Here is a 457,308-nt window from a genome sequence, read left to right as displayed (position 1 = left end):
TCGCTTCGCTCTTTGCGCCGCGCCAGCCACCGGCGCCGCTGCTTGCGGCCTGCCTGACTGACGGCGCCGGCCGCCAAGTTTGCAACACCTGAATCATCAGCATCACCCGAAAGCCTGAATCACTTTTATAGGAAAACATCATGAACCATACCCAGATGCCCAAACCTCGCATCCTCGTTGCGAAAGTGCTTTTCAACGAGGACGAATACCGCGATTTCAACCAGGCCTGCGCCGCCGCTGATGTGCCGCAAAGCCGCAAGCTGCGCGACTTGGCGCGTGGTTGGGTGGAGCAGCACAAGAATGATAAGCCGCCACGCTCGCGCATGGAATGGCCAGTCGGTGGCCAGAACATTGCCATGGTGCTGCCGGGCAGGACGAACTTCAGCATGCCGCGCCACCACATGCGCATGTGAATCCTCGGCCAGCCAGTTGCCTACGCCACCAATGCAAAGGAGCCACCGTGAATCCTCTTGTAAACCCATAGGAGAGCAGAACCACCATGCAACAGCACCTCGCCGTAAAGAATGCTCCCGATATCGAGATGCGCCTCGTCGCAATCGCCGATCTGTACGTTGATTCAGGAAGCGGCGGTTATCAGCGCGCACTGGACGTGATCCGCGCCAATAGCTACGCAAAGAACTTCGAGCCAGGCGCGATGAAGGCGATCAACGTCTCCGTGCGCCCCGATGGCCGGATGATGATCACCGACGGACAACACACCGTGCATATGGCCGGTCAACTGGGCTACACGCATATCCAAGCGATGGTGGTGCATGGTTCCCGCGAAAGCGAGGCCAAGTGTTTTTTAATTGGGAATGGCAAAGGCAAAAAGAACGCCACGTCCAAACAACGACATGACGCTGCGCTCGTCGCCAGAGATCCTGTCGCGCTCGCTGCACAGTCCATCATGAATACATATGGTATAGCGGTCAGCACCGGCGGCCTCCGTAAGGGGTTCACCAATGCGATTGGCGCCATTACCTCGTATTCAAACGCGAATCCCGCGGCGTTGAAGCGCGCAATGGACTGCATCGCTTCGGCGTGGAAGGAAGACGACTGCGCTTGGTCTGGCGTGGTGCTGCGCGGCATGTTTGATCTTGCGGTTGGCGCTCACGATATGGAGTTGATTGCCGCAAAGCTGCGCAAACGCAAGGCGACGGCAAGGCAGGTGATGGACATTGCCAGCGCGCTGCAGACAGCTGCTGGCGCACGCGGCGGCGGTGCTGCCCACGCAAAGGCGGCGATTTTGAAGGCATGTGGAATCAAGGTGCCCTGAACTCAACGAGCGGTAACGGGATGCCGCGCCCCGATGCGTGCGGCGACATAAAAGATGGAGAACTGCATGTCATTGACTGCACAAGCACAACCTGGTGCGCCAGCGCTGCTGGACACCCTGATCGACAAACTGAAACTGAAGAATGATGCGGAGCTGGCGCGTGCTTTCGAAGTGGCGCCACCCGTGATCAGCAAGATCCGCCACCGCAAGCTGCCGTTCGGCGACAGCATGATCCTGAAGGCGCACGAGAAATTCAACTTCGCCGTGGCTGACATCCGTGCCGGTCTGGCCGGGAAGGCACAGTAATCGATGACCCAGCAACACCAGAAAAAAGAGCAGGGCGCCGAGCCGCTGCCGACTGAGCCGGGCCATGTGATGGCTCGGGAGCATTACGAGCGCCTGGCGCGCGAAGCCGCCGCTCAACAGCAGAAATAGAAAAGGCCGCGTTGCAGCGCGGCCCGATCACCTACAAGAGGAATTACATGCCAGCCATTTTACAGCAAGGACCGGCGCCAGCACAGACTGGCACGCCGGAGGAGAAAGTCACACTCGCGGCCCGCGAATGGCGCGAAAAAGACCGTGAGCACATCGCTGAAAAGAACGCCACTACCAGCGCTGCGGAGTACCGCGCGCGCCGCAAGCTGCGCATGACGGTCGATCTGACTGACGGAAAGGCTGGCCAGCCATGAGGAAGCTCCCGCACTCGACCAGCCTCGCACACGCGATGCTGCGCCAGCTCGTCGCTGGGCCCGGCACCTTCTACCAAATCTGTGAAAAGCTCGAATTCGACATCGAGGACGACAAGGTCGAGAAGGTGTGTCGCGAGCACTTCCACGACTTGGTGGACGCTGGTCATGCATACCTGGTCGACCTGACCTATCACATCACCATCGCGGCGCGCGCAGCCATCGCGCCGCCCACGCCGTACGTCGGACAGGTCGCCGGCCCGGCGTACCGCGGCAAGCCGCATCCGATGTCGGTCACCATTGCGCGCCGCGCAGCGGGAGCACGGGCATGAAGCGCGATCTGATTGTCCACACGAAGGAATTCACCCATTTCCACTTCTGCTGTGGCCTTGGCGGTGGTAAGCAGGGCTTCAACGCGGCCCAGCCGCAGGTAGGCAACATGGCGGCCACTTTGCGCTGCATTGGCGGCATCGACGTCGATCCAGCCGCGATCCGCGACTTCGATAACGCCGGCCCAGGCCGGCCAGGCACCGTAATGGACCTGTTCACGCGCGCGCAGTACACAGCGTTTCATGGCAAGGAACCGCCGACCGGTTGGCGAGAGGTTGGTGCCGCTGACATCCGCCGTGCCGCCGGCAACGAGTCGCCCAACATCGTTTTCATCAGTTCGCCATGCAAGGGCGCCAGCGGCTTGCTGAGCGAGTCGCTGAGCAAGACAGCGAAGTACCAGGCACTCAACGAGCTGACGCTGCGCTGCATCTGGCTGATGGTGGAAGCTTGGGCTGACAACCCGGTGGACCTGATCGTGTTCGAGAACGTGCCTCGTCTCGCCACGCGTGGCCGGCGCCTGCTAGACCAGATCAACCAGCTGCTCCAGCAGTTCGGCTACGCCGTGGCCGAGACGACGCACGACTGCGGCGAGATCGGCGGTCTGGCGCAAAGCCGCAAGCGCTTCTTGCTGGTGGCGCGCCACATGGAGAAGGTGCCACCATTCCTGTACGAGCCGGAAAAAAAGCGCCTGCGCGCTGTCGGCGAGGTGCTTGGCCGCATGCCATTCCCTGGCGATGAGGCCGGCGGCCCGATGCACCGCATTCCGCGCTTGCAGTGGAAGACGTGGGTGCGTCTTGCCTTCGTTGAAGCTGGCAGCGACTGGCGCAGCCTGAATCGCCTGGCGGTGGAAGATGGTCACCTGAGCGAATACCTGATTCTTCCCGAGCGCAGTCACGACTACCTCGGCGTTAACGCCTGGAATCACCACACCGGTGCTGTGTCCGGGCGCGGCACGCCGACCACCGGTGCTTACTCGGTGGCCGATCCGCGCATGGATACCCAGGCCGAATACAGCCAATACGGGGTGATGCCGTGGATGGACACGAGCGGTGTGATCAGCGCCCAGTCGGCGCCAGGTGGGGGTAAGTATTCTGTTGCAGATCCGCGCCCGCCGGCCGGGCCGCTGTTCAGCAAATACGCGGTGACGCGCTGGGATAAGCGCACTGGTACGGTCATCGGCGGCGACGACCAGGGCGCGTACGCAGTGGCCGATCCACGGTCAAGCACGGGCTTTGAAGGCGCTGGCAAATACCTGGTGACGCCGTTCGAGGACGCTGCCGGCACGGTCATCGCCGGCAGCACGACGGGGCAAGGCGCTTTCGCGGTGGCTGACCCGCGCAGCGGCATCAACAGCCGTGTGAAGGGGGATGCCTACCTGACCGGCGGCCATTACGGCGTGCTTCCGTGGTATGGCCAGAGCGGCGCCGTCAGCGCGTCGGCCGGCTACGACAATGGTCGCTGGTCCGTAGCAGACCCTCGCATCGATGCGGTGCCTGCGCTGCCGGCGCAGAACGAGAAGACGGTGGCGATCATCCGCGCGCTGGATGGCACTTGGCATCGTCCGTTCACGACACTGGAGCTGGCCGCGCTGCAGTCGCTGATTGATCCGAGCGAGCACTGGTCGGCGGATGCGCAGACTCAGCGCGAAATCGACGAACATAAACGCCGGACCGGCGCCAGCGCATTTCCGATGCTGGACGGCACCAACGACAGCGCTCACCGCGAGAGGATCGGCAACGCCGTGCCGAAGCTGGCCGCGCAGGCGATCGGCGAAGTGATGGGCACGACGCTGCTGCTGGCCGCCGCCGGCGAGACGTTCACGCTCAGCGCGATGCCGATCTGGGTGCAGCCGGTGGCCATCGCGATCGCTTCCTCGCAGGGATCGACGTTATGAGCGCCGCGCAGCTGTGTTTTGACTTTGACGCGCCGCAGGCCGTTGGGCCGGCGCGTCGAAAGCGCTCGGTTTCTCCGGCCGCTGTCCGCCAGGCGCAGGAAGCGGAAAATCGCCGCCTGAAAGCGTACTGGGAGGCCCGCGATGCAGAGGAGGCCGCAGAGGCGCGTGCCTACTGGCAGGTCGGTATGGTCACGAGCATGCCGCTGTGGGCAGAGGTCCAGGACAGTACGCAAAAATACACGCAGATGCTCCCGGGTGTGGTCGAGTCGATCGACGGCGACCGCGCGGCCGTGCGCATCTACGCGGCACCGGAGTATGGCTGCTGGATGGAAGACTACCCGATCCACAAGAAGCTGGCCGTGAACGTGCAGCTGCGTGACCTCGGTCGCTACGCTCTGAACGAGGGATTGGAGCGTGTGGTTGCCGCCGGCCTGCTTGCGACAGGCGATTCAGGACTGGCGGCAGAAGTGCGGGCGCACCACCGGAACGCGATGTCGAACTTCGCGCACGAGCGTGAGATTGGGATGGTGGCTGCGTGATTCCGATTGTATTAGCCCGCTTAACCTGCGGAGCGAGTGACTGCGGCGAGGTAGTTGGTTGCCAGTACATCCGTAAGAGCAATGACCGCAGAATTTCTGGCGTCACCGGTTGAAAACTTGAACTGCTCTTCGACGATCTGCTTGGCGATGTCGATTTGTTCGAGTGTGGTTGCGTGAGCACGGGCCAATAGGGATTCTTGTCCGCCGGTCAGTGGTTTTGGTTCGATCGTCATGGAAGTCCTTAAATAAAGTTTCTAGAAAGATAATATCATGATTTATGATCTCTCTCGCGCGGAGCGGCAACACCGCGCTATCGCCAACGAAAAGCCGGGCCCGGTTCTCCAGCCGAAGCGCTGCGCCTGCGGCAAGGCGGCGCCGGCCAAAGTGCTGGTGCAGCATAAGAAGTGCCACGGCTGCCTGCTGGCCGACCGCGTCGCAACGCTACACGAGGGTGATCTCGACATCCTGCGCCACATGCTGGGCGCCACGCCGCACCATCCGAAGGCGCGCTGGGGCTTCCGCAACGAATACTTGGTGAACCGCCGCGATGCAGCCGCACTGGCGCGCCTGGTCGAAGCCGGCTTTGCGCGCGCTGGCCAGCCTCTGCTGCAGTTGCAGTACTTCCATGCCACCGACGTCGGTTGCCGCGTCGCGGGCCTGGACGCGAAGCGCGCACGCGTGGCGCTGTCGCTAGGAGGAAAGCCATGACGGCCGCCGTCGAGACTGTCGGCGCCGCCATGGCTATGCGGCGATCACGGCACCTTCAACGCCTCGATCATCTCGCGAAGCGCCTTCGCGATGGTCGCCTGGGCGAGATTCGAGTCCGTGAACAGATTGTTTTTATCCGCAGGCGCAATGATGTCGGCCTTCGACAACCACGTGCCGCTGTACGCGTCCGGATCAACGAGTTGGGCTTTGCCGCTCGCGCAGTAGTGCGGCGCGTCTCCAGGTTGCCAACCAGGTGGATTCTCTTCCCAGCAGGCCGTGGAGATTACCCAACCAGCGTGATAAGTCCGCATTGCACAAGCCATGCTTACCTCCTGAAGATCGAGAACGGAATCGTAGCATGAACCAAGCCGATATTTTCGCCGCTGGCGCCAAGCGCCTGCAGATGACCGACTCCATCGAAATGACGATTCAGTCGCTGCTGGCCTACGGCGCGTCGCACGACCACTGGGGCATCGCCTGGTCCGGCGGCAAGGACAGCAGCGCGACGCTCACGCTGATCATCTGGCTGCTGGATACCGGCCGCGTGCCGCGTCCCCAAACGCTGACAGTGTTTTACGCTGATACGCGGCAGGAACTGCTGCCGCTGGCACATGCCGCTCAGCAGATCATCGACGAGCTGCGCGAGCGCGGCATCCAGGTTGAAGTCGTGACCGCGCCATTAGACAAGCGCTTCATGGTCTACATCCTGGGCCGTGGCGTCCCGCCGCCGAACAACAATACTCTGCGCTGGTGCACGCGGCAGATCAAGATTGATCCGATGCAGCACGCGCTGGAGCAGCGCATCTCCGAACTTGACGGCCAGGTGCTGATGATCACCGGCGTGCGCCAAGGGGAGAGCGCAATCCGCGATCAGCGCATCGAGATGAGTTGCAGTAAGGATGGCGCCGAGTGCGGCCAGGGCTGGTATCAGAAAGTGCTGCCGGAGGCCAAGGGTCTTCGCGGCCGGTTGGCCACGCTGGCGCCGCTGCTGCACTGGCGTGTTTGCCACGTGTGGGAGTGGTTGCGGCACTGGGCGCCCGGTGCCGAGTTTGGCGACTGGAGCACGGCCGCGATCGCGGAGGCCTATGGCGGCGACGAGGCGGAAGAGATCAACGCGCGCACCGGCTGTACCGGCTGCCCGCTGGTTGACTCCGATATGGCGCTGGACAACATCCTGTTGAACCCGCAGTGGGCCTACTTGGCGCCGCTGAAGCGCATCAAGCCACTCTGGCGCGAACTGCGGTTGCCGAAGCATCGACTGCGCAAGGCCGGCCTTGAGATCCTGAAAAGTGGGAAAGCGGCGGCCAATCCGCAGCGTATGGGGCCGCTGACTTTCGAGGCGCGCCGCATGGGCCTCACGACGATTCTGGACATACAAGATGAAGTGAATGTCGCCGCGCGCGCCGCTGGCCGCCCGATGGTAGATCTGATCAACACAGAGGAAGAGGCGCGCATCCGCGAGTTGATCGAACTGGGAACCTGGCCAGATGGCTGGGATGGCGACGAACCGATCGCCACTACCGTCATGGATACCGTTTATGCGAACGGTGCGGTTCAACCTCGCCTCTTTTCGGAGACTGAGCTTTGATGAACCGCATCAGTTTAGGCAAGGCCAGTTTGATGATGCGCTGCACGCTCTTCAGCGTAGGCGATTGCGGTCGCTATCGCGGCGTCGCGGGTAAGGTAATCATCCGGGAGATTGTGCCTCATTGCTGGAACCTGGGGCTTCGCAAAATCGACTTTTCTTTCGAAGAGCACGGATGCCTGCCACTTTTCAGGGCGAACTTCAAGTGCCGAACAGTAGGCGACATAGTCGCCAGCTTCAAGAAAAACTTGGTGGGTCATGGCGCTCTCCTAAAGGTTGCAAGGATGATATTAGCATGATGCGCCGTTCACCCACGAAGTGCGGCATGGCGCCGATGAATCTATCACCGTCGCAATGCGTCGATCAGCTGTTTAGCCTCTCCGAGCAAGGCGTTGATGCACGCATCGCCGGTTGCAAAGCTTCGCCCTCCAGTGCTGAGCACCTGCATTCGTGGATCGACCCAGTCGCCCGGGTTCTCTCCAGGCTGCAGTTCTGCTTCGGCAATAGCTGTATATCGCGCAGGGTGGATCTTGCTCGCGATATGGCTGCATCGAATGGTTATTTCCCATCCTCTATAGGTCTCCTGAATGATGTGGGGCATGTCACGCCTCTGAATTATGTTGTAAATATTATTACTCGAATTGTTGAGCTTCATGATAGCAATTTGCTATCGAATCGCAGGGGTGTGCTATGAAGCGATCCCCGATGCCGCCCCGCAAGACGGCCATGAAGTCCAATGCGTTCGCGCGCGGTGAGCGCATCGAGGCGCGCGAGGTGACGAAGATAGCCACCAAGGCGGCGCGCGAGAAGAAGCACAAGTGTGCCGTACGCAGCTGCCGCGCAGAGTTCGTGCGGCCGGCGCCTTTCGTCATCTGGTGTTCGCCGGAATGCGGTGCTGTGCTGGCCATGGCTAAGCTGGATAAACAGCGACAGGCCGCGGCAAAGGCCGAACGCAAGGAACGCAAGGAGAAGCTGGCCAAGTTCAAGCGCAAGGCTGACCACGTGGCTGACTGCCAGAAGGCGTTCAACGCCTGGGTGCGATTCCGCGATCGTGACAAACCTTGTATTTGCTGCGGCCGTCGCGCCGCCGCTGGCTCGCTTACCGGCGGCGTCTGGGATGCCGGGCACTACCTGTCGCGCGGAAGCCATCCGCACCTCCGCTTCGATGAGCGCAACGTGTTCGCTCAGCTGAAGGGCTGCAACCGCCCAGGCGGCACCACGGCGGCATCGTTCCGCGCCGGCGTCATCGCGCGCATCGGCCTGGCCGCTGTCGAGGCGCTTGAGGCCGACAACGAGTCGCGCCACTACACGGTCGACCAGTTGATCGCCATGACCGCGCACTACCGAAAATTATTGAAAGACCTGAAGGCTGCTGCTGCACCAGCTGCTGGAATTTAACCTGAAACGGAAGAGACATGAGCGCATTTAGCCCTGAAGAACAAAAGCTGCTGGTGCAGGTCGAATACGGCCAGTTCCTGCGGGAGAAAATCAAGCTGGCCCAAAAGAAGGGCTTCGACGTGCCGCTGGAGCAGATCCACCCCGGCCTTAAGCCCCACACCCGCGACATCGTGCGCTGGGCGCTCGCCGGCGGCCAGCGCGCCATCTTCGCATCGTTCGGCCTGCACAAAACCAGCACCAACCTGGAGGTGATGCGGCAGATCGGAATCCGCCGACCGGAGATGTTCCGCCTGATCGTCTTGCCGCTGGGCGTGCGGCAGGAATTCATTCGTGAGGCCGCCAAGCGCTTCACCGGTGAGCAGGCCATCACGGTGCAGTTCGTGCGCACTGATGCTGAAATTGTCGACCCGACCGTGATCTACCTGACGAACTACGAGTCGGTCCGGGAAGGCAAGATCACCACCGGCCGCATCGGCGCCGTCGGCCTGGACGAAGCCAGCGTGTTGCGCAGCTACGGCAGCAAGACTTACCAGGAATTCCTGCCGATGTTCGAAGGCGTCGAATTCAAGTTCGTGTACACGGCCACGCCAAGCCCGAACCGTTTCAAGGAACTGATCCACTACGCTGGCTTCCTGGGCGTGATGGACACTGGCCAGTCGCTGACCCGCTTCTTCCAGCGCGATAGTGAGAAGGCCGGCAACCTGCAGCTGTATCCGCACAAGAAACATGAATTCTGGTTGTGGATCAACAGTTGGGCGGTGGTCATCCATCATCCGAGCGATCTGGGGCATTCAAACGAGGGTTACGACTTGCCGCCGATCGAGATCCGGTACCACGAGGTGCCCAGCAACTACGAGACGGCCGGCGTCGAGAAGAACGGACAAGGCCTGCTGATCCCGGATGTCGCCATGGGCCTGTCGGCGGCCGCCGGCGAGAAGCGCAACAGCATGGCGGCGCGCGTCGCCAAAGTCGCGGAGATCATCGCGGCGGCGCCGGAAGACCACTTCGTGGTCTGGCACGATCTAGAGGACGAACGGCACGCTATCCAAGCAGCAATTCCGACCGCCGTGAGCGTCTGGGGTACGCAGGATCTTGACGAACGCGAACAGCGCATTGCTGACTTCAGCGACGGCAAATTCCCGGTGCTGTCGACGAAGCCGATCATCGCCGGCTCGGGCTGCAACTTCCAGGCGCACTGCCACCGCGAGATCTTTGCCGGCGTCGGGTTCAAATTCAACGACTTCATCCAGGCCATTCACCGCGTCCAGCGCTTCCAGCAGAAGCACCCGGTCATCATCGACATCGTGCATACCGAGGTCGAGCGCAAGGTGCTGGCAGACCTGCAGGTGAAGTGGCAGCAGCACGACGAGATGCAGTCCAAGATGGGCGAGATCATCCGCACCTACGGGTTGGACCAGCTGTCGATGCAGGATGCGCTCGCGCGCACGATCGGCGTGCAACGCCAGGTCGCCGTCGGCGATCACTTCAGCGTCGCGCATAACGACTGCGTGTTGGAGGCGCTGGAGCAGCCTGAAAACTCTGTCGGCATGGTCCTGACGTCGATCCCGTTCGCCAACCATTACGAATACAGCCCGAGCTACAACGACTTCGGCCACACGCAGGACAATGCGCAATTCTGGCGCCAGATGGACTTCCTGACGCCGCAACTGCTGCGCATCCTGCAGCCGGGCCGCATCTACGCCTGCCACGTGAAGGACCGTATCCTGTTCGGAAACGTCACCGGCGCCGGCGTGCCGACTGTCAGTCCGTTCCACGCTGAAGCGCTGTTCCATGGCCTGAAGCACGGCTTCGACTACATGGGCATGATCACGGTGGTGACCGACGTGGTCCGGGAGAACAATCAGACCTACCGCCTGGGCTATTCCGAGGTGTGCAAGGATGGCACGAAGATGGGCGTCGGCTCGCCGGAGTACATCCTGCTGTTCCATAAGCCGCAGACGGACCGCGCGCGCGGCTACGCCGACACGCCAGTGACGAAGGTCAAGCCGCAGTGCCTGGGCGATGATGGCCTGCCGGTGGACTTCGATCGGACGCTGCCGCCGATCCCGGGCACCGGCTACAGCGTCGCGCGCTGGCAGGTCGATGCGCACGCATTCTGGCGCTCCAGCGGCAACCGCCTGCTGGGCGCGGCGGAGCTGGCCAGTTACGGCCCGGCCAAGCTGGCGAAGATGTTCACCGAGCTGTCGCTGGCCAACGTCTACGACTACCAACTGCACGTCGACACCGGCGAGCAGATGCTGGCGAGCAAGTCGCTGCCGGCCACGTACATGAGCTTGGCGCCGGGCAGTAGCGACCCGATGGTTTGGCATGACATCGTGCGCATGAAGACGCTGAACGGCGCCCAGGCGGCGCGCGCCGTCGAGAATCACGTGTGCCCATTCCAGATCGATATCGTTGATCGCCTGATTGGCCGCTACACCAACCCGGGCGAGGTGGTCTATGACCCGTTCCACGGATTGGGCACGGTCGGCGTTCGCGCGTTGAAGCTGGGCCGGAAAGGCCGCGGCTCGGAGCTCAACGCCGCTTACTTCCGCGACCAGGTGCACTACCTGCAGGAGGCGGAGCGCGAGGTCAGCATGCCGACGCTGTTCGACCTGGTGGCGCTGGACCAGGAGAATGCATCGTGACGCGCCGCCGTGTTTTGACCGATGACCAGGTGCGAGCCATCCGCGCAGCCTATAAGCCTGGTGTGCGTGGCGCTGGCTACCGTGAACTGGCGCGCCGCTTTCAGGTTGCGGAATCCACTGTGCGCGACGCGCTGACCGGCCGCACGCAGTATGTCGCAGGGGTGCGAGATGCGTGAATACGGAAAGGTGTACACCGCTTTTTGGACCAGTGAGGATGTGTCGGCCATGTCGGAGGACGAGCGTACTCTTGCGCTGTACCTTCTAACCTGCCCGCACGGCAACATGCTGGGATGCTTTCGCCTTCCGGAGGCATATGCTTCCGATGACCTTAAATGGAGTGCGGAAAGGGTATCGAAAGGGTTTGTAGGACTTGTCGCAAAGGGTTACATCTACCGTTGTGATAGGTCAAATTGGGTGGTCATCCTGCGCTACCTGAAGTGGAACCAGTTCGAAAATCCGAATGTAGGGAAGGCAGCGGGGAAACTTTTCGAAACCCTGTCGGGCCCGGTCATGGCGAAAGCCGCACTGGCTGCGGCTTTGCGCGAATTCTCCCCCGTTTTTCCTGCTGCTATTTTGGACAAATTCGAGGCTGAAAACGAACCCTTTCGAAAGCCTTCGGTACTGAGCCCCGAAACAGGAGCAGTAGCAGTAGCAGGAATAGGAGAAGGAAACAACACGTCGGCGAAAAGCGCCGCCGTGGCGCCGCCTCCCGTTGCCGATGATGATGAAAGCAGGGAGCGACGCAAACAGCGCCGCAGTACTCCCGAGGACGAACAGTGCGCCCGCTGGCTGTTTGGTCGCATCCTGGCGAACAACCCGGGCCACAAGCCTCCGAACTTCGAAAACTGGTCCGACGACGTGCGGCTGATGCGTGAGCGCGATGGCCGCACCCACCGCGAGATATGCGAGCTGTTCAGCTGGGCGCAAGACGACGATTTTTGGCGCGCCAACATCCTGTCGCCCAGCAAGCTGCGCGAGAAGTGGGATCAGCTCGCCATCAAGCGTCGAGGGAGCGTGCCGGGAGCGTCGGCGATCCAGCAACTGGGCAAGGCAGGCCAGGCTACTGCGCGCGCAGTCGAGGAACTTTTGAAGGATCAGAGCCATGACTGAGGACGACAAAAAACGGTTCTTCACCACCCTGATCGGCGTGGCCGACTACTACGGCAAAGAGCTATCCAAGGGCGTGCTGACGGTCTACTGGGAAGGTCTGCGCGAGTACAACCTGGAGGCCGTCGAGAAGGCGCTGTGGGCCCACGCGAAGAACCCGGACAGCGGACAGTGGATGCCCAAGGTTGCGGATGTGGGCAAGATGCTTCAGGGGCGAACTGCCGACCAGGCTGCGGTAGCCTGGTCGAAGGTTGATCGGGCAGTGCGTCAGGTCGGCTCCTACGCCGATGTCGTGTTCGACGATGCGCTGATCCACCGCGTTTTGCACGACATGGGCGGCTGGTTGCAGTTAATGGGTAAGGTTGAGAGTGATTGGCCGTTCATCGCACGCGAATTCGAGAATCGCTATCGCGGGTACCGGATGCGTGGCGAGACACCGGCTTATCCTCCTCGCCTCATTGGCATGGCTAACGCCCACAACGGAAAGCAGGGCTTCGCGCTCCAGGTGCCGGTGCTGGTCGGGGATCCGGCAGCTGCCCAGCGCGTGCTGGCCGGCGGCAGTGATACGCCTCTACTCGCGATGCAGCGTGCGACCGTGCCACGGTTGGAGGGGTGAGATGGCCAATACCAAGAAGCGTCGCAAGGCTTACAAGCCCAAGCCTTGCGTCCTGCCGCTGGGCATGCGCAAGTCGGTCGAGTTCGAGATGCCCGGGTTCCAGGCCAGCGTGGCGCTCGGGATGGACCATCTGCAGGAGCAGCACATCTACGACCTGCTGTCGAACGCCGATTTGGTGCGCCGCATCGCGCCGGCCGGCCACGAGATCCTGCCGATCGCACACGCGATGGTGCTGGCCATCGCTGAGATCCAGGCGCGGGCCCAGCGTGTCGGCAAGCACGGCGTGACCGGCGACGAGATGCGTGTGCTGCGCGAAGGCGTCGGCCGGACGATGGTCTACCTGCGGTCGGTACCGAACGTCGCCATCGCGCGAGCCGCGCAGGCCGCGGTGGCCGAGTTCGACCTCACCGGAGTGCTGCGAGTATGAACGCGCCGCTCCGCAAGGATGAGCTGCTGGCCGTGATGCTGGCGCCGGCGCGCCACTCGCCGGAACGCAGCCGCGCGCTGCCTGCGGCATGCTACCGCGACCCGGCCGAATCGGTGAAGCTGGAAGCGGAGAAGCCGAAGCCAAAACCGAAGAAACCCAAGCCGCCAAAGGTCAACAAGAAGTGGCGATGACGAAGAACAACAGATTCCCGGCAACGCCTCTTTCTTTTTTTCATGGATGTGTTAACGTTCGGGCTTCCACATCGAGGTAACCCATGGGCTTCGCCGACCGCTTCCTTCACGCTGTAAATTCCACCAACTTGCAGGACGACGCGCACCACCACGACACCGACCCGCTGTGCGCGGCGGCGCTGGCGGACACGGCCGGCGCTGGCATCGGCTCGCTGCTGTCGCGTGTGAAGTACGCCGACGGCACGCAGCACAAGCTTTTCGAATCCGGCAGCGCCAACCTGGCGCAGCTGCTGCGCATCTGGACCGCGCGCGTCATCGAGAAGGGGCGTGAGCGGAAATGGTTGAAGGAGAATACAGCCTGGGATTCGGACAGTGCGCAGAAACTTTACCGGCGCATCGCCGAGCGCTCGCTGGCGCACTGGCTCGACGGCAAATGCCCGGCGTGCAGCGGTAGTGGCAACACGGCCGATCGCCGAATCTGTGCGCCCTGCAAAGGCACCGGGAAAGCCGAGATCGCCGGCGCCGGTGGCTTCGAACTGGAGAAGGTCAAGGACATGGTCAGCGAGTTGGAGGGCCTGCTCCAGTCGCACAATGCGCGCGCTGGAGGCATCTTGAGATGAGTATCTGGATATTTCCATATGGAAATTGTATACTCGCATCTTAATTTATAGGATGCTCATGATGTTCGCCAGATCTCAAGTTCTTGCTATTGTTGGTTGTTTATTTGTGTCGGGATGTGCAACGAAAATACCGAAAGAGATGGTACTCAAGGATCCGTTGAATAGAGTAATCGAGTCAAATGTCGGTAGCAACGTCGATAAGATCCGTTTGGCATGTGCGAAGAACATGCTTGCTGCATCCCCGGCAAACCACGCGACTGATATATCCACGCGCGTTGTATCTCAAGGCGAAATCACCACGATTGATGTTGATGCAGTGCTGCACATAAGCGGTAGTTTTAGTCCGCCGCTGCCTGTTACGTTCAACTGCTCGTATAAAAACGGGAATATTTACCAGACACATTGGACGCGCGGGCTAAAGTGATGCTGAACTTGAAGATCAGCGGTTGACATGAGGATTCGAGTACGTTAACGTCTAGTCGTACACACTCTTGGCACTCGTAATGCAGGCTCCGAGCCTCACCGATAACCGGGATTCGAGGCTAGCACCAACTCCGTTGATACTTTCGCTCGTGTGTACTGCTCACTTCGCAGATAGCGCTGGAGCAAACATCGAAGCCACCCTTGCGGTGGCTTTTTCATTTGTCAATTCGACTACCTGACCGTTTCTGACTGCAACATCAGGGCGCGCACTTCGTCAACGCTTCCGAATTTAAGTCGCGCTTTAGTCTTCGCATCTTCAAACCAAATTATCGCCGCACCATTGTTGGGCTGATTCTCATCGATCCACGCCTTGGCGAGCGACCGGTCATGGGGCATCTCTGAATTCACGACATCAATTAACACCGTAACGCCCTGAACAATGTCCTTCATAAGCTGCTTATTACGGTGGGTTGCTATCGGAACGTAGTACGGATTTTTTGGTTGGGACATATGGCCTCCTGACCGCTTGTTTGACCCATAGTCCCATCAAAGCGCCGAGACTGTCGCTCCTTAAGGGATGTCAACCATGACCGACACCACGAAGCCCACTAAGGAGTGCGTCCGGGAGTACATGGATCGCCGCACGCACGAGCCGCTGGACCCGCCGCCCACCGGCGATGAGATCCGGCGTCAACTCGGCTGGCACCTGCTGCCGCGGAATCGCCAGCCGGACAGCGGCGACACAGAATGAAGCGCGCAGGCCGCGCAAAGCAAGCCTCCGAGGAGGTGCGCATCATGAAGAAGTAGCCTCACAAGAACATTTTAGACAGAGCACCCAGCCGGGCGCCGCCTTCGGGCCGCGCGCCAGACCGGCCGCCAGGACGCTGTAACCTGGCAACCACACACCAGCGACGACATCGCGCGCGATGAATCAAAGTCCGCAGGCAATCAGACCACGAACACGCTGAGCCGCAGCACCTGGCGGCCAATGACCCAAAGGTACTCGTGGAAACCGACCGGTAAGCCGGTTCGCTGATGTGTGTTTGAGGGCTGGGAGTTCCCGGCCGCCACAATAATTCGTTGTATCTGCGTGAGTCCCGAGGTCACAGCAGAGGACTAGTTGCAAGGCGGAGATCAGTGGGTAATTTGCGATGCTTCGCTTGCGTTGAGCAGCGCGGCACCTCGCGCTGCTAAATGTTTATGCTTTAGCTGCAGGTATAGGGCGGTTTCGCCCGTGTCATGCGCTTCGATCGGATTTTCCTCGTACATCAAGTAAAAATGAGACTCGGCCAGACTTAGTCCGACCAAAACCTCATCGCCATCCGCACCAACTGTCAAGGCACCCTTGTCCAGTAGGTCGCTGCGACGCTCCTCGTCCAAATGAAGCATTTCTCGCCTCGATCGTTTATCTAAAACGAGCCAATGCTACGCTGATCGATATCACTCTGCAGCACGCTACGGGGCAGAAATCGCAGTTGATGCGGGGAAATGCGTTTATCGATGCGACGGGCTGGATAACTATTCGGCGCCAGGCTTCGGGCAGCTTAGGCGACGTCGGACAGCGTTCATTTGTCGAGAGTGTACATGGCGATCGCGTAGCTCCTTATATAACGGCGACTCCGCTGCACCAACATTTTCGGACGCAGTTCTTTCAACGGCGAGAACGAACTCTGACTCGTTGACCGTGAGGCCGCGCAGCGTTTCCGTCCCATTGGCATCGACTGTCAGCGCATCGTTAGACAGGAGCATTCGGCGTTCGATTTCCGCGAGATTTAGCATTTTACTCTCCAGAAATAAGTGTAAATTCGCAATTCCATGCTATCGCAAAAAATATTTGTTGTCAGCGCGCAGCACTAATTGTGCGTCGCTTGAACCGGTATTGACTCGGTTGTACAACGCGACCGTCCATCGCGCTCCAGCGGGCGGGCTACGAAAAGCGGGCGCAGTCGCTGACGAAACATGACCGAGTGGTTCCGGCCGCCGCGTGCAGGTCACCGCGCCCGGCGGTTCCAGCCCGGAGCGGGCGGCGACAAACAGAAAGAATGCTATGAACAAGCACCAGCACCACACGAACAATGCAGTGCTGGGTGCGCCCAAGGACTGGGACCAGGCGCAGTTGCCATGCGACGCGCTGCCGATCACCCGCATCGAGGTGGAGGGCATGCCTGCGGTGGTCAGCTACTGGAAGCCGTCCGCGAACGAGCTGGCCATCCTAGCCGCCGGCGGATCCGTCGCGCTGACCGTGCTGGGCGTGACGATGCCGCCTGTGATGCTGGCGGTCGACCCAGCTTAGCTCCGGCTATTCGGCTGGCAGCGATAGTGGTGGCAACGACATCATTTGTTGCATCAATTGCTGCGAGCGGATTCTGGCTTTGGCGATGTCGGCTGCGTCGAGCTGGAAGTTGTACTGATTTTGTTTATAGAATTCGCGCTGGCTTTCGCCGCTACTCGCTGCGGAGAGTAGTTTCCAGCTGTACGCCTCGACAGGATCTATGTCGGCGAGTTTTGTCGAAAGCATTTCAACCGCCGAAGCGTTCCCCCTCAAGGCAACTTGGCTGAAAAGCTTAAACGCCTCGACCTTTGGAATTTTAGAGAAGTCGTAATCAGGATCGTATTCCAGCGCGCTATTGGTGAATATGTATCGCGCCCCCAGTTGAATCTGAGCGTAGATGTTGCCCTGGTCTGCAAGCGAGCGAAGCTCCTTGTATCCCATCGCGTAATATCGGTCTGGCGTGCGCAAGCCGGCAGCCTTGAGCGCTTTGCGGATAGTCGCTGCGGTTTCGGCACCTGCTGGTTGGATGGCCGCGCCTTTCGAAAATGGCGAGAGCGTGGCTGGCTCTATGGCTGTCGGCGGATTTCTCGAAGCATCAAGAATTGGTCCGCTGCTCTCTGCTGTGCGCGCGCTGTTCTCAATTGTGACCGGAGTAGAGGGGCTCGGCCAGAACCACCAAATAGCCAGGGTGAATCCGGCCAGTATGATGATGATCTTTGATCGTGAGTTCATGTTTAAATGCCCGCCAGTTGCGGCGGGCGGACGTGAAGGATTTAGTGGCAGGCGCCGTAGTAGCCGCCTTGCTGGTGTGCGTAGGCCGCTGCATCAGCTTGACTGCACATAGGGAGATTGAACGTCATTCCGTTGATGCATACTGGATATTGTTGCGGATTGCTGCCGCCAGGACAACCTTGTTCATTTTTCGGATCAATTTTCGACTGCCAGACCTGGTCATAGTTGCCATCGTCCCGGCTCCTCAGGATGACCACGCTGTCTCCGGCTTGGCTTAGCTGAGTCGTCAACAAGTACACTCCCGCTGGACCGTAGGAGCCGCTGCTCCACACAGCTTGCCCCGCCTTGTTGTATACGACGAAATTACCATCGCCTTGTATGACCGCGTAGTCGCCGTAAACACCAGTCCACCAGACTGGAACCATCCCAGTCTTACGATAGAACACTAAGTTTCCATCTGTCTGCATGACCAAAACATGGCTGCCGTTGTCAAGGGAGTCGCCTTGAGCCAGCATACTCGGTGCCTTGTTGCTAAACAGGAAGCCGTTGTACACGGTAGCTCTGGTCACTGGCGACAAGAGTGCGGATAGCAGCAGAAGTACGAAAGTGAGTTTGCGTTTCATATCATCCTCATGAGTAGTGGGACATCCCACCGTTGAAGTATAGTTCTATCAATATTGACACAATCTCACCAATTGTCACTATTGGTATACAAGTCAACGTAATAATTAGGTATGCCAAGAATGGCGAGTCGCGATAAAACCCAAGTTCGGCATGGTCGACCTTCGCCACCTACGGCGTTCGCCGACCCGCTGAACTGCCGGTTCGCCCCAGCGCCAGAGGTGCTGACCTGGGCCCGGGGCGAAATCCTCACCGAGGGCGGCCAGCTGCACAATCCCGACCACGCCCACCTGGAGTACTGCGACGTGCAGTTCCTGTGGGCACCGGGCAGCTTCAACAAGCAGGGCCGCACGGTGATCGGCCAGTGCGAAGAAATGCTCTTCCGCTGTGGACCATGGCAGAAGGGCCGCCAGCAACAGCAGATGACCGACTGGTTCGGCATGGTGCCCGATTACCTGATCACCTTGGACGCCAGCTACTGCCTGACCTGCAGCGACGCGGAGTTCTGCGCGCTGGTCGAACACGAGCTGATGCATATAGGGCAGGAGATCGACGAGTTCGGGTCGCCAAAGTTCACTAAAGAGGGGCTGCCGAAACTAACGCTGCGCGCGCACGACATTGAAGAGTTCGTTGGTGTGGTCGCCCGTTACGGCGCGACGCCCGAGATTCAGCGACTGATCGATGCAGTCGCAGCTGGCCCGACGGTCAGCTCTGCGTCGATCAGCCGCGCGTGTGGTACATGCTCCCGAGGATGATATGGATATGGAAGAGTGGCGTGTCGCGCCCGGCTGGCCGAATTACGCAGTTAGCTCGCATGGTCGCGTTAAGCGCCTGACGACTCGCAACAGCGGCGTGGCCGGTGCGATTCTCGCCTCATTTCGGGTATGCGGATACCCATCGGTAAATCTCTCCGCTCCCGGCACCCGCAAATCCGTTCGTGTTCACCGACTGGTTGCTGAAGCGTTCCTGGCGCAACCCGAAGGTGCTACGGAGGTGAATCACATCGACGCGAGCAGGGATAATAACCACGTCACTAACTTGGAATGGGTGACTGCCAGCGGCAACCGGCTGCATGCCTATCACTACGGCAAATTGCGAGCCACTGGCGAATCGAATGGCTACTCCAAGCTTACTGAAAATGCAGTGGCAGCAATTCGCGGCGCAGGCGCTGAGGAGGTACTAGCGAAGCAGTTCGGCGTGTCCGTCCGCACCGTGCGCGATGTGCGTGCGCGCCGCACCTGGAACCATATTTAAGGGCACTGATACCTGTCTGCTGAAGGCGGCTTGACATTGACGGCCCCTTGACGGAAGGCAATCCCCATGGCGGCACTCAAGGATGACGTAAAAGCCTTCATCGTGCAGGCCCTGGCGTGCTTCGACAAGCCGACCCAGGTTGTCACGTCGGTCAAGGAGCAATTCAAGCTCGACGTCACCCGCCAGCAGGTGGAGACTTACGACCCGACGAAGTACGCCGGCCGGACACTGAACATCAAGTGGCGCACGCTGTTCGATGACACGCGCAAGCGCTTCCGCGAGGAGACGGCCGAGATCGGCATCGCCAATCGCGCTGCGCGGCTGCGCGCTCTGGACCGAATGGCCGACAAGGCCGAGTCGAAGGGCAACCTGCCGCTGGCCATGCAGATCATCGAGCAGGCCGCCAAGGAAGTCGGCGACGTCTACGTGAACCGCCGACTGGATCCGCCGAAAGCACCGGTGGGCACCCAGGAGGGCGGCATTCCTGCTGCGCCGGAGTATGTGCTGAAGCCTGACGAAGATGTCCCAGACCAGCCCATACTCTGACCCGCCGGTAAAGCTGACGCCGAAGCAGGCGAACATTTACTGCTGGGGATTCCAGAAGAAGGCGCGCTTCCGCGACGCGGTGTGCGGCCGACGCTTCGGCAAGACGTTCCTGGGTAAGGCTGAGATTCGCCGCGCGGTGCGCCTGGCCGCCAAGTGGAACGTCAGCGTCGAGGATGAGATCTGGTACGGCGCGCCGACCTTCAAGCAGGCGAAGCGCGTTTTTTGGCGTCGGCTGAAGCAGGCGATCCCGGCCAGTTGGCGCGCGAGCAAGCCGAACGAGACCGAGTGCTCGATCACGACGAAGGCCGGCCACGTGGTCCGCATCGTAGGTCTGGATTCATACGACAATCTGCGCGGCTCGGGCCTATTCTTCGTGCTGGTGGACGAATGGGCGGACTGCCCGTACGAAGCGTGGGAAGAAGTGCTTCGCCCGATGCTGTCGACTTGCAAGTATGAGATCGACGGCGAGCAGCGGGTCGGCGGCCATGCGCTGCGGATCGGCACGCCGAAGGGCTTCAACCACTGCTACGACAGCTATCTGGATGGCCAAGGCCGCGAGCCGGACCACAAGAGCTGGCTCTACACCTCGGTCGACGGCGGCAATGTCCCGCCGGAGGAGATCGAGGCGGCGCGGCGCAAGATGGACCCGCGTACGTTTCGCCAGGAGTATCTGGCAAGCTTCGAGAATTACCAGGGCGTCATCTACTACTGCTTCGACCGTCGGAAGAATCACACGGACGACGCGGTCAAGCCTGGCGACGCGCTGCACATCGGCATGGACTTCAACGTGGGCAAGATGGCCGCCGTGGTCTTCGTCATCCGCGACGATATGCCGCGCGCGGTGGATGAGTTCACGGAGGTGTTCGACACCCCGGCCATGATCATCAAGATCAAGGAGCGTTATCAGCAGGCTGGCCAGCAGCACACGGTATCGGTCTATCCAGATGCCTCCGGCCAAAACCGAAAGTCCAGCTGCGCGAGCGAGTCGGACCTGACCCTTCTGCGCGGCGCCAAGTTCGCCGTGGTGGTGGACCACAGCAACCCGGCCGTGAAGGACCGGATCAACAGCGTCAATGCGATGCTGTGCAATACCTACGACCAGCGCCGATTCCTGGTCAACACGAACAAGTGCCAGAAGTACACGCTGTCGCTGGAGCGCCAGATCTACGACGACAAGGGTGAGCCAGACAAGAAGGGTGGCTTCGACCACGCCAACGACGCTGGCGGCTACTTCATCACGAAGCGCTGGCCTGTGACGAAACGCGATACCAGCGTCTCTCCGCTGCTCATGTAACAAGGAATTCCATGGTCCACGCCGTCCGCAAACAATCCGATGCAGCCGCAGCGCTGAACAAGTACTGCGACCTGATCGATGCGCTGCTGGGCGGCACCGACGCCATGCGGGCTGCCGGCGTCAAGTACCTGCCGCAGTGGCCGGGCGAGGACGATAAGGCGCACGCGACGCGTCTGGCCGTTGCCACGCTGTTCCCTGCCTACCAGCGCACAATCGAAGTGCTGGGCGCCAAGCCGTTCAGCAAGCCGGTGACGTTCGGCAAGGATGTTCCGGCCAAGATCCAGACGCTGTGTGAGGACGTCGACCGCCAGGGCCGCAACCTCCACGCCTTCCTCGCCGAGGTTGGGCAGGAGGCGCTGGGCTACGGGTTCTCAGGCATTCTGGTGGACTACCCGGCCACCAAGGACAAGGACGGCAATCCGCTGTACGTGACCAAGGCAGACGAGGATTCCGCCGGCGTGCGGCCGTACTTCGTGCAGATCCACCCACGCTGCATCTTGGGTTGGCTGTCCGACAAATCCGGCCTGACGCAGCTGCGCCTGCTGGAATCGGTGGAGGTGCCGGACGGCGAGTTCGACGTCAAGTGCATCGAGCAGGTACGAGTGCTACGTCGCGGTGCGTGGGAGACTTGGCGCAAGGTCGAGGGCAAAGGCAATGACGACTGGGCGCCGCACGAGAGCGGAGTCACGACGCTGAAGGGCATCCCATTCGTGCCGGTGTACGGCAACCGCTTGGGCTTCATGATGGCCCGGCCGGCGCTGCTGGAGCTGGCGCACGCCAACGTCGAGCACTGGCAGAGCAAGAGCGACCAGCAGAACATCCTGCACGTCGCCCGGGTGCCGATTCTGTTCGCCAAGATGCTGGGCGAGAGCTCCATCACGGTCGGTGCAGGTGCCGCGGTGAAGTCCGAGGATCCGAACGGCGACCTGAAATTCGTCGAGCACACCGGTGCCGCCATCGAGGCCGGCCGTATGTCGATCCTCGATCTGGAAGACCGCATGCGTCAGGCGGGGGCCGAACTGCTGGTCATCAAACCAGGCAACATCACCGAATCGCAGACGCTTGCCGACAACGAGCAGGGCGCATGCGCGCTGCAAAAAGTGGCCGAAAACATCGAGGATTCCGCCGACCAGGCTCTGCAGCTGATGGCCGAGTGGCTGAGTGAGCAGCAGGGAGGGCACGTCACGCTGTTCAAGGACTTCGGCGCTGCCGCGCTGGCTGAGGCGAGTGCTGAGCTGCTGCTGAAGTATTGCCAGTCCGGCTACATCTCGCGACAAAGCCTCTACGAGGAGTTCCAACGACGCGGGATCATCAAGCCGGATGTCACGTGGGAGGACGAAATCGGCCGCCTTGAAGGGGAGGGGCCTGCATTGGGCGCAATGGCTGAACCCAAAGCAGCATAATCAACCCGTTACTGAATCACGCCGTCCGCCACCAGGTGGACATGGCCGGCTACGGAAACTTCGTGCTGGCGAAGATGATCCGAATCCTGAATCTCACGGATGCGGACCTGATCGGCGCGCTGAACGCAGCCCTGACCGACATCGATGCCGACTCGTTCAAGGTCCAGCGGCTGGATGCGCTGCTCAAATCGGCGCGCGAGCTCAACGCCCAGGCCTACGCCGCGCTGTACGACGGCATGACCGACGAACTGAAGGCCTACGTGGACTACGAGGGCCAGTTCCAGTACGACCTGTACAAGCACATCGTGCCCGTGGATTTCAGCATCGGCGCCATCGTGCCAGCGCAAGTCTACGCGGCCGCCGTAGCACAGCCGATGCAGGGGCGCCTGCTGAAAGACTGGGCCGCTGGGCTGGGAACCAACCGCCTGCAGCGCATCAAGGACACCATCGCGGTCGGTTACACCCAAGGCAAGACCACTGGCGATATCGTGCGAGAGATTCGCGGCACGAAGGCAGTGAACTACGTCGACGGTCTTCTGGACACCAGCCGGCGCCAGATCGAATCGGTCGTGCGTACTGCGCTGAGCCACACCGGCCAGATCACCCGCACCCAGTTTTACAAGGAGAACAGCGACATCCTTGGCGATGAGGTCTGGATCAGCACCCTGGACGGCCACACCACTGAGGAATGCCGTGCGCGGGACCACCTACACTACACGCCGATCGACCACCAGCCGGTCGGCCACAGCGTGCCGTACCTGGCAGGCCCTGGCCGGCTGCACTGGCAGTGCCGGTCGACCTCTATCGCGCTGCTGAAAGGGCAGAAGAAGCTGTACGGCCAGCGATCGGCAGTCGGCGGCCCGGTCGACGCAAACCTGACCTACAACGACTGGCTGTCAGAGCAGAGCGAGGCCTTTCAGGACGAAGTCCTGGGCAGGGCCAAAGGCGCGGCGTACCGCGCCGGCGACTATAAGGCTTCTGTCTTCACCAACGACCGCGGGCGCACGCTGACGCTCAAGCAGATGGCCGAACGTGACCGCAGGGCGTGGAAGGGCGGTATACTCGACGAATGATCCTACATCTCGTGCCGCCGGCTGCCGCGCCGGGTGAACCTAAGCTGAAATCTCGGACGGCCAGCAAGCCAGCCGAGATGCTTCAATGCCCGCGCTGCGCCGGCCGAGAGTTCATCGAAACGGTCATTGGCGCCATGCTTCAGGCGCGCAAGTTGAAGGGCGGCACCCGGCAGAATATCTGCGTGGGGTGCCTACTGAAGGGGGAAAGGGTCGCGGTATGATGGTTAAGCGGACATCAATCGAGATCGCGTAGCGCCTCTTGTTCGTTAATATGCTGTATTGCTTCATCCTGTTCCGCATATTCATCTGGGCGGGATCGAATGATGTCTACTTCATCTGAGAGATCGGCGTGAATTTTATTGAGGCCGACGTTCGGGAACAAGAGACTCAGAACGCGAATTAGTTCGTCGGACTCGGGCGTTTCCTCAAAGCCTTCTTCTGGCCACTCAGCGAACTTGAGCTCAGTAGCGATTGTCCTGATCGCGTCATCATATTTGCAGACTTCCATCTTTACTCCTTTACAAGTGTGAGCGCATAACAGCGCTACGCATCGTATCAAAGATTCCCAATCCGAGCAGAAATCTGCGCTCGATCATAGTTTTACGATTACTTTTTTGAGCCGCCCGGGCAACCTGGCGGTTTTTTTATGCCGCAAGCGGATGCGACGCGGTGCACGGCCGGAAGGCCATCGATAGGGCGGATGCCCGGAAAGCTCCCAAAATGAAACTGAAACTCGACACAAATGGCAACGTGGTCCTGCAAGACGGCAAGCCGGTGTACATTCTGGACGACGGCCGCGAAGTCGCCCACGATGCTGCCGCGACCGTGGCCAAGATCTCCAGTCTGAACGGCGAGGCAATGAGCCATCGCCAGGCGAAGGAAGCGGCTGAAGCCGCGCTGAAGCCATTCAAGGACGCGGGCATCACCGACGCGGCCGCCGCCGCCGAAGCGCTGCAGACCGTGGCGAACATCAAGACGGGCGATCTGACGACTGCTGCCAAAGTGCAGGAAATCAAGGACGCGGCCACGCGCTCGGCAAATGAAGCCGTCGCCGCCGCGACGCGCGCGGCCGAGGAGAAGCAGCGGGAACTGACCGAGCAAAACGCAAAACTGACCCAAGACCTGAACAACCACATCGTCGGCGGCAGCTTCACCGGCTCGAAGTTCATCGCCGAGAAGCTGGCCATTCCTGCCGATATCGCGCAGAAGGTCTTCGGCGACCGCTTCAAAGTGGACAACGGCAAGCTGGTTCCTCTGGACGCGAACGGCAACCCGATTTTTTCCGCCACCAACCACGGCAATCACGCCGACTTCGACGAAGCCATCCAGGTGATGGTCAGCCAGTATCCGAACAAGGACAAGATCCTGAAGGGCTCGGGCGCTTCGGGCGGCGGCGCCTCCGGTGGCAGCGGCGGTGCTGCTGGCGCGAAGAGCATCACCCGCGCCCAGTTCGACGCCATGGACGGCGCGTCGCGTGCCGCTGCCATGAAGGGCGGCGCCACCATCAGCGACTGACCGTCGACAACATCCTCACCAGGCCCGCCGCGCTCGGGCCTTTCTGTATCCGCAACACCGTAATTCCTCTGCCGGCGCCTGGATGGGCAAGTCGGTGCTTTGGGCTGGATGGCCTGTCTGCTGTGAATCCCAAACCACTAAACTGAAAGGCAACACCATGAAGATGATTATTTTTGCCATCGCCGCTATCCTGGCGCTGGCCCTGGCCGCCGTGGTCGACCTGTTCGCTGATGCGACTGGCATCGGCAAGCCCGCCGCCCGCAAAGTTGAGCTCTACGGCAAGGCGTTCGCGGAGATCGCGCGTGCGCACATGCAAAACCACATGGCCGCAAGCGGCATGCAGCTAGGCATCCTGACCCTGAACGGCCTGATCCCGACCATCTACGAGGCGATGGACGTCGTGTCGCGCGAGCTGGTTGGCTTTATCCCAGCCGTGTCCCGCGATTCGAGCGCTGAACGCGCAGCGGTTGGCCAGGTCGTCATGTCGCCAGTTGTTGGCGCGCTTCCTGCTGAAGACCTGGTGGCGGCTGCGTTCGCGCCTATGGCACCGGACCGTCCTATCGGCAATGTGCAGATGACCATCGCGAAGGCGCGTTCCGTTCCGTTCGGCATCACGGGCGAAGAAACGAAGGGCCTGCAAAACGCCGGTACGCTGGGCACCATCAACCGCGACAGTATCGTACAAGCGTTCCGCACGCTGACGAACGAGGTCGAGACCGATCTGGCCGCGCTGCATATCTATGCATCCCGCGCCTACGGCACCGCTGCCACGACCCCGTTCGGCATCGCGTCGGATCTCAGCGACTTCGCCCAGTCCCGCAAGATCCTGGACGACAACGGCGTACCGCAGTCGGATCTGCACATGGTGCTGGGTTCGTCCGCCGTGGCGAACATCCGCGGCAAGCAGACCGGCCTGTTCCGTGTGAACGAAGCGGGTACCGATGATCTGCTGCGCCGTGGCGCGCTGGGCGAGGTGGAAGGCTTCGACCTGCACAACTCCGCCCAGGTGAAGAAAACGGTGACTGCCGGCACGGCCGCCGGCGCGACCACCAACGCGACCGGCTACTCCGTAGGCGCCACGGTGATCACCATCGCCTCGGCGGGCACTGGCGCAGTGATCGCTGGCGACATCCTGACCGTCGCCGGCGACACCGAGAAATACGTGATCGTCAGCGGTGACACCGATGTCTCCAACGGTGGTGTCCTCACTATCGCCGAGCCTGGCCTGCAGAAGGCCATCCCAGCCGCTGCGACCGCGCTGACCCTGGTCGCGGCCACCACCCGCAACATGTTCTTCCACCGCTCGGCGATTCAGCTGGCGACGCGCGCGCCGGCAATGCCGGAAGGCGGCGACTCGGCCGACGACGTGGTGCTGATCACGGATCCGTACTCGGGTCTGACCTATGAGTTCTGCCTGTACCGCGGCAAGCGCTCGGTCCGTTGGGAGGTCAACCTGGCGTGGGGTGTGAAAGCTGTCGCGCCACGTCACATCGGCCTGCTGATCGGCGCCTAATCCATCAACCGTGCCCGGCGGCCAGCGAGGCGCCGGGCCAACCGCGAGTACATCATGAACACCACCATCAAAGTCAAATCGACCCACCCGACCAGCCAAGGCCCGTACGTCATCATCGAGCGCGCCGACTTCAACCCGGAAGTGCACGAGAAGTACGACGACGGCACCGACGACGACGCTGCGCCGGCGCGCTTGCCCACCATGGCCGAACTGTTGGCCGCCCGCGAACAGCTGCTGGAGAAAGAGCGCGAACTGGACGCCGAGCGCGACCGCCTGGCCGGCCAGGCCGCCGCCAACGAAGCCGAGGCTCAGCGCCTGGCCAGTGAGCGCGCGGCGCTGACAGCTCCAGCCGCCGGCGCCGTGCCACCGGACTACAGCACCATGTCCAAGGACGAACTGCACGCCGCGCTGACCGCCAAGAGCATCCAGTTCCCGGCCGCAGCCAACAAGGCTGACCTGATCGCGCTGCTGACCGCCGCGTAATCCCGCCTCGCTTCATCGCCAGCCCGCCGCGCGCGGGCTTTTTCCATTCCATCGCCGAGATAGCCAATGTCCCAGACCACCACCATCAAAGTAGGCGAGTCCGCCAAGACCATCACCCTGAACGAGGGCAAGGTGCTGCTGCTGAACGGCGCGGCGGCATCGACCGGCGTCGCCTACCAGTTGGACCTGGTGCTGGGCGGCACAAACTCGGTGAAGTCGTGGGCCATCGGCGCTGGTCCGCTGCCGCAGATCGGCCCATTCGTCGGCTCGCAGAAGGTGCTGATCAGCTGCTCGGCTGGTAGCATCGATGCGGTGGTGCAGGATGCTATAGTCGCGGTCCCACGCTCGTTGCCAGCAAACTCCGTTGCGTTCGCTGGTGACTCACTACAAGCGCAATCAGGACCGATTACCTCGATCGTCCCGGCAGCCTCTGTGACAATTACCAACCCCGATATCGGCTGGGGCGGATGGATGATTCGCTTTTCCAACGGCGCGATCAACCTTGTCGGCAATTTTGCGGTGATTGGTTATACAACCGAGCAGATCCTGGACACCATCCCGGCTGTGCTTGCATCGGGAGCGGAGACGGTATTTGTTAATGGTATGACCAATGACATCGTGAACGGCTGGCCGATCTCCCGTTCGAAGGCTGCGCTGTCGGCGATTTACAAGGCGCTGCGCGACGCAGGCCGCCGTGTGGTGATGGTGACCGCGCCGCCGTTGTACAAGCTGACGGCCGTCGAGGGCGCAAAGTTTGTCGCGCTGAACGACTGGGTGCGCGAACAGGCGCGTGTATTTGGCTGCAGGCTCGTTGATATCTTCAGTATCGTTGCCGATCCAGTATCAGCTACTGGCTGGGCTAAGCCAGGTGCGCTGCTCCCGGACAATACCCATCTGGTCCAGCGTACAGCACGCGCATGCGGCCGCATGGCCTGGTCGACGGTCGCCGATCTGTTTCAAGATCGATCTGTTCACGCAGTCTCAGCGCTCGACCTGAAGACGCTCAATCCAGATGGCCGTAACCTGTTGAGCAACGCGCTGATGATGGGCACAACCGGCACCGGCTTGAACATCGGAACGATACCTGCCAACTCGGTGGCTGCGGGAATGCAGGTGGGCACCAGCGCAGCTGGGCCGACGATTGTCCCAAGCCGCGTAGCTCGCGCGGACGGTTACGGGTTCGATCAGGTAATGGAGGTAACTGGCGGTGTCATCGTAGGTAGTGACGCCTTGATTCGCAACAACGATACGGCATACACCCGCGCCAATGCTGGCGATTGGCTATGGGGACAGATGTGGCTCTCTGCCGAGAATATGCTGAATGTCTACCGCATTCAGTTGTCGCTGACGTGCCGGATCGATGGTGTGCTGTACAACTCGATTGACTGCTCCAGTTCCGGCGACCAGTCGCTGGGCTCATCGCAGGTCGACCAAACTGCGTTTGCGACTATGCCGTTCACAACAACGCCTTTTCAGCTTCCAACATCCGGCGTAATTTCGTCGCTCACCATGACGGCAAACGTCTACTTCTCGGAGGCAAACGGTACGATCAAGCTGTCAGCCGGGCGCCCTTTGATTAGTAATAAAATTTAATTAATTTCCTGAAGTCGAACGGTTTGCAAATTGTCAACTGGTTCGTCTGGCTTCAATGAAAGACATATTGGTGCTGAAAAGAGTAGATACCCGACGGATAATTAAATAGAGTGTTGATCCTACGTCGCCTGGAAAGATGAATGTCAATGAAATGCTTTGCTTGGGAACGGCGCTTACCAGGGCCAACAGCTATGAAGGAAGGGGAACGGTAGTCCTCGCCGAATCCATAACACGCGTACCCGAAAAATATCGATTCCAGCTCTCCATTATTATTCTTTTCCATCAAATTTAGCCCGTCCTGAACAACTTTCTGGAAGTTGGACGAGTTCATGTGCACGGTCGCTAAAACGAAATGATAGTAAGTTCCATTAATAACTAGGATGTAGGAATATTTAAAATTTGGTGGCTCCGATTTATGCAGTAGTTGTAATGCAGCATGAACCAGTACTGACCGCTCGACAAGCGATAGGTCAAAAACATATTGCAGTCTGGCAGCTTCATTTACATATTTTGGAAACTCTAAGTACCTCTGGATCGCCGCCACATCTTTGGTAAAACCTTCCGCAACGCTCACCTCTCGAATGTCCGAATTTTCAAGCGCACTATTTACGTATTCTTTGATATATGACGTTAGGCTTGTATAAGACTTGTCGGGGCTATTTATACAATGAAATGCGATAAGTAGTAAATCTACTAAGGATCCGCTGAATTCTGCCAATTGTTCAAGCAGAACATCCGGAGCATTTATCCATATTTCTTCACTATAGGGGTCGCAGGGCAACGCTGTAATCCCGCATTTCCTTCCAATTAGTGAAATTGCGACAATTCGCTCAACATCTGCAAAAGGTACGCTGCAGCGTGTCCCAAATCTATTTTCACCCACCAGCGTGAAGCATTCATCGTGAGTTTTCCATCTTTGAATGTACTTTCTCAGCTGGTCTACATTGTGTTTAGTCTGTTTCCCTGCTGATAGTCGGCTCTTGGTTAAATTGAACAATACGACGACGCCGTCGCCATACCAAAATAGATCACAAGGCTCGTCAATTAATTTCTTGCCGTTCTCGACGTAGCTGTACCTCTCTGATCTATACAGCCGTGCAGTACCGAACGACAAGTTGATGAAGTTTTCCACAATTTGCTCTTGCTCGCTGGACAGGCGTGGCGCGGGAGGAAGCATCAAATTCTCCGATTTAATTATTGTATTGCTATCACACATTACCCTACATGAATGCTCTCGGGCAAGACCAATCTATGCTAACCACCGAAACCGGCGTCGGCCTGCCAAATGCCGAGAGCTACGCCAGCGTGGCCGCCGCAGATGCACGCTGCGCCGCTTTGGGCGTAGCCGACTGGGCGCCTCGCGCAGAAGCCGACAAGGAGGTCGCACTGCGCAACGCCACCCGGTTCATGCTGGCGACCTACCGCACCCGCTGGGCCGGCCGCCGCGTCTACCAGGCGCAGGCGCTGGACTGGCCGCGCTGGAATGTGATCGTCGACCGCTTCCCAGTACTGAGCACCGTCGTGCCGGCCGAGGTGGTGAACGCCTGCATCGACCTGGCCGCGCGTGCCGCCGCTGGCGTCGACCTGATGCCCGATCTGGACGTGGGCAACAACCAGATCAAGCGCGACAAGACCGGTCCGCTGGAAACGGAATACTTCGAGAACAATACCGACGCCGCCTCGCGCTTCGTCGCCATCGAAGCGGCGCTGGCGCCGTTCTTTGGCGCGGCCGGCGGCGCGGGCATGATGAAGGTGGTGCGGGGATGACGATCATTGCATGGGACGGCAAGACGCTGGCCGCCGACAAGCAGAGCACATGCGCCGGCCATGGTTCGACGGTTACCAAAATCTTCCGCACGACTTTTGGCCTCGTTGGTTTCGCTGGCAAAGCCTCACATGCTCGCGCGCTACTCGTCTGGTTTAATAGCGGCGCGATCTTGGAGCGCTGGCCAGTGAGCCCTGATCGTGACAACTGGGCGGATGCGATCGTAATTTGCCCGAATGGCGAGGTGCGCGAATATGTCGGCAACGGAGGAGGGCACTACGAGCTGGTGGAAGACAACTTCTGCGCAATGGGCGGTGGCCGTGATTACGCTCTGGCCGCCATGTTCCTGGGAAAATCCGCCAAGGAAGCAGTCGAGGTAGCCTGTGCGCTGGACATCACCTGCGGCAAGGGCATTGATACGCTGGAGTTGGCATGACCGATTACGCCAAAGCTGCCGCCCGCGCCGATGCATCGCTGCGCCGCAAGGGCGGGGTGGTCACGCTGCGGCGCGAGGTGCCGGGGGAATACGATCCCGAAATCGGCGGCCCGGGCGCCGGCACCGTCACCGAATACGCCGGTACCGGCGTCAAGCTGAATTACAACCAGGACGACGTCGACGGCACGCTGATCAAGCAGGGCGACCAGCAGCTGCTGCTATCGCCGCTACAGCGTGACGGGGCGTCGATGCCCACGCCAACCACTTCCGATACGCTGCTGGTCGGCGCCAAGGCCTATGCCATCGCCAACGTGATCGACTTGCAGCCGACCGATACCAGTGTGCTGTACACCCTCCAACTCCGAGGCGTGTGATGGCCGGATCGTTCTCGGCCGATATATCGAAGTTCATCACCAAGGCCGGCAGCAACGTCGACAAGGCGGTTCGCCAGACAGTGGTGCTGGCGGGCCAGGGCGTTGTGATGACCACGCCGGTGCTGACCGGGCGCCTGCGCGCCAACTGGCAGTTCGGTGTGAACATGCCAGCCGGCGTGCTCGACAGCGTCGACGTGGCCGGCGCCGCCACTATCGCCAAGATGGCCGGCCAAGTCACCAGCCTGAAGGCCGGCGGCGAATGCTGGATCGTCAACAACCTGCCGTATGCCGGCGAGATTGAGTACGGCCACAGCAGCGTGAAAGCGCCGGCCGGCATGGTCCGCGTGACGCTGGCCGGGCTGCCAGCGGCAATCGAACAGTATGTGCGAGGACTGCAATGAGCCATGACATCGCCCGCGCGGCAATCGAGACGCGGCTGCTGTCGTGGGCCAAGGCTCGTACGCCGGCGCTGCCGTGCGCGTTCGGGAATTTGACCTACACGCCGACGACTGGCCTGAGCTACCTACAGGGCGACCTTCTGCCCGCCAGCACGCTGAACCCAAGCCAAGGCGGCAAGCACAAGCGCTACATCGGGCTGTACCAGGTGAGCATCCGGACGCCGGCAGGGAAGGGCGTCACCGAGTCGGCTGCGATCACCAAGGAAATTGAGGCGCTATTCCCATGCCCGACTACGTTGCAGCAGGGAGGGCTGAATGTACGCATCGACAGCACGCCGTCCGCCGCCGCCGGCCGAAATGACGGTACCAGCTTCTGGATGGTTCCCATCACCATCGAGTACCGCGTCGAAGCATTTGACTAAGGCCGTCTACCACCACTTCCAACCAAGCGCCTTCGGGCGCTTTTTTTTCGTCCGAAAGGCTGCAACATGACCATTCAAACCAACGTTTTGACGCGGGTCGCGCGTAAAAAAGAGGCCACCTTCGGCACGCTTCCGGGCGCCACCGGTGCGCGTGAGTTCCGCCGAATCAGCGACGGCATCGCGCTGAAGAAGAACAAAATCCAGTCCAATGCCATCCAGTCGAATGCCCAGCGCCCGATGGCGCGCCACGGCGGCCGTACCGTCGACGGCTCGGTCAATTTCGAGTTCGCGCTGGGCTCGATCGAGGATCTGCTGGCATCGATCGTGCGCCGCGACTGGACCGCCGTAGCGCCGCTGAGTGGCTTGACCGTTACTGCATCAGCATCGACGCCGAACTTCGTGCGCTCCGCCGGCTCGTGGCTGACCGACGGCCTGGCCGTGGGCATGCTGGTGAAGTTTTCGGGCTTCACCTCCGGCGCCGCCGCGAACAATGGCAAGCTGTACACGGTCATCGGCCTAACCGCCACTGACCTGAATGTCGCGGAAGTGGTTGCGCCGGCCGCCAGTGCCGCCGCCATCGGCCTGACCGTGCCGGGCAAGATCACCTACATCCCGGAGACCGGCCACACCAACGACAGCTACATGATCGAGAAATGGTACAGCGCCGTGTCGGAATCGCTTCGCTTTACCGGTCAGCGCATTGCGTCGGTGAAATTCGGCCTGAACGCCGATGACAAGGTGACCGCCGAGGTGGCATTCATGGGGCAGGACCGTAAGAAGGATGTCACTGCCTACTATACGAATCCCGCTGCGCCGGGTGGTGGCGACATGCTGGTGACGCCCTCGGGCCTGGCCGTGATCAACGGCGTTGCCAGCAAAGTCTGCACGAACTTCAGCCTGGACATCAACGGCAACGCCTCGGTGGGGAAGGTGGTCGGCGCCAATGTGACGCCTGACGTGTTCATGGACATGATCGACACCAGCGGCCAGATCAGCGTGTACTACGAGAACGGTACCATGGACGACTACTTCGACCAGGAGCAGCAGATTTCGCTGATCAGCCGCCTGGATGACGGCATCGGCGGCGCCTTCGTCATGGCCATGCCGGCCGTGAAGGTCTTCGGCGGTACCGAGTCGGGCGACAAGGAAATCATCCGCCAGTACGACTTCACGGCCGGGCCGAACGCTGCTGGCACCGGCGCCGGCAAGTCGACCATCCTGCTCCAGGACACCACCCTGAGCTAATTCATCTCCGGCCGCGCGCCGGGTTTCTTTTTGGCGAAAGCCACCCCAGCACCGGCCCGTCCGCTGTCTCCATTCGCGTGGAGCGGCGGGCGAGCGCGGGCATTTTTCTACCACGCGAAAGGTAACACCATGGAACTGAACAACATCACCCAAACCACCGCCGCAGCTACCGCTGGCGTCGATATCGCTCTGCTGCTGGCGGCCGACTCCAAGCCTGTCGAAAAGACTTTCACCGTCAGCGTGCTGTTCAACGACGACGGCGACCACCTGGCCGGCTTCGAGACCGTCGGCAAGAACAGCACCCAGTACCGCGACGTTATCCGCGCCACCTCCGTGACTGCGATCAAGCGCAGCCAGACCAAAAAGCAACAGATCGACGGCAAGACCGATGCCGGTGCTGGCCAGCTGTTCGACCTGGGCGAGGACCGCAACCTGAAGATCGCCATCGCTGTGACCGTTGGCCTGCCTGGCTTCACCTCGGGCGGCCAGCCGCTGCCGGTTACCGAGGCGAACGTCCGCGCGCTGCTGACCAAGTTCCCGGCCTGGGTGGACAAGATCATCGCCGCGCTGGAAGTTGACGCCAATTTTTTGACGATCTAAAGCGCCAACTGCTTGAGCACGCTGAGGCGTCGCTCAAGCTGAGCGTCAAGCAGAAGGACGGCAGAACGTTGCGCTGGCACCTCGAAACGGTGATGGCGCAGACCGGCGTGGCGCCGCCGCAGCTCGACGTGCCGCCGATCCCGCACGAGCTGATGCACGTGTGGGAGTACTTCTGTCAGCTCAGCCGCAAGCGAACCAACGGCGGCCTGGCGGCCAACCCCATCTCCGACGAGCAGATCATGGCGTGGGAGCGGCGCCAAGGTTTCCGCCTCACGCCGTTTGAAGGCGAGTGCATCGACGCGCTCGATGAAATATTTTTAAGCAATCAATAGACCGCCCTTGAGGCGGTCTTTTCTTTTGGGCTGCCAATGACCGTTGATATCGCCACCCTCGGGATCCGGATCGACTCCAGCGAAGCGCGCACTGCTGCGCGCGACATGGAGAACTTCCGAGGTGCCGGCGCACGCGCCGAGCAGCAGGTCACTGCAATCGATGTGGCCGCCCGCAAGGCTGCCCAGGCGCTGCAATTCCTCGGCATCGGTGTCGGCGTCGGCGCCATCATCAAGATGGCCGACGAATACACGAAGTTCACCGCGCAGTTGCAACTGGCTACCCAGTCGCAGCGGGAATACGCCGCCGCCGTCGAGGACGTACGCCGCATCGCCGCGACCGCGCAGCAGGATCTGGCCGCGACCGGCACGCTATACGCGCGGATCGCCAACGGCACCCGCGAACTGGGCATCTCGCAAAAGAACGTCGCCGATATCACCGAAACCGTCAATCTGGCGCTGAAGGTGAGCGGCGCCACCAGCGCCGAGGCGGCGTCTGCCATGTTGCAGCTGTCGCAGTCGTTCGCCTCTGGCACTTTGCGCGGCGAGGAGTTCAATGCCGTCAACGAAGCGGCGCCACGCCTGATGAAGGCGCTGGCCGATGGTATCGGCGTGCCGGTCGGCGCACTGAAGGATATGGCCAGCAATGGCGAGATCACGTCCAAGGTCATGGCGCAGGTGCTGCCGCAGGCACTCCAGCAGTTGCAGGAAGAGGCGAAGCACGTCCAGACGATCAGCGGCGCCTTTACCGTGCTGAAGAACAACGTGCTGGAGTTCACCGGCACGCAGGCGCAAGCCAACGGCACGGTTGCAGCGCTCACGAGCGGCATCATGCTGCTGGCCAATAACCTCAGCATCCTGATGGGCGTGATCGGCACGATCACGGCAGTAAATGTGGCGAACTGGTTGACCGCCTGGACTACTAAAACGTATGAGCGCATCACGGCGGTGTACGCACAAGTCGCGGCCGAGAACGCCGCGCGCGCTGCTATCATCGCCAGCGCAGAGGCCCAAGTGTCGAATACGGCTGCCACCACCGCTGGCCTACAGGCTACGCAAGCCGCAATTGTCGTTGCTCGTGAAGAAATGGTGGCGCGGCTGGGTGTTGCAAATGCCAATATCCAGACGGCACAGGCATCCATCGCCAGCACGGATGCTCTGGCAGCGCAGGCGCGCGCGGCCATCGCAGCATCGAGCGCAGCCGGCGCGCTGAGTACCGCCCTGCGCGTACTTCGCGATTCCAACCGCGAGCTGGCCGTACAGGAAGCGATACGTGTTGGCTTGCAGGCTGACCTTGCAGTTGCCGAGCAAGCCCGCGCAGCCGCAACCGCCGAGCTCGCAATCTTGGGGCAGCAGCAGGCCCGAGTGAGCGCCCAGGTCACTGCGGCAACCGCAGCCCAGACGGCTGCTCAGACTGCGCTGACGGCCGCTACTGGCACGGCTGCCGCATCCGCTGGTCTGCTGAGCCGTGCAATGGGTCTGCTCGGCGGCCCCGTCGGCGCGGTCGTAACCGTGCTGGGGCTCGCTGCAACTGCATGGTCGTGGTACAGCTCGCGCAGCACGGAGGCAAATACCAAGACCGCGGAAGAAACCAAGGCCAGCACCGCCGAAGTAGTAGTACAGATGACCAAGCAAATCGAGGTCATGGAACGGCGCAACAAGCTGGCCCTCGCCGGCATGCCATCCACTGGAAAGCAAAATCCGCTGGATGACAAGTTGGCCGAGATCATTGCTGAAAGCGAGAAGGTCGCCAAATCGCAGGGTGATTACGCTAATTTGAGCTACGAAGCGCGCGGTGAAATTCTCAAAGTCCTTGGCGGCCAGTATGGCGAGGTTACAGCACTCATTGAGCGCTTCAACAAAGCGTCTGCGGACGGCGCCGGAAATACGGCAGCGGCAAAGGCGCTGGTAGAGATTCGCGAACGCGTGACCGGCGTGAGCGGTCAGTACCAGAAAGACCTGAAGACTTATCAGACCGCGCTCGCCGAAGGCGTCATCGGCATGGCCGAGTACACCGCAGGGGTGACCACGCTCGCGCAAGAAACATGGAAGGGATCGGAGGCGGGAAAGGCGGCAGTTGCCAGCGCCAATAAGTCCGCCGAGGCGTACAAGACCCTGATCAGTTCGATCCGCGAGGCCACTGCCACGAACAAGCTGGAGCTGGCGGCCGGTATCGACGCCAGTGATGCGCAGAAAGCGCGAATCAAGCTCGACCAGGAGCTGGCCAGCGGCAAAGTGAAGCTGACGGCCGGCCAACTGGCATCAGTGCGCGCGGCGCTGGCGGAGGAGGATGCGTCGGAGAAGGCGCTGAAGTCTCAGCGCAGCGTGGCCGCTGCCATTGCGGAGCTCAACGAGCAGCGCCGCCAGGACTTCGCCACCGCAGCCGCCGAGGCCGCAGCGAACGAACAGGCGGCTGCTACCTTCGGGCTGACCAAGGCGCAGATCGAAGCACTGACCGTGGCGCGCCTGCAGGATCGCCTGGTGCATGCCGCTGATTTGGAACTGACTGCCAACGACATCGCCCAGACCGAGCGGCTGATCGCCGTGAAGCAGAAAAGCGCCGACGCCCTGACCAAAACCGATGCGCTGGGCTACATCAAGCAGTTGACCGAAGAGAACCGCAAGTTCGCAGCGGACTCGATCATCGACGAGCGCGCGCGTGCCGCCGCCCTGACAGAGATCGACGCCGATGTTTGGCGCAAGCGAATCGTGCTGGCCGGGGATGGCACCGAACAGCAGAAGCAGCTGCAGCAGCAATTCGACGTCTGGTACCGCGACCAGTCGATCAAGCTGATGTTGGACGAACAACGCGAAGCCATCAAAAAGTATGACGATGTCTTCCGCGACGGGTTCGCCGACATGCTCAACCACGGCAAATCCGGCTGGAAGTCGTTCACCACCTCTCTGGTCACGACGTTCAAGACGACCGTGGCTGATCAGATCTATAAGATGTTCGCGCAGCCATTTGTGGTGAGGGTTGTGGCCAGCCTGCTGGGCGTGACGGGCGCTGGTGCAGCAACCGCTGCCCAAGCCGCCGGGGGGGCTACCGGCGTCGCTGGCAGCGCCCTGTCCGTGGCGAGCCTGTACAACGCTGCCAAGAGCGCGTATGCCGCTGTCACCGGCGGCTTCACGAGCCTGGCCAGCGGTGTTACAGAGACCGTGCAGAGCGGGCTGAACATGCTCGGCACGAACACCGGCTTCTACTCCAGCGCAGGATCTGGCTTGCCTGCTTCGGCATTGGCGCAGGGCGCTGGCGTCGTTGCGTCTTACCTGGCCGGCGCCGGCGTCGGAAAACTGATCGGCTCGGCAATCTCGGGCGAATATCAGATTGGCAACCATGGCAGCGCGATCACCAACATCAGCACCATCGCGGGCCTGTTTCTTGGCGGCCCGATCGGCGGCGCCATCGGTGGCGCCGTCAGCGGACTGTTGAACCGCGCCTTTGGCATGGGCTCGAAGAACGTCACCAGCACGTCACTGCAGGGCAGCCTTACGCCGACCAGCTCCAATATTGAAACCGTGGAGGCTTGGACGCAGAAGGGCGGTTGGTTCCGCAGCGATAAGAGCGGCACCGATAGCACTCCGCTGGACGCGACACAGTCGGAGGCGTTCAGCGTCACATACAAAGCTATCCTCGACGTCAGCAAGACGCTGGGCGACACCATTGGCGCAGACACCGCGGCGCTATCGACGCGCGTGCAGCAGTTGAACATCGATCTGACCGGCATGAAGGATGCCACGGCGCAGCAGGAAGCGATCACCAAATTCTTCGCTGGCGTGGCTGACACCATCGGGACCGAGTTGGTTCCAAATCTCGCGCAGTTCCAGAACGAGGGTGAGGCGTTGAGCGCGACCCTGCAGCGCGTCGCTACGGATTACGCCAGCGTTGACGTCATCCTGGGCAGCATCGGCAAAACTTTCGGTGCCGTGGGAGTTTCCAGCATCGCCGCGCGTGAGAACCTGATCAAGGCTGCCGGCGGCCTGGACGCGCTATCGAGCAGCGTGTCTTACTTCCAGCAGAACGTCCTGTCCGACAGCGAACGGCTCGCGCAGACCCAAAAGGACCTGGCGGAACAACTTCAGAAGCTCGGCCTGGCAAATTTTGACAGCCTGGACCAGTACAAGCAAATCGTCCTGGGGGTCGATACAACGACGCAGGCCGGCGCGGATCTGTTCGCCGCACTGTTGAAGTTGGCACCGGAGGTCAAGGCCGTCGCCGAGGCGGCTGACGCAGCCGTGAAAGCCGCCAAAGACCTAGCTGAAGCGAAGGCATCGGAGGAGTTGGAGCGAATTGCAAAGGCGGCCGAGGCGCTGACGAGTGCAGTGGATGCCGCACTGGGCCAGTTGGAGTCCGCAATCAGCCGTCAGAAGGATGTGCTGAACGCCGCGTATCAGGCCGCCACGGACAAGCTGCAAGCGAGCATCGACAACGTGACGTCCTCCGTGAGCAAGTTGCAAAGCCTGTCCCAATCTCTCCGTTCTACGTTGGACGCGCTCAGTGGCACGGACGGCAGTCTGTCCGACCGGCAGGCCGCGCAGGCGCAAATCGAGGCGGCGCTTGCGATCGCCAAGGCGGGCGGACCGCTTCCTGATGCCGACAGCCTGAAGAACGCGCTCTCGACCGTGAGCAAGGATGCATCAGACCAGTTCAGCACATACCTGGACTATCAGCGCGACCTATACCGAACGCAGAGTAGTGTCTCACAGCTGGCAGACCTGACCGACAACCAACTGTCCACCGCCGAGCAGACGCTGGCGACGCTGCAAGACCAGAAGGACCAGCTTCAGAAAGATCATGAAGCGGAGCTCGCCAAACTGGACGAAATGCTCGATCAGGCCAAGGCCCAGGTGGACGTTTTGAACGGCGTCAGCACGGCGCTCGTGTCGATCCCGCAGGCGCTGGCTGCGCTGGCGCAGTCTATTTCCGCAGCTATGAACAATTCGGTGGCGGCCGCCGCATCGCAGGCGCAGGCGGCGTACCAGCAGTACCTCGGTCGCGACGCGTCCAGTAGTGAGGTCGATTTCTGGAAGGACCAAGCTGCGGGTGGAGTGAATGTGGTCGGCGCGATCGCCGGGTCCGACGAGGCAAAGATTCAGGATATTTACAAGACACTTCTCGGCCGAACCGGCGACGCTGCAGGCGTGGATGCCTGGGAGGCGGCGATCAAGGCTGGCATGTCGTGGGACCAGATAAAGCAGGGCTTCCTTGGTAGCGACGAATACCAAAAGCTGCATTCGTTTGATGTCGGGACGAACAGCGTTCCGTACGACATGACCGCCAACATCCACGAGGGCGAACGAATCATCCCTGCCGCTGACAACCGCGAGCTGATGGCGCGCCTGCGCGCACCGATAGGCGATAACTCCGATCTGGTCTCGGAGTTGCAAGCTCAGCGTGCCGAAAACGCGGAGATGCGCCAGATGCTGGAAGCGCACCTTTACGCCATCGCGAAGAACACGCTTGAGACCGCTGACTTCCTGGATGGCGCTGTTAATGGCGGGGTTCCACTCGCAACGAAAGAAGTTGAGGAAACTGCATGATTATTTTGGATCCGATAGCAGTCTCCGCGGCCGGCGTATTCGTCAATTCAAACGTTTCGGAAGACGATGCGCCAGCGCAAAGCCTGACCCGGGTGTATGCCGCTGGTGATCAGGTGATGGACACGAGCGCGCATGCACTCTTCGAATCGAAAGTTGGTGTGCGGTCGACCGTTACGATCTCGGTCGCTTCGCCTGGCGTTGTAACGTGGAGCGGGCACGGGCTGGCTGCCGGCACGCCGGTTTCGTTCGAAACCACCGGCGCGCTGCCCACTGGCCTCGCGCGTAATGCCGTCTACTACGTGGTATCGCCAGCCACAAATACCTTCCAGGTGAGTGCGACTGCAGGTGGTGCCGCCATCAACACATCAGGGTCACAGTCCGGCGTGCACAACGCCACAGCTGGCCAGAACTTCAACCGAGCACTGACCGATAAGACGTACTGGCTACCGGCCGGCGCGACCAACCGCTGGAAGATGTTTGATGACTACAACAACACGCAGACCGAGCACGCGGACGAGATCGTCGTGACAGTGCGGCCGCAGGCCATCGCACAAGGGCTTTATCTGGGCAACACCGATGCCGACGAGATTCAGGTGATCGGCACCGATCCTACGGATGGTGTTGTGCTCAACGAAACCACAAGCCTCAACGTGTCAAATTCAGGCAGCAGCTTCTACAACTGGCTGTTCAAACGCATCCGCCGGCGCCGGCAGTTCTGCACGCTCAACCTGCCGCTGTACTACGCGGCTTCTTTCGAGGTGCGCATCAAGAAGCCGGGCGGTACCGCTAAATGCGGGATGTTCTGCATCGGCCCGCTCGAAGATGTTGGCCTGTCGCAGTATGGTCTGGAGGCGGAGATCAAGGACTACTCCACCACGCGTTTCAACGCTGACGGCACCAGCGAGACCACGGTGCGGGGCTACTCCAAGAAGATGACTATCGACCTCGATCTGAGTAACGACGTGGTCGATGAGGTGCACGAGCGCCTGATCGACTTCCGGCAGAAAACGGTGGTCTTCATCGGCGCCAAACAGTTCGACCTCAGCCTGGTGTGCGGCGTGTTCTCCAGCTTCAAGACCGTTGTGTCCGATTTCGCACGGTCAAAAATCGCAATGCAAATAGAAGGGAAAGTGTAATGCCGATCACCAAGCTGATGGAAGGGCTGCCAAGCCGCACGATGCCGCAAGCCGAATTCGATGCGGCATCGGAAAAATACATGGCTGAATTGCCTGACTGGGGTGATGAGGCAAATTCGCTGGAAGAAAACGTGAACGCAAAGGAGGCATCGGCCACTGCCGCTGCGGCGACCGCCATCACGAAAGCCAACGAGGCAAGCGACAGCGCCGACGACGCGCAGTTGTTCAAGGAGCAGGCGTCGAGTTTCGCGGACGCGGCAGCCGAGAGCGCCAACGCTGCCCATGCCAGCGAGCTCGCCGCAGCAAATTCGTCCACCAGCCTGACCGCCAACAGCACCACCGCCGTGGTGCTCGGCAATGGCACGAAGGTATTCACGGTCCCGGCTGGGAAGCAGTTTCCGCCTGGCGAACTGCTGCAGGTCGGCAGCACCGGCACGCCGGCCGCGCGCATGTTCGGAACCGTGGCATCTTACGTCGGTACCACGCTGACGGTCACCACCACGCTGACAGAAGGTCCGGCCGGCACATACAGCGATTGGGTCATCACGCCGGGCGGTGCGCGCGGCCCAGGCGGTGGCACTGCCGGCGGCCAGCTCACCGGCGCACTGGACGAGCTGAAGGGCACGGCGCCGGCCAGCAGCGCGACGCCGGATGTCTGGAACGCCGGCGGCAACTATGTGCCGATCACCCAGACGGCCACCATCACTGGCTTGCCGAATGCGTCGCAGCCGGGCGCCAAGCGTACGCTGAAGGCCGAGTCGACGTTCTCGATCACCAGCAGCACGAACTTCTTCGTGCATGGCGGCTCGACCGTCATCAACCCGGGAGATGAGCTGGACATCGTGGCTGACACGGTCAGCAAGTTTCTCGTCACCGTTCGTCGGAACAACGGTGCTGGCGCCGGCGCCACTGGGCGCAACACCCAGGTGCTGAAAGCATCGACGGTGTGGGCCGCGCAAATTACTGGCTGGCATACCGTCATGCTGGTCGGGGCGGCCGGTTCCGGTGCCTGCGCTATTGGTGTCGGTGGTGCTCGCGCTGCGGCCAGCGGCAGCTCTACGGCCGGCATCGTTCTGAAAACCTTCTACGCGACGGCCGGAGACACTTATACCTTGGTTTTGGGTGCTCGTGGCGCATCTGTCACAACCCCGTCTACTGGAGCAAACGTGGCCCTGAACGGCAACGACGCTGTGGACTCCACTTTTGTCGGCGGCTCGGTGTCGCTGACCGCCGGCGGTGGCAAGAAAGGCAATGCCACCGTGGGCAGCACCAGTTCTACTGTGGCGGCTGGGGCAGTCGGTGGCACCGCATCCGGAGGTGATTACAACTTCCCGGGCAGCCCATCGGGCAGCGTCACTATCACTATGAGCGGCGCAGGCATTCAATGCAACGGCGCTTCAGGCGGTGCAGCCCCGCCGTACAAGGGCAGCGCCAACAAAAGCGGCGATGTCCAGGTAACCTCCGGCGGCGGCGGTAGCATTATGGCGGCGTCAGGTGGTGCTGGCGTGGGCGGTAAGAGCGGAAATGTCACGCTGACTAATGATATGAGCGCATCCGCCGGAGCAAATGCGTATTCGCCTTCGGCAAACGTCACAAACTCCGTACTCGGAACCGCACCTGTAATCGATACTGATTTCCTCAATATCTTGTTGTCTATTCCACTGAACCTGACCGGCGCCAGCACCAATGCTGTCCAAAATGCGACGAGCGGCACAGCTAGTTCCGGTGCGGGGACGGGCGGAACAATCGGCTCAGGGATACCTACGACTATCGGAAGTGGTTCGGCATCGATGCTGGGCGGCACCGGCGGAGTGACGTGCCAGACCGGCAGCAGCGGTATGACGATGAGCAGCGGCGATTCCACCTATGGCGGCGGCACCGGCGGCGTATCTCTTTCGTCTGGTTCTCTCGTCTCCGCCACCCTGACCTCGGGCAACGGCGGCCAAGCATTCGCCGTTATCATCTCGCCTTAAGGATCGCATATGCCTACCATCCAGTACACCTGCACCGGCTTTGAAGAAGCCGGTGATGCCGAATTCTTCGACACAGACGGCAACTACCAGACCGCGCTTCACGCCTCGCGCTGTTTCGCCGACTGGTACGCCGAGAACCACGGCTGGACATGGAAGTGGCGTCCAGGCTACGAGCCATCGGATGAAGTGCCAGCGCCTGACAGTCCGCCGGAAGACCCAGAGCCGGCCGCTTCAACTTGATCAACCACGACCCGCTTCGGCGGGATTTTTTTCGCCTAAAGAAAGGCTGCACATGCCAGAGGAAGAACGGAAACTCACCGACGCCGATATTGATGCGATTGTCGATCGGTTCGAAAACAAGGTCGCCGAGCGCTTTTACGGCGATCTCGGTCGCGGCGTATGGGGCGTGGTGTGGAAGGCCATCGTCGCAATCATCGTAGGCATCGCCGCTTACGGCTCACTGAAAGGCATGAAATGAAAATCCTGAAATACATCACGCGCCATCGCTCGCTATTCCTGTTCGGCGGCGCCATCCTGGCCGTCTGGGCATCGTTGGAGTCAGATCCTGATCACGGCTGGGCGACCGTGCTGGGCGGCGTGGCCATCCTGCAGGGTATCTGGGCGGTGGCGGCGTCCCACTGGGCGCGCAAGGCGCTGCTGGACTACCCGGAGGCGGACATGCGCAAGCTGTTCGCGCGCGCCAGCGAGGAAGCGACCGGTGCCGGGCTGGCGCTGATCGCCATGGCCATCATCCTGGCGGCGCTGATGCTGGTGTTCTCGCCGCGCGCGCATGCGGCAGACCTGCCGGCCGGCGCAGTGAAATACCTGCCGGTGCTGAAAGCTGAGCAGCAGCGCCTGTGGCCGGATCATCCGCGCCCGGCACTACTGGCCGGCCTGGTCGAGCAGGAGTCGTGCATCACGCTGCGCGCGCGCGGTTGCTGGAATCCTGGTGCGCAGCTGAAGACGGCGCGCGAGGAGGGCGCGGGTGTCGGCCAGATCACGCGCGCCTACCGTGCCGACGGCAGCGTGCGCTTTGATGCGCTGGCCGGCGTGCGCGACCAGTACGGCGCCGAGCTGGGCGCGCTGTCCTGGTCGACCGTGTACCAGCGGCCTGACCTGCAGTTCCGTGCTCTGGTGCTGATGTCGCGCGATTCGGCGCGCCAGTTCCGCCAGGCGCCGGCGATGCTTGAATTCGGTGACGCCGGCTACAACGGCGGCCCGGCCGGTGTGCAGCGCGAGCGCCGCGCGTGTGCGCTCGCCAGGGGCTGCGATCCTGGTCAGTGGTTCGGCAACGTCGAACTGCACTGCCTGAAGTCGCGCGAGCCGCTGTACGGCAGCCGGTCGGCGTGTGACATCAACCGCGAGCACGTGCGCAACGTGTTCCAGATGCGATCGGCGAAGTACTTCGCCGCCTGGGCGGCGCTATGAGCGCGCTCGGCGAGGTGGTGGCTGGTGCCGGCGGCGTGCTGGCCGGCCAGCTTTGGAAGGTGTCCACCCTGGTGCTGCTGGCGGTCCTGCTGGCCGGCGGTAGCGCCGGCGGCGCGATGTGGTGGGCGGCAGCTGCCGCGCGCGACAAAGCGCTGGAGGATTTGGCTGCCGAGAAGGGCGTCAACGCGGAGCTGCGTGCCGGCATCGGAGATCAGAACCGGGCCATCACACAGTGGTACGAGGCGTCGAAGGATGCTGCGGCGCGCGGCGCGGCCGCCCAGCAGCAGGCTGCGGCCGCTGGCCTGCGCTACGACCAGGTGCTGCAGCAATTGGCCGGCGCCAAGGCGACTACCTGCGCGGACGCCATGCCCTACGTGAATCAGCTGCTGGAGAAAGTACGATGATCGTCAACCTGACAACATTGGCGGGGGTGGCCGCGTTGGTGCTGTTGACCGGCTGCCCATCGATGCCGCCGTCGACCACGCAAACCGTCCAAGTGCCGGTGGCGGTGCCGTGCGTGAAGGCCGCGCCGGCGCGCCCGGTGTACGAGTTCGACCAATTGCCGGCGAGGGCCAGCGATGGCGACAAGATCCTGGCCTTGGTGCGCGATTGGGCGCGCTATCGTAAATACACCGGTGAACTCGAAGCGATTCTTGCGGGCTGCGCTTAGTTATTAAAATATATCAAATGTCAAAAATGAATTGCAAATTAAATAATTTTGGTTTTAAAATGGGATGCCTCACTGTGAGGATTGATTCGTTCCTTTTTAAATACATTTAAGGAGTTGTGCGATGAAGTTAATCAAGGGAGTTTGCGCTGGTATTAGTCTGGTCGCTGCATTTTATGCTTCTGCTGCTTACACGGCACCGGCTGAGGGCGAGATCATTCGCTACTATGATGAGAATCATATTCAGGTCGGCTATTCCGAGCAAACGTGTACCGGCAAGACCAACTACATAGGTAACACGCACACCGATTACTATGAAATTCAAACCTACTCCTGTGGCTTCCCTCCTTGCATCTGGGATCCCTATCTGGACTGCTAAGTAAGTAGGTGATTAAGTAATCCAATGTTGCTGTCTGTAAAACGATTTGTTTGCGGACAGCAATCAAGTTCAAGTTGAGGAAGCGACGCGTAAGCGACAGCTGTTCAAATTCTCACTCATAGCAATCCCATCTGGGCATCTGCCACCGGCGTCTGCACCGGCAGCTCTGGTTTTTTGGCCCGCGGCGGCACAGGAAATTCCCATGTGCGCATCTGCATATTGGCTTCGGTCGGGCGGCGCCGCGTCGCACTTGGTCTTGGACAATACTAGCATCCCCTTCAAAATTACAAGCTGCCGATCAGGCTCATACCGTTGGCGCCGAACTGGCTGCCCACCAGCGTCACGTCGTGCGCCAGCGCCATCGTCAGCTCGGCGCGGCTATGCGTGTCCAGGTATGTGTCCCACTTGGCCAGCGTGGCGCTGTCGGCCTGCTGGCCGGCGTTGTGGTACAGCAGGTTGACGAAGGCGTTGTTGTCCAGGCTGCCGAAGCGGGCGCCGAATTCTACCGACTCGATGAAGCCGGCGCCCAGCGCAGCATTCTGCAGGCCACTGTTCAGCCAGAAGACAAAACCTGGTAGATCGCCCGCGCGGCCCAGCGTCAGGTGGTACAACATGCCCAGTTCCTGCAGCTTGTCGGCGCCGGCCTGGGTGAAGCTGAGGTCGCGTGTGACGCCGTTGAATTCGCCCAGCTCGATCTGGCGGATGGTGTCCATGCTGCCTTCCGGCTCGGCGATCATGACGTCGCCGGCCTTGCTCAGCGCGAGGCTGTAGTCTTTTTCCGCACCGCTGTAGACCACCGTGTCGATGCCGTCGCCGCCGACCAATAGGTCGGAGCCGGCGCCGCCTTCCAGGCGGTCGTTGCCGCTACCAGCAATCCACCCGCTTTCCTGATTAAGTGTGACTGCCACGCCGGCGGCGCCATCTGCACCCAAGGTGCGATGTTCGGTGGAGGTGGCAAATGCGAGCAATACGTAGGCGCGCGAATGTGCAGCACCGTCGCTGGACAGTTGATCGGCCCAGAACTTCAGTTCAGCAGCGTCACCGGCTCGGCCAAGCACTTGCTGGTAAAGTTTCTGCACGTATGCGATGTCAGATAACGCATTCCATCCGGCTGCCGCCCATTCCGCCGACACCGTGAAACCTTGTGCGATCTGCTCCATTGAGGCGCCGCTTGCCAATAGGTGGTTGACGCCCGCCAGGTCACCCATGCGACCAAACGCTGCTGAGTACAGCAGTGTCAGGTCCGCCAGTTTGTTCGCGGGGGCGTTGAGGAATGCCAGCTCGGCTATCTTCAGGTTCAGGTCCGCCAGTCCCAGCGTCTGGCCTGTGGTCGATGTGCTATGGGACGCCGCCAGCTTGCCATCTGCCGTTATATAGAAAATCCAGTTGCCGATATCGCTGCTTCCACCAATCAGTACATCGTCGCCAGCGTCACCTGCGAGCTTATCGTTCCCACCACCGCCGATGATCGTGTCATTGCCGGCGCCACCATTTAGCGTGTCGTCGCCGACCGAGCCATGCAGAACCTGATCAACAGGCGCCGGTGGTGGTGGTGGAGTTGTGTTGACCGTAAGCACAAATGGCACTGAGGCCTGGCTCGCGTTGCCCGCAGCATCGGTGAAGAGGCCGCCGCTGACATTAACCGTAATCGGCGTGGTACTGTTGGCCGGCGGCGTGACTGTCACTGTATAGGTGGTGCCGCTGCCAGTAAAACCGGTTATCGTGCCACCGGTGACCACGACGTCACCCTGCACCAGAACGCCCGGATCGCTTAGCGTTAGTGTGATGGTGGCGGTACCGCCAAAGCTGACCGACGACGCGCTGCTGCTAATCCCGACCGTGGGCGCGGTGGCGTCGATAGTATACGGTGCCGAGAACTCAGTGCTGAAGTTGCCGGCGGCGTCTATCACTCGAACCACTACGTGACTACTACCGCTGAGCGTTTCGGTGACGCTCCAGCTGGTGTCTCCCACGCTAGTTGTTATGTTCTGCCAGCTCACACCGTTATCCAGAGAGAGTTGCACCACATCGCCGGCCACAAGCGGCGCACTCAGATTACCGGCCAGCGTTTGCCGCGGCTCGTTGGTGATGAGGTCGTTCGGGGTGCCGCTATCGGTCAAAAATGAGACGCCGCCGGCGATGGCGGTCGGCGCCACGGTGTCGATCTGCAGCGACGGAATGGCAGCGGCGCCGCCGACGTTGCCGGCGACGTCGGTATAGACGCCGCTGACCGCGATGGTGGCGCTGCCGGACGCCACGCCGCTGGTCGGCGTGAAGGTGGCGGTATAGACCAGCGGATTGCTGGTCGGGGTCAGCGCGCCCATCTGGCCGCCGGCGGCGAAGATGTCGCTGCCACTGAAGCCTACAGGTGCCTCGGAAAAAGTGAACGAGATGATGGCCGGCTCGACGCCATTGGCCGTCGGCACATTGCTGCTGATGGTCACCGTCGGCGGGCTCTGGTCGAACGCATATGGCGTGATGGTAGGCGTGCTGTAGTTGCCGGCAGTATCGATCACGCGCACCTGTAGCACTCCGCTGCCAGTCAGTGTATGTCCCAGGCTCCAGCTGTTGCTGCTGGCAGAGGCCGTATCCCAAGTGCCGCCGTTGTCAAACGAGACCTGCACCGACTCGCCGGCACCCAGCGGAGCCGAAAGCATACCGCTGACGGTCTGGCTGGCCACGCTGGTGATCAGGTCGGTCCCACTAGAACCGGTGTCTTGGGAAAAGTGCGGGATGCCGATCGCGGCCGCCATCGGCGCCAGGGTATCAATCATGATCGGCGCCGAACTGGCGCCGATGCCGCTGTTGCCGGCGGCATCGCTGTAGACATTGTTGGCGACGCTGATTACGGCGTTGCCGGTGGCGGTGTAGGCGGTGGGCGTGAACAAGGCGGTGTACACCAGCGGATTGGCGGTGGCGGCAAAGCCGCTCAGCGCTCCAATAGTGGCGCTGATGTCCTCGGCGGCGAAGTTGACCGGAACCTCGCTGAAGGTGAAGGTGATCAGGGCCGTCTCACCGCTCTTGAGCGAGGCGGCGCTGCTGGTAATTGCCATCGTCGGGGCCTGAGTGTCAACGCTGAGCGCTGGTCCGCTGGCGCCGGCGCCGATGTTGCCAGCCAGGTCGATGTAAGATCCCGCTTGCACGGACACGCTTGCCGGACCACTGTAGTTCAGCGTTGGCGTGAACACGGCGGTGTAGATGCTCGGATCACTGGCGTTCACGACCAAGGTGCTGATGCTACCGCCCGTCACCACTAGGTCGGCCGCTTGGAAGTCATACGGTACCTCGCTGAAGGTGAAGGTCACAGTGCTGCTGTCGCCGCCCTTGAGCGTGGTGCTGCTGGCGCTGATCGATACATGTGGCGCCGCCTGGTCGATGGTGTAGGCGCTGGCACTGACGGCACCGTGGTTGCCGACGGCGTCGGTCACGCGCACTGACACCGTGCCGCTGCCGCTTAGTACCAGCGCCCCCAGAGACCAACTAGCCGGACCGTCGGCAGTGGCCGTAACCCAGTCCACGCCTTGGTTGAGCGATACCTCGACGAACTCGCCAGCAGCCAACGGCGCGTCGAGCGTACCGTGTATTACCTGGATCGGATCATTGGTCACCAGGTCGGTGCTGCTGTAGCCAGAATCATCGTTAAAAGTGATGCCGGTAGAGACGGTACTTACAGTCATATCATTCTCCAATTGGTTCAGCACCTATCTGTGCCAAGGGCGCATCACATCGGAGAAGCAATGGCAGCGCACGATTCTGTAACGGTTTAGGTATAACTAATTTTGCAATCCATTATTTTAAAGAAATAATGCTAAATTGTCATATGAAATATTTACGTAATATGACATTCAATTGAGATATGGGATTGTTTATTTTATTGCTATGATGAAAAATCAAACTTTTACATCTGTGGTGAGACTGGTCGAGATCGACATCGAGGAGGGGGCGAAGCGCGAGGAGCGCACGCTGAGATGGGGCATCGCCTAAAGTCTTGATGGCGGGTTTTGCTGGTGCGCGAACCGTCAAAACGTGGGCGAAATTTGGGCGAAAAACCGGGCTACACCAGACTTCTCTAGACCATCAAAGTTTCAATCATCCCAGTGTTTATGCGGTCTGCGGAGGCCTGGCAAGGTCCGTAAGTCCTATTTTTGACTATAGACTATTTGTCATAACCGCGTCATAAATGGCCATTTTGACGTCGGCGATTGCATCGCGATTGTGGGCGCTCAAAACGGCCGCGTTATCTGGTCTGCATCATGATAGTTCCGTCTTGGAAGGCGCCGGGGAGGCTATTGTGATCAGGATCTTTCATCATTATGTGTCCAGGATAGCCTTCATGCTGCTGTTGCTGGAGCTGTCGATACTGCTGGCGGCGGCCGTCGCCAGCGCGCCGCTGTGGCGGTCCGACCCGGGCCAGTTGTACATGTCGGCGCTGGCGTTTGCGCTGGTGATGGTGTTCAGCATGGGCACGCTGGGCATGTAGAACTCCTTGCGCGTCAACACCAGATAATCGACCCAGCGCCGCTTGCGCGACGACTCGATGCGGGCGTCGTTTTCGATGGCGTCCTTCAGCGCCAGCAGCAGATCCATGGTGCTGATGCTGTGGCGTTCGGACTGGATGATGGCGTGCGACAGGCCATTGATCACAAAGCGCGGCGACACGCCGGACAAGCCTTCCTCCGGCGACTTTTCCTTGTTGCGCACGCGCAGCGCTTCGTTGGGATGCACGCCGTCCACGTCCTCGCCGGCGTGGATGCGCACGCGCTTGGCGAGATCGACGTCGCGCTCCTCGCCTTCATGCAGCCTGCTGAGGACGGCGAACACGGCCGCCGCGTGCAGCACATGCGGGTCCATATGGACGTTGCGGAACGCCGGCGCCGACAGGATCAGCTTGCGATAAATCCGCGCCTCCTCGCGGTAGTTGAGGGTGTACGGCACTTGCACGATGACCATGCGGTCGAGCAGGCCTTCGTTCTCGCTTTCCTGCAAAAACTTGCGGAATTCGGCCAGGTTGGTATGGGCCAGGATGGTTTCATCCAGATAAATCAGCGGAAAGCGCGCGACCTTGACGTTTTTCTCCTGCGTCAGCGTCAGCAGCAGATAGAGGAATTCGCGCTTCACCTTCAGAATCTCGATCATTTCCAGCAGGCCGCGGCTGGCCGCGTACACCGTGCCGGACCACGACCAAGCGCGCGGATCGCCTTCGTCGCCATATTCCGCCACGCGCGACAGGTCGACCGAGCCGACCAGGTCGGCAATGTCGGCTGTATTCGGATCATGTGGCGCGTAAGTGCCGATGGCGCTGCGGCCAGCCTCCGAAATGAAGATGCGCTCCACCGGCATGCGCAGGAAGTCGCCGCCCAGCTCGTGTTCCAGCCGTACGCGGCAATGCGGACACAGCTCGCCGCCGACATCGACGCCGTAGCTGTCGCGGAACCTGGCGCGCAAGGTGTGTGGCACCAGGTGCAGCGGCGATTCATGCACCGGGCAGCCGGCGATGCCGTACAGCGCGCCGGCCTCGGTGTAGCTGTATTCCTCCAGCCCGCGTTTGAGGCGTATCACCAGCGTCGACTTGCCGCCCGACGGCGGCCCCAGCAGCAACAGCAGGCGCCGGCCCACCTCGGACCCGGCGGCGGCCGCCTTGAAGTAGTCGCTTACGCGATTCAGCGCGTCGTCGATGCCGAACAGTTCGTCGGCAAACAGTGCGCAGCGCTGCTTGCCGCTCCAGCGCAGCATGTCCCAGATGTATTGGTGCGAAGTGCGCGCGAGCTGCGCCGGCGCGGCCGGCAGCACGTGCTCCATGAAGTCGGCAAAGCTGCCGCTCCAGTGGCCGGCGCGATGCTGCTGGGTAAATGCCCGCAACTGGTCGCGAAACTGTTCCTGGGATTGTTGATGCTCCGCGTTTTCCATCGCTGCCTTTCCTCCGCAAGCTTGGAGTATCGGCGCTGGCTGCGGCAACTCAGATGATCTGCCTCAAACGAAAACAGGGAACTTTCAGGCGGTACGGTCCCACGGCGGCGTGCCGGACAGCTCCTGGACCAGGAAATCGATCATCACCCGCACCTTGGCGCTCAGGTGGCGACGGCTGGGGTAGACCGCCAGCACGTCCATGTCCGGCATGCGATAGTCCGGCAGCACGCGCTGCAGGCGGCCGGCGCGCAGGTCGGCGCCCACCAGAAAGGTCGGCTGCCAGATGACGCCCAGGCCGCCAAGCGCGGCGGCGCGCGCGGTGTCGCCGTTATTGGTGTGCATCACGCACGGCATCTTGACGCTGTGCGGCTGGCCGGCCGCATCCAGCATATGCCACTCGTCGGCGGTGGCGGCGTAACTGTAGCCGATGCCGTCATGCTGCAGCAGTTCGGCCGGCGTTTGCGGCATGCCGCGCCGCTGGATGTATTCCGGCGATGCGCACAGCACGTTTTGCGAGGTGGCCAGCTTGCGCGCCACGTTGGAGGCCGAGCCGGCGCGCGAAATCCGCACCGCCATGTCGTAGCCTTCCTCGACGATATCGACCACGCGGTCGATCAGCGCCACATCGAGTTGAACCTCGGGATACAGCCGCATGAATCTGGCCCACAGCGGCGCCAGGTGCAGCACGCCGAAACTGAGCGGGGCGTTGATGCGCAGCACGCCATGCGGCTGCAACGCGGCCGAGGAAACGATGGCCTCGGCCTCGGCCACGTCATCGAGTATCGATTTGGCGCGTTCGAACAGCGCCTCGCCGCTGGACGTCAGCGACATCTTGCGCGAGCTGCGGTTCAGCAGCCGGGTCTGCAGATGCGCTTCTAGGTCGCTGATGTAACGGGTGACATTGGCAGGGGAGGTATCGAGCGCCTCGGCGGCGCGGGCAAAGCCGTCGCGCTTGACGACTTCGACAAAGACTTCCAGCGCTCGCAAGCGGTCCATTCATCCCTCCCAAAGAAAAAGCCGCAACACCGGAAGGTGGGCGGCTCTGTCGCTGACGCCACGCTCAACTTAGTGAGCGATGTAATTGGCCGTGGCCGCTTCCTTGATCACGCGGCTGGCGTTCAGCGCGGTGCCGGCATTGCCGCCAGGGGAAGCCGCGCTGGCTTCGTGGGCCATGCCCACCAGGCCGACCGCGGCCTGGGCGTCGCCGGCGCTGGCGGCGCGTTCAAACAGTTGCATGGCTTCATGGCGCTTGTCCGGGTTGGACAGGTAGCGCAGGGCCAGTTCGCGCTGGGCGACCGGCGAACCCTGGTCCGCCCATTCCTGCAGCCGGCGTTCGGCGGCGGGCTGTCCGGCAGGGCCGATTTGCATGGCGGCAGCTTCAATCACAGTCGATGATGGAATCGCATCCTCCTGAGCCTGGCAAGCTATCAAGCCGCCTACCAGCAGCAGCACTGCAGATATCAATACACCAGACTTGTTGAATAATTCCATAAATTAGACCCTTGTTTAAAGCTATCGCGTGCGTGCCGAGAGAAACTCGGTGCGCCGCACCATTATACTTGCGTTTGAGTAAATTGTCTCTTACGCAATAACTTGCAGAATGAAATAAATCTTATCCAGATTCTACAAAGTTGTTGTAAATCACGGCGCACGTTCAGTATTCCGATTTCTGCAAGCATCTGAAGTGCAAGTGCTGGCGATCTTATCATGAAGAATTTGCGCAACTTGGCTGCACATGGCAAACACGGGTAACAATTGTAACCATTCGTTAATGGCTAAAATGTTACAGCCGAGCAGGGATCTGCTGTGCAGTGCAGCATAACCCGGAATTCATAAATCGTGAACGATAGCGGTGCTTAGATACCGGGCAAAGCGTTGCCTTTGAGCCACGCATCAGCGTCGCGCAGCACCAGCTGGTATTCGGATTCCAGCGCGGTAAACAGGGCAGGGATGGTGTCGAGCTCGCGCTCGGTGATGGCTTTTTCCAGCTTCAGCGAGGCGGCCACCAGCCGCTTGGCGCCCAGCGCGCCGATCGAGCCACGCAGGCTGTGGAAAATCTTGTTGGCGTCAGTCAAGCGCTCTTCGCGCAGGGCGGCGCCGGCCTGCTCGAACGGCGCCATGCCCGGTGCACAGGCGTCGCGGACGATCTTGGAAACGATGGCCAGCGCTTTGTCGTCATTCCCCATGTACTTCAACAGCGTATCGACCGAGAAAATGCTCAGTTCGGGGTTCATGGCTTCAGTCATGCTGGCGCTCCGGGATAGGTTGTCTTTATCCTATCACACGCTGTCGCGGGGGCCGGCTTCATTACTGCTGCCCATCGTAAAATTGCTGGGACAGCGTCTGCAACGGCGCGCTGGAGACCTCGGGCGCCACCACGCCGGCCGGCGGCGCGATCCGCACCGGCTTGCCGCTGGCGTTGGCTGCATGCAACACCTTGCCGGGCGTTTCCGGCGCGGCGTTCCACACCGGCGCTTCCAGGCCCTCGAACACGCTCTTGAGCTGGTCGCCCCAGGTGTTGCGGATCATCTGGAAATATTCGTTGCGTTCATCAATTGTTACAAAATGGGTGACGGCCAGCTTGCCGCTCTCATACACCAGCATGTCCAGCGGCAGGCCGACCGAGACGTTGGAGCGCAGCGTGGAGTCCATGGAAATCAGCGCACACTTGGCGGCGTCGTCCAGCGAGGTGGCCGGCGTCACCACGCGGTCGATGATGGGCTTGCCGTACTTGGCTTCGCCGATCTGGAAATAGGTGTTTTCGTCGCGCGATTCGATGAAATTGCCGGCGGAGTAAATCTGGAACAAACGGCAATGCTCACCCTTGATCTGGCCGCCGAAGATCATGCTGACATTGAATTCGATGCCGAAATCCGACAGCGACTTGGCGTCCCGCTCATGCACCTGGCGCACGGCCTCGCCCAGCAGGCGCGCCGCCTCGTACATGGTCGGCGCATTCCAGATGCTGTGGCCGTCCTCGGTCTTCAGTTCCGACACCAGCTGGCGGATCGATTGCGAAATCGACAAATTCCCGGCGGTCATCATGACCATCATGCGCTCGCCCGGGATTTCGAACACGCTCATCTTGCGGAACGTGCCGACCTGATCCACGCCCGCATTGGTCCGCGAATCCGACAAAAACACCAGCCCGGCATCGAGGCGCATGCCCACACAATAAGTCATCTTGGAAAGTATTGATTGAAAGTATCGTTATTTTACACCGCTCATTGCGGCACGATCTGTACGTCCACGCTCAGAGACTCGACGCCGCCGCCGCGCCGCACCCCGCGCACCGGCGCCGCGCCGTCGTAATCGCGGCCGATGGCCAGGCGGCAGTAAGCGTCCGTCATCAGCCGCGCGTGGGTGACGTCGATGCTGATCCAGCCGCTGTAATCCTTGTCCTCGACCCATGCGTCGACCCAGGCGTGGCTGGCGGCGTGGCCGGTATTGCCCGGATCGATGTAACCGGACACATAACGCGCCGGAATGCCGTGCGCATGGCAGCAGGCCAGGAACAGGTGGGCATGGTCCTGGCATACGCCTTGGCCGAGGGCCAGCGCATCGCTGGCGGTGGTGGACACCGCTGTCGCACCGCTTTGATACCGGACCGCACCAAAGATGTGCTCCGCCAGGCACATCAGGTCTTTCGACTGCGCCTTGCCGTCCGGCAAGCACGAGGCGGCCAGTTCCAGGATGCCGGGCGTGGCGGCCGTCAGCCGCGTCGGCACGGTGAAGATCAGCGGCGACAGGTGGTCGCCGTTCGGCACCCGGCCGCGGTCCGGCGCCGTGGTGGCGATCGAACCGCTGGCGACGATGGACAGGGCGTTATGCGGCGCATCCATGGTCATCATGTGCGACAGGTTGCCGTAGGCGTCCGTGTAGGCATGCACGTGGCCGGGGGTGGATAGGTTCCACGACAGCACGTGCTGCTGCGGTTCCGCGCGCGGCGTCAGGTGCAGCTGCTGGATGGTGTAGGCCAGCGGCAGGGTGTAGGTGTAGCGCGTTTCGTGCCGGATGGTCAGTTGCATGGGATACCTTTCGCTTATGCCGCCAGCGGCACCAGGAAATCGCGGCTGACGCGGTTGCCCAGTTCGTAGATGTCCGCCAGGAAGCGGGTCAGCGTGTCGTGCAGGCCGTCCGCCAGGATGTCGTCGATTTTGCCGAATTGCAGCTGGGCGCGCAGGCGGCCGGCGAAGCGTTCGGTGTCGGCGGAAACATCGTTGCGGACTTCGTGCAGGTTCTGCACCACCTCGTCCATGCAGGCCAGCAGCGAGCGTGGCATGTCGCCGCGCAGCATCAGCAGCTCGGCGATGCGCGCCGGCGTGATGACGTCGCGGTACACCTTGCGGTAGATCTCGAAACCGGACACCGAGCGCAGCATCGCTGCCCAGTAATAGAAATCGCGCTGGCTCATGCCTTCGCCGTTGCCGGTTTCAACGCCGCCGCCATGATATTTGACGTCCAGGATACGCGCGGTGTTGTCGGCCCGCTCCAGGAAGGTGCCGAGACGGATGAAATGCACCGCCTCGTCGCGCAGCATGGTGCCCAGGGTCACGCCGCGCGACAGGTGCGAGCGGTACTTGACCCACTCGAAGAACTTGCTGGGATCGGTTTCCAGCAGATCGCTTTTCAGGCGGAACTGCATGTCGAGCCAGGTCTGATTCTGGATTTCCCACACTTCGGTGGTCAGCGTGCCGCGCACCGCGCGGGCATTCTCGCGCGCCGCCGTCAGGCAGGCCACGATCGACGACGAATTGCCGGGATCGCGCACCATGAAGTCGATGACTTCGCGCCCCTCCAGCGACTGGTATTTCTGGTTGAACGCGTGTTGCAGCTCGGAGATGCCGAGCAGGGCGCGCCAGCCCTTGGTGTTTTCCTCGTCGGATTGCGGCAGCATCGACGTTTGCACGTTGACGTCCAGCATGCGCGCGGTGTTCTCGGCGCGCTCGGTGTAGCGGGCCATCCAGAACAGGTGATCGGCGGTACGGCTCAGCATGATGTCTCCTTATCTTTCCAGTATCCAGGTGTCCTTGGTGCCGCCGCCTTGCGACGAGTTCACCACCAGCGAGCCTTCCTGCAGCGCCACGCGGGTCAGGCCGCCCGGCACCATGGAAATCGTCTTGCCGGACAGGACAAACGGCCGCAAATCGATGTGGCGCGGCGCGATGCCGCTTTCCACATAGGTCGGACAGGCGGACAGGGCCAGCGTTGGCTGGGCAATGTAGCCGTCCGGCTTGGCCAGCAGGCGCTGGCGGAAGTCTTCGATCTGCGCCTTGGTCGAGGCCGGACCCACCAGCATGCCGTAGCCGCCGGCGCCGTGCACTTCCTTGACCACCAGTTCCGGCAGGTTGGCCAGCGTGTAGGCCAGATCTTCCTTTTTCCTGCACTGGTAGGTCGGCACATTGTTCAGCACCGGTTCTTCCGACAGGTAGAACTTGATCATGTCCGGCACATACGGATAAATCGATTTGTCGTCGGCCACGCCGGTGCCGATGGCGTTGGCCAGCGTTACGCGGCCGGCGCGGTAGACCGACAGCAGGCCCGGCACGCCGAGCGAGGAATCCGGGCGGAAGGCCAGCGGATCGAGGAAATCGTCGTCCAGGCGGCGGTAAATCACGTCCACCCGTTTCGGGCCGCGCGTGGTGCGCATGAACACGGTGTTGTCGCTGACAAACAAGTCCTTGCCCTCGACCAGTTCCACGCCCATTTGCTGGGCCAGGAAGGCGTGCTCGAAGTAGGCGGAGTTGTACATGCCGGGCGTCATCACCACCACGGTCGGGTCGTTGATGCCCATCGGGGCGACCGAGCGGAGGTTATCCAGCAGCATGTCCGGGTAATGGTCGACCGGTGCGATCTTGTTGCGGGCGAACAGTTCCGGGAACAGCCGCATCATCATCTTGCGGTCTTCCAGCATGTAGGAGACGCCGGACGGCACGCGCAGGTTATCCTCCAGCACGTAAAACTCGCCCTGGCCGGCGCGCACGATGTCGACCCCGGCGATGTGGGCGTAGATGTCGGAGGCGACGTTGATGCCCTGCATTTCCGGCCGGTACTGCGCGTTCTTGTAGATTTGCTCGGCAGGAATAATGCCGGCCTTGATGATGTTCTGATCGTGATAGATGTCGTGAACGAACATGTTGAGCGCCTTGACGCGCTGGACCAGTCCGGTTTGCAGCTGCTTCCATTCGGCCGCCGGAATGATGCGCGGGATGGTATCGAAGGGGATCAGCCGCTCGGTGCCGGCGTCGTCGCCGTAGACGGCAAACGTGATGCCGACGCGGCGGAAGGTCAGATCCGCCTCGGCACGCTTGCGTTCGATGGTTTCCGCCGACTGGCGCTGCAGCCAGCCGCAGAACTCGCGGTAATGTTCACGGACTTCGGCGCTGGCGTTATGTGCCAGGCCATCAGCAGTCATTTCGTTGAAGAATTTTGCCATATTGAACGTTCCCAGTTGAGCACGTTTATTCTTCTATCAAGAAACGTGCCAGTGGGAATGCTCAGTTTTGGTGCAAGGCTTGCAGGCGATAGCGTTCGATCTGGCCGCTATCACGCATCTTTTTCAGCACGACCGACAGGCGGCTTGCCAGATCGGCGTACCGTTTGTTCAGAAAGGCATGGATGCCGCCGCGCTCCATCACTGCCGCGCGGCGGATGCCGGCGTCGCGGAATTCGGGTCGTTGAAGCAATGACTCGACCGTGTAGGCGTTATCGACGTAGACGTCGGAACGCCCCAGCACCAGCTTGCGCAACCCGGTTTCGGCATTGCGCACGTCCGTCAGACGGTCCGCCGGCACCACCGTCGTCAGTTTTCTCGCGATGACCGGGTAACCGAGACGGTATTCAATACGGAAGGAGGTGTCGCGCAAACTTGACCAGCCGGGCGCCAGGCGCACGTCGGCGCGCCTGGCGTAGGCCACGGTTTCTGCCAAAAGCGTCGGCTCCGCGACACGAACGAGGTCAGGCTGGACGGCGGCGTAGTCGTAGCTGCGCGCAAGTTCGCCATCGACATTGCCAGCGGCGGCCTCCGCCGAGGCGCGCGCGGCGGGAAAGGACCGGATTTCCAACGCCACGCCGAGCTGGCGGAAGGCATCGGTGTAGATCAGTGCGAGCCAGCGCGCCGCAAAGCCGTCGTTGTCGGTGACCACGCTGGCCATGACCAGATGACGAGCTTCACCGCCCCACGCCCGTGGGCCGGCCAGCGCCGAGAGGGTGATGCCGGTGACAAAAGACCTGCGCCGCATCGCGGTTCCCGTGCGAATCGATAAGGACCAGAGTATAGCAAACAGAAAGGGCCTGTCCCCGGATGAAGACAGGCCCTGACCAGAACGAATTGCGTGTTACTTAGATGTTGCCGCTGCTCGAACCCGGCGTGGTGCTGCTGCGGCTGTAGCCTGGATCGCTTTGCAGGCTGCCGGTGCCGGTGCCCATCACGCTGCCGGTCGAGGTGACGCCGCCGGCGATGTTCTGCTGGGTGCCGTAGAAGCTGTGCATCTGGGTATTGAAATCGGCGCTGGCCATGTCCGGCCAATCGTCCTTGTCAAAGCCCGGGGCGTTTTTCAGGTGTTCTTTGGATACGTCCAGCAGGAAGCGCTTGTTGTCGGTATCCAGTTGCAGCGCTTGCCAAGGCACGGCGAACAGCTTGTCGCCCATACCCAGCCAGCCGCCGAAGGACAGCACGGCGTAGGCGACCTGGCCACTGCGCATGTCGAGCATGATTTCCTTGATGTCGCCCAGGTCTTCGTCCTGGCGATTGTAGACATCTTCACCGATCAGCGTGTCGGCGCCCATCAGACGCGGGCCGGGGCCTGCTTCGTCGTCGCTGCGGTAAATGCCATAGGTGTCGCGGTCTAGGTAGCTCATGGTGGTCTCCAGATGGTTGGTAAGGTCCCGCGTCCAGCGACGCAGTGACATGCACCATCATGCGGCCCGGGCGACAGTTGAGGTATCGGTGCGCGTGCAGTGTGGATGTAGGACAGAGATTAGTTCTTCAAGAACCAAAGTGCTAAACTATCGCCCTTGCAAAAACGGAAGGCTACGAATGACCGCTCACGAACTCCGCACCGGCGCGCTGCACTGCCTGATCGAGCCGGATCCGCTGGCCAAGGTGGTGGCGGTGTATGCGCTGGCTGACGCGTCGCAGCAGGGCGTTTGCGTGCCCGATCCGCTGGCGGAGATGACGTCCTCGGCCGAAATTCCCGGCCGTCCGCAGCGCCCGGAGCTGGTGCCGCCGCTGCAAGTCGGCCGCCGCGCCATGAATACGCCGGAAGGCCGCGCCATGCTGATCCACGCGCTGGCGCATATCGAATTCAACGCCATCAATCTGGCGCTCGACGCCATCTGGCGTTTCGCCGGCATGCCGCCCGCGTATTACACCGACTGGCTGCAAGTGGCGCGCGAAGAGGCTTACCATTTTTCACTGCTGGAAGCGCATTTGCAGCGCCTCGGCCACGGCTACGGCGACTACCTGGCCCACGACAGCCTGTGGGAGATGGTGGCCAAAACCAGCGACGACGTGCTGGCGCGCATGGCGCTGGTGCCGCGCACGCTGGAAGCGCGCGGTCTGGACGCCAATCCGCCGCTACGCGCCAAGCTGGCCCAGGCCGGCGACAAGGAAGCCGCCGCCATCCTGGACATCATCCTGCGCGACGAAATCGGCCACGTGGAAATCGGCAACCGCTGGTACGGCTACCTGTGCCGCCAGCGCGGACTGGAGCTGATTCCGGCCTACGCCGACCTGGCGCGCCGTTACAATGCGCCGACGCCGCGCGGTCCGTTCAACCTGGAAGCGCGGCGCCAGGCCGGTTTTACCGAAGCGGAATTGCAGGCCTTGCTCGGTTAGCGGCCTGACGGCTTGATTTTTTCCCGCAAGCCGTCGATGCTGGCCTGTGGCACATAGCGCGCCTCGAAAAGATACACGTCGTAACCCGCGTAGGCGCGCAGTTGCTCCGCCAGTTCGTCCACGCTGGCTGGCCGGAAACCGCCGCCGGACTGCGGACGGAACGCCTCGCCGATCAGCCGCACGCGTTCCGGGCCGAGCCGGCGCTGAAGCGCTTTCATATAGTCGACCGCCACCGCCGGACTGCGGACGTGCAGGCCGACGCCATCCTGGAACAGCACGCCGACATCCGGCGGCAGCCAGTGTTCCAGCCAGTCGGCCAGCGGTTTGCCGCCGATGTTGCTGTTATCATAAACCGTGACCCAAAGCGGTCGAGGCAGCTGATTCAGGATGGGCGCGAGCGCCGCCGCATCCTGCCAGGTGGGATCGATCTCGACCGGGAAATACCAGCCGCTCACCTTGAACGGCAGCGGCAGCGCCGCGATGCAGCGGGACTGCGCCAGCAGTTCCGGCATGCGCGCCCGCGCCTCATTCTCGAAAAAGCGTCCGCCCAGGCCAAGAATGATGTCCTGCGCCCATGGCTCCGCCGCGACCTCGTTCCAGTCCGGCGCGGTTGCCATCAGCGGCGCGCCGCAGCCGGACACCAGCGCCAGATCATCGACGATGCTCCATTGCACCAGCAGACTGTGCACGCCGATCTGCTGCCAATTGCCGTGCGGACGCGTGGTGACGGCGTCGGGCTGCCAGACCATGCCCACCGGCCCCTGTAACGCGCCGCAGGCGGTCAGCAACAAGGGCAGCAGCAGGATTATCCAGCGCAGCATCATTGCTTCAGCGCCGCGTTCAACTTGCCACGCCACGCGGCAGGCGACATCGCGCTGCCGGCATCCCAAGCGGCCGTCGAGTCCAGCGCGGTTTCCATGCGCGCCTCATTAAACTGCCACACCACCAGCTTGGGCTTGTGCTGCGCAAAGCCCGGCGTGGACACCGCGTCGAGCAAGGTTTTCCACGGACTGATGTTGCCGGGGTTCCAGGTCAGGCCGACCGGCCGGCCCAGCGCGTTAGACAGTTTCTGCGGAAAGCCCAGATAGGGCTGGACGAAGCTGTTACCGACCACGACTACCTGCGGAGGCGCGCCGTCCAGCAGCCCTCCAACCGGCTCCGGCGTGGTGCGCACGGTATAGCTCTCTCGGCCGATGCGCTTGCGGTCCTCGGGCGACATGAAGTTTTCCGCCAGGTCGCCGTAGTGCCGGTCGGTGGTCCACGCACCTAGCGTCGTGCCGGGACTGCTGCTTGGCGCCAGCGGCCAGCGGCTGGCGATGAGCTTGGCGACGGCCGCCGCCGACGCTTCCGCCGACCACGCCGTCCAGTGATAGTCGCTGCGGTAGAAGGCGCTGGCTTTGGCGCCGTCGCCGCCTTCGACCGCGCTGCCCTCGACCGCCTGCAGCACGGCGCGGTCGTCGAAACTGGGCACGCCGGCTTTCTCCAGCTGTGCCAGCACCTCGTCATAGCGGTGCGCCATGTCGGCCGACAGCGTGGCGCCGGCCGGCAGGCGCTGTGGATACAGCGGCGCCTTGGACGGCACCACCATCACCAGCAGGCCGATGTGCTGCGCGGCCAGCATGGACTGCGCCTCCTGCAGCAGCTTGACGTTGTTGGCCAGTGTGGCCCGGTCGATCTTGTCGGCGCTTTCCCAGCCGGCGAACAGCCAGCCGTCCTTGCCTTCGATAACCGACGGCGCGGCCTGGGCGGACGTGCACAGCAGCACGACAGCGCCGGCAGCGACACGGCGCAATGGGGATAATACAAACATCATCAATCACTCCTGTGGTCTGGATTGCGGGGTTACGCGCGAGCGTGACCAACAACGCTCGCGCCTGCGGGCGAGCTGAATTCGGTGAAGGGCACGCCGGTCAGCGCGGCCACGATGCGTTGCGCGGAGCGGCCGTCGCCGTAGGGATTGGCCTTGCGGGCGAAGCCGGCGTGGACAGCGGCGTTGTCGAACAGCTCCGCCACATTGGCAACAATCCGTGCCGGCACGGTGCCGACCAGCCGCACCGTGCCCGACGCCACCGCTTCCGGCCGCTCGGTGACGTCACGCATCACCAGCACTGGCTTGCCCAGCGCCGGCGCTTCTTCCTGCACGCCGCCGGAGTCGGTCAGCACCACGTGGGCGTGCTGCATCAGGCGCACAAAGTGCAGATAGTCCAGCGGGGCGATCAGGTGGACGTTGTCGCGCCCGCTCAGCATGGCTTTCACCGGCCCCAGCACCTGCGGGTTGAGGTGCACTGGATAGACGATCTCGATGTCATCGCGCTCAGACAGTTGCGCCAGCGCCTGGCAGATGCCGGCAAAGCCCGCGCCGAAGTTTTCGCGCCGGTGGCCGGTGACCAGCAGCAGCTTGCGGCCGGCCCTGCGCGCGTCCGCCAGGAAGGGAAATTCGGCATCGAGCAGTTGCTGCAGGGCGACGTCGCTGCGGATGCGCTGCACCGTCAGCTGCAAGGCGTCGATCACCGTGTTGCCGGTGACGATGATGCGCCCCGCGAGGTTTTCGTTGCGCAGATTCTCGGCCGCGCCGGCTGTCGGCGCAAACAGATAGTCGCCCATGACGTCGATGTTGCGGCGGTTCATTTCTTCGGGCCAGGGCTGCTGCATATTGCCGGTGCGCAGGCCGGCTTCGATATGCGCCACCGGAATGCGCTGGTGGAAGGCGGCCATCGCGGCGATGGCGGCGGTGGTGGTGTCGCCATGCACCAGCACGCGGTCCGGCCGTTCCGCCTCCAGCACCGGGCCGAGCTTCTCGAACAGACGCGCGCTGAGGCTGTTCAAGGTCTGTTCGGGCTGCATGACTTCCAGGTTGTGCTGGGCGGTGATGTCGAACAGGTGCATGACCTGGTCCAGCATGCTTTTATGCTGGCCGGTGACACAGACCACGGACTCAATGTCGTCGGCGGACGCCAGCGCGCGCACCACCGGCGCCATTTTGATCGCTTCCGGACGCGTGCCAAAAATCGATAGTATCTTCATACGGGCATCTCCTTGGATGAATGCGTGTCAGGACTGATGCAGTTGCAGCCAGTCGGTTTCTTCCGTCGTCAGCGGCTGATACAGCGCGCGCAGCGGCCATTCCCACACCACCACGGCAACGCCATCCAGCCGCTGCGGATGGGCCAGAACTTCCAGCAGGCTGCCGGCGAAACCGCTGCCGGTACGGCTCTGCTGGCTTACCTCCTGCCGCAGCGCCAATTGCAGCGCATCGGCAAAGCCGGAATTGAGCGAATAGGAGGAGCCTGCCAACAGCACGCGTGGCGGCGCCACCTCGTCCAGCAGCGAGCCGCCGCGTTCGATCTCCAGCGTGCGGATGCGGTCGTACTCCTGCGGCGGGCCGAAGGGCGGGGCGTTGTGCGCGAGGCCTGCCAGCCGCGCCAGGTCGCCCACCCGCTGGGACGGCGCCGCCGCGACGGTTTCGTGCATGGCCGTGTCGCCGGCAGGAACGAGCTTGCGCACGGCGCCGGCGACGCGCAGGGCCGCGAAACCGGCGCCACTGCGGTCCCAATGCGTGTCGGTGCGCCAGTAGCCGGGGGCTGGCCAGCCTTCATGCAGGTCGACCCAGGCCGCCAGCGGTATGCCACCCGACGCGGCGCGCCAGGCCTGGCTGCGGCTGCGCGCCTGCGCCGAGACCGGCAGTCCGCACAGCTGCGCGTGCGCCAGTTCGACCTTGTCGGGGATAGGCAGACTGACCAGCGCCACGCCGCGCTGCGCCAGCGTTGCCTGCAGCAGCGTGGCCAGCCGCAGCCGCTGGTGGAAATTGGCGTCACCGTGCGGCGTGGCGGCGGTTTCCTCCGCCAGGAACAGCCAACCGTCACAGCCGGCGCGCACCTGCGGTCCCGTATCGCCTGTGACGGCGTACAACAGGCCATTCAAACGCTGGTCGAGGGCGCCGCTGGCCGGCATGGCGCGGCGTATCTGCTGATCGAGCGCCGTCGTGATACCGCCGTCCAGCCAGCCACCGCGCGGCGGCGCCGGCTGCTGGAACAGCCGCCACAGCAGCGCGCCGCAGCCGGATGCTGTCAGCAGCAGAAAGAGAAGGGCGTTGAGTTTGCGCGCCATGGTCAGAACTGGAAGTAAAGAAAAGGCACCACGCTGCGGCCTTGCAGCACCCACAGCGCACACAGGAACAAAGGCATGGCCAGCCAGGACCGCAGGCGGCTGACCGCCTGGGCGCGGGCCGGATGCTGGCGCCAGGCCAGTGGCGCGTAGACCAGCACGCCGCTCGCCAGCAGCGCCAGAAACAGGTTCGGCCGCAGCGACGCCGCCAGGTCAGCGGACACCGGCCAGCCGTGCAGGCCGCGCAGTGCGTCGGCCATCACTTGCGCCTCGTTCCAGCTCTGGGCGCGGAACACCATCCAGCCGAGCAAGACGAACAGCAGCGTCAGTACATGGCCGGCGACCTTGCCGGCGACCGATGGCTGCGCCGGCTCCGGCCGCGCTCGGCGCCATAGCCGGTGCACCACCAGCCCCGCGCCGTGCCACAGTCCCCATAATAAAAAAGTCCAGCCGGCGCCATGCCACAGGCCGCCCAGGCCCATGGTCACCAGCAGCGCGACGCAGGCGCGCGCCAGGCCGTGGCGGCTGCCGCCCAGCGGAATGTAAAGGTAGTCGCGCAGCCAGCTGGACAGGCTGATATGCCAGCGACGCCAGAATTGCGCCAGCGAAGTGCTCAGGTAGGGATGGTCGAAATTCTCAGGGAAACGCAAGCCCACCATCAGGCCCAGCCCGATGGCCATGGCGCTGTAGGCGGCGAAATCGAAATACAGCTGCAAGCCGTATGCCAGCGTGCCGAGCGCCGCGTCGCCTGCGCTCGGGGCTTCCAGCGTGAAGGCGCTGTCGACCAGTGGCGCCAGGGTATCGGCCAGCAGCACCTTGGCGGCGATGCCCAGCGCAAAGCGTTCGCACCCGGCGGAAAATTCGGCGCTGTCGAAGGCGCGCGCGCGCAGCCGCTCGGCCACCCAGGCATAGCGCACCACGGGCCCGGCCACCAGGTGACCAAACATCGACTGGTAGGTGGCGTAATTAATGAAGCTGGGTTCGGCCGGCACCGTGCCCCGGTAGACATCGACCGAATACGAGATGGCGCCGAAGACGAAAAACGACAGGCCGACCGGCAGCAGCACGGCTTGCCATCCAGCCGCCGGCGCGCCCAGTGCGGCGGCGCTGGCCACCAGCAGATTGAAATACTTGAAGTACAGCAGCGACAGCAGCGGCCAGGCGATCGCCACCAGCAGCCGCTGGCGGCGTTGCGGCTGCGCGGCTGGCCCCTGCGCCGCCGCGATCCAGTGCGCGCTGGCCCATGACCACAGGGCGATCGAGACGATCAGCGGCAGGAAGTCCAGCCGCCACCATGCATAAAACAGCCAGCTGAACGCCAGCAAGGTCAGGTTGCGCCAGCGGCGCGGCGCAAGACCATACGCCAGCAGGAACACCGGCAGGAACAGGAACAGAAAGCTGAAGCTGGCGAAGACCATGGGCGGCGCTTTCCGTCAGCGCCCGGCTGCGGCATTTTCGGTGGCGTCGACCTGGACGTGCAGGCGCGGCCTGGCGGCGTCACCCAGCAAGAACAGGCTGACGTGGTCGCCCGATTTCAGCGCCGGCAGTGTGGCGGTTGCGCCGTCCGGCGCGCTCGCGCAGCCGGCCCGCAGCGCCGCCTTGACCGGATTGATGTTGCGCCTGGCGCTGCCGCGGTAAGCCACACGCTCAAACACCGTGGGGCCGTTTTTCAGCGCCAGGGCGGCGTCGCAGCCAGCGACCAGGTTGTAGAAGCGCAGTTCGGCCTTGAGATCGTCCCGGGTATCGGTCGCATCGGCCAGCAGGACCGCCTTGCCGGGGCCGATGATGACGGTGTTGAAGCTGCCTGCCGCGATTGGCAACACCGGAAGTTCCCGGCCATCGGCCTTTACCGCCATCGGCGCACGGGCATCGATGATGCGGTAGTCGCTGGCTGGCCGGCGCTGGCCGTCCAGTGCCTCCTGCTTGCCGCCGAACGTGACGCGCAGCGGCCGGTCGGTCTCCGTCACCACACGCACGTAGGCGGAGCCGGCCGGTGCGCGCGCGGCGTAAAGGCGCGCGATTTCCTGGGCCGCGAGCGGGGTCGCCGCGCAGGCGGCAAGTGCCAGCCACAGCGGTTTGAACTTGAAGAAGGTCGGCATGTTCGCTCCTTAACGGCTGATCACGGCACGCAGCACCACGCCGCCGGCGCGGTCATCGCCGCTGACACGGACCCGGTATTGCAGCGTCAGGTCGAAGTAGGCGCGCGGCGCCGTATAGCGGTCTTCATTGAACCAGTAGCGATACGTCAGCCCGGCGCCGGCGCCGATCGCGCGCGGCTGCGCAAAGCCCTGGTTGTAATCGGCGGCCAGCACCAGGTGCGGCGTCAATACGCTGTTGAGCGGCCATGCGCCCGCTGGCCGGAAGCTGCGTCCCCACTGCGCCTCGGACGTAAAGTAATTGCTGTTGGCGTGCAGATATCGTCCGGCCTCGGCGTACAGCTGCGCCATGGTCCAGGCACTCATGCCGGCCACCAGGTCGGTGCCGGTGCCATTGGAGTAGGCGGCGCGCAACAGCCAGTCGCCGTCGGTCCGGGCGCCGATCGGCACCAGCCGCTCCGCCGCCAGGATGACATTCTGACTGGCCAGCGGCTTGACGCGCATGCCAACGGCGCCGAGCGTGCTGGCGCCGCCGGTGGCGATGCCTTGCTGTTCGCTGTGGAGGGTGGCGTTCAGCCGCGCGTACAGGTCGACATAGCGGCCATCACGATTGAGCACCGATGGCCGCCAGTAGGCCTCGCTGCCGAACTGCGTGCTGTCGCCGGTGGCGCCGCTTGCCGGGCCCGACTGTGGCGTGCTGCCCCGGTAGCTGACCGACGCGTAGACGCCCCATTGACGGTCCAGCTGTTCCACCGTGCGCCGGATGTCATACAGCTGCTGCTGTTCCAGCGGCACGTCGCCGTCGCGCGAGGCGTTGATGGCGCGCTTGAAATAGGCGATGGCGCTATGGCGTTCGTTGGCGTCCATGGCGGCGTAGCCGGCGTCGCGCAGGGCGCGCTCCGGCAGTTGCCCGGCCTGGTCGATTTCCCTGAAGGCCGGACTGGCCACTTCCGGCGCCTTGACCCGCTGCGCCATGTAGGCGAAGTCCAGGCTCGGCACGCTGGCGCCGAGCTGCTGGTTGACCTTGCGCGCCTCGCGGGTTTCGCCGGCCGAGGTCAGGGCGATTGACAGCACGCGCTGGAAATCCTGCTTGTCCGGCGCCGACGCCACCAGCAGCCGGGACAATGAGACCGCTTCCTCGTCGTCATGGCGTTGCATGGCGCGGAAGATCGCCGCCACCAGCGTGTCGGTGGCGTACACGGAGGGATGGATGCTCGGTACCGTGTCGTACGGTGTGGCGCGGTAATCCAGCGTCGGCGGCATCAGCGCGGGAAGCGCTGCGCTGGCGTCCACCAGCCGGCGGCGCCAGCGCACCTGCGGATCCGACGACGGCAGCGTGTCCAGCAAGGCGCCGGATTCGCCCGCCGCGCCGCCGGCCCACAGCGCGTCGGCGACGAACAGTCCGACATGCAGACGTTCGCTGTCGCGCAGTTCGGGATTGGCCAGGGCGGCGCGGTAATCCTGGCGCGCGCTGTCGAACTTGCCTTGCGCCTGGCGCAGGTAGCCGCGCATCACACGCGGGTTGATGTCGTCGGCGTCGATCTGCATCGCCTCGTCCGCCATGCGCTCGCCGGCGGCGTAGTCCTTGTTCTGCACCTGTATGTCGATCAGCATCATGCGATAGCTCATCACGTCTGGCGCATAAGCGATCGCCTTGTTCAGCGCCTGCGTGGCCTGGTCGGTGTCGTTGGCCGCCAGCGCCTTGAAGGCAATGGCGGCTTGCTCGCGCGCCATGATGCCAAAGATTTGCTTGCGCTGGGCTTGCAGTTCGGTGCTGGCGCCGCCAACGCGGATGGCGGCGTCGATCATCGCCAGCGCCTGCTGCAGCTGGTTCTCGCCTTGCAGGCGGTAGGCTTCGGCCGCCAGCTGCTGTGATGGCCGGGCGCCGGCAAACAGCGAGCACACCGGGCCGAAGCGGTTCAGCACGCATTTCAGCTGGGGCGCCGTCAGCGACGGCCGGAAGCCGTCGGCGCCAGCGGCGGCCATCGACTGCGCCAGCGCGCGCCGTTCGCGCACCTCGGGATTGCTGTCCCTGAGCGGCGCCAGCGCGTCCAGCGCGCTGCGGCTGTCGGCCGCCGACAAGGCCGCGTCAGCCGCGATCAGGCGCAGGTTCAGCAGGTCCGCGTCGCCCAGCTCGTCGCCCTTGATGGCCTTCGCATACAGCGTGCGCGCCTGCTCGCGCTGGCCTTTTTGCTGCTGCAGGAAGGCGGCGTAGGTTTGCGTCATGGCGTCGTCGCTGTTGATCGCCAGCGCCGTCCGGGCGGCCGCCTCGGCGCCGTCGGCATCGTTATTCTGTAGCAGCAGCTTGATCAGCATCAGCCGGTATTGCGGCGCTTCGGGATCGAATGCCGAGGCGCTGCGCATGGTGGCCAGCGCTGCCGCGGTATTGCCGGCGGCGTCCGCTTCCAGGGCCTTGGCGGCGACCTGCATCGCGGCCTGGCTGCGCAATTGTCGGGCCCTGGCCGCCAGCACGGTGTGCGTGCCCGGCGCCCGCAAGCCTTGTTCCGCCAGCGCCACGGCCACCTCGTATTGCTCCTCGGCGGCGAGGGCCTCGATTTTCTTGAGCAGGGCCACATCGGCGGCGCTGCCGGAGGACGGCTGCCGGCGCCGTTGCTGGGCCTGCTCGGCATAGCCGATCAGCGCTTGCAGGCGCTTGACGTCGGGCCGCAGGCGGGCCGCTTCCTTGGCATGGCGGATGGCGCTGGCGTAGTCGCGTTCGGCGTAGGCCCGGTAGGCGAGATCGGCCTGGCGCCATGCTTCGCCGCTCAGTTCCTGGTCGGCGGCGGGGGCGGCGGCCAGCGCCGCCGGCAGCGCGCTCATCACGCAGCAAAGCACGGAGAAATGGAGGGTAGGCTGCTTCATGCGGTTTCCGAAGGGTTGAGCGCGCCGGTGACGGCAGCGGCCGCCTGGCGGCGGCGCTGCTGTTCCAGCGCATAGTCGATGGCGTCGTGGCTGACCACGCCGATGCGGACCAGGTAGTCGCCGATGCGGCCGTCGCGGTCGGGGCGGTACTGGGTCAGGGCGGCATCGAAGGCGGCCCGGCTGATCAGCGCCGCTTCGATCAGGATGTCGCCCAGCAGCGGCGTGGCGCCGCTCAGGCTGGCCCCGGCCAGCAGCCGCAGGCCGGCGTTGATTTCGCTCTCGCGCACGATGAACTGTGCCACGCCGTGCCGCTCGCCATGCACGGCGCCCAGCGGCACATCGACCGGGTGGGCGACCGCGTGCGCCAGCGGCGTGTCGAGATCCTGCACCGGTCCGTCCTGGGCCAGCGGCGCGGCGTCGCCAATCTGCTGCAACGCCGCGTCGCTGAGCGGATTGGCGACCGCCACTTGCAACCGGCCCCGGCTGTCGCGGGCGATCGGCAGCACGCGCCAGCGCACGCACAGGGCCGACGGCAGCAGCGGCGCGCCCTCGGCCACCATGGCGGGATCGAGCGCGATGCGCGGCAGTTCCGACTGGAAGGCGATCGCTTCGGCCAGGGTTTCGTCGTCGAGCCAGCCCTTGGACACCAGGATGCGGCCCAGCGGCATCTGGTGGACGCGCTGGTCGTCGAGCGCGGCAGCCAGGTTGCGGCTGTCCACCGCCTGCCAGGTCGACAGCAGTTCGCCCAGGCGCATGCGCTGTTGCGACAGCTGCTCGGTGGAGGGAAAGTCGTGCATGGTCTTGTCCCACACCATGGGCTTGCCGTAAAACAGGTGGCCGAGGAAGATGCGCCAGGCGCGCGACACCGCCAGGAAGTTGACCACGTTGCCGATCACCATGCGCGGCATCGACAGCAGGCCCTGGCCGGCGCCATACAGCGCGCTGACGAAATACACCCGCTGCACCACCCGCAGCAGCAGGGCGATGGCGGTCAGTTGCAGCACCAGCGTCAGCCAGCTGTCGGGCCCGAACACGGGCGGCAGCCGCAGATGCTCCCAGCCCAGCATGTCGGCGATGTAATACACCACGAATTGCAGCAGCAGAATGTAGGCGAGGATGCTGACAAACGAGGTCACGATGCCCTTGCGGTCGCGGAACAGCAGGTAGCGCACCCACAGCGGGCCCTGCCAGCCGTTCTGCTGCCAGTTCTGCATGCCGATGCCGAGTATCCAGCGGGCTTTCTGGCGGTAGGCGGTGCTCAGCGTGTTGGGGAAATATTCGCGCACGCACAGCGGAATGGTGAGCAAGGCCTGGCTGGTGCCGCCCAGCCCGAACCAGGTCTTGCGGGTGATGCGGTACTGCACATTGAAGCGGGCGAAGATCGACTGCATGCCCATGCGGCCAAGGCGGGTGCCGACATCGTAATCCTCGGTCAGGCTGTCCGGATTGAACGGCTGGTTGTGGGTGCCCTTGCACAAGGCCAGCATGGCGCGCCGCGAAAAACAGGTACCGACGCCGGCCGAGGGCACCATGCCGGACACCGATTCGCGCACCACCAGATCCTTGGCATGCCATTCGGCGAACTCGTCCATGTAAGTGCCGGCCACCAGCTCGTGCCATTCGCGCTCGATCGACATCACCGGCAGCTGGATCATGTCCTTGCGCGGCAGCAGGTAGTTGAAGAACTTCAGTTCCAGCGGATGCACCACATCTTCGCTGTCGTGCAGGATCATGCCGGCAAACACCATCTTTTCCTGCTGCTCGTACAGCAGGATCGATTGCATCACCCAGTTCAGGCAGTCGGCCTTGCAGGTCGGGCCGTCGTGCGGCACCTCGACCCGGCGCAGCTGGCGGTAGCGGCGCCGCATGCGTTCGACCTCGCCGATGGTGGCGGCATCGTTGGCGTAAGTGCCGACGAAGATGACGTAGTTGCGGTAGTCGAGTTCATTGACCATGTTTTCCAGCATCTGGGCAATGACGTCGTGCTCCATCCAGGCCGGCACCATGATCGCCAGCGGCTGTTCGGCGTTGCGCTGCAAATCCTCGACCTGCAGCGGCTTGTAGTCGGGCTGCCGCGTGACCACCAGCTTGCGGTAGATCACCCGCGTCCAGTACCACGCATCGATGAACAGGTCATCGATGCTGGACAGCAGGATAATCAGCGCCGTGACGGCGGCAAAATATTCCAGGACCGTGTAGTAATGGGCGAAGAACAGCGACTGGGGCGACATGGACGCTTACCCTTGGCGGGACTGCGCCTTGCGGCGGCGTACGTTGGCGATGCGCGCGGCGATCAGCAGCAGCACGAACAGCACGCCCAGCGACACCCAGATCAGCATGCCGAGCTCCCAGCGGCCGCTGGAACGGCCCGGCGCGGTGCCGTTCATTTCTTCCGATTCCAGCTGCAGCACGGGGCCGGTGTCGTTGAACACCGCCAGGTTGCCGCGGCCGAGGCGGAACGCCGTCGCCAACAGCGGCGACTGCTTGCCGATGTTCTGGAACACGATGCCCTGCTGGCCGCCGGTCCGTATCAGTTCAGCGGTGGCCAGGTGGTCGACGCCGCTGATGTCCAGCTGCGCGCTCTGCACGTGCCCGCGCAGCACCAGCCGGCCCGAGCGCGGCGCGCTGCCGGGGCTGTAGCCGGCCGGCGCCACGTCCAGCGCCAGGAAGGCGGCGTCCGGCTTGGCCGCCTGGCCCTGCGGCACCAGCTGCAAGGTGGATTTTTCGACCGACAGGCCGGCGGCGTCCGCCATGCGGATCACCAGCGGCAGGCTGGTGGCCGGCTGCGCCAGCCAGCTGTCCGGCAGCATCAGGCTGGCGCCGTCGGCGAACTTGCCGGCCATGCCGACGAAATCGTTGCCGCCGTCCGCCTTGGCGAAATGCAGCTGGCTGCCCGGCAGGATGGCGACTGGGTAGGCCATTGGCGTATCGTGGCAGCGCACCTGGGTCGGCTGGCGCAGGAAGGCGACGCGCACTTCGTTGCGGGCAGTCAGCGCGTAGCGCGGGATCGCCACGTCGAGACGCTGCGGCGTGCCGTTCGCCGTCACTTTTTCCGCGCCCAGCAGGTAGTTGTTGACGAACAGCGACACGATCGGCGCTTCGCCGTTGATGCTGGGGGCGGCCGAGACATCGACCGTCAGGCGGTCCGGCAGGCGGCCGTCCGCGCCCACCGCGCCGAGGTCGACCACGACGCTGCGTTCCGAGCGGCCCAGCACGTCGAAACTGCCGGTGATGGCGCCGAAACGGCTGAGCGGCAGGATGTCGCCGTCAAGCCGCGGCGACTGCACCGTGGTGGTGGTGATGTTTTGTCCCTGCGCGGTCGGCTTCCACAGCGTGCCCAGCAGTGTCGCGGTCTTGGCGACGCTGCTGGACGGCACGGCGATCGTCGGCAAGCCGCCGAACTGCGCCAGCCGCAGATTGTCGGGACTGGCCGTGGTCAGCACGCTGAAGTTGGCCGCCACCAGGGTATTGTAGGCGGCAACGGCGTCCGGCGCGGCGCCGGCCACCTGCGCGCCCAGCGCATCCAGCGCCGTACGTACCGCCGTCAGCAAGGCCGGATCGGTGATCACCAGGTCGGCATGCAGGGGGCCGTGCTCGCCGAGCAGCAGCAGGGCGCCCAGCTGGGCGGCATCCTTCAGCACGTGGCGCGGATTATGCTCGGCCAGCGCGGCGAAGGCCGGCACGGTGCGCAAGGTCGCGGGCACCTCGGCGTGCGACAGGTCGATGGTCGCGCCGACTTGCGGCAGGCTGAGAACGGTGGCGTGCCGGCCGGCGCGTTCGATCGCCACGCCGGTGCGCCATGCGGTGTCGTAGGCCTGGGCCGTCATGCCGGCGCCGGCCACCAGCATGACCGGGCGCAGCGGCAATGCGTTCCAGGCGCCGACCACGGTGGTGATGGCGGCGCGTTCGTATTTGTAGCTGAAGCGGGTGCTCGGGTCGATCTTCAGCGAATTGCCGGGTGCGCGCTGGTCGGTACAGACCATGTCCGACAGCACCGAGGACCAGTTGATGCCGACCCGTACGAAACCGCCGGCGCGCGCGACGCCGTCCACCGGAATGCTCTGGCTGGCGTCACCCTGATCGTCGTTCAGGCGGCGCGCCGCCACCGGATAGCCGTCGATCGACACCGTGACCGTGGTGCGGCCGCCGTCCGCGCGCAAATAGCGGCCGTTCAGCTGCAGGGCGGCTTCGCTCAGCCGCACGTCGGCCGGCACCGGCAGGTAGAACTCGCGCTGGCCGTTGCTGTTGTCGAGCACGGCAGGCGTGGTCAGGCCCAGTTCAACGAGGCTGACGCTGCGTGTCACCCAGCGTTCGCCAGACCATTGCTGGAATTGCTGGCTAGGCGCACTGGCGGCTTGGACCGAGCCCATCAAGAGGGTCAGGGCAACGCCCAGGCCGAGCGTGCGCGCGGAGGAGTGGAGCGACAGTTTGGCGAGTGGCATATTTTGATCCGAAAATATCATTGTTATTAAATTAATTAAGATATGTTTTTTGCCATTCTATTTGAATTCTCGCAATGATGATTTACATTATGAAAACAGCAATAGTGCCGAGCTTGCTTCACTGGGAACGGACGCAAAAACACCCTGGCCACGCGCTGTGAGGCAGCGCGTGGCCAGGCGGACAGGGGCGTTACGGGAGGCTGGAATCAGGCTTCGACTGCTTGCGACCGGGACGCCATGCGGCGGCGCTTGTCGGCATCCAGCGCGGCGTTCAGATCCTGCGGGAAGTCGTCAACGTGCACCGACAGGTCGGTGTAGCGGGCGAAATCCGACATGGCGCGGCGTTCTTCCGGCGTCATCAGGCCTTGCGCGGCGGCGCGCGCGATCCAGTGTTCCATCTCGGGCAGACTCTGCGGAATCGGCGCCAGCTCGCCGGATTTGATGGACGGCTTGAGGCGGTGCTCGATGCCTTCCACCATGTTCAGCAGACCGAAGGCCAGTTCGCCACAGGCCACCGGATCGCGCAGGTCGTCGGCCAGGAAGCTGTCGGCCAGCAGACGCTCGCGGGCGGCGCCGTGGGTTTGCATGGCGACCGCGACCTGCGCGCCGACCTTGTCCGACGGCGGCGCATACGGCAGGCCGAACGGGAACGCCAGCAGGCGCGCCAGCCAGGCGGCAGGGCGGCTCGGGAAGTTGTCCAGCACGCCGTCCAGCGCGGTTTGCGCCTTGTGCAGCGCATCCTGCACCGACCAGTGGACGTAGGGCGCGTCTTCCTCGTGGCGGCCCTCGTCCTCGTAGCGTTTCAGCGTCGCGCTGATCAGGTACATCATCGACAGCGCATCGCCGAGGCGGGACGAAATGCGTTCGCGGCGCTTCAGGTCGCCGCCCAGCGTGAACATCGACAGATCGGTCATCAGCGCAAACACGGTCGACAGCCGGCCCACTGCGCGGTAGTACGGCGCCATGTCTTCGGCAGTGCGCTCCGGCACCGGCGCGGTGAGGCCGCCGGTCAGGCTGTACCACAGCGAACGGCAGGCGTTGGCGAAGGTAAAGCGCATGTGGCCGAAGAAGGCGGCGTCGAAGTCCACCAGCCCCTTGCGCTGGTCGGCATCGGCGGTCGAGCGCATTTCCTTCAGCACGTAGGGATGGGCGCGAATCGCGCCCTGGCCGAAGATGATCAGGCAGCGCGTCAGGATGTTGGCGCCTTCCACCGTGATGGCGATCGGAATCTGCTGGTAGGCGCGCGCCAGGAAGTTGGACGGTCCCATGCAAATGCCTTTGCCGCCCAGAATATCCATGCCGTCATTGACCACCGCGCGGCCGCGCTCGGTCACGTGGTATTTGGCGATGGCGGAAATCACCGCCGGCTTCTCGCCCAGGTCCACGGCCAGCGCGGACAGCCTGCGCGCCGCATCCATCATGTACAGGTTGGCGCCCATGCGCGCCAGCGCTTCCTGCACGCCCTCGAACTTGCCGATGGCGGTGTTGAACTGGCGGCGGATCGCGCAATAGGCGCTGGTGCCGCGCACCGCCAGCTTGGCGGTGCCAACGCTGGCCGACGGCAGCGAGATCGCGCGCCCGGCCGCCAGGCATTCCATCAGCATGCGCCAGCCTTTGCCGATCTGCCGAGGGCCGCCGATGATCCATTCCATCGGGATGAACACGTCCTTGCCGCTGGTCGGGCCGTTCTGGAACACGGCGTTCAGCGGCCAGTGGCGGCGGCCGATCACCACGCCCGGATGGTTGGTCGGAATCAGCGCGCAGGTGATGCCGGGCGTGGCGTCCGGCGGCAGCAAACCGTCCGGGTCGGTGACGCGGAAAGCCAGGCCCAGCAGGGTGGCGATCGGGCCCAGCGTGATGTAGCGCTTGTTCCAGGTGATGCGCAAGCCCAGCGTCTCGCGGCCCTCGTGCTGGCCCATGCAGACCACGCCGGTGTCCGGGATGGCGGCGGCGTCCGAGCCGGCATACGGGCTGGTCAGCGCGAAGCAGGGGATTTCCTCGCCCTTGGCCAGGCGCGGCAGGTAATAATCTTTCTGTTGATCGGTGCCGTAATGCAGCAGCAGTTCGGCCGGGCCCAGCGAATTGGGCACCATCACCTGCACCGCCAGCGCCGAGCAGCGCGTCGACAGCTGCATCACCACCTGCGAGTGCATATAGGCGGAGAAGGCCTTGCCGCCGTACATCTTGGGAATGATCATGCCGAGGAAGCCCTTGTCGCGGGCGAACTGCCAGGCGGCGGCCGGCAGGCCCTGCCACACTTGCGTGGCTTCCCAGTCGTCGACCATCTCGCACAGCTGGCGCACTTCGTTGTCCAGGAAGGACTGTTCCTCGGCGGTGAGCCCCGGCCGGCGGATCTGCATGAACTTGTTCCAGTCCGGGCGGCCGGAGAACAGGTCGGCGTCCCACCAGGTGGTGCCGGCTTCCAGCGCATCGCGCTCGGTGTCGGACATCGGCGGCAGGATGCGCTTGAACAGCGCGTAGATGCGGGGCGTGATCAGGCTGCGGCGCAGCGGCGCATAGGCGAACACGACAATTATTGCGGCCAGCAAGGCCAAGGCTATCCATAGGATCATGATGATCTCCTTCCAGTTAGCCGGAAGATAACCCCTGCCTGGCCCAGCTACTGTACGCTAGCGCTCATAAAAGCGCATCGATGCCGGTGGTGGCGAAGCGCTCGCGGTAGACCTTGGGCGTGATGCCGAGCTTTTTCATGAACACGCGGCGCATGTGGGCCTCGTCGCTGAAACAGGCGCGCGCGGCGACGGCCTTCAACGGCAGCGCCAGTTCGGCCAGCAGCTGCGTGGCGCGCTCGAAGCGGCACATCTCGATGAATTCCTGCGTGCTGAGGCCGACTTCCTGCTGGAAGACGCGGGCGAAATGGCGCTCGCTCATCATGGCTTTCTGCGCCAGTTGCGCAACCGACAGGCGCTCGTGCAGGTTATCCAGTATCCAGTTCTGCAGCGCGCGGATGTTGGGCCGCGTGGTGCGTTCGCTCAGCAAATGCGAACTGAACTGCGACTGGCCGCCGGGCCGCTTCAGGTACACCACCATCTCGGTCGCCACTTCCAGCGCCAGGTCGCGGCCGTAGTCTTCCTCCACCAGCGCCAGCGCAAGGTCGATGCCGGCGGTGACGCCGGCCGAGGTCCAGACGTTGTCGGAGCGGATGAAGATGGCGTCGGCGTCGACTTCGATCGCCGGATATTCGGCCTTCAGCCGCTCGGCCACGCTCCAGTGAGTGGTGGCGCGCCTGCCGTTCAGGACGCCGGCGGCGGCGAGGAAGAAGGCGCCCGAGCACAGGGCCGTCAGGCGCTGGATGCGCGGCGCGACGGCGGCGATCCAGTCGGTGATGGCGGCGCTGTCGACCAGCGCATCCTGGATGTGGCGCGAGCCGACGATGATGGCGTTGTCCGGCAAGGCCAGCGGACTGAGCGTTTTGGTGGCGTCGAGCGACATTAGGGTATCGGAGCGCACCGGGCCGGACTGGCACGAGGCGATGCGGACATCGTAGCCAGGGCCCTTGCCGCGCCGCTGCAAATGCAGGTTGGCGTATTCAAACACCGACATCGGGCCGATCGCTTCCATCGCCTTAAAGCCGGGATAGACCACGATATCCACGGTAATCGCAACCGTGATCGCCGGCTTCGTTGAGGAGTCATTCATAAATTGTTGCGGGAGGCAGCATGGAAAATCCGGTCATTATTGCACCAATTCCTGCCATTTTCATGCGCCTGCCTGTTCTTGCGGCATGGCGGCCGGCACAATCCTCCCGCCAGATTCCCAACCCTATGAGAGTAGATTCATGAAAACCAAAGCAGCCGTTGCATGGCGCGCCGGAGCGCCGCTGACCATTGAAGAAGTCGACCTGCAAGGCCCGCGCGCCGGCGAAGTGCTGGTTGAGCTGAAAGCCACCGGCATCTGCCACACCGATTACTACACCCTGTCCGGCGCCGATCCGGAAGGCCTGTTCCCGGCCATCCTGGGCCACGAAGGCGCGGGCGTGGTGGTGGACGTGGGACCGGGCGTCACCACGCTGAAGAAGGACGACCACGTCATTCCGCTGTACACGCCGGAATGCCGCCAGTGCAAATTCTGCCTGTCGCGCAAGACCAACCTGTGCCAGGCGATCCGCTCGACCCAGGGCCGCGGCCTGATGCCGGACGCCACCAGCCGCTTCTCGCTGGACGGCAAGCCGCTGTTCCACTACATGGGCACTTCCACCTTCTCGAACTACATCGTGGTGCCGGAGATTGCGCTGGCCAAGATCCGCGAGGACGCGCCATTCGACAAGGTCTGCTACATCGGTTGCGGCGTCACCACCGGCGTCGGCGCGGTGCTGTTCTCGGCCAAGGTGGAGGCTGGCGCCAACGTGGTGGTGTTCGGCCTCGGCGGCATCGGCCTGAACGTGATCCAGGCGGCCAAAATGGTGGGCGCGGACAAGATCATCGGCGTCGACATCAACCCGGCGCGCGAAGAGATGGCGCGCAAATTTGGCATGACCCACTTCATCAATCCGAACCAGGTGGACAACGTGGTCGACCAGATCGTCCAGCTGACCGACGGCGGCGCCGACTACAGTTTTGAATGCGTCGGCAACACCACGCTGATGCGCCAGGCGCTGGAATGCACGCACAAAGGCTGGGGCCAGTCGTTCATCATCGGCGTGGCGGCGGCGGGCCAGGAAATTTCCACCCGTCCGTTCCAGCTGGTGACGGGCCGCGAGTGGAAAGGCTCGGCCTTCGGCGGCGCGCGCGGCCGTACCGACGTGCCGAAGATCGTCGACTGGTACATGGAAGGCAAGCTGAATATCGACGACCTGATCACCCACCGTCTGCCGCTGGAACGCATCAACGAAGGTTTCGATCTGATGAAGAGCGGCGAATCGATCCGCTCGGTAGTGCTGTACTAGCGACTGGATTGCGCCGGCCGTGCAACGCGGCCGGCGCAGCTTGCCGGCTGAAATTGCTACAACAGTCATGGCAAAGTTTCAAGAGGCATGAGTCTTGGTCGATTTTTAGCCGAAACTCCAGTATATTTTCTGTAAGGCATTCCACAAGTTTCACCTCGTTCTCCTCCGCCACGCCGTCAAAGGGAACCTCATGAACTTCGCAAACCTGAAAATTGGCGCCAGGCTCGGCCTGGCGTTCGGCTTGGTGGTGGTGCTGTTGCTGCTGGTCGTGGCCGTGGCCATGGAGCGCATGGAGATGGCGGAGCAACGCATGCGGAATATGCTCGATGACCGCTACTACAAGATCGAACTGGCCACGACGGTGAAATACAACGTCGCCGTCATCCACAAGCACATGCGCAATGCCGCGATTGTCGCCGGCCCGGAGGCGGTGCAGCGCGAGACGGCGGCGATGAACGCGCTGCGGGCCGCCAACAAGGATCTGCTCGATAAATTCGACAAGGTCATCAACGTGCCGCAGGCGCGCGAACTTTTCACATCCATCATGGCTGCGCGTGGACGCGACCTGGAAAATCAGCGGCTGCTGCTCAAGCTGGTGGCCGAGCAGCAGCCGGAGCAGGCGCGGACCTTGCTGGCCGGGGATATTGCGGCGTCCGAAAAACACTATGCCGAACTGCTGAATCAAATGACCAACCTGCAGCTGGAACGCATGAACGACGAGGCGCGCCTGACGCGCGCCAGCTTTGCCCAGGCACGTTACGTGATGCTGGGCATCGCCGCGCTGACCGTGATGCTGACCCTGTTGATCGCCTGGCGCGCCAGCCGCAGCATCACCGTGCCGCTGACCGAGGCGGTGGGCATGGCGCGCCGTGTGGCCGAGGGCGATCTGTCGGCCCGCATCGAAGTCAAGTCGGCCAACGAAACCGGGCAGTTGATGCGGGCGCTGCAGGAGATGACGGACAGCCTGACCAGGATCGTCAGCCAGGTGCGCAGCGGCACCGACACCATGGTGACGGCGTCGGTGCAAATCGCCACCGGCAATCTCGACCTGTCGGCGCGCACCGAGCGCCAGGCCAGCGCGCTGGAAGAGACCGCCTCGTCGATGGAGGAGCTGACCAGCACCGTGCAGCAGAACTCGCACAACGCCCAGCAAAGCATCCAGCTGGCGCAGAGCGCGGCCGAAGTGGCCGTCAAGGGGAAGAGGGTGGTCGGCCAGGTGGTGGAGACGATGGGCGGCATCGACGCCTCGTCGCGCAAGATCGTCGATATCATCAGCGTCATCGACGGCATCGCGTTCCAGACCAATATCCTGGCGCTGAATGCCGCCGTGGAAGCGGCGCGGGCCGGCGAGCAGGGCCGAGGCTTCGCAGTGGTCGCCTCGGAAGTCCGGCAACTGGCGCAGCGGTCGGCTGCGGCAGCCAGGGAAATCAAGGAATTGATCGGCAACTCCGTGCAACAGGTGGCGAACGGCGCGCAACTGGTCGCACAAGCCGGCAGCACGATGGACGAGGTGGTGGAAAGCGTGCAGCGCGTGGCAAGCATCCTCGGCGATATCGGCCACGCCAGCACCGAGCAGACCCATGGCATCGCCCAGATCAACGAAGCGATTATCCAGATGGACGATGTGACGCAGCAGAATGCGGCACTGGTGGAGGAGGCCGCGGCAGCGGCGCAAAGCATGCGCGAGCAGGCCGATTCGCTGTCACAGGCTGTTGGCGTCTTCCGTCTCGGCGAACGGAGTAGAATAACTCAGGCCTTAACCCTCAGGAGCGTGTCATGACCACAGCGTCACCCTTTGTACATTCCTACCTGTTTGTTCCCGCCAACCGGCCGGAGCGTTTTTCCAAAGCCATACAGTCCGGCGCCAATGCCGTCATCATCGACCTGGAAGACTCGGTCGGCGCCCAGGACAAGTCAGAAGGCCGCAACAGCCTGACCAACTGGCTCGACAGTGCGGAGGCGCGCGAAAGTTCGGTGCCGATACTGGTCAAGGTTAACTGTGTTCACTCCGGATGTTTTGGCGAGGACTTGCGGGCGTGCCGCCGCCCCGACGTCGCCGGCCTGGTGTTGCCGAAGGCCGAGCGCGTCGATGATATCGCCAGCGCATCCGCTGGCGCGCCGGTCTATCCGCTGGTCGAGACCGCGCTGGGATTTTCCCGCATCAACGACCTGGCGCGGGCGCCGCGCGTGCAGCGCCTGCTGTTCGGCGCCATCGACTTCAAGCACGACATGGGAATTGATGGCGACCGCGATGAGCTGCTGTTCTTCCGTTCACAAGTCGTGCTGGCATCCAAGATCGCCGGGATACTGAGTCCGGTGGATGGCGTCACCACCGAAATTGACGACCTGGCGAAAATTGCGGACGACGCCGCCTACACCAAGCGCCTGGGCTTCGGCGGCAAGCTGTGCATCCACCCGAATCAGGTGCCGATCGTCAACCGCACCTTTGTGCCGTCTGAAACCGAACTGAAATGGGCGAACCGCATCCTGGCCGCCGCCGAAGCAGCGCGCGGCGGCGCCGTCGCGCTCGATGGCCGCCTGATCGACCGGCCGATGGTGCTGACGGCCAAACGCATCATCGAGGACTCCCGCCAGCGCGGGCCGATGTAGCGTTCGGCCGTCGCGTCTTACAGCGCGATATCCGGCACTTTTTTCACTTGCCCAGGCTGCTCGACAGCAGCGCTGCCTGGGACGAAGTTTTCCAGGCTCGGCGAAGCGATCGCCAGTTGCAGCGTTTCCGCGGTGGCGGCCCAGGTGGTCGCCAGCAGCTGCGGATTCTCGTTCAGCTTTTTGCCATACGACGGAACGATCTCGTGGATTTTTGCCTGCCAGGCGTCCGTCTTCAGCTGTTCCGGGAAGACCTTTTCCAGCAGCGACAGCATGATCGCCGGCGAGGTCGAACCGCCTGGCGACGCGCCCAGCAATGCCGACACCGAGCGGTCTTCCGACACCACAACTTCCGTGCCCAGCTTCAGGACGCCGCCCTTGTCGGGCATGTTCTTGATGATCTGCACGCGCTGGCCCGCTTGCCACAGGCGCCAATCTTCGTCCTTCGCTTCCGGCATGTAGTGGCGCAGTGCGGCCATCTTTTCTTCACGCGACAGCTCCAGCTGCTGCGCCAGATATTTGACCAACGCGAACTCGTGGGCGCCGACCTGCAGTTGCGGAATGATGTTGGACGGCGTGGTGGCCTTGGCGATATCGAAATACGAGCCATTCTTGAGGAACTTGCTCGACCAGGTGGCGAACGGTCCGAACAGCAGCACGGTTTTTCCGTCCAGCACGCGGGTATCCAGGTGCGGCACCGACATCGGCGGCGAACCGGTGTCGGCCAGGCCGTAGACCTTGGCCAGGTGACGCGAGGTGATGGCCGGATTGTCCGTCACCAGGAACTCGCCGCCGACCGGGAAGCCGCCGTACTGCTTGGCTTCAGGAATGCCCGACAGCTGCAACAGCGGCAGGGCGGCGCCGCCGGCGCCGATGAAGATGTGGCCGGCATCAATGGTCTGGACCTTGGATTTGTCCTTGATGTCGAAAGCCGACACGCGCCAGCTGCCATCGTTGTTGCGCGTGATCGAGCGCACTTCATGGCCGGTGGTAATTTTGCTCTTCTGGCTCAGGTGCTGGTAGAACTGGCGGGTGATCGCCCCCAGGTTGACGTCGGTGCCCAGCGGCGAGCGGGTGGCGGTGACCATCTCGTCCGGCTTGCGGCCTTCCATCATGATCGGCACCCATTCCTTGATCTTGGCCGGATCGGTGGTCATTTCCATGCCGGCGAACAGCGGCGACGCCTTCAGAGCGGCGACGCGCTTGCGGATGAACTCGCGGTTTTCCGGACCGAACACCAGGTTCATGTGCGGCGTCGAATTGATGAACTCGCGCGGGTTGCCCAGCACGCCCTTGCGCACCTGGTGCGACCAGAACTGGCGCGAGATCTGGAAGTTCTCGTTGATGCCGATAGCCTGGTTGATGTGCACGACACCCTTGTCGTCCATCGGCGTGTAGTTCAGTTCGCAGAGCGCCGAGTGGCCGGTGCCGGCGTTGTTCCAGCCGTTCGAACTTTCTTCCGCCACCTTGTCCAGGCGCTCGAACACTTCGAAGGTCCAGCTTGGTTCAAGCTCGGTCAGATAGACGCCGAGGGTGGCGCTCATGATGCCGCCGCCGATCAGCAGCACGTCGACCTTGCGGTCCGCCTTGTCGGCGCGGAACTGGCCGCCGAAGAACACCGAGTAACCGCCCCAGACGGCGGCGGCGCCGACCGCGGCCCCAATGAATTTGCGACGGGAGAAACGCTTGCCGTCGGCAGGCGCTGCAGTATTGTTGTTATTTGCTTCGCTCATGGGATAGACCCCTCTAGTAAAGATTGCATGCGGCGGCCGCCGTCAAGCAAACGGTAGCGCGGGCGCAAACGGGTGAATTCGAGAATTTACTTTGCTGCAAGCGGCATAGCGCTGGTTGTATGCCGTGTTCTTGCAGACTACTGTCTCGCGTTGAGCAGAATTTTTTCCAGCGCACTTTTGAAGGCCAGCGCCTCCTGTTCGCTGAACCCATGCAGCAACTGCCCGTAGACCTTGTGGATCGCGGCGTTGATCTGTGGGTAAAGCGCGGCGCCTTTTTCGGTCAGGGTAATATTGACCTGGCGCCTATCTTCGAGGTCGCGGCCCCGGCGGAGGATGCCTTTGGCTTCCATCCGGTCCAGCAACCGCGACATCGGGCCGGGTTCGATCCCGGCCAGCTGGCAAAATTCATTGACTGTCCGCGCGCGCTCACGCATCGCACCGACGACCACGACAAACTGCGACGCGGTCAGGTCCAGCGGTAGCATTTCTTTATCCAGCGCGGCAAAGACCGCATTGCGGGCCTGGCTGATCAAAAAGCCAAACTGCCCATTTTGCAATTCTTCAACTGTTTGCATAAAACGCCAAGCCCGGAAGCGACAATCAGCCTGAATTATATTTACCTAGGCAATAGTTCACAAGTGTTTTCTCCTACGTGTTTTCCGTAGTCAGGACGGCGAGGCCGCCGGTCGCGGCGCAATCGCCTCCATCTGTTGCCCCGTGTTCGAGATGAACTTTGGTGAAGGAGAGGGCTGGGGCGACAGATTTATTCAACACATTTCCGCAGGATATATTCAGGACCGTAGTGCGCGCTGACGAGGAGTTGGCGAACTTGGCTTAACCATGCCACGGCGTATACCCGATCCCGTGCTGTACGGAACCGACGACTTGGGCCTGATTCTCGGCGCTTTCGCTAAATCCTATCAGTACGTCAGCCATGCTGAGCGTGCCACGTTCGAGCAAGCCAGTCCAGAATGCCAGACCGGCCGGTTCCCCCGCGCGATGCAGCACGTTCTGGTACAGCTTGCTAACGAAGGTTTGTGCATCGGGATGGCCGCCGAATTTGCCTGCAAACTCCTCGCTTTGGATAAAGCCCTGTGCCGCAGCATTCAGGCTCATGCCCTTATCCATCAAGGTGATCCACAAACCCAGCCCGGCAGAATCTGGCAAGCGGTCAAACGCTGCCTGGTATAGGCGGAAAGCCTTGCCTGCCACGCCGTCAACGTCCACGGCGACTATGGCATCGGCGAACGCGATGCGCTCGACGTCCTTTAACGTATCCGGTGCCGACAAGCCGCCACCGCTCACACTCACGCCTTGTGCGCTGATATTGACCGTGTAGTTGGCACGCACGCCAGCATAGCCAGCCACGTCGACGCCGGCGCCACCGTCGAGAGTGTCACCGCCCCCCAGGCCAACCAGCATGTCGTCGCCGGCGCCACCTGCCAGGATATTCGCAGTGGCCGTGCCATAAAGGGTGTCGTTGCCATCGCCGCCAATCGCATTCTCGATCACGCTGCCGAAATTGACGGTGATCTGGCCGGGGGCGGTGATGTCCGGGCCTTGCTTGACTAGCCAGTCCCAGTGACCAGGTTCCAGGTGCAGCGTAACCCCTTGCTTGCTACCAGCCAGACTAATGGTGTCGTTGCCACCGCCATCCCAAATGAAATTGGCTGTGGCGGTGTCTGGCCGGTAGGTATCGTTCCCGCTGCGCTCGGTCGGACTCGGCCCGTAGAGATACTGCAGGGCCGCTATGTCGGTGGCCGACAACGCCGCGGCGTCCGCCATCACGGATGGGCTGCCACTATTGGCGTCCTGAAGTCCCAGCACATGGCCCAGCGCGTGGAGCAAAGTGGCTTTGCCCGTTCCAGCGTAATAAACGGCCGCACCGTCATCGATCAGCCCCACCACCGAGGCCTTGTCGGCGTTGACGATTGCGCTGTGCTGGAACAGCAGGTCGATACCGGTCTTGCCAAATTTTAAGTTGGCAACGTTGGCGATGTCGGCCATCACCGCCTTGATCGCAGCTTGGTCGGCTGTCGATGCGCCGTTGAACTTAAGTTTGAAGTCGTTGGAATCCGCCATGGCATCATGCAGGTGCGCCACGAGTTCGGCGGGCGTGTCCTTGCCGGTGTCGAGCAAGCGGGTAATCCAGTACGGTATGCTGGACGATCCGACATGGACCGTGGTGCTGAACCTAGATTCGAGGCTGCCATCGCTGAACTTCCAATCCAGTTGGACATCGCTGGCTACGGCGTTGCCTGGGTTGGTGTAGGCGATCGACTGCAGCACCTTATTGACAAGCGCATTGCTGGCCCGCTCGTTGAAATTGATCTGCAGGGTTCCTGCGTTGCTGGAAACATTACCGATTTCCACACCATTCATCACTACTTTGCCATCTTTAAATGCCATCGCGCCGGAGGCCACAAAGCCATCGCCGGCGTTTGCGCCGCCGTGGCGCGTCAGTACCAGCATAGCGCCCGCGTAGTTCGACGCATCCAACTCCTTATCACGCACCTGGATGTGGGCGGCGAGCACGACCGGCAGCCCTGGCGTCAGACTCACTTCGTTTACTACGGCGCCGTCGCCAGCGCCAAAGCTCGCGAGCGGCTTGCCGTCGGCCCCCAACTGCAGCAAAAAATTATCGGCGAAATAATTAGCACCCCAGTTACCCTGCTGGCCAACGATGGAGATGGTGCCGTCGGCAGCGATTTGCATCGGGTCCGGGTAGATGAAATTGAGCGGCCCGGCCAGGACCTGAACGCCGCCATGGCCGAAATTATCGTCCAGGCTGCCGTCGGCGCGAAAACGCACCAGCAGCAATTCTTCCTTGCCACTCTCAGAGCCCATCGATGTTCCCGTGGAGGCGATAAGCAGAATGCGGCCCTGGCTATCGACCTGCATAGCACCCAAAAAAGTGGAAGACGGCGCGGTTGGCGTGGCCGCCAATCCCACCGATTTGCTCAAGTCCACCAGCATTCGGCCGCCTTGCCCCCACGCCTGATCAAGGTCGCCGGAGGCCGTGTACCGTACCAGAGAGCCGCGGACACTCACACCGTCGCCGGTAGCCGGATTCATCGCGTAGCCCGACAGCAGGAAGCCACCGTCCGGCAGCGCCAGCAAGCTGGTGTTATTCGACATATCGGTAGGGTGAAGCACGCCATTGAAGGCAAAGCTGGTATCAAGCTTGCCATTATTCAGCAAGCGCACCAGACTGTACCCGCCAAGGTAGTCCGTGATGAGGACCAAAATCTTTCCGTCCGCGAGTACCCCCGTGCTCCTTACCGTACCGTTCAAATCCGGAACCACGGCCATGCCAGCGGTACCGAAGCCGGTGTCGGGGGTTCCATCCGGGTTCAGTCGGCCAACGACAAGGCCATGTAACACCGTGAATGAATCATCGAAACCAGTGATGAGCACTTTGCCGTCCGGCTGAACCATCATTGTCTTGGAGAATTCGCGAATTATCGAGGAATTGAGGTAGGTGCGGCCGGCGCCATTTGCGTAAGTCGGGTCAAATACACCGTGCTCGTCCAGGCGCATCACCACCCATTGCAGGTCGCCATTGGCGGCGCCCGGCACCTTCACTGTCGACGATACCAACACCTTGCCGTCGGGTGTCTTCATCATGGCGCCGAGGGTGTATCCACCGGATGGCGCAACGGCACTGAACGAGGCCGTTCCACCATTCCCAAAACTCTGGTCCACACTGCCGTCAGCATTAAAACGCCAGAACGAGGAATCGTCCGTCACGAGTATCTTTCCATCGTTGAGGACAACATGGTTTGTTGCACGGGTGCTGGCGCTAATCGATTTCAGATAGGTGAGGCCATCTTGGCCATTGAAAAGCTTAGGTGCGGTATTTGCAGAGGAAGTCATGAGCGAATTAAAAACGGAAAGGCAATGGTTTGTCATTATTGCATTGAAATAATTATTTCACAATAATGCAAGAGCTGTTTCCAAGTTGAATTTAATTGTCCGGCAGCAGCAAAACAGATCAGCCTTGCTGCTGTAGTGACCCACTCTTTCAAGTACGGATTGTTCGTTTCCTTGACGGATTGACCCACTCAGCTTACCTCTCGCTCCATACCCTCGCGAACGCCGCGCCACTGTCGTAAGACCCTTCACAAAACCCAATTCCCTTACGTCCTCGTGGATCTGCTTTAAGGTGCGTCGCTGCTGCCTCGAACGAGCAACCTCAGTTTTAGCATTGCTGAAATTTGGAACGCATATTTGTGGATCGCGCTGCGTGAGCGCCGCACGGCGTGGGCCGGCTCGGTGATTTCCGCGCTCAGGTAGGTAACATGGTCAATTTAATGCCATGAACAATCCAAACATCGGACGATTGTTATGCTGGCGCGATGCGCTGATGCTGCTTCATCAATTGCCAAAAATAAAGTCATCGCCAGCGTCAGAGGTGACGATGCTTATGGCACCCAAGTTCGCCATAAAGCGATTGCTCGTCGCCGCGCCCATGTCTTGAACTGACGTCGCCTGTTGGAAACCAATAAGCGCTCTTTCAAACTGCTGGGATTGGGAATTGGCGCGTGACTTTGACGCATGTGGCGAAGCTACACGCGTGAACAGCGATTCTCAATCGCTTCAAGCAATTGAGCACGCCCATGACAATGGCCGTGCCCTAAATCAGCTTAAGGTCGCCTCGAAAAACCGTCGCAAGCGGCAGCAGTGTCGTTCGAGAAGCGCAGCTGTCCTTGAGCACCGCGAGCATCGCAAACCGGCAACGCAACGCACAACAGGTTTTTCGAGGTGCCCTTAACTGTTGAAATCAGACCGTTACTCAGGCTGCCGACGACGATTATCCGGTTTTGCCAACTTCTTGCACCGGGCGACACGGCAAGCCGAAATCTATAAATTGTCGTCGCCTTATTGCCCCCAGGCCGGTCGGTATTTTAGTCGGGCTTTCTTAGTCCGTAGCACACATCGCAGACGTCACCTTCCGCGTTCGTCAAATTCCCTTGGCACCCTGCACAGCTCGTTTCATCGTCCTCCTCCAACTCATCATCAACGTCTTCGGTCAAGACGGACATCGGTGATCCGGCATGCACGGTGCCGTCTACCTCGTATTGGGAAACGAACTTAGCGACAGTGTCTATCACCGCATTTTTAGCGCGTAGGGTAGCGCTGGCGGCGAACTCGATTTTACATATGTTGAACTTGCTGTCCAACTGCAGGCTTTCCACGGAATTGTCCAGATTATGTTCGCGGATTGCCTGGTACGCTTTTTTTACTTCCGCCACTGCATCCGGTTCCGCTCCTTCCGGAATTTCCAGTCGCATCACATTTTCACGGTTGTAAAGATAAGGCAGACTATGAATATCCAGATACTTCTTGCTCAGGAATAAAAAGGTATTGGCTTTCGATTTCCGAATCCCGGCCAGAGATTTCAACGTTGGATCCAGCAATACTTCACCTTCATTGTTCTTCGATTCCATTTGACGTCGAAGCACGGAGAGATTCAAATGGGGAGAGGAAAATATATGCTGAATCAGGGGAATTGTTTCCACCGCCAGTAAGTCAAACAAGGCAGTTGGCTTGTCTTTGGGGAAAACCCTTGCGTAGCAAAGATAGCGTGGGACAATGACTGGAATGCCCTTCATGAGGAGTGAAACGGCCCGCTCCAACTTGTTTAATTCCGTCAGTTCGTATGAACCGTTGACAGTATTTCGCAACGTCAGCGACAACTGGAAGGTCCGGCAATCGTCTTTATCGTTGTACAGAATCCTGCTGGCGGCAAGAAATGCCGCTGTCGTGGTGTGATATTGAACAACCAGATCGGAGGATGCGGAGGTGTCGAGGATGAGGGCGACCGGGGATGATGCTTGGGCTTCCTCCTCGACGCTGAACACTTCGCCGTTTAACAGTGTCTGCAATGGCGCCTTGACGAGTGTTTTGAATAACTCAATTGCTTGTGCCGACGAATGTAATATTTTTTCGTTCATGAATATACGAACATATGATTTTTAGAAAATTTACCAACCGATTGAGTCGGTGCCACTTGACGCGCGATAGCCGCGCTGCAGTCACTGTATCAAGTTTCTTAAGTGAAAAACTCGCACATTGTCACTAGCAGGCTGCTGAAGGCGACCTCTAAAAACCTAATGTTCGCCGGCCCGCCTCGATAAAATCCTGCCATCGACCATGCCCAGCGAGTAAAGACATCGTACTGCCGGAGGTTAAGTACCGGCGACTGCCTAACTGCACGTGCATCCTTGATGCCGTCCATACGGCGTTTCGGATGATCGAAGGCCATTCCGTGGAGGGCCTGGACACTTGGTGCAATAACGCGCTTGGCTCCACCTGTGCTCCATCTGGCACATGTGTGCCGATAGCAACACCAAGGGCTGGTTGGCTAGGCAGAAGGATGACTGCCTGTTTTGCTAGTTGCGGCTGTTGGCATGTCAATAGGGGGGATGTAGCACGTTTACGCTACAAAGAATTGGTGAATTAATCACCAACAATTATTATCATTATTAAATTTTTTGAATATGCCTCTTTCTACCACTTGGATGCAAAATGAAAGTTAAAATAATTGCCATAGCTTCGTTGTTAGCCTCCTGTGTTTGCGGGGTTGCAAAGGCTGATTTTCCTATCCCCAATGATCCGTACGGCAATCCGATTGATGCCGGGGTGATTAATCCCGTTACTGTCCCGAATCTGACTAATGGTTCCTATGTGTCTTCCGGATGGATTTTGGGCTACACATTTCATTTAAACCAGGACACGTTGGTCAATGCTTTAGGTTCAACGCTCGGCAACACCCATATCTCTACGGTCGATATTTGGAATTCGAGTGGCGACATTGTTGCGTCGGCCTATACAAATTCCCAAGATTCCACGAAAGTTGGCGCTTATTACTTCACTGCAATTGATACTATTCGATTGGCGGCGGGCGACTATACAATTGCTGGCGCGGGATTTTACACTTTTGATGCTCCGATTTGGATCAACTCAAGCACAGATGACGGATCTCATGTCAGTCCATTAATCACGGTTACTGGTGGGCTTTTCGATCAGACTACGGCTAACTACGCCAACGGTCTGGCACAGGCTTATTCGAACTTCAAATATTACAATGCGTCGCAGGGCCGTACTAGTAGTTATCCGGTCACGTTTTCTGGAGTTGCCGCCGCCGTTCCGGAACCTGAAACGTACATAATGCTCTTGCTCGGTCTGGCGGCTGTCGGAGCGGTGAGGGCGCGCCGTCGTAGCTGAACATTTAGATGTAATTTCGCCGCCTTCGGGCGGCTTTTTTGTTACTTGTCACATTAAATTGGAGGTAAGTGCATCATAGGCGAAAATTCGCCATATTGCCGCGACGCAATTAGAACTTTTTCCGTTTGACGAAATCCCCGCGGCCCAGCTGGTTGTCATTTTTCGGACTATCTGTCACTGCTACTGGCAACTTCATAATCTTCGTGACGCTCGAATGGGGAGAGGCTAGGGCGCGTAAGCAGTATCGATTGGCGGCAGTTCAAAAAAACGTTCTCGATCTTTTAGCTTGCTGTCGCGGGCAGTGCAGCAGGACCAAACATCCGTTTAAGCCATGTCGATATTGTGTCCGAATTAGGGCGATCACTTTCAACATGTAATTTGACATAATATAAATTGCTTGGTTCGACGACGTTGAAGGAGGCCATATGGGTGCTCGCTTCCGCATTTTGAGGTGTCAAAAATAAACTGACACCGGCCACCAGCAGGGCGCTAGCTGCCGTCGCAGCCATCCGCTGGGAAAAAACCGTCCATAGCGACTGTTGACCTGCTTTCTCGGCGCGGTCAATACCCGCTGCCATGATCACCTGCATCGTCTGGTGCTCGTCAAACTCCAACATCATCGCAACAGCCAGGCATGCCTCTTCATCCATGATGCGTTTTCCGCTCATGTACTGGCTGATCGTGTTTGTACCCATCGACATGTGCAAAGCCAGTTGCCTGTCGTTTTTCAGGTTGTATTTGGCCTTCACGGCTTCTAAATATTTCACGCTTTTCACGGTTGCTCCTTGACAAGTTCGCTCACCTGAGCGCATATTCTCGCCTGAGAGCATCTCAGCTGAGAACATTTTATGAATCGTATTGGTTTACCCGTCCTTGGTCAACAGGCAATTCTCACGAATTGTCACAGTGTTGGCTCTTTGGGTTCCCACTCTTTTTCGTTTTTGTTATCGGCACGTTTGCTTCGTTCGTATTTGCGGCCTGCGTTGAATGCAAGTACTGCGATGAATAGCGTTGCCAGAAAATCTATCAGCATGTTGGTCATCAGCATGTCCATCGCAGCCAGCATGTGCGCCTTGATGAAGAAAATATCCATGAAATTGCCCGTTGGAAAAGATCAGTCGCAGTATGCCACAGGCGCGGCTGACGCCGACCTGTACGTCATTGAAGCGCGTGCTGTTGGCTCTCAGGATTGGTATTCGTTTAGCTTGGTGCCGGCGCCGGCCTCCGAAAACGCCGCCGATGTGAAGCGCTTGAACGCCAGCGACTGCACGACCGTCTATCGTTCCGTCCTGGTGAAGGCCGCAGCATGACCACTCCGAACATGACCGATCTTCAGCTGGAAGAGTACATGGCGCTCGTCGTCTCCAAGGTTGACCAGCTGGGCATCCACTACGTAAATCGTCAGATTGCCTGGGCCGAAGAACAATTGCGCTTGCGAGGCGTGGTTTGAGTTCCCCATTGAACCGGGCCGGAGGTGCTGCACGTGCGTGCGGCGCAGCCGCGCGCGCGGGTAGTGCCGCAGGCTCCCCCCGTACTGTAATACGGGGGGAAAGTGACCACAGTCAGCGGCTGGCGATCATCGACTGGCTCCGTTTTACCTTCCTGCCTTCGATGTCCGCGCTCGATACGATGGAGCAGCTCAAACGGTACTTCGCTCTCTGGTTCCCGCTGCCGGTGAATTTCATTCCGGCTGAGAAGGGGCTATACGGCTATAAGCAGACCTACGACGTGATGGTCTGGAAGGATGCGCAACTGATTCGCGTGGCCATCGTCGGCATGGGCGGGACCAGCACCGGCAACACGATGATGGTGGACCTGTCCGGCAAGGGCTGTTCCTTGGTGAGCGACTGGCAGGCGGTCTACGCCACCATGCAGGATCTGGATGCGCGAATCACCCGCGCTGACACTGCTCTCGATCTGATGGAGGGCTTCACGCTCGATCAGTTTGACGATCTGTACCGGGCAGGGGAGTTCAATTGCGGCGGTCGTATTCCGACCAGGCGTTATATGGAGGGCGGTCACAGCGGTGATCTGCACGCCAATGGCAGGACCATGTATCTCGGGAAGAAGGCGAACGGTAAAGAGCTGTGCATCTATGAGAAGGGCAAGCAGTTGGGCGACTCCACCAGCGAATGGCTGCGTGTTGAGATCCGCTTCGGGAACCGTGACCGCGTTATCCCACATGACATTGTGCTTGACCCGACGACGTATTTCGCCGGTGGCTTTATCGCTCTGGAGACGCTCGTGGACACCATCAAAACCAAGATCAAGACCGAACAGCGCGACATCGCCAGCGAAGAGCGGACGATTGTGCTGAAGCGTTTGACCCATTACCTGACTGCCTCCTATGGCAAGACCCTATACCAGCTCGCGCACGAGCTGAAGATGGATTACAAGGCCCTTTACGAGCTGCTGAGAGTACCTGGTGTACCTGCCCGTTTAGAAAAATCCGTTGTGGCCGACGGCGTGAACCGGGCGCACGATCCTGCCCATTCTGAGGAGTAGTTCCATGTTGGTAAAAGCTGAGGCGACCGTTCGCGGCGCGAAGATGTTCAAGGGTCAGATGGATGATGGTAAGCAGATCGACAGCGGCAAGCTGTTTGTCGAGGTGGTGCTCAAGGAAAGTGACAACGCGTTCGGCATGTGCACCGAGCCGATGAAGTGCAAGGACTCGTCGGTGATCGAATCGATTAAGCACACTCCGTTCCCTTTCATCGCTGAGCTGGATATCGACATGGTCAGCGGCTCCAAGGGTATGGAGCAGGTCGTCCTGGCTGTGCGTCCTATGCAGGCTATCAAGGCTGCTGCGTCGAAGGCGTAATTCGTGACTGTCTGCGCTATTCAGGTGACCCTTAATGGTGACCTGAAACAGGTTGGCTATTACGCCAGTCAGCAGTCGCCCTCGGTTGACGTTTCTGGCTGCCAGCTTGTTCTCCTGTCTGGTTCTGACTTTAACGCCTTGAACAATCGTATAGCTGCGCTGGAGAGTCGGCCTGCTGGGTCTTCAGGTACAGGAGCTTCTAACGTGAACGTTTCAGCAGATATTTTTGTCGGTGCACTGCTGGTGCTGTGTTTCGCGCTTGGCTGGATCGCGGGAGGTCAGCGGTGAGCAACCTGTTCGCGGCGTTTTGGCCGGTTGTGTTGGTGGCCGTGTGCTTCGTTGGCGTCATGCATCTGGCGCGGTACATCTTGCGCCGGTTCTTGGGGGGCAAATGAGTTCTTTCACCTACTTGCAGATTATCGCGCTGTGCTTTACCGCTTTTGGCGTTGGGTATGGCGGCGGCTCGCTGGTCCGCATTGCTCGGCGTGCTGTCGAGACTTTGGATTAATTTCGTGGTGTTGAGCTGCGCTGGCCGCACAGCTCTCCTATGTAGGCCTAACCTTTTGGAGTCTGTTATGAACAAAAATATTCAACGTGGTCTGGTCGCTGTTGGCGCGCTGGTGCTGAGCGGTGTTGCGATGGCTGCCGATGCCGATCCTGGCCTGGATGCGATCAACGGCCTGACCACTCGCGCTACGTCGTACATCGCCGCTGCCGCTGCCGTGGCCGTCGTGGTGGCCGGTGGTTTCTGGGGCATTTCCTTTATGAAGAAAGCCTTCTCCCGCGCTGGTTAAGCCCTGCCAGTGTCAGGTTGTAGGGGCGACTCGTGCGCCCCTTTTTTTATTGTTGCCGCTGGTGGCGGTATGCAGGTGGTTGAATGACTAGTCGTGTTTTCCTTCTGCTGGGTTTGTCGGTGCTGCTGTGCTTGTTCAGCGACCAGGCATTTGCAGCGCGCACCTTCGTTTACGGGAATGCCCAGTTGGGCAGCATCTTTCCGACTTCCTCTTCGTGTAACGGCTTCATCGAGGTTCTTCAGAGCGACTATCACGGTAAGGGCGGTACGTGTGATGGTTTAGACGCTGCGCTTAAAGCTGTCTCGTCTGGTGCTACCACCACGTTTACGTTCACTGATGGCGCTGGCCGTGCCTATCCTATCAACGTCGGCGTGTCTGGATCTTGCAAGGCTGGTGCTGACGCTGGTTCTGTTGACTTCATACCTCTTGCCTACGTCAGCGTAGATAACCCCGATCTCGTGTTACAGAAGATTCGTGATGCCGGTTCGATCACCGCGACCATCAAGGGCTGCATGGTCGCATTTTCCGAGCAGGGCGGCTGTTTCATTCACGAGCCTGCCAACGGCGCTCGGCTGAAGGAGTGCACGATCTACTTTAAAGAGACCGGCGATGTGGGTGGGGCTGATAACCCTCCGCCTACTGATGCGCCTGCTTACTCTGGTTCCGGCGGATCTGGTGGAGGTGGCACTGGCGGTGATGGGACTGGTACTGGCGGTGGCGGTAGCGGCGGTGGCGGAACAGGTGACGGCGGCACTGGTGGAGGCGGCACTGGCGGCGGTGGTACTGGTGGAGGTGGTACAGGTGGCGGTGGCACCGGTGGCGATGGGACTGGTGGTGGCGGTACAGGCGATACGCAGCAAAATTGCGGCGCTCCTGGACAGCCTGCCTGCAAAATCGATGAGACTGGTACGCCTACAGGCGCTGGCTTGTTCGATGAGCTGATGAAGCTCGTCGACGGAATCGGCACCGATCGTCAAAAGGGTCTTGATGATGGCAAGGCCAACGATGGAAAAGACACTTCGATTCCGTTTAGCGGTATTGATTTGCCTGCCGGTTCTTGCAGTGACCCTGTCGTGGAGTTCCCTTTCATAGCTCGCACTTTCGTTGTGCCGGTTTGCACCTACCTCGATACGTTACGGCCGCTGTTCACCGCGTTTTTTGGGTTCGCGTTTGTATTCGCCGTCATCTCGCTGATTGCGCGTACCACGTCTAAAAGCTGATAGGAGGGTTTATGCCTTTACTTGGAAATTTGATCGTCACCATCATCACCAGCTTGGTAGCCTGGCTGGCGAAATATCTTACGCAGAAGACCGCTGTGACCATTGCGATTGTCGCCGTTGTCAGTGCGCTGCTGCTGGCCTTGTATGCGGCTGTGCGCGTGGCTATGAGCTCGGCTATCGCTGGCTTGGGTTCCGTCCATCCGATGTTTGCCGCTGGGCTGGCGATGGTGATTTCACCTGCTACGCAGCAGTGCATTACGGGTTACATCGCGATGTGGTCGTTGTGCGAGTTGTACAAGTGGAAGTTCACGATTATGCAGCTCTGGTCGAGGACTATATGATGCGATTTCTCGTTGACCATCTGGTCTTGATCGGGGTGTTTTTTGCCATCGTTTGGTTCGTTGTAAAGCACGTTGTCGCTGACCTTCCTGATGACGTGTTGTCGCAGGCCTACAAGCGCGTCAAGCAGAAAAAGCAGGAGGAGGCCGAGCATGGCGGTGTACGCGATAACAGGTAAGCTCGGTAGCGGGAAGGGGAAGGCGGGTATTGACCAGATCCGGCGCTATCTTCGTGCCGGTCGGCGTGTCGCTACCAACTGCGACGTGTTCCTGGAACACCTGATGGCGGATACAAACAAGTCGGTTGTCACTCGCATCCCTGATAAGCCTTCTGCTGTTGACTTGTACATGATTGGCAGCGGCAACAAGTTTGTCGATTTCGAGCCGATCGTTACTTCTGGCAAAAGTGGCCTGGAGGCTTTGGCTCCTACGCCGAAGTTGTTGCCTGGGTTCGATGAATCCCATAACGGCGCGTTGGTTTTGGATGAGTGCGGCTCGTGGCTGAACACTCGCAACTTTCAGGACAAGGGGCGTGCTGATCTGCTGGAGTGGGCGATTCATGGCCGTAAATATGGCTGGGATATTTTCTTCATCATGCAGAATATCGCGCAGGTAGATAAGCAGCTTCGTGATAGCCTGCTTGAGTACGTTGTCCGGCTAAACCGGCTTGACCGCATGAAGGTGCCGGTCGTCAGCGGCTTGCTGAAGGCGCTTACGGCTGGTGCCACTGAAGGCAACTTGCCTCGTGTGCATATCGGCGTCGTGCGGCTCGGATCGCAGCCTGACGGCCTGGTCGCTGACCGTTGGGTCTTTCGGGGCGATGACCTCAATGACGCCTACAACACGACGCAGGTGTTTTCTGAGTCATATCCTCATGGTACGCATTGCCTGCTGTCGTCCTGGCATTTGTCTGCTCGCGTTGGTGTAGATCCGTCGTTCGTCGGCCCACGTCTTGCTGGCCCAGCTGGTGTAGATCTGCTTCGGGGGCGCACGCCTCCACCTAAACCTCCTCATAAGCATATGACCAAATTTCTCATGTTCTCGATGCTGCTTGGTGTCGTGTTGGGCGGCTTTGCCGTTCGGATGTTTGCGCCTCCGGTTGTGGTGGCTGGTGCTGCCAAGGTCGAACGCGTTGTTTCCGATAAGGTGAAGGGTGTCGGCTACGTCCGGTTGCCGAACCGGCATTTTCTTGTCACGTTGTCTGATGGTCGCGTAGTCGAGCCAGTGAATATGGTGATGCTTGGTGGTGGTGCTTGGGAGGCCGAGGTATCGCCTGGCGAATGGGTCAAGGGGGTGTTATGAAGCGGCTTTTGATCCTGGTGCTGTTGGCACCTTTGATGGCGTTTGGCGCTCCCGTGTCGTTCAATTTCAACGCAGTGCCGCTGGTGTCGTTCAGTCAGTCCGTGTTTAAGAACTTGCTGCACGTGGACTACGTCGTGTCGCCCGAAGTGCTGGCGATGGATCGCAAGATAACGTTGAGCGTCGCCGGCATCGATGAGGGTAAGACGCTGGACTTCGTTCAGGGCATTTTGAAGCAGCAGGGCGTGGGCGTAGACGTGCGTGACGGCGTGTATTACCTGGTGCCGCTTGTGAAGGCTGTTGGCGATACTGATAGTGCCGTTGCGGTGGCAAAGCCTGTGCTTGTCCCTTCTCCTGTCTCGGCCGATGGTTCGGATCACGCTGGCGCCGTTGATGCGATTGTAGGGCGGCGCCAGAAAGACGATGTGTCCGAGCTGTACACGCCTAAGAATCGTCCGAGCGATTTTCTGGTCGCTTTGGTTGGAGCGTCGTTTGGGCCACGTGCGGCCGTGGCTGCCGGTGCTGATCTGCTGCTCACTGGCAGCCAGGACGATGTCGACAAGATGCGCAAGGTGCTGGACTCGGTCGATTCCATTCCGCGGCTGGTCGATGTCTCGGCCTCCTGGATCGAGGTGACCAGCAACGAGTCTGACGGGCGTGGTATTTCGGTCCTGGCTACTGTTCTGGGCGCGAAGCTGGGTGTGTCGCTTGGTGCCGTCAGTTCTGGCTCGGCTATCAGTTTGAAGGGTTCCCGTTTTGAGCTGGTCGTGGATGCCCTGAAGACGGATGGCCGGTTTAAGCAGGTGTCGAATAGTAGGGTGGTTGGCGACGAGTATGAAAAGCTCGTGCTGACGGTCGGTGACGAGACGCCCACCATTTCCAGCACCGGCAAGGACAATTCCGGGAACACCGTTCAGAACATCGTTTATAGACCGTCTGGTGTCATCGTGGACGTGCTACCGAAGGTACTTGGCAGCGGTCGCATTCAGCTGGTTGTAGATGGCCAGATTAGTAATTTTAAGGCCACGTCGACCGGGGTGACCAATTCGCCTACGCTGATCAAGCGCCAGGTCAAAACCAAGGTTACGGTGCCGGATGGTGAGGTACTGTTGATTGGTGGGTTGAACGACAACACCGCGTCCAATAACGCGTCCGCGTTCTCGTTTTTGCCTTCCTGGGCGGCTAAGTCTTCGTCCAGTTCGCGTACTGATCTGGTGCTTGTATTGAGCGCCAAGGTCGTCAAGGCGGACTAAAAACCGTTCGTATAATTTCCGTGACTTGTCACGATAATTGGAGGTGTTTGTGAAACAGGTTGATGACAAACGTACAGGCGATCTGCTGGACGGTTTTAAACGCCCTGTCGGTCGTCCGCGCACAGGCAAGGCCAGGACACCGGCAGAGCGCAAAAGAGACAGCAGGGCGCGCTTGCTGGAGTCTGGCGAGGCCTTTTTGACTGTCCGCTTGCCGGTGGAGGTGATCGACGGCGTTCGCAAGTTTCGCGAGTTCAAGGACCTCACTAATGACCAAATCATTGAACGGCTTTTGCGACAGCAATTGCTTCGCAAGCGCTAGGTAAATATACTGTATGTTCGTACAGTATATTTGGGGGTTTTATGGACAAGCGCGAAGTGAAAGACGTCGAGATGTATTTCTTCGAATACACGGACGGTTATTTGAAAAAGAAGCGCGTTAAGACACGCTACCGGCTCACCGTGGAAGAGGCGGCTGTTCGGTTTGCTGGACGAGACCCGGTGCCTGTGCCTGGGACGCTTGAGGTTCGGACGGTTGGCTGGGGTATCCATGACAATTCGTGGAATACGGGTATGTTTATGGGGCACAAGCCCGACTGAATATTATTCGACCTGGTCAGCTCACATTTGGCCTCCTGCAGCAAAATTCAGCGCTACCAGGTCGAACTATCTTCGGCAATTTCCTGATCGGCGGAACATTCGGTTTGGCGGCACAAGCGGCCCGAAGGGCAAAATCTTCGGGCGTGTCCAGGAAGCGGCTGTGGCTCTTGTAGTAGCTCCAGCTGGGGCCTGTGGGTGGCGGAGCGAGGAGCGACAAGGTTCCGAAGTTTTAGCGGGCAGTCCGTTGGCTGTGTGAAGGCCCAGCTGGTGCACGTCGGCCGCAGGCACCATCCTGAAGACTGCCGTTCGTAAGTTGGCACTGTCCAGTACAAATTGCTATATTGCTGAAATGCAATTGGAGCTTTTTCCCTTTGACCGGCTAAGCGACTCCGAGCTTGGCGCGATAGTCCGGTTCATCCGTAATCACTACTGGCACATCCGCAACGCCCGGGCTGCGAAATGGGGTCAGGCAAGGGCGCGCAAAGAGTATCGAATTGTGGCCATCCAAAAAAAACGCCTGCTCATGGCAGGCGTCTCAAAGCGTGAAATACTGGACTTGCTAGCTTGCTGTCGCGGGCAGTGCAGCCGTACCAAACACCCGTTCAAACCATGCCGATATTGCCCGACGTAGCGCATGACGGCGGCGGCGGCATTTTACATAATATAAATTATGCGAAATTATGACATTTCCTTACTAAGGCCAGCAGAAGCAAGAATCTCATCATGACGTTCGTTGTCTGTCTTGTGAAGATACGCTGCCGTGGTGGCGATGCTGGCGTGGCCGGCGGTTTCCTGCAGCGTCTTCAGTTGCACGCCGTTGTTGGCGTGGTTGGTCAGCATACTGTGGCGCAGCCAGTGTGCGGAGGCCTGCCGGAATGTCGCTGCCATGTCGGCGTCGCCCAGTCGATCTGCTGCGACCGCTGCTGCGGTAAAGATGGCTTTCAGCGCGTCGGATGCGGCTTCGTCCGTGATGCGCACCAAGGATACACCACGGCTCGACAATACCAGCGGCGTGTCGTCGCTGCGCGCGGTTTGCGGCAGCAGATCGAATGCAGCGCGGTATTGGCGGAATGCGGCCAGCATTTCCGGCGGCACCGGCAAACGGCGCGGTTTGTTGCCTTTGCCGAGCACATCCAGCCACCAGCGGCCGTTGCCTTCGGTGTAGAGCGCGCCCATGTTGGCGCCGACGATTTCGCTTAAGCGGGCGCCGGTGTGGATGTAGGCCGTCAACAGGAAACGATCGCGCTCGCGCCGGCGAATGGACGCCGGCGTCAATGCCTCGCGCGTGGCGACCACGGCCAGCGCCAGTTCCAGCGCGTCCGGCGTCAGGTAGCGCGTGATGCGGCTGGCACTGGCGGTTTTGACGTGTTTGACCAGCGCGGCCGGATCGCGCCGCAGATAGCCGGTCTGGGCGGCGTATGCGAACAATCCTTTGACGGCGATCATGGCCTGGCGCCGGCTGGCGTCCGACAACGGGCCGCTGAACGGCCGGTAACGCGGGTCGCTGCGCGGCCATTTGGTGGTGGAAATCCAGTCCTGCGGCGGCGCTTTGAGGAATTCCTTGTAGCCGTTCAAGTCAGCCACGGTCAGCTGGCGCAGGGTTTTGCCGGCCTCTTCCCGGCACCAGGTCAAGAACCGGAACAGCTCTTTTTGGGTGTTGGCGATCGATTTTTCGCCCAGTTCGCCGTGGCTGATGAATTCCCTTGCAATTTCACTATCGGTGCGGGCGTCGGTGATGGCGTCTTCGGCGATGGTGCGCAGGGCGTCTGTATCGCGCTGCCGGCGTTCGGCCGCGCCGCCGCTGTGCGCGGGAAATGGGTCCAGATTGATGACGTCGAATTTCTTTTCTGGCATTGGTGCAGGCTAAAAATACTGTATGGGTAGCTGGTCAATTATACAGTATTTCATACAGTTATATTAATCGACAATATAGGTAGTAATGTCGAGTTAATCAGATTGGCATTTCAGCGCTTTTGCCCTTATGATTTGCGCCATGATTACCTGTTTCGATATCGGTGGCAGCGCCATCAAATGTGCCGTCGCCGCGGCGGACGGCCAAATCGGCGAGCTGCAACGCGTGCCGACACCCACTCACGATTTTTCCGCCTTCACCGCCGCCATGCAGACGCTGGTCGCCGCTGGCGGCCCATCGCTCGGGGTCGCCATCTCGATCGCCGGCGTGGTCGATCCGGCCGACGGCCGCATCAAGTGCGCCAATATCCCGTGCATCGATGGCCGTATGCTGGCCGACGATCTGGCCGAGGTTTTCGGCCTCCCCGTCTGGATCATCAACGATGCCGACAGCTTCGCCCTCGCCGAGGCCCAGGCCGGCGCGGCGCGCGGCCATGCCAATGTGTTTGGCCTGATCCTGGGCACTGGCGTTGGCGGCGGCCTGGTCATCGGCGGTCGGCTGATCGGCGGACCTGGCGGCTTCGCCGGCGAATGGGGCCACGGCCCGGTGGCGGCGCAGTTTGCCGGCACGCCGCCGCAAGCCATCCCCCGCTTCCGCTGCGGCTGCGGCCAGACCGGTTGCCTGGATACGGTCGGCGGCGCACGCGGGCTGGAGCGGCTGCACCTGACTTTGCACCAGGCGTCACTGGATAGCCGGGCCATCATCGCTGCCTGGCAGGCTGGCGATGCGGACGCCGAACTGACCATTTCCTGCTTTGTCGATCTGCTGAGCGGACCGCTGGCCATGCTGGTCAACACCTTTGGCGCGTCGATTCTGCCGGTTGGCGGCGGCCTGGCCAACAGCGCACCGCTGATCGCCAGGCTCGATGACGCCGTGCGCGCCGCCATTCTGCGCAAGACCGATGCGCCCATCATCGTGCCCGGCCAGTCCGGTGCGGAACCGGGGCTGATCGGCGCGGCGTGGCTGGGCCTGAATAAACTGGAAAGCGCACATGGCTGAAACGATCACGCTGGAAGTCTGCGTCGACAGCGCCGACGGGCTGGCCGCAGCGCTGGCCGGCGGCGCCGACCGCATCGAGTTGTGCAGCGCGCTGGAAATCGGCGGCCTGACGCCGACTTCCGGTCTGCTGCGCCTGGCCTCGTCCAGCCGGGCGCCGGTGGTGGCCATGATACGTCCACGCGGCGGCGACTTTTGTTTTAATGAAACGGAAACACAGCTGATGCTGCACGAGATCGACGCGGTGGCCGCCGCCGGCCTGCAAGGCGTGGTGCTCGGCGCTTCGCTGCCGGACGGCGAACTGGATCAACCCACGCTGGATCGGCTGGTGCGCCGCGCCGCCGGCCACGGACTGCGCTGCACGCTGCACCGGGCCATCGACCTGTGTCCGGATCTGGCGCGGGCAACCGGTCAGGCCATAGACTTGGGCTTCGAACGCATCCTGACTTCCGGCGGCGCCAGGAGCGCGCCGGATGGGCTGGCCGGCCTGCAGCGCTGTTTCGACGCTGCCGCCGGTCGCATCGCCATCATGCCCGGCGCCGGTATTAATGCCGACAATGTCAGCCTGCTGCGCACGCGGCTGGCGCTGACCGACGTTCACGCGTCCTGCTCTGAACCGGTGGCGCCGGCGTCGCCGCAGGTGCTGGCCTTCGGCTTCGACGCCGGCGGCCGACGCCAGACCAGCAGCGCCAAAGTCGCCGCACTGAAAGCCGCGCTGCTGTCTTGAAATTCACCGCAGTTTGTGTGACACTCGTCGGATACAGCAGTGAAACCGGTTTCACTTTTAGCGGGAGCAGCCTGTTTGACGTTCGATCCGACCACCCTTGCACCCTATTTCGGCGACCTGGCAGCCGGTGCGCGGCTGACCGCCCTCGCCTGCGCGCTGGCCCTGGCTGGCGGCCTGGCGCTGGGGATCGCGGCGGCCCTGATGCGCACCGCCGCGTCGCCGCTGGCCCGCCGCACGGCGGAGATCTACGTCGACATCTTCCGCAACGTTCCTTTCATCGTCCAGCTGTTCTTCCTGTTTTACGGCCTGCCTGAAATCGGCGTCCAGTTGAGCGCCTTCGGCACCGGTGTGCTGGCCCTGTCACTGGCCGGCGGCGCCTTCACCTCGGATGTGATCCGCTCCGGCATCCTGGCCGTGGAGCCGGGTGTGCTGGAGGCGGCGCAGGTCAGCGGCCTGTCGCGGTTCACCACCTACCGCCACATTGTGCTGCCGATTGCGCTGCGCAGTTCCGTGCGGCCGCTTGGCTCGGTGTTCGTCAACCTGATCCTGACGTCGTCCATCCTGTCGGCGATCACGCTGAATGAATTAACCGGCAGCGCCAAGATCGTCGCTGCCGACACCTTCCAGCCATTTGAAGTCTACGTCCTGCTCCTGCTGCTGTACGCGGCGATGACCTGGCTGGTGTCGCTGTCGGCCGGCGCCCTGCACCGTCGCTTGAACAAGGATCACGGCTGATGCGCTACACCGATTTCACGCCGCATGATCTGCTCCTGCTGCTGCAAGGCCTGGGCGTTTCCGTCGCCCTGTTCGCCACCACCACCATCATCGGCCTGTTGATCGGCCTGACCTGGGCCATGTTGCGCTACTACCGCACGCTGCTGCTGGCGCCATTGGCTGGCGCGCTGGCCGAGCTGCTGAAGAACTCCCCTGTACTGGTACAGTTGTTCCTGGTGTTTTTCGGCTTGCCGGTACTGTTGGAGACAGATCTGACGCCTGTACAGGCCGCGTTGATCACACTGTCCGGCAATACAGCGGCGTTCATTTACGTGATCGCGGTGTCAGCCATCGAATCGGTCGGCCGCGACCAGCTGGAAACTGCACGCGTGTTCGGCTTGAGCCGCTGGCAAACGCTGCGCCGCATCGTTGCGCCGCAGGCGGCGGCTTTCGGCCTCGGGCCGCTGGCCGGGCTGCTGGTCAACCAGTTGCAGGTGACATCGCTGATTTCGGTGATCGGCGTGATCGATCTGACCAAGGTAGGCGCGATCCTGAACCTGCGCACGCTCAAGCCCTTCATCGTCTGGACCGTGATCGGCGTGCTGTATTACCTGATGGCCCGGCTGATCGCCAGGGTCTGCGCCCGCGCCGAGACGCGCTTGCGCGCGCATAGTCAATGGAAGGGTTTGTAGAATGATAGATATCGAAGGCGTGGTCAAACGCTTCGGCGCCAATACGGTGCTCGACGGCGTCAACCTGCGCATCGCGCCGGGCGAAGTGGTGTCCATCCTCGGCGCCAGCGGTTCCGGCAAATCGACGCTGATACGCTGCATCAACGGTCTCGAAAAGCTCGACGGCGGCGCCATTTCCGTCGATGGTCACAACGTGAGCGACCCCAAGCAGCTGCAACTGGCGCGCCGCTGTTCCGGCACGGTGTTCCAGCTGTTTAATCTGTATCCGCATATGACGGCGCTGCAGAACGTGGCGCTGGCGCCGGTCGAAGTGCTGAAGGTGCCGCGCCGCCAGGCCGAAGACGAGGCGCGCGAGCTGCTGACCTCTGTCGGCTTGGCCGGTCGTGTGGATGCTTACCCGGCGCAGCTGTCAGGCGGCCAGCGCCAGCGTGTCGGCATCTGCCGCGCGCTGGCGATGAAGCCGCGCTACTTGCTGCTGGACGAAGTCACCAGCGCGCTCGATCCTGAAATGACGTCCGAAGTGCTGGATATTCTGGCCAAGCTGGCGGCAAGCGGCACCACCATGCTGTTCGTCACGCACGAAATCGAATTCGCCCGGCAGATCTCCAACCGGGTGGTGTTCCTCGACCAGGGCCGCCTGCTGGCCGACCTGCCGACCGCGCAGTTCTTCGCCGCCGACGGCGGCCTGGCGCAGCCGCGCATCGCCCAATTTCTCTCGAAGATGACGAAGTAATGAAAGACCTCTCATGAAAATGCTGCTTGCGAACGCCGAGGCATGGCCCGGCTTTGAAACCACGGTCGACCTGCTGAAACAGGGCGGCGCCAGTATAGACGCCATGGTCAGCGGCATCGCCAAGGTCGAACGCGAGGCCAAGGTGCGCAGCGTCGGCTACGGCGGTTGGCCGAATATGCTGGGCGAGATGGAGTTCGACGCCGGCGTCATGGACGGCACCTCGCGCGACGTCGGCGCGGTCGGCGCGGTGCCGGCCACCCTGCCCGTCTCCGCACTGGCCCACGAGGTGATGAAACACCTGCCGCACGTGATGCTGACCGGCGCCGGCGCGCGCCGCTTCGCTACCGAACGCGGTTTCGCCGTGGACGACGTGCTGCATCCGGACAGCAAGCGCGTCTGGTGGGAGCGTCTGCAGAAGGAGATGTCGCCGGAACAGCAGGCCGCCTTCCCCGATATCGCGCTGGCCCCGCTCAGCAACACCATCACCGATCCCGAACGCGTGCGCGACACCACGGTCTTCCTGGGCCGCGACCTTGGCGACAATATCGGCGTGGTCACGTCGACGTCGGGCTGGGCGTGGAAATATCCGGGCCGGCTGGGCGACTCGCCGATTCCCGGCGCCGGCTTCTACGCGGACAGCCGCTACGGCGCCGCCGCCTGCACCCACACCGGCGAAATGACCATGCGCTGCGGGACGTCGCGCAGCATCGTGCTGGCGATGCGGCTTGGTTATACTCTGGAAGATGCGATCAAGCTGGCGGTGGAAGAACTGTCCGAGTTGAAGACCGGCTTCCTGGCCGGCGTGGTGATCCACGCCATCGACGCCAAGGGCAATCACCAGGTGGTCAACTACCGCTGCGACGAAGAGATACGTTATTGGTATTGGGACGAGCGCATGGCCGCGCCGGAATTGCGCGTTGCCTCCACCGTCAAACTTTGAAAGGGTTCAGCATGCAGCATCGTTTCAAACGCACCGCCGCCGTTGTGGCATTGATGCTGGCGGCAACGTCGGCGCTGGCCGGCCGCATCGAGGAAATCAAGGCGCGCGGCTATGTGCGCATCGGCGTCTCGCTGGGTGGTGAGCCGGTCGGTTTTCGCGACGCCAGCAATGAGCCGGTCGGCTACGACGTCGATGTCGCAAAACAGCTGGCCGCGAAAATCGGCGTGCCGGTGCGCTTTTCCGACGTCTCCAGCGATGCGCGCATCTCGATGCTGATGTCGAAGCAGCTGGATCTGGTGGTGGCCAATGTCTCGATCACGCCGCAACGCGCGCGCGTGGTGGACTTCTCCATTCCCTACAATCTGGCCGGCCTGCGCGTGATCGCGCAAAAGAGCATGCATATCAAGACGCTGGCGGACCTGAACGGCAAGCGCGTCGTGGTTGGCCGGGGCACCACGGCCGACACCTTCCTGCGCCAATCGGCGCCGCAGGCGATCTTCATCTACACCGATAATTTTTCTCCGGACGGCGTCCTGCTGCTGCAGCAAAAGCGCGCCGATGCCGGCGTCGAGGATTCATCGCTGCTGGATTACCTGGCCAGCAAGAACGACCAGCTGGAGACCTTGCCTACGATGTACGGCAATACGCCGATCGGCATCGCCATGGCCAAGGGCGATCCGGCGCTGCTGAAGTTCGTGAACGGTTTCGTGTCGGACTACATCAAGTCCGGCGCCTACGCGGCCAACTACAAGAAATGGTGGGGCAGCAAAACCGTGCCGCCGACACTTACCCCGTAAGCCGCGAAACAAACCGCGTGGCGACCAGCACCTGGTCGCTGTTCTGCGCCAGATCCGCCGGCTGGTTCAGGATGCGCACGATCTGCGCCACGTATTCCCGTCTGTCCGAGCCGATGGATGAAATCGGATAGGCGTCGAACTGCGTCAGCGAGATGTTGTCGAAGCCGTACAGCCGGAAGCGGGTCGGCACATGCTGCGGAAAATGCTGGCGGTGCGCATCCAGCACGCCCATGGCCATCGCGTCGGACGTGCAGAACACCGCACCGGTGGCATCCACGTCGATCTGCTGCGCCAGCGCGCGTCCGCTGGCGTAGGAATAATCTCCCGCCAATTCGCCCAGCAGCTTGATGCCGTGCCGCGCCAGCGCCGCGCGATAGGAAGCGATGCGTGCCTGCTCCACCAGCGACATGGTACGCCCGGTCAGCAGCAGCGCGGTGCGCACGCCCTTGGCCGCCGCATCGGCCACGCATTCGCGGATGCCCTGGTCTTCGTCCATCGTCACCGACGGCACGCCGGGATCGTGATGGCCGTTCAGCATCAGCACCGCGTTGTTGCGGAACATGCGGCGCACGGTGGCGGCATCGGCGAAATCGGAGAACACCAGCGCCGCATCGACGTGATAGGCCACGCCGTCGCGCAGGAAGGATTCGGCATGCTCGCCGGCGCCGACACGGATAAAGATCACCTGCTTGCCGATGGCCTGTATCTCCGCCAGCAGCAGGTCGAACAGGTCGAGGTCCGACAGGTCGTGAATGTGATTGACCAGGATGGCGACCAGGTTGACGGTCTTGTTGGCCAGCCCGCGCGCCAGCGAATTGGGGCGGAAGCCCAGCGTTTCGGCGGCGCGCAGCACCCGTTCGCGCTTGTCGGCGGAAACAGGCCTCGGCTGCGCCGACAAGGCCCGCGACGCGATCGCGCGCGACACGCCAGCCAGCGCGGCCACATCGGATAACGTTGGTTCAGGAGCGGATTTCAGGGCTTAGTCCTTGCGCAGCACCACATGCGTCGCGGCCTCGGTCGGAACGTGCTCGGTGCAGCAGAAGCCCAGCGCCAGCATGTCCAGCCCCGCCAACAGCGATTCGCCGGAACCCAGCAGCACCGGCGAAATGGCCATGTGCAGCTCATCAACCAGGCCGGCCTGCAAATATTGGCGAATGGTGTCGACGCCGCCGCCCAGCCGCACATCCTTGCCGTTTGCGGCCTTGATCGCCTGGTCGTAGGCGGACTGGATGCCGTCGGTGACGAAGTAGAAGGTTGTGCCGCCCGCCATCACCAGCGGTTCGCGGGCGTGGTGCGTCAGTACGAAGACGGGAACGTGGTATGGCGGCTCATCGCCCCACCAGCCTTTCCATTCGTCGTCCGGCCAGGCGCCACGCACCGGGCCGAACATATTGCGGCCCAGGATCCAGGCGCCGATGTTGTCGAAGCCGCGCGCGGCAAACTGCTCGTCCGGACCATCCGCTCCCTGCGACGGATTCCCTATCATGCGCTGGAAGGTGCGGGTGCCACGGAACCACGTGTGCAGCCCGCCGCCGCCATCGCCCATCGGGTTTTCCAGGCTCTGATTCGGGCCCGCGCCATAGCCATCCAGCGACACCGCAAAGCATCGCACCTTCAGTTCGGACATACCATCTCCTTCATCATTTGTGCGACAAGAATATCACCCTTCATGGTCGTGGTCACGTCGTCAACCTCATTCACAAACGTGCACAAACGTGCACGTTTACTTTCTCGTTTTTGCATAGTAGTATCCGCTCATGAACGAAATTCCGATTGCACGACGTGACGTCATCACCGCTCGCCTGGAGCAAGGGCTGCCGGTGGTTGCCGCTGAATTGGCGGCGGAATTCGGCGTATCCGAAGACGCTATCCGCCGCGATCTGCGCGCCCTCGCTGCGGAAGGACGCTGCCGCCGCGTGTACGGCGGCGCCTTGCCGGTCTCGCCGGCGTCAACTCCCATGGCAGTGCGGGTGGATGAAGCGCGCGACCGGAAGAATGCGCTGGCGCGGGTCGGCGCCTCCCTGGTCAAGCCTGGCCAGCTGATTTTCCTGGATAACGGCAGCAGCAATCTGGCAGTCGTGCCGTTCCTGCCGGCGGACAGCCGCATCACCGTCGCCACCAACTCCATTGCCATCGCGTCGGAAGTCGTGAAGCGCAAAGATCTGCAACTGCTCATGATCGGCGGCATGGTGGACCCGCATGTTGGCGGCTGCGTCGATGCCGGCGCCATCGCCATGGCCTCATCGATGAATTTCGACCACTGCTTTATCGGCGCCTGCGCCATCGCGGCCGCCACCGGCGTGTGCGCCTTCAGCATGGCCGACGCGGTGTTCAAGAGAGCGCTGGCGGCTGCCGGCCAGCATAACGTCGTGCTGGCGACCAGCGAGAAACTGGAAACGCGCGCGCCCTATCGGGTCGCCGCCATTAACGAGATCGACCATTTCATCGTCGAGTTCGACGCGCCCGACGACAAGGCGCGCCTGCTGGCGCACGCCGACACCACGGTGATGAGAGCCGCGGCGCCAGGCTGAGGTCCAGCTTTTTTTTAATCACGATTGGAAACGATTCCAGTCATAGCAAGCAGAGGAAAACCAGTGGCAAATAACACAGCATCTGGCGGCTTCGCCGACACCAAGCAGCACTACGCCATCCTGGATGGTTTGCGCGGCGTGGCCGCGCTCATGGTGGTTGCCTTCCACCTGTTCGAAGCGCATGCCGCCAGCCGTTTCGAACAGGTCATCAACCACGGCTACCTGGCGGTGGATTTCTTCTTTGTGCTGTCCGGTTTCGTCATCGGCTATGCCTACGATGACCGCTGGCGCACCATGTCCACCATGGACTTCTTCAAGCGGCGGCTGATCCGCCTGCATCCGATGATCGTGATCGCCATGATCATCGGCGCCGTGATGTTCTACACGCAGTCCAGCGCGATCTTCCCCAAGATCCAGGACACGCCGGTGTGGCTGATGCTGGTGGTGATGGTCATCGGCATGACCTTGATCCCGGTTGGCGCCGCGCTGGATATTCGCGGCTGGGGCGAGATGCATCCGCTGAACGGCCCGGCCTGGTCGCTGTTCTATGAGTATGTCGCCAACATTCTTTATGCGCTGTTCGTCCGCAAGTTCTCGAAAACGCTGCTGGCGTTGTGCGTATTGGTCGCCGGCGGCGCGATGGTGCACTACTGCCTCACCGGACCGAACGGCGACGTGATCGGCGGCTGGTCGCTGGAACCGGCACAGATGCGCATCGGCCTGACGCGCTTGCTCTACCCTTTCTTCGCCGGTTTGCTGTTGTCGCGCGTCGTGACTGTGGGCCGCATCAAGCATGCCTTCCTGGTCAGCAGCCTGATCATCATCGCCGCGCTGGCCTGGCCGCGCATCGGCGGCGCGGCGGATCTCTGGAAAAACGGTTTGTACGATGCGCTGTGCATCGTGCTGGTTTTCCCGCTGGTGGTCTACATCGGCGCCAGCGGCCAGGTTGATACGCGCCTGGGTGCCAGGGTGTGCGCCTTCCTTGGGGCGATTTCCTATCCGATCTACATCATCCATTATCCATTCGTTTATACCTACACCGCCTGGGTCGCCGCAGGCAAGGTGCCGCTGGCCAGCGCGCTGCCGGTGACGGTTCTCACCTTCCTGGCCTGCATCGCCGTGGCCTACCTGTGCCTGACGTTCTACGACATCCCGGTACGCCGCTGGTTAAGCCGCCGTTGAGTAAAAACATAACGCGGACCGGTAATTTTCTGTCTTGCCAGCCCTGCCGGTCCGCTGCACCATCTTGCTCATAATTACCCAAAAAATTGGAGACAAGATGACCACGAAGTTTTTGCGGGCGACCTCGCTCGCCTGCCTGCTCGTGTGCGCACGGGCCAACGCGGACGATTACCTGTTCCGGAATCCGTCGCTGCCTGCGGCGGAACGGATCAGCAACATCCTGTCGCTGATGACTGTCGACGAGAAAATCGCCGCCCTCTCCACCGACACCAGCGTCAAGCGGCTCGGCATTCCCAGCTTCGGCAGCTCCGAGGGCATTCACGGCGTGGTCAAGCGCGGCAACGAGAAAAAAGGGCTGGCCGCGATCACCACCACCCAGTTTCCGCAGCCGCCCGGCATGGGCGAGACCTGGAATCCGGCGTTGGTGCGCACGGCCGGCGAAATCCAGGGCGCCGAAGGCCGCTACATCACGCAAAACAGCCAATACAATCAGCCCTCGCTGATGCTGTGGGGACCGCAATCCGACCTGGCGCGCGATCCGCGCTGGGGCCGCACCGAAGAGGTCTACAGCGAAGACCCCTTCCTGGCCGGCACCATGGCCACGGCGTTCATCAAGGGCCTGCAGGGCGACGATCCCAGGTACTGGCGCTCCGCCGCGCTGCTCAAGCATTTTCTGGCGAACAGCAATGAAAACGGACGTGGCAATTCGTCGTCCGACTTTGACCAGCGGCTGTTCTGGGAATACTACGCCATGCCGTTTCGCATGGGCTTTGAGGACGGCGGCGCGCGGGCGCTGATGGCGTCGTACAACGCCTGGAACGGTGTGCCGATGGCGGTTCATCCCGTCATCAACAGCCTGGTCATCGATACCTGGGGCGCGGAAGTGATTTCCGGCGACGGCGGCGCGGTCGGCAATCTGGTCAAGCTGTACCACCGCTATCCTGATCACAAAACCGCCGTGGTGGCGGCATTCAAGGCTGGCATCAACCAGTACCTGGACAAGTTCCAGGATGAGATGAAACAGGCCGTGGCCGAAGGCCTGGTCAGCGAGGCGGAGCTGGATACCGCCTTGCGCCGCAAGTTCCAGGTCACCATCCGGCTGGGCCTGATCGATCCGCCGGACGGCAATCCCTACGCCGCCGTCAAGGATGGCGCCGAACCGTGGCTGAGCGAGCAGCATCGCGCGCAATCGTTGCAGGTGGCGCTGGAATCGGTGGTGCTGCTGAAGAACGCACGCAATACGCTGCCGCTGAACCGGGGCAAGCTGAAATCGATCGCCGTGATCGGTCCGCTGGCCGATGGCGTGCACTGGGACTGGTACGGCGGCCATCCGCCATATGCCGTCACGCCGCTGGACGGCATCAGGGCCGCGGCCGGCGACGGCGTCAAAATTCAGTTCGCCGCGGACAACACCGGCGGCGCGGCGGTCAAGGCGGCGCGCAATGCCGATGTGGCAATTGTCGTGGTCGGCAACGACCCGACCTGCGGCCCGAACATGGCCAACGACTGGACCGATGCCGGCACCAAGCCTTGCGCCGATCCCGGCGACGGCCGCGAAGGACGCGACCGCGAAACGCTGGCGCTGAAACAGGAAGAACTGGTCAAGCTGGTTCACGCCGCCAATCCGCGCACGGTCATGGTGCTGGTCTCCAGCTTCCCGTACACCATCAACTGGTCGCAGCAGCACGTTCCTGCGATTTTGCACATGGCGCATTCGTCGCAGGATGAAGGCACGGCGATCGGCCGCGTGCTGTTCGGCGACTTCAATCCGGGCGGGCATCTGATCAGCACCTGGCCGTCATCCATGAGCCAGCTGCCGCCGATGATGGATTACGACATCCGCCACGGCCATACTTATATGTATTTCAAGGGCAAGCCGCTGTATGCCTTTGGCCACGGCCTCAGTTATACCAGCTTCAGGTACGCCAAGCTGCGCACCAGCAGCCCTGCCCTGGCCGCCGGCGGCACGGTGACGGTCGACGTCGACGTCACCAATACCGGCCGGCGCGAGGGCGATGCGGTGGTGCAGCTGTATGTCAGCCATCCGGCGTCGAAAGTGGCGCGGCCGAAGCAGGCGCTGGCCGGATTCGAGCGGGTCCGGCTACCGGCCGGCGCCACCCGAACCGTGCATATCCCCTTGAAAGCCAGCCAGCTGGCCTACTGGGATACGGCGAGCGGCGCGCCTGTCGTGGAGTCCGGTCCGGTGAAACTGAGCATCGGCGCCTCCTCGGCGGACATCAAACTGACAGGAAAACTGGCGGTGCAATAGGCGCAGAGTGACTTAAGGCCTTGATTTCGCTATAATTCCCGCCTTCACCGTAAGGAATTAAGTCATGACTCTGCTAGCCCACCAGCTTGAACTGCTGTCGCCCGCCAAGACCGCCGAAATCGGCCGTGAAGCGATTCTGCATGGCGCCGACGCCGTCTACATCGGCGGCCCGGCGTTTGGCGCGCGCCATAACGCCAGCAATTCGATCGAGGAAATCTCCAGCCTGGTGGAGTTCGCGCACCGCTACCGCTCGCGCATTTTCGTCACGCTGAACACGATTCTGCACGATGCCGAGCTGGAAGCCGCCCGCAAGCAGATCTGGCAACTGTACGAAGCCGGCGTCGATGCGCTGATCGTGCAGGACATGGGCCTGCTGGAAATGGACCTGCCGCCGATCCAGCTGCACGCCAGCACCCAGTGCGACATCCGCACCATGGAAAAGGCCAGATTCCTCGGCGACGTCGGCTTCTCGCAGCTGGTGCTGGCGCGCGAGCTGACCATCGAACAGATCAAGAAGATCCACGCCGACGTCGACACGCCGCTGGAATATTTCATCCACGGCGCGCTGTGCGTGGCTTATTCCGGTCAGTGCTACATCTCGCACGCCGACACCGGCCGCAGCGCCAATCGCGGCGATTGCTCGCAGGCCTGCCGCCTGCCGTACACGCTGAGCGACAACAAGGGCCGCGTGGTGGCCTATGAAAAACACCTGCTGTCGATGAAGGACAACGATCAGAGCCGCAACCTGGAAGCGCTGGTCGACGCCGGCATCCGTTCCTTCAAGATCGAAGGCCGCTACAAGGACATGGGTTATGTAAAGAACATCACCGCCCACTACCGCCTGCTGCTGGACGAAATCCTGGAACGCCGCACCGAGTTCACCCGCGCCGCCAGCGGCCAGACCAGCATCCTGTTCACGCCGGACATCGACAAGAATTTCCACCGCGGCCACACCGATTACTTCGCCAACGGCCGCCAGGACGAAATCGGCGCCTTCGACAGCCCGAAATACGTCGGCGTCGAACTGGGCACGATCACCCGCATCGCCACCGACCACTTCGACCTGCTGACCAACGCACCGATGTCCAACGGCGACGGCCTGAACTACATGCACAAGCGCGAGACTTTCGGCATCCAGGCCAACACCGCGAAAAAACTCAGCGAGAGCGATGACGGCCAGCTGTGGCGCGTGTTCCCGAACGAGACCGTCAGCAGCCTGGTGGGTCTGAAAGTCGGCCTGTCGGTCAACCGCAATGGCGACCGCCAGTGGGAATCGGCGCTGAACAAGAAATCGTCGGACCGCAAGGTCGGCCTGCACCTGACGCTGAGCGAACAGGACGGCGGCCTGCGCCTGTCGCTGCGCGACGAGGACGGCTACCTGAGCGTCACCGACGCCGCCATCGCCCTGCAGCCGGCCACCCAGGCCGAGCAGGCGGATGCCGCGCTGCGCGCCAGCCTCGGCAAGCTGGGCGCGACCATGTTCCGTGCCGACAGCGTCGAACTGAAGCTGTCGCAGCCGTGGTTTGTGCCGTCGGCCGCCATCAACGCACTGCGCCGCGACGCCATCGAAGCGCATGAAGCCGTGCGCCTGGCGGCCTGGGACCGTCCGCTGCGCAAGGCCGCCGCCGAGCCGCCGGCGATCTACCCGGACACCCAGCTCAGCTACCTGGCCAACGTCTACAACGAGAAAGCCCGCGCCTTCTACCACAAGCACGGCGTGCAGCTGATCGCCGCCGCCTACGAGGCGCACGAGGAAGCCGGCGAAGTGCCGCTGATGATCACCAAGCACTGCCTGCGCTTCTCGTTCAACCTGTGCCCGAAACAGGCCAAGGGCGTGCAAGGCGTCCAGGGCCAGGTGAAGGCCGAGCCGATGACCCTGGTCAGCGGCGACGAGACCTACACGCTGAAATTCGACTGCAAGCCCTGCGAAATGCACGTGGTCGGGGCGATGAAGCCGGGCATCCTCAAATCGGCGCCGCCGTCCGCCATTCCGTACAGCCCGCTGGTGTTCCACCGCCAGCGTCCGCGCGCCTGAGACGTTCCCCGCTTTGCCCCTTATGAAGCCCGGTTTGATACCGGGCTTTTTCATATTTGTTTTCCATCTATCTCCAAAGATATTTGTTTTGTTGCACAACTAGCTTGACAGCCAACAAAACGAAAGCTATCTTCACGGTCGTTGCCATACGGCAATTTTCGCGAGTTCATGTACTTGAATCATTCGTGCGCACCGAAAACTTTTTATGTAGCAAAATGCGCGTCGCCATGGCGATGCGCCGTTGGCAATCTTTCCATTTCAGCCGAAAGCCAAGGGGATATTATGACAAACCAGCCACAAAGAAAGCGATCTATGGAAAGCTTTCACAAGTTTACAAGGACAGCTCTGCCAATCGCGCTGAGTCTGGCACTTGCCGCGTGTGGCGGCGGCAGTGATTCATCGCCGGCCAACAGCACGCGCACCATGAGCATGCTGAAGCAAGGCGGCGCGCTCTCGCAAGTCGCGCTGACGCCGGTTGGCGCCACCGCCAGCTCGTCCGAACGCGGCGACCTGAACGCGGCAGCCGCCATCGACGCCAACGACAACACCCGTTGGGGCAGCGGTTTCACCGACAACGAATGGTTGACGCTGGACTTCGGCCAGTCGCAAACCATCAACCGCGTCAACATCAAGTGGGAAAACGCCCACGCCACCGAGTACGAACTGCAAGTCTCGGATGACAACAAGACCTGGACCCCGCTCAAGCACGTCAGCGGCAGCGCCGGCGGCGTCGAGGATCTGACCGGCCTGAACGGCCAGGGCCGCTACCTGCGCATGCAGGGCATCAAGCGCTCGACCGGCTACGGCTACTCGATCTTCGAGATCGTCGCCTATACCGGCGGCGACGTGGCGACGCCGCCACCGGAAGATCCAACCCAGCCGACCCAGCCGCAGCAACCGGTGGACATCACCAAGCCGGGCGTGGCGGTCAAGCCGGTCAAGGTGACCTCGTCGGCGGTGGAAGGCGGCAACACGGCCGACCTGACCATCGACGGCAAGCTCAATACCCGCTGGAGCAGCCTGGCCGACAACGGCGCCTGGATCCAGTTCGACTTCGGCGCCAAGACGCAGGTCGGCTACATGAAGCTGACCTGGGAAAACGCCTACGGCAAGCAGTACAACCTGCTGGTGTCGGATGACGGCCAGAACTGGACCCAGATCCGCGCGGTCAGCAACGGCCAGGGCGGCACCGAGGAATTCTTCAACCTCGGCGTGAACGCCCGCTACATCCAGCTGCAAGGCGTGCAGCGCGCGACCCAGTACGGCTATTCGCTGTTCGAAGTCGAGTTCAAGACGCCAGGCAGCGACAACAGCCTGTCGACCAGCACCGTGACCTCGGCGCTGCCGTTCCCGGCCAGCGGTTCCGGCATGACCCCGCTGACCAGCTATGCGCAGCCGCTGGAAGCCACCTCGTTCACGCTGGCGGACGGCACCATCGTCACCCGCTGGGGCGCGCGCGGCGTCGGCCGTCACGGCCGCGAGCGCGGCGAGGACTGGAACGAAATCGGCTACGGCCCGAACGACACCGTCGATCCGGTCACCGGCGCGCCGGTCGACAAGGGTCCGGGTGCTTACCTGATCTTCGTCGCCAACTACTTCAAGAACCGTACCTGGGGCCTGGAGATGATCGACAACAGCCGCGTGGCTGGCGTCACCAAGCCGACGCTGATCTTCAACGAGTACCACCAGACCCAGGGCCTGCGCGGCAACACCGTGTTCTTCCGCCGCTTCGACGACCCGGGCAGCACCGGCTACGGCTGGATGGTGGGCCGCGAGATCGTGCAGGACAACAACCAGCCGTGCGATCCGGTGGCGTATCCAGCCAACTTCAAGCTCAACAGCGCCAACGGCATCAACAACGGCTGCACGCTGCTGATCAAGGAGTACCCGCGTCACAACAACTTGAACTCCGCAGGTTTCCCTGACGGCACCGCCGTCGATGCGCGTCCGCTGAAAATCGGCGACGTGATCGAAGCCGGTCCATCGATGTTCGCGGTGGAAGCCGCCATGAAGGCCAAGGGCGACAACGGCGGCTTCCGCTACTACGCCAACGAGTGGACCTACGTGGTCGGCCAGGGCCTGCGTCCATGGTACGGCATCCAGCCGCGCCTGAACTCGACGCCGATTCCAGACCAGTACCTGCAAGGCGGTACCGGTTCGGTCTCGTACGACTACGCCGACAACGGCGACCACATGTTCCAGCAGCCGCAGAACAACATCGGCATGCAGAATATGCAGCGCTTCGTTGAAGGCCGCCGCCTGGTGCACACCAACTTCACCACCGGCATGCACAACGAGCCGGGCAACGACCGCTACGATCCGGCAGTGGGCTTGCAAGGGCAGCACTACGGCCAGTCGGCCTGTATCGGCTGCCACGTGAACAACGGCCGCAGCCCGGCGCCGATCGCCGCCAACCAGCGCCTGGACAACATGACCGTGCGTGTCGCGGTGACCGACGCCAACGGCAAGCAGACCCCGCATCCGCAATACGGTACGGCGGTGCAGATGAATGCGGTCGCCACCAACGGTGCGGCGCAGAACTGGGGCATGGGCGTTCGCGTCGCGGGCTTCGAGTCGCGCATCGCCAAGCTGGTCGACGGTACGTCGGTCGAACTGCGCAAGCCGACCATCGCCTTCGAAGGTCCGACCCCGGACACCGTCTCGCTGCGTATGGCGCAGCCGATGCTGGGCGTAGGCCTGCTTGAAGCGATTCCGGAAGCGGACATCCTGGCCCGCGTGCGGACCACGGCGGACGACGACGGCGTCAAGGGCGTGGCCAACTACGTGTTCGATCCGGAAACCGGCGCGGTGCGCCTGGGCCGCTTCGGCTGGAAAGCCGCCAAGGCCACGCTGCGTCACCAGGCCGCTGCAGCACTGGTGCAGGATATGTCGGTGACTTCGTCGCTGTACCCGAACCGCAGCTGCCTGACCGATCCGGCCAACTGCAAATCGGCGCCGGCGCAGAACGGCGTGAGCGAAGCGGAACTGACGCTGATCACCCAGTACCTGTCGCTGGTGGCGGTGCCTGCCCAGCGCGCACTGACCAGCGGTTTCCCGAAAGGCGTGTCGCCGCTGAAGGATCTGGATGTCGATCCGGCCAAGATCGCCAAGGGCGGCACGGTGTTCCAGGGCATGCGCTGCGCGGCCTGCCACACGGTGGACCAGAAGACCGGCGCCGGCAGCCTGTACGCCGAGCTGCGTAACCAGAACATCAAGCCATACACCGACCTGCTGCTGCACGACATGGGCGATGGTCTGGCCGACAAGTTCGTCGAAGGTCAAGCCAAGGGCAATATGTGGCGTACCGCTCCGCTGTGGGGTATCGGCTACTCGGACACCGTCATGGGCACCGCCGGCAAGGCTGGCTACCTGCACGATGGCCGCGCCCGCAACCTGACGGAAGCGATCATGTGGCACGGCGGCGAAGCGACCAAATCGCGTCAACGCTTCGAGAACCTGACCGCGGCCGACCGCGACGCCCTGCTGGCGTTCCTCAAGTCGCTGTAAGCTAATCCTTAGTAGTTCTTTTCATGCCGGGCGCCGCGAGGTGCCCGGCATTTTTTTCGCACAGTTGACACGATGTCACCAATTCACGATACTAGGCCTGCACTCCTTCCCTGCCGGCGGCGCTTTCCTCGTCTCCGCCGCCGGCAGGGCTTTCTCGTTTAATCCAGCGGCGTCAGCGAAACGTGACGCAGTTCGTACGGCGTGCCTTCCAGCTGGAAGCCGATCTGCCCGGATGCCGGCGATACCTGCGTCACGCGGTTTTGCAGCACACCGTTCAGCGTCACTTCCACCGTGCCGTCGCGGCTGACGATGTCGCACTCATTCCATTCCCCCACCGGTTTTTCGCTGTCCGCCGCCGTATGCGCCTTGATGCGGGTGTCCGCACCCGGTTTGCTGGTGAGCGGCTCGGCAAAGCTGCCCGCCGCCATCGGCAGCAGGTCGCCGGCGCTGCCGTTCTTGGTCTGCACCTGCAGGCTGACCGGCCACACGCGGTCGAACGTCCCCGGACTAATGTGCAGCAGCACGCCGCTGTTGCCAGGCTTGCCGGTCCAGCGCCACTCGACGTGCAGCTTGTAGTTGCGGTAGTTCTCGGTGGTGGCGAGGAAGCCGGAAGGCTTGCCGGCCGACGCGATCACGCCATCGGGCAGCATGTGGAAGGTATCGGCGATCGACGCCGCCGGCGTGGTTTGCAGCATCCAGCCGCTGAAATCGCGGCCATTAAACAGATCAACCGCGCCCGCAGTCTGCGCGGACAAGGCTATGATTGCAGCACTCAACAACTTGCTCACTGTGTCTCCTCCATGAAAAAAATTCTTTTTATATTGCTGCTCGCCGCTGCGGGAATGGCCAGCGCCGCCCCCGCCGAAATTCCGCTGTGGCCTGAGGGCGTGCCGGGCCAGCGCGACATCGGCCCGGAGAAAACCGGCGACGGCTACACCGCCAACGTCAGCATGCCGACCCTGACCATGATCGCTCCCGCGGTCGACCACCCCAGCGGCACCGCCATCATCATCTGTCCCGGCGGCGGCTACGTGCGCATGGCCACCGCCCGCGAAGGCGATCAGTATGCGACTTGGCTCAGCACCCTGGGCGTGACCAGCTTTGTGCTCAAGTATCGCATGCAGGAGTTTGGACATCCAGCGCCTTTGCAGGACGTGCTGCGCGCCGTGCGCCTGCTGCGCTCCCGCGCCGCCGAATTCGGCATCCGTCCCGACCGCATCGGCGTCATGGGCAGTTCGGCCGGCGGCCACCTGGCGGCCAGCGCCGGTACACTGTTCGACAATCCGCTGGGCCGTACCGGTGCAGCGCTGGACGCTGTCAGCGCCCGGCCGGACTTCCTGATGCTGATGTACCCGGTGATCACCATGCAAGACCCATCCGCGCATGCCGGCTCACGCAAGGCGCTGCTGGGCAAAACGCCATCGCCGGAAAGCCTGGCGCTGATGTCGCTGGAAAAACAGGTGACCGCCGCCACGCCGCCAACGCTGCTGATCCACACCCAGGCCGACGCCTCGGTGCCGGTCGAAAACAGCATCCTGTTCTACCAGGCGCTGACCAAAGCCCGTGTGCCGGCCGAGATGTACCTGCTGGAACACGGCGGCCATGGCATGGGCATGCGCGCAGGCCTGGGCACCTCGTCGCTGTGGCCCCGTCGCGCCGAGGAATGGCTGCGCGACCGTGGCCTGCTGACGCCTGTGCCGGTGCAATAAATGTCTGCCTTTAGAATCTGGTGACAAACCGGAAAACCGCGCTAGACTACGCCCATGGCCATCTACGACACCTTCAAAACCCGCACCGCGCAGGCGCTGCCCACACTGGCGCCGGCCGAAATCCGCCGCATCCAGCGCTTCGGCACGCTGATCTGCTTCCGCCACGGCGAATGCATGTTCGAGGCCGGACGCACCAGTTTCGGCATGTACGTGGTGCTGAAGGGCGCGATCCGCATCAGCCGTTACGATGGCCTGGGCAACAGCTCGGTCATCACGGAACACGGCGTGGGCGAGTTTGCCGGTGAAATCAGCCAGCTGGCCGGCGCGCCGTCGCTGGTCAACGGCCATGCGGTGGACGACGTCGAAGTGCTGGCGCTGACCACAGAATCGCTGCGCGCCCTGCTGATCGCCGAGGCGGAGCTGGGCGAACGCATCGTGCGCGCCTTCATCCTGCGCCGCGTCGAACAACTGGATAACAAGGACGGCGGCGTGGTGCTGGTCGCCACGCCCGGCCACGCGCGCATGCACGCGCTGCAGGGCTGGTTGACCAGCAACGGCTTGCCGCACCGCGTGCTCGATCCGCGCAGCGACGACCAGGCGCGCGCGCTGGTGGAACGCTATCAGCCGCAAGCCGAGGACTGGCCGCTGGCCGTGTGCCCGGACGGCGGTGTGAAAAAGAACCCGACCGTGGTCGATCTGGGGCGCTGCCTCGGCACCCTGCCGCCACTCAATGCGGACGACATCTGGGACGTGATCGTCGTCGGCGCCGGTCCCGCAGGCCTGGCCACGGCGGTGTATGCGGCATCCGAAGGCCTGTCGGTGCTGGTGCTGGAAACCCGCGCCTACGGCGGCCAGGCCGCGGCCAGCGCACGCATCGAGAACTACCTCGGCTTCCCGACCGGCATATCGGGCGGCGCCCTGGCCGGCCGCGCCTTCGTGCAGTCGCAGAAGTTCGGCGTCAAGATGGCGATTCCCGCGCCGGCCGGACGCCTGCTGTGCGACACCTATCCGCTGCAGGTCGAAATGTGCGGCAGCCTCACGCACCTGCAAGGCCGCACAGTGGTGCTGTCGTGCGGCGCGCGCTACCGTCGCCCTTCGCTGGCCAATCTCAAGCAGTTCGAAAGCAAAGGCGTGTATTACTGGGCCTCGCCGCTGGAGGCGGGCCTGTGCGCCGACAATGAAGTGATCCTGGTGGGCGGCGGCAACTCGGCCGGCCAGGCCGCAGTGTATTTGTCCAGCCACGCCGCCAAAGTACATGTGCTGATCCGCAGGGACAGCCTGGAGTCGACCATGTCCAGCTATCTGATCGACCGCATCGCCGCCACGCCGAATATCGAACTGCACACCGAATCGGAAATCGTCGCGCTGGAAGGCTGCGATGAGGAAGGCCTCGAAAAAGTCGTGGTGCGCAGCCACCGCAACGAGGCGGAAACCACCTACAACATCCGCCACGTGTTCCTGTTCATCGGCGCCGACCCGAACACCGGTTGGCTCAGCGACTGCGGTGTGCAGGTCGACGACAAAGGTTTCATCCTGACCGGTTTCGACGTGCCTGGCGCGCCGTCCGCCGCCCGCGCGGGACTGGAAACCAGCGTGCCGGGCGTGTTCGCCATCGGCGACGTGCGCGCGCGATCGACCAAGCGCGTGGCCGCCGCCGTCGGCGAAGGCGCGGCCGTGGTCTCGCAGATCCACGGCTTCCTGTCCAGCCGCAGCCGCTAGACGATATTGATGCGCTGGTGCGGCTCCAGGTCGTGGAACACGTCCTCCTGGTGCAGCGGAATATAGAAGTGCAGCTTTTTACCGCGATGGAAAACACCGCGCAGCTGGTTACACACATTCCACACACGCTCATAGGAATCGTGCACCTCGATCAGCGCCCACGGATTATCCTCGATCCCCTGCCGCACCATGGTGACGTGCTTCACGTGGAAAAACTGCTTCAATCCTTCGGCGACGCTCTCTTCGCAAGCGTCGCAGTGCAAGCCGGATAAGATGATCTGCATCTCGCGCTCCTCTCAAGCGATGATATTCAAGCCGCCATCGACATAGACCGTGCTGCCAGTCAGCCGTTTCGCAAATGGCGACGCCAGATAGGCGCAGGTGTTGCCGACATCGACGATGTCAACCAGCTCGCCGAGCGGCGCCCGCGCCACGGCCTCGCTGAGCAGATGATCGAAATCCTTCAGGCCCGAAGCGGCCCGCGTTTGCAGCGGCCCGGGCGAAATGGCGTGGACGCGGATGTCGCGCGGCCCGAGTTCATAAGCCAGATAGCGGCAAGCCGCTTCCAGCGCCGCCTTCACCGGTCCCATGACGTTGTAGTTGGGGACCACCTTGTCCGCGCCATGATAGCTCATGGCAAACAGGCTGCCACCCTCCGACATCAAGGGAACCGCAAGTTTCGCCATGCGCACGAAGGAATGGCAGGACACGTCCATCGCCTGCAAAAAGCCGTCCAGCGAACAATCGAGCAGGCCGCCCTGCAAATCCGCTTTCGGCGCAAAGGCGATCGAATGCACCACGATATCGAGCTTGCCCTGCTGCGCCAGCGTGGCGAACACCGCCTCCAGCTGGCCGGGCTGCGTCACGTCCAGCGGCAGCAGCTGCGCGCCGATTTGTTCGGCCAGCGGCGCCACGTGCGGCAGCGCCTTCTCGTTCAGATACGTGAGCACCACGTCGGCGCCCAGCTTGCGGAAGGCCAGCGCACAGCCCCAGGCGATCGACTGTTCGTTGGCCACGCCGACCACCAGCGCGCGCTTGCCGGTCAGGATGGGATAGACGGTTTCCGTGTTCATGCAGCCTCCACGACTTCCAGCGCGTGACGCGCGATCATCAGTTCCTCGTTGGCCGGCACCACCCACACGGCGACCTTGCTGTCCGCCTTGCTGATGCGGGCGATGCCGCGCGGATTGGCGGCGTTGGCGTCCGCATCCAGCTGCACGCCGAGCCAGGCGGCGTCGCGGCAAACGGCGGCGCGCAGGGCCACGCTGTTTTCGCCGATCCCGCCGGAGAACACCAGCGCATCCAGTCCGCCCAGCGCCGCCGCCAGCGAACCAAGCTCGCGGCCGATGCGGTACACCATCAGGTCGATGGCCTTCCTGGCGCGCGGATCGTCGCTCTGCTCCAGCGTGCGCATGTCCGAGGAAATGCCGGACACGCCCAGCAGCCCGGATTGCTGGTACATCAGCTTCTGCACCGCCGCCACGTCCATGCCCAGTTCCTGCATCAGGTACAGCACCACGCCCGGATCGAGCGCGCCGCAGCGGGTGCCCATCGGCAGGCCGTCGACGGCGGTAAAGCCCATGGTGCTGGCCATGCTGCGGCCCGCATCCATGGCGCACATGCTGGCGCCGTTGCCCAGGTGCGCCGCCACCACGCGCGCATGCGCCAGGCCCGGCTCGGCCTGCGGCAGCACGCTGGCGATGTATTCGTAGGACAGTCCGTGAAAGCCGTAGCGGCGCACGCCCAGGTCGGTGATATTCGACGGCAGCGCAAACTCCTGCGCCGCGGCCGGCTGGCCGACGTGGAAGGCGGTGTCGAAGCAGCCGATCTGCGGCACGTGCGGCGCCATTGCCAGCACCGAGCGCACCGGCGCCAGGTTGTGCGGCAGATGCAGCGGCGCCAGCGGAATCAGCTTTTGCAGCTCATCCAGCACCGCCGCATCCAGCAACTGCGGCCGGCTGTGCGCCACGCCGCCATGCACGATGCGGTGACCGACCGCCACCACGCGGTGGCCGTCCAGGTGCGTTTGTGCGAAGTCGATCAGGAAGCGCATGCCGCCTTCGTGATCCAGCGGGCCGTCGCGCCAGTGGCGTTCGCCGACCACGCTGTCGGCCGCATCCTGCGCGATGAAGTGGGCCACGCCGCTGTACAGGTTTTCGATCTTGCCGCGCATGGTCAGGTCCAGCGCGGCGCCGCTGTACATCGAGAACTTGATGCTGGACGAACCAGCGTTGATGACAATGACGCTATCGTTGGCCAGCATGGCGTCAGCTCCCCAGGATACGCGCACCGGACAGTTTGCTGTGCGCCACCAGCACAGCCACCGCACACGACGCCAGCCGTGCCTGTACAGTATCCGCACGGCTGGTGAGGATCACCGGCACGCGCGCGCCAAGCACGATGCCGGCCGCACTGGCGCCGGCCATGAAGGTCAGGCTCTTGGCCAGCATATTGCCGGCTTCCAGGTCCGGCGCCAGCAGCACATTGGCGCGGCCGGCCACCGGCGACACCAGGTGCTTGATGGCCGCCGCTTCCGGATCGATGGCGTTGTCCATCGCCAGCGGACCGTCAAGCAGCGCGCCGGTGATCTGGCCGCGGTCAGCCATCTTGCACAGCGCGGCGGCGTCGATGGTGGACGGCATCTTGGAGCTGACCGTTTCAACGGCCGCCAGGATCGCCACCTTGACCGGGTTAAAGCGCAGCACGTGCGCCAGATCGATGGCGTTCTGCACGATGTCGACCTTGTCGGCCAGCGTGGGGACGATGTTGACGGCGGCGTCGGTGATGATCAGCGGCTCGGCGCGGTCCGGCACGTCCATGATGAAGCAGTGACTGAGGCGGCGCGCGGTGCGCAGCCCGGTGGCGGTGGCCACCACGGCGCCCATCAGTTCATCGGTGTGCAGACTGCCCTTCATCAGCGCGGTGGCCTGGCCTTCGTGCACCAGTTGCACCGCGCGCGCGGCCGAGGCGTGACTGTGTTCGGTGTCGACAATCGGCAGCGCCGAGATATCCAGCCGGGCCTCGTCGGCCACCTCGCGGATGCGGGCGGCGGGGCCGACCAGGATGGGATTGATCAATCCCATGCGGGCCGCATCCAGCGCGCCTTCCAGCGAATTGCGGTCGCACGGGTGGGCGACAGCTACGGTCGCCGGCCCGGCATGACGCGCTGCGGCAATCAGTCTATCGTAGTGCGGGTGCGGTCTTTCCATGCGATCTCCTGTGTAAGGCTGCATGGGGATAATACAACAAGTGCAAAATAATCAAGTGGTTTTTGTGCGACGCCGCAAGCCGAACCAGAGGCACAGCAGCACCGGCACGCCCAGCGCGACGGCGGACACGTGGTCCCACGCGCCGTCGCCGACCAGCGCCGAAATCAGGCCGACAATGGTCAGCAGCGCCAGTGCGATCGGCGCGCCCCACATGCGCAGGAAAGGACGCTTCATTGCGCCTCTCCCTCGGCGGCCAGGGCCGGCACGTCCCCCTCTTCCGGTTTGACCGTTGGTGTCGCGGCCGCGCGGGCCGGCGCCGGCGCACCGCGCTTCAGCCACAGATACAGGCCGCTACCCAGCACAAAGATGGTGATCACATCCAGCGCCGCCCACAGGAACTGCATCCACGCGCCGCCGTAGTCGCCGAAGTGCAGCGGCTGCGAAATCAGCAGGCCGGTCAGATACCAGGGCAGGTTGCGGCGGTCGGTGATCTCGGTGGTCTGCGCATCGATCAGCACCGGCTTGTACAGGCGCGAGGTCAGCGCCTCATCGCCGCGCATGAAGATGCCATAGTGGTGAGGACTGGTGAACGGCGTGCCGGGGAAGGCGACGAAGCCGATCTTCATGCCCGGCTCGGCGGCCACCGCGTGCTCCAGCGATTTCTGCATCGAACCCAGTTGCGTCGGCGGCGGCAGGCCTTTGTACGGCGCGATCATCTCGGCCATCTCGGTCACCTGCCAGTATTTCAGCAGCAGGTCGGCCCAGGTGTTGATCATGCCGGTCGCGCCCACCACCAGCGCCCAGGTCAGCGTGACGATGCCCAGCATATTGTGCAGGTCCAGCCATTTCACGCGCGGACCGCGCTCGCGCCGCACTTCGCCGAATTCCAGCTTGCGCATGAACGGCGCGTACAGCACCACGCCGGAGATGATGGCGATCACCAGCAGCAGGCCCATGAAACCGAGGAACAGCTTGCCCCACAAGCCGGCGTACAGGTCTACGTGCAGATGGAACATCACGCCGAGGAAGGAACCTTCGAAACTTGGTTCGCCCAGCACCTTGGCGCTGCGCGCGTCGACCGCGATCGACTTGAATTTCTCGTCAGTCGGGTTGTCGCCCATGGTCAGGAACCAGATGCTCGGGTCGTCCGCCTCCTGCGAAAGATACATGGCGACCTTGCCCGGATACAGCGCCTTGCCGGCGGCGATCACGTCGTCCAGGCTGGCCTTGGGCGTGTTGGCGGCCATGGCCGGCGCCTCGATGGCGTTGCCCAGCGCGTGGTCGATTTCGTGATGATAGATCAGCGGCAGGCCGGTCAGGCAAAGCAGCAGCATGAACACGGTGCAGACCAGGCTGCTCCATTTGTGTATCCATGCCCAGCGGCGGACGGCGGTCGGTGTCATCTTGTCATTCCAGGTTGCTCTTCCAAACCGCAATGATAATGCAAACTAATCTCATTTAGGAGCAAAAAATCCCGGCAAGGTTTATAATTGAGAATCAATCTCATTTACTTATAAAAACACCATGCAAACCCTGAATCTGAAATTGTCCCCACTCGCCCTTGCCGCCATGCTGCTGGTCGCCGCCACCGCGACCGCGCAGACGCAAACCGACGCCACCACCGCCGCCGCCGGCAGCGATGAAAAAGTGCAGTCGGTGGTGATCAGCGCTTCCGCCGACGCATCGGCAGCCGGCCTGACCAAGAATTTCGCCGGCGGCCAGATCGCACGCGGCGGCCGCGTCGGCCTGCTGGGCAATGTCGACATGATGGACACGCCATTCAATTCGCTGAACTACACCTCCGCCCTGATCCAGGACCAGCAGGCGCGCAGCGTTGCGGACGTGCTGCAGAACGATCCATCGGTGCGCGTGGCGCGCGGCTTCGGCAATTTCCAGGAACTGTATGTGATCCGCGGCTTCGCGGTCAGCTCGGACGACCTGGCCTACAACGGCTTGTACGGCGTGCTGCCGCGCCAGTTCGTCGCTTCCGAACTGCTGGAGCGCGTGGAAGTCTTTCGTGGCGCGAACTCCTTCCTGAACGGCGCCGCGCCGGGCGGCGGCGGCATCGGCGGTTCGATCAACCTGCTGCCTAAACGCGCCGGCAACGCGCCGCTGACCGAAGTGACGGTCGGCGTCGAAACCGGCGGCCAGGGTTACGCCGCCGCCGATATCGGCCGCCGCTTCGGCCCCGAGGACCGCGCCGGCATCCGCGTCAACGTCGCCCGCCGCGACGGCGACACCGGCGTCGACAAGGAACACCGCGAACTGAACGTCGCCTCGGTGGGCCTCGACTACCAGGGCCGTGGCTTCCGTCTGTCGGCCGACCTGGGTTACCAGGACAACAAACTGACCTCGCCGCGTCCGGCCGTCACCGTGGCCGGCGGCATTGCCCTGCCTACCGCGCCGGACAGCGGCAGCAACTGGGCGCAGAACTGGACCCACTCGAATGAACGCGACACCTTCGGCACCGTCCGTGGCGAATGGGACCTGGGCGCCGACTCGGTGGCCTGGGCCGCCTTCGGCGCGCGCAGCGGCGACGAGAACAACAGTTTGTCCGAACCGACCGTCACCGCCACCAACGGCACCGCCAACGCCTACCGCTTCGACAACACCCGCCACGACAATGTGCGCACCGGCGAAATCGGCGTGCGCACCAAGCTGCGCACCGGCAGCATCGGTCACAGCATCAGCGCCAGCGCGTCGAGCTACTGGCTGGAATCGAAGAACGCCTACGCCTTCAGCACCTTCGGCGGCATCGCCACCAATATCTACAGCCCGATCGATGTCAGCGCGCCGGCCGCCACCTTCTTCACCGGCGGCGTGTTGAGCAATCCGGGCCTGACCGCCAAGACCATCTTCAGCAGCTATGCGCTGGCCGATACGCTGACGATGCTGGACGATAAAGTGCTGCTGACCGTGGGCGCGCGTGACCAGACCATCAAGACCGAAGGCTACGACTACAACACCGGCATCAGCAACGCTCACTACAGCGAAAGCAAGGTCACGCCGATGGCCGCCATCGTCTACCGTCCTGTGAAAGCCGTTTCGCTCTACGCCAACTACGTCGAAGGCCTGCAGCAAGGTCAGACCGCATCGGGCGCGAACATCGACAACACTGGCGCCATCTTCGCGCCGTTCGTGTCGAAGCAAAAGGAAGTCGGCGTGAAATATGAAGTCGGCACGCTGGGCGCGACCGCCGCGCTGTTCCGCACCAACCAGCCTTCCGCTTACATTGAAAACGGCCACTTCGGCGTGTTCGGCGAACAGCGCAACCAGGGTCTGGAAATGACCGTGTATGGCATGCCGGCGCGCGGCCTGCGCCTGCTGGGCGGCCTGACGCTGCTCGATGCAACGCAGCGCACCACGCAGGACGGCAAAAACCAGGGCAAGGACGTGATCGGCGTGCCGGGCACGCAGCTGAACATCGGCGCCGACTGGGATGTGCCGGGCGTGCATGGCCTGAGCGTGAATGCGCGCACGGTGTACACCTCGTCGCAATACGCTGACGGCGCCAACACCCAGGAACTGCCGTCGTGGACCCGCCTGGATCTGGGCGCCAGCTACGCCACCCACATCCTGGACCGCAACGTCACCTTCCGCGCGCGTATCGACAATGTCACCGACAAGAGCTACTGGGCTTCGGCCGGCGGCTATCCAGGTTCGGGCTACCTGATCCTGGGCGCGCCGCGCACCGTGTCGGTATCGGCGACGGTCGGTTTCTAATAGATCTCGCGGCGCAGGCGCTGCATCTGCTGGTCATGACGCTCGACCCAACGCCGGGCGTCATCCAGCTGGCGCTCCAGCCGCTGCACGTAGTCGCTTAACTCGCGCCGCTCCTGTTCGCGGCGGCGATCCTGCTTGGCCGTGTCGTCGTTGACGGGACGGTCCTTCGCTTCCTGGTTGGCGCGGATCTCGCGCTCCAGTTTCCCCAGCCTGCCGCGCGCATCGCGCAAGCGGTTCCCCAGATCGTTCGCTTCCGCCACCGCCTGGCGGTACTTGGCGCCGGCGACTTCGTAATCCTGCCCGCTGACGTAAGCGTGCTTCAACTGGTTCTGCAGCGCCGGTGCGCATACCTCCACCGCCATGCCGGTGCTGGTGCGGCCACGCTCAAAGGCGTTGTCCGGCACGCAGTAACGCGCGTTTTCCTGGCGCCAGGCGTTGGTGTAGGCGTCGCGCGTGCCGGGGATGACGAACACGCCGTTGCGACCGGCGTTGGCGATACGGTCTTCCAGCAGGAAGGGCTGGCCATAGCCGTCGGCGGCGCCAGTGTCGCGCCAGTAGGCCATCAGCCGGTTTTCCCACGCCTCGCGATATTCCTGTTCGTGGATTTTCAAGCCCTTGGCCTTGGCCTCGCGGCCACGCGTGCCGAATTCCTTGCCGCTGGTGGCGTCCTGCGTGCCGAGATTGCGCCAGTAGTTGACGATCTCGCCGTTCCAGGCGGCGCGGTACGACTCTTCCTGTACATCGACGCCGGCGCGGCGCGCGGCGGCCGCGCGGTTGCGGAACTCGCTGTCCGGTATGCCGCTGCGGGCGTCGGAATAGCCTGCATCCGACCAGAAGGTGCGGTTGCCGGCGCGCCAGCCGTCGGTGTAGGCGGCATCGTCGAAACGCAGCTGCGCGGCGGCGGCGTTGGCGCGGTTGCTGTCCTTTTGCGTCAGCGGCTGGCCGGCGACGCCTTCGCGCTGACCGATATTGCGCCAGTAGTTGGAATTGCCGGCGACCCAGCCGTCATCATAGGCCGGACGGTTCAAGGGCGTCTTATGTTTGCGGACTTCGTCGTTGTTGGCGCGTAGCTCGAATTGCGGCTGCTGGCCCTGCACACCATCGCTGCTGCCCATGGCGTACCAGGCATCCCAATTCCCCTGCGCCCAGCCGGCGGTGTAGCGCGCGGCGGCATCGGCGGCGGCAGGCTTGTCGGCGTGGTCTTCGCAGAAGTCCTTGCGCTCGGCGTAGCTGGCCGGCTCGCCCATCAAGCCGTCCTTGTGGCCGATGGCCTGCCAGTCGCCGGCCTTGCAGTCGGCGATGCGTTGTTGGGTGGACTGGCAGCCAGCCAGCAGAAGCAGCAGTGAAATGAGGCTGAAGGTGGTTTTCATGGCCCGGATTATAATGCCAGCTTGACAATGCGGGCCAGGATTTGCGGAGGGTCAGGCCGCGATCGCCATGTGGCTGTCCCGGTGCTGGATGGCGTGGCTGAGGAAAGCCGTGGCGTTGAGCGGCCTGGAAAAATGGTAGCCTTGCGCGATGTCGGCGCCCCACTCGCGGATCAGGTGCAGCGAGTGCTCCGTCTCCACGCCCTCCGCCACCACCTTGTAATCCAGTTCGCGCGCCAGCGCGATCAGCGAACGCACAATGCGCTGGTCGCGCGGATTGGTGTGCACATTGCGGATCAGCGACTGGTCGACCTTGACCACCGTGGCCGGCACCTTCTGCAAATAGGCGAAGTTGCTGTAGCCGGTGCCGAAATCGTCCAGCGCCAGGGTCATGCCCAGCTCGCGGATGCCGTGCAGCGCCTCAAGGATGCCGGGGGTTTCCATCCAGATGCCCTCGGTGCACTCGATTTCCACAAGACGCGGATCGACGTTGAATTCTCGGCAGGTGGCGGCCAGGCGCTCGACGATGTCGGGCTCTTCGAAGTTGAAGGCCGACAGGTTGATCGCCACCCTGATCTGATTGCCGGCCGCATGCCATTCGCCCATCTGCCTGATGGCGGTGCGGATCACCCAATGGCTCAATGGTCCGATCAGCGCGGTCTTCTCGATCAGCGGAATGAATTCTGCCGGCGACACCGGCCCCAGCTCCGCGTGATTCCAGCGCAGCAGCGCTTCGGCGGCCAGGCAGGCGCCGTTGCTCAACTCGTGCTTGGGCTGGTAGAACAACTCGAACTGGTTTTCGGCGATGGCGTGGCGCACGTCGTTCAGCAGGCGGAAGGCGCGCTGCTGCTGCTCGTCTTCCGCATTGCTGTAGTGGCTCCAGCGCTGCTGCCGCACCATGGCCTGGTTGATGGCGGCGGCGGCCTTGCGCGGCGCATCCTTGGCGGAGTTGCGACACAGGTCGAACACCACGGTGCCGCCGAAACTGGTCAGCGCCATCGGGATATTCAGGCCGTTCAACGGCGCTTCCAGTTCTTCGTCCAGGCTATGCAGGTAGGCGATGAAACCGTCGGTATCCTCGTCGCGCGACAGGACCGCAAAGCGCGCATCGGTGACGTGATAGACCTGCGCCCTGCCCTCGAACAGCCGCATCAGGCGCATGCCGACTTCACGCACCAGCGCATCGTAGACCGGCACGCCCAGCACGCGGATAATCTCGAACGACTTGGCCGCATCCGGCATGGCGATATCGGCCAGCACCCGGTACTGGCCCGGATACAGGCGCGCCTGCGTGGTCAGGTCTTCGAACATCTGGTACTTGTTGGGGATGCCGCTGACGGCATCGACATGGCCCACCGCGCGGCCCAGCGTGATGTGCGACATCACCAGCGCGGCCAGATTCGCCAGCGTATCCTTTTCGGCGGCGCTCAGGCTGCGCGGGCTGGTGTCGATGATGCACAGCGCGCCGATGGCGTAGCCCTCCGGCGTGATCAGCGGTGCGCCGGCGTAGAAGCGTATCGCCAGCGGGCCGGTCACCATCGGATTGGTCGCAAAGCGCTCGTCCAGCAGCGTGTCCTCCACCACCAGCACGCTGGCCTTCTGGATCGTGTAGTTACAGAAGGTCTGGTCGCGCTGCGAGTCCGGCGGGCAGAAACCGACGGTGGACTTGAGCCACTGGCGGTCGCTGTCCAGCAGCGAGATATAGGCGCCGCCGACACCGAACATCTCCATCGCCAGCTTGGTGATGGCGTCGAAATATTCGCTGGTGTTGGTATTCAAAATGCCCAGCTGGTGGAGCGCCGCCAGACGCTCCGGCTCGGAATGCTTGAGCAACATCTCCTGCATCCTTAAGCTCCCACTGGCGATGGCAGCAGGCTGCGCGACGGCGCCTCGGCCCGGGCCTGGGTGCGTGCAGGCTGGCTGCGCACACCTTCACGCTGGGTCTTGAAGACGCTGACAGCGTGGTTCAGATGCGCCGCCTGCTCCTGCAGCACTTCCACCTCGCCGGCCGCGTGTTCCACCAGCGCGGCGTTCTGCTGCGTCACCTGGTCCATCTGCGAGATGGCGCGGTTGACTTCCTCGATGCCCACGCTTTGCTCGTTGCTGGCCAGCGTGATCGCGCCGACCATGTCGCTCACCTGCTTGACGCTGTGGACGATGTCGCGCATGGTGCTTCCCGCATGTTCCACCAGTTCGGTGCCGGCGTGGATCTTGGCCACCGATTCATCGATCAGCGTTTTCACTTCGCGCGCGGCGGTGGAGCTGCGCTGCGCCAGGTTGCGCACTTCGGTCGCCACCACGGCAAAGCCGCGGCCCTGCTCACCGGCGCGGGCGGCTTCCACGGCGGCGTTCAGCGCCAGGATATTGGTCTGGAAGGCGATGCCGTCGATGACGCTGATGATCTCTTCGATCTTGCGCGACGAGACGTCGATGGCGTTCATGGTCTGCACCACTTCATCGACGATTTTGCCGCCCTTGCTGGCGATGTCGGATGCGTTTTGCGCCAGGCTGTTGGCGTCGCGGGCGCTGTCGGCGTTCTGTTTGACGGTGGAGGTCAGCTCTTCCATCGCCGATGCGGTTTCCTCCAGCGAGCTGGCCTGGTCTTCGGTGCGGCCGGACAGGTGCTGGTTCTGCTCGGAGATCTGTTCGCTGATGCTGCTGACGGCGACCGAGGCTTCATGTACCTCGGTGACGGTGGCGCGCAGATTCTGGCTCATTTTCAGCAGCACGCCCATGATGCTGTCCTGGTACTGGCCGCGCAGCTCCACGTCGTGATACAGCTCGCCGCGATCGACCGCATTGGCCAGCGCCTTCACTTCGGCCGGTTCGGCGCCGAGGGCGCGCAGCAGGTACTGCGTCACGCGCCAGGCCACCACCACGCCGATGGCGACGGCGATCGCCGCAGCCAACAAGGCCAGCGACTGGAAGTTGTGCGCGCCTTTCCGTGCCAGGTCCGATTCGGCCTCGGTCATTTTTTCTTCCTGGTCGATAAAGCCGTTGATACTGGCCAGCCAGTCGGTGAAGGCCGGCTTGCCCTGCTCAAGCATGATCTTGCGCGCGCCTTCGGTGTCGCCGGCGCGCCGGGTGTCTATGACTTTCTTGATCAGCGGCGTAGCGCGGGCTTCGCTCTGCTTGATCTTGTTGAGCCATTCGCGTTCGTCGGCCGTGACCTTGGCCTTGGCGTCGGTGAACAAGGCGTCCATCGGTTGCGCCGAGCGCTGGTAGTCGGCATCGAGTTTTTCGATCTGTGCGGTGACCGCCGACATGTCGCCGTCGCCCACCAGCGTCACATCGCGCAGCGCGATCGCGCGGTCGTGGACGCTGCCACGGAAGTTGATGGCGTAACGCTGCTTGACGTTATTGACATCGCTGATGTGCTGAAGGCTGTTGTCGATGGCGTTGACTTTGAGGATGCTGAGCACCGTCAGCGCCACCATCATGGCGAGGACGATACCAAAGCCGATGCTCAGGCGGGCGGAGACGCTGATTTCGTTTTTATCGGTTTCCATTGCTAGTTCCTTAGATCGCATACGAGACAGTCGCATCATATTTTATCTAGGAAATTAAGTTAAATTCATTGATTAAATGAACTCAATAGATATTTCCTATTTACAATGATTCAGTTATAACTTTACTACTCAAAGGCAGGGAAAACACCTCCCTAATGAGGTAGTGTCAGAAGCGCCAGCGCAGGGATAGGGTCAGGCTGCGCTCCGTCCGCAGCGGCTGTTCCGCGATCAGCCGCCGCGCCGCGCGCTCGCTGCGCACCAGCAGCGCTTCGGTCATCAGGGACAGGCTGTCGGACAGCGGCCAGTCGTAGGCCAGCGCGACGCCGTAGCCGTTTTCGTTGTTGGGATCAGCCGGCAGGATGTCGTGTTCGCGTGTGCGGAAACGGTCGTAGCGCAGCGCCGCCGTGCCGGGACCGAGCGGATGGCTGGCCAGCGCATACCAGGACTGGAAATCCAGCGCCACCGCGTTGGGGCCCATCAGCGTGTCGCCGCGCATGGCCTGCAGCGCCAGCTCCCATTGGCCCTGCGGCCGCCACACGGCGCTGACATGGTCGAAGCGCGTGCGCCAGCTGTACTGCCAATCCTTGACCGTCAGCGGATCGCCCAGGTTATCGTAATGCAGCGCCGCCAGTTCCAGCCGCGTACCGACGTTCAGATTGGCGCCGGCGTAATAACCCGGCTTGCCATCGACTTCTCGGAAAGGATGGATGTCGCGCCACTGCCTGGGAATCGGGCCATCGGCGCGGTACACCGGCAGGTCGGGCAGCTTGACGGTGTCGAAGCGGCCGGCGATGCGGTCGCTGATCGACCAGCCGCGCCATGCCAGCAAGGTGCCGGTCGGATCGTTGCCGTTGAAGACGGCAGCCACCACGCCCACATCGTAGGGCGCGTCGACATAGCGGCCCAGCCGGCGCGCGCTCCATTCCAAGCCGTTGGTGCGCAGCTCCTCGCCGATCCAGCTGTTGATGGCGGAGCTGGAGATGGTGTGCTTCGGCACCCAGCCGACGCTGTCGTAGTCGATTTCCACGCTGGTCGGCGGGAAGAAGAAGCCGGCCTTGACCCGCGTCTTCCACGCGCCCGACGGCACGGGACTCCACGCCAGGAAGGCTTCGCGCAAATCGATCACGCCACGATGCTGCTGGTCGGCGCTCAGTTCCAGGGTGGCGCTGATGCTGTCGGTGACGTCGGCATCGCCGCGCAGCACGGCCTGGCCCATGCTCAGGCGCGGCGAGTTCGCATCGTAGCGGGTTTTGCCCATGCCGCTGTCGAGAAAGCTGCGATCGGCGCTGGCGTCGACGGCGCGCACGTCGAGCAGGCCGCGCCACTCGACGGCTTGCGCGCTGCCGGCGGCGAGGGTCAGGGCCAGCCAGCCGGCGGGTCGTAAAGAGCGCGATGGGAATGTCATGGCCGCATGATACACGGCTATAATCCTAGTCCTCAACGTGACGAAGAAAGCTTCGGATGATTAAAAGTTTGCGTATTGCCGGGCTGGCGCTGCTGGCCTGCGTGTCCGGCGCGGCCATGGCCGACGGTTTCGAGACCATCGAGTCGGCCCCGCTGAAGGAAGTCTGGATCAACGGCGGTTTCTACTCCTACCACTTCCAGCGCGACAAAGGCCTCAACGACAGCAATCCCGGCCTCGGCGCCGAGTGGCGCTTTTCGACGGTGGCCTCGGCCACCGTCGGCCGCTTCTACAACAGCGACCGCGCATATTCGAATTACGCCGGCGTGTATTACCAGCCGTGGAAGATCGGCCCGGTGCGCATCGGCGCGGTGGTGGGCGGTTTTAGCGGCTACCCTAAAATGCGCGATGGCGGCTGGTTCCCCGCCGCCATCCCTACCCTCAGCTACGAATACGAACGGGTTGGCGTCAACGTCGCCATCGTGCCGTCGTACAAAGACCGCCTGTACGGCGCGCTGTCGATTCAGCTCAAGCTGAAGGCATTCTAAAGCTGGCCAGCACGTTGTAGGGACGTGCCTGGCCGATGTGACTGTGCAGCAGCACCAGCTCGCGCACCGTCCATTCCACCGGCCGCACGTCCTGCGGCGCCGCCGTCACATCGTCATACAGCATGGTCACGTGCGGCGTGTAGCTGTGCGGATTGCCGGCGATGCCGGCCTTCAGCAGCGCGCCCGCCAGGTGGCGGTACAGCGCCGTCACGCCCACCACGCCATCGTCGCCGGTCAGCACGAAGGGGCGGTTGCGGGCGCCGTTGATGAAGGTTTTGGCGCTGTTGAAGCTGACCTTGAACGGCGGTGTGGCCGCAGCCACCTGCGCCGCGGCCGCCGAGGCGCGCGCGAGCAGCGCGTCCGGCATGCCGGCGAAATCGCCCAGGTTGCACAAGGTGCAGTGCAGCTTGGCGTCGGCGATCGGGCGGCCCTGCATGCCATGATGCGCCTTCAGTTCCGCCGTCAACGCGCCGATGCCGGCGATGGCTTCGGCGTCCGGAACGATGGCGAAGAAAATCCGGTCCGTCAGTTTCGGCGGCGGTTCGAAATCGAACAGGGAGGCTTGCTGGCTCATTTGACGCGCTGCTTTTCAAGTTTGCGCGCCAGCGTGCGGCGGTGCATGCCGAGGCGGCGCGCGGCTTCGGAGATATTGAAGTCGGTCTCCGCCAGCACCGTGTGAATGTGTTCCCACTCCAACGTCTTGACCGAGGTGGTGCGCGTGCTCAGTTCCAGCTCCGCCGTGCCGGCCACGTGCTCGAAGGCGGCCTCGATATCGTCGGTGTTGGACGGCTTGGCCAGGTACTGGCAGGCGCCCAGCTTGATCGCTTCCACCGCCGTGTTGATGCTGGCGAAGCCGGTCAGCACCACGATCAGCATTTCCGGATCATGCTCGTGCAGCATCTGCACGCAGGCCAGGCCGGAGGAATTGCCCTTCAATTTCAGGTCCACCACCGCGTAGCCGGGCGAGTTCTCGACCAGCAGCGCGCTGGCTTCGTCGACGTTTTCCGCCAGCAGCACGGTGTAGCCGCGCCGCTCGAAGGAACGGCCCAAGGTACGGGCGAACGCCGCATCATCTTCCACCAGCAGCAGTACGCGATCTTCCATAGTCATGTCGTTTGTTGTTCCGATTTGATTTCAATGGCGGACAAGGGCAGCGTCAGGCGCACCATCGCCCCGCCCTGCTCGCGGTTGGTCGCCGTCACTTCGCCGCCCAGCGTGCGCGCCACGTTCAGCACCAGGAATAGTCCCAGCCCACCGCCTGGACGGCCCTTGCTGGAATTGTATGGCTTGCCGAACTGCGCCAGTATGGACGGTGCGAAGCCCGGACCGTTATCGGTCACCAGCAGCACCAGCACGCCGCCTTCGATGCTGGCTTCCATGCGCAGCCACTGCGGCGACGCTTCCAGCGCATTATCCAGCACATTGCAGATCATTTGCTTGAGGGTGGAGTCGGACACCACCGGCAGGTCCAGTTCGATGCGGTTCTCGAACACGAATTCGGTCACCGGCCGACCGACGCGCCACTCGGCCACCACTTCATCGAGAAAGGTGTTGATGGTGGTGGCGGCCGACGATTCGCCGCGCGCCTCGCCGGCCGACATCAGGATGCCGCTGACGATGGACTTGCAGCGCTTGAGCTGCGTCTGCATCTCGCTGATCTCTTCCTGCAGCACCGGATTGCCCTTGAACTCCGGCATATGCTTCCAGTCGCCAAGGATCACCGCCAGCGTCGCCAGCGGCGTGCCCAGTTCATGCGCGGCGCCGGAGGCCAGCAGGCCCATACGCACGATGTGTTCTTCCTCGGCCGCGCGCTGGCGCAGGTCCGACACGTCCGCCGCGCTGCTGCGCATGTTCTGCATGATGCGCGTAATGAAGATCACCAGCAGCGCCGCATCCAGGATGAAGCACAGCAGCATGCCCTGTACGTACAGGCTGAAAATACCCAGCGCATGGTCCTGCGGCAGCGGCAGCGGCTCGGAGAACAGCGCCAGCCCGGCGATGCAGGCGCCGGTGACGATGACGATGGTCCAGGTCGACCACGTCTCCAGCAGCACCGCGCCCAGGATCACGTGCAGCAGGTACAAAAACACAAACGGATTGGTGGCGCCGCCGCTCAGATACAGCTGCGCCGTCAGGCTGGCCACGTCCACCGTCAGCGCCAGAAGCAGTTCGCTGTTGGACACCACCTGGTTCTCCTGCCAGCGCAAGATGCTGGCGACGTTGAAGGCGATCAGGCAGGCCAGCACGTTCAGCATGGCCGGCATCGGCAGCTGCACGCCCAGCAGGATCGAGGCGGTGGTAATGGTGGTGATCTGGCCGATCACGGCGATCCAGCGCAACTGGATCAACTGCTGCATGTTCTTGTGGCCGGCCGCGTGGGTGATGGTACTGGCGGAAGCATTGGCCGACGCCAGCGGCTCTACCACGGGAAGACGGCCCCCGTGCCATGGCCGGCGCGGGCCGCCGTCGTAAGGATTTCTATTTTTGTTTGCGCGCATCTCGGATTACCCATACCGCCGCCGCAGCCACCATCAGGGCCAGTGCGTACCAGGTGATAGCATAAACCAAGTGGTTGTTGACGAAGGAAATAACTGTCAGGCCGCCGACCGGCTGTTGGCCTGCCACCGGTCCTGCCGCCCCGGCCGACGCCGCATCGGCATCGACAAAGTATGGCGCCACGGCCGGCAGTCCGCGTGCCTGCGCAATCGCCTGCAGGTCGCGCGTGTACCAGTAGTTGCGCGCCGGCTCGTTCTGGCGCAGGCGCCCCGCCACCTCGTTCAGCCGCAGCAAGCCGCTGAACGACACTTGCGGACCTTGCGCCGCCTTGCAGGCGTCGGCCGCCGCCATCGGCGGCGCCGGCTGCGGCTTCCAGCCACCGACGCCGGCCGGGATGAAGCCGCGGTTGATCATGACAATGCCGCCGTCCGCCGTGCACAGCGGCGTCAGCGTCCAGTAGCCGATGCCGCGGTCGAGCGACGCCAGCACCTGGGTGGTGGCGCCGTCCAGCAGCACGCCGCCGAGCTGCACGCGGCGATACTCGTCCGCCTCGGCGGTCAGTCGCGGCCATTGCGCCATCGACGGCGCCGGCACCGGCGCGGCGTGCACGCGCTGGTCGACGCGCTCGATCAGCGCCAGTTTCCATTGAAGCCTGAATACCTGCCACGTCCCTAAAGCAAAAAACCCTGCAAACATCACCCCGGCCGCGAGGACCAGGATGACGCGCAGGGCGCGGGAACGTTGGCGCTTGGATGCGCCCGCCATCATTGCATATCTTGCATGTTGTGAACGTCGTTACCCATCGAAGGCATCATGTTGATGTTCATGTGGTACATGACCCAGATCGAGCCAGCCAGCACGATCACCAGCAGCACCAGCGTGAAGATGGTGGCCAGCATCGACCAGCCGCCTTCCGCCTTGCCGCTCATGTGCAGGAAGTAGACCATGTGGACCACCACCTGGATCGCGGCGAACGCCAGGATCACGATGGCGGTGGTGCTCGACTTGTCGAACGCCTTGGTCATCACCAGGTAGAACGGAATCGCGGTCAGGATCACCGACAGGATGAATCCGATCGCGTAGTCCTTCAGGCTGCCGTGGTGGCCGTCGCCACCGTGACCGTGGTCATCGTGGCCGTGGTGGTTGTGCTCAGAGTGGTTGTGTGGTGCGCTCATGGCAGAACTCCCATCAGATAGACAAAGGTAAAGACGCCAATCCAGATCACGTCCAGGAAGTGCCAGAACATCGACAGGCACATCAGGCGACGGTTGTTTTCCGGCGTCAGGCCGTGCTTGGCCAGCTGGAAGCACAGGGTCACCAGCCAGATCGAACCGAAGGTCACGTGCAGACCGTGGGTGCCGACCAGCGCGAAGAACGAGCTCAGGAACGCGCTGCGTTGCGGACCCGCGCCTTCATGGATCAGGTGCAGGAACTCGTCCAGCTCCAGGTACAGGAAGCACAGGCCGAAGGCGCCGGTGATCAGCAGCCAGACGATGGTTGCCTTCAGGTTCTTGCGCTGCGAGGCGATCATGGCGAAGCCATAGGTGATCGACGACAGCAGCAGGAACGCGGTGTTCAGCGCCACGGTTGGCAGGTCGAACAGTTCGGCGCCGCTTGGGCCGCCGGCATAGTTGCGGCCCAGCACTGCGTAAGCCGCGAACAGGCCGGCGAACAGCAGGCAGTCGCTCATCAGGTAAATCCAGAAGCCCAGCAGCGTGCCGTTCTCAGGATGGTGGTCACGCACGTAGTAACGCGCGCTTGGATCTGCGCTCAGGGCGCCGTTAGCGTTAATTTCAGACATGGCTTTCCAGCAGACGAGTATGCGCTTCTTCGGTACGATTCACTTCATCGGCTTTGATGTAGTAATCGCGCTTGTAGTTAAAGGTGTGGATGACGATCGCCGCCAGCATGGCCACGAAGGCCGCTACCGCAGGCAGCCACATCGACCAGACCATGGCGAAGCCGAAGGCGAACGCCAGTGCCGAGATGATGAAGCCGGCGCCGGTGTTTTTCGGCATGTGGATGTCGACGAAGCCCTTCAGCGGACGCTGATACTGGTTGGCTTTCATGTCGGACCAGCTGTCGCTGTCATGCACCACTGGCGTGAAGGCGAAGTTGTAGTCCGGCGGTGGCGACGAGGTCGCCCACTCCAGGGTACGGCCATTCCATGGATCGCCGGTCACGTCGCGCAGTTTCTTGCGGTTCAGGACACTGACGCCGATCTGCACCAGGAAGGCGCCGATACCGGCAGCGATGATCAGCGCGCCGATGGCGGCAACGATGAAGTAGATCTGCAGCGATGGATCATCGAAGTGGTTCATGCGGCGGGTAACGCCCATGAAGCCCATGATGTACAGCGGCGTGAAGGCGACCCAGAAGCCGACCAGCCAGCACCAGAACGACACCTTGCCCCAGAACTCGTCCAGCGTGAAGCCGAAGGCTTTCGGGAACCAGTAGTTGATGCCGGCGAACAGACCGAACACCACGCCGCCGATAATCACGTTGTGGAAGTGGGCGATCAGGAACAGCGAGTTGTGCAGCACGAAGTCGGCTGGTGGCACGGCCAGCATCACGCCGGTCATACCGCCGATGACGAAGGTCAGCATGAAGCCCACGGTCCACATCATCGGCACGGTGAAGCGGATACGGCCCTTGTACATGGTGAACAGCCAGTTGAAGATCTTCGCGCCCGTCGGGATCGAGATAATCATCGTGGTGATGCCGAAGAACGAGTTGACGCTGGCGCCGGAACCCATGGTGAAGAAGTGGTGCAGCCATACCAGGTAGGACAGCACGGTGATCACGACGGTTGCATACACCATCGAGGTGTAGCCGAACAGACGCTTGCCGGAGAAGGTCGAGACGATTTCCGAGAACACGCCGAACACCGGCAGAATCAGGATGTAGACCTCTGGGTGACCCCAGATCCAGATCAGGTTCACGTACAGCATTGGGTTACCACCCAATTCGTTGGTGAAGAAGTTGAAGCCGGCGATACGGTCCAGCGACAGCATGGCCAGGGTGATGGTCAGGATCGGGAAGGTGGCGACGATCAGCGCATTGGTGCACAGCGCGGTCCAGGTGAAGACCGGCATTTTCATCATCGACATGCCTGGCGCGCGCATCTTGACGATGGTGGCGATCAGGTTGACCCCGGACAGCGTGGTGCCGACACCGGCCACCTGCAATGACCAGATGTAGTAGTCGACCCCGACGTCCGGCGAGGCGGCGATGCCCGACAGCGGCGGGAACGCCAGCCAGCCGGTCTTGCCGAATTCACCGACGAACAGCGACACCATGGTCAGCATGGCGCCGAAGGTGGTCATCCAGAACGAGAAGTTGTTCAGGAACGGGAACGAAACGTCGCGTGCGCCGATCTGCAGCGGCACCACGTAGTTCATCAGACCGGTAACCAGCGGCATGGCGACGAAGAAAATCATGATCGTGCCGTGGGCGGTGAACACCTGGTCGAAGTGGTGCGGCGGCAGGAAGCCCGGGTTGTCCCCGAAGGCCATGGCCTGCTGTGCGCGCATCATCAGTGCATCGGCGAAGCCGCGCAGCAGCATGATGATACCGAGCACCATGTACATGATGCCGATGCGTTTGTGGTCGATCGAGGTGATCCAGTCACGCCAGAACGGGCCCCACAAGCGGAATTTGAACATCGCGGCAAGGAAGGCGAGACCGCCCAGTGCCACCATGGCGAAAGTGCCGATCAGGATGGGCTCGTGGTATGGAATTGCTTCCAGCGACAGCCGCCCAAAGATCAGATTGGTCAGGTTGAGATCAGACATGGTCATTCTTTACGGGTAGGTTGAGCAGTGGCGGCGACGGTGGCAGGTTCGCACACGTCTTTCGGCAGGTTCTTGACCACGGCCGCTGCCTTGATGCGCGTCGCATCCTGGTGCATCTGGGTGTTGATGCAGACCGAGCCTTCGGCCACGCAACGGTTCAGGATCAGGTCGTAAATACCCTTGTCCACGGTACCGAAGTGCATGATCGGATGCTTGATAGTCGGCTTGTCCAGGGCCACGACTTCGGCGCGGTTCAGCGCGGTGGTGCTGGCCTTGGTTTTCTCTACCCAGGCGTCGAAGTCAGCCTGCGATACGCCGTGGTACTTGAAGCGCATGTCGGAGAAGCCGGCGCCGCTGTAGTTGGCCGAGAAGCCGTCGTACACGCCTGCCTTGTTCATCACCGCATTCAGCTGCGTTTCCATGCCAGGCATGGTGTAGACCATACCGGCCAGCGCAGGAATGTAGAACGCGTTCATCACCGAGGTCGAGGTCATGTGGAAACGTACCGGCACGTCGATCGGCGTAACCAGCTCGTTAACCGTGGCGATGCCCTGCTCCGGGTAGATAAACATCCATTTCCAGTCCATGGCCACCACCTGCACTTCCAGCGGCTTGACGCCGGCGGCGATCGGACGGTTTTCATCCAGGCGGCTCAGCGGACGATACGGATCGAGCAAGTGGGTATAAATCCACGTGATCAGGCCCAGCACGATGATGATCAGCAGCGGAGCGCCCCAGATCAGCAATTCGAGCTTGGTGGAGTGGTCCCAGTCCGGCTTGTACTCGGCGGAAGTATTTGACTTCCTATAGCGCCAAGCGAACAGACAGATGAGAAACATGACAGGTACGATGATCAACAGCATCAGCAAGGTTGACACAACTACAAGGTGTGCCTGCTGCGCTGCGATATCCCCGGACGGATTCAGCACGACCGTATCGCAGCCAGCGAGCCACAATAACGGTGCGAGGAGCAATCCACGACGAACGATAGGAGGAATCATGCGGTAATTTAGATTACAGATGGTTGGGATCATGCTACTGTACTCACGACGGGTTGTTCTTGCAATTGGACACTTTGTCCTACATGCTCGGGCTCGCCGTGATAACAATTACTTAACACGAGACAAAGAGACTATGGCTACTACGACTTCTATCAGTGACGTCCAAGCTGACGTCCATCATCAAACCAGCCCTGGAGCACGCAGTATCAACGCCAGGGACGGACATATCTCTCCCGGGGAAATTGCGATCGGCGTGGTCATCGGGCGCGCATCCGAATATTTCGACTTCTTCGTCTACGCCATCGCCTCGGCACTGGTGTTCCCGTCGGTATTCTTTCCATACGACAGCAGGCTTGACGGCACACTATACGCTTTTGCGATTTTCGCGCTTGCATTTATTGCTCGCCCGATAGGAACTGTGGCTTTTATGGCAGTCCAACATCACTTCACCCGTGAAACCAAACTTACCCTGGCGCTATTAATTATGGGCGTTTCGACGGCCGGTATCGCCTTCCTTCCGGACTATGCCAGTTTGGGGACCACCTCCCTGGTCTTCCTGGCACTGCTGCGCATCGGCCAGGGCATTGCCCAGGGCGGCTCGTGGGACGGTTTGCCGTCGCTGCTGGCGCTGAACGCGCCGGAACACAAGCGCGGCTGGTACGCCATGCTGGGCCAGCTGGGCGCGCCGATCGGCTTCGTCATCGCAGCCGGGCTGTTCTCCTACCTGATGTCCAACCTCAGTTCGCTGGACTTCCTCGAATTCGGCTGGCGCTATCCCTTCTATGTGGCCTTCGCCATCAACGTGGTGGCGCTGTTCGCCCGCCTGCGTCTGGTGACCACGCATGAATACTCGCACCTGCTGGACGAGCACCAGCTGGACCCGGTGCCGGTCGGTGAGCTGATGAGCTCGCAATCGCGCAACGTCATCATCGGCGCGCTGGCCGCGCTGGCCAGCTACGCGCTGTTCCACCTGGTGACGGTGTTCCCGCTGTCGTGGATCTCGCTGACCTCGCAGCGCTCGATTGCCGGCTTCCTGCAGGTGCAGATGTTCGGCGTGGCGCTGATGGCGGTGGGCATCATCATCTCCGGCTTCATTGCCGACCGCGTCGGCCGCCGCCGCACGCTGGGCACGCTGGCCACCATGATCGGTATCTTCAGCCTGTTCGTGCCGTTCCTGATCGGCAGCGGCGAAACCGGCCAGGACGCCTTCATCCTGATCGGCTTCTCGCTGCTGGGCCTGTCGTACGGCCAGGCTGCGGGTGCGGTGACCTCCAACTTCCCGCAGCGCTTCCGCTATACCGGCGCGGCGTTGACCAGCGATCTGGCCTGGCTGGTCGGGGCCGGTTTCGCGCCGCTGGTGGCGCTGGGACTGTCGTCGCACTTCGGCCTGGCGTATGCCGGCGTGTACCTGCTGTCCGGCGCCGTCAGCTCGCTGGCGGCCCTGAGCATCAACCGCGCCTGGAGTATTCGCGACAATTAAGCCACAGATCTTGTCACTTGTAGCATGGTGACAACAGGGCTTGACGAACACCTGATGCACCTGCATAAAACATTGTGCAGGTGCATCATTTTTTTCGTCAGCCGGCCGGCAAGCGCAGCCGGGTGACCGACGCCAGCTTCGGCCGGGCAACCTGCCCTGCCGCCAGTTTGAACACATCTACCGCCTGCGCCAGGTGCACGGCCTGTTCCTGCATCGACTCCGCCGCTGCGGCGGCCTCCTCCACCAGCGCCGCGTTCTGCTGCGTCACCTGGTCCATTTGCGTAATCGCCTGATTGATCTGGTCGATGCCGACGTTCTGCTCCTGGCTGGCCAGCGCGATGTCGGCCATGATGTCGGTCACGCGCTTGACGCTGCTGACGATCTCGTCCATGGTCGCGCCAGCCTGATCCACCAGCCGCGCGCCGGCATCCACCTTGCCGACCGAATCGTCGATCAGCACCTTGATTTCCTTGGCGGCCGCCGCCGAGCGCTGGGCCAGCGTGCGAACTTCCGACGCCACCACCGCAAAACCGCGTCCCTGCTCGCCCGCGCGTGCCGCTTCCACGGCCGCATTCAACGCCAGGATATTGGTCTGGAACGCAATGCCGTCAATCACGCCGATAATGTCGACGATGCGGCGCGACGATTCGTTGATCGAGCCCATGGTGTCCACCACCTGCGACACCACCTGCCCGCCGCGCACCGCCACTTCCGACGCCGAATTCGCCAGCAGATTGGCCTGGCGTGCATTGTCTGCGCTCTGCCTGACGGTCGACGTCAGTTCCTCCATCGACGATGCAGTCTCTTCCAGCGAACTGGCCTGTTCTTCGGTGCGTGACGACAGATCCTGATTGCCGGTGGCGATCTGGCGCGACGCCGTGCTGATGGTCTCGGTGCCGGCGCGCACTTCGCCGACGATGCTGGCCAGGCTGCCGGTCATCGCCTGCAAGGCCGTCAACAGCTGGCTGACCTCATCGCGGCCCTGGATCTGAATGCTGTGGGTCAGATCGCCCGCCGCGACGGTCTGCGCCGCTGCCACCGCCCGGTTGATCGGCTGCGTGATCGAACGCGTGATCGATACCGCCAGCGCCACCGCCGCGACAAACGCCAGCAGCGTGGCGCCGATCAGGAAGCGCACCGCGAACTGATATTCGCTGTGGATCTCGTCGATCAATTCCTGGTTCTGCTTTTCCTGGAAACCGATCATCTCGTTAATCAGCGCGAAGGTATCGTCCTGATGCTTCTGCACCGAATTCAGCAGGAAGGCCGGCGCCTCGGCCGCCTTGCCGTCGTTGACCATGGTGACCACCTGTCCCAGCAGGCGCAGCGTCTCCGGCGCCTGCCTCTGGAGATCGGCGTACACCTTCTTGCCACGCTCGCCGCGCACCAGCGTGCCCAGGCGCTCGAAACTGGCGGTAAAAGTCTTCTGCGCGCCGTCGATGCGGCCCTGCATCTTGGTGTGCATGGCGTCGTCGGTGTAGAGAATGTAGTTGCGCGCCGAGCGGGCGATCAGATTTAGCTCGGTCAGCATGCTATTCGACAGCGCGATCTTGGTGTTGTTTTCATTGACCACAATATCCATGCGGGACTTGGTGTCGGACAGCGCGGACCAGCCGATGTAGGCAATCAATAGCAGCAACACCAGCACCGCGCCGAACGCCAGGTTCAGGCGCGCGCCGATTTTCAGATTATTCATAGTCAGTTCTCGGAGGGGACAGGAAAATCCGGCGGGGCTGGGCCGAAGAGCGATCAGGCGATCAGATGCATGGCGCGGAGCTTGGGGCATGCATAACGGGCATCAGTGTAGTTTAAATATTTCTTTTTGGCAAGTAACGCCATCGTTGCGCAAATGCCGCAGCGGCGGCGCGGCCCGCCATGGGCGCTGACTCGCCGCGCCATGCGTTTGGCTTCCCAAGCCAGTGCAAAGTCGCTAGTGACGATGCCGATTCGCTCTAAGATCGGCCCATTGCAGCTATGACATCGTTTCAGAGCAACTTATGACAACAGCGACACCCGCATTGCATGTCCACGCCGCGCTCGCCGGCAAGCGCGTACTGCTCACCGGCAGCACCGGCTTCCTCGCCAAGGTGGTACTGGAAAAGCTGATACGCTCGGTGCCCGACATCGGCCGCATCGTGCTGCTGATACGCGGCGACGCCCGCGAACGCTTCGAGCGCGAAATCGCCACCTCCTCCATCTTCGACCGCCTGCGCGCCGAGCGCCCGGACTTCCTGCCCGGCTTCTTCGCCGAAAAAATCGAATGCATCGGCGGCGAGGTCACGGCGCCCTGCTTCGGCATGCCGATTGCCGCCTTCAACGCGCTGGCGCAGCGCATCGACCTGGTGATCAACGCCGCCGCCAGCGTCAACTTCCGCGAAGCGCTGGACGAGGCGCTGTCGATTAACGCCCTCAGCGTGCAGCACATCGCCGAGCTGGCGCGCGCCGGCCGCGCGCCGCTGATACAGGTGTCGACCTGCTATGTCAACGGCTACCATCGCGGCGCCATGCACGAGGCAGCGGTGTCGCCGGCGCGCGCCGCCATTCCGCGCCACGCCGATGGCCATTACGATTTATACGGTTTGCTGCAGCACCTGCAGCACCGCATCGCCCTGCTGCGCGCGGAAGTCAGCGATGCCGACGAGCTGGCGCGCCGCCTGACGGCACTGGGCATCGCCGAAGCCAACTACCACGGCTGGAACGACACTTACACCTTCACCAAGTGGATAGGCGAGCAACTGGCCATGGCCGCCATGCGCGGCCGCGCGCTGACCATCGTCCGTCCGTCCATCATCGAAAGCACCTTGCAGGAACCGGCGCCGGGCTGGATCGAAGGCGTCAAGGTGGCCGACGCCATCATCCTGGCCTATGCGCGCGGCAAGACCAATCTGTTCCCGGCGCGGCCGGAGGCGGTGGTGGACATCGTGCCGGCCGACCTGGTGGCCAACAGCATCATCCTGGCCGCCGCCGAAGCGCTGCAAACGGCGCCGGCCATGCGCATCTACCAGGCCTGCACCGGCGCCACCAATCCGGTCACCGTCGGCCGCGTCATCGAACTGATACAGGCGGAATCGCAGCGCAACTGGCGCCAGTACGAGCGCCTGTTCTACCAGCAGCCCAGGCACGAATTCCGCGTGGTCGGCCGCCCGGCCTTCCTGCTGATGCTGCGCGCCATGCGCATCGCCGCCGGCGGCTGGAGCGGCGTGCGCAAGCTGCTGGGCGCGAGCGAATCGCCGAAACTGGAAGCGCTGCGCACCACCCAGCTGCTGGCATTGACCTTCTCGTTCTACACCGCGCCGCGTTACGTGTTCCACAGCGACCGGCTACAGGCGCTGGCGCAGCGCTTCGGCAGCGAAGACCAGGCGCGCTACAGCGTCGACACCCGCGCCATCGACTGGCAGGACTACCTGTGCCGCGTCCACATGGCGGGGCTGAACCGCTACGCGCTGCGTCCGCGCAGCGCCACGCCGCCGGCGCCGGCCGCCATGACGCGCCGCGACTATGCCTGGCACCGCATGGACACCGACAAGAACCTGATGGTCATCAACAGCATCCTGCTGTTCGAAGGCGCAGTGGACATGGAACGGCTGATCTCCACCATCGCCTACCGCCTGCCTAACTACCCGCGCTTCACGCAGAAAGTGGTGCGCCGGCGCTGGGTGGAGGACGAACAGTTCGACATCACCCGCCACATCGAGCTGGAACAGATGGCGCATGACGTGCCGCGCGAGGAGCTGCAGGCGCATCTGACGCGCCTGGCCCACCTGCCGCTACCCGCCGACCGGCCGCGCTGGCACATGACGGTACTGGACCGCGTCAATGGCGGCCACGCCATCGTGTTCCGCGTCCACCACTGCATCACCGACGGCCTGGGCCTGGTGCACGTGCTGAACCACCTCACCGACGACAATGGCCTGCATGGCAAGGCGCCGTCGCCGGTCGGCCATCCGCACCGCGCCGTGGCGCACAATCCGGTCTGTTCGGCCGTGGTGCGCGGCCTGTCGTGGCTGAAGATCGCCGCACACGTGGCCCGCCTGTCGGTGTTATGGCCGGACGCGCCCACCCAGTTCAAGGCGCCGATGACGGGCGCCAAACAACTGGTCTGGCTGCCGCCGCTGCAAATGGAACGCGTACGCGCCATGTCCAAGCGCATGGGCGTTACGCTCAATGACGTGTGGGTGGCCGCCGTCTCCGGCGCGCTGCGGCAGTACCTGGGCGAGCACGGACAAAGCCCGGATGGCCGCGCGCTGCGCGCCGCCGTCACATTCAACCTGCGCGAAAAGGCCAACGCCTTCCAGCTCGGGAATGAATTCGGCCTGGTCGCAGTCGACCTGCCCACCAATGTGGACGATCCCTGCCTGCGGCTGCGCCAGTCCAGCCATCGCATGACCGCCATTAAGCGCTCGCACCAGCCGCGCGCCACCATGGCCTTCCTGTCCATCGCCGGCTGCCTGCCGACCGCCTTGCAGCACTTCGCGCTGAACCTGTTCACCTCCAAGGGTTCGGTGGTGCTGACCAATATAGAAGGCCCGGCCAGCCGCCGCTACCTGGCCGGCTCGCGCCTGACGGACCTGATCTGCTGGGTGCCGCAGGCCGGCAAGTTGGGCGTGGGCCTGGCCTTCATCTCCTATGCGGGCCAGATCCAGCTGGCGCTGTTCGTGGACACCGACCTGGTGCCCGATCCGGACCGCCTGATGCAGCTGACCTATGACGCCTTCGATGAACTGGAACTCGCCACGCAAGGCGAAACGGCGCCACAGCCGGCCGCCGAGCCGGCGCCGCCGGGCATGGTCATCACAACGTCATAATCGGCGCGTATGCTGCTCCTGATTCCAAAATGAGGAGTATTGCGTGAACTTGAACGAGCAGGAACTGCTGGACCGCGTCAGCCGCGAGCTGACCGACAGCTACGACGAAGAGCTGGAGATGGAGCTGGAAGATCGCGAGATCGATCCGGTCACCAAGCAAGTCGTCGAGCATGAGCGCAGCGCCGAAGCCAAGGAAGCGCGCCGCGTCTACTTCCGCGAATTGTTCCGTCTTCAGGCAGAACTGGTCAAGCTGCAGGACTGGGTGGTCCACACCGGCCACAAGGTCGTGATCCTGTTCGAAGGCCGCGACGCCGCCGGCAAGGGCGGCGTCATCAAGCGCATCGTCCAGCGTCTGAATCCGCGCGTGTGCCGTGTGGCCGCGCTGCCTGCGCCGAACAACCGCGAACGCACGCAGTGGTACTTCCAGCGCTACGTGTCGCACCTGCCTGCCGCCGGCGAAATCGTGCTGTTCGACCGCAGCTGGTACAACCGCGCCGGCGTCGAGCGTGTGATGGGCTTCTGCACCGACGAGCAGTACGAGGAATTCTTCCAGACCGTGCCGGAATTCGAACGCATGCTGGCCCGCTCCGGCATTCAGCTGATCAAATACTGGTTCTCGATTTCCGACGAAGAGCAGAATGCCCGCTTCCTCGGCCGCATCCACGATCCGCTCAAGCAGTGGAAACTCAGCCCGATGGACCTGGAATCGCGCCGCCGCTGGGAGGAATACACCCGCGCCAAGGAAGTGATGCTGGAACGGACCCACATTCCGGAAGCGCCATGGTGGGTGGTGCAAGGCGTCGACAAGAAGAAGGCGCGCCTGAACTGCATCCATCACCTGCTGTCGCAGATGCCATATGAGGAAGTGGCGCATCCGGAAATCCAGCTGCCGGAGCGCGAATACCACGACGACTACGTGCGCCGCCCTGTGCCGACCGAAATTATCGTGCCAGAAGTATATTAAGCTGCTAAAGTTGCGGTTTTTATATTTCGGCGGATTTCGGGCGTCGCAGCGCGATCCGCATCGTGGAGGATGAATGCGTTGGTGTCGCCCCTTGCTGCTTCTGTTGCTGCTGTTTCCCTGTGGCGCCCGCGCCGATCAATTGCGCTTCGACTTCGATTTTGACACGGCAAGGCTGGTCAGCACCGCCGTCAGCACGGTCGATTTCCATCTCCCCGCCGATTTCTGCGCCAGCGCCGACGCCAGGGCGTTGATACGCAAGATGCGTTTTAGTGACTGCGAAGCGCTCATCACTCGTTTCAAGACCCTGCGTGAGAACAAACGGTGGCTGGAAGCGGCCACCGTGCTGGCGCCCGAATTATCCAGGCCCGGCTTCGGCAAATACGCGCCGCTGGCCGCCGAAGTATCGCGCCAGTTGAAGGAATACGTCCCGCCCGACCTGCGCGCGCAACTCAAGGTGCACTTCATCTTCGGCAGCCAGTCGGGCGGCTTTGCGTTCGACGACGTGCCGGACGACGTCTATGTCGACATGATGCGCTTCACCGACGCCACCACCCAGGAACTGGGCGAGATCGTCGCGCATGAACTGTTCCACGCGGTGCAGAATCACCTGATGCGTCCCGAGACCTTGCCGACGGCGGCGGGCGCCAAGGACGTCACCGGTCCGCTGTGGCTCAACCATCTGCTGGCCCAACTGGAACGGGAAGGCACCGCCGAGCTGTTCTCGCATCCCATCGCCGACCGGCCGGCCACGCCCCACTCCGCGCAGAAGAAGCTTGGCATTGAACGCAACGCCAGACGTATGGGCGGCATCCGCACCATGTTCGAAACGCTGGGCTGGCGCATGCTGCTGGCGCCGCCGGAGAACGAAGACGCCTACGACCAGATCTACGGCATCATGTTCTACACCGACTTCGACGAAACGGCCTACGACCTGGGATGGCTGATGATCTCCACCATCATCGCGCAGGACGGCAAGACGGCGGTGGCCGAACTGCTCAGGCAAGCGCCGAAACAGTTCGTGCTGCGCTACCAGGCCATCGCGCAGAAGCAAGGCAAGCTGCCGCTGTTCAGCGCGGACTTCATCAAGGTTGTCGAGGTGCTGCCATGAAGCCGCGCGCCTCGCTGGTCTTCGGGCCGCACCGGCTGGTGTCGCTGCTGCTCACGCCGCGCGCTTTCTTCTCTCATGCTGACCTGTTGCGCGACAGGCTGGGCATCATCATCGCGGCGGCGCTGGTCGGCGTCAGCAACGCGATGGGGAGGCTCGACCAGAACCTGAGCAAGGCCGACCTGCGTCAACAGCAGGCCGCGGATGGATTCACCAGCTGGGCCACCTCGTCCTGGCCACACTACTGGATCATCGTGCTGCTCACCGGCCTGGTGAGCGCTGTATTCAGCTGGTACATCGGCGGCTGGTTTTACCGCAAGCGCCTGGAATGGTCCGGCGCCGGCCAGGTGGAGCCGGATGACGCCCGCAGCCTGAGCGTGTTGCAGGATATGGTGTGGGTACTGCCGATGATGTTGCTGGCGCTGATACAGACCTTCAGCTACGCCAACTATGTCGAGGCATGGGCGGCGTCAACCTCCGTCTCCGCGGCGATCATGATCTTCGTATTCTGGTCCTGCTGGACCAGCTACTGCGCCGCCACCACGGTTTATTCGTTGAAAAAAACCCAGGCGCGCATCTGGTTCCTGATCTTGCCTGCCATTTTTTACGTGATCATACTGGGCGCATTCGGCGCGCTGTATGCAATGCTGCCCTACTGACGAGAAGGAGACGCCATGAGCCTCGGCACCATCACCCCTATCCTGCGCAGCTTCGACGAGGCCAGGACGCGCGAGTTCTACGTCGGCTTCCTCGGCTTCAAGATCGACTGGGAGCACCGCTTCGAAGATGGTTTGCCGCTGTACATGCAAGTCTCCAGGGACGGCTGCGTGCTGCATATCACCGAACATTTCGGCGACTGCTCGCCCGGCGGCGCGATCCGCATCGCCACCAGCGACGTCGACGCCTACCAGGCCGAACTGATCGCCAAGCAGTACAAGCACTCCCGGCCCGGCGTCGAAGAAATGCCGTGGGGCAGCCGCGAAATGTCGATCAAGGATCCGTCCGGCAACCGCCTCACCTTCTTTAGCAACTCGCCGGAAATTTCGTCATGAAACCGCGCCACCTCGCCGCTGTACTTTTGCTGGGCTGCGCCAGCGCATTCGCCGCCGACAAGGTGCCGCTGCCGAGCAGCCAGGAACTGGCCAAACTCTACAGCGAGGACCAGGCCGACCGGAGTGGCGGCCCGGGCGCAAAGATCGACTGGAACGCGGTCTCGCTCAGGGACGAGCAGCGCGAACTGCGCGTCAAGCAACTGCTGGCGGCCGGCCCGCTGGGCGGCGGCGAAGCCTACTATCACGCCGCCATGGTGCTGCAACACGCTTCCGAACCGGACGACTACCTGCTGGCCCACGACCTGTGCGTGATCGCCATCAGCAAGGGCGAGCCGAAAGCCAAGTGGCTGGCCGCCGCCAGCCTGGACCGCTACCTGATCAGCATCGCGCGCCCGCAACGATACGGCACACAATTCAGAGGGACAAACAACCATCCACCGCGCCTGGCGCCCATTGACCCAACGGTCTCCGACACCCTGCGCCAGGAACTGGACGTCCCGACACTGGCAGAGGCCAAGCTGAAGGAAGCCGATATGGTCAAATTCTTCGAGAAGGCTCAGGCAAACAAGACTACACGGTGAGCGATCCGACTATTGGCCCGACAGATACGCAGCCACGATGGTGGCTAATTCGTCGTAGGTCACCACAAAGACTGGATTTCCCGAGGGGCCAAACATCTCAGCAAGCGAATTCAAGCGTCGACGCCCTTGATCTTTAGGATCGGCGCCAACATCTTCGTTACGCCCGACAACCAAGAGCGTTCGCATGCATGCCGGTTCAAATGTAAACCAATCGTGAAGATTTCGAGGTGATGCATCTTTAAGCCGGTTCGTCCAATCGATCAATTGGAAAAACCCGGTTTTGAAGCTGCTGGAAAAGTCAGGGTATTGTTCATCCTGCTTCTTTTTCAAGAAGACCGCGTCCGTCTCAGCCCCTTCCAACTCAACCAACAACAGCGATTTTTGTTGGGAGTCTCCGATCACAATATCGGGGAAATAGTTCCCACCAAGAGATAGCTCAAAAGCGATCCGATCTGGGTTGAACATTTGCTGGCCGTAGGCTCCTCCAATCGCGCCACAAAAATTCCGTCTTGAAAAAAACTGTGGCAGCGCATCAGCGACCTCGGCAAAGTTTGTCTTCGTCGATAACCAGTTTTGCAGCGCTGCGAGCTCTTTTTTTGCGCCAGACCGGGAATACGATAATAGTTCGAGTTGAAGAGATTTGGGAATCCGTTTAGGGCTTGCCATACGCTACCTTAATTCTTAGCTCTTTTCGTGAAAATATTAAGAACGGTAATGTCGGTACTACCTCGTTCGAACACCAGTCGATAGGCTTGCCCATTGGAACTAATCCGCGCCTCGTAAATCTGTGCTCCTTTCACATCGAGCCGATGGAGGTCGGGGCGGTCAGTGACAGGCGTCCCAGCCGACGCAAGAGACGCCAGGATATTTTGCACCCGTGCCCGTGCTTCAGTTGGCAACACGTTTAAATTCGCAGTCGCTATCGGTGTGAATGAAATAGTCTTCATAGGGTGATTGCACGAATATGACTTCCTTGAATGCCGATTATATAAGCTCGTGAGCCAGTTGCGGCGAGCACGATTGCACAAGAAGGAAGAAAAGTGGCAAGCTTCTCCCTGCTGAAGTACATTTTTGGAGGGGACAACCATGAAGAGCAAGAACACCATCTGCCTCTGGTATGAACATGACGCCGAGGCCGCGGCGCATTTTTATGCCAGCGTTTTCCCGGATAGCGCCGTCGGCGCCGTCCATCGCGCACCGTCCGACTTCCCGGGTGGGAAAGCCGACGCCGTATTGACGGTTGAATTCACCGTCTGCGGCATTCCATGCCTGGGCCTCAACGGCGGCACCGCGTTCAAACAGAGCGAAGCGTTCTCCTTCCAGATCGCCACCGACGACCAGGAAGAAACCGACCGCTACTGGAACGCCATCGTCGGCAACGGCGGCACGGAAAGCGCCTGCGGCTGGTGCAAGGACAAGTGGGGCTTGTCGTGGCAGATCACGCCACGCGTGCTGACCGATGCCATGGCCCAGGGCGGCGAAGTCGCCCAGCGCGCCTTTCAGGCCATGATGCAGATGGGGAAAATAGACGTCGCGAAAATCGAGGCCGCCATTCACGGATAAGCAATATCAGGCCTTGGCGCGACTGCCGTAAGCCAACGCGGCCGGCGTCCGGATTTCAACCGTGGCGCCCTGGTTGACTGAACTATGAATCGCAAAAACGCCGCCCACCCGCTGGGCGCGTTCGCGCATCCCCGCCATGCCCCAGTGCTTCTCCTTGAGGCGGCTTTGCACTTCCGCCTCATCCAGACCGCGCCCGTTATCGCTGATACGCACCACGTATGCGGTGGCGCCGTACTCAATCTCCAGCTTGATCACGCTGGCCCGCGCGTGCTGGAACGCGTTACGCAACGCCTCGTGTCCAATCTGGGTCAACTCTTCCTGCACCAGCGGCAGCAACGGGCGGCGCGTTCCCTCGACATGAAACTCGAACGAAACACCGGTGTGCGTCAGCGCCAGCGACTCGCCCATGCTGCTCAGGCTCTGTTCGACGTCGTGGCCGGTCCTGAGCTGATGCACCTGGTCCCGACCTTCCACCAGCGTGCGGTCGGCGTCATCAAGAATGGCTTCAAGCTTGACGCGTTGTTCGCTACCTTCCGGCATTTTCGTCAGCACGGAAAACACGCGCAAGGTCAGCGCCTGCACACTTTGCAGGAAGGTGTCGTGGAGCGTGCGCGCGATACGCTCCCGTTCATCGGTCCGCACTTGCAACTGATGAGCGATTTTGCGGGTCGCCGCTTTCAGCCGGAGCTGATACAGGCCATAGATAGCCAGCAAGGCGGCCAACGCGCACAGCACCTGGAACCAACGCGTTTGGGTGATGGTCGGCGCCACGTCGATCTGCATGCTGGCGACGGCGTCGCTGGCAATACCGTCCTCGTTGACCGCGCGAACGTTAAAGGTGTAGCGGCCCGGCCCGACGTTGGTGTAGTAAGCCGCCCGGCGAGTCCCCGCATCCTGCCAGCTCGCGTCAACGCCGTCGAACCGGTACTGAAAGCGCATGCCTTCCGGCTTGCGCAAGCCTGGTGCAGTGTATTGAATATTGAAGCTGCGGGAATCTGGCGGCAACTCGAGCAGACGGCGAGCGGGATAGCTCTCGCTGCCCACATTGACAGTGAGCAGCTGTATCGCCGGCTTGACGGTATTCGGCCGCAACGTCGTTGTATCCAACCGCACCAAGCCGCCCGTCGCGCGGAACCACAGCAATCCGTTGCCCAGATCGTGTACGGTCTGCCGCTTGTTGTCGATGGCCGCACGGCCTGGGTAGCCTTCCAGCACGTTGATAACTTCGTAGACCAGCGGCGTCGCCGGTTGACGGATGGATGCCTCCCAATCGTCGCGGCGGATATGCACCACGCCTTTGCTGCCGTTTAGCCAGCGGTCACCGTCCGGCGTGGTCGCCATCCCGGTCACATTTCGCAGCGCATCCGAATTCTGCGGTGCGAGGGCGACGAATTTCTGTCCCTTCAACATCGCCAAGCCGTGTTCGCCGGCGACGATGAGTTGCGGACCGGGGAAAATGCCGGACTCAACACCGATCATGCCGATGTCGTACTCCGTCAGCTTGTCATTGTCGTAGAACCTGAGCTTGCCATCATTGTTACTCAGCCACATCTGCCCGCGGCCACCTGGCGCCATCATGAAGATCCGCTTCGGCAGATTGAACTGGGTATACGGTATCCAGCGACCATCCAATAATCCCATCAGCCCGGTCTTCACCGAGAACATCCACAGCACTCGCCCGTCATCGAGCAGGCCCAGCACATCCAGATCGGTCATTTCCTTGCCGGCCGACGGCGGCAGCGCGATTTTGCTGGATTGACCTTTATAGATGCGTTCGATGTCCCGCTTTCCCGCCAGCAGAATCGCGCCATCCCGGTCGTTGGCCACCAGGCTGGCGGTGCGATACCGGAGCGGCGCCGGTATGCCGTCGGCGCCAATGCGCCAAATGGCGCCGTTCGTCGTCTCGACCACCCACAGGACGCCATCGCTACCGTTGGCCACGCTGTAGATGCCGTTCGGGCCGGGTATCCGTGCCGGTATCAGCTTGTTTTCGCGGAAGCGATCCAGTCCCGATTGGGTGGACACCCAGATGTTCCCTTCCCTGTCCTCCAGCAGCACATTGATCGACAAGGCGCTCAGTTGCCAATGCTGATCCAGTTTCTCCCGCGCCTGCGAGGAAGGCACGATAGACGCGCTGCTCAAATTGCCGGCGCCGGTGACGCGACATATGCCATAAGGACACTTGAGCGCCCACAGATTGCCATCCCGGTCGAACTGGCCGGCCCAGCGCGACTCGGCCTGGTTGGCGTCGGGCGCGCGCGGCAGTTGCTGACTCATGGGTGGGGCCGGCACCGGACGTACCGAGTCGAGGCCGCCAACCCAGACGCGGCCGTCGGGAGACTGGATCAGGCTGCCATGCAAATCCTTGCCTTCGATCCGTTGAAGCTTGCCGATACTGCGATCGTACAGATACAGCGCATGATCGTTCGATGCCCATACCCGGCCATACTGATCGACCAGCACGCTGTAGGTGCGGCCGTTCCATTCCTGGCCATCGGCCATGACTTCCCACTTCCCATTTGCGTAACGATACAGTCCCGCGCCGCCCGCCGCCCAGATGGCGCCCTCGTGGTCCATGCCCATCGAGGCGACATACTCGATGTTGTTGGTGTCCGGCGCCAGCAGTTCCGTGACCGTGCCGTCGGGATGCAGCGAGGACATGCCGCCCAAGCGATAGCTGATCAATAAATCGCCGTTGCCGAGCGCGTGCAGGTTGTACACCCGGCTATGCGGCAGAGGAAACCGCTCGAAGCGTACGCCGTCAAAGCGATACAGTCCGTCGGTGGTTGCAAGCCAGAGCCAACCATCGCGGGTCTGCGCCATGCCGTTGATATCAGCGGGCACGCCGTCTTTTTCGCTCCAGGAGGTGTGGTTGAGATCCCCCAGGCGTATCGATGGGTTCAGCGCCAACGCAGGATTGCACGCCAGCACAGCGACCAGGCAAACCGCCATGAAGAATCTGCGACAGAACATAAGGTAAAGCCCGGTTGGCAAGGAAGGGCTTATTCTAAAGTAAAAACGGGCTGCCTAAGCAGCCCGTTTCATACAGCAGGAAAGAAGATCAGTACGCGGTCTGGGTGTAAGGCCGGACGTTTTTCGCCGCACCCCACTCCTTGTTCGGTGTGCTGGACATGGTGAATACCAACTCGCCGCCCGCCGTGATCTGATCGTGACGGATGAAGCTCTGCGCCAGCGGCTTGCCGTTCAGCGTGACGCTGGCGACGTAGGTGTTTTCCTTGCTCAGGCCAATCGCGCGCACCGTGAAGTGCTTGCCGCCCGGCAGATTCAACACCGCCTTGTCCAGGAACGGACGGCCGATCACGTACTCGTTGCTGCCTGGCGCCACCGGATAGAAGCCGAACGCGGTGAACGCCAGCCAGGCCGACATCTGACCCAGGTCGTCGTTGCCCGACAGGCCTTGCGGCGTGGTGTTGTACTGCGAGGCCACCACCTGCGTCAGGCGCTGCTGCGTCTTCCATGGCGCGCCGGCGTAGTTGTACAGGTAAGCCACGTGGTGCGACGGCTCGTTGCCGTGCGCGTAGTGGCCGATCAGGCCGGAGATATCCTCCATGTGCGAGTACACGGTATCGTCCACTTTGGCGTCGAACTCCATGTCGATCTTGTTCTGCAGACCGGCGTCACCGCCCAGCATCTTGATCAGGCCAGCGTTATCGTGCGGCATATACCACGAATACTGCCACGCGCTGCCTTCGGTGTAGTCGCTGCCGAAGTTGGACTGCACCGGATTGAACGGCTCGCGGAACTGGCCGTCGGACTTGCGGGCCCGCAGGAAGCCGGTTTTCACGTCGAAGGAGTTACGGTAGTTCTGCGCGCGCTTGTAGTATTTCTCGGCGATGTCCTTCTTGCCCATCTTCTCGGCCATGCGGGCGATGGTCCAGTCGTCGAACGCATATTCCACGGTCTTGGACGCCGCTTCCGGCTCCAGGTCGATCGGCACGTAACCGTATTTCATGTAGTACTGCAGGCCGCCGTACGGACCGTATTCGGCGCTGCTGGTCATGGCTTTCAGCGCCTCTTCCGCGTCAAAGCCTTTCAGGCCTTTCATGTAGGCGTCGGCGATCACCGGCACCGCGTGGTAGCCGATCATGCACCAGGTCTCCTGGCCGGCGAACTGCCATACAGGCAGGATGCCGTAAGGGCTGACCTTCTGCGACTCGATCAGCGAGCGCACGAAGTCGACGTCGCGCTCCGGCTGCAGGATGGTCATCAGCGGATGCAGCGCGCGGTAGGTGTCCCACAGCGAGAAGGTGGAATGGAAGCGGAAGCCCTTGGCCTGGTGCACGGCGTTGTCCGGACCGCGATACTGGCCGTCGCTGTCCATGAACAGGCTAGGCGCCAGCATGGCGTGGTACAGCGCGGTGTACACCATCTTGCGGGTATCCGGCTCGGCCTCGATGCTGACCGTACCCAGCGCCTCGTTCCAGGCGGCGGTGGCCTTGGCGCGTTCGGCGTCGAAGTCCCAGCCCTTCATCTCGTTCAGGTTGGCGACGGCGCCGTCTTCGCTGACGGCGGAAATCGCCACTTTCACTTCAAGCTGACCGTCGGCCGGCACGCCGAAATCCAGCGCGGCCGCCAGGGCTTTGCCCTCGGTCACGGCCTTGTCGCCGGTGCCCTTGCCCGGACCGGCAAAGCCCTTGTATTCGACGTCGCGCTCGAAGTTGCGGATGTCGCGCGACACCAACGGATGCGAGAACTGGATCGCGAAGTACAGCTGGCGGCCCGGCGCCCAGCCGCGCGTTTCGCGCATGCCGGTGATCATGTTGTCGCCGCGTACGCGGATGCGCGACCACAGATTCTTGCCGGCGTAATCGTAGATGCTGTTGCGCAGGTCGAGCATCACCTTGGCTTCCGCGCCCTTCTGGTAACGGTAGCGGTGAAGGCCAACGCGCTCGCTGGCGGTCAGTTCGACATCGACGTCGTTATCCAGCAGCTTGACGGCGTAATAGCCCGGTGACGCCTGCTCGTCCTTGTGGCTGAAGCGCGAACGGTAGCCGCTGAACGGCCGCTCCGGATAACCCGGCTCCCATTTGGTCTCGGCGCTGTATGGCATCAGCAGCACGTCGCCCAGGTCGGAGTGGCCGGCGCCGGAGAAGTGCGTGTGCGAGAAGCCGAGGATGCTGTCGTCCTCGTAGCGATAGCCGGCCGCCCACGGGTAGCTCTGGCGGAACGGCCGCACCTGGGTGTCGGGACTCAGCTGGATCATGCCGAATGGCCGGGTGGCGCCGGGGAAGGTATGGCCGTCGCCGCCGGTGCCGATGAAGACATCGACCGCCGCCGCTGGCGTGGTCTGGGCAAAGGAAACCGCTGGAAGGGCAAGAACCAGCGCCAGGGCGCCGGCAGGAAGAAGGAGTTTGGTCGTGTTCATTCAGCATCCGCTCTAAAGACGATCCGACTTTATAGCGCTTGCCCACCCGGCGGTCAATCGATAGACCACACAAGGGGCAAATGTTTAGTAAATCAGCTAAACACCCGGGCCGACCAGGTATCCGGCGACCGCCTCGCTGAGCCGCGCCGCCTTTTTGACGTTGGCCTTGTTGGACACCATCAGCGACACCACCAGCGCCTCGATCACCGCCACCGTGGCCACGCCGCTGCTGGGCAGCACGCCGTGGGCGGCGCTGGCGTACAGCACGTGGTCTGACAGCGCCACCATCGGCGCCGACGGCACGTCGGTAATCGCCACCACCACCGCCTTGTGGCTGCGCGCAAACTGGGCCAGGCGCATGCCGTCCGCGCCGTAGCGCGGAAAGGAGAACGCCACCAGCACGTCGTCGCGGCCGATATGCACCAGATGGCCGGCGGCGATCTCGGTGCCGCCCGGCCCTGCCATCTCCACCACGTGCTGGCAAAACGGCTGCAGATGCAGCGCCAGCATCGAGGCGAAGCAGGACGACATGCCCAGTCCCAGCACGTACACGGTGCGCGCGCCGCTGATCTTGCGCGCCACATCGTCCAGCGCCTGCTGCGTCAGGCCACCGTGGGTGGTGGCCAGGTTGGCGCGCGCATATTCCATGCTGGCCTCGCCGGGCGACAACGCGCCGTTGCGGCGGGCGATGGAGGAGCGGAGTTTTTCGACCGGCTGCATGGCCGAATGCAGCGTTTCGGCCAGCGCGCTGCGCATGGCGCCATAGCTGGCGAAGCCGATGTCGCGGGCGAAGCGGCTGATGGTGGCGGTGGAGACCTGACAGCCTTCGGCCATCTCCTCGATCTTGAGCGCGGTGCCGCGCATGGGATTGCGCATCAGGTAGTCCGCGATGCTGCGATGGGAGGCGGAACCTTCGGCCAGCACCCCGGCCAAAACGCGTCCCAGCGCCGATTGGACGAACGCCATGTCGGCCGAAACCGAATCACCTGATGTCATGCATGTCTCGTATTTTTAGAAAACGCAAGCATACGTACATTTCCCACCGCTGTGAACTTAGTAGTTACCCGTAAGAGAATTACCGATACCAGGGCTGCGTGATCTTCAGCGGACGCACGTCCATGCGCAGATTCAGGATGGTGTAGGCGTCCGACGTGGCCGATTCGTAGCCGATGCTGCCGGCCTCCCTGGTCAGCTTGAACTCGAAGCCCAGGTCCTGGCGCGGATCGCCCGGCGCCGCCGTGGCGATGCCGATCGCTTCATTGCGCGAGTTGTTGATCAGCTTTTCCATCATCACCAGCACGGTGTTATGGCCCAGCATATCGGCCGAATACACCTGCTCGTCCAGGTAGGGATTGGCCGGATCGAGCTTGCCGTCCTTTTTATCGGCCGACGGCGTGTATTCTCGCGTCAGCAGGTTGTAGCGGTCGCCGCGATCCAGGTAGCTGATGCGGGCGTTCGACAGGTTGAAATCCTTCTCGCTGCCGTTGGTGGTGGCCTGCGCCAGATCCAGCAGCAGCGCGCCCTGGTAGCCGATCACCTCCACCTCGCGCTTGCCGTTGATGATGACTGCCGTGTTTTCATCGATGCCCAGGCCCTGCTTGTAGCCCTTTTTCAGCATCGCCGGCAGCATGCGCGCGAAGCGGCCGCGCGCCAGCAGGTGCTGGTCGACGAACAGGTCCTTGCCGACGAAGCCCAGGCCCGGCGCCAGCTCCTGGCCGTCGTTGACGCCCACGCTCAGGGTGCCGAGCACGGTCCTGGCTTCGTAATACATGGTGGCGCTCATGATGGCGGCGCCGGCGCTGCTGCCGCCGATCACGCCACCGTTTTGATAGACATCCCAGATCGCCTGCAGCACGGCGGTGCGGCTGCCGTCCGGACGCACCAGCGCCTTGGTGATCAGGCCCTGGTCGCCGCCGGCGAAGTAGACGCCGCCCGCCTCGCGGATGGCCTTGGCCAGCGCCGGATCTTCGGCGTCTTTAGTATAGTCACGGTCCTTGAAGCGCACGCCCACCGGCACCGCGAAGGCCGAGGCGCCGTATTTGTTCAGCGTGGCGACCAGGTTGGTGCCGGAGCGCAGCGGATTGCCGGCGGCACTGGGCATCACCGCGATGCGCGCGCCCTTGCCGCCCGCCAGTTCCACCAGGCGGGTCCAGACCTCGCCGTTGTCGCTGCGCACCGCGCCGCCGGCGATCAGCAGATTGCCCTTGGGCGGCGCGTCGGCGGCATGGGAAACCTGCACGCACAGCGCCAGCAACGATACGCACACCAGGCGCAGCGCTTTCACAAAACTCGTCATACGATCTTCCTCGTCTTGATATTCCTCGCAATTATAATCTGTCGTGCTCAAACGCGAATTACGTCCAGGAGAGCCGGGTTGTGCGAGAATCAACTTTTAATTTCGCACAGGAAAGCAGATGAGTGAACTTAAGCGCGGCCTGAAAAGCCGGCATATTCAGTTGATCGCGCTGGGCGGCGCCATCGGCACCGGCCTGTTCCTCGGCATCGCGCAGACCATCCAGATGGCCGGTCCGTCCGTATTGCTGGGCTATGGCGTGGCCGGGCTGATCGCCTTCTTCATCATGCGCCAGCTGGGTGAAATGGTGGTCGACGAGCCGGTGGCCGGCTCCTTCAGCTACTTCGCCGACAAATACTGCGGCCACTGGGCCGGCTTCATGGCGGGCTGGAACTACTGGGTGCTGTATGTCCTGGTCAGCATGGCCGAACTGTCCGCGGTCGGCATCTACGTTCAATACTGGTGGCCGGAACTGCCGACCTGGGTGTCGGCGCTGGGCTTCTTCGTCATCATCAACGCCATCAGCCTGTTCAACGTGAAGGCCTTCGGCGAGATGGAATTCTGGTTCGCCATCATCAAGGTGATGGCGATTGTCGGCATGATCGGCTTCGGCGCCTACCTGCTGGTCTCCGGCGACGCTGGTCCGCAGGCCACGGTGGCCAACCTGTGGCAGCACGGCGGCTTCTTCCCCAACGGGATCGGCGGCCTGGTGATGGCCATGGCGGTCATCATGTTCTCCTTCGGCGGGCTGGAACTGATCGGCATCACCGCCGCCGAAGCGGACAATCCATCGCACACCATTCCCAAGGCCACCAACCAGGCCATCTACCGCATCCTGATCTTCTACATCGGCGCGCTGGCGATCCTGTTGTCGCTGTACCCATGGCAGAAAGTGGTCAGCGGCGGCAGCCCGTTCGTGCTGATCTTCCACGCCCTGAACAGCAACGCGGTGGCCCATGTGCTGAACGTGGTGGTGCTGACGGCGGCGCTGTCGGTGTATAACAGCGGCGTCTACGCCAACACCCGCATGCTGTACGGTCTGGCCAAACAGGGCAACGCGCCGCAGGCGCTGCTCAAGGTCAGCGCGCGCGGCGTGCCGCTGACGGCGCTCGGCGTGTCGGCGCTGGCCACCGGCGTGTGCGTGGCGGTCAACTACTTCATGCCGGCCAAGGCCTTCGGCTTCCTGATGGGGCTCGTGGTGTCGGCGCTGATCATCAACTGGGGCTTGATCAGCTGGATACACCTGCGTTTCCGCGCGCAGAAAAAGGCCGCCGGCCAGCCGACGCAGTTCCGCAGCCTGGGCTACCCGTTCACCAATTACCTGTGCCTGGCCTTCCTGGCCGCGATCCTGGTGGTGATGTATGTGACGCCGGACCTGCAACTGTCCGTCTATCTGATTCCAGCCTGGCTGGCGGCGCTGGCCATCGGCTACAAGCTGCGCCGCCAGGGCTGATCAGATGGTTTCCTGCTCGCGCAAGGTCAGCGGACTGGCCAGCGCGTAGCGGGCGATGTCGTCCTTGCGCATGAAGGCCACACCGGCCTTGCTGCGGGCGTAGGTGAGGAATTCGTCCCACACCCGCACCATTTGCGGCGTGCCGCTGATGCGGTCATGGGCGCTGATCGACATCATGCGGCGGCGCTTGCCCGCCTCCTCGTACAGCTGGTCGAACTCGCCCTTGATCTGGTCGAGGAACTGCTGCGGCGAATAGTTGCGGCCTTCGATCAGCACGATGTCGTTATTGCGCAGCGTGTAGGGCACCACCACGAAGTCCTTGCCGTTCACCTGCTCGATGAACGGTTCGTCGCGGCTGACGTCATCGATGTGGTAGGCGAAGCCCAGTTCCTGCAGCAGCGACAGCGTGTTCGGCCCGCGCCGCAGCCAGTTGCAGTTGTAACCCACCGTGCGTTCGCCGGTGGCCTGCTGCACCATGTCGCGGCCGGCGATCAGGAAGGCGCGTTCGTCGTTGCGGTTCATCGCGTACTGGGAGCTCCAGCGCGGGCCGTGGCCGGACGCTTCATGGCCGCGCTTCACGATCTCGCGCGCCAGCTCAGGATGGCGCTGCGCCGCCTCGCCGATCATGTGCGAGGTGACCTTGACGCCATGCTTGTCCCACAAGTCCAGCATGCGCGGCACGCCTTCGCGGTAGCCATAGGCAAACCAGGTATTCGCCACCGGATCGGATTTTATGCTGGCCGGGAAGTCGACCTTGGGGAAAGGCGAATCGGCGCCTTTCGGCGGCTGGCCGCCGGCTTCGAACTGCATCGAGATGGAAATCACCATCCGCGCGCCGTCCGGCCAGAAGGCGCCGGGCGCCGTGGCAGTCTGCGCCTGCGCACCGGCCAGGGCATCGGCCGCACCGGTGGCGCCGGCCGCCAGGACCGCCGCACCAGCCACCGCACCGGTGGCAGCCTGCGCCAGGAAACGCCGGCGCTGCGTCAGATCGGCGCTCATAACAGGCCTCCGCCGTCCACGTCCACCACGGCGCCGGTCATGAAGCCGTTCTGCATCAGCATCAGATAGGCTTGCGCCAGATCGTCCGGCTGGCCGACGCGTCCCACCGGCAGGCCGGCGCCGGCGCGCTGCGCCATCGCACCGCGTTCGGCGTCGCTCATCTCGCCCCACATGCCGGTTTCCACCATGCCGGGGCTGACCACGTTGACGCGCAATGGCGCCAGTTCCCTGGCCAGCGTCTTGCCCATGGATTCGACGGCGGCGTTCATGGCCGCTTTCACCAATGCGCCCGGTACGGCTTTACGCGCCAGCAGGCCGGAAGTCAGGGTGACCGAGCCGCCCGCCTTCAGATAACGCGCCGCGTGCTTGACGGCGCGCATCTGGCCGAACACCTTGACGTTGAAGGCCGCCATCGCGGCTTCCGGCGCCAGGTCCGCCAGACGGCTGGATGCGATCACCGGACCGGATGTCACCACCAGGTGATCGAAGGCGCCGATCTGCTCGAAGAAGCGGCGGACGGCCGCGTCATCGGTCAGATCCAGCTGCGCTGCCTGAATCTGCGGCGACAGCCCGGCCGGCGCCTGGCGGCGGCCAGCCGCGATCACGCGTGCGCCGGCCGCTGCGGCCTGCTCCGCCACTGCCTGTCCGATGCCGGACAAGCCTCCAATTACCACCACAAGCTGATTCTTCACGATGCACTCCCGTTAAAAGTAGTGCATCCATTCTGCGCGTCCTTCAGCGTGCCGATAATTGGTCCGGCCCTTGAATGACCTTCAACGCCAGCTTGAAGATGGCGTTCAGGCGATGGTGCTGATCTCGCTCTCGTCCTCGGTATAGCGCACCGGCGCCAGGCCGCTGCCGGCGATACGTTCCTTCAGGGTCGATCCCGGCGCTGCCGCCGCGATCCGCTCGTGGGCGAAAAGGTGCTCGACGATCTGTTCTTCGCTATAGCGGCCGGCGGTCGAAAACTCCAGTGGCTCTTCCTGATCCTTGTACCAGACTTTGTAAAACGGCATGGCAATCTCCTTCTGTTGGGTGCCAACAGTATGGCAGGTAAATCGCTCATCGGTTGGCGCGCGCACAGAAGCTGCGGCGCACTGCCGCCACCATGTCCGCAAACCTGTTCTGGAGGATACGTCATGTCCACTATCGCGCAACACCGGCCGTTGCAGCTCCCCGCGCTGGCCGGCTGGCTGGTCCTGACGTTTGCGTTCGCCGCCGTCGGCGCCTATGCGTCGGCGCAGGCGGCGGATTTTTACCAGCAGCTGGACCGTCCGGCCTGGGCGCCGCCGGCCTGGCTGTTCGGCCCCGCGTGGAGCGTCCTGTATCTGCTGATGGCGATCGCCGCCTGGCGCGCGCAGCGCGCCAGCGCCCCGGGCGGCGCCCGTCCCGAATTCACGCTGTACATGGTGCAGCTGGCCGCCAACGCCCTGTGGACCTGGCTGTTCTTTGCCTGGCACCGGGGCGCCTTGGCCTTCGTCGAGATTGTGCTGCTATGGCTGCTGATCGCCGCCACCATCGTCGCCTTCGGCCGGCGCGACCGCTGGGCTGGACTGTTGTTGATACCCTACATTGCCTGGGTCAGTTTCGCCACCTGTCTCTGCTACAGCATCTGGCAACGCAATTTAATCGTGCTCTAAAATAAATATAGTTGCATTAGTGACTACAATATGACAAGCCAACCTGCTACACTCTCAGGCTTTGTATCTCCAACGCAATAGCAATGACGAATGTACAAGGGCCTGCCGCGCCAAAATTGTTGATCCTGTCCCTGTCGATGATGTTGGCGGCGACGGCGCGCGCGCAAATCCCGGAAGTCAGCGTCACCGCCCAGCGCGCGCCGGCGCTGGAATCGAAAACGCCGGTGGCCATGAGCGCCCTGTCGGCGGACCAGTTGACCGAAGCCGGCATCGACAACCCGTCCGGCATCGGCGCCCGCCTGCCGAATGTGGAGCTGGACAACCTGGCCGACGGCCTGCGCATCACCATCCGCGGCGTCTCCAACGCGGACACCACGGAAAAAGGCGATCCCTCGGCCGCCTTCCTGCTGGACGGGATCTACATCGCCCGTCCGCAAATCCAGAATCTCAGCTTCTACGACCTCGAACGCGTGGAAATGCTGCGCGGCCCGCAGGGCACCCTGTACGGCCGTAACAGCACGGCTGGCGTGGTCAATGTCATCTCCAAGGCGCCGGTCAACAGGTTTGAAGCGTGGCTGGCCACGGAAATCGGCAACTACAACAGCCGCAAGATCAGCGCCATGCTGAATGTGCCGGTCAGCGCCATGCTGTCGCTGCGCGCCGCCGTGGCCTGGAACCAGCACGACAGCTACCTGACCAACGGCCAGCACACCACGCACACGCTGGGCAAGGACCGCGACGACCTGTCGGCGCGCCTGTCCGCGAAACTGAAAATCAACCGCGACGCCACGCTGCTGCTGCGCTATGACCACAGCCGGGTGGACGACAACAACGACAGCTTCGTCCCCGACACCAATTTCTACACCGGTGTCGCCGCCGGCAAGCCGGCCTGGTATGGCAGCGGCGCCGGCGCGCAACTGACCAACGGCTTCGTGCCGCCGAACGCGGCGCCGGAACAAGGCTATGCCCACAAGACCACCTCCGGCATCAGCGCCGACCTGACCTGGGATCTGGGGCCGGCGACGCTGAACTACACCGGTTCGCACCGCAGCTACGACCACGATGCGCTGGCCAATTTCTACTACCGCGTGGCGCCGACGCTGGCGCTGGGCGTGCGCCAGAACTTCAGCGGCGAATATACGCAGAATTCGCACGAGCTGCGCCTCGCCACCAATGGCGACGGCCCGCTCAGCGCGCAGGCAGGCCTGTACTACTTCCGCGAACAATCGTCGCAGACCTATGTCTTCCGCGATCTTCAGCCGCTTGGCCTGCCGCCGTATTACGTCTTCCCGCACGGCCCGACCATCGCCACCAGCAAAGCGCTGTTCGGCCAGGCCACGTATCGACTGGGCGACAAGCTGCGCGCCACCGCCGGCGCGCGCTACACCGACGACCGCAAGTCGCGCGTCGGCTCCACCAATTTCCAGCAGGGCGCGGTATTCAATCCGGCCACCGACTTCGCGCTGCTGAACGCCGCCAGCATGGGCACGCACCAGACCACGTGGCGGCTGGGCGCCGATTACGACCTGGCGCCGGCCACGCTGCTGTACGCCGCCGTCGCCACCGGCTACAAGGCCGGCGGCTTTAACGACGGCTGTCTGGCCGGCACGGTGCAACTGGGCCTGGGCTGCCCGACCGCGCTGGCGGTGCCTTCGAACACCCTGATCTACCAGCCGGAAACCGTGCGCTCCTACGAAGGCGGCGTCAAGACGCGCTTCTGGGACAACCGCGCCAGCCTGAATCTGTCGGCCTTCCATTACGACTACCGCAACCTGCAGCTGTCCGGCGTCGCCATCGTCGCCGGTGCGCCGCGTTTCGTCACCGCCAATGCGGGCGAGGCCAGCGTCAAGGGGCTGGAGGCGGAAGGCCAGCTCGCGCTGTCGCCGCAGGACCGCGTCAGCTACGCGGCGGCGCTGCTGGATGCGCATTACGTCCGCTATAGTCCCGACAGCGTGCATGACTGGGCCGGCAACAAGCTGGACCGCTCGCCCGCGCATACGCTGACGCTGGGCTATGAGCACAGCTTCGCGCTGCCGGATGGCGAGCTGGCGGCCGGCCTCCGTTCCCGCAGGAGCGCCTCCTCCATCATCGCCGTGCCGACGCAGCTGCTGCAATACCGGATTCCCGCCTATACCGAAAGCGACGCCACATTGCACTACCGGCCGCGCAAGGCGCAGTGGAGCGTGCTGGCGCGCGTGAAAAACATCGAAAACAAAGTCCGCCCGCTTGCCATCGACAGTTTCGGCATGACCGTACCAAGCGATCCACGCACGGTGGACGTGCGGGTCGACTACCGCTTCTGAGCCCATGCTGAACTCCCTGGCCCGCTACCTGTTCCTGATCTTTGCCCTGACGCTGGGCGGCAGCGCGGCCGGCGCGCCGCTGGTGCTGGACGGGCAGCATAGCCAGCTGGATGCCTGGCCCTTCGTCAAGGTGATGGCGGATGCTGGCGGCAAGCTGACAGCGGCGCAGGCGCTGGCGGCCGAACCACGCTATGCCACGCCGGATTCGGCCTACGCCACGCTGGGCGTGCAAAAAGACGTGATCTGGCTGCGCATTCCGGTATCGGCCCCCGCCGGCATCGACAGCGAATGGGTGCTCAGCATCGATTACGCGGTGCTCAACCGCGTCGACGTCTACGTGGCCAGCGAAGGCCGCATCACCGGCCACCAGGTCATCGGCAACCTGCAACCGGAGCCGCCCGGCGCACCGCGCAGCCGCGTGCCCGCCGTCGTGCTGCATTTGACGCCGGGAGCGGAACAGGTACTGCTGCTGCGCGTCGAGAACATCGGTACCATGATCCTGCCCATCTCGCTGTCGCGTCCCGGCATCTTCCACGGCGACGCGCTCGGCGAGCAGATGCTGCAAGGCGTACTGACCGGCCTGAGTCTGTGCCTGCTGTTGTACGGCATTGCGCAATGGATCACGCTGCGCGAGCCGCTGTACGGCAAGTTCGCACTGCTGGTGGCCGGAACCACGCTGTTCTCGATCGAATTCTTCGGGCTGGGGAACCAGTACCTGTGGAAAGACAACGTCTGGATGAACCTCCACTCCGGCGGCCTGTTTGCCTTGATGGCGGCCTGCGGCGCCTACCTGTTCGTCGAACAGGCGCTGGCCCGGCAGGGCATGGACCGCATCTTCAGCCGCCTGATGAAAGGCGGCGCCGCGCTGTGCCTGCTCAGCGCCCTCGCCTACATCACCGACATCATGAGCGTGGAGACGCTGGTGATCATCGTCAGCACGCTGGGCGTGATGCCGATGCTGCTAGGCCTGCCGGGCGCCTACTTCCGTGCGCGGCGCGGCGACCCGGTCGGCATCTACTTCCTGGTCGGCTGGGGCGTCAGCTTTGCCGCGTCGGCCATACTGAGCCAGGTCATCGGCGGCAAGGTGGCGGCGAATTTCTGGACCATGCACTCGCTGCAGTTCGGGAATATGTTCGACATGCTGGTGTTCACCCGCATCCTCGGCCTGCGCACCAAGGCCATGCAGAGCGCCATGCTTCGCGCCGAAGAAGCCACGCGCACCAAGTCCGAATTCCTGGCCCACATGAGCCACGAGATCCGCACGCCGATGAACGCCATCATCGGCATGAGCCGGCTGGCGCTGATGACCGAGCCGAACGCCAAGCTGCAGAACTACCTCGGCAAGATCCTCGGCGCCGGCGAGCACCTGCTGGCGGTCATCAACGACATCCTCGACTTTTCCAAGATTGAAGCCGGCAAGCTGGGGCTGGAGTCCGCCCCGTTCGCATTGCAGCAGATGCTGGACCACCTGGCCAGCCTGACCGTCATCAAGTCCGACGCCGCGCGCGTGGAATTCAAGATGCGCGTCGACGACGGCGTGCCGCCCTGCCTGGTCGGCGATCCGCTGCGACTCAGCCAGGTGCTGATCAACCTGACCAGCAACGCGGTCAAGTTCACCGAACGCGGCGAAATCAGGGTCGGCGTCGAACTGCTGGACCGGGCCGAGGACACCGTGGTGCTGCGCTTCTCGGTCAAGGATACCGGCATCGGCATGCGGCCGTCGCAGGTGGCGGGGCTGTTCCAGTCGTTCAACCAGGCCGGCGTCACCACCTCGCGCCAATACGGCGGCACCGGCCTCGGTCTGAGCATCTCGCGCCAGCTGGTGGAGCTGATGGGCGGCGACATCCAGGTCAGCAGCACGCCCGGCGTCGGCAGCCAGTTCAGCTTCGTCGTCCGCCTCGGCATCGCCGACGCCGCAGCCGCGCCGGTCGGCTGGCCGCTGGCGCCGCAACAGCCCGCGCCCGCGCAGCGGCACAGCCACGCCGGCCTGGCGCTGCGCGACCTGTCCGCGCTTGCCGGCGCCCGCATCCTGCTGGTGGAGGACAACGCCAACAACCGCGAAGTGGCGCTGGACTTCCTGGCGGCCGCCAAGCTCCGCATCGACATTGCCGAACATGGCGCCGAAGCGGTGCGCATGGTGGAGCAGACCGACTACGACCTGGTGCTGATGGACGTGCAGATGCGCGAAATGGACGGCCTGGAGGCCACCCGCCGCATCCGCGCCATGCCGCGCCACCAGCACCTGCCCATCGTCGCCATGACCGCCTATGCCATGGCCGGCGACCGTGACAAGAGCCTCGCCGCCGGCATGAACGACCACGTCACCAAGCCCATCGTGCCGGAGCAGCTGTTCCGCACCCTGATCAAATGGATGCCGGCCGAAAAACTGGCCGCCCGCAACGTCCGCGCCGCCGCCATCCAGCGCGCCGTCCCCGCCGCGCCCGCGGGCGCAGCCACCGGTGCGCCGCTACCGATCATTCCCGGCGTAGACTGGCAGCTTGCGCTGGAAAGCGTGGACCGCGAGCGCGAGCGGCTCGACAGGCGCCTGCACGGCTTCGTCAGCGAATACCGCGCGGCCGCGCAAGCGGTGCGCGCCGCGGCGGCCGGCGGCCAGCACCAGGTGCTGCACGAGATCGCGCACAACCTGAAGTCGACCGCGGCCTACATCGGCGCCTTCCATCTGGCCGCGCAGGCGCAGGCGCTGGAGCAGGCCTTGCGCAGTGGGCGCGGCGACGGCGTCGCCGTGCTGGCGGACGAGTTGGCGGATGGGCTGGACGCGGTGCTGGCCGGCCTGCTGCAAATGGGCGAGCCATCGCCGCGCCACCGCGACGGCGACACGGCGCAGCTGATCGCGCGGCTGGAAGCCTGCCTGCGCGGCGACGACGCCCGCGCGGAAGACATATTGAGGGAACTGGCCGCACTGCCGGAGGTCATACGCCATACGCACCATCTGGCGGCCATCCGGCGCGCGGTGGATGACATCGAATATCACGCAGCACTGGCGCCGCTGGACGCGCTGGCGCATACGCTGCAAAACGAACTGAAAGAAAGCTCATGAACCTGGTGGGGACACAAAAGGTACTCGTGGCCGACGACGACACTGTCAATCGCCAGGTATTGGCGGAACTGCTCAAGCCGGAATATACCGTGCTGCTGGCGAAGAATGGCGAACAGGCGCTGGAACGCGCCACGCGCCATCTGCCGGACCTGATCCTGCTGGACGTGATGATGCCGGACATGGACGGCTACCAGGTGCTGCGCAGCCTGCGCGCCGACGAGCAGACCGCCAACATCGCGGTGATTTTCATTTCCGGCCTGGGCCGGCCGGAGGATGAAGCGATCGGCCTGAAGATGGGCGCCGCCGACTACATCGCCAAGCCCTTCAACGAGACCGTGGTGATGGCGCGCGTGGCCATGCAGCTGCAGATGGTGCGCCAGCGCCGCATGCTGGAGCACCTGGCCCACGTCGATGGCCTGACCGAGCTGGCGAACCGGCGCCGCTTCGATGAAGTGTATGAAACCGAATGGCAGCGCAGCCGCCGCAACGGCCGGCCGCTGTCGCTGGCGCTGCTGGATATCGACTCCTTCAAGCAGTACAACGACCATTACGGCCATCCGGCCGGCGACCGCGCCTTGCGCGCCGTGGCCCGCGCCGTTTCTGCCGGCTTGCGCCGTCCGGCCGATCTGGCGGCGCGCTACGGCGGCGAGGAAGTGGTGCTGCTGATGCCGGATACCGAAGCGGCGCAGGCGCAGCAGGTGGTCAGCGCCATCTGCTGCGCGATCGCGGCTTTGCAGATCCAGCACGAAGCCTCGTCGGTTGCGCCGATGCTGACGGTAAGCGCCGGCGGCGCCACGTTGAGCGGCGCCGGCAAGGAGTCCTGCAGCGAACTGTTTGCCGCCGCCGACACCCTGCTCTACCAGGCAAAGAAGGAAGGCCGCAACCGCGTGCTGTGGCGCGCGGCCGCGCCCGAATTACAGACGCAGGCTGGCGCCCACTCGTAAAGTCTCGGCGATATTGCGCGCCGCGCTGCGCACGTTGGCGGCGGCGGCGGCCATGGCCTCCTCCACCGTGCACGGACGGCTGACGGAGCCGAATACCGCGTTGATGCCGTGTTCATGCACCGCCGCCGCGCCGCTTCCCAGGCCGCCGGCGATCGCGATCACCGGCTTGCCGTAGCGCTGCGCCACGCGCGCCACGCCCACCGGCGTCTTGCCGTGGATGGTCTGGCCGTCGATGCGGCCTTCGCCGGTGATGACCAGGTCCGCATCGGCCACCGCCGCATCCAGGCCCACCGCGTCGGTGACGATCTCGCTGCCCGGACGCAGGCTGCCGCCCAGGAACACCAGCATGGCCGCGCCGATGCCGCCGCCGGCGCCGGCGCCCGGCACGTTGGCCACGTCCTGGCCCAGGTCGCGCGCGATCACTGCCGCATAATGACGCAGGTTGTCGTCCAGCCGCGCCACCATTTCCAGCGTCGCGCCCTTTTGCGGGCCGAAGATGGCGGAGGCGCCCTGCGGCCCCACCAGCGGGTTGCTGACATCGCAGGCGACGTCGAACACGCATTCCTTGATGCGCGCATCAAGGCCGGACAGGTCGATGTGGTCCAGCATATTCAGCGCGCCGCCGCCCGGCGCCAGATCCGCGCCGCAGGCGTCGACCAGCCGGCCGCCCAGCGCCTGCAGCATGCCGGCGCCGCCGTCGTTGGTGGCGCTGCCACCGATGCCCAATACGAAGCGGCGCGCGCCGGCGTTCAGCGCGTTCAATATCAGCTGGCCGGTGCCGAAGCTGGTGGTGCGCAGCGGGTTGCGCTGCGACGGCAGCACCAGTTCCAGGCCACTGGCGGCGGCCATTTCGATCACCGCCGTCTGGCCGTCGCCCATCAAGCCATAGAACGCCGATACCGGCTGGCCCAGCGGCCCGGTGACCTGCAAGGCCACCAGCTTGCCGCCGCTGGCGTCGATCATCGCCTGCACCGTGCCTTCGCCGCCGTCGGCCACCGGCAGCTTGCGGTATTCGGCGTCGGGGAATATCTCGCGGAAACCGGCCTCAATCTCGTTGGCCACGGCCATCGCCGTCAGGCTCTCCTTGAACGAATCCGGTGCTATCACTATTTTCATGTAAAACTCTTAGCGGTTGACCAGTTTTGCCGGAATGCGCAGCACCAGTATCGCGCCGATCAGCAGCACGCTCGACAGAATATACAGCGCCGAATCGGTGCTGTTGGTCGCGTCCTTGATCCAGCCGACCAGGAACGGGCTGACGAAACCGGCGATCTGGCCCAGCGAATTAATCAGCGCCAGGCCGCCGGCCGCCGCGGCGCTGCCGAGGAAGGCCGCCGGCAGGGACCAGAACTGCGCCAGCGCCGCCAGCGCGCCCATGGTCGCCATGCTCAAGCCGATCATGACGATCAGCGCATTGCTGGAGAAGTTGGCCGCCATCAGCAGGCCAATCAGGCCCATGACCATCGGCAGTGACACGTGCAAGCGGCGTTCGCGGTGCTTGTCGGCGGAACGGCCGCTCCACACCATGAACACGGCGGCCATCAGGTAGGGAATGGCGCTCAGCCAACCCACCGTGACCGCGCTCTCGAATCCCAGCGACTTGATGATCGACGGCAGCCAGAAGTTAATCGCATACACGCCCATCTGGATGCAGAAGTAGATCACGCCCAGCATCCATACGCTGCCGTTGCCGAGCACCGCGCCAAAGGTCTGGCCCACGCTGCTGGTGGCGGCGCGCTGCTGCTCATCGCTGGCCAGCGCGGCCTGCATGGCGGATTTCTCTTCGGCGCTGAGCCACTTGGCCTGGGTGATGCCGTCGTTCAGGTACAGGTAAACGCCGACGCCCAGCAGCACGGTCGGCACGCCCTGCAGCAGGAACAGCCACTGCCAGCCGGCCATGCCGCCCTGGCCGGAGGAGAAGTGCGACAGCATCCAGCCGGACAGCGGACCGCCGATCAGGCCCGAAATCGGAATCGCCGACATGAACAGCGCCATTACCTGGCCGCGCTTCTGGGTCGGGAACCAGTGGGTGAAGTACAGAACCATGCCGGGGAAGAAGCCCGCCTCCGCCACGCCGGTGAAGAAGCGCAGCACATAGAACGAGGTGGGCGAATGCACGAACAGCATGCAGGCGGACAGGCCGCCCCACGCGATCATCATCACCGAGATCCAGCGCCGTGCGCCGATTTTATGCAGGATCAGGTTACTCGGCACGCCGCTCAGCACATAGCCGATGAAGAAGATGCCGGCGCCCAGGCCGTAAACAGTATTGCTCAATTTGAGCGCGTCCAGCATTTCCAGCTTCGCGAAGCCGACGTTGACGCGGTCCAGGTAATTGAACAGGTAACAGACGAAAATGAACGGAATCAGATGCCAGCTGGCTTTTTTATAGGCGCCGTCCAGGACGGACGCCGCCGGCCACACTTGGGCCGAGGTGTTGGAATTGCTCATGCAGGTCTCCGATCTATTTTAATGATACCGCGATTATCTGGAATCGATCACAAAAAAGCATTGGACCAACGCCCGAATCTGGCCGCATCCGCCGTTCAATTCTTGGGCGAATGCACTAAAATAGGCGCCATGGACATACTCAGCACGGAGCTGGCGCAGGATATCGTTACCCGCACCATGCGCATCATCCCCTATAACGTCAACGTCATGGACGCCAACGGCAGCATCATCGCCAGCGGCAATCCGGCCCGCATCGGCGAACTGCATGCGGGCGCGCTGCTGGCGCTGGCCAAGAAACTGACGGTGGAAATCGACGACGCCAGCGCCAGAAACCTGCACGGCGCCCAGCCGGGCATCAATTTGCCGCTGACGGTGCACGGACAATTGTGCGGCGCGGTAGGCCTGAGCGGCGCACCGGACGACGTCCGCCAGTTCGGCGAGCTGGTACGCCTGACCGCCGAAATGATCCTCGAACAGGCGCAATTGACGGGCGAACTGCAGCGCGATTCGCGCTACCGCGAAGCCTTCGTCCTCCACCTGATCAACGGCGAACACGCCAGCACGGCGGACCTGGGCGCCTGGGCGCACCGCCTCGGCGTCCACTTCGAACGCACCCACGCCGTCTATCTGCTGGAGGTCGAAGACGCCGACCTGCAGGCGCTGCAACTGCGGCTGCAGACGCGCGTGCCGTCGGCGCTGACCGCGGCCGCAGGCCCGCAGGAACTGGCTATCCTTGATTTTCCCGACGCCGTCGGCCATGACCGGCGGCTGCACGCGCTGGCCGCCATCCTGCGCGAAGTCTGCCCGCAGCCGCACACGCTCACCATGGGCATCGCGCTGCAGGGCATCGACGGCGTCGCCACTTCCTACCAGAGCGCCAAGACCGCCGCCCGCATCGGCCGCAGCCGCCATCCGCAACGCCGCCTGCACAGTTACTACGACCACGCGCTGCCTGTACTGCTCTCCGGCCTGAACACCGGATGGCAGTCGGCGCAGCTGCGCGCGCCGATCGAAAAGCTCGGCAAGAACAAGGATATGCTGCAGCGCACACTGGAAGCCTGGTTCGCCCACGACGGCCACCCGGCCGCCACCGCCGAAGCGCTGCACATCCACCGCAACACGCTGGACTACCGCCTGCGCCGCATCGGCGATATCACTGGCCTCGATCTGGCCCGGCTGGAGGACCGTTTTCTGCTCTACATTTCCGTGCTCTTGTCCAGTCAATGAAACTGAATGAAGCCATCTTATACACATAAAACAACAGGCTCGGAAATGCGTAAAACTTGCTGTATTATTCCCGCTTGCCCAAAAAGCAGCCCACAAGGCACGCCACGGGACACACGATAAAACACAAAAAGCACTGGAGCTATTTTGAGTATTTTTAGAACGAAGAATCTGGATGAGATGATCGCCAATGCCGGCAAGCCCGGCGGCCTGGCGAAGGTACTGGGTCCTTTCGACCTGATCTTGATGGGCATCGGCGCCATCGTCGGCACAGGCATCTTCGTGCTGACCGGTACGGGCGCTGTCACCGCCGGTCCGGCGCTGACCTTGTCGTTCGTGGTGGCGGCCATCGCCTGCGGTTTCGCCGCGCTGTGCTACGCGGAATTTGCTTCCACCGTTCCGGTGGCCGGCTCCATCTACACCTACTCCTATGCCACGCTGGGCGAACTGGCCGCGTGGATGATCGGCTGGGACCTGCTGCTGGAATACGGCCTGGCCACGTCGGCCGTGTCGGTCGGCTGGTCGGGCTACTTCCAGTCGCTGATCTCCGGCTTCGGCATCCACCTGCCGGTGGAACTGACAGCGGCTCCCGGCGCCCTGCCCGGCGTGCATACGCTGATCAACCTGCCGGCGCTGTGCATCATGCTGCTGCTGACGGCGATGCTGAGCATCGGCGTGCGCGAATCGGCGCGCGTCAACAACGTCATGGTGGTCATCAAGATCAGCGTGGTGCTGCTGTTTATCTTCGTCGGCGCGCGTCACGTCACGCCGGCCAACTGGCACCCGTTCATGCCATACGGCGTCAACGGCATGCTGGGCGCCTCGGCGCTGGTGTTCTTCGCCTTCATCGGCTTCGACGCCGTGACCTCGGCGGCGGAAGAAGTCAAACGTCCGGAACGTGATCTGCCGATCGGCATCATCGGTTCGCTGGCCGGCTGCACCGTGCTGTACGTGATTGTCTCGGCCATCATGACCGGCATCGTGCCGTACAAGGAATTCCTCGGCATCGACCACCCGGTCACGCTGGCGCTGCAACGGGCCGGTGAAAACTGGTTCGCCGGCTTCGTCGACCTGGGCGCGATCCTGGGCATGACCACCGTGATCCTGGTGATGGCCTACGGCCAGACCCGCATCATCTTCGCCATGTCGCGCGACGGCCTGCTGCCGAAACGCCTGTCGACGGTGCACCCGCGTTTCCAGACCCCGTTCCTGGCCACCTGGATCGTCGGCATCGTATTCGGCCTGATGGCCGCCGTGGTGCCGCTGAACGTGTTGAGTGAGCTGGTCAACATCGGTACGCTGGCCGCCTTCTCGCTGGTGTCGATCGCCGTCGTCATCCTGCGCAAGAAACGCCCTGACCTGAAACGCGCCTTCCGCTGCCCAGGCGTGCCGGTGGTGCCAGCGCTGGCGGTGATCTTCTGCGTCACGCTGATGTGCTACCTGAGCTGGGTCACCTGGGTTGCCTTCGGCATCTGGCTGGTGATCGGCCTGGCGATCTACTTCGGCTACGCCCGCAAGCACTCGCTGCTCAACCAGTAAGACCCTACGCTGCCCGCGGCTGGAATTTCTTCCGGTACGACGCGGGCAGCAGTCCCACCCGCTGCTGGAACAGCCGGCGGAATGAATTGCTGTCCTCATAGCCCACCTTGAAGGTGATGCTGTCGAGGCTCATGCGGGTGGACTCCAGCAGATGCTTGGCCTTCTCCAGGCGCAGCGTCTGCAGGTAGGCCAGCGGCGTGTAGCCGGTGGCTTCCTTAAATCGCCGCATGAAATTGCGCACGCCGAAACCGAAACGCGGCGCCAGTTCGTCGATCGCCAGCGGCTGATCGTAATGCTCCTCCAGCCAGTTCTGCACCCGCAGGATGTCGGCATCGCCATGACTCTTCGGCATCGACCACAACACATACACCGACTGCTCGCTGCGCGCGTTATCGATCAGCAGATAGCGGCTGCACTTCTGCGCCAGGTCCAGCGAGCCGTATCGGCGGATCAGGTGCAGCAGCAGATCCATGGCCGCGCTGGCGCCGCCGCTGGTGATGAAGCGGTTGTCCTCGCACAGCGTTTCGCGTTCATCCATGCGCACGTCGGGATAGCGCCTGCGGAACAGGTCCGCGAAAGCCCAGTGCGTGGTGGCGCGCGCGCCGGACAGCAGTCCGGTCTCGGCCAGCATGAAGGTGGCGGTGCACATCGTCGCCAGCACCGCGCCTTGCGCGTGCTGTTTGCGCAGCCAGTCCGCATAGCGCGCGAAGCCGGGCAAAGCTTCCCGCAGCGTGAACAGAAAGCCGGGGATCAGCACCACGTCGGTGTGGCCGATGTCGTCCAGCGCGGCTTCGGCCTGCAAGGTCTGGCCGCGCAGCGTGGCGACCGGCCTGCCGTCCAGCGAGGCCGTGACGACGTCGAACACTGGCTCCGCGGCAAACAGGTTGGCTGCGGTGAGCAGTTCCAGCGCCGTGGTGGCGCTGGCGGCCGAACACTGGTCGGCAAACAGCAAGGTGATGTGCATGGCGGATTTCGCATGAAAAAAGTCATTTCTGCACCTACCTTACCAGAACCTCATCCCCTATAGTGGTGGCTGTCCTCTACTCGATCTACTCATCTGTACACCATGAATCTCTGGTTTCGACTGTTCTGGATGCTGCTGAAGCGTCCGTGGCGCCAAGGCGCCGATCCATTTTCCACCACCGTGGTGCGCATGCGCGTGTGGCCGCTGGACCTGGATCTGAACCGCCACGTCACCAACGGCCGCTATTTCACGCTGGCCGACATCGGCCGCATGGATTACGTGCTGAAGACCGGCGCCTTCCGCACTGCGCTGCGCCACAAGGCCGTGCCCATCGTCGGCGACGCCTGGGGCAAGTTCCGCCGCGAGCTGAAGGTGTTCGAAACGTTCGAACTGCACACCCGCATGCTGGGCTGGGACGAAAAATGGAGCTTCCTCGAACACCGCTTCGTCAAGGATGGCCGCGTGGCCGGCGTGGTGGTGATGCGCGGCGTATTCCGCTCGTCCAAAGGCACGGTGGGGCCCGCCGACATCGTGCGCGACCTCGGCGTGCCGGAACAGTCGCCGGCGCTGCCCGAGTGGCTGTCCGCATGGTCGGGCAGCTGCGATGGCATGAGCCAGCAGCTGCGCGAGGAAGAAACTAAATAACCACCAGATCCAGCTCCCGCAGGAAGCTGGCTGCCTGCGCATGGGAGATGATCGCGCCCTTGAACAAGCCGCCCTCGGTCAGCTTGATGCCTTCGATGTTGGCCCCGCGCAGATCCGCCCCCTGCAACTTGGCCAGCTTGAGCACCGCGTTGCGCAGGCTGCCGCCTTCGAACACCGCATCGCGGAAGTCGCAGCCGGACAGGTAGGCGTCCGAAAAATCCAGTTCCTTCAGGGTCGCCTTGCGGAACGAGAAGCCGCGCATGTCGGCGCCCACCAGCAGGCATTCCTCGAAATGGATGCCAAGGTGCGCCACCTCTTCGAACGACGCGCCGGTCAGCTTGCAGCCGTGGAAGGCGGCGGAGGCCAGCTTGGCGCGGCGCCACTTGGCGTTATTCAGGTCGCAGCCGTCGAAGCGGGCATCGACCGCGTCGACTGATTCCAGGTCGATGCCGCCGGCACGGCAGCGCAGCCAGTGCGAGCGCGCCAGCTTGCAGGCGAACAGCGTGGCGCCGGCAAAGGTGCAGCGCTCGAAGGTGCAGCCTTGCAGGTCGAGGCGCGACAGATCCTCGTCGTCGAAGGCGCAGCCCTCAAAGCGGCGCACGCCCTGCGCCAGATGCTCTTCCAGTTCGGCGCGCGACAGCGCCACGCCGGAGACGGCGTTCGTATGCGATTGTTCCATCACTTCAGATTCATGGTTTGTACTGACAGCAGCTTGCAGTCGCCGGCGACGTTCACATAGGTGCGCATAAACTGGTAACGGTTGCTGCGCGAAGTCTTGCCGTCCGCATTCCACTGCTCAGTGGTGCTCACGCCGCGCAGCACGACGGTGTCGCCCCGCACGTGCGCATGCACGTCGCTGGTGGTGCGGGACTTGTAGATCACCGGCTTTTCCAGCCGCGCCAACAGGCTGGCGCGCGTTTCGATTTCGGAGCCGAGGGTATGCACCCACACATAGTCGTCCGCCAGCAGCGTCCGCAGGAAAGGCAGGTCGCCGACGCGCAGCGCTTCTTCGTACTGCGCGTCGCGCACAATCAGCGATTCGACGGGCAGGCAAGACGCTGCCGAGGCTAATACTGGCAGCGCACCGTAGAGGAGGAACAGGATTTTTTTCATGGTGCCGAAGAGTATAACCGCTCCACCGTGCCCTACCCCACAGACTTCTTGAAGAAATCCTCTTATTCTGAACCGCATGATGAAAAAATACCGCAAGCAGCCTTACGACGTGGCCAATATCCGCCGCCTGCTGGAGCCAGGCCCGGTGGTGCTGGTCAGTTCCGCATGGCAGGGCAAGACCAACGTCATGACCATGGGCTGGCACATGATGATCGGCTTTACGCCGGCGCTGTTCGGCTGCTACATCGACGAGAGCAACCATAGCTACGACATGGTGGTCAACAGCGGCGAATGCGTGATCAACCTGCCCACCGCCGACCTGCTGGAACAGGTGATCGGCATCGGCAACTGCAGCGGCGCCAATACCGACAAATTCCCGCTGTTCGGCCTGACCGCCGTGCCGGGCGAGGAAGTCGCCGCTCCGCTGATCGCCGAATGCTACGCCAGCTTCGAATGCCGGCTGGCCAACGCCAGGCCCAATCCCAATCATCCGCTGTTCGTCTGGGAAGTGGTGCGCGCGCACGTCGCCACCACGCCCAGGCTGCCGAAAACGCTGCACTACCGGGGCGATGGCGAATTCATGGTCTCCGGCCGCGAAATCGCCACGCTTGAGCGCTATCCCAACCAGCGCCGCTAAAGTCCGCCCGGCGGCCGAGGAGACAGCATGAATACCAACCAATGGTTCCTGCTGATCGGCGCGTTGATGCTGGCGCGCGGCCTGGCGGCGGCGACCATTTCGCGCTCGCCGTTCACCTCCGCCATCGTCTACCTGGTGGTGGGCATGCTGCTGGGGCCAAGTTGCCTCAACCTGTTCAGCTTCGACCCGACCAAGGAGTCCGGACCGCTGGAGATGCTGGCCCAGGTGGCGCTGCTGATCTCCCTGTTCTCGGCCGGCGTCAAGATGCCGGTGCCGTTCACACTCGAACGCTGGAGCGCGCCATTGCGCCTGGCCTGGCTGTCGATGGCGCTGACGGTGGGACTGGTGGCGCTGTTCGCCTACTACGTGCTGCACCTGCCGGCCGGCGCCGCCGTGCTGCTGGGCGGCATACTCGCCCCCACCGATCCGGTGCTGGCCACCGATGTCCAGGTGCGCCATGCCGGCGACAAGGACCAGCTGCGCTTCAACCTGACCTGCGAGGCCGGCATGAACGACGGCAGCGCCTTCCCCTTTGTGCTGCTGGGTCTCTCCATGCTGCATATGAGCGAAGCGGGCAATGTCAACGAACACCTGATCCACTGGCTGCTGGTCGATGTGCTCTGGGCCACGGCGGGTGCGCTGCTGGTCGGCGTGGCGGCTGGCGCCGGGCTGGCGCGCCTGAGCTGGCGCCTGCGCGTCATGACGCCGCGCCAAGACATCATGGACGATCTGGTGGCCCTGGGCCTGATCGCCGTGGTGTTTGCCGTGGCCAGCCTGCTGAAAGCCTCCGGCTTCCTGGCCGTATTCTTCGCCGCGGTGGCGCTGCGCCAGACGGAATTGAAACTGGCCGGCGCGCCGAAAGATCCGCAAGGCTTGCGCGAACCGGACATGGCGAAATCCGAGGCGGCAAAATCCGACGAAACCGAAGGCGTGCCGCTGGTCGTCAGCAACGAATCGCTGGTGTTCAAGGAGCACCTGGAACGCCTGTCCGAGCTGACGCTGGTGCTGCTCCTGGGCGGCATGATTTCGCTGCGCGACCTGCCCTACGAAACCATCGGCGTCGCCGCCTTCCTGTTCGTGGTGGCGCGGCCGCTGTCGGTCTACGTGGGTCTGATGGGCAGCGGCGTCGGCAAGCGCATGCGGGCGATGATAGGCTGGTTCGGCGTGCGCGGCATCGGCTCCATCTTCTACCTGGTGTACGCGATTGAAGCCGGCCTGCCGCCCAACATCGCCGGGCAGCTGACCGGCATTGCGCTGGGCGTCATCATGCTGTCGATATTGGTACACGGCTTCAGCGTGAAGCCGTTGATCGATACTAAATGATCGCCGCGATGGCCATGCCCACCTCGGTGGTGCTGGCCGTGCCGCCCATGTCCTGCGTGCGCGGGCCCTCGACCAGGCAGCGCTCCACGGCGGACACCATGGCGTCGTGCGCATCGGTGTAGCCGAGGAAGTCCAGCATCATCGCGCCGCACCAGATCATGGCGATCGGATTGGCGATGTTCTGGCCGTAGATGTCCGGCGCCGAGCCGTGCACCGGTTCGAACAGCGACGGGAAGGTCCGCTCCGGATTCAGGTTGGCCGACGGCGCAATGCCGATGGTGCCCGCGCAGGCCGGCCCCAGGTCGGACAGGATGTCGCCAAACAGGTTGGACGCCACCACCACATCGAAGCGCTCCGGCGACAGCACGAAGCGCGCCGCCAGGATATCGATGTGGTACTTGTCGTGCCGGATCTCCGGGTAGTCGAGGCCCATGGCATCCACGCGCTCATCCCAGTACGGCATGCTGATCGAAATGCCGTTGGACTTGGTGGCCGAGGTCAGATGCTTTTTCGGCCGCTTCTGCGCCAGTTCGAACGCGAACTTCAGCACGCGGTCCACGCCGGTGCGGGTGAAGATGGCTTCCTGCAGCACGAACTCGCGATCGGTGCCTTCGAACATGCGGCCGCCGACGCTGGAGTATTCGCCTTCCGTGTTCTCGCGGACGATGTACATATCGATATCGCCCGGCTTCTTGTTCGCCAGCGGGCAAGGCACGCCGGGCAGCAGGCGCACCGGACGCAGATTGATGTACTGATCGAACTGGCGGCGGAACTTCAGCAGCGATCCCCACAGCGACACGTGGTCCGGCACCGTGTCCGGCCAGCCGACGGCGCCGAAGAACAGTGCATCGTAACCATTCAGCTGCTCCTTCCAGTCGTCCGGCATCATCTTGCCGTGCTCCAGATAGTACTCGCAGCTAGGCCACTCGAAGCTGGTCCACTCGATGCCGATGTTGAAGCGCTTGGCCGCCGCCTCCACTGCGCGTATCCCTTCCGGCATGACTTCCTTGCCGATGCCGTCGCCTGCCAGCACTGCGATTTTATGTACTTTCATGTCCGCTCTCCTTCTTGGAAAGCCACAGCATAAACCGATTTCACTCGTTTATAATTGCTATAAATGTAAAGCAATGGAACACGAATCGTGGATAATCGTATCGACAACGAAGACCTGCGCGTCTTCGCGACGGCGGCGCGCAAGGCCAGCTTTGCGGCGGCGGCCGAGGAACTGGGCATGTCGCCAGCCTACGTCAGCAAGCGCATCGCCATCCTGGAGCAGATGCTGGGCGTGCGCCTGTTCCACCGCACCACGCGCCGCGTGGTGGTCAGCGAGGACGGCGAACGTGTCTACGCGCACGCGATGACCATTCTTGAAAACCTCGACAGCATGCTGCACGAAGTGGCCGAACGGCGCGACGTGCCGCGCGGCCTGCTGCGCATCTGCAGCAGCTTCGGCTTCGGCCGCAACCTGGTGGCGCCGGTGGTGGCGCGGCTGGTCGCCGAGCATCCATCGCTGCAGGTGCGTTTCGAAGTATTCGACCGCCTGGTCGATATTGTCGCCGAGGGCTTCGACCTCGACATCCGCGTCGGCGACGAGATCGCGCCGCACCTGATCGCCCGCAAGCTGATGGCGAATCACCGCATCCTGTGCGCCTCGCCGGCGTATCTGGAGCGGCATGGCACGCCGCGCAGCCTGCAGGAGCTGTCAGGCCACAACTGCCTGGCGATCAAGGAACGCGACCTGCCCTTCGGCGTATGGCCGCTGCGCAGCGGCGGCGCCGAGGAAAACGTGAAGGTGACCGGGTCGCTGTCCTCCAACCACGGCGAAATCGCGCTGCAATGGGCGGTGGCCGGCGCCGGCATCGTGCTGCGCTCGCGCTGGGACGCGCAGCCTCACCTGGACAGCGGAGAGCTGGTGCAGGTGCTGCCGCAGTACACGCAGAGCGCCAATGTCTGGGCGGTCTATCCGCAACGGCTCGCCGGTTCCGCCAAGGTGCGCGTCTGCGTCGAGTTCATGGAACAGCAGCTGGCGCAGAAATAGCCATCACCTTGTCCGGCGTGATCGGCGTGCTGCGCACCCTGCGCCCGGTGGCGTGGTAAATCGCGTTGCAGATCGCCGCCGATACCCCGACCAGGCCAATCTCTCCCACGCCTTTTGCACCGATACGGCTGACGATGCGGTCATCCTCCTGCACGAACAGCACGTCAATGTCATGGATGTCGGCATTGACAGAGACGTGGTATTCGCCCAGGTTGTGATTCATGAAGCGCCCGAGCCGGTGATCGCAATGTGTCTCCTCGTGCAGCGCCTGGCTGATGCCCCACACCACGCCGCCGATGATCTGGCTACGCGCCGTCTTGGCGTTGATGATGCGGCCTGCCGCGATGGCGCTGACCACGCGGGTCACGCGCACGGCGCCGAATTCCGGGTCCACGCGCACCTCGCAGAACACCGCCGAATGCGTTGAGCGCTGGTACTTCATCTGCTTGAGCATATTCGGCAGCATCAGGTACTTCGCTTCCAGCCGCTGGTTGCCGCTGCCGTGCATGATCTCGACCAGGGAGACTGCAACGCCAGGCTGCGACGATACCCGCAGCGAGCCGCCGCAAAACTCGACGTCGGCAAAGCGCGTCTTTGCCAGCGGAGAATCCGGCAGCTTTTGCGCCAGCTTGAACAGCTTCTTCTGCAGCTTTTCGCACACGCCCTGCACCGCCGACCCCACCGTCGCCACGTGCGAGGAGCCGCCCTCGATCGGCGCCACCGGCAAGGTCGAATCGCCAAGCTGGAATCGCACATTTTCCAGCGGCAGTCCCAGCGCGTCGGCCGCGATGATGCTCATCGCCGTGTAGGTGCCGGTGCCGATGTCGGTGGCCGCGCTGCTGACCACCAGCGTGCCGTCCGCACGCAGCACGGCGCTGGCGCGGGCGAACATCTGCATGGCGTCCCACATGCCGGTCGCCATGCCCCAGCCGATCAGTTCCCGGCCCTCGCGCATCGTGCCTGGCTCCAGCGGCCGCCTGTCCCAGCCGAAGCGCGCCGCGCCTTGCTCGTAGCAGGCGCGCAGCTCCTTGGTGGAATACGGCAGGCCGCGCGACGGGTCGATTTCCGCGTAATTCTTCAGGCGCAGCGCCAGCGGGTCCATCTTCAGCGCATACGACAATTCGTCCATTGCCACTTCCAGCGCGTGCACCCCGTGCGCCGCGCCGGGTGCGCGCATGTCCATCGGGCTGGCGTGATCGAGGTCGACCAGCTGGTAGCCCAGGCGCACATGCTCGCATTGATACAGCTCGCCGGACCAGTTGACCACCACTTCCACATAATCTTCGATACGCGAGGTTTCGGCCACCGCTTCATGAATGATGGACGTCAGCGTGCCATCCGGATCGGCGGCCAGGCGCACGCGCTGCAAGGTTTCGGGCCGGTGGCCGAAGGTGAACATCTGCTGCCTTGTCAGCACCACGCGTACCGAGCGTTCCAGCTGCAGGGCCGCCATCACCGCCAGCGGCAGCTGATATTGCGGACGCAGACCGGAGCCGAAGGCGCCGCCCACATACGGATTGCGCACCGTGACCTTGTCCTTGGACAGGCCGAACACGTGCGACACGTACCAGCGGCTGTTCTGCGAGCTTTGCGTCTTGTCATAGATGGTCAGGTGGCCGTCCGCGCTGCGGATCACCGTGCTGGCGAACAGCTCCATCGGATTATGGTGTTCCACGCCGCTGTAGTATTCGCCCTCGATCTTGATATCGGCCTTGTCCCACATCTCATCCGCATGTCCCTTGGGCGACGGCGGCGGCGTAAAACCGGCCTTCATGCGACTGGGCTTGTAAGCGCGGCCGCGATTCTCTGTCAGCGAGGTGGCGTGCGGCTCGCAGGCGTAACCCACCTGCACCAGCCGCGCCGCATAGCGCGCCGCTTCGAAGGACTCGGCCACCACCAGCGCCACCGGCTGGCCGCTGTAGACGATCTGGCCGTCGTACAGCGGACGGAATGGCGCGCCGCCCGGAGCCGTCATGTCCTTGTAAAAGATATCGAAGGAACGGATGCGCGGACGATTCAGGTGCGTGATGACTTCCACCACGCCAGGCACCGCCAGCGCCTCGTCGCTGCGGATGGACTGGATGCGGCCTTTGGGAATCGTGCCGCTGACCACCACGCCGTACAGCAGATCGTCGGCCGGATACTCGGCGGCGTAACGCGCCTGGCCGGTGACTTTGTCGCGGCCATCCACGCGCGAGACGGCCATGCCGATGCTGACCGCGCCCGTGCCCTGATCCGCAGACGGTGTGCGGAGTTCTTCAATCAGATCTGTCACGTGGCGCTCCCTGTGTTGTCATGCGTGCCGGCGGCGGCCTGCTCCAGTGCGCGCACCACGGCGCGGTGCGCCAGCGTTATCTTGAAATTGTTGTCGCCTTGTCCTCGCGCCCCGGCCAGCAAGGCGTCGGCGGCGCGGACAAAGTGCTCCGCGGTCGCCGGATGACCAGCCAGCAGCGATTCGGCCGCAGGCACACGCCACGGCTTGTGCGCCACGCCGCCCAGCGCCAGGCGAGCCTCGCGCACCACGCCGTCGTCGCCGATGTCCAGCATGGCGGCTACCGACACCAGCGCAAACGCGTATGACGCGCGGTCGCGGATCTTCAGGTAGGCCGAATGCGCCGAGAATTGCGCGGCGGGCGGCAGCTCAATGTGCGTAATCAGTTCGCCGTCCGCCAGCGTCGCATCGCGCTCCGGCTTATCCTCCGGGAGGCGGTGGAGGTCGGCGAAATCGATCTGCCGTTCACCGGATGCCGACCGCACGTGGACAATCGCACCCAACGCAGCCAGCGCCACGCACATGTCGGACGGATGCACAGCGATGCAATGCTCGCTGGCGCCGAGGATGGCGTGCTGGCGCGTCAATCCGCCGATGGCGGAACAGCCGGCGCCAGGCTGGCGCTTGTTGCACTGCGTGGCGACGTCATAGAAGTAATGGCAGCGTGTGCGTTGCAACAGGTTGCCGCCATTGCTGGCCATATTGCGTATTTGCGGCGAGGCGCCGGCCAAGATGGCTGCGGTCAGCAACGGATAAGCATTGCGCACCAGCGGATGGTAGGCCGTATCGGCATTGCGCGCAGTCGCGCCGAGCAGCAGGCCGCCGTTGGCGCCGGGCGCAATCGCATCCAGCGGCAGGCCGTTGATGTCGATCAGTGAGACCGGCCGCATGACAAATTCCTTCATCAGGTCGACCAGGTTGGTGCCGCCGGCGATGAAGCGCGCGCCGACGTCGGCGTGCGACAGCGCCTCGCTGGCGTCGGCCGGGCGGAAATAGGCGATCGGATTCATGCCGGCACCGTCCCAGGCTGGTAGGGACGATCCGGATCGTCCCCGCGCTGCGTCAGCCCCATCACCTCGGTGACGGCGGCGACGATGCCGGGATAGGCGCCGCAGCGGCAGATATTCCCGCTCATGAGTTCACGCACTTCGGCCACCGTCTGCGCCTGGCCTTCGTTCATCAAGCCGACGGCGGAACACAACTGGCCCGGCGTACAGTAACCGCACTGGAAAGCGTCATGTGTGATGAACGCCTGTTGCAGCGGATGCAGTTGCTGGCCGTGCGCCAGTCCTTCCACGGTAGTGACGTCGCGGCCGTCCTGCATCACCGCAAGCGTCAGGCAGGAGTTGATGCGTCGGCCGCCGACCAGCACCGTGCAGGCGCCGCACTGGCCATGGTCGCAGCCTTTCTTGGTGCCGGTCAGGCCGGCGCGTTCGCGCAGCAGGTCAAGCAGCGAGACCCACGCTTCCACTTCGAATTGCCGGGATTCGCCGTTCAGTTGCAGGCGCACTGGGTAAGTGGAAGTCATCATGCCCCTTGTTCGTTTTTCAGGATGCCGCGTACATTGGTCACCATCAGGCACAGTTGCAGTCCGATGAGCGCCCACGCGTCGTCATGCCAGCCCCACGCGATCCACAGCGCGTTGCTGACGATGAAGGTGATGAAGCCGATCTTGCGGCGCAGCGGCGACTTGGAGCCGACCAGCAGTCCGGCCAGCACGGTGATGACCATGGCGGGCCATTGCAGCAAATCGAGCCAGTCGCTCATGGGCAGACATCCCTCTGGTTGTGATGCCCCAGCATGTGCCATGCCACGGACATGGTATGTGCGGCAGCACACGGCTAGCGGCACCGCGCCAGTGCGTGCGCGGCTTAACAGACAGCGTCAGCCATGTCGGCCCATCATGGTCCAAACCTCAGGAAAACCGCATGGAAATCGACCGTCTACCTTACGCCTCGGCGCACACGCTGGCCCAGGCGCTGGCGCAACTGGACCCGCAGCAGACACCGGGCGAACAGCTTGCACAGCTGATCGCCGCCGGCCAGGACCAGCTTCCGCTGCCCGTACGCGGCGCCACGCTGCAGCGCTGGCAATGCCTGGCGCTCGCGGCGCAGCACGATCTGGCGCTGGTCAAGCTGTATGAAGGCCACACCGACGCACTGGCGATTCTGGCGGAGCTGGACGGTCCGTCGCGCCCGGGCGCCGCATGGGGCGTATGGTGTGCGGAGTCGCCGGATGCCGCCGTGGTGCTGCGCCATAAAGGCGCCGGCGAACAGGTCATCTCGGGCCGCAAGCAATGGTGCTCCGGCGCGGCGGCGCTCAGTCATGCGCTGGTCAGCTGCAAGGATGCCGACGGCGGGCGGCATCTGGCCGCTGTGGCGCTGCGCGGTCCCGGCGTCACGATCACGGATGAAGGCTGGCACGCGGTTGGCATGGCAGCCACCGGCAGCGTGGACGTAGTCTTTGACGATGCGCCGGCGATCCCGGTTGGCGACACCGGCGCTTATCTCAGCCGGCCGGGCTTCTGGTATGGCGGCGCGGGCATCGCGGCCTGCTGGTACGGCGCGGCGCAAGCCTTGGCTGCTTATCTGCATGCCGCCGCGCGCGGACCGATGCAGCCGGATCCGCATCGCCTGGCGCACCTGGGCGAGGTGGACGTGGCGCTGGGCGCCGCCGCCGCCCTGCTGCACGCCACCGCCGCTTCCATCGACCGCTCGCCCGGCGCTTATGCCGGCAGGATGGCAATGCGCGCGCGGCTCGCTGCGGAAGCGGCGGCCAATCAAGTTCTGACCCACGTCACGCGCGCGCTGGGCGCCGGCCCGCTGTGCCGCGACGCCCGCTTTGCGCGCCTGGCGGCCGACCTGCCGGTCTTCCTGCGCCAAAGCCACGCCGAGCGCGATCTGGCCACGCTGGGCAGCCTGCTCACACAACAGGAGGAAGCGCCATGGGCGTTATGACCGAACCGCATACGCGTGCGCCGCAACCGGCGGAGCGCCTGATCGCCGGGCGCGGCACGCCGGACGCCGAGTGGCAGGCCTGGGGCGGCCTGGCGTCGCTGCCGCCAGTCACCGTCGCCGAACTGGTGCCGGCATATCGCCGCGCCGTCATCATCGCGCCGCACCCGGACGACGAAGTGCTGGCCTGCGGCGGCCTGCTGCAACAGCTGCATGCGCAAGGCACGCAAACGATACTGGTAGCCGCCACCAACGGCACCTCCAGCCATCCCGGCTCCGCCCATCTGACGCCATCCGACCTGGCGCGGCTGCGCCCACAGGAAAGCGCAGCCGCCTTGCAGACACTGGGGCTGGCGCCGCAAGTGCTGCGCGCCCGCCTGATCGACGGCCAGGTCCGCGCCAGCATGGAGCACCTGCACACGCTGCTGATCCAGCTATTGCGCCCCGGCGACGTGGTGTTCGTGACCTGGCGCCAGGACGGTCATCCCGACCACGAAGCCTGCGGCCTGGCCGCCTCGTTGGCCGCCCGCGCCTGCCGCGCCACGCTGATCGAGATGCCGGTATGGAGCTGGCACTGGGCCGCGCCGGGCGACCGCCGCGTGCCATGGCACCGCGCCTGCCGGCTGGACCTCAGCGCCGAGGAGCTGCAGCGCAAGCAGCAGGCCATCCAGTGCTTCCAGACCCAATTGAACGACGATCCATCCACCGGGCAGCAGGCGATCCTGCCGCCGCACGTGCTGGCCCGCCTGCTGCACCCATACGAAATCTACTTCACATGACCGACCACTTCCAGCAGCTGTACGAACAAAGCGACGATCCATGGCAAGTGCGCCAACGCTGGTACGAACAGCGCAAGCGCGCCGTGCTGCTGGCCTCCCTGCCCGCGTCCCACATGCGCCACGTCTTCGAACCGGCCTGCGGCAACGGCGAACTGACCGCCGCGCTGGCCCGCCAGGCCGACCGCGTCACCGCCACCGACCTCTCGCCCGCCGCCGTCCAGCTGACCCGCGACCGCCTGGCAGGCGCCGCGCCGGGGCGCGTCTCCGTCGAATGCCAGCGCATTCCGCAGCAGTGGCCGCAAGACAGCCTGTTCGACCTGATCGTCATCAGCGAAATGGCCTACTACCTGAACACCGCCGAATTAGACCAGCTGCGCCAGCGTTGCATCGACACGCTGGCGATGGACGGCGCGCTGCTGCTATGCCATTGGCGCCACCCATTCGCCGACCGCCAGCTGTCCACGGAGGCCATCCACGGCGCCTTCGACGACTGCCCGGACCTGCACCGCATCGCCCGCCACGACGAAAGCGACTTCCTGCTGGACGTCTGGTCGCGCAGCCCGCGCTCGGTGGCGCAACGAGAAGGAGTATCGCCATGATCGGCATCGTCATTCCCGCCCACAACGAAGAGCTGTACCTGGACGCCTGCCTGCGCGCCGCCCGCGTGGCCGCAGCCGACCCGGCCCTGCACGGCGAAGCGGTGCGCATCACCGTCGCGCTGGACAGCTGCACCGACAACTCGCTGGCCATCGTCGAGCGCCACGCCGCGCAATCGGATCAGGGCTGCATCATCGACTACCTGTGCGTCGGCGCGCGCAACGTCGGCGTCACCCGTGCCGCCGGCGCCCGCCACATGCTGGAACACGGCGCCCGCTGGCTGGCGTTCACCGACGCCGACACCCAGGTATCGCCCAACTGGCTGGCGCAGCAACTGAGCCTGAATGTCGACGTGGTGTGCGGCACGGTCGCCGTGGAAGACTGGTCACCGCACCGCGACAACGCGGAACTGCTGCGCCGCCACTTCCACAACAGCTACACCGACGCCGACGGCCACCGCCACATCCACGGCGCCAACATGGGCGTCTCGGCCGCCGCCTACCTGCGCGCCGGCGGCTTTGAACCGCTGGCCTGCAGCGAGGACGTGGCGCTGGTTGAAGCGCTGCGCCGCAATGGCGCGCGCTTCGCCTGGAGCGCCGCGCCGCGCGTGACCACCAGCGCGCGCTGCGACGCCAAGGCACGCGGCGGCTTCGGCGACACCCTGCTGCGTTACGCTGAAAGCGCGCGCATCGCCGCGACCACGGCAACCGCAACGGGAATTTAAAGCCGCGTACCGCAAAATATCGTACCATTGCAGTTCAGGACGTAGCCAGCCAGCCGCCGCCACGCAATCCCCGCATGCATCACCGGCCGACGGCGGCCGCAAAGGAGTCCTCATGACGCCACCTGTCATCACCGCACCACTGGACGCGCCGGGCGGCGCCAACGGCCAGCGCAGCGTCAACGTGCGCGGTCATGGTCCCTGGTGGCGGCGTTTTCTCAGCTTCGCCGGCCCCGGTTACCTGGTGGCGGTCGGCTATATGGACCCGGGCAACTGGGCCACCGACCTGGGCGGCGGCGCCGCCTACGGTTATTCCCTGCTCTGGATCATCGCCCTGTCGAGCTGCATGGCGATGCTGCTGCAGATCCTGTCGGCGCGGCTGGGCATCGTGGCGCAGGCGGATCTGGCGCAGCTGTGCCGCCAGCACTCGTCGCGCCGTTCGGCGATCGCCCAGTGGCTGCTGTGCGAACTGGCCATCTGCGCCTGCGACCTGGCGGAAGTGATCGGCACCGCCATCGCTCTCAAGCTGCTGTTCGGCATACCGCTGACCTACGGCGTGATCCTCACCGCGCTCGACGTGCTGGCCATCCTGTGGTTGCAGCAGCGCGGCTTCCGCTACCTGGAAGCCTTCGTCATGGCGCTGCTGGGCGTGATCTTCCTGTGCTTCGCCGTCAACCTGGCGCTGGCGCAGCCGGAATGGCGCGCGGTGGCGGCGGGCTTTATCCCGACCACGCAAACGGTGACCGATCCCGGCATGCTGTACCTGGCCATCGGCATCATCGGCGCCACCGTCATGCCGCACAACCTCTACCTGCACTCGTCCACCGTGCAAAGCCGCCGCTTCAGCGCCAGCGACGACGGCACGCGCAAGGCGCTCACCTTCGCGGCGGCCGACGTCGTGGTGGCGCTGGGCCTGGCCTTCCTGGTCAATGCCGCCATCCTGATTACCTCGGCGGCGGTATTCCACACCAGCGGGCACGCCCAGATAGCCGACCTGGAAGAAGCCTACAAGCTGCTTGGCCCGCTGACCGGCACCGCGCTGGCCAGCATCCTGTTCGGCGTGGCGCTGCTGGCGGCCGGCCTCAGTTCCTCGGTCGCGGCCACGCTGGCCGGGCAGATCGTCATGGAAGGCTTCGTCAATTTGAAGCTGCCGCGGTGGGCGCGGCGCCTGATCACGCGCGCGCTCGCCATTGTGCCGGCGCTGTTCGTCACCATCGTCTACGGCGACCATGGCGTCACCAGTCTGCTGATCCTCAGCCAGGTGATCCTCAGCCTGCAACTGCCGTTCGCCATGTGGCCGCTGATACGCTACACCGGTTCGCGCGACATCATGGGCCGCTTCGCCACGCCGCGCCCGGTGGCCTGGCTGGCATGGGCCATGATGGTCCTCATCGTCGGCCTCAATGGCATTTTGTTATCGCGGCTCTAAATGAGTGTCAACCGGTCAGCGCAATAATTTATCCGGGGAAATTTGATCCAGATCATAAAATTTGTCGATGAGCTTTGATAGCCTGACAACGGCAATCACAAGGAGCCCATCATGTCGTACAAAAATATACTGGTTCATGCAGACCTGTCCCCGCACGCCGCGCCGCGCTATGCGCTGGCCAGTCAGGTCGCCCTCAACCACGAAGCCCACCTGGTGGGCGCGGCCTTTACCGGCCTGGATGTGGAAATCTACCGCAACGCCGCCTTCGCCTACGGCGGCATGCTGGCCGCGACCGACGTCCAGTCGATCAGGGACAGCGCCGAGGAAGCGCTGACCTCCTTTGTCGACATCGCCGCCATCTCCGGCGCCAGCTACGAGCGCCGCCTCAGCGACGACGACGCCGAAACCGGCCTGGTGATGCAAGCCCGCTACACCGACCTGCTGGTGGCAAGCCAGAGCGATCCCGAACTGACCGGCCCCGAACTGCTGCGCAAGCTGCCGGAACACCTGGCGCTGCACAGCGGCCGTCCGGTGCTGCTGCTGCCGTACGCCGGCCGCTACGCCCACATCGACCAGCATGCGCTGGTGGCCTGGGATGGCGGCCGCGCCGCCACCCGCGCCGTCACCGACGCGCTGCCGCTGCTGCGCAAGACCAAACGCGTGACGCTGGCGGTGTTCAACGCCCATACGCAGTACGGCGCGCACGGCGAGCAGCCCGGCGCCGACATCGCCCTGTACCTGGCGCGCCACGGCGTGGTGGTCGAGGTGACGCAACAAACCACGCCGCCCGGCCTCGACATCGGCAACGCCCTGCTGTCGCTGGCGGCCGACATCGGCGCCGACCTGCTGGTGATGGGCGCCTACGGCCACCAGCGCTGGCGCGAAATCGTGCTGGGCGGCGTCACCCGCCGCGTGCTGCAGTCGATGACGCTGCCAGTCCTGATGGCGCATTGAACGGAGTGGAAATGCGTATTGATACTTACCGCAGCAATTGCGAACGTTGTGTCCATTTTCCCCTGTGCGAGGGCACGGCAGACAACGACCAGATCGCCGGCCACCGCCTGCGCGTGCGCCGCCACGACAGCTTGTACCGTGCCGGCGAATCGCCGGGCAACCGCATTTACTGCATCCGCTCCGGCAGTTTCAAGATGGTGATGGCGCGGCCCGGCGGCGAAGAACAGGTGATCGGCTTCGCCATGGCGCCCGAGTTCCTCGGCCTGAACACGCTGGGCGCCACCGGCCACGTCGCCAGCGCCGTGGCCCTGGAGGACAGCGAAGTGTGCGTGATAGACTGGGACCGCCAGGCCTTCCGCGGCCGCCGCCAGCCGATGCAGCGCCTGGGCCTGCACGCCCTGCTGGCCGGCGAGATCCGCCGCGCCCAGCAGGCCACGCTGCTGCTGCACCACACCCATTCGCGCCAGCGCATGGCCGACCTGATGTTGAACCTGTCGCAGGCGCACCGCAGCAACGGCTATTCGGCGGTGCGCTTCCGGCTGCCCATGTCGCGCTGCGATATCGCCAGCTACATCGGCGTCAGCGCCGAATGCGTCAGCCGGCTGCTGGACCAGTTCCGCCGCCAGGGGCTGGTGCAGCTGCAACGGCGCGACCTTACCCTGCTCGATCCGGCCGCGCTGCAGCGCACGGCGGCCGGCGTGGAAAGCTGATCATGACCCATCGACTTGCCCTGACAACGCCTTCCGCAGCGGACAGCGGCCGCCGCTGCCAGAGCTGCCCGCTCAACGTGCTGTGCCTGGACGACGGCCCGCCCGACCGCGAGGAACAGGCCTGCATGGAGCAGCGCTGCATCCAGCTGCGCTGCGGCGACCACCTGTTCCGCGTGTCGGACGCGGTGGACCAGCACCTGCACATCATCCGCAGCGGCGACATCAAGCTGTACCAGCACGGCCGCGATGGCGGCCAGCACATCATCGAGTTCCTCGGCCCCGGCGCGTGGGTGGGCCTGGAATCGCTGAACGTGCAGGAACGCCACGCCGGCGCGGTGGCGCTGACCGATTGCGAAATCGCCACCGTGCCGTACACGCTGCTGACGGCGGTGCTGGACCGCCATCCGCGCAGCGCCGAGGCCTTCGGCCAGCTGTTAAGCTGTACCATCGCCCGCCACCAGCAGCATGCCGCCATGCTGCGCAGTACCTCGGCGGTGCAGCGCGTGGCGCAGTTCCTGCTGCACCGGCTGGAACAGGCGCAAGGCGCGGTGCGGGCGACGCTGCCGATGTCGCGCCAGGATATCGCGGATTATCTGGGATTGACCTCGTCCACCGTCAGCCGCTGCCTCAGCGCGCTGCGCCGGCGCGGCTGGCTGGCGATGGGCCAGCGCGCCTACACGCTGCCCGGCCTGCAGGATGTGGAGATGGTGGCGGCCGGCGCGCCGCTGGCGCTCGACTGCTAGTTGACGGCGGCCGGCACTTCCTGCCCGGCCGCCGTGCCGTGGGCGCGGCCGGCGACTTGCAGCGCGATCGCCAGCGCCGTGTCGGCCGTGGCCAGGTGCGCGTGAAACCACGGCAGTATCATCGCTGCCACCTTGCGGCCGTTCTCGATGTCGCCGGGCGCCAGGCCGTGCAGCGTGGCCAGCACCCGCGCATGCTGCTCGCGGTGGCTGCGGGTGGCCGGATAGTCGATCGCCTCCATCAACTGCTCCTCCAGCCGGAAGTCGACTTCCAGGCATTCCACCAGCCCGGCCAGGTGCTCCCCGAATTGCTCGTCCGGCCCGGACAGCAGCAGGTTGATCTGCTCGGCCAGCGCCGCGTGGGCTTCGTCAAACAAGGGTATCCCCAGTACCATGTCCGTCCCCAGCGCCGCGCTCAAAGCGGTCGTTTCCATGACTCCTCCTGAATGGCATTGCGGCCCGCGGAGGCGGACCCGGCTCACGCCACTATGCCAAGCCGCTTGTCAGAAATCCATGATCCAGGTCAAGCCCCGACGATTTGCCGTGCAGCAGCTAAAAATGGGGCCGCATGGCGTATAGTGTGGGCTGCCAGTCATTGCCGAGAAAGTATCATGGACCTGCATTACCTTAGCCCGCTGTTCGCGCCCAAATCCATCGTGGTGTTTGCCGGTCCGCCGGACCAGCCGGAGCGCCAGACCGCCTACGGCCGCAGCCTGTGCAAGCAGCTGCGCGATGGCGGCTACGACGGCGCTTTGACCTTCCTCGACGTCAGCATGACCGGCACCCTGGCCGACCTGGTGCAGTCGCGCGCCGACCTGGCGATGATCGCGCTGCCGCACGACGAACTGGCGTTCGCGCTGGAAGTGGCGGGCCGCATCCAGTGCAAATCGGCGCTGATCGTCTCGTCCGGCGTGACGCCGGAACTGGCGGCCGAACTGCACGACATCGCCCGCAAGCACGACCTGTATCTGCTGGGGCCCAACAGCCTGGGTTTCCAGCGTCCGCGCCTGAAGCTGAACGCCGGCGTGGCCGGCAAGCTGGCGCAAAGCGGCAGCCTGGCGGTGATCTCGCAATCGGGCGCGCTGACCTCGGCCATCCTGGACTGGGCCGGCATCAATTCGGTCGGCCTGTCGGCGGTGGTGTCGCTGGGACCGAATACGGCGATCGACCTGGCGCAGACGCTGGACTTCCTGGCCACCGATCCGGCCACCGAAAGCATCGTCATCTACATGGAAGGCATTACCGACGCGCGTCGCTTCCTGTCGGCGCTGCGCGGCACGGCCAACACCAAGCCGGTGGTCATCATCAAATCGGGCAACGCGGCGGCGGCTTCGCGCGCGGCGGCCACCCACTCCGGCATGCTGATCGGCAGCGACGAGGTGTTCGACGCGGCGCTGCGGCGTACCGGCGCGGTGCGCGTCAACACCTTCGTCCAGTTGTTCTCGGCGGCCAAGTGCCTGGCCTCGCGCTATCGTCCGGTGGGGCCGCGCCTGGCCGTCATCAGCAACGGCGGCGGCCCCGGCGTGCTGGCGGCGGACTGGCTGGGGCAACTGGGCCTGCAACTGGGCCGCCCCGGCGCCGCTTCGGCGCAGGCATTGGCGCCGCAGTTGCCGCAGCACGCCACGCTGACCGATTTGCTGGATCTGTCGGAGGAAGCAGGCCCGGAACACTACGCCGCCGCCATCCGCGCCTGCGCGCAGGACGCACAGGTCGATGGCCTGCTGGTGATTTATTCGCCCAAGCTGGATGGCGACCCGCTGGCCGTGGCGCACGCCGTGGCCGACGCCTCGAAAGGCCTGGGCAAGCCGCTGCTGGCCTGCTGGATGGGCGACGAACGCGTGGCGCCAGCCCGCAAGCTGATCGGCCAGGCCGGCCTGGCCAACTTCCGCACGCCGGAAGCGGCGGTGGACGGATTCGGCAACATCGCCGCGTTCTACCAGAACCAGCAGCTGCTGCAGCAAACACCGCCGCCCCTGTCGCAACTGGCCAAGCCGGACCTGGAAGGCGCGCGCCGGCTGGTGGAAAGCGTGCTGGCCGAGCGCCGCAGCGTGCTAACCGAGATGGAGTCGAAGGCCTTGCTGGCGGCGTTCCACATCCCGATCACGCCCACCATGCCGGCCCGCAGCGCGGCCGAGGCGCAACTGATCGCCGCGCAGCTGGGCTACCCGGTGGCGCTGAAAATCGATTCGCCAGATATCCCGCACAAGTCCGAGGTGCAGGGCGTGGTGCTGAATCTGGCCGATGCTGCCGCGCTGGGTGCGGCGTACGGCGACATGCTGGCCAATGTGCGACGTTTGCAGCCGGATGCGCGTATCAATGGTGTTACCGTGCAGCGCATGGCCGGCAAGCGCGATGGCCGCGAGCTGTATATCGGCGTCGCCAGCGATCCGCTGTTTGGGCCGGTGATCGGCTTCGGCGCCGGCGGCACCATGGTGGAACTGCTGAACGATCGGGCGGTGGAACTGCCGCCGTTGAACCCGTTCCTGGCGCAACGCCTGATTGACCGCGCGCGCGTGGCGGCCACCCTGGGCGAATGGCGCGGTGCGCCGGGCGTTGACCATCAGGCCATCGAGCATATCCTGCTGCGCGTGTCGGAGATGGTGTGCGAATTGCCGCAGTTGCGCGAACTGGATATCAACCCGCTGATCGTCGACCAGTTCGGCGTGCTGGCGGTGGATGCGCGCGTGGTGGTGGGCGTGGCGCCGCCATCGGCGCAGCGTTACGACCAGCTGGCGATCATGCCCTACCCGTCCAGCTATGCGCGCGAGTGGCCGATGCGCGGTGGTGGGCAGTACACCCTGCGTCCGGTGCAGCCAACCGATGCGGAGATGCTGCAGTCGCTGGTGCGTGGCTTGTCGGATCAGTCGCGCTATAACCGTTTTGCTTCGTCGTTGCGGGAACTGTCGGCGCAGATGCTGGCGCGGTACACCTTGATCGATTATGACCGCGAGATGGCGCTGGTGGCGGTGCTGACCACGCGGACTGCGGATGACGATGGCAGTTTTACCGAGACTGAGCAGATTATTGGGGTGTCGCGGTATATTGCCAACCCGGACCGCAGCAGCTGCGAGTTTTCGCTGCTGGTGGATGACAAGTTCAGTGGCCAGGGCCTGGGGACGCGGCTGATGCTGGAGATTATGGACGTGGCGCGCGACAAGGGTCTGAGTGAGACTGTCGGCCTGGTGCTGCGCAAGAACCGGGGGATGTTGCGACTGATGGGCAGCCTGGGATTCCAGATCCGTCCTTATGAGGATGATCCGGAATTCCAGCTTTGCACCAAACAGCTTTGACCCGCACTGCCTGGTGGGGTCTGACCCCGCTGGGGTCAGACCCCTAAGTGGTCAGGCATGCGTCGAGGCTAAAGCGTGCGGGGTAGACATTCATAGGCCGGGGGCTGTTCGGCATGCATCGCCCCCGCCCGGACTAACGCGTTGGGGGAAGCTTGTAACGCTGCTCCCGATACAGAATCGACGGCAGCACCACATGCGACATGGCCTTGTCCACCAACGCCGCATCCGGCACACCGCCGGTGGTCAATACCCCGGTCGCCGCATCGTAATTCCCCAGCAACGGCGCCTGCCCCGGGCGCAAAATTGTCGCCGACGAACCCTCCAGCCACGCAAAGTAATTATCGAACTGAATCAGCGCCCGGCCCGGGGTATCGCTATCCCGCGCCAGATCCCGGCCTATCATCGGATGCTCGCTCGACACGCCCATCAGCGACAACAAGGTCGGCGCCAGATCGATCTGGCTCGCAATCGTGGTGATGGTCTTCGGCTTCACGTCCGCACCCAGGATCAGGCCCGGAATATGAAACTTATTGATCGGCACCAGGCTGTCGCCATACACGCGGTTATCATGGTCGGCCACGATCAGGAACACCGTATCCTTCCAGTAGTCCTGCTTCTTCGCCTCTGCAATGAAACGGCCCAGCGCATAGTCGGCATACTTCACCGCGTTGTTGACGGTCTGCTTTTCCTTGTCATGCAAGGTAATGCGCCCATCCGGGAACTGGAACGGCTCATGATTCGACGACGAGAAAATCAGGCTGAAGAACGGCTTGCCGCTATCGTGCAAGGTCTTCAGGCGCTCCAATGACTTGTTGAACAAATCCTCATCCGACGCGCCCCAGCTACCTTCAAACACCGGATTCATATCGCGGCGATCCACCACCTTCTGGAAGCCGTTACCGGTAAAGAAGCCGCGCATATTGTCGAAGTGCGCTTCGCCGCCATACACAAACTCCGTGTGATAGCCCTGTTTGCCCAGACCAGCCGCCAGCGTGTAGAAATTCTGCTGCGACAGCGACAGCTTGACCACGCTGCGCGCCGGCGTCGGCGGATAGCCCGCCACCACCGCTTCGATGCCGCGCACCGAACGGGTGCCGGTCGCGTACAGCTGCTCGAACCACCAGCCGTCCTGCTTCAGCTTCTCCAGCTCCGGCGTCACCGGCAGGCCGCCCAGCGATTGCACGAAGGTCGCGCCCAGGCTTTCTTCCAGCACGATCACCAGGTTCAGCGGACGCTCGCGTTTCATCACCGCTTCCTGCTTGTGCAGCGTCGGCAGCTCGGCCGAGGTGAATTGCAGATCGCGCAGCCACGGCGCGCTCTTCACCGTCGGGATGACTTTCTCGCGCGGGTATTTGCCGTAGATCTCGGACGAATTGGCCTCGTGGCTCATGGCGCTGTAAGCATCCAGCACCGACCACGGCGAATTGATGATCAGCGAATTGACCATGGCGTCGCCCGTCAAGGCGAACATCGACGGATTCGCCGGACGATGCGCCATGGTGGAGCGGATCTGGAACGCCACCAGCAGCACCAGCAAAGGCCACAGCAACAGCAGCGGCAACGGACGCCAGGTGGTGATATCAACCGAAGCAGCTTTCAGCAGCTTGTAGATGGTTGTACCCAGCAGCACCGTGAACACGATGCCCAGCACCAGCGCGATGCGGAAGCCATGCCAAAGCGTGGCGATCACCTCGGTGGGATACGACAGGTATTCGATGAACAGGCGATTCGGACGGATATCGAACTGCATGATGAACTGCGGCGTCGACAATTCCATGAAGATGATGAGCACCAGCGCCACCGTGCCCCACACCACATTGAACATCTTCCACACGCGCAGCGTCTTCTGGTAGGCCAGCAACGGCGCCAGCACCACCGGCAAGACAATCAGATAGCCCAGCAGGATCAGGTCGGCGCGCACGCCCTGCACCAGCATCTCGCCGGGGATGCCGGTGGCCGAGACGCGCGTCCACTGCCAGGCCATCAGCCCGGCGCGCGACAGCGAAAAAATCAGCAGGCCAAGCAGCAGCAATTGCAGCACGCCGGCGAACGGGCCGGCCCACAGCGTCAGCCGCGCCAGCCAGGCCGCGCAGCGCGCCAGCCGGCTCTCAGGGCGATAAAACATCATTCGGCACCGAAGCCTGGGTGGGAGGCGATATAGGCGCCTGCGCCGGCGCCGGCACTCAGCATCCAGCTAATCAGCAGCATGAAGAACAGCACCATGCAGAACAGCGTGGCGATATTGCGGGCGTCGCGCGATGGCGCGAACACCGGCTTCTTGTCGTAGCCGACGCCGAAGAAGTAAGCGGCCACCACGGTGGTCAGGTAATGCACGGCGCCGAAGACTTCACCCAGTTCGCCCTTGCGTGGATGGTCCACCACCACGTTCGACAGGATCACCAGGCCGACGTAGATCAGCGAGGCCGACACCGGCGGCAGGTACAGGCCGAATTTCTCGACGAAGGTGCGGATGGCCGGACGCTTGCGCGCCAGCAGCGGCAGGAAGATGGTGTGGGTCAGGCCGACGATCACGATGATCTTCAGCAGCACGGCCTTATGCAGGCTGCTCTTGCCCAGCGCCAGATTGTGCAGATTGGTTTCGCCCTGGCGGTTATTCTGCAGGAAGAAGTCCGGCGGAATGATGTGCAGCACGCGCTGGAACCAGCTCACTTCTTCCAGCGCCGCCAGGCCGACCAGCGCCGACAGGAACACGAAGGCCGCCAGTTGCAGATTGATTTTCGGCTCGCGCTGCCACTGCTCCACCGCCAGGAAGGCCAGCAAGCCGGACAACAAGGTAAAGCACAGGAACTGCATCCACTCGACGATGCCGTCCTCCACCAGCAGGCGCCACATGGCGTCATGGTCGTGCGAGTAGGCCAGCGCCAGTCCCATCACGAAGAGATTGAGGAAGACCCCGACCGCGATCACCGGATGGACATACCACTTCTGTTCTGCCATGTACTACTCCCAGTTTTGAAATTATGGTTATATTAAAGTTGCTCAACACCACTGCCCGGTACCGATACCGGCACCAGCTCCGCCGCAGGCAAGCTGGCCGGCCGCGCGCGATAGTACCGCCGCGCCGCCACGATCACCGAACCGACCGCCCAGGCCCACAGCAGCGGATCGAGCAGCGCATCCCACAGATTCCCGGTCGGCAGGCGCAGCAGCGAGAACAGCAGCACGCTGGCCAGCAAGGCGGCGCCGCCGCTGACCGCCCAGCGCATCGTGAACGCCGCGGCGCCGGCCAGCGCGGCGGCGCCGGCCAGCAGCGCCGCCGCGTCGGAATCGAAGCCGCGATAATACAGGCCCAGCGCCAGCACGCCGAAAGCGTCCAGGTACAGCACCACGCCGACCAGCGTCAGCGCCAGCGCAAACGCCGGATGCAGCAGGAAGTCGACCGGCTTTTCCGTCCAGCGCGCGCACAGCGCCACCAGGCTGTAACCCGCCAGCAGGCCGCTCGGATACTGGAAGATCAGCGTCAGCCAGTAGGCCGGCGAGGCTTCGCCCGGCAGCGCCATGATGGCGGCGACGGTGATGGCGACGATCGCTCTCGAGCGCCGCGCCAGTTGCGGAAAAATGCGCGGCAACATCGTCGGCAGCACCGACAGCAGCATGGCGGCCGCAATCAGGCCCCAGGCGATGCGCGCATAGATGATCTGCAATGCGAGATCGGGCAGGCTCATAGAAGCTCCTTTCCCTCGGTGATTTTCAAACGGTGGTGGGCGATGGCGCGCCGCTGGTAGGTGTAGGTGATGTGCAGCTCGTCGCCGACCTGGAACATGGCCGGGTAGGAAAACTCGTCGCGCGGCTGGCCGCTGACGATGTCGGTCACGTGCTCCCAGTGGCGGCCGTCGCTCGACATCGACAGCGCCAGCGTGCTGCGCGCGGTGGCTTTGGAGGTGCCCTGGTTCCCCAGCATCAGCAAGGTGCCGTTATGCAGACGCAGCACCGCCAGCGAGGTGCCAAGATTGCGGATCCTGGTCGGCCCCAGATCGTCCCAGCTTTCGCCGCCGTCGTGGCTGACCGCCTGCTGCACCACCGAACCTTCTTTATTCGCGTCGCGCATCCAGGCGCGCACTTCGGTGGGCGACACCTGCACCAGCGTCGGCTGCAGCGAACGGGTACGCGCGCCGATGCGGGTCAGGCGCTGCGGATCGCCGTGGGCGTCGAACGACACCAGCATCGGATATTTGTGACCGATCTCAAAATACACCGGCAGCCACCAGCCGCCGTCCGCCAGCCCGACCGGCGTCGCGCGCACCAGCACGCTGGTATTGAACACCGGCGACATCGGCAGCACGCGGCGCACCTTGAAGGTCGCGCCCTCGTCGTTCGATTGCAGTTGCACCACGCGCGACGCGGCCCAGCCGCCCATGCCGGTGGCCACCACGTACAGGTGGACGCTACCATCCAGAGCGGTCCAGGCGACGGGATTGCCGATGCGGCGCACACCGTGGCCCAGTGCCTTGCCGAGCGACTCGCGGCTGGCCACGACCCAGTTGTCGCTCCATTTACCGTTGCGCCAGCGCGAGGCGTACACCTTGACGTCCGGCCCGCTCTCGCGGCTGCCGGCCCACCAGAACGAAATCAGGTCGCCATGCGGCAGCTGCGCCAGGGCGCTGGCGTGCGCCGACGGCACGCCTTTCGGCATCGGAATGATGGCGTGGGATAGTTCGGTCAGGGTGATGGCGGGCGGCGCCTGCACGGCGGCCGCATCCGGCTGGGCGTGATGTTCCACCGAGCGCGACCAGCGCCAGCCTTCGGCGCCGGCCACGGCTGCGACAACGATTATGCATATCAGCGCTGCCAGTTTGCCTGGCCGCTGCCCAGGTGGGCGTGAAACTCCCATTCCGTCTCCAGAGATCGGGACATGAAGGAAGCGCTGGCGTGTTTCCCTTGCCCAAAAATTAACTACTTCCTTGACATGACGGCTTGTGGCCATCCTGCTTATGGAAGAAGTCGGTATCCTACAGGAAAATGTAGCGTTTATGTAAACGATACCGATTCTTAGAATCGCGCGTCGGTCCGCCAAACTTGATCTGTGGCATTTTTTTTTGCTAACACGCGGCTTAGACTGGGCGTTGCGCGCGGCGCGCCCCCGCGCGCCGGCCCAGCCACAGGAAGCCCGCATGCTTGCAGACCCCAGCGAATTGGACCGAACCGCCAGTAACATGATGCCCGCCGATGCCGAAATCCAGCAGCGCCTGCTGTTTCTGGAGGTCACGGACGAAGACATCAGGCTGTTGCGCCAGATCCATCCGCTGCTGCAACCGCGCCTGCCGGAAGTCATCGCCGGCTTCTACCGCCACCTGCAGACCATGCCGGTGCTGCGCATTCTGCTCAAGGACAAGGCGGTGCTGGACCGCCTACACCACCTGCAGGCCAGCTATTTCCAGAGCCTGACCGCCGGCGACTACGGCCCCGACTACGTGCGCCATCGGCTGCGCGTGGGCCTGGCGCACCAGCGCATCGGCCTGGCGCCGGAGTGGTATATCGGCGCCTACCGCAAGTACCTGGGCGAGCTGGGGCCGCTGCTGCAGGAATTGATGCAAGATCGTCCAGGACAATTCCTGCCGACCTACAACGCGCTGATGAAGGTGGCCAGCTTCGACATGGGCCTGGCGCTGGACACCTACATCAAGGCCAGCCGCCAGCAGCTGCGCGAAAGCGAGGCGCGCTTCCGCGGCGCCTTCGGCCAGGCGGCGGTCGGCCTGGCGCAGCTGTCGGCGGACGGCCGCTGGCTGCGCGCCAACCGCAAGCTGCTCGACATCGTCGGCTACACCGAAGAAGAACTGCGCGGCATGCATGTCTCCGACCTGGTGACGCCGGAAGACTGGCAGATCGACGCCCCGCTGCTGCGCGCGCTGGCCGACGGCGAGCTGGAAACCTCGTCGCGCGAAAAACGCTATCTGTGCAAGGACGGCCGCCGCATCTGGGTCAAGGCCACCGTCACCGCCATGCAGCCGGACGGCAGCCACGCCTCGCTGGTGGCGGTGGTGGAAGACATCTCGCAGCGCAAGCAGTACGAGGAGGAGCTGATGCATCTGGCGCGCCACGACGCGCTGACCGGCCTGGCCAACCGCACCTTGCTGCTGGACCGCGTGTCGCAGGCGATCGCGCAGGCGCGCCGCAGCGGCAACCAGGTGGCCATGCTGTTCCTCGACCTGGACCGCTTCAAGACCATCAACGACAGCCTGGGGCATGACGCCGGCGACCGCGTGGTGGTCGAAGTCGGCCGCCGCCTGAAGCAGGCGGTGCGCGACGCCGATACCGTGGCGCGCTTCGGCGGCGACGAATTCGTGGTGCTGATGCCCGAACTGCCGACCGAGCATATCGCCGCCGCGCTGGCGCAGAAAATCCTCAACGCGCTGTTCGAGCCGATGCTGATCCACGGCCACGAGGTGGCGCCGGCATGCAGCGTCGGCATCAGCCTGTATCCGCGCGACGGCGCCGACGGCAAGGTCCTGCTGAAAAACGCCGACGCCGCGCTTTACCAGGCCAAGGCCATGGGACGCGGCAATTACCAGTTCTATTCCGAGGAAATGAACGCCCGCACGCTGGACCGGCTGACGCTGGAGAGCGGCCTGCGTCACGCCGTCGAACGCGGCGAGCTGCAACTCAAGTACCAGCCGCAGATCGACCTGGCCAGCGGCGACATCATCGGCGCCGAGGCGCTGCTGCGCTGGCACCCGGCCGGCCAGCACCTGATCATGCCGGACGCCTTCATCAGCATCGCCGAGGAAACCGGCCTGATTGTGCCGATCGGCGAATGGGTGCTGCGCACCGCCTGCGCCCAGCAGGTGGCGTGGCGGCGCGCCGGCCTGCCCAACCTGCGGGTGGCGGTCAACCTGTCGGCGCGCCAGTTCCGCCAGCCGGGACTCGATGCGATGGTGGCGCGGGTGCTGGCCGATACCGGCTGCCCGCCCGGCCGGCTGGAACTGGAGATCACCGAATCGGTGCTGATGGAACGTCCCGACAGCGCCGCCCAGACCTTGCAGCGACTCAGCGACATGGGCGTGCAACTGGCCATCGACGATTTCGGCACCGGCTATTCCAGCCTGTCCTACCTGAAGCGTTTCCCGATCAATGCACTGAAGATCGACCGTTCCTTCGTGCGCGACATCGCGATGCATAGCGCCGACAACGACGACGGCGCGATTGCCGCCGCCGTCATCGCACTGGCGCACAGCATGGGGCTGACCGTGGTGGCCGAAGGCGTGGAAACGGCGCGGCAGCGCGACTTCCTGCGCGCGCTGCATTGCGACCAGGCGCAAGGCTTTTACTTCAGCGAGCCGATGCCCGCGCCGGCGCTGGAACACCTGTTTATCAAAGGAGAAGCAAGCAAATGATGTTACACATCCCCGGCGTTCTGACGCCAGAACAAGTCGCCTTCATGCGCCAGCGGCTGCGCGACGCCGAATGGATCGACGGCCGCGCCACGGTCGGCACGCAAGGCGCGCAGGTCAAGAACAACCTCCAGCTGGAGGAATATTCGCCGCTGGCGCAGGAGCTGGGCCAGATCGTGCTGGATGCGCTGGCGCGCAATCCGCTGTTCTTCTCGGCGGCGCTGCCGCTGCGCACCTGCCCGCCGATGTTCAACCAGTATGCGGGCGGCGGCACCTACGGCAACCACGTCGACGGCTCGATGCGCCGCGTGAAGACCACCGGCCAATGGCTGCGCACCGACGTCTCCACCACCCTGTTCCTGACCGATCCGGACGAATACGAAGGCGGCGAACTGGTGGTGGAAGACACTTACGGCACCCACGAAGTCAAGCTGCCGGCGGGCGACATGATCGTCTATCCGTCGACCAGCATACACCGCGTGGAGCCGGTCACGCGCGGCGCCCGCATCTGCTCCTTCTTCTGGACCCAGAGCATGATCCGCGACGACATGAAGCGCTGCCTGCTGCTGGACCTGGACCGCAACATCCAGGCGCTGCGCGCCAGCGTCGGCGATTGCGATGAACTGGTCAACATCACCGGCATCTACCACAACCTGCTGCGCCAGTGGAGCGAGGCCTGACCTCCGGCTACGGTACGTAGGAATCCATATTGTTCTTGGTGAGATAGAAGGCATTCACCATCACGCGCCGCCTGGGCGGCAATTTGTTGTTGATCGCGGCGACGGCCATCTCGACGGCCTGGTAACCGATGGCATGCGCCGCCTGCACGATCAACCCGGCCACGGCGCCGCTTTGCAGGCCGTCGAGCAGCTGGTCGGTGACGTCGAAACCGATGTAGGCCACCTGCCCGGCGATGTGCTGTTCGCGCAGCGCCGACAGCACGCCCATGCTGCTGACCTCATTCGGCGCGAACACCCCCTGGAACTGGCCCCGGTGCGATGCCATCGCGGCCGAGGCCCTGGCGTAGGCTTCGCCAAACACGCCGCCGACATAGCCGCCCTCGATCACCTGCAAGCCTTTGCGCGTTGCCGCTTCAACGAATCCGCTCTCGCGCTGGTCGGTGGTCTGCCAGCCGCGCCGCATGCGCATCAGCAGCACCGCGCCTTTGCCATTCAGGTTCCTGGCCATCGCCTCGCCGGCCAGCTGGCCGGCCTTGTAGTTGTCCGTGCCGACGCTGCCGGCAGCCTTCTGCTCGCCCAGGCTGCGATCGACGTAGATCACCGGGATGCCGCCCTTCGCCATCGCCAGCACTTCGCGGCCGATCTCGGACGAACCGGGAGAAATCACCACCGCCTTGCAGCCGCGCTGCCTGATCATTTCCAGCACAGTACTCTGGATGGAAGCCAGGTTTTCCTCATGCGGTCCGCGAAAATAGACTTCGTATCCAAGCACCTTGCCCGCTTCGGCGGCGCCGCTGTGGACGCCGCGCCAGAAGCTGTCGCCGCCGCCGCTGGGTATAAAGCCGATGCATTTTTCAGCATGCGCATCCATCGCGGCTAGCAACAAGCAAGCCATATACAGCAAGGAGAAGAATGTTTTTATCATCCCCCATCCTGATGCGTTGCCGGCCAGGTGTCAACCGTGCCGGCCAGCGCGGCCAGCAACTGATTGAAGTCCACCGGCTTGGTCAGGTGCTGGTCGAAGCCCGCAGCGCTTGCGCGTTCGCGATCTGCCGGCGTGCCCCAGCCGGTCAGCGCGATGATACTGGCGCCAGCCATGCCGTCGATTTTTCGCAACGCCAGCGCCGCTTCGTAGCCGCTGATGTCGGGCAGGCCAATGTCGAGCAACACCACCTGCGGCAAGTGCGCCGCCGCACTATTCAACGCAGCTGCGCCGCTGTGCGCCACCTGCACCTGGTAGCCACTGAATTCCAGCAGCGCGCCCAGGGTGTCGGCGGCGTCGATATTGTCGTCCACCACCAGCACCCGCAGGCCCGTCGTGGCCGTGGCAAACGCCGGCGCTTCCGCCTGGGCAGTTGGCGATAGCTCGGCGGCCGGCTGCGGCAGCCGGACAGTGAAGCGGCTGCCCCGGTCTATGCCGGCACTATCCGCCCCCACACGGCCCCCATGTAGGTGCACCACCTGCTGCACCAGGTTCAGGCCAACGCCCAAGCCGCCCTGCGCCATCGGCTCGGCGGCCGCCACCTGCGCATACATATCGAACACCGACGCCAGCATGTGCGGCGCGATGCCGATGCCATTGTCTTCCACAATCAGTATCACCTCGCCGTCCTGCACATATGCCGACAGGTCGATGCGGCCACCGGCCGGCGTGTACTTGGCGGCGTTGTTCAGCAGGTTGCTCAGCACCTGGGCGATGCGGTGACGATCCACGTCCAGCCATAGCGGCTGTTCCGGCAGATGCAGCGACAACCGATGTCCGCCCGCTTGCACCAGCGGCATGCTGATTTCCACCGCGTCGCCGACCACATCGGCCAGCACCACGCGCTCGCGCCGCAAGGTCACCTTGCCCTCGGCCAGCCGCGCGATATCCAGCAAATCGTCGACCAGATGCACCATGTGATCGACCTGGCGCAGCATCATGCCTTGCAGGTCGTCGGCAGCCTTGCCCGCCGGCCGCACCGCCATCAACTCCAAGCCCGCGCGGATCGGCGCCAGCGGATTGCGCAGCTCGTGCGCCAGCGTGAACAGGAAGTCACTCTGGCGACGGTTCTTCTCCGTCAGTTCGTCGGCAAGCCGCTGCAACTCCAGCTCCGCGCGCTTGTGCGTGCTGATATCCAGGCTGATGCCGTCGAAGCGCGTCGGCCGGCACTGGTCATCCACGTCGCACCAGCCGACTGCGCGCAACCAGCGCAGGGGATCGCCATCGCTACCGGCGGCGATGCGGAATTCCACGTCCAGCGGACTGCCCTCGCTCAGCGAGCGCGCGATGCCGGCGGCCAGCCGGCCGCGATCCGCTTCATCCACCACCGCCAGCAAGTCCGCTACCGATGCGCTCTGGCGCGCCGGCATGCCGAGGTGCGCCGCCATCTGCTGGTTGATGCGCAGCGCATCGAAAGGCGCGTCGGCATGCCAGACGCCGATATCGCCGGCGCCGGCCACCCGTTCGAAGCGTTCCTGCAGCTCCTTGCGCGCATGGATTTCAATCACGGTTCCGACAAAGCCGGCAGGCTTGCCGTCGTCACCGATGCGCGGCATGCCGGCGTCGATGCACCAGCGGTAGCTGCCGTCGTGGCGGCGCAGGCGGAAGTCCGCCGAATACGGCAAGCCGGCCGCGCACGCGGCCGCAAAGCTTTCGGTGACGCGCGCCAGATCGTCGGGATGGACGTTATCCAGCCAACCGTGGCCCAGATCCTGCTCCGGCGTGCGGCCGGTGTAGTCGTACCAGCGCTGGCTCAGGTAAGTGGTCTCGCCATCGGCGTCGGTGGTCCACAGGATCACCGGCGACGCATCGATCAGCGCATGGAAGTAAGCCTCGCGCAACAGGGCGTCCTGCCGCTGCTGCTGGCGTTCGCGTGCCAGCGTCACCTGGCGCAGCACCCGCGCCAGCAGCTCGTTGGTGGAGAACGGCTTGACCAGATAATCGTCCGCGCCCGCTTGCAGACCTTCGATCTTGGCTTCCTCGCCGGCGCGCGCCGACAGCAGGATCACCGGCAGGTTGCGCAGCGACTCGGTGCCGCGAATGCGGGCGATCAGCCCGAAGCCGTCCAGCCGCGGCATCATCACATCGCTCAACAGCAGGTCGCACGGCTCGTGCAGCAGTCGCTCGAAAGCGGCCTCGCCATCCGCGCTGATGGTCACATCGGCATGCGGATCGAGCAGCGACTTGAGGTAGGCGCGCATGTCGTTGTTATCGTCGGCGATCAGGATGCGCGGACGGCGCATCGCAGGCGCCGCCGGTTCGCCTTGGGTCTGGCGGATTGCCGGCCGGTGCTCCTCTTCGTCCGGCAGCCAGCGCAGCGCCTCCTCCACGAACGCGGCGCCGGTGCGCGGCGCCGCGCTGCTGGCCAGCGCCGGGTCGGCATCGGCAGCAGCCACGCGGTCCGCCTGCAAATGCGCATTGCCGAACGGAATATCGACATCGAAGCGCGTGCCCTCGCCCACCACGCTGTGCACCGCGATCTGGCCGCCGTGCAGGCGCACCAGTTCCTGAATCAGCGCAAGGCCGATGCCGCTGCCTTCGTAAGTCCGGCCCGGCGCGCCTTCGATACGGTGGAAACGTTCGAAAGTGCGCGGCAGTTCGTGCGCGGGAATGCCGCCGCCGGTATCGGCCACCGACAGTCGCGCCATGCCTTCGTGCTCGCGCAACGTCAGCGTCACGCTGCCGGCCAGCGTGAACTTGAAGGCGTTCGACAGCAGATTGAAGACGATCTTCTCCCACATATCGCGGTCGATGTACACCGGCTGCGGCAATGGCGGCAAATCCAGCGTGTAGGTCAGGCCGCCCTTGGCCATGGCCGATTCGAACACGCCCGCCAGATCCACGGTGAGCCGCGCCAGGTCCACCGGCTGGTAGCTGGCCTGCACGCGGCCGGCCTCGATGCGCGAAAAGTCCAGCAGCGAGTTGACCAGCTTGAGCAGGCGCAGCGCGTTGCGGTGCGTGGTTTCGATGCGGCGGCGCTGCTCGGGCGACAGGCCCTCGTTGGCCAATGCATCGTCCAGCGGACCGAGGATCAGCGTCAGCGGCGTGCGGAATTCGTGCGAAACATTCGAGAAGAACGCGGTTTTGGCGCGGTCGATGCGCGCCAGCTCTTCGACGCGGCGCTGCTCCTGTTCATAGGCGGTGACATTGCCGACGGCGGTGTTGAAGGCGGCGCTCAGCAAGGCGTAGAAGTTGCGGTACTCGTCATCGACGGCGCGCCGCGCGCTGACGCCCGCGACGACAAAACCGAACATTTCCTGTTGCCCCGGCAAACTGACCGGCAGCACCAGCGCCGCATCCGGCGCTTCTTCATACGGGCCGCAGGGCATGCCGCCGAAGCGCGCCGCCAGGCCATTGACCTGCAAAGGCTTGCCGCTGGCCGCCACCTGGGCGAACGGCCAGCATGCATCGTCCGGCGCGGCCTGCAGCGGCGCCAGCGCGCAGCCGGCCGGGATGCCGGCGCTGCCGCGCAGATGCAGCTGGCCGCTGCCTTCGTCGCGCTGGTAGAACAGCAGGAATGGCACATCCAGCGACAGCTGCTCGTATTGCAGCGCCAGGTCGCGGCCAATATCGTCCACGGTGCGGGCGTCGGCGATGCCGGTACTCAGGTCGCGCAGGCTTTGCGAACGGCGTGCATTCAGCACCTGCGCGGTGGTTTCGGTGATCGGGTGGAAGATGCCGCCTACCTGGCCCGATTCATCGCGGATCGGCGAAAAGGAAAACGTCATGAACGCTTCCTCCAGATAGCCGTCACGGTCCAGGAACATGCGCTGGTCGCGGATGTAGGTGCCCTCGCCCTGCTGCGCGCGGTCGAACTTGTCGCCCACCACCGGCAGTGCCGTGGCCCAGCACACCTTGAACGGCTCGCCCATCGATTGCGGATGCTTGCCGCCGCAGATCGGGCGGTAGGCGTCGTTGTAGATCTGGATGTATTCCGGGCCCCACGCCACCAGGATCGGGAAGGTCGAGGACAGGCACAGGCTGACCGTGGTGCGCAGGCTTTGCGGCCATGCGCTCATCGGTCCGAGCGGCGTGAGCGACCAGTCGATGGTCGCGATCAGCGCCGCCATGTCGCCGCCGCCGGCCAGCCAGTTGATATCGGTGTTGATGTTCAGCGGCTTTGGCGATTGCATAGACGGCAAAAATAGGAGTAAGTGGGTATTTTACGCGACAATGCGGCGGGGCCGCGTTCTTGCTGGTCTACTCGATCGGTGCGAAACGCGGCACGCGCTTACCGTCCACCTCAATCTCTTCGAAGAACACCGCGCGCGGCCGGCACCAGATGCTGCCATTGGCGGCGCGGTAGACGATCAGCGGCGTCAGGTCGGCCTCCATGGTTGCCTCGCACACCAGTTCATATTCGCCGCCTTTGTAGTGCCTGAATCGCATATTGTCCCTCCTTTGCTAAAAACCGCCATTTTAGGGCACGATGGTGACGAACAGGTAGACCGCGAAAATCGTCAGCAGTATCGTGCCCTGCATGATGGTGGTGCGGCCGCCGGTGAGCGACAGCGAGGTGACGATCAGCGACAGAATCAGCAGCACGGTGGACTTGATGTCGATGCCCAGCGTCAGCGTCCAGCCGTTCAGCAGCGCGACGATGGCCACGCAGGGTATCGTCAGGCCGATGCTGGCGAGCGCGGAGCCGAGCGCCAGGTTCAAGCTGGTTTGCAGGCGGTTGGCGCGCGCGGCCTGGTATGCCGCGATCCCTTCCGGCAGCAGCACCACCGCCGCGATGATGATGCCGACCAGCGCTTTCGGCGCGCCGAAACTCAGCACCGCCGCCTCCAGCGAGGGTGACAGCGACTTGGCCAGCAATACCACGCATCCCAGGCAGGCAAGCAGCAGCGCGCCGCTGATCCACGCCATGCGGGTGGGCGTTTCCGGGCCATGGTCTTCCGCCGCGCCGTCGGCTGGCTGCTGCGGCAGGAAGTACTCGCGGTGGCGCACGGTCTGCACCAGCACGAAGGTGCCGTACAGGACCAGCGAGACCACCGCGATGAAAATCAGCTGGCTGGTGTTGTAGGACGGGCCGGGCGTGGTGGTGGTGTAGTTCGGCAGAACCATGGTCAGCACGGAGATGGCGGCCAGCGTCGCCAGCGCGGCCGAGACGCCGGTGGCGGTGAAGCTTTGTTCGCCGTGCCGTCCGCCGCCGGCCAGCAGACACAGGCCGACCATGCCGTTCAGGATCAGCATGACGGCGGCGTAAACGGTATCGCGCGCCAGGCCGGTGGTTTCGGCGCCGCCGGCAACCATCAGCGAGACGATCAGCGCGACTTCAATCGAGGTGACGGCCACTGCCAGCACCAGCGTGCCGAATGGTTCGCCGATTTTATGCGCGACGACTTCGGCGTGGAACACTGCGGCCAGCACGCCGGCGAACAGGCATGCGGCCAGCACAAGCAACAGCAGCACGCCGGGCGGGCCGTCGCCGCCGATCAGCGATTTGGCCAATAACGCAAGCCATCCGGCGACAGGCGCGGCGATGGTCCATGCGGGCAAGGATGTCTGGATTTTCATGGGCGGTCCTGGCTGAAGAGTAGCCCGGACAATAACATGTCTGGAAGGGGGATAACGGGTTAGGCGTGCCTCAGCTGCGTCGTCGGCTCCAGGTCCTGTCGTTCTACCACTGGCGCGCGGGGCGCTCGGCAATCGAACTACTGGGTAGGCGTGCTTGACCTCTGCGGCCTGTCGCCGTAAAAGCACGCGGCACCCGCACAACCCGCACACCGCTGCGGCCAGGGTCAGACCCCGTACGGGGTCTGACCCTTTCGTTTGGGGGTACTTTTCAGGCTAGCCGGGATGAGTACCGGCTGTTTTTCCGCTGTACCCCGTTTAAACCGCCGCGCTGTCGTTCTACCACTGGCGCGCGGGGCGCTCGGCAATCGGATTACGGGATAGGCGTGCTTCACCTTGGCAGTATGCCGCCGTAAAAGCACGCGGCACCCGCGTACCCCGCACACCGCTACGGCCAGGGTGCTTTTCAGGCTAGCCCCTCCCCGTTCAAACCACCGCGCCGTCGGTTTCTTCTTTTTCCTTGACCGGCTTGATCAGGTCTTCGCGTTTTACGCCCAGCCACATCGCCACCGCGGCGGCGACGAACACCGACGAGTAAATGCCGAAGCAGATGCCGATGGTCAGCGCCATGGCGAAGTAGTGCAGCGTCGGCCCGCCCAGGAACAGCATCGACAGCACCATCATCTGCGTGCAGCCGTGGGTGATGATGGTGCGCGAGATGGTAGAGGTGATCGCGTTGTCGATCACCTCCTGCACCGACGCCTTGCGCTGCTTGCGGAAGTTTTCGCGGATACGGTCGAAGATCACCACCGATTCATTCACCGAATAGCCCAGCACCGCCAGGATGCCAGCCAGTACCGTCAACGAAAACTCCCAGTGAAAGAAGGCGAAGAAGCCGAGGATAATCACCACGTCATGCAGGTTGGCGATAATCGCCGCCACCGCGAACTTCCATTCGAAGCGCACGGCCAGGTAGATCATCACGCCGATCACCACCATCACCAGCGCGTTCAGGCCATTCTGCGCCAGCTCGTCGCCGACCTGCGGGCCAACGAATTCCACCTTCTGCAGCGATACCAGTTCGGCGCCGGCATTGTCAGAGCAGGCCCGTTTGACCACATGCTCGCCCTTGGCGGTCACGCTGTCGATCTGCTTCATCGTGCCATTTTCGGCCTTGCACAGCGCGTCGTACACCAGCGCCGAGGCATCCTTGGCGCTGACGTTTTTCACCACCGGCAGACGCAGCATCACATCATGCGCGGTGCCGAAACCGGTGGCTTCGGGCTGCTCGTAGCCAATGGTTTCCAGCGTATGGCGGATGCGCTCCAGATTCGCCGGTTGCTGGTATTTCAGCTCCATCACCGTACCGCCGGTGAACTCCACCGAATAATTCAGCCCGCGATGCAGCAGGAAGAACACGGCCGCGACGAAGGTCAACGCCGAGATGACATTGAACACCAGCGCGTGGTGCATGAACGGTATGTCTTTTTTAATGCGAAAAAATTCCATGTCGATGTCCCCTGATTATTTCTGGCCCGGCACCCAGACGGTGCCGATGGCGATGGATTGCAGCTTCTTCTTGCGGCCATACCACAGGTTGACCACACCACGCGACACAAACACGGCGGAGAACATCGACGTCAGAATGCCTAGCGTATGCACCAGCGCAAAGCCGCGAATCGGGCCGGAGCCGAACGCCCACAACGCGATGCCGACGATCAGCGTGGTGACGTTGGAGTCGATGATGGTGGCCCAGGCGCGGTCGAAGCCGGCGGCAATCGCCTGCTGCGGCGAGGCGCCGGACCGCAGCTCTTCGCGGATACGCTCGTTAATCAGCACGTTGGAGTCGATCGCCATGCCCAGCGCCAGCGCAATCGCCGCCATGCCCGGCAAAGTCAGCGTCACCTGCATGCGCGACAGCACGGCGACCAGCAACAGCAGGTTGCAGGCCAATGCGATCACGCTGAAGGCGCCGAACATCATGTAGTAGACGACCATGAACAGCGCAATCGCGGCGAAGCCGTACAGGGTCGAATGCACACCCTTGCTGATATTCTCCGCGCCCAGCGCCGGGCCGATGGTGCGTTCCTCAATCACGTCCATCGGCGCGGCCAGCGCGCCGGAGCGCAGCAGCAGCGCCAGTTCGGCCGAGTTCTCCGCATTGCCCATGCCGGTGATGTTGAAGCGGTTGCGCAGTTCTTCCTGGATCATCGGCGCCGACAGCAGTTCGGGCTTGCCGGCGCGCTCGTACAGCACGATCGCCAGGCGCTTGCCGACATGGCTGCTGGTGGCTTCCAGCATGCGCCGTCCGCCATCGCTGTTCAATTCGACGCTGACCGCCGGCTGCTGGTTGGAATCCATACTGGCGACGGCGCTGGTGATGTCGTCGCCGCTCAGCACCACGTCCTTCGACACCACCAGCGGCGCGCCGCGGCCCGCCGTCAGCAGCTCCGAATTGAACGGAATCGCCGACGACAGCTCGGCGCCCGGCGTGATGGAGTCGTCCACCAGGCGGATTTCCAGCGTCGCGGTGCGGCCGATCACGGCGCGCGCACGCGCCACGTCCTGCACGCCCGGCAGCTGCACCACGATGCGGTCCGCGCCCTGCTGCTGGATCACCGGCTCCGCCACGCCCAGCTCATTCACGCGCTTGGACAAGGTGGAGATATTCTGTTTGACGCCGTCCTCGATGGCCTGCTTCAGCGCTTCCGGCTTCAGGCTCACTGACGTTTTCAGCTCGCCGCCCTCGCCGCTGTCGACGAACAGCAGGTCGCCGATCTGGCCTTTCAGCACATCCTTGGCCTTCTGGCGCGTGGCGTCGTCGCGGAACCGGATATCGATGACGTTGTCGTTGCGTTCAATGCCGGCGTGGCGCACGCCCTTGTCGCGCAGGATGGCGCGCGTCGCGGCCTGCATGCCTTGCACGCGCTTGTTGACCACCGCCCTGGTGTCGACCTGCATCAGGAAATGCACGCCGCCGCGCAAATCGAGGCCGAGGTACATCGGCAGCGCGTGCAGGCTTTGCATCCATTGCGGCGTGTCGGCCTGCAGGTTCAGCGCCACCAGGTAGCTCGGGTCGGCGGCATCGGCGTTCAGGCCCTTCTCCAGCACCGACTTGGCCTTGAACTGGATGTCCGGCGTGGCGAAGCGCGCGCGCACCGAGGCGTAGGCGCCGGCGCCGTCGTAGCTGACGCCATCGGTGGCGATGCCCTCCCTGGCCAGCACTTCCGCCACCCTGGCGGTCATCTCCGGCGCCATCTTGACTGTCGACTTGCCACTCGTGACCTGCACCGCCGGCGATTCGCCAAAGTAGTTCGGCACGGCGTACAGCGCACCGAGCAGAATGGCGACGGCAATCAGGATGTATTTCCAGACTGGGTATCGATTCATAAATCCCACTAGTTGAGGTTGTTGATAGGGTGCGCTGGAGATGGGATTGTTGTTTCAATAAGCAAGGCCATGCAAAAAAATATTTCCAAAATGCACACGCGCGCGATTGCGGCTGAAGCCGGTAAAAAGCAATAGCCGTCGGGTAAGATGTAATTCCACGCCAGATAACGATGAAAAGTCATGCGCAGCAGCGAATCGCCCTCCGCCGAAGCAGCCGTCACCGCCATGCGGCTGGGCGCCCTCATCGGTTCGCCGCTGCCGGTTGGCGACTTCCTGGAGATCGCCCAGCAACTGGCGCGTAAAGTTTCTCATCTGCATCACACAGGCCTGATCCATGGCGCGCTCAATCCGGCCAATGTGGCGTGGAGCGCCCCCATGCGGCAGGTGCGGCTGAGCGACGCCGCCTCCGCGCCGGAGATGCTGGACCCGGCCTATATGTCGCCCGAGCAGACCGGCCGTACCGGCCGCTCGCCCGATGCGCGCGCCGACCTGTACTCGCTTGGTGCGATCTTCCATGCGCTGCTGACCGGAGCACCGCCCTTCCCCGGCGCCGATCCGCTTGAACTGGTGCACGCGCACCTGGCGCGCCAGCCGCACCCGGCGGCGACGGTGAACCCGCAGGTGCCGGCCATCCTGTCCGACTTGGTGCTCAAGCTGCTGGAGAAAGAGCCCGAGCAGCGCTACCAGAGCGCCGACGCCCTGGCCGCCGACCTGCAGGAGATCGGCACGCAATGGCGCCGCGGCAGCCAGGTGCCGCGGTTTGCGCTCGGCGCGTGCGACACCACGCGCGCGCCGCTGATTACCGACCATCTGTACGGCCGCCGTCGCGAAAGCGACGTGCTGCTGGACGCCTTCCAGCGCGTCCGCGCCGGCGGGCGCGAGCTGGTGCTGGTCACCGGCGATCCCGGCATCGGCAAGACCGCGCTGGTGGCGCAGCTGGACAAGCCGGTGGCCGCCTGCCGTGGCTATTTCGTCTCCGGCAAATTCGACCAGTTGCAGCGCAGCGTGCCGTATGCCGGCTTGGTGCATGCTTTCCGCAGCCTGGTACACCAGTTGCTGACCGAGCCGGACACCACGCTGGCCGTATGGCGCCAGCGCATCCAGGCGGCGGTCGCGCCGAACGGCCAGATCCTGGTCAACGTCATCCCCGAAATCGAAGCCATACTCGGCCCGCAACCGCCGGCGGCCGAACTGGAAGCCACCGAATCGAAGAACCGCTTCGGCCAGGTGGTCACCTCCTTCCTCCGCGTGTTCGCCCGGCCTGAACATCCGTTCGTGCTGTTCCTCGACGACCTGCAATGGGCCGACGCCGGCTCGCTGGCGCTGATCAGGCAATGGCTGGGCGACGGCAAGGCCGGCCATCTGCTGATCGTCGGCGCCTATCGCGACAGCACGGCGGGCCAGGCGCACGCCCGGGCGCTGAGCGCCGAGCTGCCCGGCAGCGTTCCGCAGATCCACCTGCATCCGCTTGACGTCGACGATGTGGCGGCGTTGCTGGCCGACGCGCTTGACCAGGACGCCGGCCGTTGCGCCGCGCTGGCCGCTCTGCTGACCAAAAAAACCGCCGGCAATCCCTTCTTCATCCGCCGCCTGGTGCGCCAGCTGCACGCGCAGGGCCTGCTGCGCTACGTGCCCGAATCCAAGGCCTGGCACTGGGACATGGACGAGATCCAGCGCGCTCCGGTCAGCGACAACGTGCTGGCGCTGATGGTGCAGACCATCGACCGCCTGCCGAAGGCGACCCAGGCGCTGCTGCAAGCCGGCGCCTGCATCGGCCACCAGTTCGCGCTGGACACGCTGGCCGACGTCACCGGCCGCAGCAGCGCCGCCGCGCTGAGCGAACTGTGGCCGGCGCTGGAAGACGGCCTGCTGGTGCCGCTGCGCGACGCCTACCAGGGCGCGCGCCCGGCCGCCGCCCTCGGCCACGAATTCACCCAGCAACCGGTCACCATGCGCTTCGTCCACGACCGCGTGCAGCAGGCCGCGTATTCGCTGCTGCCGCCCGCCAGCCGCCAGGCCCTGCACCTTGCCATCGGCCGCCAGCGCCTGCGCCAGGCCAACGGCAGCCTGGCGGAACAGTTGTTCGACATCGTCGACCAGTTCAACCTGGGCGCCGAGCTGATCACCGATCCGGCCGAACGCCTGGCGCTGGCCGAACGCAACCTGGCGGCGGGATGCAAGGCCAAGGACTCGGCCGCCTATGACGCCGGCTACGCCTACCTGATGCACGGCCAGCAGCAACTGCCGCCCGACGCGTGGCAGACGCAGCCGGCGCTCAGCTACGCCCTGCACCGCGAACTGGCCGAATGCGCCTACCTGACCGGGCAGCATGCGGCTGCCGATTTGTTCGTGGACGCCGCGCTGGACCACGCGCCGTCGCGCATCGCCAGGGCCGACCTGTACAGCCTGCGCGTGCTGGCCGCCACCGTGGCCGGCGACTGGGCCGCGGCGCTGCGCTGGGGCCGCGAGGGCCTGGCCGTGTTCGGCCACGAGTGGCCGCTCGACACGCTGGCCGACGCCAACCAGGCCGAAGCCGCGGCGGTGATGCGCAACGTCGGCGGCCAGGCCATCGCCGACCTGGTGCACCAGCCCGAGGTCGAAGACGACGACACGCGCGCCGTGATGCGCCTGCTGTCGCTGCTGGGGCCGCCGGCCTATTTCAGCGGTTCGGCGGTGCTGACCTTCCTGGTCACGCGCAGCACCAACCTGTCGCTGCTGCACGGCCCCTCCGGTTATTCGGCCTACGCCTACGTGTTCTACGGCGCGCTGCACAACGCCCTCACCGGGCAGTACGACGTCGGCTACGAATTCGGCAAGCTGGCGCTGGCGATGGCGCGCCGCTTCGGCAACCGCGCCGAGGAAAGCCGCACGCTCGAAGTGTTCGGCCTGGTGGTGCACGCCTGGCGCGCGCCGCTGCGCGACAGCCTGCCGATCATGGAGGAAGGCCACCGCGCCGGCGTCGAATCGGGCGAACTGGCGTATGCCGCCTTCAATCTGTGCGGCCTGCTGATCAACGGTTTGCCGGCCGGCGTGCCGCTGGCCGAACTGCTGGCCGACGCCGACCTTGCCATCGACTTCGCCAACCGCTTCCGCAACCGCACCGGCGCCGAGATCTCGCTGCCGTTCCGCCAGCTGGCGCGCACCCTGATGGGCCGGACCCGCAGCGCCACCAGCTTCGACGACGACGATTTCGAACAGGCCCGCTTCGAGCGCGACGCCGGCGGCAACCAGACCGCCATGGGCCAGTTCTGGGTGGCGCGCCTGCAGGCGGCCTACCTGCTGGACGATATGCCGGCCGCGCGCCGCGCCGTCGACGAAGGCGCTACGTTCATCGCGGCCGGCATTCTCGGCATGGTGACCTCGGCCGAGCACAGCTTCTATGGCGCGCTGACCTTGCTGCGCACGCAGCAGGCGCCGCCGGACGCGCTGGCGCCGCACCTGGCGCAGCTGGCAACCTGGGCCCGCTACTGCCCGGAGAATTTTCAGCACAAGCTGCAGATGGTCGAAGCCGAAATGGCGCGCCTCAGCGACGCGCCCTGGCAGGCCATCGAGCTGTTCGGCGCCGCCATCGACGGCGCCCGGCAACAGGGCTTCATCCAGGACGCCGCGCTGGCCAACGAGCTGGCGGCGCGCCTGCTGCTGGAACGAAACCAGCCGCGCCTGGCCGCCGTCTACCTGAACGGGGCGCTGGACGGCTACCGCGCCTGGGGCGCGACGGCCAAGCTGAACGCCTTGCAGCACGGCTATGCGCAACGCATCGCCATTGCGCGCGACGACGCCACGCGGCCAGGCGCGGCGCACGCGCATGACGCGCTCGGCCTGATCAAGGCGGCCCAGGCCATCGCGGCGGAAACGCTGCCGGCGCAGTTGTTCCGCCGCATCCTGCAAATCGTGGTGGAAGTGGCCGGCGCCCAGCGCGGGATTCTGCTGCTGGGCGAAGGACAGACGCTGAGGGTGCGCGCGCGCATCGCGGTGGACGACGCCACCACCATCGCGCTGGAAGATACCGCGCTGGCCGACTGCACCATGCTGCCCGGCTCCATCGCCCGCTACGTGGCGCGCCTGAAGCAGCCGCTGGTGCTGGAAGACGCCGCCGTCGACGGCCCGTTTGCCGCCGACGCCGCCGTGCGCCAGCGGCGCCTGCGCTCGGTGCTGTGCGTGCCGCTGAAACGCCACGAACAGGTGATCGGCCTGCTGTACCTGGAGAACAACGCCATGGCGCGCGCCTTCACCGCGCAGCGCGTGGACGTGGTGCAGGCGCTGGCCGCGCAGGCGGCGATCTCGCTTGAAAACAGCCTGTGGCTGATGGAGCGCCGGCGCGCGGAAGAAGCCGCGCGCTTCCTGGCTGGCGCCGGCGCGGCGCTGGCCGAATCGCTGGACTATGCCGAGACGCTGGTGCGCGTGGTGCAGCTGGCGGTGCCGGCGTTTGCCGACTGGTGCTTCCTCGACCTGGTCAGCGGCGAGCACGCCGTCCAGCGCGCGCAGCTGGCGTTTGCCGACCCGGCGCAGGCCGAACTGGCCGCCGCGCTGCGCCAGTATTCGATCGGCGCCGGCGATCCGCATCGGCGCCGCCTGACCGAGACCCTGCATCAGAGCGAAGCGTTGCTGTGGCCGCACATCAGCGACCAGCAGCTGCGCAGCCTGGCCAGCGACGACGCCCATTTCCGGCTGATCCAGGCAATCGGCGCGCGCGCCCTGATCGCGGTGCCGCTGGTGGCGCGCGAACGCACATTGGGCGTGCTGACCTTTATCGTCGCCCAGTCCGGCCGCGGCTACGACGGCGAAGACCTGGCGGTGGCGCGCAAGCTGGCCGACCGCTGCGCCCTGGGCATGGACAACGCGAAGCTGTACAAGGAGGCGCGGGAAGCGATCCAGGTGCGCGACGATTTCCTGGCCGTCGCCTCGCACGAGCTGCGCACGCCGCTGATGCCGCTGCAACTGCAAATCCACCTGATCGAACGGCGCCTGCCAACGCTGTTTGCCAATCCGGACAGCGCGGCCTGGCTGGCGAAAAGCCTGGCGATGCTGCAACGCCAGGGCAAGCGGCTGGAGCGGCTGGTCAACGAACTGCTGGACATCGCCCGCATCACCGGCGGCCAGCTGCAGCTGGAACGCACGCAGGTCGACCTGTGCGAAGTGCTGGCGGATGTGCTGGAGCGCCTGCAGGAAAGCGGCGAAAGCACGCCGGCCGGCTCGGCGCTGACCATCCACTGCGACGCCCCGGTGGTCGGCAACTGGGACCGGCTGCGCATCGAACAGGTGTTCCACAACCTGCTGTCGAACGCCTTCAAATACGGCAACGGCAAGCCGATCGCCGTCGATGTCCGCAGCGACGCGACGCAGGCCGTGATACAGGTGATCGACCAGGGCATGGGCATCGAGGCCGAGCATCTGGAGCGCATCTTCGGCCGCTTCGAGCGGGCGGTCTCGGTGCGCAACTTCGGCGGCCTGGGCCTGGGCTTGTACATCGTCAGCGAGATCCTGCGCAACATGGGCGGCGCCATTCACGTCAGTTCCTCCTTTGGTGAAGGCTCGACCTTCACCGTGATGCTGCCGCTGGACGGCGGCGGCGCGCTGCCATGAAGACCATCCTCATCGTCGACGACGACGCCGACATCCGCGCCGTGCTGAGCGAGTTCCTCGAAGCCGAAGGCTACGGCACCGCCACCGCAGAGAACGGCCGGGACGCGCTGGCCTACCTGCACCGCCACCCGCGCACCGCGCTGGTCCTGCTCGACCTGATGATGCCGGTCATGAACGGCTACCAGTTCATCGCCGCCCGCCAGCAGGATGCGGCGGTCGCCGCCATCCCGGTGGTGGTCATGACGGCGCGCGGCGCGGTCGGCGCCGGTCTCGGCGGCGTGACCAGGGTGCTGCCCAAGCCGATGGACCTGGACGATCTGCTGGCCACACTGCAAGCCGCTTAGTCCGCCGCCTGCGGCATCCCGCCAGATGCTTTACAATCGATAGCGAATTATTTCTAGAGAGACACGAATGACAGTAACAGCACAGCCGCATTATTCCGCCGAAGAGAAGCGCAAACGCGTCTTCGCCATCATCAGCGCCTCCTCCGGCAACCTGGTTGAATGGTTTGACTTCTACGTCTACTCCTTCGCCTCCATCTACTTCGCCAGCCAGTTCTTCCCCAGCGGTAACTCCACAGCAGAATTCCTCAAATCGGCCGCCGTGTTCGCGGTGGGCTTCCTGATGCGCCCTATCGGCGGCTGGATGTTCGGCCGCATCGCCGACCGCGTCGGCCGCAAGAAATCGATGGTGGTATCGGTGCTGATGATGTGCGGCGGCTCGCTTGCCATCGCCGTGCTGCCGACCTACGCCAGCATCGGCGTCGCCGCGCCCATCCTGCTGCTGATCATCCGCATGTTCCAGGGCCTGTCGGTCGGCGGCGAGTACGGCACCACCGCCACCTACATGAGCGAGGTCGCGCTGCGCGGCCAGCGCGGCTTCTTCTCGTCGTTCCAGTACGTGACGTTGATCGGCGGCCAGTTGCTGGCGGTGCTGACGGTAGTGATCCTGGAGCAGTTCCTGACCGAGCCTGAACTGAAGGCCTGGGGCTGGCGCGTGCCGTTCGTGGTGGGTGCGGTGGCCGCGCTGGTGTCGCTGATGCTGCGCCGCACGCTGCACGAAACCAGCAAGGCCGAGGACTTGAACAAGAAGGAAGCCGGCACGCTGGCCGGCATCTTCAAGTACCACCGCGCCGCCTTCCTCACCGTGCTGGGTTATACCGCCGGCGGTTCGCTGATCTTCTACACCTTCACCACCTACATGCAGAAGTACCTGGTCAACACCTCCGGCATGGCGCCGAAAACGGCCAGCGTGGTGATGACCGGCGCGCTGTTCCTGTACATGTGCATGCAGCCGGTATTCGGCATGCTGGCCGACCGCATCGGCCGCCGCCATTCGATGATGCTGTTCGGCGGCCTGGGCACGCTGGCCACGTATCCGATCCTGGAAATCCTGCGCGGCAACAGCAACAGCTTCTTCGCCTTCGCGCTGATCACCCTGGCGCTGGCCATCGTCAGCCTGTACACCTCGATCAGCGGCCTGGTGAAGGCCGAGATGTTCCCGCCGGAAGTGCGGGCACTGGGCGTGGGCTTGTCGTATGCGATCGCCAACGCCATCTTCGGCGGCTCGGCCGAGTTTGTCGGCCTGTCGTTCAAGAACGCCGGCCATGAGGACTGGTTCTTCATCTACGTCACCATCATGATGGTGATCGCCTTCCTGGTCAGCATGCGCCTGCCGAAGACGCCGTCCTACCTGCATACCGACCACTGAGCGCTAGTCGGCCTCGAACAGGGTTTCGAAGGCCGCCGCAAACGCCTGCGCCGCATTGGCCAGGCGCGGCGCGCCGACATCGAAGGTGCACTGTTCGAGCAGCGGCCGCGGCGCCAGGCCGGCCGCGGCCAATGCCAGCTCGGCGCGCAAGGCGCTGAGCATCCCGTCCAGCATCACTTCCTGCATATTCAGTTTGGCGTTGTCGGTAAGGCCGCCATCGAGCACGCTCGGGGCGAAAGCCATGGTCCGCGCGCCGTGGCGGATCGCCTCGTGCATGGCGACGCGGGTGGCTTGCCGCAGCCGGTCGCCATCCAGCGTGTCCGGATCGCCGAGTCCGATGACCAGCACCGCGCGCGGCGCCATGTCTTGCGGCGGCTGCGAGATCAGCAGCGTTTCCATCGCTTGACCAAGGAAGAAGCCATCAGCCCGCAGCCGGGTCAGATGGCCACCCAGCGCCTGGTCCAGCGCCAGCAGTCCGCCGGCGACCGGCGCGCCGCCCGCCTCGTGCTCGAACATGCAGGCGACACTCAGGTCGACTCCGGCATTGGCCGGGCCCCAGGCGGCGACGTCGAAGACAACACCGTCGGCGGAGCCGATCGGCAGGCGGTCGGGAATGGCGTTCATGGCAGCGTATCCTTGTAATGACAAAGCTCCGATGTTACCGCCCCGCCGCCCGGCCACGGCCCTGCCAAAAGACAGGGCCGTGACGCAAGCCTGCTTCAGCGGTAGAGCGGATCGCGGGCCACGTAGACTTCGACATTGCCGGCGTCGAAGCCTGCCGGAGCGATATCGGCCAGTTTGAAGCTGTCGGACTCGTGCAGGGTGCGGAAGTTCCAGGTGAACATTTCGTGACCGTGCACAAAGGTCACGGTTTCGCCGTTGTCGACGTTGATGTATTTGGTCTGCGGGCCGACGGCGATCAGTTTTTCAGCGGCGGTTTGCGGCGCGGTGCTGCCGTAATTATTGGCGGCATGGGCGCCGGCGCAGCTCACAGCAAAGATTGCAGCCAGCAGCAGGCGTTTTTGTGGGGCGGTGGTGAAGTTGAACATGATTTTCTCCGTTTCAGTTGGTTAGTGAAACAATTGTAGAAAACCACCGATGACGCGAGCATGGCGCAATGATTACAGTTTTATTACGCAGGACAACACCGCGAGCACTAAACAAAGCCTGTTTGCGCATTCCTGGTTGCGAAATCAGCATGACCATTGCAGAATGCCGGGATGACAAACTCGTCCATCATCCGCCAAGCAGTTTTGCTCGCCTGCGCGCTGACGGCCGCCGGCCATGCCGGCGCGGCTGATGGAGCGGTTCAACCCTATAATCCGGACTATTTCACCCAGTTTCAGGCCGCCACGGCGATGGACATGGTGAACCGCCTGCCGGGCTTTGTCTTCGACGGCGGCAACGCCTCGCGCGGCGTGGCCGGCAATGTGCTGATCAACGGCAAGCGCCCGACCTCCAAGACCGAGGCGCTGGGCGACGTGCTGGGCCGCATTCCGACGGCGGCGGTCGAGCGCATCGAGGTCATCAACGGCGGCGCCAGCGGCATCGACATGCAAGGCTACGCCACCGTGGCCAACCTGCTGCTCAAGCAGATGGACCTGGTGTCCATGACCACCAACGCCGCCAGCTACGTGATGCCGGACGGCAGCCTGGCGCCTTCGCTGGACGGCAACTACAGCCTGAAACGCGGCGACAAGAACATCAATGTGACGCTGGGCTGGTCGCGCTCGCCGGACACCGGCCAGGGCCAGGGCTACCGCACCACGGTCTACGCCGGCTCGGCGCCGGCCGCCGAGGTGCGGGTGGCGGGCGCCGGCATCGCCGAGAACAAGACCATCAAGCTGAACTACGGCCAGGACCTGCTGGACGGCCAGCTGAACTGGAACGGCGCCTACAATCCGTGGAACTACCACTCGCTGGCCAGTTTCGACGCCGCCACCCGTTCGCTCAACAGCAACGACAATGCCGGCCACACGCTGGAACAGGGGCTGGCCTATACCCGCGATCTGCCCCATGGCGCCAGCCTGGACCTCAAGGCGCTGTACCGCACATCGGGCATCGATGCGGATTCGGGCTTTGTCTCGGGCGGCAACAGCGGCCACTCGGTCACCACCAGCACCGCCAGCGAGCAGATCCTGGGCGGACAACTGAGCTGGCAGGCGCTGGACGGCGTGGTCATCCGCGGCGGCATCGAGCGCGCCGTCACCACCAACGACAGCAGCGTCAGCAACAATCCGCAGGCCGCCGCGTGGGTGCAGGAATCGCGGGTCGAAGGCCAGCTGTCGTCGGCCTGGCAGGTCGACAACACGCTGAGCGCCGAGGCCGGCGTGAAGGTGTCGCACGCCAGCCTGGCCACCAGCGCCGAGCAGGCGGACGCCAAGGCCTACGTCTATCCCAAGCCACGGCTGCGGCTGGCCCTGTCGCCGACGCCGGTGCTGCAATTGCGCCTGCGCATGGAACGCGAAATCAGCCAGCTCAACTTCGGCGATGCGGCGGCGTATTTCGGCATGGCCGACAAATCGCTGCGGGCCGGCTATCCGGACGTGGTGCCGGCCAAGACCTGGCTGTGCGAAGGCGCGGTGGAATACCGCTTCTGGGAGCGCGGCACGGCGATGCTGAGCTACACGCAGTCGCACGTCAGCGACGTCATCGACCGCATGCAGATCCGCACGCCGAACGCTGTCTACGACGTCGCCGGTAATATTGGCGACGCCAGCGCCGACAGCGTCACCGGCATGCTGAACCTGCCCACCGACAGCTGGGCGCTGCCGCAAGGCCTGCTCAAGCTGTCGACCACCTGGCGTTCCTCGTCCGTCATCGATCCGGCCACGCTGGAAACGCGGCGGCTGTCCGGCGAGCAGCCGCTGGGCTGGCGTATCGAATTTTCGCAGGACTTGCCCAGCCAGCGCACGGCATGGGGCTTCTCGGTCGACAACGGCTGGAGCAACGACAGCTGGCAGACCGCCGAACGCGACACCAGCAGCGGCAGCGGCTGGGCGCGCGCCTTCGTCAACTACCGGCCGGCGTCCAACCTGATGCTGACGCTGGAACTGAACAACCTGGCCAGCCGCGTCATCAGCTACGACCGCACCCACTACGCCGGCAACGACCGTCTGGCCAATGTGGTCGATTTCGTCGAACACAACATCACGCGCACCCAGCCCTTTGCCATGCTGCGCCTGCGCAAGGACTGGTAATCAGCCCCAGCGGTCGGCGACGTACCAGCCGGCGGCCGACGCCAGCGCGGTCAGCAGCACGCCCCAGGCGACATCCACCAGCGACAGGCCCAGCGGCCATCCCTTCAGGATCGAATAATTGGTCAGGTCATAGGTGCCGTAGGCGATCAGGCCCAGCACCGCGCCATTCAGCGCCGCCGTCTGCCAGCTCAGTGCCCGCAGTCCCGGCGCGATGGCCAGGAACACCGCGCCGGCCGCATACAGCAGGTAAAAGACTGCAGCCGAACTGATACGCGGCTGCTCCAGCATCAGGTTGCCCAGCGCGGCCTTGTAGGCGGGCGCCATGTAGAGGCCGATCCACAACGCGTCCAGGGCCAGCATCGACAGCAAGGCGCCGCTGTAAGCGAGCAGCCAATGCTGCACACTGAGTGCCTGAGCGGGAGCGGATGTGAGCATGGGACGTCCTCGGCCTTGGGGATGGGAAGCCTGAGTGTAGCCTATTCCCAGGCGCGCACTATTGAACGGAATTAAGCGGGCGCACGCACGCAGTAGCCGGCGCCGGCCACGGTGTGGATCAGCGCCACCTCGAAATCGCGGTCGACCTTGTTGCGCAGGCGGTGCATATGCATGTCGATGATGTTGCCGCGCGGGTCGAAATCGTAATCCCATACCGCTTCCAGCAGCATGGCGCGCGTCACCACCTGGCCGGCGTGGCGCAGCAGGTATTCCAGCAGCGCGAATTCGCGCGCCTGCAATTGCAGGTCGCGGTCGGCGCGGCGGGCGCGGCGCGTGTCCATGTCCAGGCTCAGATCGGCCAAGGTCAGCACCTGCTGGCGGCGGCTGGCGTCGTTGCGCCGCGCCAGCGCTTCGATGCGGGCCAGGATTTCGGCGAAGGCATACGGTTTGGCCAGGTAGTCGTCGGCGCCGGCGCGCAGGCCTTCCACCCGCTGCTGCGTGCCGCCCAGCGCACTGACCATCAACACCGGAATCTGCGGATCGCGCCGGCGCAGCGCGGTCATGAAGTCGATGCCATCCAGCCCCGGCATGCGCCGGTCCAGCACGACGACGTCGTAGATGCCCTCGCCCGCCATCGCCAGCCCGGTGGCGCTGTCGGCCACATGGTCGGCCACGTGGCCGCTCTCGGCCAGGCCGCGCACCAGATACTGGGCGGAGCGCAGATCGTCTTCAATCACCAGTAATCGCATGCTGAATATCGCCTCCGGACATGAACTATTTTTAATGTTGGCGAGAACTGCGCGTAGCCGACTGTGGGGCATAATAGGCAATATAGTAGCGCACTAAGGCGCAGTTGCGGAGGCGGCCGGCATGGCAAAGGTATTGGTGATTGAGGATGACGCACAAACCGCGCAGGAATTGCAGGCGGCGCTGTCGGACTACGGCCATCAGGTCGAACTGGCCGACAACGGCCGCCAGGGCCTGCTGCGCGCGGCCGGCGAAACCTACGACGTCATCGTGCTGGACCGCATGATGCCAGGCGGTCTGGATGGCCTGGCCGTGCTGTCCACCCTGCGCACCGCCGGCGTCGCCACGCCGGTACTGATCCTCAGCGCCTTGTCGGCGGTGGATGAACGCGTGCGCGGCCTGCGCGCCGGCGGCGACGACTATCTATCGAAACCGTTCGACTTCATCGAGCTGACCGCCCGCCTGGACGCCCTGCTGCGCCGCCGCGACGGCCCGCCCGCCGCCGTCACCGGTTTCCAGCTGGGCCGGCTGGACATGGACCTGCTGACGCACACCGTGCGCCTGGGCGGCCAGCCGGTCGAGCTGCAGCCGCGCGAGTTCCGCCTGCTCGAATACTTCTTCCGCAACCAGGGCCAGGTGCTGACCCGTACCATGGTGTTCGAGGCCGTGTGGGACTACCGCAGCGACGAGCGCAGCAACGTCATCGACGTGCACATCAGCCGGCTGCGCAAGAAAATCGATCCGGACGGCACCGCGCCGCTGATCCACACCGTACGCGGTTCGGGCTATGTCTTCCGTGCCGCCGAATAATCGTTGGAGCCTGCACGACCTGCGGCGGGCGTCGAGCTTCCGCATCGCGCTGCTGTTCCTCGGCCTGTACAGCCTGATCGCGGCGCTGCTGTTCGCCTTCCTGTACCAGCAGATTTCCAGCTACGCCCTGAGCCGCATCGACGACTGGCTGCCGCGCGAACGCAACGCCATCCTGCGCAGCGCGCCCACCGACCTGATCGCGCGCGTGGCCTACCATGCCCGCCTGGACCCGGACAACCAGCGTCCCTTCGGTCTGTACAGCCCGGACGGCATCCGCCTGGCCGGCGCCTTCCCCGGCCCGCATCCGACACAGCTGGAAAAGCCGTACACGCTGTCGATGATCGAGAACGACACCACGCGTTCATTGCGCGTGGCCGCCTATCCGCTGCCGGACGGCCAGCTGCTGGTGCTGTCGCAGGATCTGAACGAGGTACACGAATTCAACGAGGTGCTGCAACGCGCGCTGGCATCGGCGGCGCTGCTGGCCCTGCTGCTGGGCCTGGCCGGCGCGGTGTTGATCGGCCGCCGCGCCGTGCACCGGCTGGACGCCATCACCACCGCCATCCAGGCCATCGTCCAGGGCGATCTGAGCCAGCGCCTGCCGCAACGCGCGTCCGGCGCCGCCAGCGACGACCTGGACCGGCTGGTGACCGTGGTCAACGGCATGCTGGACGATATCGAGCGCCTGATGCATGAAATCAAGGGCGCCTGCGATGGCATCGCCCACGACCTGCGCACGCCGCTGGCGCGCCTGCTGGCCGGCCTGGAACGCGCGCAGCGCCGCGCCGTCAGCGCCGACGACTACCGCGACGCGGTCGATGCCGCCATCACCGAAACGCTGTCGCTGCTGACCACCTTCAACGCCATGCTGCGCATCTCCGAAGTGCAGGACGGCGCGCGCCGCGCCGGCTTCAGCGCCATCGACCTGGCCGCCATCGCCGACGACGCGGTGGAATTCTACGAGCCCAGCGCCGACGACAAGCAGGTCCAGCTGGTCTATGAACGGCCGCCAGGCCTGCGCCTGCCGTTGCGCGGCGACGCCAGCCTGCTGTTCGAAGCCATGGGCAACCTTATCGATAACGCCATCAAGTTCACGCCGGAAGGCGGCCGCATCACCGTCACCCTGGCCGAATGGCAGGGAGCGATGCAGTTCGACATCCGCGACACCGGCCCCGGCATCCCCGCCGCCGAACGCGAGGCGGTGTTCCTGCGCTTCCACCGCGCTGAAAGCAGCCGCCACCTGCCTGGCAACGGCCTGGGATTGAGCCTGGTGGATGCAGTGGCGCGCCTGCATGGCATGCAGGTTGCCATTCACGACAGCGACCAGGGCTGCCACATCAGCCTGCGCCTCAGCACGCTACCTTAACGATTGTTCATATTCCCTAGATACGGCGTTAACCGCCCCTCCGGCAGAATGCCCTGGAGGCTGGCGGCAACCCGTCACCGGCCAGCCGACATCTATGGGATATCGACATGCGAGCTCAACAAAAACACTTCATCTCCGGCGCCGTCATGGCCGGGCTGCTGGCCACGCTGGCCGGTTGCAGCAAACCGGCCGCCGCGCCGGCTACCCCGTCAGCGCCGGCAGTGGGCGTGGTCACCGTTCATCCTTCCAACGTTCCGGTCAGTATAGAATTGCCGGGCCGCACGTCGGCCTATCTGGTGGCGCAAGTCCGCGCCCGCGTCGATGGCGTGGTGCAGCAGCGCGCCTATACCGAAGGCGCCGATGTACGCGCCGGCCAGCTGCTCTATACCATTGACGACGCGCCCTACCGCGCCGCGCTGGCCAACGCCCAGGCCGCGCAGCAGAAGGCCGCCGCCAATCTGGTCGCGGCCAATGCCCAGGCCGAACGCTACAAGGCGCTGGTCGGCGGCAACGCCATCAGCAAGCAGGCGTATGACAACGCCGTCGCGGCACAAGGCCAGGCCGCCGCCGATCTGGCGGCGGCGCAAGCCAGCGTGACCACCGCGCGCATCAACCTCGGCTACACCAGGGTGGCATCGCCGATTTCTGGCCGCAGCAGCGTATCGCAGGTGACGCAGGGCGCGTATGTGCAGGCCAGCGCCGCCACGCTGATGACCACGGTGCAGCAGATCGATCCGATCTATGTCGATGTCACGCAATCGAGCGCCGCCGGATTGCAGCTGCGCCAGGCCATCGCCAGCGGCCAGCTGCGGGCCGACAACAATGTTCAGCCGGCGGTGTCGCTCAAGCTGGAAGACGGCAGCGTCTATCCGCTGCAAGGCAAGCTGCAATTCAGCGGCATCACCGTCGACCAGGCCACCGGCTCGGTGACGGTGCGCGCGGTGTTCCCGAATCCGCAGCATGTTCTGTTGCCGGGCATGTTCGTGCATGCAAGCCTGGTGCAGGGTACGGCCGCCAACGCCTTCCTGGTGCCAGGGCCTGCCGTCAGCCATAACCCGCAGGGGCAGGTCACCGCGCTGGTGGTCGATGCCGCCGGCAAGGTGGCGCAGCGCACGCTGCAGGCTGATACCGTGTCCGGCGCCAACTGGGTGGTGACCGGCGGCCTGAAAGACGGCGAGCAGGTCATCGTCGATGGCTTGCAGCAGGTGAAGCCAGGCATGCAGGTGCGCGCCACGGCAGCGCCCGTGTCTGCGTCGCTCCCTGCCCCAGCTTCGGCCGCCACCAGCGCCGCCGGCGCGCGCTAAGGAGCGACATCATGGCCCAATTCTTTATCCGACGTCCGGTGTTCGCCATCGTGCTGGCACTGCTCATCATGCTGGCCGGCGTGCTCGCGCTGACCAGCCTGCCGATCGAGCAGTTCCCGCCGGTGGCGCCGCCCACCGTGCAGATCAGCGCCACCTACCCCGGCGCCTCCGCCGTCACCATGCAGGACACCGTGGTCCAGGTGATCGAGCAGCAGATGAGCGGCATCGACAACCTGCTCTACATGTCCTCCACCACCGACGACACCGGCGTCTCCACCACCTCGCTGACCTTCGCCACCGGCACCGATCCCAACATCGCCCAGGTGCAGGTGCAGAACAAGCTGCAACTGGCGACACCGCTGCTGCCGGCGCCGGTGCAGCAGAGCGGCGTGCAGGTAACCAAGTCCACCAACTCCTTCCTGATGGTGGTCGGCTTCGTCTCGACCGACAACAGCATGAACAAGTTCGACATCGCCAACTACGTGGTGTCCAACGTCCAGGGACCGCTCAGCCGCATCAACGGCGTCGGCAACATGAACGTGTTCGGCACCCAGTACGCGATGCGCGTCTGGCTCGACCTCGCCAAGCTCAACAGCTACTCGCTGTCGCCGCAGGACGTCACCGCCGCGCTGACCGCGCAAAACGTACAGATTTCGGGCGGCCAGCTGGGCGCGGCGCCGGCGGTGCCGAACCAGCAGATCAACGCCACCATCACCGAATCGACGCTGCTGCGCACGCCAACCGACTTCGGCAACATCCTGCTCAAGGTGCAGGCCGGCGGCGCGCAGGTGCGCCTGCGTGACGTCGCCCGCATCAATCTCGGTCCGGAAAACTACAACGTCGACAACAAATACAACGGCGGCCCGGCCAGCGGCATCGGCATCCAGCTGGCGCCCGGCGGCAACGCGCTGCAAACAGCCAACGCCATCCGCGCCCAACTCGACCAGCTGGCGCCCTACTTCCCGCATGGCTTGAAGGTCGTCTACCCGAACGACGTCACGCCCTTCGTCAAGATCTCCATCGAGGAAGTGGTCAAGACCCTGATCGAAGGCATCGCCCTGGTGTTCCTGGTGATGTATTTGTTCCTGCAAAACCTGCGCGCCACACTGATCCCGTCGATCACCGTGCCGGTCGTTTTGCTGGGCACCTTTGGCGTGATGTCGGCCTGCGGCTTCACCATCAACACGCTGTCGATGTTCGGCATGGTGCTGGCCATCGGCCTGCTGGTCGATGACGCCATCGTGGTGGTGGAAAACGTCGAACGCGTCATGCACGAGGACGGCCTGGGGCCGCTGGAAGCCACGCGCAAGGCCATGGGCCAGATCAGCAGCGCGCTGATCGGCGTGGCGCTGGTGCTGTGCGCGGTGTTCGTGCCGGTGGCGTTCTCCAGCGGCACCGTCGGCGGCATCTACCGCCAGTTCTCGCTAACCATCGTGATTTCGATGCTGCTGTCGGTGTTCGTGGCGCTGTCGCTGACGCCGGCGCTGTGCGCCACGCTGCTCAAGCCCGCCAACGAGGACCACGCCAAGCAGAAAGGCTTCTTCGGCTGGTTCAACCGCACCTTCGACCGTGGCCGCGACAAATACGTGCACGGCGTGCGCGCCGTCGCCGCCCGCTCGGGCCGCTGGATGATCATCTACGGCGTCGTCATCGCTGCGGTGGTGCTGATGTTCATGAAACTGCCGACCTCCTTCCTGCCGAACGAGGACCAGGGCTTCATCTTCGTCCAGGTCCAGGCGCCGGTCGGCGCCACGCAGGCACGCACCGGCGCCATCCTGGACCGCGTCGACCAGTACCTGCGCACCCAGGAAAAATCGGTGGTGGAAGCAACCTTCATGGTCAACGGCTACAACGACGCCGGCCGTGGCCAGAACCAGGGCCAGCTGTTCCTGCGCCTGAAAGACTGGTCGCAGCGTACCGCCGCCAACCAGAGCGCCGCCGCATTGAGCGACCGCATCACCCGCCATTTCGCGCATGACAAGGAAGCCGTCATCACCACCATCAGTCCGCCGCCGATCCGTGGCCTGGGCAGCGCTTCCGGCTTCGACTTCGAGCTGCAGGACCGCGCCGGCCTCGGCCACGACGCGCTGGCCAAGGCGCGCGACCAGTTGCTGGCCATGGCGGCCAAGGATCCGGCATTGGCCCAGGTACACCTGAAAGGCCAGACCGAGAATCCAACCTTCAAGGTGAACATCGACCGCGAGAAGGCCGCCGTGCTGGGCGTTGCCCCGGCAGATATCGACCAGGCGTTCTCGATCGCCTGGGGCGCGAAGTACGTCAACAACTTCCTCGATACCGACAACCGCATCAAGAAAGTCTATGTGCAGGCCGACGCGCCATTCCGCATGAATCCGCAGGATCTGGACCAGCTCTACGTGCGCAACAGCAGCGGCGGCATGGTGCCGTTCAGCGCCTTCGGCAGCGCCGGCTGGACCTACGGCCCGCCGCAGCTGCAACGCTACAACGGCGTCGAATCGATGGAAATCCAGGGCCAGCCGGCGCCCGGCTACAGCACCGGTCAGGCCATGCAGGCGATGGAGCAGCTGGTCGCCAAGCTGCCGTCCGGCATCGGCTATGAATGGACCGGCAGCTCGCTGCAACAGAAACAGGCCAGCTCGCAGGCGCCCTTGCTGTACGGCCTGTCGATCCTGGTGGTGTTCCTCAGCCTGGCCGCGCTGTACGAAAGCTGGTCGATTCCGATCTCGGTCATCATGGTAATCCCGATCGGCGTGCTGGGCGCGCTGGCGGCCACCTCGCTGGCGGGGCTGACCAACGACGTCTATTTCCAGGTCGGCCTGCTGACCACCATCGGCCTGTCGGCCAAGAACGCGATCCTGATCGTCGAGTTCGCCCGCGAATTGCAGCAGCAGGGACGCACGGCGCTGGAAGCGGCGGTGGAGTCGGCACAGATGCGCTTGCGCCCTATCGTCATGACCTCGATGGCCTTCCTGCTCGGCGTACTGCCGCTGGCGCTGTCGAACGGCGCCGGCTCGGCCAGCCAGAACTCGATCGGCACCGGCGTCATCGGCGGCACGCTGGCCGCCACCTTCTTCGCCACCTTCATGATTCCGATGTTCTTCATCGTCGTCATGGACAAGCTCGGCAGCCGCAAGGCCGGCGCCGAACAACCCGCATAGGAACACGACCATGAAAACTCTGACTCTTACCGTGGGCGCGCTGCTGGTGGCGCTGGCCAGTGGCTGCTCGCTGCAACCGGTCTACCAGCAGCCTGACAGCGCCGTGCCGGCGCTCTACCCGGCCGCGCCAGGCGCGCCGGCCGAAAAGCCGACCGCCGCCGCCACCGACTGGCGCCAGGTGCTGACCGACGCCCGCCTGCAACGTCTGGTCGAACTGGGGCTCCACAACAACCGCGACCTGCGTGTCGCCATGCTGAATGTCGAACGGGTGCAGGCGCAGTACCGCATCGCCCGCTCGGCGCTGGCGCCGCAGATCGGCGCCCAGGCCGACATGGACGCCGCCCACACGCCGGACGGCATCGGCGGCAAGCCGGCATCGACCGGCCGCAGCTATTCGGCCGGTTTGACGGCGGCCTGGGAACTCGACCTGTTCGGCCGCCTGCGCAGCCAGTCCGACTCGGCCTTCCAGCAATACCTGGCCAGCGGCCACGCGCGCCAGGCGGCGGAAATCCTGCTGATCTCGCAAATCGCCGACCAGTACCTGACCACGCTGGCGGACGACGCCCAGCTCAAGCTGACGCTGGACACGCGCACTGCCGCCGAAGCGTCATACCAGTTGGTCAAGCTGCAATACGACACCGGCACCGTGTCCGAACTGGACTTGCGGCTGGCACGGACCACGGTCGACCAGGCCGACGCCAACTATCAGGCCCAGCTGCGTCTGCGCGCGCAGGCGGAAAATGCGCTGGTGCTGCTGGTGGGCCAGGCATTGCCGGCCGACCTGCCGCCGCCGGGCCGCCTGGACGACAACCTGGTCATGGCCGACATGCCGGCCGGGCTGCCGTCCGACCTGCTGCTGCGCCGGCCGGACATCCTGCAAGCGGAGGCGCAGCTGCGCGCCGAACACGCGGACATCGGCGCCGCGCGCGCCGCATTCTTCCCCAACCTGTCGCTGACCGCGACGGCAGGCAGCCAGAGTGCATCGCTGGGCGGACTGTTCGCCGCCGGCACCGGCGCCTGGACCCTGCTGCCGGCGCTGACCATGCCGATCTTTAACGCCGGCGCCAACCAGGCCAACCTGGACGTGGCCATGGTCAGCCGCGACATCGGCGTGGCGCAGTACCAGAAAGCGGTGCAGACGGCGTTCCGCGAAGTGGCCGACGGCCTCGCCGCGCGCGGCACCTACACCGCGCAGCTGGCGGCGCAGCAGCGGGAAACGGCAGACCAGCAGCGCCGCCTGGAACTGGAGAACATGCTGTATAAAAATGGCGTGGACAGTTACCAGAACGTGCTGTCGGCGCAGACCGCGCTGTACACCGCGCAGCAGTCGCTGTTGACGGCCCGCCTGAATCAGTTGACCAGCCTGGTGGACCTGTACCGTGCGCTGGGCGGCGGCTGGCGGCCTCAGACCTGAAAAACCACCGACACGCGCAGGCCTTGCCGCTGCGCGGCGTCGGTCCAGTCGAGCCGCACCGTCGCCCCCATGCGGCGGGCAATTTCCGCCACGATGGACAAGCCGAGCCCGGAGCCGGACTGCTCGCTGCCCAGCACGCGGAAGAACGGATCGAACACCCGCTCGCGCTGCTCCGGTGCGATGCCCGGTCCCCGGTCGCATACTTCGATGATGACCTGGCCGCCGTCCGCATGCGTACACAGATCGACCTTGCCGCCGGCGGGACTGTAGCGAATCGCGTTGTCGGCCAGGTTCTTGACCAGCATCAGCAGGTCGACCGCGTCGCCGACGACGCGCGGATCGTCAGTTGCTTCCACGCCGATGTCGATCTGTCGCGCCTCCGCCAGCGGCATCAGATCCTCCAGCACGCGCCGGAAGATGTCCAGCACCGGCACCGCTGCGGCCGTGCGTGGCAATACCGTTTGCGCCCGCGCCAGGGCCAGCATCTGGTCCAGCAGCACGCGACTGCGCTCGATGCCGAGGTGTAGCGCTTCGACGCGCGTGGTTGCCTCCAGCGGCAGCGCGGTCGCAGCCAGCGCCTCGGCCTGCAGCGACAGAGCGGTCAGCGGAGAACGGAGTTCATGCGCGGCATCGGCCACGAAACGGCGCTGCTGGTCCATGGACTTCTCCACGCGCGCCAGCAGGCGGTTGATGGCGACCACGAAAGGCCGCAGTTCGAGCGGCAGGAAGTCCGGCGCCAGCGCTTGCAGTTCGCGCTCGCTGCGCTGATCCGCTTCGTGCGCCAGCGTCGCCACCGGCAAGAACAGCCGGCGTACCAGCAGCACCACGAGCAGCGGCAACAGAGGGATCAACAACAAAAGCGGCAGCAAGGTGCGCAATGCGCTGTGGTTGGCGATTTCATCGCGAAACGCGATCGCCTGCCCTACCGCCAGCCGCAGGCCGGGCGACACGGTGCGCAGCAGCACCCGGCAGGCGACGCCGTTCATGGTGGCGCGGTGCATGCCATCCGGCAGCGCGGCCAGCCCGCCCGCCGGCGTGCGCCGCAGGCCGAGTATCATGACCGGCGCTTCATCGTCGCCGACAAACTGGATGGCGCCAACGACCGGCAGGCGGCCGGCGCCATACAGCGCGCCGATCTGGCGCAGCGTCTGGTCCTGCATCTCATTGGCCTCGTCCAGCGCGGTCAGATACGACACGGCGGCGGCCAGCGCCGCCACCAGCAGCATGGCGACCGTCAACCACCACGACAGGCGCCATTGCAGGGACAATTTCAGGCGTTCCTGGAAACCATCCATCCCACACCCCGCACGTTTTTAATCATGCTGCCGCCCAGCTTCTTGCGCAGCGCATGGATCAGGAATTCGACGGCGTTGCTCTCCACCTCCTCGCCCCAGCCGTAAATGCGCTCTTCCAGATCGCTGCGCGACAGGATGGCGCCGGGCCTGAGCAGCAGCGCCTGCAACAGCGCGAACTCGCGCTGGGTCAGTTGTACCGGCGGCACGCCCGGCGCCGACGCCTCGCGCGTGACCGGGTCCAGTGCCAGCACGCCATTGCCGAGAATCGGCGAGCCGCCGCCGGCATGGCGGCGCAGCACGGCGCGCATGCGCGCCAGCAGCTCGGCCATCTGGAACGGCTTGAGCACATAGTCGTCGGCGCCAGCATCGAGGCCGGCGATGCGGTCTTCCAGACTGTCGCGCGCCGTCATGATCAGCACCGGCACCTGATTGCCGCCGGCGCGCAGGCTGCGCAGCACGGCGACGCCATCGCGCTCCGGCAGCCCGAGGTCCAGCAGCACCGCGTCGTAGCGCTGGCAGGACAGCGTATCGAGCGCCGTCCTGCCATTGCGCACCCAGTCGGATGCGCAGCCGGCCTCCTTCAGCGCCGCGTGCATGGCTGAACCTATCATCGGATCGTCTTCAACCAGCAGAACGCGCATGACGCTTAGTCGTCCTTGTCTTCCTTGCCGCCGCTGTCCATCTTGTCCTCCACCGACGACAAGACCTTGCCGCTGGCGGCGTCGATGCGCACATCGAACACCTTGGCGCCGTTGACGACTTCGACTTCATAGTGCGGCCCCTTTTTGTCCACTTCGAATTCGGCGCGTGCAGCCTTGCCACCGGCGCTCTGCTCGGCGGCGGTAACGGCCTGGATCAGCGAAGTCTGGGCCCTGGTGACGGCAACCGCGTCGTTTTCCTTCATGTCGGATTTCTCCGCGAAGGCAAAACCACCGGCGCCGATCAGCGCAGCCGCGAGCGCGGCAAGATACATTTGACGTTTGTTCATCATGACAGCCTCCAATAAGGTCAGCGCGAATCTGCGCTGAAGACAAGCTTGACGCTCCACACTTAGCGTTCACTGAGCAAGTCAGCGCCGCAGCTGGTGGCGCGCCCGTACGTCATGATGCCGCATCGCCATCGCCAGTCCGTGGCACCAGCAGAACGCCGCGCACCATCCGGCCAGCACATCGGACGGATAATGCACGCCCAGGTACATGCGCGACACGCCCACCAGGCCCACATAGACGACGCCCAGCAGCAGGAAGCCGCGGTGCACGCCATGGCGCCGGACCAGCCACAACGACGCCACCAGCGCCATGGTTTCCATCGCATGCCCGCTGGGGAAGCTGTAGCTGGTTTCATGCACCATCGGTTCCCAATAGGTCGGACGGATGCGCGCAAAGCCGTGTTTGGCCGCCAGATTCAGCAGGGCCGCGCCGGCATTCGCCAACAGCAGATACAGCGATGCGTATCGCTCGCGCCGTAGCCGCCACAACGCCAATGCCAGCAGCGGCGCCACGGCCCAGACGGAACCTAGCCACGTGATCGCTTTCATGGCAAGATCGAGCGGGCCGTTCGACAATCCGCGCAGCCAGTGCAGCACCGGTTCATCGAAAAAGATATGCTCGCCTTCCGCCACGTCCTCCGCCAGCATGCCGAACAACATCAGCGCCGCCAGCAACACCACAAACAGCAGTATCGCGCCGGTGTACCTGGCCACGCGCGGCGGCGTTTCCAGATCCGCTGGCCTATTGGTCATTCCGGTCCATCGCTTCCAGCAGGTCGGCCATCGCACGCTTGCACTGGACCGGGTCCGGCTTGCTTGCCCGCAGCGCCGACAAGGCATTGTCGATGGCCTTGTCGACCACGTGCCAGCTGGCCGCCGCGCGCGGCTTCAGGCCCGACTCCGCCTGGTCCCAGCTGGTTTCCAGGTCCTTGATGCGCGCCTTGGCGCCGGCCAGGTCGCCCTTGTCCACCAGCGTCGACGTGTCGCGGGCGATGATCTGGAAACGGCTGAGGTCACCCAGCCGGCTGAACGCCGCGGCATGGGCAGCGCAGGAGATGAAAGCCAACACCACCAGAGCGGCGGAGACAATACGTGCAATTTTCATGATTTTTCCTTCGAGTTGAATTGCTGAAGACTGATCATCGTTACCAGGCCGGCGATCACTAGCAGGAACACCGCGCTGGTATTAATCGTGCCCCAGCCGATGCCGCCGTATTCCTGCGACTGCGACAGCAGATCGCCGAGCGACGCACCGAGCGGACGGGTCAGGATGTACGCCAGCCAGAACGTCAGCACTGCATCGGCGCCCAGCCGGCGCGCGACATAGATCGCCGCGATCAAGCAGCCGAAGACCACCACGCCGACACGGAAGCCCAGTCCCAGGGCCTCGGTCGCCAGATCGCCCGCCGCCGTGCCCAGCGCGAAGGTCAGCAGGATGGCGGACCAGTAAAACAGTTCGCGGCGCAGTGTGACGATGCTGCGGATGTCCAGCGTCCGTTCGCGCCGATACCACAGGCCGAACACCACCGCCAGCAGGATGCTGAACACCGCCGTGCTGGCATACAGGCTGATGCCCAGGCCGTCGGTCAGGGCATCGGTAATCTGCGTGCCGACCACACTGAGCAGCACGACGGTCAGCCAGTACACCCAGGGCACATAGCGAGCTTGACGCAGTTGATACAGCAGCGCGACGATCAGCAGGCCGCCCATCAGCGTGCCGGTATAGGCGACGCCCAGGCCGGCATTGACGGCCAGGTAATCGGCGCCGGTCTCGCCCACGGTGGTTGACAGGATCTTGATCAGCCAGAACGTCAGGGTGACTTGCGGCACCTTGTTGAAGGATCGGGGATGGATGGGCATACGGCAGCTCCGTGCTTGTTGTTCGTTATCGACATTACAAAGCACGGATCATTAAAGCCGTATTAACGTCTCCGGCGATCGAGCATCTGGCGGAAGGCGGCAAACAGCTTGCGCATGGCCGGCTGCTTGTACGGGAACAGTTGCTCGTCATCCATGGCATGCACCGCCATCGCGGTGCCGATTTCAAACACCAGTAGTTGCCCGTCGGCAGTCTCCGCGCAATCGATGGTCAGGTAGTCCAGCCCGGCGCGCTGGTGAATTTGCTGCAATGCCAGCGCGTGCCGCTGCGCAAAGCCGCTGTCGAAGTCATGCATGCGCTCGGCTTCCTCGGCGCGCTTGGCGGCGCTGTGCTCCATGCCGGCGTTCAGGTAGTGGATCATCCAGTGCGAGGAAATGCCCATGTGACTGATGAACGGCCGGCCGTCGATCAGGGCGACGCGGTATTTGCGGTACAGCCCGTCCGCGCTGCGGTAGTCGATGAATGGCGACAGGTAGAACTCGGCGGCGTCGACCTGTGCCAGGTACTGGCGCAACTCGCCGCCATGCGTGAGCAGCGCCAGGTCGCGGCCGGCGTGGGAGTCGGTTGGGCGGATGATCTGCGGATAGCCTTCGTCCCGCACAGCCTCGCGCGCGGTGCGCCAGGTAGGCGGCATGACGACGCCGTCGGCTCCGGCCAGCAGCGCGCTGACGCTGTCGCGCGACAACGCGGCGATGCGTTCAGGGGCGTTGATCACGGCACGCGGCCAGTCCGGCGTGGCTTCCGCCAGCCGCCGTAGCAAGGGACGGTTGGCGTCCGATTCCGCCATGGCGACCAGCATCGCATCGTGCTGCGGCACGGTTTCAGGCCATGGGTGGTGCGCCGTCAGGTACAGCAGTTCGAGCGACACGCCGGCGCCTTCGAGCAGCAGTTCCACCGGCGTATTCCACATCAATTCGCCCGGCCCCATGATGACCAGCAGGACCATTTCCGGCGTTTCCGCAGGCAGCGAGTAGCTGGTTTGCAGGTCGAGCGCGCGCTGTTGCAGCAGCATCGCCGCGTCAGGCTGTCCCAGCAGCTGCAACACGGCGGCGGCGTCCAGCAGGCCGTTGGCGTCGTCTGGATGGTCGCGTACGCGCCGCAGCAACGCCGCAGCCAGCGGCCCCATATCGCGGCCCTGCATGGCGCGCCGCATCGGCGGCGCCATGCCGATCAGCGGTGCGAACGGCACGGCGGCGGCGCGCAACAACTCATCCATGCGCGGCTCCCTTGAGCATGGCGCGGAAGGCGGCAAATACTTTGGTCATCTGCATGTGCTTGTACGGATAAATGTCCACCGAATCGACGGCGTGCACGAAGCTGACGTTGTCCGCTTCGAAGAACAGCAGTTGCCCGGCCGGGGTCTCGCCGCAATCGACCACCACGTAGTCCAGTCCGATGCGGCGGCCGATTTCCTCCAGCGCGGGCCCATGGCGGAGTCCGAAATCCTGGTCGAAATCCGCCATGAAGCGCGCCTCTTCCTCGCGCCGGTCGGCGGCTTGCTCCATGCCGGCCGACTGGTAATGTACCACCCAGTTCGTGGAAATGGCATAGTGGCAGACATAAGCCTTGCCCGCCATCAGCACCAGCCGGCATTTGCGGTACAGCCCGTCGGCGCTGCGGTAGTCGATATACGGCGCGACATAGAACACCGCCTCTTCCTGCGCCGCCAAATAGTTATCGATGTCGCGCGCGAATTCCAGGCGCGCCAGCCCCTTGCCCGCCTGCGAGCGCAGCGGCCGCACGATCAGCGGGAACGAGTCCTTCTCGTGCAAGGCCAGCCACTCAAGCTCGTCCCGGCTGACCGCATAGGTGTGCGGCACCACCACGCCGGGAATATCGCGCAACAGGGCGTTGAGGGCGTCGCGCTCGAAGCCGAAGTCGGACCGCGGCTGATTGAGCACCGGGCCGCTGGCCTGGCCCAGCAACGGCGCCATGCGCGCGAACAGCGGCCGGTGGCGCTCAAAGTGGCCGGCGGCGACAAACACCACGTCATGCGGCGGCAGCGCCGCCGGCAGCGGCGTATCTTCCGTGAAGTACAGCAGCTCGCAGGCGATATCGCTGCCGTCGAGCAGGAATCCCACCGGCGTATTGTCGAGCATGAAGCCGCCGGCCAGAAGCACCAGCACGCGCAAGGCCGGCGGCTGGACATCGGCCGCCAGGTGGTAGTGCTGACGCTGACGCAGCGCCTGCAGTTGCAACTCGGCCGACTCCGCCTGCTGGCCGAAAATCTGGAACAGCTGCGCCATGCGCATCAGCAGATGGCCGCTGTCCTGTTCCGCGCCTGCGCTGTCGAGCAGTTGATCCAGCGTATGGCCGGCGTCCAGTAAACGCACGAGTTTAAGCATGCTGGTGTAACGATCCATCACTTCCATTCCTTGCTGTAAGACGTTGATGGCGTTCATTAAATCGGGCCGAAGATTAAGGCTGAATTAACAGCCGCAGCACGTTTTCACATGAACTTTTTTTAATCTGGAAGAGAGATCGCGTTAGCGTCCGGCGGCGCATGATGGGAGGTTTCTTGCCTTGATTGGAATAAGATGAAACCCCTGTTGAAACTGGGCGCCCTGGCGGCAAGCCTGTTGCTGGCAAGCTCGGCTATGGCGGCCGATCCGCTGCGTTTGTTGACGACCACGCCGCTGCCCGACGTCAGCGGCGGCGACTTCGATCATTTCGATGTCGACCTCCAGCGCGGACTGTTGTACGTTCCCACCGAAGAATATGGCTCCATCGAAGTATTCAGCCTGCCGGACGGCCGTCATCTGCGCAGCGACCGCACGCTGGCGCGCTCGCCGCACAAGCTGCTGCTGGCCCACGGCGGCCAGGAATTGTGGATCGCCGATGCCGGCGCGGCCAGCCTGAAGATCGCCGACACCGCCAGCTTCAAGGTCACGCACAGCATCGCCGTCGAAGCGCAGCCGGACTCCGGCATCGTCGATGAGAAGCGGGGTGTTTTCTATCTCGGCAATGGCGGCAAGACCAGCGAGGACCACGCCTACATCAGCCGCATCGCGCTGGCCGACCATGCCGTGCTCGGACGAATCGCCGTGCCGGCGAAACAGGTCAAGGCGATGGCCATCGATCCGGCCACCGACCGCCTGTTCGTCAACTTCCGCGACCGCAATGAAATCGGCATCATCGACCTCGCCAGCGGCAAGCTGGCCGGCATCTGGCAGGTGCCCGGTCCCAGCCGCAACTCGGCACTGGCCTTCGATCCGCGCACCAACCGCCTGTTCGTCGGCTCGCGCAGGCCGGGCAAGCTGTTCGTGCTGGATGGCGCCGACGGCAAGGTGGTGCAAACCATGGACATCGTCGAAACCTCGGATGAAATCATCGTCGACGACGCGAACCGCCGCCTGTACATCGCCGGCGCCGGCGGGCTGGACGTGATCAGCGCCACGACGCCCGATCACTACGCCATCGAGCAGCATGTCGATACGCTGGGCGGCAAAACCGCGCAATATGTGCCGTCGCTGCACCGCCTTTACGTGGTGCACACCAAGGGGCCGCAAGCGGCGCAGGCGGGCTTGCAGGTGTTCGACGTGCGCTAGCGCACCGCGGCAATCGGGTTTAGACTGCAGAGGTACTCCCACCTACCGGAGATATCCATGCGACTCACCGCCGCCGCTGCGGGCGTTTTCTTCATGCTGGCCGTACCCTGCACCTGGGCGCAGCACGAACACCACGACGCCATGCCAGCGCTCGGCACGGTACGCTTCGATACCTCGTGCATGCCTTCGGTGCAGCCGGAATTCAACCGGGCGGTGGCGCTGATGCACTCGTTCCAGTTCGGTCCCGCGATCGACAGCTTCCGCGCCATCCTCGCCAGGGATCCCGGCTGCACCATCGCCTACTGGGGCATTTCCCTGAGCAGCTGGAGCAATCCGTTCGCCAACTTCAAATCCCCGGGCCAGCTGGCGCAGGGATTGCGGGCGGTGGAGGCAGGCCGGGCCAAGGCGCCGGCCACGGCGCGCGAGCGGGCGTATCTGGACGCCGTGGCCCATCTCTACACCGACAGTGCGCAGATCCCGCAATCGGCCCGTCTCGACGCGTATGAGAAAGCGATGGCCAAGGTCAGCGCCGACTATCCGGACGATATCGAAGCGCGCATCTTCTACGCGCTGGCGCTGGCGGCGGCGGCCGATCCGGCCGACAAACACTTTGTGAAACAGCTCAAGGCCGGCGCGCTGCTGGAAGCGCTGTTCGTCCAGTATCCCGACCATCCCGGACTGGCGCACTACATCATCCACGCCTACGACGAACCGGAACTGGCGGCGCGCGCAGCGCAAGCCGCGCGCCGCTACGGCGCCATCGCGCCGGCCACGCCGCACGCGCTGCACATGCCCTCGCACACTTTCACCCGCGTGGGCGACTGGCAGGCATCGATCGCTACCAACATGGGATCGGCGGAGGCGGCGCGCAAAGCCGGCCAGCCGGCGGATGAGTTGCACGCCAGCGACTACATGGTCTACGCCTATCTTCAAACCGCTCAGGACCAGGCGGCCAGCAAGCTGGTGCTGGCGTCGGCGCAGACGTTCAAGCGTTTCGATCCAGCCAATGCCAACGGCGCGGCGCCGGCATCGGCGGCATTTTTCGCCAACGCCGCAATTCCGGCGCGCTATTGCCTGGAGCGCCGCGACTGGACGGCGGCGATGGCGCTGACGCCACGCGCCAGTCCCTTCCCCTACGCCGATGCGATCACGATGTTCACGCGCGGCCTCGGCGCGGCGCACCTGGGCAATACCGAGGTGGCGCAAGAAGCCATCGACACGCTGGCCGAAATCCGCGAACGGCTGCGCGGCGCCAGGGATGGCTACTGGTCCGATCAGGCGGAGATTCAACGGCTGGAAGTGGCAGCGCAACTGGCGCAGACCAGCGGCGACAACGCCAAGGCGCTTGCCACCTTGACCCGCGCTGCGGAAATGGAAGATGTCACGGAGCTGGCCTCGATCACGCCGGGGCCGTTCGTGCCGGCGCGGGAGATGCTGGGCGAGCTGTTGCTGGACATGGCGCAGCCAGCGCAGGCACTGGTGCAATTCAAGGCGGTACTGGTCCGGCATCCGAACCGCTACTGGTCGCTGTACGATGCGGCGCTGGCGGCAAGCCGCTCCGGCGATGCGCGCGCGGCACAGACTTATTACCGGCAGCTGCTGGCGATCGCTACAACGGCGGACGAACCACGCCGTGCCTCGCTGCTGGCGGCCGACGCCGCCGTCAAGGCAGATCGTTAGAGGTTGCTGCAGCCGCCGACGTCAGCTTGATCTGCGCGTCGTTGCGTGGCGTTTCCACCACACCCAGCAGCTTGCCGGTGCGTTCCTCTTCGATCGTGGCGACCAGCGAAGAACAGACCGGGCTGTCCGGAATGAAGCGCACCAGCAGGCTGCGACGCTCGTGCTCCAGGAAATCCGCTACCTGCAGGGCCTCGACAACCAGCCGTTCAACCTGCGAATGCTCTTCTTCCGGAATGGCCGGCGACAGCCATTGAAATCGTGTATTCATGATTGCTCCTCATGTGTAGTGCGGGGAACAACAATCAGAAGTACACGGTAGCGGTGATGGTCGATTTGTAGGTGTCTGGTTGCGGCGTAGCCTGTGCTGGCACAACACCGTACACGGTCAGCGCTTGCGCAACGCCGGTGCCTACGCCCGATTTGGTGTCGGTGCCCTGGGTGTTGCCCCAGTTGGAGCCGCCCGACGATTGCAACAGGTTGTAGGCCACGGTGCTGGTGTTGGCGCCGGTGCCGCTCATCAAACGGGCGGCCGTGGTGGAGCCGACGCCGGTGCCGGCGTTCAGGCCGACGTTGTATGGGGTGGTGTTGGTGCAGGTGACGCTCAGGGTGCTGTTGACCGTGACGTTGGTAGCCAGCACACCTTGCGACTGGCCGAAGTCCAGCGGGTTGGCGGAGATGATGCAGTCAGCGATGATTTTCAGCGTTACGTCGAAGTTGGCGGTTTTGCTGCCGTTGCTGTACACAGCGGCGCTGGACAGGCTGGCGATCAGCGAAGCGGTAACGAAGGCGATAACGGCGAAACGTGGTGCGCGGCGAGTGGTGTTCATGGCTAACTCCTAAGATTGAGATATACAAAAATTTTTAAGGGATTTTTTGTAGCTCAACTCGCTGCTTGGGAGTTGTTCTGCCCGCCGGGGAGGCGGAAGACCGGGCTGTTGTCATGGGGCCCGGCCGATACAGTTGCTGCTCTGCTGCTTTTCGGCTTTCTCGTTTGCTTTGTAGCGGTGAGTCAGCGTATGGACGTATTATTGCCCAAGAAAAATAATCATGCTTTGCTGCAACGAGACAAAACTTTTGCTGGAAGAGAATTTCGCAAAAATATTTTCAAATAGTCTGTTGGCGTAGCAAATTCGCTACTTGCATTGCACTTCGTACAGCGTTCCCAGCCTGTCGCACACGGCGCGCGCGTCGTATTGCGTGACGTCGGACGGACGCTGCTTGAACATGCGCACCACCACCTCGGGACCAGGCGGCGCCGACAGCGTGAAGTGGCTGTAGCCATGCTGCAGCGTCAGCTCGGCGCTGCGCAGCAGGGAGTAATCCTGGATCTGCTGCGGCATGGTATAGGGCGTGGCGTCGACCTTGACGCGCCACACGCCCGGCTCCATCGCCGTCTCGCTGTAGCCGCCCTCGCTGTTGCGGGGGTGATATTCGGTGGCGCAGCCCGCCAGCAGTGCGGTGGCTGCAAAAATGAAAGTAAATGTGTTTTTCATGCCTTACTCCTGAATAGAAATCCTCTATGCGGAAACCAGCATTCCGCCAGTCTACGCTATTGCTTTGATCGTTGGCGCAGCCACCCAACCAGTGCCGGCATCACCGACAACAGCACGATGCCGAGCACCACCGCCGTCAGGTTCTGGCTGACCCACGGAATGCCGCCAAATACATAACCGGCCAGCAGCAGGCTGCCGGTCCACAGCAAACCGCCGGCCACGTTATAGGTGAAGAACACGCGCGCCGGCATGGCGCCCAGGGCCGCCACGAACGGCGCCAGCGTGCGCACGATCGGTACGAAGCGCGCCAGGATGATGGTCTTGCCGCCGTGGCGGACAAAGAATTGGTGCGTCTGTTCTATATGCTCCGGCTTCACCAGCGGAATGCGGCTGGTGTCCAGCGCGCGCCGCTTGAACCAGGCGCCGATGGCGAAGTTCAAGGCATCGCCGCTGACGGCCGAGCAGAACAGCAGGCCGAGCAGCAGCCACGGATCGAGCCAGCCCTTGGCCGCCAGCGCGCCGGCGATGAACAGCAGCGAGTCCCCCGGCAGGAAGGGCATGACGATCACGCCGGTCTCGACAAAGATCACCAGGAACAGGATCAGGTACACCCAGTCGCCATGCGTGCCGATCAGTTCCAGCAAATGCGTGTCCAGGTGAATAAACCAGGCCATGAAGGTGGCCAGCAGCTCTTGCATCGGTACTCCTCTAATTAGATGGAAAGAAGACGGTCACCACCAGGCCGCGCCCATCGCCGCCGCTCTCCAGCAGCAGCGTGGCCAGGTGGGCGTCGGCGACGCTCTTGACGATGGAGAGTCCGAGCCCGCAGCCCCAGACCTCGTTGCCGTCGGGACGGTAGAAGCGGTCGAACACGCGCGCGCGGTCGGCCTCCGGCACGCCGGGGCCGTTGTCGCGCACCCGCAGGTAGGGGCGGCCGTGCTCCTGCCCGGCCGTCACGTCGACCCGTCCGCCTTGCGGCGTGTAGCGCAGGGCGTTGTCGACAAGATTGCTCAGCATGACGGCCAGCCCTTCGGCATGCGCGCTCACGCGGCTGCTCCGGGCGTCAGCGCTGACGCCGAGGTCGATGCGCCGGCTGTCGGCGTAGATGGCGTGGTCGGCCACCACCTGGCGGGCGATCGTCAGCAGGTCGCAATCGACGCACACCGGCGGCGAGGCGCCCTGCTCCTGGCGCGCCAGCGTCATCAGCTGCTGCACCAGGTGCGTGGCGCGGTCGAGCCGTTCGTGCAGCTTGCGGAACGCGCTCTGGCGGTTGTGGTCGTCCTCGGCGCGTTCGGCCAGCTGCAGCTGCAGCTTGAGCGCCGTCAGCGGCGAGCGCAGCTCGTGCGCCGCATCGGCGACGAAATTGCGCTGGGCGCTGATGGCGTCATCGACCTTGCGCAGCAGCCCGTTCAGGGCGGCCACGATCGGCAACAGTTCCGGCGGCAGGCCATCGGATTCCAGCGGTTGCAGCGCGGTCGGCGTGCGGCCGCGCACCGCGTGGGTCAGCCGCTGCAATGGTTTCAGCGCGCGGCCGACCACGACCCAGATCAGGATCGCCATCGCCGGCAGCAGCAACAGCAGCGGCGGCACGATGCGCAGCGCCATGTGCATCGCCACCCGCTGGCGGATGGCGATCGGCTGCGACACCTGCACGTGGTAGCCCGCCACAACATCTGAGTACACGCGCCAGCGCTCACCGTTGTAGCTCACCGTGACATAGCCCTGCGGCTGCGGCAATGGCAGCGCCGGCGCCCGCAGCGAGCGGTGCACCGGCAGCCGTGCGACATTCCAGGCCTGCACGTCGAACTGGTCGTCCGGATCGTTTTCGTGCGGCAGCCGCCACGGCACCGGCGATTGCAGCGGCAGCGACCACGCCAGCTGGCGCAGGCGCTGGTCCGACTGCTCGTCGGCCTCGTGGTCGGCCAGCATGTACAGCAGCATCACGGCCGCCAGCGTGCAGCCCAGCGCCCCGGTCATCAGCCCCAGCAGCAGGCGGGTGCGGATGGTTTTCATGCGGCGGCCAGCTTGTAGCCGACGCCACGGATGTTCTGGATAAAGCCGGTGCCCAGCTTCTTGCGCAGATGATGGATGTAGACGTCGATGGTGTTGCTCTCGATTTCCTCGCCCCAGCCGTAGATGCGTTCCTCCAGCTGGCTCTTGGACACCACGCTGCCGGGCGCGTCGAGCAAGGCGCGCAACACGGCGAATTCGCGCGCCGGCAGATGCAGCGGCACGCCGTTGAAACTGGCGATGTGGCCGGCCATGTCGACCTGCAGGCCGCGATGACTCACCACCGCCTGGTTCGGCGCCTTGCCGCGCCGCAGCAGCGCACGGATGCGCGCCAGCAGTTCGTCGACGTCGAACGGCTTGACCAGGTAGTCGTCGGCGCCAGCGTCCAGCCCTTCGACGCGCGAGGCGGTGGCGTCGCGCGCGGTGACGATCAATACCGGCACGCCGCCGCCATGGGCGCGGTACTGGCGCAGCACCTGCATGCCCTGCTTCTTCGGCAGGCCCAAATCCAGCAACAGCAGGTCGTAGACGTTCTGGCGCAGCGCCAGCAGGCCGTTGTCGCCGTCGCGCACCCAGTCGACCGCGTAATTTTCCTTGCGCAGCACTTCTTCCATGCTTTCGCCGATCATCGGATCGTCTTCTATCAAGAGCAACCGCATCACCGCACCTCGTTTCATTACCTGCCTGGCAGTGTACGAAACGCTTCATTAACAGCGTATTAACGCGACGCTTTAATAATGGTTTAACCCTGCGCCGACTAACATCGGTGCATGCTGATACTCAAACGTCCCCTGCTCCTCGCCGCGCTGCTGCTTGCCGCCGGCGCCTCCCTGGCCTACGCGCTGCGCGCCAAAACTTCCCAGCCTGCCGCCGTCAAGCCGCCGCCATTGGTCAGCGTGACCGTCGCCCGCCAGCAGGATCTGCCGCTGGAACTGACGGCGCAAGGCCACCTGGTGGCGCTGAACCAGGTCGAGGTGCGGCCGCAGCTGACCGCCACCATCGTCGGCATCCACTTCAAGGAGGGCGACGACGTCAGGGCCGGGCAGCTGCTGTTCACGCTGGACGACACCGACGCCCGCGCCCAGCTCCAGCGCAACGAGGCGCAGGCGGCGCAGATCCGCGCCCAGCTGGCCGACGCCAAGCGCGACTACGGCCGCTCGTCGGAGCTGGTGAAGTCGCAGTTCATCACCTCCAGCGCGGTCGACACGGCCGCCAGCAAGGTCGAGGCCCTGCAGGCGCAGCTGAAGGCGGCGCAGGCCGACATCGACAGCGCCCGCGTGGTGCTGACCCACACCCGCATCATGGCGCCGGTGGCGGCCCGCACCGGCGCGGTGGCCGTGCATCCGGGCAGCCTGGCGCAGACCAGCGCCACCGCGCCGCTGGTGACGCTGGTGCAGTTCGCGCCGATCGGCGTCGAATTCAATCTGCCTGAACAGTACCTGGCGCCCATCCTGGCCGCGCGCGCCCAGGGTCCGGTGCGCGTGCAGCTGGAAAGCCCGGACGGCAAGCCGGTGGATGGCGAGCTCACCTTCATCAACAACGTGGTCAACACCGACAGCGGCACCATCAGTCTGAAGGCCAGCATGCCGAATCCGCGCAACAACCTGTGGCCGGGCGCCTACGCCCGCGTGACGGTGCTGGCCGGTGCCGACCGCAACGCCGTGACGCTGCCGCCCCAGGCGGTGCTGGAAGGGCCTGACGGACGCTTCGTCTACCTGGCCGGCGCCGACAACAAGGCGCTGCGCAAGCCGGTCAGCCTGCTGCGGGTGCAGGATGGACAGGCGGTGGTGGCCGGCCTGGCGGGCGGCAGCCTGGTGGTGCTGGAAGGCGGCGCCAATCTGCGCTCCGGCGACGCCATCCACATCGACAACGCCGTCGCGCCGACCTCGGCAGCCAAGGCAACGGACGGCAAGCAATGAATATCGCCGCCTTCTGCCTGCAACGCCCGATCGCCACGCTGCTGGCCTGGCTGACCGTCATCGTCGGCGGCGTCGCCTGCTGGCTGCAACTGCCGCTGGCCGCCCTGCCGACCTACGACACGCCCACCATCCAGGTCAGCGCGCGCCTGTCCGGCGCCAGTCCGGAAACCATGTCCAGCTCGGTGGCGACGCCGCTGGAAAAGCAGTTCACTTCGATTCCCGGCCTGCTGGCCACCACCTCCAGCAGCATCCAGGGCGAAACCCAGATCACGCTGGAATTCGACGCCAGCCGCAACATCGACGCCGCCGCCGGCGACGTGCAGGCCGCGCTGTACCGCGCGACGCGCTCGCTGCCGGCCGAGATGACCACGCCGCCGTCCTACCGCAAGGTCAATCCGGCCGACGCGCCCATCCTGCTGATCGGACTGGATTCGCCGTCGCTGCGTCTGTCCGAGCTGAACAGTTATTCCGACAACCTGATCGTGCCCGCGCTGTCCACCCTGAACGGCGTGGCGCAGGTAACGGTCAACGGCCAGAAACGCTACGCCGTGCGCATCGAAGTCGATCCCGACCGCCTGGCCGCGCTGGACCTGACCTTGGATGAAGTCAGCACCGCGCTGAAAGCCGCCAATTCCAACGCGCCGCTGGGTCAGCTGGACAGCCCGCGCCAGATGATGACGCTGCACCTGCCGCCCGGCCTGATGAAGGCCGCCGATTTCGCGCCGCTGATCGTCGCCAGCCGCAACGGCCGTCCGGTGCGCCTGAGCGACTTCGCCACCGTGCAGGACAGCATCGAGAACACCCAGAACAGCAGCACCATCAACGGCCGCGACGCCATCCTGCTGCAAGTGCAGCGCCAGCCGGACGCCAACACCGTGGCCACGGTCGACGCCATCCGCGCCATGATGCCGCGCCTGGCCAGCCAGTTGCCCGGCTCGGTGCGCATCCAGTTGCTGAACGACCGCTCGATCTCAATCCGCAACGCCATCCACGACGTCAACCTGACCATGCTGCTGACCATCGCGCTGGTGGTGCTGGTGATCTTGCTGTTCCTGCGCCAGCTGATGGCCACGCTGATCCCGGCGATCAGCCTGCCGGTCTCGCTGCTCGGCACCTTCGGCCTGATGTTCGCGCTGAACCTGAACCTGGACAATATCTCGCTGATGGGCCTGACCATCGCGGTCGGCCTGGTGGTGGATGACGCCATCGTGGTGCTGGAAAACATCATGCGCCATATCGAGGACGGCATGGACCCTCGCGCCGCCACCATCCAGGGCACCCGCGAGGTGGCCTTCACCGTGGTGTCGATTTCGGTGTCGCTGATGGCGGTGTTCATTCCCATCTTCTTCATGCCCGGCACCATCGGCCTGCTGTTCCATGAATTCGCGATTGTTGTCGCGCTGGCGGTGCTGGTGTCGGCCGCCGCCTCGCTGACGCTGATCCCGCTGCTGGTGCCCAGGTTCATCAAGGTGGCGCAGCTGCATGCGCCGGCGCCGGCCTGGAGCCGCGCCTTCGAAGCCGGCTTCTCCCGCCTGCTGGCCGGCTATGCGCGGTTGCTGGAACGGGCGCTGGTGCACCGCCTGCCGGTGCTGCTGGTGGCCCTGGCCACCTTCGCGCTGACCGGCTGGCTGTACATGAGCGCGCCGCGCGGCTTCTTCCCACAGGAAGACACCGGCCAGGTCTCCGGCAACGTCGATGCGCCGCAGGACATGTCGTACGAAGGCCGGCTGGCCGTGCTGCGGCAGCTGCAACAGGTGATCATGGCCGATCCCGCCGTGCGCGACGTTGCCGCCAAGGTCGACCACGACACCACCAATTTCTACATCACGCTGCACGACGTCCATCCGCCGATGGCGCAGGTGCTGGCGCGGCTGCGCCAGGAAACCAGCTTTCTGCCCAATATCAAGGTGTTCTTCAGTCCGGTGCAGAACCTGAAGGTCGGCGGCCGGTCGTCGAAGAGCACCTACCAGTACACGCTGCAGGCGGTCACGCCGGGCGACCTGAACCAGTGGGCCAAGCGGCTGATGGATGAACTCAAGCGCGGCGACGTGCTGGTCGGCGTCAACAGCGACGCCCAGTACGACGGCATGGATGCGCAACTGAGCGTCGACCGCGAGCAGGCCGCCACGCTGGGCGTGGACATGGCCACGGTGCGCAACACGCTGTACGCCGCCTACGGCACGCGCCAGGTGTCGACCATCTACGCGCCGGAGGACAGCTACCAGGTCATCATGGAGCTGGCCGACCAGTACCGCCGCGACGAAAGCAGCCTGTCCAAGGTCCATGTGCGCAACGCCGGCGGCGCGCTGGTGCCGCTGCGCGCCTTCACCGAGGTGGGACGCGGACGCGGCACGATGGCGGTCAACCACCAGGGCCAGTTGCCGGCAGTGACCATCTCGTTCGATCTGGCGCCCGGCAAGTCGCTGTCCGACGCCACCGCCGCCATCGCCGCCGCGCAGCAGCGCATCGGCCTGCCGACGTCGATTTTCGGCACCTACGCCGGCGCCGCCGCGCTGTTCCAGCAATCGCAGAACAGCCAGTTGTGGCTGATCGCCATCGCCATCGCGGTGATCTACGTGGTGCTGGGCATGCTGTACGAGAGCTGGGTGCATCCGGTCACGATCCTGCTCGGCGTGCCGTCGGCAGCGGTGGGTGCGCTGCTGGCGCTGCGGCTGGCGGGGCTGGAACTGAGCTTCATCGCCATGATCGGGATACTGCTGCTGGTCGGCGTGGTCAAGAAGAACGCCATCATGATCATCGACTTCGCGCTGGTGGCGCAGCGTGATGGCGCCACGCCGCTGGATGCGGTGCGGCAGGCCTGTTTGCTGCGCTTCCGTCCCATCATGATGACCACGCTGTGCGCCATCATGGGGGCGCTGCCGATCGCGCTGGGCCTGGGCGCCGGCGCCGAGCTGCGCCAGCCGCTCGGCATCGCGATTGTCGGCGGGCTGCTGTTCTCGCAGCTGATCACGCTGTTTATTACGCCGGTGCTGTTCCTGGCGTTTGAACAACTGGGTGCGGCGCCGCGCTGGCGCACTGATTACAAGGAATGCTGATCACGGCCGACGCCAGGCCCTGATCGAAACCGCCGGCGCGCGCCTGGCGCTGCAGCGCTTCCAGGAACAGCTTGTCCGTCACGCTGTGGCTGCGGCCGCAGGACGGACACAGCAGCTGACAGGCGATCGGCGCCACCACCGCCGACGCCAGCACGTAGCGCGACTTGCCGGCCGGGTCCAGCGCATACCATTCCTTGTGCACCATGCCGCGCTGTTCCAGCTCGTTCAGCACGCGGTAAATCGTGCCCAGGCTGACGCTGATGCCGATCTCGATCAACAGCAGGAAGATGCGTTCGGCCGGCAGCGATTCATGCACATGCTCATTCAATACCTGCAACACACAAACACGGGCGCTGGTGGGGCGCAGCCCCAGTTTGCGCAACTGCGCGAACACCTGCGAATCGCCGCTGGTGGTTGGTGCGTTCTCCATAACTCTCTCGTATCCCAGGTTCATGCGGTCAGCCCACTATCTGGCCGCGTTGGAGGCGGATGGTAGCTAACGGAGAATTAACGCAGCATTAAAAAGTTGCGCCCCTGCCACGGATGCCAAAAATATAATTCTTTCGTTGTTTCGCCGCCAATTCGCAAACAATAATGCGATTCGTTCTCATTTATATTTAGATTGAATCGACATGAAAAATACCAATCTCCCCCGCGTCACCACGTTGGCACTTGCGCTGCAGCTGGCCTTCGCCGCCACCGCCCACGCCGCCGAACCGGTCGACACCACCCTGCCGAGCGTCACCGTGACCGGCCAGGCCGTCCAGGACGACTACCTGGTCAAACGCACCAGCGCCGGCACCAAGACCGACACCGCCATCCGCGACCTGCCGCAAACCGTCACCGTCATCAATCAGGCGCTGATCAAGGATCTGAGCATGCAGAGCATGGCCGACGTGGCGCGCTACGTGCCGGGCATCGGCATGGCCAACGGCGAAGGCAACCGCGATGCGCCGATCTTCCGCGGCAGCTCCAACGCCTCCGGCGACTTTTACATCGACGGCGTGCGCGACGACGTCGAGTACTACCGCGACCTGTACAACGTCGAGCAGGTGGAAGCGCTGACCGGCCCGAACGCGATGATCTTCGGCCGTGGCGGTTCGGGCGGCGTGATCAACCGCGTCACCAAGCAGGCCAACTTCGGCGCGCCGGTGCGTTCGGCCGACGTCACGCTGGGCAGTTACAAGAACCGCCGCCTGACGGTCGATGTCGGCCAGGCGATCAACGACACCGTGGCGCTGCGCGTCACCGGCCTGGTGGAAGATTCGGAAGGCTACCAGCGCAACGCCACGCTGAAACGCTCGGGCATCAATCCGACCGTGGCGATCCGCCCAGGCAAGGACACCAATATCGTGCTGGGCTTCGAGCACTTTGAAGACAAGCGCGCCGCCGACCGCGGCGTGCCGTCGCTGAACGGCGTGCCGATGGACCTGCCGGTGGACGCCTTCTTCGGCGACGCCAGCCCGGACAGCCGCCCTACCCGCCTGAACTCGAACGCCTTCAGCGCCGTCATCGACCATGACTTCGGCGGCGGCGTGCACCTGTCGAACAAGACGCGCTACACCGACTACGACAAGTTCTACCAGAACTACAACGCCGGCGCGGTCAACGTCAAAGCCGGCACGGTGCCGATTTCGGCCTACAACAACCACCAGTGGCGCAAGAACCTGTTCAACCAGACCGACCTGACCTTCGACCTCGACACCGGCGGCGTCAGGCACAAGATCCTGACCGGCCTGGAACTGGGCAAGCAGGACACCGACTACCTGCGCATGACCGGTCTGTTCTCCAACAACACCGCCTCGATCAACGTGCCGCTGGCCAGCCCGGACGGCTCGCTGCCGGTCAACTACGTGCTGGGCGGCGGCAGCGCCGACCGCGACGGCAACAGCACCGCCAAGATCGCCGGCGTCTACATCCAGGACCAGATCGAGCTGACGCCGCAATGGCAGCTGATCGCCGGCCTGCGCTACGACAGCTTCAAGCTCGACTACCACAACAACGTGGCGGCCGGCCTGCGCGCCATTCCGGCCAGCGCCGCCGACCTGTCGAGCAAGGACAACCTGGTGTCGCCACGCCTTGGCCTGGTGTACAAGCCGATGCAGGCCGCGACGATTTACGCCAACTACAGCGTGGCCTCGTTCCCGCGCGGCGGCGACCAACTGAGCAGCCTGACCAGCATCAACCAGGGCCTGAAGCCGGAAAAATTCATCAACTATGAAATCGGCGGCAAGCTGGAAGTCGCGCCGGACCTGCTGGCCACGCTGGCCGTGTACCGTTTGAACCGCAACAACGTGGCGGTGGTGAATCCAGCCACCGGCATCGCCGATCGCCTGGTCGACGGCCAGCGCACCAATGGCGTCGAAATCGGCATCAACGGCAAGATCACCAGGGCATGGAGCATCAACGGCGGCTACGCGCACCAGGACGCCAAGCTGCTGGCGACCGCCTCGTCAACCGCGCTGAACGGCGCCATCGTCGGCATGGTGCCGAAGAACACGCTGTCGCTGTGGAACCGCTATGACTTCACGCAGGCCGTCGGCGCCGGTCTGGGCCTGATCCGCCGCGACGATATGTTTGCGTCGACCAGCAACACGGTGGTGCTGCCAAGCTACACGCGGGTGGATGCAGCGCTGTTCTATACGATCAACGCCAACTACAAGCTGCAGGTCAATGTCGAGAACCTGACCGACAAGAAGTACTACCTGTACGCCAACGGTGACAACAACATCACCCCAGGTTCGCCGCGCGCCTACCGCGTCAGCCTGCACGCCAACTTCTAGGTGGCGCGGCCTGCCGGCGCCATGCCGGCAGGCTCCACGGTCACCCACCAAGGCATGACCCGGTGCACCCGCACCGGCAGCGATTTCTCCAGCGCCGCCAGAATGCGGTCCAGATCGTCCAGGGGATAGCTGCCCGTCAGCAGCAAGTCGGCCACGGCCGGATTGCAGCCGAGGTGGCCGCGCCGGTAGCGTGCCAGCGTGGCGACAAAATCGCCAAGACGCATGCCGTCGACGCTGAGCCGCTTGCGCGTCCAGGCGCTTTGCTGTTCGTCGGCCGCTTCGGCGGCGCCGATCCAGTCGGCGCCAAAATGCATCTGCGTTCCGGCCGCTGCGGTCAGCGAGTGGCCCGCGTCCAGATCAATCCGCACCGACCCTTCGAATACCGCCAGGCGCGCGGCGGCGCCGGAACGGAACACGCTGAAGCGCGTGCCCAGCGCCGTCAGGCGTCCGCCCAGCAGATCGACCACCAGCGGCCGCGCCGGGCGAACCGGATCGTGCCCGCTGTGCAGCAGGATTTCGCCGCGATGCAGGGCGACGCGGCGCAGGCCGGCGGCAAAGTCGATGTCCAGCGCGCTGTCGGTATTCATCCACAGATCGGAACCATCGGCCAGCGCCAGCTGGCGCATCTCGCCGACGGCGGTGCGCTCGCCGGCCGCCAGCGCGGCCATGTATTCGCGGCTGTCGCGCCGCGATACGGCCGCGCCCAGCGCAACCGTGGTGGCCAGCAGCAGGATTTTCTTCGCGGCCGAGCGGCGCGTATGGGGAGTTTTCAGCGCGGCCAAGGCCGGCTCGGACGGCAGCATGCCGAACTGCTGGTTGACCGCTTCAATTTTCTGCCATGCCAGCTGGTGCTCTGGCGCCGCATCCAGCCAGCGCTGCCATGCTTCGCGCTCGGCCGCGCTGGCGTCATCGGCGTACAGGACGGCGAACCATTCGGCCGCCTGCCGCAGGACGGCATGCTCCTGTGCAGTCTCGGTCGCGGCCGAACTCATGCGGCGTCGGCCGGCAGCGCCAGCGCGCATTCGAACATGGCCTGCGCCATGTATTTCTTGACCATGCGTTCTGAAATGCCGAGGCGCGATCCGATGGCGGCGTATGGCAAGCCTTCAAGCTGCGCCATCAGGAATACCTGGCGCGCCTTGTCGGACAGGCCTTGCAGCATGGCGTCGATGCGGTACAGGGTTTCCATCATCAGCGCCTGCTCCTCGGGCGACGGCGCCAGCAGTTCCGGCTGGCTGGCCAGGGCGGCCAGGTACTCGCGCTCCAGGCCCAGATGGCGCCAGTGATTGGCCAGCAGATTGTTCGCCACCCGGCTCAGATAGGCGCGCGGCTCGCGCAGGCTGCCGGCGGCGTCGGCCGTCAACACGCGGGTGAAGGTGTCCTGCGCCAGATCCGCCGCGCCGCTGCGGCAGCCCAGCTTGCGCCAGAGCCAGTTAAGCAGCCAGCCATGATGATCCCGGTAGATATGGGAAAAGGCATCTTGGGCGGAAGGATGAGGTGCGGTGAACACAGCAGCGTGATTTATCAAAGTTAATGATAATCATTCTCACATAAAACACGCTGCGTGTAAATCCCTGCCGTGTCATTCCACGCGCACGCTCAGCACGGTGAAGGTATCCGGATGGAATACCGGGTCGCGTTTGGCGCCGCCCGGCGGCGTGGCAGGCTGGGTCACGTCCATCGTCAGCAGGTAGGCCAGGCCGTCGCGCGGGTCGTAGGCCATGTTGTGGGCCCAGGTGCGGGTCGCCACGTAGCCCAGCGGCGTGTAGTGGTCGGCGTCGTCCTGGCGCACCAGGGTCAGATTGCTGTCGGCGCCGCTGGGAGCGAGGATCAGCCGGCGGCCGGCGTCATACGCCAGCGCATTGACGGCGTGGCCGATCGGCAGCGAGGCGACCTGCGCCCCGCTGTCCAGGTTGGCCACCACCAGCACCGGCCGCTCGCCGCGGCAGGCGACGAACAGGCGTCGCTGACGCTGATCCACGGCCAGCGCGCTTGGCTGCTTGCAGTCCGGGTAACTCCAGGTGGACTGCACCGCCAGCGTGTCGCCGGCCAGCCGCAGCAGCTTGCCTTCGTCGCGCATCGGCACCATCACCGAACCGTCGCCCAGGGCCAGCGGCGGATCAATTTTCTTGATGTCGAAATCGTGCGCCGCCACGATGCTGTCGCTTGCCGGATCGAGCACATAGATGGTCGAACGCGACGCCCGGCGCCCGCTGGTCAGCCACACCTTGCCGCTGACCGGCTCCAGCAAGGCGCTGTTCAGGTTGGCGTCGCTGACGGCGAGGCGGCGCAGCTGTCGCATATCCGACAGCCGCACGATGCCCAGCGTGCCGTCGGTATTGGCGACATAGGCACGGTCGGCGTCCGGCGCGAAAGCCACGCCGTTCGCGCCCGCAGCGCCCTCCACCGCGCGCACCGGCTGCCGGCGGGCGACGTCGTACACCGTCAGGCCGTTTTCGCGACGGGCGATCCACAGGTAGGGCCGCGACGGGTCCAGCGCGGCGAAACCCCAGCTATGGCCGCTACCGGGCAGGACGGCGCTGTGCTCGATGCGGGCCAGCAGACCGTCGCCGGCATGGGCCGCCATGCCGGCCAGTCCCAGCATCAGGCCAGCCAGCAACCGGGATGCGGTGAGGTGCAATGCGGTCATGACGTCTCCTTAGAAGTCCAGCGTGGTCAGCAGCGAAACCTGACGCGCGTCGCCCACCGACACGAAGTACTTGTTGACGCTGGATGGGTAGTAATGACGGTCGAACAGGTTCTTGACGTTCAGCTGAAAGCGCACGTTGCGGCCGCCGATGCGGGTGTCGTAGGTGGCGAAGGCGTCGGCCACGGTGTAGGCCGGCAGCATGAAGCTGTTGGCCGAGTCGCCGGCGCGCTTGCCGATGTAGTGTGCGCCGATGCCGGTACGCAGCTTGTCGTCGCCAACTATCGCGCCGGCGTCGTAGGCGGCCGACAGCGAGGCTGTCTGGCGCGCCACGTTCCACAGGCGGAAGCCCTGGTACAGCGGGTCTTGCGTGGTAATGGCGTCGGTGTAGGCGTAGCTGCCGATCAGGTTCCAGCTGCGGCTCAGACGGCCCGAGATATCGGCTTCCAGTCCCCGCGCGCGCGCCGCGCCGGCCGTGCGCCAGTCGGTCAGCTTGGTGGTGTCGTTGAACTGCGAGACCAGCACGTTCTTCTTGTCGATGTTGAACAGCGCCAGGCTGCCCGAAAAGCCGGCCGGATTGGCCAGCTTGACGCCGGCCTCCCAGGCCTTGGCCTGCTCCGGCAGCACCGCCGAGTCGATCACCACGCCGGTGCTCAGCGGCGCGATGGTCGATGCCGGCTTCAGCGATTCGGTATAGCTGCCGTACAGCGACCAGGTCGGCGACAGCTTGTACACCACGCCGGCTTTCGGCAGCCATTTCGAGCTGTCGGTATTGGTATTGGCCGTGAACGGACGGCCGCGCCCGGCGATCTGCTGGTAATCCTGGTAGCGCACGCCGGCGGAGACGATCCAGCGGTCGGTCAGGTAGATGCTGTCCTGCGCGAACACCGATTTGTCGTGCAGCTGGTCGCTCTGGTCGCTGTCGCTGGCCGATACGGTGGCGGACGGCGCCTCCTTGCCGTACACCGGATTCAGGTACGAAAAGGTGCTGGTGGTGGCCTGGCGCAGCAGGTCGGCGCGGAAAATGCGGCGGTATTCGATGTCGCTGCCGATCTGCATTTCGTGGTGCAGGCCGCCCAGGTTCAGCGAGCCCTGCAGGTAGAACAGGCCGTAGCTGTCGGTGGAAATGGCGCCATGCGTGGCGTCATTGCTGCGCACCAGCGTGCCGGTAGCGACGTTGACGCCGTTCACGCGCAACTGGTTGGCGTCATACACTTCGCGGTTGTAGCTGACGCCCAGGTGGGCCTTCCATTCCTTGCTCAGTTGCTGGTCGACGGTCAGCTGGCCCAGGTCGGAACGGCCATCCATGGCGTTGAACGGCTCGTCCAGGCGGCGCGTGATGGGAATGTCCAGCGGCGCATTGGTGCGCGGATCAAGCGCCGTGCCGCGATCGAACGGGTACAGGAACTGACGGTGCTCGTAGGACAGCACCACCTGCGTATCCTTGGCGTACCAGGCCAGCGACGGCGCAAACAGCGTCTCGCGGTGGCGGCCGAAATTGCGCCAGTAATCTTCGTTGACGTGATCGACGATCACGCGGTACGCCAGGCCGGCCGTGCCGATGGCGCCAGTGCTGTCCAGCGTGACGCCGGCGCCGTCCTTGCCGTCGCCGTAGGTGGACGCCAGCACCGACAGGCTGGTGCTCTGCTCCAGCAGCGGCTTCTTGCTGACCACGTTGATCACGCCGCCCGGGTCCATGATGCCGTATAACAGCGAGGCCGGGCCTTTCAGCACCTCCACGCTTTCGGCGGCGGCGTTCATGCCGCGCCCCTGCACCAGCGGCATGCCGTTGTGCATGATGGAGCCGTCGCGGTTGCCGCCGAAGCCGCGTTTCATGATGGTGTCCTGCGTGCCGGCCAGCGTGTTGCCCTGGGTGATGCCGCTGACGTTGGACAGCGCATCGTCCAGATTGCGCGGGCGCTGGTCGCTGATCACCTGGGCTGCCACCACGTTCAGCACCTGTGGCGCATCCAGCGTGCTCATGTCCGAGTGCAGCGCGGATTTGCTGGGTACAGGGCGGTAGCTGCCATCCGCCTGCGTCGAGCGTTCGCCCAGCACCACCACTTCCACCATCATCACCGGCGCCGTCGCCGGTGCCGCCGCACCTGGCGCTGGCGTCGCGGGCGGCGCCGCGCGCAGCACAAAGCTGCCGTCGGCCTGCGCCACCGCCGCCAGGCCGCTGCCGCTCAACAGCTGTTGCAAGCCCTGCGCCGGCGTCGTCACCGCGTGCAGACCGGGACTGTTCTTGTCCTGCGTCAGGCGCGTGTCCGAGGACAGCAGGATATTGGCCTGGTCGGCAAACTGCCGCAGCGCCACGCCCAACGGTCCGGCCGGCACATCGAAGCGCCTGGCCGCAGCGGCGGTTGCCTGGGTCTGCGCGCCTGCCGTACCGGCAAGCGCCAGGCCGATGCAGGCCAGGTGGATCGACAGGGTCAGTGGACGTAACAGGAGGAAACGTGATGCGGACATGCTGAAATCCATTTCGTATCAGTTGATGATTGCCTGCCTTGACACCACAGCGCGGCAAAAGGGAACCTTTTGCGCCAAAAAAACGCCATTATTGCGCTATTTCTGCTGATACTTTAAAATGGAATGATTCTTATTCACAGATAAAATGGCAGGTGCCGAATGCAGGCAATGAATGCTGAGAACGTCGACGGCCTGTATTCCGCCCATCACGGCTGGCTGTACAGTTTGCTTCAGCGCCGCCTCGGCAACCAGGGCGACGCCGCCGACCTGGCCCATGACGCCTTTATCCGCCTGCTGGTCAAGCCGCGCAGTTTCGACAGTTTCGACGGCGCGCGCGCCTACCTGAGCACGGTCGCGCGCGGCCTGTGCGTGGACCTGTGGCGCCGCCGCGAAGTGGAACAGGCCTGGCTGGACGCCCTCGCCGCCCAGCCGGAGTCGTTCACCTGCTCCGCCGAACACAGCGCCATCGTGCTGCAAGCGCTGACAGCGGTTGACGCCATGCTGCGCAAGCTGCCGCCCAACGTCGCCAGCGCCTTCGTGATGGGCATCGTGCTGGAAATGACCGACAAGCAGATCGCCGCCGAACTGGGCGTGTCCGACCGCATGGTGCGCAAGTACATGGCGCAGGCGATGCTGCACTGCATGCAGCTGGAAGCGCGCTGGGCCGCCAATGCCGCCTGACGCCGCACCTGACACCACGCCATCGCACGCAGCGATGCAGCACGCGGCCGACTGGTTCGCCCTGCTGCGCTCCGGCGACGCCACCGAACAGGACCGCGCCGACTGGCGAAGCTGGCTGGCGCAGTCGCCCGAGCATCGCGCCGCCTGGGCCTACGCCGAATCCATCAGCCGCCGCTTTGCCCCGGTGCAGACGCCGGAAAACCGCCGCGCCGCAGCCGCCGCCCTGACGCAGGTGCGCCAGACACGCCACGGCCGCCGCCATCTGCTGCGCGGCATCGTGGCGCTGGCCGGCACCGGCCTGCTGGGCTGGGCCGGCTGGCGCCACAGTCCGCTGCCGGAACTGACGCTGGCCTGGTCGGCCGACCATCACACCGGCACCGGCGAAATCCGCGACATCGCGCTGGCCGACGGCACCCGCATCTGGCTCAACACGGCCAGTGCGTTGAATGCCGACTACCAGCCGGCCCTGCGCCGCGTCGACCTGCTGGGCGGCGAAATGCTGATCGAAACCGCCCATGACGCGCGGCCGTTTGTCGCCACTACCCGCCATGGCCGCCTGCGCGCGCTGGGCACCCGCTTTACCGTGCGACTCGACGGCGACACCACCCTGCTGGCGGTCTACCAGGGCGCGGTGGAAGTACGCACCGGACAAGGCGCGCTGCGCATCATTAGCGCCGGCAGCCAGGTGCGCTTCGACAATGCACAGATCCAGCCCACCGTTGCCGCCGATCCGGCGCGCGAAGCCTGGACCCGTGGCGTGCTGCTGGCCGCCGACATTCCGCTCAAGGACCTGGTGGCGGAATTGCGCCGCTACCATCGCGGCCACATCGGCGTGGCGCCGCAAGTAGCCGAGCTGCGCGTGCTCGGCGGCTACCCGCTGCGCGATCCCGAGCGCACACTGGCGATGCTGGAGAGCGTGCTGCCGATCCGTGTGCAGCACACGCTGCCGTGGTGGACCACCATCGACCCGAAGTAAAAATATTTTGCAGCGGAGGTTCCGCTTTTGACCGGGCACTTCGATTCAGAAGATGAAGCAGTCTTCTACATCCATCACTGTCCGAGAGAATACATGTCCAAGCAATCGCTCCACTCCAACCGCCCCACGCCACGTCTGGCCGTGCTCACCCTGCGCATGGCGCTGGCCGGCCTCGTACTGACGCCGCTGCATGCCGCGCAGGCGCAAACGCCGGCACAGACAGTGCGCCAGTACCAGATTCCCGCCGGCCCGCTGAAAACCGTGCTGACGCGCTTTGTCGGCGAATCCGGCATTTTCCTGGCCGGCAGCACCGAGCTGGCCGAAGGCAAGACCAGCCGCGGCCTGCAAGGCAGCTTTGACATCCCGGCCGGCCTGGCCACGCTGCTGGCCGGCAGCGGCCTGGAAGCGGTCCGCGGCGGCAACGGCGAATACGCGCTGCGCCCGGCGGCGGCCGTCGGCGGCGCCGATCAGACCATGTCGGCGGTAGTGATCACCGCCACCCGCGACAACATCAGCGAAGGCACCGGCGCCTACAACGCGCGCGCCCTGTCGATCGGCAAGGTCAACGCCTCGCCGCGCGAAACGCCGCACAGCCTGACGGTCATTTCACGCCAGCAGATTGAAGACCAGGGCCTGTCCGACCTCAACGACGTGCTGCGCAGCACGCCCGGCATCGAAGTGTTCAACACCGATTCGGAGCGCGTCAGCTATTACGCACGCGGCCAGGAAATCACCAACGTACAGTTCGACGGCACGGCCGCCATCACGCCCGGCAGCGGCAACGGCTTCTACATCCAGCCCGACATGGCGACCATGGACCACGCCGAAGTGCTGCGCGGTGCGGCCGGCCTGATGCGCGGCGCCGGCAGCCCGTCGGGCGCCGTCAACCTGGTGCGCAAGCGTCCGACCGGGCAGTTTTATGCGGCCGGCGCCGCCACCGTCGGCAGCTGGGACACCTACCGCGCCGAGGGCGACATCTCCGGTCCGCTGAATGAATCCGGTTCGCTGCGCGGCCGCGTGGTGGCGGTCGAGGACAAGCGCCACCACTTCCAGAAAGCCCGCTATTCGGACAAGGGCCTGCTGTACGGCGTGCTGGAAGCCGACCTGGCGCACAACACGCGCCTGATCGCCGGACTGGAATTCTCGCAGCTGAAAACCAACGGCGCCTGGGGCAACCTGCTGGCCAACGTCGACGGCAGCCCGATGGACTTCCCGCGCGACACCTACCTCGGCTCGTCCGAGAACCACTGGGACCGCGAAAACCAGCAAGCCTTCACCTCGCTGGAACACGATTTCGACAACGGCTGGACCGCCAAGGCCAGCTTCAACTTCATCAAGATGAAACGCCTGAACGGCGTCAACGGCTATGTGCAGACGCTGATCTCGCGCAGCACCACCAATCCCGGCAAGATCAATTACCAGATCAGCCGCTGCGGCGAAAAGGACTACACTGCCGAGCAAAGCAGCTGGGACATCTACGCCAGCGGCCCGTTCGAGCTGCTGGGCCGCAAGCACGAACTGGTGGTCGGCGCCAACGGCAGCCGCGACTACGCCCAGCCGGTGGCCGGCTCCTGCACCACCACCAGCGGCCTGCCGTCGATGACCGGCCTTGATCCCTACACCTGGGATCCATACGACGTGGCGATGCCGGCCGGTCCCGCCTTCACCGGCACCTACGTCAAGAACCTGACCGAGCAGCAAGGCGTCTACAGCACGGTGCGCTTCAGCGTGACCGATCCGCTCACCGTCATAGTCGGCGCGCGCATGAGCTGGTGGGATTACAAGCCGTCCGGCGGCGTCGGCGCTTACAGCGTGGATGCCGAGCTGACGCCGTATGTGGCGGCGCTGTACGCGCTCAACGACAACCTCAGCCTGTATGGCAGCTATGCCGACGTGTTCACGCCGCAGCGGGCCTTTGCCGTCGGCGGCCAGGCGCTGGCGCCGATCACCGGCCGCAACATCGAACTGGGCGTCAAGGGCGAATTCTTCAACAAGAAGCTGAACACCGCGCTGGCGATCTTCCAGCTGGAACAGAATGGCAAGGCGATCGACGACCTCAGTTCACCGAATCCCTGCCCGCCCGACTACACCAACGGCTATTGCCAGATCGCCGGCGGCGAGCAGCGCAGCCGCGGTTTCGAGGCCGAGGTGTCAGGCCAGCTGACGTCGAACTGGAAAATCTCGGCCGGCTACACGCTGAACAACACCAAGTACGTGCGCGACACCGCCAGCAACACCGGCAAGGCACTGCGCACCACCACGCCCAAGCATCTGGTGCGGCTGTTCACCAACTACACGCTGCCGGGCGAGTTGAACCAGTGGTCGGTCGGCGGCGGCATCAACCTGCAAAGCGAGATCACCAGCCAGAGCGGCACGGCGTTTGCGCGCCAGGGCGGCTACACGCTGGTGTCCGGCCTGGTGTCGTACCGCGTCAGCCCCAAGCTCAGCGCGCAGCTGAACGTGACCAATCTGCTGGACAAGGTCTACTACGAAAAGATCCGCGAGTACGGCCCCGGTTACTACTACGGCGCGCCGCGCGGCGTGATGCTGACGCTGCGTGGACAATACTAAAGCAGACTCCTGTAGCCGCGCCAGCATGCCGCGTCAACAGTTAAGCCAACATTAAAAAACGCGGGCGATTTGGGTTTGAAATCAAAAAACCACAGTCGCCTTTCCGTTTGCAAGCTTGTCATGTAGACGACATAAAGCGTCACTAACCTCTGCTGCTTTTCATCCCCAGGCAAAGGACGCTTTATGTACAGTTTTTCGATTCCCCCAAGGTTCGCGCTGACGCTGCTGGCCGGCTTGCTGCAAACCGTCTACGCACACGCTGCCGACGACGCCGCCGACGCACCGGCCGGCCCCACGCAGACGGTCGAGATCAAGTCGACGCTGAACACCGCGTCGTCCAGCGCACCATCCAAGGGATCGCTCGACGCGCGCTCGGCGCTGTCGGAAGTCAGCGACCAGTTCGTGCGCGACTTCACCTCGCCGGTGGCCGACTACAGCCAGGTGCTGCAAATGGCGCCCGGCATGTTCAGCTACAGTTCCAACGGCGTCGGTCTCGGCGACAACAAGACCACCATGCGCGGCCTGTCCGACGGCAACAGCGTGATCGCCTTCGACGGCATTCCGTTCAACGACACCAACGGCGTCAGCCACCACGCTTGGGTCTTCTTCCCGAGCCAGTTCACCGGCGGCGCGGTGATCGACCGCAGCCCCGGCTCGGCAGCCACCATCGGCCAGGCCACCTACGGCGGTTCGATCAACCTGCTGTCGCGCGACCTCGACAACACGCAGCGCACCAGCGCCACCGGTTCCTACGGCACCTGGAACACCAAGCTGGTCGGCCTGGAACACGCGACCGGCCAGTTCGGCCCGAACGGCAGCTCCAACCTGCTGATCAACGCGCAGGAAATGAAATCCGACGGCTACCAGACCTACAACAAGCAGAAGCGCGACGCCGCTTCGCTCAAGTACCGCTACCAGTTGAGCGACAACACCGCCATCACGCTGTTCTCGTCGTGGCTGAACCTGACCAACAACACGCCGGCCATCAAAGGCGTGACCCGCGCCAACGTCGAGCAAGGCAACTACAACACCCTGCTGAGCGGCGATCCGACCAAGGGCAACTACTGGGGCTTCAACTTCTACGATATCTCCACCGCCTTCAACTACCTCGGCGTAACGTCCAACCTGGGCGGCGGCTGGAAGCTGGAAGACAAGGCCTATGTCTACCGCTACTGGAACAAGCAGAACTACAACAACAGCACCACCGTCATCAGCTCCAGCAGCGCAGTCGACAAGCTGAACTCCTACCTGACCAAGGGCAATTTGCTGCGTCTGAGCCAGGAGTCCTCGCTGGGCGTGCTGCGTACCGGCCTCTGGTATGACTACGCGAAGAGCTTCCGCTACCAGATCCCGAGCGATCCACGCACCTGGGTCGACCAGGCCGCGCCGAACTTCAGCGAGACCTACCAGACCACCACCGTCCAGCCTTACGTCGAGTACGAATTCCACGTGACGCCGGCGCTGAGCATCACGCCGGGCGTCAAGTACGCCTCGTACAAGCAGGACTTCCGCCACCTGCAGGACAACGGCGGCGCGGTCGGCCCGCTGGGCGGCGTGTACAACAAGACCACCGGCGTCATCACCGGTGGCGCACCTTTCATCGACAACAGCGTCAAGTACACCGACACGCTGCCGTCGCTGGACATTCACTATCAGATCGCACCGACCTGGACCGCCTATGCGCAGATCGCGCGCGGCGACCAGATTCCGTCGACCGGCGTGTTCGATGCGCTGGGCGCCAAGGTGAGCACGCTGCCGAAGGCCACCAAGTCCACCACCACCCAGGCCGGCACGGTCTGGCAGTCGGACAAATGGAACCTCTCGGCCGACGTCTACCGCATCCGCCTCGACAGCCCGTACTCGTCCTCGCCGGATCCGGTGACCGGTGAGCCGGTGTACTTCTTGAACGGCAAGGAGATCAGCCAGGGCGTCGAAGCCGAAGGCACGGTCATGCTGGGCAACGGCTTCAGCGTATACGCCAACGCCACCGTCGGCACCACCAAGTACGACACCGGCAAATGGGTCGCCGGCGCCCCGGCCGATACCGAGACGCTGTCGCTGAACTACCAGCACGCCGGCTGGAACGGCGGCCTGTTCGTCAAGCGCGTCGGCAAGGTATATGCGGACAACGGCTCCACCCACGAAGCCTTCGGCATCGATCCGGTGACGCTGGCCAACCTGTTCGTCAACTACCGCCTGAAAAATCCGATGTCGTTCGCCAAGCTGGCGAAACTGCAACTCGGCGTCAACAACCTGTTCAACCGTCACAGCATCGTCGACGTTGCCGCCGCCGGCACCAAGACCAGCTCCAGCGCCGCGCCATCGCCGGCCGACCTGCTGACCGTGCTGCCTGAGCGCAGCGTATCGGCCACCCTGACCATCGATTTCTAAACCTGAAAGCCGTCATCATGAAATATTCCATCCTCCTGCTGTCCCTTGGCGCCGCGCTGACGCAGCCGGCTTTTGCCGCCGATCCGATCTTTGCCGGTCCGGCGCAGACCCATGCGCAACTGATCCTGCACACGCCACCAGCGGCCGACTCCGACATCACCAAGGCCGAGCTGGCCGAACTGCACCGCATCCAGTCGACCCGCACCAGCGCCGAAGAAGCGCAGGCCAAGGCCGACGACGTGGAAGAATCGCTGTACATCTACAAGACCGTACTGGGCGAAAAGTTCGATCCGGCTGCGCTGCCGCTGACCACCGCCTTCGGCAAACGCGTCAAGCACGATGAGGGCATCAACGCCAATCCGGCCAAGCAGACCTTCAAGCGCATCCGCCCGTACAACCTCGACAAGAGCCTGAAAGCGATCTGCAAGACCAAGACCATCGACGACTCGTATCCAAGCGGTCACGCCACGGCCGGCTACCTGGCTGCGCTGACGCTGGTGGAAATGGTGCCGGAACAGCGCGACGCCATCCTGGCCCGCGCCGACGCCTACGCCCATAACCGCCTGGTATGCGGCGTGCATTATCCAAGCGATATCGCCGCCTCCAAGCTGCTGGCTTACACCACCCACGCGGTGATGGAAACCAATCCGCAGTACCAGGCCGAACTGGCCGCCGCCAAGGTGGAACTGCGTCGCCAGCTGAACCTGCCGGCAGCGGAGTAAGCGGGCCGGGATGGTGTTGTAGAATGTGCGGCCTTCCGCCACCATCCCCGGAGTGAAATGAGATCGGTCGTCCAGCAGCTTGTCATCCTTGCGTCTTTTGTATTGCTAACCGGTTGCGCGGGCATGCCAAGCCGGGCGGACCTGCTGGCGGAACCGGCGCCGCACACATTGCACCTGGTGCGCTACGGCTGGCATACGGCGCTGCTGCTCGACGGTCCATCCATGCTGGCGCGCAGCAGCAAGCTGGGCGCCGATTTTCACGATCATAAATATCTGCTGGTGGGCTGGGGCGACGGCGAGTATTTCGTCGCCGCGCATCCGCCCTGGTCCAAGGCGGTGAAGGCGCTGGTTGCGTCCGATTATCCGGCCCTGCAGGTCGGCGGCCGGGACACCAATCCGCCGCTGGGCGTGGAGGCGCGCGACAGCATTCCGCTGGCAATCACGGAGCGCGGCTATCAGCAACTGGTGGCGTATATCGACCGCAGCATTGCGGCCGGCCCGGACGGCAAGCCTGTCTATCTGGGCAAGCAGGCGGACAATCCCGACCGGTTTTACCAGGCGACCGGCAGTTACAGCTTGTTCAGCAACTGTAATTCCTGGTTGGCGGGAGCGTTGAAGGCGGCGGAGATGCCGATTTCCGGCTTTAATCTGACGGCAAGCAGCGTGTTCGATCAGGCTGTGCGTATCTCGGCGTTACAAAAAGAACATGCGGCCAGCCCGCGAACCAGGCCGCAGGCTGACTGAAACCACGGCGCTTATTTTGCTGCGGCGGCTGCTTTAGGCTTGCGCGGTGCGCGTGGCTTCTTTGGCGCTTCCGCTGCGGCGGCTTCGCTCTTGGCGCCCTTCACCGATTCGATCAGCGCCGACACATAGGCGTTGCGCGCCGTCTGGGCGATGGCGATTTGCTGTTGCAGACGCGCCAGTTCGGCATCCACCACCTGCACGTTGGCCGCCTGGATTTTTGCGGTTTCGCTCAGCTTATCGGCGGCGTAGGAGGTTCCATTGATCGTAATATATTGCGGCAGACTCATTATTTTCCTTGTTCGAATACGGGCATTGAAATGACAACGGCCACAATTGTATGCGCTCGTTGCCAGCGTCGCAACAAGGAATGCCGGGCGGCTAGTTTTGGCGCGCGCGTATCCATGCATACGCGCGCTGGCGGACCTGTGCCGCCATACGGGTCGGAAAGCGGATGAAACCGTGGGGCGCTTCGGGCAGCACATGGCATTCCACCTCGGTGACGGTGCGCCAGCGTTCGGCCATCAGCAGCGTGTCGTCGCGCAGCGGATCGCGCTCGCCGGCGAACATCAGCGCGGGCGGCATGCCGGACAGGTCACCATACAGCGGCGATTGAGGCGATTGTCGGCGCTGCTCGTCGGTCAGGCCGGGCGTGAGAAGGCGCAGCGAGTCGAGCATGCTGGGGCCGTGCAGCACCAGCGTGTCGGCGCCGGCCTGGCGCACACTGGGCGTGCCGGCCAGGTCGTAAACGCCGTAATACATGATGGCGCCGGTTATGCGGCGCAGCAGATCGGGCCAGTCCTTGAGCTGCAGCAGCGTGGCCGCCGCCAGGTGGCCGCCGGCGGATTCGCCAAGGATGTAGAGCGGCAGACCGTCATATTCGGGCAGCCCGCCTTCCAGTAGCCAGCGTGCGGCCGCCAGGCAGTCGTCCATGATGGCAGCCAGCGGCGCGGCGGGAGCGAGCCTGTAGTCCACCGACACCACCGCCACGTCGCAGGCGGCGATCATGCGGGCGTTGAGCTGGTCGTTCATCGCCGCATTGCCGATGGCCCAGCCGCCACCGTGAAAATCCAGCACCACGCCACGTGCGGGCGCCGCGCCGCGCAGAATGCGCACCGGCACGTCCAACCCATCCGACCTTGCCGTGCGCCGGGTGACGCGAATGCCGTCACGCGCCAGCTTGCCGTCGGCGCCAAACTGCGATAGCCGCAGCAGCGACTGGATCACTAGCGGGATGACGCAGTTGTCGATCTTGAAGCGCGGCGCCCAGTGCAGCTTGCGGTTGAAGCTGCGCGCTTCTGCCAGCGTTGCGCTGTCCAGCGCCAGGGTCATGGCGCCTGGTCTTCCCGACGGCAGGCGGCGGTCAGAATGCGCTCAACCACGGCGCGCGGCACCTTGCGGAACAACAGAAAAGCGGCAGCGCTGCGCTGGCCGTAGGTGCGCGACCACTCCAGGCCTTCGCGGATGATGGATGCCTGTTGCGCATCCGAACGGGGTGTCATTTTAATATCCATGACGAACTATCGCATAAATGCTTTGGAGACATTGTGCGACTGCACACAGTCCCGGCAATCGTCCGCTGGTGAAAACGAAAGAATGGTAATTTAATAAAACAAAAAAGCACCATCGTTCGTTTATTTATCACCCGAGGAATATTTTGACGCCCCTGCCCTACACTCCAGATATCGAAGTCATCGACGCCGAAGAAAGCGCGCTGATCACGGAAATCGTTGAACAAATGGCGGCGTCGTCGCGCTGCGCGTTTGAACGTCACCGCCACGCCATCCGCGACGCGCACGCCAAGTCCAACGGCCTGCTCAAGGGCGAACTCACCATCCACGACGACCTGCCGGCGGAACTGCGCCAGGGCGTCTTCGCCCGGCCCGGCACCTACCAGGTGGTGGCCCGCCTGTCGTCCGCGCCCAGCGACATCCACTCCGACAAGATCCCGGCGGCGCGCGGCTTCGCGCTGAAGATTATCGGTGTCGACGGCGAACGGCTGGCGCCTGAAATCGGCGGCAACAACCAGGATTTCCTGATGGTGAACTTCCCCGCCCTCGCCTTCGGCACCATCCCCATGTACAAGCGCATGCTGACGCTGCTGGAAGCCAATTCCCACGCGCCGGACACCTTCCAGCGCCTGGTGGCCGGCACCGCGCACGGCGCGAAGCAGGTGCTGGAAAGCCTGGGCGGCACGCCGGGCGCCACGCTGGAAGGTCTGGCGCGCGACAACCATCATCCGCTGGGCGAGACCTACCACACGCAAGCGGCCATCCGCTTCGGCGACTACATCGCCAAGCTGGCGCTGCAACCGAGTTCGGACAGCGTGCGCCGCCTCACCGGCCAACCGGTTGACGACGTCGGCTACGCCACCTTGCGCGACGTGATCAGCGACCACTTCGCCCGGCAAGGCGCGGAATACACGCTGACCGCACAACTCTGTACCGACCTTTCGCGCATGCCGGTGGAAGACGCCGCCATCACCTGGCCGGAAGAACTGTCACCGCACCGCCCACTTGCCACGCTGCGTTTCGCGCCGCAATCGACCGCGCATCCGGCGCGCCAGGTCTACGGCGACGACGTCCTGTCGTTCAACCCGTGGAACGGCGTCACCGCGCACCAGCCGCTGGGCGGCATCATGCGCATCCGCCGCGCCGCCTACGAGCGCTCGACCGCCTTCCGCCACAGCATGAACGCGCAGCCGCGGGTCGAGCCATCCCAATCCTCCGACATCCCCGATTAAAGGACCGCCATGACCGACCACACTCCCGACCCACGCCTGGCCGACGAAACCAGCCTGGAAGCGATCCGCCGCAAAATCGACGCGGTCGCCCACGATGCGCCGCACCTCGCCAAAATCGCGCTGGAAGCATTGGTCCGCAAGCACAATCCCGACCTCAAAGGCACGGCCAACTCCGCCGGCCGCGTCGGCAAGCAGTCCGGCAATGTCTCGGAACTGACAGCGATCGCGCCGCTGAAGCCGGGCGGCGCCGAACGCCTGCGCCGCATCTTCGATCTGACCAACGGCAATATGGACGGCGCGCAGCGTGTCTCCACGCTGCACGACATGCGCTTCGTGTTCTTCGACAACGACACGCGCATCCTGTTCGCCACCACCTACGACGGCGACTGGGACAGCTACATCAACGACTTCGCCACCAAGATTCCCGAACTGATGGATCTGCTGTTCACCAACATCGAAGGCTGGCCCGGCATCGACAGCCCGGCGGTGAAGGACTTCATCGCCGGCCACCAGATCGACGCGGCCGGCTGGTTCGTCGCCAATCCGCAGGTGACGGTGGTGGACACGCGCCGCTTCCAGCGCATGGACAAGGCGCTGACCGCCTTTCTTGACGAGATGTCCGCCCACCCGCCGCAGGACGAAGCCACGCGCAAGGCGCTCGACACACTCAGCGCAGCCCTGGCGCAACCGCAGGGAGTGGATTACTGATGACCTTCCTCACCGACCTCAAGGCGCGCTTCGTGCGCGAACACGTGACGCTGGCGCTGGACGATATCCAGGCATTGATCCTGCGCGCACGGCCGGAGCCCTATGTCGGCATCCACGCGATGCTGCACATCGACGATGCTGCCGGCGGACGCGACCTGATCCGCCGCATGGCCGACCACACTCCCTCCGCCGCCGGCTGGACCGACGACCGCGACGCCTGGATGGGCATGGCGCTGAGCTTCCAGGGACTGAAGGCGCTGGGCGTGCCGGAAGCCTCGCTGTCCAGCTTCCCGCTGCCGTTCCAGCAAGGCATGGCGCAGCGCGCCGAGCAGCTGCGCGATGTCGGCAGCAACGCGCCGGAACACTGGGACGACGCATTCCAGCCGGGCGCCTGCCACATCGCGCTCACCATTTACGCCCGCGACGAAGCCGCGCTCGACGTAGCGATCAATAAAGCCATGGGCGAACTGGAACGCTCGCACGGCGTCACGCTGGTCGGCAAACACGTTTTTGGCGCGGACGAGGAGGCCAGGAATCCCTTCGGCTTCCGCGACTCGATTTCGCAACCGGCCATCGCCGGCAGCGGCGTCGCGCCGCTGCCGGGCCAGGAGCGTTCGATTGCGGCCGGCGAATTCATCCTCGGCGAAAACAGCGAAACCGGCGCGCCGGTGGCGATGCCCGATCCGCCAGAACTGGGCCGCAACGGTTCCTTCGTGGTGTTGCGCAAATACGAAAGCCAGGCCGGCGCCTTCAACGACTTCATCCGCAGCCAGGCGCAGGACGAAGCTGCCCAGGACTTGTTGGCGGCCAAACTGGTCGGCCGCTGGCGCAGTGGCGCGCCGTTGACGCTGGCGCCGGAACACGATGATCCGGAGCTCGGCGCCGATCCCAGGCGCAACAACGATTTCGATTTCTCGAAAGATCCGCGCGGCCTGATGTGCCCGCACGCAGCGCACATGCGCCGCCTCAATCCCCGCGACAGCCAGCTGACCATCCTCACCGACGTCAACATCCACCGCATCATCCGCCGCTCCTCGACGTTCGGACCGAAATGGCGGCGCGAGCTGACGGCCAGCGACGACCAGGGCGAGCGCGGCATCTACTTCATCTTCATCAGCGCGCGCGCCTACGACACCATCGAATTCTTCCAGCAGGAATGGATCAACCGCGGCAACTTCATCGACCTGGCCACCGAACGCGATCCGATGGTGGGCCTGCACGAAACGCCGGGCAGCTTCACGATTCCGGAAACGCCGGTGCGCCGCCGCATCGACGGCGTCACCACCTTCAACCAGCTGCGCGGCGGCGAATACCTGTTCATGCCGTCACTGAGCGCACTGCGCTGGATCGCCGCCGAGCGGGATATCGCCGCGCCCTCTTCCGAATGATGCACTGAAGTACGCGCAAGGCTGGGCTACAATGCGGGAGCCGCTTGTCGGCTTCATCCACAATCAACACGGACCCGCTTATGGCCCACGGCATTCTGCTACACATGGTGTTTTATCTGGCGGCGGCGGTTCTGCTGGTGCCGCTGGCCAAGCGCATCGGCATGGGCGCCGTGCTCGGCTACCTGATGGCCGGCGCCCTGATCGGCCCCTGGGGCCTGTCGCTGATCGGCAATGTCGAAGACGTCTTGAGCATCTCCGAATTCGGCGTGGTGCTGATGCTGTTCCTGATCGGCCTGGAACTGGAACCGAAAAAACTGTGGTCGCTGCGGCGGCCGATTTTCGGCTGGGGCGGCGCCCAGGTGCTGGTGGTGAGCGCGGTGCTGGCCGCGCTGGCGCTGGCCTTCGGCATCGATACCAAGGTCGCCATCGTCGCCGGCCTCGGGCTGTCGCTGTCGTCCACCGCCATCGTGCTGGCCACGCTGGGCGAGCGCAAACTGATGCCCAGCCCGGCAGGTTCCGCCAGCTTCTCCATCCTGCTGCTGCAGGACATCGCCGCGATTCCGATGATCGCGCTGGTGCCACTGCTGGCCGGCGTGGCGTCCGAGTCCAGCGGCGCCGGCTGGCAGCGCGCCGCCAAGCTGGTGGCCGTGCTGCTGACGCTGATCGCGGTGGGCCGCTGCCTGGTCAATCCGGTGATGCGCTTCATCGCCCGCACCGGTCTGCGCGAGCTGTTCACCGCATTTGCGCTGTTGCTGGTGATCGGCATCTGCCTTTTGATGGAGTGGGTCGGCCTGTCGCTGGCGCTCGGCACCTTCGCCGCTGGCGTGCTGCTGGCCGACTCGGAGTACCGCCACCAGCTGGTGAGCGACCTGGAGCCGTTCAAGGGACTGCTGCTGGGCCTGTTCTTCATGGCGGTCGGCATGTCGGCCGATTTCGGCGTGCTGCGCGACCATCCGCTGCTGGTGCCGGCACTGGCCTGCGCGCTGATCCTCGTCAAAGGCGGCCTGCTGTACGGCATGAGCCGCTGGTTCGACATTCCACCCGGCCAGCGCCTGTTCTTTGCGCTGCTGATGTCGCAGGGCGGCGAGTTCGCCTTCGTGGTGTTCGGCGCGGCGGCGGACGCCAAGGTGCTGCCGGCGGACGTGTCGGCCATGCTGGTGATGGTGGTGACGCTGTCGATGGTGGCCACGCCGCTGCTGTTGCTGGCCTACGACAAGCTGGTGGCGCCGGGCCTGCGCACCGCCAAGAAGAAGCGCGCGCCGGACGCCATCGAGGTCGAAAATCCGGTGATCATCGCCGGCTTCGGCCGTTTTGGCCAGATCGTCGGCCGCCTGCTGGCCGCCAACCGCATCGGCGTGACGGTGCTGGACCACGATCCGGACCAGATCGAACTGCTGCGCAAGTTCGGCTACGAAGTGTTTTACGGCGACGCCACCCGCATCGACCTGCTGGAGGCGGCCGGCATCGGCAAGGCCAGCGCGCTGGTGGTGGCGATCGACGACGTCGACGCCAGCCTGGCGCTGGTGGATGCGGTGCGCGAGCGCCTGCCGTCGCTGACCATCCTGGCGCGGGCGCGCAACGTCAGCCACTACTACGACCTGCTGGACCGCGGCGTGACGCTGATCGAGCGCGAAACCTTCGAGGCGGCCCTGCAGCTGGGCGCCAGCGTGCTGCAGCAGCTGGGATTCCCGGCCGAACGCGCGCAGCAGGCGGCCAGCCTGTTCCGCACCCACAACCTGAAGATGCTGATGGAAGTCTATCCGCACCAGCAGGATCAGGACACCATCATCTCGATGACCCGAAAAGGCCGGCTGGAACTGGAAGAAATGTTCACCGGCGACGCCGCCGCCTTCAACCACGCGGGAGAAGCCGCGCCGGAGGATCCCCAAAGGGTATAGGAAGCAACCTCTCCCAATGCCAATTTCCCGATGCCGCCATGCTGGCTATGATGGAAGCTGATCGTGTGGCAGGACGTCCAGAACGTCCGCCGCCCGCCGTCCATCACCGCCGGCACGGCGCATTGGGAGAATACACATGCCAGGTTTCACCGCCTTGGAGTTGGCCCGCATTCAGTTCGGTTTCACCGTCTCCTTTCACATCATCTTCCCGGCGCTGTCGATCGGGCTGGCCAGCTACCTGACGGTGCTGGAGCTGTGCTGGCTGCGCACCCGGCGCGAGGTATATCGCGACCTCTATCACTTTTGGCTGAAGATCTTTGCCGTCAATTTCGGCATTGGCGTGGTCTCGGGCATCGTGCTGGCTTATCAGTTCGGCACCAACTGGGGCTTCTTCTCGCAGTTCGCCGGCGGCATCACCGGGCCGCTGCTGACCTATGAGGTGCTGACTGCGTTCTTCCTCGAAGCCGGATTCCTCGGCGTGATGCTGTTCGGCTGGAACCGCGTCGGCCCCGGCCTGCACTGCTTCGCCAGCGCCATGGTCGCCATCGGCACGCTGATTTCCACCACCTGGATACTGGCCTCCAACAGCTTCATGCAAACGCCGCAGGGTTACCGCATCGAGCACGGCGTGCTGGCGCCGGACAGCTGGCTGGCGATTATTTTCAATCCCTCGTTCCCGTACCGGCTGCTGCACATGAGCGTCGGCGCCTTCCTCGCCACCGCGATGGTGGTCGCCGCCTGCGCCGCCTGGCACCTGCTGCGCAAGAACGACACGCCCGCCGTGCGCACCATGTTCTCGATGGCGATGTGGATGCTGCTGGTGACCGCGCCGATCCAGGCCGCGATCGGCGACGCCCACGGCATCAATACGCTGGAACACCAGCCGGCCAAGATCGCCGCCCTGGAGGGCCACTGGGAAAACCAGGGCGACGAGCCGCTGCCGCTGGTGGTGTTTGCCCTGCCCGACATGGACAGCGAAAGCAACCACTTCCAGATCGAGATTCCGCGCGTGGGCAGCTGGATTCTGACCCATACCTGGGGCGGCCAGATCAAGGGGCTGAAGGAGTTCCCGAAAGAAGACAGGCCGAATGCCGCCATCATCTTCTTCACCTTCCGCGTGATGGTGGGCCTGGGGCTGGCGATGATCGCGCTGGGCCTGTGCGGCCTGTGGCTGCGCAAGCGCCATGCCATGTATTCGTCGCGCTGGTTCCTGCGCCTCACCACGCTGCTGGGACCGGCCGGGCTGGTGGCCATCCTGGCCGGCTGGTATACCACCGAGATCGGCCGCCAGCCGTGGGTGGTGTATGGGCTGCTGCGGACCCGGGACGCCGTCTCCACGCACGCCGCCGGCACGCTGGCCCTGTCGCTGGTGCTGTTCGTTGCGGTGTACGCCTTTGTGTTCGGCGTGGCGATCACCTATATTTTCCGGCTGATGCGCGGCGGGCCGGCACGCTTCGTCACTGAAGGGAGTGCACATTAATGGGTATCGATCTGAGCAGCATCTGGGCCGTCATCATCTTTTTCGGCGTGTTCATGTACGTGGTGATGGATGGCTTTGACCTGGGCATCGGCATGCTGTATCCCTTCGTGCCGGACCGCCACGAGCGCGACGTCATGATGAATACGGTGGCGCCGGTCTGGGACGGCAACGAAACCTGGCTGGTGCTGGGCGGCGCGGCGCTGTTTGCCGCCTTCCCGCGCGCCTACGCCATCGTGCTGAGCGCGCTGTACCTGCCGCTGATCTTCATGCTGCTGGGGCTGATTTTTCGCGGCATCGCGTTCGAATTCCGCTTCAAGGCGCTGGACCACGAGCGGCACGTGTGGGACAAGGCCTTCATCGGCGGCTCGCTGACGGCGGCGTTCTTCCAGGGCGTGGCGCTGGGCGCCTATGTGCACGGCATTCCGCTGGTGTCCACGCCGTCCGGGCCGCAGTTTTCCGGCGGCGCGTTCGAGTGGCTGGCGCCGTTCCCGCTGATGTGCGGCGTGGGCGTAATGGCGGCCTATACGCTGCTGGGCTGCACCTGGCTGATCTACCGCACCGAAGGCGCGCTGCAGCAGCGCATGCTGAAGACGGCGCGTCCGCTGGCCCTGCTGCTGGTGCTGGCCATCGTCGCGGTCAGCATCTGGACGCCGCTGGCCGACGCCGACGTCGCGGCGCGCTGGTTCACCTGGCCCGGCATGCTGTGGTTCGCGCCGGTGCCGATCCTGGTGCTGGCCGGCGTGGCGCTGCTGCTGCGCTCATTGGCGGGCAAGACGCCGCATCACGGGCCGTTCCTGGCGTCGCTGGGCTTGATCTTCCTGGGCTATACCGGGCTGGCGATCAGCATCTGGCCGAATATCGTGCCGCCCACGCTGTCCATCTGGGCCGCCGCATCGTCGGAGAGCAGCCAGGGTTTCACACTGGTGGGTACGCTGTTCATTCTTCCCTTCACGCTCATGTATTCGGCGTTTTCGTACTACGTCTTCCGGGGCAAAGTGAAACTGGGCGAGGGATATCACTGATGAAAGCGCGACTGTGGCTGGGCCGTATCGGCTGGATGGCGCTCATCTGGACACTCAGCGTGGCGGCGCTCGGCATCGTCGCCACGCTGCTGCACTACCTGATGCGCGCCGCCGGCATGCACTGAAATCACCATGGGACCAACATGACAACGACCATCGATATTACCTCGGACTTCATCTGCCCCTGGTGCTGGATCGGCCATCAGAACCTGAAATCGGCGCTGGCCCTGGCCGGCGTCCAGGACGCGCTGCGGATCCGCTACCTGCCGTTTGAACTCAACGCCGACATGCCGGTGCAAGGCATGAACCGTCAGGCCTACCGCAGCGCCAAGTTCGGCAACTGGGCACGCTCGCAGAGCATGGACGAGGATGTCACGCAGGCCGGCAAGCTGGTCGGCCTGGATTTTCACTACGAGCGCATCGCGGTCACGCCGAACACGCGGCTCGCCCACCGGCTGATGGCGTACGCGCAATCGTCGGGCGACAGCGACAACGCCAGCGCGCTGTTCGGGGCCATTTTCTCCGGCTACTTTGCCGAAGGCCTGGATATCGGCAACCGCAATGTGTTGCTGGCGATCGCCGCGCGCGTCGGCCTGGATACTGTCGCGGCGCGCGACTTCCTCGCCGGCACGGCGGGCGAAAAATCGGTCGATGCCGCGCTGGCCAGGGCCCGCAACGCCGGCATCCACAGCGTACCCAACCTGCTGATCGACGGCCTGCGCGTCGAAGGCGCCCAGTCGGCCGAATCGCTGGCGGGCATTCTGCGCCAGCTGCAAGTACATCATGAGCACTAAGCCGCACGCCATCATCATCGGCGGCTCGCTGGCCGGCCTGTTTGCCGCCGTGACGCTGCGGGCGATCGGCTGGACCTTTGAAATCTTCGAACGCTCGCCGCACGAGCTCGATACGCGCGGCGGCGGCCTGGTGCTGCAGCCCGACGTGCTGGCGGCGTTTCGTTTCGCCGGCGTCAAGTACACCGACGCGATCGGCGTGCCGTCCAGCGACCGCATCTACCTGGAGGGCGCCAACCAGGTGGTGCATCGCAGCTTCATGCCGCAGACGCAAACCTCGTGGGGCACGCTGTACGGCATGATGAAGGACACCGTGGCCGATGAACTGATACAGCGCGGCGAGGAGTTCGTGCGCTTCGAGCAGGAGCGTGGCAAGGTCCACGCGGTTTTTGCCAGCGGACGGAGCGCCACCGGCGACCTGCTGATCGGCGCCGACGGGCCGCACTCGACGATGCGGAACCTCGTGTTGCCCGGCAGTGCGCCGCACTATGCCGGCTACGTCGCCTGGCGCGGTCTGGCGCCGGAACTGGCCTTGCCCGCACGGGCGCGCAGGCTGCTGGATGGCGTGTTCGCCTTTCAACAAGGTCCGGGCCACATGCTGCTTGAATATATGGTGCCCGGCGAAGACGGCTCCGTCAAACAAGGAGAGCGGCGCTGGAACTGGGTGTGGTATCGCAAAGCGGCGCGCGAGGCGCTGGCCGATATCCTGGTCGACCGCAACGGCCGGCGCCACGCATTCTCGCTGCCGCCGGAGACGGCCAAGCAGGCCGACATGGACGCCCTGCGCAGCCAGGGCCGCGCCATGCTGGCGCCGGCGTTCCAGGACCTGATGGCGGCGACCGGCGACATTTTTCTGCAAACCATACAGGACCTGCAAGTCAAGCAGATGGTGTTCGGCCGCGTGATTCTGTTGGGTGACGCCGCCTTCATTCCCCGGCCGCATACCGCCGGCGGCAGCGCCAAGGCGGCCGCCAACGCGCTGGCGCTGGCCCTGGCCTTGCGCAACGAACGCCTCGACATCGATGCCAATCTGCGGGAGTGGGAACAGCAGCAGTTGCAGGCCGGCTTGGTGATGACCAACTCGGGCATCGCCATGGGACGGCAGATCATGGGCATGTGACGGCGGCGTGCTATCCTGCGCGCCTGTACATCCGTCTCCATACAAGCAATGAGCAATACCGACCTGCCCTTCCGGGCCACCACCGCCGAAGCCTGCGCCTGGCTGGCGCAACAGACCGGCTCCGCCTGGACCCTGGCACGCCTGCTGGAACACGCGCTGACGCCGGTGGTGTGGCTGGACTACGACGCCGCCTATCCCGAGCTGTTCGGCGACGCCAACGGCGGCTACCCGGCGCCGATCTTCTTCGAGGAAGACGTGGCCCGCCTGGCGGCCGGCAGCAAAGACGTGCTGATCACCTTCACCAAGGACGCCTACAAGCTGCCCGTACGGCTGCCGACGCCCGGCTTCGTCCGTCCGCTCGACCAGTTGCGCTTCCAGCGGAAAGACCTGGAGCGCCTGCTGGCAAAACTGAACCAACCTGCACCCGTCGAAAAGGCCAGCGAAACGCAGGCGGGCATCGGCAAGGACGATGTGCTGCTGGCGTTCGCCGCCATCGTCAAGCTGGATCTGGCGCGCGCGCTCGACGAGGCCACCGGCATCTTTGGCGACGACGGCGCCCGCGTCAAGGCCAGCGCGCGCAAATCCAGGCGCAACGCCGTGTGGAATCCCGTCACGCTGGCGCTGGGGCTGCACGACGTCTACCGCGCGCCGCTCGGCCCCTTGAAACGCGCCTTCAAGACCCACGATTTCCTGCACGCCTGGGCCGGCAACTGGGAAGAATCGCTGCGCTTACTGGGCAAGTGAGCGCTGCTTCACCAGCGCTACCGCTACCGCCGCCGCCAGCGTTGCCAGGGCGCCCAGCCACATCGCGCTGGGCAGGCCGAAGCGGTCGAGCAGCAGCCCGCCCAGCAAGGCGCCGGCGCCTATCGATGCCTGTGCGCTGGATACGAATACCGCGGACACGGCTTCCAGCTTGCTTGGCGCCGCGCTGAACAGCCAGCTCTGCACGGCAATCGGCAGCATGCCAAAGCCCAGTCCCCACACCATCAGCAACGGCACCACCAGCAGCGCGTGGTCGGCAGCCATCACCATCAGGGCAATCGAGCCGCCCATCATCGCCGCTGTGGCCACCAGGGTTCCCTTGACGCTGCGTGAGGCCGCCCAACCCGCCACCAGATTGCCGGCAAAGCCAGCCGCGCCGTAACCGAACAGAATGGCGCTGATCGCTCCCGCGCCGATGCCCGCATGTTGCAGCAAGTACGGCGTGATGTAGGTATAAGAACCGAACTGGCCGACGAAGATCAGCAGGATCGCCAGCAGGCCCACCTGCACCTTGGGCACTTTCAGCACGCTGCCGACATCGCCGAAGCCCTGCCCTTGCGTCGGTTTCAGCGACGGCAGCACGGCCATCAGCACCATGACCACCACCAGCGCCACTGCGGTCGCCGCGCCGAAGGCCATGCGCCAGCCCAGCGCATTGCCAAGCAGGGTGCCGACCGGAACGCCAGCCACGGTGCCGACCGACACGCCGGAGAAAATCAGCGAGGTCGCCCTGGCGCCTTCCGCGCCCGGCCGCAGGCGCGGTCCCAGCGAGCCGCCGATGGTCCAGAAGCCGCCGATGGCGATGCCCAGCAGGATGCGGCCCGCCAGCACCACCGGCAGACTGGTGGCCAGCGATACCGCCAGGTTGGCCGCCGCCAGCATCGCCAGCAGCACGCACAACAAGTGGCGGCGGTCGAGGTTGCCCGCGAACGCCAGGGTGAACGGCGCCATCACGGCGGCGATCACGCCCGGCAGCGTGACCATCAGGCCGGCCTGTCCCGGCGTAATGCCCAGGTCCTGGGCGATCTGCGGCAGCAGGCCGACCGGCAGGAACTCGGAAGTCACCAGTGCAAAGGCGCCGATGCCTACCGAGGCGACCGCGGTCCATGGCGCGGCCGCGGCAGGAACATGCGGCTGCGCGCCGCTGGTCGAAGCTGGTCCCATGGCGCTCATCCGAATTTCACCAGGTTGAGCGACGGCAGCTGGCCGCCGGGGAACTGCTGCAAGCGCCCTTGCTCGACGCCGCCCAGATCCAGCGCGAAGAAACCCAGCCGCTCGATCAGCGCCGCCACGTCGGCCTTGGCCGCGCGCTCGTCGCCGGACAGGAACAGCACGCGCCGTCCGCCTTCCGAGCGCGGATCGGCGGCCAGCAGCGCCGGTTGCAGGTGGTTGAACGCCTTCACCAGCCGCGCGCCAGGCAGCAGGTCGGCGATCACCGCGCTGGAAGCCCGGCCGCCCAGGTCGACCGGACGGAAGGCCGGCGCCTCGATCGGATTGTTGGTATCGACCACGATGCGGCCGTTCCAGTTATCCAGTCCCTGCACCGCCGCCGGGATCTTCGACCACGGCACGGCGAGGAACACCAGGTCCGCCTGCGCCGCGTCGCGCACGCTGGCAGGCGTGATGCCTGGCAGGCCGGCTGTCAGCTGCGACAGCGATTCCGGGCCACGGCTGTTGGCGATCAAGGCCGGGATGCCGCGCGCCGACAACGTGCGGGCGATGGCCGCGCCGATGGCGCCTGCACCGATGATTGCGATGTTCATCATATTCTCCTCAAGCGGTAAAGCCGCCGTCAACCATCAGCTCGGCGCCCGACACAAACGATGCTTCCTCGCCAGCCAGATACGAGACGGCAGCGGCAACGTCCTCGCCCTGGCCATAGCGGCCCACGGCGATGTTGGGCTTGATGAAATCGGCGATCGGGCCGTCGGCCGGATTCATGTCCGAATCGGTCGGGCCGGGATGGACGGTGTTGACCGTGATGCCGCGCGGGCCGAGGTCGCGCACCAGGCCGCGCGTGAAGCCGGTCACCGCGCCCTTGGTCAGCGTGTAGGCCGAGGCGGTGCCGAATGCCGCGTACTGCACCATCGAGCTGCCGATGTGGATGATGCGGCCGCCCTGGCCCATGTGCTTCAGCGCTTCCTGGGTGGCGACGAAGACGCCGGTGACATTCACGGCCAGGATGCGCTGGAAGTCTTCGAACGGGATTTCCTGTGGATTGCCCAGCACGCTGATGCCGGCGTTGTTGACCAGGATGTCCACCTTGCCGAACTGCGCCGCAACGGCAGCCACGCCCTGGCGCACCGCGTCCGGATTGCCGGCGTCGGCCTGGATGGCGATCGCGCGGCCGCCGGCGGCTTCAATGTCGGCCACGACCTGCTGCGCCTTCTCCGGCGACGCGTTGTAGGTGATGGCGACGGTGGCGCCGTCGGCAGCCAGGCGCTTGGCGATGGCCGCGCCGATGGAGCGGCTGCCGCCGGTGACGATAGCGATTTTGTTGGTCAGTTTGCTCATGATGATTTCCCTTCAGTGGTTGATGACGATGGAACCAGTATGGTTGTGTCGATCCCCCAGCGGTAGTCAGGACTGGCTATAATCACTTTCAAGCAAACATTGAAAGCAAAGGCGATGGAAACCCTCTCCAACCTTGAATCCTTTGTCCGCAGCGCCGAACTGGCGAGCTTTTCGGAGGCCGCGCGCCGCCTGGCGCTGACACCCGCCGCCGTCAGCCGCAACGTCGCCCAGCTGGAACGCAACCTGGGCGTGCGCCTGTTCCAGCGCAGCACGCGCGGGCTGACGCTGACCGAGTCGGGCGAACGGTTTCTCCAGGCGGTTTCAACCGGATTGGACAGCATCCAGGCGGCGATTGCGGACGTCAGCACCCACGCCGGCCAGCCGGCCGGCACGCTGAAATTGAGCGCCGCCCCGGGCTTTGCACGCGATTTCCTGCTGCCGCTGATGCCGGCCTTCCTGGAACGCTACCCGGCCGTGCGGCCGGACTGGCACCTGGACAACCGCCAGGTCGACCTGATCGCCGGCGGCTACGATGCGGCCATCGGCGGCGGCTTCGAGCTGACGCCCGGCGTGGTGGCGCGGGAACTGGCGCGGATCAAGATCGTCGCGGTCGCCTCGCCGCAGTATCTGAAGGGGCGCCGCGCGCCTGCCACGCCGGCCGATCTGAAGGATTTCGACGGCATCATGATGCGCTCGGCGATCACCGGCCGCCTGCGCCATGCGGGCTTGCGCAACCGCCAAGGCCAGGAGCAGATCGCGGAAATGACGCCGCGCATGACCATGACCGAGCCGGACGGCGTGCTGCAAATGGTGTTGATGGGCATGGGCGTGGCCATGCTGGCCGTGCCCAATGTGCTGCAATACCTGGAAAACGGCCAGCTGGTGCGCGTCCTGCCCGACTGGGCCGACGACGCCGGCCCCATCTCGCTGTACTTCACCAGCCAGCAGCTGCTGCCGGCGAAGACGCGCGCCTTCGTCGATTTCGTTACGCAGGCGTTTCGTGAGCAGGCGCTGGCGCAGCGCTTCCAGGCGTAGCGGCCGCAGTGATGTGTTCGACCAGGTAGGCCGCGTCACGGGCAATGCCCGAAAACCGGCCGGATCCCCAGGTGTATTGCCACGGCAGGCCGAGGAAATACAAGCCCTGCTGCGCGGTGACGCCGCGCTCGTGCTGCGGATAGCCGCGCTGGTCGAAGATCGGCGCATCCACCCAGCTGAAATCGGTGCGGAAGCCGATGCACCAGACCACCGCGCTGATGCGGCCCATGTCGAGCGTGGTTGGCGCATCGGCCGGCGGCTGCCACAGCGGCGCATATGGCGCTTCCGGCGGCGCATCCAGTCCGTGTCTGGCGATGTGCTGGTCGATGCTGGCGTTGATCTTGAGGTAGACCGCGTCGGCGCCGTCGAGGTTGCGTTGCAGGTCATCGCCGAAATGCGCCACGCCGTCCTTCAGCCCTTCGTAACGGCCGTATAGCTGCATGCCTTCCAGCGCGAACTTGCGCAGGTCTATGTCGCGGCCGCCATCGCGGCCGGTGACGTAGTGGTTGGTCTTCTCGCGCACGCCGACGCCCAGCGGGTGCTTGTCCACCGGCAGATCATAGTACGCCATGTCATCCAGCCACTTGACCACGTCTTTGCCGCGATACCGGCGCGCCACGCGCGGCGCATCGCCGACGCACAGGTGCACGCGGCGGCCGGCCAGATGCAGGTCTTCGGCGATCTGGCAGCCGGACTGCCCGGTGCCCACCACCAGTACCTCGCCGGCCGGCAGTTGCGCCGGGTTCAGGTAGTCCGACGAATGCAGTTGCGCCACGCCGGCCGGCAACTGCGCGGCGTCCGCCGGCAGGATGGGCGTGTGGTAGCCACCGACCGCGATCACCACCTGCTCCGCGTGGTAGGCGCCGGCGCTGGTGTCGACCAGATAGGTGCCGTCCGCATCGCGGCTGACGCCGGTGACGCTGACGCCTTCCAGCACCGGCGGGCCAAACGAGGCGATATACCCATCGATGTAGTCGACGATCTGCTGCTTGACCATGAAGCCGTCCGGATCGTCGCCCTGGTAGGCAAAGCCGGGCAAGGTGCATTGCCAGTTCGGCGTGACCAGGCAAAAACTGTCCCAGCGCTCGCTGCGCCAGGCGTGGCCGAGCCGGTTCTTTTCCAGGATCAGGTGCGACACGCCCTGTTGCTTGAGCAGGTAGCTGAGCGACAGGCCGGCCTGGCCGCCGCCGATGATCAAGACCTGGTAGTGCTTATTGTTTGGTTCGCGTGGCATGGTGGAACTCCGTTGAAATATGGGTCAGGAACGCAGCGCGACCAGCGTCACGGCAGCGGCGGGATCGGATTGATAGGTCAAGGCGCGTGCTTCCAGCCGCTCCAGCTGGTCCATCGCCGACGAGCAGGCGTAGCCGTACTTGAGGCGCACGCGCTCGCTGGCGAGGTTCAGCGCGGTGCGGCTGCGTTGCATGAAGTCGTCCAGCGGATAGCGTTCGCCGGCCTGCAGGTAGTCGTGGATGACGGTGGACGGCGAATAGCAGTCGGTGACGCTATCGTCCGGCCAGCGCACGGTAAAACGGACTTCAGGCATCGCTGGTCTCCTTCGATGGAACGTGAGGCAATCGGGACGGCGCGCAGCCGATCAGCGCTTCGTCGGCAAAATCCCACAGCAGCGTGCGCGCTTCGCCATCGCCATGGCGCAGGTGTACGCGGTGGCTGGCGTTGGTGCGGCCGATGACGCCGCACGCCAGTTCGCGCGCGCTGAAGCGCGCCATGACGGCGGCCAGGTCGGCATCCGCCACGCTGAGGATGAAGCCGTAGCTGGGGAAGGTGGTCAGCCAGCGCTCCAGTGCCACGCCGGCGGGACGTGGGATCGCGGCCAGGTCGATCTCGGCGCCGATGCCGGAACATTCCAGCAGCATCAGCGCCGTGCCGACCACGCCGGCCATGCTGATGTCCTTGGCGGCGCGGCACAAGCCGTCTTCCGCGATGGCGGGCAGCAGTTCGAGGTCGGCGCGCAGGCGTTCGGGCGGCGCGCCAAGGCTGGCGTTCCAGTAATCGTAAGGTTCGTGATAGCGGCCGCGCGGGTCGCAGACCACCACCAGGTTTTCGCCGGGCTGGGCGTCAAAGCTGGTCAGCAGCCTGGTTGCGCGGCCGGTAATCGCCACCGACAGCTGTTCGCGGTCGCTACGCCGGTTGCTGTGGCCGCCGACGATCGGCACCTGGTACACGGCCGATGCCGCCGCCAGGCCGTCGAGCAGCGGCTGCGCCGCATCGCCGCCGCGGCTCCACAACGCGTCGACAATCGCCAGCGGCCGGCCGCCCATGGCGTAGATGTCGCTGACGTTGACCATCACGCCGCAATAGCCGGCAAACCAGGGCTCCCTGGCGACGAACTCGTTGACGAAGCCTTCGATGGCCAGCAGCAGGTAGCGGTCGCCGTCGGGAATGGCGGCGCAGTCGTCGCCATTGCGCACCGTGCCGCCTCTGGACAGCGTGCGCACCACCTGGTCGATATCGCGCTTGTGGGCGATGCCTGCCGAGTCGCGCAGCAGCGCGGTCAGGCGTTCCAGTTCCGCGCTCATGCGCTGTCCCGCGAGCAGGTGAAGCCGATGTCGGCGTCATGGATCGGCGGGTAGAACGACAGGTCGGCGCGCATCAGGCTATGCGGCCGGCCGTGCATGAGGACTTCGTGCAACGGGTCCCAGTGCAGCTGCTCGAACATCGGCACATTCTGCTGCTGCACGTGGGCCAGGAAGGTGCGGCAGCCCAGCGCCTGCGCGGCGCCGACCGCCAGCTTGATCAGGCCGCTGCCGACCGCCGCCTGGCGCCGCGCGCTGCGCGCCACCGCCAGCCGCGATCCCCACCAGATATCGTCGCCAGCATGGTGGATGCGCACGGTGCCGATCACCTCTCCAGCGCTGCCGGCAATCGCCACCAGCGTCAGCGCGGTGGTGTCGATGTGGTCGCGGTCGTCGCCGTCGAACAGGCCCTGCTCGCCGCAGAACACCTGATTCCGCAGCTGGCGCGCGCCGTCGCGCTGGGCGATGGTGGTGGCCAGTTTGATGCGCGCCGTCAGCTGCGCGGTGGATGTCGCGAGACTCATGATGGCTTCCTTTCAAACGTGGACAGCGACGAGCACGCGCCGCAGCGGCCGCAACCGGCCTTGATCTCGCCCGAATGCAGGCCGCCGGCGCCGAGCATTTCACCTAGCGGCGCCAGCAGCTCGCGCATCATCTGCGCCGACGGCGCCGGATGGTCTTCCAGCGGCGTGCCGGCGATCGGCACGAACGGCACCACGAAGGGATAGACGCCGATGGCGATCAGCTGTTCGCAGCAGCGCAGGATGGCTTCCGGCGTGTCGCCCAGGCCGGCCAGAATGTAGGTGCTGACCTGGCCGTGCCCGAACACGGCGACGGCGCGCTCGAAGGCGTCGAAATAGCGGCTCAGTGGCACGCTGGCCTTGCCCGGCATGATGCGCGCCCGCACTTCCGGCGTCACCGCCTCCAGGTGCATGCCCAGCGCGTCGATGCCGGCGTCGCGCATGCGCGTGAACCACGCGTCGTCATCGGGCGGCTCGCACTGGCCCTGGATCGGCAGGTTGACGGCCGATTTCACGGCGAACGCGCTGTCGCACAGGATGGCGGCGCCGCGGTCGGTGGCGTTCGGCGTGCCGGTGGTCATGACCATGTGCTTGACGCCGTCCAGCAGCACGGCGGCGCGCGCCACCTCGGCCAGCTGTTCCGGCGTCTTGCGCAGGATGGTGCGGCCGGCCGCCAGCGACTGGCCGATGGAGCAGAACTGGCACGACTTGCGCCGGCTCTCGTAGCGGATGCAGCTTTGCAGCACCGTGGTGGCCAGCACGTCCCTGCCGTGCAGCGTGGCGATGTGCGAGTACGGCACGCCGTCCAGCGTCTGCATCTTGTAGAAGCGCGGCTGGCGCGGGAAGGAAATCATGCCGATGGTGCGGCCGTCGCGCATGATGGCGCTGCGGCCGTCGGCGCCGGCCGGCGCGGCCAGGTAGGGCGAGTTGAAGGCGCTGCCGGTGTGCACCGGAATCATGACGGTGGTGCCGTCGACGGTGACGGCCTTGTGGTCGGACGGCCCGGCGCCGCCGCGCCGGCTGGGGGCGCCGGCGCTTGGATCGGCCAGCCGCATGCCGAGCGACTGCAGCTCGGTGATCAGCTGTTGCGCAGGAATTTCGGAAGTGAGGATGTTCATGCGGCTGCTCCTTACAGATTGGTGGGCGAGACGGCGCGGTCGTCGATCCTGAGACTGAGCAGCTCAGGGCGCGCATAATGGCCGACCGAATCCATCATGCGTTTGCGCTTGGTGATCAGCGCCATGTCCAGGTCGGCGATGACGATGCCTTCGCCGGAACGCAGCGGTTCCGCCAGCAGCACGCCTTCCGGCGAGACGATGGTGGTGCAGCAGCCGCCGCGCAGCGCCTTCTGCACCGCCGGATCGGGCGTGATGGCGGCGATCTGGCTGTCGGTCAGCCAGCCGGTGGCGTTGACCACGAAGCAGGCCGATTCCAGCGCGTGGTGGCGTATCGTCACCTCCATCTGGTCGGCGAAGATCTGGCCGACCATCGAGCCGGGGAACTGGGCGCAGTGGATCTGCTCGTGCTGCGCCATCAGCGCGTAGCGCGCCAGCGGGTTGTAATGTTCCCAGCAGGCCAGCGCGCCGACGCGGCCGACGGCCGTGTCCACCACTTTCAGGCCGCTGGCGTCGCCCTGCCCCCAGATCATGCGTTCGTGATAGGTGGGCGTGATCTTGCGCCGCTTGAGCAGCAGCTCGCCGTTGGCGTCGAACACGATCTGGGTGTTGTACAGGCTGCCGTGATCGCGTTCGTTCACGCCCAGCACCACCACCACGCCATGCTCACGCGCGGCGGAGGCGACGGCGTCGGTGACCGGCCCCGGCACCGTGGGCGCCCGCTCGTACAGCAGCAAGTGTTCGGCGCCAGCTTGGAAAGGCGGATGCACGAACGAAAAGTACGGGTAGTACGGCACAAAGGTTTCGGGAAACACCACCAGTTCCGCCCCTTGCGCGGCGGCGTCCGCAATCGCTTGCAGCACCTTGGCCAGCGTGCCGTCGGCGCTGTCGAAATCCGGCGCGATCTGCACCGCCGCCGCCCTTACCGTCTTTTTGGTCGTTGTCATGTCCGCCCCGCTGCGCTTACAGCGTCCAGGTGTCGATGATCACCGCGTTGGCGCGCAGGTGCAGCAGCTTCAGGTCCAGCACGTCCTGCGGCGCGATGGCGCGGATGCCTTCGATCAGCGACGGCTCGCCGTGGCCGTACAGCGCCTGCAGCGCGAAGCGGCAGGCATACACCTTGCCGCCTTCGGCCATGAACTTGACCAGCTGGTTGTTCTGGTTCAGGTGGCCCGGGAAGGCTTCGTCGCCCAGGGTCGGGAAGCCGCGCTGCAGGCCCAGCGTGACGCCCGGACCATACAGCAGCACCGTGGTCTCGTAGCCCTTGCGCTGCAAACGCGTGGCTTGCAGCAGGTTGACGAAACCGATCGAACCTTCGAAGGCCACGGTGTGGAAAGTGACCAGCGCTTTTTCGCCCGGCAGGGCTTTGACGTCCTCGAAGACCTTCTCTTCGTAATCAACAAAATAATCGCCTTTGGCGTGTGGCTTGTGGTCGATGGCAGGCATGGCGTGTCTCTTAAAAGTAGGTTGAGGTGGGTATCGCACAACAGCGTCGCGACACCCGGATTGAATGCATGCGCCATGCCATGCAATGTGGTTTTCGGCCTCCTGTGACTGGATCAAAATCCATACAATACGGCGATTTTCCGGCTGCTTCCCAGCGCATTTTTCCGACGTACTTTTGCGCTAAAAACAGCACTCCATTCAAGTCGTGCAGTCAATCCCGCATTGGGAGTTTTTCCTTATGGAATCAGGGTGCATCAAAAGCGTGCGCCTGCGCCGCCGCTTGCCGCGTTTCGGTGCAATCTGGCGGGATTTTTCCGGCACGAAATATGCATACAATTTTTCATCGCCCACCAACATTGACTGGATCGACTGTGCCGAAGAACGCCAACGGATGGATACCGAAACTGAAGAAGGGACATGGCCCTGTCTACAAGCTGATCGCCGACGCCATCGGCGCCGACATCGCCACCGGCCGCCTGGTGGCGGAGCAGCGGCTGCCGGCCCAGCGCAGCCTGGCCGATGCGCTGGGGATCGACTTCACCACGGTGGCGCGGGCCTATACCGAGGCGCAGAAACGCGGCCTGGTGGATTCCACTGTGGGCCGCGGCACCTTTGTCTGCGGCAAGCGCGCGCTGGCGATTCCGCGCGCCGTGGCGGCGCGGCCGAATGTCGATCTGTCGATGAACATGCCGCCCGAGGCGTTGACGCCCGAGTTAATGGAGCTGATGCGTTCCGGCCTGTCCTCCATCGGCGGCGATATGTGCGCCCTGCTGCGCTATCAGGACTTCGGCGGTTCCACGCTGGACCGCGAAGCCGGCGCACTGTGGCTGCGGCGGCGCGGCCTGGCCATCGAACCGGAACGGCTGCTGGTGGTGCCCGGCGCGCAGGCGGCGTTGATGGCGATCCTCAGCACCATCGCCCCGCCCGGCTCGGTGGTGTGCTGCGAATCGCTGACCTATCCTGGCCTGCGCGCGCTGGCCAGCCTGCTGAACCTGCGGCTGGTGGGCCTGCCGATGGATGGCGAAGGCATCGACGCGCTGGCCTTCGCCGCCGCCTGCGCCCAATATGCGCCGCAGGCCCTGTACTGCAACCCGACGCTGCTCAATCCAACCACGCTGACGATGTCGGCCCAGCGCCGGCAGGCGCTGGTGCAGGTGGCGCGCAACTACGGCGTACCGATCATCGAGGACGATGCCTACGGTTTTCTGCCGCGCAGCAGCCCGCCGCCGATCGCCGCCATCGGCGCCGATGTGACCTATTATGTGGCGGGCATGGCGAAGTGCGTCGGCGCCGGCCTGCGGCTGGCCTACATCGCCGCGCCGGATGCGGTGTCCACCGCCCGCCTGGCAGCGGCGGTGCGCGCCACCACCGTGATGGCGGCGCCGTTCACGGCGGCGCTGGCCAGCCGCTGGATACGGGAGGGCACGGCCGACCTGGCGTTGAACGCAATCCGCAAGGAATCGATGGCGCGTCAGCGGCTGGCGGCGCGCATCCTGCCGCCGCACAGCTATGCGTCGCAGCCGGAAGCGTTCCATTTGTGGATACGGTTGCCCGAGCAATGGGACCGCCTGGCGCTCACCGCCCATCTGCGCGCGACCGGCATCGGCGTGGTGCCGAGCGATGCGTTTGCGGTCGACGGCCAGCCGCCGCAGGCCATCCGCGTCTGCATCGGCGGCATCGCCGACCAGGAGGAGATACGCCAGGCGCTGCAGCGCATAGGCGAAGCGCTGCAGCACTCGCCGCTGGAAACGCCGGCCGTGCTCTAGCCGGCGGTCAAGGCGAAGGCTGCAGTCCCAAGGTCCGGCCAGGGAACCCTGCCGCATCGAAATACCAGGCGCCGTCCACCTGCTGGTACTGCAGGATGGTTTTCAAGCCGTTGCTGGCGGGCTGCGATGAAATGGTCTTTTTCCGAACCTTGGGCATGGCACCGCCCGGCATGGTTTCGGTCAATACGCGGCCGGTGAGTTTTCCGGTGTCGGGTATTTTTACGCCCAACAGGGCCGCTATCGTTCTGCTGACGTCGACGTTGCTGACAGGAGCGGCATCGACAAAGCCTTGCTTGAAGCTGGGGCCGTTGGCGGCGGTGAAGTTAAAGGTGTCGCCCCGGCTGAAACTGCCGTGCATGCCCTGCCCCTGTTGCAGCGTGCTGTCCGCCACTTCGACCGAACAGGCGGTCGGCACGGCGCAGCCGGAACTGAAGGACTTGAAGTTCACCACCATGGCCGGACGCGGCGTCGCGGCGCTGCCCTCCAGGTTGATGTCGCGCAGCGCCAAGGCGCCTTTGAATTTTCCCAGGCGGCTATCGACAAAGATGCCGCTGACGTAGTCTTGCGACAGCAGGAAATCGATGATCTTCTGCGCCAGGGCACGCGAGTTGGCCCTGGTGGCTTTCTGCGGCAGATAGATCAGGTCGGAACCGCCGTTGCCGGCAACGATGACCTGCGGCGCGAGGGGATCATCGCCGATGAGTCCGTTGGAGAATTTGGCGTGCTGTTCATCGCCGAGCAGCAGGTTTTTCTGATCCGGGTCCCAGAGCTTTTTACCCAGTGCGTGGGCGATGTCCTTGGCCAGGAAGCCCGGTGGCAGGAAGTCTTGCGGCACGTCGGCATAGGCGATGCGCGCCGCATAGCTGGTATCGCTCTGTTTCGATACCGTCGAGAAGCCATGGTCCGCCGATACGATGATGTCGGTGGTGGCTTCCAGTCCCAGTGCGCGCAATTGCCGTCACCGTGCCCGGCACGGTGGCCGAGCCGACGCTGCCGTTCGCGCCGCGCGAAGGCGCCGCCGGCGCCAGCCCTTCCCTGGCCAGTCCGTCCTTGACCCACTGCGCCAGCGGAATGCCCGCCGGGCTGCCGGTGGAGTCGTCGGCGATGATGCTGTTGTCGCCGGAGCGGTCGGTGTGGCCGAAGATCAGCGTGGGGCCGAGCTTGCCGACCGCCGCGGTGTTGAAACCGGCCTTGCGCGCGGCTTTCATCACGGTCTCCTGATTCAGGAAATCGCCGGAAAAGTGTTCATCCACGTCGCCCAGCACCGCATCGTTTTCCAGGAAGGGCGTAACCGAGCCATTCGCCGGGCCGACCTGGTATCCCGTATGGATGGTGTTGCTGAAGTCGCCCGTATCGCCCAGGTAGTGGCCGGTGGCAAACACCGACGCGTTGGCGGTGGTAAAGGTCGGGAAGACGGAATGGCTGTTGCTGAAGGCGACGCCGGCGTCACGCAGCGCCGCCATGGCAGGCGCGTTGGCGGCGGTCACCATTTCCGAGCGCATCCCGTCCGGCACGAACAGAATAACGTTATGCGGACGATCGGCCGCCATGGCTGGCGTCAGCGCGGTGGCGATCAGCGTTAATGCAAAGGAGAGCTTGAGTTTCATGTACGACCTTTCAAGGAAAGCAGAGCTTGGTGATGTTGAAGGATGATGTGTTTACAGTTAATTAAATTTGCTGTGGCCGATGCGCTGGGCGCGGTAAATGCCGGTGTGGCCGGAGAAAAAATAGGCGGTGATACAGCCGATGGCGGCAAGCGGACCAATCTCGGGGCCGAACAGCTCCATGGCCATCAGCGTGGTGGCGATGGGCGTGTTGGCGGCGCCGGCAAACACCGCGACGAAGCCGATTCCCGCCAGCATCGCAAACGGCAGGTGCAGCAGCGGCGCCAGGGCATTGCCCAGCGTCGCGCCGATGTAGAACAGCGGCGTCACCTCGCCTCCCTTGAAACCGGTGCCGAGGGACATCACCGTGAAGCAGAACTTGCCGAGAAAGTCCCACGGCTGCATCGGCTGCTGGAAGGACCGCACGATGTCCGGAATACCCAGGCCGATGTAGTGGTAAGCGTCCAACGCCCAGACCGCCGTGGCAATCGCGATACCGCCAACCGCGGGGCGCAGCGGCGGGTAGCTGATGAAGCGCTTCACCAGCGCGTTCAGCTTGTGGGTTGCGGCGGCGAACATTTTCCCCACCAGGCCGAAGACGATGCCGGCGATCGCGACCGCCAACGCGCTCCACAACCCGAGCGGGACCATTTCGCCTATCGCGTAGTGAGTATGCTGCACGCCCCAGGCCAGGCATACGAGGTGCGCGCCGATGGCCGCCACCACGCACGGGAACAGCGCGTCGTAGCACATGCGGCCGATCAGCAGCACTTCCAGCCCGAACACGGCGCCGGCCAGCGGCGTACCGAACACCGACGCAAAGCCGGCGCTGATACCGGCCATCAGCAGGATGCGCCGGTCGGCGTGCTCCAGGCGGAACACGTGGGTCAGCTGGTCGGCCAGTGCGCCGCCCATCTGCACGGCCGTGCCCTCGCGTCCCACCGAGGCGCCGAACAGGTGGGAGACCAGCGTTCCACCCAGCACCAGCGGCGCCATGCGCAACGGCACGATTTTTTGCGGATCGTGGATTTCATCGATGATGAGGTTGTTGCCGGCATCGACGGTTTTGCCCAGCAGGTCGTAAATCAGTCCCACGGCAAAGCCGGCGACCGGCAGCAGCCAGATCACCCAGCGGTGCGACTCGCGCCACGCGGTCGCCGCATCAAGCGAAACAAGAAAAAAGGCGGAAGCGCTGCCGGCCAGCACGGCGACAATGCCGGCGATGATCAGCCACCTGGCCATGTACAGCGGTAAGGCGAACTGCTGGGAAAAGTTGGTATTGCGCATATGGTCATCTCTGCTCGAATGAATCGGGCTGACCAACGGCAAGGGATGTGAACGCGAACGCCTACAGCCCCGACCGTGGTCAGGTTCTGTAGACGTCATCAGCTGCGAAGAAAATCGCGGCGGTTAATGTAACAACGGGAGGAACGTCATCTCCCGCCATTAATGTAACGGATTGCTGGGCTGCCGTCCAGCGGGATTGCGCTTAACGGGCCAGCGGCCGCGCCGTCACGCCCTCATTGGTGATGGCCACCGGCTTGATGGTGCCGTCCGCGTTGAAAACCATGCGGTCGATCGCCAGTTCGCGGTGATTGCCGTCGGTTTCATTGAGCGGGCGGCGATGGTAGGCGATGTACCAGTCGTCGGTGCCGGGAATGTTGACCACCGAGTGATGGCCGGCGCCTTTGGCGACCTTGCTGTCCTGCTGGAGGATTTTGCCGATGCGCTTGAACGGGCCGAACGGTGACGAGCTCATGGCATAGGCCACGCTGTAGTCCGGACCGGTCCAGCCGCCCTCCGACCACATGAAGTAATACATGCCGTTGCGCTTGGCCATGAACGGGCCTTCGACGTATTCCGGGTCCGGCGTGATTTCCTTGTAGGTGGTGCCGTCCGGGAAAGGCACCACGCTCAACAGGTCCGGCGCCAGCTTGACGACGTTGGCGTGCTTCCAGCCGCCGTAGTACATATAGAACTGGCCGTCGTCGTCCTTGAACACCATCTGGTCGATCGGCTGCGCGCCGTTGTGGATCTGCCCGACCAGCGGCTTGCCGAGCGCATCCTTGAACGGGCCTTCCGGCTTGTCACTGACAGCCACGCCGATGCCGCCGAGCTGGTCGTTGGTCTTGATGTCATTGGCGCCGAAGAACAGATAGTATTTTCCCTTGTGCTCGATCGCCGACGGCGCCCACACGGCATAGGCCGCCCACGAGACGTTCTCCACGTCGAGCACGTGCGGATGCTTGGTCCAGTGCACCAGGTCCGGCGACGAGAAGGCATTGAAGAAGGTAATCTTCAGGTACGGCGCCCAGATCAGGTCCGATTGCGCGCGCATGTGCTGCTGGGCCGGGGTGAAATTCTTCGAGACATCAGGCGTGCCGTAATCGGCGGAGTACGTCGGGTAGATCCAGTATTGGCCGTTGAAGATACGGATTTCCGGATCGGCATACCAGCCCGGCACAATGGGATTGGTGGCGTGCGAGGCGGCCGCCGCGCCCGCCAGGCTCAACGCGGCCAGAAAACGGTATAAATGGTTTGTTTTTTTCTTTTGCATCATCGTGCAAGTCTCCAGAAGATGGTCGGCAACGCCCGCGGTCGTCATGCAGCTTGTGCCGGAGTACGGCGGCGCTTTCGCGCATGCTGTCCAGGCCAGTGGCATGTCCGGCAATGAGTTGGCAAAGAAGCACAATCTAACATGGACTGCGCTGATGGTCCATCCGTCTTCGCGCCGCATGCAGTGTTTAGCTAGTCTACTAAATATCCGGACTGTGCAATGAAGGCCTGCACGGCCTTCGGGTCGCCGTAGGCAAGCTCGATCATGGCGCGGATCGCTGCCTGTTTGTCCGTTGCCCGGTCGTAGTAGCACTTGGCAATTTCATAGCCAACAAAATAACCCATGTCGGACACGCCGAAGACATTGCGGTCGCTGTTGTAGAGCCAGTCGCGCCAATCGGTAATATCCATGTCAGCCTTGAAGCGCCGGCGTACCTCGTCCCGGTGCGCAGGGCCGTAGACGTAGAGCGCCAGCGGCGCCCTCTTCCCGGTCGCCAGTTCGGCGACGAATTCCGCCACGCCTTCGTAGACCACCCGAGCGGCCAGTGTTTCGGCTGACTCCTGCTGTTGGGTATGCACATATTCATGCACATTGTTTTGGCTGTTGTTGGCGAAAGGCCGTGTCTTGAAGTAGGCGCCAAGCCGGGTGCGCAATGGTTCGCGCAGTTCCGACACATCGACCGTTTCGTCCGACAACGCGATCTCGGCGCCGATCAGCACCATATTGCCCGTCGTGGTGCCGCCGGTGCGCAGGATGCCGATCGCGTAGGTGATGCTGGCGGGCTTCAGCTCGGGATATATGCGCCGCAAGGCTGCAATATCGCTTTCCAATGACGCGGCGGCCTCTTTCGCGCGCGCCGTCAGCGGGCGGATCGAATTCCAGAAGCGAGGATACTGCTCGATGGCCTCCACATATTCCGGCAGCGTGTAGCGGCGCGCTGCCATCAAGGCGCGCAGGCCCGGTGTAGCCGGGTCCAGATACAGATGCTGCAGCAGTTCCAGCCTGGCCGCCGTATCCTTGGCCGCACGTACGGCGTCATAGGCTTGCCAGAAGCGGTCGATGTCACCGGTCTGTACAATGGATTCCTGCGGCGTAGCAACGGTGGCCGACACTGGCAACAAGAGCAAAGCTGCGGTAATCAACGGCAGGAATTTCTTCATGTCCAGTCTCCGAATGCGCACGTCAAAATAGCGCTTGCTGTTGACTGCCTTCGAAATGACAGCCCTCGACAGTCAGCAATACCTGTTTGGCCTTTAGTCCTCCGGCAAATCCGGTCAGCGCGCCGTCGGCGCCGATGACCCGGTGGCATGGCGCGATGATGGAGATGGGGTTGCGGCCGTTTGCCGCGCCCACTGCGCGCACGGCGGTGGGCAGGCCGATCTGCGCGGCGATTTCGCCGTAGGTGCGGGTTTCGCCGAACGGAATGGTGAGCAGCGTCGCCCACACTTTCCGCTGGAACTCGGTGCCTTTGAAGTCCAGCTTGACATCGAAACCACTGCGGCGGCCGGCAAAGTATTCGGCCAGCTGCCGCGCCACCTCGTTCAACACCGCGTTGTCCAGATTTTCGGTCAGCGGTTCCAGCTTCACCCGGTGCGGACGATCGTTTTCCCACAAGATGGCCGCCAGCGCGTCACCCCTGGCTACCAGGCGCAGCTTGCCGACGGGCGAATCGACCCACATGCATTCATAAGACATCTTCATTCTCCGTACAGGCGCCAGACACGCGCCGGATAGCGCCGCCAGTTGGCTAAATTGCGCTGAGGCGCGATGAATCAGGCAAACTACGGAAGTGCATCCCGGCAGCTGGAACGCCTTCGACAGTCTCGGCGAAATATTTATCGCCGTTCGTGACAGCGCAATCCAGCCCCCCCCCAGTCGCTCAGGTGACAGCGTTGGTCACGTCCACCACACTGAAATGAGAGGCCACCCAGCGGTGGGCGAGTTCCCACAGAACGGGTGCGCCGCGCTGAATTGTTGGGCCGTATCTTTCGAGGACCTGTTCGTAACGCACATGGTTTTCCGACCAGGTGCCGCCCTGGGTAAACACGTTCACCAGCAGCGGCTGGAAACGATCCAGCGCTTTCGCGAACTGAGCTTCGTCGGATTCCGCCGCTTCAAATTCTCGCCAGAGTTGGCTGAACTCCCTGTTGGCAGCGTCCGGCAGCAGCCCGAAAATACGCGCGGCAGCTTGTTGCTCAAGGTCCATCTGGTTGGCGTTGGAGGCGCCGTGTATCGGCATATCACCGGCGTCGACTTCCACGATATCGTGAATCAACAGCATTTTCATGACGCGCGTGATATCGACTGCGCCGGTTGCATAGTCCGCCAGGACCAGCGCGTACATGGCCAGATGCCACGAATGCTCGGCCGAATTTTCTTTTCTGCTTGCGTCAAGCAGTGGCGATTGCCGAATGACAGACTTCAGCCGGTCAATCTCTCTCAAGAAATCGATTCGTCGAGACAAATCGTCAATATGCATAGGCGTGGAGGGCAGCGGCGTGAGTTGGCGAGATTGTATCATTAATAGGATACAATCCCGGTTTCCCCCGGAGCCGCAGAAATGATTTTCAAGCTGCGATGTATTTGTTTTTCCGCTTGCATCCTGTTTATATCAGCACCATCCATATCGGCACCTGTGCCGGCATCCAGCGTTGCGCCGCTTGAATTACGCATCGCCGTGGTGTCGGATGGACGTGCCGACTACTTCGTCCGCCTGCTGGAAGAGTCCTTGAAGTTGATCCAGCAGCCCTATCATATCCAGTATGTGAAGGACATTCCCGCGCGCCGCATGTGGTGGATGCTGGGCAGAGGCGATATCAACCTCTTCTACGGCATGCAATCGAAGGAAAAGGATAACGACAAGCAGCTCGTTCCTGTGCGTAACTCGCTCACCAATGGCTTGATCGGCCAGCGCGTGCTGTTGATACGCCCTTCCGACACCCAGGCCTTCTTGCAAGTCCGCTCCTTAAGCGATCTGAAACAAACCGGACTCATCGCCGGGTTCGGCGCCGGCTGGGGCGATACCAAGGTGTGGAAGGCGTCCGGCTTGCCGCTGTACGAGCATGCCGCACCGTGGAATACGGTGTATGCGATGGTGGCGGCGGGCAACCGCCACGTCGATTACCTGCCGCGCGGCGTCATCGAGGTGCTGGCGGAGGCGCGCGCGCATCCCGAACTGGTGGTGGAGCAGCACCTGCTATTGGAGTACAAGGCCGATTTTGGTTTCTACCTGAGCCCGTCGGTCGCCCACTACCGCCCCGTCATCGAGCGCGCCTTGAAAGCGGCAGAAGCCAGCGGCCTCAAGGCCCGCCTGATCGACGAGGCATTCGGCGCCGACGTCAAGGCGCTGAACCTGAACCGCCGTTTGCGCCTGCAGCTTCCGGCCGCGCCGGACTGACCGCGGCTGGCGCTAGCCGCCATACACCAGCGTCAGCGCAGGAGGTTTTGACGGCGCTTCCTGGAGCCGGAACAAGCTGACGATCTCCGCCAGACGCACCGATTGCTGCTGCATCGATTGGGCGGCGGCAGCGGCCTCTTCCACAAGCGCCGCATTTTGCTGGGTTACGCCATCCATCTCGGTCACCGCATGGTTGACCTGGCCAATTCCTTCGGACTGCTCTTCGCTGGCGACTGCGATTTCGCCCATGATGTCAGTCACGCGGCCGATGCTTGCCACGACGCTGGCCATTGCAGCACCCGCCTCATCGACCAGTTTGCTGCCCGTCTCGACCTCGGCAACCGAGTTGTCGATCAGCTGTTTCACTTCCTTCGCCGCGGCGGCGGAGCGCTGCGCCAGGTTGCGGACCTCGCCGGCAACCACCGCAAACCCGCGCCCCTGTTCACCGGCACGCGCCGCTTCAACAGCGGCATTCAAGGCCAGAATATTGGTCTGAAAAGCGATGCCGTCGATAACGCTGATGATATCGACGATCTTGCGCGCGGAAGCATTGATCGCCCCCATCGTGTCGATGACCCGCGTTACCACCACGCCACCATGGGCCGCGGCCTCGGACGCCGAGCGCGCCAGGTTGTTGCCATGCCGAGCGTTGCCGGTGTTCTGCCGCACCACGGATGTCAGCTGCTCCATCGAGGATGCGGTCTCTTCCAGCGCGCTGGCCTGCTGGTCGGTCCGCCGCGATAGGTCCAGGTTGCCGGTGGCGATTTCACTGGACGCTTCAGCGATATTCTGGGTGGCGCTCCTGACATCCCCCACCATCATCGCCAGCCTGTCGCGCATGGCCCGCATGGCGAACAGCAAGCTGGCCTGATCGTCAGGCTTGATGTCGATCGGCACGCACAACTCGCCCTGGGCGATCTTGCTTGCGATCTCGGCAGCATACTTCGGCTCTCCGCCCATCTGTCGAATCAGGCTATCGGTAATCACCCATGCCAGCGCGGCGCCAAATACAGCGGCCAACGCCATGAAAACCAGGGATTGGGTACGACTTGACGCATGCGCGTCCTCGGCCTGCCGCACAGCCAGCTGCATTTGCTGCTCTTCATACGCCACCATCTCGTCCATGGCGTCCAGGGTTTTGCGCTGTAGCGGCTGCAGCTCCTTCAGCAGCACCCGCACCGAGCCGGCCTTGTCGCCGGCAGCGGTCAGATCGGACATTTTCTTCACGACGTTGATTGACGCCGCGCGGGTGGCCACGATTTTATCCAGCGCGGCACGTTCGCCGCCGCTGGCCACCATCCCGTCCAGCAATTCGAATCGCCGCTTGTAGACCGCCCGATTTTCTTCCAGTCGTACGGTTTCGGCGGCGATGTCCTGCTGTTCGGTCATTAGTGCAACATTGCGAGCATTCAGGATCGCTTCCATGACAGATTGGCGCATGGCGACAATATGCCCGACCTTCACATTTTCGACGTTGACGATGCTGTTGAGGGTGGCCTGCATGGTCGACATGCGGACCAGCCCTGTGATCGCCAAGGCCACCATCATCAGCAGCACGAGTGCAAATCCCACAGCCAAGCGCGTACCTACCCTGAGATTGGTGATAGACATGTAAAGCTCCCGATGTTGGCGCTACAATTTATGAAACTTTTCTTGTGTAAGCGACAAAATACGGGATTTTCCAGCCAAAAACAATCATGATCTTGCTGCAATACTTACATGAATTATTTACACAACAGACTAAGCTTTAGAGTGATTTACAAGCGCGAAAAAGCCAATCCTGCATGGAAAGCGGCGGCCGTTCCGCCACCTCGCGCGATCCTACGATGCATGCGGGATATTTCACAAGGCGTGCCGCGCTCATTTCAGTAGTGCCATCAAGGCACAAATCAAGACCCCATTGTTCAAGGACAATGATTGATCGTTTCCATCTTGTATAAAGCGGACGACATAAAGTTAATCGTCACCGGTTCCCACATGCGCATTCAGACCCCAGCCCTCTGCCTGACTCTCTCCTTGGCGCTCACCTGCCCTGCCAGGGCAGCGCTGCCGCCGGAGGCGCGGACGACGCAGGCGATCGACCGCCTGCATGCCAACTGGACCGCGCGTGAAAAAGCCCCCTCGGGCATTGCCGGGATTGCACAGACGCCGGATGGGTGGATATGGATCAGCAGTTCTTCGGGCTTGTACAAATTCGACGGTGTCAGCTTTGCGCGTGCCGAGGGCGCCGAAGCGCCGCTCTCGTACAGCATTTCATGCATCGGGGTGCTGCGCGACGGAACCATGTGGGTCGGCTACCGGTACGGCGGGATCAGCCTGCTGCGGAATGGAAAAATGCACCATTACCGGCTGGATGATCCCGATACCCCGACCGGCACCATCAGAAGTGCAACGCAAGACCAGGGCGGCACATTGTGGCTGGCGACCGGCAGAGGACTGCATTACTTCGGCAGCGACCAGAAATGGCATAAACCCGATGCCTCGCTGCAGGCGCCGGACGGGGATCTTTATTCGGTATTGGCCGACCGCCGGGGAACGCTCTGGGTCCGGTCCACGTCAGGGGTGTATGCGCTGTTCAAAGGCGCGTCGGCATTCCAGCAGCGCAGCAGCTATAACGGCTCGGGCATCCTCGCAGAACATCCTGATGGCAGCGTCTGGACCACAGACTCCGAGAAGCCAGGAGTCTTTCTGGTCGCGGAGCCGGACCACGGCGCGCCCTTGAAATGGCACACGAGCAGAGCCTTCAGCGGAATCCTGTTCGATCACGAAGGCTTTGCCTGGCTACAAAGTGGAAAAGGGGTAGCGCGGCTGGGTGACGCCAGCACCCACCAGCCGTTACAGGAAACAGGCATCGAGCAAGGTCTCAGCGGCCAGAAGACGAACTTCCTGTTTGAGGACCGCGAACACAATGTATGGGTCGCCACGGAAAACGGCCTGGATCGTTTTCACGCTGCCCGCCTGCAAAGTCTGCGGCTGGAAGATTATGGCTATTTCAGTGGACGCCCGATTGCCGCCGGCGCGGGCGGCAGCGCCTGGATCGACCATTCTTACCTCGCCTCACCCGACGCCGCGCCGACTTCCCTCACCTTTCCATCGCCCCAGACTTACATCGTCACCGCATTGAACCGCGCACCCGACGGCACGGTGTGGGCCGGCGGCACCGGCGGACAGATGTGGAAAGTCGAGCCAGGCGGGGTGCGCAGCATCCCGCCGCCGGCAGGCATTAATCCTACCAATGTCTATGCCATCGCCCAGGATCGGCGCGGCATCCTATGGGTCAGCATGGGGCGTTACGGCATCTTCACCCTGGAAGACAAAAACTGGGCCCCTGCCGGCAATATCCCGGAATTGGCGTCGTTTGCCGCCTCCACCATTACGGCGGACCAGAGCGGCCGTGTCTGGTTCGGATCAGTGAACAACCAGATTGCCGTATTGACCAGCAAGTCGGTGAAACGCTATAGCGACAAGCAGGGACTGGCTGTCGGCACGGTCATGCACATCCTGCCGGTGGACGGCGGCGCATGGGTAGGCGGCGAAAATGGATTGGCGCACTTCAATGGCCAACGCTTTGACTCCATCAAGGGCGCCGGCGGAGAGCCTTTCGCAGGCATCAATGGCATGGTGTTCGACAATACCGGCAGGCTCTGGATCAATGGCGGGGACGGCATCTCCAGCATCGATTCAACGGAATTGAAGAAAGCGCTTTCCCAGCCCGGCTACCTGGTCAATTTCGACCGGCTCGACTACCGTGATGGCCTGAAAGGTTCCAGCAGTTCCATTCTTCCGACGCACTCGGCGGCGCGCAGCGACGACGGTACGCTCTGGTTCTCAACCACCGGCGGCGTGTATGCCTTTAATCCCGCCAAGTTCACCAAAAACACCTTGGTGCCGCCGGTCATCATCACCGCCCTCAGGGCTGGCGCCACCAACTACGCGCGCGATGAGGACGCCAGGCTGCCTGCGGGCACCGAAACCCTGGATATCGACTTCACGGCCCTGTCCTACCAGGAACCGGGACGCATGCGCTTCCGCTACAAGCTCGACGGCGTCGATCATGAGTGGCGCGAAGCCGATGGCCAACGCTCCGCGCACTACACCAACCTTGGCCCCGGCCACTACCGCTTCACTGTGCTCGCGTCAAACAACGATGGCGTGTGGAATATGCAAGGCGCTGCGCAGTCATTTGAGATCGCCCCCAAGCTGAAGCAGACGATGTGGTTCCGGATCCTGTGCGTTATTGCCTTTGTGATCCTCCTGATCAGCATCTATTTATGGCGTACGCGCCAGCTGGCGCACCGTTATGACGAACTGCTGCAAGAGCGCTTGAGCGAACGGGAGCGAATTGCGCGCGCGCTGCATGACACCTTGTTGCAGAGCATGCAGGCGCTGATCCTCCACTTCCATGGCCTGGCAAAGCGCCTGCCCAAGGATAGCGATGACCATCGCGACATCAACGCCATCCTGGATCAGGCCGACCTGGTCATGGCCGATGGCCGAAGCGAGTTGATGAATCTGCGCACCCGCGCGGATGACGATGGCGACATCGTGCATGCGCTGTCGAAGTTTGGCTATTCGTTACAGGAAAATTTCGGTGCGCGGTTCAAGGTGACGCGGCATGGCTCACTGCTTGAACTCGATCCCTATGCCAACCAGGAAATATTCTGCATTGGGCGGGAAGCCTTGTTCAACGCCTTCAAGCATGCGTCCGCACATACCATCGAGCTCGAAATCAGCTACGGTTCGGACAACTTCATCTTATGCGTCCGCGACGACGGCGTCGGCATCGATCACAGTATCCAGTCGGCGGGACGCAAGCAGGGACATTGGGGCCTGGACGGCATGCGCGAGCGCGCCAGCACGCTCGACAGCAACTTTGTGCTGGCCAACCGCCCAGGCCAGGGAACCGAAGCAATCCTGACGGTGCCGGCGCGCCGCGCCTACCACTCAATGCGCGGCTTGACGTTGCCCGCCTGGCGCGCCTGGGCGGCACGCTGGAAGCGCAGCAAGCCTGGCGGCAGGTAAGCGCCGGGCCTTGCGCTCCGGCGTCATCCCCAGCCGCCACCCAGCGCGCGTATCAGGGCCACGGTCGTCATGGCCCGGTCGCCGCGCAGTTGCACGACATTGCGCTCCACCAGGGCAAGGTTACGCTGGGCATCCAGCAATTCCAGATAACTGCCGCGTCCGGCGTCGTACAAGCGTTGCGCCAGGTCCGCCGACCGGCGCGCCGCCCCCAATGCCGCTTCGATCGCGGCGCTTTGGTCGGACAAGACGCGCAAGCCTGCCAGGCTGTCGTCCACCTCGGCGAAGGCCGTGAGCACGCTCTGCCGGTAGGCAGCGACCGCCTCTTCCAGTACCGCTTCGCTGCGCACAACATTTTGCTGGTTGCGGCCGCCGTCGATCAAGGGCATGCCCATTGCCGCGCCCAGCAGCCAGGAACGGCTGCTCCATTTGAAAACATCGCTGAAGGAGCCGCCCACGCCGCCGAATCCGGCATTGATGTCAAAGGCGGGGAACATGGCGGACCGGGCAACGCCGATGCGCGCATTCGCGGCCTGCATCGCCCGCTGGGCGCCGACGATATCCGGACGGCGCTCCAGCAAGGCCGAGGGCAGGCCGGCCGGGATCACCGGCAAGGCCGAGGTCTCCGCCAGCGGATTGGCAGGGAGACTGAAATCGGCTGCGGGCTGGCCCACCAGCACCGCCAGCGCATGCTCGGACAGCGCTCTCTGGCGCTGCAAGCCGATCGCCTCCGCGCGCGCGATCCCCAGTTCCGTTTTGGCCCGCGACAAGTCGAACTCGCCGATATCGCCAAGCTCGAAACGGCGGCTGGTGACGCGCACGCTCTCTTCGCGCAAGCGCACGGTCTGTTCGACGGTCAGCAGTTCGGCGTCCAGCGCGCGCAAGCGCAGATAGGTTTGCGCCACATCGGCCTGCAGCGACATCAGCACGGAGCGGTAGGTCGCCATCGCCACGTCGGCATCGCCACGGGCTGCCGCCAGGTTCGACGATACCCGCCCGAACAAATCGACTTCATAACTCGCCGAGAGCCGCGCGGAATAGCTCGTGGTGGTGGGAGTCGGCGTCCCCGGCGCCTGGTTGAGTTCCAGCGCGGACGGATGGGCGCGTTGGGCGCCAAGCGCCGCGCCGACGTTGGGATAACGATCGGCCTCAGCGATGCCCGCGATCGCCCGCGCCTGCTTCACGCGGGCCGCCGCCGCCACCGCGTTCTGGTTGCTGGCGTTGGCCTGGGCAATCAGCTGGTCCAACGCCGGGTCGGCGAACGCGCGCCACCATTCGCCGCGCGGCTGCGCCTCGGCCGGCTGGCCCATCTTCCAGGTGCTGCCGTCGGCGGCCCGCTGCACCGCCGTCCCATGCTGACTTTCCTTGAAGGCGACCGGCGTCGATACCGCCGGCTGTTTGAACGCAGGTGTGGAGCAGGCCGTGATCCAAAGCGGAGCCACCACCGGCAGCAGGCGCTGGGCAAATACTGTCGTCATTTTCATTTGGAGGCTCCATCCGGAACTGGCGCAGGCATGACATTGTCCCTGGCCGCGGCAGCGGCGTCGGATATCGACGCGGGCCTATCCATGCGCTTTGCCAACGTCCGCAACAGCACGTAGAACACCGGCGTCAAAAACAGGCCAAAGAAGGTCACGCCGAGCATGCCGGCAAACACGGCAACGCCCATCGCGTGGCGCATCTCGGCCCCGGCGCCATGCGAAAACACCAGCGGCACAACCCCCATGATGAAGGCCACGGAGGTCATCAGAATCGGGCGCAGCCGCAGGCGGCACGCTTCCAGCGCCGCCATCACCGTGCTGCGCCCATGCTGCTCAAGTTCAATGGCAAACTCGATAATCAGAATGGCGTTCTTGGACGCCAGCCCCACCAGCACAAACAGTGCAATCTGGGTGAAGACATTGTTGTCGCCGCCGGTCAGCTTGACGCCGGTGAGCGCGCACAGGATCGACATCGGCACGATCAGGATCACCGCCAGCGGCAAAGTCCAGCTTTCGTATTGTGCCGCGAGGACCAGGAACACCAATAGCACACAGAGCGGGAATACGTAGATCATCGTGTTGCCTGCCAGGATGTCCTGATAGGTCAAATCGGTCCATTCATACGACACGCCCTTGGGCAAGGTCGATTTGACGATTTCCTCCATCGCCGCCTGGGCCTGGCCCGAGGACACGCCAGGCGCCGGAGCGCCGTTGAGCTCTGCCGCCACGAAATTGTTATAGCGCTGAACACGGTCGGGGCCGTAGGTATCCTCGATCTTCATCAGCGTCGACAAAGGAATCATTTCCCCCTGGGTGCTGCGGACCTTGATCTGGGCGATCTGCTCGCGCTGCGAGCGGAACGGCGCATCGGCCTGCACCCTGACCTGGTAGGTGCGGCCGAATTGATTGAAGTCGTTGACATACAGCGCCCCCAGATTGATCTGCAGGGACTGGTTGATTTCAGCCAGCGGAACGTTCAGCTGCTTGGCCTTCACGCGGTCGATCTGGGCGTACAACTGCGGCACGTTGATCTGATAGCCGGAGAAGACGCCCTGCAGGCGCTTGTCCGCCCAGGCCTTGCTTTGCACCGCCTGCACGGCCTTGTACAAGGCATCGTAGCCGACGTTGCCGCGGTCCTCGATCATCAGCTTGAAACCGCCGGTGGTTCCCAGGCCGTTGACCGGCGGCGGTGACAAGACCAGCACGAAGGCATCGCCAATCGCACCCATGCGCTTGTTGATTTCCGCCGCAATCCCCTCCGCGCTTTGCTCCTTGCCGTGGCGCTGGTCGAACGGTTTGAGCGTCGTAAACACAATCCCGGCATTCGGCGCATTGGTGAAGCCGTTGATCGACAGGCCGGGGAATGCGACCGAGGACGATACGCCGGGCACGTCCTTGGCGATATCCGACATTTTCCGGATGACCGCATCGGTGCGGTCGAGCGAGGCCGCATCCGGCAGCTGCGCGAAACCGATCAGGTAGGCCTTGTCCTGCGCCGGCACGAAGCCGGGAGGGACGGCCTTGAACATGAACACCCCGGCGATGGCCAGCACGGCATACACCATCAGCGCGACGCTTTTGCGTTTCAGGACCGACTGCACGCCGCCTTCGTAGCGATGCGACGCCCGCGAGAACACGCGATTGAACGCGGCGAAGAAGCGGCCGAGGACGGCGTCGATCGCCACCGTCAGCTTGTCCTTCTTCGCGCCATGGGGCTGCAGCAGGACCGCCGACAGGGCCGGCGCCAGGGTCAGCGAGCTGAACGCCGAGATCACCGTCGAAATGGCGATCGTCAGCGCGAACTGGCGATAGAACTGCCCGGTCAGGCCCGAGACGAAAGCAATCGGCACAAACACCGCGCACAACACCAGGGCAATCGCAATGATGGGGCCGGAGACCTCCTTCATCGCCTGTATCGTCGCGTCATGCGGCGACAAGCCATTCTCGATATTGCGCTCGACGTTTTCCACCACCACAATCGCGTCATCGACCACGATACCGATGGCCAGCACCAGCCCGAACAGCGACAAGGTATTAATCGAAAAACCAAACAGCAGCATCACGGCGAACGTGCCCACCACCGACACCGGCACCGCCAGCAGCGGAATCACGGATGCGCGCCAGGACTGCAGGAAGACGATCACCACCAGCGCCACCAGCACGATGGCCTCAAACAAGGTATGAATGACCGATCGGATCGACTCGCGCACGAACTGCGTCGGGTCATACACAATGTCGTACTCCATGCCCTGCGGGAAGTCCTTCGACAGTTCCTCCATCTTGGCCCGCACATCGGCCGACAGTTGCAGGGCGTTGGCATTGGGCGCCTGGAACACCGGAATGGCGACGGCGGATTTATTGTCCAGCAAAGCCCGCAACGCATAAGAACTCGACCCCATCTCCAGCCGCGCCACATCCTTCAGCAGGGTGACCGCGCCGTCCGCATTGGTCTTGACCACGATGTTGCCGAACTCTTCCTCCGTCTGCAGCCGTCCCTGCGTGTTGACCGACATCTGGAAACTGGCGCCGCTGCTTGGGCCCTGCCCGACGACGCCTGCAGCGACCTGCACGTTCTGCTCGCGGATCGCATTGACGACATCGGTGGCGGTGAGGCCGCGGATAGCCACTTTCTGCGGATCCAGCCAGACGCGCATGGCATAGTCGCCCGAGCCGAACAGCTGGACCTCGCCGGCGCCGCGCAGGCGCGCCAGCTGATCCTTGACGTTGAGCACCGCGTAGTTTCGCAGGTACAGGTCGTCATAGCGGCCGTCGGGCGATTTCAAGTGCACCAGCAGAGTGATATTGGGCGAGCTTTTGGCGGTGGTCACGCCGATCTGGCGCACCTCGTCCGGCAGGCGCGGCAGCGCACGCTGCACCCGGTTCTGCACCGCGGTCTCGGCCTGCTCGACGTTGGCGCCGATTTTAAAGGTGACCGTCAGCTGCAGCGCGCCGTCCGAGGTGTTTTGCGACGTCATGTACAGCATGTCTTCGACACCGATGATTTCCTGTTCGATCGGCGTCGCCACGGTTTCCGCGATCACTTTCGGATTGGCGCCCGGATATTGGGCCCGCACCACCACCGAAGGCGGCACCACCTCGGGATACTCCGAGATCGGCAGCTCAAAAATCGAAATCAGGCCGGCGACAAACACGATGATGGACAAGACCGCCGCGAAGATCGGCTTGTCGACAAAAAAGCGCGAGATATTCATGGTCAGTCCTTTCCGTTCGCGTCATTCTTGGCCAGCCGGCCCTCGTCCCTGGCGCCGCCCGCAGCGGCCGCCATCGGCACCAGCTGCGGGGTGACTGGCGCGCCCGGCTGAACGCGCTGCAAACCGTTGATCACGACTTTTTCGCCGCTTTTCAGGCCGGTGCGCACCACCCGCAACCCGTCCACCATGGGCCCAAGCTTGACCTCGCGGTATTCGGCCTTGTTGCCGGCACCGACCACAAAGACAAATTTGTGGCTTTGGTCGGTGCCGATGGCGTTATCGGAAATCAGCAGCGCGTTCTTGGCGTTGCCGCCGCCGATCTGGACCCGCGCAAACAGGCCGGGCGCCATGCTGCGGTCCTCGTTGGCAAACACCGCACGCATGCGCACGCTTCCCGTGCGGGTGTCGAGTTGATTGTCGACGAATTCCAGTTTGCCTTCATGCGGAAAACCTTGCTCGCTCAACAGCCCCACCCTGACCTCGATGGGACGGCCGGACTGGTTGTGCGCCGCCACCCGCTGGTAAGTCGATTCGTCGCCATCAAAGCTGGCGTAGATGCGGTCGATCGACACCACCGACGTCAATACCGCCGAGGAATCGACCAGATTGCCCAGCGTGATTTCGGCTTTGGATATGCGTCCGCTGATGGGCGCCGTGACGCGCGCGTATTCAAGGTTGAGGCGCGCGGCGTCGGCCAGCGCTTCGGCAGCATGCGCATTCGCATCCAGCTCCTTTTGGCCGGCGGCGCGCTCATCGTATTCGCGCTGGGCGATGGCCTTGTCGCCCAGCAGCCGTTCGGCGCGCGACAGTTCCAGCCGCGCCAGCTCGGCTTTGGCGCGCGCCGATTTGCTGGCCGCCTCCGCGCGATTGACTTCGGTCTGATAAGGGCGCTGGTCAATCACAAACAGCACGTCGCCTTTTTTCACTTCGGTTCCAGGCTTCACATTGACCGTGGTGATGAATCCGGAAACACGCGGCCGGATCTCGACACGTTCAATCGCCTCAAGACGTCCCGAAAATTCCTGCACCTCGCTGATGGGTTTTTCCATGCCGACGGCGACCTCGACCGTCGGCGGCGCGCCTGGCGCGGAGGCGGTAGCCGTTTTGCCGCATCCGGAAAACGCCGTGGCCGCCAGTACGCCGGCGAGCAGCACCAGCACCAGTGACGAGGGCGTGGCGCCGCTGATCGTTCTGCTGTGAGATTTCATTTTTATTCCTTTTGAAGTAGCAAAGCGAACGGTCCTGCGACCAGCACTGGCATGTTGACGCGACGAATCACTTCACTAGCATATCGGCTTGTCGTAGCCGCCGTAATCGCGGGCAAGGGCATTTTAGAAATGCCGGAATGGCACAAATGAAATCACTATCGGCAGGCGGCCGCGCGCGCGTGCGGCGCACGGCGGGCGATCAGTCGGGAACGGGAATGGTGAAGGACCGGCGTTCAACGCCGGCATGCGTGGCTACAATTGAGGGATGGCTTGACCGCTTCGTCAGGCCTCATGCGCCTTGCGCTCGGCTTGCGCGACGATGATGTCCCACGGCGCCGGCGTGGGGAAAATCTCCAGCAGGAATTCAACGAAGGCTTTCACGTTGGGGCTGCCGCGCCTGCTCTCCGGCCACATGGCGGCGATCACAAAGCGCTCGACGGCCAGCTCCGGCAGGATCGGCACCAGCAGTCCGCGCTCGACGTAGGTGGCGGCCGCATAGGTCGGGGAAATGCCGATGCCTCCGCCAGCCGACACCGCAGCCAGCACGCCATCGGTGGCGTCGATGATGATGCCGGCGCTCGGCGTCATTTCAATCAGGCGCTCCCCCACTTGAAACGGCCAGCGCAGCGCCTGCCCGGAACTCTGGTAACGGAAATTGACACAGTCATGCTGCATCAGGTCATCGATCGAACGCGGCGTGCCGCGCTTCGCCAGATAGGACGGTGCGGCAAACGCGCACAAGCGATGCGGCGCCAGTTGCCGGGAGATCAGGCGCGAATCGCCAGGGTCGCCGACGCGCAGCGCGACATCAATCCCCTCCTCGATCAGGTCGGTGTAGCGGTCGCCCATGCGCAGATCAATCGACACCTTGGGATAACGCTCGCGGAAGCGCGGCAATGCCGGCGCCAGGATGTGGGTGCCCACCGGCAGCGGCGCGGTCACCCGGATCAGGCCGGCCGGTTCCGCCCTGGCGCTGGCGGCCGCCTGTTCGATCTGCTCAATCTCGTGCAGAAGCCGCAGCGTGCGCTCCTGCAAATCGCGTCCCTCGGGCGTCAGCGCCAAGGAACGCGTGGTGCGCATGAACAGCCGCAGTTTCAGTTGTTCCTCAAGCCGCTGCACGCTTTTGCTGACCGCGGACGGCGAAACGCCGAGAGACCGCGCCGCCGCCGTATAGCTACCAAGCGATGCAGTGCGGGCGAATGCAATGAGGCCGGTGAGGCTCTCTAATCCGATTTGTGCTGACATGGAATAATTAAATCAATCCTGAGCCGGATTGTCAATCCGACGGAAGTGACAGAACATAGGCCGCGTCTCATTTTGACGTCCAAGAACGCCATGCCTACCCTTTTCGACCCGATTGACCTGGGCCCGCTGCACCTGCCGAACCGCATTCTGCTGGCGCCGATGACCCGTGCCCGCGGCACGCAGCAGCATATGCCGACCCCGGTCATGGCGCGCTACTATGCCGAGCGCGCCGGCGCGGGCCTCATCATCAGTGAGGCGATCGGCATTTCCCGGCAAGGCCTGGGCTGGCCTTACGCCACCGGCATCTGGTCGACGGAGCAGATCGCAGGCTGGCGGACCATCACCGACGCCGTGCACGCCGCCGGCGGCAGAATGATCGCGCAGCTGTGGCACATGGGCCGGGTGGTACATTCAAGCATGCTCGATGGCGCACAAGCGGTCTCGTCGTCTGCGACCACAGCGCCCGGCCAGGCCCATACCTACCACGGACGGCGCGACTATGCCCCAGCCCGGCCACTGCGCAGCGACGAAATCCCCGGCCTGCTCGAAGATTTTCGCGCGGCGACACGTAATGCCCTGGCCGCCGGATTCGACGGCGTGCAGATCCATGCCGCCAACGGCTACCTGATCGACCAGTTCCTGCGCGATAACACCAACTTCCGCAACGACGCCTACGGCGGAACGATCGCAAACCGCCTCCGCCTGCTGCGCGAAGTGACGCAGGCGGTGGCCGATGTCGCCGGCCCCGCGCGCACCGGCGTGCGACTGTCGCCCAGCACCATCGACCAGGGGGTGATGGACAGCGATCCGCGCAGCCTGTTCACGGCGGCGGCGGCGGTTTTATCGTCCATCGGCATCGCCCACCTGGAATTGCGCGAGCCGCCCAGGGATGGCGATTTCGGCCAGGCTGCAGGCGAACCGGTCGCGCCGCTGATACGGCAGGCCTTTCACGGTGTGCTCATCCTCAACTCGGATTACGACTTCCAGCGGGCGCAGGCGGTGCTGGCGTCCGGCGCCGCCGACGCCATCTCGTTCGGCCGGCCTTTCATTGCGAATCCCGACCTGCCGCGCCGGCTGGCGCAGGATTTGCCGCTTGCAAGGGATGACCAGGCGACCTGGTTTACGCAAGGCGAGGAAGGTTATGTGAGCTACCCGGCGGGGCAATGAGCGCACGCGCCTTAGGTGGCGGACTTGCGGAAGTCGATCAAGCCGCGGTCCAGCGCCAGCACCACCGCATGGGTGCGGTCGTTGGCCCCCATCTTAGCCAACACATTCCTCATGTGGGTGGAGACCGTCGCTTCCGAAATGCCCAGTTGTACGCCGATCAGCCGATTGGTCTTGCCGACTGCGGCCAATTCGATCACCTGCAGTTCCCGCGACGTCAGCGGCTCGCCGTGCCCCAGATGCGCCGTCACGGCCACCGCCACCACCGGCATTATGCACTGCTCGCCGGCATGCACCGCCCTGATCACATCGAGCAAGTCCTTGCGGACCTTGCTCTTCAACATATACCCGGCGGCGCCGGCCTTGATCGCGCGCAGCGCATGGCTGCCGCCTTCGTAGGTGGTGAGAATCACGATGCGCGCCAGCGGGAAATACTTGCGGATGACGGCGGTGGCCTCGATGCCGTCCAATTCCGGCATCTGGATGTCCATCACGATCACATCCGGCTGGTGGGTCAGGTACTGCGCGACGGCCTCGCGCCCGGTGCCGGCCTCGCCAATCACTTCAAAATCCGGTTCGTCCTTGAAAATACTATGCAGGCCCTGCCTGAACAAGGGGTGATCATCGACGATGAACACGGTGATGGGTTTGCTGGACATGTTTAACAGTGAAAAATAAGGCGCGGTCGCGCCCACAGATCATGACACAGAATCAACGCCGGTTCATCCACAGATCTGATGAGTATGAAACTCACGCATCTGGTGATGTGCTTGCATGTAGCCAGTAATAACATTCCTCCATGCGGCGCCCAGGATATTCCCGGGATGGCGGCTATAACAGGGAGAAATGAATGACGCCACCAAGCAGCGAACAAGCGTGCTCTGCGGTGAACTTGCGGCATATGCTGGCCAAACAATTTCCAGACCAATTCATGGCCTTGACCGATTTGTTCGCCGTGGGTTGCCTGATGCACTATCAGGGCGAGCGCTGCGCCTCGCACCGGCTGATGGCACAGGTAAGCGACACGCTATGCCATCCGGCCGAAAAGAATTACTTCGCACTCCTGCTGAATCGCCTGTCCGGCAACGAGCTGCGCTTTGCCCGCGAAATCAAATCCAGCCTGGAAGTGATTGCCCTGTTCGAGCGTATGCCGCAGCCGCCGGCCAGGGAAGCTGCGTGCATCCGCTAGCCAAAGACGCGGGCGCGGTGGCGCTTCAAGCTCACTGGCCGCGCACCTTTGCCAGCTGCCGGTCGAAATCCGCCGGGTCGAAATAGTCGCGCCAGACGGTAATTTCACCATCGACCACGGTGATGGTGCCCATCACCGGCAGGGTAATCGTGCCGCCATTGCGATGCTTGAAGATATCGATGCGTTCATTCAGCACCACGTTGCCGGCAACCGCGATGTGCGTTACTTTCCAGTCCAGCAGAAAATCGGTGCCGATGCCAAAGCCGCGGTGAAAGTCCCCGATCGCGCTGCGGCCGATGATGTCCGGGAACGGCACATTGTCGTATAAAACGTCTTCGGCAAGCATCGCCAGCGCGTCGTCGATGCGATTGTGATTCCAGTGCTCGAAGAACAGCTCCGCGATCTGAAGAGGCGTGTCAGGTTTTGCAGTCATGGCTTATTCCGCGTTATCGTGCTGTTAAAAAAGTATGGCCAGCGCGGAGCTTACTATCCACGGATGCGCCTGATAATAGCGGCAGGCGTCGCTTCAGAAATGCCGCGATGGCACAAATCGCCCGCGCAAAATCGGCCGGGACCGATGCCGCCAGCAATACGTTCCACAGCGGCATAACTGAAATGAGTCCGATCACGATTGTGCGTCGTTTTCCTTGAGCGCAAGATCCAGCCCAGGACAACCGATAGCATCGCACGCACACCATGAGTCACATCGCATGAATCACAATGCAGCCGCCCTTCCCTGCCGCACGGAGCAGCCCGGCCCGATGCGCGCCACGACCGGTGGACACCATGGCTGACTGGCATCCCAAACAGTGGATCACCTTGCTGGCGCTGTCTTTTTCAGTGTTCATGATCTCGCTCGACGTCACCGTGGTCAGTGTCGCCCTGCCGGCGATACAGCGCGAACTCGGCCTCAGCCTGGCGAGCCTGCAATGGGTGGTCAGCGCCTACTCGTTAAGCTTCGGCGCGCTGTTGATCGCCGGCGGCACGCTGGCCGACCACTATGGCCGCCGCCGCGTCTTCAGTATCGGACTGGTGGTCTTTTCGCTGGCCTCGGCCGCCTGCGGTCTCGCGCACAGCGGCGCGGGATTGAATGCGGCGCGCATGGTCCAGGGCGTCGGGGCGGCGCTCATGTCGAGTTCGAGCATGGCGCTGGTGGCCTCGGCGTTTCCGGGCCGTGATCGTGCCTCCGCCTATGGCGTGTGGGGCGCATCGCTGGGCCTCGGCCTCGCGTTCGGCCCAATGCTGGGCGGGTATATTACCGTCCATTGGGGCTGGCATTGGGTGTTCCTGGTCAATGCACCGATTGGGGCGCTGATCCTGTCTGCCGTGCTGAAAACAGTGGTGGAGGCCAAAGATCCGCTGGCGCGCCGGTTCGACCTGTTCGGCCTGCTGAGTTTCAGCAGCGGCATCGCCTTGCTGATCTATGCGCTCAACAGCGGCGACAAACTGGGCTGGAGCAGTCCCCGTGAGCTGGCGCTGCTGGCGTTGGCATCGGGACTGCTGCTGGCCTTTGTGCTGATCGAACGCGGCCAGGAGCGGCCGCTGTTCGACTTGCGCCTGTTCGCCCTGCCCACCTTTGTCGGCGTCTCCATCGTGCCACTCGCCGCCTCCACCGGCTACTGGGCGCTGTTCATCTACCTGCCCTGGTATTTCGACCGCGTACTGCAGCTGGCGCCGGCCCAGGCCGGCATAACCATGTTGCCTTACACGCTGCCGATGCTGATCATGCCGCCGCTGGCCGCGCGCCTCAGCCGGGTCATGGCGCCGCAGCACCAGTTTTTTCTCGGCTTGTTGATGATCGCGCTCGGCGATATGGCCTTGGCCCATGCCATCGACGGCGGCGGCGCGCTGATGTGGCCGCTCTTGCTGGCGGGCGTGGGCGCCGGCTCGATCAACGCCCAAATCAGCAGTGTCGCAGTCAGCGTGGTGCCCGTGGAACGCGCGGGCATGGCGTCGGGCATCAGCGCGACGATGCGCCAGATCGGCTATGCCCTGGCGATCGCCGGGCTGGGCGTGGTGCTGGTCAGCCAGTTCGCGCATGCGCTGGACAGTGCGATGGCGCAGCGCCCCGAGTTTGCCGGCATCGATACGCACCAGCTCATGGAAGCCTTCGAAACAGGCCGGCCGCTGCCGGGCTTTGGCGCATCCGACGACTTGACGCAGCGCCTGAGCCAGCTTGTCGTCGCCAGCTTTGTGCAGGGAATGCGCGCGATGCTGTGGACGGCCGCCGCCGTGAGCGCCGTGGGAGCGCTGCTGGCCCTGAAGCTTATCCGCAGTAACGAGGTTGCAGCGTGAACCCGAGCCGGGTGCGCAGGCAGTTGTTACGGCTGGGCCTGGCTGTCATCCCCTCATTGGCGGGGGCCGCAACCAGCAAACCGTTGCGCATGACGGTGGTCGACATCATGCCGTGGTCTGGACTGGACGCCACCGGCCAGCCCTGTGGCGCCATTGTCGACCTGGTCCGGCGCTTGTCGCAGAGCAGCGGCATTCGCATCGACATCACGGTCGTCCCGTACGGCCGCGCCGCGCGCATGCTGATCGAAAACGACGCGGACCTGATGGTTGCGGTCAACGGCGCCCATGGAACGATACTGCCGCCGCCGATTGCCGAACTAGGCCAGGAAGACATCGTGTTGCTGGGGGCGCCAGGAAGCCGCTACGCGCGCATGGCCGACCTGCGTCAGAAGACCGTCGGCTATCTGCGCGGGGCCACGTTCGTGCCCGCGTTCGCCGACGATCCGGCAATCAGAAAATACGCGTTCGATTCCTACCAACAGGGTATCCGGATGCTGAGTATCCACCGCTTCGATGCGCTGATTGGTTCCGGCAGGACGATAGACTACACCCTGCGTCACCTGGGCATGACAACGCAGGACATGGCCAAACCTTTTCTGGTGTCGCATAACGCCATCGTGCTGTACATTTCCAGCGGTGCGCAGACGCCGGGATTGCTGGCCCGGTTGAAGACTGCATGTCACCACCTTCGACGCCAACGCGCGCTGGAAGCCTGTCTACGTCACTACCTGCCGTGAATTATGCCCTAGCGGAACAACTAGGATGACTTTCGGCCCCATTATCAACGATTCGACACAAGAGTAAGCTAACCTTCTTTGCCCATCGACCAATACAAGGAGGTTCAGCATCATGTCTAAAAAACTGCAAGGTAAGGTTGCGCTGGTTACCGGCGGCAGCACCGGGATAGGTTTGGCGGCAGCGCAATCGCTCGCTGCCGAGGGCGCCCATGTGTACATCACCGGTCGCCGGCAACAGGAGCTGGACGCGGCCAGCAAGGAGATTGACGGGCACGTCACGACGGTTCACAGCGATGGCGCGGATCTGGCGGATCTCGCCGCACTGATGACCGCCATCAAGGCGCAAGCAGGCAAGCTGGACGTCTTTGTCGCCAATGCCGGCATGTACGAAATGCAAAACCTCGAAGACGTCAGCCCGGCCTCGTTCGACCAGGCATTCAATCTGAATGTGCGCGGGGTGCTGTTCGGCGTGCAAATGGCCCTGCCCATCCTGCAGGACGGCGCCTCGATCGTGCTGCTCGGCTCCATCGGCGGATCGAAAGGCTTCGCCGGATTCTCGGTGTATAACGCCACCAAAGCGGCAGTGCGCTCGTTCGCGCGCTCATGGGCAGCGGAGTTAAAGGACCGTCGGATACGCGTCAACGTCATCAGTCCAGGCCCGGTCGCGACGCCCGGGTTCGACGTGTTCGCCAACGATGACGTGAAGACCGCACTGGTCGGCATGATCCCATTGGGACGTTTGGGCTCGCCAGCCGAAATCGCGAAGGCCATCACCTTCCTGGCAACGGATGACAGCAGCTTCATCACCGGGATCGAGTTATTCGTTGATGGCGGGCTGGCACAGCTTTAGATCGCATCAGCTCGGCCATGAATGCGCTAAAATGGCCGCTGCTTTTAACGATGTAAAACTGATGAACCATCTAAAAGACGGCGATCGCCGCCCTATCTGCCTGGCGGCGGCAACGCTCATGCTGGCGCTTAATGCCCATATCGCCTTCGCGCAAGCACCGAACTCGGCGGAGTTGCCGCATTCGCCCACGGAGGCCATGGAAGCCAAGCTCGACACGGTAACGGTGCAGCGCGGCGACCTGCAGCAAACGGTCGACGCCGTAGGAAAATTGCAATTCCACCGGTTTGCCGATGTCAACGCTCAAATAGCCGGCCAGATAAAGGATGTGCTGTTTGCCGTCGGGGATGCCGTGCAGGAAGGCAAACAGGTGATGGAAATTTCGCCTGCTGTCCGCGCCGGAAACAACCTTGCTCAAATGGCCAGGCTGCGGGCCGAACTGGCAGACCAGCAAGCCCAGACCGACTTCGCCGAATTGCAGTTCAAGCGCCAGACACAGCTCAAGGCACAAAATGCTACCCGTGAAGAAAGCGTCGAATCGAGCCGCATGAATTTGTCGTCGGCCCGCGCCCGGGTGGACTCCATCAATGCACAGATCCAGCAGCTGGAAGCGACGCTGAAGTTCGATGAAGAAAGCAGTCGCCGCACGCAGATTCTGGCGCCGCTGTCGGGAACCGTGGTGGCGGTCAATGCGCGCCCAGGACAAGCGGTGAGCGTCGGCCAGGCCGGCCCGCCCTTGATGCGCATCGCCGACCTGTCGCAAATGACGGTGCAGGCGCGCGTGGCGGAAGTGGATGTGACCCGCCTGAAGCGCGGCATGACGGCCAACTTCCAGACGCCCGGTTATCCCGGCCGCACCTGGTCGGGCAAGCTGCGCCAGGTAATTCCCGTGCCTGCCGACGGAACCGGCGAGCAAGGCAAGCAGACTTTTTACAATGTGCTGTTCGAGGTCGACAACCCGGAACAGGAACTGATGAGCGGCATGACCACCCAGGTGCAGTTCGTTGTCGCCCAGACCAAGGATGCGGTGCTGCTGCCGGTTAACCTGCTGGGCAAGCGCGATGCGGCGGACATGTATCAGGTCAATGTGGTGAACGCCGACCGGCGCATCGTGGTGCGCAAAGTGAAAATCGGCTTGCGCACTGCGCAGCAGGCACAAGTGCTGTCCGGCGTGGAAGCGGGCGAGCAGGTGCTGGTTGGTCCTGTGCCGACGCCGGCGCTTCTCCCCAAGCCGGTCGCTCCGGTGGTAGCACCATGAGTCAACGCATTGGGTCGCAACGGACAGGCTTGCTGACGGGATGCCTGGCCGGCGTTTTTCTGGCCGGGTGTGCGCACACGGTTCCTGTGACGGAATCGGCGCCGGCAGTCGAATTGCCAGCTGGCTGGTCGCAGGCCGGAACGCCGGGTAGCCAGGAATGGCCGGACACCCTCTGGTGGCAACGCTTCGGCAGCGACGAGCTGAGTCAATTGGTGCGCGAGGGACAGGAAAGCAACCTGGAGCTGGCCGCCGCGCTGTCGCGGGTGCGCCAGGCTGCGGCGCAGGCGCGAATCGCCGGCGTCGCACTACTGCCTTCCGTTGATGCTTACGCCGGCGCCAGCCGGGATCTGCCGCTCGCAGGCAATCACAACGCCAATGTTTCCACCAGCGGACAGTTGCAGGTGTCTTACGAACTCGATTTTTGGGGCAAGAACGCGGCCAGCGTTGCCGCAGCCGAGGCATCGCTGAGGGCCAATTTCTACGACCGTCAAACCGTGGCCCTCACCGTGACCAGCGGCATCGTGTCGACTTATCTGCAACTATTGTCCCTGCACGACCGTCTCGGCGTGGCGCGCGAGAACGCCCGGACCGCAGAGCATGTGCTGTCGCTGGTCGAAGCCCAGAGCAGCGTCGGCGCCGCCACCTCCGTCGACCTGGCGCGTCAGCGTTCCGCTGTCGCCAGCCAGCGCGCCGCCATCCCTGCTTTACAGCAGCAGGAGCGCGAGGCGCAATCCGCGCTGGCCATCCTGCTCGGCCGGTCGCCGCAAACGTTCAAGGTCAGCGATAGCGGACTCGACACCATCCGCTTGCCCGAAGTGACGGCCGGCATGCCGTCCGAACTGCTGTCGCGGCGCCCCGATATTCGCCGTTCGGAAGCGGTCCTGGCAGCCGCCAGCGCAAACGTCGACGTAGCGCGCGCGGCACTGTTTCCCAGCATACGCCTGACCGGATCGACGGGTACGCAAAGCAGCGCCTTGACCTCGCTGCTCAACGCCCAAAATGTGTTCGCGAATATCGGCGCTTCGCTGGTGGCGCCAATATTCGATGGCGGGCGTTTGCGGACCGAGCGCGATCTGGCCATCGAACAAAAACAGGAATTGGTGCAGACCTATCGCGCGACCGTGATCGCCGCCTTGGCGGAAGTGGACACCGTGCTGGGCCAAATCAACAGTCTCGACGAGCAGCGCCGGTTGAAAGAGGTGGAACTGGAACAGTCGCGGCTTGCGTTCAATCTGTCGGAGATCCGCTACAAGGCGGGCGCGGAAGACTTGATGACGGTACTCGATACCCAGCGCAGCCTGGCGGACGTGCAAAATGAGCTGGGGATACTGAAACTCAAACGCCTGCAAGCCACCGTATCGCTGTACAAAGCGCTGGGTGGTGGCTGGCAGGCTGGTTGAGATTAACGGCCAGTTACAGCGAGCTCATCATTCCCATTCGACTGTAAACCACTGACGCAACTGATTGATTCGTAGAAGATTGCGCAAATATCGAAAATGCAATACTAGCAGCGATACCAGCGGGGGAACTCGTGTTCAAATCGAAGCCACGTTGATAATTGTACCTACATCATCTTATACCACCGGCGCTGCGATGCAACGCTTGCAAGTTTCGAACTTGAGCCGCTGGCTCCTGAGTTAAGCTCATCAAGCGCCAGCGCTGATGCCGTGTTGCACGGTCTGGCTAAACCAACGCGCTTGAGCACGCTGAAATAGCGCCACATTGCCCCAAATTTGCCCCAAATTTCGCTGCCGCACAGCCCGTTTCGATCCAAGAACTACAAGTCCCATCATTGGCAGATGTCGTCCAACGAGTCTGAAAATCTTCTTAACTATATGCGCATCCGAAATTATGCTCTTGAGAAGTTTTAGATGCCAGGAAGAATTTAATGCGCATGCAATTACTTGAAGCTGACTGCGTTGAACTGCGACGGTATTCACGATCTACGAAGCGAACGAAACTCACTTCTCACAGCCGGAAGCCGTGCGAGGCCTATTTCTTGCAAATAGCTTTCCAGTGATCTTCGAATTTACAACTAGGCCGCGACGCCACTATGCCGCGAACATGTCCCGCGCCGGCTCTTGCTGAAGCTATAGCTGCCAACCCGACATTTTGAAAACTATAAGCGGACTCTCCGCCGTAGAAAATCGATTCACGAATCATCGCGCCACTGCTCTTCGGATCAGAATTCACGGAATCGCTCGCAGCGCTGAAAATGCTTGGGACCGCGAGCAGCATCGCTTGATGCAGTGCTTCGAGGAGCGACTCGCTTCGCGTCACGTAGGCTTGGAAAACCTCCCCCTCCGGAAATTCGTAGTCGATCTCGACTTTCACCGCCAGTCCGAATAGAAGGTTCACCTCATTGCGAACCAAGCGCGATCTGCCATACAGGTTGGCCATGTCTTCGGCAGTCAGCTCCCCGGCGAATCGAATCAAGTTGTCTCGCTCGCAAAAGTAAGCGATGGCATGGATAAAGCCGGCAGACGCGCAAAGAGCGCTCAGTTCAGCGAAGATTACATCCCCGGATGGAGCCGCTTGGCGAGGCGCCAGTGGCGAATTATCAGGCCTCCCGACTGGCCGAGCGCCCGGCTTTTTCTCCTGTTCATAAATTGCTCCTCATCTGTGGGAATTAAACCAAAGTCGATCTTCAAAAGATACCAAGCAGTATCGATATGATACTCTTGGCAACACGTTGCCGGGTCAAGGCAAATGCAAAAATTGGCAACCAATTCATGAATCTAACTTGCAATTTGGAGGCAAAATTGTCGCAGTCAGAGAATCTTCCACAAGTCGACGAATCTCAAAGAATCGGTCGCTTGGCAGAGAAGTGTTTCGCAGCGAATATGCCCAACGATTGGGCCTCCACCAATTTGGGAGGCACCGAAGATTTTGGCTTCGACTTTCAAATCCAAGATCTCCGCGATGGATTCGCGCGAAATATTTTCCGCGCTCAGCTCAAAGGCACAATGAGCCCCACCGTCAGCGCGGCTGGCGACTTCTACTCCATCCAGTTGAGCACTAGAACCGTCAACTATTACCGACAAACCAACGAGCCTGTGCTGTTGGTCCTCCCGGACCTTTCTGTCGATCCGAGCACGCCAAAAAACTGCCCACTTTTTTACGCGTGGATACACGAAGAGCTACGTCGAGTCAGCTTGGTGGGAAAAGACAAGGTGTCGCTTCGTGTCAAAGTCTCAAATCAACTCACAAACTCCAGCGACTTGTCCAGCGAGGTGGAGCGGATGCTCAAGCTCGGCCAAGTCGGGGCAGCGCTGGACGTCTCGATGGAGGAACGTCGCCCCGACTTGGGCGATGACGAGAGGGCGACCTTGATCGAGAACATCCCCGCAAATTTCTCGGAGCGCGGCGGTGGTTTTTTTGAGGTGATGACCGAAAGCCCCGAAGAATCGTGGCCAAGCCCCAAACCCGGCACGATGCCATGGCATTTCAAGGAGGCGGATCATCACCTAAAAGACGGAGATGCCGAAGGCGCGGAAGCGGCTCTCAACGCCGCCGAGAAAATGCTGGCAACCGCTCAACCTTTGGAGCACTCGGACTACTGGCATCTGCGTGGCCGGCTCCTTCAGTTGACGGGTGAGGAGGAATCGGCCCGCGACGCCTACGCAGAATCGACAATGGCGCCGAACAGCCCACCAAAACATGTGGTCTCTTGGGCTGAAAGTGAGATTCGGCTGAGCTACAAAGAAGACGATGCTCTCGACGCCCCTGTGGACTTCTCGCATGTGCTGGCTAGGTTGACGGACACGAGCCCCATGACTCTCGGCATGCGCGCGCGCGTCTTGGCCGCCAGCGGAAAATTTGCGGAAGCGATGGAATGTGCGAATTTGTTCGAGGGTGTCGAAAGCCTCATGGCCAAGGCCATCATCCACTGCATGCAAAGCGAATTCCAGCAAACGCTCGACGTGTGCGAGCAAGGATTGCAACAGAGCGAGACAATAAAGCATGGTCGGCAGCTTTTTCTGATGCTGCGCGCACGGGCGCGATTCAGCTTGGCCCTCAACCTTGTGTCAAGCGACTACGACACTCAACTTCCGCCCTCAGGCCCCGCCAAGACCAACGTGGACTTGTTGGTTCGTGTTTGGGATGACGTCCAAGCCGCCGTCAAGGAATTTCAGCGAGTGGGCTGGCCGTCAAACATCGACTATTTGGCGGACATTTGGAGCTCGACCGCCATCATGCTGGGGAAACAAAAAGAGACGCTGCCGCTCATCAAAAGCGCCGGCAACGCGAGGCCGCACTTGATTAATTTACAGCGAGCTCTCGAATTGGTCGCGGTCCATTGCGGCGATTTGAAGCAGGCACTCGAAGCTAATGCCCGACTTCCATTCGAAGACCTCTCCGCAAGCCACCACGTCACGTTGCTCCACGAATTGAAGCGTGACGACGAGTGCGTGGAGCTTTTCGATAACCTACTTCCCAAAATGAACACTGGCCTTTCTTCGTTCGGCGAAGCAGCGGCCATGGCGTCGTTGTCGGCTCATCGAATCGTCAACACCAGCAAACGCGATGAGTGGCTTTCGATCTTAAATGGCAATAAGCATTTAAAGCCATTCGGGGCGCTCGCTGAATATTTTTCGGCGGTTGAAGACAACAGCTTGGCAAGCGCCGCGGCTTCCGCCAAGCTATGGGAGCGTTATGAGTCGCTTGGCCATCCCATACCGATAGCCCAGCAGCTCGTCGGCATTCTCGATCCATCGTCGCCGGATGAGGCTCAAAAATGCAAACAAGTCGCGGCTAGGTTGACTTCAGCCTCGCTGCTCAACCTTCGCCTTTCCCTGATCCTCGCGCGCTCGCTGGCGACGCTGAGTGAATGGCAACCGCTCCTGGATCTCTGCATTGACTCGCGGCGGCGCTTCTCTGACAGCTCGCGCTTGGCTGCATTCGAAGCCCTTGCGTTGGAGAAACTTGGCCATACGTCCCAGGCGTTGGAAACCTTAAAGACTTTGATCGCAGAAGGCGTAGCGAACCCGCTGGCAATCAACACCTACATCAACATTGTCGTTCGCTGCGGCTTTGGGCAAGAAGCTGTCGCCACCGTGTCTTTGATTCTGTCAACGGCCTCGACGAAAGACCAAAAACTCGATTGCTTGAGGCTGTTGTTCAATCTTGTCCACATGGCAGATCCTCGCGATCCACGCGCTTTCGACTTTGCCATCCGATACGGGAGCCTCTGCGATCAGAAGGACGAGATTGAAGAGGGAATGTTTTTGTCCATGATCCTTCGAGCCAAACTGGCTATGCCGGCGCCGCAAGGGAAGATTGACGAACTCCAGTTGAACAAGAGGTATGAATGCTTCTTTAAGACATTTCCGGAATCGAACATCATTCGCAAAGGAGAGGTGTCCGAGGGAGCCGACGGCGAAGAAATCATGGCAGAAATCAAGCGAGTCATGGGACACGACTTGTTTGACCAAGAACGCATCAACCATCAGATGAAACTCGCTCGCGAGCTTCAGCGTGGCGAGATGCCATTTCCCTACGCGTGGCGTCCACAGAACATTCTGCGGAACGTCGGCGATATGCCATTGCTTTGGGAAATTGGGAAACGCTCAAAGCACGATGAGCGACAGTATCAGCTGGTCATGGCCAACTTCGAATGGAAAGCGGTCCCGATTTCGGATATGCGACAGAAGATTCCGCTGCTCGACATGACGGCTCTGCTAGTCACAAACGACCTTGGTCTATTCGAGCTTCTATTTCAGATCTTCCCCAAAATTGCCATTGCTCAGGCGACAGTCTTCGAATTGGCAAAGCTGGCAGCACCGCTCGCCGGCGGCGCGATGCAGGGCAAATGCGCCGAATTGCTCAAACTGCTTCGCGCAAATTTCGAAAGGATTCAGCAACCGCATGCGGTGAAACCGGCAGAAAATGACTACATGCACTGGGCCACAGAGGAAATCAAATCGATTGCGAAAAAAGAAGAGTTCCTGCTTTACTCTGACGATCTTTTCTTCCGAATTTATTGCAGCGAAGAGCGCGCATCGGCTCCAGACATCTGCACTCTAGACATCATCAGCGCTCTAGTCGATTTGGGCACGCTCGACATAAGCGCTGGGGCTCAGAAAATCGCTATGCTATGCGCATGGAGAGTCGGGGTCACGATCGAGCCGCGATTTATCGCCTCTGCGATCCCCGCAACGGTGGATCAGGCCAAGTCTCCGACCGCGGCGCTCAAAACTTTGCGAACAGACTCCAATGCAATGGCGGTGCTCAACAGGATTTGGGACCCTTCGAAATCCTTCCAAGAAAGCTTAAAGGATGCCTCCCGGCTGTTGGCTCAGCTCATTCAGAACACTGGCACTTCGTTAAACAAAATGGCCGTGACCATGGACATCTGGTGCGCAAAAGCCAAACTCCGCCCAGATTCGGCAAGCCCCATCGAAAATATCGCGCTGCTGATGGCATGGACCGCAATGCGCTTGGCAGACGGCGACGCGGGCTACACTCAACAGCTCCGATCTGTCTACTTGGTGCTGGTCGAGATGGAACATGGAGATAAAATGGACGAAGGGAAGGAAAAGGATGCAATTGCAGCGCTCGGATACACGAGTTCAGAGGTGGATGTGATAAACGGGTTGGAGGGCGATAAGCGGCTTCGAATTAAAATAGGAGCCGCATTTACTCCCGGCACAAGTGACGATGAGGCGTTCGTGCGCGGATACTTTAACGCCACCCAAGACGCAGCGTTGAAGGCTACGAAGAAATAGCCTTTGGGTGCCAAGCCAGCACCTACACGTCAACTAAATTGGCCTCACTAGGCAACGTCACTCTGATGGTGTCGACTAGACGGTCCGCCATCGCCTTCATATTGGAGCTATCCCAAATGGGACGCCGCCTTGGTCTGCGCCGATTCGGCGATGTCGATCTGGTCGCTGCCAATCACCGCCTGGCGTCAGCTTTGCGTCGAGGCATGACCCAGCCCTTGCCCGTCCATGCCCTCGGCAACGCTGGGCCCCAGACTGGCCTCTCGGCCCGACGTCCGCCGGCACCGCACTGGACCGTGTTAGCCGGTCTCACTCAGACGCCGGGCTGCGCTCTTCCTGCGCTGGGGGCGGGGCATCGGCGCGCGCTTGTTCGTCAGTTTCCGGGACGGCGTGGCGCGGCCCCGCCGTGTCGGCGGGCGCCGAAGCGATGTCCGCCGTCAACAATTGCGGCTGCGCAGCCGGCACCAGCGGCACCTGGCCCGCGGCCGCTGATACGGGCGTTGCCGAGCCCGACGCGCCGGTCTTGCCCGCGGCCGTGAAACGCCACTCCGAAATCTTCTGCCGCCCCGCCAGCATGGCAAAGCGCGGCGGGAAATTGCCGATTTTGACCGGCTTCGCGTCGGACAAGCTGTACACCGCCAGCACGCCGACGTGGTCGCCCAAATAGACGATGCCCCATTCCGTGCCGCCCGTCATGGGATCGACATAGATGCGCCGCAGATGGCGGCGCACACCGGGGAAGCGCGGATCGCGCAGCAATTCCAGCAGCGATCGTGGTTGCGTCGGCATGCCGGCCGGCGTGGCGTCCGCATAGCTTTGCAGCGCGTCGCTGTAGGCTGCGCCGATGTCGAGCAATTGCTGCTCGGCCCTGCCGCGCTGGATCACCGCCCCCATCTTCAAAGTGCTTGCCGTCACCATGCCGATGATTGCCACCAGGATTATCAGGCTCAGATAGGTGAAGCCGCCTTGACGGCGCGCGCGCTGCACCACGCTACCAGTCCGCGTAAGGCTTGCCGCTGCGGTCGTTGCCGGGCGCGCCGCTGCGAATATTGTAGACGCCGCCCTTGCTGCCATCTTCCGGCGGCACGATGATCCAGGCTGCATCGCTCTCGGCCACCGGGTCATACGGCAGCGCACGCAGGTATTTCTTCTCCACCAGTTGCTCCAGCGTCTCCGGATAGCGGCCGGTGTCGCCGTAATACTGGTCGATCAGCAGGCGCACATTATGCAGGTTCTCCGCCAAGACGGTTTCCTTCGACTTGTCCATGCTGGGGAAGTAACGCGGCACGGCCAGCGTCAGCAGCAAGGCGATAATCCCCAACACAACCAGCAGTTCAATCAGTGTGAAGCCCTTGGTTTTCATGGTCACCATTTCCTGTACGGAATACCGTTCAGGCCCGTCTTGTCGCTGATGCTATAGACATCATAGACGTCGTCGCCCTCGCGCGGCGCCTCGGCTTCGCTGGCGTAGCTGCGCTTGCCCCAAGTCTGCGCCGCACGCAGTGTGGTGTCAGGATTGAACGGATCGCGTGGTACGCGGCGCAGGAAATAAATCCTGGCATGCCGGGGATGTTGCAGATCCGGCACGCCTTCCACCAGCAGCTCCAGCATTCGGGGATAACCGCTGGCCCCCAGTGTCCTCGCGATACGGCCCTGGTCATAGGCCAGCTTGTAGGCGTCCAGCGCCGCGCGGATGTCGTGCAGCGCCTCGCGCAGCTCCTGCTCCTGGCGGCGCTGCACCACTACCTGCGCGGTCGGGATCACCAGTGTGCCGAGCAGGCCGAGGATCGCCAGCGTCACCAGCAACTCGATCAGGCTGAACCCGCGCGCGCGCATCATCGGATCCGACTCACTGCTGGACCGGCGCCGCTTCGGCCGGCGGTGGCTGCACTGACTGCGGCTGCGCGCCTTGCGTGACTGGCAAGGGTGCCGGTTGCGTCTGCGACAGCGGCACCGCCTGCACCGGCGCCGCCACGGCGGCCGGCGTGGCGGACGCAGGCATCAACGCTGGCTGCACCGCGCCCGGTGGCGGCGGCAAGGCGACGGCGGCGCGCGGCGTCAGGTCCGGACGCCGGCGGAAGCTGGCCTCCGTGCCCGCCGAGAATTCCGCGGCCGATGCCTCCGGCCGCTGCACGTTGCGGATCAGGTGCGGCGTAATCGACAGCACGATTTCGGTCTTCGCGTTGTCGTCACGCTGGCTACCGAACAAGCGGCTGACCAGCGGCAGTTCGCTAAATCCCGGGATCTTGTTCGAGGAATTGCGCTCTTCGTTGTTGATCAACCCGGCCAACACCTGGTTCTCGCCATCTTTTAACTGCAACATGGTCGAGGCTTGGCGCGTGCCGAGCTGGTAAGCCGTGGTGCCGTTCTTGGTCGTGATGGTGTTGACCAGATTGCTAACCTCCAGCTGCATGCGGATCGCCACTTCGTTATTCAGGTAAATGGTCGGCTCTGCGTTTAGCGTCAGACCGACATCCACGTAGGTGACCGAGTCGCTGGCGAAGCCGCCCACGCCGGAGGACACGGTGGAGGTAATCACCGGCAGCTTGTCGCCGATGACGATCTTTGCCTTCTCCTTGTTGCGCACCCGGATGCGCGGATTGGCCAGCAGGTTGGAGTCGTTGTCGTTCTTGTTGGCGTTGATGCCCAGTTGCGCGCCGGTGACGCTGATGGTATCGGGATTGAGGTTTTTCAGATCGCGCACCGTAATGCCGGCGCCGCCGTAGGTCGATAACGGCGCAAAGTTCAGCGACGTCGGCCACACCACGCCCAGGTCCATCAGGCTGGAACGCTTCACCTCCAGGATCTCCACTTCCAGCATCACCTCCGGCTCCGCCGTGTCCTGCAACGCAATCAGGCGCTCGGCCAGACGGATCGCCTCCGGCGTGTCGCGCACGATGATCAGGTTGAGTTTTTCGTCCACCGCCACATCGCGCGACTTGAGGATGGTCTTTAGCGTGTTGGCCACCAGCTTGGCCTCGGCATTCGCCAGGAAGAAGGTCTTGACCGTCATCTCCTGATATTCCTTCAGCTTGGCCGCCACGTTCGGGTAAATCAGGATGGTGTTGGCGTCCATCACCTGCTGCTCGAGTTGATTGGTCAGCAGCAGGAAATAGATCGCCGATTCGACGGTGCTGTTCTTCAGCAGAACAGTGGTTTTCTGGTCGGTCCTCACGTCCTTGTCGAAGACGAAGTTCAGGCCGGAGCGGCGCGAAATGATTTCAAACACCTGCTTCAGCGGCGCATCGCGGAACTCGATCGTGATCGGCTGCTTGTAGGTTTTCGCCAGGCTTGATTCAGCGGCCGGCGGCGCGCTTTTCTCGGTCGCTTCGCGCAGCATGGCGCGCGCCCTGTCGTTGCCCGGCGTTTCGGTCAATACAGCATTCAACGTTTGCTTGGCCAGTTCGTACGCCCCCCTGCTCAACTGCTGTGCGGCGGCTTCGAGCTGCTTGCCTTGACGGCTGTCGCGCTCCAGCGCACGCATGCCGGCGCTGGCGCGTTCGTTTTGCGGATCAAGCGCCAGCACGCGGCGATAGCTCTGTTCCGCCGGCAGTGCGCGGCCTGCGGCCTGTTCGCGCTCCGCGATCTCCAGCAAGCGCTGCGCGGCTTTCTCGCGTGCCTGCAGCAAGGCCGCGCGGTATTGCGCGTTGCCGGGTTCGGCTTGAACCGCTTCCTGATATTTCGCGAGGCCTGCTTCGATTTGGTTCTTCGCGATCAGATCATTGCCGTCGCGGTAGGCCATCTGGCCCGCGCAACCGCTCAGCAGAATGGCCAGCGCTGCGCAGCGGCCGATAGTCATCAGCGGGTTAGCCATCAATCCAGAACTCCAATATTCATCTGTTGTTGCTGCTTCAAAGGCAGATAGGTTACGGTCATTAGCGGCGGTGCAATCTTGTCGACGCGGTAGGCGCCTTCGATGACCGTGCTGTTGCGCACCACGTAGGTCTTGTCGCCACGCGACAGATATACCTCCCACGTGCCATCCGCCACGGCTTTGCCGATGTACAGGAACGGCATCGGCGGCGCCATCGGTGGTTGCGGTGCCGCCGGTGGCGGTGGTGGCGGCGGTGGTGGCGGTGGCGGAGTCCAGCTCTGGCCCATGAAGACACCTTCTTCCGAGGCGAAGGTGGCGTCGCCCGCTTCGCCGACCAGTTCCGCGCGCGGCGTCAGGTGCAGGATGGCGATGTCGGCCAGCGGTTTATTGCCTTGTATGGTGGCACGCGGCGTAGGCGCGCGAGCGGCAGCGCTTCCGGCAGAGCGTGCCGCCGGTTCGACGATGCCGCTGGACGGCGCGTTATCGCCCAACAGCACAAGCCCTGCGGAGCCCGCCAGTGCGAGCGCCATCACCATCTGATAGGGCTTCATGGCGCGGCGTCCTTCAGGTACAGGGTGAATCGCAGGCGCGCCTCCACTGTTGGCTCGGCGATAGTTTCGCGGCGAAAGCCAATTTCATCGAGCGAAGCAAACGGCATCTCACGCAAGCCCTGCATGGCGAACTGCCAGATCGACTGGTATGGTCCCTTCACAGGCAGGACGATCTGATAGGTGGTGATGCTGCTTGCTTTATTGTAGGCGGCCGTGTATTCACCCTGAGTCAAGGCGAGACTGGATCTGGCAGCCAGGTCGAACAGCACCTTGACCTGTTGCTCGGCATAGCGTTTCTCTCCAAGCACATCGTAGAAAGTGGCCAGGTTTTGGTCGGCAGAAGGCGGTGGGGGCACCGTCACCAAGCTTGCTGGCGCCGGCAAAGGCCGGGCTAACACGTGGACTTGCGCGGCACGTTGCGGCAGCAACCATACCCACGCCGCCACACCGGCCGCACACAGCGCCACCGCCACGCACGCCGCGACGCCGAAGCGCAGCACGGCGATGCGGGCGCGCAGCAGCAATGCGGCGACATTCACGTTGTTTAACGCGCCAACCATGTCGCCTCCAGTTGGAAACGCAAGGGCCGGTTCGGGTCCTGCTCATTGATTTCGTGGCGTGACAACATCACACTGGTAAAGCTCTCCTGCTCTTTCAGCCCCTCCACGTAAGCGACCATGTCGTCGCTGTTTTTGGTCTCGGCGGTGATTTTCAAAATGCGCTTGCCAGCATCCGGCTCCATGGCGATCAGCGCTACGGTGCGCGGCGTGGCGGTCAGCACGGCGTCCTGCAACTCGCGCCACGGCAGATTAAGCTGCCTGATGGCTCCATTGACGAAGGTGGCCTGCGCTTCCGGAATCGCTGCTTTGGTCACTTCCACCGGACGTGCCGACATTGCGGCCACGCGCGCCTGCAAATGCTGCAACTGGTGTTCACGCTCGCGCTTCTGCGCTGCAAGCTGCCAACCGCCAAACGCCGCGCCTGCGCACAACAATAAGCCCACCCCGGCCAGCGCCAGCACGGCGGGATGGATGTGGAACCAGGCGCGGCGCACACTGCGCGGCGCGAAATCGATCTTCAATACGCGGTTACGTGCCCTCATGCGGCGCTCCCCGCCAGCGCCGTGCATGGAATATGTGCGACACCGTTCACCGGCTTGAACCAGTTGACCGGGGCGTTGCCCTGCACCTGCAGCAGCGACGGCGCCGTCACATCCAGCAGCAGCGCTTCGCGTTGCAGCGTCTGCGTCAGCCAGCGATGATCGGCGCCAAGTGGAATCGGCAGCGGACGGATGGCGCGCAGGCCTGTGCCGCCCGCTTCGATGGCGGCCAGCGTCAGCACGTTGTCGTGCACATGACCGAACCAGGCACCCTGCTTGAGGCCACGCCGACTGCGGTTCCACGCCCTGACAAAGCGCGGCTCGATGGCGACGATGGTCAGTTTGCAGTCCTGCGCCACCCCGTGCAAGGCGGCCAGCAAGTCACGCGGCACGGCGGCGGCGAAGAATGGTTGGCTTGCATGCCAGTCGGCGGAGATCTGCCATGTGGCCGGCGCTTCGGCGTACAGCGACTGGAAACGAAAACCGGCGGCGGCTTCCAGGTCGGCCATGCGCGCCGCGCCCGGCGGCGGTGTGACGCGCCACATGCGCGTCAGTTCATCCGCCAGCACAATGCTGACCGGCCAGCTCTGCACATCCAGTTCGCCAAGCAAGGCCCTCAGCGCGTTGCCGATGGCGTCGAACGGATGATCGGCCGACGGCGCGATGGCTTGCGCCGCCAGCACATCCGGCGCGGCCCCACGCCAGCGGCTGACGCGCCGCACGCTGACCGCCTGCGGCGCCACATCAATGCACAGGCACTGGCCGAACCGTTGTCCAAATACATTACGCATGCAAGGTCACCCGTTTGATTTCAGCCAGCGTGGTGCCACCGCGCTTGACCAGTTCCAGCGCCGCCTGGCGCAAGCTACGCGTGCCGTTCTCGTAAGCGGCCTGCTTGATCTGTCGGATCGGCCGCTTGTCGACGATCAGCTCGCGGATTTCGTCGTTCAAGGTCAGGATCTCCGCGATCGAGCGGCGCCCCTTGTAGCCGGTGCCGCGGCAATCGCCGCAACCCCTGCCCTGCATGAAGCGGTACCCGGCCACGTCGCCGCGCGTGACGCCAACGCTGGCCAGTTCCTGGTCGTCCGGCGTGTACCCAGTAGCGCAGTGCGGGCAGTTGATGCGCACGAGGCGTTGCGCCCAGATGCCGTTCAGCGCCGACACGAACGCATACGGATCGATGCCCATGTGGGTGAAGCGGCCGAACACGTCGAACACATTATTCGCGTGCACGGTGGTCAGCACCAGGTGACCCGTCAGCGCCGACTGCACGGCGATTTCCGCCGTCTCGCGGTCGCGGATTTCCCCGACCATGATCTTGTCCGGATCGTGGCGCAGGATCGAGCGTAGGCCCTTGGCAAAGGTCAACCCCTTCTTCTCGTTGACCGGGATCTGCAGGATGCCCGGCAGTTGGTACTCGACCGGATCTTCAATCGTGATGATCTTCTCGCGGCCGTTGTGGATTTCGGTCAGCGCCGCATACAGCGTGGTGGTCTTGCCCGAGCCGGTCGGCCCGGTCACCAGCAGCATGCCATAGGCCTCCTGCGCCAGAGTGCGCAATGTGACCAGCGACGGCGCGTCGAAGCCCAGCGCCTCCAAGGTCAGCGCGCCATAGGCTTCGATCATGGCGCGCTTGTCGAGAATACGGATCACCGCGTCCTCACCATGGATGCTGGGCATGATCGATACGCGCAGATCGATCTCGCGCCCGTTGGCCTCCACGCGGAAGCTGCCGTCCTGCGGCACGCGGCGTTCTGCGATGTCCAGCTCCGCCAGCACCTTCAAACGCGAGATAATCTGCTCCGCCACGTCGATGCCGTTGACCGAGGTGGCGTGATCGAGCACGCCGTCCACACGGTACTTGACCGCCAGGCCGCCGGCCGTGCTTTCCAGGTGGATGTCGGACGCGCCAGCCTTCAGCGCGTCGTACAAGGTCGAGTTGACAAGCCGGACCGCCGGGCTGGCGCCTTCCGACACCGAGGCAAATGACAGCACCGCCGCCGTCTTACCGTCGCGCCGCCCCTCGCTGGCGCCGGGCAGCAGCAAATCAGTGGCGCGCGCAGATTCCTCCTGTTTGGACAAGTAGGCCTGGATGTCCGCCTGCAGCGCCAGCCGGGTGGCCAGCGGCGCGGACGGCGTGGCCCGCGCATGCGTGCCGAGCCAGGTTTGCAGATCCAGGTCGAATGGATCCGCAATCACGCCGACCACAGCGCCATCGCTTGCGCGCAGCAGCACGCTGGCGCGCACCATTGCCTGCGACAGCGGCAGCAAATCCCAGGCCGGCTCGTAGGCCAACATGTCGACCGTCTCCATCACCGACATGCCGAACGGCTGCGCCAGTGCGTGCACCAGCAGTCGCGGTTCGGCACCGGTCAGCGCTTCCAGTTCTTCCACCAGCGTACGTTTCGATTGCTGGCGCAGGTGACGGGCACGCGCCAGCATGGCGGTGTCGATCACCATCATGACATATCTCCCGCCAGATCAAAGATCGGCATGTACAGCAGCACCACGATAGCGCCCACCACCAGGCCGATGGCGGCCATCAGCAGCGGTTCAAATGTGCGCGTGAACCGTTCGATCCAGCGACTGATTTCGCCGTCGTAAAAGGCCGCCGACTGGGTCAGCATCGGCCCCATGTCGCCGGTGCGCTCGCCCACGCGCAGCATGCGCAGCGAAATCGGCGTGGTCAGCCGGCTCGCTTCGAACGCGGTCGACAGCGGCAGCCCCGCTTCCACCGCGCCGCGCGCCGACTGGAGGCTCTGGCGCATGCCGGCCGATACCATGCCTTGCACGGTGTCGATCGCCTGCACGATGGTGATGCCGCCTTCGCTCAGCATGCCGAGCGTCAGATACAGCCGCGATAACTCGTAGATGTGCACCCGCTCGCCGATGCCGGGCAGTGTGCCCAGCAGGCGCACCACGCCGCCGCTGGCCAACATCTGGCGCAGGCCCAGCGCCAGCGCCGCCAGCGCAGCGGCAATGCCGGCCAGCAGCAGCGTGGTGTGCGCACCGGCGAACTGGCCCCAGTTCAGCATCTGCTGCGACAGCCACGGCAGGTCGCGGCCCGCCCCCTGATAGACCTCGGCAAAGCGCGGTACCACGTAGCTGATCAGGAATAGGCTGACGCCGCCGCCGACCAGTAACAGGATGCACGGATAAATCGCCGCCGATACCAGCTTGCTGCGCACCAGGTCGATGCGCTGCTGGTAATCGATGAAGCGCGACAGCGAGCGTGGCAAGTCCGAGGTGCCCTCGGCCGCCTTGACGATGCCCACGTACAGCGGCGGGAACAGGTCCGGCTGTTCCGCCAGCACGGCGGAAAACCGCTGTCCCTCGCGCAGGCCGGCCAGTAGCCGTTCCAGCGCGTCCCGCGTGGCAAGGTTGCTTTCTTTTTCGAGCAGCGCTTCCAGCCCTTCAACGATGCCCAGGCCTGCCATCAGCAAGGCCAGCAACTCCTGGCTGAACAGCACCAGCGAGAGCGCACGGCGCTTGCCGCCGCGTCCCGGCAGGCCGGCCCGCACTGGCGTGATGGCGCTGACGAACAGCCCGCGTGCCTCCACCTGGCGGCGCGCATCGGCTTCGTCGCGGCCATCGATCACCAGATGGGAAATGACCATCTCGGCCGATAGGGTACGGACATCGAACTGCATGGCGAATCGACTTTCGGGCGGCGTAGGTTATTGCGAGGTGATATCGGCGTCCTCGCCGCTGCCGCCCGGCTGGCCGTCCCGGCCTAGCGACGTAATGTCGAACTCGGACTTGCTGCCCGGCGCCTTGTATTGATAAGGGTGGCCCCATGGATCCAGTGGTACGCCCTTCTTCAGGTAAGGGCCGTTCCATTTGGCGCCGGCGGCGACCGGGCCGGCGACCAGCGCATTCAGGCCTTCCTCAGTGGTCGGGTAGCGGCCCACGTCGAGACGGAAGGTGTCCAGCGATTTCTCGAAGGCTTCGATTTGCGCCTTGGCGATCGTCACTTCGGACTTTCCCAGTTGCGCGAAATACTTTGGCCCCACGTACGCGGCCAACAGGCCAATGATAACGATCACCACCAACAGTTCCAGCAGGGTGAAACCAGCCGTGCGTGCTGCCTTAGCTACATAATTCTTTGCCACAAAACACTCCTCTTCCACGGTGTATTGGCCTCTGCACCAACGGACAGAGGCTACCAGCAGTTTGCCACCGCGACAATCTTTTTCTTTTTGCATCTTGAAACGGCAGGCGAGATTTTTCGCGTGCGCGAATATACTCAAAAATCCATTTAGTGCGTACCACAATTGCAACGTTAGTTTTTTTGTACAGCATAGAAACAGGTCAACACCACATCGGCGGCGTCCAGTTCCTGCAACCGATCGACATCACCGCCACCACCGTCCTGCTGGCGGGAACCAACAGCCCGACTCCACTGGCGCACGGTGCCGCCCGCACACCGCAATGTCGGTGTGCGTGTCGGTGAACAGCAAGCTGCGCGCTCCGGCGTGCAGCTCTTTTAGGCCGCGCGCGCCAGCAGCAGCGGGATGCGGTCGAATAGTTGCAGGGCAATGGCGCGGGCAACCGCCTGCGCGCGGTTGGATACCCCCAGCAACCGATACAAGCGCTGAAGGTGATTCTTGACCGTGAGGCCACTAATACTGAGGATGATGCCGATCTCCTCATTGCTCTTTCCTTCGCGTACCCAATGCAGAATCTCCGCCTCGCGTGCACTGACCGGTCGCGTCAGCGTGCCGAAACGCTCCTGCGCCTGCTGGCGGCTGATGCGTTGCAGTGTGATGTGCAGATATGGCAGCAGCAACTGCAGAAAATATGCGTGGCGCGGACGCGGCCGGTGTGGCAGGCCGAACATCACGAAGAAGGTGGTACCGCCCGGCAGGCGCTCGCTGCCATGCAGCAGCATGTTCTCCAGCCCCAGTTCGCGCAACTCACCCTGAAACGCCGCCAGCCCCGCCCCTGCTTTCAGCGGATCGGCGTGCGGCCCCGCGTCCAGCATCGCCGGCAAGCGGCCGCCATTGGTGCGGCAGTGTCGAGCCAGACGCAGCGCCAACCCGTCGTCCGGGCTGCATAGGCGGTGGCGCAGGCCGGCTTCCAGCACCGTGCCGTGCAGGCATTCGATGTGCTGTAGTTCCTCCTGCGCGCCAAACTGCAGGCCGACCAGCACCTGGTGCGGTAGCAGCGCCTGCAACTGCCCCTGGGTCCACAGGAAGAACTGGCGCGCGCCCTGTACCTGCAGGACCGCTTCGATGGCGTGCAGCAAATACTCCTGCTCCAGGTTGCTGAGGATGACCAGCTGTTCCATGCTCATGCCGGCACCGCCACGAAGCGATAGCCGCTGCCACGCACGGTTTCGATGCGGAGCTGGCAGCCACTCGGCTGTAAAGCGTTGCGCAGCCTGCCGACGTGGGCGTCGACGGTGCGCTCGTCCAGATAGGCGGCCGTACCCCACACCTGGTCCAGCAACTGGGCGCGCGTATGCACCCGCTCCGGATGGCTCATCAGAAAATTCAGCAGCTTGAACTCGACCCGGCCGAGCGCCAATTCTCGCGTGCCGGCCGTTACCCGCTGCGTTCCCGGATCGAGCCGCAGGCCGGCCAGTTGCAGCGGCGCGGCGGCGGTCACCACGTGCGACCGCCGCAACAGGCATTGCACCCGCGCCACCATCTCGCGCGGGCTGAATGGTTTGGTCATATAGTCGTCGGCGCCGCTTTCCAGCGCCATGATCTTGTCCGCCTCGCCGCAACGCGCACTCACCATCATGATCGGCAGGCTGCGGCTGCGTGTTTGCGCGCGCAGTCGGCGCACCAGCGAAACCCCCGATTGCCCCGGCAAATTCCAGTCCAGCAGCAGCAAGTCTGGCAGGCTGTCTTCCAGCACCAGCATGGCATTGTCGGCATCGGCGGCACGGCTGATCTGATAACCCGCCATACCCAGATTGAGCGCGATGAGCTCCTGGATCGCTGGCGTGCTTTCGATGATGAGAATATGAGCGGCTGGCATAGTGGTTCCCCGTAAAGGAAACACTATGCATTAAGCAATGTGGCTTTACTAATATGATTTCCATCGCCAATTTAGAGGCCTGCGATATAAATCATATTTTTGTTAAGCATTGCTTAAACCGCTCGGTGGCGACGGCGCACAAAGCCCAGCAACGCCAGACCGGCGGCCATCAGCGCCCAGCTCGTCGGCTCCGGTACGGCGCTTACGGTAGTCGGCAGACTGTTGACTAGCGGCGTGGCGACGATGTTACCGGCGTTGGCGGTCTTGCCGGCGTACCAGTTCAGCTGCACCAGCGAACTGCTCGGGTCGGTAGTGCCCACCGGCGTCAAGCCGTCCGCGCCGTACAAGCCCACCGCGAACACCGAGCCGGACGCGCTCTGCGCCGGATCAGCCGCGCCACTGAAGCTGACGTTGAAGGCGATCTTGCCGCCGCTGTAGTTGACCGAATGGAACAGGTCGTTCCAGCCGCCGGCATCGGTGTTACTGATGGTGTAGCCGCTGCTCAGCGAGCCGCTGACGGCACCATTGATCTGCGCGTTACTGCTGCTGCCAAAGCCGACGAAGTCGCTCAGCGTGACCGAGGCTGCGGTCATCGAGCTGAAATTGCCCGGATTAAATTGCAGCTCGATCCAGCCGTCGCCGCTCAAGCTCGACGTGTTCAGTTCGATGTGGAAAGTCTCCGCCAAGGCCAGGCTGGCGCACGCGCTCAGGGCCAATGCCAGCAGGCCGCGGCGCAAAGTCAAAGAAGTGTTAAACATGTTCATCTATCCTTAGAAAGTACCGCTGAAAACTTGGGTGGTGTAGCTGATGGCGGCAGTCCCGGTCTTGCTGAAGGTCACTGGCACCGTCAGCGACGCGCCAGCCGCCAGGCTGCTGGTGTTGGCGGTGATGTACGGTACACCGCTGCGGTTGCCGCTGGCGTTGACCAGGGTCACACCGGCAGGCAGGCCGCCCAACGACAGCTGCAACGGGCCGCTCAGCGCCGCACCGCTGGTGTTGGTGATGGTCAGCGTGCCGGTCCATTGGTTGCTGGCGCGGGCAAACACCAGGCCCGAAGCGACTGCCTTGACGCTGGCGGTGACGTCGGTGTTCGGCGCCGCCAGATTCAGGCTGATCACCACCGGATCGTGGTCGGATGCGCGGTATGGCGCGCTGGTGAACTTGTCCTCCGGCTTGCCGTCGGTGTTGTAGTCGACCACCGGCGGTTCGTCGGCGTTGTTATGCCATTCCGCCGCGCCCACCACTTGCGCACTCAGCGCGGCGCTGGCCAGTGCGTGGTCCAGATAGCCCGATTCGCCGTTGAAGACGAACGAGTACGGCATGCCACCGCTGCCGCGCACGAAGCGCTCCAGCTGGTTGACGAAGCCGGTCGCAGTGATGGCGGCGATCGGATCTTCCATGCCGTAGGAGTTGAAGTCGCCGATCAGCAGCACTTTAGCGTCGCCGGCGGCGGCCACTACTTGCGGCACGAAGGCATTCATCAGGCGATTGGCCTGCTGGATGCGGGTGGCGTTCCAGCAGCTCTGGCTGTCGTTCTGGTCAGCGTCAGCGCCGGTGCCGCTCGGGCAGCTACCCTTCGACTTCAGGTGGTTGACCACCAGCGTGAACTTGGCGCCATTGTTGGCACGGAAGGTCTGCGCCATCGGTGGGCGGTTGTTGATGGCGTCGGCGTCGGACAGCGCGCCGCCGACCGGGGTCAGCGCCGATGGTTTGTAAATCATCGCCACGCGGATCGCGTCGGTGCCGGTGGCGGCCGGCTTCGGCACCACCGCGTAGGTCTTGATGCCGGTGCCGGGCGAAATCGCTTCGTTGAGCGAATCGACCAGCTTGGTCACGGTGTAGTCGCCACTGTTCTGGATTTCCATCAGACCAAACACGTCGGCGTTAATGGCTTTGAGTTCGCCGACAATCTTGGTGTTCTGGCGGACGTACTCATTCAGGTTGTCGGCGCCACGGCAGTTGGACTTGGCGGTGCTGCTGCCCAGTGTGCAGCCAACGTTGGAGTTGCCTTCGACATCGGTGCCGTTGGTGAAGGTGGTGAAGTAGTTCAGCACGTTGGCGCTGGCGACTTTGACGTTGCCGGCTGCCAGCACTGGCGGGTCGGTGCGCGGGTTATCCTGCGAGAACACCGGGGCTTCAGTCGGCTGCAGCTTGAATGCTGCGCCGCCACCGCCCTTGGCGCCAAAGTCGACCACACCGGTCAGGCCGGAGACGGTGTCGCCGGCGCGTAGCGAGCCATCTTCGCCCAGGTATGGGATCACGGTAGGCGTGACGAAGATGCCGTCGTCCAGAATGATCTGGTTGAGCTGATTGGCGGCGGCCTGGGCAATCGCTTCCGGAGTGCGCGGACGATAACGGTTTGAGGCGATCTCCAGACGGCCCGAAGACAGCGTGACTTCGCCACGGTCGCCGAGGTATTCCAGCTGCGACACGGTCAGCGGATTAGTGAAGCGCACCAGCATGCCTTCCACCTGGCCCAGGTTGGCGTACGGCAGCTGGATGTTGGTCGGCGTGATGCTGATGCCGCTGGCCAGCTTGACGATCGCGGTCACGTTCTGCATCTCGGTGTACGAACGGGTGGCGGCGCTTGGCGTGTATTCAATGATCGAGCCGCTGATGCGGATCTTGTCGCCCACCTGCACCGTGCCGATGTTGGCGGCGGTGGTGAAGATGAACAGGCCGTCCGAGGTCAGCGGGTTGCCGTCACCGTCCGGATCCTGAATGAAGAAGCCGGAGCCGACTTTGGCGGTGACCACACCTTCGGTGGTCTGCACGGTATTGGCGTACGGGCTGGTATTGCCTGGACCCTGGATTTGCGGAATCGTGTGGCTGATCGCAGCTGGCGCGGCGACGCTGACACTGATCGCGCAAGTCGCGTCTTGCGATTGGTCGTTGGCGAACTTGATGGTGACAGGATAGCTGCCGGCCTGTACGCTGGCGGCGATGCTGAGACGGGCGGTGGCGGTGCCGCCGGCGCCCGTGGCGGCCAGGAAGTTGATCAGGCTGATGCCAGGCACAGCCGCCGAGGTGATCACCGCGCTGTTGACCGTGCCATCAGCGTCGGTGGCGCTGATGTCGGCGCCGCCATTGATGCCGAAGGCCAGCGACAGGTTGGCCGGGCAAGTCGCGACGATCGGCGGTTGCTGCGGCACGCCGCAGGCGTTCAGCGGACTGGCGCTGTTGCGTGGCGCCGGTGCGCCAGTGGTGAAATCGTTGCCGTTGTTGTCGGTGTCGGCGCAACCGCCGTTGGCGCGCAGCGCGGCGGTGGTGTTGCTCAAACCAGGACCGACCGAGCCTTCAAAATAGCCGGCGCTGCCGAAACCCAGCAGGTCGGCAAACGTGCCGACGGCAGGCGCGGCCCCGGACAGCGCGTTGCCGTTGGCGACCAGCGCCACTTTGCCGGTGGTGCCGCTCAGCGCCAGAGTGCCCGACGCGTCCGGCGTTGGCAGGTCTACGGTGCCGCCGGTGCCAGCGCTCTCTTGCACGAGGAAATACTGGCCCGGCTGCAGCACGGTCTTGCCGCTCAGTTTAGTCACCTGCCAGCTGGTGCCCGCAGCGCTGGCATATTGAACGCTCCAGCCGCTGATGTCGACAGCGGCATCGCTGCGGTTAAACAGTTCGATAAAGTCGTTCTTGATGGTGGCGCCGGAATTGCCGCCGCCGCCGTAGACCTGGGAGATCACCACCGGCGAGGCCGCCAGCGCGGGCGCCGAGAAGGCAGCCGCCAGGGCGGCGGCCAGGATCGTATTGGTTTTCATTGTGCTGTCCTGTCGTTAGTAAATTGCTTTCAATATTGCAATTTGCATATTAAGGCATCGCAGTGACGGCTTAATGACAGTGCATTAGTCCGAACGGATCAATCTTTATTTCCAGTTTCGAGGAAGTGATCAAGGCAGCACAGCCCAGCGCCTCCTTGACGCCATCACGCATGCTGCGCTATCTGTTCATTTTCTTGCCGAATTGACCATGTCGAGTCCCCTCCCCCGCTCGGCCAATTAGCCGTGCGTGGTCGCTACTGATCGAACGCCCAGATGTACTTACGAACATGGCGGCGGGAGATTTCGTCTACATGCATAGACATTGGAACAGCTTGGGATAACGCACGCCCCCGAAGAGGGCCGCATATCCCCGGCATCGCGCACCGGTGTACACGCGCCTTACAGATCTGCTGACTCCTGCTCTCAGTCTGACGATGGATGAGTAGGTCCGGACGATTTGCTTGTGACGAGAGCGGAGCCGCCCTCCGACAATAGGCGTGGTAGGATCGTATGGCGGAGTTCGCAATCCGATGGTGCGCATGTTGCCAGCGCAGCTACCCCCCTCTAGCGCTGTAGGCTTGAATATGGGCTTGCCGTGCACTGTGGATATGAGACTTGAAGAGCCGGCCGCGTCGCGAGTGCGCAGCGAAATTCAGGATTGCGGCACGGTACTGCATGTGATCTTCGATGGAGTGGGATTGCGGAAAAAAGAGCGCCCCCACTCCCTGTGAAACACAAAAGGCCGCTCACGGCCAACGCCGATCAAGATCCCATGCATCCACCTAAACCAAAACACCGCCCCTAACACCGCAAGGAATATCGGTGGACAATTATGCAGTTGATCGTCAGATTCAACATGTATGCCCATGTATATCCAAAATTGCTTTAGCGCTCAGTGCCATTAATCCTAACGGATTTTGTGCTAAGTCTTGGAGCACTTTTGCAGCTTCATCACTGACTTCAGTCTTCATTAAGTGGGCTGCTGCTGCAAAACGCACCGCGTCAGACGGATGACTCAGCAGCGGCTCTAGGAGAGCCGTAGCAAAGTTCCCCAAGTGCATGATAATTTTCTTGTTTCGCTTTTCAGCCAAATTGGCTGATTTGGAATTTCCATTCTCAATGCATTGCCAATAGCCAACTGCATTCTTGATAAATTCATCTTGTTCTGTGGATACTTCATTCTTCATCATGGTAATTTTCCCTGCATGGCCCGATCAATAACATCGATACCAAACTTAAATTGTTCTTCAAAAGACCTTCCATTCAACCAGTCGCGCACCGTTATATTCGTACCTTGCAGTTTGGACGAATAGTAAGAACTGATCTTGTCATGTGTGGCTGTATCGATTCGGATTAGATTGTTTGTGGAATTGAGTTGTTCCGCAGTAAAACTACTACGATGCGAATACGCTTGGCACTGTTCAACTATATGGTGAATCGCTTCATTGGGCCGATTACCAAGTGCACGCCTTGCCACACCCCAGTTTGGATACCTCACTATTTGCCCCATTTGCTTGGCGATCGTTCGTGCCCCTGCGCTAGTGACGCCCATCGGACCGGGAACATCGGCGCCGGTTACAATGCCAGCAACAATGCTCGTCGTTGCCAGAATAGCAGGCGTATTCTCCGCCACAATCACACATGCTGGGATGAGTGGCCCAACACATAAGCCACTCGGGTCAGCAAAAGCTAATGGGTTCCCCTGCACATAGCCATAAGTGTTATCGCCTCCCTCCAGCCCTATGGGATCGCTCTGCACATAGCGTCCGGTCTGCGGATCATAGTCGCGGAAATAGTTATAGTGCAAGCCTGTCTCGCGATCAAAATACTGTCCAGGGAAGCGCAGATTGGCAACGAAACCGACGCCGCCGGATGGCGCTTCGTTTGGCTGGCTCATGCCAAACGGATCGGTATCGACCCAACTCCATACCACCGCACCCGACACAGCATCGGTGATCACCCGCGGCGCGTTCACCTGGTCGGCATACACATAGTAAACCTGCGATGACATCCCATCCGTTTGCGCCGACTTGAGCAGCGCCACCGGCGTATCGCCCAGCCAGACTGTCTCCGCGATCGTGTTGCCGGCCGCGTCGTACTCGCCGATCAGGTGACCTGCCTCGTCGTACACGAATTCGTTGCCGCCGGTCGCTACGCCAGGGCCGGTCTTGCTGACTCGCTGGCCCCAGCCGTTGTACAGGTAGCTGGTCGTCATGCCGGCCTTCGTCGCACTCTGCAGGCGTCCACGATCGCTGTAAATAAACGTAGTGGTGCCGTCGGCGGTGAGATTGCCGGCATTGTCGATCGTCGTGGTTTTTGCCGGCACCGGCCCCGTGGTGGCGCTCAGTCGGTTACTGCTGGCGTTGATGGTGTTGGTGTAGCTGCTGCCGCCGATCGTCAGGCGGGTTCGATTGCCATTGGCGTCGTAGGCATAGCCTTGGCTCGAGGTGGCATTTATAAAACTGGTCAGCCGCCCCAGCCCGTCGTAGCCGAAGGTTTGGTTATAGCCCGCGGCGTTGGCGCCGCCGCTGTGCGTGTAGCCGGTGATGCGGTTGGCCGCGTCGTAACTGACGGTGCGGACCACGCCCTGCGCCGACAACGCCGGATTGCCCAGCGGGTACGTCACCAACCGGCCATCCAGATCGAACGTTCGCGCATAGGTATTCGGCGCGACATCACTGCTGTTGCCCCATGCCCAGCTTTGCACCGCACCAAATGGCGCGTACTGTATCTGGTCCAGCAACACCGTGCCCCCGCTCGACAGTGCGATCTGGCTGACTTGGCCGACCGCATCGTAGGCGTAGCGTAGCTGTTGTCCGCTCGGGTACGTAACGCTGAGCAGTTGGCCGTTCGCCGCGTACACATAGGCTAGTTGGCGGCTTACCGTGCCAGCCGCGCTGACCGTGGTTTGCACCTTGTTGATCATCCGACCCGCCTGGTCGTAGGCGTAGCTGGTCTGCCCGGATTCGTCCACCACCCTGGTCAGTCGCCCGATTGCATACGGCGCTCCGGCTACGCCGCCGTCATATTCGAACAGGGTCGGCGCACCACTCGGGAAGGTGACGTTGATCACCCGGTTCAACGCGTCATAAGCGTAGGTCGTGAGCTTGCCGCGCCCATCCCTGCTGGACAACAGATTGCCGGCAGCGTCGAACGTCCGGGCAGTGCTCCCACTGTCGGGGCTGGCAAGCGCGGACTGGTTGCCAAGGCCATCGACGGTGTAGGTCGTGGTCAGGTTACGCGGATCGACCACCGTCGCCGGCTGATCCTGGCCATCGTAAGTGAAGTTGGTCGTCGGCCTGGCCGCCCCGCTGGCCGGCGCCGGCATGATCCGCTGCTTGACCCGCAATAGCGGATCGTAGCTCACGTTCGAGACATTGCCCAACGCATCCGTGACTTGGGAGAGATTCCCGATATCGTCATACAGATAGGTATAGGTGGTGTTCTGTGCCGTCTGCGCCACCGCTGGCGTGAGCACCAGGCTGCCTAACATTGGCGTCCAGATCAATGAAACCATCACCGCATGGGTGATGCCATGTGACATCAAGCGCTTCATTGATGGCCTCCGGTTTGTAGTTTGAGCAGTCCCAATGCGCTAAATCCTCTTGACACCTGGCGCGTCAAAAAGCCGGAAGGGTCGGTCACTTTTTCGTTCACCCGGTTACCCATGGCGTCCAGCGTGTAGGCGATGCTATTTCCTAGGCTGTCTTTGATTCCGGTCAGCCGATGGCTGGTGTCGTAGCTGTAACTAATCGCGGCGCCGTTGGGCAGCGTGACGTCGGCAACATTCCCCGAAGTATCGTAACTAAAGGTCGTGGTTGCGCCCCCAATCGTTTGCGAACGAAGCCGTCCGCTCGCGGTGTACGTCAGTTCCGATACCAAGCCGTTGGGATCTTCAATCCGTCCTACGTGACCATTAGCATCGTAATTTGAAAAAACCGTTTTATGCCCGAGCGCATCTGTGATGCTGATAAGATTTTGCTCCGTATCATAGGCATACGTAGTCGTATCGTTTACATCGGTTCTCGGCCCACGCTGCGTAAGCATCTGACCATGGTCGTTGTAGGTATAAGTAAATATTCTGGGCGTTCCCACCACGACTGCGTTAAAACCGAGAGTCCCGCTGGCATCGGAGGTCGCCTGCACGACTTTCTTGAGCAGGTTACCGGCTTGGTCATACGAATTGATTGTCAGACGTCTGGGCTCTGCGATCCTGGTCGCCAGCGGTAGCAGCGGATCCCATTCGGTACTAATGGTACGCGCTGCTGATGTACCCACTGCCTCCGTGCGGCTGGATTCCAAATTGCGGGAAGGATCGTATACGTAGGTGGTACGTGTATTATCAAATGCCTGGACCGCGCTGATATTACCGTTTGCATCATACTCATACCTAGTGAAAACATTGTTGCCGATGGAGTTCACATGCATCACCGATGAAATTTTTTTTACCCCGAGAACTTCGCTGTAGGTGTACGTAGTTGAACCTCCTAAGGGGCCGGTCATCACGACATAATTATCTGAATAGGATGAAATTGTATTTTTTCCTATATTTCCACCAAGATTATTCGAAAGAAGTGCTCCTGTGGAATCATAATTAAATTCTTCTATATTGTTCCCAGAGGGATCCATTATCGAAGTCAGTGCAAATGGCAACTTACCGCCTTGGGTTTTTGCACTTTCATTATATAAGTAATTTTTCTGATTTCCATCAGGATCGGTTACCGACGTTAAATTTCCATCAGCACTATAGGAATATTTGAAGACATCACCCGTCGGCGTCTTCATTGTGCTCATCTTACCATTTTCATCATAAGTGAAATCAATTTGCCTTCCGGATGGATCAACAACACTGATCAGAAAATCTTGATCGGGTGCGATTTCTTTAGGCGTTGCAGTATCGCTGTAAAAGAAACTAGTCGTATCGCCATTGCGTTGAACTGACTTTGAGATTTTGTCATTGCTACCGAAATACTCGGTTGCATCCGTTGACGCGTTATAAACTGTGATGCCATTTCCCTCTGAACCCGCAATAAAATTCAGCCTGTCATTGACATCCTTGCGTGGCAAGAGATCGCTACTCGACCCGAAAGTTAGAATTGGTCCAAAGCCCCTGCGGACGACGAAGTTATTCCCTAGTCCACCATTAGGAATATTGGCGCCCATATAAGGCAAGCAGCTTTTTCCAAATTGCAAACCTACGGTTTTCAGGCACAGGCTGGATGAACTGGATGGGACACTAGCATTCAAATTCACTGCGCCGATATCGTAGTTATGGGTCCAACGCTTCTCATCGCTTCGGTAAGTACGCGTGAACTGAAGGCTTCCACTGGCGTTGCTATAATCGGTTTCAATTTTTTGCGTCAGCCTGCCCGAAATGATCATTGAACCATTGGCGGTCGGCACGGGGTTCTGCTTGTCACATACATCGCAATGCACAACCGGAATATTCCTAAAGCATAAGCCTTGCAAGGCTTGGCTGTTGCCCGCAGTCCAACCTGTTGGACATTCAAGATTCATTCCACCTGCGTAATCGAACGGACCAAAGGTCTTAAACGTCCCATCGGTATTTTTCGTATCATAATAATATATACCCGTCCATACCCATCTAGAAGTGTTACCATGCCAAAAATCACCGGTGTACGCGATCCGACAATTAAAGGCGCCTCCACCTATACAAATTTGCTTCTCCGTCGCCGCTATGGCTTTCTGTACCGTATCATAAGTACCATCCTTCATATCACCGTAAACCACGTTCGCGCCCAAATACTGCGTTACAGCTAGCGTGTCGTGGCAATACAATATCGAAATCGCCAAGGAAAATAACTTTATTGATTTCATTATTCCTCTGTAACCATGCTTTATTACAGTCCATCCGGCTAGATTCGATAGCTTCATTAGCAACTTTCTTTAATAATTGACATCTCTAAAAATTCCACAATGAAACAATACTATCACGCAACATTACTTCAATTATCACCAAATATCACTTTTCAATTGGAATGTTTTGGTTCGCGCCGTATGCCGCGATACGAAGGGTGACAATTGCGCGGCAAGAATAAAGTGGGGCACAGGCTTTTCAGCTGACCACTTACTGTCAATTATCGCAATGGCGGTCATGACTACAGGCGATGAATTCGCTGTGTCAGTGTGAAAGCTGCCTGCGCCGCAGCGTGATTCGGCAAACTTCGCGGACGCCGATGCGCACCTTCCCACAGCCTCAGCCACCGTCAGGTACTCGCCCTTGGCCGCTTCCAGCGTCTTGTAGCTGTGGCCAAAACGCACGATGTCACCGCGCTGGTAATGCTGCGCCTCCTTGATCTGCGCCCGTGCCCATCCCTTCGACACATACACCCGCCATGCCTGTTCCTGCGTCGATAGGTCGCCCCGCTCTTTTTGATCGCTGATGTCAGGTCAAGTGTGAGCTACCGCCGCTCGCTGAAGCTCAATCCAGACAAAACCAACGCCACGGTACATCTCAAGGAAATGGGCGCGACCTAACGCAAAAGCGCTCAGTCGTTCAGGTGACAGGCCGAAAAGTGACTCGGCCCGATTTTTCTGAGCGCCTGCGCCTGCTCCGCGCAACGCGGCAAGCTGGCGCTCGGCATTGCAGCCATCGCGCTCTCGACCCGACGCGCGCGGCGTCAAGGCCGAGCAGGGATCCCAATGGCGGCCTGACGTCCGCCCGAGCTGAGGGCGAATCGCGCACGGCTTGAAGATTTTCGTCCAGTCCCAAGGAGCGCCTCAGTGCGAGGCTGACGGAATGGGCCGTCACGGTCCTGGCACACAACTCACTTATGCGCAAACGCCCGGACTTGGGCGATCGAACGCATGGATCACGAACGGAAATCGTACGTGACGGAAAGCCATTCTCACATCAATTTGATGCAGATAAAAGAAGCCTCGTCCTTTCATGGCACCGGTCTCACCAAACGCGCGATACTAAACACGACTCCCCGCTCCGTCAGCCCAAAAGCATCAAAAATCTGCCAACGGCTTCCACGCCACGAGGTCCATATCATGACCACTCGCCCCCTCACCACCAAGGAACTGCTCACGCCAGGCCGTGTGCTGATTCTGCGCCCACAGCTTCTGCAAAAAGTGCCGCTCAGCGTGCGGACCATCCACGACATGGAAAAGCGCGGAGAGTTTCCGAAGCACTTCACCATCAGTCCGACCAAGGTTGCGTGGGACCTGGCAGAGGTGGATGCCTGGATCGCTGAACGAAAAGCGTCCTCTGGTCAAGCCCGGCGCCCTGGTCACAAGAAAGCCTCATCTTAAGCAACGCGCAAGCCGCGCGTCATGCGCTTGCGGTCCACGCATCGATCATGTCCGCCCACGCCTGCAGCATGCCGCGCCGTTGCTCGGCGTACTCCGCCTTGTTGTAGATCGCCCGCACGTTCTTCTGCTCGTGTGCCAGGCACTTCTCGATCCAGTCCGTGTTGTAGCCGGCCTCATGCAGCAAGGTCGACGCTGTGCGGCGCAAATCATGCGGCGAGAATTCACCCAGAGCACAACCGTTCTTGTTCGCGGTTTCCACCACTTTCACCAGCACACCGTTGAGGCTGACTCCGCTCATCGGCCGGTCGATATCGTATCTGTTCGGCAGTAGGTAGCGCGAGCCGCCGGCGCAGGTCTTAAACGCCACCAGGATGTCCATCGCCTGCCGCGACAAGTAAACGTTGTGGGGATTGCGACGCTTCATCCGTGCGCCCGGAATGGTCCACAGCGCACGCTCAAAATCGATTTCATCCCAGGTCGCATCGGTCAGCTCCGACTTGCGCAACAGCGTCAGCAACAACATCTTGCAGGCCAGCTTGATCGTCGGTGCACTGTTGATGCGTTCGAGGTATTTGTAAAATGATTTGATCTCGTTGGGCGACAAGGCGCGGTCCTTCGGCACGAACGTGGCGATTGAACTGGGCCGCACGCCTTCCGCCGGATTCGGATGGCGCTCGCCGCGCGCCTCCGCGAACCGGTACACCTGCAACACGATTTCGCGGGCATGGACCGCGACGGCCGGCGCGTTCCGGTCAACGATACGGTCGCACAAGACACGCAGTTGCGCTTCCGTGATCTCCGACAGCAGCAGCGGCCCCAGTGTCTTCTCCAAATCCAGCCGGTAGGTATGGCGCCGCATCGCGCGCGTCGACTCCGCCATCCTGTATTTCTCAAGCCAGCGCTCGGCCCACACCGCGAACGTTTCCTGCGCCTTTTTGCGTTGGGCCCGTTCGGTCTTCGTCCGCGCCGGGGACTGGCCGGCGGCGAGGGTCTTGCGCGCTTCGGCAAGCGCCGTGCGCGCCTCGGCCAGCGTCATGCCCCCTATCCCGTACCGCCCCAGCGTCAACGTCTCCTGCCGGCCATTGACGCGGTAATTGAAACGGAACGAGATGCCCCCTGCCGGCGACACCGATACATAGAGGCCATCGCGGTCCGCGACCTTATAGGCCCGCTCGTGGGGCTTCATCGATTTGAGCTTCGCATCTGTCAGCATTTTCACCTCCCGTGGGATACCATCAACAGGATAAAAATAACGATGAATCAAACACTTGCAAGACGTTCACCCAGATTTTAGACAAGCACAAAAGGGGAAAATTCCGCAAAAATACCATCAATGAATTTATGGTTTAGCTGGGTACAGAAATCCTATAAAATTCAATCGCTTAGACCGATTTTGACCATCAGGTATACCAGCACGGACTGATCAATGGCTGATGGTACTCATTTCCAGTCATCATCAACTGCAGTCCGTCGTACCATCATGATGACCATCAAGCCGACTTGCTTGGCATTGCAAGAGCTTGCCAAAAAATATGGCACAAAAAAAGAAAAAGCCCCTGAAAATCAGGGGCTTAGTGTCATTCGTTTGCCAAGCGGCGCCAACCGCTACGGTCTAGAAAATCATTCCCACTCGATGGTCGCAGGTGGTTTACCCGAAATGTCGTAAACGACACGGTTGATACCACGCACTTCGTTAATGATGCGGTTGCTTACCTTGCCCAGCAGCGCGTGCGGCAGGTGTGCCCAGTGGGCGGTCATGAAGTCCTGCGTCTGCACCGCGCGCAGCGCCACCACGTATTCGTAGGTGCGGCCGTCGCCCATCACGCCGACCGACTTCACCGGCAGGAATACGGCAAACGCTTGCGAGGTGGCGTCGTACCAGTTCTTCGGCACGCTGTCCTGATCGAAGCCCGGCACCACGGTCGCTTCGTACGGCGTGTTGCGCAGTTCTTCGATGAAGATGGCGTCGGCCTGGCGCAGCAGGTCGGCGTATTCCTTCTTCACTTCGCCGAGGATACGCACGCCCAGACCCGGACCCGGGAATGGATGACGGTAGACCATGTCATGCGGCAGGCCCAGCGCTACGCCCAGCTTGCGCACTTCGTCCTTGAACAGTTCGCGCAGCGGTTCCAGCAGCGACAGTTTCATGTGTTCCGGCAGGCCGCCCACGTTGTGGTGCGACTTGATGGTCTGGCCCTTCTTGCCCTTGCCGGCCGACTCGATCACGTCCGGGTAGATGGTGCCTTGCGCCAGCCACTTGGCGTTGACCAGCTTGCCCGATTCCTTGTCGAACACTTCGACGAATTCACGGCCGATGATCTTGCGCTTCTGCTCCGGGTCGCTGACGCCTTTCAGGTGGCCCATGAACTGGTCTTCCGCATCGACGCGGATGACTTTGACGCCCAGGTTGTTGGCGAACATGTCCATGACCATCTTGCCTTCGTTCAGGCGCAGCAGGCCGTGGTCGACGAACACGCAGGTCAGCTGGTCGCCGATGGCGCGGTGGATCAGCGCGGCCGCCACCGACGAGTCGACGCCGCCCGACAGGCCCAGGATCACTTCATCGGTGCCGACCTGGGCGCGGATCTTCTCGACCGCTTCCGAGATGTAGTCCGGCATGTTCCAGTCCGATTTGCAGCCGCAGATTTCGTGCACGAAGCGGCTCAGCATGACCTTGCCCTGCACCGTGTGCGTCACTTCCGGGTGCCATTGCACGCCGTAGAAGCTCTTCTCTTCATTGGCCATCGCCGCGATCGGGCACGATGGCGTGTCGCCCATCAGCACGAAGCCTGGCGGCATGTCCAGCACTTTGTCGCCGTGGCTCATCCAGACCTTCTGCATGCCGTGGCCTTCGTCGGTGACGAAGTCGACGATGCCGTCGAGCAGCTTGGTGTGGTTGCGCGCGCGCACTTCGGCGTAACCGAATTCACGCACTTTGCCGTTCTCGACCTTGCCGCCCAACTGGGCCGCCATGGTCTGCATGCCGTAGCAGATGCCCAGCACCGGCACGCCCAGTTCGAACACGGCGTCCGGCGCGCGCGGCGCATCGCCTTCCAGCGTCGAGCTGTGGCTGCCCGACAGGATCACGCCGGCGGCGCCGTAGTTGCGCACGAACTCGTCGCTGACGTCGTACGGGAACACTTCCGAGAACACGCCGGAATCGCGCACGCGGCGGGCGATCAGCTGGGTCACTTGGGAGCCGAAATCGAGAATGAGGATTTTAGAATGCATGGAGTCAACCGATGAAGAGGAGAATAGAAAAACGCCGGCGGTGGACGCCGGCGTTGCAAGGACTATTTAGTCGCCGGAACGGTAGTTCGGCGCTTCCTTGGTGATTTGCACGTCGTGCACATGCGACTCGCGCATGCCGGCCGAGGTGATCTCGACAAACTCGGCTTTGTTGCGCAGTTCATCGATGGTGGCGCAGCCGCAGTAGCCCATCGACTGGCGCACGCCGCCGACCAGCTGGAAGATGATCGCCAGCACCGAGCCTTTGTAAGCCACGCGGCCTTCGATACCTTCCGGCACGAACTTGTCGGCCTTCATGGTGGCGTCCTGGAAGTAGCGGTCGGCCGAACCATCCGACATCGCGCCCAGCGAACCCATGCCGCGATACGACTTGTACGAACGGCCCTGATACAGGATCACTTCGCCTGGCGCCTCTTCGGTACCGGCAAACATCGAACCCATCATCACGGTCGAGGCGCCAGCTGCCAGCGCTTTCGAGATATCGCCCGAGAAGCGGATGCCGCCGTCGGCGATACATGGCACGCCGGTGCCTTCCAGTGCTTCGGCCACGTTGGAGATGGCGGTGATTTGCGGTACGCCGACGCCCGCGACGATACGGGTGGTGCAGATCGAGCCAGGGCCGATGCCGACCTTGACCGCGTCCGCGCCGTATTCGACCAGCGCCTTGGCGGCGGCGGCGGTGGCGATATTGCCGCCGATGACGTCCACGTGCGGGTACTTGGTCTTGATCCACTTCACGCGGTCCAGGATGCCTTGCGAGTGGCCGTGGGCGGTGTCGACCACCAGCACATCGACGCCGGCGGCGACCAGCAGGTCGATACGCTCTTCGTCTTTAGCGCCAACGCCGACCGCGGCGCCGACCAGCAGCTTGCCCTGCGAGTCTTTCGACGCCAACGGGTGCTCGGTGGATTTCTGGATGTCTTTCACGGTAATCAGGCCGCGCAGTTCGAAGGCGTCGTTGACCACCAGCACGCGCTCCAGGCGGTGCTTGTTCATCAGGCGCTTGGCTTCGTCGCGGTCGGCGTCTTCCTTGACCACCACCAGCTTTTCGCGCGGGGTCATCTTGGCGCGCGCTTCGGCGTCCAGTTCCTGTTCGAAACGCAGGTCGCGGTTGGTGATGATGCCGACCACTTCCTTGCCTTCCACGACAGGGAAACCGGAAATGCCATATTGCTCGGTCAGTTTGATGACGTCGCGGATCTTCATGGTTGGCGGGATGGTGATCGGATCACGCAGCACGCCGGCCTCGAAACGCTTGACACGCGCTACTTCACGGGCCTGATCTTTCGGATTCAGGTTCTTGTGAATGATACCGATGCCGCCCTCTTGTGCCATGGCAATCGCCAGGCGTGCCTCGGTGACCGTATCCATTGCTGCCGACAGCAGCGGGATGTTCAGGCTGATATTGCGAGTCAGACGGGTTTTGAGGGACGTATCCGCAGGCAGAACGTTGGAGTACGCTGGGACGAGCAGCACGTCATCGAATGTGAGTGCTTTTTGAAGTAGACGCATAGCATTTCCTATAGGCGCAAAGCGGCATTATACAGGAATCGGGATTAATTGTCTGCAACTTCCACAGACAACGCCGGGCATAGGAGGAATCGCATGCGTGCATCAAGAAATATGTCTGGAAAAGTCTGTGGCGGTCTGCATTTTCGCCCTGATTTCGCCCACGTTTTCGACCTCGCGCAAGCTTCAGCGCCGTAGATCCTGGGCCATTATGCCATGAGCGTAATCGACCGCCACACGCGCCGAGACCGGATCAAAAAAACATCGTCAACGCTGGCATCAGCGTGGCCAGCGTCAACGGCTGCGCCGCTGCGGCCTTGTTCCTGGAACGGGAGGCGTGCACTTCAGCACCAAAGCGGTCGACCACCACATTCCAGCGCGGCCGGCCCAGCGGGTGCGGTAGGTCGCAAACATGAACCGGGCGGCGGCCACGCTGCGTAGCTCTCGGCATTCGGGAGGCCGGCGCCGGCTTCAACTATAAGCATGGATATCATCGTTGTTTTTCTGACGCCCAGTCCAAATAGATCGTGCTTTTTGAATAGCAGTCCTGCACAATTTATTCGATGTAATTTTGATACTTCATTTCTATAACCTGCTCCCGTCTGCTCTCACCGAAAGACAGCTATGAAAATCAAAATGGTTGCCGCTGCAGCAGCAGTTGTACTGAGCGCAGTTACAGCCCAGGCGGTGGCCGCAGGAACGTGGACAGTGACTGCGACAGGCACAATTACGGCAGGTACCGACTACACCGGGGTGTTCGGCACTGCAGGCCTATCGTTAGCCGGACTGACTTACGCGCAATCCATCACGTCTAGCATCGATCCGGCGCTTTGGGGGCGCGAGGAGGTTACCAGCTATTACAACTACGTATTCTCAAATGGTCCCGGATTCACAGACACCGTCACTTTGAATGGTCACACAGTCACATTTACCGCAACCGATACCGACAATGGCCGCCAGTTCATCTCCAACGACGCCAGTCAGGGCGGAGCGCATGGCGGCGCTGACCACGTCACGACCTCTCAGAGCGCCTGGCTTGCAGGCGGAGGCACGCTGGAGGTCTCCAACTTCGTATATAGCTACGACACTGCTTTCGTGCCTACGCTGAATTTCGGCCAGACTATCTTACAAAATACGACTGGCGCATCATTCACAACGAGCGCTTCATTTACTTTGACCGGCACGCAGCACGCTGAGTTTCTCGGCAAAATCGATGTAATCTCTGTCAACGCCGTACCCGAACCCGAGGCCTACGCCATGCTGCTTGCCGGGATGGGCTGGGTAGGCTTCGCTGCTCGCCGGAAGCGCATGCGTTCTTGATTCATCGCCGGCGCCGAGGTGGCGCCGGTTTCGGTGATGAGGGTCATAGTTGGAAGCTGGAAAGGCGTCGTAGCGCTCATGATGCAATACGCGCCGAATGGCGCATGCGCTGGCCAATAATTTCGATCCGATGCCGGTTGTGTTGACACCTACCGCCGATATCCCTCGTTGGAACGGCCGCATCATCGACATCGCCGCCCCCCAATAAGCCATCACTGGTCAATAAAAAAGCCGCCCTCGGGCGGCCTTTCGGAGTGCGCTGGCTTATGCCTTCTTCTGGCGGCGACGGGCAATCGCGCCAACCAGGCCCAGGCCGCCCAGCAGCATGGCGTAGGTTTCCGGTTCTGGCACAGGCAGTGCCGAGACCGCGCCCTGGTAGGTCGTACGATCGGCAGTGGTCAGACCGGTTACGTGGACCGAGTAGGTGCCGGCCGACAGCACGCCGCCCCAGCTCAGCGTCTGCGACGTGGTGGTGCTGGAGCCTGGAGCAAAGCTGTTACCCAGCAATACAGCGCTGAAGTTCGAAATTGCGCCGCCAGTCACGAGGAAGGTCTGGCTGGCCAGGAACGACGCCGTGGAGTCAGCCAACAGGGTGAAAGTCCAGGTGTCATCGATGGTGACGCCGGTGCCGATGCGGGCCGACGACTCACCCCACGAATCGAAACCCGCCGGCGACAAGGTGCCCAGGTCATAAGTGGCGGCAGACGCGGCGAACGAGGAAGCCAACAGGGCGGTTGCGGCGATGAGTTTCAGTTTCATTTGTGTGCTCCGAAGAATTAAGATGGGTTTAAGGAAAACATGATTTAATTGCATCTTAATAATATCAATAACAACTTTTTCAATTGTTAAATTTCAATCGTGCGTTGTCAAATCGCATTCCAGCAACAGAAAGATGCGCTCGAATGTGCGGCACCGATCATTCCTCCCGGCAATAGCTAACACCCCTGTCCGATGAGTCAACGATGGGGAACGTGATTGACAGTTGCCTTGAATCATGGCGAAATCTGCGCATGCCTTCTGGAGCGCTTATGAATCACCGCAATGCTTTGCTCGCCGTCCTTCTGCTGGCCGCCTCGTCGCTGGCCACGGCGCAATACATCTGGATCGACGACAAGGGCGTCAAGCAGCTGTCGGACCGGCCGCCGCCACCCAACATCCCGGAAAAGCGCATTCTGAAAGCGCCGGGCAAGCCGATGTTCAACCCGTATGCGCCGGCCGAAACGGAACCGGCCACCGCATCCGACACCGTGGCCAAGCCCGCGCCGACGCTGGCCGAGCGCGACGCCGACTTTGCCAAGCGCAAGCTGGAAAACGCCGAAACCGCCCAGCGCGCCGCCGACCAGGCCCGCAACAAGGCCGCGCAGGCCGCCAATTGCGACGCCGCCCGCAAGAACCAGCAGGCGCTGGACCAGGGCATCCGCCTCACCACCTTCGATAAAAACGGCGAACGCGGCTACATGGACGAGGCCCAGCGCGAGGATTTGCGCAAAAACACGCAAAAAGTGTTGGCCGACTGCAAATAGATGCGCGCTGTTTCGGCCAGGCTGCCGTATGATATCGCTATCAGTATCAATATTTAGCGAATTGCACTAATGACGAAGACTCAAGCGGGCAAGAGCCGCGCCAGCGGCCGCATTACCCTGGCGATGGTGGCGGACAGGGCCGGCGTGGCGACCATGACCGCCTCGCGCGCCATCACCCAGCCGGACATGGTGTCGCAGGCCCTGCGCGACCGCGTCGAGAAAGCCGTCGACGAGCTCGGCTACGTGCCCAACCGCGCCGCCCGCGCCCTCGCCTCCTCGCAATCGAAGGTGATCGCGGTGCTGGTGCCGTCGCTGTCGAACGCCGTGTTCACCGAGGTGCTGGCCGGCATCCAGGATGCGCTGGACGCCGACGACTACCAGATCCTGATCGGCAACACCCGCTATTCCGACAAGCAGGAAGAAAAGCTGATCGGCACCTATCTGCAGTCGAATCCCGACGGCATGCTGCTGTCCGGCCTGACGCACAGTCCGCGCGTGCAGCAAATCCTGACCACCTCGCGCGTGCCGGTGGTATCGATGATGGACATGTCGACCGATCCCGACAAGCTGACCGTCGGCTTCTCGCAATTCCAGGCCGGCCACGCGATGACGCGCTACCTGCTGGACAAGGGCCACAAGCGCATCGGCTTCATCGGCGCGCAGCTGGACGAGCGGACGCTGCGCCGCGCCGAAGGCTACCGCAAGGCCATGCAGGAAGCCGGCCTGGCCGATCCGAAACTCGAAGTGATGGTCGGCGAACCGTCCACCATCGCCCTCGGCGCCGAGCTGCTGGGCCGCATGCTGGCGCAGTCGCCCGACTGCGACGCCATCTTCTGCTGCAACGACGACCTCGCCCACGGTGCCATTTACCAGTGCCAGCGGCGCGGCATCGCGGTGCCGTCGCAACTGGCCATCTGCGGCTTCAACGACCTGCCCGCCTCGGCCTGGATGAATCCGTCGTTGACCACCATCGGCACGCCGCGCTACCGCATCGGCTACGAGGCGGCCACGCTGCTGCGCTCGGTCATCAAGGGCGAGGCGCCGGCCACGCGCCAGATCGACCTCGGCTTCACGCTGATGGCGCGCGAAAGCGCCTGACGACGCTCGCACCCCGGCGCGGCGCGCTGCTGCGTCGCAACATCGATAGTGCTTTACAAATTTTTCAATCCGTCTAAACTCGCGCTTAACTGTTAGCGCTATCATTTATATGCACACTATTACAAACGGCAGGCAAACGCGCTGGGTCATCATGGGCGTCAGCGGCTGCGGCAAGAGTTCGGTCGGGCTGCAACTGGCCGGCGCGCTGCAAGTGCCCTTTCTCGAGGGCGACGCCTACCATTCCTACGCCAACGTCGCCAAGATGACGGCCGGCGTCCCGCTCACCGACGCCGACCGCGCCGACTGGCTGCAGGCGCTGCACACGGAAATTCGCGACGCGCGCCTCAAGCACAGCGGCCTGGTGCTGTCCTGCTCGTCGCTGAAACGCAGCTACCGCGACCTGCTGCGCAGCGCCGATCCGGAGCTGCGCTTTGCCCACCTGGCCGGTCCGCGCGAACTGATCGCCGCCCGCATGCAGTCGCGCAAGGACCATTACATGCCGACCGCCTTGCTGGACAGCCAGCTGGCAACGCTGGAACCGCTGCAGGAAGACGAGGCCGGCATTGTGCTCGACATCGCCCAAGAGCCGGAGGCGCTGGTGCGCCAGATACTGCATACTTGATGGCGACGCAGTTACCGCTATCAAAAGTAGCTTCTCCCCGAAGTGGCAGGAACGGCCATTTCGTTCAGGCAGTGATACCCTTGCTGCCTGTTTTTACATGCGCATGAAGACGACCGTGAACAAACAACTGACCTGGCGCGAAAAAATCAGCTACGGCGTGGCCGACATGGGGTTCAATTTTTATTGGACCAACATCGCCACCTTCCTGCTGTTTTTCTACACCGACGTGTTCGGCATTTCGGCCGCCGCCGCCGCGTCGATGATGTTCACGATCAAACTCATCAACGCCTTCACCGATCCGATGATCGGCGCCGCGGCCGACCGCACCACCACCCGCTGGGGCAAGTTCCGCCCCTACCTGATCTGGGTGCCGCTGCCGCTGGCCTGCGCCGCCTTCCTCACCTACACCACGCCGGACCTGTCGGACGGCGGCAAGATCGTCTGGGCCTACGGCACCTACCTAGCCATGATGGTGTGCTACACCTGCATCAACATCCCCTACAACGCCCTGTCCGGCGTGCTGTCGGCCGACGCCCAGGAGCGCTCCACCGTCAACGGCCTGCGCTTCATCTTCGCCTTCGGCGGCGGCATGCTGGTGACGGCCGCCACGCCATGGCTGGTGCGCACGCTGGGCGGCGGCAACGCCAGGCTGGGCTGGCAACTGACCATGCTGGCGTGGAGCGCGCTGGCCTCCCTGCTGTTCGTGCTGACGTTTTTGAACACGCGCGAGCGCATCGCGCCGCCGGCTTCGCAGAAGAGCAATATCTGGCAGGACGTCGGCGACCTGGCGCACAACCGGCCGTGGATCGTGCTGTTCGTCCTGGCGCTGGTCATCATGATCACCATCACGCTGCGCACCACCAGCGCCGCCTACTACTTCAAGTACGTGGTGCAGCGCGAGGATCTGATGGCGGGCTTCGTGCCGGCCTACATGGGCGCGGCCGCCGCTGGCGCCTCGCTGACGCCGCTGATGACGCGCTTCGTCGACAAGAAGAAGCTGATGATGATACTGATGGCCATCACCGCCGTGCTGTCGTCGGCCTTCTTCTTCGTGCCCAGGGACCAGGTGTGGCTGATGTTCGCGCTGCAGATCGGCATGGGCCTGGCGCTGGGGCCGAAGTCGCCGCTGGCCTTCTCCATGTACGCCGACACCGCCGACTACAACGAGTGGCGCACCGGCCGCCGCGCCACGGCGATGACGTTTGCCGCCGCCACCTTCTCGCAAAAACTCGGCACCGCGATTGCGGTGGCGGTGATCGGCTGGCTGTTCACCAGGCTGGGCTACGTGGCCAACGCCGCGCAGAGCGAAGGCTCGCAGGCCGGCATCGTCTGGCTGATGTCTTTCATTCCGGCCGCCTTCGCGCTGTTCGCGGTGGCCGTGATGTTCCTCTATAACCTTGATAACAACAAGCTGCTGCAGATTCAGGCGGATCTGGAAGCGCGCAAATCCTGACGGAGAGAATATGCTACGCCCTACCCACAACAGCGACCGCTACGAATTGACCAGCCCCACGGCCATGCCGCAAGCAGCAGGCTTCCTGTGGAATCAGAAGATGATGATACAGATCACCTGCCGCGGCTACGCCACCGCGCAGTTCATGCAGCCGGAACCCGCCAAGTACGCGCACGCGCCCAACCTGGAGGCCAAGACCTTCATGCAGCCGGAGCAGAACTATTACGCGCACCATCCGGGCCGTTTCTTCTACATCAAGGACGAGGAAACCGGCGAACTGTTCTCGGCGCCGTACGAGCCGGTGCGCGCGCCGGTGGACAGCTACAGCTTCTCGGTCGGCAAGAGCGATCTGGCCTGGACCGTCGAACACCTGGGCGTACGGGTGGAACTGACTCTCAGTTTGCCGGTGGCGGACGTGGTGGAACTGTGGTCGCTGCGCGTGACCAATATCTCCGGCCGCGCGCGCAAGCTGAGTGTCTATCCCTACTTCCCGATCGGCTATATGTCGTGGATGAACCAGTCCGGCGAATACCGCCCGGACCTGGGCGGCGTGGTTGCCAGCAGCGTCACGCCGTATCAAAAGGTGGCGGACTACTTCAAGCAGAAGGACTTCAAGGACAAGACCTACTTCCTGTGCGAGCAGGCGCCGGACGCCTGGGACGTGCGCCAGTCCGCCTTCGAGGGCGAAGGCGGCTTGCACTATCCGTCCGCCATCGCCGCCGCACAGCTGGGCGACAGCGACGCCCGCTACGAAACGCCGACCGCCGCCGTGCAGTACCGCCTGCCGCTGGACGACGGCGAAGCGCGCGACTACCGCTTCCTGTTCGGCCCCGCCTTCGACGACGCCGAGATCCTGGCGCTGCGCGCCAAATACCTGAGCGCCGCCGCCTTCCAGGCCACGCGCGACGACTACGCCGCCTACGTCGCCAGCGGCCAGGGCTGCCTGCGCATCGACACGCCGGACGCCGACCTCGACAACTTCGTCAACAACTGGCTGCCGCGCCAGGTGTTCTACCACGGCGACGTCAACCGCCTGAGCACCGATCCGCAGACCCGCAACTACCTGCAGGACAATATGGGCATGAGCTTCATCAAGCCCAGCGTGATGCGCAAGGCCTTCCTGCACGCGCTGTCGCAGCAGGAAGCCAGCGGCGCCATGCCGGACGGGATCTTGCTGACCGAGGGCGCGGAACTCAAGTACATCAACCAGGTGCCGCATACCGACCACTGCGTGTGGCTGCCGGTGGCCCTCAAGGTCTACCTCGACGAAACCGCCGACTACGACATCCTCAACGAAGACGTGGTGGGCAAGGAAAGCGGCGTCGCGCTGACGGTGTCCGAACGCGTGAGCAGCGCCATGGACTGGCTGCTGCAGGCGCGCGACAAGCGCGGCCTGAGCTACATCGCCCAGGGCGACTGGTGCGACCCGATGAACATGGTCGGCTACAAGGGCCGCGGCGTGTCCGGCTGGCTGACGGTGGCCACCGCCTACGCGCTCAACCTGTGGGCGGAGATCTGCGAGACCACCGGCGCCAGCTCCTCGCTGGCGGAAAGCGCGCGGCACTTCCGCGCCGGCGCGCGCGCCGTCAACCGCGCCGCCAACGAACACCTGTGGGACGGCGACTGGTTCGCGCGCGGCATCACCGACGACAACGTCACCTTCGGCATCCGCACGGACCAGGAAGGCCGCATCTGGCTCAATCCGCAGGCCTGGGCGATCCTGGGCGGCGCCGCCAACGCCGGCCAGCGCGCCTCGATGGTGGCGCAGGTGCAGGACCAGCTGGTGACGCCCTACGGCGTGCAGATGTTCGCGCCGCCGTTCAGCGCCATGCGCGACGACGTCGGCCGCGTCACGCAAAAGCATCCCGGCTCGGCGGAGAACGGCGCGGTGTACAACCACGCGGCCATCTTCTACATCTACAGCCTGTACACCGCCAACGAAGGCGACCGCGCCTACGACCTGCTGCGCCGCATGCTGCCCGGCCCGAGCGAGGAAGACTATCTGCAGCGCGGCCAGCTGCCAGTGTTCATCCCGAATTACTATCGCGGCGCATATCACGAGTATCCGCGCACGGCCGGCCGCTCCAGCCAGTTATTCAATACCGGCACCGTGTCGTGGGTGTACCTGTGCTTTGTCGAAGGACTGTGCGGCCTGAAAGGCAACAGCGACGGCCTGACCATCAAGCCGCAGCTGCCGTCGCACTGGGACGGCATCAAGGTGGTGCGCCAGTTCCGCCATGCCACCTTCAACGTGTCTATACAACGCGCCGACGTCAGTGAAATTCAGGTCTGGCAGGATGGTAATCGTTTGACTGAAAACGTTATCAAAGGTATCGTTGCGGGCGGAGCATACGCGCTGGAGGTCTTGATTCCGCGCTGAAGATTAACTAAAAAATTATAAGGACACTGTATCGTATGAAGAAGCGTCTCTGGCTGTCTCTGGCACTGGCTTATCCCCTCATGTTGACCGGCGCCCACGCCGCAGACGCAGACAAACCCTGGCTCGACGCCAGGCAGTCGCCGGACGCGCGCGCCGAGCAGCTGGTCAAAGCGATGACGCTGGATGAAAAAATCCAGACCGTGTTCGCCTACTTCTCGACCGAGTTCTCGCCGAAAAAATACGAGCAGCCGAAAGAAGGCCGTGCGGACTCGGCCGGCTGGGTGCCGGGCATCGCCCGCCTTGGCCTGCCGCCGCAATGGCAATCGGACGCCGGCGTCGGCGTCGCCACGCAGGCCGTGTCCAAGAAGCCGTACGAGCGCACTTCCCTGCCTTCCGGCCTGGCCACCACCGCCACCTGGAATCCCGAGCTGGCCTTTGCCGGCGGCGCCATGATCGGCAGCGAAGCGCGCAGCACCGGCTTCAATGTGCTGCTGGCCGGCGGCGTCAACCTGATGCGCGAACCGCGCAATGGCCGCAACTTCGAATACGGCGGCGAAGATCCGCTGCTGGCCGGTCACATGGTCGGCGCGCAGATCAAGGGCATCCAGTCGAACCACATCATTTCGACGGTCAAGCACTACGCCTTCAACGACCAGGAAACCAACCGCAATCACATCAACGTCAAGATCGACGACCAGGCCGGCCGCATGTCGGACCTGCTGGCGTTGCAATTCGCCATCGAGGCCGGCCAGCCCGGCTCGGTGATGTGCTCCTACAACCGCATCAACGGCGACTACGCCTGCGAGAACGACTACCTGCTCAACGAAGTGCTCAAGCACGACTGGAAGTATCCGGGCTATGTGATGTCCGACTGGGGCGCGACCCACTCGACCATCCCGGCGGCCAACCGCGGCCTGGACCAGCAGTCCGGCTTCCCCTTCGATAAATCCGGCTATTTCAACGAAGCGCTGAAGGAAGCGGTGGTCAACCGCCACGTGCCGGTAGCGCGCCTGGACGACATGGTCAAGCGCATCACGCGCACCATGTTTGCCAACGGCGTGGTCGAACATCCGGTGGCGACGCCAACGTCGGCCGACGCCGGCATCGACTTCGCCGCGCACGGCAAGGTGTCGCAGGCCGACGCCGAAGAAGCCATCGTGCTGCTGAAGAACCAGCACAACCTGCTGCCGCTGGCGGCCAATGTGCGCAGCATCGCCATCATCGGCGGCCATGCGGACGTCGGCGTGCTGTCGGGCGGCGGTTCGGCGCAGGTGTATCCGAAAGGCGGTTCGGCGGTGCCGAACGAAGGCCCGACGCATTTCCCCGGCCCGATCGTCTATCACCGCTCGTCGCCGATGGGCGAACTGGCCAGGCTGACCAAGGCCAAGCTGACCTATAACGACGGCAAGGACGCCGCCGCCGCCGCCAAGCTGGCGGCCAGCAGCGACGTGGTGATCGTCTTCGGCAACCAGTGGATGGCCGAGAGCTTCGACGCCGACGACCTGAATCTGCCGGGCCAGCAGAACGCGCTGATCGCCGCCGTGGCCAAGGCCAATCCGAAAACCGTGGTGGTGCTGCAGACCGGAGGACCGGTGGTCATGCCGTGGCTGGAGCAGGTCGGCGCGGTGGTGGAAGCCTGGTATTCCGGCTCCAACGGCGGCGCGGCCATCGCGCGCGTGCTGAGCGGCGAAGTGAATCCGTCCGGCCACCTGCCGGCCACCTTCCCTGCCTCGCTGGCGCAGCTGCCGCGTCCGAAGCTGGATGGCGACGCCAATGCCAAGGACGAAAACGTCATCGAGAATTTCGTCACCGACTACAACATCGAAGGCGCGGCGGTCGGCTACAAGTGGTTCGACCTGAAGGGCCACAAGCCGCTGTTCCCGTTCGGTTACGGCCTGTCGTACACCAGCTTTGCTTATGCCGACCTGAGCGCCCAGCCTGCGGGCAAAGGCATCGACGTCAGCTTCAGCATCAAGAACACCGGCGCGCGTGACGGCAAGGCGGTGGGCCAGGTTTATGTATCACCAGTGGCCGGCGGCTGGGAAGCGCCGAAGCGCCTGGGCGGCTGGAACAAGCTGGCGCTGAAGGCCGGCGCCAGCGGCAAGGCCACGGTGAAGATCGATCCGCGCCTGGTCGGCGTCTACGACAGCGCCAGCAAGACCTGGAAGATCGCCGCCGGCGAATACCTGGTGACGCTGGCCGAATCGGCCGGCGCCAAGCCGGCGGCCAGCGTCAAGGTCAAGCTGGATGCGGCCAGCGTGGACGTCAACGGCCGCTAAGGCCGTCAGTCCTCGGCGGACAAGGCGCCCAGCAGCGGCGCCGGTCCGAGGCGGAAGGTGCGCTTGACGGTGGCTTCGTCAAAATAATGGGTGTAAATGGCGCGCACCTTCTGCTCTTCCGTCATGGCTTTCAAGGCCGCCGCATAGCGCTGGCGCACCGCCGGCGAAATGGTTTGCTTCGACAGGTAGATGCCGGTGAACTGCGGCGTCGCCTCCGGCAGCGGCACGATCACCGTGCGCGCTTTCAGCCGGCTGTGCTTCAGGTATTTGCCGTAGATGGGCGGCGTCGCCAGCGTGCCGTCGGCGCGGCCCATTTCCAGCTTGCCGAACACGGTTTCAAAATCATTCACCACTTCCAGCCGGCCAGCGGAGGCCAGCAGCGCCAGCTGGGTTTCGATGGCGGTGTCATACGCCGCGCCGCGCGTGACGTTGAGCCGTCCGCTGCCGTGCGCGACAAAGTCGCTCAGGCTGGCGTATTGCCGGCCGCCTGATTGCGCCAGCACCAGGTCGTATTGCAGCCAGGCGTAAGGCAGGTAGCGCGCGTAGGCGTCGCGCTCGGGTGTGCGCAGCGCGCCCATGGTCATGTCGATGCGGCCCGCCGCCAACTCCACGAACAGGCGCTGACGCGGATACCAGTGGAACTCGAACTTGCAGCCGGTGCGGCGGCCCATCTCGTTGGCGACGTCGACGGCGATGCCGGCGATGCGCCCCTGATCGCGGTAGGAGGTATAGCCCAGGTCGCTGAGACCGACGCGCGTGACTGGCGGGCAGGCCGCAGCCGCATGCGCGGCGGGCAAGCTGCACCACAATGTGGCGATCAGGTACATCCGGTTGCGTCTCATCATGGACTCTTTTCCGCTAGTAACGATCAGTGTATCTTAGGTTGGGCCGCAGGGTGCCAGGAAGGCCTATCCACGCAAAGCCTCTTTGCAACAGTGCAAAGCGCGTGCCACGGACAGCGGTACACTTGGCGGCATGCCGCTCACTCCCAACAAGCAAGCCGAATTGCAGCGCGCCCTGCAGGACGCGCTGGACGATCGCGCCTTGCTGGCGGCGATGCCGGACTTGCAGCCAATGGCCGGCACGCCGCCGTTGCCGGCCACGCTGATCGCCGACACCGAACTGCACATCGTGCGCCACAAGGACAGCGGCTGCGTGCAGTTTGTGTTTCCGTCCGCCAGTCCCTCACTGGCGCCGCAGGCCGGCTGGGACTGGATCGTGCAGGCCACCTTGAACGCCAGGGAGCGCATGACGCAGGCGATGATCGACAAGATCGAAGCGCACAGCAAGCCGGAGCGCCTGCTGGCCCTGCGGCATGGCCATGGGCAGCCGGCCACGCCGCAGGAACTGGCGGCGACGCGCGGGCGCAAGGTGCTGCTGCTGGTGCACGGCGTCTTCAGTTCGACGGCCGGCGCGTTTGGCGAACTCGATTTGCAGCCGCTGCTGGAGCGTTACGAAGGCCGGGTGTTCGGCTACGACCACTGGACCATCGCCAGGACGCCGCAGCAAAACGCACTGCACCTGTTGCAGCGCTTGCCGTTCAACGCGGACTGGGAGGTGGACATCCTGTGCCACAGCCGTGGCGGACTGGTGGTACGCTCGATGTTGAGCGAGGGCCTGGCCGATATCGCGCGGGCGCGGGCCGGGCGCATCGGCAAGCTGGGCAAGGTGATCTTCGTGGCGGCGGCCAACCAGGGGTCGCCGCTGGCGGCGCCGGACGAGATCCAGCACTTTCTGAACGTGGCGGCGCTGCTGGCGTCGCTCAGTGGCGGCATGGCGCTGGATGTGGTGATCGGGCTGGCGCGGATGGTGGTGTCGCTGGGCTTCGGCCGGCCGAGCGTGCAGGCGCTGGCGAGCGGCTCCACGCTGATCCAGCTGCTGGACGGCAGCGGCTCGCTGCTGAGCAGCGCCAACAGCTACTATGCGCGCGCCAATTTCGACTTCGGCGACTCGGTGCTGGAGCAAACCGGCTCCCTGCTGAGCCGCGCACTGATGACGGACGCCAACGACATGGTGGTCCCCTACGCCGGCGTTCTACTGCCCCAAGGCACGCCGGACGCGGACCAGATCCTCAGCTTCGGCAGCGCCGAACAGAAACAAAACCAGGTCTGGCACACCGAATTCTTCCGCCAGCAAGCAACGCGGGATTTCGTGCTAGCCAACCTCCGTTAACCACGCAATCGCGCCCGACGCGCACGCAACACCTCCTGATAATGCGCTTCCAGCTCAGCTTCAAAAATCGGTTCGTATGAGTAATAGACCATGCAACCGCAATAATCCAATCCTCGCGAATTGCGCGAACCTCGCAACTTGGCGCCTATTTCTGGCTCGGCTTCCAGAAGCAGCTTTAGCGTGCGGAACTCCACGGAGCTAACGCAGGCGTAAAGATTCCGTGAAAAGCTGCGCCGTAAGCAAACTGTATTGAGGAATCAGGTTCGGATGTCATAACGCTCACCACTGAGACGCTGGAGGTCTCATGGTGGGCTTGCCTGGATCGGCTCGTATGATCTACATCAACCGGGGGCGGGAGTTTTGCGGCGGCGGCGGGCGTTCTTGGGGTCGGCGATCAGGGGACGGTAGAGTTCGATGCGGTCGTGGGCGCGCAGCAGGGTGTCCAGCGGCTTCTTCTTGGCGTAGATGCCGGTTTGCAGCTGGCTCAGCTCCAGGCCGGGCACTTCCTGCAGCACGCCGCTCAGGGCGACCGCCTGCTCCAGCGTCGTGCCGGCCGGCACCTGCAGCTCGCGCAGGAACTGCACCGCGTCGCTGGCGTAGCACACCTGGATGGAGAAGGTCTCAGCCGCCATACACCGTTTCCGCCCGCTTGCAGAAGGAATCGACCATGCTGTTGGCGATCATGCCGAACACCGGCCCCACCAGCTTGTCCAGCAAGCCGCTGGAAAACTCGTAATGCAGGTCCAGCTCGATCTTGCAGGCGTCGTCGCGCAACGGCTTGAACGACCAGACGCCATCCAGGCACTTGAAAGGACCGTCCACCAGCTGCATCTTGATGGAGGTCGGCGCCGTGTTTTCATTGGACGTGGTAAAACTCTGCTTGACGCCGTGGTAGTTGATGCCGACACTGGCCACCACGGTATTGCCATTCCGCTCACGGATCTCGACCCCACCGCACCACGGCAAGAATTTGGGATAGTCCTCGATGCCAGCCACCAGATCGAACATTTGCTGCGCGCTGTAACCCAGGAAAACTGATTTGTGTACTACTGCCATTGTCTAACCATTTGCTATGATGTTGAATTATTCGCGTCCGACGGCGCGCAGCAGTAGTTTAACCGATACCCACACATGACCATAGCTGATAACAAAAAAGCCTTTTTTGACTACTTCATCGAAGACCGCTTCGAAGCCGGCATCGTGCTCGAAGGCTGGGAAGTCAAGGCCATCCGCGACGCCCGCGTGCAGATCAAGGAAGCCTACGTCACCATCAAGGGCGACGAGCTGTACCTGTTCGGCGCCCACATCAGCGCCCTGCCGACCGCCTCCACCCACATCAGCCCGGAAGCGGTGCGCACCCGCAAGCTGCTGCTGCACCGCCAGGAAATCGACAAACTGATCGGCAAGGTGGTGCGCGCCGGCTATACCCTGGTGCCGCTCAACCTGCACTACAAGGGCGGCCGCATCAAATGTGAAATCGGCCTGGCCAAGGGAAAGAAAATGCACGACAAACGTGCCACCGAGAAAGATCGCGACGGCAAGCGCGAAGTCGCGGCCGCGATGAAAGTCCATCGCCGTTAAAACTGTTGCGCGCCCCGTACACAACCCGGTCCCGTACCGGGTTTTTTATCGCCGGGAGAATTTCTAATTAGAAACATCCATGCTAAACTGGACGAAGATGATTTTACATTCGCGGCCAGCGCTTGGCCGCGACCGGACAGAATACTTGACGACGAGGCTATCATGGCGCTGAAAACTGCAATGGCACTGGCGGCCGGGATGATGCTGCTGGCAGGATGCGCATCGCGCTACACGCCGACGCCGCTGGCAGCCAACTTCCCCACCACCAAGCAGGCCAAGCTGCAAGCGGCCTATCACTGGGGCGTGATTTCCGACAATATCGAGAAACACGTGGTGGCCGAGCTGAAGAAAAGCCCGCCGCGCCCGGTGTACATCAATGAACCAAAAGACGCGACGCCGTTCCAGCACGCGCTGGCGACCCAGCTGACCACCTCGCTGGTGAACGACGGCCACGTGGTGTCGCGCACCCCGGCCGGCTCGCTGAAGGTCGAGATGGACGTGCAGGCCGTGACCTTCAGCGCCAACCGTCCGCAATACCGCTACCACGGCGAGCGCGCCATCCTCGGCAGCGGCGTCTGGCTGCTGAGCGAGATCGAAGCCCCGGCGCTGCTCAACGTGGCGGTCGGCGCCGGCGCCTGGGATGCCTACGACTGGTTCAACGCCCAGTTCGCGCCGGGCGACACGCCGAAGACCGAAATCATCGTCACCGTCTCGGTGTCCGACCAGTACCGCTATGTGGCGCGCAGCACCTCCGCCTATTACGTGGCCGACAGCGACCGCATCCTGTACGGCATCGTCGATCCCAAGCCCGAAGAACCTAAACTGACCCGTACCTTCCAGGTGCGCGGAGACATGTAATGCTGATTAAATCCCTGACGCGCGCCGCCGTGCTGGCCGCGCCACTGCTGATGCTGGCGGCCTGCTCCTCGTCGCCGAAGAACGAAGAAGGCAACTACGCCACCATTACGCCCAACCAGTTCATCAACGCCAACTACAAGGCGGCCGACGCGCTGCTGCAGCAGCTGAGCGGCAAGCTGGTGGCCGACAAGCCGCTGATCGTCGCCACCGTGGTCAACATCGACGCGCTGGACCAGACCACCACCCTGGGCCGGCTGGTCTCGGAACAGGTGTCAACGCGCATGGCGCAAGGCGGCCTGAGCATGCTGGAAATGAAGCTGCGCAACAGCGTCTACCTGAAGCGCAACCAGGGCGAGCTGATGCTGACCCGCGAGATCGGCGAAGTCGCCACCAGCCACAACGCGCAGGCGATCGTGGTCGGCTCCTATGCCGAGACCAGCGACATGGTGTTCATCAACATCAAGGTAATCCAGCCAAACACCAACTTCGTGCTGGCCGGCCATGACTACGTGCTGGCCAAGGAAGCCATCGTCCGCTCGATGCTGCAGCGTTAAAGCAGCAACGGCAGCACTTCCACCGCCGACGCCTCCACCTTCAGGCCGATCAGGTCGTCCGCCCGGGTTTTGCCCAGGTTGATGGCCGCGATCGGCTTGTTTGCTTGCGCAGCCAGCTTGGCGAAGCGGAAGCCCGAAAACACCATCAGCGACGACCCGACCACCAGCACCGCGTCCGCCTCGTCGGCCCATTGCAAGGCGTCGGCGGTGCGCTGCGGCGGGATGTTATCGCCGAAGAAGATCACGTCGGGCTGCAACACGCCGCCGCAAGCCGCGCACACCGGCAGCTGGAAATCCTGGAATTCGTCCAGTTCGACCTCGGCGTCGCCGTCCGGCCGCGCCTCGGGCACCACCTCGCCCGCCGGCCCGGTCGGCACCAGCGACGGGTTGGCCTGCGCCAGCCAGTCCTGGATCGCGCTGCGCGGATGGACGGCGCGGCAGTCCAGGCACAGCACGCCGTGGATATTGCCATGCAGCTCGATCAGCCTGCGGCTGCCGGCAGCGGTGTGCAGGCCATCGACGTTTTGCGTGATGATGGCGTGGATGCGGCCGGCCGCTTCCAGCTCGGCCAGCGCGCGGTGGCCGGCATTCGGCGCGGCGCCGGCCAGGGTCGGATAGCCGGCCATGCTGCGCGCCCAGTAGCGGCGGCGCACGGCCTCGGATTTGCGGAAATCCGGCCCCTGGATCGGGTTGCGGCCGCGCCGCACGCCGTCCTTGTCGCGGTAGTCGGGAATGCCGGACGCCGTGCTCAGGCCGGCGCCGGTCAGCACCAGCACGCGCTCGTGGCGCTGCAGAAAGGTGCTCAATTGGTCAATTTGCTGGTTCAGGTTCATATGCGCATGGTAGCCTAAAAATTATTTCCCGATTTGTAGAACCGTTTGCGTTCGGCAAGGTATTAACGGGAAAAATGGAGGAAGTTGGATGACCCCGGATTCAGAAGATGCACAACTGCTGGGCAGGATCGCTGCCGGGGACAGGCACGCCTTCGAGACGCTATACCGGTCGTATTTCCCACGCCTGTCGCGTTTTGCCGGGCGCATGGCGCGCAATCCGGCGCTGATCGAAGAAGTGGTCAATGACACCATGTTGGTCGTCTGGCAAAAGGCGGCCAGCTATGACGGCAGTTGCAAGCCTTCCACCTGGATTTTCGCGATCGCTTACCGCAAGACCCTGAAAGGCTTGAAACTGACCGACGAACCGGTCGAATCGGACGCGTCGCTGTACGAAGATGAGGGCGACAGCCGGCCGGAACAAGTGCTCGGCCGCCAGCAATTGCAGCAGACCGTGGCCGACGCGCTCGATGCGCTGCCGGCGGCGCAGCGGGCGGTGATGGTGCTGACTTATTATCACGAGATGGCGTATGCCGATATCGCCGAGATTGTCGAGTGCCCGCTGAACACGGTCAAGACCCGCATGTTTCATGCGCGGCACAGATTGAAGGATTTGTTGTGGAACGAAAGAGAGAGCAGCCAATGAACGGGCGCGTGTTCAGACTGGATATCCCGGTGCACCAGGCGGTGCAGGAATTGCTGCCGTGGTACGCGTCGGCACAACTGTCGGCGGACGAGACGCGGCGCGTGCACGATCACCTGCAAAGCTGCGCCCAATGCCGCCATGCGCTGGAGTGGGAACACGGCATGCGTGCCGAGGCGGCGGCGTCGGCGTCGGCGGACAGCCTGCCGGACGGCGTCGACATGGAAGGCGCATTGGCGCGGCTGCTGCCGGCGCTGGGGCCGCAGGAGCGCACCGCCGCAACAATGGCCGGCAACGGCTTCGCGCCCGCTGTTGCGACAAGCGCGGCGGCGACCGATGCCGCAGCGGCCAGTGGGCCGGCCACCGCCGTGCCGCACCCGCAGCGCGTGTCGTGGTGGCGCGCGGCCGCCGCCAACCAGCCGTCCTGGCTGCGCTGGGCGGTTGCGGCGCAGTGGGTGGCGATCGTCGGCCTCGGCGCGCTGTTGCTGCGTCCCGACGCCGAGCCTGCCGCCTACCGCACGCTGGGCGCCGGCGCGGCGGCCATGGGCAACCTGGTCGTGGTGTTCCAGCCCAGCACCAGCGAGCACGAGCTGCGGCGTATCCTGCAAGCGCAAAACGCCCGCGTGGTGGACGGCCCGACCGTGACCGACGCTTACCTGCTCAACGTGCCCGCCGCCAGCCGCGCCCAGGCCTTGCAGGCGTTGCGGGCCGAGTCCGCCGTCAAACTGGTGGAGCCGCTGGACGGCGGCAGCGCACCGTGAACGCCTTCTGCAAGCGCGTGGCGCTGCTGCTGGCCTGTCTGACCGCGCTGGCTGGCCTGCCGGCACGCGCGCAGGATGCGCCCATCGTCAGCGCCGCCTACGAATCCGGCGAACATCAGGTGCTGGTGATGCTGCGCCTGCCCGCCGCCCACTACCGCCCGGACGCCAGCTACGGCGGCCGCTACCTGGACGACAGCGGCCGTAGCGCGCGCCGCCGCCGTGCCGAGGCGCTGGCGCAGCAGCACGGCCTGGCGCTGCTGGACGACTGGCCGATGCCGGTGCTGGGCATCGACTGCTATGTGATGCGCTACCCCGACAACGAAACCGCCGACCACATCATCGCCCTGCTGACGCACGATCCGCAGGTGGAATGGGCGCAGCCGGTGGCGCGCTTCAGCGGCATGGGACAGGAGGCGGCAAGCGCCGATCCGCTCTATCCGGTACAGCCGGCCGCGCGCTACTGGCACGTGGCCGAACTGCACCGCTACACCACCGGCCGCAACGTCAAGGTCGCCGTGGTCGACAGCGGCATCGACGCCGGCCATCCCGACCTGCAAGGCCAGTTGGCCGTCAACAGCAACTTCGTCGATGCCGGCCCCACGCCGCCGGAGAACCACGGCACGGCGGTGGCCGGCATCATCGCCGCCCGCGCCGGCAACGGCGGCATCATCGGCGTGGCGCCGCAAGCGCGGCTGATGGGCTTGCGGGCCTGCTGGCAGCTGCCCGACCAGGCCACCCGATGTAACAGCTTCACGCTGGCCAAGGCCATCAACTACGCCATCCTGAACGGCGCCAGGGTCATCAACCTCAGCCTGTCCGGCCCGCCCGACAGGCTGTTGGACCGTCTGCTGGACGTGGCGCTGGAGCGCGGCATCGGCGTGGTCGGCGCGGTCGATGCGCAGAACAGCGGCCCGGCCTTCCCCGCCAGCCACCGCGGCGTGCTGGCGGTAGGGTCGCAAGGCCAGGGCGGAAAAACAGTGTTGGGCGAGCCGCTGCTGCTGGCGCCGGGCAACGACATCCCCACCACCGCGCCGGGCGGGCGCTGGGCCTTCGTCAACGGCAGCTCGTATGCGGCGGCGCACGTTTCCGGCATGCTGGCGCTGCTCGACGAATTGCAGCCGGACGCCTCCCCCGCACAATTGCGCACCCTGCTGCAACCGGCGGCGGCGCTCAACGCTGGTAACATCGACGCATGCGCCACCATTTCCCGCCTGCTCCGCCAATCCAACTGCGCCCGCGCACTGTCGCAAAGCGGCGCCGCTCCGTGACACCATCGTTGCGCGCATTCGTCCTGCTGGGGCTGCTCGGGCAGCTGCCGCTGCATGGCGCGATGGCGCAAGTCGATGTCAGCGGCAGCGTGGCGCTGCAATCGGCGTACCGTTATCGCGGCCAGTCGCCGGGCGACAGCGGCCCGGCGCCGCAGCTGACGCTCAATCTCGACACCGCGGGCGGCTGGTATCTGGGCGGCTTCGCCAGCGGCCTGACCATCGGCGAGCGCAAGGGCTACAAGCTGCAAAGCTACGCCGGCTTCGCACAGCGGCTGCCTTCCGGCTGGAGCTGGGAACTCGGTTGCAGCCACACCAGCTACACGCAGCTGCACATGAACGATTTCCAGGAATGCTACGGCGGCCTGTCCGGCGAACGCGTCAGCGGACGGCTGTACTATGCGCCGCGCTATCTCGGCTACGATGCGCATACGCTGTACGGGGAAGTGAATCTGTTCTATCCGCTGCACCCGAGCGTCAACCTGATCGCGCACGCCGGCCTGCTGCACAACCTGAGCAAGGGCATCTGGCCCGGCATTCCCGCCGCCTCCCGCTACGACGCGCGGCTGGGCGTCAGCGTGCCGCTCGGCGACTGGACCCTGCAACTGGCGCGCGAACAAGGCCAGGACGACGGCATCCGCTACAACAGCTACCCTGTCCACCCATCCAAAAGCTGGAGCATGAGCGCGACCTACGCGTTCTGACAAAGAAGAACCTTGCGGGCGCGGACTGGCATTAACAGCGCATCAACCAGTCCAAACGAAAGGAAACGCCATGCGCACTGCTCTCTCCTTATCCATGGCAGCCACCCTGGTCGCTTGCGGCGGCAGCGGCTACGGCGGCGGCGACATGCCGGTCGCACCGCCGCCGGTGGTCAGCAACACCATGTTCACCGTCACCAGCCTGGTGACCGACAGCGGCACCGCCGCCGCCCACACCGACGCCAAACTGATCAACCCCTGGGGCATCGCCTTCAATCCCACCGGCTTTGTCTGGGTGGCCAACAACGGCAGCAACAGCTCGACCCTGTATGACGGCAACGGCGTGCCGCAGTCGCTGGTGGTGGCCACGCCGGACGCGCCGACCGGCATCGTCTACAACGGCAGCAGCGACTTCAAGATCACGCAAAACGGCGTGACGGCGGCCAGCCCGTTCATCTTCGCCGGCGAGAACGGCAGCATCTCGGCCTGGTCGCCGACGGTCAACCGCAACAATACGGTAACGGCGGTCGATGGCGCCGGCACGCAGGTCGTGTACAAAGGACTGGCGATCGCCGCCTACAACGGCGCCAATTACCTGTATGCGACCGACTTCCATCATGGCCGCATCGACGTCTACGACGCCGCGTTCAACAAGGCCACGCTGCCGGGGGCCTTCCAGGACGCCACGCTGCCGGCCGGTTACGCGCCGTTCGGCATCCAGGCGGTCGGCGACCGCATCTACGTCAGCTACGCGCAGCGCGCCACCACCGGCGACGATGACGTCAAGGGCGCCGGCCTGGGCGCGATCGATGTCTTCGACACGGCCGGCAACCTGGTCAAGCAGCTGGTGAAAGGCGGCGCGTTGAATGCGCCGTGGGGCATGGCGGTGGCGCCGGCCAACTTCGGCACCTACAGCGGCAAGCTGCTGGTGGCGAATTTCGGCGATGGCAAGATCAATGCCTATGACGCGGCCAGCGGCGCCATGAGCGGCACCGTCAGCAAGGCCGACGGCAGCGCGGTGACGATCGATGGCCTGTGGGGCATCGCCTTCGGTCCCGGCGTGAACAGCCAGCCCACCAACACCCTGTTCTTCACCGCCGGGCCGGGCGACGAAGCACACGGCCAGTACGGACGGATCGATATGATGTGAGCAGCTATAAAAGTGACAAATGTCTCTAGGTGGCCGAGCGATGGCAGATTATTATTCTCATGCCTTTTGAGAAATTTAAATTTCCATACAACAACAACCTGGGATACGCCATGAAAACCACCAAACTGCTTCAAGCTGTCGCCGTCGCCGCCCTGCTGGCCAGCGGCTCCGCCGCGCACGCCGCCACCGAACTGCTGACCAACGGCAGCTTCGAGTTGAACGCGCAGCCCAACAACAGCTGGAACATCTACAGCAACCTGACCGGCTGGACCGGTGGTGCTTATGGCATCGAACTGCGCAACAACGTCGAGGGCGTGGCGTCGAACGGCTTCAACTTCGTCGAGCTGGATACCTCGGCCAACAGCTCCATGAGCCAGACGGTCAACACGGTGCTGAACCAGCACTACACGCTGACGTTCGATTTCCAGGATCGCGTCAACGTGCCGACCTCGTCCCAAGGCCTGCAGGTAAGCTGGGGCGGCAATACGGTGGCGACCGTGAACAACTCGTTGGGCGGCGGCTGGCAGACGGTCACCTACACGCTGATCGGCACCGGCCATGCGGAAACGCTGAACTTCCAGGCGGTGGGCGCCAGCGACGGCCTGGGCACCTCGCTGGACCACATTTCGCTGACGTCCGCCGTGCCGGAACCTGAAACCTACGCCATGATGTTGCTGGGCCTGGGCATGGTGGGCGCCGTCGCCCGCCGCCGCAAGCAATAAGCCAGGCTACAGGCGGGCGCGCAGGTCTTCGACCGAGGCGCGCCACGCCTCGTAGTGTTCGCTCTCTTCCCACAGCGCGCGCAGCTCGGACTCCTCCGACAGGATGCGCTCCAGCGCGCGCGCTGCCTTGTCGGCCAGGTCGGCGCGCGGCTTGGCCTTCGGCTTGCGCGCCGCCACCCATTCATCGACGGATGCGCTGTCTTCGCTGCGCGGACCGCCCTTGCCTTGCAGGCGCGCCAGCACTTCGATCGCCACCAGCGCTTCGGCGGCAAACGGCGCATCGAGTTCGCCCGGCGTGTCCAGCGCGGTGTTGAGGGTGTCTTCCACCGCGTCCAGATTGCCTGTTTCGTGCAGGTCCTCCGCCCAGTCCTGAGCGTAGTCATTGCCGAATGCGTCTACCGCCCATGTACCCATGCCTGCTCCTTATGCTTTGGCGGGCTTGACGAGCGGCGCGTCTTTTTGCGTCTTCACCACCTGCATCGCGGTGGCGATCAGGCCGCTCATATCGCCCAGATTGGCCGGTATGATAATCGAATTATTGGTCTTGGCAAGCTGGCCGAAGGCGCCGACATATTGTTCCGCCACCTTGAGGTTGACCGCATCCTCGCCGCCCGGCTCGCGGATCGCTGCGCCGACCTGGCGCAGCGCCGAGGCATTCGCTTCCGCCAGCGCGACAATCGCCGCCGCCTGGCCCTGCGCGCGGTTGATGGCGGCCTGCTTGTCGCCTTCGGAACGGGCGATCTGCGCTTCGCGTTCGCCGCTGGCGATGTTGATCTGCTCCTGCTTGCGGCCTTCCGACGCCGCGATCAGCGCGCGCTTTTCACGCTCGGCGGTGATCTGCGCCTGCATCGCGTGCAGGATCTCTTTCGGCGGCGTCAAGTCCTTGATCTCGTAGCGCAGCACCTTCACGCCCCAGTTGGCGGCCGACTCGTCGATCGCGTTGACGATGGCGGTGTTGATGTGCTCGCGCTCCTCGAAAGTCTTGTCCAGTTCCATGCGGCCGATAACGGAGCGCAGCGTGGTCTGCGCCAGCTGGGTGATGGCGGCGATGTAATTGGACGAGCCGTACGAGGCGCGCATGGCGTCGGTGATCTGGAAGTACAAAATGCCGTCCACCTGCAGTTGCGTGTTGTCGCGCGTGATGCAGACCTGCGGCGGCACGTCGAGCGGAATCTCCTTCAGCACGTGCTTGTAGGCGATGCGGTCGACAAACGGAATCACGATGTTGAGGCCCGGCCCCAGCGTGGCGTGGTATTTTCCGAGACGCTCGACCACCCACGCGTGCTGCTGCGGCACCACGTTGATGGTTTTGAAGACGAATACCAGCGCCAGAATAAACAGGATGAAGGTGACGTTACCGATACTGATGTCCATGTAGTTCTCCGTGAGTGAATCTTAAGCCGCCACGATCAGGCGGCTGCCGCGTACTTCGCGTATCGTGTACTGGCCGGGCGTGGCGGCGGCGCCCGGCGCCAATTCCACGTCCCACAGCGCGCCGCGATACATCACGCGCGCTGCGCCATCCTGCCATGCCGGCACGTGGACGGTTTGACCGATGTCGAGGTTGACGTTGGGATCGCGCTCGGCCTGCACGCGCTCCTGCTGGCGGCCGTAGCGGCTGCGGCGCAGCGCCAGGGTGGCGGCGCTGCCGACCAGCGCCGCCACCAGCAGCGCCACCGCTTCGCCGAATCCCAGCGCTGCGGCAAGCGCACCGGCCGCCAGGCCGATGGCGATCATCAGCAAATAGAACGTGCCGCTGAACAGTTCCAGTATCACCGTCACACCGGCGGCAGCCAGCCAGTAGCTCCAGTCAGCCATGATGCTCTCCTTTCAAATGCAAAAACCCTCGCTTCCCGGAATGGGCTGCGAGGGTTTTTGCTACTGTACAAATGGTATTGATAGAGTTTTTTGCTACTAAATTCGATAACTCCAGTCTATACCATTTACAGCGTGCGTCAACACTTTATTACTTCTGCAGGCTGGCCAGTTTCTGCCAGGTGTCGATCACCGAGTCCGGGTTCAGCGACATCGATTCGATGCCCTGCTCCATCAGCCAGGCGGCGAAGTCCGGATGATCCGATGGCCCCTGGCCGCAGATGCCGATGTACTTGCCCTGCTTGCGGCAAGCCTGGATCGCCTGCGACAGCAGCGCCTTGACAGCATCGTCGCGCTCGTCAAAGTCGGCCGCCAGCAGCGCCATGCCGGAATCGCGGTCCAGGCCCAGCGTCAGCTGGGTCAGGTCGTTGGAACCGATCGAGAAGCCGTCGAAGTGCTCCAGGAAGCGCTCCGCCAGAATCGCGTTGGATGGCACTTCGCACATCATGATCAGGCGCAGGCCGTTCTCGCCGCGCACCAGGCCGTTTTTGCCCAGCAGGTCCACGACTTTTTCAGCCTGGCCCAGCGTACGCACGAACGGCACCATGATCTCGACGTTGGTCAGGCCCATGTCGTTGCGCACGCGTTTCATGGCGGCGCATTCCATTTCGAAGGCGCCGGCGAAGTCGGCGGCCAGGTAGCGCGCCGCGCCGCGGAAGCCCAGCATCGGATTTTCTTCATCCGGTTCGTAGCGCGAACCGCCGATCAGTTTCTTGTACTCGTTGGACTTGAAGTCCGACAGGCGCACGATCACTGGTTTCGGCCAGAACGCCGCAGCGATGGTGGCGATGCCCTCGGCCAGCTTGTCGACGTAGAAGGCTTTCGGCGAAGCGTGGCCGCGTGCGACCGACTCCACTGCTTTCTTCAGGTCGGCGTCGATGTTCGGATATTCCAGGATCGCTTTCGGGTGCACACCAATATTGTTATTGATGATGAACTCCAGGCGCGCCAGGCCGACGCCGGCGTTCGGCACCGACTGGAAGTCGAACGCCAGCTGCGGATTGCCGACGTTGAGCATGATCTTGGTCGGCAGCTTGGGCAGCTCGCCGCGCGCCACTTCGGACACTTCGGTTTCCAGCAGGCCGTCGTAGATCTTGCCCTCATCGCCTTCGGCGCAGGACACGGTGACGAAGGTGCCGTCTTTCAGCACTTCGGTCGCATCGCCGCAGCCGACCACCGCCGGCACGCCCAGTTCACGCGCGATGATCGCCGCGTGGCAGGTACGGCCGCCACGGTTGGTGACGATGGCGGAAGCACGCTTCATCACCGGCTCCCAGTTCGGGTCGGTCATGTCGGCCACCAGCACGTCGCCTGGCTGCACGCGTTCCATGTCGGCCGGATCGTGAATCACGCGCACCGGACCGGCGCCGATCTTCTGGCCGATGGCGCGGCCGGAGGCCAGCACGGTGCCGCTCGATTTCAGCTTGAAGCGCTGCTGCACGTCGGTCGCCTTCTGCTGCGACTTGACGGTTTCAGGACGCGCCTGCAGGATGTACAGCTTGCCGTCGCGGCCATCCTTGCCCCACTCGATATCCATCGGACGGCCGTAGTGGTTCTCGATGATGACCGCGTACTTGGCCAGCTCCACCACTTCCTCGTCGTTCAGCGAATAGCGGTTGCGCAGCTCGACCGGCACGTCGACGGTCTTCACCGAACGGCCAGCCTTGGCTTCGCTGGTGAATTCCATCTTCAGCAGCTTGGAGCCGATGTTGCGGCGGATGACAGGCGATTTGCCTTTTTCCAGCATCGGTTTGTGGACGTAGAATTCGTCCGGATTGACCGCGCCCTGCACCACCGTCTCGCCCAGACCATAGCTGGAGGTGACGAACACCACGTCCTTGAAGCCGGACTCGGTGTCGATGGTGAACATGACGCCGGCGGCGCCCAGGTCGGAACGCACCATGCGCTGCACGCCGGCCGATAGCGCCACTTCGGCGTGGGTGAAGCCCTTGTGTACGCGGTACGAGATCGCGCGGTCGTTGTACAGCGAAGCGAAGACGTGCTTCATCGCGTCCAGCACGTTGTCGATGCCGACCACGTTGAGGAAGGTCTCCTGCTGGCCGGCGAACGAGGCATCCGGCAAGTCTTCGGCGGTGGCCGAGGAGCGCACGGCGAACGACATTTCGGTCGACGAATCGGCCACCAGTTGTTCGTAATAGGTCTTGATCTCGGCTTCCAGGCGCGGCTGGAACGGCGTGTCGACGATCCACTGGCGGATCTCGGCGCCGGCCTGCGCCAGCGAGCGCACGTCGTCGATGTTCAGATCCGACAGGCGGTCGGCGATACGGTCGGCCAGCGACTTGCCACCGGCCACGCTGTGCGACAGGAAGTCGCGGAAAGCCTGGGCCGTGGTGGCAAAGCCGCCCGGCACGCGCACGCCGGCGCCGGCCAGCTGGCTGATCATCTCGCCGAGCGAGGCGTTCTTGCCGCCGACGGATTCGACATCCGTCATGCGCAAGTGTTCAAACGAGGCAACGTAGACCGCTTCGTTGTTTTGCTCCTTCAATGCTGCGTTGGACATAATTACACCTTTTTGATGATAGAAATCTTCCAGCAAGGCGCAGACTTGTTTCTTGTTATTCTGTTCGTCGTGCAGCACAATCTTACCTATGGCGATTATTCTACAGCCTGTGGCGCGAATTGACGATTCACAATACCGATAGCCTCCTCTACATGACACAAGAACAACGACAACCCCTGCCCTCCGCCGCCCGCACCGTCTTCTTCGTATCCGACGGCACCGGCATCACCGCCGAAACCTTTGGTCACTCCGTGCTGACCCAGTTCGAGCTGCGCTTCCGCCAGGTGCGGCTGCCGTTCATCGACACGCTGGACAAGGCGCACGACGCGGTGCGCAAGATCAACGAGGCGTTTGCGACTGATGGTCAACGCCCGATCGTCTTCTCGACGCTGGTGCACACGCAGCTGTCCGATGTCATACGGCAATGCAAAGGCATGTATATGGACATGTTCCAGACCTTTGTTGCCCCACTGGAACAAGAACTGGGCGTGAAGTCGACCCATACCATTGGCCGCTCGCACAATATCGTCGACAGCGAGGAGTACAAGAACCGCATCGAGGCAATCAACTTCTCGCTGGCGCATGATGACGGGCAGTCGCACAAGAATCTGTCGGAGGCCGATGTGATCCTGGTGGGCGTGTCGCGCTCGGGCAAGACGCCCACCAGTTTGTATCTGGCGATGCAGTATGGGATCAAGGCGGCCAACTATCCGCTGATTCCGGACGATTTCGAGCGGGGGCGGTTGCCGTCGTCGCTGTATGAGTTCAAGGCGAAGATTTTCGGGCTGACCATTACGCCGGAGCGCTTGACCGAGATCCGCAACGAGCGGCGCGCGGGCAGCAAGTATGCGGCGTTGGAGAATTGCCGCTATGAGGTCAACGAGGCCGAGGCGATGATGAAGCGCGAAGGCATACGCTGGCTGTCGTCGACCACCAAGTCGATTGAAGAGATTTCCACCACCATCCTGCAGGAAATCAAGCCGGACCGGCGCGAGTACTAGCGCAGCCCCGCACGGCCAGGTGGGGTCTGACCCAGGGTCCGGATAGGGCTCCGCCCGCCAGTCCTGCGGACTGGCCCCCTAAGTGGTAACGCGAGTGTCGTAGCTAAAGCGTGCGGGTTAAACGCGTGCCGGATCCGTTTCGCGCGCGTACACGCGATGCTGCCCCAGCACGGATCTGAACCGCTCCAGGGCTTCCGCAACGTCGCCGGGTTCCGCGACGATCACCCCGGGGTCCGGCACCCCATGCGCCAGCTTGCGCGGGATCTTGGCCGCCTTCAGCAACTCCCCACCGCTGCCCAGCGCCAGAAGCGGCTTGCCGTGCCGGTATTGCAGCTTCACGAATTCCAGCGCACTGGCGTCACGGCTCAACGCATCGCGCGCATCCGCGCAGTCGGGAACAATCACGCCATCCCACAACACCGACGGCCCGGTCTCCAGGCTGATCTCCACATCCAGCGGCGCATCGGTGTACGAGGCCAGCGCGCCGATCTTCTGCCCCACAAGGCGCGGCACCGCACCCTGGTCCAGCAGCGCCGCATACAGCTTGCGCACCTGCACACCGTCCACCCCGGCCGCCACCAGCAACGCCACGCGTTTCGTGCGAATACCGACATTGCCGGGCCGCGCGAACAGCGACAGCGCCGACGACGGCGGATAATCATACGGCGGCCGGTCCGTGGCCGGTGGCAGCGGTGGCGGCACTTCCATGCCCAGTCCATCGGCCACGGCGGCGGCCAGCCCGGCGTCGATATTCGCCAGCAAGGCCAGCGTGCGACGGCGGATGGCCGGCGTCTGCACCCGCGTCAGCTCGAAGCGGAAGGCGCCGATGATGTGGCGCTGCTCGGTCACGCTCTGGCTGATCCAGAACAGGCGCGCCTGCGAATAGTGGTCGGCAAACAGCTCCGGCTTGCCGCGCACCTCGTTGCCCTGCGACGGCTCCGGCACGCTGACGAAACCGCGCGCGCCGGCCTGAAACGGACAGCCGCCGGCCAGCGAATTCGGCTCGTAACTCACGCGCCCACGGTTGATCTGCTGCCGATGAATGCCGTCGCGCTGATTGTTATGAATCTGCGCCACCGGCGTGTTGATCGGGATCTCGTGGAAGTTGGCGCCGCCCAGGCGGCTGATCTGCGTGTCGATGTACGAATGGATGCGCCCTTGCAGCAGCGGATCGTTGGTGAAGTCGATGCCCGGCACCACATGCGCCGCGCAGAAGGCCACCTGCTCGGTCTCGGCGAAGAAGTTGTCCGGATTCCGGTCCAGCACCAGCTTGCCGACGGTGCGTACCGCCACCATCTCCTCCGGCACGATCTTGGTCGGATCGAGTACGTCGAACGGGAACTGCGCCGCCTGTTCCTCGGTGAAGATCTGCAGGCCCAGCTCCCACTCGGGGAACTGGCCGCTATCGATGGCTTCCCACAAATCGCGGCGATGAAAGTCCGGATCGGCGCCGGTCAGCCGCGCCGCTTCGTCCCACACCAGCGAATAGGTGCCGGCCAGCGGCGTCCAGTGAAATTTGCAGAACACCCATTCGCCCTTGGCGTTCACCAGCCGGAAGGTGTGCACGCCGAAGCCCTGCATGGTCCTGTAGCTGCGCGGGATGGCGCGGTCGGACGTATGCCACATCAGCATGTGCGCGATTTCGGGACTGAGCGAGGCGAAGTCCCAGAACGTGTCATGCGCGCTGGCCGCCTGCGGCATGCCGTTGTGCGGCTCCGGCTTGACCGAGTGGATCAGGTCCGGGAACTTCATCGCATCCTGGATGAAGAACACCGGCATGTTATTGCCGACCAAATCCCAGTTGCCGTCATCGGTGTAGAACTTGACGGCGAAACCGCGCACGTCGCGCACCGTGTCGGCCGAGCCGCGTTCGCCGGCAACGGTGGAGAAGCGCACGAACACCGGCGTGCGCTTGCCGACGGCGGCGAATGGCGCGGCGCGGGTGATGGCGCGCAGGTCGTCATAGCTTTCGAAGTAGCCATGGGCGGCCGAGCCGCGCGCGTGCACCACGCGCTCGGGAATACGCTCGTGGTCGAAGTGCGTAATTTTTTCGCGCAGGATGAAGTCTTCCATCAGCGTCGGGCCGCGCAAGCCGGCTTTCAGGGAGTTCTGGTTGTCGGCGACCGGGACGCCCTGGTTGGTGGTCAGCTCGCGCGCCGTGTCGTCGACACGCACGCGGTCCAGCGGACGGTTGATGGCGTTGTCGCCGATGTCGGGCTGGCCGTCGCCGACCTTTTCGGAGGCGATGGTTTCGGTGCTGGTGCCGGCGGTCGCGATGGGCGTCGGCGCCGCATGCGTTTCACCGGTATGCGGCGTGTAGGCCGCCTCGCCGTATTCCAGCGCCTTGGTGGCGTTGAACGGACGCTCGGCGGCCAGCTTTGCGTCGCCGGCGACCTTCTCCAGCAACTGGTCTGAAATGGGATTCGACGGACCGAGTCGCGACGGATGCGGCGGTGTGGCAGGTCCGGCGACTGTACTCAGGATGGAACCGGCGCCGTCCACCACGCCACCGTTGTTCTTACGTTTAGCCATGTCGCACCTCGAATGTGGGCGCCTCCCCGGCGGGAGGCAGGGCATCGAGTGTGCGACGGTTAAGGCTGAGTGTGTTTGATCAGCCTCAATCCGGGGTCAGTTCTGCCATTGGTACATGAGCCCGTGTGCGATTGGCAGAACTGACCCCGGTTTTAGAAGAAGTGCTGCCAGTCGGCCAGCCAGGCGGGGAAGTCTTCGACCGGCATCGGTTTGGCGATGTAGTAGCCCTGGGCGTAGGTGCAGCCCAGGCTTTGCAGGAAGTCCCAGTCCTGCTTGGTCTCGACGCCGACCGCCACCGAGCGCCGGTCCAGGCTGCGCGCCAGGCCGAGGCAGGAGCGCAGCACGGTGCCGATCGCCGCGCGCTTGGAGGCGCCGTCGACGAAACTGCGGTCGATCTTCAGCTCCGAAAACGGAATGCGCGCCAGCAGTTGCAGGTTGCTGCGCCCGGTGCCGTAGTCGTCGATCGCCAGGCCGAAGCCTTTCATCCGCAGCCGCAGCAGGCGTTCGAGGAAGTGCGGGTCGGTGCTCAACACCGCCGATTCGGGCATTTCGAAGGTGATGTAGTCGGCCATGATCTGATGCCGTTCCAGGCAGGCCGCGATCTGCTCCATGAACTGCGGATGCGCCAGCGTGGTCTGGTCGACATTGATCGACACCGATATCGGCACGCCGCGGTCATGCAGCGTACGGCAGGCCAGCACCGATTTTTCGATCATGGTCCAGTCGAGGAAGTCGACGCGTCGCGCCGCTTCCAGCGCCGGCATGAACGACGCCGGTCCCAGTACGCCATACAGCGGATGGCGCCAGCGCGCGAACATCTCCAGGCCTTTCACCTGGCCGGTTTCCAGTTCGATCTTCGGCTGGAAGAAGGGATCGAATTCGCGGTTCTGCAAGCCCTGCCCCACTTCGGCGAACGACAGCGCCGGCGCCGGTTCGTGCGCGCCTTGCGCTTCGCCCGGTTGCAGGTAGTTCTGGATCAGCGCCACCAGGCGGCTGCCGATGACCGGTTTGCCGATCGCTCCCAGCACGTTGACGCCATATGCGTCGGCCATGGTCTCCACCGAGAACAGCACGGCGTTGGTCTGCGCGCCGACCACGATGACGCCGGCGCGGCATTGGGCTTCGCCCAGGCGCCGTATCAGTTCCAGCGCATCCATGCCCGGCAGGGCCAGGTCGATGATGGCGATGTCCACCGCCGGCGTGATGCCGGCATTGAAGTGGCGCAGCGCGGTGTGGCCGTCCGGCGCCTGCGTGATCCGGCCGACGCCGAGATGCACCAGGATGTCCGCCAGCGCGTGGCGTTGAACCTGATCTCCTTCGGCTACCAGAAAGTGCAACTGCGCGATGTCCATGACGGCTCCTAGGTGTGCTTAGGCCTGATTCTGCCTTACTTGCTCGAAAAAGCAAACCGCGGCGCAGGCGGCGACGTTGAGCGACTCCACCTGGCCCAGGTGCGGTATCACCACCTGGTGCGTCGCCATCGACAGCAGGTCGTCCGCCACGCCCTGCCCTTCGTGGCCGAACAGCCAGGCGGTCGGCGCGCGCAGGTCGACGTCGTACAGGCGCTGCGTGGCGTAGCCGCTGGTGGCCAGGGTCTGCACCTTGGCGCCGCGTACCAGTTCCGCCAGGTCGACATTTTCGAAAATATCCAGCACGAAGTGCGCGCCCATCGCCGCGCGCAGCACTTTCGGCGACCAGCAGAACGCGGTGCCGGCGCTGCAATAGACTTGCGTGATGCCCGCCGCCGCCGCGCTGCGCAGGATGGAGCCGACGTTGCCGGGATCCTGCACGCCGTCCAGCAGCACCGCCGACACGCTCACCGGCGCCGTCACCGCGCGCTCCGGCGTGGCGATCAGGAACATCACGCCGACGCCATGTTCGACCTGGCTGACGGCGTTGTACAGCGCATCCGGCAGCGCCAGCACGTGCGCGCGCTGCGCTTCCAGCTGGCCGATGATGTCCATCACTTCAGGATTCTGCAGCGAGCCTTCGCTGACCACGCACTGTTCCGGCAGGCCACGCAGTTGCAGGTAGGACTGGCACAGGTGCACGCCGTCCAGCAGCGTGCGGCCGGACTTGCGGCGCGCCTGCGAGCTGCCGGCCAGCTTGACCAGTTCCTTGTATTGCGCGTTGTCGCGCGAGGTAATCGTCTTCACAGTTTCACCTCCAGCAAGGCGCGCACCGGCGCGAAGGAACGACGGTGCACCGGCGACGGCCCGTGCTCGCGCAGGCGTTCCAGGTGCAGCGCGGTGCCGTAGCCCTTGTGCTGGTCGAAGCAGTATTGCGGATACTGCGCGTGCAGCGTCACCAGCGCGGCGTCGCGCGCGGTCTTGGCCAGGATCGAGGCGGCCGAAATCGCATCCACCTTGTCGTCGCCGCCGACGATGGCGATGCTCTGGATTTTCATCACCGGGCAGCGGTTGCCGTCGATCAGGGCCAGCGTCGGCACGGTGCTCAGCGCTTCCACCGCGCGGCGCATCGCCAGCATCGACGCCTGCAGGATATTCAGCTTGTCGATTTCTTCTTCCGATGCCTCGGCAATCGCCCACGCCAGCGCGTGCTGCTTGATCAGCGGCGCCAGCATGTCACGCTTGGCTTCGGTCAGCTTTTTCGAGTCGCGCAGGCCTTCGATCGGGCGCGAGACGTCGAGGATGACGGCGGCCGCGAATACCGGGCCGGCCAGCGGACCGCGACCCGCCTCGTCGACGCCGCAGATGATTTCATCGGGCGATGCCGGCAGGTCGTCGAACAGGCCCAGAGTTTGATTCTTCACTTTGCTCTTTCAATGACGCGCAGCACGGCGGCTGCGCTTTCCACCGCGCTGTTGCGCAGCAGGCTGTGATGCATGTCGGTGAACCGCTGCGCCAGGCGAAGGCGGTGCGGCGCGTCGCTCAGCTGCTTCCACATCGCTTCGGCCAGCGCTTCCGGATTGGCGGCGTGCTGCAGCAGTTCCGGCACCAGGAATTCGCGCGCCAGGATGTTCGGCATGCCGATCCACGGCTGGTAGCCGAAGTGGCGCAGGATCTGCCATTCCAGTTCCATCATCTTGTAGGCGATGACCATCGGCTTCTTGAACAGCGCCACCTCCAGCGAGGCCGTGCCGGACGCCACCAGCACCGCATCGGCGGCAGCGATCGCGGTGTGCGACTGGCCGTCCAGCAGCTGGATCTCGACGTCCTGCAGGCCGGCCTGCGCCACCAGTTGCAGGAAGTAGGCGCGCTGGCGTTCGCCGGCCATCGGCGCGATAAAGCGCAGCGTGCGGTCGCGCGCCTTCAGCAGTTTCGCCGCCTGCACGAACGCCACGGTGTTGTACTTCAATTCGGACATGCGGCTGCCCGGCATGATGGTGACCACGTTGCAGTCTTCCGGCATGCCCAGCGCGCGGCGCGCGGCGCCTTCGTCAGGCGTCAGCGGAATCAGCTCGGCCAGCGGGTGGCCAACATAGCTGACCGGCACGCCGGCCTGCTGGTAGATCGCTTCCTCAAACGGGAAGACCACCAGCATGTGCGACACCGCCCGGATTATTTTCTGGATGCGGCCACCGCGCCAGGCCCAGATCTGCGGACCGATGTAGTGGATGGTCGGGATGCCGGCCGCCTTCAGCTGCTCTTCCAGCCCCAGGTTAAAGCCCGGATAGTCGGCGCCGATGAAGGCCGCCGGACGCTCGGCCAGCAGCTGGTCACGCAAGGTGTTCTGGATGCCTTTCAGCTCGCGGTAGCGCATCAGCACCGGCAGCAGGCCGCGCACCGTCAGCTGGTCCATCGGCCAGTGCGATTCGAAGCCCTGCGCCATCATCTGCGGGCCGCCGATGCCGTGGAAGCGCGCATCCGGCAGGTGCGGACGCAGGCCAGAAAGCAAACGAGCCGCCAGCATGTCGCCGGACGGCTCGCCCGCCACCAGGGCCAACGACAGCTTGTCAGCGGACGATGCCACGGCTCGCGGTATCGAGGAACTCGCGCATGGCGCGCATGTGCAGCGCCACGTCCGCCGGTACCGACGCCTCTTCGGCGATCAGCGCCGCCTTGGCTTCTTCCAGCGTGTGGCCGGAGCGGTAGATGATCTTGTAGGCGGCGCGGATGCCGTTGATCTGCTCGCGCGTGAAGCCGCGGCGTTTCAGGCCTTCGATGTTGACGCCGTGCGCCTGCGCCGGATTCCCGTTCAACAGCACGAACGGCGGCACGTCCTGGGTCAGCGAGGTGCTCATGCCGACAAACGCGTGCGCGCCGATCTTGCAGAACTGGTGCACATTGGCGAAGCCGCTCATGATCACCCAGTCGCCGATTTCGACGTGGCCGGCGATCTGCGCGTTGTTCGAGAAGATCGTGTTGCTGCCCACCACGCAGTCGTGCGCCAGGTGGACGTAGGCCGAAATCCAGTTGTCGTTGCCGAGCGAGGTCACGCCCTTGTCCTGCACCGTGCCGGTGTTGAAGGTGCAGAATTCGCGAATGGTGTTGCGGTCGCCGATGGTCAGGCGGGTCGGTTCGCCGTTCCACTTCTTGTCCTGCGGCGCGGCGCCGATCGACGAGAACTGGAAGAACTTGTTGTCGCTGCCGATGGTGGTGTGGCCTTCGATGACCACGTGCGGGCCGACCACCGTGCCGGAACCGATGACGACGTTGGGACCGACCACGGAATACGGGCCGATCTCCACGCTGTCGTGCAGTTCGGCCTTGCTGTCGACGACAGCGGTGGCGTGTATCTTGGCCATGGTTACTGTCCTGCGGCAGGCTGCGACGCGTCGGCCGCGTTACGGATGGTGCACATCAGGTCCGCTTCCACCGCGGTCTGGCCGTCGACCGAGCCGACCGCCTTGTATTTCCAGATGCCGCGCGATACGCGCACGATTTCGATGTCCATCTTCAGCTGGTCGCCAGGACCGACCGGACGCTTGAAGCGCGCGTTGTCGATGCCGACGAAGTACACCACCGAATTCTCGTCCGGCTTGATGCCCATGGTCTTGAACGACAGCAGCGCCGCCGTCTGCGCCATCGCTTCGATCATCAGCACGCCCGGCATCACCGGCTTGTGCGGGAAGTGGCCGTTGAAGAATTCTTCGTTGACGGTGACGTTCTTGATGGCGGTGATCGACTTGTTCTCTTCGTACGACAGCACGCGATCGACCAGCAGCAGCGGATAGCGGTGCGGCAGGTAGGACTTGATCTCGCAGATGTCCATCGTCTTGGAGGTTTCAGGCTGGGTAGTGGTCATGATTCGTTATTCTCAGTTTTGGTCTTGATGATTTTTTCCAGCGCGCGGATACGCTCGCGCATGGTCGACAGATTGCGGACGATCGCCGCCGACTTTTCCCACTCGGCGTTCTTCGCCAGCGGATAGAAGCCGGTGTACTGGCCCGGTTCCAGGATCGAGCGCGACACCATGCTGCCCGAGCCGACGTGCACCTTGTCGACGATGGTCAGGTGGCCCAGCACCATGGCCGCGCCGCCAAAGGTGCAGTACTTGCCGATCTTCGCGCTGCCGGCCACGCCGACGCAGCCGGCCATCGCCGTGTGCGCGCCGATATGGCAGTTGTGGCCGATCTGGATCTGGTTGTCCAGCTTGACGCCATCCTCGATGATGGTGTCGGCCAGCGCGCCGCGGTCGATGCTGGTGTTGGCGCCGATGTCGACGTCGTCGCCGATCATCACGCGCCCGGTTTGCGGAATCTTGATGTAGACGCCGCCCTCGTTGGCGAAGCCGAAACCGTCGGTGCCGATCACCGCCCCCGAATGCAGGATGCCGCGCTTGCCGATCTGGCAGCGCGCGTGGAAGGTGACGTTGGCGAAGAAGTGCGTGTCGGCGCCGATCACGGCGTCGCGGCCGATGTAGCAGCCGGCGTCGATCACGGCGTTCTCGCCGATCACCGCGCCCTCCTCAATCACCACGCGCGCGCCGATGTGGGCCGACGGCGCCACCTTGGCGCTGGCCGCCACCACCGCCGTGGCGTGCACGCCCGGCGCCGGCGCCACCGCCGTCAGCGATTCGAAATACTGCGCCGCGCGGGCGAAATACACATACGGGTTGGCGACGACGATGCGCGCGCCGCTGAAACCGGCGGCGATGAATGCGTCGTCGGCGGCCGACACGATCAGTGCCGCCGCCTGGCTCTGCAACGCCTCGGCGCGCAGTTTGCTATTGCTGAGAAAGCTGATGTGCGAAACGCCGGCTTCCGCCAGTGGCGCGATCCCGGAGACTTCCAGGTTCGCGTCGCCCACCAGCTGTCCGCCCAAGCGTTCGACCAATGCTCCTAGTCGAGTGCCCATCGGGAGATCCAATCTTGGTTATTACTTGTCTTTGTCCAGTGCGCTCAGCACCTTGTCGGTGATGTCGATGCGCGGGCTGGCCCAGACCGCGTCCTGCAGCACGATGTCGAAGCCTTCGACATTGGCCAGCTGCTTGATGATCTTGGTGGCCTTTTCCGAAATCGCCTGGCGCTCCTCGTTGGTGCGCTGGCTCAGGTCTTCGCGGAACTCGCGCTGGCGGCGCTGGTATTCCTTGTCCAGCTCAAACACGTCGCGCTGGCGCTTGACGCGGTCGGCCTCGCTCAAGGTCGGGGCGTCGGCTTCCAGCTTTTCGGAGGCGGTCTTCAGGCGCGCGCCCATCTCGTTCATCGCCTTTTCGCGGCTCTTGAACTCTTCCTGCAACTTCTCGCCGGCCAGCTTGGCCAGCTTCGATTCGTTGTAGATGCGTTCCGGGCTGATCCAGGCAATGCGCGACGCCGAGGTCTGCGCCTGCACCGGCGCCAATGCACACCAGCCTAGTGCAAGCACGGCGAGATATTTGGTCATGGTTGCGGATGCAGTCTTCAACATGTTTCTCCGAAATAAAAATTGATACTTACAGGCATCATCAAGCTTAGAAGCCCGTACCCATCTGGAACTGGAAGCGTTCCAGGCGGTCGCCGGTCTTGGCGTTCAACGGCTTAGCATAACTCAGTTTCAGCGGACCCACCGGCGAAATCCAGCTGATGCCCAGACCGGTCGAGTAGCGCAGCTCGGAAGCGCGCATCTTCTGGCCTTCCTGGTACACCTGGCCGCTGTCGAGGAAGCCGAACCAGCGCAGGCTGCGGTCCTGGCCCGAGCCAGGGAACGGCAGCTGCAGCTCGGCATTGCCGATCAGGCGCGAGGCGCCGCCCAGCGCATCGCCGTAGGTGTAGTCGACCGCGCCCAGCGAGGAGCTCAGGTAGCCGCGCACCGAACCGATACCGCCGGCGTAGAAGTTCTTGAACACCGGGTAGCTGCTGTTGCCCAGGCCGTGGCCGTAGTCGATCTCGCCCTTCAGGGCCAGCGTGACTTTCGAGAACAGCGGCTTGTACCACTGGTGTTCGTACACGGCGCGGTAGTATTTCTGCTGGCCGACGACGTCCAGCTCCAGGTTGGCGCGCTGGTAGCGGCCGATGGTCGGCGTCACCGCCGAGTCGCGGCTGTCGCGGGCCCAGGCCATGGTCAGCGGCACGGCATTGGTGGAAGCGGTGCCGATACCGTTGGCGATGCCGGTAATGGTCGTCACGTATTCGCGGAAGCGGGTCGGCGAGGTGGCGTCGGTGGTGATCTTCGAGCGTTCCAGGCCGATGCCGAAGAACACGGTGTCGACTTCCGAGAACGGCACGCCGTAGCTGATGCGGCCGCCCTGCTGTTTAATGGTGTACGAACCGATGTTCAGCGCCGGCGGCTGTTGCGTACGCAGATACAGCTCGTAGCCGCGCGAGACGCCGTCGTCGGTGTAGTACGGATCGGTCTGCGAGAACGAAATGGTGCGGCTGTATTTCGAGGTGTTCAGCTCCAGGCCCACGGTGGTGCCGGAACCGGCGAAGTTGGCCTGCTGGATCGCCGCCTGGAACGAGAACTTCTCCGACTGCGAGAACGCGCCGCCGATCTGGAAGTTGCCGGTCGGGCGTTCGGTCACGGTCAGGTTGACGTCCACCTGGTCCGAGGTGCCCTGCGCTTCCGGCGTGTCGACGGTGACGTCCTTGAAGTAGCCCAGCCGGTCGACGCGGTCGCGCGACAGCTTGATCTTGTTGGCGTCGTACCAGCTCGACTCGAACTGGCGGAACTCGCGGCGGATCACTTCGTCGCGGGTCGAGGTGTTGCCGGCGATGTTCATGTGGCGCACGTAGGCGCGCTTGCCCGGATCGATGAAGAAGGTGAACGCCACTTCGCGTTTTTCGCGGTCGATGTTCGGATCGGCGTTGACGTTGGCGAAGGCGTAGCCGAAGGTGCCCAGGCGGTCCGAAATCAGCTTGTTGGTGGCGGTCAGCAGCTCGCCCGAATAGATCGCGCCTTTGCGCAGCAGCACCAGCTGGCGCAGCTCTTCCTCGCGGCCGAAGGTCTCGCCTTCGAACTTGATGCCGGATACCTTGTACTGCTCACCCTCGGTGATGTTGATGGTGATGTAGATGTCTTTTTTGTCGGGCGTGATCGAGACCTGGGTCGAGTCGATGTTCATCTCGATGTAGCCGCGATTCAGGTAGAACGACTTGAGCGACTCGATGTCGCCGGTCAGCTTGGTCTTGGAGTACTGGTTGGCCTTGGTGTACCAGCTGAACCAGCCGCCGGTGTTGAGCGCCAGGTTTTCCTTCAGCTCCTTGTCCGAGAACACCTTGTTGCCGACGATGTTGATCTCTTTGATCTTGGCGACTTCGCCCTCGTCCACTGCGAAGGTGATGTTGACGCGGTTGCGCTCCAGCGGCGTGACGGTAGTGACCACCTTGACGCCGTACAGGCCGTGCGACAGGTACTGGCGCTTCAATTCCTGCTCGGCGCGGTCGACCGAGGCCTTGTCGAAGATCTTGGCTTCGCCGACGCCGATGTCCTTCAGCGCCTTGACCAGCGTGTCCTTTTCAAATTCCTTGGTGCCGGTGAAATCCACCTTGGCGATGGCCGGGCGTTCCTCGACCAGCACCACCAGCACCTGGCCGTCCTTTTCCAGCTTGACGTCCTTGAAGAAGCCGGTAGCGTACAGCGCCTTGATGGCGGTGATCGACTTGTCGTCGTTGAAGGTCTCGCCGACGCGCACCGGCAGATAGCTGAAGACCGTACCGGCTTCCGTACGCTGAATGCCTTCGACGCGGATGTCTTTGATGACGAAGGGCTCGACGGCCAGCGCGCTGCCGCTGCACAGTGCCAGGACAGCGGCGCCGATCAGGCTGCGGCGCAAGGAAGTGGAAGTAATACGGTCAGAATATCTTTTCATCGGGTTCAATGGCTAATCAACGAGAACTACACAGTTACAGCTACAGCAGCCGGGCGACGTCGTTAAACACCGCCAGCAGCATCAGGGTCAGTAACAACCCCATGCCCAGGCGCTGCGCAATTTCACCAACGCGCTCCGGCACAGAACGCCCAGTTAAAACTTCCAGCGAATAATACAGCAAATGCCCCCCGTCTAGAACGGGAATCGGCAGCAAATTCATCACGCCAAGACTGATGCTGATGAAGGCGATGAAGCTCAGGTAGTACTCCATCCCCATTCGCGCGGTCTGGCCGGCATAATCGGCAATGGTGATCGGTCCCGTGACGTTTTTCAGCGAGACCTCGCCGGTGACCATTTTGGCTATCATTTTCAGCGTCATGGTGCAGGTTTCCCACACCCGTTGAACCGCCTTGACCAGCGCCGCCACAGGGGATGATGCCACCTTGATCATATCCGGGCGGTTTGCGATCTCCGCGTTGATCTTACCGACTGTTACAGTTCCTTTGCCGGATTTTGCCTGTGCCGCTTCCGGCACCACGCTGACCGTCACCGGCTGGCCGGCACGCTGCAGCGTCACCAGCACCGCCTGGCCGGGCGCGGCGCGTATCCGATCGATGAAGGCCGGGCTGTCGCCGACCGCCACGCCGTCCACCGCAACCAGCAGGTCGCCCGCCAGCAGGCCGGCGCGTTCGGCCGCGCCGCCAGGCAGCACCTGCAGCACCACCGGCGGCGGCCGCGCCACGCCGATGCCCAACTGGCCCGGCACGTCGCCTTCGAGATTCAGGCCGGCCAGCAGCTCGGCCGGCAGCGTCAGGCTGACGTGGCCCTGGCCCGGACGTTCGACCGCCACCCGCGCCGCATGCTTGTCGATGGCCGACTGCACGAACTGCCAGCGCAGCTCGGACCACACGCGCACTGGCTGCTCGTTGACCGCCACCACCACGTCGTTGTTGCGCAGGCCGGCCTGCCAGGCCTTGGCGTCGGCCTGCACGCTGATCTTGCTGCTGGGTTCTTCGACGCCGTGCATGAACAGGCCGGCGTACAGCAGGATGGCGATCAGGAAGTTGGCCAGCGGGCCGGCGGCCACGATGGCGATGCGCTTCCAGACGTTCTGGCGCGTGAATTCGCGTTGCAAATCCGCTTCCGGCAGGCCGGCCAGCTCGCCCTCGCGGGCGTCCAGCATCTTGACGTAGCCGCCCAGCGGCAGCGCGGAAATCGCCCACTCGGTCTGGTCCGGGCCGAAACGGCGCGACCACACCACCTTGCCCATGCCGACCGAGAAGCGCAGCACCTTCACACCGCACCAGCGCGCCACCAGGTAGTGTCCCAGCTCGTGGATCGTCACCAGGGAGCCGAGGCAGAAGGCGAACGCCAGCACGGTTTGCAGGAAGTTCATGGGGCCAGTCCGGCGATGATGGTGTCGGCGGCGGCGCGCGCGGCGGCGTCCTGCGCCAGCACCGCTTCGATGCTGTGGGCGGCGCCGTGCGGCAGCTGTTCGACCACCTGCGCGATCACGCGGTCGATCTGGCGGAAGCCGATCTTCAGGTCGAGGAAGGCCTGCACCGCCACTTCGTTGGCGGCGTTCAGCAGGGCCGGCGCGGTGCCGCCGGCGCGCAGCGCGTCGAACGCCAGCGCCAGGCACGGGAAGCGCGCGAAGTCCGGCTTCTCGAATTGCAGCGTGGCGATCTGCGTCAGATCAAGTTGCGCCACGCCGGAGGCGATGCGCTCCGGGTAGGCCAAGGCGTGGGCGATCGGCGTGCGCATGTCCGGGTTGCCCAGCTGCGCCAGCACCGAGCCGTCGACGTAGGACACCATCGAGTGGATCACCGACTGCGGGTGGATCACCACTTCGATGCGGTCGGCCGGGGCGCCGAACAGCCAGTGCGCCTCGATCACTTCCAGGCCCTTGTTCATCATGGTGGCCGAGTCGACCGAGATCTTGCGCCCCATCGACCAGTTGGGATGCTTGCAGGCCTGCGCCGGCGTCACCGCGTCCAGCGTGGCGACGTCGCGCGTCAGGAACGGGCCGCCGGAAGCGGTCAGCAGGATCTTGGCCACGCCGGCCGCGTCGTCGCGCACCGCCGGCACGCGGCCGCCGAACTGCGGCATCGACTGGAAGATGGCATTGTGTTCGCTGTCGATCGGCAGCAGCACGGCGCCCGATTCGTGCACGGCGTCCATGAACAGCTGGCCGGACATCACCAGCGCTTCCTTGTTCGCCAGCAGGATCTTCTTGCCGGCGCGGGCGGCGGCCAGGGTCGGCGCCAGGCCGGCGGCGCCGACGATGGCGGCCATCACGCTGTCGACTTCGGGCGCGCTGGCGATGCTGCACAAGGCCTGCTCGCCCCACGCCACATCGGTCTTGACGCCGGCCGCGCGCAGCAGCGCCGCCAGCTGGTCGGCGGCGGCGGCGCTGCCGACCACCGCGCGCGCGGGACGGAACTGCACGCACTGCGCCGCCAGTTCGTCGACGCGGCTATGCGCGGACAAGGCGTAGACGGCGTAGCGCTCGGGATGGCGCGCCACCACGTCCAGCGTCGATACGCCGATCGAGCCGGTGGCGCCTAAAACGGTAATACGTTGCATGGGAATTCTTTCAGAGCCAGGACGTGATCAGCGCGGCCATCGGCAGCACCGGGATCAGGGCGTCCACACGGTCAAGCACGCCGCCGTGGCCAGGCAGCAGGTTGCTGCTGTCCTTGATGCCGGCGCGGCGCTTGAGTTGGGATTCGAACAGGTCGCCGATGACGGAGAAGATCACGATCACCAGCAGCACCAGCAGCGCCAGCGCCCAGCCGAAGCGGGCCTGCAGCCTGAAGGCGAAGGTATCCTGCAGCCACGGCGCGGCGCCGCCCGCCAGCACGATCGACAGCGACGCCAGCGCCAGCACGGCGATGGCGCCGCCGATGGCGCCTTCCCACGACTTGCCCGGCGAGATGCTCGGCGCCAGCTTGCGCTTGCCGAAGGCCTTGCCGGAGAAGTAGGCGCCGATGTCGGCGATCCACACCAGCACCATCACCGACAGCAGGTACAGCGGCGAATGCAGGTACAGGCCGACCAGCGCGAAGAAGGCGGCGAACACGGCGAAACTGAAGGTGATCGACAGCGACCAGTTGGCGGCGCCGCCCAGCGGCGGCAGGCCCAGGCCCAGGGTCGGCGCGTAACGGATGATCCACAGTAGCGCGGCCACGCCGTACAGCGCGTTGACGGCGCCCGGCTTGGCCGCATACATCAGCGCCACGAACAGCGCGCCGCCGATGAAGCCGGCCACGCGGGCGCGGCCCTCGGCCAGGCCGAACAAGCGGGCGCCTTCCCACACGGCGGCGCCGACAAACAGCGTCACCACCAGGGCAAACGCGGGGAAATAGTTGAAGAACAGGACCGGCAGCAGCACCGCCAGCAAGACCACAGCGGTAATAATCCTCGTTTTCAGCATCAGTTTGTCTTTTCAGCCAGTTGCGCGCCGGTGCGGCCGAATCGCCGCTCGCGGTGCTGGTAGGAGGCGATCGCCTCGTCGAGACACGCGGCGGAGAAATCCGGCCAGTAGGTGTCGGTAAAGAACAGCTCGGTATACGCCAGCTGCCACAGCAGGAAATTCGAGATGCGCTGTTCGCCGCCGGTGCGGATGAACAGGTCCGGCTCGGGCGCGTAGGCCATGGCCAGGTGCGGCGCCAGCTGCTCTTCGCTGAAGTCGGTGGCGCCGGGGTGGGCTTTGACCATCTGGCCGACGGCCTGCATGATGTCCCAGCGGCCGCCGTAGTTGAAGCAGACGGTCAGCGTCATGCGGGTGTTGGCGGCGGTCTTGCGCTCGGCGGCGGCGATCATGCCTTGCAGCTTGTCGTCGGCGCGGGACAGGTCGCCCACCACGCGCAGGCGGATGTTGTTGGCGTGCAGCTTGGAGACTTCGCGCTCCAGCGCCGTGACGAACAGGCGCATCAGCAGCGACACTTCTTCTTCCGGGCGGCGCCAGTTTTCCGAGCTGAAGGCAAACAGGGTCAGGTAGTCGACGCCACGGCGGGCGCAGGCCTCGACCACGGTGCGTACGGCATCGACGCCCTTGACGTGTCCGCCGACGCGCGGCAGGAAGCGCTTGGTTGCCCAGCGGCCGTTGCCGTCCATGATGATCGCCACGTGGCGCGGCACGGCCGGTGCGTCGGGAACCTCGGTAGTCGAACTCGTATATTTCATGAAAACTTCGGTGCCAAAGTATAAAGTATTGCAGGTGTGAGACAAAAAGACAAGACGCCAGCATAGCAGACACCGCCGGGCGCATGCGCGACCGGCGGGCTACCGTGCTGGCGCCCGTGGGAGTTACACCGTCAGAACTTCTTTTTCCTTCTCTGCCAGCATTTTGTCGATGTCAACGATGAACTTGTCGGTCAGTTTCTGGATGTCGTCGGTGCCGCGGCGCTCGTCGTCTTCCGAGATCGCCTTGTCCTTGACCAGCTTTTTCAAGCCTTCGTTGGCGTCGCGGCGGATGTTGCGCACGGCGATCTTGGCGTCCTCACCCTCGCCCTTGACCAGCTTGACCATTTCCTTGCGGCGTTCTTCGGTCAGCGGCGGGGTCGGCACGCGGATCATGTCGCCCTGCGCGGCCGGATTCAGGCCCAGGTCGGCGTCACGGATGGCTTTCTCGATGGCGCCGGCCATTTTTTTCTCGAACGGCTGCACGCCGATGGTGCGGGCGTCGACCAGGGTCAGGTTGGCCACCTGGCTGATGGCGGTCGGGCTACCGTAGTAGTCCACCGTCACGTGGTCGAGGATGCCGGTGTGGGCGCGGCCGGTACGCACCTTGGCCAGATCGGCGCGCAGGGTTTCCAGCGATTTGACCATGCGCTCTTGCGCGCTCTTTTTAACGTCAGCTACGGACATTGCTGCTCTCCTGTTATCTTTAAATTAAACGTGAACCAGTGTACCCTCATCCTCGCCCATGATGACGCGCATCAGCGCGCCCGGCTTGGTGATGGAGAACACCTTGATCGGCAGTTTCTGGTCGCGGCACAGCGCGAAGGCGGTGGCGTCCATGACCTGCAGGTGCTTGGCGATCGCTTCGTCGAAGCTGATCGAGTTGTACAGCGTGGCGTTCGGGTCTTTTTTCGGATCGGCGGTGTAGACGCCGTCGACCTTGGTGGCCTTCAGCACGATTTCCGCGCTCACTTCCGAGCCGCGCAGCGCCGCTGCGGTGTCGGTGGTGAAGAACGGGTTGCCGGTGCCGGCCGCAAACACCACGACCTTGCCTTCTTCCAGGTACTGCAGCGCTTTCGGGCGCACATACGGCTCGACTACCTGCTCGATGCCGATTGCCGACATGACGCGCGCGGTGATGCCGACATGGCGCATGGCGTCAGCCAGGGCCAGCGCGTTCATCACGGTGGCCAGCATGCCCATGTAGTCGGCGGTGGCGCGGTCCATGCCCTGGGCGCCGGGAGCGACGCCGCGGAAGATGTTGCCGCCGCCAATGACGATCGCCAGTTCCACGCCCAGTTTCGCGACCTCGGCCACATCAGCCACCATCCGCTCGATCGTGCCGCGGTTGATGCCGTATGGGTCATCACCCATCAGGGCTTCGCCGGACAATTTAAGGAGGACGCGCTTGTAGGCTGGTTTGGACATGAGACGGGGCTCCTATTGATTGGGTTGTTCGGGGGGTTAAGTCTGCGGCGCCTATGATACCTCGCCCGGCGCCGCGTCCTGCTGCGGGCTTAAAAAAACGGGCCTCTCGGCCCGTTTTCTTGTATTACGCTCCTTTGGAAGCGGCCACTTGAGCGGCCACCTCGGCTGCGAAGTCATCGACCTTCTTCTCGATGCCCTCACCCACCACGTACATGGCGAACGCCTTGACGGTGGTGGCTTTTTCTTTCAGCATCTGCTCGATCGACTGCTTGTCGTTTTTCACGAAAGCCTGGTTCAGCAGCGATACTTCTTTCAGGTACTTCTGAACCGAACCTTCCAGGCGCTTGGCGACGATGTCGGCAGGCTGGACTGGTTTGCCGGCGGCCACTGCAGCGGCTGCATCTTCGTCCGCTTTCAGTTGCGCGACCGAACGCTCTTTTTCGATCAGTTCGGCAGGAACCTGGTCGGCCGACAGCGACACTGGCTTCATGGCCGCGATGTGCATGGCCACGTCTTTACCGACTTGTTCGTCGGCGCCGTCGAACTCCACCATCACGCCGATGCGGGTGCCGTGCAGGTACGACGCCAGCTTGTTGCTGGTTTCGAAACGCTGGAAGCGGCGGATCGACATGTTTTCGCCGATTTTACCGATCAGGGCGGCGCGCACTTCGTCCAGGGTCTTGCCGTCGTCGCCAGCTGGCAGGGCCAGCAGGGCAGCCACGTCGGCCGGGTTCTTTTCAGCCACCAGACGGGCGGCGGTGTTGGCCAGGTTCAGGAAGTCGTCGTTTTTCGCAACGAAGTCGGTTTCCGAGTTCACTTCGACCAGGGCGCCTACGCCGTTGGCGATGTAGGTGGCGACCACGCCTTCAGCGGTGATGCGGCTGGCGGCTTTACCAGCCTTGCCACCCAGCTTGACGCGCAGGATCTCTTCCGCACGACCCATGTCGCCTTCGGCTTCGGTCAGTGCTTTTTTGCATTCCATCATAGGCGCGTCGGTTTTCGCGCGCAGTTCGCCTACCATTGCTGCGGTAATAGCTGCCATGTGTTTCTCCTGTATTTCGATATTCGGTGGGGATGGTGAGCGGCGCGCTACGGCGCGCTCCAACCATTTACGTTAAAAAAAAGGGGGAGCTGTTGGCCACCCCTTTTTCCTTACAGCCAATCAGGAACGATTAAGCCTGTTCGCTGACTTCGACGAATTCGTCGCCGGCTGCGGCTTTCACCAGCTCAACTACTTCGTTACCGGCAGCGGCACGGCCTTCCAGGATCGCGTCTGCCACGCCACGGGCGTACAGCGTGATGGCTTTCGACGAGTCGTCGTTGCCTGGGATGACGTACTGCACGCCTTCTGGCGAGTGGTTGGTATCGACCACGCCGATGACTGGGATGCCCAGTTTCGCGGCTTCGGTGATGGCGCCTTTATGGTAGCCAACGTCAACGACGAAGATTGCGTCAGGAACGCCGCCCATGTCTTTGATGCCGCCGATCGATTTTTGCAGCTTGACGATTTCGCGTTGGAACATCAGCGCTTCTTTTTTCGACAGTTTCTCAACCGAACCATCGGCCACAGCAGCTTCCATGTCTTTCAGGCGCTTGATCGAGGTTTTGATGGTTTTGAAGTTGGTCAGCATGCCGCCCAGCCAACGCTGGTCAACAAAAGGAACGCCTGCGCGCTGGGCTTCAGCAGCGATGATCTCGCGTGCTTGACGCTTGGTGCCTACCATCAGGATGGTGCCACGGCTAGCGGCAACCTGTTTCACGTGTTTCATCGCTTCTTGATACATACCCATCGTCTTTTCCAAGTTGATGATATGGATCTTGTTGCGGTGACCGAAGATGAACGGTGCCATCTTTGGGTTCCAGAAACGGGTTTGGTGACCGAAGTGGACACCGGCTTCCAGCATTTCGCGCATAGTTACGGACATAATATACTCCAGGGTTAGTTCTGGAATCCGGTCAGTGACCCAGGCAGTTGCCCAGGCACCCTTGTCGAACGGATTCGCGTGTTTAAATAAATAAAATTAACAACATTGCCTAAACCGAATTCAAGCAACCCGAGATTCTACCCTAAAAACAACCACTTGGGCAAGCATTCTCACCCTGGCGCGACGCCCCGCGCCGGTGCGCCGCCGCAGCGCGCTGCACCAAAATGGCACGAGGCATCAAATAATTCCATAAAGAAGTACAAAAGATGCCGGAAGTGTAATATTATTATGAAAAATATCGTTCCGGTAATTAAGTATTTCGTTGCGCCCAAACCCTGCGATAGCGTCCTTTTCGAAAGATCGCCATCATGTCCTTATTGTTAGCCGCCACCCTCGCCGCCGCCATCCAGCCCACCTGCTCCTGGGACCACCCGGGCCGCAATCCGTATACCGGCAGCGCGGCCGCCGCCATCGACCGCTACACCGACATTCCGGAAAGCGTGCGCGGCACCCTCAAGCGCCGCCTGGAAGACCATGCGCCGGACGATAGCGTCAGCATCACCCGTGACCACATCAGCGGCAAAAACCAGTACGACCCGACCATCCGCGACATGCACTTCGGCGCCTCGTCGGTTTGCGGCAGCGTCACCCGCAGCCAGTGGGCCGAGACCCGCGCCGAGCCGGCCGCCGTGTACTGCGTGGGCGAGCACTGCATCCTGGTGCCCAAGATCTGCGGCAATGTCAGCCGCATCACCCGCCTGACGCCGGCCATGGCGCAGGCCGGCCGCGAGCCGGTGAGCGCCGCGCAGGCGAACGAATCCGACAAGCCGCAGGAATTTGCCGACATCCGCCTGGTCGGCGGCGAAGTGTTCGACATTTCCCCCGCCCTGTTCGATGCGACCACCGACCCGAGCCTCGAATTCGACCTCGACAGCCTGTTGCAAAACCCGCGCCAACGCCTGGCCGACCGCCTGGCCGCCGCCTTGTTCGCCGATGCCATGGATAGCCTGGCGCTGGAAGGCGACGATTCGACCAGCGCCGACGAACAGGCCCGCAAACTGGCGCGCCGCCTGGGCGCCATGGGCGGCGACGGCATCGATGGCGTCGCCGCCCCGGTGCCGGAAGCCGACACCTGGGCCATGCTGCTGGGCGGCCTGGGACTGGTGGGCTGGGCCGCGCGCCGCCGCGCCAAGGCCGCCGCCGGCGCCGCCCGCTAGCGTCCCCTGCCGGCGCTGCACGCGCAAGCCCCGGCGTCGTTTATAATTTCCATATATTTGCACGATCATTGCACGCCATGCGCTGTCCGCCACTTGCGGGCGGCGCCTGGCGTCTTCACCGTTTACCTAGCTGATTGCGATCCACTATGTCTATTTCCATCAAAACCGCCGAAGATATCGAAGGCATGCGCGTGGCCGGCCGTCTCGGCTCCGAAGTGCTGGACTACATCACTCCCTTCGTCAAGCCGGGCGTCACCACCGGCGAGCTGGATCGCCTGTGCCACGAATACATGGTCAACGTCCAGGGCACCATTCCGGCGCCGCTGAACTACGCGCCGCCGGGCTACACGCCCTACCCCAAGGCCATCTGCACCTCCGTGAACGACGTCATCTGCCACGGCATCCCGGGCGACAAGGTGCTGAAACAGGGCGACGTGGTCAACCTCGACATCACCGTCATCAAGGACGGCTACCACGGCGACAACAGCCGCATGTTCTTCATCGGCGAACCGTCGATCCTGGCCAAGCGCCTGTCGGACGTCACCTATGAATGCATGTGGCTGGGCATCGAGCAGGTCAAGCCGGGCGCTTTCCTGGGCGACATCGGCCACGCCATCCAGCAGCACGCCGAAAAGGCCGGCTACAGCGTGGTGCGCGAGTTCTGCGGCCACGGCATCGGCAAGGTGTTCCACGAGGAGCCGCAGGTGCTGCATTACGGCCGTCCCGGCACCGGCGTCAAGCTGGAAGCCGGCATGGTGTTCACCATCGAGCCGATGATCAACGCCGGCCGCCGCGAAATCCGCGAAATGGGCGACGGCTGGACCATCAAGACCAAGGACCGCAGCCTGTCGGCGCAGTGGGAACACATGATCCTGGTGACCGATACCGGCTACGAGGTGCTGACGCTGTCGGCCGGCAGCCCGCCGCCGCCGGCGTTTGTCACCGGCGCGGGTTCGGCCCATCCCGCCAAGGCGGCGTAATCCCGTGAACGCGGCCGTGATGAAAAACGAATTGCGCGAGCAGCTCAAGCGCCAGCTGAAGGCCGATCGCCAGATCGTGATCGCTGCCTTCAAGGAAGACGGCATGCCGGAAAAGCTGCTGCGCAGCCTGCGCCAGAGCGTCGACGCGGTGCTGACCACGGCCTGGCACGCGGCCGGCCTGCCGGACAGCACGGCGCTGGTCGGCGTCGGCGGCTACGGCCGCGGCGAGCTGTTCCCGTATTCGGACGTCGACCTGCTGATCCTGCTGCAGGAGGCGCCGGACGCCGCCACCACGGCCAGGCTGGAAGAGCTGGTGCAGCTGCTGTGGGATCTGGGCCTGGAAATCGGCCACAGCATCCGCACGGTGGACGAGTGCCTGACCGAATCGGCGGCCGACATCACGGTGCAAACCAGCCTGCTCGAAGCGCGCATCATCTGCGGCGACGAGCAGCTGTTCGCGGAACTGCAGCACCGCTACAACGCTGCCATGGACCCGCGCGCCTTCTACCACGCCAAGCTGCTGGAAATGCGCCAGCGCCACGCCAAGTACGAGGACACGGCCTTCAGCCTGGAGCCGAACTGCAAGGAAAGCCCGGGCGGCCTGCGCGACCTGCAGGTGATCCTGTGGCTGGTGAAGGCGGCCGGCCTGGCCAACTCGTGGCGCACGCTGGCCACCAGCGGCCTGATCACGCAGACCGAGGCCAAGCAGCTGATGGAGAAGGAGCGCGCCTTCAAGGACATCCGCGTGCGCCTGCACCTGCACGCCGGGCGGCGCGAGGACCGCCTGGTGTTCGACGTGCAGACGGCGATCGCCGAGTCGCTGGGCCTGACCGCCACCGGCAGCGGCGCCAATATGCGCCGCGCCAGCGAATACCTGATGCAGCGCTACTACTGGGCCGCCAAGACCGTCACCCAGCTGAACACCATCCTGCTGCAGAATATCGAAGAGCGCCTGTTCCCGTCGGAAGGCGTGGCGGTGCCGATCAACGAGCGCTTCAACGACGTCAACGGCCTGATCGACATCGCCGAGGACGACACCTTTGAGAAGACGCCGTCGGCCATGCTGGAAATCTTCCTGGTGATGACCGAGCGGCCGTCGCTCAAGGGCATGACGGCGCGCGCCACCCGCGCGCTGTGGCACGAGCGCTTCCAGATCGACGCCGCGTTCCGCGCCGATCCGGTCAACCGCTCGCTGTTCCTGCGCATCATGCAGGCGCCGCGCGGCATCATCCACGCGCTGCGCCGCATGAACGACCTGTCGGTGCTGGGCCGCTACCTGCCCAACTTCCGCAAGATCGTCGGCCAGATGCAGCACGACCTGTTCCACGTCTACACGGTGGACCAGCACATCCTGATGGTGGTGCGCAATATGCGCCGCTTCACGATGGCCGAGCACGCGCACGAATACCCGTTCTGCAGCCAGCTGATGGCCAACTTCCCGCAGCCGTGGGTGCTGTTCCTGGCGGCGCTGTTCCACGACATCGCCAAGGGCCGCGGCGGCGACCACTCCAAGCTGGGCATGGCCGACGCCGAGCAGTTCTGCCGCGAGCACGGCATGAGCGACGAGGACACCGAGCTGGTGGTGTTCCTGGTCGAGAACCACCTGACCATGTCGCAGGTGGCGCAGAAGCAGGACCTGTCCGATCCCGACGTGATCCAGTCCTTCGCCAAGCTGGTCGGCGACGAGCGCCACCTGACCGGCCTGTACCTGCTGACGGTGGCCGACATCCGCGGCACCAGCCCCAAGGTGTGGAACGCCTGGAAGGCCAAGCTGCTGGAAGACCTGTACAAGATCACCCTGCGCGTGCTGGGCGGCGAGCCGCACAGCGCCGACAACGAGCTGCGCAACCGCCAGCAGGAGGCGCTGGCCACCCTGCGCCTGTACGGCCTGGCGCCGGACGCGCACGAGGCGTTCTGGAAGCAGCTCGACGTCGCCTACTTCCTGCGCCACGACGCCTCCGACATCGCCTGGCAGACGCGCGCGCTGTACGAGCGCCTCAACAGCGAGCAGCCGGTGGTGCGCTGCCGCCTGGCGCCGATCGGCGAAGGCTTGCAGATCGCCGTCTACATCAAGGACCAGCCGGACCTGTTCGCGCGCATCTGCAGCTATTTCGACCGCAAGAACTTCAGCATCCTGGACGCCAAGATCCACACCACGCGCCACGGCTATGCGCTGGACACCTTCCTGGTCACCGAGCAGAACTTCGCCAAGAACTACCGCGACATCATCAGCCTGATCGAGCACGAGCTGTGCGGCCTGCTGACCTATCCGGAGCCGCTGCCGGCGCCCGGCAAGGGACGGCTGTCGCGCCTGTCGCGCACCTTCCCTATCCAACCGACAGTGGACTTGCGCCCCGACGAGCGGGGACAATACTATCTGTTGTCGGTGGCGGCCAACGACCGCACCGGCCTGCTGTACGCGATCGCCAACGTGCTGGCCAAGTACAAGCTCAACCTGCACACGGCCAAGGTCATGACGCTGGGCGAGCGCGTGGAAGACGTGTTCCTGATCGACGGCGCGGCGCTGGGCAGCGCCCGCAACCAGATCCAGCTGGAAACCGACCTGCTGGACGCCATCAAGGTTTAACCCCTGTTTTAAAGTAGATACCATGTCTGAAGAATTACTCCGCCTGTCCAAACGCATGTCCGAACTGGGCTTGTGCTCGCGCCGCGAGGCCGATGAATGGATCGCGCGCGGCTGGGTCCGGGTCGACGGCAAAGTCGTGTCCGAACTGGGCACCAAGATTTACCCGAGCCAGCAGGTCAGCGTCGAGCGCCAGGCGGCGGCCGAACAATCGAAGCGCGTGACCATCCTGATCAACAAGCCGATGGGCTACGTCTCCGGCCAGGCCGAGGACGGCTACCAGCCGGCCGTGGTGCTGGTCAAGCCGGAAAACCGCTGGCCGGACGATCCGTCGCCGGAACTGTTCCACCCGACGCAGTTGCGCTCGCTGGTGCCGGCCGGCCGGCTCGACATCGACTCGGTCGGCCTGCTGGTGCTGACCCAGGACGGCCGCGTGGCCAAGCACCTGATCGGCGAAACCACCGAGGTCGACAAGGAATACCTGGTGCGCGTCGAGTACACCAAGCCGGGCAAGCTGCCCGACAGCGACCTGAAGAAACTGAACCACGGCCTGTGGATGGACGGCAAGCCGCTGCTGCCGGCCAAGGTGCGCTGGCAGAACGATGACCAGCTGAGCTTCACGCTGCGCGAAGGCAAGAAACGCCAGATCCGCCGCATGTGCGACATGGTGGGCTTGAAAGTTGTCGGATTGAAACGAGTTCGCATCGGCAAAGTGAAACTGGGCGACTTGCCGGTCGGCCAATGGCGATATTTGCGGCCGGATGAACGCTTCTGACCACAGAGGGATAAAATTTCTTGCTCTTTTGCAAGCCAAAACCCGGAATCCACTGTAAACTGCGTAGATCGACCTCGCATTGTAGAGTCATTATCAAAGAGATATGCCGTCGTGAACGATCCTATACCTAATGAATTCCGTCGCGGCCCCCCCAGCCTAAAAGATGCTGTGGAGCCAATTGCGTCGGGTTCGAAACCGCATGACATGACCGATGAACATGACATCGGTGATGCCCTGACCTTGCTGGCCGATAGCGGCGAGGCGATCTCGATTTATCCGGCCAGTTCCACCAACGTGGTGATGGCGCGCATCAAGTCGGTCGATCCTGAAAATCCGTATTTCGAGGTGGAGCTCAACGAGGGCGAATTCCTGCCGCCCGGCGACGCCACCTTCGTGGCCTGGCTGCGCTCGGCCAAGGTGCAGTTCACGCTGACCTCGACCGACTGGCCGAGCAAGCCCAACGAGCCGACCGTGCTGCCGCTGGAATTCCCGCTGAAATGCCTGGTGCTGAACCGACGCGCCTCGGCGCGGCTGGAAACGCCGCTGGGCGTCTACTACATGGCCTCGTTCGTGCTGAACGGCAAGCCGTATGAATTGCAGCTGTACGACTTCTCGGCCGGCGGCGTCGGCATGCGCGCCGCGCCGCGCGACGCGGTCGGGCTGCACATCGGCCGCAAGCTGCAGCGCGTGCGGCTGGAGCTGGGGCCGGACTCGGTGATGATCGCCGACCTGGAAATCCGCCTGTCGCGCACCTTCCGCTCCTTCCTGCTGGGCGAGCAGGTGCAGATCGGCTGCCAGTTCATCAACCTGTCGCCGGCGATGGAAGAGGAGCTGCGGCGCCTGCTCGACCGGCTCAACAGCGGCAAGCACCATCGTTGAACCTGATTGAGCGTTGGCGGCGGCACGTTCCTTGCTTGAAAAGCAGCTAGTCCACTAGCTGCTTTTTTTATGACCACCACACAGCGCATCGTCAAAATCCGCCGCGATTACAACACCTGGGTGGCCAACGAGACCATCGAGGATTACGCGCTGCGCTTCACGCCGCGCGCCTTCCGCAAGTGGTCGGTGTTCCGCGTCTCGAATACGGCCTTCGGCGCCATCTCCTTCCTGGTGCTGGAGGCGATCGGCGGCACCATCAGCGTCAACTACGGCTTCATCAACGCGCTGTGGGCCATCATGGCGGTGGGCCTGATCATCTTCCTGACCGGCCTGCCGATCAGCTATTACGCGGCGCGCTACGGCGTCGACATGGACCTGCTGACGCGCGGCGCCGGCTTCGGTTACATCGGCTCGACCATTTCATCGTTTGTCTACGCCTCCTTCACCTTCATCCTGTTCGCGCTGGAGGCGGCCATCATGGCCTATGCGCTGGAGCTGTATTTCCACATGCCGCTGTGGCTGGGCTACATGGTCAGCGCGCTGGCGGTGATCCCGCTGGTGACGCACGGCGTGACGCTGATCAGCCGCATCCAGATGCTGACGCAGCCCGTATGGCTGGTGCTGATGGCCCTGCCCTTCATCGCCATCTGGATCAAGCGCCCGGAGCTGCCGGCCGAACTGCTGCGCTACGCCGGCCGCGACGGCGCCAACGGCCAGTTCAATGTGCTGATGTTCGGCGCGGCGACGGCGGTCGGCGTGGCGCTGATCACGCAGATCGGCGAGCAGGTCGACTTCCTGCGCTTCATGCCGCAGCAGACGCGCGCGAACCGCCTGCGCTGGCACCTCGGCGTGCTGGTGGCCGGTCCCGGCTGGATCGTGCTGGGCATCGCCAAGATGCTGGGCGGCGCGCTGCTGGCCTACCTGGCCATCAGTGCGGTGGTGCCGCTGGAGCAGGCGGTCAATCCCACGCATATGTACCTGGTCGGCTTCGGCCTGGTGTTCTCGCAGCCGCAGGCGGCGCTGGCGGCCACCGCGCTGCTGGTGGTGGTGTCACAGGTGAAGATCAACATGACCAACGCCTACGCCGGCTCGCTGGCGTGGTCCAATTTCTTCGCGCGGCTGACGCACAGCCATCCGGGCCGCGTGGTGTGGGCCGTGTTCAACGCGCTGATCGCAGTGCTGCTGATGGAGCTGGACGTGTTCCAGGCGCTCGACCAGGTGCTGGGCCTGTACTCGAACATCGCCATCTCGTGGATCACGGCGGTGGTGGCGGACCTGGTGATCAACAAGCCGCTGGGCCTCAGCCCGAAAGGCATCGAGTTCCGCCGCGCCTACCTGTACGACATCAACCCGGTCGGCGTCGGCGCCATGCTGCTGGCGTCGGCCCTGTCGATCGCCGCGTTCATGGGATTGTTCGGCCAGCAGGCGCACGCCTTCTCGGCCTTCATCGCGCTGCTGACGGCCTTCGTGGCGTCGCCGCTGATCGCGCTCGCCACGCGCGGCAAGTACTACATGGCGCGCCAGCCGGAACACATCCACAGCAAGACCTGCGTTATCTGCGAGAAGGAGTACGAGGCCGACGACATGGCGCACTGCCCGGCCTACCAGGGTTCGATCTGCTCGCTGTGCTGCTGCCTGGACGCGCGCTGCAACGACACCTGCAAGCCGCACGCGCGCGTCGCCGTGCAGTGGCAGGAAGCGATGCGCGCGCTGCTGCCGCAATCGCTGTGGCGCTACCTGAGCAGCGGGCTGGGACACTATCTGCTGCTGATGATCGTCACCGTGCTGTCGCTCGGCGCGCTGCTCGGGCTGATCTACTACCACGAGCAGTCGGTGCTGCCGCCCGGCTCCGAGGCGCTGCTGCCGCAACTGCGGCTGGTGTTCTTCAAGATCTTCGCGGCGCTGCTGCTGGCCAGCGGCATCGTGGCATGGTGGCTGGTGCTGACCAGCGAAAGCCGCCGCGTGGCGCAGGAAGAATCCAACCGCCAGACCGGTCTGCTGACGCGCGAGATCGAGCTGCACCAGCAGACCGACGCCCAGCTGCAACAGGCCAAGCAGGCGGCCGACCTGGCGAATCAGGCCAAGAGCCGCTACATCGCCGGCATCAGCCACGAGATCCGCACGCCGCTCAATTCCATCCTGGGCTATGCGCAGCTGCTGGACAACGACCCGGCGATTCCGGCGCACCGGCAGCAGGCGGTGCGCGTGATCCGCAACAGTGGCGAGCACCTGCTGTCGCTGATCGAAGGCACGCTGGACATCGCCCGCATCGAGGGCGGCAAATTCAACTTCGACATGAAGGAACTGGACTTCCCGGACTTCATCGGCCAGGTGGTGCGCATGTTCGAACTGCAGGCGGCCAACAAGGGCCTGAGCTTCCGCTACGAATTGACGGGCGCACTGCCGGCATGCGTACGCGCCGACCGCAAACGGCTGGGGCAGATCCTGATCAACATCCTCGGCAACGCCGTCAAGTTCACCAGCCATGGCGGCATCGTCATGCGGCTGCAGTACGCGCGCGAGATGGCGTCGGTGGAGATCGAGGACAGCGGGCCGGGCATCCTGCAAGAAGAGATCGACCATATCTTCGAGCCGTTTTCGCGCGGCAGCGCCAGCGCGCACGCCAACGCCAGCGGCACCGGCCTTGGCCTGCCGATCGCGCGCATGCTGACGCAGCTGATGGGCGGCGAACTGAAGGTCCGCAGCACGCCGCAAGGCAGCATCTTCCAGGTGCGGCTGTTCATGCCCAGCGTGCACGTGCCGGCGGGCCGCGCCACGCGCGCCGCGCTGCTGGCCGGCGAGGCGCGGCAACGCACCGGTTACCACGGTCCGCGCCGCCGCATCCTGGTGGTCGACAACGAAAACGTCGACCGCGAACTGCTGCACAACATCCTGCAACCGCTGGGCTTTGACGTGGCGCAGGCCGCGTCGGGGCTGGAGTGCCTGGACCTGTACGCCAGCTTCCAGCCCGACCTGATCCTGATGGACCTGGCCATGCCGGGCATGGACGGCTGGGAAGCCAGCTACATCCTGCGCCGCAAGCAGCTGTCGGCGGCGCCGATCGCCATCGTCTCGGCCAACGCCTTCGACAAGGGCATGGAGAATCCGGCCGCCATCCGCGCCGAGGACTTCTTCATCAAGCCGGTGAACGTGGACGAGCTGCTGGACTGGATCGGCGCGCGGCTGTCGCTGGAGTGGATCACGCAGGCGCCGGCGGAACCGGCGGCGCCGTCCGCGCCGCCGCTGCTGGTGTTCCCGCCGGCCGCCGTCATGGACTCGCTGCGCGAGCTGGTACGCATCGGCTACGTGCGCGGCATACAGAACAAGCTGGATGAAATCGGCGCACTCAATCCGCGCTACCAGCACTTCACGCAAACCATGCGCAACTTTGCCGCCCGCTTCCAGCTGGATGCGATGGCGGACTTTGTCAGAGAGAGCAATAACGATGAACTTCAACACTGAAGCGGGTAACGCCACGCGCGTGCTGGTGGTGGACGACGTCCCGGAGAACCTGGCGGTGCTGCACGATGCGCTGGACGAATCGGGCTTCACGGTGCTGGTGGCGAACAACGGCGAGGCGGCGCTGCTGCGCGCCGCCGAGGCGCAGCCGCACATCATCCTGCTGGACGCCATCATGCCCGGCATGGACGGTTTCGAAACCTGCCGCCAGCTGAAAGCCAATCTCGCCACGCGCCATATTCCAATCATCTTCATGACCGGGCTGACCGAGGCCGAACACGTGGTCACCGCGTTCGACGCCGGCGGCAACGACTACGTCACCAAGCCGCTGCGCACCAGCGAAGTGCTGGCCCGCATCGCCGCCCACATGCAGACCGCGAAGCTGGTCGACCAGGCGCGCAGCGCGCTGGACGCCTTCGGCAACGCCGTCATCGCCATGACGCCGCGCGACGGCAAGGTGGTCTGGCAAACACCGCTGGCGCGCACGCTGATGCAGGGCTATATGGTCGACGCCGAACTGCCGGCATGGATGCAGGCGACCCAACTGGCGCACAGCCAGGGTTTATCGCATCCGCCGCTGACGCTGGCGCGCGGCGCCCGCCGCCTGATCTTTTCGGCGGCGGAGTTCAGCGAGAACGAACAGTGGATGATCGTGCTGCGCGAGGAATCGGACACCGCGCAAATCGAGAAGCTGATGGCCTCCTTCAAGCTGACGCAGCGCGAATCGGAAGTGCTGAACTGGGTCATCAAGGGCAAGACCAACCGCGACATCGGCGACATCCTCGGCACCAGCCCGCGCACCATCAACAAACACCTGGAACACGTCTTCGTCAAACTGGGCGTCGAAACCCGCACCTCCGCCGCCTCCGTGGCGCTGGCCAGGATCGAGCGCTCCTGATTGGCTTTTTGGCATACACTGCCCCCATGATCCACTCTGCAGGCGGCGGGACATGACCAAGGAAGAAGAACTGAAACGCTCCAAGCGGCTGGCGCTGTCGCTGCTGGCCGGGGCGGCGGCGGTGTTTGTCGTCACCTCGCTGATGCCGCGCGGCCTGTGGACCGACGGCCTGCGCGCCGTCTCCGAGGCCGCCATGGTCGGCGCGCTGGCCGACTGGTTCGCCGTGGTGGCGCTGTTCCGCAAGGTGCCGATCCCGTTCATCTCGCGCCACACCGCCATCATCCCCAACAACAAGGAGCGCATCGCCGACAACCTGGCCGGCTTCGTCGAGGACAAATTCCTCAAGCCGGAATCGCTGGCGGCCGTGATCCTGAAGACCGATCCCGCCACCAGCGTCGCCGAATGGCTGAAGGAACCGGCCAACCGCAACTACCTCGCCAGCCACCTGCTCCAGCTGCTGCCCGAGATCCTGGCCACCGTCGATGACGCCCGCATCCAGCAACTGCTGCGCGACGCGCTGAATTCCGCCATCGGCAAGCTGGATATGTCGCGTTCATTGGGCTCCCTGCTGGCCGCGCTGACCAAGGACGGCCGCCACCAGGAACTGCTGGACGACGGCATGGTGGCGCTGATGGGCATCATCAACCGCCCCACCACGCGCGACCTCATCGCCGGCCAGATCGCCGCCTGGCTGAAACGCGAGCACGCCGCCATGGAGCTGGTGCTGCCGACCGAATGGATCAGCGAAAACGGCGCGGCCATGATCGCCAAGGCGCTCAACAACATCATGCTCGACATCGCCGCCGACCGCGATCACAAGCTGCGCCTCAAGTTCGATGACATGGTGCAGCGCTTCCTGGTGCGGCTGGAATCCGACCCGGCCTTCATCGCCCGTGGCGAGGACTTCAAACGCTACCTGCGCGACGGCGACACCTTCAACAACTACATCGCCGACCTGTGGGGCAGCGTACGCGACTGGATCAGGGCCGATATCGCCGGCGGCGAATCGAAGCTGAACGACGGCGTGATCCAGGCCAGCCAGTGGCTCAGCGAAGAACTGCTGCGCCATCCCGGCATGCGCGCCTCGCTCAACCAGCACATGGCCGGCATGGCGCGCACGCTGGCGCCGGCCTTCTCCAGCTTCCTCACGCGCCACATCAGCGACACCGTCAAGGCCTGGGACAACCAGGACATGTCGCGCCAGATCGAACTCAATATCGGCAAGGACCTGCAATTCATCCGCGTCAACGGCACGCTGGTCGGCGGCATGATCGGTCTGTTGTTATATACCATAGCCCAGATCATGGAATGGGCAGGAAGTTATCTCCATCCCTGACTATCATGTTAGGATGGATTACATGAAATTCTGGCTAACTTCGTTGATCTCTGTGCTATGCGCGAGTGCGCAGGCGGCCGACATTCCGGTGACGCTCTACGCCGACGCCGGCTATCCTCCCTATTCCTACGAAAAAGACGGCAAGCCCGCCGGCCTGTATTACGACATCGTGCGCGCCGCCGTCGGCCACATGCGCGGTTACAAAGTCGATATCCAGTCCGTGCCGTGGAAGCGCGGCATGGCGATGCTGCGCACCGGCGCCGGCTTCGCGCTATACCCGCCGTACATGAACACCAAGGACGAGCCGTGGACCTGGCCGTACTCGCTGCCGCTGTATGAAGAACGCGTGGTGGCGGTCTGCCGCAAGGACATCCTGGCCGCCAGGCCGCGCAAGCGCTGGCCGGAAGACTTTTACGGCCTCACCATCGGCAACAACGCCGGCTTCATCGTCGGCGGCGAGGCGTTCGAGCAGGCCGTGCGCGCCCGCCAGCTGCGCGTGGAGGAAGGCCGGGACAGCGAAACCAATATCGTCAAGCTGGGACTGAAGCGCATCGATTGCTATATCAACGATCGCCTGTCGATCCAGTGGACGCTCAACCAGCTCAAGGCCCAGGGCAAATACGACGAAGGCGGCGCCCACGCCGGCATCGCCGAAGCGACGGTGATCGCGGTGGAGCAAGGCTTTCTTGGCTTTACCGACCGCGATAACGGCAAGTACACCTACAAGAACGACTTCGTCAAACAGTTCGACAACGCCATCTACCAGATGAAGCGCACGGGCGAAATCGACAACATCGCCCGCAACTTCTTCAAGACGCATTAAACCGCGAGATGGCGCTTGACCTCCGGGTCGTTCATCACCGCCTGCGCGCCGGACGCCACCACCTCGCCGCGCGACAGCACCATGAACTGGTCGGCCAGTTCGTGCGCGAAATCGAAGTACTGCTCGCACAGCAGGATCGCCATGTCGCCGCGCTGGCGCAGCAGGCGGATCACGTTGCCGATGTCCTTGATGATGGACGGCTGGATGCCCTCGGTCGGCTCGTCGAGGATGATCAGCTTCGGCTCGGCGAGCAGCGCGCGGGCGATCGCCAGTTGCTGCTGCTGGCCGCCGGACAGGTCGCCGCCGCGCCGGTGCAGCATCTCCTTCAGCACCGGGAACAGTTCATACACCTCGCCCTTGATGGTGTGCGCCTTCTTGCCGCTGTGCGTGGCGAGGCCCATCAGCAGGTTCTCTTCCACCGTCAAGCGGGCGAAGATCTCGCGCCCCTGCGGCACGTAGGCGATGCCGGCCCGCGCGCGCTGGTGCGGCGCCAGCTTCGTGATATCGCGTCCCTCCAGCTTCACGCTGCCCGCCGATACCGGCAACACGCCCATCAGGCACTTGAGCAGCGTGGTCTTGCCGACGCCGTTACGGCCCAGCAGCGCCATGCACCTGCCCTTTTCCAGCTCCAGCGACACGCCGCGCAAGGTATGCGAGGAACCGTAGTACTGGTTGATTTTTTCCACTTGCAGCATAGCGTCAGCGTCCCAGATAGACTTCAATCACACGTTCATCGGCCTGCACTTCCTCCATGCGGCCCTGCGCCAGCACCGAGCCTTCATGCAGCACCGTCACCACGCCCTGCTGCGCGATCTCGGTGACGAAGGCCATGTCATGCTCGACCACCACGATGGAGTGCTGGCCGCGCAATTCGTTCAACAGCTCCGCCGTGCGCGCCGTTTCGGCGTCGGACATGCCGGCCACCGGTTCATCCAGCAGGATCAGCTGCGGCTCCTGCATCAGCAGCATGCCAATCTCCAGCCACTGCTTCTGGCCATGCGACAGCAGGCCGGCCAGGCGCTGCTCGCTGCCGTTCAGGCGTATCAGCTTGAGAATCTCGTCGATCTTGCCGCGCTGTTCCGACGACAGCCGCGCGAACAGGGTTGGCCGCACGCGTTTGTCCAGCTTCATCGCCAGCTCCAGGTTCTCGAACACCGTGTGCTGCTCGAACACCGTCGGCCGCTGGAACTTGCGGCCGATGCCGGCGTGCGCGATCTGGTGCTCGCTCATTCGGCTCAGGTCCATGGTCTGGCCGAAGTAGGCGGTGCCGGAGGTCGGCCGCGTCTTGCCGGTGATGACGTCCATCATGGTGGTCTTGCCGGCGCCATTCGGCCCGATAATGCAGCGCAGCTCACCGACCGAAATGTCCAGGCTCAGTTTATTCAACGCGCGGAAACCGTCGAACACCACGCTGATCTCTTCCAGGTACAGGATCGCGCCGTGCGTCGTATCCAGTCCTTGCTGCGCAATGCGCGCATCGTTCAAAGTCATGCCTGCTCCTTGCGTACCAGCCCGGCCAGCCCGCGCGGCAGATAGCGCGTCACCAGGATAAAGATCAAGCCCAATGCAAACAGCCACAGATTCGGGAAGGCGCCGGTGAACCAGCTTTTCAGGCCGTTCACCGAGAAGGCGCCGATGATGGGGCCCAGCAGCGTGCCGCGGCCGCCGACCGCCGCCCAGATCACCATCTCGATCGAATTCGCCGGCGACATCTCGGATGGATTGATGATGCCCACCTGCGGCACATACAGCGCGCCGGCGATCCCGCACAGCACCGCCGACAGCGTCCACACAAAGAGCTTGAACCAGAGCGGGTTATAACCGATGAACATCAGCCGCGATTCCGAATCGCGCACCGCCTGCAGCACGCGTCCCAGTTTGGACGTGACGATCCAGCGGCACAGCAGCAGCGCGCCAAGCAGCAGCGCTAGCGTCACCAGGTACAGCGTGGCCTTGGTGCCCGGCGCGCTGATCGAATAGCCGAGGATGCGCTTGAAATCCGTGAAGCCGTTGTTGCCGCCAAAGCCAGTATTATTCCGGAAGAACAGCAGCATGAAGGCATAGGTCATGGCCTGCGTGATGATCGAGAAGTACACGCCCTTGATGCGCGAGCGGAAGGCGAAGAAGCCGAACACGAAGGCCAGCACGCCCGGCACCAGCACCACCAGCGCCAGCGATACCCAGAAGCTGTCGGTGCCGCTCCAGAACCACGGGTAGGTCTTCCAGTCCAGGAACACCATGAAGTCCGGCAGGTCGCTCTGGTACACGCCGTCGCGGCCGATGGCGCGCATCAGGTACATGCCGTGCGCGTAAGCGCCCAGCGCGAAGAACACGCCGTGACCCAGCGACAGGATACCGGCATAGCCCCACACCATGTCCAGCGCCAGCGCCGCCAACGCGTAGCACATGAATTTGCCGATCAGGCTCACCATGTAGCTCGGCACGTGCAGCGCATGGCCGTCGGCAAAGAAGAGGTTCAGCAGCGGCAGCGCCGCCAGCACCACGGCGCAGGCGATGATGCCCGTCCACGCCCGGCGCGAAAATAACGAGGGATGATTCATTCAGCGCTCCTGCCTTTCATGGCGAACAGCCCTTGCGGACGCTTCTGGATAAAGATGATGATGAACACCAGGATGGCGATCTTGGCCAGCACCGCGCCAGCCACCGGCTCCAGGAACTTGTTCGCTTCGCCCAGCCCCAGCGCGGCGATCACCGTGCCGGCCAGCTGGCCGACGCCGCCCAGCACCACCACCATGAACGAATCGACGATGTAGCCCTGGCCCAGGTCCGGCCCCACATTCCCTAACTGCGACAGCGCCACGCCGCCCAGGCCGGCGATGCCGGAGCCGAGGCCGAAAGTCATCATGTCGATTTTGGCAGTGGAGACGCCGACGCAGCCGGCCATGCGGCGGTTCTGCATCACGGCGCGCACGAACAGGCCGAGGCGCGTCTTGTTCAGGATCAGCCACACGCCTGCCACCACCAGCGCGGCAAAGACGATGATGGCGATGCGGTTGTAGGCCAGCACCAGCGATCCGAGCACGGTCACGCCGCCGGACATCCAGGCTGGATTGGCCACTTCCACGTTCTGCGCGCCGAAGATGGTGCGCACCGCCTGCATCAGTATCAGGCTGATGCCCCAGGTGGCCAGCAGCGTTTCCAGTGGGCGGCCGTAGAGCCAGCGGATCACCGTGCGCTCCAGCACAATGCCGACCAGCGCGGTGACGATGAAGGCGGCCGGCAGCGCGGCGGCCAGATACCAGTCCAGCGCATCCGGCGCCCAGCGGCGGAAGGCCAGTTGGCACAGGTAGGTGGTGTAGGCGCCGATCATCAGCAGCTCGCCGTGCGCCATGTTGATGATGCCCATCAGGCCGAAGGTGATAGCCAGGCCCAGCGCCGCCAGCAGCAGCACGCTGCCCAGTGAAACGCCGTAAAACAGATTGCCGACAAATTCGGTGCGCGCCAGGCGGCTGTCCAGCGCTTGCAGCGTGTGGGCGGCGGCGACGCGCACGTTCTGGTCGGCGTCGCTGGTCAGCATGGCTTGCAGCGCGGGACGCAGGTTGGCATTGCTGCTGTCGGCCAGCGCTTCGACGGCGGCCTTGCGCCTGGCGGCTTGCGGGGATTGCAGGTTGGCAGTGGCGGCGACCAGGCGCAGGAGTTCGCGGATTTCGGCGTCCTGTTCGCGTGCCAGCGCTTTTTCAATCAGCGGCGCCTGCGTTAGCGTGGCGCTTTTCTGCAGCTCGGTGACGGCGGCCAGGCGTTGCGCGCGGTCGGGCGAGAACATCTTCAGTGCCGACAGGGCTTCTTCGATGGCGCCGCGCAGGCGGTTGTTGATCATGATGCCGTCGATGCCGTCGGGCGGTGCGGTGGTGGCGCCGGTGGCTGGATTGTAGGCCTTGTCGTCGCTGACGATATACAGCTTGCCGTCCGGTGTGGTGTAGACGTCGCCGTTTTGCAGCGCCGTCAGCAGGCGAGTGGCGTCATCGGTGGCGAGCGCGCCGATGGTGGCGATGGCGGCGACGCGCGCGTCGGCATCGTCACCAGCCAGCGGCGCCAGCATGGCGGGATCGATGGCCGCGCGCGCAAGGCCCGCGCACAGCAGGCAGGCAAGGAACAGGAGTTTTTTCAAGATGCATAGTCCTCAGGTGAAGCAGCCCCGCGCAACTGCGCGGGGCATATTGGTTACAGCTTCTGCTTACCCTCGTTACCCGGAATGTACGGACTCCAAGGATTCGCACGCACCGGACCTGGCGTTTTCCACACCACGTTGAACTGCCCATCCGGACGAATCTCGCCAATGAACACCGGCTTGTGCAGATGGTGATTGGTCGCATCCATGGTCAAGGTAAATCCATCCGGCGCCTTGAACGTCTGCCCCGCCATCGCCGCGATCACCTTGTCGGTATCGGTCGACTTGGCCTTCTCCACCGCCTGCGCCCACATGTGAATGCCGACATAGGTCGCTTCCATGGGATCGTTGGTCACCACCGTGGCCGCATTCGGCAGCTTCTTGGCCGCCGCATACGCCTTCCACTTCTTGATGAATTCCGCATTTACCGGATTCTTGATCGACTCGAAGTAGTTCCACGCCGCCAGGTGGCCCACCAGCGGCTTGGTGTCGACGCCGCGCAGCTCTTCCTCGCCAACCGAGAACGCCACCACCGGCACATCGGTCGCCTTCAGGCCGGCGTTACCCAGCTCTTTATAGAACGGCACATTCGAATCGCCATTGATGGTCGAGATCACCGCCGTCTTGCCGCCCGCCGCAAACTTCTTGATGTTGGCGACGATGGTCTGGTAATCCGAGTGGCCAAACGGCGTGTACACCTCGTCGATATCGCTATCCTTCACGCCTTTGCTCTTCAGGAAAGCGCGCAGGATCTTGTTGGTGGTGCGTGGATAAACGTAGTCGGTCCCCAGCAGCACGAAGCGCTTGGCGCCGCCGCCGTCCTTGCTCATCAGGTACTCGACCGCCGGAATCGCCTGCTGGTTCGGCGCCGCGCCGGTGTAGAACACATTCTTCTCGAGCTCCTCGCCCTCGTACTGCACCGGGTAGAACAGCAGGCTATTGAGCTCCTTGAACACCGGCAGCACCGACTTGCGCGACACCGAGGTCCAGCAGCCGAACACCACCGACACCTTGTCCTGCGCGATCAGGCCGCGCGCCTTTTCCGCGAACAGCGGCCAGTTGGAGGCCGGATCGACCACCACCGCTTCCAGCTTCTTGCCCATCACGCCGCCCTTGGCGTTGATTTCATCGATGGTCATCAGCGCCACGTCCTTCAGCGACGTCTCCGAAATGGCCATGGTGCCGGACAGCGAATGCAGGATGCCGATCTTGATGGTGTCCGCGGCATAAGCCTTCGTGCCGGCCGCCAGCAAGGCGGTGGCGGCGGCGATGCGGCTCAAGGTGCCGATAAAATGACGACGATTTTGCATGGCTAAACTCCGTGGTGGTTAATCAGTATTGAAGTTGCAGCGCGATCTGGAACTTGTCCTGGTCGGCCACGCTGGTGATCTTGGTCTTCGAGTACACCGCGCTGACCTGCGCGTTGTAGCCATCGATGATGTAGTTGACGCCGGCGTCATACTGCTTGGTGTCGATATTGGTATCGGCGGCGAACTTCTGCCAGCGCACGAAGGGCTGGAACTTGCCCCAGCCGACCTTCTGCTCGAAGATGTAGGAGGCGCCGGCGGAATACGCCTTGCCCTGCTCGGCCTTGATGATGTCGTCGGTGTCGTACTTGTACCAGGCCGCTTCCACCGCGAAGGCGCCGGCGCCCTTGATGCGCTTCTCCAGCAGGAAGTCGACGTTGTAGGAGCTGTACTTGCCGACCGCGCCAGGGGTCAGGATGCCGTCCTTCTGATAGCGGCCCGCCACGCCGATGGCGAGGATGTCGGCGCCGCCGAGGTAATTGCCGGTGCCGTAGTAGCCCGGTTCCGCGTCCCAGAAGTCGTACTGCACGCGGCCCGCGTACATCAGCGCGTCGTCGGCCTTGATGCCGGCGGCCTTGGCCTGCGACTGCGTCAGCGAGCCGATGCCGAAGGTGTGGCCCTCGAAGGCGCCGAACGAGTAGCCCAGGCGGCCGCCGTCGCCGGCATTGCCCCAGACGACCACGCCGTCGTCGCGGCCACGGAAGATGCCGCCGTTGTAGCCGTAGCGCGAAGCCACGCCAGCCCAGTAGCCGCCGCCCAGCGAGTAGTACGGACCGGCCATGTTGGCGCGGTCGGACGGCGACAGCAGGCGGCCGGCCCAGATATTGAGTTCCGGCGAAATGGCGAACTGCCCGGCCGCATCCAGCACGCGGATCTTGTCGCCGTCCCACTCGGTGTTGAACATGCCCTTGATGTTCTTGTTCAGCGAAGCGCCGAAGAACAGGCGGCCGCTGTCCAGGTTAAAGTCGCTGGACCGGCCGCCGTCCGGCGCGCCATTTTCAGCGCTGGTGTAGCTCTCGCGCAGGCCGAAGCCGACCGTGACCGACTTGTCGTCGCCCATATTGATCGTCGCCCCGGCCCAGGCGTTGCCCACCGCCGCCGCGGCCAGCGCCGCCAGCAGCTTCTTGTTCACCCCCATCTTGCTCTCCCCGTTCGGTTTTGGATGAGACAAGATTAACCAGGTGACAATCTCCCAGGAATACGTTGAATGACGTAGTGGCAAACCGGGTACAAGACGATTTAGCGCTTGCCCAGCTCCGCCAGCGCACGCTCCAGCACCGGATCGGTACCAGCGCGCACGCTGGCCACGGTGGGATGGGCTTCCACATCCGGCAGCACGCCGACGCCGACGAAGGCCGTGCCGTCCGGGTAGGTGTCGCGCTTGACGCAGATACGCGCCTTGCCGCCGCCAGGCAGGTCCAGGAACAGCGGCTGGCCGGTGCTGCCGCCGGACGCCTCGCCAACGATGATCCCGCGCTTCATGCCGCGAAACGCCACCGCGAAATCCTCCGCCGCCGAGAAGGTCTGGGCGCTGGTCAGCACCGCCACCGGGCCGTTGTAAACTTCCGGATGCTTGTTGCGATAGGTCTCGTCTCCCCACGAGGTGCGCGACCAGTTGATGGCCGCGCCGGCTTGCGCGCGCATGACCGCATCGTCCGAGCGCACGTAGCTTGAGGACGTGGCGAACGGTTCCCGGCTCAGATACGACAGCACCGCGTAGCCATTCCCTGAAGAGCCGCCGCCATTGCGGCGCACATCCAGCACCAGCCCTTTCGCCTTCAGTATCTCGGGCAGCATCTGCTGCAGCAGCTTGACGCCTTGATCGCTTTCAAACTCGCCCAGCGACAGATAGGCGATCTGCCCTGGCAGCATCTTGAATTCGAACTGCTGCGGCCCCTGATAAGCGCCACTGCGCTGTAGCACCTCGGTGCGTTCGACGCCATCCGCGGCGCGCAGGCGCAACGCGACCGGTTTGCCCACATCACCGCGCAGCAGCTCGTAGCTGTAGATCCGCATCGCCCTGTCCTGCGCGGTCGAGGCGCTGACGAATGGCGCGATGCGTTGCGCCGCGTATTGCTGCACCGGCTCGCCGTCAATGGCGACGATTTCCTCTCCCACGTGCACACGCTCCGCCAAGGCAGCATTGCCGACCCGCTGCACCAGCACCTTGTCTTCGACCAGCACGGTACGCAACGACGGCCGCGAAAACAACTCGGGCACCAGCGCATCGGGCGGATAGATATTGGTGTGGCCGTCCTGCAGCAATGGCGCCAGCTGCATCATCACCTGGTAGTAGTCGCGGGTTGTCGGCGCGGCGATCACCTTGGTCAGATAGTCCATGTACACCTGGTTCCAGTCCAGGTCCGGAACATGGTCGAAATGAACGAAATTGCGCCGCACCTCCGCCCAGAACAGCGATAGACCCGCCACTTTCTCTTCCGTGCTGAGAACCGGCTTGTAAGGCGTGGCGATCGCCGGCGCCTGATACAGACGCCTGGGAATCGCGCTGGTTTTCAGCAGCGCCTTGAAGCGCGCCTCATTGCGCAAGCTGTCGTAAGCGTGGTCACTGGCGATCTGTTCCAGCTGCGGCAGCCACAACGTGTCCAGCACACGCTCCAGGGCATCCAGCGCCTGCGCTTTCATGCCCAGCCGCGCATAGGTTTGCGCCATCGGGATCAGCACATTGACGAATTCGGCGCCGAGCGAGACCGAACCTTGCGCGTGATCGCGCACCTGCGGCGTCGCCAGATAGTCGAGCGACGCCTGGTATTTTTTCAAGGCCTGCTGCAAGTCATCCGGCGACGCGCTCGCGGACCCACTCAACCGCTGCGCCTCGGCGCGCAAGGCGCGCTGATAGGCGTAGATCTCCTTGGTGGTGGCGCCAGGCTGCGGTGCGACCGCGCTGGCGGCACATGCCGGCACTGTGGTCAGCGAGAGTGCGATCAGCAGGAATGAAGAAAGGTGGCGCATATCGACCTTACATAAAAAGCAATGAGTGGAATACTAATACACGGCGCGCCTTCGTGGCACAATAGCGGCTTGATTTTTTTGGAAGACCATCATGACCATATTTGCCGCCTCCGTTTTCGACGCCACCGTGATCTACGACGGCCATGAGCTGTTCAAGGGCCAAGGCGCCGCCAAGGGCTGGGCCGAGAAGCTGGCCAAAGAACTGGAATGCGAGATCGGCGTCGAGAAGATCGGCACCGGCTGGGTGCTGACCGGCACCGTCGACGGCGAAGCCTGCAAGTGGAGTATCGTCGGCCAGCGCCTGAAGCGCATGGACTAAACACATCGTGCGCTAGCGCACATCGTACCGTCCTGGCGGCGCGTAGCATCGGTCGTATTCTGCCCACCAAGGATAGCGATGAAGCGCGAAGATCTCCCGGCGGCCGCCATGCCGCCACCAGCGGCCGCACGCCTGGCCGGCCTGCGTTACGTACAGGACGGCCAGGCCGGCATCGCCCGCAAGCCGCACGGCAAGCAGTTCCGCTACCTCGACGCCGACGGCCACGCCGTCAAGGACGAGGACACGCTGGCGCGCATCAAGTCGCTGGTGATTCCGCCGGCATGGACCGACGTCTGGATCTGCAAGCATCCGCTGGGCCACCTGCAGGCCACCGGCCGCGATGCGCGCGGCCGCAAGCAGTACCGCTACCATCCACGCTGGCGCACGCACCGCGACGACGCCAAGTACGAGCGCATGCTCAGCTTCGGCAAGGCGCTGCCGGCGATCCGCAGCGCCGTCGATGACGCCCTGCGCAAGCCCGGCCTGCCGCGCGAGAAGGTGCTGGCCACCATCGTCTTCCTGCTGGAAGCGACGCTGATGCGCATCGGGAACGAGGAGTACGCGCGCGAGAACAAGTCCTTCGGCCTGACCACGCTGCGCGACCGCCATGTGCGGCTAGACGGCAGCAAGGTGCAGTTCCGCTTCCGCGGCAAGAGCGGCGTGCATCATGCGGTGGAAGTGCAGGACCGCCGGCTGGCGCGCATCATCGCCCGCATCCGCGACCTGCCCGGCCAGGAACTGTTCCAGTACGAGGACGACGACGGCAATCCGCATGCCATCGACTCGGCCGACGTCAACGACTACCTGCACGGCATCACCGGCGCCGACTACACCGCCAAGGACTTCCGCACCTGGGCCGGCACCGTGCTGGCCGCCGTCGCGCTGTTGGAATACGAGAAGTACGACACCGAAGTGCAAGCCAAGAAGAACGTGGTGCAGGCCATCGAGTCGGTGGCCAAGAAACTCGGCAATACGCCCACCATCTGCCGCAAGTGCTATGTGCATCCGGCGGTGATCGAGTCCTATCTCGACGGTACGATGCTGACCGCGCTGCGCCAGCGCGCCAGGCAGGAGTTGAAGGAAGATCTGCACGCGCTGCGGCCGGAAGAGGCGGCGGTGCTGGCACTGTTGCAGCAGCGGCTACACACCGGCTGAAGCGCGGCAACGCGGCTCGCGCGGTGCCGGCCTTAGGAGTAGAATCAGGTCCATGCCCACTGCCCCGCCATTCCTCATCCGCAAAGAGTGCCCGCCCGGCGCCTGCGAGTGCCGGCACGGCGAGCTGCTGGACGCCTGGGAGCGCGACAGCGGGACCGACATCCGCATCCTGCGCCTGACGCGCGAGGAAGAGAAAGCGCTGATCGCCCGCATCGAGGCGATCGACAGCTATGAAGCGCTGGGCCGCCTCGAACAACGCATGCTGGAACTGCTGGGTATCCGGCTGACCATCACGCCCAGCGCCAACGGCGTGCGCACCGTCATGGGCTTGCAGATCAAGCTGGCGGAGCAGCCGGGCCTGTGCCGGCGCACGCGCGAAAACATCCCGGCCGCGATCCGCCGCTGCTTCGGCCGGCACCCGGAAATCATCTACGCCCTGCTGAATGCCCGCGACCTGCTGCGCGCGGAGGACGACGCCAGTTAGTCGGTGTGGAACTCGCTGGCGGTGATGAACAAATCCCAGGCCGCGATGAACAGTGCCGCAACCACCGGACCGATGACGAAGCCGTTCAGGCCAAACAGCGCCATGCCGCCGACGGTGGACAACAGCACCACGTAGTCGGGCATCTTGGTGTCCTGGCCGACCAGCACCGGACGCAGGAAATTGTCGACCAGGCCGATCACGAACACGCCGAATACGGCCAGGCTGATGCCCTGCCAAATCGATCCCGTCGCCAGGAAGTAGATCGCCACCGGCGCCCACACGATGGCCGCGCCGACGGCCGGCAGCAGCGACAGGAAGGCCATCAGCACGCCCCACAGCACCGGCGCGCTGACATCCAGGAACCAGAACGCCAGCCCGCCCAGCGCCCCCTGCGCGATGGCGACCAGGATGTTGCCCTTGACGGTGGCGCGGATCACGGTGGTGAAGTTCTGGAACAGGCGCTGCTTGTACTTGCGGCTCAGCGGCACCGCCTCGCGGATGCGCTTGGCCAGCTTGTCGCCGTCGCGCAGCAGGAAGAACAGCAGGTAGAGCAGTATGCACAGGCTGGTGAGGAAATCGAAGGTGTACAGGCCGGCGTTGATGGCGCGCTTGGCCACTTCCTGGCTCACTTGCGCTGCGGCTTCGGTGAGCTTGTCCTGCAGGTAGGCCAGGCTGGTGAGATGGAAGCGGTCGAGCAGTGAGACCAGCCAGTTGGGCAGCGCCGCCATGATTTTGTTGAAGAACATGGCGACGGTGATTTCGCCCGAGCGGACCATTTCCACCACTGATGCGGCCTGGTTGACGATGGAGACCGACACCATCGTCAGCGGCAGGATGACGATCACCACGATCAGCAGCAGCGTCAGGAACGACGCCAGCGCGGCGCGGTTTCTGGTTCGCTGCAACAGCCAGCGGTAGATGGGGGCGAACAGGATCGCCAGCACCACGCCCCAGAAAATCGCCCCGCCGTATGGCGCGAGTATCCAGCCGAAGCCGATGGTGACTACGGCCAGAAGCAGCAGGAACATTTTTTGTTGAAACGAGAATGGCTGCATGGGCGATTTCTATACGGGTTAGGGTCAGCCCCTTTCGTTCGGGGCTTTAATCGTCGTCGTTGGGGTCGAGGCCCGGGAACATCACTTCCGTGAACCCGAACTTGGAGAAGTCCTTGATACGCATCGGGTACAGCTTGCCCAGCAGGTGGTCCACCTCATGCTGCACTACCCGCGCATGGAAGCCGTCGACCTCGCGCTTGATCGGCTGCTGATGCTCATCCACGCCCTCATAACGCAACCGCACGTAACGCGGCACGCTGCCACGCAAGCCCGGCACCGACAGGCAGCCCTCAAAGCCTTCTTCCATCTCGTCCGACAACGGCGTCAGCACAGGATTGATCAATACCGTTTCCGGCACCTGCGGCGCATCCGGGTAGCGCGCATTCTGCTTGAAGCCGAAGATCACCAGCTGCAAATTAACGCCGATCTGCGGCGCCGCCAGCCCGGCGCCGTTGGCCGCGTGCATGGTGTCGAACATATCGGCGATCAGCTCCTTCATCGCCGGCGTGTCGAACTCGGTCACCGGTTCGGCCACGCGCAGCAGACGCGGGTCGCCCATCTTCAGGATTTCTCGTACCGTCATTGTGCATCCCCCTTGATCTCGCATTGTATCTCGCGCAAAAACTGGCAATACTCGTCGCCGGTTTCCAGATGCTTGAGGCCCATCGCGGTGGTCGCCTTCAGGTAGCCCAGCTTGGAGCCGCAATCGTAGCGCGTGCCGTCGTACCGATAGGCCAGCACGCGTTCGTCCTGCATCAGCGCGGCGATGCCGTCGGTCAGCTGGATCTCGCCGCCCGTGCCTTTGCCGAGGTTTTCCAGGTAGTTGAAGATACGCCCGCTCAGCACATAGCGCCCCACCACAGCCAGCGTGGACGGCGCCACATCCGGCATCGGCTTCTCGACAATGCCCCGCACCACTTCCAGCTTCGGCTGATAAGCGCTGGCGCTGACGATGCCGTACTGGCGCGTGGCCGCGCGCGGCACGTCCTGCACCGCGAGGATGCTGGAGCCTTCGCGGGCATACACGTCGGTCATCTGCGCCAGCACCGGCTGGACGCCGTCGGCGGTGTCCATGAAATCGTCGGCCAGCAGCACGGCAAAGGGCTCGTCGCCCACCACCGGCCGCGCGCACAGCACCGCGTGGCCGAGGCCCAGCGGCGCCGACTGGCGGATGTAGATGCAGTGGACATGCTTGGGAATCACGTTCTGCACCAGGTCCAGCAGCTGCTGCTTGTTGGCCGCTTCCAGCTCAGACTCCAGCTCGTAGGCGGTGTCGAAATGGTCCTCGATGGCGCGCTTGTTACGGCCGGTGATGAACACCATCTCAGTGATGCCCGCCGCCACCGCCTCTTCCACCGCGTACTGGATCAGCGGCTTGTCGACGATGGGCAGCATCTCTTTCGGCTGCGCCTTGGTGGCGGGTAAAAAACGGCTACCGAGACCGGCCACCGGAAACACGGCTTTTCTAATTTTTGTCATGGTTATTTTTGTGCGAGGAGCGCCAGCAGGCCTGCTTCGTCGAGGACCGTCACTTCCAGTTCCTGCGCCTTGGCCAGTTTGCTGCCGGCGTCGGCGCCGGCAACCAGGTAATGCGTTTTCTTCGAGACCGAACCGGACACCTTGCCGCCTTCCGCCTCGATCAGCGCTGCGGCCTGGTCGCGGCCCATGGTCGGCAGCGTGCCGGTCAGGACGAAGGTCTTGCCGGTCAGGTGGCCTTCGGCGGCGACGGTTTCCGGCAGCTGCGCCAGCAGGTCGTTGCGCAGCAGGTGCAGCGCCTTGACCTGCGCGCGGTTGGCCGGTTCCGCCATCCATGCTTCCAGCGCATCCGACACCGTCGCCGGCAGGCCGAACACGTTGAACACCTGCAGATACGCCAGCGCTTCCAGCGTCACGCCTTCTTCCACCAGCTGCTTGCTGCGCGGTTCGGTCAGTTTCGGAATGCCCAGCGCGGCCATCAGCTGCACCGTATCCAGCTTGTCGCGCAGCTTGGCGCTTGGCGGATGCTCGCCTTTCGGCGCCACGCCGGCCGCCAGCAAGGCGTCGATGGCTTCCTGGTTTTTCGGTTCGGCGAAGAAGTCGGCGATCGATTCCGCCACCGTGCCGCCGATGTCGGGCAGCACGCGCAGCAGCGCGGCCGGCACGCGGCGGATCAGTTCAAAGCGGCCCAGCCACTCGGCCAATGTTTTGGCGGTCGATTCGCCGACGTGGCGGATGCCCAGCGCGAACAGCATGCGCTCCAGCGGCGGGTTCTTGCTGGCGGCGATGGCCTCCAGCAGATTGTCCGCCCACTTGGTGGCGATCTTGCCCTTGACCACAGTCTCCGGTGTGGTGCCGTCGCGTTCATCGGCCAGGCGCTTCATCTCCAGCAGGTCTTCCAGCTTGAGCGAGTAGAGGTCGGCCACGCGCTGCACCTTGCCCCATTCGACCAGGCTATCGATGTAGCGGTCGCCCAGGCCTTCGATGTCCATCATGCGACGGCCGGCGAAGTGGCGGATCGCTTCCTTGCGCTGCGCGGAGCAGAACAGGCCGCCGGAGCAGCGGGCGATGGCCTCGCCCTCTTCGCGCACCACGTGCGAGCCGCACACCGGGCAGGTCTTCGGCAGCACGTACGCTTCCGGTTCCGGCGACGGACGACGCTCCAGCACCACCGCCAGCACTTCCGGAATCACGTCGCCGGCGCGGCGCACGATCACCGTATCGCCGACGCGCACGTCCTTGCGGCGCACCTCATCTTCGTTGTGCAGCGTGGCGTTGGTGACGTTGACGCCGCCGACGAACACGGACGCCAGGCGCGCCACCGGCGTGATGGCGCCGGTGCGGCCGACCTGCACTTCAATCGCCTGCACCACGGTCAGCGCTTCCTCGGCCGGGAACTTGTGCGCCAGCGCGAAACGCGGCGCGCGCGAGACAAAGCCCAGCGTGCGCTGGTCCTGCAACAGGTTGGCCTTGTAGACCACGCCGTCGATCTCGTATGGCATGGCCGGACGGGCATCGCCGATCTGCTTGTAATAGGCCATCAGGCCATCGTAGCCGCGCACCACCGACGCTTCCTTCGCCACCGGCAGGCCCAGTTCGCGATACCAGTCCAGCAGCGCCGAATGCGACAGCGGCATCTCGGCGCCTTCCAGCGCGCCGATGCCGTAAGCGAAGAAACTCAGCTTGCGCGACGCGGTGATGCGCGAATCGAGCTGGCGCAGGCTGCCTGCCGCCGCATTACGCGGATTGACGAACTCCTTTTGCCCGGCCTCGCGCTGGCGCGCGTTCATCGCTTCGAAATCGCGCTTGAACATCAGCACCTCGCCGCGCACATCGAGGATGGCGGGCGGATGAGCGGTTTTCAGGCGCAAGGGAATGCTGCGGATGGTGCGGATATTGGCGGTGACGTCTTCACCGGTGTAGCCGTCGCCGCGCGTGGCCGCCTGCACCAGCAGACCGTCCACGTAGCGCAGATTGATCGCCAGGCCGTCGTATTTGACTTCGGCGGCGTATTCCACCAGCGCGGCCGTATCCAGGCCGTCGCGCACGCGGCGGTCGAAGTTTTCGATGTCTTCGTCGGTGAAGCCATTATTCAGCGACAGCATCGGCACCGTGTGCGTCACCTGTTCGAACTGCGGCAGCGGCGCCGCGCCGACGCGTTTGGTCGGCGAGTCATCCAGCGCCAGCGCCGGGTGTTCCTCTTCGAGCTTTTGCAGCTCGATAAACAGCTTGTCGTACTCCGCGTCCGGAATGGTCGGCGCGTCTTCCACATGATAGGCGTGCAAATGCCGGTTCAGCTCCGCGCTGAGTTGCTCGATGCGCGTTTTAAAATCTACCGTCATTGCTTTACCTTAGCTGAACAAACGCATTGCGCGGGTGGAGCCTGCCGGAATATCGGCATCGTTCATCTCGGCGTAGAAGTCCTGCACCTGGCCGGCGATTTCGGTCAGCGCCGCATCCGACAGCGGCTGGTTGTAATCGTCGACAATGGTGCCGTCCAGGCGCGCCATCAGGCCCCTGGCGCAAGCGACCATGGCGCCGAAGCCGTCGCGCGCCGGCGCCACGCATGGCACGTCCAGCAGCAGCGTCAGGCGCGCCGTGGTTTCCTCGGCCGGCGTCACATTGGTCGACAGCGAGAACAGGAAGCCGCCGTCGCCATCCGGCATCACGAAGCGGCCGTCCGGACGCACGTCGAAGCCCTGCTTCTCCAACGCGCCGATCAACGTGTTGATGGCCCATGGTGCGCCGTTGGTTTGCAGGTTGACGCCCAGCTGCGCGTCGTGCCCGGCGACGAAGCGGTGCAGATTGCGCGCTTCCGCCATGACCTCGATCATGTCCGGGATCACCGGCTCAGCGCCGATTTCGTCGGCCATGGCGCGCAGGCGCGTCACCAGTTCCGAGTATTCCAGTTCGTTCAGCGCGGTGCTGCGGCTGGCCAGCTGCACGCCGCCTTGCAGTTCGGTGTAGACGCCGCCGTGCACCACCGGTTCCCAGTCGCCGCTGACGGCCTTGCCGATGTAGTGCACCGGCTTGTTGCCGACCATGCGCAGGGTTTGCAGCACCGGCAGCAGCTTGTCGCCGCGCGCCGGGGTTTCCAGCGCCAGCGGCAGCAGGCAGTCGATCAGCGGATCGACCAGCGCCGTGGCCTGCTCCGCCGCCGCAGCCGAAGCAGCGTTGGCGCGTGCGGCCAGTTCATCCTCGCTCACGGTCAGCAGTGCGCCGTCATCGCTGGTGAAATCCGCGGCCAGCGCGCCGAGTGCGGCAGCGGCAGCCGAGGCTTCGCCGCCAGCCACGCCAGGCGCCGCGCCGTCGAGCGAGAAGCTCGGTTCCTGGCGCGCATGCGGCGTGGCAGGCGCGTTGGGCGTCGGCGTCAGCTGCGGCTCTTCGCCGCCGGTGCGCATCAGCACATCGTCATGGTCGGTCGAGAAGGCGCGTTCGACGCTCTTCTTGGCCTTGTATTCCTGGATTTTGTTGTACGTGAAGACGCCGGCGACAAACACGCCGGCGGCTGCGATTAAGCTGATTTGGAGATCTGTCATGCTGCTTGTGCCTCGGAAGCGAAGTTTGCGGCGGATTCCATATCCACCGCCACGATGCGCGATACACCCTGCTCCTGCATCGTCACACCGATTAATTGATTGGCCATCTCCATCGCAATCTTGTTGTGCGAGATGAAGAGGAATTGGGTATGTTCAGACATGCGTTTGACCATACGGCAGAATCGTTCGGTATTTGCGTCGTCCAGCGGCGCATCCACCTCGTCGAGGAGGCAGAACGGCGCGGGATTCAGCCGGAACATGGAGAACACCAGCGCGGTAGCCGTCAGCGCTTTCTCGCCACCGGACAGCAGGTGGATGGTGGCGTTCTTCTTGCCGGGCGGCTGGGCCATGACCTGCACGCCGGAGTCCAGAATTTCGTCGCCGGTCATGATCAGCTTTGCCTGGCCGCCGCCGAACAGGATCGGGAACAGTTCGGAGAAGTGGCCGTTGACGCGGTCGAAGGTGTCTTGCAGCAGGTCGCGCGTTTCCTTGTCGATCCGGGTGATGGCGTCTTCCAGCGTGTTGATCGCCTCGGTCAGATCGGCGTTCTGCGAATCGAGGAAGTTCTTGCGCTCGGACGCGGTGGCCAGTTCGTCCAGCGCCGCCAGGTTGACCGCGCCCAGCATCGAAATCGCATTGGTCAGGCGCGTGACCTCGCCCTGCAGATAGGACGCCTTCATGTCCGGATGCAGCTTCTCGGCCAGCGCCGCCTCGTCGGCCTGCACCTCGGCCAGCTGCGCCGCGAACTGCTCCTGGTTCAGGCGCGCGGCCTGTTCCTTCAGCTGCATTTCCATGATCTTGTCGCGCTGCGGTTGCAGCGCGCGCTCGGTCGACATGCGGCCTTCCTCGAACAGGCGCAGTTGCTGCGCGATCTGATCGAGTTCGTGGCGCGCGTCGGACAGCGCTTTCTCCTGTGCCGTGCGGCGGTCCAGCAGCTCCTGCAGGCCGTCGTTGCTCTCGCCGGCCTCCAGGCCTTCCAGCTCCATGCGGCCGGCTTCCATGCTCTCGGTGACCTGCGCCACCTGCGCGGTGGCGGTGGCGACGTTGCGGCGGAATTCTTCGATCTTGCTGCGCTGGGTCTTCTCGGCGAACTGCACTTCCTGCGCCGCGCGTTCCAGGTCGCGCAAGGCTTCGCGGGCGTCGGCCAGGCGCTGTTCCTTTTCCATAAAGTCGGTCTGGCCGTCTTCGTGCGTGCCTTGCAGGTTGCCGAGCTCCATATCCAGCTGCTCGAACTTCTCTTCCGATTCCAGCTTGATCTGGGTCTGCTCTTCTTCCTGCGCGGTGATCTCGGCCAGGTCGGTTTCGATCTGCGTGCTGCGCTGGTTGAAGCGCGCTTCGATCTCGGACAGCTTGACCACGTCCAGCTGCAGCGTGTGCACCGACTGCTGCAGGCTTTGCAGCTTGGCGCGGTATTCGGTCAGGCGGCGCGTCAGGTCCGACACGGCGGCATCCGCGCGCACCGAGCGCGAACGCGCTTCGTCGGCCAGCATCTGCTGCGCGCGCAGCTGCTTGGTGATGTTGTCGATTTCCTGCTGACGTCCGAGCATGCCGTCCTGCTCGGAATCGGCGGCGTAGAAGCGCACGCTGTTCTGCGTGACGACGTGGCCCTGGCGGGTGATGATGCTGCCGCCCGCAGGCAGCTTGGCGCGGTCGGCAAAGGCTTCGGCCGTGTCCTCGGCCATGTAGACGTTGTGCAGCCAGTCCTGCAACAGGCCGCGCAGGCCCGGATCGTTAATCTTCAGCAGGTTCAGGAAAGGCTTCAGGCCCGCCGCTTCCACCGGCGCCGGCGGCACGGCGGTGGACGGCGCGTACAGCGCCAGCTTGGCCGGCGGCGCATCGCTGAAGAAGGCCTTGGCCCATTCGATGTTCGACATTTGCAGCGCCGAGGTGCGCTCGCGCAGCACCGACTCCAGCGCCGGCTCCCAGCCCGCTTCGATATTCAGTTTCTGCCACAGGCGCGGCAGCGATTCCAGTTCGTGCTTTTGCAGCCACGGCGTGACCTTGCCCTGGGTTTGCACACGTTCCTGCAACTGGCGCAGCGCATTCAGGCGCGCTTCCAGCTGCGCGTTGGCGGCGGTCTCGGTGTTGACCTGCTGCTGCGCGTCCTGGCGTTCCTGCTCCAGCTTCGGCTGCTGTTCCAGCGCTTCTTCCAGCACGAAGCTCTGTTCTTCCAGCGCCTGCTGCTTCTCTTCCAGCTGCAAGCGCAGGTTGGACAGATGCGCGCTGTCCGGCAGGCTCAAACCGCTCTTTTCCTGCTGTAGGCGTTCGCGCCGCACGGCCAGGCCGTTGAGAATGTTGTTGGCGTTGCGCTGATGCGCGGATTCCAGCTCCAGCTGCTGCTGCGCCTGCATGATGCGCGAACGCGATTCGGTGCTGCGGGTCTGCGCTTCCTTCGACGCCTGTTCCAGCATCGGCAGCGACTCGGCCTTTTGCTCGGCCATGACCTGCGATTCCTCGACCTTGGCGCTCAGTTCTTCCAGGTTGAATTCGGCTTCCTCGATCTGCTCGCCGAATTCGGTGGCCTGGCGCTGCCACTGGTCGCGCTGCGCGGCCAGCGTGGCCAGCTGCGCCTGCAGGCGGCTGCGCGATTCGACCACGAATTTCATCTGCGCTTCCAGGCTGCCGATTTCGGCGTTGGTCTGGTACAGCGATCCCTGCGCCGTGTGCAGGCGGTCGCCGGCGGCGAAGTGCGACTGGCGCATCTGCTCCAGCGACAGCTCGACGTTGCGCAGCTTGGCGGTCTGCTCTTCCAGATCGTTCTGCGCCTGTTCGACTTCGCGGAAGTATTTCTTCTGCTCGTTCTCGGCTTCGATCTTGCGCAGCAGCCAGAGCAGCTTCTGCTTCTCTTCCTGGTCGGCTTGCAGCTGGTGGAACTTGGTCGCCACGGCGGCCTGGCCTTCCAGCTTTTCCAGATTGGAGTTCAGTTCGCGCAGGATGTCTTCCACGCGCAGCAGGTTCTCGCGCGTGTCGTGCAGGCGGTTTTCCGTTTCGCGGCGGCGTTCCTTGTACTTCGATACGCCGGCCGCCTCTTCCAGGAACACGCGCAGCTCCTCCGGGCGCGATTCGATAATCCGCGAGATCATGCCCTGGCCGATAATCGCATAGGCGCGCGGACCGAGGCCGGTGCCGAGGAAGATGTCCTGGATGTCGCGCCGGCGCACCGGCTGGCCGTTGATGTAGTAAGTGGAGGTGCCGTCGCGCGTCAGCGTGCGCTTGACGGCGATCTCGGCGTACTGGCCCCACTGCCCGGCGGCCTTGCCGGCGTTGTTGTCGAACACCAGCTCCACCGACGAACGGCCGGCCGGCTTGCGGTGCGTCGAGCCGTTGAAGATCACGTCCTGCATCGACTCGCCGCGCAGCTCGGAAGCCTTGGATTCACCCAGCACCCAGCGCACGGCGTCGATGATGTTCGACTTGCCGCAGCCGTTAGGACCGACCACGCCTACCAATTGACCCGGCACCTGGAAATTGGTGGGATCAACGAAAGACTTAAATCCCGACAATTTAATGGAAGATAGACGCACGTTGTTATCTGGTGGTTGGGCTGGAAAATTTCACAATAATACCATTTTGCGTATGATATCAGGCTGAAAACACAACACGCTGCACCATTGTCAACGCGTCTGCGGCCGGGGCGCGTGCCACATGGCGCGGGTGTACGGGTGGTCGCGGCCGGACAGGTAGAGCGCGGCCTTGGCAATCCACTGTTCGGCCGGCACCGGCTGGACGTGCGGCATCATCAGGAATATGGGCACGCACAGCAGCGCCAGGATGCGGCTCAAGGCCAGGTGATGCTCGCCGCTGGCATACCAGATGAAGGCGCCGGCCACGATCAGGCCCAGCAGACAGCCGGTCCAGGCCTCGGACGGCGAATGCGACTGGGTATAGATGCGCGACAGCGAAATCAGCACGGCCAGCAGCACGCCGGCGGTACTGCCCAATATCTGTGCCCAGGGCGGCGACGAACGGGTGATCAGGAAGCCGGCCACCGGGAAGACGGCCGACGCGCGCATCGCATGGCCGCTGAAGCCGGCGAAGTCCACCGACTGCACGCCGATGCCCCAGCCCATGAAGGCCATCTTGGTGATGACCACCAGCGCCATGCCGACGCCGTACAGCCCCACCCAGATGGCCGCCAGCCGCCAGGACTTGCCGGCCATCAGCCATACCACGATGGCGACACCAATCGGCCCGGTCACTGCCAGACTGCCGATCAAACTTAACCAATGCCAAATCATAACTGCGCACCTATCAATTCACGTGAACACATTCTAGCGATTATTGCAGCACCACAACAGTCAAGATCAGCTTAACAGTGGTGGCATTCTCGCAATTCCGATCACCTCGGCGCATGTCACATGATAACCAAAGGACGGCGCAAGGCGTTCAATTGTGCGCTGCGGATCGTTCCACCCGGCGTGCGGCCCGGTCAGCCGGCGGCGGCTGGCTGGGTGATGCTGGCGTCGTTGTCGGCGCTGCGGGACAGGGCCTGGGACAGGGCGACCGCGACCACGCCTTCGGTGCGCACCACCTGGGCGCTGCCTTCGCGGAAGCGCCGGGCCAGGTCGGCGCCGGACATCGAGAAGGCTTCCTGCCGCGCCGCCGTTGAGAAGATGTAGAGCGTGCGCTGGGGACTGATCCAGGCCAGCTTGACCTTGCGGCTGCTGCCATCCTCCTGTTCGAATTCCAGCCACATGCCGCGCGCCAGGCTGTCGACTTCGATGATGGCGTCTTCCTCTTCCGGCTCCGGCGCGGCCTGCCGCGCGGCTTCGGCGTCGGCCTTGGCTTGCAGCGCCAGCCGGCGTTCGGCGGCCTGTTGGGCGACCTGCATGGAGATTTCCACTTGCCGCTCGGGCGACATGTCCAGCGGCGCGCGCACGATGGAGGCGTGGCATTCGGCCAGTTCGGCAAAGAATTGCAGGCGGTCGGCGTCCTGCCACTTGATGACGTCCAGCCATTTGTTCAGCGCCGACAGCAGGCCGGGCAGCTTGGCGATCAATTGCTTGCGGTCGTCCGGCGTCAGTTTCGGCCGCACGCTCCAGATCAGCTCGTCCATAGCCCTGGTGGCGTTGTTGACGGCGCCGGGCTTGTCGTCTTCGATGCTGTAGGCGATGGTCAGCACCGATACCCAGCGCTGTTCGAGGAAGGCTTCGACCACGGCGATCACTTCGCCGGTACCGATGCGCAGCGCGACAGCGTTTTTGGCCAGCTTGTTCGACTCGGCCATTTTTTCCTGCTTGAGCGCGGCGGCGATCGGTGCGGCGATGGCGGCTGCGGCGGCCTTTTCCTCGGCCTGGATCGAGGCTTCCAGTTCGTTGACGGCTTCGGTGAACACCGACAGTTCCTGCTCGTAGTCGCGGCCGACGCGGTCGACGCTGCGCTGCATGGCCTGGAACAGCGGATCGTCCGGCCCCTTGCGCTGCTCCCAGCCCATGCGCGACAGCAGTTCCAGCAGGCGGCGCGCCGGGTGGGCTTCCTGGAAGAAGAAATTCTTGTCGACCAGTGCGGCTTTCAGTACCGGGATTTGCAGGAAGCGGATCAGCTCGCGGATTTCCGGCGAGATGCTCTGGTCGCGGAATACGGTGTCGAAGACGGCGGACAGCAGGTCGATGGTCGATTCATCGGCGCGCGTCAGGCTGCCTTCCGGCATGGTTTGCTTCAGGCTGGGCAGGTAGAAGACGTTGCTTGCCTGCGCCGGCGCGGCGCCGCCGCCCGACTCGAACGGGGCGGCTTTCTGCAGCGTGGCGAGGTAGGCCAGCAATGGCTGTCTGGCCTGCAGTTGCGCCGCGCGTTGCAGCTCTTCGTTGGGCACGGCGCCGACGTGGAAGCCCTGGGCCGCTCCTTGCGGCCAGCCGCCGGCCGGCATCGCCATCTGCCCGCCGCCCATTGCCAGCGCGCCGGCTGCCGGAGCGCCGCCGGTGAAGCCCGGCATCATCCCGCCCACCGCATGCACGCCGGGCTGGCCGACAAGCGGCGCGCCCGTGGCATGCGCGCCGTTCGGCGCCCACGTGCTGCCGGCCGACAGCACCGACGCCGGCAGATCCGGTATCGTCAAATCAACGCCGCCGCCCAGCATGCCGCTGGCAATGCCATCGACAATCTGCCCCGCCGCCGAACCGGCCACATCGCTGGACGCAAAAAACTGCCGCAACTGCTGCGCCAACGCCGCCTGGTTGGTACTGGCCTTGGCCGCCCCGCCATCCGCCTTGCGGCGCTTGTAGCCATCCACGCTGCCCGGCAACACGCCCTTGCTCTGCAAGGCCAGGCTCAAGGCCTCAAGCATCGGCCCCAGCGCGATGAACATGTCCGGCTTGATCCACGGCTGCAACAGCCCGGCCGATTCCTCCTCCGGATCAAACTCCGTCCACGCCTGCTGCAAGGCCTCCAGAAACACCGCCGGCCGGAACGGATTCTGGCTGACGCGCAGAATATCGCGCTCCAGCAAAAACGCCAGCCGCACATTCAGCGTCTGCAAGGCATCCGCATACTGCACCTCGAACGGTTTGCTGACGCCGCTTAAAGCGACCTTGCTGTCCATCTCCTCGAACGGCACCAGCGACAGCGGCTGGTCCGCGCCGCGCACCACCCGTTTGCCGGCCGGCGCCAATTCGGCGATCTCGCGCCGCAGCGCCTTCTCCAGCGTGCTGGTGGCCAGATGCAAAAACGCGAAATTGCGATTGCGCAGCAAATTGCCGGCGCGGACGCGCTGCTGGAACAAGCGCGTATCGCCATCGGTCGCATCGATCAGCGCGCCGGCCAGCCTGGCGGCCAGATCCAGATACTGATCGCCCGCATGCTTGACCGCGATGCCGATCAGCTCTTCCAGCAAAGCATGCCGCGGCGACACCGTCTTCTTCGGCGTGGCAAGCGTTGTTGGAGTTGCAACCATGGGCGTTCCTGCGGAGTCAATCAGCGTATCTCATCATTCTTACATGATATTTCCATCAAGCAATACCAAAGCACCAAGAATCTGCAATTTTTTGCGTATTTTGAGACGGCTCAACAGGCAAGGTTGCAGTTTCCCTAAGATAAAAAGCTCCCTTTCCTTCCATCAACCGCCACCAAGGATGCCCATGAAATTCCTGCACAACCTGGAAACGTCCCGCAAACTGTTGGCCGCCTTTGCCGTCGTGCTGAGCCTGACGGCGCTGGTGGGAATCAGCGCCCTGTCGCGCATCAGCGCCATCAACCGCGCCTCGGTCGAACTGAACGGCCAGTGGCTGCCGCAGACTATCGCAGCATTGTCTCGCCGCAACGAAACCCTGCTCAATGAAGGTGCGGCGCCATCGCTGGAAACCCAGTTGCAGCAGGCCAAGTCCCTGAACACCCAGTTGAGCCAATTGTTGGTCAGCGCCATCCAGTCCAGCCAGGAGGCAAGCAAACAGCAAGATGAATTGTACGCCGGCGCCCGCGTCACGACGTTCAGCCTGTTGTTTGCCGCCATCGCCGGCGGCGCCTTGCTGGCGCTGTGGACGGCGCGCTCGATCACCTCGCCGCTGCAGCACGCCATGCTGGTGGCGCAACGCATCGCCGGCGGCGACCTCGGCACCTGCATTCCGCCGCAGCCGGACAATCAGACCGGCAAGCTGCTGTGCGCCATGCAGCACATGAACGACAGCCTGCACGCCATCGTCAGCCAGGTGCAAAGCGGCGCAAGGGCGATCGGCGGCTCGGCGGCGGAGATTGCGGAGGGCAACCAGGATTTGTCGGCGCGCACCGAGCAGCAGGCGTCGGCGCTGGAACAAACGGCCTCTTCCATGGAACAGCTGACCGCCACCGTGCGCCAGAACGCCGGCCATGCAATGGAAGCCAACAAGCTGGCGCTGTCGGCGTCCGCCGTGGCGGTGCGCGGCGGCGGCGATGTGGCGCAGGTGGTCGGCACCATGGCGTCGATCAACGACAGCTCGCGCAAGATTGCCGAGATTATCGGCGTGATAGACGGCATCGCTTTCCAGACCAATATCCTGGCGCTGAACGCGGCGGTGGAGGCGGCGCGCGCCGGCGAACAGGGGCGCGGCTTTGCGGTGGTTGCGTCCGAGGTGCGCAACCTGGCGCAGCGTTCGGCGGCGGCGGCCAGGGAAATCAAGGCGCTGATCGACGATTCGGTCGACAAGGTGGCGCGCGGCACACAGCTGGCCGATCAGGCCCGCAAGACCATGGACGAGGTGGTCGGCAGCGTCAAGCAGGTGACCGGGCTGATCGGCGAAATCGCCGACGCCAGCGCCGAGCAGACCGCCGGGCTGGAACAGGTGAACCAGGCGATTGCCGCCATGGACCAGGCGACCCAGCAGAACGCGGCGCTGGTGGAACAGGCCACAGCCGCAGCCGCGTCGATGCGGGGTGAGACCGCCAAGCTGAGCGCGGCCATCAGCGTGTTTGCGGCCGATGAGGCGGCGTCGGCAGGCAACGCATCGGCCGTCGGGCCGCATGCGGCAGCGCGCAACGCCCTGCCCCAGCCGATGCGCGCCGTGCGCAAGGAGGTCGAATGGGAAGAGTTTTAAGCTGCCAGTGAGGCGTACTCCTACAGACCATCAGCACGAACTCCGATACCGGGCAGAAGCTCAAAAACGCATCATGGCGTCACCGGAAACGCCTCAGCCAACAAACGGCCGGGACGATTCTGGCGAGTACGTTCTTTTCACTTTAAAAAGGAAGCAACATGAACTCGAACCAAAAAGGCAGCAGCAGTAACCAGGGCTCGAAACAAGGCTCGAACCAAGGCAGCAAGCAATCGGGCAGTGCAGGTTCGTCCAGCGGATCGCGCAGCGATCAGCAAGGCGGCACCCGTGAGCAACAGATCGATGCTGGCCGTCAAAACCCTAAAAATGACGGCAACAAGCAATCCGGCAACCGCTAAGTAGACAATCAGCGGTAAATGCGGCGCCGTGCGCGCCGCATCGCTCCCTCATCAGATATTGGTCACCCGCTGGCCGCTGGGCGGCACGAAGTCTTCCACGCTGTTAATCATCCCTACCGTATGCGCCTGGGCCGCCGTCAAGTGCAGGTCCGAATATTCGTGCGTGCGCCATTGCTCATCAGACAGTTCCACGTGGCTGCGCAGGATTTGCTCGGTGCGCGCATCGTCCGCCTGCAAACCTTCGACGATGATGCGCAGCGCGTCCGGGCGGGCGCCGTGCGGCGCGCTGGCGTGCGACTTGTGCACCATGAAACGGGCGGTGTCGCTGGCATAGCGTTCGCTGCCCGAGAGAAACAGAATCACCGCGATCGACGCCACCGCGCCGGCGTTGTAGGTGACGATCTTGATCGGCAATTTGCTCAGGTAGTTGTACAGGCAGATGCCGTCGCTGACGTAGCCGCCGTTGGACTGAATCAGGATGTGGGCGGTGGTGATGCGGTCTTCGGTCATGTCGGCCACCGCGTCGAAGACGCGGCGCACCATGTCGCTGTTAACATCCCCGGAAAGCGTGAACCACGCATGTCCTTCGTAATTTGTATGATCTTGGCTCATGGCTGGGCTCTTGAATAAGTGTGATTTATTCTAGCAAATTGTCGCTATGGAAGCTTTTTTATTGCCCCATTCGTGCGCGGCCTCACGCTGGGCCGCAAGATTGACATTCAGGCCCTTCTGACATATATTCCCGAGTCTTGATCGGGAGAGGGCAAACTCGCGTTGCCGCCGAAGGGGCACTACCCACAAACTCTCAGGCAAAAGGACCGGTCAAGGGGCCAAGAATGGCTCAAACTCTGGAGAGAGATTGCATGGGCAATCCACCGAAGGGGCGTGCGGAAAGATCTTTCCGCTATCTCTCAGGTACCAAGGACAGAGGGGTTTGGAATATTAGTATTCCCTGTTAACCTCTTTTCGTTTGGACCGGACCATGACGCTCAAAGCTACCCCCCTCAATAACGCTCACCGCGCAGCCGGCGCCCGCATGGTCGATTTCGGCGGCTGGGACATGCCCGTCAACTACGGCTCCCAAATCGAAGAACACAACGCCGTGCGCACCGACGTCGGCATGTTCGACGTCGCCCACATGTGCGTGGTCGACATCAAGGGCGACAAGGTGCGCGCCTTCCTGCGCGGCCTGCTGGCCAACAACGTCGACAAGCTGCAGGTATCGGGCAAGGCGCTGTACTCGTGCATGCTGAATCCTGAAGGCACCGTCATCGACGACCTGATCGTCTACTTCATCAACGAGAGCTGGTTCCGCCTGGTGGTCAACGCCGGTACCGCCGAGAAGGACGTGGCGTGGATGCAGGCGCAGAACGACGCCACCGGCGCCGGCCTGACCATCACCCAGCGCCGCGACGGCGCCAACGCCATGGCGCTGATCGCCGTGCAAGGCCCGAACGCCCGCGCCAAGGTATGGGAAGTGATTCCTGAATCGAAGCAAGGCACCGCCGAAATGAAGCCGTTCAACGTCGCCTTCGCGCAAAGCGCCGCCTTCGGCGAGGCGATGATCGCCCGCACCGGCTACACCGGCGAAGACGGCTTTGAAATCGGCGTCGCCGCCGAGCAGGCCGAGAACCTGTGGAACGCGCTGGTCGCCGTCGGCGTCAAGCCTGCGGGCTTGGGCGCGCGCGACACGCTGCGCCTGGAAGCCGGCATGAACCTGTACGGCCAGGACATGGACGAAACCGTGAACCCGCTGGACGCCGGCCTGGCATGGACCATCGACCTGGTCTCCGAGCGCGACTTCATCGGCAAGGCCGCGCTGCAGGCCAAGGGCCAGAACAGCCAGTTCGTCGGCCTGATCCTGCGCGAAAAAGGCGGCGTGCTGCGCGCGCACCAGAAAGTCATCGTGGCCGGCACCGACGCCACCGGCGAGATCACCAGCGGCACCTTCAGCCCGAGCATGCAGCAGGCCATCGCCCTGGCGCGCGTGCCGAACGGCGTGAACGTCGGCGACACCGTGCATGTGGAAATCCGCGACAAGAAACTGGCCGCTTCTGTGGTTAAATTGCCGTTCGTCCGCAACGGCAAGATCCTGGCCGTTTAATTAAAATTTACCTCTCGATCCTTTTTGGAGCTTTACATGAACATTCCTGCAGACCTGAAGTACACCGAATCCCACGAGTGGGTACGCGCTGAAGCCGACGGCACTGTCACCGTTGGCATCACCGAGTACGCGCAGGACGCACTGGGCGACATCGTCTTCGTCGAACTGCCGAAAGTCGGCGACACCTACGAAGCCGGCAGCGACGCCGCCGTGGTGGAATCGGTGAAAGCCGCCAGCGACATCTACGCCCCGGTGGCCGGCGAAGTCGTGGCCGTGAACGAAGAAGTGGTCAACGCTCCGGAATCGATCAACGCCGACGCCTACGCCAACTGGCTGTTCAAGATCAAGCCTAGCGACGCCGCAGCCATCAACGGCCTGCTGGACGCTGAAGCCTACGGCAAAAACACCGGCGCCTAAATTCGAGCGCTCCGAGGCCAGCCCCGTGCTGGCCTTTTTGTATTCTCCTCTCTCGCCCTGACAAATCATGACCCGCACCAGCCTCTCCCAACTCGAAGCACGCGACGCCTTCATCGCCCGCCACATCGGCCCTGACGCCGCAGAACAGCAAGCCATGCTGTCGGTCCTCGGCTACGCCACCCGCGCCGCCCTGATCGACGCCATCGTGCCTGCCAACATCCGCAACACGGCCGCCCTGCCGCTGGGCGCCTACACGCAGCCGATGCCGGAAAACGAAGCGCTGAACAAGCTGAAAAAAATCGCGTCGAAGAACAAGGTGCTCAAGTCGCTGATCGGCCAGGGCTACTACAACACGCTGACGCCGAACGTCGTCCTGCGCAACATCTTTGAAAACCCGGCCTGGTACACCGCCTACACGCCATACCAGCCCGAGATTTCGCAAGGCCGCCTGGAAGCGATCCTGAACTTCCAGCAGACCATCACCGACCTGACCGGCATGGGCATCGCCAACGCGTCGATGCTGGACGAAGGCACCGCCGCCGCCGAAGCCATGACGCTGATCCAGCGCGTCAGCAAATCGAAATCGAACGTGTTCTACGTCGCCGACGACGTGCTGCCGCAAACCCGCGAAGTGATCGAAACCCGCGCCAAGCCGCTGGACATCACCGTCAAGACCTTCCACCCTGCCGAACTGGCCAGCGTGGGCGAATGCTTCGGCGTGCTGCTGCAATACCCGGGCGTGAACGGCAATGTGCGCGACTACAAGGCCGACGTCGAAGCCGTCAAGGCCAAGGGCGCGATGGTGGTTGCCGCCGCCGACCTGCTGGCGCTGACCATGCTGACGCCTCCAGGCGAATGGGGCGCCGACGTGGTTGTCGGCAACTCGCAGCGCTTCGGCGTACCGCTGGGCTTCGGCGGCCCGCACGCCGGCTACATGGCCACCCGCGACGAATTCAAACGCTCGATGCCAGGCCGCCTGGTGGGCGTGACCATCGACGCGCAAGGCAACAAGGCTTACCGCCTGGCCCTGCAAACCCGCGAGCAGCACATCCGCCGCGAAAAGGCCACCTCCAACATCTGTACCGCGCAGGTGCTGCTGGCGGTGATGGCGTCGATGTACGCCGTCTACCACGGCCCGCAAGGCCTGCAGCAGATCGCCAAGCGCGTGCACCGCCTGACCGGCGTGCTGGCCTCGAACCTGAAAACCCTGGGCTACACCGTCACCAACGACACCTGGTTCGACACCCTGACCGTGGCCGTGAAAAACGCCGAGCAGCTGCATGCATCGGCCCACTCGCACGGCGTCAACCTGCGCGTGATCGACGCTTCGCACGTCGGCATCTCGCTGGACGAAACCACCACCCGCGAAGACATCGCGCTGCTGTGGACCGTGTTCTCGCACCCGGTCGGCGGTCCTGCCCACGGCCCGGACTTCGACACCGTGGAAGCCGCCGTCGAGCGCTCCTTCCCTGATGCGGTGGCCCGTACCTCGGCCTACCTGAGCCACCCGGTGTTCAACCGCTATCACTCGGAAACCGAGATGCTGCGCTACCTGCGCTCGCTGGCCGACAAGGACTTGGCGCTGGACCGCACCATGATCCCGCTGGGTTCCTGCACCATGAAGCTGAACGCCACCAGCGAAATGATCCCGGTCACCTGGCCTGAATTCTCGACCATCCACCCGTTCGCGCCGGAAGCGCAGACCGTCGGCTACCGCGAAATGATCGCGTCGCTGGAAGAGATGCTGTGCGCGGTGACCGGCTACGCCGCCATCTCGCTGCAGCCTAACGCCGGCTCGCAGGGCGAATACGCCGGCCTGCTGGTGATCCAGGCTTACCACCAGTCGCGTGGCGAAGGCCATCGCAACATCTGCCTGATTCCATCGTCGGCGCACGGCACCAACCCGGCATCGGCCAGCATGGTCGGCATGCAGGTGGTGGTCACCGCCTGCGACGAAAACGGCAACGTCGACCTGGCCGACTTGAAAGCCAAGGCCGAGCTGCACTCGAAGAATCTGGCCTGCGTCATGGTCACCTACCCTTCGACCCACGGCGTGTTTGAAGAAGGCATCCGCGAGCTGTGCGAAATCATCCACAGCCACGGCGGCCAGGTCTACGTCGACGGCGCCAACATGAATGCACTGGTCGGCGTGGCCGCGCCGGGAGCGTTCGGCGGCGACGTCTCGCACCTGAACCTGCACAAAACCTTCTGCATCCCGCACGGCGGCGGCGGCCCTGGCGTCGGCCCGATCGGCGTTGGCGCGCACCTGGCCAAGTTCCTGCCGAACCAGCGTTCGAACGGCTACATCCGCGACAACGCCGGCATCGGCGCCGTCTCGGCCGCGCCATACGGCTCGGCGTCGATCCTGCCGATTTCGTGGATGTACATCGCCATGATGGGCGCGGAAGGCCTGACCGCCGCGACCGAAACCGCGATCCTGAACGCCAACTACATCGCCCGCCGCCTGTCGCCGCACTTCCCTGTGCTGTACTCGGGCCACGACGGCCTGGTGGCGCACGAGTGCATCATCGACCTGCGTCCGCTGCAGGATGCCACCGGCATCAGCAACGAAGACGTGGCCAAGCGCCTGATGGACTTCGGCTTCCACGCCCCGACCATGTCGTTCCCTGTGCCGGGCACGCTGATGATCGAGCCGACCGAGTCGGAATCGAAAGCCGAGATGGACCGCTTCATCGACGCCATGATCGCCATCCGCGGCGAGATCGCCAAAGTGGAAAGCGGCGAGTTCGACAAGCTGAACAACCCGCTGAAGTTCGCGCCGCACACCGCCGAAGTGCTGACGGCCGACGTCTGGGACCGCAAGTACTCGCGTGAAGTGGCGGCCTATCCGCTGCCATCGCTGCGCAAGCAGAAATACTGGCCGCCGGTCGGCCGCGCCGACAACGTCTACGGCGACCGTAACCTGTTCTGCGGCTGCGCGCCGATCAGCGACTACGAATAATCTCGTTTCGCCCGCAAAAGCCCGGCCGCGTGCCGGGCTTTTTTTTATTCAAATCGTTTGACACGCTTACACCTGTCAGATATTCTTTACACATGAAATCTAAACATCTCACAGGCGATCAGTTGCTGGCGGCGCTTTCGGCGCTGTCCAATCCGCATCGCTTGCGGGTGGTGGCGGCGCTGGCGGCTGGTGGACGCAATTACGTCAGCCAGCTGGCGCGCGAGTTGAATATCAGCCGCCCCTTGCTGCACCTGCATTTGCAGAAGCTGGAAGAAGCGGGCCTGGTCACCAGCCAGCTGGAACTGTCGGCCGACGGCAAGGCGCTGAATTTTTTCGAGGCCGCGCCGTTCGCCATCGACCTCACCCCGGCCATGATCGCCGAAGCAGTACGTACCCTGACCACCAATCCTGAAAAGTAGAGGCTTACGATGTCCGAAAATATTTACCTGCTTACCCTGCTGATGCCGCTGGGGACCATCTTCCTGATCTTCTTCCTGCGCTCGCGCACCGCCATCAGGAAGGCGCAGCTGGAGGCCGAGGGCAACGAGGCCTACCGCCTGCTGGCGGAACGCGCCGTCGCCGTGCAGGAGCAAAACGCCGCCGCGCTGGCCGACCTGAAGGCGCGCATCGCCGCCATCGAGACCATACTGAAGCAAGTCGAGTAACTCCACCCACACCGAGGAGCATCACCATGCCGCAAGTGTCGCTGTTTCGCCTGTATTCGCTGAGAGCCGTATATTTGATTATTGCGCTGGGACTGGCGCTGGTGGTGTGGCCGAGCGTGATCCAGCACGCCGAGCCGTGGGGCCTGTCGCAGGGCGTGGTGAAGTGCATGCTGGCCGCCTTCAGCCTGCTGTGCGTGATCGGCATCCGCTATCCGCTGCAGATGCTGCCGGTGCTGTTCTGGGAACTGGCGTGGAAGTCGATCTGGCTGCTGATCGTCGCCCTGCCCGCCTGGCAAAGCGGCGCGATGGACGACAGCATCATGGGCACCGCGATGGAATGCATGGTCGCCATCATCATCCCGCTGGCCATGCCGTGGCAGTACGTTGTCGCCCGCTACATCCGCCAGCCCGGCGACCGCTGGCGCGCCGCCTAACTGCGCACCGAGGCCAGTCGCAATCGCACCACGCGCGGGCTGCCGGCGGGACGGCTGGCGTCCGGCGGCTCCGCGCCTTCGTCCAGCTTGAAGATGGCCACCGCCTGCGACAGATACAGCGCCTGCCGCTGCAAACTGCTGGCGGCGGCAGCAGCCTGCTGCACCAGCGCCAGATTCTGCTGCGTGACCTGATCCAGGCTGACGATCGCCTGCTGCACGCCGAGCACGCCCTGCGCCTGCTGCGCGCTGGCGTCGCCGATCTGGCCGATGATGTCGCCCACCCGGCGCACGGTCGAGACAAGCTCCGTGATGCTGCCGCCGGCTTCCTCCACCGAACGCGCGCCGCTGTCGATGTGGGCCGCCGATTCCTCCATCAGCAGCCGGATTTCCTGCGCCGCCGACGTCGAGCGCTGGGCCAGCGTGCGCACCTCGCCCGCGACCACGGCGAAGCCCTGCCCCTGTTCGCCCGCGCGCGCCGCCTCCACCGCCGCACTCAAGGCCAGCATATGCGTCTGCACCGCCAGGCCGTCGATGACGCCGACGATTTCCACCACCCGCCGCGAGCTGCCGCGAATCGACGCCATGGTGACCACCAGCCGCTGCACCACGTTGCCGCCGCGCGCCGCAAAGCTGTTGGCGCATTGCGCCAGCTGACCTGCCAGTGCGGCGTGCGTGGCGGCTTCCGACACCTGCGCGCCAAGTTGACGCGCCACGCCGCCGGCTTCCTCCAGCGTGCCGGCCTGCGTGTAGCTGCGCCGCGTCAGCGCCGAATTGCCCTGGGCGATATCGCGCGAGGCGCGGTCGATCGACTGCGCCGACGCCAGGATGGTCTTCAAGGTGGTGTTCAGGTTGCGGATGCTGGTGTCCAGCGCGCGCGAGGTGTCGGCGATTTCGTCCTTGCCGTAGACGCGCTGGCGCACCGTCAGGTTGCCTTCGGCCAGATCCACCGCCGCCGCGCCGATCTCGCGCACGTCCTTCAGCATGGCGTTGCGCACGGCCATCGTCACCAGCAGCGACAGCGCGATCGACAGGGCCACGATGATCGGCATCCAGGTCGACAGGATGCGGAAGTCGCTCTCCGCATCGGCGTAGGCGCGTTCGCTCAGCGACTGTTCCAGTCTGGCCAGTTCCTCCAGCCGCAGCGCCACCACGTCGAACGCCCGCTCGGCCTTGGCCATGGCGTTGGCGGCGATCGACTGGTCGGCCATGGCCAGTTCGATCACGTCTTCCATCGCCTTGACGTACACCGCATGCGCGGCCTGCGACTGCACCACGAAGCGCCGCTCGGCCGGACTCGATTGCGTCGCCATTTCCAGCTGCGCGAACTGGCGGTCCAGCGCCGCGTGGCGCACATGCAGGTCGCGCACCAGCGCATCGACGCGCGGCGCGGAGAAGCTGCCGCTGATCCAGGTCAGCAGCTGATAGATTTCGGTATGCGCCTTGTGCGCGCTGGCGACCAGGTCGGCCGCCGCCTTCAGCCGCACGGCGCGCTGCTGCACAATGTTGTCGAGCGACTGGTTCTGCCGCAGCAGGCCAAGGTAGGCGCCGGCCGACAGCACGGTCAGCAGGATCAGCACCACGCCCGGCGCCAGCAGCAGCTTTGGCCCGATGCGCAGCTTGCTGAGCATATGTTGGAGTAGGTGCAGCACGGCGGCTCAGCGTGAGCGGATGCCGGCGTACGGCGCTTTCAGCAGGTCCTGATGGAGCCGCGCTATGCAGCGCGTCGGCAAAGCGATTATGATCCAAGCACGCATGATGTCCCCCGGCAGCTAGAACCTGTAATCTACGCTGGCTGCCGCAAGGCAATCTTGCGCTCGGTCAATCCGCACAAAGTAACAACAGGAGCAACATGAAAGCATCGATCAAGGCAGCCCTCATTTCCGCTTTGCTGTTTCCCGGACTGGGTCACCTGGCATTGCGGCCGCGCCGCACCGGGCGCGGCATGCTGTTCCTGCTGCCGACCGCTGCCGCCGCGCTGTACTTGCTGAGCACCATGCTGCACCTGGTGTATCAATTGCAGGACGAACTCGACAGCGGCAAGCTGGCGCTCGATCCGATCGTCATCCTGCAACGCGTCCACGCGGCCGGCATCGACAACGCCGCCACCAACCTGGCGGCGGCCGTGCTGCTGGTCGGCTGGATCGGCGCGCTGCTGGATGTGCTGTGGCTGGGCAAGCGCGACTAGACCGCCAACCGTCCGGCCGGCAGCACCGGCGGCAAAGCCATCAGCTTGCGCCAGGCCAGCGCCACGCGGATGACGGCGCCGATGCCCAGCAGGCATCCCGCCTGGTACCACGGGAAGGTGGATTGAATCCGGTTCAACACCATCGCGACCAGAAAGCCCAGCACGATCAACATCAGCAGCAGGCTCCGGTTGAGACCGCCCGCATGCGGACGCTTGACGGCGTAGTTGTCCAGCAGTGAGACCGCGCTCCAGAGGAAGGCCATGGCGATGGCGAAGTTAATGCCGCGCAAGGCCAAGTGGCCCAGCATGAAGGAATCCAGGCAGGTGACGCAAGCCACCGAAGCCAGCCAGACGCCCAGGAAGCGGCGCAGCAGCGTCCGCCCCAGCAGACGATTGATGCGGGCGCCGGCGGGCGCGCCGGGCGTCATCAGATACAGGCGCTGTTCGGCGCCGTGGCGGGTGATGCTGTCGGCGACGCTCGTCACGTACATGCCCGCCACGCCCAACAAGATCATCCCGGTCCACGGCAGCACAATCTTGTCGTCGCCATCAATCATCGCATATGCCGACGGCAGCAACGCCAGCACCGTCGCCGCCAGCAAAAAGATGAGGTTGCTGCCGCCATGCGCTGCCGGGCCCAGAACATGCATCAACATGCGTTCAGGCTGGGTGCCGGCGCGGCTGTCGCGCCGCAGCGCGACGCCGTAAAAGGTGCGCAACAGCTGCTGCCAGCGCGTCGGCAACTGCACGGCGGACGACGGCGGCGCGTTGCCGTGCAGCGCCGCCTGGCATTTCGAAAAGTGGTGATACCAGGCCCAGTGCCGGTCGCCGCCCCGGGGCAGCAGCTGGAACAGCCCCCAGCCGATCAGCGGCAGGAGCAGCAGCATGCCGGCGGCGGTCACCAGCGGTTCGTTCAAGACATCGATCAGTCCCTTCAAGGTGTTGAAGGCAAACTGCACGCCGAAGGGAATCAGCAACGCCATCCCCCAGGCCAGCATGTTGAACCGCTGCGTCAGGATGGCCACCGTGGTGACCAGGGTGGCGGCCAGCAGGCCGTAACCGCCATGGCCGAAAGCGAAATGCGCAATCACGGCAAACACCAGCGTGTTGGCGGCATACAGCGCGGCTGTCAGCCGGATCAGGCGCTGGCGCAGCTGCGGTACCAGGCCGGAGAGTTCCGGCCGGTTCTGCTTGATGGCGCTGCGGACGAAAGCGCCGCACCACATCTGGCACATGCCCCACAGCACGCACAGCATCAGCAGCTTGTAGGGGCTAAAACGTGCAGTGTTGTGCATGATGAACAGAAACCCCTCGGTGCCGAGAAGCGCCAGACTCATGCGCTTCATGGAGCGGTAGCTGCCCACGTCATTGAGCACCTGCGCCAGCAGCTGGCCATAGCCACGACGGACGGCGGCGTTCACTTGGTCACCTCGACAAACAAGTCTTCCAGGCTGAGATTCTTTCCTTCCAGCAATTCATCCAGCGCACCTTGCAGGACGATTTTGCTGCCCTGCAGGAAAGCCACGTCCAGCGCCACCCGTTCCAGGTCGGACAGGATGTGGGTGGAGAAAATCACCGTGGTGTCGCGCTCGATGACGTCGTTGATCAGTTCCTGCAGAAAATCGCGGCGGCCGACCGGGTCCAGGCTGGCGACCGGCTCGTCGAGCACCAGCAATTGGGGATCGTGGGCCAGCGCGCGGATGATGGACAGGCGCTGCCGTTCGCCGCCGGATAGGGTGCTGATCTGCTTGCGGGCGGCGTCGCCGTGGAAGCCCCAGCGCTGCAACAGGCCATCGACCTTGACCTGATTCCAGCGCGGATAGAGCGCCTTGAAATAGTCCAATAGTTGCAAGGGCGTCAACCATTCGAACAAATCGGATTTCTGCGGCACGTAGCCGATCCGGGCGCGGACTTCGTCGTTCAGCGCCGTTGCCGGCTGGCCGAACAGCGTGCTGCTGCCGCCGTCGACGTCGCGCAGGCCCAGCAGGCATTCCAGCAGCGTCGATTTGCCGGCGCCATTCCGGCCTAATAAACCAATGACCTTGCCCTGCTCAATCGACCAATTCACGCCCTGCAACACCTGCTGCTTGCCGAAGTTTTTATGTAAATTGGCGATCTCGACGACATTAGGCTTCATTTATTTTCTCCAAGAATATTCTTAAATAGTTTTAAAACAGCTTCATCATCCAGTCCCAATTGGCGGGCTTCGGCGGCGGCGCGTTCCAGCGTGGGTCTTAACAGATTTTCTTTTCCTTGCGGCTTTTCGCCGTCGGCCACCAGCATGCCGACGCCGCGTGCCCGTGTTAATAGCCCTTCCGTTTCCAGCATGTTATAAGCCTTGGAAACCGTCATGGGATTGACCGCCAAAGCCAATGCCACTTCGCGAACCGACGGCAATACATCGCCGGGTTTTAAGGCGGCAGCAGCAATTAAGCGCCGCACCTGCTCGATTAACTGGCGATAAATAGGATCGGACGAGCCGGTCGCTATGGAGAACAATGAAGCCGTATGCGCAGCCATGGAAGTCATATTGGTGTATTAGTTGATTAATACAGTAAACATCATCCATGACCTTGTCAAGCAGTGTTTTCATTTCCCGCCAGGAGTTGGCGGGAACGTGCCAAGTGTTGGCTTGACTGCACGGGGTTGCGTGCGCTGTCGAACGTGCGCGGGGCGGGCAAACTACTTATACTGCAAGCATGAGAATCGCTACCTTCAACGTCAATGGCATCGGCGCCCGTCTCCCCGCCCTGCTGCAATGGCTCAATGAGACCAAACCGGATGTCGTCTGCTTGCAGGAATTAAAAGCGCCGCAGGAGAAATTCCCCGAAGCCGCGATTAACGACGCCGGTTATCAAGCCATTTGGCACGGTCAGAAAAGCTGGAATGGCGTGGCCATATTGGCGCGCGGCCAGAAGCCGATTGAAACCGGCCGCGGACTGCCGGGCGATGCGGACGACATTCAAAGCCGGTATATTGAGGCGATAGTCGACGGCATATTAATCGGCGGATTATATCTGCCAAATGGCAATCCTGCGCCCGGCCCCAAATTCGATTACAAGCTCAAATGGTTTGATCGTTTGCATACGCACGCCGCCAAATTATTGGACAGCGGCGCGCCGGTAATATTGGCGGGGGATTTCAACGTCATGCCGACCGAGCTGGATGTGTATAAGCCTGAGCGCTGGGTGGATGACGCCTTATTCCGTCCCGAGGTGCGCGCGGCCTATCACAAGCTGCTCGCGCAAGGCTGGACCGATGCGTTACGCACCATGCATCCGGGAGAAAAGATTTATACGTTCTGGGATTATTTCCGCAATGCCTACGGCCGCGACGCCGGCCTGCGCATCGACCACCTGCTGCTCAGTCCTGCGCTGGCGCCGGCGCTGACAGCCGCCGAAGTCGACCGCGACGTGCGCGGCCGCAAGAAGCCCAGCGACCATGCGCCAACCTGGGTCGAGCTGGATCTGAAAAAGATCAGCTAATCCGGGGTCAGTTCTGCCAATCGCACACGGCCTCTACCGTAGCGGCTGCTACGGTAGAGGCCGTGTGCGATTGGCAGAACTGACCCCGGGTTTTAGACGAGCTTGGCCGAGTGCTCGCGGGTGGCGTGGAATTGCAGTTTCGGCCAGCGTTCCTGCGTCAGGCGCAGGTTGACGCCCGAGGTGGCCAGGTAGGCCAGGTTGCCGGCGGCGTCGTAGGCGACGTTGTGGCCGAGTTGGTCCTCGAAGTCGGACAGGGCTTTCTTGTCGTCGCTCGATACCCAGCGTGCGCTGCTGATGCTGGTGCCTTCGAATACCGCATCGACGCCGTATTCGTTCAGCAGACGGCTGGCCACCACTTCAAACTGCAGCACGCCGACCGCGCCCAGCACCAGCTCGCCACCTTGCACCGGCTTGAAGACCTGCACCGCGCCCTCTTCGCCCAGCTGCTGCAAGCCTTTGTGCAGCTGCTTGATTTTCAGCGGGTTGCGGATGCGTACCTGGCGGAAGAAGTCCGGCGCAAAGAACGGGATGCCGGTGAAGGTCAGCTGTTCGCCTTCGGAGAACGAGTCGCCGATCTGCATATTGCCGTGGTTCGGCAGGCCGATGATGTCGCCGGCGTACGCTTCCTCCACCTGCTCGCGGGTCGACGCCATGAACGTCACCACCGACGAGACCTTGACTTCGCGGCCCAGGCGCAAATGCTTGACCTTCATGCCGCGCTCGAAACGGCCCGAACACACGCGCAGGAAGGCGATGCGGTCGCGGTGCGCCGGGTCCATATTGGCCTGGATCTTGAACACGAAGCCGGTGAACGGCTCTTCCTTCGGATCGACCGCGCGCACGGTGGCGTCGCGCTCGCGCGGCGCCGGCGCCCAGTCGACCAGCGCCGACAGGATCTCGCGCACGCCGAAGTTGTTGATCGCCGAGCCGAAGAACACCGGCGTCTGCACGCCGGCCAGGAATTCTTCCAGGTCGAACGGGTGCGAGGCGCCCTTGACCAGTTCCACTTCCATGCGCAGCTGGTCCATCTCCAGCGGGAACATTTCCTGCAGGCGTGGATTGTCGATGCCTTCGATGATCTCGAACGCGCCGTCGGCCTTCTCTTCACCGGCCTTGAACAGCATGATGGTGTCGTTCAGCAGGTGGTACACGCCGCGGAAGTTCTTGCCCATGCCGATCGGCCAGGTCACCGGCGCGCACTGGATCTTCAGCACCGATTCCAGCTCGTCCAGCAGTTCCAGCGGATCGCGGGTCTCGCGGTCCATCTTGTTCATGAAAGTCACGATCGGCGTGTTGCGCATGCGGCAGACGTCGAGCAGCTTGATGGTCTGCGCTTCCACACCCTTGGCGGCGTCAATCACCATCAGCGCCGAGTCGACCGCCGTCAGCACGCGGTAGGTATCTTCCGAGAAGTCCTGGTGGCCTGGCGTATCCAGCAGGTTGACCACGTGATCGCGGAATTCGAACTGCATCACCGACGAGGCCACCGAAATGCCGCGCTGCTTCTCGATCTCCATCCAGTCGGAGGTCGCATGGCGGCCCGATTTGCGGGCCTTGACGGTGCCCGCCATCTGGATCGCGCCCGAGAACAGCAGCAGCTTTTCGGTCAGCGTGGTTTTACCCGCATCCGGGTGGGAGATGATGCCGAAGGTGCGGCGGCGCAGCACTTCGCGGGCGATCAGCGCCGGCGTCTTGGCGCTGGCGGCCGAGGCGCTGTCGTCGTTGCTGTCGGGAGTTACGTTTTCGTTATCGTTGACCATGTATGAGCGATCTGAGGCGGTTCTGCAAACCCTCGATTATACCGGCTCTTGGCCCTGCCGACAGCAACTTATTCCCCCTGCACGCGCCGCCAGCCGACCCGGTGCGCCTCGGCCGACTTACCTTCCTGCAAATTGTTGTTCTTGGTGATGCCGGTGGCCAGCGTGCTGGTCGAGATCAGCTGGCCGTTCTGCAGGCGGAAGATGGTGAAACCGACCGCCGCCGAGTCCGACGACAGGATGACGCCGGCCGGCGTATTCGGCAGCGCCGTGCCGGTGCAGACGTCGACCTGGTAGATATTGCTGGTGCCGCCCACCGAGCAGGCCGACGACGACGACGGCAGATTGGTCACCACATTGGCGACGCCGCTGACGATCTGCGGGTCCAGGTTCATGCGCTCGCCCGGCGTCACGCTCCAGTCGAAGAACCAGCCGTCCTTCTGGCTGAGGTCGACCGGATTGCTGGTCAGCGCGAAACTGATGTTGCTGCTGCTGCCGACCTGGCTCAGGGTCTGCTGCACCATGCTGGCGCCGCGCACATTGATGGTGGCGCCGGTGTCCTTGAGCAGCATCAGGCTCTGGACGTCGGTGTTGGTGGTGTCCGGCACGTCCAGCAGCCGGCCGGTGCCGAACAGCACCACGCGCTGGGCCGTGGTGGCGCTGCTGGTGACGCCGTTGTCGGTGCTGCTGGTGGTCATGGCGCACAGCGTCACGTCGGGCCGGGTGGTGATCGGCTTGCTGGTGCCGGCGTCGCCCATCTTGACCACCGGCACGGTGGCGCCGGTGGCGTCGGTCAGATCGAAGCGCCACATGCGGCCGTTGATGTCGCCGCCGTAGATGTAGGTGGTGGCCGGGTCCAGGTTGGGATCGCTGCTGATGCCGGTGATCTTGGCCAGGCCGGACGGCGTGGTGGTGTCGCCGGTCTGATTCGAGACTTTCTTCAGCACCGCGCCGGTGGCGACATCGACGATGTACAGGATGCCCTGGCCGCTGCCGGTGGCGACGCCGTCCGTGCCCGGCACATTGTTGTAGCCGGAGGTCAGGAACACCACCCACTGGTTGTTCCACAGGCCGAACTGCGGATTGCCGAAGGTCAGGCCGATGTCCGGATCGTTGCGGCTGCACACGGTGGAATCGGCGCAGAATTCCCACAGCGCCACCGGATTGGTGGGATCGGTGACGTCGATCGCATAGTAGCCGCGGCCGCCGCCGTTGAGGCCGGCCACCAGCACGGTTTTCCAGACGCCGCCGATCTGCACGTCGCCCAGCTCGGGCGAGCCGTCGGTGGTGAACTGGTGATTGGTGCCGTAGGTGATGCTGGCCTGCAGGTACAGCTTTTTCATGGTAATGCGGGGCATATAGGCCCAGCGTTCGGTGCCGTTGCTGGCGTCGAACGCGTGCAGCATGCCGTCGTTGGCGGCGGTGAACACCGTGGCCGGACGGGTCAGCGTGCCGGCCTTGAAGTCGGCATAGCCGGCGCGCGTGTAATTCTTGCGCGCGTCGCGCAGATAGGCAGGTTTGGACGAGGCGATGTCGCCCAGCAGGATAGGAATCGCGCCGGTCTGGCCGGGCGGCGTGTGGTCGGTCAGCGTGTAGGCGCGGAACAGGCGGTCGTCGGCATAGGTCTGGGCGCCGCGCAGCCAGTTGACCATGTTGACGCCGTTGTTGACGGTGTCGCGCTCGGCCGTGGTCAACAGCGTGCATTGCGCCAGCGCCGTGCACTTGTTGCTGAACCAGCCTTTCTCCAGCGTGCTCATGGTGTTGAAGTTGACTTCCTTCAGCGTGTTGTTGCTGGTGTCCAGCATCTTGATCACGCGGGCCGCCGGACCGGTGGCGCCGATGTCGCGCCCCACCGTGTCCGAGCTGATCCAGGTGGTGGCGCCGATTTCGCCGGTCGAGGTGTTGATTTTCTTGGCCGCCAATTCGCCGTACCACTTCACGGTGGTGAAGGTGTCGGCGAAGATGTCGTTGTCAGCTAGCGAAATATTCGGCGTCGAGGTCGCCGCCGCCGCCGCCGCGCCGAGGCGGATCTGCATGTTCGACAGCGCTTCGCTCAGGCCAGCCACCACTTCCTTCGGCTGCGAGGCGCTGAAATACTTGCCATGGCCATTGACCGCCGCGTGCCACAGATCGTCCACCCGCTCCTGCACCGTGTTGCCGGTGTTGGTCACGTCCGGATTCGGCCACACATAGGGGCCGTTGCTGTTCCACGGGCAGCCGGTGGCGACGCGCGTGATCAGGTTGTAGAAGTCGCCGCCGACCTTGCGCGCGGTGGTGTCGTAGTTGGGGTCGTAGTTCATCACGCCGTCCACGCCCAGGCCCAGCGTGTAGGTGTTCATGTGCAGGTGGGTGTTTTCGCCGGAACGCGCCGGCACCGAGCCGGCCTTGCTCATGTCCGGCTCCAGCGTCGGCCGCAGCGACACGGTGCCGGTGCTGGAGCCGCCGTTGTACCAGTGCAGCGCCACGTCCGCCAGCGACGGCTGGCTCTGCGCCCGCGTGTCGACGCAGCCGGTGGCGTAGCTGCAGAAGCGCGAGGTGCTCTCGGCATTGTCGTTGTTGACCACCGCCGGGAAGCCGCTGCCGTAGTCCTTGGTCGAGCCACCGTTCCAGTAGCCGTCGGTGGTCAGGATCACGAAGTTCTGCTGGCAGGGGAATTGCACCACTTCCTGGCCGGCCGCGTACTGGTACGGCGTCTGGTTGGCGAACATGCGGCCGAGGTTGTCGAGCGCCGGCCGGGTCGGCGTCGATCCCGAGGTGGTGGTGGCGTACAGCTTGGTGTACCAGGTGCTGCGCGAGGTGCCGGTGAAATCGGACGGCACCATTTCCATCGCGCCGCCGGTGGCGGCCACCGACAACTTGGCGAAGCCGACCTTGTAGTTGGCGTTCAGCGTCGAGAACGCCAGGCCGACCGAGGTCTTCATCATCTGCAAGCGGGTCTTGTAGTAGACGTACCAGTTGGCGAAATTGGTCATTTCTTCCTGGTAGGTGCAGACGCCGGCCTGGGCCACGCAATCGGTGCGGTCGCTGCCCCTCGGATAGGTTCTGCCGGTGACGATGTCCACGCGGGCGAAGCTGCTGGGGCCGGTCGAGCCGCCCGACATCGGCGCCGTCACGGTCGGTATGGTGTCGACAAAGCCGGCGCTCCTGGTGGCGGTGAAGCTCAGGCCGGAGACGGCGGTCGCGGACGGCGTCTGGCCGTTGGCGGTGGCGGCCACATTCACCAGGCAGACGGTTGTGTTCGGGGCGGCGCGGCAGATGTCGGTCACGCTGTTGCCGCCGACATAGGCGCGCACGCTGGCGCTGACGCCGATGGCGCTGACGATGGCGCTGGCCGCCGTGGCGGCGCTGGCGCGGCGGGCGATGGAGACGTTGCTGGCCAGCGTCGTCGTGTCCAGCTTGACGGTGGTCGACAGCAGCAGCGTGTTCGCGGCAGTGCCGCTGACGTCAAGCAGCGCGGTGGGCGGCACCACCGCCGCCGGCGAGGACGTGACCGTCAGCGCGTAGCCGGAGCGCGAGGCGTCGAAGATGCGCGGGCAGTTGGCGGCATTCTTCGGCGTGGCGGTGCAGTCGACCGCCACCACGCCGACGATGTTGTCGGCACTGAGCGTGATGCCCAGGCTGGCGCAGGTCGGCACGTTGCTGACGCCGGTCGGCGTCAGCACGCAGGCCAGGTAGCGCGGCATCGCCGTGTTGCTGTTGATGTTGCTGGCCAGCGCGCTGGCCATGGCCTGGCGGTTGATGGCGGTGCTGGTGCCGTTGGTGGCCGTCACCGGCCCCGACGTCAGCGTCACGCTGGTGCCGCCCTCGTTGATGCTGACGCTGCTGATCGCCAGCTGACCGGTTCCCAGCGAGGCATTGATGGCGATGGTGGCATAGGCCGCCACCGACCCGGCCGAGGTCGAATAGCGCGGATACTTGAAGGCCCCCACCTGCTTGGCCTGGCAGGTGTTCAGCGTCTTGTCGCTGCACCAGCGCACCTTGACCGGCACCGGGTAATTGGCCGGCGCCGCCGCACCCACCGATGTGGTGCGGCACACCGTCATGGTGTCGTCGGTACAGTATTCGGTCACGCCGATGTTGTAATAGTACGGCGCGCCGTAGATCACCGTGGCCGAGGTATGAGTGGCGTCGGGATAGGTGTAGGTGCTGGTGTTGGTGCCGCAGTCGTTGCTGTTGTTGGGATTGCACCAGCGCAGGTCGGGAAAGCCGGTCAGCAGATTGACCGACGACGCCGAGCTGCTGGCGGTGCCGCCCAGGGTGCTGTAGCGCACGCTGAAGCCGTCGTTGCTGACATTGGTGAAGGTGGTCTGCGACGGGTAGAACGTGCCGTCGGCGCGCACCGGCACCGCGTACAGGATGGCCGGATTGTAGTACTGCTTGTTGAAGTCGGCCGTCATGTACGGCGGGTGGCCGGGCTGGCAGCTGACCGCGCTGGCGGCCAGCGTGGCGCCGCCGCGGCAGATGGCGTCGTCAACGTAGTCGGGCGTGTAGGCCTGGTCCATCGAGCCGGAATTATCGAACAGCAGCATCAGGTTGGGCTTGACGGTGCCGGTGCCCTGGATGTTCAGCAGCGGCACCTGGGCGATCTGGGTCTGGGCCGCGAAGGCGGCGGCCGACACCAGCAGCATCAGGCTCAACAGGGCACGGCGGCCCAGCGTGGACAGGGAGGAGTTCATGGTTGTTCCATTTTAAAAACCGGCCTCACGGGCCCATCATCACCACCGACTGCACCACCACGTTGCCGCCGCGCGGACCGAAGATGCGCGCGGTGATCACGTAATGCAGTTGCGGCTGGCCATCGTACACAGGCGCATTCTGCGACAGGCTGGAGCCGAGCGCCGTCGGTGCGGCCACGCCCTGCTTTGCCGCGCTCAGCATGCAGCTGTTGGCGACCGGCGTGGTGGCGTTATAGGTGCCGGAAAAGTTGCACAGGCGGTGAATCACGTATTCGACGGGGCTGCCGCCGCCAACCGGGTTGAT

The 457,308-nt window shown here is 63.6% G+C and carries 412 protein-coding genes and 3 riboswitches (2 of these 415 cut by a window edge); of the genes, 198 read left to right on the top strand and 214 right to left on the bottom strand.

The annotated features are described in order from the left end of the window. The 9 genes from GJ698_RS02340 to GJ698_RS02305 form a co-directional block, all read left to right on the top strand. A protein-coding gene (locus tag GJ698_RS02340) for a hypothetical protein (RefSeq protein ID WP_154355964.1) crosses the window boundary here: on the top strand, window positions 1-61 show its end. 254 nt of this gene lie to the left of the window's left edge; the window shows 61 of its 315 coding nt (coding positions 255-315); the start codon falls outside the window, past its left edge; it ends in the stop codon at window positions 59-61. A gap of 79 nt (window positions 62-140) precedes the next feature. Beyond that, window positions 141-413: a hypothetical protein gene (locus GJ698_RS02335; RefSeq protein WP_154355963.1), complete on the top strand. Its 273-nt coding sequence runs from the start codon at window positions 141-143 to the stop codon at window positions 411-413. 86 nt (window positions 414-499) lie between these two features. Next, window positions 500-1,276: a DUF6551 family protein gene (locus GJ698_RS02330; RefSeq protein ID WP_154355962.1), complete on the top strand. Its 777-nt coding sequence runs from the start codon at window positions 500-502 to the stop codon at window positions 1,274-1,276. 66 nt (window positions 1,277-1,342) lie between these two features. Next, the gene (locus GJ698_RS02325) at window positions 1,343-1,582 is read left to right on the top strand and encodes a hypothetical protein (protein ID WP_154355961.1); all 240 of its coding nucleotides are present in this window, start codon (window positions 1,343-1,345) and stop codon (window positions 1,580-1,582) included. Window positions 1,583-1,585: 3 nt separating this feature from the next. Then, window positions 1,586-1,711: a hypothetical protein gene (locus GJ698_RS31120; protein ID WP_267874768.1), complete on the top strand. Its 126-nt coding sequence runs from the start codon at window positions 1,586-1,588 to the stop codon at window positions 1,709-1,711. Between the two features lie 47 nt (window positions 1,712-1,758). Then, window positions 1,759-1,965: a hypothetical protein gene (locus GJ698_RS02320; protein WP_154355960.1), complete on the top strand. Its 207-nt coding sequence runs from the start codon at window positions 1,759-1,761 to the stop codon at window positions 1,963-1,965. A 35-nt stretch (window positions 1,966-2,000) separates the two neighbouring features. Further along, window positions 2,001-2,294 (top strand): hypothetical protein, encoded by a 294-nt coding sequence (locus GJ698_RS02315; protein ID WP_154355959.1) that lies wholly within the window; start codon window positions 2,001-2,003, stop codon window positions 2,292-2,294. Then, the gene (locus tag GJ698_RS02310; protein WP_154355958.1) at window positions 2,291-4,186 is read left to right on the top strand and encodes a DNA cytosine methyltransferase; all 1,896 of its coding nucleotides are present in this window, start codon (window positions 2,291-2,293) and stop codon (window positions 4,184-4,186) included. Before GJ698_RS02315 ends, GJ698_RS02310 begins: the two co-directional genes overlap by 4 nt. Next, entirely contained in the window at window positions 4,183-4,725 is a 543-nt protein-coding gene (locus GJ698_RS02305) for a hypothetical protein (RefSeq protein ID WP_154355957.1), read from the top strand. Before GJ698_RS02310 ends, GJ698_RS02305 begins: the two co-directional genes overlap by 4 nt. 20 nt (window positions 4,726-4,745) lie before the next feature. Here GJ698_RS02305 and GJ698_RS02300 read toward each other — a convergent pair whose 3' ends face one another. Further along, complete coding sequence (locus GJ698_RS02300) at window positions 4,746-4,958, bottom strand: hypothetical protein (protein WP_154355956.1); 213 nt, start codon at window positions 4,956-4,958, stop codon at window positions 4,746-4,748. Between the two features lie 37 nt (window positions 4,959-4,995). Here GJ698_RS02300 and GJ698_RS02295 point away from each other — a divergent pair, with 37 nt between their 5' ends. After that, on the top strand, window positions 4,996-5,433 hold the full coding sequence (locus GJ698_RS02295; RefSeq protein ID WP_154355955.1) for a hypothetical protein: 438 nt from the start codon (window positions 4,996-4,998) through the stop codon (window positions 5,431-5,433). A 44-nt stretch (window positions 5,434-5,477) separates the two neighbouring features. Here GJ698_RS02295 and GJ698_RS02290 read toward each other — a convergent pair whose 3' ends face one another. After that, window positions 5,478-5,756: a hypothetical protein gene (locus tag GJ698_RS02290; RefSeq protein WP_154355954.1), complete on the bottom strand. Its 279-nt coding sequence runs from the start codon at window positions 5,754-5,756 to the stop codon at window positions 5,478-5,480. 35 nt (window positions 5,757-5,791) lie between these two features. Here GJ698_RS02290 and GJ698_RS02285 point away from each other — a divergent pair, with 35 nt between their 5' ends. Next, window positions 5,792-7,021 carry a phosphoadenosine phosphosulfate reductase domain-containing protein gene (locus GJ698_RS02285; RefSeq protein ID WP_154355953.1) on the top strand — a complete coding sequence of 410 codons (1,230 nt, stop codon included), beginning with the start codon at window positions 5,792-5,794 and terminating at the stop codon, window positions 7,019-7,021. Window positions 7,022-7,035: 14 nt separating this feature from the next. On the opposite strand, the gene GJ698_RS02280 is transcribed toward GJ698_RS02285, so the two are convergent. Next, entirely contained in the window at window positions 7,036-7,278 is a 243-nt protein-coding gene (locus tag GJ698_RS02280; RefSeq protein ID WP_154355952.1) for a hypothetical protein, read from the bottom strand. An 83-nt stretch (window positions 7,279-7,361) separates the two neighbouring features. Continuing rightward, window positions 7,362-7,673, bottom strand: a complete 312-nt coding sequence (locus tag GJ698_RS02275; RefSeq protein ID WP_154355951.1) for a hypothetical protein — start codon at window positions 7,671-7,673, stop codon at window positions 7,362-7,364. Window positions 7,674-7,708: 35 nt separating this feature from the next. On the opposite strand from GJ698_RS02275, the gene GJ698_RS02270 reads away from it, so the two are divergent. From GJ698_RS02270 to GJ698_RS02230, 9 genes are all read left to right on the top strand, one after another. Then, window positions 7,709-8,416 carry a recombination protein NinG gene (locus GJ698_RS02270; protein ID WP_208023759.1) on the top strand — a complete coding sequence of 236 codons (708 nt, stop codon included), beginning with the start codon at window positions 7,709-7,711 and terminating at the stop codon, window positions 8,414-8,416. A 17-nt stretch (window positions 8,417-8,433) separates the two neighbouring features. Beyond that, the gene (locus GJ698_RS02265) at window positions 8,434-11,064 is read left to right on the top strand and encodes a DNA methyltransferase (protein WP_154355950.1); all 2,631 of its coding nucleotides are present in this window, start codon (window positions 8,434-8,436) and stop codon (window positions 11,062-11,064) included. Further along, window positions 11,061-11,240 (top strand): hypothetical protein, encoded by a 180-nt coding sequence (locus GJ698_RS02260; protein WP_154355949.1) that lies wholly within the window; start codon window positions 11,061-11,063, stop codon window positions 11,238-11,240. Before GJ698_RS02265 ends, GJ698_RS02260 begins: the two co-directional genes overlap by 4 nt. Continuing rightward, window positions 11,233-12,174, top strand: a complete 942-nt coding sequence (locus GJ698_RS02255) for a phage replication protein O (RefSeq protein WP_154355948.1) — start codon at window positions 11,233-11,235, stop codon at window positions 12,172-12,174. The genes GJ698_RS02260 and GJ698_RS02255 overlap by 8 nt, the downstream gene beginning before the upstream one ends. Then, entirely contained in the window at window positions 12,167-12,787 is a 621-nt protein-coding gene (locus GJ698_RS02250; RefSeq protein WP_154355947.1) for a DUF6475 domain-containing protein, read from the top strand. Before GJ698_RS02255 ends, GJ698_RS02250 begins: the two co-directional genes overlap by 8 nt. A gap of 1 nt (window position 12,788) precedes the next feature. Next, complete coding sequence (locus GJ698_RS02245) at window positions 12,789-13,214, top strand: hypothetical protein (protein WP_154355946.1); 426 nt, start codon at window positions 12,789-12,791, stop codon at window positions 13,212-13,214. Further along, window positions 13,211-13,405, top strand: coding sequence for a hypothetical protein (locus GJ698_RS02240; protein ID WP_154355945.1), 195 nt, complete (start codon window positions 13,211-13,213; stop codon window positions 13,403-13,405). The genes GJ698_RS02245 and GJ698_RS02240 overlap by 4 nt, the downstream gene beginning before the upstream one ends. Before the next feature lie 83 nt (window positions 13,406-13,488). Next, entirely contained in the window at window positions 13,489-14,025 is a 537-nt protein-coding gene (locus GJ698_RS02235; RefSeq protein ID WP_154355944.1) for a hypothetical protein, read from the top strand. A 58-nt stretch (window positions 14,026-14,083) separates the two neighbouring features. After that, entirely contained in the window at window positions 14,084-14,449 is a 366-nt protein-coding gene (locus GJ698_RS02230) for a hypothetical protein (RefSeq protein ID WP_154355943.1), read from the top strand. 230 nt (window positions 14,450-14,679) lie between these two features. Here GJ698_RS02230 and GJ698_RS02225 read toward each other — a convergent pair whose 3' ends face one another. Beyond that, window positions 14,680-14,958: a hypothetical protein gene (locus tag GJ698_RS02225; RefSeq protein ID WP_154355942.1), complete on the bottom strand. Its 279-nt coding sequence runs from the start codon at window positions 14,956-14,958 to the stop codon at window positions 14,680-14,682. A gap of 76 nt (window positions 14,959-15,034) precedes the next feature. Between GJ698_RS02225 and GJ698_RS30420 the strand changes: the two genes are divergently transcribed. Then, on the top strand, window positions 15,035-15,199 hold the full coding sequence (locus tag GJ698_RS30420; RefSeq protein ID WP_166454783.1) for a hypothetical protein: 165 nt from the start codon (window positions 15,035-15,037) through the stop codon (window positions 15,197-15,199). Between the two features lie 383 nt (window positions 15,200-15,582). Here the strand turns inward: GJ698_RS30420 and GJ698_RS02220 are convergent, their stop codons facing one another. Beyond that, window positions 15,583-15,837 carry a hypothetical protein gene (locus GJ698_RS02220; RefSeq protein ID WP_154355941.1) on the bottom strand — a complete coding sequence of 85 codons (255 nt, stop codon included), beginning with the start codon at window positions 15,835-15,837 and terminating at the stop codon, window positions 15,583-15,585. Between the two features lie 658 nt (window positions 15,838-16,495). On the opposite strand from GJ698_RS02220, the gene GJ698_RS02215 reads away from it, so the two are divergent. Further along, entirely contained in the window at window positions 16,496-16,741 is a 246-nt protein-coding gene (locus GJ698_RS02215; RefSeq protein WP_154355940.1) for a hypothetical protein, read from the top strand. Window positions 16,742-16,747: 6 nt separating this feature from the next. Here GJ698_RS02215 and GJ698_RS02210 read toward each other — a convergent pair whose 3' ends face one another. Then, complete coding sequence (locus GJ698_RS02210; protein WP_154355939.1) at window positions 16,748-17,452, bottom strand: SEL1-like repeat protein; 705 nt, start codon at window positions 17,450-17,452, stop codon at window positions 16,748-16,750. A 41-nt stretch (window positions 17,453-17,493) separates the two neighbouring features. Then, window positions 17,494-18,075, bottom strand: a complete 582-nt coding sequence (locus GJ698_RS30590; RefSeq protein ID WP_154355938.1) for a hypothetical protein — start codon at window positions 18,073-18,075, stop codon at window positions 17,494-17,496. Window positions 18,076-18,195: 120 nt separating this feature from the next. Here GJ698_RS30590 and GJ698_RS02200 point away from each other — a divergent pair, with 120 nt between their 5' ends. The 6 genes from GJ698_RS02200 (at window position 18,196) to GJ698_RS02175 (ending at window position 23,643) form a co-directional block, all read left to right on the top strand. Further along, the gene (locus GJ698_RS02200) at window positions 18,196-18,828 is read left to right on the top strand and encodes a putative metallopeptidase (RefSeq protein ID WP_166454782.1); all 633 of its coding nucleotides are present in this window, start codon (window positions 18,196-18,198) and stop codon (window positions 18,826-18,828) included. 1 nt (window position 18,829) lies between these two features. Further along, the gene (locus tag GJ698_RS02195) at window positions 18,830-19,327 is read left to right on the top strand and encodes an HNH endonuclease (protein WP_208023758.1); all 498 of its coding nucleotides are present in this window, start codon (window positions 18,830-18,832) and stop codon (window positions 19,325-19,327) included. Window positions 19,328-19,393: 66 nt separating this feature from the next. Further along, a complete protein-coding gene (locus GJ698_RS02190) occupies window positions 19,394-19,873 on the top strand; it encodes a DUF2280 domain-containing protein (RefSeq protein WP_154355937.1) in 480 nt (159 codons plus the stop codon). Further along, window positions 19,848-21,167 carry a phage terminase large subunit family protein gene (locus GJ698_RS02185; protein ID WP_154355936.1) on the top strand — a complete coding sequence of 440 codons (1,320 nt, stop codon included), beginning with the start codon at window positions 19,848-19,850 and terminating at the stop codon, window positions 21,165-21,167. The genes GJ698_RS02190 and GJ698_RS02185 overlap by 26 nt, the downstream gene beginning before the upstream one ends. A gap of 11 nt (window positions 21,168-21,178) precedes the next feature. Next, a complete protein-coding gene (locus tag GJ698_RS02180; protein ID WP_154355935.1) occupies window positions 21,179-22,570 on the top strand; it encodes a DUF4055 domain-containing protein in 1,392 nt (463 codons plus the stop codon). Between the two features lie 41 nt (window positions 22,571-22,611). Continuing rightward, window positions 22,612-23,643 (top strand): putative phage head morphogenesis protein, encoded by a 1,032-nt coding sequence (locus tag GJ698_RS02175; protein WP_154355934.1) that lies wholly within the window; start codon window positions 22,612-22,614, stop codon window positions 23,641-23,643. A 235-nt stretch (window positions 23,644-23,878) separates the two neighbouring features. On the opposite strand, the gene GJ698_RS02170 is transcribed toward GJ698_RS02175, so the two are convergent. After that, entirely contained in the window at window positions 23,879-24,151 is a 273-nt protein-coding gene (locus GJ698_RS02170; protein WP_154355933.1) for a hypothetical protein, read from the bottom strand. 212 nt (window positions 24,152-24,363) lie between these two features. Here GJ698_RS02170 and GJ698_RS02165 point away from each other — a divergent pair, with 212 nt between their 5' ends. The 4 genes from GJ698_RS02165 (at window position 24,364) to GJ698_RS02150 (ending at window position 28,747) form a co-directional block, all read left to right on the top strand. Then, complete coding sequence (locus GJ698_RS02165; RefSeq protein ID WP_154355932.1) at window positions 24,364-25,158, top strand: DUF6651 domain-containing protein; 795 nt, start codon at window positions 24,364-24,366, stop codon at window positions 25,156-25,158. A 310-nt stretch (window positions 25,159-25,468) separates the two neighbouring features. Then, entirely contained in the window at window positions 25,469-26,671 is a 1,203-nt protein-coding gene (locus GJ698_RS02160; RefSeq protein WP_229259792.1) for a major capsid protein, read from the top strand. A 54-nt stretch (window positions 26,672-26,725) separates the two neighbouring features. Then, complete coding sequence (locus GJ698_RS02155) at window positions 26,726-27,154, top strand: hypothetical protein (protein ID WP_154355930.1); 429 nt, start codon at window positions 26,726-26,728, stop codon at window positions 27,152-27,154. Window positions 27,155-27,220: 66 nt separating this feature from the next. Then, window positions 27,221-28,747, top strand: a complete 1,527-nt coding sequence (locus GJ698_RS02150) for an SGNH/GDSL hydrolase family protein (protein ID WP_154355929.1) — start codon at window positions 27,221-27,223, stop codon at window positions 28,745-28,747. A 52-nt stretch (window positions 28,748-28,799) separates the two neighbouring features. Here GJ698_RS02150 and GJ698_RS02145 read toward each other — a convergent pair whose 3' ends face one another. Next, complete coding sequence (locus GJ698_RS02145) at window positions 28,800-29,924, bottom strand: hypothetical protein (RefSeq protein WP_154355928.1); 1,125 nt, start codon at window positions 29,922-29,924, stop codon at window positions 28,800-28,802. Window positions 29,925-29,998: 74 nt separating this feature from the next. Between GJ698_RS02145 and GJ698_RS02140 the strand changes: the two genes are divergently transcribed. From GJ698_RS02140 to GJ698_RS02060, 17 genes are all read left to right on the top strand, one after another. Beyond that, window positions 29,999-30,514: a DnaT-like ssDNA-binding protein gene (locus GJ698_RS02140; protein ID WP_154355927.1), complete on the top strand. Its 516-nt coding sequence runs from the start codon at window positions 29,999-30,001 to the stop codon at window positions 30,512-30,514. Further along, on the top strand, window positions 30,511-30,948 hold the full coding sequence (locus GJ698_RS02135; protein ID WP_154355926.1) for a hypothetical protein: 438 nt from the start codon (window positions 30,511-30,513) through the stop codon (window positions 30,946-30,948). Before GJ698_RS02140 ends, GJ698_RS02135 begins: the two co-directional genes overlap by 4 nt. Continuing rightward, window positions 30,945-31,322: a hypothetical protein gene (locus tag GJ698_RS02130; RefSeq protein WP_154355925.1), complete on the top strand. Its 378-nt coding sequence runs from the start codon at window positions 30,945-30,947 to the stop codon at window positions 31,320-31,322. The genes GJ698_RS02135 and GJ698_RS02130 overlap by 4 nt, the downstream gene beginning before the upstream one ends. Continuing rightward, window positions 31,322-31,723 (top strand): HK97 gp10 family phage protein, encoded by a 402-nt coding sequence (locus GJ698_RS02125; RefSeq protein WP_154355924.1) that lies wholly within the window; start codon window positions 31,322-31,324, stop codon window positions 31,721-31,723. Before GJ698_RS02130 ends, GJ698_RS02125 begins: the two co-directional genes overlap by 1 nt. Beyond that, window positions 31,720-32,142, top strand: a complete 423-nt coding sequence (locus GJ698_RS02120; protein ID WP_154355923.1) for a phage tail terminator-like protein — start codon at window positions 31,720-31,722, stop codon at window positions 32,140-32,142. Before GJ698_RS02125 ends, GJ698_RS02120 begins: the two co-directional genes overlap by 4 nt. A 66-nt stretch (window positions 32,143-32,208) precedes the next feature. Further along, on the top strand, window positions 32,209-33,387 hold the full coding sequence (locus GJ698_RS02115) for a phage tail tube protein (RefSeq protein WP_154355922.1): 1,179 nt from the start codon (window positions 32,209-32,211) through the stop codon (window positions 33,385-33,387). 129 nt (window positions 33,388-33,516) lie between these two features. Then, entirely contained in the window at window positions 33,517-33,987 is a 471-nt protein-coding gene (locus tag GJ698_RS02110; RefSeq protein WP_154355921.1) for a hypothetical protein, read from the top strand. Between the two features lie 68 nt (window positions 33,988-34,055). After that, the gene (locus GJ698_RS02105; RefSeq protein WP_154355920.1) at window positions 34,056-34,319 is read left to right on the top strand and encodes a phage tail assembly chaperone; all 264 of its coding nucleotides are present in this window, start codon (window positions 34,056-34,058) and stop codon (window positions 34,317-34,319) included. 36 nt (window positions 34,320-34,355) lie between these two features. After that, the gene (locus GJ698_RS02100; protein ID WP_154355919.1) at window positions 34,356-39,857 is read left to right on the top strand and encodes a tape measure protein; all 5,502 of its coding nucleotides are present in this window, start codon (window positions 34,356-34,358) and stop codon (window positions 39,855-39,857) included. After that, entirely contained in the window at window positions 39,854-40,993 is a 1,140-nt protein-coding gene (locus tag GJ698_RS30585; RefSeq protein WP_208023757.1) for a hypothetical protein, read from the top strand. Before GJ698_RS02100 ends, GJ698_RS30585 begins: the two co-directional genes overlap by 4 nt. Further along, entirely contained in the window at window positions 40,993-42,966 is a 1,974-nt protein-coding gene (locus GJ698_RS02090; protein WP_154355918.1) for a hypothetical protein, read from the top strand. The genes GJ698_RS30585 and GJ698_RS02090 overlap by 1 nt, the downstream gene beginning before the upstream one ends. Window positions 42,967-42,975: 9 nt before the next feature. After that, window positions 42,976-43,206 (top strand): hypothetical protein, encoded by a 231-nt coding sequence (locus tag GJ698_RS02085; protein ID WP_154355917.1) that lies wholly within the window; start codon window positions 42,976-42,978, stop codon window positions 43,204-43,206. A 52-nt stretch (window positions 43,207-43,258) separates the two neighbouring features. After that, a complete protein-coding gene (locus GJ698_RS02080) occupies window positions 43,259-43,444 on the top strand; it encodes a hypothetical protein (protein WP_154355916.1) in 186 nt (61 codons plus the stop codon). Continuing rightward, window positions 43,441-44,394: a lysozyme family protein gene (locus GJ698_RS02075; RefSeq protein ID WP_154355915.1), complete on the top strand. Its 954-nt coding sequence runs from the start codon at window positions 43,441-43,443 to the stop codon at window positions 44,392-44,394. Before GJ698_RS02080 ends, GJ698_RS02075 begins: the two co-directional genes overlap by 4 nt. Before the next feature lie 17 nt (window positions 44,395-44,411). Beyond that, complete coding sequence (locus GJ698_RS02070) at window positions 44,412-44,798, top strand: hypothetical protein (RefSeq protein WP_371865104.1); 387 nt, start codon at window positions 44,412-44,414, stop codon at window positions 44,796-44,798. Further along, complete coding sequence (locus tag GJ698_RS02065) at window positions 44,795-45,064, top strand: hypothetical protein (RefSeq protein ID WP_154355913.1); 270 nt, start codon at window positions 44,795-44,797, stop codon at window positions 45,062-45,064. Before GJ698_RS02070 ends, GJ698_RS02065 begins: the two co-directional genes overlap by 4 nt. 121 nt (window positions 45,065-45,185) lie before the next feature. Then, a complete protein-coding gene (locus GJ698_RS02060) occupies window positions 45,186-45,440 on the top strand; it encodes a hypothetical protein (RefSeq protein WP_154355912.1) in 255 nt (84 codons plus the stop codon). 284 nt (window positions 45,441-45,724) lie between these two features. Here GJ698_RS02060 and GJ698_RS02055 read toward each other — a convergent pair whose 3' ends face one another. From GJ698_RS02055 to GJ698_RS02005, 11 genes are all read right to left on the bottom strand, one after another. Further along, the gene (locus GJ698_RS02055) at window positions 45,725-49,117 is read right to left on the bottom strand and encodes an Ig-like domain-containing protein (RefSeq protein ID WP_154355911.1); all 3,393 of its coding nucleotides are present in this window, start codon (window positions 49,115-49,117) and stop codon (window positions 45,725-45,727) included. A gap of 634 nt (window positions 49,118-49,751) precedes the next feature. Further along, window positions 49,752-51,347, bottom strand: a complete 1,596-nt coding sequence (locus tag GJ698_RS02050; protein WP_229259791.1) for a serine protein kinase — start codon at window positions 51,345-51,347, stop codon at window positions 49,752-49,754. Window positions 51,348-51,431: 84 nt separating this feature from the next. Then, a complete protein-coding gene (locus GJ698_RS02045) occupies window positions 51,432-52,343 on the bottom strand; it encodes a LysR family transcriptional regulator (RefSeq protein ID WP_154355910.1) in 912 nt (303 codons plus the stop codon). Window positions 52,344-52,412: 69 nt separating this feature from the next. Continuing rightward, window positions 52,413-52,715, bottom strand: coding sequence for a hypothetical protein (locus tag GJ698_RS02040; RefSeq protein WP_229259790.1), 303 nt, complete (start codon window positions 52,713-52,715; stop codon window positions 52,413-52,415). A gap of 488 nt (window positions 52,716-53,203) precedes the next feature. Next, a complete protein-coding gene (locus GJ698_RS02035) occupies window positions 53,204-53,593 on the bottom strand; it encodes an Hpt domain-containing protein (RefSeq protein WP_154355908.1) in 390 nt (129 codons plus the stop codon). 61 nt (window positions 53,594-53,654) lie between these two features. Beyond that, window positions 53,655-54,530: a proteasome-type protease gene (locus tag GJ698_RS02030; protein ID WP_154355907.1), complete on the bottom strand. Its 876-nt coding sequence runs from the start codon at window positions 54,528-54,530 to the stop codon at window positions 53,655-53,657. Between the two features lie 41 nt (window positions 54,531-54,571). Beyond that, window positions 54,572-55,375 carry a transglutaminase family protein gene (locus tag GJ698_RS02025; protein WP_154355906.1) on the bottom strand — a complete coding sequence of 268 codons (804 nt, stop codon included), beginning with the start codon at window positions 55,373-55,375 and terminating at the stop codon, window positions 54,572-54,574. Window positions 55,376-55,389: 14 nt separating this feature from the next. Next, window positions 55,390-56,343: an alpha-E domain-containing protein gene (locus GJ698_RS02020; RefSeq protein ID WP_154355905.1), complete on the bottom strand. Its 954-nt coding sequence runs from the start codon at window positions 56,341-56,343 to the stop codon at window positions 55,390-55,392. A gap of 9 nt (window positions 56,344-56,352) precedes the next feature. After that, window positions 56,353-57,783 carry a circularly permuted type 2 ATP-grasp protein gene (locus GJ698_RS02015; RefSeq protein ID WP_154355904.1) on the bottom strand — a complete coding sequence of 477 codons (1,431 nt, stop codon included), beginning with the start codon at window positions 57,781-57,783 and terminating at the stop codon, window positions 56,353-56,355. Window positions 57,784-57,844: 61 nt separating this feature from the next. Beyond that, on the bottom strand, window positions 57,845-58,588 hold the full coding sequence (locus GJ698_RS02010; RefSeq protein ID WP_154355903.1) for a transporter substrate-binding domain-containing protein: 744 nt from the start codon (window positions 58,586-58,588) through the stop codon (window positions 57,845-57,847). A 100-nt stretch (window positions 58,589-58,688) separates the two neighbouring features. Continuing rightward, window positions 58,689-59,207 (bottom strand): PRC-barrel domain-containing protein, encoded by a 519-nt coding sequence (locus GJ698_RS02005; RefSeq protein WP_154355902.1) that lies wholly within the window; start codon window positions 59,205-59,207, stop codon window positions 58,689-58,691. A 178-nt stretch (window positions 59,208-59,385) separates the two neighbouring features. Here GJ698_RS02005 and GJ698_RS02000 point away from each other — a divergent pair, with 178 nt between their 5' ends. After that, a complete protein-coding gene (locus GJ698_RS02000; protein WP_154355901.1) occupies window positions 59,386-60,186 on the top strand; it encodes a ferritin-like domain-containing protein in 801 nt (266 codons plus the stop codon). Here the strand turns inward: GJ698_RS02000 and GJ698_RS01995 are convergent. From GJ698_RS01995 to GJ698_RS01945, 11 genes are all read right to left on the bottom strand, one after another. Continuing rightward, a complete protein-coding gene (locus GJ698_RS01995; protein ID WP_154355900.1) occupies window positions 60,183-61,007 on the bottom strand; it encodes an alpha-amylase family protein in 825 nt (274 codons plus the stop codon). The two genes, GJ698_RS02000 and GJ698_RS01995, sit on opposite strands and share 4 nt — an antisense overlap. After that, window positions 61,007-61,999 (bottom strand): alginate O-acetyltransferase AlgX-related protein, encoded by a 993-nt coding sequence (locus GJ698_RS01990; protein WP_208023756.1) that lies wholly within the window; start codon window positions 61,997-61,999, stop codon window positions 61,007-61,009. The genes GJ698_RS01995 and GJ698_RS01990 overlap by 1 nt, the downstream gene beginning before the upstream one ends. 29 nt (window positions 62,000-62,028) lie before the next feature. Beyond that, the gene (gene wecB / locus GJ698_RS01985) at window positions 62,029-63,210 is read right to left on the bottom strand and encodes a non-hydrolyzing UDP-N-acetylglucosamine 2-epimerase (RefSeq protein WP_154355899.1); all 1,182 of its coding nucleotides are present in this window, start codon (window positions 63,208-63,210) and stop codon (window positions 62,029-62,031) included. Window positions 63,211-63,237: 27 nt separating this feature from the next. Next, a complete protein-coding gene (locus tag GJ698_RS01980) occupies window positions 63,238-64,293 on the bottom strand; it encodes an alginate O-acetyltransferase AlgX-related protein (protein ID WP_154355898.1) in 1,056 nt (351 codons plus the stop codon). A 2-nt stretch (window positions 64,294-64,295) separates the two neighbouring features. Then, a complete protein-coding gene (locus GJ698_RS01975) occupies window positions 64,296-65,708 on the bottom strand; it encodes an MBOAT family O-acyltransferase (RefSeq protein ID WP_154355897.1) in 1,413 nt (470 codons plus the stop codon). 15 nt (window positions 65,709-65,723) lie between these two features. After that, a complete protein-coding gene (locus tag GJ698_RS01970; RefSeq protein WP_154355896.1) occupies window positions 65,724-66,389 on the bottom strand; it encodes an alginate O-acetyltransferase AlgF in 666 nt (221 codons plus the stop codon). Window positions 66,390-66,398: 9 nt separating this feature from the next. Continuing rightward, entirely contained in the window at window positions 66,399-69,248 is a 2,850-nt protein-coding gene (locus GJ698_RS01965; RefSeq protein ID WP_154355895.1) for an NfrA family protein, read from the bottom strand. After that, the gene (locus GJ698_RS01960; protein WP_154355894.1) at window positions 69,245-71,479 is read right to left on the bottom strand and encodes a glycosyl transferase family protein; all 2,235 of its coding nucleotides are present in this window, start codon (window positions 71,477-71,479) and stop codon (window positions 69,245-69,247) included. Before GJ698_RS01960 ends, GJ698_RS01965 begins: the two co-directional genes overlap by 4 nt. 6 nt (window positions 71,480-71,485) lie before the next feature. Further along, a complete protein-coding gene (locus GJ698_RS01955; protein WP_166454781.1) occupies window positions 71,486-73,690 on the bottom strand; it encodes a cellulose biosynthesis cyclic di-GMP-binding regulatory protein BcsB in 2,205 nt (734 codons plus the stop codon). Window positions 73,691-73,896: 206 nt separating this feature from the next. After that, window positions 73,897-76,263 (bottom strand): acyl-CoA dehydrogenase, encoded by a 2,367-nt coding sequence (locus tag GJ698_RS01950; protein ID WP_154355892.1) that lies wholly within the window; start codon window positions 76,261-76,263, stop codon window positions 73,897-73,899. Between the two features lie 64 nt (window positions 76,264-76,327). After that, complete coding sequence (locus GJ698_RS01945) at window positions 76,328-77,350, bottom strand: GlxA family transcriptional regulator (protein ID WP_154355891.1); 1,023 nt, start codon at window positions 77,348-77,350, stop codon at window positions 76,328-76,330. 139 nt (window positions 77,351-77,489) lie between these two features. Between GJ698_RS01945 and GJ698_RS01940 the strand changes: the two genes are divergently transcribed. From GJ698_RS01940 to GJ698_RS01930, 3 genes are all read left to right on the top strand, one after another. Further along, complete coding sequence (locus GJ698_RS01940) at window positions 77,490-78,596, top strand: S-(hydroxymethyl)glutathione dehydrogenase/class III alcohol dehydrogenase (RefSeq protein ID WP_154355890.1); 1,107 nt, start codon at window positions 77,490-77,492, stop codon at window positions 78,594-78,596. A 190-nt stretch (window positions 78,597-78,786) separates the two neighbouring features. After that, the gene (locus GJ698_RS01935; RefSeq protein WP_154355889.1) at window positions 78,787-80,376 is read left to right on the top strand and encodes a methyl-accepting chemotaxis protein; all 1,590 of its coding nucleotides are present in this window, start codon (window positions 78,787-78,789) and stop codon (window positions 80,374-80,376) included. Continuing rightward, window positions 80,373-81,206, top strand: coding sequence for an HpcH/HpaI aldolase/citrate lyase family protein (locus GJ698_RS01930; protein ID WP_154355888.1), 834 nt, complete (start codon window positions 80,373-80,375; stop codon window positions 81,204-81,206). Before GJ698_RS01935 ends, GJ698_RS01930 begins: the two co-directional genes overlap by 4 nt. A 17-nt stretch (window positions 81,207-81,223) precedes the next feature. Here GJ698_RS01930 and mqo read toward each other — a convergent pair whose 3' ends face one another. The 4 genes from mqo to GJ698_RS01910 form a co-directional block, all read right to left on the bottom strand. Further along, window positions 81,224-82,936 carry a malate dehydrogenase (quinone) gene (mqo, locus tag GJ698_RS01925; protein WP_154355887.1) on the bottom strand — a complete coding sequence of 571 codons (1,713 nt, stop codon included), beginning with the start codon at window positions 82,934-82,936 and terminating at the stop codon, window positions 81,224-81,226. Window positions 82,937-83,073: 137 nt separating this feature from the next. After that, a complete protein-coding gene (locus GJ698_RS01920; RefSeq protein ID WP_154355886.1) occupies window positions 83,074-83,511 on the bottom strand; it encodes a MarR family winged helix-turn-helix transcriptional regulator in 438 nt (145 codons plus the stop codon). A gap of 259 nt (window positions 83,512-83,770) precedes the next feature. Then, window positions 83,771-86,812 carry a DUF4214 domain-containing protein gene (locus GJ698_RS01915; RefSeq protein WP_166454780.1) on the bottom strand — a complete coding sequence of 1,014 codons (3,042 nt, stop codon included), beginning with the start codon at window positions 86,810-86,812 and terminating at the stop codon, window positions 83,771-83,773. 1,031 nt (window positions 86,813-87,843) lie between these two features. Further along, the gene (locus tag GJ698_RS01910; protein WP_154355884.1) at window positions 87,844-88,893 is read right to left on the bottom strand and encodes a hypothetical protein; all 1,050 of its coding nucleotides are present in this window, start codon (window positions 88,891-88,893) and stop codon (window positions 87,844-87,846) included. Between the two features lie 574 nt (window positions 88,894-89,467). Here GJ698_RS01910 and GJ698_RS01905 point away from each other — a divergent pair. Next, complete coding sequence (locus GJ698_RS01905) at window positions 89,468-90,166, top strand: PEP-CTERM sorting domain-containing protein (protein ID WP_154355883.1); 699 nt, start codon at window positions 89,468-89,470, stop codon at window positions 90,164-90,166. Window positions 90,167-90,447: 281 nt separating this feature from the next. Here the strand turns inward: GJ698_RS01905 and GJ698_RS01900 are convergent, their stop codons facing one another. Beyond that, window positions 90,448-90,942 carry a Cro/Cl family transcriptional regulator gene (locus tag GJ698_RS01900; protein WP_154355882.1) on the bottom strand — a complete coding sequence of 165 codons (495 nt, stop codon included), beginning with the start codon at window positions 90,940-90,942 and terminating at the stop codon, window positions 90,448-90,450. Between the two features lie 125 nt (window positions 90,943-91,067). Beyond that, a complete protein-coding gene (locus GJ698_RS01895; RefSeq protein WP_154355881.1) occupies window positions 91,068-91,259 on the bottom strand; it encodes a hypothetical protein in 192 nt (63 codons plus the stop codon). On the opposite strand from GJ698_RS01895, the gene GJ698_RS01890 reads away from it, so the two are divergent. The 14 genes from GJ698_RS01890 (at window position 91,258) to GJ698_RS01825 (ending at window position 98,488) form a co-directional block, all read left to right on the top strand. Continuing rightward, a complete protein-coding gene (locus GJ698_RS01890; protein ID WP_154355880.1) occupies window positions 91,258-91,476 on the top strand; it encodes a hypothetical protein in 219 nt (72 codons plus the stop codon). The genes GJ698_RS01895 and GJ698_RS01890 overlap by 2 nt on opposite strands. After that, entirely contained in the window at window positions 91,473-91,616 is a 144-nt protein-coding gene (locus tag GJ698_RS01885; protein ID WP_154355879.1) for a hypothetical protein, read from the top strand. The genes GJ698_RS01890 and GJ698_RS01885 overlap by 4 nt, the downstream gene beginning before the upstream one ends. A gap of 8 nt (window positions 91,617-91,624) precedes the next feature. Continuing rightward, window positions 91,625-92,671 (top strand): replication initiation factor domain-containing protein, encoded by a 1,047-nt coding sequence (locus tag GJ698_RS01880; RefSeq protein ID WP_154355878.1) that lies wholly within the window; start codon window positions 91,625-91,627, stop codon window positions 92,669-92,671. A 4-nt stretch (window positions 92,672-92,675) separates the two neighbouring features. Beyond that, window positions 92,676-92,987 carry a hypothetical protein gene (locus GJ698_RS01875; RefSeq protein ID WP_154355877.1) on the top strand — a complete coding sequence of 104 codons (312 nt, stop codon included), beginning with the start codon at window positions 92,676-92,678 and terminating at the stop codon, window positions 92,985-92,987. Between the two features lie 3 nt (window positions 92,988-92,990). Then, window positions 92,991-93,275 carry a hypothetical protein gene (locus GJ698_RS01870; RefSeq protein WP_154355876.1) on the top strand — a complete coding sequence of 95 codons (285 nt, stop codon included), beginning with the start codon at window positions 92,991-92,993 and terminating at the stop codon, window positions 93,273-93,275. A 287-nt stretch (window positions 93,276-93,562) separates the two neighbouring features. Next, a complete protein-coding gene (locus GJ698_RS30410; RefSeq protein ID WP_166454779.1) occupies window positions 93,563-93,781 on the top strand; it encodes a major coat protein in 219 nt (72 codons plus the stop codon). Between the two features lie 642 nt (window positions 93,782-94,423). After that, entirely contained in the window at window positions 94,424-94,723 is a 300-nt protein-coding gene (locus tag GJ698_RS01860; RefSeq protein ID WP_154355874.1) for a hypothetical protein, read from the top strand. Next, complete coding sequence (locus GJ698_RS01855) at window positions 94,723-95,001, top strand: hypothetical protein (RefSeq protein ID WP_154361824.1); 279 nt, start codon at window positions 94,723-94,725, stop codon at window positions 94,999-95,001. Before GJ698_RS01860 ends, GJ698_RS01855 begins: the two co-directional genes overlap by 1 nt. An 11-nt stretch (window positions 95,002-95,012) precedes the next feature. After that, window positions 95,013-95,342, top strand: coding sequence for a DUF5455 family protein (locus GJ698_RS01850; RefSeq protein WP_154355872.1), 330 nt, complete (start codon window positions 95,013-95,015; stop codon window positions 95,340-95,342). After that, complete coding sequence (locus GJ698_RS01845) at window positions 95,339-95,518, top strand: hypothetical protein (protein ID WP_154355871.1); 180 nt, start codon at window positions 95,339-95,341, stop codon at window positions 95,516-95,518. The genes GJ698_RS01850 and GJ698_RS01845 overlap by 4 nt, the downstream gene beginning before the upstream one ends. After that, window positions 95,493-96,641 (top strand): zonular occludens toxin domain-containing protein, encoded by a 1,149-nt coding sequence (locus GJ698_RS01840; RefSeq protein WP_154355870.1) that lies wholly within the window; start codon window positions 95,493-95,495, stop codon window positions 96,639-96,641. The genes GJ698_RS01845 and GJ698_RS01840 overlap by 26 nt, the downstream gene beginning before the upstream one ends. Continuing rightward, a complete protein-coding gene (locus tag GJ698_RS01835; protein WP_166454778.1) occupies window positions 96,638-97,891 on the top strand; it encodes a type II secretion system protein GspD in 1,254 nt (417 codons plus the stop codon). Before GJ698_RS01840 ends, GJ698_RS01835 begins: the two co-directional genes overlap by 4 nt. A 49-nt stretch (window positions 97,892-97,940) precedes the next feature. Next, window positions 97,941-98,210, top strand: coding sequence for a hypothetical protein (locus GJ698_RS01830; RefSeq protein WP_154355868.1), 270 nt, complete (start codon window positions 97,941-97,943; stop codon window positions 98,208-98,210). A 41-nt stretch (window positions 98,211-98,251) separates the two neighbouring features. After that, complete coding sequence (locus tag GJ698_RS01825) at window positions 98,252-98,488, top strand: hypothetical protein (protein ID WP_154355867.1); 237 nt, start codon at window positions 98,252-98,254, stop codon at window positions 98,486-98,488. A 678-nt stretch (window positions 98,489-99,166) separates the two neighbouring features. On the opposite strand, the gene GJ698_RS01820 is transcribed toward GJ698_RS01825, so the two are convergent. Beyond that, entirely contained in the window at window positions 99,167-100,342 is a 1,176-nt protein-coding gene (locus GJ698_RS01820; RefSeq protein ID WP_154355866.1) for a tyrosine-type recombinase/integrase, read from the bottom strand. 139 nt (window positions 100,343-100,481) lie between these two features. Between GJ698_RS01820 and GJ698_RS01815 the strand changes: the two genes are divergently transcribed. The 7 genes from GJ698_RS01815 (at window position 100,482) to GJ698_RS01785 (ending at window position 105,999) form a co-directional block, all read left to right on the top strand. Further along, complete coding sequence (locus tag GJ698_RS01815; RefSeq protein ID WP_154355865.1) at window positions 100,482-101,399, top strand: ROK family protein; 918 nt, start codon at window positions 100,482-100,484, stop codon at window positions 101,397-101,399. Next, window positions 101,392-102,123 (top strand): copper homeostasis protein CutC, encoded by a 732-nt coding sequence (locus GJ698_RS01810; RefSeq protein WP_154355864.1) that lies wholly within the window; start codon window positions 101,392-101,394, stop codon window positions 102,121-102,123. Before GJ698_RS01815 ends, GJ698_RS01810 begins: the two co-directional genes overlap by 8 nt. A 75-nt stretch (window positions 102,124-102,198) precedes the next feature. Beyond that, on the top strand, window positions 102,199-102,858 hold the full coding sequence (locus tag GJ698_RS01805) for an amino acid ABC transporter permease (RefSeq protein ID WP_154355863.1): 660 nt from the start codon (window positions 102,199-102,201) through the stop codon (window positions 102,856-102,858). After that, a complete protein-coding gene (locus GJ698_RS01800; protein ID WP_154355862.1) occupies window positions 102,858-103,529 on the top strand; it encodes an amino acid ABC transporter permease in 672 nt (223 codons plus the stop codon). The genes GJ698_RS01805 and GJ698_RS01800 overlap by 1 nt, the downstream gene beginning before the upstream one ends. A 1-nt stretch (window position 103,530) precedes the next feature. After that, on the top strand, window positions 103,531-104,262 hold the full coding sequence (locus GJ698_RS01795; RefSeq protein ID WP_154355861.1) for an amino acid ABC transporter ATP-binding protein: 732 nt from the start codon (window positions 103,531-103,533) through the stop codon (window positions 104,260-104,262). A gap of 13 nt (window positions 104,263-104,275) precedes the next feature. After that, entirely contained in the window at window positions 104,276-105,202 is a 927-nt protein-coding gene (locus GJ698_RS01790) for an isoaspartyl peptidase/L-asparaginase (protein WP_154355860.1), read from the top strand. An 11-nt stretch (window positions 105,203-105,213) separates the two neighbouring features. Next, window positions 105,214-105,999 (top strand): transporter substrate-binding domain-containing protein, encoded by a 786-nt coding sequence (locus GJ698_RS01785; RefSeq protein ID WP_154355859.1) that lies wholly within the window; start codon window positions 105,214-105,216, stop codon window positions 105,997-105,999. Here GJ698_RS01785 and GJ698_RS01780 read toward each other — a convergent pair. Together GJ698_RS01780 and GJ698_RS01775 are read right to left on the bottom strand one after the other, a co-directional pair. Continuing rightward, window positions 105,989-106,942 (bottom strand): LacI family DNA-binding transcriptional regulator, encoded by a 954-nt coding sequence (locus GJ698_RS01780; RefSeq protein WP_208023755.1) that lies wholly within the window; start codon window positions 106,940-106,942, stop codon window positions 105,989-105,991. The two genes, GJ698_RS01785 and GJ698_RS01780, sit on opposite strands and share 11 nt — an antisense overlap. 36 nt (window positions 106,943-106,978) lie before the next feature. Then, window positions 106,979-107,626, bottom strand: a complete 648-nt coding sequence (locus GJ698_RS01775; RefSeq protein ID WP_154355857.1) for a dihydrofolate reductase family protein — start codon at window positions 107,624-107,626, stop codon at window positions 106,979-106,981. Between the two features lie 130 nt (window positions 107,627-107,756). On the opposite strand from GJ698_RS01775, the gene GJ698_RS01770 reads away from it, so the two are divergent. The 5 genes from GJ698_RS01770 (at window position 107,757) to GJ698_RS01750 (ending at window position 117,523) form a co-directional block, all read left to right on the top strand. Beyond that, window positions 107,757-108,530: a DeoR/GlpR family DNA-binding transcription regulator gene (locus GJ698_RS01770; RefSeq protein WP_154355856.1), complete on the top strand. Its 774-nt coding sequence runs from the start codon at window positions 107,757-107,759 to the stop codon at window positions 108,528-108,530. A 63-nt stretch (window positions 108,531-108,593) separates the two neighbouring features. Then, entirely contained in the window at window positions 108,594-109,712 is a 1,119-nt protein-coding gene (locus GJ698_RS01765) for an acyltransferase family protein (protein ID WP_371865102.1), read from the top strand. Window positions 109,713-109,809: 97 nt separating this feature from the next. Then, window positions 109,810-111,981, top strand: coding sequence for a glycoside hydrolase family 3 C-terminal domain-containing protein (locus GJ698_RS01760; protein ID WP_154355854.1), 2,172 nt, complete (start codon window positions 109,810-109,812; stop codon window positions 111,979-111,981). Between the two features lie 64 nt (window positions 111,982-112,045). After that, window positions 112,046-114,016 (top strand): peptidase U32 family protein, encoded by a 1,971-nt coding sequence (locus GJ698_RS01755; protein ID WP_154355853.1) that lies wholly within the window; start codon window positions 112,046-112,048, stop codon window positions 114,014-114,016. A 423-nt stretch (window positions 114,017-114,439) separates the two neighbouring features. Further along, on the top strand, window positions 114,440-117,523 hold the full coding sequence (locus GJ698_RS01750) for a di-heme oxidoredictase family protein (protein WP_229259789.1): 3,084 nt from the start codon (window positions 114,440-114,442) through the stop codon (window positions 117,521-117,523). Between the two features lie 158 nt (window positions 117,524-117,681). Here the strand turns inward: GJ698_RS01750 and GJ698_RS01745 are convergent, their stop codons facing one another. Then, window positions 117,682-118,278, bottom strand: a complete 597-nt coding sequence (locus tag GJ698_RS01745) for a 3-keto-disaccharide hydrolase (RefSeq protein ID WP_154355852.1) — start codon at window positions 118,276-118,278, stop codon at window positions 117,682-117,684. Window positions 118,279-118,323: 45 nt separating this feature from the next. On the opposite strand from GJ698_RS01745, the gene GJ698_RS01740 reads away from it, so the two are divergent. Beyond that, window positions 118,324-119,232, top strand: coding sequence for an alpha/beta hydrolase (locus GJ698_RS01740; RefSeq protein ID WP_229259788.1), 909 nt, complete (start codon window positions 118,324-118,326; stop codon window positions 119,230-119,232). A 54-nt stretch (window positions 119,233-119,286) separates the two neighbouring features. Next, a complete protein-coding gene (locus tag GJ698_RS01735) occupies window positions 119,287-120,951 on the top strand; it encodes an FAD-dependent oxidoreductase (RefSeq protein ID WP_154355851.1) in 1,665 nt (554 codons plus the stop codon). Here the strand turns inward: GJ698_RS01735 and GJ698_RS01730 are convergent. The 6 genes from GJ698_RS01730 to GJ698_RS01705 are packed head-to-tail and all read right to left on the bottom strand — an operon-like array spanning window position 120,948 to window position 125,563. Further along, on the bottom strand, window positions 120,948-121,235 hold the full coding sequence (locus tag GJ698_RS01730) for an RNA-binding protein (protein WP_154355850.1): 288 nt from the start codon (window positions 121,233-121,235) through the stop codon (window positions 120,948-120,950). The two genes, GJ698_RS01735 and GJ698_RS01730, sit on opposite strands and share 4 nt — an antisense overlap. Before the next feature lie 12 nt (window positions 121,236-121,247). Beyond that, the gene (gene fabI, locus GJ698_RS01725; RefSeq protein ID WP_154355849.1) at window positions 121,248-122,024 is read right to left on the bottom strand and encodes an enoyl-ACP reductase FabI; all 777 of its coding nucleotides are present in this window, start codon (window positions 122,022-122,024) and stop codon (window positions 121,248-121,250) included. Then, window positions 122,021-123,214 carry an acetate/propionate family kinase gene (locus GJ698_RS01720; RefSeq protein WP_154355848.1) on the bottom strand — a complete coding sequence of 398 codons (1,194 nt, stop codon included), beginning with the start codon at window positions 123,212-123,214 and terminating at the stop codon, window positions 122,021-122,023. Before GJ698_RS01720 ends, fabI begins: the two co-directional genes overlap by 4 nt. A 4-nt stretch (window positions 123,215-123,218) precedes the next feature. Then, window positions 123,219-124,160: a phosphate acetyltransferase gene (locus tag GJ698_RS01715; RefSeq protein WP_154355847.1), complete on the bottom strand. Its 942-nt coding sequence runs from the start codon at window positions 124,158-124,160 to the stop codon at window positions 123,219-123,221. A 51-nt stretch (window positions 124,161-124,211) separates the two neighbouring features. Continuing rightward, on the bottom strand, window positions 124,212-124,394 hold the full coding sequence (locus GJ698_RS01710; protein ID WP_154355846.1) for a hypothetical protein: 183 nt from the start codon (window positions 124,392-124,394) through the stop codon (window positions 124,212-124,214). Next, window positions 124,391-125,563: a PepSY-associated TM helix domain-containing protein gene (locus tag GJ698_RS01705; RefSeq protein WP_154355845.1), complete on the bottom strand. Its 1,173-nt coding sequence runs from the start codon at window positions 125,561-125,563 to the stop codon at window positions 124,391-124,393. Before GJ698_RS01705 ends, GJ698_RS01710 begins: the two co-directional genes overlap by 4 nt. A 121-nt stretch (window positions 125,564-125,684) precedes the next feature. On the opposite strand from GJ698_RS01705, the gene GJ698_RS01700 reads away from it, so the two are divergent. Beyond that, a complete protein-coding gene (locus tag GJ698_RS01700) occupies window positions 125,685-127,883 on the top strand; it encodes a TonB-dependent receptor (protein ID WP_154355844.1) in 2,199 nt (732 codons plus the stop codon). On the opposite strand, the gene GJ698_RS01695 is transcribed toward GJ698_RS01700, so the two are convergent. From GJ698_RS01695 to GJ698_RS01680, 4 genes are all read right to left on the bottom strand, one after another. Beyond that, entirely contained in the window at window positions 127,880-129,253 is a 1,374-nt protein-coding gene (locus GJ698_RS01695) for a DUF2799 domain-containing protein (protein ID WP_154355843.1), read from the bottom strand. The genes GJ698_RS01700 and GJ698_RS01695 overlap by 4 nt on opposite strands. A 51-nt stretch (window positions 129,254-129,304) precedes the next feature. Beyond that, on the bottom strand, window positions 129,305-131,086 hold the full coding sequence (locus GJ698_RS01690) for a sensor domain-containing phosphodiesterase (RefSeq protein WP_229259787.1): 1,782 nt from the start codon (window positions 131,084-131,086) through the stop codon (window positions 129,305-129,307). An 11-nt stretch (window positions 131,087-131,097) separates the two neighbouring features. Beyond that, on the bottom strand, window positions 131,098-132,759 hold the full coding sequence (locus GJ698_RS01685; protein WP_154355841.1) for a methyl-accepting chemotaxis protein: 1,662 nt from the start codon (window positions 132,757-132,759) through the stop codon (window positions 131,098-131,100). A gap of 166 nt (window positions 132,760-132,925) precedes the next feature. Beyond that, window positions 132,926-134,164 (bottom strand): hypothetical protein, encoded by a 1,239-nt coding sequence (locus tag GJ698_RS01680; protein WP_154355840.1) that lies wholly within the window; start codon window positions 134,162-134,164, stop codon window positions 132,926-132,928. Between the two features lie 56 nt (window positions 134,165-134,220). On the opposite strand from GJ698_RS01680, the gene GJ698_RS01675 reads away from it, so the two are divergent. Then, entirely contained in the window at window positions 134,221-134,709 is a 489-nt protein-coding gene (locus tag GJ698_RS01675; RefSeq protein ID WP_154355839.1) for a hypothetical protein, read from the top strand. Here the strand turns inward: GJ698_RS01675 and GJ698_RS01670 are convergent. The 8 genes from GJ698_RS01670 to cyoA are packed head-to-tail and all read right to left on the bottom strand — an operon-like array spanning window position 134,690 to window position 142,000. After that, window positions 134,690-135,283 (bottom strand): 2'-5' RNA ligase family protein, encoded by a 594-nt coding sequence (locus tag GJ698_RS01670; RefSeq protein ID WP_154355838.1) that lies wholly within the window; start codon window positions 135,281-135,283, stop codon window positions 134,690-134,692. The two genes, GJ698_RS01675 and GJ698_RS01670, sit on opposite strands and share 20 nt — an antisense overlap. Beyond that, complete coding sequence (locus GJ698_RS01665) at window positions 135,280-135,813, bottom strand: response regulator transcription factor (protein ID WP_154355837.1); 534 nt, start codon at window positions 135,811-135,813, stop codon at window positions 135,280-135,282. The genes GJ698_RS01670 and GJ698_RS01665 overlap by 4 nt, the downstream gene beginning before the upstream one ends. Window positions 135,814-135,815: 2 nt before the next feature. After that, window positions 135,816-137,135, bottom strand: a complete 1,320-nt coding sequence (locus GJ698_RS01660) for an ATP-binding protein (RefSeq protein ID WP_371865101.1) — start codon at window positions 137,133-137,135, stop codon at window positions 135,816-135,818. Between the two features lie 52 nt (window positions 137,136-137,187). Further along, a complete protein-coding gene (locus GJ698_RS01655; RefSeq protein ID WP_154355835.1) occupies window positions 137,188-137,973 on the bottom strand; it encodes an SURF1 family protein in 786 nt (261 codons plus the stop codon). Continuing rightward, complete coding sequence (gene cyoD / locus GJ698_RS01650; protein ID WP_154355834.1) at window positions 137,970-138,380, bottom strand: cytochrome o ubiquinol oxidase subunit IV; 411 nt, start codon at window positions 138,378-138,380, stop codon at window positions 137,970-137,972. Before cyoD ends, GJ698_RS01655 begins: the two co-directional genes overlap by 4 nt. Then, window positions 138,377-139,006 (bottom strand): cytochrome o ubiquinol oxidase subunit III, encoded by a 630-nt coding sequence (cyoC, locus tag GJ698_RS01645; RefSeq protein WP_154355833.1) that lies wholly within the window; start codon window positions 139,004-139,006, stop codon window positions 138,377-138,379. The genes cyoD and cyoC overlap by 4 nt, the downstream gene beginning before the upstream one ends. Beyond that, complete coding sequence (gene cyoB / locus GJ698_RS01640; protein ID WP_371865099.1) at window positions 138,999-141,005, bottom strand: cytochrome o ubiquinol oxidase subunit I; 2,007 nt, start codon at window positions 141,003-141,005, stop codon at window positions 138,999-139,001. Before cyoB ends, cyoC begins: the two co-directional genes overlap by 8 nt. Further along, window positions 141,002-142,000, bottom strand: coding sequence for a ubiquinol oxidase subunit II (gene cyoA, locus GJ698_RS01635; protein WP_154355831.1), 999 nt, complete (start codon window positions 141,998-142,000; stop codon window positions 141,002-141,004). Before cyoA ends, cyoB begins: the two co-directional genes overlap by 4 nt. Before the next feature lie 133 nt (window positions 142,001-142,133). Here cyoA and GJ698_RS01630 point away from each other — a divergent pair, with 133 nt between their 5' ends. Continuing rightward, window positions 142,134-143,480, top strand: a complete 1,347-nt coding sequence (locus tag GJ698_RS01630) for an MFS transporter (RefSeq protein ID WP_154355830.1) — start codon at window positions 142,134-142,136, stop codon at window positions 143,478-143,480. A 97-nt stretch (window positions 143,481-143,577) separates the two neighbouring features. Here the strand turns inward: GJ698_RS01630 and GJ698_RS31115 are convergent, their stop codons facing one another. After that, a complete protein-coding gene (locus GJ698_RS31115) occupies window positions 143,578-145,176 on the bottom strand; it encodes a methyl-accepting chemotaxis protein (RefSeq protein ID WP_267874766.1) in 1,599 nt (532 codons plus the stop codon). Window positions 145,177-145,477: 301 nt separating this feature from the next. On the opposite strand from GJ698_RS31115, the gene GJ698_RS30725 reads away from it, so the two are divergent. The 6 genes from GJ698_RS30725 to GJ698_RS01590 all read left to right on the top strand — a co-directional run bounded on the left by GJ698_RS30725 (window position 145,478) and on the right by GJ698_RS01590 (window position 151,987). Then, window positions 145,478-148,285 carry an SDR family oxidoreductase gene (locus GJ698_RS30725; RefSeq protein WP_229259786.1) on the top strand — a complete coding sequence of 936 codons (2,808 nt, stop codon included), beginning with the start codon at window positions 145,478-145,480 and terminating at the stop codon, window positions 148,283-148,285. A gap of 118 nt (window positions 148,286-148,403) precedes the next feature. Continuing rightward, window positions 148,404-149,249 carry a polyphosphate kinase 2 gene (gene ppk2, locus GJ698_RS01610; protein ID WP_371865127.1) on the top strand — a complete coding sequence of 282 codons (846 nt, stop codon included), beginning with the start codon at window positions 148,404-148,406 and terminating at the stop codon, window positions 149,247-149,249. A gap of 91 nt (window positions 149,250-149,340) precedes the next feature. Then, a complete protein-coding gene (locus GJ698_RS01605) occupies window positions 149,341-150,357 on the top strand; it encodes a DUF5700 domain-containing putative Zn-dependent protease (protein WP_154355829.1) in 1,017 nt (338 codons plus the stop codon). After that, window positions 150,354-151,013, top strand: coding sequence for a YIP1 family protein (locus tag GJ698_RS01600; RefSeq protein WP_154355828.1), 660 nt, complete (start codon window positions 150,354-150,356; stop codon window positions 151,011-151,013). The genes GJ698_RS01605 and GJ698_RS01600 overlap by 4 nt, the downstream gene beginning before the upstream one ends. 15 nt (window positions 151,014-151,028) lie before the next feature. Further along, window positions 151,029-151,406 (top strand): glyoxalase superfamily protein, encoded by a 378-nt coding sequence (locus GJ698_RS01595; protein ID WP_154355827.1) that lies wholly within the window; start codon window positions 151,029-151,031, stop codon window positions 151,404-151,406. After that, window positions 151,403-151,987, top strand: a complete 585-nt coding sequence (locus GJ698_RS01590) for a hypothetical protein (RefSeq protein WP_154355826.1) — start codon at window positions 151,403-151,405, stop codon at window positions 151,985-151,987. The genes GJ698_RS01595 and GJ698_RS01590 overlap by 4 nt, the downstream gene beginning before the upstream one ends. A 9-nt stretch (window positions 151,988-151,996) precedes the next feature. On the opposite strand, the gene GJ698_RS01585 is transcribed toward GJ698_RS01590, so the two are convergent. Together GJ698_RS01585 and GJ698_RS31330 are read right to left on the bottom strand one after the other, a co-directional pair. Then, window positions 151,997-152,653 (bottom strand): Shedu anti-phage system protein SduA domain-containing protein, encoded by a 657-nt coding sequence (locus GJ698_RS01585; protein ID WP_154355825.1) that lies wholly within the window; start codon window positions 152,651-152,653, stop codon window positions 151,997-151,999. Window positions 152,654-152,661: 8 nt separating this feature from the next. Then, window positions 152,662-152,934: a type II toxin-antitoxin system RelE/ParE family toxin gene (locus GJ698_RS31330; RefSeq protein WP_166454776.1), complete on the bottom strand. Its 273-nt coding sequence runs from the start codon at window positions 152,932-152,934 to the stop codon at window positions 152,662-152,664. A gap of 139 nt (window positions 152,935-153,073) precedes the next feature. Between GJ698_RS31330 and GJ698_RS01575 the strand changes: the two genes are divergently transcribed. Further along, complete coding sequence (locus GJ698_RS01575; RefSeq protein WP_154355823.1) at window positions 153,074-153,550, top strand: VOC family protein; 477 nt, start codon at window positions 153,074-153,076, stop codon at window positions 153,548-153,550. Between the two features lie 6 nt (window positions 153,551-153,556). Here the strand turns inward: GJ698_RS01575 and GJ698_RS01570 are convergent, their stop codons facing one another. The 4 genes from GJ698_RS01570 to GJ698_RS01555 all read right to left on the bottom strand — a co-directional run bounded on the left by GJ698_RS01570 (window position 153,557) and on the right by GJ698_RS01555 (window position 161,232). Then, complete coding sequence (locus GJ698_RS01570) at window positions 153,557-156,502, bottom strand: sensor histidine kinase (RefSeq protein WP_166454775.1); 2,946 nt, start codon at window positions 156,500-156,502, stop codon at window positions 153,557-153,559. 109 nt (window positions 156,503-156,611) lie between these two features. Next, the gene (locus GJ698_RS01565) at window positions 156,612-158,936 is read right to left on the bottom strand and encodes a GH92 family glycosyl hydrolase (protein ID WP_154355821.1); all 2,325 of its coding nucleotides are present in this window, start codon (window positions 158,934-158,936) and stop codon (window positions 156,612-156,614) included. 96 nt (window positions 158,937-159,032) lie between these two features. Next, a complete protein-coding gene (locus GJ698_RS01560) occupies window positions 159,033-159,932 on the bottom strand; it encodes a MurR/RpiR family transcriptional regulator (protein ID WP_229259785.1) in 900 nt (299 codons plus the stop codon). A 79-nt stretch (window positions 159,933-160,011) separates the two neighbouring features. Beyond that, window positions 160,012-161,232 (bottom strand): cyanophycinase, encoded by a 1,221-nt coding sequence (locus GJ698_RS01555; protein WP_154355820.1) that lies wholly within the window; start codon window positions 161,230-161,232, stop codon window positions 160,012-160,014. A gap of 118 nt (window positions 161,233-161,350) precedes the next feature. Between GJ698_RS01555 and GJ698_RS01550 the strand changes: the two genes are divergently transcribed. Further along, a complete protein-coding gene (locus tag GJ698_RS01550) occupies window positions 161,351-162,682 on the top strand; it encodes an amino acid permease (protein ID WP_154355819.1) in 1,332 nt (443 codons plus the stop codon). Here GJ698_RS01550 and GJ698_RS01545 read toward each other — a convergent pair whose 3' ends face one another. The 3 genes from GJ698_RS01545 to GJ698_RS01535 form a co-directional block, all read right to left on the bottom strand. Beyond that, entirely contained in the window at window positions 162,683-163,681 is a 999-nt protein-coding gene (locus GJ698_RS01545) for a polysaccharide deacetylase family protein (RefSeq protein WP_154355818.1), read from the bottom strand. It abuts the gene before it with no gap. Next, window positions 163,678-164,373 (bottom strand): SDR family oxidoreductase, encoded by a 696-nt coding sequence (locus GJ698_RS01540; protein WP_371865097.1) that lies wholly within the window; start codon window positions 164,371-164,373, stop codon window positions 163,678-163,680. Before GJ698_RS01540 ends, GJ698_RS01545 begins: the two co-directional genes overlap by 4 nt. Window positions 164,374-164,478: 105 nt before the next feature. Beyond that, window positions 164,479-164,697, bottom strand: coding sequence for a hypothetical protein (locus tag GJ698_RS01535; protein WP_154355817.1), 219 nt, complete (start codon window positions 164,695-164,697; stop codon window positions 164,479-164,481). Between the two features lie 123 nt (window positions 164,698-164,820). Between GJ698_RS01535 and GJ698_RS01530 the strand changes: the two genes are divergently transcribed. The 4 genes from GJ698_RS01530 (at window position 164,821) to GJ698_RS01515 (ending at window position 171,626) form a co-directional block, all read left to right on the top strand. Continuing rightward, on the top strand, window positions 164,821-165,321 hold the full coding sequence (locus tag GJ698_RS01530; protein WP_154355816.1) for a TspO/MBR family protein: 501 nt from the start codon (window positions 164,821-164,823) through the stop codon (window positions 165,319-165,321). 83 nt (window positions 165,322-165,404) lie between these two features. After that, window positions 165,405-167,624: a TonB-dependent receptor gene (locus tag GJ698_RS01525; protein WP_154355815.1), complete on the top strand. Its 2,220-nt coding sequence runs from the start codon at window positions 165,405-165,407 to the stop codon at window positions 167,622-167,624. A 4-nt stretch (window positions 167,625-167,628) separates the two neighbouring features. After that, a complete protein-coding gene (locus tag GJ698_RS01520; protein ID WP_154355814.1) occupies window positions 167,629-170,682 on the top strand; it encodes a hybrid sensor histidine kinase/response regulator in 3,054 nt (1,017 codons plus the stop codon). Continuing rightward, a complete protein-coding gene (locus GJ698_RS01515; protein ID WP_154355813.1) occupies window positions 170,679-171,626 on the top strand; it encodes a diguanylate cyclase in 948 nt (315 codons plus the stop codon). Before GJ698_RS01520 ends, GJ698_RS01515 begins: the two co-directional genes overlap by 4 nt. On the opposite strand, the gene GJ698_RS01510 is transcribed toward GJ698_RS01515, so the two are convergent. Both GJ698_RS01510 and GJ698_RS01505 read right to left on the bottom strand, forming a co-directional pair. Next, window positions 171,597-172,742: a glycerate kinase gene (locus tag GJ698_RS01510; protein ID WP_154355812.1), complete on the bottom strand. Its 1,146-nt coding sequence runs from the start codon at window positions 172,740-172,742 to the stop codon at window positions 171,597-171,599. The two genes, GJ698_RS01515 and GJ698_RS01510, sit on opposite strands and share 30 nt — an antisense overlap. A gap of 9 nt (window positions 172,743-172,751) precedes the next feature. After that, complete coding sequence (locus GJ698_RS01505) at window positions 172,752-174,077, bottom strand: MFS transporter (RefSeq protein ID WP_154355811.1); 1,326 nt, start codon at window positions 174,075-174,077, stop codon at window positions 172,752-172,754. Window positions 174,078-174,206: 129 nt separating this feature from the next. Between GJ698_RS01505 and GJ698_RS01500 the strand changes: the two genes are divergently transcribed. Beyond that, the gene (locus tag GJ698_RS01500) at window positions 174,207-175,304 is read left to right on the top strand and encodes a sugar diacid recognition domain-containing protein (protein ID WP_154355810.1); all 1,098 of its coding nucleotides are present in this window, start codon (window positions 174,207-174,209) and stop codon (window positions 175,302-175,304) included. A gap of 144 nt (window positions 175,305-175,448) precedes the next feature. Next, the gene (bcaP, locus tag GJ698_RS01495) at window positions 175,449-176,840 is read left to right on the top strand and encodes a branched-chain amino acid transporter BcaP (protein ID WP_154355809.1); all 1,392 of its coding nucleotides are present in this window, start codon (window positions 175,449-175,451) and stop codon (window positions 176,838-176,840) included. Window positions 176,841-176,844: 4 nt separating this feature from the next. On the opposite strand, the gene GJ698_RS01490 is transcribed toward bcaP, so the two are convergent. After that, a complete protein-coding gene (locus GJ698_RS01490; RefSeq protein WP_154355808.1) occupies window positions 176,845-177,804 on the bottom strand; it encodes a GlxA family transcriptional regulator in 960 nt (319 codons plus the stop codon). Between the two features lie 102 nt (window positions 177,805-177,906). Between GJ698_RS01490 and GJ698_RS01485 the strand changes: the two genes are divergently transcribed. Further along, on the top strand, window positions 177,907-178,449 hold the full coding sequence (locus GJ698_RS01485) for a thioesterase family protein (RefSeq protein WP_154355807.1): 543 nt from the start codon (window positions 177,907-177,909) through the stop codon (window positions 178,447-178,449). Here GJ698_RS01485 and GJ698_RS01480 read toward each other — a convergent pair. After that, window positions 178,442-179,128, bottom strand: coding sequence for a pentapeptide repeat-containing protein (locus GJ698_RS01480; RefSeq protein WP_154355806.1), 687 nt, complete (start codon window positions 179,126-179,128; stop codon window positions 178,442-178,444). The two genes, GJ698_RS01485 and GJ698_RS01480, sit on opposite strands and share 8 nt — an antisense overlap. Beyond that, window positions 179,128-179,562 (bottom strand): nuclear transport factor 2 family protein, encoded by a 435-nt coding sequence (locus GJ698_RS01475; RefSeq protein WP_154355805.1) that lies wholly within the window; start codon window positions 179,560-179,562, stop codon window positions 179,128-179,130. The genes GJ698_RS01480 and GJ698_RS01475 overlap by 1 nt, the downstream gene beginning before the upstream one ends. 76 nt (window positions 179,563-179,638) lie before the next feature. Between GJ698_RS01475 and GJ698_RS01470 the strand changes: the two genes are divergently transcribed. Together GJ698_RS01470 and GJ698_RS01465 are read left to right on the top strand one after the other, a co-directional pair. Beyond that, a complete protein-coding gene (locus GJ698_RS01470) occupies window positions 179,639-180,199 on the top strand; it encodes a flavin reductase family protein (protein ID WP_307766642.1) in 561 nt (186 codons plus the stop codon). Between the two features lie 27 nt (window positions 180,200-180,226). Continuing rightward, window positions 180,227-181,522: a cation:proton antiporter gene (locus GJ698_RS01465; protein ID WP_154355804.1), complete on the top strand. Its 1,296-nt coding sequence runs from the start codon at window positions 180,227-180,229 to the stop codon at window positions 181,520-181,522. On the opposite strand, the gene GJ698_RS01460 is transcribed toward GJ698_RS01465, so the two are convergent. After that, window positions 181,515-182,576: a tartrate dehydrogenase gene (locus tag GJ698_RS01460; RefSeq protein ID WP_154355803.1), complete on the bottom strand. Its 1,062-nt coding sequence runs from the start codon at window positions 182,574-182,576 to the stop codon at window positions 181,515-181,517. The genes GJ698_RS01465 and GJ698_RS01460 overlap by 8 nt on opposite strands. An 87-nt stretch (window positions 182,577-182,663) precedes the next feature. Here GJ698_RS01460 and GJ698_RS01455 point away from each other — a divergent pair, with 87 nt between their 5' ends. Beyond that, entirely contained in the window at window positions 182,664-183,560 is an 897-nt protein-coding gene (locus tag GJ698_RS01455) for a LysR substrate-binding domain-containing protein (RefSeq protein ID WP_371865096.1), read from the top strand. Here GJ698_RS01455 and GJ698_RS01450 read toward each other — a convergent pair. The 4 genes from GJ698_RS01450 to GJ698_RS01435 all read right to left on the bottom strand — a co-directional run bounded on the left by GJ698_RS01450 (window position 183,532) and on the right by GJ698_RS01435 (window position 187,599). After that, entirely contained in the window at window positions 183,532-185,766 is a 2,235-nt protein-coding gene (locus tag GJ698_RS01450; protein WP_208023765.1) for a xanthine dehydrogenase family protein molybdopterin-binding subunit, read from the bottom strand. The two genes, GJ698_RS01455 and GJ698_RS01450, sit on opposite strands and share 29 nt — an antisense overlap. Before the next feature lie 65 nt (window positions 185,767-185,831). After that, window positions 185,832-186,842: an FAD binding domain-containing protein gene (locus GJ698_RS01445; RefSeq protein ID WP_154355802.1), complete on the bottom strand. Its 1,011-nt coding sequence runs from the start codon at window positions 186,840-186,842 to the stop codon at window positions 185,832-185,834. Continuing rightward, window positions 186,839-187,363: a (2Fe-2S)-binding protein gene (locus GJ698_RS01440; RefSeq protein WP_154355801.1), complete on the bottom strand. Its 525-nt coding sequence runs from the start codon at window positions 187,361-187,363 to the stop codon at window positions 186,839-186,841. Before GJ698_RS01440 ends, GJ698_RS01445 begins: the two co-directional genes overlap by 4 nt. Beyond that, entirely contained in the window at window positions 187,360-187,599 is a 240-nt protein-coding gene (locus tag GJ698_RS01435; protein ID WP_154355800.1) for a hypothetical protein, read from the bottom strand. Before GJ698_RS01435 ends, GJ698_RS01440 begins: the two co-directional genes overlap by 4 nt. Before the next feature lie 161 nt (window positions 187,600-187,760). On the opposite strand from GJ698_RS01435, the gene GJ698_RS01430 reads away from it, so the two are divergent. The 8 genes from GJ698_RS01430 to GJ698_RS01395 all read left to right on the top strand — a co-directional run bounded on the left by GJ698_RS01430 (window position 187,761) and on the right by GJ698_RS01395 (window position 194,719). Further along, a complete protein-coding gene (locus GJ698_RS01430; protein WP_208023752.1) occupies window positions 187,761-188,789 on the top strand; it encodes an acyl-CoA dehydrogenase family protein in 1,029 nt (342 codons plus the stop codon). After that, window positions 188,777-189,565, top strand: a complete 789-nt coding sequence (locus GJ698_RS01425; RefSeq protein ID WP_229259784.1) for a PIG-L deacetylase family protein — start codon at window positions 188,777-188,779, stop codon at window positions 189,563-189,565. Before GJ698_RS01430 ends, GJ698_RS01425 begins: the two co-directional genes overlap by 13 nt. Beyond that, a complete protein-coding gene (locus tag GJ698_RS01420) occupies window positions 189,562-190,164 on the top strand; it encodes a class I SAM-dependent methyltransferase (protein ID WP_154355799.1) in 603 nt (200 codons plus the stop codon). Before GJ698_RS01425 ends, GJ698_RS01420 begins: the two co-directional genes overlap by 4 nt. Then, window positions 190,161-190,886 (top strand): glycosyltransferase family 2 protein, encoded by a 726-nt coding sequence (locus tag GJ698_RS01415; RefSeq protein ID WP_154355798.1) that lies wholly within the window; start codon window positions 190,161-190,163, stop codon window positions 190,884-190,886. Before GJ698_RS01420 ends, GJ698_RS01415 begins: the two co-directional genes overlap by 4 nt. A 112-nt stretch (window positions 190,887-190,998) precedes the next feature. Beyond that, window positions 190,999-192,312 (top strand): Nramp family divalent metal transporter, encoded by a 1,314-nt coding sequence (locus tag GJ698_RS01410; protein ID WP_154355797.1) that lies wholly within the window; start codon window positions 190,999-191,001, stop codon window positions 192,310-192,312. A 111-nt stretch (window positions 192,313-192,423) separates the two neighbouring features. Beyond that, a complete protein-coding gene (locus GJ698_RS01405) occupies window positions 192,424-193,266 on the top strand; it encodes a universal stress protein (RefSeq protein WP_154355796.1) in 843 nt (280 codons plus the stop codon). A gap of 11 nt (window positions 193,267-193,277) precedes the next feature. Next, on the top strand, window positions 193,278-193,976 hold the full coding sequence (locus tag GJ698_RS01400; RefSeq protein ID WP_154355795.1) for a Crp/Fnr family transcriptional regulator: 699 nt from the start codon (window positions 193,278-193,280) through the stop codon (window positions 193,974-193,976). Window positions 193,977-193,978: 2 nt separating this feature from the next. Continuing rightward, window positions 193,979-194,719 carry a Crp/Fnr family transcriptional regulator gene (locus GJ698_RS01395; protein WP_166454774.1) on the top strand — a complete coding sequence of 247 codons (741 nt, stop codon included), beginning with the start codon at window positions 193,979-193,981 and terminating at the stop codon, window positions 194,717-194,719. Here the strand turns inward: GJ698_RS01395 and GJ698_RS01390 are convergent. Further along, window positions 194,716-195,150 (bottom strand): bacteriohemerythrin, encoded by a 435-nt coding sequence (locus GJ698_RS01390; RefSeq protein WP_154355793.1) that lies wholly within the window; start codon window positions 195,148-195,150, stop codon window positions 194,716-194,718. The genes GJ698_RS01395 and GJ698_RS01390 overlap by 4 nt on opposite strands. A 177-nt stretch (window positions 195,151-195,327) precedes the next feature. Here GJ698_RS01390 and GJ698_RS01385 point away from each other — a divergent pair, with 177 nt between their 5' ends. Then, complete coding sequence (locus tag GJ698_RS01385; RefSeq protein ID WP_154355792.1) at window positions 195,328-198,006, top strand: bifunctional acetate--CoA ligase family protein/GNAT family N-acetyltransferase; 2,679 nt, start codon at window positions 195,328-195,330, stop codon at window positions 198,004-198,006. A gap of 133 nt (window positions 198,007-198,139) precedes the next feature. Here GJ698_RS01385 and GJ698_RS01380 read toward each other — a convergent pair whose 3' ends face one another. From GJ698_RS01380 to GJ698_RS01365, 4 genes are read right to left on the bottom strand one after another with little or no spacing between them, the layout of a single operon-like run. Next, entirely contained in the window at window positions 198,140-200,134 is a 1,995-nt protein-coding gene (locus tag GJ698_RS01380) for an LTA synthase family protein (RefSeq protein ID WP_229259783.1), read from the bottom strand. Beyond that, window positions 200,131-200,964 (bottom strand): hypothetical protein, encoded by an 834-nt coding sequence (locus GJ698_RS01375; RefSeq protein WP_154355791.1) that lies wholly within the window; start codon window positions 200,962-200,964, stop codon window positions 200,131-200,133. The genes GJ698_RS01380 and GJ698_RS01375 overlap by 4 nt, the downstream gene beginning before the upstream one ends. A gap of 32 nt (window positions 200,965-200,996) precedes the next feature. Then, window positions 200,997-201,692, bottom strand: coding sequence for a hypothetical protein (locus tag GJ698_RS01370; protein ID WP_154355790.1), 696 nt, complete (start codon window positions 201,690-201,692; stop codon window positions 200,997-200,999). Further along, window positions 201,689-202,858 carry a sialidase family protein gene (locus GJ698_RS01365; protein WP_154355789.1) on the bottom strand — a complete coding sequence of 390 codons (1,170 nt, stop codon included), beginning with the start codon at window positions 202,856-202,858 and terminating at the stop codon, window positions 201,689-201,691. Before GJ698_RS01365 ends, GJ698_RS01370 begins: the two co-directional genes overlap by 4 nt. Window positions 202,859-203,138: 280 nt before the next feature. Between GJ698_RS01365 and GJ698_RS01360 the strand changes: the two genes are divergently transcribed. Next, a complete protein-coding gene (locus GJ698_RS01360; RefSeq protein ID WP_154355788.1) occupies window positions 203,139-205,358 on the top strand; it encodes a putative bifunctional diguanylate cyclase/phosphodiesterase in 2,220 nt (739 codons plus the stop codon). Further along, window positions 205,355-206,035, top strand: coding sequence for a Fe2+-dependent dioxygenase (locus GJ698_RS01355; protein ID WP_154355787.1), 681 nt, complete (start codon window positions 205,355-205,357; stop codon window positions 206,033-206,035). Before GJ698_RS01360 ends, GJ698_RS01355 begins: the two co-directional genes overlap by 4 nt. 7 nt (window positions 206,036-206,042) lie before the next feature. Here the strand turns inward: GJ698_RS01355 and GJ698_RS01350 are convergent, their stop codons facing one another. From GJ698_RS01350 to secD, 6 genes are all read right to left on the bottom strand, one after another. Then, window positions 206,043-206,960, bottom strand: a complete 918-nt coding sequence (locus GJ698_RS01350) for a substrate-binding domain-containing protein (RefSeq protein WP_154355786.1) — start codon at window positions 206,958-206,960, stop codon at window positions 206,043-206,045. Next, the gene (locus GJ698_RS01345) at window positions 206,957-211,150 is read right to left on the bottom strand and encodes an ATP-binding protein (protein WP_208023751.1); all 4,194 of its coding nucleotides are present in this window, start codon (window positions 211,148-211,150) and stop codon (window positions 206,957-206,959) included. The genes GJ698_RS01350 and GJ698_RS01345 overlap by 4 nt, the downstream gene beginning before the upstream one ends. A gap of 67 nt (window positions 211,151-211,217) precedes the next feature. Beyond that, window positions 211,218-211,406, bottom strand: coding sequence for a DUF1653 domain-containing protein (locus GJ698_RS01340; RefSeq protein WP_154355785.1), 189 nt, complete (start codon window positions 211,404-211,406; stop codon window positions 211,218-211,220). 30 nt (window positions 211,407-211,436) lie between these two features. Beyond that, the gene (locus GJ698_RS01335; protein WP_154355784.1) at window positions 211,437-212,537 is read right to left on the bottom strand and encodes a calcium:cation antiporter; all 1,101 of its coding nucleotides are present in this window, start codon (window positions 212,535-212,537) and stop codon (window positions 211,437-211,439) included. A 483-nt stretch (window positions 212,538-213,020) separates the two neighbouring features. Continuing rightward, window positions 213,021-214,043: a protein translocase subunit SecF gene (gene secF / locus GJ698_RS01330; RefSeq protein WP_154355783.1), complete on the bottom strand. Its 1,023-nt coding sequence runs from the start codon at window positions 214,041-214,043 to the stop codon at window positions 213,021-213,023. Between the two features lie 15 nt (window positions 214,044-214,058). Then, entirely contained in the window at window positions 214,059-215,924 is a 1,866-nt protein-coding gene (secD, locus tag GJ698_RS01325; RefSeq protein ID WP_154355782.1) for a protein translocase subunit SecD, read from the bottom strand. Between the two features lie 180 nt (window positions 215,925-216,104). On the opposite strand from secD, the gene GJ698_RS01320 reads away from it, so the two are divergent. The 3 genes from GJ698_RS01320 to GJ698_RS01310 all read left to right on the top strand — a co-directional run bounded on the left by GJ698_RS01320 (window position 216,105) and on the right by GJ698_RS01310 (window position 223,217). Continuing rightward, on the top strand, window positions 216,105-221,507 hold the full coding sequence (locus tag GJ698_RS01320) for an AAA family ATPase (RefSeq protein WP_154355781.1): 5,403 nt from the start codon (window positions 216,105-216,107) through the stop codon (window positions 221,505-221,507). After that, window positions 221,504-221,851, top strand: coding sequence for a response regulator (locus GJ698_RS01315; RefSeq protein WP_154355780.1), 348 nt, complete (start codon window positions 221,504-221,506; stop codon window positions 221,849-221,851). The genes GJ698_RS01320 and GJ698_RS01315 overlap by 4 nt, the downstream gene beginning before the upstream one ends. Before the next feature lie 67 nt (window positions 221,852-221,918). Continuing rightward, entirely contained in the window at window positions 221,919-223,217 is a 1,299-nt protein-coding gene (locus tag GJ698_RS01310) for an MFS family transporter (protein WP_154355779.1), read from the top strand. 3 nt (window positions 223,218-223,220) lie between these two features. On the opposite strand, the gene GJ698_RS01305 is transcribed toward GJ698_RS01310, so the two are convergent. Further along, complete coding sequence (locus GJ698_RS01305) at window positions 223,221-223,841, bottom strand: M17 family peptidase N-terminal domain-containing protein (protein ID WP_154355778.1); 621 nt, start codon at window positions 223,839-223,841, stop codon at window positions 223,221-223,223. Between the two features lie 95 nt (window positions 223,842-223,936). Continuing rightward, window positions 223,937-224,266 carry a CzcE family metal-binding protein gene (locus tag GJ698_RS01300; protein ID WP_154355777.1) on the bottom strand — a complete coding sequence of 110 codons (330 nt, stop codon included), beginning with the start codon at window positions 224,264-224,266 and terminating at the stop codon, window positions 223,937-223,939. 171 nt (window positions 224,267-224,437) lie between these two features. On the opposite strand from GJ698_RS01300, the gene GJ698_RS01295 reads away from it, so the two are divergent. Continuing rightward, window positions 224,438-226,417 carry a TonB-dependent receptor plug domain-containing protein gene (locus tag GJ698_RS01295; protein WP_154355776.1) on the top strand — a complete coding sequence of 660 codons (1,980 nt, stop codon included), beginning with the start codon at window positions 224,438-224,440 and terminating at the stop codon, window positions 226,415-226,417. On the opposite strand, the gene GJ698_RS01290 is transcribed toward GJ698_RS01295, so the two are convergent. Further along, the gene (locus GJ698_RS01290) at window positions 226,418-226,852 is read right to left on the bottom strand and encodes a DUF2177 family protein (protein ID WP_154355775.1); all 435 of its coding nucleotides are present in this window, start codon (window positions 226,850-226,852) and stop codon (window positions 226,418-226,420) included. It lies immediately after the preceding gene. A 71-nt stretch (window positions 226,853-226,923) separates the two neighbouring features. Next, window positions 226,924-227,601, bottom strand: coding sequence for a response regulator transcription factor (locus GJ698_RS01285; RefSeq protein ID WP_154355774.1), 678 nt, complete (start codon window positions 227,599-227,601; stop codon window positions 226,924-226,926). A 121-nt stretch (window positions 227,602-227,722) separates the two neighbouring features. On the opposite strand from GJ698_RS01285, the gene GJ698_RS01280 reads away from it, so the two are divergent. The 5 genes from GJ698_RS01280 to GJ698_RS01260 all read left to right on the top strand — a co-directional run bounded on the left by GJ698_RS01280 (window position 227,723) and on the right by GJ698_RS01260 (window position 235,630). Then, complete coding sequence (locus GJ698_RS01280; RefSeq protein ID WP_154355773.1) at window positions 227,723-228,409, top strand: response regulator transcription factor; 687 nt, start codon at window positions 227,723-227,725, stop codon at window positions 228,407-228,409. Beyond that, complete coding sequence (locus GJ698_RS01275) at window positions 228,387-229,775, top strand: sensor histidine kinase (RefSeq protein WP_154355772.1); 1,389 nt, start codon at window positions 228,387-228,389, stop codon at window positions 229,773-229,775. The genes GJ698_RS01280 and GJ698_RS01275 overlap by 23 nt, the downstream gene beginning before the upstream one ends. Before the next feature lie 107 nt (window positions 229,776-229,882). Next, a complete protein-coding gene (locus GJ698_RS01270; protein WP_154355771.1) occupies window positions 229,883-231,079 on the top strand; it encodes an efflux RND transporter periplasmic adaptor subunit in 1,197 nt (398 codons plus the stop codon). Between the two features lie 11 nt (window positions 231,080-231,090). Further along, entirely contained in the window at window positions 231,091-234,216 is a 3,126-nt protein-coding gene (locus tag GJ698_RS01265; RefSeq protein WP_154355770.1) for an efflux RND transporter permease subunit, read from the top strand. Between the two features lie 10 nt (window positions 234,217-234,226). Continuing rightward, the gene (locus tag GJ698_RS01260; protein ID WP_154355769.1) at window positions 234,227-235,630 is read left to right on the top strand and encodes an efflux transporter outer membrane subunit; all 1,404 of its coding nucleotides are present in this window, start codon (window positions 234,227-234,229) and stop codon (window positions 235,628-235,630) included. On the opposite strand, the gene GJ698_RS01255 is transcribed toward GJ698_RS01260, so the two are convergent. The 8 genes from GJ698_RS01255 to GJ698_RS01220 form a co-directional block, all read right to left on the bottom strand. After that, complete coding sequence (locus GJ698_RS01255; RefSeq protein WP_154355768.1) at window positions 235,621-236,925, bottom strand: sensor histidine kinase; 1,305 nt, start codon at window positions 236,923-236,925, stop codon at window positions 235,621-235,623. The two genes, GJ698_RS01260 and GJ698_RS01255, sit on opposite strands and share 10 nt — an antisense overlap. Further along, entirely contained in the window at window positions 236,901-237,566 is a 666-nt protein-coding gene (locus tag GJ698_RS01250; protein WP_154355767.1) for a response regulator transcription factor, read from the bottom strand. The genes GJ698_RS01255 and GJ698_RS01250 overlap by 25 nt, the downstream gene beginning before the upstream one ends. Window positions 237,567-237,571: 5 nt before the next feature. Next, a complete protein-coding gene (locus GJ698_RS01245; protein WP_229259782.1) occupies window positions 237,572-237,916 on the bottom strand; it encodes a PepSY domain-containing protein in 345 nt (114 codons plus the stop codon). Window positions 237,917-237,994: 78 nt separating this feature from the next. Continuing rightward, complete coding sequence (locus GJ698_RS01240) at window positions 237,995-238,666, bottom strand: phosphatase PAP2 family protein (protein WP_166454773.1); 672 nt, start codon at window positions 238,664-238,666, stop codon at window positions 237,995-237,997. Then, the gene (locus GJ698_RS01235) at window positions 238,656-239,018 is read right to left on the bottom strand and encodes a histidine kinase (RefSeq protein ID WP_154355765.1); all 363 of its coding nucleotides are present in this window, start codon (window positions 239,016-239,018) and stop codon (window positions 238,656-238,658) included. Before GJ698_RS01235 ends, GJ698_RS01240 begins: the two co-directional genes overlap by 11 nt. Then, window positions 239,015-239,773 (bottom strand): COG4705 family protein, encoded by a 759-nt coding sequence (locus GJ698_RS01230; RefSeq protein ID WP_154355764.1) that lies wholly within the window; start codon window positions 239,771-239,773, stop codon window positions 239,015-239,017. The genes GJ698_RS01235 and GJ698_RS01230 overlap by 4 nt, the downstream gene beginning before the upstream one ends. Before the next feature lie 62 nt (window positions 239,774-239,835). Further along, entirely contained in the window at window positions 239,836-241,008 is a 1,173-nt protein-coding gene (locus tag GJ698_RS01225) for an ATP-grasp domain-containing protein (RefSeq protein ID WP_208023750.1), read from the bottom strand. Further along, window positions 241,001-242,155 carry an ATP-grasp domain-containing protein gene (locus tag GJ698_RS01220; protein WP_154355763.1) on the bottom strand — a complete coding sequence of 385 codons (1,155 nt, stop codon included), beginning with the start codon at window positions 242,153-242,155 and terminating at the stop codon, window positions 241,001-241,003. The genes GJ698_RS01225 and GJ698_RS01220 overlap by 8 nt, the downstream gene beginning before the upstream one ends. Before the next feature lie 174 nt (window positions 242,156-242,329). Here GJ698_RS01220 and GJ698_RS01215 point away from each other — a divergent pair, with 174 nt between their 5' ends. Beyond that, the gene (locus GJ698_RS01215; protein WP_154355762.1) at window positions 242,330-243,340 is read left to right on the top strand and encodes a YncE family protein; all 1,011 of its coding nucleotides are present in this window, start codon (window positions 242,330-242,332) and stop codon (window positions 243,338-243,340) included. Window positions 243,341-243,397: 57 nt separating this feature from the next. Next, window positions 243,398-245,020, top strand: a complete 1,623-nt coding sequence (locus GJ698_RS01210; RefSeq protein WP_154355761.1) for a tetratricopeptide repeat protein — start codon at window positions 243,398-243,400, stop codon at window positions 245,018-245,020. Here the strand turns inward: GJ698_RS01210 and GJ698_RS01205 are convergent. The 6 genes from GJ698_RS01205 to GJ698_RS01180 all read right to left on the bottom strand — a co-directional run bounded on the left by GJ698_RS01205 (window position 245,004) and on the right by GJ698_RS01180 (window position 249,182). Continuing rightward, a complete protein-coding gene (locus tag GJ698_RS01205; protein WP_154355760.1) occupies window positions 245,004-245,288 on the bottom strand; it encodes a hypothetical protein in 285 nt (94 codons plus the stop codon). The genes GJ698_RS01210 and GJ698_RS01205 overlap by 17 nt on opposite strands. A gap of 34 nt (window positions 245,289-245,322) precedes the next feature. Then, the gene (locus GJ698_RS01200; protein ID WP_154355759.1) at window positions 245,323-245,847 is read right to left on the bottom strand and encodes a Csu type fimbrial protein; all 525 of its coding nucleotides are present in this window, start codon (window positions 245,845-245,847) and stop codon (window positions 245,323-245,325) included. A gap of 306 nt (window positions 245,848-246,153) precedes the next feature. Continuing rightward, a complete protein-coding gene (locus tag GJ698_RS01195) occupies window positions 246,154-246,513 on the bottom strand; it encodes a CC0125/CC1285 family lipoprotein (RefSeq protein WP_154355758.1) in 360 nt (119 codons plus the stop codon). A gap of 56 nt (window positions 246,514-246,569) precedes the next feature. Next, window positions 246,570-247,211 carry a VTT domain-containing protein gene (locus GJ698_RS01190; RefSeq protein WP_208023749.1) on the bottom strand — a complete coding sequence of 214 codons (642 nt, stop codon included), beginning with the start codon at window positions 247,209-247,211 and terminating at the stop codon, window positions 246,570-246,572. A gap of 10 nt (window positions 247,212-247,221) precedes the next feature. Next, window positions 247,222-248,526, bottom strand: a complete 1,305-nt coding sequence (locus GJ698_RS01185; RefSeq protein ID WP_154355757.1) for an ATP-binding protein — start codon at window positions 248,524-248,526, stop codon at window positions 247,222-247,224. Continuing rightward, window positions 248,523-249,182: a response regulator transcription factor gene (locus GJ698_RS01180; RefSeq protein WP_154355756.1), complete on the bottom strand. Its 660-nt coding sequence runs from the start codon at window positions 249,180-249,182 to the stop codon at window positions 248,523-248,525. The genes GJ698_RS01185 and GJ698_RS01180 overlap by 4 nt, the downstream gene beginning before the upstream one ends. 111 nt (window positions 249,183-249,293) lie before the next feature. On the opposite strand from GJ698_RS01180, the gene GJ698_RS01175 reads away from it, so the two are divergent. Together GJ698_RS01175 and GJ698_RS01170 are read left to right on the top strand one after the other, a co-directional pair. Then, window positions 249,294-250,442, top strand: coding sequence for an efflux RND transporter periplasmic adaptor subunit (locus GJ698_RS01175; RefSeq protein ID WP_154355755.1), 1,149 nt, complete (start codon window positions 249,294-249,296; stop codon window positions 250,440-250,442). Then, window positions 250,439-253,498, top strand: coding sequence for an efflux RND transporter permease subunit (locus GJ698_RS01170; RefSeq protein ID WP_154355754.1), 3,060 nt, complete (start codon window positions 250,439-250,441; stop codon window positions 253,496-253,498). The genes GJ698_RS01175 and GJ698_RS01170 overlap by 4 nt, the downstream gene beginning before the upstream one ends. On the opposite strand, the gene GJ698_RS01165 is transcribed toward GJ698_RS01170, so the two are convergent. After that, window positions 253,422-253,928 carry a Fur family transcriptional regulator gene (locus GJ698_RS01165; RefSeq protein ID WP_166454772.1) on the bottom strand — a complete coding sequence of 169 codons (507 nt, stop codon included), beginning with the start codon at window positions 253,926-253,928 and terminating at the stop codon, window positions 253,422-253,424. The genes GJ698_RS01170 and GJ698_RS01165 overlap by 77 nt on opposite strands. A 202-nt stretch (window positions 253,929-254,130) precedes the next feature. On the opposite strand from GJ698_RS01165, the gene GJ698_RS01160 reads away from it, so the two are divergent. Continuing rightward, the gene (locus GJ698_RS01160) at window positions 254,131-256,281 is read left to right on the top strand and encodes a TonB-dependent receptor (RefSeq protein ID WP_154355752.1); all 2,151 of its coding nucleotides are present in this window, start codon (window positions 254,131-254,133) and stop codon (window positions 256,279-256,281) included. Here the strand turns inward: GJ698_RS01160 and GJ698_RS01155 are convergent. The 4 genes from GJ698_RS01155 to GJ698_RS01140 all read right to left on the bottom strand — a co-directional run bounded on the left by GJ698_RS01155 (window position 256,278) and on the right by GJ698_RS01140 (window position 261,397). After that, a complete protein-coding gene (locus GJ698_RS01155; RefSeq protein WP_166454771.1) occupies window positions 256,278-257,273 on the bottom strand; it encodes a FecR domain-containing protein in 996 nt (331 codons plus the stop codon). The genes GJ698_RS01160 and GJ698_RS01155 overlap by 4 nt on opposite strands. Continuing rightward, window positions 257,270-257,791 (bottom strand): sigma-70 family RNA polymerase sigma factor, encoded by a 522-nt coding sequence (locus GJ698_RS01150; protein ID WP_371865094.1) that lies wholly within the window; start codon window positions 257,789-257,791, stop codon window positions 257,270-257,272. The genes GJ698_RS01155 and GJ698_RS01150 overlap by 4 nt, the downstream gene beginning before the upstream one ends. Window positions 257,792-257,863: 72 nt before the next feature. Next, window positions 257,864-258,931 carry a YncE family protein gene (locus GJ698_RS01145; protein WP_154355749.1) on the bottom strand — a complete coding sequence of 356 codons (1,068 nt, stop codon included), beginning with the start codon at window positions 258,929-258,931 and terminating at the stop codon, window positions 257,864-257,866. Between the two features lie 9 nt (window positions 258,932-258,940). Next, complete coding sequence (locus tag GJ698_RS01140; protein WP_166454770.1) at window positions 258,941-261,397, bottom strand: TonB-dependent siderophore receptor; 2,457 nt, start codon at window positions 261,395-261,397, stop codon at window positions 258,941-258,943. Window positions 261,398-261,565: 168 nt separating this feature from the next. On the opposite strand from GJ698_RS01140, the gene GJ698_RS01135 reads away from it, so the two are divergent. The 6 genes from GJ698_RS01135 (at window position 261,566) to GJ698_RS01110 (ending at window position 269,482) form a co-directional block, all read left to right on the top strand. Next, window positions 261,566-262,078 carry a sigma-70 family RNA polymerase sigma factor gene (locus GJ698_RS01135; protein ID WP_154355747.1) on the top strand — a complete coding sequence of 171 codons (513 nt, stop codon included), beginning with the start codon at window positions 261,566-261,568 and terminating at the stop codon, window positions 262,076-262,078. After that, complete coding sequence (locus tag GJ698_RS01130; RefSeq protein WP_208023747.1) at window positions 262,068-263,054, top strand: FecR domain-containing protein; 987 nt, start codon at window positions 262,068-262,070, stop codon at window positions 263,052-263,054. The genes GJ698_RS01135 and GJ698_RS01130 overlap by 11 nt, the downstream gene beginning before the upstream one ends. A gap of 93 nt (window positions 263,055-263,147) precedes the next feature. Then, the gene (locus tag GJ698_RS01125; protein WP_154355746.1) at window positions 263,148-265,625 is read left to right on the top strand and encodes a TonB-dependent siderophore receptor; all 2,478 of its coding nucleotides are present in this window, start codon (window positions 263,148-263,150) and stop codon (window positions 265,623-265,625) included. A gap of 183 nt (window positions 265,626-265,808) precedes the next feature. Beyond that, the gene (locus GJ698_RS01120) at window positions 265,809-268,016 is read left to right on the top strand and encodes a TonB-dependent receptor (protein WP_154355745.1); all 2,208 of its coding nucleotides are present in this window, start codon (window positions 265,809-265,811) and stop codon (window positions 268,014-268,016) included. A gap of 17 nt (window positions 268,017-268,033) precedes the next feature. Then, window positions 268,034-268,738: an acid phosphatase gene (locus GJ698_RS01115; RefSeq protein ID WP_154355744.1), complete on the top strand. Its 705-nt coding sequence runs from the start codon at window positions 268,034-268,036 to the stop codon at window positions 268,736-268,738. A gap of 123 nt (window positions 268,739-268,861) precedes the next feature. Beyond that, a complete protein-coding gene (locus tag GJ698_RS01110; RefSeq protein ID WP_166454769.1) occupies window positions 268,862-269,482 on the top strand; it encodes a DUF2459 domain-containing protein in 621 nt (206 codons plus the stop codon). Window positions 269,483-269,493: 11 nt separating this feature from the next. On the opposite strand, the gene GJ698_RS01105 is transcribed toward GJ698_RS01110, so the two are convergent. The 3 genes from GJ698_RS01105 to GJ698_RS01095 form a co-directional block, all read right to left on the bottom strand. After that, window positions 269,494-269,769, bottom strand: a complete 276-nt coding sequence (locus GJ698_RS01105) for a DUF6447 family protein (RefSeq protein ID WP_154355742.1) — start codon at window positions 269,767-269,769, stop codon at window positions 269,494-269,496. 91 nt (window positions 269,770-269,860) lie between these two features. Continuing rightward, window positions 269,861-270,811: an alpha/beta hydrolase gene (locus GJ698_RS01100; RefSeq protein WP_154355741.1), complete on the bottom strand. Its 951-nt coding sequence runs from the start codon at window positions 270,809-270,811 to the stop codon at window positions 269,861-269,863. Further along, a complete protein-coding gene (locus GJ698_RS01095) occupies window positions 270,808-270,981 on the bottom strand; it encodes a hypothetical protein (protein ID WP_154355740.1) in 174 nt (57 codons plus the stop codon). Before GJ698_RS01095 ends, GJ698_RS01100 begins: the two co-directional genes overlap by 4 nt. 155 nt (window positions 270,982-271,136) lie before the next feature. On the opposite strand from GJ698_RS01095, the gene GJ698_RS01090 reads away from it, so the two are divergent. From GJ698_RS01090 to GJ698_RS01045, 10 genes are all read left to right on the top strand, one after another. Beyond that, window positions 271,137-272,222 carry a catalase family protein gene (locus tag GJ698_RS01090; RefSeq protein ID WP_208023746.1) on the top strand — a complete coding sequence of 362 codons (1,086 nt, stop codon included), beginning with the start codon at window positions 271,137-271,139 and terminating at the stop codon, window positions 272,220-272,222. Window positions 272,223-272,231: 9 nt separating this feature from the next. Further along, window positions 272,232-272,930 (top strand): hypothetical protein, encoded by a 699-nt coding sequence (locus tag GJ698_RS01085; RefSeq protein ID WP_154355739.1) that lies wholly within the window; start codon window positions 272,232-272,234, stop codon window positions 272,928-272,930. Beyond that, window positions 272,930-274,318, top strand: a complete 1,389-nt coding sequence (locus GJ698_RS01080; RefSeq protein WP_154355738.1) for a Dyp-type peroxidase — start codon at window positions 272,930-272,932, stop codon at window positions 274,316-274,318. The genes GJ698_RS01085 and GJ698_RS01080 overlap by 1 nt, the downstream gene beginning before the upstream one ends. An 80-nt stretch (window positions 274,319-274,398) precedes the next feature. Then, window positions 274,399-276,216, top strand: coding sequence for a glutathione-regulated potassium-efflux system protein KefC (kefC, locus tag GJ698_RS01075; RefSeq protein WP_154355737.1), 1,818 nt, complete (start codon window positions 274,399-274,401; stop codon window positions 276,214-276,216). Between the two features lie 136 nt (window positions 276,217-276,352). After that, window positions 276,353-277,696, top strand: coding sequence for a cytochrome ubiquinol oxidase subunit I (locus tag GJ698_RS01070; protein WP_154355736.1), 1,344 nt, complete (start codon window positions 276,353-276,355; stop codon window positions 277,694-277,696). Beyond that, entirely contained in the window at window positions 277,696-278,718 is a 1,023-nt protein-coding gene (gene cydB / locus GJ698_RS01065) for a cytochrome d ubiquinol oxidase subunit II (protein WP_154355735.1), read from the top strand. The genes GJ698_RS01070 and cydB overlap by 1 nt, the downstream gene beginning before the upstream one ends. After that, the gene (locus tag GJ698_RS01060; RefSeq protein WP_154355734.1) at window positions 278,718-278,843 is read left to right on the top strand and encodes a DUF2474 domain-containing protein; all 126 of its coding nucleotides are present in this window, start codon (window positions 278,718-278,720) and stop codon (window positions 278,841-278,843) included. The genes cydB and GJ698_RS01060 overlap by 1 nt, the downstream gene beginning before the upstream one ends. An 18-nt stretch (window positions 278,844-278,861) precedes the next feature. After that, window positions 278,862-279,512, top strand: coding sequence for a DsbA family oxidoreductase (locus GJ698_RS01055; RefSeq protein ID WP_154355733.1), 651 nt, complete (start codon window positions 278,862-278,864; stop codon window positions 279,510-279,512). Then, the gene (locus tag GJ698_RS01050) at window positions 279,502-280,629 is read left to right on the top strand and encodes an FAD binding domain-containing protein (protein ID WP_154355732.1); all 1,128 of its coding nucleotides are present in this window, start codon (window positions 279,502-279,504) and stop codon (window positions 280,627-280,629) included. Before GJ698_RS01055 ends, GJ698_RS01050 begins: the two co-directional genes overlap by 11 nt. Before the next feature lie 48 nt (window positions 280,630-280,677). Further along, window positions 280,678-281,373, top strand: a complete 696-nt coding sequence (locus GJ698_RS01045) for a hypothetical protein (protein WP_154355731.1) — start codon at window positions 280,678-280,680, stop codon at window positions 281,371-281,373. Here the strand turns inward: GJ698_RS01045 and GJ698_RS01040 are convergent. The 3 genes from GJ698_RS01040 to GJ698_RS01030 are packed head-to-tail and all read right to left on the bottom strand — an operon-like array spanning window position 281,359 to window position 283,905. Then, window positions 281,359-282,555 (bottom strand): MFS transporter, encoded by a 1,197-nt coding sequence (locus GJ698_RS01040; RefSeq protein WP_229259781.1) that lies wholly within the window; start codon window positions 282,553-282,555, stop codon window positions 281,359-281,361. The two genes, GJ698_RS01045 and GJ698_RS01040, sit on opposite strands and share 15 nt — an antisense overlap. Before the next feature lie 5 nt (window positions 282,556-282,560). Then, a complete protein-coding gene (locus GJ698_RS01035) occupies window positions 282,561-283,157 on the bottom strand; it encodes an NADPH-dependent F420 reductase (protein ID WP_307766641.1) in 597 nt (198 codons plus the stop codon). Between the two features lie 7 nt (window positions 283,158-283,164). Next, window positions 283,165-283,905, bottom strand: coding sequence for a 3-oxoacyl-ACP reductase family protein (locus GJ698_RS01030; protein ID WP_154355729.1), 741 nt, complete (start codon window positions 283,903-283,905; stop codon window positions 283,165-283,167). A 114-nt stretch (window positions 283,906-284,019) separates the two neighbouring features. Here GJ698_RS01030 and GJ698_RS01025 point away from each other — a divergent pair, with 114 nt between their 5' ends. Then, window positions 284,020-284,940, top strand: a complete 921-nt coding sequence (locus GJ698_RS01025; protein WP_154355728.1) for a LysR family transcriptional regulator — start codon at window positions 284,020-284,022, stop codon at window positions 284,938-284,940. Here the strand turns inward: GJ698_RS01025 and GJ698_RS01020 are convergent. From GJ698_RS01020 to GJ698_RS00990, 7 genes are read right to left on the bottom strand one after another with little or no spacing between them, the layout of a single operon-like run. Beyond that, window positions 284,891-286,174: an MSMEG_0569 family flavin-dependent oxidoreductase gene (locus tag GJ698_RS01020; protein WP_154355727.1), complete on the bottom strand. Its 1,284-nt coding sequence runs from the start codon at window positions 286,172-286,174 to the stop codon at window positions 284,891-284,893. The two genes, GJ698_RS01025 and GJ698_RS01020, sit on opposite strands and share 50 nt — an antisense overlap. A gap of 24 nt (window positions 286,175-286,198) precedes the next feature. Next, window positions 286,199-286,486 carry an MSMEG_0570 family nitrogen starvation response protein gene (locus GJ698_RS01015; protein WP_154355726.1) on the bottom strand — a complete coding sequence of 96 codons (288 nt, stop codon included), beginning with the start codon at window positions 286,484-286,486 and terminating at the stop codon, window positions 286,199-286,201. Beyond that, window positions 286,479-287,480 (bottom strand): sll0787 family AIR synthase-like protein, encoded by a 1,002-nt coding sequence (locus tag GJ698_RS01010; RefSeq protein WP_154355725.1) that lies wholly within the window; start codon window positions 287,478-287,480, stop codon window positions 286,479-286,481. Before GJ698_RS01010 ends, GJ698_RS01015 begins: the two co-directional genes overlap by 8 nt. Beyond that, window positions 287,477-288,001: an MSMEG_0567/Sll0786 family nitrogen starvation N-acetyltransferase gene (locus GJ698_RS01005; RefSeq protein WP_154355724.1), complete on the bottom strand. Its 525-nt coding sequence runs from the start codon at window positions 287,999-288,001 to the stop codon at window positions 287,477-287,479. Before GJ698_RS01005 ends, GJ698_RS01010 begins: the two co-directional genes overlap by 4 nt. Next, on the bottom strand, window positions 287,998-289,116 hold the full coding sequence (locus GJ698_RS01000; RefSeq protein ID WP_154355723.1) for an MSMEG_0568 family radical SAM protein: 1,119 nt from the start codon (window positions 289,114-289,116) through the stop codon (window positions 287,998-288,000). Before GJ698_RS01000 ends, GJ698_RS01005 begins: the two co-directional genes overlap by 4 nt. Before the next feature lie 11 nt (window positions 289,117-289,127). Beyond that, on the bottom strand, window positions 289,128-290,060 hold the full coding sequence (locus GJ698_RS00995) for a Nit6803 family nitrilase (RefSeq protein WP_154355722.1): 933 nt from the start codon (window positions 290,058-290,060) through the stop codon (window positions 289,128-289,130). A 16-nt stretch (window positions 290,061-290,076) separates the two neighbouring features. Continuing rightward, window positions 290,077-290,559 (bottom strand): MSMEG_0572/Sll0783 family nitrogen starvation response protein, encoded by a 483-nt coding sequence (locus GJ698_RS00990; protein WP_154355721.1) that lies wholly within the window; start codon window positions 290,557-290,559, stop codon window positions 290,077-290,079. 371 nt (window positions 290,560-290,930) lie between these two features. Here GJ698_RS00990 and GJ698_RS00985 point away from each other — a divergent pair, with 371 nt between their 5' ends. Then, window positions 290,931-292,325 (top strand): aminotransferase-like domain-containing protein, encoded by a 1,395-nt coding sequence (locus tag GJ698_RS00985; protein ID WP_371865093.1) that lies wholly within the window; start codon window positions 290,931-290,933, stop codon window positions 292,323-292,325. Window positions 292,326-293,098: 773 nt separating this feature from the next. Here GJ698_RS00985 and GJ698_RS30580 read toward each other — a convergent pair. From GJ698_RS30580 to GJ698_RS00955, 6 genes are all read right to left on the bottom strand, one after another. Further along, window positions 293,099-293,932, bottom strand: a complete 834-nt coding sequence (locus tag GJ698_RS30580) for an alkaline phosphatase family protein (RefSeq protein WP_208023745.1) — start codon at window positions 293,930-293,932, stop codon at window positions 293,099-293,101. A gap of 57 nt (window positions 293,933-293,989) precedes the next feature. Beyond that, on the bottom strand, window positions 293,990-295,216 hold the full coding sequence (locus tag GJ698_RS00975) for a voltage-gated chloride channel family protein (RefSeq protein ID WP_154355719.1): 1,227 nt from the start codon (window positions 295,214-295,216) through the stop codon (window positions 293,990-293,992). 82 nt (window positions 295,217-295,298) lie between these two features. Further along, window positions 295,299-295,379: riboswitch (Fluoride riboswitch) on the bottom strand. A gap of 39 nt (window positions 295,380-295,418) precedes the next feature. Then, window positions 295,419-296,489, bottom strand: coding sequence for a glycoside hydrolase family 43 protein (locus GJ698_RS00970; RefSeq protein WP_229259780.1), 1,071 nt, complete (start codon window positions 296,487-296,489; stop codon window positions 295,419-295,421). Window positions 296,490-296,677: 188 nt separating this feature from the next. After that, on the bottom strand, window positions 296,678-297,646 hold the full coding sequence (locus GJ698_RS00965; protein ID WP_154355718.1) for a DUF2268 domain-containing putative Zn-dependent protease: 969 nt from the start codon (window positions 297,644-297,646) through the stop codon (window positions 296,678-296,680). Window positions 297,647-297,668: 22 nt separating this feature from the next. Further along, the gene (locus tag GJ698_RS00960) at window positions 297,669-298,181 is read right to left on the bottom strand and encodes a methylated-DNA--[protein]-cysteine S-methyltransferase (RefSeq protein WP_154355717.1); all 513 of its coding nucleotides are present in this window, start codon (window positions 298,179-298,181) and stop codon (window positions 297,669-297,671) included. A 184-nt stretch (window positions 298,182-298,365) separates the two neighbouring features. Beyond that, the gene (locus tag GJ698_RS00955) at window positions 298,366-298,965 is read right to left on the bottom strand and encodes an HD domain-containing protein (RefSeq protein WP_154356348.1); all 600 of its coding nucleotides are present in this window, start codon (window positions 298,963-298,965) and stop codon (window positions 298,366-298,368) included. An 81-nt stretch (window positions 298,966-299,046) separates the two neighbouring features. On the opposite strand from GJ698_RS00955, the gene GJ698_RS00950 reads away from it, so the two are divergent. Further along, entirely contained in the window at window positions 299,047-299,883 is an 837-nt protein-coding gene (locus GJ698_RS00950; RefSeq protein ID WP_154355716.1) for a hypothetical protein, read from the top strand. Window positions 299,884-299,895: 12 nt separating this feature from the next. Here the strand turns inward: GJ698_RS00950 and GJ698_RS00945 are convergent, their stop codons facing one another. Beyond that, entirely contained in the window at window positions 299,896-301,494 is a 1,599-nt protein-coding gene (locus tag GJ698_RS00945) for a methyl-accepting chemotaxis protein (RefSeq protein ID WP_154355715.1), read from the bottom strand. Window positions 301,495-301,800: 306 nt separating this feature from the next. Here GJ698_RS00945 and GJ698_RS00940 point away from each other — a divergent pair, with 306 nt between their 5' ends. Further along, window positions 301,801-304,905, top strand: a complete 3,105-nt coding sequence (locus GJ698_RS00940) for a sensor histidine kinase (protein ID WP_154355714.1) — start codon at window positions 301,801-301,803, stop codon at window positions 304,903-304,905. A 23-nt stretch (window positions 304,906-304,928) separates the two neighbouring features. Here GJ698_RS00940 and GJ698_RS00935 read toward each other — a convergent pair whose 3' ends face one another. From GJ698_RS00935 to GJ698_RS00920, 4 genes are all read right to left on the bottom strand, one after another. Beyond that, on the bottom strand, window positions 304,929-306,380 hold the full coding sequence (locus GJ698_RS00935) for an efflux transporter outer membrane subunit (RefSeq protein ID WP_154356347.1): 1,452 nt from the start codon (window positions 306,378-306,380) through the stop codon (window positions 304,929-304,931). A 2-nt stretch (window positions 306,381-306,382) separates the two neighbouring features. Then, entirely contained in the window at window positions 306,383-309,595 is a 3,213-nt protein-coding gene (locus GJ698_RS00930) for an efflux RND transporter permease subunit (RefSeq protein ID WP_154355713.1), read from the bottom strand. Between the two features lie 2 nt (window positions 309,596-309,597). Continuing rightward, window positions 309,598-310,803, bottom strand: a complete 1,206-nt coding sequence (locus GJ698_RS00925) for an efflux RND transporter periplasmic adaptor subunit (RefSeq protein WP_154355712.1) — start codon at window positions 310,801-310,803, stop codon at window positions 309,598-309,600. Between the two features lie 282 nt (window positions 310,804-311,085). Further along, the gene (locus GJ698_RS00920; RefSeq protein WP_154355711.1) at window positions 311,086-312,048 is read right to left on the bottom strand and encodes a LysR family transcriptional regulator; all 963 of its coding nucleotides are present in this window, start codon (window positions 312,046-312,048) and stop codon (window positions 311,086-311,088) included. Between the two features lie 90 nt (window positions 312,049-312,138). On the opposite strand from GJ698_RS00920, the gene GJ698_RS00915 reads away from it, so the two are divergent. Beyond that, on the top strand, window positions 312,139-313,215 hold the full coding sequence (locus tag GJ698_RS00915; protein ID WP_154355710.1) for an alkene reductase: 1,077 nt from the start codon (window positions 312,139-312,141) through the stop codon (window positions 313,213-313,215). An 11-nt stretch (window positions 313,216-313,226) separates the two neighbouring features. Here GJ698_RS00915 and GJ698_RS00910 read toward each other — a convergent pair whose 3' ends face one another. After that, window positions 313,227-313,871: a response regulator transcription factor gene (locus tag GJ698_RS00910; protein ID WP_154355709.1), complete on the bottom strand. Its 645-nt coding sequence runs from the start codon at window positions 313,869-313,871 to the stop codon at window positions 313,227-313,229. Between the two features lie 191 nt (window positions 313,872-314,062). On the opposite strand from GJ698_RS00910, the gene GJ698_RS00905 reads away from it, so the two are divergent. Next, entirely contained in the window at window positions 314,063-314,401 is a 339-nt protein-coding gene (locus GJ698_RS00905; RefSeq protein WP_154355708.1) for a hypothetical protein, read from the top strand. 31 nt (window positions 314,402-314,432) lie between these two features. Here the strand turns inward: GJ698_RS00905 and GJ698_RS00900 are convergent, their stop codons facing one another. Beyond that, the gene (locus GJ698_RS00900; protein ID WP_154355707.1) at window positions 314,433-314,834 is read right to left on the bottom strand and encodes a limonene-1,2-epoxide hydrolase family protein; all 402 of its coding nucleotides are present in this window, start codon (window positions 314,832-314,834) and stop codon (window positions 314,433-314,435) included. Between the two features lie 353 nt (window positions 314,835-315,187). On the opposite strand from GJ698_RS00900, the gene GJ698_RS00895 reads away from it, so the two are divergent. From GJ698_RS00895 to GJ698_RS00875, 5 genes are all read left to right on the top strand, one after another. Then, the gene (locus tag GJ698_RS00895) at window positions 315,188-316,696 is read left to right on the top strand and encodes an MFS transporter (protein ID WP_166454768.1); all 1,509 of its coding nucleotides are present in this window, start codon (window positions 315,188-315,190) and stop codon (window positions 316,694-316,696) included. Continuing rightward, a complete protein-coding gene (locus GJ698_RS00890) occupies window positions 316,693-317,433 on the top strand; it encodes a substrate-binding periplasmic protein (protein WP_154355705.1) in 741 nt (246 codons plus the stop codon). Before GJ698_RS00895 ends, GJ698_RS00890 begins: the two co-directional genes overlap by 4 nt. Window positions 317,434-317,545: 112 nt before the next feature. Further along, a complete protein-coding gene (locus GJ698_RS00885; RefSeq protein WP_154355704.1) occupies window positions 317,546-318,283 on the top strand; it encodes an SDR family NAD(P)-dependent oxidoreductase in 738 nt (245 codons plus the stop codon). Next, a complete protein-coding gene (locus tag GJ698_RS00880; RefSeq protein WP_229259778.1) occupies window positions 318,261-319,538 on the top strand; it encodes an efflux RND transporter periplasmic adaptor subunit in 1,278 nt (425 codons plus the stop codon). Before GJ698_RS00885 ends, GJ698_RS00880 begins: the two co-directional genes overlap by 23 nt. Next, window positions 319,535-320,938, top strand: coding sequence for an efflux transporter outer membrane subunit (locus GJ698_RS00875; RefSeq protein WP_154355703.1), 1,404 nt, complete (start codon window positions 319,535-319,537; stop codon window positions 320,936-320,938). Before GJ698_RS00880 ends, GJ698_RS00875 begins: the two co-directional genes overlap by 4 nt. A 592-nt stretch (window positions 320,939-321,530) precedes the next feature. On the opposite strand, the gene GJ698_RS31495 is transcribed toward GJ698_RS00875, so the two are convergent. Next, window positions 321,531-321,974 (bottom strand): hypothetical protein, encoded by a 444-nt coding sequence (locus GJ698_RS31495; RefSeq protein ID WP_443090112.1) that lies wholly within the window; start codon window positions 321,972-321,974, stop codon window positions 321,531-321,533. 236 nt (window positions 321,975-322,210) lie between these two features. On the opposite strand from GJ698_RS31495, the gene GJ698_RS00865 reads away from it, so the two are divergent. Continuing rightward, window positions 322,211-326,266: a DUF4365 domain-containing protein gene (locus GJ698_RS00865; RefSeq protein WP_154355702.1), complete on the top strand. Its 4,056-nt coding sequence runs from the start codon at window positions 322,211-322,213 to the stop codon at window positions 326,264-326,266. A gap of 306 nt (window positions 326,267-326,572) precedes the next feature. Here GJ698_RS00865 and GJ698_RS00860 read toward each other — a convergent pair whose 3' ends face one another. The 19 genes from GJ698_RS00860 to GJ698_RS00770 form a co-directional block, all read right to left on the bottom strand. Beyond that, window positions 326,573-327,253 carry a type II secretion system protein gene (locus tag GJ698_RS00860; RefSeq protein WP_371865091.1) on the bottom strand — a complete coding sequence of 227 codons (681 nt, stop codon included), beginning with the start codon at window positions 327,251-327,253 and terminating at the stop codon, window positions 326,573-326,575. Between the two features lies 1 nt (window position 327,254). Further along, window positions 327,255-327,635 carry a type II secretion system protein gene (locus GJ698_RS00855; RefSeq protein ID WP_154355701.1) on the bottom strand — a complete coding sequence of 127 codons (381 nt, stop codon included), beginning with the start codon at window positions 327,633-327,635 and terminating at the stop codon, window positions 327,255-327,257. Then, window positions 327,629-328,102, bottom strand: a complete 474-nt coding sequence (locus tag GJ698_RS00850; RefSeq protein WP_371865090.1) for a prepilin-type N-terminal cleavage/methylation domain-containing protein — start codon at window positions 328,100-328,102, stop codon at window positions 327,629-327,631. Before GJ698_RS00850 ends, GJ698_RS00855 begins: the two co-directional genes overlap by 7 nt. A 10-nt stretch (window positions 328,103-328,112) precedes the next feature. Beyond that, window positions 328,113-330,077, bottom strand: a complete 1,965-nt coding sequence (locus tag GJ698_RS00845) for a secretin GspD/PilQ domain-containing protein (protein ID WP_154355700.1) — start codon at window positions 330,075-330,077, stop codon at window positions 328,113-328,115. Further along, window positions 330,077-330,628 (bottom strand): hypothetical protein, encoded by a 552-nt coding sequence (locus GJ698_RS00840; RefSeq protein ID WP_154355699.1) that lies wholly within the window; start codon window positions 330,626-330,628, stop codon window positions 330,077-330,079. The genes GJ698_RS00845 and GJ698_RS00840 overlap by 1 nt, the downstream gene beginning before the upstream one ends. Further along, window positions 330,625-331,188 carry a hypothetical protein gene (locus GJ698_RS00835; protein ID WP_154355698.1) on the bottom strand — a complete coding sequence of 188 codons (564 nt, stop codon included), beginning with the start codon at window positions 331,186-331,188 and terminating at the stop codon, window positions 330,625-330,627. The genes GJ698_RS00840 and GJ698_RS00835 overlap by 4 nt, the downstream gene beginning before the upstream one ends. After that, window positions 331,173-331,709 carry a hypothetical protein gene (locus GJ698_RS00830; RefSeq protein ID WP_229259777.1) on the bottom strand — a complete coding sequence of 179 codons (537 nt, stop codon included), beginning with the start codon at window positions 331,707-331,709 and terminating at the stop codon, window positions 331,173-331,175. The genes GJ698_RS00835 and GJ698_RS00830 overlap by 16 nt, the downstream gene beginning before the upstream one ends. Window positions 331,710-331,726: 17 nt before the next feature. Then, complete coding sequence (locus GJ698_RS00825) at window positions 331,727-332,518, bottom strand: hypothetical protein (protein WP_154355696.1); 792 nt, start codon at window positions 332,516-332,518, stop codon at window positions 331,727-331,729. Next, entirely contained in the window at window positions 332,511-334,190 is a 1,680-nt protein-coding gene (locus GJ698_RS00820; protein WP_154355695.1) for a GspE/PulE family protein, read from the bottom strand. The genes GJ698_RS00825 and GJ698_RS00820 overlap by 8 nt, the downstream gene beginning before the upstream one ends. After that, window positions 334,187-335,377 (bottom strand): type II secretion system F family protein, encoded by a 1,191-nt coding sequence (locus GJ698_RS00815; protein ID WP_154355694.1) that lies wholly within the window; start codon window positions 335,375-335,377, stop codon window positions 334,187-334,189. Before GJ698_RS00815 ends, GJ698_RS00820 begins: the two co-directional genes overlap by 4 nt. A 27-nt stretch (window positions 335,378-335,404) precedes the next feature. Next, window positions 335,405-335,839, bottom strand: coding sequence for a type II secretion system major pseudopilin GspG (gene gspG / locus GJ698_RS00810; protein WP_371865089.1), 435 nt, complete (start codon window positions 335,837-335,839; stop codon window positions 335,405-335,407). A gap of 374 nt (window positions 335,840-336,213) precedes the next feature. Beyond that, on the bottom strand, window positions 336,214-337,023 hold the full coding sequence (gene epsA, locus GJ698_RS00805; RefSeq protein WP_229259776.1) for an XrtB/PEP-CTERM-associated transcriptional regulator EpsA: 810 nt from the start codon (window positions 337,021-337,023) through the stop codon (window positions 336,214-336,216). Next, a complete protein-coding gene (locus tag GJ698_RS00800; RefSeq protein WP_154355693.1) occupies window positions 337,020-337,715 on the bottom strand; it encodes a winged helix-turn-helix domain-containing protein in 696 nt (231 codons plus the stop codon). Before GJ698_RS00800 ends, epsA begins: the two co-directional genes overlap by 4 nt. A 113-nt stretch (window positions 337,716-337,828) precedes the next feature. Further along, window positions 337,829-338,473 (bottom strand): NF038129 family PEP-CTERM protein, encoded by a 645-nt coding sequence (locus GJ698_RS00795; RefSeq protein ID WP_166454767.1) that lies wholly within the window; start codon window positions 338,471-338,473, stop codon window positions 337,829-337,831. A 12-nt stretch (window positions 338,474-338,485) separates the two neighbouring features. Then, a complete protein-coding gene (locus GJ698_RS00790; protein ID WP_154355691.1) occupies window positions 338,486-341,473 on the bottom strand; it encodes an ExeM/NucH family extracellular endonuclease in 2,988 nt (995 codons plus the stop codon). Between the two features lie 851 nt (window positions 341,474-342,324). Beyond that, window positions 342,325-342,663 (bottom strand): HEAT repeat domain-containing protein, encoded by a 339-nt coding sequence (locus GJ698_RS00785; protein ID WP_154355690.1) that lies wholly within the window; start codon window positions 342,661-342,663, stop codon window positions 342,325-342,327. Then, window positions 342,660-345,029: an RHS repeat-associated core domain-containing protein gene (locus GJ698_RS00780; protein ID WP_154355689.1), complete on the bottom strand. Its 2,370-nt coding sequence runs from the start codon at window positions 345,027-345,029 to the stop codon at window positions 342,660-342,662. The genes GJ698_RS00785 and GJ698_RS00780 overlap by 4 nt, the downstream gene beginning before the upstream one ends. Further along, window positions 345,026-347,311 (bottom strand): RHS repeat protein, encoded by a 2,286-nt coding sequence (locus GJ698_RS00775; protein WP_166454766.1) that lies wholly within the window; start codon window positions 347,309-347,311, stop codon window positions 345,026-345,028. The genes GJ698_RS00780 and GJ698_RS00775 overlap by 4 nt, the downstream gene beginning before the upstream one ends. Before the next feature lie 135 nt (window positions 347,312-347,446). Next, entirely contained in the window at window positions 347,447-347,818 is a 372-nt protein-coding gene (locus GJ698_RS00770) for a hypothetical protein (protein WP_154355687.1), read from the bottom strand. A gap of 483 nt (window positions 347,819-348,301) precedes the next feature. Between GJ698_RS00770 and GJ698_RS30715 the strand changes: the two genes are divergently transcribed. Then, window positions 348,302-348,751 (top strand): helix-turn-helix transcriptional regulator, encoded by a 450-nt coding sequence (locus GJ698_RS30715; RefSeq protein ID WP_229259775.1) that lies wholly within the window; start codon window positions 348,302-348,304, stop codon window positions 348,749-348,751. 19 nt (window positions 348,752-348,770) lie between these two features. Here the strand turns inward: GJ698_RS30715 and GJ698_RS00760 are convergent, their stop codons facing one another. After that, the gene (locus tag GJ698_RS00760) at window positions 348,771-349,964 is read right to left on the bottom strand and encodes a tyrosine-type recombinase/integrase (protein ID WP_154355686.1); all 1,194 of its coding nucleotides are present in this window, start codon (window positions 349,962-349,964) and stop codon (window positions 348,771-348,773) included. Window positions 349,965-350,177: 213 nt separating this feature from the next. Between GJ698_RS00760 and GJ698_RS00755 the strand changes: the two genes are divergently transcribed. After that, a complete protein-coding gene (locus tag GJ698_RS00755; protein ID WP_154355685.1) occupies window positions 350,178-350,417 on the top strand; it encodes a hypothetical protein in 240 nt (79 codons plus the stop codon). Here GJ698_RS00755 and guaA read toward each other — a convergent pair. The 3 genes from guaA to GJ698_RS00740 form a co-directional block, all read right to left on the bottom strand. Then, on the bottom strand, window positions 350,372-351,982 hold the full coding sequence (gene guaA / locus GJ698_RS00750; RefSeq protein WP_154355684.1) for a glutamine-hydrolyzing GMP synthase: 1,611 nt from the start codon (window positions 351,980-351,982) through the stop codon (window positions 350,372-350,374). The two genes, GJ698_RS00755 and guaA, sit on opposite strands and share 46 nt — an antisense overlap. Window positions 351,983-352,048: 66 nt before the next feature. Continuing rightward, window positions 352,049-353,512, bottom strand: coding sequence for an IMP dehydrogenase (guaB, locus tag GJ698_RS00745; protein WP_154355683.1), 1,464 nt, complete (start codon window positions 353,510-353,512; stop codon window positions 352,049-352,051). A 250-nt stretch (window positions 353,513-353,762) separates the two neighbouring features. After that, window positions 353,763-353,960: a hypothetical protein gene (locus tag GJ698_RS00740; RefSeq protein WP_154355682.1), complete on the bottom strand. Its 198-nt coding sequence runs from the start codon at window positions 353,958-353,960 to the stop codon at window positions 353,763-353,765. A gap of 173 nt (window positions 353,961-354,133) precedes the next feature. Between GJ698_RS00740 and GJ698_RS00735 the strand changes: the two genes are divergently transcribed. Beyond that, the gene (locus tag GJ698_RS00735; RefSeq protein WP_154355681.1) at window positions 354,134-354,829 is read left to right on the top strand and encodes a PEP-CTERM sorting domain-containing protein; all 696 of its coding nucleotides are present in this window, start codon (window positions 354,134-354,136) and stop codon (window positions 354,827-354,829) included. Window positions 354,830-355,093: 264 nt separating this feature from the next. On the opposite strand, the gene GJ698_RS00730 is transcribed toward GJ698_RS00735, so the two are convergent. Then, window positions 355,094-355,588 (bottom strand): FxDxF family PEP-CTERM protein, encoded by a 495-nt coding sequence (locus GJ698_RS00730; protein WP_208023744.1) that lies wholly within the window; start codon window positions 355,586-355,588, stop codon window positions 355,094-355,096. Window positions 355,589-355,857: 269 nt separating this feature from the next. Between GJ698_RS00730 and GJ698_RS00725 the strand changes: the two genes are divergently transcribed. The 6 genes from GJ698_RS00725 (at window position 355,858) to GJ698_RS00700 (ending at window position 364,184) form a co-directional block, all read left to right on the top strand. After that, complete coding sequence (locus tag GJ698_RS00725) at window positions 355,858-356,352, top strand: DUF4124 domain-containing protein (RefSeq protein WP_154355679.1); 495 nt, start codon at window positions 355,858-355,860, stop codon at window positions 356,350-356,352. 69 nt (window positions 356,353-356,421) lie between these two features. Continuing rightward, the gene (gntR, locus tag GJ698_RS00720) at window positions 356,422-357,450 is read left to right on the top strand and encodes an HTH-type transcriptional regulator GntR (RefSeq protein ID WP_154355678.1); all 1,029 of its coding nucleotides are present in this window, start codon (window positions 356,422-356,424) and stop codon (window positions 357,448-357,450) included. Window positions 357,451-357,559: 109 nt separating this feature from the next. Next, a complete protein-coding gene (locus GJ698_RS00715) occupies window positions 357,560-358,072 on the top strand; it encodes a gluconokinase (RefSeq protein WP_229259774.1) in 513 nt (170 codons plus the stop codon). Between the two features lie 115 nt (window positions 358,073-358,187). Continuing rightward, on the top strand, window positions 358,188-359,525 hold the full coding sequence (locus GJ698_RS00710; protein ID WP_371865088.1) for an MFS transporter: 1,338 nt from the start codon (window positions 358,188-358,190) through the stop codon (window positions 359,523-359,525). Between the two features lie 10 nt (window positions 359,526-359,535). Next, window positions 359,536-361,905, top strand: coding sequence for a GH36-type glycosyl hydrolase domain-containing protein (locus GJ698_RS00705; RefSeq protein WP_154355676.1), 2,370 nt, complete (start codon window positions 359,536-359,538; stop codon window positions 361,903-361,905). A gap of 35 nt (window positions 361,906-361,940) precedes the next feature. Next, the gene (locus GJ698_RS00700) at window positions 361,941-364,184 is read left to right on the top strand and encodes a beta-glucosidase family protein (protein ID WP_154355675.1); all 2,244 of its coding nucleotides are present in this window, start codon (window positions 361,941-361,943) and stop codon (window positions 364,182-364,184) included. A gap of 5 nt (window positions 364,185-364,189) precedes the next feature. Here the strand turns inward: GJ698_RS00700 and GJ698_RS00695 are convergent, their stop codons facing one another. Further along, window positions 364,190-365,029, bottom strand: a complete 840-nt coding sequence (locus tag GJ698_RS00695) for a substrate-binding periplasmic protein (protein ID WP_154355674.1) — start codon at window positions 365,027-365,029, stop codon at window positions 364,190-364,192. Between the two features lie 130 nt (window positions 365,030-365,159). Between GJ698_RS00695 and GJ698_RS00690 the strand changes: the two genes are divergently transcribed. After that, window positions 365,160-366,356: an esterase/lipase family protein gene (locus GJ698_RS00690; protein WP_154355673.1), complete on the top strand. Its 1,197-nt coding sequence runs from the start codon at window positions 365,160-365,162 to the stop codon at window positions 366,354-366,356. A 341-nt stretch (window positions 366,357-366,697) separates the two neighbouring features. Here GJ698_RS00690 and GJ698_RS00685 read toward each other — a convergent pair whose 3' ends face one another. Further along, on the bottom strand, window positions 366,698-366,988 hold the full coding sequence (locus GJ698_RS00685) for an RnfH family protein (protein ID WP_154355672.1): 291 nt from the start codon (window positions 366,986-366,988) through the stop codon (window positions 366,698-366,700). Next, on the bottom strand, window positions 366,978-367,412 hold the full coding sequence (locus GJ698_RS00680) for a type II toxin-antitoxin system RatA family toxin (RefSeq protein WP_154355671.1): 435 nt from the start codon (window positions 367,410-367,412) through the stop codon (window positions 366,978-366,980). Before GJ698_RS00680 ends, GJ698_RS00685 begins: the two co-directional genes overlap by 11 nt. Before the next feature lie 75 nt (window positions 367,413-367,487). Between GJ698_RS00680 and smpB the strand changes: the two genes are divergently transcribed. From smpB to GJ698_RS00665, 3 genes are all read left to right on the top strand, one after another. Next, on the top strand, window positions 367,488-367,937 hold the full coding sequence (gene smpB / locus GJ698_RS00675; protein WP_154355670.1) for an SsrA-binding protein SmpB: 450 nt from the start codon (window positions 367,488-367,490) through the stop codon (window positions 367,935-367,937). A gap of 162 nt (window positions 367,938-368,099) precedes the next feature. After that, complete coding sequence (locus GJ698_RS00670; RefSeq protein WP_154355669.1) at window positions 368,100-368,795, top strand: hypothetical protein; 696 nt, start codon at window positions 368,100-368,102, stop codon at window positions 368,793-368,795. After that, window positions 368,795-369,349 (top strand): FlgO family outer membrane protein, encoded by a 555-nt coding sequence (locus GJ698_RS00665; protein WP_154355668.1) that lies wholly within the window; start codon window positions 368,795-368,797, stop codon window positions 369,347-369,349. Before GJ698_RS00670 ends, GJ698_RS00665 begins: the two co-directional genes overlap by 1 nt. Here GJ698_RS00665 and GJ698_RS00660 read toward each other — a convergent pair. Beyond that, a complete protein-coding gene (locus tag GJ698_RS00660) occupies window positions 369,346-370,182 on the bottom strand; it encodes an NAD-dependent protein deacetylase (protein ID WP_154355667.1) in 837 nt (278 codons plus the stop codon). The genes GJ698_RS00665 and GJ698_RS00660 overlap by 4 nt on opposite strands. An 88-nt stretch (window positions 370,183-370,270) precedes the next feature. Between GJ698_RS00660 and GJ698_RS00655 the strand changes: the two genes are divergently transcribed. The 6 genes from GJ698_RS00655 (at window position 370,271) to GJ698_RS00630 (ending at window position 375,421) form a co-directional block, all read left to right on the top strand. Then, entirely contained in the window at window positions 370,271-370,825 is a 555-nt protein-coding gene (locus GJ698_RS00655; RefSeq protein ID WP_154355666.1) for an RNA polymerase sigma factor, read from the top strand. A gap of 8 nt (window positions 370,826-370,833) precedes the next feature. Beyond that, a complete protein-coding gene (locus tag GJ698_RS00650; RefSeq protein ID WP_371865087.1) occupies window positions 370,834-371,583 on the top strand; it encodes a zf-HC2 domain-containing protein in 750 nt (249 codons plus the stop codon). Further along, window positions 371,580-372,851 carry a S8 family peptidase gene (locus GJ698_RS00645; protein WP_371865086.1) on the top strand — a complete coding sequence of 424 codons (1,272 nt, stop codon included), beginning with the start codon at window positions 371,580-371,582 and terminating at the stop codon, window positions 372,849-372,851. The genes GJ698_RS00650 and GJ698_RS00645 overlap by 4 nt, the downstream gene beginning before the upstream one ends. Next, window positions 372,848-373,552, top strand: coding sequence for a TorF family putative porin (locus GJ698_RS00640; RefSeq protein WP_371865085.1), 705 nt, complete (start codon window positions 372,848-372,850; stop codon window positions 373,550-373,552). Before GJ698_RS00645 ends, GJ698_RS00640 begins: the two co-directional genes overlap by 4 nt. A gap of 70 nt (window positions 373,553-373,622) precedes the next feature. Next, window positions 373,623-374,699: a TIGR03118 family protein gene (locus GJ698_RS00635; RefSeq protein WP_154355663.1), complete on the top strand. Its 1,077-nt coding sequence runs from the start codon at window positions 373,623-373,625 to the stop codon at window positions 374,697-374,699. A gap of 110 nt (window positions 374,700-374,809) precedes the next feature. Beyond that, window positions 374,810-375,421, top strand: a complete 612-nt coding sequence (locus GJ698_RS00630) for a PEPxxWA-CTERM sorting domain-containing protein (RefSeq protein ID WP_154355662.1) — start codon at window positions 374,810-374,812, stop codon at window positions 375,419-375,421. Between the two features lie 6 nt (window positions 375,422-375,427). Here GJ698_RS00630 and GJ698_RS00625 read toward each other — a convergent pair whose 3' ends face one another. The 4 genes from GJ698_RS00625 to ppsA form a co-directional block, all read right to left on the bottom strand. Beyond that, window positions 375,428-375,835 (bottom strand): DUF4259 domain-containing protein, encoded by a 408-nt coding sequence (locus tag GJ698_RS00625; RefSeq protein ID WP_154355661.1) that lies wholly within the window; start codon window positions 375,833-375,835, stop codon window positions 375,428-375,430. Window positions 375,836-375,844: 9 nt separating this feature from the next. Continuing rightward, window positions 375,845-376,795 (bottom strand): SPFH domain-containing protein, encoded by a 951-nt coding sequence (locus tag GJ698_RS00620; RefSeq protein WP_154355660.1) that lies wholly within the window; start codon window positions 376,793-376,795, stop codon window positions 375,845-375,847. A 21-nt stretch (window positions 376,796-376,816) separates the two neighbouring features. Then, entirely contained in the window at window positions 376,817-377,239 is a 423-nt protein-coding gene (locus GJ698_RS00615) for an NfeD family protein (RefSeq protein WP_154355659.1), read from the bottom strand. Between the two features lie 148 nt (window positions 377,240-377,387). Then, window positions 377,388-379,817, bottom strand: coding sequence for a phosphoenolpyruvate synthase (ppsA, locus tag GJ698_RS00610; protein ID WP_154355658.1), 2,430 nt, complete (start codon window positions 379,815-379,817; stop codon window positions 377,388-377,390). Window positions 379,818-379,969: 152 nt separating this feature from the next. Here ppsA and ppsR point away from each other — a divergent pair, with 152 nt between their 5' ends. Further along, a complete protein-coding gene (gene ppsR, locus GJ698_RS00605) occupies window positions 379,970-380,818 on the top strand; it encodes a posphoenolpyruvate synthetase regulatory kinase/phosphorylase PpsR (protein ID WP_154355657.1) in 849 nt (282 codons plus the stop codon). A gap of 117 nt (window positions 380,819-380,935) precedes the next feature. Here ppsR and GJ698_RS00600 read toward each other — a convergent pair whose 3' ends face one another. The 18 genes from GJ698_RS00600 to rpsB all read right to left on the bottom strand — a co-directional run bounded on the left by GJ698_RS00600 (window position 380,936) and on the right by rpsB (window position 400,077). Beyond that, a complete protein-coding gene (locus GJ698_RS00600; RefSeq protein WP_154355656.1) occupies window positions 380,936-383,350 on the bottom strand; it encodes a catalase in 2,415 nt (804 codons plus the stop codon). Between the two features lie 152 nt (window positions 383,351-383,502). Beyond that, window positions 383,503-384,702 (bottom strand): EAL domain-containing response regulator, encoded by a 1,200-nt coding sequence (locus GJ698_RS00595; protein WP_154355655.1) that lies wholly within the window; start codon window positions 384,700-384,702, stop codon window positions 383,503-383,505. 18 nt (window positions 384,703-384,720) lie between these two features. Further along, complete coding sequence (locus tag GJ698_RS00590; protein ID WP_371865084.1) at window positions 384,721-385,506, bottom strand: TrmH family RNA methyltransferase; 786 nt, start codon at window positions 385,504-385,506, stop codon at window positions 384,721-384,723. Further along, window positions 385,503-386,123, bottom strand: a complete 621-nt coding sequence (rnhB, locus tag GJ698_RS00585) for a ribonuclease HII (RefSeq protein WP_371865083.1) — start codon at window positions 386,121-386,123, stop codon at window positions 385,503-385,505. The genes GJ698_RS00590 and rnhB overlap by 4 nt, the downstream gene beginning before the upstream one ends. Next, entirely contained in the window at window positions 386,120-387,283 is a 1,164-nt protein-coding gene (lpxB, locus tag GJ698_RS00580; RefSeq protein ID WP_371865082.1) for a lipid-A-disaccharide synthase, read from the bottom strand. Before lpxB ends, rnhB begins: the two co-directional genes overlap by 4 nt. Next, window positions 387,267-388,058, bottom strand: a complete 792-nt coding sequence (lpxA, locus tag GJ698_RS00575; protein WP_154355654.1) for an acyl-ACP--UDP-N-acetylglucosamine O-acyltransferase — start codon at window positions 388,056-388,058, stop codon at window positions 387,267-387,269. Before lpxA ends, lpxB begins: the two co-directional genes overlap by 17 nt. A gap of 2 nt (window positions 388,059-388,060) precedes the next feature. After that, window positions 388,061-388,558, bottom strand: coding sequence for a 3-hydroxyacyl-ACP dehydratase FabZ (fabZ, locus tag GJ698_RS00570; RefSeq protein ID WP_154355653.1), 498 nt, complete (start codon window positions 388,556-388,558; stop codon window positions 388,061-388,063). Next, window positions 388,555-389,610, bottom strand: a complete 1,056-nt coding sequence (lpxD, locus tag GJ698_RS00565; protein ID WP_154355652.1) for a UDP-3-O-(3-hydroxymyristoyl)glucosamine N-acyltransferase — start codon at window positions 389,608-389,610, stop codon at window positions 388,555-388,557. The genes fabZ and lpxD overlap by 4 nt, the downstream gene beginning before the upstream one ends. Window positions 389,611-389,631: 21 nt before the next feature. Then, window positions 389,632-390,135 carry an OmpH/Skp family outer membrane protein gene (locus tag GJ698_RS00560; protein ID WP_154355651.1) on the bottom strand — a complete coding sequence of 168 codons (504 nt, stop codon included), beginning with the start codon at window positions 390,133-390,135 and terminating at the stop codon, window positions 389,632-389,634. 67 nt (window positions 390,136-390,202) lie between these two features. Next, window positions 390,203-392,539 (bottom strand): outer membrane protein assembly factor BamA, encoded by a 2,337-nt coding sequence (bamA, locus tag GJ698_RS00555; protein WP_154355650.1) that lies wholly within the window; start codon window positions 392,537-392,539, stop codon window positions 390,203-390,205. A gap of 40 nt (window positions 392,540-392,579) precedes the next feature. Further along, window positions 392,580-393,935: an RIP metalloprotease RseP gene (rseP, locus tag GJ698_RS00550; RefSeq protein WP_154355649.1), complete on the bottom strand. Its 1,356-nt coding sequence runs from the start codon at window positions 393,933-393,935 to the stop codon at window positions 392,580-392,582. Then, on the bottom strand, window positions 393,932-395,125 hold the full coding sequence (gene ispC, locus GJ698_RS00545; protein ID WP_154355648.1) for a 1-deoxy-D-xylulose-5-phosphate reductoisomerase: 1,194 nt from the start codon (window positions 395,123-395,125) through the stop codon (window positions 393,932-393,934). The genes rseP and ispC overlap by 4 nt, the downstream gene beginning before the upstream one ends. Before the next feature lie 10 nt (window positions 395,126-395,135). Next, on the bottom strand, window positions 395,136-395,975 hold the full coding sequence (locus GJ698_RS00540) for a phosphatidate cytidylyltransferase (RefSeq protein WP_154355647.1): 840 nt from the start codon (window positions 395,973-395,975) through the stop codon (window positions 395,136-395,138). Then, window positions 395,975-396,727, bottom strand: coding sequence for a polyprenyl diphosphate synthase (gene uppS, locus GJ698_RS00535; protein ID WP_154355646.1), 753 nt, complete (start codon window positions 396,725-396,727; stop codon window positions 395,975-395,977). Before uppS ends, GJ698_RS00540 begins: the two co-directional genes overlap by 1 nt. Window positions 396,728-396,850: 123 nt before the next feature. After that, the gene (gene frr, locus GJ698_RS00530; RefSeq protein WP_154355645.1) at window positions 396,851-397,411 is read right to left on the bottom strand and encodes a ribosome recycling factor; all 561 of its coding nucleotides are present in this window, start codon (window positions 397,409-397,411) and stop codon (window positions 396,851-396,853) included. A gap of 24 nt (window positions 397,412-397,435) precedes the next feature. Further along, window positions 397,436-398,152, bottom strand: coding sequence for a UMP kinase (gene pyrH, locus GJ698_RS00525; RefSeq protein WP_154355644.1), 717 nt, complete (start codon window positions 398,150-398,152; stop codon window positions 397,436-397,438). Window positions 398,153-398,276: 124 nt separating this feature from the next. Further along, window positions 398,277-399,194: a translation elongation factor Ts gene (gene tsf, locus GJ698_RS00520; protein WP_154355643.1), complete on the bottom strand. Its 918-nt coding sequence runs from the start codon at window positions 399,192-399,194 to the stop codon at window positions 398,277-398,279. 130 nt (window positions 399,195-399,324) lie between these two features. After that, a complete protein-coding gene (gene rpsB / locus GJ698_RS00515; RefSeq protein ID WP_154355642.1) occupies window positions 399,325-400,077 on the bottom strand; it encodes a 30S ribosomal protein S2 in 753 nt (250 codons plus the stop codon). A gap of 368 nt (window positions 400,078-400,445) precedes the next feature. Here rpsB and GJ698_RS00510 point away from each other — a divergent pair, with 368 nt between their 5' ends. The 9 genes from GJ698_RS00510 (at window position 400,446) to GJ698_RS00470 (ending at window position 413,028) form a co-directional block, all read left to right on the top strand. After that, window positions 400,446-401,294, top strand: a complete 849-nt coding sequence (locus tag GJ698_RS00510; RefSeq protein ID WP_154355641.1) for an MHFG family PEP-CTERM protein — start codon at window positions 400,446-400,448, stop codon at window positions 401,292-401,294. A 146-nt stretch (window positions 401,295-401,440) separates the two neighbouring features. Then, entirely contained in the window at window positions 401,441-402,274 is an 834-nt protein-coding gene (gene map, locus GJ698_RS00505) for a type I methionyl aminopeptidase (RefSeq protein WP_154355640.1), read from the top strand. 19 nt (window positions 402,275-402,293) lie between these two features. Further along, window positions 402,294-404,861 (top strand): [protein-PII] uridylyltransferase, encoded by a 2,568-nt coding sequence (locus GJ698_RS00500; RefSeq protein ID WP_154355639.1) that lies wholly within the window; start codon window positions 402,294-402,296, stop codon window positions 404,859-404,861. 22 nt (window positions 404,862-404,883) lie between these two features. Next, window positions 404,884-405,633, top strand: a complete 750-nt coding sequence (locus GJ698_RS00495) for a pseudouridine synthase (RefSeq protein ID WP_154355638.1) — start codon at window positions 404,884-404,886, stop codon at window positions 405,631-405,633. A gap of 204 nt (window positions 405,634-405,837) precedes the next feature. Further along, window positions 405,838-406,512 (top strand): flagellar brake protein, encoded by a 675-nt coding sequence (locus tag GJ698_RS00490; RefSeq protein ID WP_154355637.1) that lies wholly within the window; start codon window positions 405,838-405,840, stop codon window positions 406,510-406,512. A gap of 69 nt (window positions 406,513-406,581) precedes the next feature. After that, window positions 406,582-409,974, top strand: coding sequence for a hybrid sensor histidine kinase/response regulator (locus GJ698_RS00485; protein WP_154355636.1), 3,393 nt, complete (start codon window positions 406,582-406,584; stop codon window positions 409,972-409,974). Continuing rightward, window positions 409,958-410,869 carry a response regulator gene (locus tag GJ698_RS00480; RefSeq protein ID WP_154355635.1) on the top strand — a complete coding sequence of 304 codons (912 nt, stop codon included), beginning with the start codon at window positions 409,958-409,960 and terminating at the stop codon, window positions 410,867-410,869. Before GJ698_RS00485 ends, GJ698_RS00480 begins: the two co-directional genes overlap by 17 nt. A gap of 52 nt (window positions 410,870-410,921) precedes the next feature. Continuing rightward, window positions 410,922-412,205, top strand: a complete 1,284-nt coding sequence (locus GJ698_RS00475; protein ID WP_154355634.1) for a DUF445 domain-containing protein — start codon at window positions 410,922-410,924, stop codon at window positions 412,203-412,205. A 22-nt stretch (window positions 412,206-412,227) separates the two neighbouring features. After that, window positions 412,228-413,028, top strand: a complete 801-nt coding sequence (locus tag GJ698_RS00470; protein ID WP_154355633.1) for a substrate-binding periplasmic protein — start codon at window positions 412,228-412,230, stop codon at window positions 413,026-413,028. Here GJ698_RS00470 and urtE read toward each other — a convergent pair. From urtE to GJ698_RS00435, 7 genes are all read right to left on the bottom strand, one after another. Next, window positions 413,025-413,723 (bottom strand): urea ABC transporter ATP-binding subunit UrtE, encoded by a 699-nt coding sequence (urtE, locus tag GJ698_RS00465; RefSeq protein ID WP_154355632.1) that lies wholly within the window; start codon window positions 413,721-413,723, stop codon window positions 413,025-413,027. The two genes, GJ698_RS00470 and urtE, sit on opposite strands and share 4 nt — an antisense overlap. Before the next feature lie 4 nt (window positions 413,724-413,727). Beyond that, the gene (gene urtD / locus GJ698_RS00460) at window positions 413,728-414,519 is read right to left on the bottom strand and encodes an urea ABC transporter ATP-binding protein UrtD (RefSeq protein ID WP_154355631.1); all 792 of its coding nucleotides are present in this window, start codon (window positions 414,517-414,519) and stop codon (window positions 413,728-413,730) included. Further along, on the bottom strand, window positions 414,516-415,589 hold the full coding sequence (gene urtC / locus GJ698_RS00455; RefSeq protein WP_154355630.1) for an urea ABC transporter permease subunit UrtC: 1,074 nt from the start codon (window positions 415,587-415,589) through the stop codon (window positions 414,516-414,518). The genes urtD and urtC overlap by 4 nt, the downstream gene beginning before the upstream one ends. Beyond that, window positions 415,586-417,088, bottom strand: coding sequence for an urea ABC transporter permease subunit UrtB (gene urtB / locus GJ698_RS00450; protein ID WP_154356336.1), 1,503 nt, complete (start codon window positions 417,086-417,088; stop codon window positions 415,586-415,588). The genes urtC and urtB overlap by 4 nt, the downstream gene beginning before the upstream one ends. Before the next feature lie 122 nt (window positions 417,089-417,210). Further along, window positions 417,211-418,467: an urea ABC transporter substrate-binding protein gene (urtA, locus tag GJ698_RS00445; RefSeq protein ID WP_208023742.1), complete on the bottom strand. Its 1,257-nt coding sequence runs from the start codon at window positions 418,465-418,467 to the stop codon at window positions 417,211-417,213. A 22-nt stretch (window positions 418,468-418,489) separates the two neighbouring features. Beyond that, the gene (locus tag GJ698_RS00440; RefSeq protein ID WP_229259773.1) at window positions 418,490-419,602 is read right to left on the bottom strand and encodes a porin; all 1,113 of its coding nucleotides are present in this window, start codon (window positions 419,600-419,602) and stop codon (window positions 418,490-418,492) included. 101 nt (window positions 419,603-419,703) lie between these two features. Continuing rightward, complete coding sequence (locus tag GJ698_RS00435; protein WP_154355629.1) at window positions 419,704-421,434, bottom strand: S41 family peptidase; 1,731 nt, start codon at window positions 421,432-421,434, stop codon at window positions 419,704-419,706. 91 nt (window positions 421,435-421,525) lie between these two features. Between GJ698_RS00435 and GJ698_RS00430 the strand changes: the two genes are divergently transcribed. The 3 genes from GJ698_RS00430 to GJ698_RS00420 all read left to right on the top strand — a co-directional run bounded on the left by GJ698_RS00430 (window position 421,526) and on the right by GJ698_RS00420 (window position 423,392). After that, window positions 421,526-421,753 (top strand): hypothetical protein, encoded by a 228-nt coding sequence (locus GJ698_RS00430; RefSeq protein WP_154355628.1) that lies wholly within the window; start codon window positions 421,526-421,528, stop codon window positions 421,751-421,753. Window positions 421,754-421,831: 78 nt separating this feature from the next. Beyond that, window positions 421,832-422,908: a DNA topoisomerase IB gene (locus tag GJ698_RS00425; RefSeq protein WP_154355627.1), complete on the top strand. Its 1,077-nt coding sequence runs from the start codon at window positions 421,832-421,834 to the stop codon at window positions 422,906-422,908. 52 nt (window positions 422,909-422,960) lie between these two features. Then, window positions 422,961-423,392, top strand: a complete 432-nt coding sequence (locus GJ698_RS00420) for a hypothetical protein (protein ID WP_154355626.1) — start codon at window positions 422,961-422,963, stop codon at window positions 423,390-423,392. On the opposite strand, the gene GJ698_RS00415 is transcribed toward GJ698_RS00420, so the two are convergent. The 8 genes from GJ698_RS00415 to GJ698_RS00380 all read right to left on the bottom strand — a co-directional run bounded on the left by GJ698_RS00415 (window position 423,389) and on the right by GJ698_RS00380 (window position 436,351). Then, a complete protein-coding gene (locus tag GJ698_RS00415; protein WP_154355625.1) occupies window positions 423,389-424,447 on the bottom strand; it encodes an AI-2E family transporter in 1,059 nt (352 codons plus the stop codon). The genes GJ698_RS00420 and GJ698_RS00415 overlap by 4 nt on opposite strands. Window positions 424,448-424,493: 46 nt before the next feature. Continuing rightward, window positions 424,494-425,030 (bottom strand): peptide deformylase, encoded by a 537-nt coding sequence (def, locus tag GJ698_RS00410; RefSeq protein WP_154355624.1) that lies wholly within the window; start codon window positions 425,028-425,030, stop codon window positions 424,494-424,496. Beyond that, window positions 425,027-425,926 carry a UTP--glucose-1-phosphate uridylyltransferase GalU gene (gene galU, locus GJ698_RS00405; RefSeq protein WP_154355623.1) on the bottom strand — a complete coding sequence of 300 codons (900 nt, stop codon included), beginning with the start codon at window positions 425,924-425,926 and terminating at the stop codon, window positions 425,027-425,029. Before galU ends, def begins: the two co-directional genes overlap by 4 nt. A 2-nt stretch (window positions 425,927-425,928) precedes the next feature. Then, window positions 425,929-428,265, bottom strand: a complete 2,337-nt coding sequence (ligA, locus tag GJ698_RS00400) for an NAD-dependent DNA ligase LigA (RefSeq protein ID WP_154355622.1) — start codon at window positions 428,263-428,265, stop codon at window positions 425,929-425,931. 9 nt (window positions 428,266-428,274) lie between these two features. Then, a complete protein-coding gene (locus GJ698_RS00395; RefSeq protein WP_154355621.1) occupies window positions 428,275-429,462 on the bottom strand; it encodes a cell division protein ZipA C-terminal FtsZ-binding domain-containing protein in 1,188 nt (395 codons plus the stop codon). After that, a complete protein-coding gene (gene smc, locus GJ698_RS00390) occupies window positions 429,459-432,986 on the bottom strand; it encodes a chromosome segregation protein SMC (RefSeq protein WP_371865080.1) in 3,528 nt (1,175 codons plus the stop codon). The genes GJ698_RS00395 and smc overlap by 4 nt, the downstream gene beginning before the upstream one ends. Window positions 432,987-433,076: 90 nt before the next feature. Then, on the bottom strand, window positions 433,077-433,661 hold the full coding sequence (locus GJ698_RS00385; RefSeq protein ID WP_371865079.1) for a phosphatase PAP2 family protein: 585 nt from the start codon (window positions 433,659-433,661) through the stop codon (window positions 433,077-433,079). Window positions 433,662-433,891: 230 nt separating this feature from the next. Next, a complete protein-coding gene (locus GJ698_RS00380) occupies window positions 433,892-436,351 on the bottom strand; it encodes a DUF1631 family protein (RefSeq protein WP_154355619.1) in 2,460 nt (819 codons plus the stop codon). 184 nt (window positions 436,352-436,535) lie between these two features. Between GJ698_RS00380 and GJ698_RS30710 the strand changes: the two genes are divergently transcribed. Beyond that, the gene (locus GJ698_RS30710) at window positions 436,536-437,963 is read left to right on the top strand and encodes a methyl-accepting chemotaxis protein (RefSeq protein WP_166454765.1); all 1,428 of its coding nucleotides are present in this window, start codon (window positions 436,536-436,538) and stop codon (window positions 437,961-437,963) included. A gap of 158 nt (window positions 437,964-438,121) precedes the next feature. Next, entirely contained in the window at window positions 438,122-438,319 is a 198-nt protein-coding gene (locus GJ698_RS00370; RefSeq protein WP_154355617.1) for a hypothetical protein, read from the top strand. Between the two features lie 51 nt (window positions 438,320-438,370). Here GJ698_RS00370 and GJ698_RS00365 read toward each other — a convergent pair whose 3' ends face one another. Beyond that, window positions 438,371-438,931 carry an ATP-dependent Clp protease proteolytic subunit gene (locus GJ698_RS00365; RefSeq protein ID WP_154355616.1) on the bottom strand — a complete coding sequence of 187 codons (561 nt, stop codon included), beginning with the start codon at window positions 438,929-438,931 and terminating at the stop codon, window positions 438,371-438,373. Between the two features lie 132 nt (window positions 438,932-439,063). Further along, a riboswitch (glycine riboswitch) is annotated at window positions 439,064-439,150 on the top strand. A 7-nt stretch (window positions 439,151-439,157) separates the two neighbouring features. Then, window positions 439,158-439,257: riboswitch (glycine riboswitch) on the top strand. Window positions 439,258-439,301: 44 nt separating this feature from the next. Here GJ698_RS00365 and gcvT point away from each other — a divergent pair. From gcvT to GJ698_RS00335, 6 genes are all read left to right on the top strand, one after another. Next, a complete protein-coding gene (gcvT, locus tag GJ698_RS00360; protein ID WP_154355615.1) occupies window positions 439,302-440,423 on the top strand; it encodes a glycine cleavage system aminomethyltransferase GcvT in 1,122 nt (373 codons plus the stop codon). Window positions 440,424-440,459: 36 nt separating this feature from the next. Then, window positions 440,460-440,840 carry a glycine cleavage system protein GcvH gene (gene gcvH / locus GJ698_RS00355; protein WP_154355614.1) on the top strand — a complete coding sequence of 127 codons (381 nt, stop codon included), beginning with the start codon at window positions 440,460-440,462 and terminating at the stop codon, window positions 440,838-440,840. Window positions 440,841-440,907: 67 nt separating this feature from the next. Next, the gene (gene gcvP, locus GJ698_RS00350; protein WP_154355613.1) at window positions 440,908-443,802 is read left to right on the top strand and encodes an aminomethyl-transferring glycine dehydrogenase; all 2,895 of its coding nucleotides are present in this window, start codon (window positions 440,908-440,910) and stop codon (window positions 443,800-443,802) included. A gap of 92 nt (window positions 443,803-443,894) precedes the next feature. Beyond that, a complete protein-coding gene (locus GJ698_RS00345; protein WP_154355612.1) occupies window positions 443,895-444,221 on the top strand; it encodes an ArsR/SmtB family transcription factor in 327 nt (108 codons plus the stop codon). A gap of 9 nt (window positions 444,222-444,230) precedes the next feature. Next, window positions 444,231-444,467, top strand: coding sequence for a hypothetical protein (locus GJ698_RS00340; RefSeq protein WP_154355611.1), 237 nt, complete (start codon window positions 444,231-444,233; stop codon window positions 444,465-444,467). A 26-nt stretch (window positions 444,468-444,493) separates the two neighbouring features. After that, window positions 444,494-444,901 (top strand): hypothetical protein, encoded by a 408-nt coding sequence (locus GJ698_RS00335; RefSeq protein ID WP_154355610.1) that lies wholly within the window; start codon window positions 444,494-444,496, stop codon window positions 444,899-444,901. Here the strand turns inward: GJ698_RS00335 and GJ698_RS00330 are convergent. Further along, window positions 444,898-446,550 carry a methyl-accepting chemotaxis protein gene (locus GJ698_RS00330; protein WP_371865078.1) on the bottom strand — a complete coding sequence of 551 codons (1,653 nt, stop codon included), beginning with the start codon at window positions 446,548-446,550 and terminating at the stop codon, window positions 444,898-444,900. The two genes, GJ698_RS00335 and GJ698_RS00330, sit on opposite strands and share 4 nt — an antisense overlap. A gap of 200 nt (window positions 446,551-446,750) precedes the next feature. Between GJ698_RS00330 and GJ698_RS00325 the strand changes: the two genes are divergently transcribed. After that, window positions 446,751-447,086 (top strand): hypothetical protein, encoded by a 336-nt coding sequence (locus tag GJ698_RS00325; protein WP_154355609.1) that lies wholly within the window; start codon window positions 446,751-446,753, stop codon window positions 447,084-447,086. Here GJ698_RS00325 and GJ698_RS00320 read toward each other — a convergent pair. The 3 genes from GJ698_RS00320 to GJ698_RS00310 are packed head-to-tail and all read right to left on the bottom strand — an operon-like array spanning window position 447,083 to window position 449,606. After that, the gene (locus GJ698_RS00320) at window positions 447,083-448,507 is read right to left on the bottom strand and encodes a hypothetical protein (protein WP_154355608.1); all 1,425 of its coding nucleotides are present in this window, start codon (window positions 448,505-448,507) and stop codon (window positions 447,083-447,085) included. The genes GJ698_RS00325 and GJ698_RS00320 overlap by 4 nt on opposite strands. Continuing rightward, window positions 448,504-449,223: an ABC transporter ATP-binding protein gene (locus tag GJ698_RS00315; protein WP_154355607.1), complete on the bottom strand. Its 720-nt coding sequence runs from the start codon at window positions 449,221-449,223 to the stop codon at window positions 448,504-448,506. The genes GJ698_RS00320 and GJ698_RS00315 overlap by 4 nt, the downstream gene beginning before the upstream one ends. Then, on the bottom strand, window positions 449,220-449,606 hold the full coding sequence (locus GJ698_RS00310; protein ID WP_154355606.1) for a GntR family transcriptional regulator: 387 nt from the start codon (window positions 449,604-449,606) through the stop codon (window positions 449,220-449,222). The genes GJ698_RS00315 and GJ698_RS00310 overlap by 4 nt, the downstream gene beginning before the upstream one ends. Before the next feature lie 179 nt (window positions 449,607-449,785). Here GJ698_RS00310 and xth point away from each other — a divergent pair, with 179 nt between their 5' ends. Next, window positions 449,786-450,571 (top strand): exodeoxyribonuclease III, encoded by a 786-nt coding sequence (xth, locus tag GJ698_RS00305; RefSeq protein ID WP_154355605.1) that lies wholly within the window; start codon window positions 449,786-449,788, stop codon window positions 450,569-450,571. Between the two features lie 92 nt (window positions 450,572-450,663). On the opposite strand, the gene GJ698_RS00300 is transcribed toward xth, so the two are convergent. The 3 genes from GJ698_RS00300 to GJ698_RS00290 all read right to left on the bottom strand — a co-directional run. Further along, the gene (locus GJ698_RS00300) at window positions 450,664-452,331 is read right to left on the bottom strand and encodes a peptide chain release factor 3 (RefSeq protein WP_154355604.1); all 1,668 of its coding nucleotides are present in this window, start codon (window positions 452,329-452,331) and stop codon (window positions 450,664-450,666) included. Window positions 452,332-452,399: 68 nt separating this feature from the next. Further along, window positions 452,400-457,004: a PilC/PilY family type IV pilus protein gene (locus GJ698_RS00295; RefSeq protein ID WP_154355603.1), complete on the bottom strand. Its 4,605-nt coding sequence runs from the start codon at window positions 457,002-457,004 to the stop codon at window positions 452,400-452,402. A 25-nt stretch (window positions 457,005-457,029) separates the two neighbouring features. Further along, window positions 457,030-457,308 carry the end of a pilus assembly PilX family protein gene (locus tag GJ698_RS00290; RefSeq protein WP_229259772.1) on the bottom strand. The gene runs 318 nt beyond the window's last position, so 279 of the gene's 597 nt are visible here — the last part of the coding sequence; the start codon falls outside the window, past its right edge; it ends in the stop codon at window positions 457,030-457,032.

The sequence above is a fragment of the Duganella aquatilis genome, from assembly GCF_009674565.1.
Lineage (GTDB): Bacteria > Pseudomonadota > Gammaproteobacteria > Burkholderiales > Burkholderiaceae_D > Rugamonas > Rugamonas aquatilis.
This window is presented reverse-complemented; position numbering and strand designations above follow the sequence as displayed.

Excerpts from the sequence above, each read along its gene's own strand:
- GJ698_RS02335 (WP_154355963.1), top strand. The coding sequence starts at position 141 with ATGAACCATACCCAGATGCCCAAACCTCGCATCCTCGTTGCGAAAGTG.
- GJ698_RS02330 (WP_154355962.1), top strand. The coding sequence starts at position 500 with ATGCAACAGCACCTCGCCGTAAAGAATGCTCCCGATATCGAGATGCGC.
- GJ698_RS02325 (WP_154355961.1), top strand. The coding sequence starts at position 1,343 with ATGTCATTGACTGCACAAGCACAACCTGGTGCGCCAGCGCTGCTGGAC.
- GJ698_RS31120 (WP_267874768.1), top strand. The coding sequence starts at position 1,586 with ATGACCCAGCAACACCAGAAAAAAGAGCAGGGCGCCGAGCCGCTGCCG.
- GJ698_RS02320 (WP_154355960.1), top strand. The coding sequence starts at position 1,759 with ATGCCAGCCATTTTACAGCAAGGACCGGCGCCAGCACAGACTGGCACG.
- GJ698_RS02315 (WP_154355959.1), top strand. The coding sequence starts at position 2,001 with ATGCTGCGCCAGCTCGTCGCTGGGCCCGGCACCTTCTACCAAATCTGT.
- GJ698_RS02310 (WP_154355958.1), top strand. The coding sequence starts at position 2,291 with ATGAAGCGCGATCTGATTGTCCACACGAAGGAATTCACCCATTTCCAC.
- GJ698_RS02305 (WP_154355957.1), top strand. The coding sequence starts at position 4,183 with ATGAGCGCCGCGCAGCTGTGTTTTGACTTTGACGCGCCGCAGGCCGTT.
- GJ698_RS02300 (WP_154355956.1), bottom strand. The coding sequence starts at position 4,958 with ATGACGATCGAACCAAAACCACTGACCGGCGGACAAGAATCCCTATTG.
- GJ698_RS02295 (WP_154355955.1), top strand. The coding sequence starts at position 4,996 with ATGATTTATGATCTCTCTCGCGCGGAGCGGCAACACCGCGCTATCGCC.
- GJ698_RS02290 (WP_154355954.1), bottom strand. The coding sequence starts at position 5,756 with ATGGCTTGTGCAATGCGGACTTATCACGCTGGTTGGGTAATCTCCACG.
- GJ698_RS02285 (WP_154355953.1), top strand. The coding sequence starts at position 5,792 with ATGAACCAAGCCGATATTTTCGCCGCTGGCGCCAAGCGCCTGCAGATG.
- GJ698_RS02280 (WP_154355952.1), bottom strand. The coding sequence starts at position 7,278 with ATGACCCACCAAGTTTTTCTTGAAGCTGGCGACTATGTCGCCTACTGT.
- GJ698_RS02275 (WP_154355951.1), bottom strand. The coding sequence starts at position 7,673 with ATGAAGCTCAACAATTCGAGTAATAATATTTACAACATAATTCAGAGG.
- GJ698_RS02270 (WP_208023759.1), top strand. The coding sequence starts at position 7,709 with ATGAAGCGATCCCCGATGCCGCCCCGCAAGACGGCCATGAAGTCCAAT.
- GJ698_RS02265 (WP_154355950.1), top strand. The coding sequence starts at position 8,434 with ATGAGCGCATTTAGCCCTGAAGAACAAAAGCTGCTGGTGCAGGTCGAA.
- GJ698_RS02255 (WP_154355948.1), top strand. The coding sequence starts at position 11,233 with ATGCGTGAATACGGAAAGGTGTACACCGCTTTTTGGACCAGTGAGGAT.
- GJ698_RS02250 (WP_154355947.1), top strand. The coding sequence starts at position 12,167 with ATGACTGAGGACGACAAAAAACGGTTCTTCACCACCCTGATCGGCGTG.
- GJ698_RS02245 (WP_154355946.1), top strand. The coding sequence starts at position 12,789 with ATGGCCAATACCAAGAAGCGTCGCAAGGCTTACAAGCCCAAGCCTTGC.
- GJ698_RS02240 (WP_154355945.1), top strand. The coding sequence starts at position 13,211 with ATGAACGCGCCGCTCCGCAAGGATGAGCTGCTGGCCGTGATGCTGGCG.
- GJ698_RS02235 (WP_154355944.1), top strand. The coding sequence starts at position 13,489 with ATGGGCTTCGCCGACCGCTTCCTTCACGCTGTAAATTCCACCAACTTG.
- GJ698_RS02230 (WP_154355943.1), top strand. The coding sequence starts at position 14,084 with ATGATGTTCGCCAGATCTCAAGTTCTTGCTATTGTTGGTTGTTTATTT.
- GJ698_RS02225 (WP_154355942.1), bottom strand. The coding sequence starts at position 14,958 with ATGTCCCAACCAAAAAATCCGTACTACGTTCCGATAGCAACCCACCGT.
- GJ698_RS30420 (WP_166454783.1), top strand. The coding sequence starts at position 15,035 with ATGACCGACACCACGAAGCCCACTAAGGAGTGCGTCCGGGAGTACATG.
- GJ698_RS02220 (WP_154355941.1), bottom strand. The coding sequence starts at position 15,837 with ATGCTTCATTTGGACGAGGAGCGTCGCAGCGACCTACTGGACAAGGGT.
- GJ698_RS02215 (WP_154355940.1), top strand. The coding sequence starts at position 16,496 with ATGAACAAGCACCAGCACCACACGAACAATGCAGTGCTGGGTGCGCCC.
- GJ698_RS02210 (WP_154355939.1), bottom strand. The coding sequence starts at position 17,452 with ATGAACTCACGATCAAAGATCATCATCATACTGGCCGGATTCACCCTG.
- GJ698_RS30590 (WP_154355938.1), bottom strand. The coding sequence starts at position 18,075 with ATGAAACGCAAACTCACTTTCGTACTTCTGCTGCTATCCGCACTCTTG.
- GJ698_RS02200 (WP_166454782.1), top strand. The coding sequence starts at position 18,196 with ATGGCGAGTCGCGATAAAACCCAAGTTCGGCATGGTCGACCTTCGCCA.
- GJ698_RS02195 (WP_208023758.1), top strand. The coding sequence starts at position 18,830 with ATGGATATGGAAGAGTGGCGTGTCGCGCCCGGCTGGCCGAATTACGCA.
- GJ698_RS02190 (WP_154355937.1), top strand. The coding sequence starts at position 19,394 with ATGGCGGCACTCAAGGATGACGTAAAAGCCTTCATCGTGCAGGCCCTG.
- GJ698_RS02185 (WP_154355936.1), top strand. The coding sequence starts at position 19,848 with ATGTCCCAGACCAGCCCATACTCTGACCCGCCGGTAAAGCTGACGCCG.
- GJ698_RS02180 (WP_154355935.1), top strand. The coding sequence starts at position 21,179 with ATGGTCCACGCCGTCCGCAAACAATCCGATGCAGCCGCAGCGCTGAAC.
- GJ698_RS02175 (WP_154355934.1), top strand. The coding sequence starts at position 22,612 with ATGGCCGGCTACGGAAACTTCGTGCTGGCGAAGATGATCCGAATCCTG.
- GJ698_RS02170 (WP_154355933.1), bottom strand. The coding sequence starts at position 24,151 with ATGGAAGTCTGCAAATATGATGACGCGATCAGGACAATCGCTACTGAG.
- GJ698_RS02165 (WP_154355932.1), top strand. The coding sequence starts at position 24,364 with ATGAAACTGAAACTCGACACAAATGGCAACGTGGTCCTGCAAGACGGC.
- GJ698_RS02160 (WP_229259792.1), top strand. The coding sequence starts at position 25,469 with ATGCAAAACCACATGGCCGCAAGCGGCATGCAGCTAGGCATCCTGACC.
- GJ698_RS02155 (WP_154355930.1), top strand. The coding sequence starts at position 26,726 with ATGAACACCACCATCAAAGTCAAATCGACCCACCCGACCAGCCAAGGC.
- GJ698_RS02150 (WP_154355929.1), top strand. The coding sequence starts at position 27,221 with ATGTCCCAGACCACCACCATCAAAGTAGGCGAGTCCGCCAAGACCATC.
- GJ698_RS02145 (WP_154355928.1), bottom strand. The coding sequence starts at position 29,924 with ATGCTTCCTCCCGCGCCACGCCTGTCCAGCGAGCAAGAGCAAATTGTG.
- GJ698_RS02140 (WP_154355927.1), top strand. The coding sequence starts at position 29,999 with ATGCTAACCACCGAAACCGGCGTCGGCCTGCCAAATGCCGAGAGCTAC.
- GJ698_RS02135 (WP_154355926.1), top strand. The coding sequence starts at position 30,511 with ATGACGATCATTGCATGGGACGGCAAGACGCTGGCCGCCGACAAGCAG.
- GJ698_RS02130 (WP_154355925.1), top strand. The coding sequence starts at position 30,945 with ATGACCGATTACGCCAAAGCTGCCGCCCGCGCCGATGCATCGCTGCGC.
- GJ698_RS02125 (WP_154355924.1), top strand. The coding sequence starts at position 31,322 with ATGGCCGGATCGTTCTCGGCCGATATATCGAAGTTCATCACCAAGGCC.
- GJ698_RS02120 (WP_154355923.1), top strand. The coding sequence starts at position 31,720 with ATGAGCCATGACATCGCCCGCGCGGCAATCGAGACGCGGCTGCTGTCG.
- GJ698_RS02115 (WP_154355922.1), top strand. The coding sequence starts at position 32,209 with ATGACCATTCAAACCAACGTTTTGACGCGGGTCGCGCGTAAAAAAGAG.
- GJ698_RS02110 (WP_154355921.1), top strand. The coding sequence starts at position 33,517 with ATGGAACTGAACAACATCACCCAAACCACCGCCGCAGCTACCGCTGGC.
- GJ698_RS02100 (WP_154355919.1), top strand. The coding sequence starts at position 34,356 with ATGACCGTTGATATCGCCACCCTCGGGATCCGGATCGACTCCAGCGAA.
- GJ698_RS30585 (WP_208023757.1), top strand. The coding sequence starts at position 39,854 with ATGATTATTTTGGATCCGATAGCAGTCTCCGCGGCCGGCGTATTCGTC.
- GJ698_RS02090 (WP_154355918.1), top strand. The coding sequence starts at position 40,993 with ATGCCGATCACCAAGCTGATGGAAGGGCTGCCAAGCCGCACGATGCCG.
- GJ698_RS02085 (WP_154355917.1), top strand. The coding sequence starts at position 42,976 with ATGCCTACCATCCAGTACACCTGCACCGGCTTTGAAGAAGCCGGTGAT.
- GJ698_RS02080 (WP_154355916.1), top strand. The coding sequence starts at position 43,259 with ATGCCAGAGGAAGAACGGAAACTCACCGACGCCGATATTGATGCGATT.
- GJ698_RS02075 (WP_154355915.1), top strand. The coding sequence starts at position 43,441 with ATGAAAATCCTGAAATACATCACGCGCCATCGCTCGCTATTCCTGTTC.
- GJ698_RS02065 (WP_154355913.1), top strand. The coding sequence starts at position 44,795 with ATGATCGTCAACCTGACAACATTGGCGGGGGTGGCCGCGTTGGTGCTG.
- GJ698_RS02060 (WP_154355912.1), top strand. The coding sequence starts at position 45,186 with ATGAAGTTAATCAAGGGAGTTTGCGCTGGTATTAGTCTGGTCGCTGCA.
- GJ698_RS02055 (WP_154355911.1), bottom strand. The coding sequence starts at position 49,117 with ATGACTGTAAGTACCGTCTCTACCGGCATCACTTTTAACGATGATTCT.
- GJ698_RS02050 (WP_229259791.1), bottom strand. The coding sequence starts at position 51,347 with ATGGAAAACGCGGAGCATCAACAATCCCAGGAACAGTTTCGCGACCAG.
- GJ698_RS02045 (WP_154355910.1), bottom strand. The coding sequence starts at position 52,343 with ATGGACCGCTTGCGAGCGCTGGAAGTCTTTGTCGAAGTCGTCAAGCGC.
- GJ698_RS02040 (WP_229259790.1), bottom strand. The coding sequence starts at position 52,715 with ATGCAAATCGGCCCTGCCGGACAGCCCGCCGCCGAACGCCGGCTGCAG.
- GJ698_RS02035 (WP_154355908.1), bottom strand. The coding sequence starts at position 53,593 with ATGACTGAAGCCATGAACCCCGAACTGAGCATTTTCTCGGTCGATACG.
- GJ698_RS02030 (WP_154355907.1), bottom strand. The coding sequence starts at position 54,530 with ATGACTTATTGTGTGGGCATGCGCCTCGATGCCGGGCTGGTGTTTTTG.
- GJ698_RS02025 (WP_154355906.1), bottom strand. The coding sequence starts at position 55,375 with ATGCAACTGACCATCCGGCACGAAACGCGCTACACCTACACCCTGCCG.
- GJ698_RS02020 (WP_154355905.1), bottom strand. The coding sequence starts at position 56,343 with ATGCTGAGCCGTACCGCCGATCACCTGTTCTGGATGGCCCGCTACACC.
- GJ698_RS02015 (WP_154355904.1), bottom strand. The coding sequence starts at position 57,783 with ATGGCAAAATTCTTCAACGAAATGACTGCTGATGGCCTGGCACATAAC.
- GJ698_RS02010 (WP_154355903.1), bottom strand. The coding sequence starts at position 58,588 with ATGCGGCGCAGGTCTTTTGTCACCGGCATCACCCTCTCGGCGCTGGCC.
- GJ698_RS02005 (WP_154355902.1), bottom strand. The coding sequence starts at position 59,207 with ATGAGCTACCTAGACCGCGACACCTATGGCATTTACCGCAGCGACGAC.
- GJ698_RS02000 (WP_154355901.1), top strand. The coding sequence starts at position 59,386 with ATGACCGCTCACGAACTCCGCACCGGCGCGCTGCACTGCCTGATCGAG.
- GJ698_RS01995 (WP_154355900.1), bottom strand. The coding sequence starts at position 61,007 with ATGCTGCGCTGGATAATCCTGCTGCTGCCCTTGTTGCTGACCGCCTGC.
- GJ698_RS01990 (WP_208023756.1), bottom strand. The coding sequence starts at position 61,999 with ATGATGTTTGTATTATCCCCATTGCGCCGTGTCGCTGCCGGCGCTGTC.
- wecB (WP_154355899.1), bottom strand. The coding sequence starts at position 63,210 with ATGAAGATACTATCGATTTTTGGCACGCGTCCGGAAGCGATCAAAATG.
- GJ698_RS01980 (WP_154355898.1), bottom strand. The coding sequence starts at position 64,293 with ATGGCGCGCAAACTCAACGCCCTTCTCTTTCTGCTGCTGACAGCATCC.
- GJ698_RS01975 (WP_154355897.1), bottom strand. The coding sequence starts at position 65,708 with ATGGTCTTCGCCAGCTTCAGCTTTCTGTTCCTGTTCCTGCCGGTGTTC.
- GJ698_RS01970 (WP_154355896.1), bottom strand. The coding sequence starts at position 66,389 with ATGCCGACCTTCTTCAAGTTCAAACCGCTGTGGCTGGCACTTGCCGCC.
- GJ698_RS01965 (WP_154355895.1), bottom strand. The coding sequence starts at position 69,248 with ATGAAGCAGCCTACCCTCCATTTCTCCGTGCTTTGCTGCGTGATGAGC.
- GJ698_RS01960 (WP_154355894.1), bottom strand. The coding sequence starts at position 71,479 with ATGTCGCCCCAGTCGCTGTTCTTCGCCCATTACTACACGGTCCTGGAA.
- GJ698_RS01955 (WP_166454781.1), bottom strand. The coding sequence starts at position 73,690 with ATGCCACTCGCCAAACTGTCGCTCCACTCCTCCGCGCGCACGCTCGGC.
- GJ698_RS01950 (WP_154355892.1), bottom strand. The coding sequence starts at position 76,263 with ATGATCCTATGGATAGCCTTGGCCTTGCTGGCCGCAATAATTGTCGTG.
- GJ698_RS01945 (WP_154355891.1), bottom strand. The coding sequence starts at position 77,350 with ATGAATGACTCCTCAACGAAGCCGGCGATCACGGTTGCGATTACCGTG.
- GJ698_RS01940 (WP_154355890.1), top strand. The coding sequence starts at position 77,490 with ATGAAAACCAAAGCAGCCGTTGCATGGCGCGCCGGAGCGCCGCTGACC.
- GJ698_RS01935 (WP_154355889.1), top strand. The coding sequence starts at position 78,787 with ATGAACTTCGCAAACCTGAAAATTGGCGCCAGGCTCGGCCTGGCGTTC.
- GJ698_RS01930 (WP_154355888.1), top strand. The coding sequence starts at position 80,373 with ATGACCACAGCGTCACCCTTTGTACATTCCTACCTGTTTGTTCCCGCC.
- mqo (WP_154355887.1), bottom strand. The coding sequence starts at position 82,936 with ATGAGCGAAGCAAATAACAACAATACTGCAGCGCCTGCCGACGGCAAG.
- GJ698_RS01920 (WP_154355886.1), bottom strand. The coding sequence starts at position 83,511 with ATGCAAACAGTTGAAGAATTGCAAAATGGGCAGTTTGGCTTTTTGATC.
- GJ698_RS01915 (WP_166454780.1), bottom strand. The coding sequence starts at position 86,812 with ATGACTTCCTCTGCAAATACCGCACCTAAGCTTTTCAATGGCCAAGAT.
- GJ698_RS01910 (WP_154355884.1), bottom strand. The coding sequence starts at position 88,893 with ATGAACGAAAAAATATTACATTCGTCGGCACAAGCAATTGAGTTATTC.
- GJ698_RS01905 (WP_154355883.1), top strand. The coding sequence starts at position 89,468 with ATGAAAGTTAAAATAATTGCCATAGCTTCGTTGTTAGCCTCCTGTGTT.
- GJ698_RS01890 (WP_154355880.1), top strand. The coding sequence starts at position 91,258 with ATGAAATTGCCCGTTGGAAAAGATCAGTCGCAGTATGCCACAGGCGCG.
- GJ698_RS01895 (WP_154355881.1), bottom strand. The coding sequence starts at position 91,259 with ATGGATATTTTCTTCATCAAGGCGCACATGCTGGCTGCGATGGACATG.
- GJ698_RS01885 (WP_154355879.1), top strand. The coding sequence starts at position 91,473 with ATGACCACTCCGAACATGACCGATCTTCAGCTGGAAGAGTACATGGCG.
- GJ698_RS01875 (WP_154355877.1), top strand. The coding sequence starts at position 92,676 with ATGTTGGTAAAAGCTGAGGCGACCGTTCGCGGCGCGAAGATGTTCAAG.
- GJ698_RS30410 (WP_166454779.1), top strand. The coding sequence starts at position 93,563 with ATGAACAAAAATATTCAACGTGGTCTGGTCGCTGTTGGCGCGCTGGTG.
- GJ698_RS01860 (WP_154355874.1), top strand. The coding sequence starts at position 94,424 with ATGCGCCTGCTTACTCTGGTTCCGGCGGATCTGGTGGAGGTGGCACTG.
- GJ698_RS01855 (WP_154361824.1), top strand. The coding sequence starts at position 94,723 with ATGAAGCTCGTCGACGGAATCGGCACCGATCGTCAAAAGGGTCTTGAT.
- GJ698_RS01850 (WP_154355872.1), top strand. The coding sequence starts at position 95,013 with ATGCCTTTACTTGGAAATTTGATCGTCACCATCATCACCAGCTTGGTA.
- GJ698_RS01845 (WP_154355871.1), top strand. The coding sequence starts at position 95,339 with ATGATGCGATTTCTCGTTGACCATCTGGTCTTGATCGGGGTGTTTTTT.
- GJ698_RS01840 (WP_154355870.1), top strand. The coding sequence starts at position 95,493 with ATGGCGGTGTACGCGATAACAGGTAAGCTCGGTAGCGGGAAGGGGAAG.
- GJ698_RS01835 (WP_166454778.1), top strand. The coding sequence starts at position 96,638 with ATGAAGCGGCTTTTGATCCTGGTGCTGTTGGCACCTTTGATGGCGTTT.
- GJ698_RS01825 (WP_154355867.1), top strand. The coding sequence starts at position 98,252 with ATGGACAAGCGCGAAGTGAAAGACGTCGAGATGTATTTCTTCGAATAC.
- GJ698_RS01820 (WP_154355866.1), bottom strand. The coding sequence starts at position 100,342 with ATGCCAGAAAAGAAATTCGACGTCATCAATCTGGACCCATTTCCCGCG.
- GJ698_RS01815 (WP_154355865.1), top strand. The coding sequence starts at position 100,482 with ATGATTACCTGTTTCGATATCGGTGGCAGCGCCATCAAATGTGCCGTC.
- GJ698_RS01810 (WP_154355864.1), top strand. The coding sequence starts at position 101,392 with ATGGCTGAAACGATCACGCTGGAAGTCTGCGTCGACAGCGCCGACGGG.
- GJ698_RS01800 (WP_154355862.1), top strand. The coding sequence starts at position 102,858 with ATGCGCTACACCGATTTCACGCCGCATGATCTGCTCCTGCTGCTGCAA.
- GJ698_RS01795 (WP_154355861.1), top strand. The coding sequence starts at position 103,531 with ATGATAGATATCGAAGGCGTGGTCAAACGCTTCGGCGCCAATACGGTG.
- GJ698_RS01790 (WP_154355860.1), top strand. The coding sequence starts at position 104,276 with ATGAAAATGCTGCTTGCGAACGCCGAGGCATGGCCCGGCTTTGAAACC.
- GJ698_RS01785 (WP_154355859.1), top strand. The coding sequence starts at position 105,214 with ATGCAGCATCGTTTCAAACGCACCGCCGCCGTTGTGGCATTGATGCTG.
- GJ698_RS01775 (WP_154355857.1), bottom strand. The coding sequence starts at position 107,626 with ATGTCCGAACTGAAGGTGCGATGCTTTGCGGTGTCGCTGGATGGCTAT.
- GJ698_RS01770 (WP_154355856.1), top strand. The coding sequence starts at position 107,757 with ATGAACGAAATTCCGATTGCACGACGTGACGTCATCACCGCTCGCCTG.
- GJ698_RS01760 (WP_154355854.1), top strand. The coding sequence starts at position 109,810 with ATGACCACGAAGTTTTTGCGGGCGACCTCGCTCGCCTGCCTGCTCGTG.
- GJ698_RS01755 (WP_154355853.1), top strand. The coding sequence starts at position 112,046 with ATGACTCTGCTAGCCCACCAGCTTGAACTGCTGTCGCCCGCCAAGACC.
- GJ698_RS01750 (WP_229259789.1), top strand. The coding sequence starts at position 114,440 with ATGAGCATGCTGAAGCAAGGCGGCGCGCTCTCGCAAGTCGCGCTGACG.
- GJ698_RS01740 (WP_229259788.1), top strand. The coding sequence starts at position 118,324 with ATGAAAAAAATTCTTTTTATATTGCTGCTCGCCGCTGCGGGAATGGCC.
- GJ698_RS01735 (WP_154355851.1), top strand. The coding sequence starts at position 119,287 with ATGGCCATCTACGACACCTTCAAAACCCGCACCGCGCAGGCGCTGCCC.
- GJ698_RS01730 (WP_154355850.1), bottom strand. The coding sequence starts at position 121,235 with ATGCAGATCATCTTATCCGGCTTGCACTGCGACGCTTGCGAAGAGAGC.
- fabI (WP_154355849.1), bottom strand. The coding sequence starts at position 122,024 with ATGAACACGGAAACCGTCTATCCCATCCTGACCGGCAAGCGCGCGCTG.
- GJ698_RS01720 (WP_154355848.1), bottom strand. The coding sequence starts at position 123,214 with ATGCTGGCCAACGATAGCGTCATTGTCATCAACGCTGGTTCGTCCAGC.
- GJ698_RS01715 (WP_154355847.1), bottom strand. The coding sequence starts at position 124,160 with ATGGAAAGACCGCACCCGCACTACGATAGACTGATTGCCGCAGCGCGT.
- GJ698_RS01710 (WP_154355846.1), bottom strand. The coding sequence starts at position 124,394 with ATGAAGCGTCCTTTCCTGCGCATGTGGGGCGCGCCGATCGCACTGGCG.
- GJ698_RS01705 (WP_154355845.1), bottom strand. The coding sequence starts at position 125,563 with ATGACACCGACCGCCGTCCGCCGCTGGGCATGGATACACAAATGGAGC.
- GJ698_RS01700 (WP_154355844.1), top strand. The coding sequence starts at position 125,685 with ATGCAAACCCTGAATCTGAAATTGTCCCCACTCGCCCTTGCCGCCATG.
- GJ698_RS01695 (WP_154355843.1), bottom strand. The coding sequence starts at position 129,253 with ATGAAAACCACCTTCAGCCTCATTTCACTGCTGCTTCTGCTGGCTGGC.
- GJ698_RS01690 (WP_229259787.1), bottom strand. The coding sequence starts at position 131,086 with ATGTTGCTCAAGCATTCCGAGCCGGAGCGTCTGGCGGCGCTCCACCAG.
- GJ698_RS01685 (WP_154355841.1), bottom strand. The coding sequence starts at position 132,759 with ATGGAAACCGATAAAAACGAAATCAGCGTCTCCGCCCGCCTGAGCATC.
- GJ698_RS01680 (WP_154355840.1), bottom strand. The coding sequence starts at position 134,164 with ATGACATTCCCATCGCGCTCTTTACGACCCGCCGGCTGGCTGGCCCTG.
- GJ698_RS01675 (WP_154355839.1), top strand. The coding sequence starts at position 134,221 with ATGATTAAAAGTTTGCGTATTGCCGGGCTGGCGCTGCTGGCCTGCGTG.
- GJ698_RS01670 (WP_154355838.1), bottom strand. The coding sequence starts at position 135,283 with ATGAGCCAGCAAGCCTCCCTGTTCGATTTCGAACCGCCGCCGAAACTG.
- GJ698_RS01665 (WP_154355837.1), bottom strand. The coding sequence starts at position 135,813 with ATGGAAGATCGCGTACTGCTGCTGGTGGAAGATGATGCGGCGTTCGCC.
- GJ698_RS01655 (WP_154355835.1), bottom strand. The coding sequence starts at position 137,973 with ATGATGGCGGGCGCATCCAAGCGCCAACGTTCCCGCGCCCTGCGCGTC.
- cyoD (WP_154355834.1), bottom strand. The coding sequence starts at position 138,380 with ATGAGCGCACCACACAACCACTCTGAGCACAACCACCACGGCCACGAT.
- cyoC (WP_154355833.1), bottom strand. The coding sequence starts at position 139,006 with ATGTCTGAAATTAACGCTAACGGCGCCCTGAGCGCAGATCCAAGCGCG.
- cyoB (WP_371865099.1), bottom strand. The coding sequence starts at position 141,005 with ATGACCATGTCTGATCTCAACCTGACCAATCTGATCTTTGGGCGGCTG.
- cyoA (WP_154355831.1), bottom strand. The coding sequence starts at position 142,000 with ATGATTCCTCCTATCGTTCGTCGTGGATTGCTCCTCGCACCGTTATTG.
- GJ698_RS01630 (WP_154355830.1), top strand. The coding sequence starts at position 142,134 with ATGGCTACTACGACTTCTATCAGTGACGTCCAAGCTGACGTCCATCAT.
- GJ698_RS31115 (WP_267874766.1), bottom strand. The coding sequence starts at position 145,176 with ATGAATAATCTGAAAATCGGCGCGCGCCTGAACCTGGCGTTCGGCGCG.
- GJ698_RS30725 (WP_229259786.1), top strand. The coding sequence starts at position 145,478 with ATGACAACAGCGACACCCGCATTGCATGTCCACGCCGCGCTCGCCGGC.
- ppk2 (WP_371865127.1), top strand. The coding sequence starts at position 148,404 with ATGGAGCTGGAAGATCGCGAGATCGATCCGGTCACCAAGCAAGTCGTC.
- GJ698_RS01600 (WP_154355828.1), top strand. The coding sequence starts at position 150,354 with ATGAAGCCGCGCGCCTCGCTGGTCTTCGGGCCGCACCGGCTGGTGTCG.
- GJ698_RS01595 (WP_154355827.1), top strand. The coding sequence starts at position 151,029 with ATGAGCCTCGGCACCATCACCCCTATCCTGCGCAGCTTCGACGAGGCC.
- GJ698_RS01590 (WP_154355826.1), top strand. The coding sequence starts at position 151,403 with ATGAAACCGCGCCACCTCGCCGCTGTACTTTTGCTGGGCTGCGCCAGC.
- GJ698_RS01585 (WP_154355825.1), bottom strand. The coding sequence starts at position 152,653 with ATGGCAAGCCCTAAACGGATTCCCAAATCTCTTCAACTCGAACTATTA.
- GJ698_RS31330 (WP_166454776.1), bottom strand. The coding sequence starts at position 152,934 with ATGAAGACTATTTCATTCACACCGATAGCGACTGCGAATTTAAACGTG.
- GJ698_RS01575 (WP_154355823.1), top strand. The coding sequence starts at position 153,074 with ATGAAGAGCAAGAACACCATCTGCCTCTGGTATGAACATGACGCCGAG.
- GJ698_RS01570 (WP_166454775.1), bottom strand. The coding sequence starts at position 156,502 with ATGGCGGTTTGCCTGGTCGCTGTGCTGGCGTGCAATCCTGCGTTGGCG.
- GJ698_RS01565 (WP_154355821.1), bottom strand. The coding sequence starts at position 158,936 with ATGAACACGACCAAACTCCTTCTTCCTGCCGGCGCCCTGGCGCTGGTT.
- GJ698_RS01560 (WP_229259785.1), bottom strand. The coding sequence starts at position 159,932 with ATGACATCAGGTGATTCGGTTTCGGCCGACATGGCGTTCGTCCAATCG.
- GJ698_RS01555 (WP_154355820.1), bottom strand. The coding sequence starts at position 161,232 with ATGACGAGTTTTGTGAAAGCGCTGCGCCTGGTGTGCGTATCGTTGCTG.
- GJ698_RS01550 (WP_154355819.1), top strand. The coding sequence starts at position 161,351 with ATGAGTGAACTTAAGCGCGGCCTGAAAAGCCGGCATATTCAGTTGATC.
- GJ698_RS01545 (WP_154355818.1), bottom strand. The coding sequence starts at position 163,681 with ATGAGCGCCGATCTGACGCAGCGCCGGCGTTTCCTGGCGCAGGCTGCC.
- GJ698_RS01535 (WP_154355817.1), bottom strand. The coding sequence starts at position 164,697 with ATGCCGTTTTACAAAGTCTGGTACAAGGATCAGGAAGAGCCACTGGAG.
- GJ698_RS01530 (WP_154355816.1), top strand. The coding sequence starts at position 164,821 with ATGTCCACTATCGCGCAACACCGGCCGTTGCAGCTCCCCGCGCTGGCC.
- GJ698_RS01525 (WP_154355815.1), top strand. The coding sequence starts at position 165,405 with ATGACGAATGTACAAGGGCCTGCCGCGCCAAAATTGTTGATCCTGTCC.
- GJ698_RS01520 (WP_154355814.1), top strand. The coding sequence starts at position 167,629 with ATGCTGAACTCCCTGGCCCGCTACCTGTTCCTGATCTTTGCCCTGACG.
- GJ698_RS01515 (WP_154355813.1), top strand. The coding sequence starts at position 170,679 with ATGAACCTGGTGGGGACACAAAAGGTACTCGTGGCCGACGACGACACT.
- GJ698_RS01510 (WP_154355812.1), bottom strand. The coding sequence starts at position 172,742 with ATGAAAATAGTGATAGCACCGGATTCGTTCAAGGAGAGCCTGACGGCG.
- GJ698_RS01505 (WP_154355811.1), bottom strand. The coding sequence starts at position 174,077 with ATGAGCAATTCCAACACCTCGGCCCAAGTGTGGCCGGCGGCGTCCGTC.
- GJ698_RS01500 (WP_154355810.1), top strand. The coding sequence starts at position 174,207 with ATGGACATACTCAGCACGGAGCTGGCGCAGGATATCGTTACCCGCACC.
- GJ698_RS01490 (WP_154355808.1), bottom strand. The coding sequence starts at position 177,804 with ATGCACATCACCTTGCTGTTTGCCGACCAGTGTTCGGCCGCCAGCGCC.
- GJ698_RS01485 (WP_154355807.1), top strand. The coding sequence starts at position 177,907 with ATGAATCTCTGGTTTCGACTGTTCTGGATGCTGCTGAAGCGTCCGTGG.
- GJ698_RS01480 (WP_154355806.1), bottom strand. The coding sequence starts at position 179,128 with ATGGAACAATCGCATACGAACGCCGTCTCCGGCGTGGCGCTGTCGCGC.
- GJ698_RS01475 (WP_154355805.1), bottom strand. The coding sequence starts at position 179,562 with ATGAAAAAAATCCTGTTCCTCCTCTACGGTGCGCTGCCAGTATTAGCC.
- GJ698_RS01470 (WP_307766642.1), top strand. The coding sequence starts at position 179,639 with ATGATGAAAAAATACCGCAAGCAGCCTTACGACGTGGCCAATATCCGC.
- GJ698_RS01465 (WP_154355804.1), top strand. The coding sequence starts at position 180,227 with ATGAATACCAACCAATGGTTCCTGCTGATCGGCGCGTTGATGCTGGCG.
- GJ698_RS01460 (WP_154355803.1), bottom strand. The coding sequence starts at position 182,576 with ATGAAAGTACATAAAATCGCAGTGCTGGCAGGCGACGGCATCGGCAAG.
- GJ698_RS01450 (WP_208023765.1), bottom strand. The coding sequence starts at position 185,766 with ATGGCCGTCTCGCGCGTGGATGGCCGCGACAAAGTCACCGGCCAGGCG.
- GJ698_RS01445 (WP_154355802.1), bottom strand. The coding sequence starts at position 186,842 with ATGAATCCGATCGCCTATTTCCGCCCGGCCGACGCCAGCGAGGCGCTG.
- GJ698_RS01440 (WP_154355801.1), bottom strand. The coding sequence starts at position 187,363 with ATGATGACTTCCACTTACCCAGTGCGCCTGCAACTGAACGGCGAATCC.
- GJ698_RS01435 (WP_154355800.1), bottom strand. The coding sequence starts at position 187,599 with ATGAGCGACTGGCTCGATTTGCTGCAATGGCCCGCCATGGTCATCACC.
- GJ698_RS01430 (WP_208023752.1), top strand. The coding sequence starts at position 187,761 with ATGGAAATCGACCGTCTACCTTACGCCTCGGCGCACACGCTGGCCCAG.
- GJ698_RS01425 (WP_229259784.1), top strand. The coding sequence starts at position 188,777 with ATGGGCGTTATGACCGAACCGCATACGCGTGCGCCGCAACCGGCGGAG.
- GJ698_RS01420 (WP_154355799.1), top strand. The coding sequence starts at position 189,562 with ATGACCGACCACTTCCAGCAGCTGTACGAACAAAGCGACGATCCATGG.
- GJ698_RS01415 (WP_154355798.1), top strand. The coding sequence starts at position 190,161 with ATGATCGGCATCGTCATTCCCGCCCACAACGAAGAGCTGTACCTGGAC.
- GJ698_RS01410 (WP_154355797.1), top strand. The coding sequence starts at position 190,999 with ATGACGCCACCTGTCATCACCGCACCACTGGACGCGCCGGGCGGCGCC.
- GJ698_RS01405 (WP_154355796.1), top strand. The coding sequence starts at position 192,424 with ATGTCGTACAAAAATATACTGGTTCATGCAGACCTGTCCCCGCACGCC.
- GJ698_RS01400 (WP_154355795.1), top strand. The coding sequence starts at position 193,278 with ATGCGTATTGATACTTACCGCAGCAATTGCGAACGTTGTGTCCATTTT.
- GJ698_RS01395 (WP_166454774.1), top strand. The coding sequence starts at position 193,979 with ATGACCCATCGACTTGCCCTGACAACGCCTTCCGCAGCGGACAGCGGC.
- GJ698_RS01390 (WP_154355793.1), bottom strand. The coding sequence starts at position 195,150 with ATGGAAACGACCGCTTTGAGCGCGGCGCTGGGGACGGACATGGTACTG.
- GJ698_RS01385 (WP_154355792.1), top strand. The coding sequence starts at position 195,328 with ATGGACCTGCATTACCTTAGCCCGCTGTTCGCGCCCAAATCCATCGTG.
- GJ698_RS01380 (WP_229259783.1), bottom strand. The coding sequence starts at position 200,134 with ATGATGTTTTATCGCCCTGAGAGCCGGCTGGCGCGCTGCGCGGCCTGG.
- GJ698_RS01375 (WP_154355791.1), bottom strand. The coding sequence starts at position 200,964 with ATGGCAGAACAGAAGTGGTATGTCCATCCGGTGATCGCGGTCGGGGTC.
- GJ698_RS01370 (WP_154355790.1), bottom strand. The coding sequence starts at position 201,692 with ATGAGCCTGCCCGATCTCGCATTGCAGATCATCTATGCGCGCATCGCC.
- GJ698_RS01365 (WP_154355789.1), bottom strand. The coding sequence starts at position 202,858 with ATGGGAGTTTCACGCCCACCTGGGCAGCGGCCAGGCAAACTGGCAGCG.
- GJ698_RS01360 (WP_154355788.1), top strand. The coding sequence starts at position 203,139 with ATGCTTGCAGACCCCAGCGAATTGGACCGAACCGCCAGTAACATGATG.
- GJ698_RS01355 (WP_154355787.1), top strand. The coding sequence starts at position 205,355 with ATGATGTTACACATCCCCGGCGTTCTGACGCCAGAACAAGTCGCCTTC.
- GJ698_RS01350 (WP_154355786.1), bottom strand. The coding sequence starts at position 206,960 with ATGATAAAAACATTCTTCTCCTTGCTGTATATGGCTTGCTTGTTGCTA.
- GJ698_RS01345 (WP_208023751.1), bottom strand. The coding sequence starts at position 211,150 with ATGCAATCGCCAAAGCCGCTGAACATCAACACCGATATCAACTGGCTG.
- GJ698_RS01340 (WP_154355785.1), bottom strand. The coding sequence starts at position 211,406 with ATGCGATTCAGGCACTACAAAGGCGGCGAATATGAACTGGTGTGCGAG.
- GJ698_RS01335 (WP_154355784.1), bottom strand. The coding sequence starts at position 212,537 with ATGAAAATCCAGACATCCTTGCCCGCATGGACCATCGCCGCGCCTGTC.
- secF (WP_154355783.1), bottom strand. The coding sequence starts at position 214,043 with ATGGAATTTTTTCGCATTAAAAAAGACATACCGTTCATGCACCACGCG.
- secD (WP_154355782.1), bottom strand. The coding sequence starts at position 215,924 with ATGAATCGATACCCAGTCTGGAAATACATCCTGATTGCCGTCGCCATT.
- GJ698_RS01320 (WP_154355781.1), top strand. The coding sequence starts at position 216,105 with ATGCGCAGCAGCGAATCGCCCTCCGCCGAAGCAGCCGTCACCGCCATG.
- GJ698_RS01315 (WP_154355780.1), top strand. The coding sequence starts at position 221,504 with ATGAAGACCATCCTCATCGTCGACGACGACGCCGACATCCGCGCCGTG.
- GJ698_RS01310 (WP_154355779.1), top strand. The coding sequence starts at position 221,919 with ATGACAGTAACAGCACAGCCGCATTATTCCGCCGAAGAGAAGCGCAAA.
- GJ698_RS01305 (WP_154355778.1), bottom strand. The coding sequence starts at position 223,841 with ATGAACGCCATTCCCGACCGCCTGCCGATCGGCTCCGCCGACGGTGTT.
- GJ698_RS01300 (WP_154355777.1), bottom strand. The coding sequence starts at position 224,266 with ATGTTCAACTTCACCACCGCCCCACAAAAACGCCTGCTGCTGGCTGCA.
- GJ698_RS01295 (WP_154355776.1), top strand. The coding sequence starts at position 224,438 with ATGACAAACTCGTCCATCATCCGCCAAGCAGTTTTGCTCGCCTGCGCG.
- GJ698_RS01290 (WP_154355775.1), bottom strand. The coding sequence starts at position 226,852 with ATGCTCACATCCGCTCCCGCTCAGGCACTCAGTGTGCAGCATTGGCTG.
- GJ698_RS01285 (WP_154355774.1), bottom strand. The coding sequence starts at position 227,601 with ATGCGATTACTGGTGATTGAAGACGATCTGCGCTCCGCCCAGTATCTG.
- GJ698_RS01280 (WP_154355773.1), top strand. The coding sequence starts at position 227,723 with ATGGCAAAGGTATTGGTGATTGAGGATGACGCACAAACCGCGCAGGAA.
- GJ698_RS01275 (WP_154355772.1), top strand. The coding sequence starts at position 228,387 with ATGTCTTCCGTGCCGCCGAATAATCGTTGGAGCCTGCACGACCTGCGG.
- GJ698_RS01270 (WP_154355771.1), top strand. The coding sequence starts at position 229,883 with ATGCGAGCTCAACAAAAACACTTCATCTCCGGCGCCGTCATGGCCGGG.
- GJ698_RS01265 (WP_154355770.1), top strand. The coding sequence starts at position 231,091 with ATGGCCCAATTCTTTATCCGACGTCCGGTGTTCGCCATCGTGCTGGCA.
- GJ698_RS01260 (WP_154355769.1), top strand. The coding sequence starts at position 234,227 with ATGAAAACTCTGACTCTTACCGTGGGCGCGCTGCTGGTGGCGCTGGCC.
- GJ698_RS01255 (WP_154355768.1), bottom strand. The coding sequence starts at position 236,925 with ATGGATGGTTTCCAGGAACGCCTGAAATTGTCCCTGCAATGGCGCCTG.
- GJ698_RS01250 (WP_154355767.1), bottom strand. The coding sequence starts at position 237,566 with ATGCGCGTTCTGCTGGTTGAAGACGATCCGATGATAGGTTCAGCCATG.
- GJ698_RS01245 (WP_229259782.1), bottom strand. The coding sequence starts at position 237,916 with ATGATGAACAAACGTCAAATGTATCTTGCCGCGCTCGCGGCTGCGCTG.
- GJ698_RS01240 (WP_166454773.1), bottom strand. The coding sequence starts at position 238,666 with ATGACCAATAGGCCAGCGGATCTGGAAACGCCGCCGCGCGTGGCCAGG.
- GJ698_RS01235 (WP_154355765.1), bottom strand. The coding sequence starts at position 239,018 with ATGAAAATTGCACGTATTGTCTCCGCCGCTCTGGTGGTGTTGGCTTTC.
- GJ698_RS01230 (WP_154355764.1), bottom strand. The coding sequence starts at position 239,773 with ATGCCCATCCATCCCCGATCCTTCAACAAGGTGCCGCAAGTCACCCTG.
- GJ698_RS01225 (WP_208023750.1), bottom strand. The coding sequence starts at position 241,008 with ATGGATGAGTTGTTGCGCGCCGCCGCCGTGCCGTTCGCACCGCTGATC.
- GJ698_RS01220 (WP_154355763.1), bottom strand. The coding sequence starts at position 242,155 with ATGGATCGTTACACCAGCATGCTTAAACTCGTGCGTTTACTGGACGCC.
- GJ698_RS01215 (WP_154355762.1), top strand. The coding sequence starts at position 242,330 with ATGAAACCCCTGTTGAAACTGGGCGCCCTGGCGGCAAGCCTGTTGCTG.
- GJ698_RS01210 (WP_154355761.1), top strand. The coding sequence starts at position 243,398 with ATGCGACTCACCGCCGCCGCTGCGGGCGTTTTCTTCATGCTGGCCGTA.
- GJ698_RS01205 (WP_154355760.1), bottom strand. The coding sequence starts at position 245,288 with ATGAATACACGATTTCAATGGCTGTCGCCGGCCATTCCGGAAGAAGAG.
- GJ698_RS01200 (WP_154355759.1), bottom strand. The coding sequence starts at position 245,847 with ATGAACACCACTCGCCGCGCACCACGTTTCGCCGTTATCGCCTTCGTT.
- GJ698_RS01195 (WP_154355758.1), bottom strand. The coding sequence starts at position 246,513 with ATGAAAAACACATTTACTTTCATTTTTGCAGCCACCGCACTGCTGGCG.
- GJ698_RS01190 (WP_208023749.1), bottom strand. The coding sequence starts at position 247,211 with ATGCAAGAGCTGCTGGCCACCTTCATGGCCTGGTTTATTCACCTGGAC.
- GJ698_RS01185 (WP_154355757.1), bottom strand. The coding sequence starts at position 248,526 with ATGAAAACCATCCGCACCCGCCTGCTGCTGGGGCTGATGACCGGGGCG.
- GJ698_RS01180 (WP_154355756.1), bottom strand. The coding sequence starts at position 249,182 with ATGCGGTTGCTCTTGATAGAAGACGATCCGATGATCGGCGAAAGCATG.
- GJ698_RS01175 (WP_154355755.1), top strand. The coding sequence starts at position 249,294 with ATGCTGATACTCAAACGTCCCCTGCTCCTCGCCGCGCTGCTGCTTGCC.
- GJ698_RS01170 (WP_154355754.1), top strand. The coding sequence starts at position 250,439 with ATGAATATCGCCGCCTTCTGCCTGCAACGCCCGATCGCCACGCTGCTG.
- GJ698_RS01165 (WP_166454772.1), bottom strand. The coding sequence starts at position 253,928 with ATGGAGAACGCACCAACCACCAGCGGCGATTCGCAGGTGTTCGCGCAG.
- GJ698_RS01160 (WP_154355752.1), top strand. The coding sequence starts at position 254,131 with ATGAAAAATACCAATCTCCCCCGCGTCACCACGTTGGCACTTGCGCTG.
- GJ698_RS01155 (WP_166454771.1), bottom strand. The coding sequence starts at position 257,273 with ATGAGTTCGGCCGCGACCGAGACTGCACAGGAGCATGCCGTCCTGCGG.
- GJ698_RS01145 (WP_154355749.1), bottom strand. The coding sequence starts at position 258,931 with ATGACCGCATTGCACCTCACCGCATCCCGGTTGCTGGCTGGCCTGATG.
- GJ698_RS01140 (WP_166454770.1), bottom strand. The coding sequence starts at position 261,397 with ATGTCCGCATCACGTTTCCTCCTGTTACGTCCACTGACCCTGTCGATC.
- GJ698_RS01135 (WP_154355747.1), top strand. The coding sequence starts at position 261,566 with ATGAATGCTGAGAACGTCGACGGCCTGTATTCCGCCCATCACGGCTGG.
- GJ698_RS01130 (WP_208023747.1), top strand. The coding sequence starts at position 262,068 with ATGCCGCCTGACGCCGCACCTGACACCACGCCATCGCACGCAGCGATG.
- GJ698_RS01125 (WP_154355746.1), top strand. The coding sequence starts at position 263,148 with ATGTCCAAGCAATCGCTCCACTCCAACCGCCCCACGCCACGTCTGGCC.
- GJ698_RS01120 (WP_154355745.1), top strand. The coding sequence starts at position 265,809 with ATGTACAGTTTTTCGATTCCCCCAAGGTTCGCGCTGACGCTGCTGGCC.
- GJ698_RS01115 (WP_154355744.1), top strand. The coding sequence starts at position 268,034 with ATGAAATATTCCATCCTCCTGCTGTCCCTTGGCGCCGCGCTGACGCAG.
- GJ698_RS01110 (WP_166454769.1), top strand. The coding sequence starts at position 268,862 with ATGCCAAGCCGGGCGGACCTGCTGGCGGAACCGGCGCCGCACACATTG.
- GJ698_RS01105 (WP_154355742.1), bottom strand. The coding sequence starts at position 269,769 with ATGAGTCTGCCGCAATATATTACGATCAATGGAACCTCCTACGCCGCC.
- GJ698_RS01100 (WP_154355741.1), bottom strand. The coding sequence starts at position 270,811 with ATGACCCTGGCGCTGGACAGCGCAACGCTGGCAGAAGCGCGCAGCTTC.
- GJ698_RS01095 (WP_154355740.1), bottom strand. The coding sequence starts at position 270,981 with ATGACACCCCGTTCGGATGCGCAACAGGCATCCATCATCCGCGAAGGC.
- GJ698_RS01085 (WP_154355739.1), top strand. The coding sequence starts at position 272,232 with ATGACCGACCACACTCCCGACCCACGCCTGGCCGACGAAACCAGCCTG.
- GJ698_RS01080 (WP_154355738.1), top strand. The coding sequence starts at position 272,930 with ATGACCTTCCTCACCGACCTCAAGGCGCGCTTCGTGCGCGAACACGTG.
- kefC (WP_154355737.1), top strand. The coding sequence starts at position 274,399 with ATGGCCCACGGCATTCTGCTACACATGGTGTTTTATCTGGCGGCGGCG.
- GJ698_RS01070 (WP_154355736.1), top strand. The coding sequence starts at position 276,353 with ATGCCAGGTTTCACCGCCTTGGAGTTGGCCCGCATTCAGTTCGGTTTC.
- cydB (WP_154355735.1), top strand. The coding sequence starts at position 277,696 with ATGGGTATCGATCTGAGCAGCATCTGGGCCGTCATCATCTTTTTCGGC.
- GJ698_RS01060 (WP_154355734.1), top strand. The coding sequence starts at position 278,718 with ATGAAAGCGCGACTGTGGCTGGGCCGTATCGGCTGGATGGCGCTCATC.
- GJ698_RS01055 (WP_154355733.1), top strand. The coding sequence starts at position 278,862 with ATGACAACGACCATCGATATTACCTCGGACTTCATCTGCCCCTGGTGC.
- GJ698_RS01050 (WP_154355732.1), top strand. The coding sequence starts at position 279,502 with ATGAGCACTAAGCCGCACGCCATCATCATCGGCGGCTCGCTGGCCGGC.
- GJ698_RS01045 (WP_154355731.1), top strand. The coding sequence starts at position 280,678 with ATGAGCAATACCGACCTGCCCTTCCGGGCCACCACCGCCGAAGCCTGC.
- GJ698_RS01040 (WP_229259781.1), bottom strand. The coding sequence starts at position 282,555 with ATGGGACCAGCTTCGACCAGCGGCGCGCAGCCGCATGTTCCTGCCGCG.
- GJ698_RS01035 (WP_307766641.1), bottom strand. The coding sequence starts at position 283,157 with ATGATGAACATCGCAATCATCGGTGCAGGCGCCATCGGCGCGGCCATC.
- GJ698_RS01030 (WP_154355729.1), bottom strand. The coding sequence starts at position 283,905 with ATGAGCAAACTGACCAACAAAATCGCTATCGTCACCGGCGGCAGCCGC.
- GJ698_RS01025 (WP_154355728.1), top strand. The coding sequence starts at position 284,020 with ATGGAAACCCTCTCCAACCTTGAATCCTTTGTCCGCAGCGCCGAACTG.
- GJ698_RS01020 (WP_154355727.1), bottom strand. The coding sequence starts at position 286,174 with ATGCCACGCGAACCAAACAATAAGCACTACCAGGTCTTGATCATCGGC.
- GJ698_RS01015 (WP_154355726.1), bottom strand. The coding sequence starts at position 286,486 with ATGCCTGAAGTCCGTTTTACCGTGCGCTGGCCGGACGATAGCGTCACC.
- GJ698_RS01010 (WP_154355725.1), bottom strand. The coding sequence starts at position 287,480 with ATGAGCGCGGAACTGGAACGCCTGACCGCGCTGCTGCGCGACTCGGCA.
- GJ698_RS01005 (WP_154355724.1), bottom strand. The coding sequence starts at position 288,001 with ATGAGTCTCGCGACATCCACCGCGCAGCTGACGGCGCGCATCAAACTG.
- GJ698_RS01000 (WP_154355723.1), bottom strand. The coding sequence starts at position 289,116 with ATGAACATCCTCACTTCCGAAATTCCTGCGCAACAGCTGATCACCGAG.
- GJ698_RS00995 (WP_154355722.1), bottom strand. The coding sequence starts at position 290,060 with ATGACAACGACCAAAAAGACGGTAAGGGCGGCGGCGGTGCAGATCGCG.
- GJ698_RS00990 (WP_154355721.1), bottom strand. The coding sequence starts at position 290,559 with ATGCCTGCCATCGACCACAAGCCACACGCCAAAGGCGATTATTTTGTT.
- GJ698_RS30580 (WP_208023745.1), bottom strand. The coding sequence starts at position 293,932 with ATGAAACTCAAGCTCTCCTTTGCATTAACGCTGATCGCCACCGCGCTG.
- GJ698_RS00975 (WP_154355719.1), bottom strand. The coding sequence starts at position 295,216 with ATGCGCAATACCAACTTTTCCCAGCAGTTCGCCTTACCGCTGTACATG.
- GJ698_RS00970 (WP_229259780.1), bottom strand. The coding sequence starts at position 296,489 with ATGATGCAAAAGAAAAAAACAAACCATTTATACCGTTTTCTGGCCGCG.
- GJ698_RS00965 (WP_154355718.1), bottom strand. The coding sequence starts at position 297,646 with ATGAAGAAATTCCTGCCGTTGATTACCGCAGCTTTGCTCTTGTTGCCA.
- GJ698_RS00960 (WP_154355717.1), bottom strand. The coding sequence starts at position 298,181 with ATGTCTTATGAATGCATGTGGGTCGATTCGCCCGTCGGCAAGCTGCGC.
- GJ698_RS00955 (WP_154356348.1), bottom strand. The coding sequence starts at position 298,965 with ATGCATATTGACGATTTGTCTCGACGAATCGATTTCTTGAGAGAGATT.
- GJ698_RS00950 (WP_154355716.1), top strand. The coding sequence starts at position 299,047 with ATGATTTTCAAGCTGCGATGTATTTGTTTTTCCGCTTGCATCCTGTTT.
- GJ698_RS00945 (WP_154355715.1), bottom strand. The coding sequence starts at position 301,494 with ATGTCTATCACCAATCTCAGGGTAGGTACGCGCTTGGCTGTGGGATTT.
- GJ698_RS00935 (WP_154356347.1), bottom strand. The coding sequence starts at position 306,380 with ATGACGACAGTATTTGCCCAGCGCCTGCTGCCGGTGGTGGCTCCGCTT.
- GJ698_RS00930 (WP_154355713.1), bottom strand. The coding sequence starts at position 309,595 with ATGAATATCTCGCGCTTTTTTGTCGACAAGCCGATCTTCGCGGCGGTC.
- GJ698_RS00925 (WP_154355712.1), bottom strand. The coding sequence starts at position 310,803 with ATGAAATCTCACAGCAGAACGATCAGCGGCGCCACGCCCTCGTCACTG.
- GJ698_RS00920 (WP_154355711.1), bottom strand. The coding sequence starts at position 312,048 with ATGTCAGCACAAATCGGATTAGAGAGCCTCACCGGCCTCATTGCATTC.
- GJ698_RS00915 (WP_154355710.1), top strand. The coding sequence starts at position 312,139 with ATGCCTACCCTTTTCGACCCGATTGACCTGGGCCCGCTGCACCTGCCG.
- GJ698_RS00910 (WP_154355709.1), bottom strand. The coding sequence starts at position 313,871 with ATGTCCAGCAAACCCATCACCGTGTTCATCGTCGATGATCACCCCTTG.
- GJ698_RS00905 (WP_154355708.1), top strand. The coding sequence starts at position 314,063 with ATGACGCCACCAAGCAGCGAACAAGCGTGCTCTGCGGTGAACTTGCGG.
- GJ698_RS00900 (WP_154355707.1), bottom strand. The coding sequence starts at position 314,834 with ATGACTGCAAAACCTGACACGCCTCTTCAGATCGCGGAGCTGTTCTTC.
- GJ698_RS00895 (WP_166454768.1), top strand. The coding sequence starts at position 315,188 with ATGGCTGACTGGCATCCCAAACAGTGGATCACCTTGCTGGCGCTGTCT.
- GJ698_RS00885 (WP_154355704.1), top strand. The coding sequence starts at position 317,546 with ATGTCTAAAAAACTGCAAGGTAAGGTTGCGCTGGTTACCGGCGGCAGC.
- GJ698_RS00880 (WP_229259778.1), top strand. The coding sequence starts at position 318,261 with ATGGCGGGCTGGCACAGCTTTAGATCGCATCAGCTCGGCCATGAATGC.
- GJ698_RS00875 (WP_154355703.1), top strand. The coding sequence starts at position 319,535 with ATGAGTCAACGCATTGGGTCGCAACGGACAGGCTTGCTGACGGGATGC.
- GJ698_RS00865 (WP_154355702.1), top strand. The coding sequence starts at position 322,211 with ATGATACTCTTGGCAACACGTTGCCGGGTCAAGGCAAATGCAAAAATT.
- GJ698_RS00855 (WP_154355701.1), bottom strand. The coding sequence starts at position 327,635 with ATGGTGACCATGAAAACCAAGGGCTTCACACTGATTGAACTGCTGGTT.
- GJ698_RS00850 (WP_371865090.1), bottom strand. The coding sequence starts at position 328,102 with ATGATGCGCGCGCGCGGGTTCAGCCTGATCGAGTTGCTGGTGACGCTG.
- GJ698_RS00845 (WP_154355700.1), bottom strand. The coding sequence starts at position 330,077 with ATGGCTAACCCGCTGATGACTATCGGCCGCTGCGCAGCGCTGGCCATT.
- GJ698_RS00840 (WP_154355699.1), bottom strand. The coding sequence starts at position 330,628 with ATGAAGCCCTATCAGATGGTGATGGCGCTCGCACTGGCGGGCTCCGCA.
- GJ698_RS00835 (WP_154355698.1), bottom strand. The coding sequence starts at position 331,188 with ATGGTTGGCGCGTTAAACAACGTGAATGTCGCCGCATTGCTGCTGCGC.
- GJ698_RS00825 (WP_154355696.1), bottom strand. The coding sequence starts at position 332,518 with ATGCGTAATGTATTTGGACAACGGTTCGGCCAGTGCCTGTGCATTGAT.
- GJ698_RS00820 (WP_154355695.1), bottom strand. The coding sequence starts at position 334,190 with ATGATGGTGATCGACACCGCCATGCTGGCGCGTGCCCGTCACCTGCGC.
- GJ698_RS00815 (WP_154355694.1), bottom strand. The coding sequence starts at position 335,377 with ATGCAGTTCGATGTCCGTACCCTATCGGCCGAGATGGTCATTTCCCAT.
- epsA (WP_229259776.1), bottom strand. The coding sequence starts at position 337,023 with ATGAGCATGGAACAGCTGGTCATCCTCAGCAACCTGGAGCAGGAGTAT.
- GJ698_RS00800 (WP_154355693.1), bottom strand. The coding sequence starts at position 337,715 with ATGCCAGCCGCTCATATTCTCATCATCGAAAGCACGCCAGCGATCCAG.
- GJ698_RS00795 (WP_166454767.1), bottom strand. The coding sequence starts at position 338,473 with ATGTTTAACACTTCTTTGACTTTGCGCCGCGGCCTGCTGGCATTGGCC.
- GJ698_RS00790 (WP_154355691.1), bottom strand. The coding sequence starts at position 341,473 with ATGAAAACCAATACGATCCTGGCCGCCGCCCTGGCGGCTGCCTTCTCG.
- GJ698_RS00785 (WP_154355690.1), bottom strand. The coding sequence starts at position 342,663 with ATGATGAAGAATGAAGTATCCACAGAACAAGATGAATTTATCAAGAAT.
- GJ698_RS00780 (WP_154355689.1), bottom strand. The coding sequence starts at position 345,029 with ATGAAGCGCTTGATGTCACATGGCATCACCCATGCGGTGATGGTTTCA.
- GJ698_RS00775 (WP_166454766.1), bottom strand. The coding sequence starts at position 347,311 with ATGAAATCAATAAAGTTATTTTCCTTGGCGATTTCGATATTGTATTGC.
- GJ698_RS30715 (WP_229259775.1), top strand. The coding sequence starts at position 348,302 with ATGGATCACGAACGGAAATCGTACGTGACGGAAAGCCATTCTCACATC.
- GJ698_RS00760 (WP_154355686.1), bottom strand. The coding sequence starts at position 349,964 with ATGCTGACAGATGCGAAGCTCAAATCGATGAAGCCCCACGAGCGGGCC.
- GJ698_RS00755 (WP_154355685.1), top strand. The coding sequence starts at position 350,178 with ATGGCTGATGGTACTCATTTCCAGTCATCATCAACTGCAGTCCGTCGT.
- guaA (WP_154355684.1), bottom strand. The coding sequence starts at position 351,982 with ATGCATTCTAAAATCCTCATTCTCGATTTCGGCTCCCAAGTGACCCAG.
- guaB (WP_154355683.1), bottom strand. The coding sequence starts at position 353,512 with ATGCGTCTACTTCAAAAAGCACTCACATTCGATGACGTGCTGCTCGTC.
- GJ698_RS00740 (WP_154355682.1), bottom strand. The coding sequence starts at position 353,960 with ATGCCGAGAGCTACGCAGCGTGGCCGCCGCCCGGTTCATGTTTGCGAC.
- GJ698_RS00735 (WP_154355681.1), top strand. The coding sequence starts at position 354,134 with ATGAAAATCAAAATGGTTGCCGCTGCAGCAGCAGTTGTACTGAGCGCA.
- GJ698_RS00730 (WP_208023744.1), bottom strand. The coding sequence starts at position 355,588 with ATGAAACTGAAACTCATCGCCGCAACCGCCCTGTTGGCTTCCTCGTTC.
- GJ698_RS00725 (WP_154355679.1), top strand. The coding sequence starts at position 355,858 with ATGAATCACCGCAATGCTTTGCTCGCCGTCCTTCTGCTGGCCGCCTCG.
- gntR (WP_154355678.1), top strand. The coding sequence starts at position 356,422 with ATGACGAAGACTCAAGCGGGCAAGAGCCGCGCCAGCGGCCGCATTACC.
- GJ698_RS00715 (WP_229259774.1), top strand. The coding sequence starts at position 357,560 with ATGCACACTATTACAAACGGCAGGCAAACGCGCTGGGTCATCATGGGC.
- GJ698_RS00705 (WP_154355676.1), top strand. The coding sequence starts at position 359,536 with ATGCTACGCCCTACCCACAACAGCGACCGCTACGAATTGACCAGCCCC.
- GJ698_RS00700 (WP_154355675.1), top strand. The coding sequence starts at position 361,941 with ATGAAGAAGCGTCTCTGGCTGTCTCTGGCACTGGCTTATCCCCTCATG.
- GJ698_RS00695 (WP_154355674.1), bottom strand. The coding sequence starts at position 365,029 with ATGATGAGACGCAACCGGATGTACCTGATCGCCACATTGTGGTGCAGC.
- GJ698_RS00690 (WP_154355673.1), top strand. The coding sequence starts at position 365,160 with ATGCCGCTCACTCCCAACAAGCAAGCCGAATTGCAGCGCGCCCTGCAG.
- GJ698_RS00685 (WP_154355672.1), bottom strand. The coding sequence starts at position 366,988 with ATGGCGGCTGAGACCTTCTCCATCCAGGTGTGCTACGCCAGCGACGCG.
- GJ698_RS00680 (WP_154355671.1), bottom strand. The coding sequence starts at position 367,412 with ATGGCAGTAGTACACAAATCAGTTTTCCTGGGTTACAGCGCGCAGCAA.
- smpB (WP_154355670.1), top strand. The coding sequence starts at position 367,488 with ATGACCATAGCTGATAACAAAAAAGCCTTTTTTGACTACTTCATCGAA.
- GJ698_RS00670 (WP_154355669.1), top strand. The coding sequence starts at position 368,100 with ATGGCGCTGAAAACTGCAATGGCACTGGCGGCCGGGATGATGCTGCTG.
- GJ698_RS00665 (WP_154355668.1), top strand. The coding sequence starts at position 368,795 with ATGCTGATTAAATCCCTGACGCGCGCCGCCGTGCTGGCCGCGCCACTG.
- GJ698_RS00660 (WP_154355667.1), bottom strand. The coding sequence starts at position 370,182 with ATGAACCTGAACCAGCAAATTGACCAATTGAGCACCTTTCTGCAGCGC.
- GJ698_RS00655 (WP_154355666.1), top strand. The coding sequence starts at position 370,271 with ATGACCCCGGATTCAGAAGATGCACAACTGCTGGGCAGGATCGCTGCC.
- GJ698_RS00635 (WP_154355663.1), top strand. The coding sequence starts at position 373,623 with ATGCGCACTGCTCTCTCCTTATCCATGGCAGCCACCCTGGTCGCTTGC.
- GJ698_RS00630 (WP_154355662.1), top strand. The coding sequence starts at position 374,810 with ATGAAAACCACCAAACTGCTTCAAGCTGTCGCCGTCGCCGCCCTGCTG.
- GJ698_RS00625 (WP_154355661.1), bottom strand. The coding sequence starts at position 375,835 with ATGGGTACATGGGCGGTAGACGCATTCGGCAATGACTACGCTCAGGAC.
- GJ698_RS00620 (WP_154355660.1), bottom strand. The coding sequence starts at position 376,795 with ATGGACATCAGTATCGGTAACGTCACCTTCATCCTGTTTATTCTGGCG.
- GJ698_RS00615 (WP_154355659.1), bottom strand. The coding sequence starts at position 377,239 with ATGGCTGACTGGAGCTACTGGCTGGCTGCCGCCGGTGTGACGGTGATA.
- ppsA (WP_154355658.1), bottom strand. The coding sequence starts at position 379,817 with ATGTCCAACGCAGCATTGAAGGAGCAAAACAACGAAGCGGTCTACGTT.
- ppsR (WP_154355657.1), top strand. The coding sequence starts at position 379,970 with ATGACACAAGAACAACGACAACCCCTGCCCTCCGCCGCCCGCACCGTC.
- GJ698_RS00600 (WP_154355656.1), bottom strand. The coding sequence starts at position 383,350 with ATGGCTAAACGTAAGAACAACGGTGGCGTGGTGGACGGCGCCGGTTCC.
- GJ698_RS00595 (WP_154355655.1), bottom strand. The coding sequence starts at position 384,702 with ATGGACATCGCGCAGTTGCACTTTCTGGTAGCCGAAGGAGATCAGGTT.
- lpxA (WP_154355654.1), bottom strand. The coding sequence starts at position 388,058 with ATGGCCAAGATACACGCCACCGCTGTCGTCGACAGCAAGGCCGAACTG.
- fabZ (WP_154355653.1), bottom strand. The coding sequence starts at position 388,558 with ATGACCACTACCCAGCCTGAAACCTCCAAGACGATGGACATCTGCGAG.
- lpxD (WP_154355652.1), bottom strand. The coding sequence starts at position 389,610 with ATGGGCACTCGACTAGGAGCATTGGTCGAACGCTTGGGCGGACAGCTG.
- GJ698_RS00560 (WP_154355651.1), bottom strand. The coding sequence starts at position 390,135 with ATGACCAAATATCTCGCCGTGCTTGCACTAGGCTGGTGTGCATTGGCG.
- bamA (WP_154355650.1), bottom strand. The coding sequence starts at position 392,539 with ATGAAAAGATATTCTGACCGTATTACTTCCACTTCCTTGCGCCGCAGC.
- rseP (WP_154355649.1), bottom strand. The coding sequence starts at position 393,935 with ATGAACTTCCTGCAAACCGTGCTGGCGTTCGCCTTCTGCCTCGGCTCC.
- ispC (WP_154355648.1), bottom strand. The coding sequence starts at position 395,125 with ATGCAACGTATTACCGTTTTAGGCGCCACCGGCTCGATCGGCGTATCG.
- GJ698_RS00540 (WP_154355647.1), bottom strand. The coding sequence starts at position 395,975 with ATGCTGAAAACGAGGATTATTACCGCTGTGGTCTTGCTGGCGGTGCTG.
- uppS (WP_154355646.1), bottom strand. The coding sequence starts at position 396,727 with ATGAAATATACGAGTTCGACTACCGAGGTTCCCGACGCACCGGCCGTG.
- frr (WP_154355645.1), bottom strand. The coding sequence starts at position 397,411 with ATGTCCGTAGCTGACGTTAAAAAGAGCGCGCAAGAGCGCATGGTCAAA.
- pyrH (WP_154355644.1), bottom strand. The coding sequence starts at position 398,152 with ATGTCCAAACCAGCCTACAAGCGCGTCCTCCTTAAATTGTCCGGCGAA.
- tsf (WP_154355643.1), bottom strand. The coding sequence starts at position 399,194 with ATGGCAGCTATTACCGCAGCAATGGTAGGCGAACTGCGCGCGAAAACC.
- rpsB (WP_154355642.1), bottom strand. The coding sequence starts at position 400,077 with ATGTCCGTAACTATGCGCGAAATGCTGGAAGCCGGTGTCCACTTCGGT.
- GJ698_RS00510 (WP_154355641.1), top strand. The coding sequence starts at position 400,446 with ATGTCCTTATTGTTAGCCGCCACCCTCGCCGCCGCCATCCAGCCCACC.
- map (WP_154355640.1), top strand. The coding sequence starts at position 401,441 with ATGTCTATTTCCATCAAAACCGCCGAAGATATCGAAGGCATGCGCGTG.
- GJ698_RS00500 (WP_154355639.1), top strand. The coding sequence starts at position 402,294 with ATGAAAAACGAATTGCGCGAGCAGCTCAAGCGCCAGCTGAAGGCCGAT.
- GJ698_RS00495 (WP_154355638.1), top strand. The coding sequence starts at position 404,884 with ATGTCTGAAGAATTACTCCGCCTGTCCAAACGCATGTCCGAACTGGGC.
- GJ698_RS00490 (WP_154355637.1), top strand. The coding sequence starts at position 405,838 with ATGACCGATGAACATGACATCGGTGATGCCCTGACCTTGCTGGCCGAT.
- GJ698_RS00485 (WP_154355636.1), top strand. The coding sequence starts at position 406,582 with ATGACCACCACACAGCGCATCGTCAAAATCCGCCGCGATTACAACACC.
- GJ698_RS00480 (WP_154355635.1), top strand. The coding sequence starts at position 409,958 with ATGAACTTCAACACTGAAGCGGGTAACGCCACGCGCGTGCTGGTGGTG.
- GJ698_RS00475 (WP_154355634.1), top strand. The coding sequence starts at position 410,922 with ATGACCAAGGAAGAAGAACTGAAACGCTCCAAGCGGCTGGCGCTGTCG.
- GJ698_RS00470 (WP_154355633.1), top strand. The coding sequence starts at position 412,228 with ATGAAATTCTGGCTAACTTCGTTGATCTCTGTGCTATGCGCGAGTGCG.
- urtE (WP_154355632.1), bottom strand. The coding sequence starts at position 413,723 with ATGCTGCAAGTGGAAAAAATCAACCAGTACTACGGTTCCTCGCATACC.
- urtD (WP_154355631.1), bottom strand. The coding sequence starts at position 414,519 with ATGACTTTGAACGATGCGCGCATTGCGCAGCAAGGACTGGATACGACG.
- urtC (WP_154355630.1), bottom strand. The coding sequence starts at position 415,589 with ATGAATCATCCCTCGTTATTTTCGCGCCGGGCGTGGACGGGCATCATC.
- urtB (WP_154356336.1), bottom strand. The coding sequence starts at position 417,088 with ATGCTGGCGCCGCTGGCTGGTGACGATGCCGACGCGCGCGTCGCCGCC.
- urtA (WP_208023742.1), bottom strand. The coding sequence starts at position 418,467 with ATGCAAAATCGTCGTCATTTTATCGGCACCTTGAGCCGCATCGCCGCC.
- GJ698_RS00440 (WP_229259773.1), bottom strand. The coding sequence starts at position 419,602 with ATGGGGGTGAACAAGAAGCTGCTGGCGGCGCTGGCCGCGGCGGCGGTG.
- GJ698_RS00435 (WP_154355629.1), bottom strand. The coding sequence starts at position 421,434 with ATGCGCCACCTTTCTTCATTCCTGCTGATCGCACTCTCGCTGACCACA.
- GJ698_RS00430 (WP_154355628.1), top strand. The coding sequence starts at position 421,526 with ATGACCATATTTGCCGCCTCCGTTTTCGACGCCACCGTGATCTACGAC.
- GJ698_RS00425 (WP_154355627.1), top strand. The coding sequence starts at position 421,832 with ATGAAGCGCGAAGATCTCCCGGCGGCCGCCATGCCGCCACCAGCGGCC.
- GJ698_RS00420 (WP_154355626.1), top strand. The coding sequence starts at position 422,961 with ATGCCCACTGCCCCGCCATTCCTCATCCGCAAAGAGTGCCCGCCCGGC.
- GJ698_RS00415 (WP_154355625.1), bottom strand. The coding sequence starts at position 424,447 with ATGCAGCCATTCTCGTTTCAACAAAAAATGTTCCTGCTGCTTCTGGCC.
- def (WP_154355624.1), bottom strand. The coding sequence starts at position 425,030 with ATGACGGTACGAGAAATCCTGAAGATGGGCGACCCGCGTCTGCTGCGC.
- galU (WP_154355623.1), bottom strand. The coding sequence starts at position 425,926 with ATGACAAAAATTAGAAAAGCCGTGTTTCCGGTGGCCGGTCTCGGTAGC.
- ligA (WP_154355622.1), bottom strand. The coding sequence starts at position 428,265 with ATGACGGTAGATTTTAAAACGCGCATCGAGCAACTCAGCGCGGAGCTG.
- GJ698_RS00395 (WP_154355621.1), bottom strand. The coding sequence starts at position 429,462 with ATGACAGATCTCCAAATCAGCTTAATCGCAGCCGCCGGCGTGTTTGTC.
- GJ698_RS00380 (WP_154355619.1), bottom strand. The coding sequence starts at position 436,351 with ATGGTTGCAACTCCAACAACGCTTGCCACGCCGAAGAAGACGGTGTCG.
- GJ698_RS30710 (WP_166454765.1), top strand. The coding sequence starts at position 436,536 with ATGAAATTCCTGCACAACCTGGAAACGTCCCGCAAACTGTTGGCCGCC.
- GJ698_RS00370 (WP_154355617.1), top strand. The coding sequence starts at position 438,122 with ATGAACTCGAACCAAAAAGGCAGCAGCAGTAACCAGGGCTCGAAACAA.
- GJ698_RS00365 (WP_154355616.1), bottom strand. The coding sequence starts at position 438,931 with ATGAGCCAAGATCATACAAATTACGAAGGACATGCGTGGTTCACGCTT.
- gcvT (WP_154355615.1), top strand. The coding sequence starts at position 439,302 with ATGACGCTCAAAGCTACCCCCCTCAATAACGCTCACCGCGCAGCCGGC.
- gcvH (WP_154355614.1), top strand. The coding sequence starts at position 440,460 with ATGAACATTCCTGCAGACCTGAAGTACACCGAATCCCACGAGTGGGTA.
- gcvP (WP_154355613.1), top strand. The coding sequence starts at position 440,908 with ATGACCCGCACCAGCCTCTCCCAACTCGAAGCACGCGACGCCTTCATC.
- GJ698_RS00345 (WP_154355612.1), top strand. The coding sequence starts at position 443,895 with ATGAAATCTAAACATCTCACAGGCGATCAGTTGCTGGCGGCGCTTTCG.
- GJ698_RS00340 (WP_154355611.1), top strand. The coding sequence starts at position 444,231 with ATGTCCGAAAATATTTACCTGCTTACCCTGCTGATGCCGCTGGGGACC.
- GJ698_RS00335 (WP_154355610.1), top strand. The coding sequence starts at position 444,494 with ATGCCGCAAGTGTCGCTGTTTCGCCTGTATTCGCTGAGAGCCGTATAT.
- GJ698_RS00325 (WP_154355609.1), top strand. The coding sequence starts at position 446,751 with ATGAAAGCATCGATCAAGGCAGCCCTCATTTCCGCTTTGCTGTTTCCC.
- GJ698_RS00315 (WP_154355607.1), bottom strand. The coding sequence starts at position 449,223 with ATGAAGCCTAATGTCGTCGAGATCGCCAATTTACATAAAAACTTCGGC.
- GJ698_RS00310 (WP_154355606.1), bottom strand. The coding sequence starts at position 449,606 with ATGGCTGCGCATACGGCTTCATTGTTCTCCATAGCGACCGGCTCGTCC.
- xth (WP_154355605.1), top strand. The coding sequence starts at position 449,786 with ATGAGAATCGCTACCTTCAACGTCAATGGCATCGGCGCCCGTCTCCCC.
- GJ698_RS00300 (WP_154355604.1), bottom strand. The coding sequence starts at position 452,331 with ATGGTCAACGATAACGAAAACGTAACTCCCGACAGCAACGACGACAGC.
- GJ698_RS00295 (WP_154355603.1), bottom strand. The coding sequence starts at position 457,004 with ATGAACTCCTCCCTGTCCACGCTGGGCCGCCGTGCCCTGTTGAGCCTG.